We start from the raw sequence: 457383 nt of genomic DNA, 5'->3' as shown, positions 1-457383 counted from the left end.
CTCGGGATGTGCGGCGTCGAATACTTCGCGCACCCATGGGAATTCGGTGCCCGCAAGACGAAAGAGCTGATGCTCACCGGCGACAGCCTGTCGGTGGACGAAGCCCACCGCATGGGCATGGTGAGCAAGGTGTTCCCGGCCGACGAGCTTGCCGACCGCACACTGGAATTCGCCCGGCGCATCGCCGCCGTGCCGACGATGGCCGCCCTGCTGATCAAGGAATCGGTGAACCAGACGCAGGACAACATGGGGTTCTACAACTCCCTCAATGCCTGCTTCACCCTGCACGAGCTCAATCACAGTCACTGGGCGCAGGTGCACGACAACGGATTTCCGGTCGGGCTGGAAGAGGACGGCCTGCCGAACTGGCGCACGGCGCCGCCCGTGGTGCCGGCGGTCAAGGACCAGGTGCGCGGCGGGGATTAGTCGGAGAGTGATATTTCCGAAAATGGAGAACGGATCAGGGTACGCTCGGCCAATGCGGCGATTTTGGTCTGCGTTGGGTGCCCTGGCGCTCGTGGGATTGCATTGGCCGGCGGCGTCGTCGGCCGAGCCCGTTCGGTGTGACGATCCGTCGTGCGTGCCGGGAATCAACCGCGTGGTCGCCTTGGGTGCCGACTGTGACAACGTCACCTACTTCGTGTTCGCCACGACCGACTGGGGCCGGGTCGTCTTCTGCGACTCGACGCGTGGGTTGTCGCCGCGCTACTTCCGGGCGATGCCGGTGGCCGGTATCCGTGACTTCGACACGCCCTGCGACCAACCGTTCAATCAGATGGCCCAGGCGCCCGACGGGCTGTTCCTGTTCTGTGGGCCCAAGCTGGATCGCAACGGCACCGGCGAGAGCCGCTGGATCCGAGGCGACCACTACGACAACCCCAACTCGAACTTCTAGCCCAGGAACAGATCCGGGATCGGGTCGGCTCCGCCGCCATAGCGGGACAGGTCCTCGCCGGCCTCGGTGAGCACGTCGGCGTCGATGAAGCAGCCTGCGGTGCACTCGGTGGCCTGGCGGGTGAGGATCGCGACTGCCGCGTCACCCATGATCGCCGGACTGCGGGACGAGTCCAGCAGCGTGGCGCCGTCGGCCATGTTGGCCACCGCAGAAGTGGCGATATAGGTCTGCGGCCATAGGCAGTTGAACGCGATGCCGGCCTCGGCGTATTCGGCTGCCCAGCCCAGCGACAACAGCGTCATCCCGTACTTCGACAGCGTGTAGGACGGATGTGCGCCCAGCCAGCGCGGGCTCAGATTCAGGGGTGGCGCGATGGTCAGTACATGGGGGTTGTCCGACTTGCGCAGGTGTGGCAGGGCGGCCTTTGTCAGTAGGAAACTGCCCCGGAGGTTCACCTGCTGCATCAGGTCGAACTTCTTGGCGGACAACGCCTCTGTCGGCTCCACGCCGATGGCGCTCGCGTTGTTGACGCAGAGGTCGACGCCGCCGAAGCGCTCGACCGCCACGTCGACGGCCCGGTTGACGTCGTCCTCGGAGCGGATGTCACCGACCACTGCGGCGGCCTTACCGCCCGCGGCCTCGATGTCTTCGGCGGCCGTGTAGACGGTGCCGGGCAGTCGCGGGTGGGGCTCGGCGGTCTTCGCGAGGAGCACGACATTGGCGCCCTGCTGGGCGGCGGCGATGGCTATCGCCAGTCCGATACCCCTACTTGCCCCGGAGATCACCATTGTCTTGTCGGCGAGTGCGCGGTCCGTCATCGTCCTCCTATGTAGCTGCTACCGGGAATGGTATTGGCATTCTCTTTTTTTGCAAGTACGTTATCCATCGATGGATAACGATGGCCAGACTCCGTCCGGAATACCGCTGAAACCGGTCTACGGACCCGCGGATCGACAAGTGGATCCGCCGCAGCCGGGTGACTTCCCCTTCACCCGGGGCAATTTCACGTCGGGGTACCGCGGCAAGCTGTGGACCTTCCGCCAGTACTCGGGTTTCGGTACTGCTGAGGAGTCGAATCAGCGCTACCGCTACCTGCTGGGCCAAGGTGGGACGGGGCTCTCGGTTGCCCTCGACCTGCCGACCCAGTGCGGTTATGACTCCGATGACGAGGAGTACGGCGAGGAGGTCGGCCGCGTCGGTGTCGCTGTCGACACCCTGGCCGATGCCGAGGTGCTGTTCGACGGGATCCCGTTGGACAAGATCAGTACCAGCTTCACGATCAACGGCACCGCCGCCATCCTGCTGGCCTTCTACGTCGCGGCCGCGGAGAAGAAGGGCGTGCCGCGCGAGAAGCTCACCGGCACAATCCAGAACGACATCCTCAAGGAGTACGCGTCGCGGGGCACCTGGATCTGGCCGCCCGAGCCGTCGCTGCGCCTGATCGCCGACACCATCGAGTTCTGTGCGGCCGAGGTGCCGCGATTCAACGCGATCTCGGTGGCGGGTGCGCACTTCCGCGACGCCGGCGCCAACGCTGTGCAGGAGATGGCATTCACGCTCGCCGACGGGGTCACCTACTGCGACACGGTTGTCGAGCGCGGCCGGATGACCATCGACAAGTTCGCGCCGCAGATCTCGTTCTTCTTCTACACCCACGGCGACTTCTTCGAGGAGATCGCCAAATACCGTGCGGGAAGGCGTCGTTGGGCCACCATCGTGCGCGAGCGGTACGGCGCGACCACCGACAAGGCGTCGATGTTCCGGTTCGGCTGCGTCTCCGGCGGTGCGTCACTCTATGCACCGCAGGCGCAGAACAATCTGGTGCGGGTTGCCTACGAGGCGCTGGCGTCGGTTCTCGGCGGCGTGCAGTCCATGTTCACCGCGGCCTGGGACGAGCCGTTCGCGCTGCCCAGTGAGGAGTCCGCGACGCTCGCGCTGCGGACTCAGCAGATTCTGGCCTACGAGACCGGCGTCGCCAAGGTGGCCGACCCATTGGGCGGCTCCTATTTCGTCGAAGCGCTCACCGATGCCACCGAGGAGAAGATCATCGAGATCATGCGCGATCTCGAGTCCCACGGCGGCATGGTGCGCTGCATCGAGGACGGCTATCTGCAGGGCCTGATCGCGGACGAGGCGTTCAAGATTCACCGGGAAACCGAGTCGGGGGAGCGGCCCGTGGTCGGCGTGAACAAGTTCGTCGTCGAGGAACCGGCGCCGGACCTGGCCACCTATGAACTCGACGCCGAAGGTCGCGACAAGCAGCTCAAAAGACTGGCCAAGGTGAAGGCTGAACGTGACGATGTCGCGGTGAAGGAAACCCTTGCGGCGCTGGCTCGTTCGGCCGAAGGCGAGGACAACTTGATGCACCGCCTCATCGACTGCGCGAACGCTTACTGCACGGTGGGAGAGATGGTGTCGACGTTGAAATCGGTATGGGGCGAGTTCCAGCAGCCGGTGGTGTTCTGATGGCGATCCGAGTATTGGTGGCCAAGCCGGGCCTGGACGGTCATGACCGGGGCGCCAAGATCGTGGCCCGGACCCTGCGGGACGCGGGCTTCGAGGTGATCTACACCGGCATCCGGCAACGGATCGAGGACATTGTGTCGATCGCCCTGCAGGAGGACGTCGCCCTCGTCGGGCTGTCGATCCTGTCGGGCGCGCACCTGGCGCTGACGGCCCGGACCGTCGAGGCATTGCGCGCCGCCGACGCCGGTGACATCGCCGTGGTCGTGGGCGGCACGATCCCGTTGGGTGATGTGCAGAAACTGCTCGACGTCGGTGCGGCGGCGGTGTTTCCGACCGGAACCGGTCTGGACACCCTCGTGGCGGAAGTGCGCAAGTTGACGTCGGAAAGCGCGGTGGGCTGAGATGCGACTTGGTGTGATGATCGGGGCCGAGCGCGGCGACATGGCACGCAAGGTGTCCAAGCTGGTGTCCGATATCCAGTGGGCCGAGAGTGCGGGGCTCGACAGCGCATGGATGCCGCAGGTCCCCAACGACTTCGACTGCCTGACGATGGTCGCCCTGATGGCGGCGAACACATCGCGCATCGAGCTCGGCACGGCAGTGGTGCCGCTGCAGGCGCAGCATCCGATCGCCCTTGCCCGCCAGTCGCTTTCGGTTCATGCCATGTCGGGCGGCCGACTGGCGCTCGGTGTCGGGCCGTCGCATCACTGGATCGTGCGCGACATGCTGGGCCTGCCCTACGACAAGCCCGCCGCGTACACGCGCGATTATCTGCAGGTGCTGAACACCGCCATCGCCGGACCAGGACCCGTTGACGTGGAGAATGATTCGTTCGCCGTGCACAACCCGACGGTGCTCGCCGCCGACACCCCGATGCCGGTGCTGGTGTCGGCGCTCGGGCCGGTGATGCTGCAGATCGCCGGTGAGCTGGCCGACGGCACGTCGCTGTGGATGGCCGACGAGAAGGCGATCGGTGAGCACATCGCGCCCAAGATCAACAAGGCCGCCGCGGAAGCCGGTAGGCCGGCACCGCGCATCGTCGCCGGTATTCCGGTCTGTCTGTGTGCGAACTCCGAGATCGATGCTGCGAAGGACCGAGCGAATCGGATCCTCGCCGAGGCCGAGACGTCGCCGAACTACCAGAAGCTGCTGGACCGCGGAGACGCCCGGAGCGTTGGCGACCTGTGCGCGGCGGGTGACGAGGGCTCAATTCTCCAGCGGTTCAAGCAGTTCGCCGACGCGGGCGTGACGGATCTGTCGGTGCGGCTGCTGCCCATCGGGGAGAACCGCGACGAACTGATCGCCTCGAAGAACCGCACGCGCGAGGTGATCGCCGAGCTTGCCAAGGCTGTCTCGTGATACGTCGAGATGACGCTTTTTCGCGACTTTTCGGCGAAAACACATCACAAACCGTAGTCTCGGCGCCGAAATGAATGGTCCACTCGCGGGCATCCGCATTCTCGAGGTCGGCGTCATGCTGGCCGGTCCGTACGCGACGATGCTGCTCGCGGATCTGGGCGCCGAGGTGATCAAGATCGAGCCGCCCGGTGGCGAGATCTCCCGGCAGGTCGGCGACAGCTACTTCGCGAGCCTGAACCGCAACAAGACCAGCATCTGCCTGGACCTCACGTCGGAGGCCGGCAAGGCGCGACTCGGTGAGCTGGTCGCCGAATCCCATGCGCTGCTGGTGAATATGAAGCCGTCGGTGATCCGCCGGCTGGGCCTGACCTATGAGTCACTGTCACGCTTCAACGAGAAGATCGTCTGTGTGGCGATGACGGGCTTCGGGCTCGACGGCGGCGACGACCCCGCGTTCGACTACGTCATCCAGGCGGCGACCGGGGTGGCGGCCATGACCGGCGACCCGGACGGACCGCCGACGCTGCCGGGCTATTCGTCGGCCGACAACTCCACCGGTATGGCGGCGGCACTGGGCCTGCTCGCGCAGATCGTGTCCGGGCGCGGCGGTCAGGTCGAGGTCTGCCTGCGCGATGTGATGCTGTCGCAGCTGAACTACCGTGCCGCGGCGTATCTGAACGACGGCACCCATCCGCGCCGGCACCCGAACGGTGCGCACTCGTACTACGTTCCCGCGCAACTCTTCGAGACCGCGGACGGGTACCTGGCGTTGTTCATCACGCACGACAGGTTCTGGAAATCGTTTGTGGCGGAAGCGGGTATCGGCCGGGACGGTCAGATTCCGTTCGCCACCATGGCTGAACGCGCCGCCAATCGGGACGAGGTGCTCGCGGTGGTCGAGAAGGTGCTGTCCACCGATACCGCCGCCGGATGGGAGAAGCGGCTACGTACCCTCGGGATTCCCACCGCGGCCGTCCGCTCGTTGCCCGAAGCGTTGGAGGCGACGCCGGAAGTGATCGTCACCGCAGGCGATTTCCGCTTGATCGGTAGCCCGATCAAAGTGGCGGGTTACGAACCGGAGTACCGGAAGCCGCCTGGCCGCCCAGTCGGCTGAGGCGGCTCAGTCGTCGTAGCGCACCGTCACCGACGCGGTATCCGGAACTGCTTGGCAGGTCAGCACATAACCGTCGGCAACCTCGTCGTCATCGAGGGCTTCGTTGTTGCGCATGGTCGCCGTGCCCTCGGTCAGCCTGGCGATGCAGGTGCCGCAGTTGCCGGCCTCGCAGGAGAACGGCGGCGCGAGGCCGGCCCGTCGCGCGCTGTCGAGCAGCGTCTCGTCGCCGACGCGGGGGACCGACACCCGCTGCCGGTCGAGGTGGATGGTGATCGTCCCCATGCCCGTCTCCGTGCCGGTCTGAGCCGTTGTGGTGGCTGGTCCCATTGGCGTCCCGTCGTCGCGTATTGTCGTTCTAACTATAGGAGAATATGATTCTCGGTATCAACCGAAAATCTTCTCACTCTCCAGAAAGGGGCGGGCGCGACGTGGCTGACGGTGCGGTGCTCGCCTTCGCGGAGCGGGAGTACAGCCGGACGGAGCTCGACGCCCTCGCCGGTGGGATGGCTGCGGTATTGGCGGCTCAGGGCGCCCGCACCGGCGACCGGGTCGCCGTGATGTCCTCGACCCGCCCGGAGTTCGTGATTGCGCTGCATGCGATCTGGCGCCTCGGTGCCGCCGCCGTGCTGCTGAGCCCGGCGTGGCGACGAGCCGAGGTGCAGCACGCGCTGGCGCTCTCGGCACCGTCGTACGCGGTTGGTGACAGTCCCGTCCTGGCTGAGCTGATGCCGATGCTGCATCTCGATGAGGCCATCACGCCGGCGGACGCGCCCGTCGATGCGCCGGCGCCGGATTCCGATGCGGTGCTGGCCTTCAGCTCCGGTACCACCGGCCTGCCCAAAGCGGTCCGCCACACCCACCGCGGGCTGGCCGCGGCAGTGCGGCAGTGGCGCGCCGCGCTCGGTCTGTCTCAGACCGACCGCCTGCAAGTGATGACCCCGCCGTCGCACATCCTGGGCCTGCTCAACATCATGACCGCCCTGGACGCCGGTGCGTGGATTCGGTTGCACCCGAGGTTCGACGTCGAAGCAATGCTGCGCCACATCGAATCCGATCGAATCACCATCGAAATGACCGTGGCGCCAATCGCATTGGCCCTTGCCGCCCATCCACGGCTGGAATCCTACGACCTCTCGACGCTGCGATACCTCATGTGGTGCGCAACGCCGGTGACCGCCACGGTAGCCGAGGAGGTGACGCGCCGAACCGGCGTGGGCTGGGTTACCGCATACGGGGCAACCGAATTGGTCGTCATCACGTGCGATGACCTCAGCGGTGGAAAGCTGGACACTGTCGGCAGGCCGGTACCCGGCGTCGATGTGCGCATCGGGGAGTTGGGCGAGATCGAGGTGCGGTCGGAGGCGATGATGGCCGGCTACCTGCCGGCCGAGGAAACGTCGACGGTCATCGTCGACGGCTGGTTCCACACCGGAGATATCGGACATCTCGATGACTCCGGGCGGCTACGGATCACCGATCGGCGCAAGGAAATGATCAAGGTCCGAGGCTTCCAGGTGGCACCCGCGGAGATCGAGGCGGTCCTGCACTCGCACCCGGCAGTGGCCGACTGCGCGGTGTTCGGACTGCCCGACCCCCAAGACGGCGAGATCGTGGTGGCCGCGGTGGCTACGAACGCCGCGGTCTCCGATACGGAATTGATGGACTTGGTCAGCGAGCGGCTGGCCTCCTACAAGCGGCCGAGCCGCGTTGTGTTCGTACCCGAAATCCCGCGGCTGCCTTCAGGGAAGGTGTTGCGCCGAGTGCTCAAGGAGCGCCTGTGGACGTCCGTTTGACCGCCGAACAGCGGCAACTCGCTGAATCGGCAGCAGAATTGGCCGCCGACTTCGGCCTGCACTCGGTTGCCGATCTCGACGATGCGAATCGTCTTGCGCAACTGGAGAAGGCCGTCGACAGCACCGGTTTCCGGACCCTGCGATCCGACGGGGCCTCGGGTGTCGAGGTGGCCATCGTCGCCGAGGAGTTCGCCCGCGGGCTGGTGGACGTGCCGTTCCTCGGCCCGGTGCTGGCCGACGATCTCCGGCGGGTACTCGGCCGCGAGCCTGAGGCCGGGGCGCAACCGGATTCGGTCGACCTGCTGGGTGGTATTTCCGGAGTGGTCGAATCGCCGCCCGAGTTGACCCAGCTGTCTGTCGAGGAAGCAGGTCGCTGGCGTGCGCTGGCGCTGACCGTCACCTGCGCTGATCTCGTCGGCGCCGCGCGTGGGGCGCAGGCGTTGGCCGTCGATTACGCCAAGGTGCGGGAACAGTACGGCGCGGCCATCGGCTCGTACCAGGCCGTCGCACATCTGCTGGCTGAAAGCCTCGCGCTCATCGAAGGATCGATCAGCGTGCTGCGGCATGCCGCCTGGGCAGTCGATGCATTGCCCGCTACAGAGGCCATCGAGGCGGCGCGAATTGCCAAAATCTACTGTGCGCGTGCGGCGTTGACTGTCTGCGAGACATCGATCCAGGTGCACGGCGGCATCGGCAACACCTGGGAATGTCTTGCCCACGTGTACCTGCGCCGCGTTCTGATGGCCACCGAACTGTGGCCCGCCAAGTTGGAGGAGCTGACCATTGGACTTTCGTGATTCCCCGGAGGAAGCGGCTTTCCGGGACCGGCTGCGCACGTGGCTGACCGAGCAGAAGGGCAAGTTCCCGACCTCGGGTGACGAATACTGGGCAGCTCAAGGTGATTGGCATCGCGCGCTCTACGGCGCGGGTTTCTTCGGCACCTCGTGGCCGAAGGAATTCGGCGGTCAGGAACTGCCGCCGGTGTACGACGTGATCGTCGACGAGGAGATCGCCAAGGCAGGTGCGCCCGCGCGGCCGAGTCTCGGCTACCTCGTGGTGGGGCTGGGTCATCATGGCAGCAAGGAACTGCAGCAACGGTTCCTGCCCGGGATGATCAACGGCACCGAGCGCTGGTGCCAGGGCTTCTCCGAGCCCGGCGCCGGATCGGACCTCGCGTCGCTGACCACGACGGCGACCCGGGACGGCGACGAGTACGTCATCCACGGCCACAAGGTCTGGACGAGCTATTCGGATGTGGCTGACTGGTGTCTGGTGCTGGCGCGCACCGACAAGGAAGTCGCCAAGCACAAGGGGATCTCCGCTTTCATCGTGTCGATGCACCAGCCCGGCATCGAGCAGCGGCCGTTGAAGATGATCAGCGGTGTCACCAAGGAATTCGGCCAGGTGCTGTTCGACGGCGCGCGCGTGCCGGTGGAAAACTTGGTCGGCGCGCCGGGGGAGGGCTGGAAGCTGGCGATGACGGTGGTCAGCCACGAGCGTGAGCCCTCGACCCTGGGGTTCTCGGCGCGGTACGGAAAACTGGTGCGGCAGTTGTCCTCTCGGGTCGACGGCCCGCCGCCGGAAGCGCTGTCCTGGGCGTGGGTGCAGACCGAGATGCTGCGTCTGCACGTGCGCCGGCGGTTATCCGAACAGCTCGACGGCATCACGCACGGGCCCAACGGATCCCTCGACAAGCTGCTGATGACGTGGACCGAGCAGGCCGTCGGCCACGCGGCGCTCGCGACCGTGGGCACCGCCGATCCAGAGCTGTTCGGCGCCTACATGTACAGCCGCGCGCAGAGCGTCATGGGTGGCACCTCACAGATTCAGAAGAACATCATTGCGCAACGAATTCTCGGATTAGGAGTCTGACTTGTACGGCATGCCAACGGAAATCGAGGTCCGCGCCGATGGCCCGTTGCGGATCATCACGCTGAACCGCCCGGAGGAGCTCAACGCGGTCAACGATCCGCTGCACTGTGGGCTGGCGGGGATCTGGGAAGCGCTCAACGAGGATGCCGATGCGCGCGCCGCGGTGATCACCGGGGCCGGCCGGGCCTTCTCGGCGGGCGGCGATTTCAACTACCTCAACGAGCTACGTAACGATGAAGCTCTGCGGCAGAAGACGATCAAACACGGCCGCGACCTCGTCATCGGTATGGTTCGCTGCCGCGTCCCGGTGATCGCTGCGGTGAACGGCCCGGCCGTCGGCCTCGGGTGCAGCCTGGCCGCGCTGTCGGACATCGTCTACCTGGCGGAGAACGCGTTCTTCGCCGACCCGCACGTGCAGATCGGGCTGGTCGCCGCCGATGGTGGCCCGCTGGTGTGGGGATCGCAGATAAGCCTGTTGCAGGCCAAGGAGTTTGCGCTGACGGGCGTGCGGATCAAGGCAGCGCGTGCCCTCGAGCTCGGCCTGGCGAATCACGTCGTCGCCGACCCGCTGGCCGAAGCCATCGCCTGCGCCAAGCAGCTCGCCGGGTTGCCCAAGCAGGCCGTCGAGGCCACCAAGCGTCTGATGAACATCCAGTTGGAGCGCTCGGTGATGGCGTCACTCGACTACGCGAATCTCGCCGCCCGCGGGGGGGTTCACCCCCACCTGCCGTTGGGTCACCGTGGCGGGAAGCGCAGCGCGCCGTCGAGACGGATGACTTCGCCGTTGAGGTAGTCGTTTTCGATGATGCTCTGGGCCAGCTGCGCGTACTCCGACGAGCGGCCCATGCGCTTCGGGAACGGGATCTGCGGGGCCCAGTACTTCTCGAGCTGGTCGGCCGACTGGCCGTAGGCGGGGGTGTTGATGGTGCCCGGTGCGATGCTGACGACCCGGATGCCCAGCGGGGACAGGTCGCGCGCGGCGACCAGCGTCATGCCGAGCACCCCGCCCTTGGCGGCAGAGTAGGGCAGCTGGCCGATCTGGCCTTCCATGCCGGCGATCGACGCGGTGTTGATGATGACGCCGCGCGCACCTTCCTCGAGCGGGTCGGTCTTGGCGATGGCGGCAGCGGCCAGGCGCATCACGTTGAACACCGCGGTCAGGTAGAACTTGATGGTCGTCTCGAAGCCGTCCAGCCCGAGCGGTGAACCATCCTTGCCGATCAGTCGTCCGCCGGCAGCAGGGCCACCGTGGGTGTCCACCGAAATCCGCAGCGGGCCAAGTGATTCAGCCTCCGCGACGGCGGCCTGCACCGATTCCTCGGAGGTGGCGTCGGTGTGGACGTAGCGGATGCCGAGCTCGTCCTGCAGCGCCTTGCCCTTGTCGTCGGCGACGTCGGCGACGACGACCTTCGCGCCTGCGGTGACGAGGCGCCGCACTGTCGCCTCGCCGAGTCCGCCGGTGCCCCCGACGACGATGGCCGAGCTTCCACTGATCTCCATACCGCCTACCCTTCATGCAAGGAATGCTCTCTCTAATGGAGAATAACATTCTCAATCAAGAGGGTGGGTCGGATAGAGTTCGGACGATGACGATCGATGAGCTCATCGCGGCGGCCTGCGGTGGTTCCCTCCGCGCGACCGGCCGGCTGCTGAGCCTGGTCGAGAGTCCGCGTCGGACTGAGGTTCTCGACGCCCTGGGCCCCCTCTGCGGCTTGGAGTCGCCGCGGGTGCTGGGCATCACCGGGCCGCCCGGTGCGGGGAAGTCGACGACCGTCGGCGCATTGGTCGGGGCGTACCGCGAGCGCGGGATGCGGGTGGCGGTGCTGGCCGTCGACCCGTCGTCGCCGTACAGCGGTGGTGCATTGCTGGGTGACCGTATCCGGATGGCCGCGCACATCAACGATCCCGACGTGTTGATCCGATCGGTCGCCACGCGCGGCCATCTCGGCGGCCTGGCCGCCGCGGTACCGGCCGCGATCCGGGTGCTCGCCGCGCTGTCCTATGACCTGATCGTGCTCGAAACCGTCGGCGTGGGTCAGTCGGAGGTCGAAGTCGCCGCGATCGCGGACCCGACGATCGTGATCCTCAATCCCGGTGCCGGCGACGCGGTCCAGGCTGCGAAGGCTGGTCTGCTCGAAGTCGCGGACATCGTCGTCGTGAACAAGGCCGACCGGGACGGCGCCGACCAGACGGTCCGCGATCTACGTGCCGAAAGCGCGGTGCCGATCCTCAAACTCATTGCCGCACAGGGTGAAGGGTTGCCCGAGCTGGTCGATGCGATCGACGCGCATCACCGGGCCGACAGCCCGGAACGGCGAACTGCCCGCGCCCGCGCACAGATCCTGTCGCTGGCACTCACCCGCCTGCGGGGCCACCCTGACCTCGAACTGCTCGCCGAGGCGGTCGCGAGCGGCGGCGATGACCCTTACTCGGCAGCGGAACGACTGATCGCCGGCGGAACCTAGAGGCCGAGCATCCGCCGGGTCATCTCCGAGAGTTGCGCGCGTAGGGTGTCGTCGTCGATGTCCGCGACCAGTGGGTGCATCACGGCGACGCTGATCGCGCTCGACAACATCGCCGCGTGCAGCCTGGCTGCGACGCCGTCGTCAGTGCCCAGCAGTGCGCCGTACAACCGCTCGACGAACCGCTGAAACGGCTCGTGTTCGGCTTGGAGCCGGATGATGACGGGGTCGAATTGCAGCACGTTCAACGCGCCACGACGATCGATGGCCAGGTCGATCACCTTGTCCAGCAACATTTCCCGGGCCTGGGCTGCGTGGCCGGCGGCCTCGGCGGAATCCAGCGCGTCCTCCAACTTGCCGAGTTCGCGCTCGGTGATGGCGACGACGATCTCTTCCTTGGTCTTGAACTGTTTGTAGACGGCGGCCTTCGTCACGCCCATGGTGTCGGCGATCATCTGCAGCGACGTGCCACTGACACCGTGCTCGGCGATCAGGGTCAGCGCGGCGTCGAGCACCCGGGTCTGTGCGGCGCTGCGCCGGCTACCGTGCGGAGGTAGCCGATCGGCAACCGGTTCGGCGGATGGAGGGAGTCCCCGGTGGACTTGCGACCCCAATGGATAAGCCTCTGGCTGGTAACGATTTTCGGTGCCATCATGGCCGTGGCATTTGTGGCCTTCCCAGGTTTCTGGCCGCCCATGCCACCCAGCATGACCGCTGTACAGGTAGCCGATTTCTACGCGCAGCACACGGCGTCGATCCGGTTCTCGATGGTCACATTCAACCTGTGCGCGATCATGCTGGTCCCGTTCTTCATGACGATCGTCGTGCAGATGAAGCGAATGTCGTTGCCCAGCCAGGTATTGGCGTACAGCTATCTCGGTGCCGCCGCGACGGGCGCGACGCTGTTCGCCATCGCCGACATCTTCTGGCTGATCGCGGCCTACCGGCCGGGGCGGGACCCTCAGCTGATCCTGCTGCTCAACGACATGGCCTGGCTCGTGTTCACCGCGCCGGTCGGGGCCGTTGTCGTGATGAATCTCGCTCTGGCTCTGGCGGTCTACCTCGACCGCCGGCCGACACCGATTTTCCCGCGCTGGGTCGCCGGATTCAACCTGCTCACCGCGGCGGCGATGACCCCTGCGGTGGGTGCGGTGATCTTCCAGGATGGGCCGCTGGCCTGGAACGGCGTCGTGTCGTTCTGGCTGCGACTCGGCGCCTTCTGCCTGTACCTCGTCGTCATGTTCGTGGTGGTGTGGTCGGCGATCAGTGCCCAGGCGAGGGAGCCATGACACTGGCCCCCGCCGCGACTCCGGCCTGGACGCAGAAGCCCAAGATCGACCAGTGGATCGCGTGGTGGACCATCCCGGTCTTCTACAACATCTTCGGGCTCATCTTCGTGGTGCTGACGCGGGTGATGCCGCCGCCGCGTCCCGACATCACGCCGGCCCAGATCGTGCAGTTCTTCGTCGACCACTCGCTGACCATCCGGATCGGCTTCGCGCTGCTGATGTTCTTCATCGGCTTCGCCAGCGTCGCCAACGGGCTCATCGCGCTACAGATCAAGCGGATGTCCGTCAGCCCCGTCTTCGCGTATGCGTACATCGGCGCCCTGGTCGTCGGCGGCCTGCCGGGCTGCCTGATTCCCGCATTCGCATTCGTGGCGGCCGCGCTACGTCCGGACCGCGACCCGCAGATCATGGTGATGCTGTACGACTGGTGCCTGCTGTCGTTCGTCGGCTCACTGGGGTGCTTCTGCACGCAGAACTTGGTGCTGGCACTGGCGATCTTCCTCGACCGCAATGACGTTCTGCCGAAATGGCTTGCCTACATGTCGATCTGGATGATCGTCACCGAACTGCTCGCCGCCCCGGTGTTCGTCTTCCGGTCCGGGCCGCTGGCCTGGAACGGGTCCATCAGCTTCTACCTCGGCACGGTGATCTTCGTGGTGTGGGAATTCTGCATGATCCGGCTGCTCTATGTAGCGATCCGGAACCAGCAGCCGAGCGAACAGATCCAGGACTGAAGCGATGGCGAATACCTCCACGGCGCACCTGCCGGCCAGCAAGGACCTCTGGGTCTTCGTCCTCGGCGACTTCGTGATCTTCGGCAGCTACTTCGTCATCTTCATGATCTCCCGCCGCCAGGAGCGGGACCTGTTCATCGAGTCGCAGCGGCATCTGAGCCTGAACATCGGCGTGGTCAACACATTGGTGCTGCTGGCCAGTTCGTGGTTCGTGGCGCGCGCCGTGCAGTTGGCCCGCAGCGGCGAGTTCGGGCGGGCCCGGAAACTGACCATCGGTGCCGGGCTGTGCGGGGTGGCCTTCATGCTCGTCAAAGCCATCGAGTGGTCATCGAAAATCGATCAGGGACACACCTTTCCGAGCAACAACTTCTTCATGTACTACTACATGCTGACCGGCGTGCACCTGTTCCACGTCGCGATCGGCCTGGTGTTCCTCGGCGTCGTCTATGCCGAACTGCGCAAGCGCAAACCGCTCGCACTGGTCGAGACCGGAGCGACGTACTGGCACATGGTCGACCTGCTGTGGGTCGTGATCTTCGCCCTGCTCTACGTGATGAGGTGAAACCGGGATGACCCCTGCCGCACGGACCACCGCTGTCTGGGCCGGACTGTCGGCGATCACGGTGGTGTCCTGGTTCCTGGCGCCCGCCCACCATGCCGAGCCCGTCACCGCGAGTACAGCGATAACCATCGCGGTACTGACACTGGCGCTCATCAAGACCCGCCTGATCATCGGCGAATTCATGGAGGTACGGACTGCACCGGTGTGGCTGAAGCTGGCCACCGACGGGTGGCTGGTGGTGCTGTTCGGCGCCATCGTGGCGATCTATCTTTGGTGAATTCAGTTGCACGGAAACGACGTTGAGTAGCTTGGGGAGATGAACGTGAATCCGGCCGATCCACAGGTTTGGGCTGACGTCGAGGCCATCAAACAGCTCAAAGCCCGCTACTGCCGGTTGCTGGACACCAAGGACTGGGCGGCGTGGCGGGACCTCTTCACCGACGACTTCGTCAGTGACACCAGCCAAGTGGGCGGCAAGATGATCCGTGGCGCCGACGAATTCGTGGCCTTCCTCCAGCGGACGCTGGGCAAGCCATCGCAACTGACCGTGCATCAGGTACACGCACCCGAGATCGAGCTGACGTCACCGTCGACCGCCACCGGTGTGTGGGCGCTGAACGATGTGATCCGGTTGGCGCCGGGGGTGAACCTGCAGGGCTACGGGCACTACCACGAAACCTATGAGAAGACCGACGGCCAGTGGCGGATCAAGGCATCCACGCTGACGCGGCTGCGCGAAGATCTGTTCAATCCCTTTTTCTCGGTGCGGATCTCGCCACGCATCCGCGACGTCGCCGGGCGGTTGTTCCCGGGCAGCTAGCGGTCGACCAGCGGTTCGCCCCATCTGGCCCGGATGGCGCCCCACGGGTCGGTGTATCGGCCAGGTTGGCCGCGAAACGCATCGTTGCGCTTCATGAAGACCGCGGCAAGCGGTGCCACCAAGCGCAGGGGATAGCGGGCCCAGCCGACCTCCCGGCGGAAGTCGGCAATCATCTGATCCCACGAAATATGCTGGAATGCAAGGGCTTCCTGCGCTCTGGTGGTGTCCATCCAGTCGGCGGCGGGATACCAGTCGTCGTCGCTGTCGGGGTTCCCGGGTCGTCCGGGTGGCGGTGTGTCTCCCAACCCGGCCGCCTGCATCATCGCTGCGCTCACTTGCCAATTCGCGATCTTGTGGGACTCATCGCCGGCGATCAGCAGGGTTTCACCGAGGACGTCGGCCGTGGTGGCCGCGGCGAGCGCCCATGCCGCGTCACGTGCATCTACGGTGTGTAACCGGCTGTCGGCGGGCAAGAGGCTGGAAAAGTAGGCGTTGTCGGCTCCCATGGCCATGGCCCCCGGCTCATGGCTCAACACCCCGCCGAGTCGCAGCACAGTCCAATCCAGCTCCGAAGACCGCACGATCAGTTCGGCTTCGGCCTTCTGCCGCCCGTAGGCGTCGAATGGGCGCAGGGGAGTGTCGGCGTACAGCAACTCACGACAGCGGTGCGGATTTCGTGGGCCGTACACACCCATGCTCGACGCGTGCACGAACCGTGGCCGTCGCGGCAGCGCCTCCGCGGCGCGGACCACGGTCTCGGTGGCCTCGACGTTGACTCGTCGGGCAAGCCCGGGGTTCCGGTAGATGTCGGGTGGGATGACCGCTGCCAGATGGATGATCGCGGCAGGTGACACGGCCGCGATCAGCTTCCGGGTGCCGTATGTGTCGGTCAGGTCGGCCCACTGGACCGTCACATTCGCCGGAAAACGCTGCGCCGCTTTGCGATTCGCCTTTGAATCGCGGCTGGTCGCCACCACGGGACGGCCCGATGCCGCCGCCCGCTCAACGGTCTGGCGGCCCACCAGGCCGAAGGCGCCGGTGACCAGTACGACGTCGGACGTCATTGTCCGGACCCTGCTGGCGGCCTGCTACTTCAGGCAGCTACCGGCGTCGATCGGCAGGGTGACACCGGTGATGTAGCGCGCATCGTCGGATGTCAGGAAGAGTGCCGCGTTGGCGATGTCCTCGGCGTAGACCCACGGAATCGGCAGGGTGTGGAACATCTGGCAGATGGGAGCCATGTCGTCGGCGGTCGGGTTCTCCAGATCGGGCCGGAACATCTTGAACGTGCCCTCGTTGTGCAGCATGTCGGTCGCGACGTGGGTGGGGTGCACCGAGTTGACGCGGATATTGTGGAATCCCAGTTCGACTGCGAATCCCCGCATCAGACCGACGACCCCGTGTTTGGCTGCGACGTAGTTACCGCACATCGGGTACGCCTTCAGTCCGCCGACCGAACTGGTCAGCACGATGGAGCCGCCGCGACCGCCGGCGATGACATGTGGGACAGCCGCTTTCACGGTCTTCCAGACGCCCGAGAGGTTGGTGTCGATCATCTCGTCCCAGTCCAGCATGCTGGTTTCGTGCAGCAGGTTGCCGCCGTTGCCGATGCCGGCGTTGGCGATGATGGTGTCGAGACGGCCCAGTTCCTCGACGCCCGCATCCACCGCGGATTTCAGCGCGTCGAAGTCGCGCACGTCGACCTGAGCGGTGAAAATCCGGCGGCCGAGACCCTTGACCAGACTGGCGGTCTCGGCGAGATCCTCTGGGGTGGACGCCGGGATGGCGGACTCTTCACCAGGTCTGATCGGCCCGCAGATGTCGACCGCGATGATGTCAGCGCCTTCGGTGGCTTGCAGTACCGCGTGGGCCCGGCCCTGGCCACGGGCCGCCCCGGTGATGAACGCGACCTTACCTTCGACTCTTCCGGCCATGTGATGCCTCAATTCCTCACTAGCAGTGGATATTTACCGTTTGTTGGGACCGGCGCTACAGCCGGAGGAGGGCTTCCTGCGCATAGGAGGCGACCAGTGCGCCATCGGCGGTCAGGATGTCGCCGCGGCCGAAGCACCGACTGTGTGCCGCCAGCGGGCTGTGCTGGCGCAGCAGCAGCCAGTCATCGGTGCGGAACGGGCGGTGGAACCACAGCGTGTGGGAGGTCACCGCGGAGGTGAAGGCGGTGCCGTTGCCGCGCTGGCTCAAACCGTCGAGCGGACGGATCGCGGTGCCGATCAACGTCAGGTCGGTGGCGTATGCGGCGAGCGCGGGAGCGAGCTCCGCGTCGACGGCGGGGGTGCGCATCCAGAGCGCGTATTCGGCCGGGCCGACTGCGGTTGTGTCGAGGCTGTCGAGGGAGCGGGTCTCCCAGGGGATCAGATCGATCTTCGCTTCGTGCTCGGGACCGAGAACGGTTGGGACGGAGTCGACGAACTGCTGATCGTGGCCGTCGTCGACGGCGTGCATCGAGATCGAAGCGGTCGCGACCGCGCCCTTGCTCTGGGAGGCGACGATCGACAGCGTCGCGAAAGAGCGGCCCTCGTGGTGGCGCGTCACCTCGTAGGTGATCGGCTCGTCGGCGCGGCCCTCACGCGGAAACACCGCGTGGATGGATTTGATCGCCTTGTCGGGCGTGGACAGGCAGGCGGCGCGGACGAACTGTCCGAGTAGTTGTCCGCCGAAAACCCGGTGATACTCCAGGGTCTGGTTACGTCCCGTGAAGCGGCCGGCGTCGTCAGACGACTGCGGAGCGAGATTCAGGCAATCGAGAAGATCGGTCCACAGGTCGGGCACCTACGCAGTGTAAGTCAAATTCTTGAATGTGAGAACCCAATTCTCACTTTTGTGCGGCAAAGCCGTTCGCGACGAAGTCCCAGACTTCGTCGCTGGTGATGGGGTGGACGGTTGCCTCGTCTTCGCCGCCGCTGGATTGGGCAATGAACATCACTGTCTGCATGGCCATCGCTGCCATCCGTCGGGGGTTGACCGTCGAGCGCAGTTCGCCTGCGGCACTGGCGCTTTCCATCAACTCGGCGAGTAGTGCCACCAGCGGTGCGTGGGCGATCTTCACCTCCGCCGGGTGAGTTACCAGGAGGCGGGGGGCGAAGTCGGTGAACAGGGGGCGCTTGGCCGCCGGGTCGGGGCGGCACAGTTCGTAGAGCAGCTCGATGGCGATCTTCAGTCGCTGCAGGGGGTCGGTCTCGCTGTCGGCGGCGGCCCGGATTTGGTCGGCCGCGCGGCTCATCGCATCTTCGAACAGCGCCAAGAGGAGTTCATGCTTGCCGTCGAACTGCAGGTAGAAGCTTCGCAGCGACTGGCGGGAGCGGTCGACGACCTCTTGGACGGTGAAGTCCGTGCTGCCCTTTTCGATGATGATCGACTGGGCCGCGTCCAGGAATCGCTGGACTCGTTGGGCTGCCCGGAGTTTCGCCGTCTTGATGGAGCGTTCGACAGCGCGCTGCTTCCAGGCCGGATCTTCCGTCGGGCTGGTCACAGTACACCCATGTCATCAGCGGAGAACATGCATGAACTGTACCTGAGAAGGGCCTGGTAACCGTTCGGCACGGGCCTTCTCATGTCCGGTGTCGGAGATCGTAACTGTCTCATGAAGAGAATGGTATTCTCAAGTACTGATCTCGGGAAGGGTTTGCTGATATGCAGCTGACGTTCGACGAGGACGTCGAGGCGTTCCGGGCAGAGTTCATCGACTTTCTCGAAACGCATCTGCCGTCGGAGGCAGCGTCGGTCGAGCGGCCCCGATCGACCGCACACATCCCGGACTGGGCGCGCCGCTGGCAGTGTCTGCTGTTCGACAACGGCTGGCTGCTGCCTGGAAATGCGCCCGAGTTCGGCGGACGCAACGCCACCCTGCTGCAGCAGTACGTGCATCAGGAGGAGATGTCCAAGCGCCGGATTCACCACAGCTTCAACCCGCAGGGTGTCGGCATCATCGCGGCATCGCTGCTGACCTTCGGTACGCCCGAACAGAAACAACGTTGGGCCGTACCGATTCTGCGTGCCGAGAAGACGGCAGCGCTGGGCATGAGCGAGCCCGGTGCGGGATCGGATCTCGCCTCCCTGTCGACGCGTGCGGTCCGTGACGGGGACCATTTCGTGCTGAACGGGCAGAAGGTGTGGACCTCCGGAGCGCACGATGCGGACGTCATCCTGACGTTCGTCCGTACCGATCCCGACGCGCCCAAACACCAGGGCATCAGCGTGCTGTTGGTACCGACGGACACCGCGGGCGTTGTGCGGCGGCCGTTCGCCTCCGCGTGTGACGCCGACGATCTCGACTTCAACGAAGTGTTCTTCACCGACGCCCGGGTTCCCGTCGAGAATCTCGTCGGGCCGCTGAACGAGGGCTGGCGGGTCGCCAACGGGTCGCTGGGCCACGAGCGCACGATGCTGTGGATGGGGTTCGCCGACCGACTGCAGGACTTCGTTGAGGACATCACGCCGACGACAGCGCGGGACCGCGATCGGTTCGCCACGTTGGTCATGGACAACCAGTCGTTGCGCCTGCTCGGGTCGGCGGCGCTGGCCCGAGCTGCACGCGGCGAGGAAGACGTGGCACGGATGTCGGTGCTGAAATTCCTTGGCTCAGAAGCGGTGCAGTCCGCATCCGAACTCGCGATGGATATCGCGGGCTCCGATGCCCTCATCCACCCGGCCATGACGTCACCGCATGTGCCGTTGAACCTCGACCCGCATGCCGGGAGTTGGTTCGATCGCTACGTCCGCAGCTTCGCCGGCACCATCGCAGGTGGTACGTCGGAAATCCAGCGCAACATCATCGCCCAGCGGGTGCTCGGCCTGCCGAGGTGACGGGCGGCCAAACACGCCAGTGCGGAGGCTCTTGCGACGACCCTGCGCCTCTTGCTGCGTGCGGCGTCGCCTACAGGCTGCTCGCGCGGCGGATGTGAACTCCACCCGCCGCGCGAACGCGAGTGCCGGGAAACACTATTGAGTTGACAAGGTGCACAGCGGGTTTCAGGTAGCGCGCAAGGCAACTAGGCGGCGGCGTCCAGTCGCAGGGTGCGGCGGTTGTAGGCGGGGATGGGTGTGCGATCCGGGTCGACGCTGGACGGTGGGATCAGCCAGGGGTGTCGGTCGATGCCCATGACGACGTCCCAGCCGAAGTGGTGGATATCGGCATGGCAGGCCGGACACAGCAGGCACCCGTTGTCGAGGCACGTTTCGCCATCAGGCGTCCAGTGCCGGATGTGGTGGCAGTGGGTGCGCCCCGCCGGCGCTCCGCACTTGATGCACCCGCCGTCGCGTAGGTACATCGCTTGACGCAAGTGTGGTGGGAACAGGCGTTTTTGACGTCCCATGTCGAGCGGTACTCGTTCGGCGTCGACGATGACGGTGGTGACCGCGGCATCGCATGACACCCGGTCCAGCAGGGCGCGGCTGATCGGCCCGAGATACTCGAGCGTCGACAGGTCCGGAGCATCGGCGGGCACCGTCACCAGCAGCTGGGTGCGCGGCGCGGATGCGATGTCGCCGCCGCGGGCGGCGATGTCCAACACCGCCTCCAACGCATCGGCCCGCCGCCGCGCAGCAGAGCGGGCATCCGGGCTGCCGTCGGGTTCGGGCCGCGGCGCCGACAGTTCCTCCATCGCAGCCACGTATTTGGCGCCGACTTCGGCATCCAGGTCCGCCCGGACCTGCACCCTGCCATCGGAAGTGACGCGGTGATCGGCGGAGTTGATAGACCGGTCTTCGGCGGCCGACAGCCCACCTTCGGCTGCCGCGACACGGTTACCCAGCCGCCGCGCCCGGTTGCCGATCTCAGCGGGCGTGGCCCCGGAGAAGAACTGCCCCAACAGATCGGTCACCTGTCGGAACCGGGCCTCCTCATCGACCGAGCCGGGTGCGCGGGATCGAATGTGGTTGATGCCCTTGACGATCGCATCGACATGCTCACCGGAGAGCGCCCCGTCTGCGGCATGCGCAGCGAGAGTGGGCAACAGCGGCAAGGCACCGCCCACCCGGACCAGTCGTTCCGCGACCGCGGGCGCGCACCCCAATGACATCAGCAGTTCCCGCGGCGTCCGCCCCTGCGCTGCGGCAACCCCCAGCCGGTCCAGCACCCCGCTCACCCTCGCGGCTAGATGATCAACCACGCCCCGGAGTAACAGCAGTACCCGCATGAGATTTACAGCGTCATCGCCCGCAATGTTCTCGGGAACGACCACGTCACGAAGGTGGTCGAGAAGAGGGTTGAGATCTGGTGCGATTCCCATAACAAATTATATCGAACAGACGTTCGAACAGCAAGAGAATCTTCCGCGGGTTGACTCATCAGAACTGCGCTGAAACGACATGTCGCCGCCTCGTCGAAGAATGCGCGCGTAGAGATGGTCCGCTGCGGGATGGCGGACGTGATGAATGGCGATGCACCCCAAAGCGGTGGCAGCGCGATGTCCACGGTCCCACCAGCGCGCGCTTGCTGGCACGAGGCATTCCGACCCGGGCGCAGTGGCGCAAGTGGCGCTGGTTACCTACCTGGCGAGCGCGAACAAAGTGACCAAGTTCTTGGCAAGCCAACTGGAGGTGACCGCTACAACTGAGCGAGCCGCGGCGCTGAACCCCGGGCCCGCAGGCCGCCGCCGGCCTTCTTGGTGAGTTCCCTTGAGCTGCCCAGTAATCCGTCGAGTACCAGCACCCGCTTCACATGGTGGTGCAGATCGTGCTCTGCGGTGAACCCGATGCCGGCGAGCACCTGCTGGCAGTTCTTCGCCGCGGTCAGCGCTGCCTTGCCTGCCGCGGCTTTGGCGAGCAGCGCGATCAGATCAGGGCTGTCCACCATTGGCACGGTCAGGGTCGCTTCGGCGCCCTCGATGGCGACGAGTGTTTCTGCCAGCCGGTGCCGGATCGCCTGGAAACCGGCGATGGGCCGACCGAACTGCACCCGGTCCAGCGCGTGCTGACGAGCCAGCGACAGCATCGCCCGGGCCGAGCCGACCAGCCACCAGCCCACGGCAATACGGGCCTCGGCCACGCGAATGGGATACCCCTCGTCCTCGCGTCGCAGCGGCAAACCGCCGAGTGTCGAGTCCACCCCGGCAGCGCCGCGGTCCCACACCACCCACGTGTTGCCTGTGTACGGCAGCGGCAGTTCGACGGTGTCACCGATGGTGTTGCCGGTGGCATGCAGCACCACATCCATGAGAACCGAAGCGTGTGAACCGGTTTCGCCGAGCAGTCGAAACACCAGTGGCACCGCCACGTCGGCCATGTCGGAGAGCATCTCGGCCCAGCCGAGCTCGGTGAGTGCGGTGTCCAGCTCGGGGCCGGACAATGTCAGCATCGTCTTGCGCAGAGTGTCTTCCAGCAGCGCGAGTGACTCGGCGTCGAGGTGTGCGGGCATGTCACTCCTTCCCGAGATCGAGCAGCCGGCGGGCGATGATGTTGCGCTGCACCTCGGCGGTTCCGCCGTAGATGGTGGCGGCTCGCGAGTACAGGTATTCGGTGCGCCACGGGGTTTCGTCGAGTTCGACGACACCGGGCAGCAGATCGCGCGCGGCATCGTAGAGCCGTTGTTCGGCTCCGGCCAGTAGCACTTTGTCGATCGAGGTGTCTGGGCCCAGCTTGTGCCCCTCGGCCAACCGGTGCTGGGTGGCTCGGGACCGGCAACGCAGCGTGTGCAGGGCCAGAAAGACCTCGCCCAGATCGGAATCCACGGGCTGCCCCTGGTTCTTGACGTCGTGGATCAGGGCGTCGAACCGCGAGTACAGGTAGGCGATGCGCTGCCAGAAGCAGGTCGAGCGCTCGTAGGGGAGCAGGTCCATCGCGAGTTGCCAACCGTCGCCGGGCTTTCCGAGCATCCGGCTCGGGTGTACCTCGACGTCGTCGAAGTAGACCTCGCAGAACTCGTCGACGTCGTGCATGGTGCGCAGCGGCCGCACGGTGATCCCGGGGGAGTCCATGTCGACGAAGAACGCGGTGATGGCTTGGTGGTTCGGGGTGTCCGCGTCGCCGGTGCGGGTCAGCAGGATGCACCGGTGCGAGAACTGCGCGAAGCTGGTCCACACCTTCTGGCCGTTGATGATCCACTTGTCGCCGCGCTGGACGGCGCGGGTGGTCAACGACGCCAGGTCACTGCCAGAGCCCGGCTCGGAAAACCCTTGGCACCATTGCTCTTCGCCGCTGAGCAGCTTCGGCACCATCTCGGCGGCCAACTCGGGCGATGCGTAGTCGATCATCGTCGGTGCCAGCACCTCGAGCATCGAGTACGGGCCGGGCTCGGCGAGCCGCCGGCCGACCACCTCTTCGCCGACGACGGCGCGCAGCATCGCGGGGCCGCCGAGCCCGCCGGCATGTTCGGGCCAGCCGTACCGGCTCCACCCGGCGTCGCACAGCGCCTTCTGCACTCGCGCGAACTGGCGGATGTGCCCTTCGAGCGAGTGGTCGGGCCCGGCGGCGAGATCCTGCTTGTCGAGCCAGGCGGACAGGTTGGCGCGAAACTCGGCTATCTCGGTCACGGGCGGGGGCGGCCTACCGCGTGCGGCTTGCCGGAGTCGTGTTCGCCACTGCGCCGGATGAAAGTCATTGCCCTGGTGCGCAATCGCCAGCCGTCTTCGGTGCGGACGTAGGTATCGCGGTAGTAGCCGATCCGCATGTCGTGGCTGGAGTGCTCGACGAAGCACAGGGGCTGGGTTCCGGTCGCGGTGTCGCCGTCGAGGTCGACCAGTGCGGTCCCGGTCATGAACAGGCCTTTGGGCGCCGCGTCGACCAATTCGGGAAACCGGTCCAGTGGGTACGTGTCGCCGAACGCGCTGTAGGTGCCGTCGGGAGTGAACACCGACACCAGACCGTCGATGTCGCCCTGGGTGATGGTGACCGCGTACTTGGCGAGGAGCTGCTGGATCGCGACGATCTCGTCAGTTGTCGACATAGACCTTTCCCCCTTTCATCACGAAGCTGACGTGTTGCGTAACGCTGATGTCGGACAACGGATCTGACGGCACGGCGATGATGTCGGCGAGCAGGCCTTCGGCGATTCGGCCGCGGTCGGTGACATTGAGCAGGTCGGCCGCGATGGTGGTGGCGCCCCGGAGCACCGCAAGCGGCGGCAGGCCCAATTCGACGAGAGTGACGAGTTCGTCGGCGTTCTTGCCGTGCGGGATGGCCGGTGCGTCGGTGCCGACTGCGACCTTCACCCCGGCTTCGTAGGCGGCCAGGATTGACTTGCGTGCAATGGGAAACATCTCGGCTGCCTTGGCCTGCAGTTCGGGTGGGGCGTGTGAGACGTCCATGGCGTCGGCCAGCCGCCGGGTGCTCACCAGGAAGGTGCCGTGCTGGACCATCGAGGCGATGGCCTCGTCATCGATCAGGAAGCCGTGTTCGATGCAGTCGATGCCGGCGTCGACGGCATGCATGACCGCTTCGGCGCCGTGTGTATGTGCGGCGACGCGCAGGCCGCGCCGATGTGCCTCGTCGACGATCGCGCGCAGTTCCTCGTCTGAATAGTGCTGTGCGCCAGGCGGGCCGGTCATCGACATGACGCCGCCCGAACAGCAGACCTTGATCAGCTGGGCGCCGTGCTTGATCTGGTAGCGGACCGCCTTGCGGATCTCGTCGACGCCGTTGGCGATGCCTTCCTCGATGGTGAGTTCCAGCGTGTTGGGGGCGAACGCGGCGAACATCGTGGGGTCCAGGTGGCCGCCTGTCGGGGTGATGGCGTGGCCGGCCGGCACGATGCGTGGTCCGTCGATCCAGCCGGCGTCGATCGCCTTGCCCAGCGCGACGTCGAGCAGATACCCGCCGGTCTTGACGAACAGGCCGAGGTTTCGCACCGTGGTGAACCCCGCGCGGAGGGTCCGGCGCGCATTGCCGACCGCGCGCAGCACCCGGGTCGGCGGATCGTCCTGAACCTGGGACAAGCCGGGGTTTTCGCCTCGGCCGCCCATCAGGAGGTTGACCTCCATGTCCATCAGGCCCGGCAGCAGGATCGCGTCGCCGAGGTCGATCACCTCACCTTCGACCGGACCTCCCACTCCCACGATCCGGTCACCGTCGACGCGCACGATGCCCGGGCGAACGATCTCCCCGGCGTCGACGTCAAGCAGCCCAGCGGCTTTGAGAGTGAGCACGGTCTAGACCACCGGCTCCTTGATGAGCTCTACCCACGCAGCACCGCTGTCGAGGACGCGCGGCTGCTTCCAGACCTCGACCGGGAAGGACACCATGACCACCGACTGCATGAGATGCATCAACCGCTTGGCGTCATCTGGCATGTCGTGCAACGGGAATCGGGCGTCCAGGTAGACCATGACCTCTTCCAGCCGGGCCAGGCCGACGTCGTAGAGGTCCTGCATCTCGGCCATGCTGGACGCCAGCCGCTTGGCGTAGCGCTCGGGCTCCGTCGCCAGAATCCAGTCGGAGAACCGCTCGAGGTCGGCGAATTCTGCTGGCAGCAAAGCTGTCTCAGACATGTGCAACTCTCCCATTCGTCGTCACGGACTGCTCGGACTTGTAGCCGTCGACATACTTGTGCGCAGTGTGGTGCAGGTGGCGCAGCAGAATCTCCTGATCGCACAACGGGAATTCGGTGACCGCTCGGGTGCCGATCTGAGTCTGGGTGGCCTCCAAAGTGTTGGCGTCCTGCAGGGCGTACTCCTTGAAGGTCACCGCCGCCAGTTCCTGCGAGAGTCGTTGCCGGGTGTTCTTCGGAGGGACGAAGTAGAGGTTCGCCTCGAAGATGTGGCTGTCCACGCCTGTGGGCCAGTAGTTGTAGGTGAGGTACCAGCCGGGAACCCACAGCAACAGCGTGAAGTTGGGGAAGAACTCGAAAGAGTCCTGGCCCCAGGTCTTCTGCCGCGCCGGGTTGACGGCCGGCGGAAGCTCGTCGGGCAGGATGCCCTTGATGTCGGGCCGGTCCCACGGACCGAACAGGCCGCTGTGCAGAATCCGTTCGATCGGCTTGACCATGCTGAGGTCCTTGGGCGGGCTCATGCCGCCCCAGGACGAGATCATCGAATGATCGCCCTTGATGTCGTAGTGCAGCGCCTCGAAGCCAACCTTGGCGAGCTTGTCGGCTTCCTCCTTGGTCGCCTGCTTCATGTGCAGGATCGGTGCGTGATAGAACTCGACGAAGGCGTCGATGAACAGCTTCCAGTTCGCCTTGATGTCCGAGCGATAGCTGTAGACCTCGGTCATCTCGTGGAAGGGGTAGCCCTCCAGACCTTTTGCGAAATCGCCGAGGTACTCGGCCAGCGGCGCGGCCTCGTCGTCGAAGTTGACGAAGACGAACCCTTCCCACACCTCGCAGCGCACCGGCTTGAGCGGGTAGTCGGCCTTGTCGATGTCGAAGAACTCCTGCTCCTGCTGGATGAACGTCAGGTCGCCGTTGAGCGCGTAACGCCAGGCGTGGTACTTGCAGGTGAACTGCCGGCAGGAGCCAGATACCTCCTCGCCCGGATAGTCGTTCCACACCAGCTTGTTGCCGCGGTGCCGGCACAGGTTGTAGAACGCCCGCACCGTCTCGTCTTTGTCCTTGACGATGATGATGGACGTCCCGGCACCGACCGACGGCATCTCGCGGGTGAAGTAGCTACCCACCTTGGGCAGCCGCTCGACGCGGCCCACGTGCAGCCAGGTCTTACGGAAGATGGCCTGCTGCTCCAGCTTCCACTGCTCCGGGTCGATGGAGTCGGTGTAGTCGACCGGTGCTGTGCCCAGTTCGGGCCAGTTCTCGGTCCAGCTGCCTGCAGCGGGTTTGGGGAAGTGGGCCATATGTTTACGTCTCCTTGTCCAGCTCTAAGCCAAATGTGTTGAAAGCCATTGCCAGCGCTGCATAGGTACCGATGGTGAACATCAGGTCCATCAGCTGACGCTCTTCGAGCCGCTCGCTCAGCGCTGACCAAGTGGCATCGGAAAGGTTGAACTTGTCGAGCAGTTCGTCGGCCGCGATCAGCACCGCTCGCTCGAAGTCGTCGCCGGCTTCTCCACGGGTGACGGCATCGATCTCATCGTCGGACAGTCCCACCTCACGCCCGATCTTGACGTGCTGGAACCATTCGTACTCGCTGCCCGTCCGGTGCGCGACGCGCAGAATGGCGAGCTCGCGGACCCGGTCCGGCAGTGTCGACGAATACAGGAGATAGAAGCTGTACCGAAGGTAAGGCCTGGCCAGCTTCGGGTGGCGGGCAAGCGTGCCGATCAGATTGCTCACTTTTTCTGGATCGCGCTGCTCGTCCGATACGAGGCCTGCCAGAGCCGTGTCGACCTCGTCGTCCCAGCGATCCGCGGGAAGCGGGGGAAGCCGCATCAGGCCTGTTCCTCTCGTCGATGAGAATGGGATTCTCATTTCTGACTAATACATTTGCACGTTTCGTCGCCGCGGTCAACGCCGGGTCTTGTTTGGCGTGGCGTGTTGCCTGGTTGCGCAGCGTATCGCGCCCTAGACGTTGATTCTCTCTACAAGAGAAGCTAGTTTCCATTCATAGAGAACTGAGCGGGAGGAAGGGCTGTAATGAACAAGGACGACATGATCCTGATCAGCGTGGACGACCATCTGGTCGAACCGCCGGACATGTTCAAGAACCACCTCCCCGCGAAGTACCTCGACGACGCGCCCCGCCTGGTGCACAACGCCGACGGCAGCGACATGTGGAAGTTCCGCGACGTCGTCATTCCGAACGTCGCGCTGAACGCGGTAGCCGGCCGCCCCAAGGAGGAGTACGGGCTGGAACCGCAGGGTCTCGATGAGATCCGGCCTGGCTGCTACAACGTCGACGAGCGGGTCAAGGACATGAACGCCGGCGGCATCCTGGGCTCCATCTGTTTCCCGTCGTTCCCCGGCTTCGCGGGCCGGTTGTTCGCCACCGAGGACGAGGACTTCTCGCTCGCGCTGGTGCAGGCCTACAACGACTGGCACATCGACGAGTGGTGTGGTGCCTACCCCGCTCGTTTCATTCCGATGGCCATCCCGGTGATCTGGAATGCCGAGAAGTGCGCGCAGGAGGTGCGGCGCGTCGCCAAGAAGGGCGTGCATGCGCTGACCTTCACGGAGAACCCGGCGGCCATGGGATACCCCAGCTTCCACGATCCGTACTGGAACCCGCTGTGGGAAGCGCTGTGCGACACCGGAATGGTGATGAACATCCACATCGGGTCGTCGGGAAAGCTGGTCATGACCGCGCCCGACGCCCCGTTGGACGTCATGATCACCCTGCAGCCCATGAATATCGTGCAGGCTGCCGCCGACCTGTTGTGGTCGCGGCCCATCAAGGAATATCCGGACCTCAAGATCGCGCTGTCCGAGGGTGGCACCGGGTGGATTCCGTACTTCCTCGAGCGCGCGGACCGCACTTACGAGATGCACTCGACCTGGACCAAGCAGGACTTCAAGGGCAAGATTCCCAGTGAGGTGTTCCGTGAGCACTTCCTGACGTGCTTCATCAGCGACCCCGTGGGTGTCACGCTGCGCAACAACATCGGCATCGACAACATCTGTTGGGAAGCCGACTACCCGCACAGCGACTCGATGTGGCCGGGTGCGCCCGAAGAACTGTGGGACGTGTTGTCCGCCAACAGTGTTCCGGACGACGAGATCAACAAGATCACGCACGAGAACGCGATGCGTTGGTACAACTTCGATCCGTTCCAGCACATCTCGCGTGAGCAGGCCACCGTGGGCGCGCTGCGTAAGGCGGCCGAGGGTCACGACGTGTCGATTCAGGCGCTCAGCCATCATGACCAGGGCGCTCGGGGTGAGGCGCTGCACGCTGCGGCGGAGGCCAACAGTTGACCTCATCGGGCATGAACTTCGCGCTGTCCGAAGATCAGGAACTCATCCGGTCATCGGTAGCGGAGTTGGCGGCCAAGTTCGACGACCACTACTGGATGGAGAAGGACCAGGCACACGAATTCCCCCAGGAGTTCTACGACGCCATCGCCAAGGGCGGCTGGCTCGGCATGACGATCCCGGAGGAGTACGGCGGGCACGGTCTCGGCATCACCGAGGCGACCCTGCTGCTCGAGGAAGTGGCCCGGTCCGGGGCTGCGATGAACGGCGCCAGTGCCATTCACCTGTCGATCTTCGGTATGCAACCGGTCGTCAAACACGGCTCGGAGGAGATGAAGAAGGAGACGCTGCCGCGCATCGTCAACGGCGACCTGCACGTCTGTTTCGGTGTCACCGAACCTGGCGCGGGCCTGGACACCTCGCGCATCACGACCTTCGCCAAGCGTGAGGGCGACAAATACCGCATCAACGGCCGAAAAGTCTGGATTTCCAAAGCCATTGAGTCGGAGAAGATCCTGCTGCTGACGCGCACCACGCCGTACGACCAGGTCACCAAGAAGACCGACGGCATGACGCTGTTCCTGACCGACCTCGACCGCGACCACGTGGACATCCGGCCGATCCGCAAGATGGGCCGCAACGCCGTCAGCTCCAATGAGGTTTTCATCGACGACCTCATGGTGCCGGTGGCCCACCGGGTCGGTGAGGAAGGCCAAGGGTTCAAGTACATCCTCGACGGGCTCAACCCGGAGCGAATGCTCATCGCTGCCGAAGCTCTGGGCATCGGCCGGGTCGCGCTGGAGAAGGCCGTCAAGTACGGCAACGAGCGCCACGTGTTCAACCGCCCGATCGGCATGAACCAAGGCCTGCAGTTCCCGCTGGCCGACTCGCTGGCCCGCCTCGATGCGGCCGAGCTGATCCTGCGCAAGGCGACGTGGCTCTACGACAACGGGAAACCTTGTGGGCGCGAGGCGAATACCGCGAAATACCTGTGTGCCGACGCGGGATTCGCCGCGGCCGACCGCGCCCTGCAATTGCACGGCGGCATGGGATATTCCGAGGAGTACCACGTGTCGCGGTACTTCCGGGAATCCCGTCTGATGAAGATCGCACCCGTGAGCCAGGAGATGATCCTGAACTTTCTCGGCGAACATGTGCTCGGACTGCCGAGGAGCTACTGATGAGGACGTACTTCGACCTGACCGGGCGCTCGGCGCTGGTCACGGGTGCCGCCGGGGGCATCGGCTCGGCGGTGGCGGGCGCCCTGGCGGCCGCGGGGGCGGCTGTGCTCGTCACCGATCTCGACAAGGACGCGGCTGCCGCTGTGGCCGAACGTATTTCGCAGGAGGGTGGCCGGGCTGAGTCCGCCGCGCTCGACGTCTCGGACCGCGATTCGGCAGACGCTGCCGTCGCGCAAGCGGCGCTACTGGGTGACGGGGCGCTGCACATCCTGATCAACAACGCCGGCGTCACCAAGCCTGCGATGTTCGAGAAGACGACGCAGGATGCGTTCCGGCTGCTGTTCGACATCCATGTGATGGGCGCGTTCAACGTCACGCAGGCCGCACTGTCGTACCTCCCGACGGACGGTACCGGGCGCATCGTCAACGTCACGTCGGCAGCCGGGCTGACCGGGACCCTCGGGCAGGTCAACTATTCGGCTGCCAAGGCCGGCATCATCGGGTTCACGAAATCGCTTGCACGCGAGCTTGCGTCGAAGAGCATCACGGTCAACGCATTGGCCCCGCTGGCGGCAACGCCGATGACCGAGACCATCCGTACCAACGAGAAGTTCGCGGCGAACATGATGAACCGCATCCCGATGAAGCGCTGGGCCGCTCCTGACGAGGTCGCCGGCGCGTTCGTCTTCATGGCTTCCGATGCGGCGTCGTACATCACCGGCCAGGTGTTGCCGGTGGACGGCGGGATGGTGATGTGACCCTCGGGGGTAGGAGCGTAGCGACCGGAGGGACTGACTCAGCACCACTTTCGGGCGTGACGGTGATCGCCCTCGAACAGGCCGTGTCCGCGCCGATGTGTACCCGCACCCTGGCAGACTTCGGCGCCCGGGTCATCAAGGTGGAAAATCCGAAGGGCGGGGATTTCGCTCGCGACTACGACGACGTCGTGATAGGTCAAGCGGCGCACTTCGTCTGGGCCAACCGCGGCAAGGAATCGGTGACCCTCGATCTGAAGACGGACGACGGTCTGGCCATTCTGCATCGACTACTGGACCGCGCGGATGTCCTGGTGTCGAACCTGGCGCCGGGCGCTACTGCGCGACTGGGCATCTCGCCCGTCGACTTGGCCGACTCGCATCCCGGCGTCATCGCCGTCGAGATCGACGGCTACGGCGCCGGTGGACCGCTGTCGCACAAGCGGGCCTACGACCTGCTGGTGCAGGCCGAGTCGGGGACGTGTGCCATCACCGGGCAAGCCGGCGCACCGGCCAAGCCCGGCCCGCCGGTAGCCGACATCTCGTCGGGGCTGTACTCGGCGATTTCGATTCTGGCCCTGCTGTTTTCCCGTGACTCGCGATCTCGCCGTGGCGGCGGGGTGAACGTCAGTCTGTTCGACACGATGACAGAACTGATGGGGTATCCGCTGACCTACACCCAGCACTCCGGCATCGACCAGCAGCCCCTCGGCATGAGCTCGCCGACGGTGTCACCGTACGGGGCCTTCGAAACCGCTGACGGCCAGACCGTAGTGCTGGGCACCACCAATGACCGCGAATGGCAGCGCCTGGCGCGCGACATCATCGGCCGTCCCGACCTCGCCGACGATGCCAGGTTCGCCACCAACTCCAGCCGGTGCGAACACCGCGATGTACTGAACGAAGCGATCGGGTCATGGTGCGCCACCAACGATCTGGCTGATATTCAGAAGGTCGCCGATGAAGCCGGCATCGGCAACTCCCGCTACAACCTGCCCAGCGAGGTGCTGGTGCACCCACAACTGTCCGAGCGTGACCGCTGGCGCAGGGTCGACACGCCTGCCGGCCCGATCGACGCGATCCTGCCGCCGCCCATCATCGACGGCTTCGAGTTTCCGATGGGCGCGGTGCCCGGTCTCGGCCAGCACACCGATGCCATCCTGGCCGAATTCGGCTTCACCGGTGAGGAGATCGCCGGACTGCGCCGACGCGGTGCCATCGGATGAGTGTGCTGCTGTGTGAGGACCGTGACGGCGTCCGCACTTTGACGCTGAATCGTCCGGAACGAAAGAACGCCATCAACCCCGAACTGTGGGTGCGGCTGGCCGAGGAGCTACGCGCCGCAGACCGCGATCCGGACTTACGTGCGGTGGTGCTCACCGGTGCCGGGGGCGCGTTCTGCTCGGGAGCGGATATCTCGGAGCCGGAGGACATCCACCCACTGCGCAAACTGCAGAAGCTCACCGATGTCGCGGTGGCGCTGCATGAACTGTCGTTGCCCACCATCGCCAAGGTGACCGGGGTCGCCGTCGGTGCGGGCTGGAACCTGGCGCTCGGTTGTGACTTCGTGGTCGCCACCCCGGAATCGCGGTTCTCCCAGATCTTTTCGAAGCGTGGGCTGTCGCTGGACCTCGGTGGCTCGTGGTTGCTGCCCAAAATTGTCGGCCTACAGCAGGCCAAAAGGCTTGCGCTGCTGGCCGATACGATCGACGCCGACGAGGCTCGGGCGCTGAACCTGGTGACGTGGGTGGTGTCCGGCGCAGAGATCGACGGGTTCGTCGACGAGCTGGCGGCGCGGCTGGCGGCCGGGCCGCCGGTCGCGCTCGGCCAGGCGAAGGCGTTGCTGAACCAGGGTGCCGACGCCACGATGCGCGAAGCGCTGGCCAACGAATCCCGCGCGCAGGCAGTCAATTTCGCCACCGCGGACGCCGCCGAGGCATACGCGGCGTTCGCCGCCAAGCGGGAACCGACATTCACCGGCCGATGGGCAGTGCCCAGATTGGAGTCTTGATGCGCCGCGACCTGTTCACCGAGGACCACGAAGCCTTCCGCAAGCTGGTCCGCGACTTCGTCGCCAAAGAGGTCGAACCGTTCTTCGCCGACTGGGAGAAGGCCGGCCAGATGCCCCGTGCGATCTTCGAGCAGATGGGCTCATTGGGCATGCTGGGGATGGCCATCCCCGAGGAGCACGGCGGATCGGGATTGCCTGACTACCGCTACAACGTCGTGCTGCAGGAGGAAGCGGCGCGTGCGCTGGTGACGTTGTCGACGGTCCGCACGCAACTCGACGTGATCCTGCCGTACTTCCTGCACTACGCCAACGACGAACAGCGTGTCCGCTGGTTTCCGGGGCTTGCCGCCGGCACCCTGTTGACCGCCATCGCCATGACCGAGCCCGGTACGGGATCCGACCTTGCCGGAGTGCGCACCACCGCGGTCCGCGACGGCGACACCTATGTGCTCAACGGTGCCAAGACTTTCATCACCGGCGGACTGCTGGCCGACCTGGTCATCGTGGTGGCCCGGACGTCGACCGACCCCGACAATCGGCGCCGAGGGTTGTCGCTGCTCGTCGTCGAGGACGGTATGCCGGGCTTCGAGAAGGGCCGGGTGCTGGACAAGATGGGCTGCAAGGAGCAGGACACCGTCGAACTCGCCTTCACTGATGTGCGGGTGCCCGCGGCCAACCTGCTGGGGGAGGAGGGCGAGGCGTTCGGCTACCTCGGCCACAACCTGCCACAGGAGCGGATGACGGTTGCTGTCGGGTCTGTCTGCCAGGCGCGCGCCGCGGTGACCACAACCATCGAATATGTCAAGGAACGCAAGGCATTCGGCACGCCGGTGGCGTCGTTCCAGAACACCAAGTTCGAACTCGCCGCGATGTCGGCCGAGATCGAGGCGGCCCAGACCATGGTCGACAAGGCCGTCTGCGAGCTGAATGCGGGGGAGTTGTCCGGTGCCGATGCCGCGCGGGTGAAGCTGTTCTGCACCGAGGTGCAGGCCCGCGTGGTCGACCGCTGCGTCCAGTTGTTCGGCGGCTACGGCTACATGCTGGAGTACCCGATCACGCGGCTCTACATGAACGCCCGCGTGGCCCGCATCTACGCCGGTACGAGCGAGGTGATGAAACTGATCATCGCCAAATCGCTGGGTCTGTAGGCAACCGGCGAACCAATCTCGCTGAGACCCTTGTCACACCGGCGAAACCAACCTACTGTGTGTTCACTAGGTTGGTTTGGCCGAAGGGAGCGGGTGTGACGGAGCCTCGCCCCTACGCCGCGCTCTTCGCCAAGGGTGACGACCGTAAGGCGCGGATCCTGGAGGTCGCGCAACGACTGCTGGCCCGAAATGGTTGGCGCAGTACCTCATTGGCGCAGATCGCCCGCGAAGCGGGGGTCACGCCGGCCGGCCTGCTGCACCACTTCGAATCCAAGGAGCAGCTGCTGCACGCAGTGCTCGACGCCCGCGATGCCGACGACGACGCCCACGCCGACCGCAGTGGCGACCTGATTGAAGAGCTGATGCGGGTACCCGAGCGGTTCGAGCGATCACCCGAACTCGTGGGCACGTTCGCCGTGCTGTTGATCGAAAACATCCTGCCAGACGCCCCGCTGCACGACCGCATGCTGCTGCGCTACCAGGCCGCCCTCAGAATCCTCAGCGACGGCATCCGGGAAGCCCAAGAGGCAGGCCGATATCGCAGCAACATGGACCCCGCCGTCAAGGCGGTGCAAATTTTGGCCTTTGTCAACGGAATGGAGACATTATGGTTACTCGATCCTTCGGTGCCGGTGACCGACGTGTTCAAGGACTACGTGGAGTCGTTACGCCGGGATCTCGCTCCGACGGCCCGCTGATGAGGTACCGCCTCGACGTCGTGGCCGCTACGGTCGCGGAGGCCGTCGAAAATGCCGGCGGCTGGTTGTTCGATCGGGTGACGGCCGGCTGGGATGTCACCGTGCTGATCGCTGATTGCGACGAGGATGACCGCCCGCTGCAGATTCTGGGCGTCCATGCCGAGGACCTCGAGGCCGCGTTGGTCGAGGGCAGGGCCCGCCCGCACCCGCAGACGGTGGCCGTCGCCGCGCACCTGTTCGACGCCGACGCCCGGGTACGCGGGGGAGTTCTGGCAGCGTTGGCCGCCGGCCAGACCGAGGTGACGTTGTGGGGTGAGACGTGTCCCGCCGAGTTGCACGGCATCGGTGCCGTGCATCATGAATTGAGCGCCGCGGCAAGGGCATTCAAGTCCCAGGCGCTGGCCGCATGTGGCATTCGGCGGGCGGTGAGCTCGGTCGAGACGTTCCGCATCGGCATGATGGCCTCGGTCGCGGCCGACCTCGTCCCCGCGAGCTAACCCGCAGCTACCTCGATGAGGACCTTGCCGATGGCCTTGCCGTCGGCAACGAGGCGAAGGGCCTGCGCGGCGTCGTCGAGTGGGAAGACGGCGCCGACGTGGGGCACGACCCGCCCGTCGGCCAGTAGGTCGGCGAGTTCGCTTCGGTTGCGGCGGAATTCGTCGGGTGGGATGTCGCGGAGCTGGAATCCGATGACGTGGGCACCCTTGATGAGCACCAGGTTCAAGGGGATTCGGGGGATGACACCCGATGCGAAGCCGACAGTGACGAAGCGGCCGCCGGGCCGCAGCGACCGCAACGCGGGTTCGGCCACATCGCCTCCCACCGGGTCGATGACCGCGTGCGCTCCCTCCGGGACAGCCTCTCGCAAGGCGCTGCGCAGGTCTGCGGAGCCATGCTGCACCAGATGAGTGGCCCCGTATGACGCTGCCGCCGCGAGCTTTTCATCCGACGACGCTACTGCCGTGACCGTCGCGCCGAGCAGGACACCCAGTTGCACGGACGCCAACCCGACGCCGCCGCCGGCGCCGAGCACCACCAATTCCTGGCCGGGGCCGATTTTGGCCGCCGACCGCAGTGCGTGATAGGCGGTGCCGTGCGCGACGCCGTATGCGGCGGCCGTACGGTAGTCGACTCCGTCGGGGATTCGGGTCAGTCCGTGGGCAGGTGCCACCACCTCTTCGGCGAACGCGCCGTGCAGCGCTGCGCCGGACACCCGGTCACCGGCCGCGAAATCACCTGTGGGATCGGCGACTTCGGTGACGATGCCGGCGAACTCGCTGCCGGGTACGAACGGTGCCGGGACGGTGACCTGGTACTGATTCGCGATGAACAGCACGTCGGGAAAGTTGACCGCGGCGACATGGACGCGGACCCGGACCTGCCCGGCGGACAGGGTGGGGGCCGGGACATGGTCGACCCGCACCACTTCCGGCGGGCCGTAGCCGGGACAGACGGCGGCTTTCACCGGTAGTCGCTGGACTCGGCGAGCTCGGCTGCTTCACGCATCAGTGCCGTGATGACAGGTCCGTACGCCAGCAGCTTCTCGTTGTCGCCGGCACGCTGGAAGCCCTGCTCCAGCACGATCGCCAGCTTCCACTTGGCCAGCACCAGGTAGTAGTCCAGGTCGTCGACCTGGCGCCCGGAGACCTTGGCGTAGTGGTCGACCACCGCTGTGCGCGAGGGCATCCCGCGCATGTCGACGTAGTTCATGGCCGACGGTACGTCGGTGTTCTCCGGCCAGCTCTGCACCATCCAACCGAGGTCGAGCTTGGGATCGCCGACCGTGCCCATCTCCCAGTCGACGATGGCGGCCATGGTCGCCGGCGCGCCGTGCCGGTACATCACGTTGGCGAATTGGTAGTCACCGTGCATCAATCCGGGGATGAAGTCGAGGGGCCGGTGATCGCGCAGCCACTCGGTGGTGACGTCCAGGCCGTCGATTTCACGACCCTTGATGCGCTCGAAGAAGGCGATCCAGCGATCGACCTGGCGCTCGTGGAAGCCGTCGGGACGGCCGAGATCATGCAATCCCTTGGCTTTCCAATCGACCTTGGACAGCAGCGCGATGCCCTCGGCCAATTGGTACGAGAGCCCGGCACGTGCTGCGGCGTCCCCGGCGAACGGGTCGGGCCAGACGCCGTGCTGGTCCATCGGCGACCAACCATCGACGTGACCCATCAGGTAGAACGGCCGGCCGAGCACCGTCGCGTCCTCGCACACGCCGACTGCGGCCGTGTGCGGCACGTCAGTGCCGTCGAGCGCTTCGATGATGCGCCATTCGCGCAGGATGCCCTTGTCGCGGTCGGGCGGTGCCTCCGGCGGCGGCATGCGGAGAACGCAGGTGTGGTCGCCGCGACCGAGTTTGTAGATGACGTTCTGCGTGCCGCCGGACAGGTACGTGGCTTCGAGTGGTTCGCCCACGCCAGGAAGCCCCGCCGTGTCCATCCAATCGGCAAGGCGCGCAACGTCGATCACAATTGCCCCACTCATTCGCGCGGATGACGAGAAAGCTGTCCATTCAGTCATATCGCACAGCGGGACAAATGTTAAGTACTTGAGACCACGGTCTGACTGCCCGTCGGCTTCGGGGCCGCCAGTTCCCGCAGGGAGGACAGGAACAACTCATCCATGCGCGGGCTCAGCTCGGCCAGCGTGCCGGCACTGGCATAGCTGGCGGAGCCGAAGACGCGCTCGAGCGCCTCGGTCTCGCTTGCGCCGCCGATCGAAAGACACAGGCAGGCAACGCCGTCCATACGCAACTCTTCGAGCGCCTTGTGGGCATCGGCTTCTGCGTAGCGACCCTCGTAACCGTCGTCGTAGGGGAATCCGTCCGACAGCACGAGGAGCAGCCGATTGGGCGTACCGGCTTGATCTTTGAGGATCTCGCCGGCGCCTCGGATGGCGGCGCCGAGCCGGGTATAGCCAGACGGTTCAAGCTGATTCAGCCGAGCCCGCCCCACCGCGCCGAACCGCTGCCCGAACGGCTTGATCGCGGGCAGGTGCACGGCATGCCGGCCCTGCGACCGGAAACCGTAGACGGCCACGCGGTCGCCGAGCTCCTCGAGTACCGCGGCCATCGTCGCGGCCGCTCGGCGCTGGTGCTCATGGACCGCCAGACCGTCGGCGTCGGTTTCGGTCGCCGAACCCGAAGCATCGACCAAGATGAGCACTCCCAGATTGCGGGAGAGCTTGCGTTGCTCCAGATAGACGTGTTCGGGCGGTGAGAAGCCGGAGCGCAGGTCGACGAACAGGTCGATCAGCGCTTCGATGTCCAATTCGTCGCCATCGGCCCGGCCACGAAGAACCTTGGGACCGAGTCCGATTCGCGACAAACGTCGCCGCAGAACATCGTCGTGCGGCACCCCGGCCGCGGAAACATGGGCGGCGGCGGTGAGCGGAAAATCGATGACCCGGCACCAGTCCTCTTTGTACCGGCCCGCGAAGACGTCCCACTCCGGATGCAGGGCGCCACCGACGCCAAGGGTGGTGGCGCCGGGCCGGCCGTCGTCCGTGAACCGGATCTGCGTCGGCAGTGGCCGCGCGTTCGGGCCGGCCGTACCGACCCGCCGCACGCTGCCGATCTGCATCTCGGCGCCGGCAGCGTCGTCACCCTTCGCCTTCGAACTGCCGAACAGCTTGGACAGGAAGTCGGACACCGTCCGGGAGCCGACCATCGGAGCTTCGAAGAGCTTGAGGATCTTGCTGTCCTCGGATTCCCCGGCGTCGTCGTCCTCGTCCAGTTCCTCTTGGATATCCGGCACCTCGAACTTCAGCTGGAGGTCCTTGTTGGTCGGCCGCGAGCCCGGACCCACCGGTGAAGCCAGTAGCCGAGCAGGCTTGATGACGCCGAACCAGTCGGGCGCGTCGTCGACGGTCGTGCGGCCCTTTGCGATTCGCACCGACTCATCGGCATTCGCGGTGCGCGGCTCCCCGGCGTCGAGTTGGGCGGCGAGCGGAAGCTCACGCACCAACTCGGCGACGACCCGGCGACCTTCCAGCGCCAGATAGCGGCGCGCCACCGCAGGGCGGCCGCGGAGAACCTTCAGCAACGGTGCGTCAAAGCTGCCCGCGCCGAGCAGCGCGCTCTGCACCAGGACCTCGCTGCGCTGTTGTGCCACGGGGGCCGCGGAGACGTAGATGACCTGACCGTCGGTCCAGGCGGCGTCGCCGGCCCGTGCCTCGGCGATGTCCACCGGTCGGCCGGCGACATGGGTGGCGAGGAGCCGAAACTGCTCAGGGCCGGCGGAGTTCGTCACGACCGGGGGAGGACGGCGTCCGCGAGCTCGCCCAGCGCGCGGACGATGTCGTGATCGTCGGAGAGCACCTTGACGACGGCCGACTGCACGGCGCTACGCAGGCTGAGCCCTTCCGCGGCGAGTTCGCCGGCCAGGATCAGCATGCGGGTGGACGCCACTTCGCGAAGCGGTGAGCCGTCGAGGTTGCGGATGGCGTTGCCGAATTTGACCAAGCTGCGGGCAGTTTCGGCATCGATGCCGGCCTCGTGCATCACGATTTCCGTCTCGGCCGCGGCCGGCGGGAAGTCGAGTTCGATGGCGACAAACCGCTGCCGGGTCGATTCCTTGATGTTCTTCAGGACGCTCTGGTAGCCGGGGTTGTACGAGATGACGAGCTGAAATCCCGGCGCTGCGGGCAGCGTGACGCCGAGCCGGTCGACCGGCAGCTCGCGGCGGTGGTCGGCCAGCGGATGGATGACGACGGTGGTGTCCTGGCGCGCCTCCACGATCTCGTCGAGATAGCAGATGGCACCCTCGCGAACGGCTCGTGTCAAAGGTCCGTCCACCCAGACGGTTTCACCGCCTTTGAGCAGGAACCGGCCGACGAGGTCTGCCGACGTCATGTCCTCATGGCCGGCGACGGTGATCAGATCCCGCCCGAGTTCGTGCGCCATCGCCTCGACGAAGCGCGTCTTTCCGCATCCCGTCGGGCCTTTCAACAGCACCGGCAGACCACGGCGGGCCGCCGCATGGAAGACCTCCACCTCGTCGCCGACGGCTCGGTAGAACGGTGCGCTCGGCACGGGTCTGACAACTGCGGATGTGTTGTTCATCAAGTCATTTGCCCTTCTCGACAGGAACGAGTTTCGGCAGCGTGACGCCATCGGGCGTCACCAACTGGCCATGGATGTTGACGTAGCTCGAGTTCTGCAACGGAATCGGGATCGAGGGATCGGGACAGGCGCGATCGGTGCCGTCGCCGCAGACGCCCATCAGGAAGTACGAGCGCTTCAACAGGTCTTCCGGCCAGGGATCCTGGTGCATGGCGAACCACTGGGCGGGCAGGTTGTACATGACGAAGAAGAACGCACTGCAGGCGGCGAAGATCGCCAGGAAGCGCGTGATCTGCTGTGTCACAAAGCCACCGCGGACAGTGTCCAGCCCGCGTTCGACGAAGGTGCGGCCGCGATCGTCGGTGAAGTACCGCAGGCAGCACAGGCCCGCCTGCACACCGCCCCACATGAGCCCCTCGTAGATCGGCCACTGGTAGTAGGTCCCGGGATTGACCGACAGGGCCCGGATGGCACCGGGGTAGGTGAACAGTCCCATCGGCATGAGGAACAGTCCTTCGATGACGAAATCGAAGAAGAAGGTCCACACGATCACCACGCCGATGAGCCCGAGCGTATTGATGTTGGGCCACTTCGACTTTGCCTTCCGCATCACCCAGCAGCCGAGCATGGTGCACAGCAGGACGAAGCAGTAACCCGGTGCGTTCATCAGGAAGGGTTCGGCCATCATGCGGCCGGGTTCGCCGAACGACATCCAGCCGGGGATGTCCTGTACCCAGGAGCCGCGGTTCCACATCCAGGTGTTGTAGGTGCTCCAGGTGTTGACGTAGTTCAGCAATGGGTCCTGGAAGAACAGCAGGCCGCACGCGATCAACAACATGCCGTCGAGCGTGATGCGCCGCTCGCGCCGCCAGGGCCGGATGATGAACCACCACACCGCAACCGGCAGTCCGACGATGATCACTCCGGTCCAGGTGAACAGGATCGCCTTCATGTACATCGGCGGCTCGCTCGGACCGGCCGGGACGCGCTCGAAGTTCGGGCCCGTCACCCACCGGATCCAGACGTACAGCTGGAACGCCAGGATCGCGCCGCCGACGGCAGCCCAGATCCGCACGGGCGTGATCTTGGCGGGCGTGCCGACGGTCGTTCCGCTGAACGATTCGGTGACAACCGCTCTCTTCTGCGACAGATCACTCATGCGACGTCACTTCCCGATCTGCACGGGCGCGTCCTTGGGCATCTCTTTCCCCGGCGGGAGGACGAGCTTGCCGTCGACGTTGATGTAGCCGGAGCGTTTTGTCGGCATGGGCAGTACCGGGTTCGGGCAGGGCGTGTGCTCGTCGCAGACGCTCTGGCTGAAGTACGAACGCTTCTGGACGTCCTCGGGCCACGGGTCGGCGTGCAGGCCGAACCACTGGGCGGGCACGTTGTAGAAGAAGAAGAACGCACCACTGCAGGCGGCGAAGATGGCGAGGAACCGGACCAGTTGCTGTCGGAACACCCCGCCGCGGACGTGATCGAGTCCGCGCTCGACCACGGTGCGACCGCGGTCATCGGTGAAGAACCGCAGACAGCACAGGGCGGTCATGACGGCGCCCCACATGATCCCTTCGTAGACGGGCCACTGGTAGTAGGTGCCGGCGTTGAACGACACGGATTGAATCGCGCCGGGGTACACGAAGAGCCCGATCGGCAGGAGGATCAGCGCCTCCATGACAAAGTCGAAGAAGAAGCAGAAAACGTATGTCGCAAGGATCAATCGGAAGTTGCTGATGTTCGGCCGGCGCGACTTGATCTTCTTCATCGCGAAGCAACCGACCATCACCGTCACCAGCACCAAGCCGTAACCGGGCATGTTGATCGGGAGCGGTTCTCCGACTTGATGTCCCGGCGATTCCGGGGAGATCCAGCTGGGGATGTTCGACGTCCAGGAGCCCCGGTTCCAGAGCCACATGTTGTACGTGCACCAGGTGTTGGAGTAGTTCAGCAGGGGATCCTGGAAGAAGAACAGGGCGCACGATACGAAGAGCATCCCGTCGAGCGTGATGCGCCGCTCGCGCAGCCATGGCCTGACGAGGAACCACCACACGGCGGCCGGGAAGCCCACCACCATGAAGGCGCAGTTCACCATGAGCATGACCTTCATGAACGTGGGCGGGTCCGTCGGCCCGGCGGGCACCCGGACGAAATAGGGCCCGGTGACCCAGCGCGTCCACACGTAGATCTGGAAGAGCAGTAGGGCGCCGCCGAAGAACGCCCAGATCTTCACGGGTTTCGACGGGGCTTGGCTGCCACCGAGATTCGCGGTTTCGCTCAGCGATTCGGTAACGGTGGATTTATTGCTCAGGGTCTCGCTCACGAGGCCTCCTCGAGTTCGTGTTGTCTCGAAGATACCCATGGGTATCTGAGTTTCCAATAGGAATCCAAGAATCTGTGGCAGAATTTTTCCATGGTGGAGCGTTGGACGCGGGAACGGCGACTGGAACACACACGTTCGCTGCTGCTGGATGCAGCTGAGGACGTCTTCGCTGAAAAAGGTTTCGCGCCAGCGACTCTCGATGAGATCGCCTCCGCCGCCGGCTATACCAAGGGTGCGATCTACAAGCACTTCGCCACCAAGGAAGACCTGTTCCTGGCGGTCAACGACCGCTATTGGCGCCAGTATTTCGACCAGTTCGCCGAGGTGATGTCGCGGTCGGAGCACGTCGGGGCACACGAACGCGACGAGATCGCGGAGCGCTGGCTCGAGCTGAGTCGTGGCCGCGGCGCCGAGCATGCTGCCTTGGGCTACGAGTTCACGCTGTACCTGCTGCGCAACCCCGAAGTGCGAGATCGTGTGGCGGCCAGGCGATCCGAGGTGGTCGAGGCACTGGCCGGCTTCATCGTCGAGGGCGTCGACCGCCTGGGTGGCACGCTGCTGATTCCCGCCTCGACATTCGCCCAGATTCTGCTGTCCACCAGTGATGCCATCGTGTTGAGCAACGAGCTCGACGGTGTCGACCTGTTCCGGCCGGTGGTCGACATGTACGTCTCGGCGATCAAGTTCCCCTGACGACGCTGAATATCAACTACTTGTCATTGGGGCATTCGGCAGATACCGTCGGCTGTGTCGTCACGTCGAGGAGGAGTGCGCCATGGCTCGGTTCCCCAAGCCCCCCGAGGGCAGCTGGACTGAACACTATCCGCGACTGGGAACCGCTCCGGTGTCATACGAGGACTCCATCAGTCCCGAGCAGTACGAGATCGAGCGCAAGGCGGTGTTCAAGCGCGCCTGGCTGAATGTCGGTCGTGTTGAACAACTTCCACGCAAGGGCAGCTACTTCACCAAAGAGCTCAAGGTCGCGGGTACCTCGATCATCGTGGTGCGCAACAACGCCGGTGAGGTGAAGGCCTTTCACAACATCTGCCGGCACCGTGGCAACAAACTGGTGTGGAACGACATGCCGCTGGAGGAGACCAAGGGTTTCTGCAAGCAGTTCACCTGCAAGTACCACGCCTGGCGGTACGACCTCGACGGCAACCTGACGTTCGTACAGCAGGAGGGCGAGTTCTTCGACCTGGACAAGGATCGGTACGGCCTGGTGCCCGTGCACTGCGATGTGTGGGAAGGCTTCATCTTCGTCAACTTCGCCGCCGAACCGGAGCAGTCGCTGCGCGATTTTCTCGGTCCGATGATCCTGGGTCTGGAGGGTTATCCGTTCGAGAAGCTGACCTCGAAGTTCACGTATCGCTCTGAGGTCAAAGCGAATTGGAAGCTCTACATGGACGCGTTCCAGGAGTTCTACCACGCACCGGTACTACACGCGAACCAGTCGCCGACCAACTACTCGAAGGCCGCGGCCCAGGCCGGTTTCGAGGCGCCGCACTACCGCATCGATGGCCCGCACCGGCTTGTGAGCACGTCCGGGGTGCGGGTGTGGGAGATGGGCGCCGAAATGCGCAAGCCCATGGAGGACATCTGCCAGAGCGGCCTGTTCGGGCCGTGGGACTCACCCGATATGGGGGAGATGCCCGCCGGCCTCAATCCGGCGAAATGCGATCCGTGGGGCCTGGATTCGTTCCAGTTGTTCCCGAACTTCGTCGTGCTGTTCTGGGGTCAGGGCTGGTATCTGACCTATCACTACTGGCCGACGTCGTTCAACACCCACACCTTCGAGTGCACGCTGTACTTCCCGCAGCCACGCAGTCCCCGTGAACGCATCGGGCAGGAGCTCGCGGCGGTGACCTTCAAGGAGTACGGCCTGCAGGACGCCAACACATTGGAGGCCACCCAGTCGATGATCGAGTCCCGCTCCGTCAACGAGTTCCTGCTGTGCGACCAGGAGGTGCTGATCCGTCACCTGCACCACGAAACCGCGGCCTGGATCGAGGATTACCAGCGCAAGACCGCGGGGGTGTGATCATGACCGCAAGGCTGCCGGCTGAATTCGCCGACCTGGAGCTATTTTCCGAGTGGTGTCTGTCTACCGAGGCTCAGCGCTACGCCAAGCGACTCGACAGCTCCATGGCGCAGATGCAGGCGTTCTACGACGCGATCACCCCACGAGCCGAGGACGCGATTGCGTTCTGCGACAAGTTCGGTCTCGACGACATGCCCGAGGACGTGCTGAACCTCATGCACCTGCTGTACTCCATGATCATGGTGTCGTTCCCCGTCGAGTGCTGGAAGCAGCCGCGCGTTCCCGACTCCGGCGCCACCAAGCTCGACTGCGTCTACGAACCGGTCCCATGACAGCTCCCATTGCGCCAGTGACTGTTCTCCGGGCCGCGCGCTGGGCCGACGTCGACACCGGCGAAGTGCGGTCGCCGGCCGTGATCGTGGTCGAGGGCAATCGGATCAAGGCCGTCAATCCTGCTGAGCCAGTGCCCGATTCGGCCGTCATCGTCGACCTCGGCGACGTGACACTGCTGCCGGGCCTGATGGACATGGAGCTCAACCTGCTCATCGGCGGACCCGGTGGACCGGAAGGGCTGCCGAGTCCGATGCACGGCGTGCAGGACGATCCGGCGTACCGGACGCTGCGCGGCGCCGTCAACGCCCGCACGACGCTGGAAGCCGGGTTCACCACAGTCCGCAACCTTGGGCTGATGGTCAAGACCGGCGGCTACCTGCTGGACGTCGCTCTCATGCGGGCCATCGAGCAGGGCTGGCACGTCGGGCCCCGGATCTACCCGGCCGGCCACGCCGTCACGCCCTACGGCGGTCACCTCGACCCGACGGTGTTCCAGCGCCTGGCGCCGGGCATCATGCCACTGTCCGTCGGTGAGGGCATCGCCAACGGCGTCGACGAGGTCCGGGCCTGCGTGCGTTACCAGGTCCGTCATGGCGCCAAGCTGATCAAGGTTTCGGCCTCCGGCGGGGTGATGTCGCACAGCACAGCGCCCGGTGCGCAGCAATACTCCGATGACGAATTCGCCGCGATCGCCGACGAAGCGCACCGCGCGGGGGTGCGGGTGGCCGCACACGCGGTGGGGGACAGTGCGATTCGGGCCTGTATCCGAGCAGGTATCGACTGCATCGAGCATGGTTTCCTCGCCACCGACGAAACCATCGCGCTGATGGCCGACACCGGCACGTTCCTGGTGTCGACCACCTATCTCACCGAGGCGATGGCCATCGACCGCATCGCGCCCGAGCTGCGCAAGAAAGCCGAGGTGGTGTTTCCGCAGGCGCAGGCGATGCTGCCGAAAGCCATTGCGGCGGGGGTACGCATCGCCTGCGGAACCGACGCCCCGGCGGTTCCGCACGGGCAGAACGCCAAGGAATTGTGCGCGCTCGTCGACCGCGGCATGACGCCGATGCAGGCCATCCGCGCCGCGACCGTCACCAGCGCCGAACTCATCGACGCCGATGACGAACTCGGACGCCTGGCCCCGGGCTATCTCGCAGATATCGTGGCCGTCCCCGGGGACGTGTCCCGCAATATCGCCAGTACGCTCGACGTACGCTTCGTGATGAAGGCGGGGCAGATCTACAAGCAGGTCGATGGAGGTGCGTAGTGGACTTGAACGAAAACCTCCTGTGGCACCTCAAGCAGGCGTTCTACTTCTCACTGACCTCGGTGAACGAAGCCGTCAGTAGTCACGGCGTCAGTACCGCGCAGATCGGTGTGCTGCGCCAACTCACCAACGAACCCGGCCTGTCCGGCGCGGAATTGGCGCGCCGATTGCTCATCACCCCGCAGGGCGTGCAGCTGGCGCTGAAGTCGCTCGAAGACCGTGGGCTGGTGGAACGCAAGCCGGATCCCCAACATGCGCGCATCCTGCAGGCCTTCCTGACCGAACAGGGCCGCGCTACCGCCGGCGCCGTCGTCAGCGATGCGGTGGACGCGCACGAAGCGGTGTTCGGCGTCCTCACTGCCGACGAGCAGGAGACCCTGAAGCGACTGCTGACGCGCGTCGTCGAACAAGGCACCGGTAACAAGCTCATCGACGACCACGTGGGGACTGAGTAGTAACGCGGTGCGCCGCCCGCTGCGATCGGCGCCGGAGCCGGCCCGCGCTCAACTCGGCCATCGACTGAGTATCAACCACTTGATATCAATAACAAGTACTTGATACTGTCGAGGGGATGGCTGATCTAGCAGACGATTTCGCGTCACTGCGTATCAAGCGGGTGGTGCGGGAAACCGGCGACGCGGTGTCGTTGGTTCTCGACATCCCCGACGATTGCGCGCCCCGATTCCGTTACCAGGCAGGGCAATTCCTGACCCTGCGGGTGCGGGTGGCCGGGGACCAGCACCGGCGGTGTTACTCGATGTCGTCGTCGCCCCACAATGGAGACGACCTGCAGATCACCGTCAAGCGTGACGGGGGCGGGCTCGTCTCGAACTGGCTGAACGACACGGCCACGGCCGGCGATCACATCGAGGCCGCACCGCCGGAAGGGCGATTCGTCCTGAGTGCGGCGGACCGCGACATCGTGGCCTTCGCGGGTGGCAGCGGGATCACGCCGATCCACTCATTGATCGGCGCCGCGCTGGCCGGGACTTCCCGCCGCATCCGGCTGTTCTACGCCAACCGCAGTCGCGACTCGGTGATCTTCGCCGATTCCCTTGGCGCTCTGGCGAAATCGCATCCGGACCGACTCGCTGTGCGTCACCACCTCGACGACGTCGACGGCGTCGTGCAGCCTGAGGCCATCGCGTCCTTCATCGCCGATGCCGGTGATGCCGAGTACTACATCTGCGGGCCGGGGCCGTTCATGGACGCCGTGGAATCCGCCGTCATGCAGACCGGAACGCCCCGGACCCGGATTCACCTGGAGCGCTTCCAGGTCGCCGCGGTATCGGCTGCCGACGCGGCGGCATCGGTCACCGAGGAAGTCACCATCGAACTCGACCGCCGCAAGACGACCGTGGAATACCGGTCCGGCAACACCCTGCTGCAGACGGCCCGCATCGCGGGCCTGCGGGCGCCGTCGTCGTGCGAAACCGGTTCCTGCGGAACGTGTATGGCCCGCATCGTCGAAGGCAGCGCGCACATGATCAACAACGATGCTCTCGACGACGACGAGGTCGCCGACGGCTGGGTGCTGACCTGTCAGTCCATGCCGACCAGCAGAACCGTTCGAGTGGTTTACGAGTAGGAGTGCACATGACACGCGTGGCTGTGGTGACCGGCGGGGCCTCGGGAATGGGCGAGGCGACCTGCCATGAGCTGGGCCGGCGGGGACACCGGGTGGCTGTCCTTGATGTGAACAGTGAAGCGGCACAAACGGTTGCCGAGGATCTGCGCGCCGACGGGGTGGCGGCGATCGGGATCGCCGTCGACGTCAGTGACCGCACATCCGTGGAGGATGCCTTCGCGAAGGTGCGCAGCGAGTTCGGGCCCGTGCACATTCTGGTCACCAGCGCCGGTGTGGTGGACTTCGCGCCGTTCACCGATATCACCGTCCAGGCCTGGCAGCGGCTGATCGACGTGAATCTCACCGGTACGTTCCATTGCTGTCAGGTCGCGGTGCCCGACATGCTGGCGGCGGGATGGGGCCGCATCGTGATGATCTCGTCGTCGAGCGCACAGCGCGGATCACCGGGCATGGCGCATTACGCAGCTTCCAAGGGTGCGTTGCTGTCGCTGACGAAATCGCTTGCGCGCGAATATGGCCCGTCCGGGATCACCGTGAACAACGTGCCGCCGTCGGGCATCGAGACACCGATGCAGCACCAGTCGCAGGCGACGGGCAACCTGCCGCCCAACGAGCAGATGGCGGCCAGCATCCCGGTCGGACATCTCGGTACCGGTGACGACATCGCCGCGGCGGTGGGGTTCCTGTGCTCGCCGGAGGCGGGCTTCATCACCGGGCAGACCCTGGGCGTCAACGGTGGGGCAGTGATGTGAGGCAACAACTTCGAGGAGGAGTTCATGGCTAAGTGGCCGAAACCGGCTGAAGGCAGTTGGACCGAGCACTATCCCGAACTCGGCACCGGGCCGATTTCGTTCCGCGACTCGATCTCGCCGGAGTTCTACGAACTCGAGCGCGAAGCGGTCTTCAAACGCGCCTGGCTCAACGTCGGCCGGATCGAGGAAGTGCCGCGGGCCGGCAGCTATTTCACCAAAGAGATCGATGCGGCCCGGACGTCGGTGATCGTGGTGAAGGGCCGGGACGACGAGATTCGCGCCTTCTACAACATCTGCCGGCATCGTGGAAACAAGTTGGTGTGGAACGACTTTCCGGGCGAGGAGACCAGAGGCGGCTGCCGCCAGTTCACTTGCAAGTATCACGGCTGGCGTTATGACCTCAAAGGCGAGTTGACCTTCGTCCAGCAGGAGGGGGAGTTCTTCGGGCTGGACAGCTCGCAGTATGGGCTCAAGCCCGTGCACTGCGAGGTGTGGAACGGTTTCATCTTCATCAACTTCGATCCCGAGCCCCAGTGGAGTCTGCGGGAGTTCCTCGGCCCGATGATCACGGCGCTCGACGACTACCCGTTCGGGTTGATGACCGAGCGCTATGACTTTGCGGCGGAGAACAACAGCAACTGGAAAATCTTCGCCGATGCGTTCCAGGAGTACTACCACGTGCCCTCGCTGCACTCGCAGCAGGTGCCCAGCGCGGTGCGCCAACCCAACGCCAGTTTCGAGTGCGGGCACTTTCAGATCGATGGTCCGCACCGGCTCGTGTCGACCGCGGGTACCCGGCGCTGGAAGCTCGATCCCGACTACATGTATCCGGTCGAACGGGTCACGCGCAGCGGTCTGGTGGGGCCGTGGCGTACCCCGGAGACCCATTTCTCGGCCGGACTGAACCCCGGCGGCATCGAACCGTGGGGCATCACCAACTTCCAGATTTTCCCGAATCTGGAGATCCTGATCTACCACGGCTGGTATCTGCTGTACCGCTACTGGCCGACCTCACACAACACCCATAAGTTCGAGGCGTACAACGCATTTCACCCAGCGCGTTCCGTCCGTGAACGCATCGAGCACGAAGTCGCCTCGGTGGTGCTCAAGGAATTCGCGCTTCAGGACGCCGGCATGCTCGGCGGCACCCAGGCGGCGCTGGAATACGACGTCGTCGACGACTATCCGCTGTCCGATCAGGAGATCCTGGTTCGTCATCTGCACAAGGTGTCGGTCGACTGGGTCGAGCAGTACCAGGCTCAGCGTGCGCCGGTGGGGGTGTGACCATGGCGGAAGCACGACTGCCCAGCGCGTTCGCCGAGTTCGAGCCGTTCGCCGAGAAGTGGTGCCTGGCAACAGAACCCGAACGCTGGGACATGCGCCTGAGCACCCCGATGGTCGAGATTCGAGAGTTCTACGACGCGTTCACCCCGCGCTTCGAAGAGGCCATCGACTACTGCGACAAGTTCGGGCTCGACGACCTGCCGGACGACGCGCTCAACCTGCTGCACCTCATCTACTCGATGATCATGGTCTCGATGGCCGTCGAGATCTTCGGCACGCAGAAGCCGGCCGACTCCGCCGACGCCGTCATGAATCGCGTCGGGGCGCCAGTGCCATGAGCCTGCTGACCATCAACAAGCTCACGTCGTCGGTCGGGGCGGAAGTGCTCGGCATCGATGCCGGGCGATTGGCCGCCGACGATGTGCTGGCGGCAGCGGTGCTGGATGCCTTGGAGGACAACGGCGTACTGGTCTTTCCCGGTCTGCAGCTCGGTCCGGACGAGCAGGTCGCGTTCTGCCGCAGGCTTGGACATGTCGATCACTCTTCGGACGGCCATCATCCGGTCGCGGGCATCTACCCGATCACCCTCGACACGTCCAAGAACGCCTCGGCGGCCTATCTGCGGGCGACGTTCGACTGGCACATCGACGGCTGCACGCCTATCGACGACACCTGCCCACAGCAGGCGACGGTGCTCTCGGCCGTCGCGGTGGCGGCCAGCGGCGGTGAGACCGAGTTCGCCAATTCCTATGGTGCATATGACGAATTGAACGCCGACGAACAGGAGCATTGCGGGCGGTTGCGGGTGGTCCATTCGCTGGAGGCTTCGCAACGCCGCGTCACTCCGGACCCGTCACCGGAGATGCTGGCGGCGTGGCGGTCGCGGCGCACACACGAGCATCCGCTGGTCTGGACGCACCGCAGCGGCCGTAGGTCGCTGGTACTCGGTGCGTCGGCGGACTACATCGTCGGCATGGACCTGGCTGAGGGACGCGCGCTGCTCGCCGAACTGCTCGAGCGCGCAACGGTTCCCGAGAAGGTGTACAGCCACACGTGGTCGGTGGGGGACACCGTCATCTGGGACAACCGTGGCGTGCTGCACCGGGCTGCGCCGTACGACCCGGGCTCGCCGCGCGAGATGTTGCGCACCACAGTGCTCGGTGACGAACCGATCCAGTGATCAGCCGCATTGACGCCGGCGAACTGCTGTGGAAATCTAATCATCAAGAATGAGAATGATATTCTCATCTGAATTGGTTTGGAATGGAGGACGCGTGTCGGAAGACCTCACCGCGGTCGATTTCTTCCGGGATGGTCGGCTGACCGATGACCCGTACCCGTTTTACGAGGCCCTGCGGAACAAGTGTCCGGTGGCTCGCGAGGAGCATTACGGCGTCACGATGGTCACCGGCTGGCAGGAGGCGGTCGACGTCTACAACGACGCCGACACCTTCTCGTCGTGCATCTCGGTCACCGGCCCGTTCCCGGGGTTCCCGGTGCCGCTCGAGGGTGATGATGTCAGCGACCTCATCGTCAAGCACCGCGACGAGATCCCGTACAGCGATCAGCTGCCCACGCTGGACCCGCCCACGCACACCAATCACCGCGCACTGCTGATGCGGCTGATCACCCCAAAGCGCCTCAAGGAGAACGAGGACGCGATGTGGCGGATCGCCGACGACATGCTGGGCGACTTCCTGGCGCCCGGCGAGGGTGAGTTCATCAAGGGGTTCGCCGGGCCGTTCACGCTGCGCGTCATCGCGGACCTGCTCGGTGTTCCCGACGAGGACTGCCCCGAGCTGCTCGAGCGCCTCGCGAAGGGGACCCATGGCGGCGGGCTGGGCAGCACCGACGACAAGACGCTCTCCAAGACGCCGTTCGAGTATCTCTACGAGGCTTTCGCGGTCTACGTCGAGGATCGCCGCCGCGAACCGCGCGACGACGTGCTCACCGGCTTGGCCACCGCGACGTTCCCCGACGGCACCATGCCGACGGTGGACGACGTGGTGCGCGTGGCCACGAACGTGTTCTCGGCCGGACAGGAGACCACGGTCCGGCTGCTCAGTACTGCGCTGAAGGTCATCGGCGAGCAGCCCGACATTCAGGCCAAGCTGCGGGCAGACCGCAGCCTGCTGCCGAATTTCATCGAAGAGTGCCTGCGCATCGAGAGTCCGGTCAAGGGCGACTTCCGGCTCTCGCGCGTGCCGACCACCATCGGCGACGAGGCGATCGGAGCGGGCTGCACGCTGATGGTGATCAACGGTGCGGCCAACCGGGATCCGCGACGGTTCGAGGATCCCGATACCTTCGATGCCGAGCGCAAGAACGCCCGCCAGCACCTGGCGTTCGGGCGCGGTATCCACAGCTGCCCGGGTGCGCCGCTGGCACGGGCCGAGACGCGCGTGGCCCTGGAGCGGTTACTGGACCGAACATCGGACATCCGAATTTCTGATGCGCACCACGGGCCGGCGGGAAGCCGTCAGTACCAGTACATCCCGACCTACATCCTGCGTGGCATCATCGATCTCCACCTCGAATTCGATCCGGTCGGGAGCGCGTCATGAAGGTTGTTGTCGATGAAGACCGGTGTCGCGGGCACGGCATGTGCCTGACGTTGTGCCCTGATGTCTTCAGCATGACCGACGACGGTTATGCCGTCGCCGATCCGGCCGAGGTGACCGGCGATCTCGAAGTTGCGGTTCGCGATGCCATGGTGAATTGCCCTGAACAAGCAATCGTCGAAAATAACGACTAGTCAAGGAGATTCGAGTGGCCAAGGGATATGTGATCCTCACCGAGGACGTCAAGGACCCCGCCGGTATGGCCGAGTATGCCAAGCTGGCCGGCAAGGCGATGTCGTCCGCCACGATCGTATCGGTGGACCAGAACCCCCAGGTGCTCGAGGGCAGCTGGCACGGCAACCAGACCGTCGTGCTGGAGTTCGAGTCGGTGGATGCCGCACGCGCCTGGTACGAATCCGACGCGTACCAGGCGGCGGCGAAAATCCGCCAGTCTGCCGCGGACTGCAATGCGGTGATCCTGGCGGGCTTCGGGGCCTGACTGCGGCCTGATGGTGGGCAGGCGTCAGCCTGCCGACCACCCGCCGTCGGCTGCCACGATCGCACCGTTGACGAATGCCGCGGCGTCGGAGGCGAGGAAGACGATCACGTCGGCCATCTGCTCGGGCAGGGCGATGTTCGGGGCCGCCGAGATGATGGGCGTCAGGCGGGCCTGACCTGTCTCGTTGAATCCGCTGATGCTGCTGGTGATTCCGGTCAGCGTGGGGCCCGGCAGGATCGCGTTGCACCGAATGCCATCCGTGGCGTACGACCAGGCGATGTTACGGGTCAGGCCGATCACGCCATGCTTGGATGCGGTGTATGCGGCGCCCGCCGAGCCGCCACGAACCCCAGCGGCCGAGCCGGTGTTGATGATGACGCCACGCTGTTGGCCGAGCATGTGCGGGAGCACGGCGTGGGTGACGATGAAGGTGCCGGTCAGGTTGATCCGGATGACCCGGTCCCATTCGGCGAGCGTGGTGTCGGCGGGCAGCGCCATGCTGTCGATGACGCCGGCGTTGTTGGACAGCACGTCGATGTGGCCGTAGGTATCGAGGGCCGCAGCCACCGCGCGTGCCACGGATTCCTCGTCGGCGATGTCAGCGCCGACGGCAATGGCAGCATCGCCGATCAACTCCGCGGTTTCCCGCGCCGCCTCGCCGTTGATGTCGGTGGCGACGACGCGAGCGCCCGCCTTGGCGAATGCCAGGGCAGTGGCGCGCCCAATGCCCGAGCCCGCTCCGGTGATCAGGGTGACCCGGTCCTCGAATCCTTCTTTCATGCAAGGCCTTTCATGCGCGGTAGGGTCAGCGGCAGGTCGTTGTAGGTGGCGATGCCAGGCGCGGCCGTGACGACGGCCGGGATGGCGTTGATGGCGGGCATCGCGGTCATGATGTGGCCGAGGGTCATGAACTCAGCCATGGTGGTCGCCTGAAAGTCCGGTGGCGGCAGGAAGGCGACCTTCATGGTGACGGTCGGGCGGCCGTCGATGGTGATGGTCCACGCGTCGGCGTCGAGTTGCCAATCGGGATCGAGTGACTGGCCCTTTCGCCAGCGCACCTTGAGTTCGACGACGGTCTTGCCGGCGATCACACCTTGCCAGCTCGCGGCGACGCCCGCCACGCAACCCTTCTCGATGGTCCACGACCCGAGATCCAGATCCGTTGTGGTCTGCGCGTATTCGGCTTCGCACCGGACCTCGTCGAGTTCGACGCCCAACGAGTCGGCGAGCAGTCGCACCGCCTCACCGAAGATCGCGGTGCCCGCGGCGGCCATCGGTGGCAGGTCGGGCGAATCGATCGGCATGCCGAAGCCGCAGGGGATTTCGGTGGCGGGCGAATCGTAGAAGGTGGTGTCGGCGCACTCTGCGATGGTCACCTTGTCGACCCGGTCGCACGCCATCGCGCCGACGATCGCCAGCAGCTCGGCGAATCCGGGGCTGACGCCGGAGCCGAACATCGTCGAGCCCCCGACACGGCAGGCTTCGATGATGCGCTCCCGGTCGCGGCCCAAGTTGTGTCCGGTGATGAAAGATGCCGTCGCAACGACATTGACGCCGGCTTCGAGGATGCGCACGACTTCGTCGACGTCGATCCACATCGGGTTGTACACCACGCAGTCCGGCTTCTGCGCCAGCAGCGCCGCAACATCATTGGTGGCGGCCACCCCGACGGGGTCGATCCCGCACAGCTCGCCGACATCGAGGCCGACCTTGTCCGGTGACCAGGCGTAGCAGCCCACGAGTTCCAGGTCCGGATGTGCGGCAACGGCTTTGACCGAGCTCTTGCCGACATTGCCGGTCGTCCATTGCACGACACGATAGGGCTTCATGCGGGATTCTCCGTGATCGATATGGCCTGACGGGGACATTGGCGGACGGCGTCGACGATCCGGTCGCGGTTTTCCGGTGTCACCTCGTCCTGCAGGACGTGCAGATAGTCCTGGTCGTCGAGGTGGAACACCTCGGGGATGATTCCCTCGCAGACTCCGTTGCTCTCACACAGCCCGAAGTCGACGCTCACCCTGCTCATCGCAGTACCCGTACGGGGACGTTCTGCCAGCCCATGACGTTCTGCATGTGGACGCGTTTGCAGCCGTCCCAATCGATTTCGTAGCGCGGCATGAAATCCAGCAGGGCCTCCAGCGCCACGGCGCTCTCCATGCGCGCCAGCGCCGCCCCCAGACAGCTGTGGATGCCGTACCCGAAACCGAGATTCTGGGCCTCTGTGTGACTGCGGTCGATGTCGAAGGTGTCGGCGTCGGTCCACACGTCGGGATCGCGGTTGGCGGAGCCGCCGAGCAGGAACACCGGAGCGCCCTCGGGAATCGTCGTGCCGTGCAGGTGAACGTCTTTCATGCTGCGACGCACGTTGTACTGCGAGGGCGCCTCGTAGCGCAGCAGCTCCTCGATGGCCGCCGGAATCTTGCTCCGATCGTCCAACAGCTTCTGCCACTGCTCCGGATGGCGGGCGAACAGGTACACCGCGTTGCCGACCAGTTTGGTCACCGTCTCGGCGCCAGCGCCGCCCAACAGCGAAGCGAAGCCGGCGATCTCGTAGTCCTCGAGCTTGGTGACGGTCCCGTCTTCGCGCTCGGTCTCGGCGGCGAGCAGCCGGCTGATCAGGTCGTCACCGGGTGCGTCCTTGCGTTGCCGAGCCAGGTCGAAATAGAAAGCCGCACTGTCGAGGTAGGCCTGGATGCCCTGCTCGGAGGTTTCGACCTGGCCGATCTCGCGGTGCAACGACTCATCGATCCAATAGCGGACCTGTTGGGCATCCTCCTCGGGTACGCCCATCATGTCGGTGATCACCTCGACCGGGAAGGGGCCGGTGAAGTCCTGCACCGCGTCGAATCCGTTGGGGTCGAGCCGGTTCAGGTACTTGTCGATCTTCGTCCGCACCATGTCGCGCTGGGACTGGATGGCGCGTGGCGTGAACACCTTGTTGAGCAGGCTGCGGATGTGCCGGTGCTCGGGCGGGTCCATGAAGATGATCATCCGCATGTTGCCCGGCATTTCGACGCCCGTGCGCACCTGCGCCAGGTCAGCACCGAACGCCGACGAATAGGTCTCGAAGTCGCGGTACGCGGGTGCCACGTCATCGTGGCGCGACAGCGCGTAGAAGTCGTGTTCCTCGCTGTAGTACACCGGAGCTTCCGCCCGCATTCGCCGGTACGTCTCCCACGGCCCGTTGAAGAAGTCCTCGGAGAACGGGTCGAAGACGAGTTTCGTTGCGGTCATGCTGACTTGGTCCCTCCCGTCGGCGCCAGGCCGGTGTCGAAGATGGTGTCGAGAACGCCCAGGCCGGCGCCCAACTCGGCTGCGGTGGCGCGGACTGTTGCGATGTCCTTGCTCAGGAACTCGCCGACGGCCGCGCGGAACGACGCCGCAGAACCCGCCCGCGAGACGCTGTCCAGCGCACGGCTACCGGCGCTCGCGTGCGGCAGAGCGGCCAGCAGCGTCGACTCGGGAACGCCGATCCGCTCTCCGAATTCGACGGCGGCGCTGATCAACCCGATCTGGGCGGCGAACAACGCATTGTTGATCAGCTTGACCCGCTGGCCGGCGCCCGGCGGCCCGACGGGAATGATCGGGTCGCCATAACTGACCAGCACCGGCCGGACCCGCTCGACCGCAGCGTCGGACCCGCCGACGAACAGCGTCAACCGGCCCGCCGCGATGTCGTGCGGACCGCCGCTGACCGCCGCGTCGACGACGGCCACCCCGCGGGCGACGATGGCCTCGGTGGTGTGCGGGCTAACGGTGGTGTGGATGACCACGACGGTGTGCGAGTCCAGGTCTGCGATCAGGGCTTCGGCGACGTCGCGGACCTGCTCATCGGTGAAGACACAGATGACGACCACATCGGCGCCTGCGCAGACGCCGGCCAGATCACCGACCGGCGTCGCGCCCAGCTCGGTGATGGCAGCACCCTTCTCTGGTGAGCGCGCCAGGACGTTCACGTGGTGGCCGGCCGCGACGACGCGGCGAACCATGGCAGCACCCATGCGCCCCGCGCCGACGAAGCCGACCGTGTTCACCGCGTCCGGCCCATCAGACCCAATGCCGCGTCCGCGGATTCGAGCACCGCGCCCGGTGCGGCGCCGGCGGCCTCGGCAAGGTTCGCGATCAGCGTCACGTCTTTCCGCAGCAGATCGGCTGCCACCGATTTGAGGACATCGAGGCTGCCGCCGAACTGCGCGATGCGGCCGAGCGCGAAACTGTTCGCCGACCCCTGGGTGATCACCTCGGAGAGGCTGTCTACCGAGACGCCCAGCGCCGCACCGAGGTCCAGCGTCGACTTCGCTGTCGCGATGTTGGCAGTGAACAGCAGGTTGTTCAGCAGCTTGGTCACCTGGCCGGATCCGATATCGCCCAGGTGGACGATCGGTTCGGCGTAGGTGGCGAACACCGGACGGCAGCGCTCCACGACCTTCGGATCGCCGCCGGCCATGACGAGGAGGCGGCCGGCAGCGGCAGCCGGACCACCGCCGCTGACCGGAGCATCGATCACCGAAATTCCCTTGGCTGCGGCAGTTTCGGCGAGTTCGCGGCAGGTGTCGGGGTGCACGGTGCTGTGGATGGCGACGGTGCCACCCGGCGCCAGTCCGGCGAAGACGCCGTGTTCGCCGTCCAGCACCTGCCGGACGTCGTCGTCTCCGACCACGCACACGCAGACCAAGTCGCTGACGGCAGCCAACTCGGTGGGTGTACCGACGACCTTGGCCGCGGTGTCGGCGAACGGTTCGACGGAGGCCGGACGCCTGGCCCACAACGTCAGCGGATATCCGCCTGCCACGATGCGGCGCGCCATCGGCGCGCCCTGGCTGCCGAGACCGATGAACCCGACTCGCACTAACCGACCTCCAATGTGACTGTGGTGCTGCGCTGGGTGGCCAGACATTCCTCGATGAACGCCAGGACCGTGAGGTGGTAGGCCGCAGCCCCCACCGAGACGCTGATGTTGTGGCCCGCTCCGACCTGGCGGTGGGCCGTCAAACGAGGTGCGGCGGTGAATAATTCGCTGATGGCTGCAACGGCTCCCGGATCCGATTCCCAGACCCGTTCGTGCTCGGCGACAGTGAAGTGCACAGGCACTTGGACTTCGGCGGCCAGCGCCGGGAAATCACTGCGGGGCCAGTCTTGGACCATCGCGGCCTCGTACCGGGCACCGCTGCGCGCATTGGGGGAGTTCGTCAGCGGCGGATAGAGCTCCGCCGGTTGCCAGAGCAGTTCGCGCAGCCCGGGCGGGCGGTGGGTGGCCGACGCCGACTTGAGCATCTCCAGGGCGGCGGCCTGGTAGCGCAGCCCCGTACCGGCCAGCGCGATACCGAAAACACCTGTCAGACCTGCGCATTCGTCGACAGCCATACGCAACGCCAGCTCGCACCCGTTGGAGTGCCCGAGCAGGAACAGGCCGGCCCCGCGATCACGTGAGCCCAGCATTGCGTCTACCGCGCCGTAGGCCAGGGCGACCCGCTGGTCCGGTCGCACAATCGCATCCTGGTAGGCGTCCGATGCCCCGTACCCGGGGCGGTCCAGCGCGACGACGGTGTAGCCGAGCGCCGCCGCGGTGCGCATCAGCGACAGTCGTGGGTGTCCGGGGCAATCGAAATACGCTGCGCTGCTGCCACCGCCGTGCACCGCGACGATGACGGCGCGCGGAGCGTCGGCTTCGGCAATCAGTCCTGACATCATGACGTCGCCGACGCGGACCATCCGGGGCGTGACGGTCATGAGTCGGTCCGCAGGAGAAGCACCCCGCTGGGGGTGAGGCCGCCGCTGCTGACCACCGCCACGCGGGCATCGGTGACCTGCCGCTCGCCGGCCTCGCCGCGCAACTGGGTGATGGCTTCGTGGACCAGACCCATACCGTGGGTGCGGCCATGGGACAGCTGACCGCCGTGGGTGTTCAGGGGCAGCACGCCGTCGCGGGCGATGTTGGTGCCGCCGTCGAGGAAGTCCTTGGCTTCGCCGATACCGCAGAAGCCGAGTGCTTCGATCCAGGACAGGCAGTTGAACGTGAACCCGTCGTAGAGTTCGGCGACATCAACATCCTTGGGCGTCAAGTTGGTTCGCGTCCACAGGTGGGCGGCCTGGCCGAGCACCTGCGGCTCGTGGGTGAGCGTGCTCTGGTCCCACTCGATCGGTTCGAGGATCTGCGTGCCGACCGCTTCGACCCGGATCGGCGGCTTGGCGAGGTCGCGGGCCACGTCGACGGCTGACACGATGACCGCGATCGACGCGTCGCACGGCACGTCGCAGTCGTAGAGCCCGAACGGGGTGGTGATCGGCCGGGCATTCAGGTAGTCGTCCATCGTCATCGGATCGCGGTAGATGGCCGTCGGGTTCAGCGCGGCATTGGCGCGCTGGTTCAACGCAATCCAGCCGAGCGTCTCCCGCGGCGTGCCGTAGCGGTGCATGTGACGCTGTGCGTTCTGCGCCAAGGTGTGGGCGGCGGACGTCCCCCCGAACGGCATCTGCCAACTGGTGGTCCGGGTGCCGCCCATCGGAGCGGCCTTGCCCTGCTTCATGAGTTCGTCATAGGTGGCCTGCCACAGGGTGCGGAAGCACAACACATGGCGAGCCAACCCGCCGGCGACGGCCAGCATGGCAGCGACGACCGAGCCGCCTGGACCGAACGTCTCCGGGCCGCCGTTGTACCAGGTCGGTTTGATGCCAAGGGCGGTTTCCAGCGCGGTCACGCCGCCCTCACCGAATGGTCCGGGGAGACCCGCGCCGGGCCACGTCGACAGCCCGTCGATGTCATCGAGGGTCAGCCCGGCATCGGCGATGGCGTTCTCACACGCGTCGATGGTCAACGCCAGCGGGTCCAGCATCAGCCTGCGCCCCATCTGGGAGGCGCCGATGCCGGTGATGGCCACCTTGTCTTCGAACTTCTCGGTGGTGATCATCGGCCGCACGTGTTTGGCGAAATCCTGCGGTTCGATCGCATCGGTCGGCAGCGGAGCCAGCGCCGGCTGGTCGGCGACCGGACGGAACAGCGGCAGCCAGACGTCTTCGTGCTGCTCGAAGACGACCTCCACCTGCTGGCCGAGTGCCAACTGCTCGGGATCGCAGTCGATGATGTTGGTGGTCAGGCGAACTCGCGGATCTTCGACCAGTGCCACCTGGGCGACCACATAGGGGGCCGGCAGCCCGGGAATGCTGAATCGCTGGTTGAGCGTGAAGCCGATCAACGTCGCGCGACCGGACACCGTGCGGATGCCCATCTTTCGCTCGCGGCAGTAGCGGCAGGCCGGTGCCGGGGGATGGATCAGGGCGTTGCAGTTCTCGCATTCGGTGATGCGCAGCGTGCCGTCCGCCCCTGCGGTCCAATAGAACTCGTTCTCGGGCGTCACCTGTGGCAGCGGTATGCGAGTCAACGGACGATTCCCCATTCTGTTTCGTGGGTGTCGGTGTCGGTGTCGGGCTGTGGTGCGGAGGTCTGGTCGGTCAGTTCCACGATGGCGTGCACCGGGCAGTCCAACAGTGCGCGCGTGACGGCGGGCCGGTCTTCCTCAGGCACACCGCCGTCGCCGACGAGTGTCGCGTATCCCCAGTCGTCGAGGGAGAAGTACGACGCCGCATGTTTGGCGCAGACACCGAACCCGTCGCACATCGTCCGATCAAGGCGGATTCTCATGCCATCATCACCTCCTCCACCTCGTAGGGTCGCAGGGTGATGAAATCGCCGGATTGACATGCTGGGCAACCATTTTCCAGATGACGTGCCACTTCCGCGGGAAATTGGTCCAGCAGGCTGGCCGCGATGTTGGCAGCACCATCCAGCGTCGCGCACGCACCACGCCCGCGCAGCTCCCGTGACCACCGGCGCAGCCGTGTGAGGTCGTCACCCGTCGCGACGCCGTCGCGCAGGCCCCCGGCGGCAGCGGCCATCGCGGCGGTGCCGTTGAAGCATGACCCGCACTGCCCGGCGTTCTCCCGGTCGAAATACGCCAGCACCGCTGCAGCAACAGCCACCGGGCAGTCTCCGTTCAGGATCGAGATGGCGCCGCAGCCCAGACCGCTGCCCAACCTGCGCAGAGCCTCGTGGTCCAGCGTCGCATCCAACACACTGGGGCCCAGCAGGCCGGCGAAGTATCCGCCCATCAAGGCACCCGTTGCCATTTGGGCCGGCACCCCATGCAGTTCGAGGACGTCGGCGAATCTGACGCCGTGCGGCAGCTCATAGAGGGCAGGTGCTCGTCCGGTGCCGGTGACGGTCGCGAGGAATGTGCCCGGCGAGTCCGCGGTGCCGATGGACCTGAACTCCTGGCCACCGTGCGCGTGCAGGTAGGGGAGATTCGCCAGGGTCTCCACATTGCTGACGAGCGTGGGCAGCGTGGCGACACCCTGCTCGAACGGGCGCGGTGGTTTGTCGGTCGGCTTGGCAGGGCCACCGTTGATCGCGCGGACGGCGGCGGTCTCCTCGCCGGCGACATACCCTGGCGCGACAGTCACCACCTCGACGGACGGCGCCGCATTCCGTTGCGCAACAGCCGATTCCACGCTGGCGGCCGCGGCAGGGTCCGAGACATAGACGTACGTCCGCTGGGCGCCGATGATCGTCGCCGCCAGTCGCAACCCGTCCAGCACCAGGTGGGGCCGGTTGCGCAGCAGCCAGCGGTCCTTGATGGACGCCGGCTCACCCTCTTCGCCGTTGGCGACGACGACCGCGCCGCCCCGGCCACGGCTGTTGTCGCGGACCGTGCGCAGTTTGACCGCCATGGGGTAGGCCGCGCCGCCGCGTCCGCGCAGCCCGGATCGTTCTACCTCGTCGAGCAGGCCATCGGGGTCATGGAGATCGCGATAGCCCCCGGCGGCAACGTAATCGTCGTAAGTCTCGCTGCCGACGCGCAGTAGTCGCGGGGTCAGCCCCGGCCAAGCTGCCACCGTTAGGCTGAGCGGCATGCGCACTGCCGTGGTGCGGGTCGATGTCGACCCGGTGGGTGAACTCACGCCTGAGCGGTTAGCGGGCGGCATGACGGCCCTCAAGGAACTCGCTACCGCGGCGGGCGTGGAAGTACTCGATGTGGATCTGGCGGCGATGCCGCCCCGGCGCCGCCAGGTGCAGCTGCTGATCGATGGAAGCGGGCCTGATTCCGGTGTCGCCCTGTGCGCCAAGGCGTTCGGTACCGCACCGCAGCTCGGCGTCGTCACCTACGTCAGCCGCGGTACCGATGACGACGCGCACGGCGTGCTGTCGCGGTTCGGGATCGCCGGTGACGTGGCACGCGAACCCGGCACCGAAGGCTTCGACATCGTCACCGTGACCCTGTCCAAAGTCGACCTGGAACGGATTCCGGAGAGCCGCATCCAGACGGCGCTCGAAGCGTCGCTGAACTGTGAGGTGCACATCCGCACGGTGTGAACTCATCGGCGGAGGAACTCCAGGATCGGCGGCGCGGCCTGCACCCAGGTGTCGAACATGTTGAAGTGCTTGACCTTTCCGGCCGCCCGCGCCTCGTTCGCCCGCTCCCAGGCATCTTCGGGCCACGGCGGGTCGATCAGCTGCGAACCCTTGATGAGGCAGCTGACTTCCAGCGACGTCCGCTTCGGATGGTCGAGGTCGTTCTCACCGCCCCGGATGATCAGGGTCGGCACCGTGATGTTCTCGAACATCTCATCCTCGACCCCCGGGATCGTCTGGCCGGGTTTGGGCACGAACGCGTTCAGCCACCGGAGCATGAGCTTGAGGAACTCGTCACCGTCGTAGGACTGCAGCCGGGAGGCGTTCGCCGGGTTGTCCGCAATCCGGTCGCGCCACTCGTCCACTTGGGCAACGCCTTTCATCCCTGCTCCGCGGACTGCCAGGATGCTCGGCACGATGTAGTACGAGCCGAGCACGAAGGAGCCGTACACGCCGCCGACGATGTTCCACACCACCAGCTTGGTGACGATTTCGGGGTAGAGCATCGCGGTGAGCATCGAGTCCCGGGCGCCACCCGACCCGCCGGCCAGGATGCAGGGGCCGATCCCCAACTTGGAGATCAGGGTGTACAGCGTTTCGGCGCGCATGTGGGATTCGCTCTGGCCGTAGAACTGCACATCGGACTTGCCGCAGTTGGGCCGGTCCCACAGCAGCACCCGGTAGCCGCCCTTGGCCAGTGCCTGCGCGAGCGGCCGGAGTCCTGGAATGTCCTTGCTGAACCGGCCCCCGGGCGTCAAGGCGATGAAATCACCGGTCTTGCCGAGGATTTCATACACGACGTTGCCGCCGTTGATCTCGATGACCTGCTCGCCGCGCTGCAGTCGCGTTGTCTGCGTCGTCATGCCTGCACCAACACGTCGTTGCCGATGACCCGCACCGGGTACGTCCGGATGCTCCACTCGGGCTTGACTGCTGTTGTCCCGGTGGCCAATTCGAAGCCCCACTGATGCCACGGGCAGTAGATGAATTCCAGGTCGCGAACCATCACGGCGTCGCCCGGCACGCTGTCGTCGACGATGGTCCGGCCGCGCGGACGGCCCGAACACAGCGGGCCGCCTTCGTGCGGGCAGTAGTTCGCGATGGCGTAGAACGCGCCGTTGACGTTGTACACGCCGACGCCGTGCCGCCCGATGGGCACCAGTTTGTGGGTACCCGGCGGGATTTCGTCGACGGTGGCGACGACGTGCTCACGCCCCTGCGCCAGCCGGGGCTCCTTGGGCTCGGTCAATTCAGAACACCCGGACCTGTCCCTCGAGCGCCGGCACCGTGGTCGGCAGCCGGTACGTCTCGATGCCGTTACGGAACATCACGGCTTCCCGCGCGTGCTCGGGCAGGTGCTTGACGAGCCAGCGGGGGTCGTCGAACGTCCAGTGCGGGTAGTCGGAGCTGAACAGCAGGATCTTCTCGCACTCCATCCACTCGAAGGCCCGGGTGAGTTCGGTCTTGTCTTCCGGATAGTCCAGCGGCTGGGTGGTGAACTTGATGTGGTCCTTGACGTAGTCGCTGGGCTTGCGCTTGATGTCGAGCCACGGCTTGCGGGCCTCGTAGATCTTGTCCATGCGCCACATGAGCGGAAGGATCCAGGTGAACGCGTGCTCGACGAAAACGATTCGCAACGTGGGGAATCGGTCGAACAGCCCGTCGAAGATCATGCTCATCACCTGGTTCGCCGCGAGCAGCGAGTAGGTGACCATGAAATCGTGGTTGTAGCTGGGCATGCCGACGGGCGGCATGGGGAGTTCCTCGTGGTGACTGCGGGACAGGTGGCAGCTCACCGGCATGTCGGCTTTGGTGGCCGCGGCCCAGATCGGGTCGTACTTCGGATCGCCCCACGCCGGACGCGGTTCGGCCTTGATCAGTATCTGGCCAAGGAAGGGGTGGCCGGCCAGGCGTTCGATCTCCGCGGCGGCGGCGTGCGGTTCTTCGATCGCCACGCAGATCGACCCACGCCAGCGTTCGTGCCAGTTGTTGTGGCTGTCGAGCCAGTGGTTCAGCTGCCACTCGTTGAGCGCCACGTTGAGGGCATGGTTGGCGCCGCCGATGCGCGCCGGGTACGCCGCGGGCTCCAGGATCGCAATGTCGGCGCCCGCCTGCATGATCAGCTGTTGGAAGGCGAGATCGGGATCGCTGCAGGCGAATTCCCCGTCCGGTGGGAAGGCGTCGACCCGCATCGCGAACGTGTGCGCGTAATCGGGGGCGTCGTAGTAGATCTGTTCGCCCACGTTACGGCTGAGGAAGTACTTGGTGCGCCAGGGCTCCGGGATGTACTGGATCAGCTCGCCCCGGCGGGGGGCCGGATGCACATCGGAATCGACACACCGGACTGCGATGCGCTCGGCCGCGGGCTTGCGCTGCGTGACAGTCACACTCATTGCGTTCGTTCCTTCCTCAGACGCCGACCGGCACCGCGATGCCGTACAGGTCGGCGGCATTTCGCCAGCACAGCTTGTCGCGCTGTTCGGCGGTGTACGAGCCGGGCAGCGCGAGATCGTTGAGCTGCCAGTGCGGGTAGCTCGAGCCGTACAGCACCATGTCGTCCTTGCCGGTGAAACCCAGCCATTCGCCGGCGAATTCGGTGTCGCCGGGTCCGTCCAGCGCTCCCTGGACGAAATACACGTGTCCGGGCAGGTAATCGCTGGGCATCTTCGGTGCCCACGGCGTCTGTTCCAGGTGGGGCCTGCCGAAACAGTCCATGCGCCACATGAATGGGGTCAGCAGATCGGCCGCCCCGTCGGCCCAGACGAACTTGAGCTCCGGCATCCGCTCGAACACGCCCTCGGCGATCATGTTCATCAGGTGGTAGAGGTAGTTCAGCGCCATGAAGCCGGCGTACTGCTCGTAGGTGTTCGGGACGCCCGACGGCGTCGGTGCGGAGACGATGCCCGCCCCTACCTCGATGTGGGCGGCCACCGGCAGCTTCGCCTCGATCGCGGCTTCCCACAGCGGCCAGAACTGCGGCTTGCCGAACAGTTCCCGCGACTGCAGCGGGATGCCGAGCTGTACCACCCGCGGGTGGTCCTTGTACTTGTCGATCTCGCGCAGCGCGCCGGGGATGTCGTCGGGGTTGATGCGAATGGTGCCGCGGAATCGTTCGCCGAATTCGGGATGCTCCAGCCAGCGCGACACCAGCATCTCGTTGTGCGCGGCGGCCAGGGCGCTGCCGAGGTGCCGGTCGGGCATGATGCCGCGTGACATCGGGTGCAGCACAGCGATATCGACACCGCGGTGCTCGAAGAGGTGGCGGGCGACGACGTCCGGATCCGAGCCGGGGTACTGGCCGTCGGGTCCCTCGGTGCCCGGGGCGTACTCGCCTCCGGGTGCGCCGTACCAGTCCATTTCATAGTCGGGGAAGCCCCGGCTCCTGAAGGGTTCGCGCAGCACGTCGCGCAGGTCCCGGTTCGATCCGAAGAAGATGTGCACGCTGGCATCGATGACGGGGGTACGGGTCCCGTCGCCGTGTTCGATCACAAGGGCGTCCTTCCGAGCTCTCGACCCAGTGTAAATCTTAATTACCTCAAAAGAGAATGCTATTCTCACTTTCGCGACCGAATTTAGCCGTAGGAGGCGCTGCATGCTTTTGGAGTTCGACGCTGATCAGCGGTTATGGCAGGAGACGGTCCGAGACGCCGTCACCAAACAGTGTCCACCGACCTTGGTCCGGGACATCGCCGAGAACGATGCCGACCCGACCCCGCTCTGGCAGACCTGGCTCGAGGCGGGTTGGACCGAAATGGCCGAGCCCGAGAACGCTGTCGAGTTGGCCATCGTGCTCGAGGAGCTCGGGCGCGCCACCGACCCGACACCGTTCCTGGCCACGATGAGCCAGTTCGCGCCGCTGGCCGGCGATCGGTTCGATCCGCAAAAAGCGGGCGCTGCTGTCTACCAGGGGGTTTCGGCACGGCGCGACGGCAGCGGCTGGGCGTTGGACGGCACCGCCCGCTATGTGCTCGACGGTGATCGTGCCGAGCGGCTCGCCGTGGTGACCGCGGCCGGCGTCTTCCTCGTCAACGCGTCGGCGGTGGGCGTGCGGCGGGACCTGGTGTTCGACCCGGTGTTGCACGTCGCGGACCTGTCGTTCGACGGAGCGCGGATAGCCGATTCCGAACGCCTCGGGACCGATGCGGAGCGCGCCCGCCACGTCGCGCTGACCGGCATGGCGATCACCATGGTGGGCGCGTGCCAGCGCATCCTCGATCTGGTGCTGGAGTACGTCAAGGAACGTCATCAGTTCGGCGTCCCGATCGGCTCGTTCCAGGCGATCCAGCACAAGGCCGCGGACATGCACGTCGCCATCGAGCGGGCCCGGGCGCTGTCCTACTTCGCCGCGCTGACGATCAGTGTCGACGATCCGCGCCGGCGCCTGGCCTCGGCGATGGCCAAGGCATCGGCGGGGGAGTGTCAGGCCCTGGTGTTCCGGCAGGGTCTGCAGTCTTTCGGCGCCATGGGATTCACCTGGGAGAACGACCTGCAGTTCGCGCTCAAGCGCGCCAAGGCCGGCGAGCTGATGCTCGGCGGCGCCGCAGAACACCGCGCGATGATCGCAGAGGAGTACCGTGCAACTCTCGTATGACGCCGACGTCGAGGCCTTCCGCGCCGAGTTCGCGGCGTTCCTCGACGAGCATCTGCCAACGGAAACAGAGACTTTGGAGCGGCCCCGGTCGGTCTCGCACATGCCGCAATGGGCGCGTGACTGGCAACGGCTGCTGTTCGACAACGGCTGGCTGCTGCCGGCCCAGCCGCCCGAATTCGGTGGCCGCAACGCGACGGTGGTGCAGCAGTTCGTCCATCTCGACGAGCTGTGCCGCCGCCGGATTTACCACAGCTTCAACCCGCAGGGCGTGAATATCATTGCGGCGTCACTGCTTACGTTCGGCAGCGACGAGCAGAAGCATCGCTGGGCGGTGCCGGTGCTCCGGGGCGAGAAGACCGCGTCGCTCGGCATGAGTGAGCCGAGCGCCGGTTCCGATCTGGCTTCGTTGCGCACCCGAGCGGTCCTCGACGGCGATCACTTCGTCGTCAACGGCCAGAAGGTGTGGACGTCGGGCGCACACGACGCGGACTTCCTGCTGACGTTCGTCCGTACCGACCCCGATGCCCCGAAGCACAAGGGCATCAGCGTGCTCATCATCCCGACCGATACCCCCGGCGTGGTGTGCCGGCCGTTCGCGGACCTGTGCAGCGAAGAGAACCTGGACTTCAACGAGGTCTTCTTCACGGACGCAAGGGTTCCGGCGGAGAACCTCGTCGGTCCGCTGAACGGCGGCTGGGGAGTGGCCAACGGTTCGCTCGGACATGAGCGCACCATGATGTGGCTGGGTTTCGCCGATCGCATCGCGAACATGATCGCCGACTTCCGGCCTCGTACGGCGCTCGAGCGGGACCAGTACGCCACGACCATCATGGACTACCACGCACTGCGTGCCATGGGGTCGGCGGCGCTGGCCCGAGCGTCCCGCGGCGAGATGAACACCCAATCGGTGTCGGTGCTCAAGCTCCTCGGGTCCGAGGCGGAGCGCACCGCGCTGGAGAATGCGTTGTCAGCAGCGGGAATTGAGGGACTGGGCCACCCCGCGACGTCGGGGCGATATGAGCACATGAACCTCGACCACTACTTCGTCAGCTGGTTCGAGCGCTATGCCCGCAGCTTCGGCGGCACCATCGCCGGCGGCACCTCCGAAATCCAGCGCAACATCATCGCCCAGCACGTGCTGGGTCTGCCGCGGGCACGCTGACTCCGGCGCGGAGCCGAACCGGTCAGTGGCCGGTTCGGTCCGCGTTCGCGTGGATGGCGTCACGGCAGTAGGCCGCAAGACCCGGCAGCCCGAATGATTCGTCGTAGGTGGCAACGTATCGGGGGTCGCTGACGTACATGTCGCCCAGGCACCGGTGGAAGTCCGGCGGGCAGTCGTAGAACCAGCGACTCACATGGAGCCGGTGCTGTTCCGCCGCGTTCATCGCCTCGTCGGAATCGGCCGGGAGCCCGCCGCGGAACGCGTCCGACAAGGCCTTCTCCACCGCTTCGCCGTCGGCCTTGATCTGCACCCAGTCCTCTTTGGTGTAGGACTTGGCCCGGCGCTGCGATTCCTGCCACGCGGCGGTGTCGCCCCACTTCTGCTCGGCCTCTGCCTGGTAGTCGTCGAAGCCTTCGCCGAAGAGCTCGCGCATGTCGTCGTCGGTCATGGGGGTGTTCGTCATCGCCTTCTCCAAAGCCTGATCGATGGCCTCGACGAGCGCCTTCAGCTCATCGAGTTGGGACATGACGCGTTCGCGCTGGCGAATCAGGTGGCTGACCTCGTTGCCCTCATCGAGCAGGCTCGCGATCTCGTCAAGAGGAAACTCGAGCCGGCGGTAGACGATGATCTGGGACAGGCGCGTCAGGTCCGCCGACGTGTACACCCGGTACCCCGAGGCGGCACGCCGGCTCGGGGTCAACAACCCGATGTCGTCATAGTGGTGAAGCGTGCGAACCGTGATGCCGAAGCGCTGCGCGACTTCGCCCACGGTGAGTTCGTTCACCGGCATCTCCTGCGTCACATCGATCAGGTTGGTGCCTCACGTCGCGTGAGGGTCAAGTCCAAACCTAGATGACGGACCTAGATGACGGCCGCTTCCTTGCGCTCGGTGATGGGCCGGGCCAGCTCCTGCTCGTTACAGATGCGCTGCAACTTCTCCAGCGTCTCATCGAGTCCGGGGCCCAGGCGCTTGCCCGGAGTGAACGAGGCCGGCAGATTCCGCATCCCCTGGATGACGCCGATGCTGTCGTAATGCACGGTGCCCTCGGGCTCGCAGCGATAGTCCGGCATGCGGTCCAGCACTGCGGTCAGCATCGACTTGAACACCGTGCGCGCCACATTGGATCCGACGCAGCGGTGCACACCGATACCAAAGCTGAAGTGCCGGTTGCCCTTCCGGTCCATGATCAGTTCGTTCGGCTGATCGAACACCGCCGGGTCGCGATTCGCCATCGCCCACGACAACCACAGCCGCTCATACCGCTTGAACTGCTGGCCTTCGACCTCCACGTCCTCGGAGAACGTGCGCCCGTCGCCCGGCGCGGGGGTGAAGAAGCGGAGGAACTCCTCGGTGGCCGGGTTGAGCAGGGTGGCGCGGTCGCTGCTGAGTCGCGCGCGCTCGTCGGGATGTTCCCCGAGCCACTCGAGGGCGTGCGCGGTGAGTGCCGTCGTGGTGTCGAATCCGCCGCCGATGATCAGCCCCAGGTTGCCCAGGATTTCCAGATCGGGTGCCGGTTCGCCGTCGATCCGCAACTGCAGCATCGCGTTGACCAGGCCGGGCCGCGGATTCTGACGGATCTCCATCATGTTGTTGATGATGTCGATGCCCATCTCACGGTGCTGCTCGTTGATCTTCTCGCGTTCGGGCGCGTGTTCGGGCGTATAGACCGACGCGTGCGTGGGCTCGCTGTAGACGTTCCACTTCTTGAGCTCGATACCCATCATCGCCAGGGTGAACACGGCGGGCACCACGTTGGCGAGATGCTCGACGAAGTCGATCCGGCCCGACTCGATGTGTTCGTCCAGTGCGGCGCGGGTGATCTCGTCGACGAACGGTTCCCAGCGCTTGATCGCGGCGGGGGAGAGATACGGGTTCAGCGCGCCGCGGTAGGTGCTGTGCTCGGGTTCGTCCATCTCGAGGATGCCACCCCGAACGACGCTGGCGCGGCTGGCTTTTGGAATCGTGATGCCCTGGAACGGCGTCTCGCCGCTGACGTCGTGATGATTGGACACCACGGGGCAGCGCGCCAACTCGAAGACGTGCTTGCTGTCGGCCGCCACCCAGTGACCGTTGTAGGTGTCGGTCCAGGCCACCGGGCACCGGGCCTGCATCTGCTCGGTGATCTGCTCGAACTGCAGCCGGTATTCCGGGGTGTGCCGGTCGAAGTGGTAGGTGTCCTTCTTGCGCTCGTCCTGGACGCTCAAAGTTCCTGTCTCCCTGCTGGTCTCATACGCGATCGGCCTTCGCTTCTCGCTACTCTTCGATCGTGATGGCCTGTTCGGGGCAGGAGTGGGCGGCCTCGCGGACCGCGTCTTCGAGTCCCGCCGCCACGACTTCGTCAACCGGTGACGACGTGCCGTCGATGTCGTTGAGCACGAACGCATCCGGCGCGATCATCGCGCACAGCGTGTGGCCCTGGCAGCGCTGCCCGTCAACCCAAACCTTCACTGTCACTCCCGATCAGACGTGGTAGTCGTACCACTTGAGGTAGCCGCCGGCGTCGACCCGCAACTGGGTGCCGGTGATGTAGCGGGCCTCGTCGGAGACCAGCCACAGGATGGCGTTGCTGATGTCCTCCGGTTCCACGAAGTTGACCTTCATGGCCTGCTGGATACCGAAGGCCGGCTCGGCGTCTTCGCGCGTCGGGTTCGGCAGGTCCGGCCGGAACGATTTGTACATCGGCGGGCTCTGCAGCATCGCGGTGTTGACGTTGGTCGGGTGCACCACGTTCAGCCGGATGCCACGTGGCGACAGTTCGGTCGCGAGGTCGTGGGCGTATTGGGAGAGCAGGCGTTTGGACGTCATGTAGGCGAAGCCGCCGATGTCGTTGCCGGGGTTCATCTTGAGGTGGGCGTCCATCAGTGCGGCGGTGGAGCCGGTGGCGACGATGGCGGCGCCCTCCTGCAGATGCGGGAGGCACACCTGGATGGCGTTGATGGTGCCGATCAGGTTGGTGTTGATGGTGTCGATCCAGGCCTGCAGTGGCACATCACTTTTCATGCCGGCGATGCCGGCTTGCGCGAGCACGATGTCGACCTTGCCGAACTCGGACAGGCCGGCGTCGAGGGCCGTCCGCAGTTGCGTGACCTCCCGGACGTCGGCGTGCGCGGTGACGCAACGCTGGCCCGTCTTCTCCACCAGGTTCCTGGTCTCGTCGAGATCCTCGGGCGAGGCCATCGGGTATCCGATGGACTCGATGTCCGCGCACAGGTCGACGGCGATGATGTCGGCGCCCTCTTCGGCCAGCCGGACCGCGTGGCTGCGGCCCTGACCGCGTGCCGCACCGGTGATGAAGGCGACCTTGCCCGCTACCCGTCCCACTGAAGTCATTGAAAAGCCTTCCCTCGCTAGGTGTTTCGTCCGCCATTGACGCCGAGAATCTGTCCGGTGATGTAGCCGGCCTCTTCGGAGATCAAGAATGCGCAGGCAGCGGCGATGTCTTCGGGCCGGCCGATGCGCCGCACGGGTGTCGCCTCGATGCTCTGCTGGACCTTCAGGTATCCGCGCTCCTCGGACTTGCGCAGCATGGGGGTGTCGATGAAGCCGGGCGGCACGGCGTTCACGGTGATGCCCGCAGGCCCGTACTCCAACGCCAGTGACTTGGTCAGGCCGTTGACGGCCGACTTGGCGGCCACATATGGCGACATGTAGGGCTGCCCGGAGTGGGTGCTCGACGACGAGATGTTGACGATCCGGCCCCAGCCCGCTTCCAGCATGTCGGGCAGTACTGCCTGGATGCAGTGGAAGACGCCATTGAGGTTGACGTCGATGACGCGTTGCCACTCCTCGAATTCGAGCTCGGCGAACCGCTTGAATTTCTCGAGGCCGGCGGAATTCACCAGCACGGAGACCGGTCCGAACTTCTTGCGGACGCCGTCGAGCGCGGCGTGGACCTGAGCGCGATCGGTGACGTCGGCGGTGAAGCCGAACTCGTCGTCTGCTGGATTGAGGTCGAGGGTGGCGACGTTCAGGCCATCGGCCCGCAGGCGTTCCACGATGGCGCGACCAATGCCGGAGCCGCCCCCGGTAACGACGGCGTTCTTCACGACAGGGTACCGATGTAGATCACTGAGAGAAACCTCCCTTCCGATTTTGAGAACGATACTCTCCGACTTTGGTGTCCCGCAACAGAACCGCCGATAACGGGGTCCACCTGCATCGACGGTCCAGTCGCGTGGTGCAGGTCAGCTTCCGGCCATGGGTTGGGTAGTCGATTGCCTGTCGGAAAATACACTTTGTGCGAGTAGGGTTACCGAAATTAAAGAATGATGTTTCCCAAATAGAGGAGGTCGGATGGGGCCCTTGGATGGTGTCCGAGTCCTGGAAGTCGCGATGTACGGGTTCGTGCCGTCGGGCGGCGCGGTGCTCGGCGAGTGGGGTGCCGACGTGATCAAGGTCGAGCATGCGGTGACCGGTGATCCCCAGCGCGGTCTCCGGCAGACCGGCATGCTGCGCGTCGAGGGCGACCCGAACCCCAACATCGAGCACGCCAACCGCGGCAAGCGGAGCATCGGTCTCGACATGGCTGTCCCCGAGGGCCGCGAGGTGCTGCTGGAACTGGCGCGCCGCGCCGATGTCTTCCTGACCAGCTTCCTGCCCGGTCACCGCAAGAAGTTCGCCATCGACGTCGACGACATCCGGGCCGTCAACCCCGCGATCATCTATGCGCGCGGCAGTGCGCTGGGCCCGCGCGGTGCGGAGTCCGAAAAGGGTGGCTACGACATGACGGCGTTCTGGTGCCGGGCCGGTACCGCCGCGACCATCACACCGCCCGGCATGCCCGGCATGATCGCGCCGCCGGGGCCGGCCTACGGCGACACCATTTCCGGGACCAACCTGGCCGGCGGCATCGCGGCGGCGTTGTTCAAGCGGGAGCGCACCGGTGTGCCGTCGGTCGTCGACGTCTCGCTGCTGGGCAGCGGGCTGTGGTCGATGGGCCATACCGTCGCGCTGACATCTCACCTCGGTCAGCTGATGGAGGCGCCGGCTCCGGGCGTGCACGGTTCGCCCGTCAATCCTCTTGTGGGCCTTTATGAAACGTCCGACGGACGGATCATCTCGCTGGTCATGATGCAGCCGACCAAGTTCTGGGCCGACGTGTGCCGGCACATGGAACTCGACGAGTACATCGATGATCCGCGATTCGCGACGGCGCAGGATGTCGCGGCCAATACCGCAGCGGCCGTGGAGATTCTGGGCAAGGCGATGGCAACCAAGACGCTGGCGGAGTGGAGTGAGCGGTTCGCCACCCTCTCCGGCCCCTGGGCGCCGGTCCAGGACACGTTGCAGGCCGCCAAAGACGCGCAAATCCGGGCCAACGACTACCTGGTGCAGGCCGGCGAGCTCGAATTGGTCGCGAACCCAGTGCAATTCGACGTCGCCCCGCCGCAGACCGGTCCGGCGCCCGGCTTCGCCGAGCAGACCGAGGAGATCCTGTTGGAGCTCGGGATGGACTGGGACCGCATCATCGAACTCAAATCGGCCGGCGCGGTGACCTAGCGACCACCACGAGGCGCAAATGTCCCCCAAAACAACGGTTTTGGGGGACATCTGCTTTTCTCGCAGGCTCAGGCCTTGGCGGCCAACGGTGTGAAGTTGATGCTCAGGTCGGTGACGCCGCGCAGGACGAAGGTCGGCTCGTAGTTGTAACGCCGATTGCCGTCCGTGCCGTGTGCGGCTTCGTCCAGTTGGATGTCGCCCAGGCGGTCCAGGATCCGCTCCAGCGACACCCGGCCTTCGACGCGGGCCAGCGGTGCCCCCGGGCAGGAGTGCACACCCCGGCTGAAGGCCAGGTGCTCGCGAACGTTCTTGCGGTCCAATTGGAATTCGTGGGGCTGGTCGAACCGCCGCGGATCCCGGTTGACCGCGCCGGGGCTGATCATGACGACGGTGCCGGCCGGGGCGTCCACGTCGCCGACCTTGGTGGACTTGCGCGCCAACCTGTGCAGCGTCTTGACCGGACTCTCCATCCGCAGGCATTCCTCGACGAAGTTCGGGATGCGGCTGCGGTCCTCGCGCAGCCGCTTCTGCAGGTCGGGTTGCTCGCCGAGGAAGCGCATCGCGGCGGTGAGCAGCTTCGCGGTCGTCTCCTGTCCGGCGCCGAAGAGGAACGTCGCGGTCTTGACGACGTCGCTGATCTCGGGTGTGGACCCGTCCTCGTACTTGGCCGTGGCCAGCGAGGTCAGCACGTCGTCGCGGGGGTGGCTGCGGCGGTCCTCGAGGTACTGGCCGACTTTCTCGTCGGCCCATTCCAGTGGGTTGGACGCGAGCGGTTCGTGGTCGAGTGCGCCGACGCGAGAGCCGGGGCGCTCGGCGCCGAACGCCTGCCGGAACTCCTCGTGGTCCTCCTCGGGGACACCGAGCAGGTCGGCGACGACGAGCAAGGAGAACGGCCGCGCGTAGGAGGCCAGGAACTCGCACTTGCCGTCAGCGATGAACTCATCGATGTGGCGGTCGGCGAGCCGCCACATGAAGTCCTCGTTCTCCTTGAGGCGCTTGGGCGTCAGCAGCCGGGACAGCAGCGAGCGGGCGCGGGTGTGCTCGGGCGGATCCATGGTGATCATGTGCTCGTACATGGGGATGGCGGTGCGGTGCTCGGCGAGTTGGTCGCAGATGTCGTCGCCCTCGGGGGTGAAGGGCAGCGGGGTGAACGGCCCGGTCACCGCGACACATGCGGAGAACGAATCGGCATCCTTGTAGACCGCATTGGCCTCTTCCCAGCCGGTCACGGCCACGACGCCGTAGTGCTGCTCGCGCGTCACCGGACACTTGCTGCGCAGGTGGTCGAAGTACGGGTGCGGATCGGCTACGAGTGACTGGTCGGTGTAGTAGTCGACCTCGTCGAAGTTCGTCATATGTGGGCTGGCCTCCAGGCATCGAATTGCAACCAAAGTGCTGGGCACTTGCTTAGCATCTGAGTTGTGGCGTGGTCAAGGTCACACGGCGCGATTCGGACAATTACGATCGGCGCGGCAGCGATCGAGAACGGACAGTGACGGCATGGCATCGGAGCGAAGGATTGGCGGACCCGAGGCGAAGAACCGCGGGGCCTTACTCGACGCCGCCGAGGCGTTGATGCTCGACGAGGGCTACGCCGCGGTGACGTCGCGGAAGGTCGCCGAACGGGCCGGACTCAAACCGCAACTTGTCCACTACTACTTCCGCACCATGGACGATCTGTTCCTGGCCGCGTTCCGGCGCCGGACCGATCAGGGGTTGGCGGCGCAGTCGATGATCCTGCTGGCACCGAACCCGCTACGGGCGTTGTGGACTTTCCTCATCGAGAACCGCGACACCGCGTTGATCATGGAATATGCGGCGCTGGCCAACCATCGCAAAGAGCTCGGGACCGAGATCGCCGGTGCTGCGCAGCAGTTCCTGGAAGGGCAGGCAGAGCTGGTCGGCTCCGTTCTGGCGCAACACGGCATCGATGCCGACGAACTGCCGCCGATCGTCGCGATCTCCCTGATCGTGGGGATGTCGCAGCTGTTGACCATGGAGGCCGCGCTCGGGGTCTCCGTCGGTCACGACGAGATCCTGGCGTACTTCGACCGGTACCTCCGCAAGCTCGACCCGGCCGCCGACAACTAGGCCGCAGACCGGCAACCACGCTGAAGCGATTGCGCGTTCGCGCCATATGAGAATAAGATTCTCATGAATCGCGAAGGAGAATTTCATGGGACAACTGTCGCATCGGGTCGACATTCCGTTTCCGCTGTTCGACGCGGACAACCACCTCTACGAGCCGCCGGAGGCGCTGACCAAGTACCTGCCCAAGGAGTACAAGGACGTCGTCCAGTACGTCGAGGTCAATGGCCGGACCAAGATTGCGATCCGAGGCCAGATCAGCAACTACATCCCGAACCCCACGTTCTCGGTGGTGGCCAGGCCGGGTGCCTGGGAGGAGTACTTCAAGTACGGCAACCCCGAGGGCAAGACCCGGCGCGAGCTCTTCGGTGAGCCGATGAAGGCCATCCCGGCGTTCTTCGAGCCCGCGCCGCGGCTCGAGCTCATGGACCAGCTGGGTCTCGATCGCACGTTGATGTTCCCGACGCTGGCCAGCCTGATCGAGGAACGGCTGCGCGACGATCCGGTCGCCATCCATGTCCTCATCCACTCGCTGAACCAGTGGCTGGACGAGGTGTGGGGCTTCAACTACAAGAACCGCATCTTCACCACCCCGGTGATCACCCTGCCCATCGTCGAGAAGGCCATCGAAGAGCTCGAATGGTGTGTCAAGCGCGGTGCGCGCGCCATCCTGGTCCGCCCGGCGCCGGTGCCCGGATTCCGCGGCCCGCGTTCGTTCGCGCTTCCTGAGTTCGATCCGTTCTGGCAGAAGTGCGTCGAGTTCGACGTCTTCGTCGGTATGCACTCGTCGGACAGCGGCTACTCCCGGTACACCTCCGAATGGGACGGCGGCGCGCAGGAGATGCTGCCGTTCCAGACCAATGCGATGTCGATCCTCAACGAATGGCGTCCGATCCAGGATGCCGTGGCCTCGTGGGTGATCCACGGCGCGCTGTTCCGTCATCCCAAACTGAAGGTCGGCATCGTCGAGGCGGGGTCGAAATGGATGTTCCCGTTGCTCGATCAGATGGCCGAGGTCTACAAGAAGGCGCCCGAGGCCTTCCTCGGTAATCCGATGGAGGAGATCAAGAACCGCATCCACGTCAGCCCGTTCTATGAAGAGGGCATCGACGACCTGATCAACCTGGTCGGTGTCGACCAGGTGCTCTACGGCTCCGACTGGCCGCACCCCGAGGGTCTGGCCGAGCCGACGCACTACGTGACCGCGCTGCAGCACGGCAGTATTGCCGGCGGCGCCATCTTCGTCTTTGGGTGTGGTCAGTTCCGCGGCAGCGGATCCGGCGGCCAGGCGCGCTTCGGCTGCACGATCAGTTCCTGATCGGCCGGCGGCACCTTTTCCAGGAAGAACCCGGGGCACAACGATCGCGTGGACAGCGCGACGAAGAACCGCGCGTTGCGCTGTGACCACCAGCCGGGCGGGCCGATGCGTCCGGCGACTTCGTCGGCGTAGGGCACCCCGGCGGCCCAGTCGCCGCAGATGTCGTAGCCGATACCCAGGATGTCGGGTTCGCCGCCGGGTGCCATCCATTTCAGATTCGTTTTCCGCAGCTCTTGGAGGAGGTAGTCCTCGCCCTGGTCTGCGGTGGCCGGCGGCGCCGTCATCGCTGCTGCGGTGAGGCAAAGCGCGAACGCGAGTCCGTGGAGGTGGAGGGCGGTCACCGGCAGCTCCGTCGGTTGGTGGGCCAACCTGCGCTCGGCTGGCTCTCAAATTGAGAGAATAACATTCTCGCTCGGCTGACGAGCCGGATGGCCGGCCTCATGGGGCGGTGAGAGCGGCGACCCGGGCGGTCAGCGCATCTTCGGTCATCGGCGAGGTGATGTCGTTGATCAGGTAGCCGTCACCGTCGGGGCGGATGAACGCCCACGCCGGTGGCCACGGTACGAAGAAGGACTGCCACAGCTGGCCGTTGGCGTCCGTCAGGTTCGGGAACCTGAGGTTGTTGTCGGCGACGACGCTTTGCATGCTCCCGGCCGCCCCGCGGCCGGCGATCCCCAGGAAGCTGACCTGCGGATTGGCGGCCGCCACGCGGCTGATGACGGGCGCTTCGGCCAGGCAGATGCCGCAGAACGACGGCGGCGACCAGAACCAGATCACCGCCGGTTTTCCGAGCAGTGTGCGGCCGTCGAACAGGGCGCCGTTCAGTTCGGTGCCGTAGAACCGCAGGCGCTGGCTGTTGTCGCCCAGCGGCTTCTCGTCGGCGGCGGCGGGCGGTGCGACGGAGAGGGGCACCATACCGGCCAGGACGACGGCCGCGGCGAGAACGGCAAACTTCTTCGGGACGGTCCGGGCGCGCAGCGTCATACCCCTACGGTAGAGCCTCGGTGGTAAATCTGTCGGCACAATCTCGTTCACATTCTCGGTTATTGAATGTAATGTTTGCGAAGAATGAGAATGGCATTCCCGCAAGCGAGGAGGATGGATGCCGCAGGACACCGCTGAGGCAGTCGGCCGACGGCTACTCATCGACGGCCGGCTCCAGAACGCAGAGCGCACGTTTCCGTCCCGGAATCCGGCAACCGGGGAAGTGCTGGGTCATGCGCCCGATGCCACGGTGGCCGACGCCGTGGCGGCGGTGGCCGCCGCCCGCCGGGCCTTCGACACCACCGACTGGTCGACGAACTCCGCCTTCCGGGTGCACTGCCTGGAACAGCTCCATCGCGCTCTGCTGGACCACCGCGACGAACTTGCCGCGCTCACGATCGCGGAGGTCGGTGCCACCGCAGCGCTGTGCGCGGGCGCTCAACTCGACCAGCCCATCGGCATCGTGCGCTACTACGCCGAACTGCTGAAGACCTTTTCGATGACCGAAGACCTCGGCAATGTCGAGATCCGCGGTATGCAGCACCACCGCTGGGTGGAAAAGGAAGCCGGCGGGGTGGTGGCCGCGATCATCGCGTACAACTACCCGAACCAGCTGGCGCTGGCGAAGCTGGCGCCCGCCCTGGCCGCCGGCTGCACCGTCATCTTGAAGGGTGCGCCGGACACCCCATTGGTCACGCTGGCGCTGGGGGAGCTGATCGCCAACCACACCGACATCCCGGCCGGCGTGGTCAACGTGCTCAGCGGCGCCGATCCCGCTGTCGGTGCGGCGCTGACCAGCAGCGCGGACGTCGACATGGTGACGTTCACGGGATCCACGCCGACGGGCCGGCGCATCATGGCGGCCGCCAGCGACACCCTCAAGCGGGTGTTCCTGGAACTGGGCGGCAAGTCCGCCGCGATCGTGCTCGACGACGCCGACTTCAACACGGCGGCCCTGTTCACCGCGTTCAGCATGGTCACGCATGCCGGACAGGGCTGCGCCCTGACCTCGCGACTGTTGGTGCCGCGCGCCCACCAGGACGAGATCGTCGAGCTGGTGAAGAACAACTTCGCCATGGTGCGGTACGGCGACCCGGCCGACCCCAAGACGTACATGGGCCCACTGATCAGTGAGAAGCAGCGGGACAAGGTCGACGGCATGGTCAAGCGCGCCGTCGAGGCCGGCGCGACGCTGGTGACCGGTGGCGAGAAGGTCGACCCCGGCTACTTCTATACCCCGACCCTGCTGACCAACGTCGACCCCGACAGCGAGATCGCGCAGGAAGAGGTCTTCGGCCCGGTGCTCGCGGTGATCGCGTACGACGATGACGACGACGCGGTGCGGATCGCCAACAACTCCATCTACGGCCTGTCCGGGGCGGTGTTCGGCAGCCAGGACCGCGCGCTGAGCGTGGCGCGCCGGATCCGGACCGGAACGTTCTCCATCAACGGCGGCAACTACTTCAGCCCTGACAGCCCGTTCGGCGGCTACAAGCAATCGGGTATCGGCCGGGAGATGGGGACCGCCGGACTCGAGGAGTTCCTCGAGTCGAAGACCTTCGCCACGGTGGTCTCGTGATGCGCGGCGTCGATGCCTAACGTCGCATCGGTCGGAACGTATCTGCCGTGCTGGGGTACCCGGAACGGTCGGATGGTCGCCGACGACGAGGACGCCATCACGCTGGCCGTCGAGGCCGGCCGCGCCGCGCTGACCGGGAGCACCGCGGTGGAAAAAGTAGTGCTGGTCAGCCGTGACCTGCCCATGCTGGACAGCAGTAACGGGGCGGTTCTGCTGGCCGGTCTCGGGCTCGACCCCGAGCTCGAGGTCGACGAGCGGCTGGGCGGCGCTCCGGCCGCCCTCGACGCGCTGAGCTCCGCCCGGTCCCGCACCTTGGTGATCGGCGTGGACCTGCAGCCCGCCGGCGCGGCCGCGGCGCTGCTGGCCGACACGGGGCTGTCCGTGCGGACGGCCGCGCGGGTGACCCGCAGTCTGCCGGTGCGCACCCGCAACGCCGACGGCGGCGTCCACGACTACGGCGACCCCCACCTGCTGCACGAACGCGGACTCGTCGCGAGCCTGCAGGCGGCCTGGCTGGACACGCCCGCTGCCCTGGCCGGGGTGGACCATGCCACCGCGCGCGAGCTGTGTATCGGAGAACCTGCCGAGCTGCCGACGATCGGTGCGAGCGCGGGTCTGTTCGCACTGGCAGCGATGGCCGAGGCCGCGATCTGCGGGCCGTTGGTGGCTGTCGAGCAGGCGAGCCTGTCCGGGTTGACCGTGAGTTCCGGTGTCGCGCAGGTGTTCCGGCGTGAATCACCGGTGCAGGAGTTGCCGGTCACCACGCTGTCCGAAGGCGCCGAGCTGCCCATCTCGCTGGCGGCCTACGAGCGCGCCTTCGAAGCCAAGGTGCGATGGGAGGCCGGCCGCTGCCCCGTGACCGGCCAACTGGACTTCCCGCCGCGCTATCGGGTCGGGGCCGACGGATCGCTCGACACCACATACGAATTGGTGCCACTGCCGCGAACGGGCCGCGTCTACACCGAGACGACCGTGCACATCCCGGTTCCCGGCCTGCGCTCGCCGTATTCATTGGTGATCGTCGAATTGGACGGGGTAGGCATTCGTGCCCTCGTGAAAGTGGCCGGCGCCGCCGCGGGCACCGTTCACATCGGCGATCAGGGCAGGCTGGTGCTGCGGCGCGTTGCCGTCCGGTCCGGAGTCCCCGATTACGGATATGCATTTGTGCCCGAACGGGTGGCCGCGTGAGGAATACTCGCTCCACATCGGGGGTCCCAATGTTGCCGACAGGTGAGGGGGACGCGTGAGGAACGTCGCCATCGTCGGCGCGGGCATGACCTTCTTCGGTGAGCATTTCGCGTTGGGCATCAAGGACCTGCTGCCCATGGCGTTCGCCGAGTGCGCCGCCAGCGTCGACAAGGGGCTGGCGAAGACCGACGTGCAGGCGGCGTGGTTCGGCTCGATGGGAACCCCGGACGGATTCCCGTCGGGCATCCTCGCCGACACGCTCGGGCTGCCCGAGCTGCCGGTGACCCGGGTCGAGAACTCTTGTGCGACGGGCAATGACGCCGTTCGCAACGCCATGTTCGGCATTGCTTCCGGCGCCTTCGACGTCGCACTCGTGATGGGTGCGGACAAGCTGCGCGAGACCTCCACCAAGCACATGCTGTGGGAGTGGGAAGCCATGGCCCGCGACATGGCATGGGACTACCCGCTGGGCCTGGTGGCACCAGCCGGATTCGCGCTGCACGTGGCCCGCTATCTGCACGAGTCGCCGGCCACCCGGGAACACCTGGCGATGGTCGCCGTCAAGAACCATCGCCACGGCGTGACCAACCCCAAGGCGCGGTTGCGCTTCGAGATCACCATGGAGGAGGCGCTGACCGCGCCGACGGTCGTCACGCCGTTCGGCGCATACGACTGTGCACCCCAAAGTGACGGTGCCGCAGCACTTTTACTGGCGTCCGACGAGGTCGTCGACCGCTTCACCAACCGGCCGGTGTGGATTCGCGGTACCGGGCTCGGGCTGGACTCGGTGATGCATCAGCACAAGCTGGACATGACCTGCTTCCCGGCGACCACGCGCGCCGCCAAGCAGGCCTTCGCGATGGCAGGCCTGGCCCCGGCGGACATCGACGTGGCCGAAGTACACGACTTCTTCACCGGCATCGAGTTGATGAGTTACGAGGACCTCGGTTTCGCCGACCGCTTCGAGGCCTACAAGCTCGTCGAGGCCGACGTCACCACCGTCACCGGCGCATTGCCGGTCAACCCGAGCGGCGGGCTCAAATGCAAGGGCCACCCGCCGGGCGCCACCGGCGTCGCCCAATGCGTCGAGCTGTTCGCCCAACTCCGGGGCGAAGCGCACAACCAGGTCGACGGCGCGCGAATCGGGTTGGCCCACAACCTCGGTGGCCCGACCGCGGTGTCCGCGGTGACCATTCTGGAAGGGCCCGCCGATGGCCGCGCATAAGGGACAGGACCACTGGTCGTCCGGGCTGCCGGCGCTGGGCCGTGGTTTCGGCAAGCCGATGCAGGCCGTCGGCGGCCTGTTCTCGATGGGCGCCGACGCCTTCGGGTTCATTTTCCAGCGCCCGTTTCACGTCCAGGAGTTCCTGAACCAATCCTGGTTCATCGCAAGGGTTTCGCTGGTTCCGACGCTGTTGGTGGCGGTCCCGTTCACCGTGCTGGTGAGCTTCACCCTCAACATCCTGCTGCGGGAGCTCGGAGCTGCGGACCTGTCCGGGGCCGGCGCGGCGTTCGGCGCGGTGACCCAGGTCGGTCCGATGGTGACGGTGCTCATCGTCGCGGGCGCGGGCGCCACCGCGATCTGCGCCGATCTCGGCTCCCGCACCATCCGCGAGGAGATTCAGGCGATGGAAGTGCTGGGCATCAACCCTGTCCAGCGGTTGGTGACGCCGCGGATGCTGGCCTCCGGGATCGTGGCACTGCTGCTGAACAGTCTGGTCTGCATCATCGGAATCCTTGGCGGCTATGTGTTCTCGGTATTCGTCCAGGACGTGAACCCCGGTGCGTTCGGGGCCGGTATCACGCTGCTGACGGGAGTGCCCGAGCTGATCATCTCGTGTGTCAAGGCGGCGCTGTTCGGCCTGATCGCCGGCCTGATCGCGTGTTACCGGGGACTGGCGATCTCCGGTGGTGGCGCCAAAGCCGTGGGCAACGCGGTCAACGAGACCGTGGTGTACGCCTTCATGGCGTTGTTCGTCGTCAACGTGGTGGTCACTGCCATCGGCATCCGGATGACGGTGAAATGAGGCTGTCATGTCGACAGAAGTGATTCTGCGCCACCGGTTCCCGAGATTCGTGCGGATGCTGCGCAAGCCCGCCGACGTCTTGGGCGGTATCGGCGACCACGGCATGTTCTACTGGATGGCGTTGGTGGGCGCACCGTTGGCCGCGTTGCGCTACCGCCGCGAGACCATCCGCCTGGTCGCTGAGATCAGCATGGGTGCAGGCACATTGGCACTCATCGGCGGCACGGTCGTCATCGTGGGCTTCCTGACCCTGGCGGCCGGTGGCACGCTGGCGGTGCAGGGGTACAGCTCCCTGGGCAACATCGGCATCGAGGCACTGACGGGGTTCCTCGCGGCGTTCATCAACGTGCGCATCTCTGCTCCCGTGATCGCCGGCATCGGCCTGGCGGCGACCTTCGGCGCGGGCGCGACCGCGCAGCTCGGGGCGATGCGGATCAACGAGGAGATCGACGCGCTCGAATCCATGGCGATTCCGCCGGTGGCCTATCTGGTCGGGACGCGCATCGTCGCGGGCATGGTCGCGATCGTGCCGTTGTACGCGATCGCGGTGATCCTGTCGTTCCTGGCCAGCCGGTTCGTGACGGTGTACCTGTTCCGGCAGTCCGCGGGCCTGTATGACCATTACTTCGCGACGTTCCTCAACCCCGTCGATCTGCTCTGGTCGTTCCTGCAAGCGATTCTGATGGCGCTGGTCATCCTGCTGATCCACACCTACTACGGATTCTTCGCCTCCGGCGGGCCGTCCGGCGTGGGTGTCGCGGTCGGCAACGCGGTGCGCACGTCACTGATCGCGACCGTCTCGGTCACGCTGTTGGTCTCCCTGGCGATCTACGGCACCAACGGCAACTTCAACCTGTCCGGATGATCGGGATGACGAAAAACACGACGCGGCTACTGGCCGGCGCTGGAGTCGTCACGGTGATCGCGGCCCTGGTCGCCTTCGCGTTGGCGCGGTTCAGCGGAGAGTTCACCGGCTCGGTGCCGGTGACGGTGCTCGCCGAGAGAGCAGGTCTGGTGATGAACCCGGACGCGAAGGTGAAGATGCGCGGCGTGGAGGTCGGCCGGGTCGCCTCGATCGACGAACGGCCAGACGGCAAGGCCGAGTTGCACCTCGAGATGAACCCCGGCCAACTCGAACTCATCCCGGCCAACGCAACGGTCGACATTGCCTCGTCTACCGCGTTCGGCGCGAAATTCGTCGAGTTCAACGCTCCCGACAACCCATCGCCGAAACCACTGGCGGCTGGGGCGGTGGTGCCGGCCGACCACGTCACCGTGGAGATCAACACCGTGTTCGAACAATTGACCTCGGTCCTGGCCGAAGTCGAACCCACGAAGCTGAACGAGACGTTGGGCGCGCTGTCGCGCGGGATGTCGGGCCGTGGCAACGCATTCGGGCAGACGCTGGTGAACGTGGACAACCTGCTCGCCACGATCGAACCGGCCCTGCCGACCATGCAGCGGGAGATGTCCACGGCGCCAACGGTGCTCGACTCCTACAACAATGCCGCGAACGACCTGGTGCAGATCACCCGCAACGCGACCAAGATCAGTAAATCCATCGTCGACAAGCAGCAGAACCTCGACGCCACGCTGAAGAGCATGAGTACCTTTGCCGATACCGGCAACGCGTTCGTCGCCGCGAACCACCAGGCGTTGGCCAACGTGATGCGCCTCTTCCTGCCGACGACCGGGCTGTTCGACCAGTACAACCCGGCTCTCACCTGTTCGCTGAAGGGCTTGGCGGACTTCGGATCTCAGCCTCAGGACCCAGCGCCGGGCGGGCTGCCGCTGTCGGCGAGCTTCCTGTGGGGCCATGAGCGCTACCGCTACCCGGGCGATCTGCCGAAGGTGGCGGCCAAGGGCGGTCCACGCTGCGAGGTGCTGCCCGTGGCTTTCGAACAGCATCCGAACTACGTGGTGACCGACACCGGCACCAACCCGTTCAAGTACGGCAACCAGAACATCATCCTCAACAGCGACGGGCTCAAGCAGCTGCTGTACGGACCCATCGACGGCCCGCCGCGCAACACCGCGCAGATCGGACAGCCCGGACGATGAACGCACGCGGAGCGGCAGTGAAGTTCGCGATCTTCGCCGTCGTCATGATGATCGCATCTGGCTTCCTGTTCATGGTCCTCGGCGAGACCCGAACCGGATCCACCAAGGACTACAAGGCGGTGTTCGCCGACGCGTCGAGTCTGCGGGCCGGGAACTCCGTGCGGGTCGCGGGCATCCGCGTCGGCACCGTCACCGGACTCGAGCTCGGCGACGACCGCAAGGTCACGGTGACGTTCAACGCCGACAACTCCATCCCGGTCACGGCCGGTACGCGTGCGGAGGTCCGCTATCTGAACCTCGTCGGTGATCGCTACCTCGACCTCGTCGACGCACCCGGGCCCACCCAGGTGCTGCCGGCCGGGTCCACCATCCCGCTGGAGCGGACGGCGCCCGCCCTGGACCTGGATCTACTGCTGGGTGGGCTCAAACCTGTTGTGCAGGGGCTCAATCCCCAGGACGTCAATGCCCTGACCTCGTCGCTGTTGCAGGTCTTCCAGGGACAGTCCGATGGGATCAATTCGCTGATGTCGCATACGTCCTCGTTCAGTGGCTCGTTGGCGGACAACAACGAAGTGATCAAGCAGCTGATCGACAATCTGAAGCTGCTCATCGGCACCATGGCGCGCGACGGTGACAAGTTCTCGACGTCTGTCGACCGGCTGGAGCGCCTGGTGAGCGGTTTGTCGGCAGACCGTGACCCGATCGGCGCTGCCATAGACTCACTCGACAAGGGCACGGCTTCCATCTCTGATCTGCTCGGCCAGACCCGGAAACCGTTGGCCGGCACCGTGAACCAGTTGCTGCGGCTCGGGAACAACCTGGATCAGGACAAGCAGACTTTGGACACCGCACTGCAACGCGCACCGGAGAACTACCGCAAGGAGGCGCGAACCGGCGCCTACGGCAGCTGGATCCAGTACTACATCTGCGATCTCACCATCCGGGTCAACGACCGCGAAGGCCGGGTGGTCGTCATGCCGTGGATCAGGTCCAACGCGGGGAGGTGCCAGTAGATGCTGAAATATGGCAACCCGCGCCTGATCCGCGTCGGCATCATCGGCGTCGTGACCGTGATCCTGGTGATCCTGGTCGGCCTGTCGCCGGACAAGTTCCGGGACTGGGCGATGTCGGTGCGGTACTCGGCCGTCTTCGCCGAAGCCGGCGGACTGGGGGTCGGCAACAACGTCATGGTGTCGGGCATGAAGGTCGGCACGGTGTCGAAGGTGTCACTGAAAAACGGTGATGCCGTAGTCGATTTCACGGTGGACAGCCGGGTATCCCTGGGTTCGGACACCTCCGCCCACGTCAGGACCGGAACGCTGCTGGGCGCGCGCACGCTCGCCCTGGTGTCAGCGGGGGACAAGCCGCTCAAACCGCGGTCGGTGATCCCGATTTCCCGTACCTCGTCACCGTATTCACTGACGGACGCGGTCAATGAGTTGACGAAGAACACGGCCGGGACCGACACCAACCAGCTGAGCCAGTCGCTTGATCTGCTGTCGCAGACCCTCGACCAGATCGCGCCCCAACTTGGCCCTACCTTCGATGGGGTGTCCAGACTGTCGCGGACGCTCAACGATCGCAACCAGTCGCTGTCGGAGCTGCTGAAGAGCGCGTCGGACGTCACAAACGTCCTGTCGCAGCGTAGCGACCAGCTCAACACCCTTATCCTGAACGCGAATTCGCTGCTCGGCATGCTGGTGGAGCGGCGTGACGCCATCGTGACCTTGCTGGCCAATACCTCCGCGGTGGCCAAGCAGTTGTCGGCCGTGGTGCACGACAATGAAGCCCAATTGGCGCCGGCACTGGATCGCCTCAACTCGGTGGTGGCCGTGCTGGAAAAGAACAAGGACAACATTGCGAAGGCGATCCCGGGCCTGAAGAAGGTCGTGATGACGCAGGGCGAGGCGGTCAACAACGGCGGGTACTACAACGCGTTCGTGGCCAATCTGATTGACGGACACGAGATGCAACCGTTCATCGACGCCGCGCTCGGAGTGCAGCCCCGGACGCTCTTCCCGTGGCCGAACTGCGGTGGTGAGCGCAACGGGTTCAAGCCGCCATACAGCTTCGACCATTGCTACAACCGCGAAGAGACCGAGGGACCGACCGTGGGGCAGGTGCCGCACTGATGACGCGTCGTATGCTGATTCGAATCCTGGCCGTGGCGCTGGTGGGTGCCGCGCTCGCCGCCGGCATCTACGTCGGCTACCGAAACATGTGGGGCCCCAGGACCTTCGGTGCCATTTTCACCCGCGTGACCGGTCTGTACTCGGGTGACGAAGTCAGGGTGTCCGGCGTCAAGGTCGGCACCGTGTCGGATGTCCAGCCGCAAGGCCAGACGGTGAAGCTGACGCTCAACGTGGATCGGGACGTAGCGATCCCGGCCGATGTCAAAGCGGTGATCGTCCAGCAGAACCTGGTGGCTGCTCGCTACGTCCAGCTGACACCGGCATACCGCACGACGGGTCCCACGCTGAGGGAAGGCTCGGTCATCCCCGTCTCGCGCACCGCCGTCCCCGTCGAGTGGGACGAAGTCAAAGAGCAGCTGACGCGGATGGTCACCGAGCTCGGGCCGACCAAGCCCGGCGACACGTCCGTCGCGGGCCGCTTCGTCGACAGCGCGGCAAATGCCATGGCCGGCAACGGTGATCGGCTGCGGGATACCCTCGCGCAATTGTCGGGAGTGAGCCGGGTGCTGGCCGACGGCAACGGGAGCATCGTCGACACCATCAAGAACCTGCAGGTCTTCGTCACGGCATTGCGCAACAGCAATACTCAGATCGTGCAGTTCGAGGACCGGCTGGCGACGCTGTCGAGTGTCCTCGATTCAAGCCGCACGGATCTCGACGCGGCGCTGACGGACCTGTCGGTTGCGGTCGGGGACATCCAGCGCTTCATGTCGAGCGTCAACAACCGCACGGCCGAGTCGGTGACCCGCCTGACCGATGTCACGCAGACCCTGGTCGGGAACAAGAAGGAACTCGAAGAGCTCCTGCACGTGTTCCCGACGGTGATGTCGAACTTCTACAACATCTACGACCCGGTGTCCGGGACGGCCAACGGTATGTTCGCGGTCAACGGGTTCTCCAATCCGGCCCAGTTCGTCTGCGGCGCAATCGCAGGCATCCAGGGCGGTGATCCGGCGGAGGGCGCGAAGAAGTGCGCCGAGTATCTCGGCCCGGCGCTGCGGCTGTTGAATTTCAACTACCTGCCGATTCCGGTCAACCCGTTCCTGGGACCCACGCCACGCCCCGATCAGCTGATCTACAGCGAAGCGAAACTGATGCCCGGCTACACCGGCCCGGAACCACCGCCGCCGGCCACTCTGCCGGGGATGCTGCTGCCAGCCGAAGGGCCTGCCTCATGACGCGCGCGAAGATCTGGCGGCCGCTCGCCGTGGCGCTGTGTGCGATGGCCCCGCTCAGTGGGTGCGCGTGGCAGGGCGTGAACTCGCTGCCGTTGCCCGGCGCTCCGGGCCGCGTGTCGGGTGCGACGGTTTTTCACGTCGAATTCGCCAATGTCGGTACGCTGGAATCGAACTCGCCGGTGATGATCGACGACGTCGTCGTCGGCAGCGTCGGGCCCATGAAGGTGGTTCGTGGCCACGCTCTGGTCGACATCCTGATCAAGCCGGGTGTTGTGGTGCCTGCCAATGTGGTGGCGAAAATCGGGCAGACCAGCTTGCTCGGTTCGACGCACGTCGCACTCGACCCGCTTGCCGGGACGGCGCCGGCCGGCCGGCTGGCCCCCGGTACGACGATCCCGCTGAACCAATCGTCGACCTATCCGTCGACGGAGCGCACGCTGGCCGCGCTGGCGACGGTGGTCGACGGCGGTGGCGTCGGCCAGATCGGCGGCATCATCCACAGTTTCAACACCGCGTTCGACGGCCGTCAGGAATCGATCCGAGACCTGATCGGCCGGTTGGACCGCTTCGTCGGCACCATCGACGATCAACGGGACGACATCGTCGCCACGATCCGGGGTCTCAACGGACTGGCCGGCACCTTCGCCGGCCAGCGCGACGCCATCACCGAGGCGCTCCGGATCATGCCCCAGGCGCTGGAAGTCATGGTCGCGCAGCGGCCGAATATCACTGCGGCACTGACGAAGTTGCGGACCTTCAGTGACACCGCGACGTCCTTGATCAACGACACCCAGGCCGACCTCGTCGAGAACCTGCGCCACATGGAGCCGATCACGCGGTCACTGGCCGATGTCGGAATCGTCATCGACAAGTCGCTTGCGATGGCGACGGTGTTCCCCTACGGACAGGCCGCTATCGACCGCTACATCAAGGGCGATTATCTGAACCTGTCGGCGACCCTCGATCTGACGCTGCCGCGCATCCGGCGAGAACTGTGGATGGGTACCCGTTTCGGTGACCCGACCCAAGGGATTCAGGCCGCGATCGGTGATCCCGGATACGCCGAACAGACAAAGGATCCGCTCGGGATCGGGGTAGCGCCGCCGCCGGCCGTGATCGCGCCGCGGCCGGCGGAAGTCGCTCCGCCGCCGCTGCCAGGACCCGCGCCAACCCCGGATCAAGGGGGTCACTGATGCTGTCCCGTCTCGTCCGAATCCAGTTGGTGATCTTCTCCATCGCGGCCGTCGTCGGCATCTTCGTGATGGGCTTCAGCTACATGCAGCTGCAGACGCTCATGGGAATCGGGCGGTACAACGTCACTCTCGACCTACCCGACACCGGTGGGCTGTACCGCTTCAGCAACGTCACCTACCGCGGTGTGCAGGTGGGCCGGGTCACCGACGTCGAGCTCACGAAAACCGGTGTGCGCGCGAAGATGTCGCTGGACTCCTCGACCGACATCCCGGCAGACCTGTCGGCAGTGGTGCGCAGTGTGTCGGCCGTGGGGGAGCAGTACGTCGATCTGTTGCCGCGCACCGATTCCGGGCCGTATCTGCATGACGGTTCCGTGGTTCGGGGCGGCGCCGATGCGGTCCCGCCACCGATCGGGCCGATGATGGACCGTGCCAGCGAGCTGGTCGCCTCCCTGCCGAAGGACAAGCTGCATCAGCTCCTCGATGAGACGTACAAAGCGTTCAACGGCGCCGACTACGACCTGCAGTCGTTGGCGGATTCATCGGGGAAACTCGTCGGTGGGCTCAATGACCAGCGGGACAAGGTACGCGACCTCATCGAGAACAGTTCTCCGCTGCTGGACTCACAAGTGCAGAGCACGGATTCACTACGGGTCTGGTCGCGGGGCCTGACGGGCGTCACCTCTCAGCTGGTCACCAATGACCCGCAGCTCCGCAGCCTGCTGGACCACGGCCCCGGGGTGGCCGACGATGCGACGAAGCTCTTCGACAAACTGAAAATCACTGTGCCGGTACTGCTCGCCAACCTGACGACCCTGGGGCAGCTCGGTGTGACCTATCGTCCCGGCCTGGAGCAGGCGTTGGTGTTGCTGCCGCCGGTGGTGTCGACGGTGATCTCGTACGGCACGACTCGGAACGCGGGTGGCCTCGGTATCGGCAGTTTCCGGATCGGTGCGGAAGATCCGCCGCCATGTACGTTGGGCTTTCTTCCGCCCTCTTCCTGGCGGCCTGCGTATGACACCACGACGGTGGACCTGCCCGACGACGTCTACTGCAAACTGCCGCAGGATGCGCCGGTAGGTGTTCGCGGTATCCGCAACACTCCGTGCATGACGAAACCGGGCAAGTTCGCGCCGACCGCGGAGATCTGTAACAGCGACAAGGAATACGAGCCACTGGCGTCGCGGATGCCGGTCGTCGGCCCGTACCCGCGCGACCCCAGCTTGGAAAGACAAGGTGTGCCGGCGGATTCGCGTTGGTTCCCAGACCAGGGCCTGTACGCCCCGGTCGGCGAAGGGCCCGCCGCCGGCGTCCCGCCGGCAGGGCCGCCGCCGAACAACCCGGTGCTGCCGCCGCAGAATCCGATCACCACACCGGGTGCTTCGGGCAACGCGGGCAGCGTCCCGCCGATCCCGGGCGGCGACCCCGTCGAGCCCAGGCCGGAGGTCCCTCCGGCAGCCGAGCCCGGTGTCGCTCCGAGCGCGTTCACCGGCGGGCTCGGGTACGCGCAGTACGACCCGCGCACGGGTGAGTACGTGGCTCCTGACGGTCAGTTGTACCGCCAGGCCGATCTGGCCGCCGGTGGCGGGCCGAAGACCTGGCAGGACATGTTGACGTCCTGAAACGCGAGACCGCGGACGGCGCAGATCTGCTCTGCCGCCCGCGGTCAACCAGGTCCGAGTATCAGCCGTGGCCGAGCACGCTCTTGGTCTCCAGGTACTCGTGGAAACCGGCTTCGCCCCATTCGCGGCCGTTGCCGCTGTGTTTGTAGCCGCCGAACGGCGCGTTCATGTCGAAGGCGTGGTTGATCGATATCCAGCCGGCCCGGATCCTGCCGGCCACCGCGCGTGCGGCTTCGATGTCGGCGCCCGACACATAGCCGGCGAGGCCGTATTCGGTGTCGTTGGCGATCTCGACCGCGTCGTCGATATCGTCGTATCCCAGCATGCACAACACCGGGCCGAAGATCTCCTCGCGGGCGATGGTCATGTCGTTGGTGACGTCCGCGAATACCGTTGGCCGGACATAGAATCCGCGGTCCAGTCCGTCCGGACGTCCCTCGCCGCCGGCGACCAGGTTGGCGCCGTCGGCGACACCCTTGGCGATGAGGCCCTGGATGCGCTCGAACTGGGCGCGCGAGGCGACCGGTCCGATGGCCTTCGGGTTGTCGGTGTCCGCCACCCGAACGCCCCCGATGGTCTCTGCGGCGATCGAAACGGCCTCTGCCATCCGGGAGTTCGGCACCAGCATCCGGGACGGCGCGTTACAGCTCTGGCCCGAGTTCGGCATCATCGCCGAGACCCCGGCGGCCACGCTGGTCGCGAAGGCCTCGTCGTCGAGCACGATGTTCGGGCTCTTGCCGCCGAGTTCCTGGCTGACCCGCTTGACGCTCGACGCCGCAGCTTTCGCGACCTCGATACCGGCGCGCGTCGAGCCGGTGAACGACACCATGTCGATGCCGGGATGGCTCGAAATAGCCGCTCCCACACCGGCTCCGTCGCCGAAGACCAAGTTGTACACCCCGGCGGGGACGCCGGCGGCCTCGATGACCTCGGTGAACATCTGTGCCGAGAACGGCGCGACCTCCGACGGCTTGAGGACCACGGTGCAGCCAGTGGCCAACGCCGGGAACACCTTGACGGCAATCTGGTTGAGCGGCCAGTTCCACGGCGTGATCAGTCCACAGACGCCGATCGGCTCACTGGAGACCAGCGTGTTGCCGAGCTGGCGGGAGAACTCGAAATTCTTCAGTACCTCGATGGCCGTCATCAGGTGACCGATGCCCAGCTGCACCTGCGCGCCCGCAGCCAGTGCCGGCGGGGCACCGATCTCCTCGCTCACTGCATCGGCGAGATCGCCTTGGCGCCTGAGATATTCAGCGCTGATCGCCTGCAGCACATCGAGGCGTTCTTCGCGGCTGGTCTGCGACCACGACCCGAACGCGCGCCGCGCGGCCGCGACCGCCTTGTCGACGTCGGCTGACGAGCCCAGGGCGATGCGCCCTGCGACCTCTTCGGTGCTGGGGTTGTCGACATCGAGCGGGCGGAGCTCGGCGGGGTCGACCCACTGACCGTCGATGTAGAACTGCAGATACTCGCGCATTGCATCTCCTTTAGTGTGGTGCCCTAGACGTTTTCACTGTGTGCCCTCTGCGTACCAGGTGCGGAATCGGTCGTACTTGGGCATCTCCTCGGAGTTTGCCTTCGGGTCGATGCACACATGCACCACTGCGACCTTGCCGCTGGCGTAGGCACGCGCGATGGCCGGACCGATCTCGTCGTCCTTCTCAACGTACTCGCCGTGGCAGCCGAAGCCCTCGGCGATCTTGTCCATCCGGACGTCCTTGCTCCAGTGCACGCCGGGCTGCGGCGACGGTTGCTCGAAGGTCCGCTTGTAGACGCCGACCTCCAGGCCCCACTGGTGGTCGACACCCACCACACATACCAGTGGGACGCCCTCTCGCGCAGCGGTTTCCAGTTCTGCGATGTGGAACAGGAACGCCGAGTCACTGGTCAGCAGCATGACCGGGCGCTTACGGCCGTCAGCGATCGAGGCGCCGACGGCGTAGGGCAACCCGGTGCCCAAGTGGCCGAAGTTCTGATTCCAGATCACGTCGCGCGGCTTGGACTGGGAGTAGGTCCACTGGAAGATGACGGTCGCGCCGCCGTCGCGCACCAAGATGCCGTCCTCGAGTTCGTTGAATGCCTTGGTGGCCTCGACGACATAACGCGCCGGATGGATCGGCGCTCGCCCGGACGGCGCATTCTCGGCGAGCCCCGCCAGTTCGGCGGCGTCGGACGCGATCAGGGTGTCGAGGTTGGCCGACGGAGCGCGCGGGGTGTCACGCAGTGCCTCGACGAGCTGCGGCACGACTCCGCGCAGGTCGCCGACCAGCGCCACGTCGAACGAACGATTGACGCCGATGGCGGTTGGGTCCTGTTCGACGTATACCCACTTGCGGTCCGCGTTGGCCGCCGCCCAGTGCTGGGTCCGCCCGTAGTGCATGGGTTCACCGAGTTCGGTGCCCAGCGCGACGCACAGGTCGGATTCCTCGACGGCCTGGTTCGCCGCCGGCGAGAACAGGTACGGGAACGTCCGGTCCTGCAGACCGGGGATGAAGGACGTACCACCGGAGGTCTGGATGACGGGGCAGTTCATCAGCTCGGCCAGCTCTTTGACCTCCTGCTGGGTGCGTGACGTGTGCACACCGTGACCGACCAGCAGGATCGGGCTCTTGGCTTCCCGGATCAGCTGCGCGGCTTCGGCGACCTCACGCGAGCCCGCGCCCTGGTTGACCAGCCGGTAGGTCGCGGGGCTCGGTGCCTCTGCCACATCGAGCTCGTCGAGGATCACGTGCGATGGGAACTCGACGTAGGCCGGGCCCGGGGTGCCCGACATCGCCCGGCGGATGGCCTCGTGGATGATCTCGTCGGTCTGATCCGCGTACTCGATGGAGCTGCTGTACTTCACCGACGGCGCGAAAAGTCCTTCCTGCTGGACGAATTGGATCCGGCCACGGCGCACGCGGCGCTCGGTGATGCGGGCACGCTGCCCGCCGAGGAAGATGACCGGCGAGTTCTCCACCAGGGCACACATCATCGCGCCGGCGATGTTCGCGACGCCCGGTCCGAGCGTTCCGATGCACAGACCCGGCTTCCCGGTCATCCGCGAGGCGGCCTCGGCCATGAAGCCTGCGCTCAGTTCGTGGTGCGGCGCCACGACAGACCAGCCGCGGGCCTCGGCCTCGGTGAACATATGCACGAAGTTCGGGTCCGGGATGCCGAACAACGTGTTGACGCCTTCGGCCTCGAACAGGTCGAGAATGCGCTTGTAGACCGGTACACCCATGTGAAACTCCTTTATCGGTAGCGTTTGGCCAGTTGCCTGCGATGTGCCGCAGGGGAGCCGAACAATGAACGGTTGAGGGCGGCGCGTTTGAGGTAGACGTGGACGCCGCTTTCCCACGTGTATCCGATGCCGCCGTGCAACTGCATGGCCTTGCCCGCGACGTCCACGGCCATGCCGCAGGCGTACGCCTTGGCCATCGACGCGGCGGTGTCATCGCGGTCCTGCACCACGGATTCGACTGCCGCGCCGACAAGTTGGCGGGCCACCTGGACCTGGACCAGCATGTCGGCGCACGCGTGTTTGACGGCCTGGAACGACCCGATCGGCCGGCCGAACTGCTGTCGTACCTTGGCGTAGGACACTGTCGCGGCGAGCATCGCCTCGGCGATGCCGAGGCTGTCGGCGGCCAGCGCCACCGCGGCCCGGTTACGCAGAAGTCCGAGCCGATCGATGGAAGCGTCTGCATAGCAAAGGGTTTCGGTCGAGCCGTCGGCTATCACCGTGGCCAGCCTCCGGGTCTCGTCGAGCACGGGCTGGGGGATGACACGCGAGTCGACGACGGAAACTCCGTCAGCGGTGACGAGCAGGATGCGGTCGGCGCCCTCGGCGTCGGGCACGAAGTCCTGCCCGTCCATCGTCACGGCCAGCCGGATGCTGCCGGTCGCCACTCCCGTCACCAGCTCATCACGAACAGCGCTGGGCGCCAGCATGTTCAGCACGCCGACCGCCAGTACCGCACTGCCCAGATAGCTGGTGGCACTGGCGGCCCGGCCCATCTCCTCACAGACGACGGCCACCTCGGCGAACGTCGCACCGGCGCCACCGAACTCCTCGGGCACCTCCAGCCCGACCCAGCCCGCCTCGACCAGGGACGGCCAGTCGGCCTCCCGGCCCTTGGCCAGCAGGTCGCCGGCCACCGACCGCAGCTCCTCATGGAATTCGCCGAAAGCGGTCACGGCGCACCCACTTCGCGCGGCAGACCGAGGCCGCGTTCGCCGATGATGGTCCGCTGAATCTCGCTGGCTCCGCCGGGAATGGTCCACTCCCACGACCCGATGAAATCGAGCAGCCACGAGCCCGACTCCCAGCCGCTGGACATGGGTTTCGTCAGCTGGGTGTGGACGTCCAGGCCGCCGGCTTCGACACCCAAATCGGTGAGGCGTTGCAGCACTTCGCTGTAGAACAGTTTCACGATCGACGCGTCGGCGGGATTGTTCGAGCCCGATCCTTCCTTATCAGCGTTCTCCACCAACTGGCGGCACAGGTCGCGCAGCCCGGTGAGCTCGATCTCCAACTGGGCGAGCCGGTCGGCGACCACCGGATCATCGGTGGGACAGGTCTGCACCAGTCGGCGAAAGCCTGTGCGAGCCAGTCGCTCCGACAGTTCCAACATGGTCAGGCCACGCTCTGCGCCCAGGGTCTCCTGCGCCACCTGCCAGCCGGCGTTCTCCGCGCCCACCAGGTTCGCCGCCGGAATAGCAACGTCGGTCAGGAAGATCTCGCAGAAGTGCGAGTCGCCCATCGCGTTGCGGATCGGTCGCACCTCGACGCCAGGGCTGGTCATGTCGAGCAGGAAGTACGAAATGCCCTTGCGTTTGGGGGCATCAGGATCGGTACGGGCCAGCAGTAGGCACCAGTCGGCGTGCGTACCCCCGCTGGCCCACAGCTTCTGGCCGTTGACGATGTACGAGTCGCCGGTCCGGCGGGCCGAGGTCCGCAGGCTCGCCAGGTCCGAGCCGGCTTCCGGTTCGGAGAAGCCCTGCACCCAGATTTCGCCGTCGAGGATCGCCGGAAGATGCTGCTGCCGTTGCTCTTCGGTGCCCGCCGCCAACAGGGTGGCCGCGGCGTGATGGATGCCGACGAACGCGAGGACCAGCCGGGGCGCGTCGTGCGCGGCCAGCTCCTGGTAGAGCACGATCTGATCAGCCACGCTCATGCCGCCGCCCCACTCGCGGGGCCAGTGCGGGACGGCAAACCCGGCGGCGTGCAATTCGGCGAACCACGCCTGCTGGAACCGCACGAATTCCGTTTCCGGGACGCCGGTTTGGGTGCGGCGCCAGTCGCGGGGGACATGCTCGTCGCACCAGGCGCGCACGTGTTCGCGGAAGCCGGGGGTCACGACATTCTCCGCGTGAGTTCCGCTTTCGTCGCCGACAACCCCAGCGGCAGGCGGCGCAGCGGCTGGCTGTAGCGCGACAGCCACGAGAGGGTGGTCTCGTCGCAGAAGCCGACCGCCCCGTGCAACTGGTGGCAGACCCGGAAGACGACATCGGCCGCCTCGATGGCCGACATCCGAAGTGCCAACGCATCGTTGACGGCATCCGGTTGGCCGGTGCCGACACTCCACAACGCATGTTTGGCCAAGATGTCCAGCCCGCTGCGTTCCACCTCGGCATCGGTCAGTTGGAACTGCACGCCCTGGAATGACGACAGGGGCGCGCCGAACTGCTTGCGCAGCGTGACGTGCGCGACCGTGAGTTCCAGCGCGCGATCGAGCATGCCCAGCAGGGGCCAGCACGGCAGGACTAGAGCCAGCGCCACATCGGAGGCACCACGATCGTCGATGGCGGACAGTTCGAGCGGGGTCACGAAAGCGGGCCCGGCCGGACCGTGTCCGACCACCTCGCTACGGGCGCCGGCGACGGTGACGGCCGCCCACCGCCCTTCGAGTCCGACTACCGGTGCGGACGGGTTGACGTCGGCGACCACGGTCAGGCCGTCGACCTCGAGATCGGCGGGTCGGGCGAGAATTTCGGCGATGGGATAGGGGACCGCCCAATACCCGGCGCTGCGGCACAGCGCCGCCGCGGCCTCCAGTTCGTTGGCATCGGAGCGGGCATTCAGGTCCCAGACGCCCAGCTCGCGCAACACCCCGTCGACGAGTTCTGCCCGCATGCGCGGCTTCGCTTCTGCCTGCTGCACCAGAGCGTCGCCACCGGCGGCTTCGAACGCCCGAAGCGCCTGTCGGCCATATTCTTTGGCCTGCTCATCGAGATCGAGGATCATCGCGCCGCCAACATGGCTCGGGACAGCAGGATGCGCTGCATCTCGATGCTGCCGGACGACACCGTCGACGCCTGCGAGTAGCGCCAGTGGTCCGCCACCTCGGCTTTGAACCACCGGGCGTATGTGCTGTCGTCGGTCACCTCGGCGGCCAGATCGGTCAGCACCTCGGCGCTGTCCTGATCCAGCCGGGTGACGGCGATGCGGTATGCCGCCGCGTCGCCCGGCCGCACGTGCCCGGCGGCCTGCAGTGCCACCACCCGGTAGGCCATCAGGCGGGCCCGCCGGCAGTGCGTCATCATGCGTACCCACCTGCTGCGCAACTCATCCGGCAGCGTCTGCCACCGGTCGCCCAGTGCCGTCGGTGCCGCGGCCAGCAGCCGCTCGCAACGCGCGTAGCGGGCGATGCCGACCCGTTCGAAGGACATCACGTCCTGCACGATCGACCAGCCCTGATCGACCGTGCCGAGCACGTCGGCAGGAGTGACGCGCAACTCGTCGATGAACACCTCGTTGAGGTGGTGGGGGCCGAGCATGGTGCGGATGGGCCGGACCTGGATCGCCGGATCATCCATCGGGACAAGGAAAATCGTGAGTCCCTGTTGTTTCTTCTCCTGGCGCGAGGTCCGGGCCAGCAGGAAACACCACTGCGCCATGGTGGCGTACGACGTCCAGATCTTCTGCCCGGTGATCCGCCAGCCGTCGCCGTCCGGACGTGCGGTCGTGCGTAGCGACGCGAGGTCCGAGCCCGCCTCCGGTTCGGAGAAGCCTTGGCACCAGATCACCTCGCCGCGGGCGATCAGTGGAAGGTGCTGCTGCCGTTGCTGTTGGGTGCCGTGGCGCATGATGATGGGGCCGACCCAGTTGACGCCCATGTACTGGGCGCCGCGCGGCTCGTGGTGTGCCCACATCTCCTCGCGCACCACGGTCTGTTCCCACACCGATGCGCCGCGACCACCGAATTCTTCCGGCCAGGCCAGGCACAGCAGTTCCTGCTCGGCGAGGACGCGGCAGAACTGCTGCGCCACAGCGAGATCGGCCGGATCGTCGGTGAAGGCGCCCAGGAAGTCCTCCGGCACATGCTCTTTCACCAGGTCCCGCAACTGGCGACGCAACGCCGCGGCGTCCGCGCCCATCTCGAAGTCCATGCTCACAGTTCGCTCAACACCTCATCGGTATCGGCGCCCAACATCGGTGCCGGGCCGGCGACCCGGCCGGGTGTGCGGGAAAACCAGGTAGGCACACCGGGAAAGCGCACCGGGCCGTGTGGGGTGTCGACCGTTTCGAACAGGCCCACGGCATTGAGATGGGGGTCGTCGAACAAGGCGTCGGGGGTGTTCAGCGGCGCGGCCGGGATTTCCAAGGTGCGGAACAGCGCGAGCCATTCGGCAGTGGTGCGTTCCTTCATGGTCTCGGCCACCAGGCCGTACACCGTGTCGATGCTGCGGGCGCGTTGTTCCAGCGTGGCGTATTGGTCGCTGGCCCACGGCGGCTGCACGGCATCGATGAATGCCGTCCAGTGCCGGTCGTTGTAGATCAGTGCGGCGATCTCGCCGTCGCTGGTGCGGTAGGGGCGGCGGTTGGGCGCCACGGTGCGCGGGTAGATGGCGGGGCCCAGGGGCGGGTTGAACATGGCGCCGTTGGCGTGCTCGACGAGCATGAAGGAGGCCATGGTCTCGAACATCGCGACCTCGACCTCCTGCCCCTCCCCGGTACGTTCGCGGTGGAACAGCGCCATGGTGGTGGCGTAGAGCGCGGTGAGCCCGGCGATCTTGTCCGCCATGATGGTGCCGACATAGTCGGCTTGCCCGGTGAGTTGCGCCTGGACGGCGGGCAGCCCGCATTCGGCCTGAATGGTGTCGTCGTAGGCGGGCCGGTCGCGGTCCGGTCCGCGGCGCCCGTACCCGTAGCAGTTCGTGTATACGACTCGCGGATTGAGCGTGACTACGTCGTCATAGCCGAAGCCCAGCCGGGCGATTGCCTTGGCGCGCATCGAATGGATGAAGACATCGGCCGTCTCGCACAGTGCCCGCAGCGCCGACTTGCCGGCGTCGCTGCGCAGGTCCAGCACCACGCTGCGCTTGCCGCGGTTGACGTTGACGAACACCCCGCTCATGCCTGGCGCCGGACCCACTGAGATGAAGCGCGTGTCATCACCTTGCGGCGGTTCGATTTTGATGACGTCGGCACCCATGTCGGCCATGATCTGCGTGCAGTAGGGCCCCATCACCATCGCAGTGAGGTCGATGACGCGCACCCCGTGCAATGGCCCGCTAGCCATGAGCGGCCATCGCGAAGCTGTAGCGGATGTGGTCGCCGTGTCCGTCGGGGACGACGGGGAAGGTCACCGGTTCGTCGGCGTCGCGGATCGCGGCCGATTGCGCGGCCACGTCCTCGATGGACCACGACGGTCGGTACACCCCGGGCGTTTCGGCGACGACGACCCGCGCCACCCGGCCGGCCAGCGCGACGAAGATTTCGCCAGTGACCGAACAGGATTCGTGGGCCAGCCAGCCGACCACGGGGGCCACCAGTTCGGGTGACATCGGGGGATAGGATGACGTGTCGATGCCCTCGGCCATCCGGGTGACGGCCGCGGGGACGACGACGTTGCAGGCGACACCCGCCGAAGCGCCCTCGAGGGCAACAACGTTCGACAGGCCGATCACGCCGGCCTTGGCGGCCGCGTAGTTCGCCACCTGGTGGTTGCCGTAGAGCCCGCCGATCGACGAGGTCAGCACGATGCGGCCGTATCCCGCGTCGCTCATTGCCGGAAACGCCGCGCGCACAACATGAAACGCGCCGCGCAGGTGGACGTCGAGCACTGCGTCGAAATCGTCGGACGTCATCTCTCGCAGCGGCGCCCGCCGGACGTTGCCGGCGTTGTGGACCAATACGTCGACACGTCCGTAGCGTGCCAGCGCAGCGTCGATGATCGCCTGTCCGCCGGCCGGTGTAGCGACCGAGTCGGTGCACGCTACGGCGCGGCCGCCGGCGGCAGTGATCTCTTGCACGACATCGTGGGCCGGGTCCGCGTTGACCCCGTCGCCGGACAGGGTCCCGCCGGAGTCGTTGACTACCACACTGGCGCCACGCGACGCGAGCAGCAGGGCGTACGAGCGCCCCAGCCCTCGGCCGGCGCCGGTGACGATCGCGACGCGGCCATCGAATCTCAAGTCGGACATCTAGTTTCCCAGCGCCAGGCCATCGAGGTCGCCGGCGTCGCGCCACGCCTTCAGCAGGTCGTCGAAGGCGTAGAAGCCCGGCGTGTAGACCTCACCGAGGAAGGATCGGGTGGTATTCCCGAAGCCACTGCCTTCGTTGTTGTAATAGCCGGGCGTGCAGGTGTTGTCGAACGCCGAGTTGTCGAAGGCGAGTTCCCGGATGGTGGCCACCCACGCGTCCTGGCCCGCCTGGGTGGGCTCGACGGTGGCGGCGCCGCGCTTGATGGCCTCGGCGATGATGTAGGCGATGTGCTCGGCCTGCTGCTCGAACATCGCGGTGGTGTTGGCGGATACGCCGCCCTGGATGAAGCCGGTGTGGAACTGGTTGGGGAAGCCGCGGCTCGTCATCCCGTGCAGTGTCTGGTAGCTGTCGCGCCAGTGGTCGAACAGCGAAACGCCGCCGCGGCCCTCGACCGCATCCATCGCGTAGCGGCGGCTGATCTCGGTGGAGATCTCGAACCCACTGGCGAAGATGACGCAATCCACCTCGTACTCAACGCCATTGGCGATGATCCCGGTCCGGGTCAGTCGTTCCACGCCCTGTGACTCCGAGACGTCGACCAGCGTGACGTTGGGCCGGTTGAAGCTGGACAGGTACTCGTCGCTGGATGTCGGGCGCTTGCACATGAATCGGTAGTACGGCTTGAGTGCCTCCGCGGTGTCGGGGTCGTCGACCAGGTCGGCGATGCGACGGCGCAGCCGTTCCATGATCTTGTAGTCCTCCTCCTCCCGCATCGCCATGACCTGTTCGACGCCCAGCGCGGACGGGTCAGGAGTTGCCGCGATGCGGGCTGTCAGATTGCGGCCGAGTTCGGTCCAGAAATCGCAGACCTGGTCTGGCGCATCGAAAACCACGCCTTCGAAGGGCGACCAGCGGTGGAAGTTCCGCTTGCGTTCTGCCTGCCAACCGGGCTGCAACGACTCGGCCCACGCCGGGTCGGTGGGTTCGTTGCCGCGGAAGTCCACCGACGATGGCGTGCGCTGAAAGACGTAGAGGTGCTGGGCATCGCGGCCGAGGTGCGGGACCAGCTGAACCCCCGTCGCGCCGGTGCCCACCAGAGCGACCCGCTTGTCGGCGAGCTTCTCGAGTCCGCCGCTCGCGTCACCGCCGGTGTAGTCGTAATCCCAGCGCGCGGAATGAAAGACGTGTCCCTGAAAGTCCTTGATGCCGGGGATGCCGGGCAGCTTCGGCCGGTTGTACGAGCCCTGTGTCATGACCACGAAACGAGCGCGGATGTCGTCGCCGCGATTGGTGGTCAGTCGCCACCGCTTGATGTCCTCGTCCCAGCGCACGGTGCGCACCTGCGTCGAGAAGAGGGCGCCGTCATAGAGCCCGAAGTGTTTTCCGATGTGCTGGCAGTGCTCGAGGATTTCGGCGCCGTCGGCGAACTTCTTCGACGGCATGAAGTTCAGCTCTTCGAGCAGCGGAATGTAGCAGTAGGCGTCGTTGTCGCACTGGATTCCGGGGAAGCGGTTCCAGTACCACACCCCGCCGAAGTCGCCGCCCGCCTCGATGACGTGCACGTCCTCGACGCCGGCCTTCGTCAAGTAGGCGCCTGCCAGCAGTCCGGCGATCCCGCCGCCCAGGATCACGACTTCGAGGTCAGCATCGATCGGTGCTCGTGGTGTGATGGGGGTGTGGGGATCGACGTCCGCGAAATCCGCGAAATCGTCTTTGACTTCAAGGTATTGGGCAGATCCTTCCGGGCGCACCCGCTTCGCCCGCTCATACGCGTACTTCTCCCGCATCGCGTCGATATCGACGTCGTCGGGCGTCTGGGTGGGTCCACACGTGTCGTTCATCGCAACTCCTGTGGTTCGCCGGTACCCATGTACTTCGACAGTTGGTGGTGCAGGTTCACGGTGCTGCGTTCGCGGTAGGGATTGGGTTTGGTGCCGGGGAATCCGGCCGACTTCATGCCCTGTTGCACCGCGGCCATGTTCGAGAAGTCCTGGGGGAGCACCGACAGCCAGTTCGGGCTGTCTTTCGGGGTGTACTCCCACACTGTCTGCGGCTCTTGCCCTTTCGGGTACAGCTCGAACACCGCGACTTCGAAGATGCATTTGTTCGGGTCGTAACTCGGGTCCGGCCGGGCGGTGTAGCACAGCGCGCTGGTCAGCCCTTGTCCGATCTGGAAGTTCGGGAAGAGCTGCCATGCCGTGCCACTCTGGCCCAGGACATCGGCGGGAATGGTCGGCCAGATGACCCCGCGCGCCTCGTCATCGCGGCGTGCCGAGGACAGCCAGTGCTCGAGCACCTTGTCGGCGGGAGTGTCCTCCGGCAATTCGTCGACCAGGCGCTTGGCGGCGTTCACCAGCGTCTGCGTGGTGGTCGCGTTGGTCTCTTCCATTGTGTAGACCTGCATTTCGGCGGTTGATACCCGGGGGTCGCCGATCCCGAGCCGGATCTTGGACTTCGTTTCGTCCATGCCTTTCGGCGCGTCGTAGCCGATGTTGCTGTGCCGGCCCTGCGCCTTGGCCCAGCCCTTGAACTCGCCGAATCTGTTGAACTCCGGGTGGGTGGTGAACACGTGGTAGGTCTCGTTGAAGGCCTCCATCGCGACTTTCCAGTTGCAGTCGAAGTTCAGCCACTTGCGCCACTTGTAGCGCATGTTGTCGAGGCGGAACGGGTCGAGAATCTTGGCGGCCGGAAAGAGATAGTCCGCCAACGGTTCACAGTCGTTGTCCATGTTGATGAACAGCCAGCCGCCCCAACATTCGACGCGTACCGCCGCCAGGTGTGTGTTCTGCGGGGTCAGTGCACCCTGCCAGTCGTCCTGCTCGCGAATATGGGTACAGGCGCCGTCGAGCCCGTAGGTCCAGCCGTGAAATCCGCACACGAAGCTCTTGTGGCTGCGTCCGCAGGCGTTCTTCGCGCTGTCCGGGGTGTCGATCAGCCGGCGCCCGCGATGCATGCACACGTTGTGGTGGGCGGCGAACTCGTCCGGTCCGGTGCGCACCACGATGATCGAGTCATCGAGGATGTCGTAGGTCAGGTAGCTGCCGATCTCCGGCAGTTCCTCGACTCGCCCGACCTGCTGCCACACCTTGCGCCACAACCGATCCCGCTCGGCACGGGCGTATTCGGGACTGACATAGGCGTCGACGCCGATCGTCATCGGCTGTGACAGTTCCTCCATCACATCTCCTTGATCGTCGTGCGGAAGGACTCGTCTTTCAGGAACAGCGAGGTGTGGTCCGCGCCGAGGTGGCTCCACTTGAGGTTGAGGCCGCCGTCGACCAGCAGCGTCTGCCCCGTCATGTAGCTCGACAGGTCCGACAGCAGGAAAAGGATTGCGCCGGCCTGCTCGATGGGGTGTCCGCGGCGGCCCATGGCGATGGCCTGACGGTCGCGGTCCGGGTCGTCGTCGACGTATGTCGCCGAGGCGGCCGTCTGGGTGACTCCGGGCGCGACAGCGTTGACGCGGATGTCGTCGGCGGCGAGCTCGACGGCCATGGTTCGGGTCATCGCGACGATGGCCGCCTTGGCCGTGCCGTACGCGATGTGGAACGGCGCGGTGTTCATGCCGCTCACCGAGGAGATCGAGACGATCGAGCCGGACCGCCGTGCCGTCCGCAACTCGCCTGCCACTGCCTGACTCATGAAGAACGCCGTCTCCAGGTTCCGGGTGAACAGTGACCGCCAATCTGCGCGGGTGACCCGGGTCGACGGCATCCAGGTGTGCGGGTCGGCGCCGCCGGCAACGTTGACCAGCCCGTGTAGCGCGCCATCGGTGCGGCGCACCTGGTCGATGACCGCGGCGATGCCGTCGTCGGTCGACGCGTCGGCGGCGAGGGGGATGACGGGAAGGCCGGCCGCTGTCAACGGTGCGACGTGCTCGTCGAGGTTCGCCTGCGCGCGGCTGACGGCGACGACTGTGGCTCCCGCTTCCGCGGCCATGCGCGTCACGGCGGTGCCGATACCACCGCCGCCGGCACCGGAGACGACAACGACGCGGCCGTCCAACCTCAGGAGTTCCGTGGCCGACATGCTAATTGTCCGGACAACATAGCGTGTTCTGCATATTGGAGAACACTATTCCGCAGGGAGAATCGGCTCGTCAAGAGGTTTGGCGGGAACGAATCGCCCTATTGTCTGGACTACTGTTGCTTGATACCGTCGCCCGTCATGAGCCGGTACATCGCGACCGAACCGAGCGTTGCGCAGGGCTGGTGCCTTGAGCGGGTGACCGCGCCGAGTCGGCTGTTCGGCGCAAACGGATTGCGCACCGGTCCCGATGGACGCATCTATGTGGCACAGGTGACCGGCAGCCAGATCAGCGCACTCGATCCGGTCACCGGAGAGCTGGAGGCGGTGGCCGCCAAGGGCGGCGACATCATCGCGCCCGACGACGTCGCGTTCGACGGGGCCGGGAATCTGTACGCCACCGAGGTGATGGACGGCCGGGTGAGCGTCCTCGACACCGCCGGCCAGGCCCGTGTCCTTCGGGACGACCTCCCCAGTGCCAACGGCATCACGGTGTACCAGGATCGGTTGTTCGTCAACGAATGCCGCGACGGTGGACGGCTGCTGGAACTCGACCGAAACGGGGCAGTGTCGCGGATCTTGTTGGCGGACTTGCCGTCACCGAACGCGATGGAGGTCGGCCCTGACGGGATGCTGTATTTCCCGCTGCTGACTGCCAATGAGATTTGGCGGGTCGATCCGAATGGTGGTGAGCCGCAGCGGGTCGCGGCGGACCTCGGCGTGCCCGACGCCGTCAAGTTCGACGCCGACGGTTTCCTCGTCTCGACTCAGGTGGCGACCGGACAGGTGCTCCGTATCGACCCTCTCAGCGGCGAACAGCAGGTACTGGCGCAGCTGACGCCGGGGCTCGACAACCTCACCTTCGTCGGAAATCGGCTGTTCGCTTCGAATTTCACCGGCGAGATCACCGAGATCCTCGCTGACGGCCAGACCCGCGCCCTGCTGCCCGGCGGACTGAACTGGCCACTGGACCTGGCCGTCGGGCCAGATGGGAACCTGTACGTCGCCGACGGCACCTACTTCTATGTCGTCGGCGCCGACGGCGCGCTGATCACCGTCGGGATGTTGTTCTCGCCGGGCTACCCCGGGTTTCTGCGGGGCCTGGCGCCGTGCGGCCCAGGGGAGTTCGTGGTGACCACCTCAGGCGGTCAGGTCAGCCGCTATGTGCCCGCCCGTGCCGAAACAGAGGTGCTGGCAGACGGATTCGATCAGCTGTATGGCGTGGCGGTCGACGGTGACGCTGTGGTCGTCGCGGAGTTCGGCACCGGTCGGGTGCTGGCGGTGCGAGCCAGTGGGGTCGAGGTACTGGCCGTAGGACTGCTGGACCCCGTGGGCGTGGCGATCGCGCCCGACGGCAACGTGCTGGTCGCGGAGTCGGCCGCCGGCCGGGTGGTGAAACTGACGGGCTCGACCGTAGAAGTCGTGGTAGGCGGCCTGGGGTGTCCGCAGGGCATCGTCGTTGCCGAGGGACGGCTCTACGTCGTCGACGCCGGCACCAAGGAAATCGTCATGCTCGATCTGAACAGCAAGGCCCGCAACACCATTGCCTCGGGTTTGCCGCTCGGCGCACCGCCCGGCGTCGAACCGAAACCACTCAAGGGACTGCCGCCGTTCTCCGGGCCTCAGGGCCCGTTCGCCGGCGTCGCCGTCGCACCCGACGGCACCGTCTACGTGTCAGCGGACGGCGACGGCAGCGTGTTGGCCCTGCGTCAGGACCGCCCATGACCGTGCCCACCGCCGAACACCGCTATCTGCAGGTGGCGCGCACCCTGCGGAAGGAAATCGTCGACGGGGTGTATCCCGTCGGTGCCCAATTGCCCACCGAACACGAACTGTGCGAACGATTCGCGGTGTCGCGCTACACCGTTCGAGAGGCGCTGCGCCGACTTCGGGACGACAACCTGGTCGAGTCGAAGCCCCGGGCGGGCACGCTGGTGGTGCCCAGGTCCGCGGCGAACACCTATGCGCAGGACGTGATGTCGATCGACGACCTGCTGGCCTTCGCCGAAGGCGCACAGTTCGAGATCGGGTCCACCGCCATGGTCACCATCGACGCGGACCTCGAGGCCCGGTCCGGGCTGGCCCTCGGTTCGCAGTGGCTGGCGGTCGAGGGCTTCCGCAGCGGCAACGGTGCGCCCATCTGCCGCACCGAGTACTACATCAACCGGGAGTTCGCGGCGGTCGGCCGGTTACTGCACCGGCACTCGGGCCCGATCTTCCCGTTGATCGAGGACCTGTTCGGCGTGAGCATTGCCGAAGTGCACCAAGAGATTTCGGCTGTGGTCGTCACCCACGGTCTGGCCGCGGAACTCAAGGTGGAGGCTGGGACCGCGGCCCTGCAGATGCGGCGCACCTACCGGACGTCGGACGGTGACATTGCGCAGGTCACCGTCAACACCCATCCGGCGGCGCGGTACCGGCATTCGATGACGATGCGGCGGGTCAAGAGCTGAGACGGTGATGCGCACAATCGTCGATGGTCTCCGCGAACTGGCGGATGACAACCGCACCGTCCTCGTCGATGGCGCGCACCGCGTCGGTGGCGCCACGCTGTACGACGAGGCCAGCGGGCTGGCAGCGCACCTTTCGGCACGGCTCCCGCGCGGCAGCGTGGTGTCGTTCATGCTGCCGAACTGGTCTGAGGCTGCGGTCGTCTACCTTGGGGCGGCGCTCGCCGGCATGGTGGTGAACCCCATCCTGCCGTCGTTGCGTGACCATGAACTGTCGTTCATCCTCGCTGATGCCGACTGCCGGATGATCTTCATCCCCAGGGAGTTTCGCGGCCACGACTACGCCGCGATGCTCGCTCGCGTGACGGCCACGATGGACGTGCCGCCGGAGATCGTGGTGGTGCGAGACGGCGCACTACCGACGGCCATGGCGCCATCGGATTTCCCGGCCGTAGCCCCCGACGAACCCGTACTGCTGCTCTACACCTCGGGCACCAGTGGACGGGCGAAAGGTGTTCTGCACAGCCACAACTCGATCGGCGCACTGATCGGCCAGCTCCGCGACCACTGGCTGATCGAGCCGGGCGACACATTTCTGGTCGCCTCGCCGATCGCCCACATCGGTGGCTCCATCTACGCGTTCGAGTGCCCGGTCCTGCTCGGCACCACCGCGGTGCTGATGGAGCGCTGGAACGCCGATGAGGCGGTCGCGCTCATGGTCGCGCAGCGGTGTACCCACATGGCCGGCGCGACACCGTTTCTGGAGCAGATCCTGGACGCCGCCGAGCGCGCCGGGACCCGGCTACCTGATCTCAAGGTCTTCATCTGCGGCGGCGCGTCCGTACCGCCAGCCCTGATCCGCAGGGCCACTACGTATTTCGAGCGGGCCAAGGTCAGCCGGGTCTACGGTTCTACCGAAGTTCCGGTCACCACCGTCGGCGCGTTGGACGATCCCGATGCCGCGGCGGACACCGACGGCCGGGCCGGGATCGCCGACATCAGGCTCGTCGCCGGTGAAATCCGGGTGCGGGGACCTCAGATGCTCGTCGGCTATCGGCACGTGGACGACGAATTCCGTGATGCAGAGGGGTATTTCCGCACCGGGGACCTCGGCCGGTGGCAGGGCGATTGCCTGGTGGTCACCGGGCGAGCCAAAGACATCATCGTTCGCAATGGGGAGAACATCGCCCCCAAAGAAGTCGAGGACATCTTGATCGGCCACCCCGCAATAGCGGAGATCGCCATCGTCGGGTTGCCCGACGAGCGGACGGGGGAACGGGCCTGCGCGGTCATCGTGCCCGCCGCCGGGGCGCGGCCGGGGATCGCCGACCTGCGCAGCTTCCTCACAGCGCAGGGGATCGCCCGGTTCAAGATTCCCGAGCAGGTCGAGACATGGGACACGCTGCCGAAGAACGACGCGGGCAAGGTCCTCAAGCACCAGATCAGAGCGAGGCTGACATGCAGGTAGCGATTGTCACGGGCGCCAGCAGCGGGATCGGATTCGGCTGCGCGACAACGCTGGCCGCGGCCGGCATGGCCGTGCTCGGCACCGGTCGGGACGAGGGCCGGCTGGCGGACCTGCAGCGGATCGACCCCGAGCGCATCGCCACCCTCGCCGTGAACCTCACCGACGACGACGCACCGTCCCGCATCGTCGAGGCCGCACTCAGCCGATGGGGCCGCGTCGACTTCCTGGTGAACAACGCCGGTGTCGGCAGCCCGAAACCGCTGCACGAAACCGACGACGAGGCACTGGACTACGCACTGGGCCTGATGCTGCGCGCACCGTTCCGGCTGGCTCGCGAGGTCATCCCACATCTGGCGCCGGGGTCGGCGATCATCAACGTGACGTCGACGTTCGCCGTCGTCGGAGGGTTGCGCGGCGGCGCGTATTCGGCGGCCAAAGGCGGGCTGACGGCATTGACCACGCACATCGCGTGCCAGTACGGCGCGCAGGGAATCCGTTGCAACGCCGTGGCGCCGGGGGTGACGGTGACACCGATGGTCGCGCACCGGCTGGAGGACGAGCGGTTCCGCAAGATCAACGTCGAGATGACGCCGCACCAGCGGCTCGGCCGGGTCGACGATATCGCCGGCACCGTGGCGTTCTTGTGTTCGGAGGCGGGCAGTTTCATCAACGGCCAGACCATCGTCGTCGACGGCGGCTGGAGCTCGACCAAATACCTGTCGGACCATGCACTCGACTCCGAGTGGGTCCCGCGGTGAACATGTTCGCGGTGCTGGACTCCGCTGCCGCCCGCTTCGGCGACCGGGGCGCGGTGTATCGCGGGCAGACTTTGTTGCACACCTGGAAGGGGTTGCGGGAGCGCGCATTACGCCTGGCCGCCGGCCTCGGCCCTCCGGGGGCGCGGATTGCGATCGCCAGCGAGAACCGCCCCGAGATCATCGAGCTGTTGTTCGCGATCTGGGCCGCGCAATGCGTGGCCGTCCCCATCAACTACAAACTGCACCCGCGTGAGATGGCGCAGATCCTTGACGACAGCGGCGCGTCCCTGATCTTCGCGTCGCCGACCATCGCGGCCGGGCTCGGACGGCCGGCCGAAGTCATTGGTACCGAACAGTATTCGCAGCGGCTAGCCAATCCGGCTGTGGCGCTACCGGACACCGATCCGGCGGCGCTGGCCTGGCTGTTCTACACCAGCGGCACCACCGGCCGCTCCAAAGGCGCGATGCTGTCCCATCGCAACCTGATGGCGATGACGCTCGCCCACTTGGCTGATCTGGACGACCCCGACGAGAACTGCAGCCTGCTGCACGGGGCACCGATGTCACATGGTTCGGGGCTCTACATTCCGCCGTACGTGTTGCGGGGCGCGCGCCAGGTCGTACCCGAGTCCGGCGCGTTCGACCCCGGCGAGTTCCTCGACCTCTGCGACCACCACCCCGGCAGCAGTGCGTTCCTGGCCCCGACCATGGTGGCCCGTCTGGTCGACACCGGCCGGACCCGGCCGCGCAATCTGCGCGCCCTCATCTACGGGGGCGGGCCGATGTACCTCGATGGCCTCAAGAAGGCGATGGCCGCGTTCGGCCCCGTGTTCGCGCAGTTGTACGGCCAGGGGGAGGCGCCGATGACCATCACCGGGCTGCGCCGCGCCGACCACGAATCCGGTGACGATGCAGTCCTCGGGTCGGTCGGCTACGCGCGGTCCGGTGTCGAGGTGGCCGTGCTGCGGCAGGACGGCACCCGCGCCGCCATCGACGAGATCGGCGAAATCGTCTGCCGCGGTGACGTTGTCATGACCGGCTACTGGAACAACCCCGGCGCGACCGCCGACACGTTGCGAGGCGGTTGGCTGTACACGGGGGACATGGGGTCCTTCGACGATCGTGGATACCTGACGCTGCGCGACCGGTCGAAGGACGTCGTGATCAGTGGCGGCAGCAACATCTATCCGCGCGAGGTCGAAGAAGTGCTGCTGGAGCACCCCGGCGTCGCGGAAGCCGCCGTGGTCGGTGCGCCGGATCCGGAGTGGGGCGAGATCGTCGTCGCGTTCATCGTCGGCACCGCGCGGGCCGACCAGCTCGATGCCCATCTGCTGGACCGCATCGCGCGTTTCAAGCGGCCGAAGCGGTACGTGTACCTCGACGAGATGCCCAAGAACAGCTACGGCAAGGTCCTCAAACGCGAACTACGGGCGCGGCTGGTGGAATCGGCTCAGTAACTCGACCACTTCTTCTCGTACGGCACCCAGGTCCGCGTCTCCGGCGGCTGCATCCAGTTGCACACCACCAGGTGGTTGTCCGGCGTCGCCGAGAATTCGAACGGTTGCACGCCGTCGTCGTCGACGCCGCACGGAGAGCCGGCTGGATGTACCCCCTGGGGGGGCTGGCCCATGCGGGTCCACACGTTGCCGTCGCACAGGATGGTGCCGATGACGGTGCCGACATCGGTGTCGTCCCATGCCAGCTTGTTGCGGTCGTTGCAGGAGTTGCCCCACCGGGGCACGCCGCCCGCTGCGGCCGTGGTCTGATCACAGCCCATCGGGAGCATGTAGCCCGTGATGATGCAGCCGGTGGGGGCTGGTGGCGGCGCAGCAGCGGCCGAGGCAGCGAAGCCGAGCGCGGCGGCACCGGCTGTCGTCGCGGCAAGCAGCAGACGAATCACGAAGCCTCCCTTCAGGCCGAGCGTCCTGCGTCAAGACTCTGCACCGGTTTGGTGCGGTTGTCGACGGCCGTCCAGTGCTCGTCGGATACCCAGTGCCGGGCGAACGCGTCCACGGCGTCCGCCGGTGGCAGCCCACGAACGACGCGTTTGATGTCGCGCACCGGCGCGGCGGTCAGGGCCTGCGCCACCTGGCGCCAGCCGTCTTCGAAGCCCGACCGCTCGAACACTTTGTCCACCAAGCCGATTCGCTCGGCGTCACCCGCGGTGAGGATCTCCCCGGTGCCCGCTAGCAGTAGCGCCCTGCCGGTGCCCACCAGGGCGGCCAGGCGCTCGGCACCGCCCCACGCCGGCATGATCTGCAGGGTCACCTGGTTGAAGCCGATCTTGATGTCGTCGGCGGCCAGCCGGATGTCGGCGGCGGTGGCGAACTCCGCGCCGCCGCCGAGTGCGTGGCCGTTGAGGGCCGCGATGACCGGTCCGGGGAAGTTCACCAGCCGGTCGCAGATCTCACGCATCCGCCACGCCATCTCGGCAGCGCCATCGTGAGTGGTGATGGCGGCCAGTTCTTTGAGGTCGCCGCCCGAGACGAAGGCGCGATCGCCCGCGCCCTTGACCACCAGCACCCGCGCGTCGGCCACCGTGTCCAGCGCCGCGTTCAGCTGGTCCATCGTGTCCAGCGAGATGGCATTGCGCGCATGCGGCCGGTCAATGGTCAGCACGGCCAATCCGCCGTCGAACTCGACGTCCACGGACCTGTCGCTTCGCTCGCCCTGCATGCGCTACCTAACTGATAGTGGCATTCTCCATTTGGGAGAATAGCATCACCGCATCGCCAGCGGAGGGGAGATGTCGGACTCAGGCGTCGCGCACCGCGATGCCACGCACCATGGTGTCGCGCGCGGTGATCAGCGCCGCGCGCTTGCCCTCGGCGGCGACGATGTTCTGGGGCATCCACAGGACGTCCATGACGCAACGGGCCAGCATTTCGCGGTTCGGGCTGTCGATCCGGATGTCCCCGGATCGCAGACCTGCCGACACGAGGGTCTTCAACTGGCGCATGCGGGTGGTGAATGCCAGGCCGATGGCCGGCGTGTCAGGTGGTGACTGGCGCATCCAGGCCAGCTGAATCTTCCACTCGTCCGGGAACCGGTCCAGCGCGTTGATATTGACCCAACTGAGTGCGTCCAACTTCTGCACCGGTGTCGCTTCGGTATTGAGGACGCGGTCGAACCCGTCGCCCACCTTCGTTCCGAAAGACGCCATGATCGAGGCCAGGAGTTCTTCCTTCGACCCGATGAGGCGGTATACGGTCCCGATTCCCATGCCGGCGGCCGACGCGATGTCCCGGATCGTGGTGACTTCGTAACCGCGACGGCCGAATTCGGCGCGTGCCACCGCGCGCACATGGATGGCCCGGTCACTGCCCTCGGAAACCACTTCGTCCGACCAGGTCTCGATTGCCGCGTCGGCGACGGCCAGGGCGGGGGAGCGGTCGAGCTCGGTGTCGGTGGGCAGCCGGCCGGCCAGTCCACCGAGCATGATCCGGCACATGACGGTGGCGACCTGGTCGGGCGACGCGTTGTTCCGGATCACGTCGAGGCCGACGTGCATCATCGACTGGCAGATGCGGTCGGCGAGTGTGGGCAGATCGGCGATCTCCGGTCGGAGGTAACCGGCCCACTTGCCCGCGCGCAGGGTGTTCAGCATGGCTTGCTGGACGGCGGTGTGCGGCTCGCTGAGCAGTTTGACGAGTTCCCGGTTGTCGCTGGGGGATTCGTAGAACGACATCTGCAGCGCGGCACCGTGCTGGACGGCGCACCGTGCGATGGCGGAGCCGAGCGCGACGATCTTGTCCGGGAACGGTGCGGCGTCGGGCCCGTCGAGCCGCTCCTGTGCGGTGGCGCCGATCCGATCGAGATCGGAGTGGAAGCGCCGGATCAGCTCGACCAGGATCGCTTCCTTGGACTCGAAATGGTGGTACAGGCTGCCGGGCAGAATGCCTGCGGCAGTGGAGATTTCCTGCAGCGAGGTACGCAGACCGGTGGACGCGATCAGCGACGCGGCGGTCTGGAGGATTTCGGTCCGACGGGTGCCGTCGTCATATGCGTGGGTCAGCAGAACCCTCCCTCCAGATGCGCGCGATCGGTTGCCGCGCTCCACACAATCTAGCGTGGAACAGAAGTTTGGGGTTCAGCTCTCGTCAGGGTCGAACCATCGGCTAGAAGACCTTGACGCCCAGCCGATCGCAGACCCCGAAAACCTCCTCGAAGATCGACCCGGGTACGGCGAACGGTTCGGTGGCGCTGACCTTGTCGAGATTGGCCAACCCGCGCCCGGCTCCGGTGACGATCACCGACTGTCCTGCGAAGTCAATCACGTTCTGCTCCTGATGAATTCGCCACGCAGTGGCGGGACTGTCGCGAGAGATCAACGTTTTCCGGCGACGTCATTGACTGTGGTCAAAACTGGACTCTATGGTGGAACAGATATTTGGTCAAGGCATTGGCGAGGCATGACAGATTCGGTGGACAGCGGCGCTGCGGACGACGGCGTACGGCGATTCGGCCTGCTCGCATCCGCGATGGCGGGGCGCCCCGTCGACGTGGCGGAGGCGGCCCTGGGGGAGCCTGCGTGGACCGACGGCGCCACGATGTTCGTCGATCCGGCCGCCGGCGCGGTCGATCAACGTCGCGCGGTGGCGGTGCAGTCGTCATTGCTGGCGGCGGGCAGTCTGGAACCCGACATCGTGCGCCGCATCGGGCGGCGCGCGGACGTCGCGCGCCGGTACCTGGCGGTCGAGGGCCACCGCGCGCTGGCGCAGCTCGAGGAGCTGTTGCCACCCGGTGCGCGGATGCTCATCGACACCGGGCTCGCTGCCCGCAGTGACTCGCCGGACGCGTCCCTGGCGCTGGCGCTCAGCCGCGAACCGATCGCGGATCCGCCGCTGATCTTCGGTGCGATACGGTCGCGAAAGGTCTTGGCGACAAACAAATCCAGCAGGTCTGGTCACCATGTTCCACGCAGTCAGCGGCAGCAGGAACTCGTCGAGCTGCCCGGCGATGCCGACGATGATGCTGACGACGTACGTGACATCTTCAGCAGCCCGGTCGGCGGTGGCGGCGGGCTGGGCAAGCTGCTCGCGAAGCTGATGTCGGTGGCACGCAAGCTCGGGGACGGCGGCATGCCCGGTGCCGATACGGCGACCCACCGCGGCGGTTCCGGACCGGTCGGTGGCGGCCATGCCGTGGTCTCGATGGCCACCGCTGTCGAAGACGGGAGTACCGGAGACGCGCTCGGATTCAAGTATCCGGAGTGGGACATCCACCGCCGCGAGTATCGGCAAGCCTGGTGCACGGTCCAGGAGGTGGAACCCGAGCCCGATCCGTCCGGGGTGCCTCCGGTGCCGGACGCTCACGGCCTGCGCCGGCCGCTGGCGCGGCTCGGGGTCGGACTCGACCGATGTCGACGGCAGGCGCAGGGCGACGATATCGACATCGATGCGGCGGTCGAGGCTCAGGCGGAATTCCTCGCAGGATCCGCGCCCGACGAAGCGGTGTATATCGACAGCCTCCGGCGCCGCCGCGACCTGTCGGTTCTGCTGCTGCTCGACACGTCGGGCTCGGTCGGGCAGCCCAGCGCCGCGGGCCAGACGGTGCATGACCATCAACGGGCGGCGGCCGCCGCGCTGATGGTCGCCCTGCACGATCTCGGCGACCGTGTTGCGTTGTATGCCTTTCAATCGCAAGGGCGTTCGTCGGTTCGGATGATGCCGGTCAAGCGCTTCGGCGACGACGTGAGCGCGGTGGTGCTGCGCCGCCTCCAGGGTCTGCGCCCCGGCGCCCATTCGCGCCTCGGCGCGGCGATCCGGCACGGATCCGCGGTCCTGCAACGACATGGGGGCACCGCGCGACGACTGCTGGTCGTGCTCACCGACGGACTCGCCTACGACCATGGCTACGAGCGGGCGTACGGGGCGGCTGACGCGCGCCGCGCACTTGTCGAAGCACGCCGCCAGGGGATCGGCTGTCTGTGCCTGACCGTCGGCGCCGGCACCGACACAGAGGAACTGCGTGCGGTCTTCGGCAGCGCCGCCCATGCGACGTTGCCGCGGCTGGAGCAACTCAGTGCCACGATCGGCCCGCTGTTCCGATCGGCACTGCAATCGGCCGACACGCGTCGGCGCATCGCCAAATCCACCACCAGAGGAGTGGCTACATGACGGCAGGAGCTCGGCCCTACTACGTGGCAGTCGGCAACGAGGAGCGGGTGTTCAAAGCATCATTCCGGCAAGGGCTTTCGATAGTGCTGAAAGGCCCGACCGGATGCGGGAAGACCCGTTTCGTCGAGGCGATGGCCTACGACCTGGGCCGCCCGCTGATCACGGTGTCCTGCCATGACGACCTGACCACGGCCGACCTCGTCGGACGATTCCTCTTGCGAGGCGGCGAGACCGAGTGGGTCGACGGCCCGCTGACCCGGGCGGTGCGGGAGGGCGCCATCTGTTACCTCGACGAGGTGGTCGAGGCGCGGCAGGACACCACCGTGGTGCTGCACCCGCTGGCCGATCACCGTCGGCAACTGCCCATCGAGCGACTCGGCCTGACGCTCGATGCCGCACCGGGTTTCGGTTTGGTGGTGTCCTACAACCCGGGCTATCAGAGTGTGCTGAAAGACCTGAAGGATTCCACCCGGCAGCGGATGGTCGCCATCGAATTCGGTTTCCCCGCAGGTGAAGTCGAGGAGAAGATCGTCGCGCACGAGGCCGGGGTGGGCAGTGACGTCGCGGCGCGACTGGTCTCGTTCGCGCACGCGATCCGCCGGCTGGAGACGGCCGGGCTGCGTGAAGTGGCCTCGACCCGGGTGCTCATCGCGGCGGGGCGGTTGATCGCCGAGGGGCTGAGTGTGCCGGAGGCCGCGCGCGCGGCCATCGCCGGTCCGCTCACCGACGACCCGATCGTGGGTCGGGGTCTCGACGAGATGATCGACGTCTACCTGCGGGATTGACCCACCCGCCGCAACGGTGATTGACGCTGAGCAAGTGCTCAGCTAGTTTCAGAACAAATATTAGGTTTCATATCTCCTGGCCGGTTCCAACGGAGGTTTCATGTCTTACGAGAGCACTGCGCAGCCCATCAAATTGGGCTACCTGATGGACTTCCGGCTGCCCGACGCATATCCGAAGGAAATGAAGGACGACCTCTCCCAGTCCTTCGAGCTGGTGTTCACCACGGCGCTGGCCGAAGGAATCATCGACCGCCCGGTCGAGATCATCTACAAGGAAGTCGAAGGCCTGCCCAAGGGGACCGTCAAGGCCGTCATCGACGCGTTCGGTGAACTCGTCGACGAAGGGTGTCTTGCGGTGTTCGGGCCGCACATCACCGACAACGCGGTACCCACCCGCGAGGCCATCGAGGAGCGCTTCCGGATCCCGGCGATCAGCGTCAGCGGCAGCGATGACTGGCTGGGCGAGTGGACATTCTCGTTTCCCCAGGGCTCGCTGACCGACGAACCGATCTTCTGGGCGGATCAGTTGGCCAAGGCCGGACACCGGGAAGTGGGCGTGCTCGTCGAGCACTCGCTGGTCGGCGACACCTACCTGAAACACTTCCGGGATGCCTGTCAGCGCAAAGGCATTCGCATCGTCGCCGAGGCCAAGATCGCCCAGACTGCGCAGAACATCAACGAGGTCGTGCAGACCATGTACGACGCGAAGCCGGATGCGCTGGTGCACTGCGGCTTCGGCTTCGGGATCGTCTTTCTCAACGCGGCACTGCAGGCCCTCGACTGGGACCCGCCGCGGTTCACCAGCACCGCGTTCCAGAACGCCTGGATCAACCCGGTGATGTGGCAGGCGTTCATGGGGTGGACCGGTGTCGACCAGTACGACGAGGCCAACACCGTCGGGCAGCGCTTCCTCGACGACTACGAAAAGACCTACGGCCGCCGACCCGAGTACTGCGTTCCCGTGGTGAACCGGGATGTCGCCACTGCCTTGCTGCGTGCATTCACCGATGCGCACCCGCTGAGCCCCCGTGGCGTCAAAGAGGCGCTGGAGCGCGTGAAGATGATGCCCGCCGCCGCCGGCGCACCCGGCACCCGCGTCTCCTTCGGCAAATGGACCCGCCGCGCCTGGATGGGCGCCGGCTATCTCGTCGCACGGCAACTCGATGCCGACGGCACCAATTCGCATCTTGTCGACCGCTTCGGCGAGGAGTGACGCATGACCGCTCTGGAAACCAAACCCGCTCAGCCGCAGAGCCGTTCACCATGGCCCTGGGTGTGGTCGGCAATCATCGTCGCGCTCGTCGCGGTGATCGCCCACTACGCCCGCAGGGGAGCGGTATCGCCGCGCATCAGCAACCCGAACGTGCAGGGCGCGCCCCGGCCCGTCGACTTCCTGTTCGGATTCGACCACTGGATCACGCTCTGGGAGGCCTTCACCATCTTTTCGGTGCCTGCCCTGATCGCCGTCTGCGTGTGGGGGTGGCGGCGCAACCCGGGCAGCCCGATCGTGCTGATGGCCTTCATCACCACAGCCATCGTGTGGCAGGACCCGTACATGAACTGGTCACCGTACGCCGTCTACAACCCAGCGTTGTGGCACTGGCCCGAGGATTGGCCCTGGGTGTCACTGTCACCGACGGTCGAGCCGTTCATCGTCCTCGGCTACGTCATGTTCCAGTTCGGCCCGTACTTCCCGGCGGTCTGGATTCTGCGAAAGATTCAGGCCCGCAAGCCTGTCGACTCGTTCGTGTGGCGCCACCCGTTGGTGACGCTGGCCGGGTTCATCTTCGTGATCGGGTTCCTGTTCGACATGGTGCTCGAACTCACCCTGGTGCGCACCGGGCTGTACATCTATTCGCAGGTGATCCCGTTCGGGTCCATCTTCACCGGCACGACGTTCCAGTTCCCGCTGCTGTGGGAGTCGACGATGGTCACCTTCGTCATGGTGCCCGCCGGCATCCTGGTCTACCGCGACGACACCGGCCGTACCGTCGCCGAGAAGCTGGCGCAGCGGGCGCGATTGTTCGCGGGCCGCCCGGTACTTGGCATGTTCACGGTGATGTTCGTCGTCGTGAACGTCGCCTACTTCTGCTACGGCGCCGGGTTCACCGCCATCCGCATGTCGGGATTCGCCACCTCAGTGGCCTGTCCCTGGCCGTACCCGGAGGCCAAAATCTATGACCCGCAAGGCTATTACGAAGAAAACGGCCAAAAAGGTCCCTACGCGGTGGGCATCATGTCGACGTGGATGACGGGGCAGCCGGGCGGCCGCCCCGACGTGGAACTGGGGTCCACGAGCAACCGGTGCGCGGAACAAGCACAGCATGGCTGAGCCACGCAGCGTCATCATCACCGGCGCGTCCCGGGGCCTGGGCTTCGCCTCCGCGGTGCACCTGTACCGGGACGGTTGGCAGGTGGTGGCCGCGATGCGGAACCCGGACGCCGGCCTGCCACGACTGCGCGAGGCCGCCGGGGCACTCGACGACGATCCGCGCCTGATCGGCGTGCAACTCGATCTGCAGGACCGGGCGTCGATCGCTGCAGCGGCCAAACTCATCGAGGATGCCGTCGGTGCCCCATATGCGTTGGTGCACAACGCCGGAATCTCTGCCGCCGGCATGGTCGAAGAGACGCCCATCGAATTGTGGGACCAGATGCTGGCCACCCACGTCACCGGTCCGGTACTGCTGACCAAGGCACTGTTGCCGTCGATGCGGGCAGCCGGTCAGGGCCGGATCGTGGTGATCTCCAGCCAAGGCGGAGTCCGCGGAATGCCGGCCATCGCCGCGTACTCCGCCGCCAAAGGGGCCCTCGAACGCTGGGCGGAGTCACTGGCCGGTGAGGTCGCCCCGTTCGGCTTGGGCGTCACCGTCCTGGTCACGGGCACGTTCGACACCGACATCATCACCGACGCCGGGACGACGGACCACCGCGACTTCGCCGGCCCGTACGCCCCGCACCACCGCAACATCGACAAGCGGGGCCGCGCCGCGATGCGGCTGGCACAGCCACCCGAACGGTTCGCCAACGGGCTGGCCGCGGCATTGCGGGACACGGCGCCCTTCACCAAACACCCTGTCGGCATCGATGCTCGAATGCTGCTGATCTCCAACAAGTTTCTGCCCACCGCGGCTCTGCACCAGATCGTGCGAATCGCGATGGGGCTGCCTGGGCAAGGCAAGCTCCGCGCGGGGGCGGTCACTCTGACCGTCGGCCAGCGCGCAGCGGTGACCGCTGCCCGCGTCTTGCCCGCGCCGGTACTTCAGCGCATGGCGCCGCTCTTGATGCGGCTGTCATCCACCAACACCTCTGGGAGCGAGCCGAATGTCTGAGTCGCGCATGCTGATCGACGGCAAGCTCGTCGACGGGGAAGCGGGCACGTTCGCCAACATCAACCCGGCCACCGAAGAGGTGATCGGGGACGTCGCCGACGCCTCGCGAGCCGACATGCTCCGGGCCATCGACGCCGCGCGGCGGGCGTTCGACGACACCGACTGGTCGACCAACCTCGAGCTACGCAAGCGGTGCCTGCAGCAGCTGGGCGACGCGCTCGAAGGCGAAAGAGAAGCGCTGCGTGAGGAACTCATCCGCGAAGCCGGCGCGCCACGGGCCATCACCTACGGCCCGCAGCTGGACGCGCCGCTCTCTGACGCCCTGAAGTATCCGATCGCGCTGATGGACGAGTACCCCTGGGAGACCGATCTGGGGGATGCCTTCGTCGCCCTCACGGGACAGCTGACCACGCGCAAGGTGTGGCGCGAACCCGTCGGCGTGGTCGGCGCGATCACCCCGTGGAACTTCCCGTTCGAGGTCAGCATCCACAAACTCGCCCAGGCCCTGGCCACCGGCAACACCGTCGTCCTCAAACCGGCACCTGACACGCCGTTCCACGCCACCCGGCTGGGCCGCTTGATCGCCGAATCGACCGACATCCCGGCGGGGGTCGTCAACGTGGTGACGGCATCCGATCACCTTGTGGGCGAAGAACTCACGTTGTCGCCGAAGGTCGACATGATCTCGTTCACCGGATCGACACCGGTCGGGGTACGGATCATGGAGAAGGGCGCGGCCACCATGAAGCGGCTGTTCCTGGAGCTCGGCGGCAAGTCCGCCACCATCGTGCTGGAGGACGCCGACTTCGGCCTCGCGTGTGCCATCGGCATCGCGCCCTGCATGCACGCCGGGCAGGGCTGCGCCAACCCGACGCGAATGCTGCTGCCGCGATCCCGCTACGACGAGGGCGTGGCGATCCTCAAGGCGATCTACGAGAACGTCTCGCCGGGCGATCCGCAGGACCCCGGCACCTTGTGCGGCCCGGTGATCTCGGCCAAGCAGCGCAGCCGCGTGCTGGGATACATCCAGCAGGGCATCGACGAGGGCGCCACCTGCCTGGTCGGCGGGACCGAGCCGCCCGCCGGGTTCGACAAGGGATTCTGGGTTCGGCCAACACTTTTCGTGGACGTCGACAACTCGATGACCATCGCACAGGAGGAAATCTTCGGGCCGGTGCTCGCGGTGATTCCCTTCGACGACGAGGACGACGCGATCCGCATCGCCAACGACAGCGTGTACGGCCTCGCCGGCAACGTGATGTCCGGATCCGTCGAGCATTCGGTGGCCGTCGCGCGCCGGCTGCGAGCCGGGTTCGTCGGCCTCAACGGGACGTCGCCGTACGGCGCCGAGGCGCCGTTCGGCGGTTACAAGGCCAGCGGCGTCGGCCGGCAGAACGGCACCGCCGGATTCGACCAGTACACCGAGATCAAGTCGGTCTCGTACCCAGCCACACGTGTTGAGCCATAGGGAGAACCATGGAGCTGTTTGACGACCTCGAGGATTTCGGCGCGTTCGACGACGTCGTGTCGGGCGACATCCGCGACCCATACACAGAGATGGCCCGACTGCGGCGGGAGGAGGGCATCCAGCGCATCGACATGTCGGTGATGCCGGGCGAAGAGGGCAAGCCGCTGTTCATCGTGTACCGCCACGAGGACATCGCCACGATGTTGCGCGACAACGAGACCTTCTCGTCGGCCATCGTGATCCAGGCGTTCGGTGCGGTGCTCGGACAGCGGGTGATGCTGGGCATGGACGAGCCCGACCACGGCAGGCACCGGGCGCTGGTGTCAAAGGCCTTCTCCCCGAAGGCCCTTGCGCGGTGGGAGGAGAACCTGGTCGGCCGCGTCGGCAACGAACTGATCGACGGCTTCGTCGGCGACGGGCGCGTGGATCTGGTCAAGGAATTCACCTTCCCCTACCCGACCCGCATCATCGCCGGCCTGCTGGGGCTGCCCGAGGAGGACTACCCGCAGTTCCAGCGGTGGTCGATCTCGCTGCTGTCGTTCACCATCAATCCCGAACGCGGCAAGGCCGCCTCGAAGGCACTGGAGGAGTACTTCGCGCCCATCCTGGCCGCACGCCGCGCCGACCCGCAGGACGACCTGATCAGCAGCCTTGCCGCGGCCGAAATCGACGGCGAGCAGCTCGATGACGACGAGATCTTCTCGTTCCTGCGGCTGCTGCTGCCCGCGGGTGTGGAGACCACGTACCGCTCGCTGGGCAACCTGCTGCTCGGGCTCTTGACGCACCAGGACCAGCTCGACGCCATCCGCGCCGACCGGTCCCTGATCCCGCAGGCCATCGAGGAAGCGGTGCGCTGGGAAGCACCGCTGCTGACCATCACCCGGGTCGCCGCGCACGACACCCAGCTGGGTGGCGTCGACATCCCGGCGGGTTCGTCGGTGATGCCCATGCTCGGGGCCGCGAACCGGCAAGACGACCGCTACCCGGACCCGGACCGCTTCGACATCTTCCGGGCAGCTCGCACGCCCATCTCGTGGGGGCACGGTGCGCACGTGTGCCTGGGCATGCACCTCGCCCGGCTGGAGATGCGGGTGGCGCTGAATCTGTTGCTCGACCGGCTGCCGAACCTGCGCCTGGACCCCGCGGCCGAGGACCCGCACATCCGTGGGCAGGTGTTCAGGTCGCCGACCGCCTTGCCGGTGCTGTTCGGCTGAAAACAACCAGGAGCGTGTGATGACCGATCTCGAGCCGACCAACTTCTTCGCCGATCCGTCGCTGGTCGACGATCCCTACCCGTACTTCGACGAGCTGCGCGCGAAATGCCCTGTCCTGGAGCAACCGCACCACGGGGTACTGGCGGTGTCCGGTCACTCCGAGGCACTCGCCGTCTACAAGGACGGCGCGTTCTCGTCGTGCGTGTCGGTGGCAGGACCGTTCTCCGGCTTGCCATTTCAGCCCGAAGGTGACGACATCAGCGAGCTGCTGGAGGCGTACCGCGATCAGATTCCGATGAGCGAGCACATCGTCACCCAGGACGGTGCGCTGCACGCGCGTACCCGCGGGCTGCTGAGCCGGCTGCTGACACCCAAGCGGCTCAAGGAGAACGAAGACTTCATGTGGGAACTGTCCGACCAACTGTTGGACAGGTTCGTCTCCCGCGGCTCCTGCGAATTTCTTGCCGAGTACGCGCGGCCGTTCTCCGGGCTGGTGATCGCCGACCTGCTGGGCATACCTCGCTCCGACCACGACGAGTTCCGTGCGGTGAACGGGGCGCAGGTGGTCGGCGACATCACCGACGACACCATCACCCGCGCACACAATCCGCTCGAGTGGCTCGACGAGAAATTCACCGGCTACATCACCGAGCGCCGCCGCGAGCCGCGCGGCGACGTGCTCACCGAGATGGCGCAGGCCAAGTACCCGGACGGATCGACGCCGGAGATCATCGACGTCGTGCGGCTGGCGACATTCGTGTTCGCCGCGGGCCAGGAGACCACCACGAAGCTGCTCAGCTTCGGGATGCAGGTACTCGGCGAGAACCCCGACATGGAGCGGCTGCTGCGCGAAAACCGCGACCTGATACCGCTTTTCGTCGAGGAGGCGCTCCGGATGGAGAGCCCGGTCAAGTGCCACTTCCGGATGGCGCGCACGTCGACGACCGTCGGCGATGTCGAGGTACCCGCCGGGTCGATGGTCATGTTGCTGCCCGGCGCGAGCAACCGCGACGAGCGAAAGTTCGAGCGGCCCCATGAGTTTCGCCTCGACCGCCCCAACGTGCGCGAGCACATCGCGTTTGGCCGGGGCAGCCATTCCTGCCCCGGCGCACCGCTGGCGCGGGCCGAAGGCCGCATCTCGCTCAACCGGATCCTCGACCGGATGGCCGACATCCGCATCAGCGACGAGCACCACGGCCCGGACGGTGCGCGGCGCTACAGCTACGAACCCACCTGGCAGATGCGCGGGCTCACCGAGCTGCATCTCGAATTCAGCCCGGCCGGGTAACCTGCTGATATTGGCATTCTCTATTTTGGAGAATACGATGCCCAGTGTCATGACTGGTCTTCGAAGCCCCGTAAACCGCACCGTCCCCGCCGATCTCGCCGCCAGATACCGAGACAACGGCTGGTGGACCACCGAGACCGTCGGTGACCTGCTGGCCGTCGGCCTGCGGTCCGCACCCGACGCCGACTTCCGGATTCACTCGGCCGTCCGGGGGTGGTCGGGTACCTACGCCGAGGCGGAGCGCGTGGCCCGACGGCTGGCGGCGGGTCTGCGGGCACGCGGTGTCGGGCCCGGCGACGTCGTGGCCTTCCAACTGCCGAACTGGATGGAAGGCGCCGCGGTGTTCTGGGCGTCGGCGTTCCTGGGCGCGGTCGTCGTCCCGGTCGTGCACTTCTACGGCCGCAAGGAACTGGCGCACATCCTCGCCGATGCCGGCCCGCGGGTGTTCATCACCGCAGACAACGCCGGCCGCCCGGCCTATCACGCTGATCTGTGCGCCGACGTGCCGATCGTCGGGGTGGTGGGCCGCGACTTCGATGACCTGCTCGCCGAGGAACCGATGGCAGGCACCTTGGCGGTCGACCCGGCGGCGCCGGCGCTGATCGCCTACACGTCGGGCACGACGAGCAACCCCAAAGGCGTCGTGCACAGTCACCAGTCCCTGGTGTGCGAGACGCGCCAACTCAACGCCGGGTACCCCACCAAACGCGGCAAGGAACTGACCGTCGCACCCGTCGGTCACTTCATCGGCATGGTCGGGGCGTTCCTGATCCCGGTGCTGGAGGGGCGGCCCATCAACCTCTGCGACAGCTGGGATGCCGGCCAGGTGCTGGCGTTGATGAAACGCGACGGCCTGGCGGTCGGCGGCGGCCCGCCGTACTTCGTGACCAGCCTGCTCGACCATCCCGACTGCACGGACGAACACCGCGCGCTCCTGAAAACCGTTGGCCTGGGCGGATCGTCGGTGCCGGCGGCGGTGACGCGCCGGCTGTCCGACCTCGGCGTGTTCGTCTACCGCGCGTACGGCAGCACCGAACACCCGTCGATCACCGGCACCCATCCGACCGCGCCCGAGGCCAAGCGCCTCTTCACCGATGGCGATCCACGGCCCGGCGTGGAGATCCGGCTGAACGAGGACGGCGAGATCTACAGCCGCGGCCCGGACCTGTGCCTCGGCTATACCGACGACGCGCTGACCGCGACGGCATTCGACGACGACGGCTGGTACCGCACCGGCGACATCGGATTCCTCGACGACGACGGCTATCTCACCATCACCGACCGCAAATCGGATGTCATCATCCGCGGCGGCGAGAACGTCAGCGCCGTCGAGGTCGAAGAGGTGCTGCTCGGTATGGCGGGTATCGCCGACGCGGTGGTGGTGGCCGCACCCGACGCCCGGCTCGGCGAGCGCGTCGCTGCTGTGGTGCGTGTCCGGCCCGGCCACGTCCTGCCGACGCTGCAGCAGGTGCGCGAGCACTTCGGGGCGACGGGCGTGGCGCGCCAGAAGTGGCCCGAAGAACTGCACGAGGTTGCGGACTACCCGCGGACCGCCAGCGGAAAAGTGCAGAAATTCCTGGTGCGCCAAGGACTTCGGGCATGACCTGGCGCACGATTCCAGAAATGGCGCTGAGCGCCGCCGACAGATTCGGCGACGCGGAGGCACTGATCGACGGGCCGTTGCGTTTGTCGTACACCGAGTTGGCGGGGCGCATCCGGCGAGCCGCCGGGGCGTTCCGCGCGCTGGGTGTCGCGAAAGGCGACCGGGTTGCCATCTGGGCACCCAACTCCGCCGAGTGGGTGATCGCCGCGCTGGGGGTGGTGACCGCCGGCGCAGTGGTGGTCCCGGTCAACACCCGGTTCAAGACCGAGGAAGCGGCAGACATCATCACGCGCAGCGGCGCCAAGGCTGTGCTGGTGGAAAAGGGCTTCCTCGGACAGGACTTCGCTGTCCCCACCGGCGTACCGGCCATCGACGTCAAGTCGGGATTTCTCGACAGCGCAGCGCCTTTCGAGTGCCCGGACATCGACGGTGACGACATCGCCGACATCATCTACACGTCGGGCACCACGGGCCGCCCCAAGGGCGTGATGATGAACCGCGCTGATCCGCGGCGCGACGATGCTGCCGGTGGCCGTCTTCGATGCCGACGCTGTCGTGGAACTCGTGGCACGGGAACGGATCACGATGCTGCCCGGCCCGCCCACGCTGTATCACTCACTGCTCGCCGTACCGGACAAGACCAGGCTCGCGACATTGCGGGCCGGCGTCACCGGCGCCGCCGACATCCCGGTGGAGTTGGTCCGTCGGGTCTTGCACGAGTTGCCTTTCCAGACCCTCGCGACCGGATATGGGCTGACCGAGTGTGGCACGGCCACGATGTCCCGGCCGGGGGATTCGTTCGAAGACATCGCCACCACGGTGGGCCGGCCGTCGGACGGGGTCGAGGTTCGACTCGCCGACGACGGCGAGGTGCTGGTCCGCGGCTACACCGTGATGGCGGGCTATCTCGATGATCCGATTGCCACTGCCGAAGCCGTCGACGCCGACGGCTGGTTGCACACCGGTGACCTCGGATCGTTCGACGACGGCGGTCGGCTGCGCATCATCGGCCGCAAGAAGGACATGTTCATCGTCGGTGGCTTCAACGCGTATCCGGCGGAGATCGAGGGTTATCTGCTCGAGCACCCGGCGGTGGATCAAGTCGCGGTCATCGGCGTTCCCGACGATCGGCTGGGGCAGGTGGGCATGGCGTTCGTCGTCCCCGCGTCCCCGGCCACCGAACAGCAGTTGATCACGTGGAGCCGGGAGCGGATGGCGGGGTACAAGGCGCCGCGGTTCGTCGAGTTCGTCGATGAGCTACCGCAGAACGCCACCGGCAAGGTCACCAAAGACGCCCTGGTCGCGATGGCCGGGCCGATGCTGGAGCGTCGCGCGCGGGCTTGAGCACCCCGGACTCACAACCAGCGAGAATAGTATTCTCGCAGGTAAAGCTATGCGTATCGAGCTTTGCCGCCGCACTATGGCAATGTCATTACCGTTTCTGATAACGTCATTCGCATCTACTGCTCGGATGAGGAGGTCGCCATGTTGCCGCGGCACAACGACGATGGAGGCCGGTATGGCACTCCACCGCGAGTCCGGCTGTGACGTGCCCATGGCGGATGGTAGGCATAACGGAGTCCGTCGAGTCGGCGGCACTGGACTCCGACTCATGACCCCGAAGAGCGCTATGGCCGACGAGCTAGCCCACGCACCGACCGACGATCCAGAGATCCTGGCGGAGGAAGCCGAGGCGGAGGCCGAGGCCGCCGAAGCGGCTGCCGAGGCGGCGCGTGCACGGGCGCGAGCCATCCGGCTGCGGAGGCAGGCGCAGGAGACGGCGGCCGCTGCCGACGAGGCACCGATCGCCGAGGTGGTAGCCGACGAGCCGGCTGCCGACGATTCCGAATCCGACGCCGACCTCGTGGATGAGCCCGCAGAGGCGGCCGACGAGTTGCCCCGGCGGAGGCCGCTGCGCGGAGTGCTTGCCGCGGGCGCGGCCGCGCTGCTGATCGTTGCGCTACTGGGGATCAGTGCCGCCATCATGTGGCACCACAACGGTGTCGAGGCCGACCGTCAGCGGGCGGACGAGTTCACCGCGGCGGCCCGGCTGGGCGTGGTCAACATGACGTCGCTGGACTTCAACAACGCCAAAGAGGGCGTGCAGCACATCCTCGACAGCTCGACCGGCGAATTCAAGGCCGATTTCACCTCGCGGGCAACCGATTTCGTCAAAGTGGTACAAGAGTCCAAGGTCGTGACGAAAGGCACCGTCAACCTCACCGCCGTGCAATCGATGTCCGAGGACTCCGCGGTGGTGCTCGTTGCCGCGACATCGGAGGTCACCAATTCCGCAGGCGCGAAGAACGACCCACGCGCATGGCGGCTCAAGGTCACGGTGAACCGCGATGGCGGCGTGCTCAAGATGGCGAAGGTGGAGTTCGTACCGTGATCATCAAGAAGTGGTGGCTGCCGATCGTCCTGGCCTTGCTCGTCGTCGCATCGGGGGCATTGGCCGGATCGCTGTACTGGACCCAGTACCGGCCCGACAAGCAGACCGACGCCGCGGCCGAACGCACGGTGATCGACGCGGCATCGGCCGGGGCGGTGGCCCTGCTGTCCTATTCGCCCGACACCTTGGACAAAGATTTCTCGGCTGCCAAGTCACATCTCACCGGCGATTTCCTGACGTATTACAGCCAATTCAGTCAGCAGATCGTGGCGCCGGCCGCCAAGCAACGCGGCGTGAAGACGGCGGCGTCCGTCGTGCAGTCCGCGGTCTCGGAACTGCGCCCCGACTCGGCCGTCGTCTTGTTGTTCATCGACCAGGAAACGCGCAGCACCGAACGGCCGCAGCCGAGTCTGGCAGCCAGCAGCGTTCGGGTGACCATGGCCAAAAGCGGTGGCAATTGGCTGATTTCGAAGTTCGATCCCATCTAGACGGAGCTCTCGTTGAGTCTTGCGATACTGCTCGACATGGCGGCGTCGGCCAATCCGGACCGCACCGCCGTCGTCTCCGGTGAAACCCGCTGGACGACAGACGAATTGAACCGCCTCGCCGATGGCGGCGGAGGCGTCGTCGCGGCCTGCGGTGCAGGCAGCGTCGCCTACATCGGGACCGGCGGCGCCATGCTGCCGCTGCTGATCTTCGCGTCGGCGCGGGCGAATCGTCCGCTGACGCCGCTCAACTACCGCCTCAGCTCGGCCGCGTTGCGCGACCTCATCGCACGGTTGCCGGATCCCTTGGTGATCTACGACGCCGAATACGCCGACGTCGCCGAAATCTGCGACCGTGCCATGGAATCGACGGCCTTCGTCGACGCGGCGACCGCAGCCGAGGCCGCGGCCGAATTCGCGGACCCCGACGACGTCGCCATCGTGCTGTTCACCTCCGGTACGACGAGCACGCCGAAGGCTGTCGAGCTTTCCCACCACAACCTGACCAGTTACGTCACCGGCACAGTGGAATTCGACTCCGCCGACGCCCAGGATGCCGCGCTGATCTGTGTGCCGCCGTACCACATCGCGGGTGTGAGTGCGGTCTTGTCGAATCTGTACGCGGGCCGAAAGATGGTGTACCTGCCCAAGTTCGACGCAGCAGACTGGCTGCGACTGGCGGCTGCCGAAGACGTCACGTCGGGCACGGTGGTACCCACCATGTTGGACCGCATCGTCGGCGAGCTCGTGCGCGGCGCAGCTGCTCCGCGTTCCCTGCGCAACCTGGCGTACGGCGGATCGAAAGTGCCGCTGCCACTGGTTCGTCGGGCCCTCGATCTGCTGCCCGAAGTCGGATTCGTCAACGCCTACGGGCTGACCGAGACGAGTTCGACCATCGCCGTCCTCACTCCGGAGGACCACCGCCATGCGCACGGGTCACCGGACGCGGACGTCAAGCGCCGGTTGGGGTCGGTCGGCAGGCCGGTGCCGGGGATCGAGGTGGAGATCCGAGCGGAAGACGGTAAGCCGTTGGGCCAGGGCGAAATCGGCGAGCTCTTCATCCGCGGCGAGCAGGTGTCGGGCAAATACACCGACCTCGGTTCGGTGCTCGACGAGAACGGCTGGTTCCCAACCCGCGACCTCGCCTGGCTGGACGCCGAGGGCTTCCTGTTCATCAACGGCAGGTCGGACGACACCATCATCCGCGGGGGAGAGAACATCGCGCCCGCCGAACTGGAGGACGTCCTCGTCGAGCATCCACAGGTGTGCGACGTCGCGGTGGTCGGCGTGCCGGACCCCGAATGGGGACAGATCATCGTCGCGGTCGTGGTCCCGGAAGCCGGCGCCGCACCCGACCCCGAGGTGTTGCGCGAGTACATGCGCGCAGCCCTGCGCGGTTCTCGAACCCCCGACCGCATCGTGTTCCGTGACCACTTGCCGACCTCGCCGACCGGGAAGGTGCTACGGCGGGACCTGGCGGGCGATTTGAGCGTTTCCTGCGAAGACCCTGTGAACGCATCGTAAGTTGGCGTCATGCCGACAGCAATGCCGATCGAGTTCTGCCGCCTGGCGGATCTCAAGCTGGCCGACGACCCGATCAACCCCGAGTGGATCCTTGCGGGCACGCCCACAGCGCGGTGCGCTTGGTGGTCATCTGGCACCGACGGAGTCGCCGACAACTATGTGTGGGAATGCACGGCAGGGACGTTCCGCTGGTTCTTCCCGTGTGACGAAACGGTCCATGTCATCTCCGGCGCTGTCGAGGTGGAGGGCGACGGTGTTGCCGCGACCTATCTGGCGGCAGGCGATGCCGCTCTGTTTCGGGCCGGAACCTGGGCCACCTGGACGGTGAAGGATCATGTGCGCAAACATGCGGTGATCGCGCCACGACTGCCCGGGTCATTGCGCGTGCAGCTGCGCTACGGACGACGGGCCAAGCTCGTGGTCCGTCGTCTTCTCGGACGTGAGGCAGCAGGGGCAAGTCTGACGTCCATCGGCAATGTTTGATCCATCGGCATCACCCGGCGCCCGCGGCGTCGCCGCGAAACCCTAAAGCCCCGAACGCCTAATGCCCGGGAACCGCGGTCCCGGCGGCGTCCCTATCGGTGCCGTGTTTCGGTTTCTTCGCCGCGATGCGCACCGCCTGCGCCTCGCTACGGCGTTCATCGATGAGGCGGCCGAACTCGCGAGACAGTACCGGCCGGTCGGTCAGCAATCGTTGGATCTCGTCATGCTCGATCTGTAGCAGGGTGACCTCGTCGACGGCGTTTACGTAGGCCAGGTTGGCCTGATGGGTGAAGGCGGCAACTCCCAACAGCGCACCCTTGTCGAGGGTGCGGACGCCTGCGATCGACCCATCGGGTGTGGCCACGGCCAGTCGGACGTGTCCGGACACGATCACCGAAACGGTGGCCGGGATGTCACCGGGCGTGTGGATGAGTTCGCCGGTGCCGTACCGGATCAGGCGCGCGTAGGGCGCGACCGCTTGTTGGTCGGCCTTGTTCAGTCGGAGGGCAGGCGCCGCGACCGATTCGAGTGCCGCTTCGACGCGTTTGTCGGTCGAGTAGTCGTCGCCGACACCGTCGAGATGAAGTTTGTCGCGGCGCGCGGCGTACCAGGCCCAGCGCAGGAACGTGGCCTGTACCGCGTCGTCGTCCCCGGGGGACTTCAGGCCGATGGTGGTGCGGTACTTGTGGTCGCCGATGGGCACGGTGGCGGGCTCGACGGTGTCGCCACGGTTCGGCAGGGCGGCGGCGATCCGGGTGAGCGTCGCGCACACCTGGTCGGGCGCATCCGTCGCGCCGAATGTGGTGGTGATCGTGATGTGCGAGGTGGCCAGCCGGCTCAGGTTGGTGAACGACGTGCCGGCCAGCACCGAGTTGGGGGTGATCTGTATGCCGGTGCCGGACTCGATGTGGACGGCGCGCCAGTTGACCTCCACGACGCGGCCCCGGGCCGCGGCCGTGTCGAGCCAGTCGCCCATCCGGAACGGCTGCTCGAACAACATGAACAGGCCGGACACGATCTGGCCGACGGAGTGCTGCAGCATCAGGCCGAGGACCACGGAGCTGACGCCGACCGCGGTGAAGACGCCCTTGATGTTGCTGCCCCAGATGTACCGGGAGATCACCGCCAGGCCGAGGATGATCAGCACCATCCGGGCCACGTCGAGGAAGATGCGCGGGATGCGGCTGCGCCACGAGGTCTCCGGGGCGTTCGCGAACACGGTGTTGCTCAAGCCGGACAGCACCAGCAGCAGCACCAGGAAAACCAGTACGGTCGCCACGATCCGGATGGGCACGTCGCGGGCGGGCACGACGGCCACCTTGAGCATCAGCAGCAGGACAGCGATCACCGGCAGCACATAGGTGCGCAGCAGTCCGACGGGCCCGGCCAGCGGACTGTGCCGGCGGATCAGGGACCGGCGCCACTCGGTCAGGACGATCAGGCCGACCGGCAGTCCGATCGCTATAGCCGCGACCCACACGAACCATGACGCACCGGAGGAGTACACGCTTACCGCCGCCCTGCGAGCCGCCAGATCGGCTCCTCGGTATCGCCGACGGTCAGTTGGCCGGCCGGGGTGAACCGGTGGGTGTCGTGCACGGCGTCGTGCACTCGCGCGGTGATGTAGATCCCGGGTTCGGCGCCGCCGGCCTGGACCTGATAGGCCAAATCGACTGCGCTGCCCCACATGTCGTACATCATCGTGGCGCCGCCCACCAGGCCGCTGGTGACGGTGCCGGTATCGATGCCCGCCCGGAAACCCAGCTGCAGGTTGTCCTCGTCATTGGAGCGGGCGACGATGCGCTGCAATTCGATGGCGAAGTTGACGGTGCGCTCGACGTTGTCCAGCCGGGGCACGTTCAATCCGCAGCTGGCCGTGTAGCCGTTGCGCAGGATTCGCACCGGTTCGACCCCGCTGCGTTCGGCGGCGTCGTCGAACTGGCGCACCAATTCGTTGACCACGGTGAGGAACTCGTCGGCCGGCAGTTCATTGGACAGGGCGTCGAGGCCGTCGATGTCGGCGAAGAGCACCGCCACGTCCTGGTGGTTCTCGCTGATCGTCTCCTCGCCACTGCGGTACCGCTCGACGATCGATTCGGGCATCAAGGAACGCAGCAGCTGCGCGTTCTCCCGGCGTTCGCGGCGCAGCAGATCGTCCTTGATTCCGAGCAGACGACTCATGTCGTTGAACGTCTTGGTCAGATCGCCGAACTCGTCCCGGGTCCGCACCGGGATCATCGCGTCGTAGTCGCCGCGGCTGACCTTTTGGGCGCCGGCCTCCAGGCGACGGATGGGCCGCACGAACAGCTGCGCCAGCGCCATTGCGGCCAGGCAGTCCAAGATGACGATCGCGGTCACCGCCACGCCCATGGTCCTGGTGAAGACGCGTTCGGGCGCGAAGGCTTCGGCGGTGTCGATCTTGGCCACGATCGACCAACTCACGTCGGGCCCGACGGTCATGGGCGCATACGACTGCAGCGTTTCCTTGCCCAGGTAGTCGGTGGCGATCACAACCCCGGACTGGCCGCGCTGCGTCGCGCGAGTCGCCGGGCCGCCGACGGGCTGCAGCAGCGTCGTGCCGCCGAGGCGGACCGCCCGCTGCGCCAACTCGGCAGGCGTTCCGGCCGCCGTGACATCGCGTTGATAGGTCTGCGGATTCTCCTCGAACAGGCGCGAATTCGAGCGCATGAGGTCGTCGGTCCCGGCGAGATAGGTTTCGCCGGTAGCCCCCAGACCATTTGCCTGCCACTTGCCGTTGAACGTCATCAGCTCGTTCAGCCCGCTGATCGGGAACTGCAGCGCCACCACTCCCACCGTGCGACCCGCGGACACGACCGGTGCTGCCATCCACGCGGTGGGGTGGTCTGCGGCCGGGTGATAGGTCTGATAGTCGGTGACAGCGACGTACCCCACGCGGTCGGCGCCCATGGCTTTCGCGTAGGCCTCGTGCAGGTTGCCCTGTTGGTATGGGCCGGACAGCACGTTCGTCCCGAGGTCCGCGCGCTTCTTGGCCGAGTACACGACATTGCCCGCGGAGTCGATCAACAGTGCGTCGCCGTAGCCGAACAGCCGCACGATCTCTTGGAAGAACACGTTGTAGCGGCTGGCGGCGGCGCCCCAGGCGCTGGGGTCGGGTGGGGGTGGCGGTCCATCGGGCCGCGCGGCGGCGACGGTGTACCGGGCCTGCAGATACTTGGCCGCGTTCGACGACGGCAACAGCACATCGAGGTTGAGCTTGGCGCCCGTCGCACGTTCGACGGGATTGATCAGATCCTGGTTGTAGTAGTTGACGATGGCCTGTTGCTCGGCGGGATCGATTGTGGCATTGGCCAATTCGTTGAACCCGGCGCTGAAGGCCTGTACCGCATCGGCCATCGCCGGTCCGCTCGTGTAGATGAGCAGGGCATTCTTCAAGTTCGCGATCTGGATGAGGAACTGTCGGGATTGCGTCTCCCGGACCTGCGTGAGCCGGTCAAAAGCGGCGTTGCGCAACGAGGCCTGCCCCGTCTGGTACCCGATGAACCCGACCACGGCGGCCGACACGATGCTCGCCCCCAACAGCATCGCGATGAGCTTCGACTGGATGCTGAACCGGCCGCGCACTCGCCGCAGCCGGACCTCGGGCGGTGTGTCACCCGAGGCTGCCGTCACGACCTCATCGTGATCCTCCAGTGGAGGGTTGACCATCGGGCCTCCTGTCGTCGGCAGCAAGTACATCACGACCTTCGGCGCTCACTGGCCGGTTATCGCAGGTACCTGGTGAAAAATCATGCAATATATGGCCTTTCGGCATAGCCTTTGCCGCCATGCGGGACGGTGATCGGTGAGCCGCGAGGTCATCCTCGCGATCCAGAGCTGGTCCGAGATCAAGGCCGATTTCGGTGTCAACTGGCTGGTCTACCTGTCCATGCCCTTCGTTGCCGCTTTCGTGGGCTGGAGCACGAAGATCGTCGCGCTGGAAATGCTGTACCGGCCCTTGGACTACAAGGGCATCGGTCCGTTCGGCTGGCAGGGCATCGTGCCGCGGCGGGCCGGCAAGGTCGGCTCCAAGACCATCGAATTGCTGACCGCGAACCTGCTCAAACCCGACGAACTGCTGAGCCGGGTCGATGCCGACGAACTGGTGGCGGCATTGCGGGTGCCGCTGACCCGAGCGGTCGACGAGATGTCGCGCGAGCTGGCCGAACAGCTCCGGCCCGGGCTGTGGGACTCGCTGCCCGACGCCGCGCGCCAGGCCATTTCGGTCCGGGTTCAGGCGCAGACGCCCCGCATCGTGGCCCACATGCTCGGGGAGATCAGCTCCGATTTGAACCGCTATCTGGATTTCCAGTTCATCGCGGTGACCACCCTGGTGCGCAACAAGGAGAAACTCGTCAGGCTGATGCGAAGCGTCGCCGACGATGCGATGGCCTTCATGCGACGCAGCGGCATCTACTTCGGGCTGGGCATCGGCTGCGTGCAGATGGTTGCGTGGGGTCTGTTCCACAATCCGTGGATCATGCCGGCCTTCGGATTCGGGATCGGCTCGGTCAGCGACTACATCGCGCTGAACATGCTGTTCCGCCCGGTGTATCGGAAGAAGTATCTCGGGCTGTTTCCATTTCGCGGACTACTGCACGACCAGCGTGACAAGATCACCCGCGACTACGCCAAGATCCTGGCCCAGGATCTCTTTTCGCCCGACATCCTGTTCGACGCCGTGCTGACCGGGCCGGGCGCGGACAAGCTGTTCGCGTTGGCGGCCAAGGAGATTCAGGCCGCCATCGACAGCCAGCTCGGCGCCGCCGTCCCGTTCGTGAAGTTGGTGGTCGGTGGGCAGCGGTACAACGCGCTCAAAGGCACCGTGGTGGACACCGTGCTCGCTCGATTGCCTGAAACGCTTGCGCTGGCCGAGGTTTACGCCAAGGACATGATGGACCTGGACAAGATCATCGTCGACAAGATGAGTCAGCTCACCAACGAAGAATACGAGTCGATTCTGCGCCCGATCTTCAAGGACGACGAGAAACTGGTGATCGCCGTCGGTGCGATGCTGGGCGGAATCGTCGGTGAAATCCAGGTCCAGATCATGGAGTTGTTCGGCCGCGACGTGCAGAGCCCCGCTGCCCTGCACGACTTCGTGGGGGTCGTCCTGCACCGCTGACCGGTAGGTCGGTCAGCGCACCAGGCGGGCCGCGACCTGGGCGTAGATTTCGCCCAGTTTGTGGGGATCGCGGTGCGTGCGCGAGGGGAACCACCGGCAGACGTCGACGCACAGCGATGAGATCGCCATGACGACGTCATCGAGGTTGTCGACGTGGAATTCGCCTGTCGCCATGCCGGTTTCGATGATGTTGGCGATCACCGCGGTGACCTGGTGCCGCAGTGGCGCGATGGTGCGGTAGTGGGCCGGGGTCAGGCCGTGCAGCTCGTATTGCACGACCCTGGCCTGCTTGCTGTTTTCCGCATGCCAGGTGGCGAAGGCCGCGACGACCGTGTGGAAGCGCTCGGCGCACGGCGCGGTGGGGTCATCGGTGGCACGCAGGGTCGCCAGCAGGCTGCCGTGCCCTTCCAGCGCAATGGCGTAGAGCAGCTCTTCTTTGGAGCGGTAGTGCGGGTACATCGCCGTCGCGCTCATGTTGAGGCGTTTGGCGATCTGGCGGGTGGAGGTGCCGCCGTAGCCGGACTCGGCGAATGCCTCGATGGCCGCGCGCCGGATGCGTTCGGCGGCGGCCGAATCGGTCGTCCGGTCGGTCTTCATGTGCACGTGATCGTACACACAGTTGACACATGCCAGGCTGATAGGCGATATTAGCAATCGCTTAGGAAATGAGCGACTGCTAATGTCTGGCTGCATTGGAAGGTAGAACCCAGTGACTGATTTCATGTCTCGGCGCGACCTGGACTTCTTGCTGTACGAGTGGCTCGACGTCGTCGAGCTCACCAAGCACGAGCACTTCGCGGAGCATTCGCGGGACACCTTCGACGCAGTCCTCGACCTGAGCGCGGACATCGCGACCAAGCGCTTCGCGCCGCACAACAAGAAGGCCGACCACAACCCGCCGTTCGTCGACGAAAGCGGCAAGGTCGTGCTGATCGACGAGATCAAGCAGGCGCTGGACGACTTCAACGGGGCGGGCCTGATGGCCAGCTCGTTCGACGAGCGCGTCGGCGGCATGCAGCTGCCCAACGTGGTCGCGCAGTCCTCGGCGGCGTTCTTCCGGGCCGCAAACCCCGCCACCTTCTCGTACGCGTTCCTCACCGTCGGCAACGCCAACCTGCTGACCGAGTACGGCAGTGAAGAGCAGATCGACACCTGGGTCCGCCCGATGCTCGAGGGCCGCTACTTCGGCACCATGTGCCTCTCGGAGCCCGACGCCGGCTCGTCGCTCGCCGACATCAGCACCAAGGCCACCAAGTCGGCCGACGGCACCTACCGGGTCACCGGCACCAAGATGTGGATCACCGGTGGCGACCACGAGCTGGCCGAGAACATCGTGCACCTGGTCCTGGCCAAGGTCCCGGGCGGCGGCCCCGGCGTCAAGGGCATCTCGCTGTTCGTCGTGCCGAAGTTCCTGACCGACGGCACCCGCAACGACGTCGCGCTGGTCAGCCTCAACCACAAGATGGGCAACCACGGCACCACCAACGCCCTGCTGAACTTCGGTGACGGCAGCCACCAGCCCTCCGACGAGCCCGGCGCTGTCGGCTACCTCGTGGGCGAGGAGCATCGCGGCCTGGCCTACATGTTCCACATGATGAACGAGGCCCGCGTCGCGGTCGGCTCCATGGCCACCGCCATCGGCTACGCCGGTTACCTCACGTCGCTGGAGTACGCCAAGGTGCGCACGCAGGGCCGTCCGGTCGGCGACAAGGACCCGTCGCGCGCGCAGGTCGCGATCATCGAGCACGCTGACGTCAAGCGCATGCTGCTGGCCCAGAAGTCTTATGTGGAAGGCGCCTTGGCGCTGGGGCTGTACTGCGCGCGGCTCGTCGACGAGATGCGCATCTTCACCGGTGCCGAACTCGACGAGGCCAACCTGATGCTCGAGGTGCTCACCCCGATCGCCAAGAGCTGGCCGTCGCAGTGGTGCCTGGAAGCCAACAACCTCGGCATCCAGATTCACGGCGGCTACGGCTACACCACCGAATACGACGTTGAGCAGCAGTACCGCGACAACCGCCTGAACGCCATTCACGAAGGCACGCACGGCATCCACGGCATCGACCTACTCGGCCGCAAGGTCGTCATGCAGGACGGCGCCGGCCTGAAACTGCTGCAGCGGCGGATCAACGAAACTGTCCAGACCGCATTGCAGTCGGAGGCCACCGCCGCCTACGCGCGGGACCTGCAGGCCCAGACCGAGCGCCTGGTCGAGGTGACCGCGACGCTGTGGGCCGCCGGTGATGCCGAAACCACACTGGCGAACTCGACTGCCTACCTGGAGGCGGCGGGCCACATCGTAATGGCGTGGATCTGGCTCGAGCAGCTGAACGCTGTCGGCGGCAACACCGGCAACTTCTACGACGGGAAACGCGCTGCGGCGCAGTACTTCTTCCGCTACGAGCTGCCCAAGGTGACGACCCAGCTGGACCTGCTGGCCAGCCTGGACCGCACCACCGTCGACGCGCAGGTCGACTGGTTCTGATCAGCTAGCACCACCCGGAAGTAGACGTAGGGCCCGAGGTTTCCTCGGGCCCTACGTTCAATTCTGGGGGTGGGTACCCGATTACGGCATGACCGGTGGCGTTCCCCAGAAGTCGTTGAGCGGCACGGCGTAAGCGTCGTTGTTGGTCAGCGGTGCCAGCTCCAGTGCGTCCTCGATTGTGCGCAGCAGGCTGTAGTGATTGGCATAGCTGGTGTCGGTGAAGTTGCCCGACCGCATCCCGGCGCTGACTGCGCCGGGGGACGGGATCACCACGGTGACAACACGATTGCCGCCGTTGCCGAAGCCCAGTGACAGATTGTCGGTGTCTTCGTCGAATGTGACGACGATGGCCGACTTCTGCGTCGGGTCATTCCACACCGCCGAATTCAGAATGGTCGGGATGGTCTGCTGCGCGAACTGGTCGGCCGCCTTGACGTTGTACTGGTGGTTGGTGAGCAGCGCGCCGATGTAGTTGAGATAGCCGCCGGGGAAGTCGAGCGGCCCTTCGCCGTTGTTGGCCTCGTTCGCCGCGAACCACGCGAAATTCGGTGTGGTGGCCGACGACGAGAGGTCGGTCGCCAGCTGGGTCAGCGGGTGCAGGTGCGCGGCGGCGCGAGCCTGGTCGTTGAAGATGTCTCGGTACGCCAGGAACGGCAGCTGGTCGGGCGCGTAATCGCTCGTCGAGACGTAGGGCCCGGCCGCGGACATGCCCTGCGCATACCCGGCCCACGTCTTGCCGGCCGATTCGATTCTGTCGGCGAGGTTGGTGGCGTCGATGCAGTTGGTCGCGCAGTTGTAGCTGAGACCGAAGTCGGAGCCGCCGAGGATCGGGTAGTAGTTCGGGTCGCTCGGGTGGGTCAGCGCGTAGTAGTCGGTCGCGACGCCGTAGGTGTTGATCAGGCTGTTGAGGTACGGCGCGTTGGGGCTGCCGACGATGTCCTTGTAGCCCTTGTTCTCCAGATAGACCATGAACACGTGGTCGAGCGCGCCGACCGTCGATACCGGCGGCGTGGGTGGCGGAGGTGTCGGGAGCGCGGCTCCCACGGTGAACGACAGATCGTCGGCGAATGCGTTGTTGTATCCGCCGGTGAACGGGTTCGAATCCTTGAGTGTCACGACCACCTGCGCTGTCCGCGTATCGACGGGGATGGTCCCTTCGGTACTGCGCTGGAGCAGTCCGGTCTGCAACCAGCGCTCGAGGGGACCGACAGGCGCCACTTTCCCGACACCCAGCTGCGTGCCGTTGGCATCCAGGAACGTGACCTTGATCGACGCCGCCGAAGGATCGATCATGGCGCCGCCCAGGAACCCACTCAGCTTGAACGGCGTCGTGCCGGCGTCGATGCCCGATGCGGCGCCGCTGAGATCGACTGTCTGGGTCAGCGTGGAGGTCGCGACATTGCCGCCGCCGAAGAACTGCGTGTCGCCCGGGGTGGGCCGATCACTGGGGAAGTTGAAGATGGCGGGGAGCGTCGGCCCGGGTGTCGGCAGGCCCAGCGGGATCTGGCGCACGGTGCCGTACTTGATGACCGTCGGCGTACCGGTGACGGTCCAGCCGGGGATGGACACCGTGCTGCCGCCGGACAGCGATGGATCACCGAGCTCTGCGCTGGGGTTGGTCAGGAGATTCGGGCTGGTCACGTTCCAGGCCGAAACCACATGGGGTGGCAGGAGATTCGTCTCGATTTGCTTGCGCACCCAGGCGAGCACCGTCCACAGGACCGGCGAATTTGCCGGCACGTTCGACGGCAGGGTCGATACCAGCGGCCTCAGCGCGATGCTGATGAGTTGTTTTGCCGCGGTGACGATCTGGCCGATTGCGCCGGTCGCGGTCGGGGCGGACACGGTGGGCGTGACGAGTGCCGCCGACGGTGTCGCCGCCGCGGTATGGGTTACTGATGCGGTGGTCGGCACGGCCGCCGTGGCGACGATCGATGGTGCCGGGGAATGGTCGACCGTGGCGGCGGCGGCTTGCGGCCGACCGATTTTCTTTGTGGCGCTGACGGATTCACCGGCCGCGGGCGTCGAGGTCGGCGCGGTCTTCGTGGCGCCGCCGGCGTGAGGGTTGAGGTTCGCGCTACGGTGACGGTTGGTTGCGTCGCTGCTCTTGTTGGATTGCGGCTTGGGCTTGTGAGCAGAGGGTGGTGCCGAGTCGTCTGATGGCGAGGCCGGTGTGGCGTCGGGCTGTGCCGCTGTCGCCGGGGTGGGCGGGTGTTTGGCAGCCGGCTTGCCGGGGCCTGCCGCATCCGTGGCATGCGAGGTGTCCGATGCCGTCGATGAGGGCTCGGCGTAGGCGATTCCTTGCCCAGTGGTGAGCGATATGCCGACTCCGAGAAACACTGCCAGGGCTCCGACCCGACCGATGTACCGTGAGCAACCCATGGTCGTTCCCTTCGCCCGTCCGCCTGTTGTCCGTCCGCGGTAACGGTAGAAAGAATTGACGGCGGAGTTAGCATTTCCGCCTGGGATGCAGCTGGGAGTATTCGTACAGTTCCCTCCACCCTGTCAGCGTGACAGGGTGGCGGCCGCGTCCGTGGTGCTAGATGCGAATGAAAGCGCTGCCCTGTGCGTCCCACACGCCCCAGGCGCCGAGGTCAGGGTCCCAGACAGCCTGCATACCGGCGGCCCAGTCGGGCAGTGCCGGTGCCGGCGGAGTGCCCATCGGCGGCACGACCGGCACAACCACCCACGCGGGCGCAGCAGTGAACGGGATGCGGTCCTGCGGCAGCGGCCCACCGTGCCCGGGAGGCGGCAGGTAGCCGTGGCCCGCCGGCAGCGGATTGCCGGGCACGCCGGCATTCACGCCTGGTCCGGGCACGCCAGGAGCGGGAAACGGCGGTGTCGGCATCGGTCCCATCGGATCGGCTTGGGCGACGGCCGCGCCGACTCCCAGTCCTGCCATGCCGAGCATGCCGGTTGCGACTGCGCGCACTGCGATTTTCTTCAAGGTCATGCGTTGAACTCCCTTGGTGTGGTTTGAGAAATGGCGGAGCACCTCGGCCGCACAGTGTGCGGAGAAATGAGGGCTCCTCGAACCCCCGCCACTGTGGGGATACCCGAGTGAGGAATCGCCAAACCAAACCGAGGGGATGCCCCGCCGGTCGAAGGGTGCGTCGAGCGGCTACCTGCGACGTCGCGGCGCCAGATGCCCGTGGTCGGACAGGTCAGGCCACGGCGGGCGCCGCAGGATCGCCAGGCAGCCGATCACGGCGGCCGCCAGGCCAGTGATGACGCCGACCAGCGCGATCCGGTCCGCGTCCACCGCCGGCACCCACACCGTCCCGGTATCGCGGATGACGAAGACGCCGAGCGGTTTTGCCGACGTGCTCGTGCCGGTGTGGTTGACCTTGGCGACGGGGATGACGGTCGCTCCGTCGGGCGTGTGGTACGGCTCGGCGAAGGCGCGGCCGGCCGCGTCGTCGGAGAACTGGTCGAGAAAAGCTTCCGGATTCTGCAACCTGGCCTCCGCATGAGTCGAGCGTGGATGGTCGCCAGCGTAAGTCGATTGCCCTCGCATGTGCCAGACCTTCGCGGCTACGACCGTTCGGCGCGCCTGTTCAGCTGCCGGATATGCCCGCAGAGCACGGTGGCGAACGCGCACCACAGGGGATAGAGCGTCAACGGTGCAGCCCGTCCGCCGATGGCGTCGACAGCCCGCCGCGTCAGGTCGGCGCTGCTCACCGTGAGCGCCGCGCTGACGGCGGTCGCGGTGCCGAAGCGACGACGATTGAAGAACAACCAGGACCACGCAGCGTTGAGTGCGAGATTCAGTGCGAGTCCGTTCCGGTAGGCGCGACGCTCGATGTCGCGGCCGGTTGCACCCAATTCGTCGATCGCTGCGGCCGAGACGACGGCGATGTCTGTGTAGAGCGCGGGCCAGACCACAGGGAACACTTCACGAGGCGGTTGATACGCCGGCTTGCGCAGCTGCGCATACCAACTCGATCGGACTGCCGGCGCTGTCGCCGCGCCGCCGATTGCCGCGGTGGCGACGGTTGCGGCTGCGGTCATCAGCAGGGTGGTGATACGCATGAAGTCCCTTCCCTGAGTGCGTCAAAAACTCGATGGCACTGGCCATTTGGTGTACCCACGTTCGATGCTGCCATAAACCGATGCACCACTACCGTTTTCGCCGCGTGGACGTGGTGATGCCGTGGCTGTCGTGACCGTTGCGCGGGTCGAATGCTGGGGAATTCGTATGGATTATGTATTGCGCGGATATGAATATGACGGCGGAAGCCTGCCGCTGATGGTGGCATACGTGAATCGTTGGCCTGAATTGTGTCGAAGTCAGCCTTGCTAAGCGGAAATTCGATTCTGCTTAAGATGTTCTATATCAACAGATTTGGTATCAATACCGACAAATTATAGATTAGCTGGCATATTCAAATGTTAACGCCTTGGTTTCGAATGTTATCGAAAGTAGACAAATTGGTGCGGCGCCCGATTGGGTTAATGTCGGCAGCTGTCAGTAGTTCCACGAAGAGGAGATGTGCGAATGTCAAAGCAGCACAAGACGCGTCACCATGCGGGCGTCGCATTGGTTGCGCTCGCGCTGATGGGTGCGGGCATTGGATTCAGCGCGGCCGTAGCCGGCGCGCAGCCGCCGCCACCGCCCGGTCCAGGCATCCTGCCCCCGGGCCCCGGTGTACCGCCGCCCGGCGGTCCCGGTCTCGCGCCTCCGGGACCGGGCGTTCCGCCGCCGCCGGGCGGTCCGCTCCTGCCGCCTCCGCCATTCTGAGTCGGCTCTGAGTCGGCGTAGTGATTCGACCGTCCGGCACGTAACCCGGTTGTCGCTGATGCGGACCGGGATACGGCCGGGCGGTCGGCCCGAATCCACGGCCTCGGGTCACCCGTGATTGCCGATTGCGTAATAGCGCCGGAGCGCTTCGGCGCGTTCCTCGCCGTGATCGACGATCGGCTCCGGGTAGCCGGGCGGGCGTGGTCCTGATTTGAGGTGGGCATCGGCCGCGTCGGCCAATTCGGGAACCCAGCGGCGGACATAGGCACCGGTGGGGTCGAATTTCTGGCCCTGCGCTGTCGGATTGAACACCCGGAAGTACGGAGCGGCATCGGTGCCGGTGCCCGCGCACCATTGCCAGCCGTGCTGATTGTTGGCGATGTCGGCATCGACCAGATGCTCCATGAACCAGCGGGCACCCCATTGCCATGGCAGGTGCAGATCCTTGACCAGAAAGGACGCGGTGATCATCCGCACCCGGTTGGGCATGAAGCCGGTCGCGCTCAATTGCCGCATGCCGGCGTCGACGAACGGGTACCCGGTCCGGCCGGCCTTCCAGGCGTCGAAGAGCCGCTCGGCTGCCTCGTCGGTGTCGGTTTCGATGGCGTCGTAGTCACGGTTCCAGTTGCGCCAGGCGCTGTCCGGCCAGTGGTGCAGCACCGCGGCATAGAAGTCACGAAAAGCGAGCTGGCGCAAGTAAGCAACGTGGCTGGCGTGGTGCAGGTCGAGGCCGTCGACCATGGTGCGGGGGTGAATCGTGCCGAACTTCAGGTGCGCCGACAGGTGGCTGGTCCCGTCGGCGCCGGGTAGGTCACGCTGTTCGGCGTAGTCGTCCAAACCCGCGTCGATGAATTGTCGCCACTGGTGCAGTGCCGCCTCCTCGCCGGCAGCGAAGCAGGGCGGCACCTTGAGGTCCGGGATGTCGGCAGGTTTGGCTGCTGTGCCAGCCAGACTGTTCGGATCGACCCACTGTGCCGATTGCGGACCGGTGCGCGCCGGCTGCCGCCAACCGTGCTCACGCCAGCGTCGGAAGAACGGCGTGAACACCCGGTAGGGGCTGTCGTCGTCTTTGGTGACGCGTCCGGGCGAGACCAGGTACGGGGAGCCGGTCGCGACCAGCGGGATGCCGTCGAGCGCCTCCTGGACCCGCTCGTCACGGCGCTCGCCGAACGGGGTGAAGTCCGCTGAGACGTGCACAGCACTCGCATCGATCTCTTTGGCGATCAGCGGAATTCGCTCTTCCGGGCGTCCACGGGTGACCAGCAGGCGGCCATCGAGCTCAGCATGCAGATGCCGCAAACAGTCGCCCAGGAACTGCAGGCGGCGGGCGCCTGATGAGGCTTCAAGACGCGGATCGAGGACGAAGCAGGCGAGCACGTCGCCGTCTTGGTCGGCCGCTGCCGATAGGGCTGGTAGGTCGCTGAGCCTGAGGTCACGGCGGAACCAGAGCAAGGAAGGCACGGCTCCATACTTGCCGACCACGAGGCTCTGGCACCAGATGGTGAGTCGCGGTTGACCACGCCGGGCGGAGTCCAACCCTGGGGAATTCATATGGATTCAGTATTCCGCCGATATGAATCTGGCGACGGCAATGCGGGGGCGCCGCTCTGCCTGCGTCGGTGCCGGCCGCCTTCAGACTGCGTCGCGTTGGCCGGTCATCGACCGAAATCTGTTCTTGTGCAATATATTCAGCGTATTTTCGGCGTGGTGCGGGCTTGCGTCGCTGCACCATCTGTGACGGTTTCTGTTGCTATTGCGGCAAATTCGGCCGTGAAGCGCACCCAATCGCGTCAGGTTATCGTCTGCGCCTGTCAGGTTGTTCCACAACGAGGAGATGGTCCGCATGAGCATGCAGCGCAAGACGCGTCGTCGGGCTGGGGTGATGCTGGCAGCCGTCGGGTTGATAAGTGCCGGAGCGGGATTGGGTGCGGCGATTGCGGCCATCTTGATTCAGCAGGCCACCGAACCGGCCTCCGAGTACACGGTTGGGCTGTCGTCGGAGCGGACCCGGAGGCAGCCGGGCGGTTGAGGGGCGGCTATGACCGCGGGCCTTCCGGCGCGGGCAATGTGACCGTGAATGCCGATCCATTCGCGTCGGTCTGCACCGTGATCGTGCCGGCGTGTGCTTTGGCCACGGCTTGCGCGATAGCCAAGCCCAGCCCGGTGCTCCCGGCCGCCCTGGAGCGGGACTCGTCTCCGCGCGCGAAGCGTTCGAAGATCTCCGGCAGCACGTCGGGTGCAATTCCCGGTCCGTCGTCGGTCACGGTCACTGAAACCGGCCCGTCGGCGGCCCCGGCGAGCGCGGTGACCACCCTGGTACCGGCCGGGGTATGGACTCGGGCGTTCGACAGCAGATTGGTCAGCACCTGATGCAACCGTGCGCGGTCGCCGACGACGATCACCGGGTGATCCGGCAGATCCAGGGCCCAGCGGTGTTCGGGTCCGGCCATGTGGGCGTCGCTCACGGCGTCGATCACCATCTGGGACAGGTCGACTTCGTCGTACTCCAAGGGCCGGCCGGCGTCGAGCCTGGCCAGCAGCAGCATGTCCTCAACCAGTTGACTCATCCGCCGGGACTCGGCATGTACTCGGTTCATTGCGTAGACCAAGTCGTTGCGCAACGCGTCGGCCGCGTCGTGAGGTAGGCCGGTGACCAATCGGCGGGCCACTTCGGTGTATCCCTGGATGGAGGCCAGCGGCGTGCGCAGTTCGTGGCTGGCGTCGGCGACGAACTGCCGTACGCGGGTCTCGCTTGCGTGGCGGGTGGCCAACCCGTCGGCCACCCGGTCGACCATGCTGTTGAGGGCGGTGCCCAGCCGGCCCACCTCGGTATGAGCGGTGTCGGCGTCGACAGGTTCGATCTGGGACGGAAGTTGGACGTCACCTTCGTGCAGCGGAAGTCCGGCGACGTGGTGTGCCGCTTCGGACATCCGTGACAGCGGGACAAGTTCGCGGCGAATCATCACTGTCCCCGCGGCGATCGCCGCCGCCAGAGCCAGCGCGGAAAACCCACCGATCATCCAGGTGACGGATCGCAATGTTTGTTGCACTCCGGACAGCGGCAGACCCGACACCACGACCTCATTGAGGGAGGGGTGCGCAACGAGCCGGTACGCACCTAGGCCATCGAGGTCGACGCTGACGGTGTGCCCCTGGGGAACTCGCTCCAGCTGTGTCAGGGCTGCAGGGCTGACGGAGCGGCGGTCGCCGCTCGTCATGATGACTGCAGCCTGACTCTGCCCGGGCTGCGAGATGATCGCGCCCACGGTGCCCGCCGACTGGCCGGGCCCATCGAGGAACATTGGCCCAGGACCGGAGAATCGCAGGAATGGCGGCGGCCCGAACTCGAAGAACGTCACGGACCGGGATTGGGCTTCGAAAACCTGGTTGTCGAGTTGGCCGATGAGGAAGTGCCGCAACGCAATCAGAGTGCCGGCGCCGACAGCGGCGCACAGCCCGGCGCCGAGCACCGCCACCACGACGATCAGGCGGCTGCGCAGCGTCCAGGTGCGGGGGGCATACTTCCGGCCACGTCGCGGCGGCGGGGGAGGGTCCGCCACCGCGATGTCACTGGGGTTTGAGGACATACCCGATCCCGCGGACTGTGTGGATCATGGGTGCACGGTCGGCATCGATTTTCTTGCGCAGGTATGAGATGTACAGCTCGACCACGTTTGAGCGACCCTCGAAGTCCCAATCCCATACGGCGTGCAGGATCTGGGTCTTGGTCAGCACCCGCCGAGGGTTGTTCATCATGAGTCGAAGAACTTCGAATTCGGTTGCGGTCAAATTGATTTCGGAGCCCGCTCGGGTGACTTCGCGGCTGTCTTCGTCCAGTACCAGATCACCGACGACCAGTTGCGCACTGTCGGTTGCCACGCCGACGCCGGACCGACGGACCAGTGCTCGCATCCGCAGGACCATTTCCTCGACGTTGAACGGCTTGGTGACGTAATCGTCTCCGCCCGCTGACAATCCGGCGATGCGGTCTTCGATGGTGTCTTTGGCGGTGAGCAGCAGGACTGGTAGCTCGGGCCGGATGCGGTGCAATTCGTGGAGCACGTCGAGCCCACTCATGTCAGGCAGCATGATGTCGAGCACCACGATGTCGGGCTTTTCGGCGGCGGCTTTCTTGATGGCCGAAGCACCGTCGCGGGCGGCAGTGACCTGCCAGCCCTCGTATCGCAATACCATGGCTACCAGGTCGCCGAGCGCTGGTTCGTCGTCGACCACGAGGACCTCGATCGGGCTGCCGTCGTGGCGCGTGATCGGGGCCGGAGCCGCAGGAGCTGCGATCTGTGGCCGACGGACCGCGGTATGGGCATCTGGGGCTTCTTGCATCGCGACATTGTTGCCAACCCGTTTAGCGACGATCTGTGGTTGGCCTATGGAGAACCTATGAGGCAGGGTGTTCCCGCTGGTAGACGCTGTATTTCGGCGTGATTTCCCCTCCTGCAATCAGTTCGCGGATGGCGGGGCGCGGTGGCGGCCCCGCTTACCTGGGCGGCGGGGCGAACCCCGCCGGCGGGCTTAATCCGGGCGGCGGGCTGAATCCGGGGCCGCCCGTGAGTCCGGATGGGGGTGGTCCAAACCCCGGTGGGGGCCCGGGTGGGCCGCCGATGCCGCCGACAGTCACATCGAGACCGAGGGCAGTGGCGCAGACGGCTGCGGCGATCGCCAGTGCTACCCAGTCGGACCGTCGGAGCTTGGTCCGGGCAGCGGTGAGTTGACCGGTTCCGCCGCGGGCAGCGATCGCGTCGCCCATTTCGTCGGCGCGGCGCAACATCATCGCGGTGACGGTGGCAATCAGGTCGACACCGTCACGGATGCGCTGTCGCACTTTTCGTATCCCTCGTGATCGCGGTGTGGGCCGCAAGGTGCGGGCAGCGTTTACGACCCTGAATTCGTCGATCAGCATGGGAAACGACCGCAGTGCCAAGCTCAGGGCGACCGCGAGATCGTCGACGGGGATGGACAGCCGGCGCACAGGACGGGCCATCGTAGCGAGTGCCGGCGCGACGTCGGCAACGTCGGTGGTCCAGGACAGCACCGCACTCGATAGCAGTAGGACGATGGTCAGAGCCGATAGTTGCAGGAACTGCAGCAGGCCACCGAGTCCCACATGCAGGCCGGCGATGACGACGAACGGGGCCCCGCCCGCGGACGTCAGGAACACGGCGCCGATCACGACGACCGCCCACACCGGCGGCGGTACGGAGGGGAAGGCGCTGCGCGGGATCCCTGCCAGCCAGATCGCGGCCAGGGCCAGGGCGCCGGCCGCGGCGATCGGGATGGGGCTTGGATCGACGGCGAGCATCACCGCGACGGCGACGATGCTGATGATCTTGGTGCCCGCCCACAACGAGTGGACCGGACTGGTGCCCGGGACGGGACGCAGCAGCACCAACGGCCTCGGCCCCCGATGCTTGACCGACTCACGGGGTGTCATGACGATGCTCCCGTCGAGGGTGAGACCGGAGTCTGGATCACGCCGGTGTGGAGGCGCAGGACGCGTGGGCACAACCGATCCAGGCCGAGGAAATCGTGCGAAATCATGATGATCGTCAGTCCGGTGTCGCGGCGCAGGTCGGTCAGCAGCTGCACCAACCCGCGTGCGCTGGCAGCGTCCAGACCGGCCAGGGGTTCGTCGAGGATCAGCACCCGTGGTCTTCGGGCGAGCAGGCCCGCAAGCACCAGCCTGCGCTGCTGTCCGCCGGAGAGCTGATCGACGCGCCGCCGTGCGAGCGCGGCATCGAGGCCAACGCTGGCCAGCACGGCCACCACACGATCCGTGTCATGCACATCGAATCCTGCCGCGGACGCGATTTCGCAATCGACCCGCGACCGCATCAGTTGCAGGCGCGCGGCCTGGAAGGCGATGGCGACCGCGCCGATCTGTTCGGCGGCGGGTTTGCCATCGAACAGGGCCGATCCCACGGAGGGCGTGATCAGGCCGGCCATGATCCACGCCAGCGTCGACTTGCCGGAACCGTTGCCGCCGTGGATCAATACGCCGTCACCCTCGTGCACGGTGAGGTTGATGTCGCACAGGGTGGTGTGCACCCACGGTGTGCCTGCCGCGTACTGGTGGCTGACACCGTCGAGCCTCAGCACGGGTAGCCCGGGCAGCCTCGTCACCGCGGGTAGGCCACCAGCCGCCGCCGGGGCCGGAGCTGGTGCCGCGACGGTGGGCACCACGGCGGTGTTGTCCCCGGTTTCGGACAGGTTGATGACCCAGTCGGCGCTCTCGGCTTCGTCGCGGTAGTGGGTGATGTTCACGACCGACATCTGCTGGTGCGCGGTCAGGCCGTCCACCACAGCCAGCAGTAGCTCGCGGCCGTCGGGGTCGACCATGGAGGTGATCTCGTCGGCGATCAGCAGTCTCGGCGAGCGGGCCAGCGCAGCGGCCACGGCCAGGCGCTGCAGCTCACCTCCGGACAGCCCATCGGTGGCGCGCTCGCGCATCCCGGCGAGCCCCACCCGGCGCAGGATTGCATCGACGTCGACCGGCGTGTCCGTGGGCAGGCCCCAGACGACATCGTCGGCGACCCGCATCCCGAGCACCTGCGTTTCCGGGTGCTGCAGCACCACTGCGGTCCCGCCGATGCGGCCCAGGCCGACCCCACCGGGGCGGCGCACGGTCCCGGTGGTGGGTTCGGCGCCGGCGAGGATGCGCCCCAGTGTGCTTTTGCCGGACCCGTTGCAGCCGACCACGGCGACACGTTCGCCGACATCGATGGTGAGGTTGGTCGGTGCCAGCGCGTTGTGTTCGGCGCCGGGATACCGGAAGCTGACGTCGTCCAGATGGACGGGCAGCGGGGCGGTCGCGGCCCCGGCCAGGTCGGCCGGTGGCGGGTCGAGTTTGTGGGCGTCGGGGATACCGTCGAGGCGGCGCAGGACACCGGACATGACCCACCAGCCGACGATCGACACGATCGCCACGATGCCCGTCAGCCAGCCGGTTAGCAGCAGCGGCCAGGCGGTGAACCCGGGCAACGTCAGGCGGGTCAGACCGTCGCCGAGGCCACGGAGGGCGGGAATGGTCTGCAGGGCGGCGGCCAGTCCGTTCATGGTCGCGTTCAGGGCGCTGAAGACCAGCATCCGCAATGGGGCCAGTACCACCAACACCCCCGATGTGACGGCCCCGAGGACCGCGCCGGCAGCGACACCGGAGACGGCGACGGCGACGATGCCGCCGCCGCGCCGTTTGACGATGCCGGCCAGCCCTCCGATGTAGGCGCTGGACAGCACGGTGATGGCGCCGGGCACACCGACGATGAGGAATGCGACCACCGCGCTGGCGATGGCGGCGGTGATCAGTACCTGGAGTCGATGCCGGTAGGCCAGCAGCCCGACCGGCACCATGGCGACCAACGCCAGGAACCCGGTCACCGGGACGACGGCCGCCGAGATCGCCAATCCGGCCGAGGCTGCCGCGACGACCGAGGCATGCGCCATCTCCCCGGGAAGCAGGCCGGAGCGGCCCCCGGTGTGCGCCGGGCTAGCCACGTGCGTCCGCGCTCATGTCGTCCGGGCGGGTGGCACGGACCCACGCCAGCGGATTCAGTGCGCGGTAAGGGTCGGCGGCCCGGATTTTCAGCAGGTCGGCAATGCTGGTTTCCAGCGCTTCCTGGGTCGTCTCTTTGACCGTGGCGATCCACGTCTCATCGGAGACGCCTGCGGGTTTGGCGGTGGTGATCGGGGCACCGAACCGCAGGTACATGCGCTGCGGCCGCGGGATCAGAGTGGGACCGATCCCTCGCATCAGCGGCATCGGCATGTTCGGACGGCCGGTGACCTTCTCGCTGATCGTCATGCTGAGCCGGCCCAGCGTGCTGTCGCGGGTGAACAGATGCTCGTACATATCGTCGCCGCCGACCAGGGTCACCGGCACGATCGGGTAGCCGCCGATGATGGCCTCGCGGGCAAAGCCCGCCCGGCCCCGCCAATTGATTGTGTTCTCTTCGCCTTTGAACTTGGCGATCTCCCGGCCGCCGCCGGGGAACACCAGAATCGTGTCGTTGTTCCGCATCAATTCCTGGGCGTTTTCTGGGGATCCGACGACGGCGCCGACCGCGGCGATCACATCGCGCATCGGGCCGCGCATCTTGCCCATACCCCGCTCAGCCAGCGGCCGCACCCGCGTCCCGATGCCACGCCGGACGAAGTGCAGGATCAGCGGCACCTCCACGCCGCCCTGAGTGTGGTTGGCCACCAACAGAAACCGGCCGTCAGCGGGCAAATTCTCGAGCCCTTCTATGTAGGGGCGCAGTAGGTCCACGATCGGTTCGGCGGCATCGCTGACCGACCCCAGAACTCGGCGCAGGGTCTGTACCCGCGCCGGTTGAGCGACTATCTCTTCAGGGGTGTGGTGCTCTGTCATGACGATGTGCTCCGATCCGTGTGTCAATTCGCCGAACCAGGTAGTGAATGGCCCGTACGGGACATGAAGCTAGCGGCCGAATCCATGAAACCCGTGGGGCAATGTTTGCGAAACCGTATGAATACAGCCGGGTTTGAGTCACGGTGTGACCACGACCAGGACGACCGTCACAGTGTCGCGGTGCTCGTTTGTGGTGCTGCCGCGTTCACAGCCCAGCGCTAGCGAAACCCCACACTTTGCCCATGACTCGGCTCTATTGTCCCTGGGCGCCGCTGTCACCAATCTGTTTGCCACCAGTGCGGCCAGTCCGAGCTTCTTCGTTGCCGACCGAATCGGGGCCGACGGTCAAGAGCGCCAACTACGGTAGGGACATGGTGGATTTCGCCCTGCGGTCCTGTGGACTACGTGGCCACGCGACGTATGCCCCGGACGAACCGGAACTGGCTGCCCGCTTGCATGTGCAGACACCGGTCGGTGAGGCATGGCGATGCCTGCGGTGCGAGACATTCGTCGTCGGTGCGCCGCGGGGGAGGGGACCTGCGGAATCGGCACCCGAAGTTCCGCGCGGCCGGCTGCTGCGCGACCGCGTGCTGATGCGGGTGTTGGCCGCCGAGCGCGTTTTCCGGTTCCTGCTGCTGGCCGCGATGTCCTACGGCGTGTTCCGGGTGCGAGCGGCGCGGGTGCACCTGCGGGACATGTTCGAGAAGGACCTGCCGCTGCTGCGGCCGTTGGCGGACCAGATCGGCTGGAACCTCGACAGTTCCAAGATCATTCGGCACATCAACGACGCGTTCACCATGTCGAGTGACACGTTGTTGTTGATCGCGATCGGCATTGCCGTCTATGCGTTGATCGAATTGGTGGAGGCCGTCGGGCTCTGGGGCATGTGGCGGTGGGGCGAGTACTTCGCGGTGGTGGCCACCAGTTTCTTTCTGCCGCTGGAGATCTACGAGTTGACCGAGAAGGTCACCGCCCTGCGGTTGACGATGTTCCTGGTGAACGTCATTGCGGTGCTGTGGTTGTTGTGGAGCAAGCGGCTGTTCGGGCTCAACGGCGGTGGCGCGGCGTACCGTCAGGAACACGAGACGGAGAGCCTGATGAGTGTCGAGCGGGCGGGATTGGCGACCGCTGCGGCCTGAGCTATCCGGCGAACTGTTCCCGGAGTTGTTCGCGCAGTGCCTGTTTGGCGATCTTGCCGTTGGTCGTGAGGGGCAGCGCGTCGACGAACACGACATGGCGGGGGCGTTTGAACGCCGCGATGCGCTCTCGTACGTGCGTGACGAGATCGTCGGCGGCAGGCTCGGTGTTGGCGGTGGGCACCACGACCGCGCAGATCGCCTCGCCCCAGTACGCATCGGGAACCCCAACGACCGCAACCTGATCCACATCGGGATGGGACGACAGCACGTCTTCGACTTCCCGGGAGGACACGTTCTCGCCGCCGGTGATGATGATGTCCTTCAGCCGGTCGGTCACCACGAGCCGGCCCGCGTCATCGAGGTACCCAACGTCGCCGGTGTGCAGCCAGCCGTCGTCGGTCGTTGGCGTGTCGGGCCAGTACCGGACTGCCACCTGATCGCCACGAACCAGGATTTCGCCACTCGGGGCGATCCGGATCTGCACATCGGCGTGGGGCCGGCCGGCCGTGGCGAGCACGGCGGTGTCGCCCGCGGCTCCCGCACGATGGTCCTCGGGGCCGAGAAACGTGACATTGCCACCGGTTTCGGTCATTCCGTAGCCCTGGTGGAATCCGACGGCGAGGCGGCCCAGGGCACGCCGAAGGAGGTCGGCAGGGATGGCCGACGAGCCATAGGCGATGTCCCGCAACGACGGCAGGTCGGTGCCGGTCTCGTCGAGATGAGCCAGCAGGCTGTGCAGCATGGTCGGGGCCAGTGAACACGAGGTCACCTGGTACCGGTTCACCGCGGCGGCGAAGGCTTCGGGCCGGAATGCCGCCACCGGCAGCACCGTCGACTGTGCGCAGTGGTGCACCAGCATGTTGTACCCGGCGATGTGGCACATGGGGAACGGCAGCAGATACACCCCGCCCGGACGGACCGACCTGCCGGCGATGCTGCCCCGGACCGCCGTGGTGATCGAACGGTGCGTGTGCACAACGCCTTTCGGCGTGCCCGTGGAGCCGCTGGTGAACAGCAGCCAGACCGGGTCGTCCGCGTCCGGCTCGTCGGGCACGGGCCATCGTGTCGATTGCGTTGCCGCAGTCCACTGTTCGTCGTCGAACGAGATCGAGTCGGGCCGGCTCAGCGGTTCCAGATAGCGGGCCTCACCCAGGATCAGGGTGGGCGCCGCGGTGGCCAGTTGTGCGACATGTTCGTCGGCGCTGAGCCGTTGATTGATCAGGACGAGGATGCAACCGGCGCGGGGCACCGCGTAGTAGAGCGTCGCGTAGTCGGGGCCGTTGTCGGCGATCACCGCGACCCGGTCGCCGCGGGTGGTCCGGGACGCGATCCAGCCCGCGGCAGCCGTGATCACCCGGTCGAATTGCGCGAACGTCATGACAGTGCCGTCTTCGGCGATGACGGCCGGACGGTCGGGCGCAACCGCGGCGGCGCCGGACACCAGGTGATGGAGCAATTCACCGTGCCCCACAACGCCTCCCGTTTCTCGGCCTGAGTGTCCGCCACACGCTACCAGCCCAGGTCGCGGATACTTCTCCGTCCCAAGGGTTTTGGCCGGGGGATCTCAGTCGGTATGGGCGGCTAGCACGACCTTCCCGCGGACGTGACCGGCCTCGACCATGCGGTGCGCGTCGGCAACCTTCGCCAAGGGCAGCACCTGCGTCTCCGGCGGCCGGATCGCACCCTTGGCGCACAGAGCGGCCAACTCCATCAGGTGCTGAGGCTGGCGCTGGACCGCGATCATGTTGGAGACGATCCGCACCCCGCGTTCGGCGGCGCGGGCCACCCGCTCCTCGTCGGCGCGCGAGATGAGCGTCTCGATCTCGACGTAGCTCCCGCCGGGCGCCACCAGTTCTTCGGCGTGCGGGAGCAGCGTGTCCAGGCCGACCGCGTCGAGCACCTGATTGACGCCCGACGGGGCCCAGGCGCGCAGCGGCGAGACGACGTCGCCGCCCCGGTAGTCGATGGCCAGGTCGGCGCCGAGTTCGGTGACGTAGTTGAAGTTCTTCGGGCTGCAGGTCACCGCGACCCGTGCACCCAGCGGACGGGCGATCTGGATGGCGATGCTGCCGACGCCACCGGCGCCGCCGTTGATCAGCACGGTCTGGCCGGCCTGCAGCTCACCGGCGTCGACCATGCCGCCGTAGGCGGTGCTACCCGCCACCGGCAGACCCGCGGCGTCGGCGTAGCTCCAGCCCTCCGGTAGCGGCGCCAGCAGTTCGGACGACGCGAGACAGTATTCGGCGTACGTGCCGTCCGCCCCGTTGCGCTGGTTGGACATCCCGAAGACCTGATCGCCCACCTGCCAGCGGGTAACTCCCGGCCCGACGGCCGCGACGACACCGGCCAGGTCGAAGCCAAGCACGAACGGGAAGTGGTAGTCGATGTAGACGGAGAGCTTGCCCTCACGGGTCTTCCAGTCCGCCGGGTTGACGCTGGTGCAGGCGATCTCGACCAGCACCTCGTCGGCACCGGGAACCGGGGTGGGCAGCTCGGCGGCGTGGAGCACATCGGGGCCGCCGAACTCGGTCAGCACCATTGCTTGCATTGTGTTCGGCGGGGGAGCGGTGTGCGAGGTCATCATTCGGTCTTAGTCCGCCTGCAGGCCCCGTGGAAGGCGGGTTCCCACTCGGTGACACCCGAGTTGAGCCGGGCTGTCGGGATTGATTTTGGTGACCGGCGGTCCGAGTTCGGTGGGGGACAATGGGGAGACCGACTGGAACGGGGGACGGTCCATGCCCTACACGGTGTCGCAGGTGATGAATTCCGCTCCGGAATCGCTGCTCACCGCGTCGCTCGACGCGCGGGCCGCAGCACAGCGCGTCGATGCTCAGATCGACCGGGCACGAACACGATTCGCCCACCTCGCCGACGACTGGACCGGCACAGCCGCCGATGCCGCGCAGAAGCAGGGCCGTGAATCACTCGACGAGCAGACCACCTATCGGGACCACCTCTACGCCGTGGCCAAGCCTTTGGCGACGGGCGGCGCGCAGCTCACCGAGCTCCGGGCAAACTTGAAGAAGGCTGTCGATGCCGCACAGGCGCAGTGGGACGTTGCCGACGACGGTGGGGTCACGCCCGGATTCTGGCTGCGCTGGTATGCGAGGGTCTCACCGGTCCAGGCGCTGCAGATCGCGGCCAAACGCATCGAGGTCGAGAACGCGATCAAGCTGCTGCTCGCGAAATTCGAAGCGGCCGACCGGGACACCGGCCATCAAATTCGCAAGGTCGGTTGGGAGTTGGCATGACCGCACCGTTGACCGTCGTGGTGGCGTCGCTGCGGGAAACCGCGACGGAGCTGGAGGACCTGGCGAGCGGCCTGTTCAACGACGGTGGCGGTCCGCAGCTCTCGGCCGCCGCGGAGCCGGTAGCGGGACTGGACAGTGGCCAGGCGTGCCGGGACGCAGGCGATGCGTTCCTGCGGCGCGCACAGTCGCTGGGGCAGGGCATGTCCGCATTCGCAGGCAAGCTCGATTCGGCTGCCTACCTTTACGAGCACGGCGATCGCGCGGCCGCCGAACGTATCCCGTTCGACGTGCCGGAACCGAAAGACGAACGGATCGGCGACGATCCCGGCGAACCCGGATACGACCCCGTCAACAAGTACGAGGACGCGCTGCACGCAGCGGGGCTGCTGGACGGAACCAGCGACGGGTACTACCGCGAGTGGCTGCAGAACGCGGCGAAAAAGGGTGTGCCGCCACAGGTGATCGTCGACATCGCTCGGCAGCAGCACATCACGCCGGCGAGTTTCGACGTCCTCAAGGGCATGGAGCGCGTCGTCGACAACAACCGGACGAGCAGTGATCCCAGCGACGACAACACCTACTTCCTGCTGCCCGCGGGGACGAGTGCCGACGCTGCCCGCCGGGCCGCGTTGATGACGTACATCCTGAACGCGGGCACCAGTTACACAAAGGGAAATCCGAACACAGACTTCGCCGAGACGCCGTACACCGCAAACGAGGTGCAGCGCATCCTTGACCGGCAGGCGGCGAATTCCTGGAGTTACGAACAGGTTCCGCGACTGGCGGGCAGTGGCGGGCGCTTCGCGGCCACGCCCAACGGGATGCTCATGGGACTCGGCGGCGGCTTCGTGCAGAACCAGCTGAGCCAGCAGGGCGGGTCCACCTACGGTGACGTCTTCCTGATCAACATCGACCATCCAGCGGACGCGGGCGACCAGCTTCGCAAGATCATCGGGTCGGGTCAGATGTGGTACGACGGACCCGGCGGCGCACGCCAACAGGACATGGACATCGACCGCATCCTGCATCATGAAGAGCGGCACTCGGAACAGTGGGCCGCGTTGGGGCCGGTGGAATTCGCCAAGCAGTACGCCATCAGTCTGGGCGCCGAAAGGCTCACCGGCCGTCGCAATCCGTTCGAGACGAACGCCGGCGCTTCGGACGGCGGCTATTCATGATCCGTCGAATGCTCTGCCTAGGTGTCACTTTCGCCACCCTGATGGCATTGTGCGCTTGTGATCCGCTCGGGAAACCGTCGCTGCCGGTTCAATTCGGGGTCCGGGTGACCGACGGACAGCTGCGGCTCTGGACCGGATCGCCATGCCGTGGCACGACGGCAGTCAACGTCACCTTCAACATGGATCGACCGGACAAGGCGGAGTTGAAGCTCGAGGCGACGCCCTTGCCGGAAGTTGTTGGTTCACAAAAGGCTCCGCCGAATCCGGGTACCGAAGTGGAGTACTTCACCGTTGGCGGACCATACCCGGGATTCGACGTGGTCACTCAACTACCAGTCGGATTCGATTGGCGCACTGCGGACACCGTGTTCATCTTCCCGCAGGCCCCACACGCATTCGGGGCCACCAGCAAGCTGGGTGAGGCGATCAAAGAATCCGACCGGCATCCCGCGGATACCTACTGGTTCGAGGGGTTCGGTTGGCTCAACCCTCACGATGTCGGTGCTCAGGAAGGCACGAAGTTCCTGACGCTCTGTTCACGCGACCCCGCTCAAGGTCGCCAGCTACCAAGGGTTTTCGGCGCTCGCGTCACCGACGGCACGCTGCGGATCTGGCCCGGCAAATACTGCGGTCCCGTGGACAATGTGATGCTGACTTTTCAGCCCGGTCAGGCCGATCTCGTGCTGGCCGCCGACCCGCACCAGGCAATCCCGTTCGACTCCTTGACCGCCACCGGACCGTATCCCGGCTTTGCGGTGGTGCGGCCCCTGCCCAGCGGGTTCGACTGGCGGACACAGAAAACGGTGCTGCTGCGGGTCTATCGCACCAACGGCGATCCGTGGACCACGACCACCGACCTCGGTCCGGCTGTCACCGAATCGGGCCAACATGCGCCGGACACCTTCTGGTTTCAGGGATTCGGCTGGCTGAGTCCTGCTGACATCGCCGCAAAAGACGGCAAGGAGCTATTGACCGCGTGTGCGCCTGAGCCCCAGCGCCGGTGACATTGTCGATGTCAGGTGCCTCGTGTCTTCGACTTGGGCGCGCTCAGCGGCTAATGTCCGCGGAATGGCGCCACTGACAGACGATGTCGCCCGACTGCTCGACGAGCGGTCGGGCCGGGTCGTCGTCGGTCTGACCGGGCCGCCGGGCGTCGGTAAATCGACGGTGGCGGCGCGGGTTGTCGACGAATTCAATTCCATCCAGCGCGATTTCGCCGCCCTGCTGCCGATGGACGGTTTCCATCTGTCCAACGCGCAGCTCGCACGGCTCGGCCGAAGAGGGCGTAAGGGCGCCCCGGACACCTTCGACGCGGCCGGCTTTCTGGTATCGCTGGTTCGGGTGCGCGACGCCTACCAGAGCGCTGATGTTTATGTGCCACAGTTCGATCGGGCGCTCGAAGAGTCTGTCGCAGCGGGCCTGGTGGTCCCGGCAGCGGCGCGGCTGGTCGTCACGGAGGGCAACTACCTGGCGCTGCCGTCTCACAACTTTTCCGGTGCGCGGCAGCTGATCGACCGGCTGTACTACCTGAAGGGCGCTGACGAGGTGCGGCGGAAGCGACTGCTCGCACGCCACATCGCCGGCGGGCGGAGCCTGATCGCGGCCGAGCATTGGGTACGTGCGGTCGACGAGCCGAACGCGGAGCTGATCGCCGAGACCGAGGGGCTGTGTGATCGCACCTGGGACATGGACGACGGTGATCGGTCATGAGCGCGCCGTCTCCGCGGTCCGACGCCGGTACGCCGATGGTGATTCCCCGCTGAACTGGGTGAAGCAGCGAGTGAACGCGCTGAGGCTCTCGAAGCCGACCGCTGTGGCGGTGGCTTGGACAGATTGCCCCGGCTCCGTCAGCAACGCCATCGCCCGGAGCATTCGGGCGTTGAGAAGGTAAGTGCGCCAAGATAATCCGATGGACTTCTGGAACAGCCGGCGCAACGTCCGTTCAGATACCGAGACCGCACGGCTCACCTGTTCGGCCGTCGCCGACGTCAGATGTTCTTTGGTGTAATCCATTGCCGCGGCAACGATCGGGTGCTCGGCAGTCGGCAGACTCAGCGGCGCTTCGTGGTCCAACGCTTCAGACACGAGATGCGCCAGCGTGCGAAAGAAACCGTCCGATACGGCGTCGCCGTGTGCCCGGTTGATGGGCCACCGCAACGCGTAGATCATCATCTCGCGGATCAGCGGGGAGACGGCGATGATGCGTGCTCGATCCGACCGGTCGGCGATCAGGCTTGGATCGAACATCACGGCAACGGTCTTCACATCCGGGTTCATCACCGCCTGATGAGGTAGGCCCGCCGGTATCCAGGCTGCCTGTTGCGGCGGCAGTAGGTAGTGGGCGACATCCGTCTCCACCTCGACCAGGCCGTGCAGCGCGTACTCGATCTGGTGCACCTCGTGTGAGTGCCAGCCGGTGATCAGGGCGTCGCCCTCGTAGAGGTAGCTGCCGCCGAGAGCGTGCCCGCCGCGGCGCAGCTCGATCACCGGCCGCGCGGCCATCTTGGCCGTTCGGGATAAACCTCTGTCCGAAAGTGCAGAGACGGTCACGCCTCTAGACGGTACTACTGAGGCATGCAGACCGACGCCTTGATCCTGGTGAGCATTGACGACCATGTCGTGGAACCCCCCGACATGTTCCTCAACCACGTGCCGGACAAGTACAAGCCCGAGGCGCCGATCGTCGTCACCGATGACAAAGGCGTCGATCAGTGGATGTACCAAGGCCGACCCCAAGGTGTGAGCGGGCTCAACGCCGTGGTGTCCTGGCCGGCCGAGGAATGGGGCCGCGATCCCGCCGGCTTCGCCGAAATGCGCCCTGGCGTGTACGACGTGCATGAGCGCGTGCGAGACATGAACCGCAACGGCATCCTCGCTTCGATGTGTTTCCCGACCTTCACCGGTTTCTCCGCCCGGCACCTCAACATGCACCGCGAGGAGGCCACCCTGGTGATGGTCTCGGCCTACAACGACTGGCACATCGACGAATGGGCCGGGTCGTACCCGGACCGGTTCATCCCCATCGCGATCCTGCCGACGTGGAACCCCGAGGCGATGTGCCGTGAGATCCGCCGGGTGGCCGCCAAGGGCTGCCGGGCCGTGACGATGCCCGAGCTGCCGCATCTGGAAGGCCTGCCGAGCTACTTCGACGAGGATTATTGGGGCCCGGTGTTCCGGACGCTGTCCGAGGAGAACGTGGTGATGTGTCTGCACATCGGTACCGGCTTCGGCGCGATCTCGATGGCCAAGGACGCCCCGATCGACAATCTGATCATCCTGGCCACGCAGGTGTCGGCGATGTGTGCCCAGGATCTGTTGTGGGGCCCGGCAATGCGCAACTACCCGGACCTGAAGTTCGCCTTCTCCGAGGGCGGCATCGGCTGGATTCCGTTCTATCTGGATCGCAGCGACCGGCACTACACCAACCAGAAGTGGCTGCGCCGCGACTTCGGGAACAAGCTGCCCAGCGACGTCTTCCGCGAGCACTCACTGGCTTGCTACGTCACCGACAAGACGTCGCTGAAGCTGCGCCACGAGATCGGTATCGACAACATCGCCTGGGAATGCGACTACCCGCACTCGGACTGCTTCTGGCCCGACGCCCCCGAGCAGGTGCTGGCCGAGCTCAACGCGGCCGGGGCCTCGGACTCCGACATCAACAAGATCACCTGGCAGAACTCCTGCCGGTTCTTCGGCTGGGATCCCTTCAAGCTGACGCCGAAGGACCAGGCGACGGCGGGTGCGTTGCGCGCCAAGGCCACCGATGTCGATGTGTCGATCCGGCCGCGCGCCGAGTGGGCGCAGTTGTACGCGCAGAAGCAGATGACGCCCACCTGATCCGGATGGATCAGGTGACGGCGGTCGTGCCCACTCGAGTCGAAGTCAGCCCCGGGTCAGTTTGGCGTAGCGGGTCACGTGGTAGTCGGTGGAGCCGAATTCGTATTGAACGGCGGTGAGCCGCTTGAAGTAGTGGCCGATGGCGAGCTCCTCGGTCATGCCCATGCCGCCGTGCAGTTGCACCGCGTTCTGGCCGATGAACCGTGCCGCCCGGCCGATGGTGGCCTTGGCTGCCGAAACCGAACGTGCCCGGGTGTGCGCGTCGGCCTCCAGGTTGAGCACCGCGAGGTAGACCGCGGACACGGACTGCTCGAGCTCCATGTGCATGTCGACCATGCGATGTTGCAACGCCTGGAAGCTGCCGATCGGCTGGCCGAACTGTTGGCGTTGCTTGGCGTATTCGACGGTGTCGGCCAGCACCTTTCGCATGTTGCCGACGGCTTCGGCGCACACGGCGGTGGCGCCTTCGTCGCGGGCCTGGGCGATCGACGGCCACGCCTCGCCTTCGGCGCCGAGAAGTGCATCGCCCGGCAACCGGAGTTCGCGCAGTTCCAGGTCGGCTGCGCGACGGTCGTCGACGGTGCGGTAGCTGTGCAGGGTGAGTCCGGCGGGCAGTGTCGTGACGTCGACCAGGAACAGTGAGATGCCGCCTGCTGTCTGCGCGCTGAGCAGCAGGTGGGTGGCGACCGGCGCATTCATGACCATGATCTTGTCGCCGGAGAGCACCCAGTCGTCACCGTCGCGGGAGGCGGTGGTCTGAACGTCCTGCCACCGGTCGCCGCTCTGGGCCTCGGCTGCGGCGAGCGCGACAATCGCTGTGCCGGAAGCGATTTCCTCCAACACGGGACCGGCGGCCGTGCTGCCGGATCGCAGCAGCAGGCCGGCGGCGACCACCGCGGTGTCCACGTAGGGCTCGATGACCAGCGCGTGCCCCAGCGCTTCGGCGATCAGCATGACCTCGACGGGCCCGCCGCCGATGCCGCCGACGTCCTCCGGCAGAGCGGCGCCGAGAATGCCGAGTTCCTCAGCGAACGAGTGCCAGATGTCGGGCTGCCAGCCGGGGCCGGATTTGGCTGCGGCGCGGCTGGTTTCGAGGTCGTATCGGCCGGCCAAGAACTTGGACAGGCCGTCGCGGAGCAGTTCCTGTTCCGCGGAGAAGGTGAAGTCCATCTACAGCCCCAATTCTGCTTTGGCGAGGATATTGCGCTGAATTTCGTTGCTGCCGGCGTAGATCGACCCGGCACGGTCGTTGAAGTACCGCAGGGGCGCGACCGCCTGCCATGGCTCGCCGCTGACGTAACCGTCTGGGGGAGGGGTGAATTCGGCGACCGGACCACCGGGGCGCGTGGCGTGCGGTTGGTACGCGCGGCCGCGGGGGCCGGCGGCCTCCATGGCGAGTTCGGTCAAGGTCTGGCTCAACTCGGTCGAGAGCACCTTCAGCATCGACGACGCCGCACCCGGATGTCCGCCTCCGGCCAGCGCGGCCAGTACGCGGTATTCGAGGATCTCGAGCACCTCGGTGCGGATTCGCGCGTCAGCGAGCTTGCGGGAGAACGCGGCATCGTCGAGCAGCAGGCCACCGTCTGGGCCCGGCGCCTGGGCCGCGGCGGTGGCGATCTCGTCGGCCAACACCTGCAGACCCGGGGCGGCGGCGCCACCGCCGCGCTCGAACTCGAGCAGATACTTCGCGACGGTCCAGCCGTCGTCGATCTGGCCGATGACGTTGCTCTTGGGTACCCGGACCTCGTCGAAGAACACCTGGTTCTGGACCTCTTCGCCGGACGTCATCACCAGCGGCCGGATCTCGATGCCCGGCGTGCTCATGTCGATCAGCACGAAGGTGATGCCCTGCTGCTTCTTGCCGGTGCGGGTGGTGCGCACCAGCGCGAACATCCAGTTGGCCTCGGTGGCGTGCGTGGTCCAGATCTTGCTGCCGGTGCACACCAGGTCGTCGCCATCGGAAACGGCGGCCATGGTCAGGGCGGCCAGGTCGGATCCGGCTTCGGGCTCGGAGTAGCCCTGGCAGAAGAAGACCTCGCCGGTCAGGATGCGGGGCAGAAAGTAGTCCTTCTGTTCCCTCGTGCCGAACCGGACGATCGCGTGGGCCACCATCCGGATGCCCATCGGGGACAGGGACGGCGCTCCGGCCAGGATCGATTCCCGGCTGAAGATGTAGTGCTGGGTCAAGCTCCAATCGCAGCCGCCGTATTCGACCGGCCAGGCCGGCGCGGCCCAACCGCGCTCGTGGAGGATGCGCTGCCAGGCCAGGCTCGCGTCGTGATCGCTGTAGACGCTGGTCATCAGCCGACCGGCCTCTTGAATCTCCGGTGTCAGGTTTTCCTGCAGAAACGTGCGTACTTCATCACGGAATGCCAGATCGCTGGCCGACCAATTGAGGTCCATGCAGACTCCTCTGTCGCTTGGGCTGATAGCAGCCTAGCAACAAAGAAGTGAACTTAGTTAGCGATGTGGGTTCAGGTGGCGGTGCGCTCCACGATGTTCGTCTGTCGCGCGGACGCGCTGACCATGAAGGCGAGATGACGTTCGAGCGATTCCGCGGTGACGATCGCCGGCATCAGCACGCGCCACTGTTGGGCGAATCGGTCCCGGAGGTCTTGGCCGTCGGATGCGGCGCTGGACATCAGCTCGGCGCCGAGGATCCAGGCCACCAGAGTGTTGGCGACATCGGCGGGGTTCGCGCCAGGACGCAGGTCACCGTCGGTCTCGGCCCGTTTGATGTCCGAGGTGAACTGATCGACGAAGTTGACGTAGCTGTGCCTCGCGGTCGGGTTGAACCCCGCGAACGTGCGCAGCAGTTTGGTTCCCGCTTGGGCGGTTCGGTTGGTCGAGAGCAGGTCACTGGTGGTGAAGGTGCCGACGATCAGCGACTCCATCGCAGTGTGTTCCGAGTCTCGTGCGGACTGGAAGACGTTGTGCAGCAACACCATCGCTTCTTCGATGATGACAGTGGCCAGCGCTTCTTTGGAATCGAAGTGGTAGTAGAGCGCGCCTTTGGTCAGTTCGGCGCGTTCGATGATGTCGGCCAAACCGGCGGCGGGGTAACCGATCTCGTTGATCAAATCGACAGCGGAATCGATGATCTTTCGTCGGGTCACTTCGGATCGCGGCTGGCGCCCCATTCGTCGATCACCTTCCGTCAGCGCGCGTTCAGTGGCAAGCCCCCCCGGATCATCCTAAGGGTCCCATAACCTCGGCCGTTGATGGTGTCGTTCATTCTGAGAGTATGTAAAGTAGCCGAACGGCGAAATCGACCCCTGGCTGTCGGATTGTTGCAACTCGCTGACACTCAACTCAGGGAATTCAAGTTGGATTGGGACGCAGAAGTTGACGTGCTGTGCATCGGCGCCGGTATCGGTGGCCTGGCGACAGCCATTGCCGCGGTCGACGCCGCCGCAGACGTGATGGTGACCGGAGCACTGCTGCGCGCCGACGACGGGCGCTGGGTGCGCGGCAATGAAGTCCGCTGCGCCACTTTGGGCGCCGTCCTCGATGCGCGGATCGACGCGTTCGGGGTGCCGCGAGGCGTTGCCGACGAGGAGCCTGAGCCGGAATCCGACGAAGCCGACGAAGCCGGCGAGGTCCATCCGGCCGAGCCGGTCGCCGAGCAGCAGCTCGATGTCACCGCCGTCTATTTCGCCGCGGTGACCGCCGAAGTAGATGCCGACGTCAGCGCGCAGCCATCGAATGGTCGGTCGGTGCCGACCCGCACGGTGCGCGAGCTGACAGAGTCCGAAACGCACAGCCGCAGCATCGAGACGTTCTTCGGCGCGGGGCTGCTCGACTGGGCTCGGGTGTGCCTGGGTTCTGCCACCGGGGCGCTCTACAGCACGGTTCGCGGCTGGACCGCGGAGACCCTCCGAGACTCGTCGGGCACGACGCTTCGGCTCTCTTCCCTCGGCCCCATCGAATGGAACGCCGGCGATGGACTGGACGAACTGTTCGACTGGCTGGCGGCGGCTGCCGCTGAGCGTGACATCGAGGTCAGCTCGGACAGCACGCTCGAGTCCCTGCTCTTCGAAGACCGTCGCATCATCGGAGCGGAGCTGAACACGCCCGATGGGCTGTACTTCGTACGGGCCCGCCACGGTGTGGTGATTTCACCCGATTTCACGAATGTGGGCGCGCCGGCAGAGAATGCCGCCCCACCCGCCGGGGCTCTCGAGGTCTGCATCGTGGGCCACCCCGCCAGCAGGTTCGCCCGCGTGGAACTTGTTGCGCGGTAACGCTGTTCGGTGTCACATCTCGCTGGCAAACCGGACCGGCACGCGGCCTTTGCGGTACAGCGTCGCCATCTGATCGCTCGGTAGCGGCCGCGACAGCAGGAACCCCTGCGCTCGGTGGCAACCATGACGCAGCAATGTCGTTGCGGCAGCCTTGGTTTCGACACCCTCGGCGACGATCTGCAGACCGAACGAGTCGGCCAGTGCGATGATCGCCCGGACGATCGCCAGATCGCCGGGGTTGGAGCCGAGGTCGGTCACGAAGCTGCGGTCGATCTTGAGGATGTCGACGGGCAGCGACTTGAGGTGGGACAGCACGCTGTATCCGGTGCCGAAGTCGTCGATCGCCAACCGCACCCCGGTTCTCCGGAGGTCGGCCAGTGTCGCGCGCGAGGACTCGCTGTCCTGGACGACGACATTCTCGGTGATCTCCAGGCAGACCGATCCGCGGTCGAGGCCGAATTCGTCGAGGATGTCGGCCACCGACTCGGCGAAGCCGTCGGTGACCAGTTGGACCGGGGAGACGTTGACACGCAACTCGAAATCGTCGCGATCATCGGCCGCATCAGTGCCGGCCGTGGATGCCCGGAACTCGTCGCGCCATCGCGCGAATTCGCGGCATGCGGTGCGCAGTACCCAGCGGCCCAATTCGCCTGCCAGGTTGATCGATTCGGCGATACCGATGAAGGCGGCCGGGGGGAGCAGTCCGCGGGTGGGGTGGTCCCATCGCACGAGTGCTTCGGTGGCGAGCAGTTTCCCGGTGCGCATGTCGATTTCGGGTAGATAGTTGAGCAGCAGCGCACCGTTCTCGATGACGTCCTGCAGATGCAGCTCGATGTCGTTGCGGTAGGCCGTTTCCAGGGACATCGCATTGGTGAACACCGCGACGCGATCCCCGCCGGAGGACTTCGCGCTCAGGACCGCCTGGTCGGCCCGGCGCAGCAGGTCGGACGAGTTGTCGGAGCCCGGCATGCCAGAGGCGACGCCGACACTCACTGCCCGCGTGAGCCGTTCGCCGTCGATCCACACCCGGCGCCGCAACGAGTCCTGGAGCTGATAGGCGAGGGCCTCGGCCTTGCTCGCGGATATCGGTTCCGCCGGGACGACGACGAACTCGTCACCGCCGAGCCGGGCGATCACAGTCTTGCTGTCGACGCCCTCGGTGAGGCGCTGGGCGAACACCCGGATGAATGAGTCACCGGCACTGTGCCCCAGGTAGTCATTGATGGCCTTGAGCCGGTCCAGGTCGAAGAAGAGGGCGGTCACCGGCCCGGGTTGTCCCTGCTGCAGCCGGGCATCGAGGTGGGCGATGAGAGCACGGCGGTTGTTGAGTCCGGTGAGGTCATCGTGTTCGGCCAGATATCGAAGCTGCTCCTCGGCCAGTACCCGAGATTGGGCCTGGGTCAACAGCGAAGCGATGGCCTGCAGCGCATTGATCTCTTCGGTGAGCCATTCGCGGTTGCCGTACTTGACGAACCCGAGTGCGCCGGTGGTGCGCTCGCCGGACACCAAAGGCGTTGCTGCCAGTGATATCTGGGGAACGTTGCGATCCGCCTCGATACGGCGCTGGTAATCGTCGGGTTCCGGGTCGGGGCGCACGATGAGCGGTGTCTTGCGATGTTCGGTTTCCGCGAAGACCGGATCGGCGTCGGCGAAGTACACCACGCGCAGGGGGTCGGGGTCCGGAATCTCTGGCCGCACTGGCCATTCCGCGACGAGTATCGAGGCACCGATCTCATGGTCGTTGCGGCGCAGAAAGCTGACGTCGACGCCGAAGTAGTCGACCAGGATCTCCAGGACGTCCGTGTACACCTTGGTGTTGTTGGTGGAGTCCGCCGCCATCAAACGCGTCGCCACCTCTGTCACCACGCGATCCAGTGAAGGGGGAGATTCGTCGATGGACATGAGGCGTTCAGCTTAACCTGCGCTGTCCGCAGAGACGGTGCGCCGGCCGCCTCGCGGCTGGCGTCTGGGGCCGCCTTCAGCTGGCGGCCAACGTGGTTGATATCTGGTCGATCTCGTGCAGCGCCTTCGTAATCTGCTCCGGTTGAGAATGATTGACCATGGTCCTTCGGTCCCACCACATCATCTTGGTGCGGTAGCGCTCGTCGGGATACGGCGTGGCCGGAATCGGCGCCACCACGCCACCACCGGACTTCCACAACTCCAGGACGTGCTGGGCTGCCGTGGCCATCACGAACTGCACGCCCATGATGCTGGTCGCGTGGTAGGCGGTGCGGGCCAGCAGGTGGGTGATGGCGTGTTGGCTCGCCCGATTGTCGGACACCCAGGCCGTCTTCATCTCCATGACGCCGAAGGGCACCCGATCGTTGATCATCTTGCGCACCATGGCCAGCCCAGGTCGGGCGGCCCATTCCATCACCGCGTGAGAGTCCTCGGCGCAGCCGAGGGGGGCCTTGGCGCGTAGTCCGCCGACCATGTTGTCGTGGCGGTCCAGCACCGTCCAGAACAGCGCGGTGTCCGCGCCGTCGCGGATCGCGGCAGCATCCACGACCGCTTCGACGCCGTGCCGGCGATAACTTTGCTGAGCCGCATCGAGGTAGCGGTTCCAGAGTTCGGAGTCGGTGTCGGGTTGCGACAGCACCACGGTGCATTCGGTGTCCGGGTCGGACCAGGCGACGTTTTCGGCAAAGCGAATATCGACGTTGGATTCGTATTCGACATACTCCACCGACATCGTTGCCCCATTCGTTTCGAGCAGTCACTGCAACTTCAGTTGGCAGTCGGTTGCGGTAAACGCATCTCGCGCGGACTGCATTCCTGAATTCAGTATCGGGGTTGTTGGGGTCCTGCATCCAGCTAGTGGTGAAACGTTGTCTGTCGACCTTCGGGGCGCCGAAGAATTGGCCAATACGATTGTGCTGGTGCGACGGATGTTGGCAATCCCAGATATCTGTGTTTTTGCAGGTTAGCGTAGACAGTACGCGGATATGGCGAACTTTGACCAGCTAAGTAGGAGGCATCGGCCCAGAGACTGTGCATTGTGCCGCTCTGGCGGAGGCGTTAGAAGTAATAGCGGTGTGGCCCGGAAGCGGCCGCGTTGAGAGAGGTGAGCGTGAAAGTCTTCAACAATCTGGCTGAGTTCGTCGCAGCAGCAGGTAGTCAGCTTGGACCGTCCGAGTGGATGGAAATCACCCAGGATCGGGTGAATCTGTTCGCCGAGGCCACCGACGACCACCAGTGGATTCACGTCGATCCTGAGCGCGCCGCCGCGGGGCCGTTCGGCGGCACAATTGCACATGGTTTGCTGACGCTTTCACTGCTACCGCATTTCACGCACCAGCTGTATCGCGTCGACAACGTCGCTTTGGCCGTCAACTACGGCTATAACAAGGTGCGATTCATCACGCCGGTCAAGGTCGGAGCAAATGTGCGCGCGAGCGCCGTCATTTCGAAAATCGATGAGCTCGATGGTGCCGTTCAAGCGACCATGACGATCACGGTCGAGATCGAGGGTTCGGACAAGCCCGCCGCCGTGGTCGAGTCGATCGTGCGAATCATCGGTTGATTGCTGGACGGGCCGCTGGCCCGGAGCCTGCCGGTTCTGGTCAGCGGCCTGAGGCCGACCGCTGCGCGGCCTTCACCAGTCCGCCCCCGATGATCAAACGCTGAATCTCGCTGGTGCCCTCGTACAGGCGCAGCAGACGCACGTCGCGGTAGATCCGTTCGACGGGTACGTCGCGCATGTACCCGCTGCCGCCGTGCACCTGCACAGCCAGGTCGGCGACCTTGCCGACCATCTCGGTGCAGAACAGTTTCGCGGCGGACGGTGCGATGCGGCGGTCTGCGCCGCTGACCCACAGCTGCGCGGCGTCGCGGACCAGGGCGCGGCCGGCCATGACACCGGTCTGCATGTCGGCCAGCATCGCCTGCACCAGCTGGAATTCCCCGATCGCGGTGCCACCCTGGGTGGCGGTCGCCGCGTATGCCACCGACTCGTCGAGGGCGCGCTGTGCCGCGCCCACTGACACCGCCGCGATGTGCACCCGCCCGCGGGCCAACGACGTCAGTGCCGCGCGGTAGCCGATGTCCTCGGTGCCGCCGATGAGGGCGTCGGGTCCGACCCGCACGTCGTCGAACGTGATGTCGGAGGTCCAGGCTCCCTCCTGGCCCATCTTCGCGTCTTTGGGTCCGACTACGACGCCGGGAGCGTCGGCAGGCACCAGGAACACCGCGATACCTGGTCCGTCAGCGTCGGCGGGCCGGGTCCGGGCGAACACCACGAACAGGTTGGCGGTGGGAGCGTTGGTGATGAATCGTTTGTGTCCGGTGATGATCCAGTCGTCCCCGTCGCGGACGGCCTTGGTCCGCAGGCCCGCGGGGTTGGAGCCGGCGCCGGACTCGGTCAATGCGAAGGACGCCACGCACTCGCCGCTGGCGATCGGCTCCAGCCAGCGCTCTTTTTGCGTGTCGGTGCCGAATCCGACCAGCACCTGCCCGGCGATGCCGTTGTTGGTGCCGAACATGGAGCGCACGGCCAGTGTGGTGTAGCCCAGCTCCATGGCCATCTCGACGTCCTGGACCAGATTGAGTCCCAGGCCGCCCCATTCCTGGGGGATGGCGTAGCCGAACAGCCCCATGTCCTTGGCTTGGTCCCGGATGTCGTCGGGCACCCGGTTGTCGTTCATGATCTCCAGCTCACGCGGTACCACCGCGGTGCGGACGAACTGGCGGGTGGCGTCGAGGATGTCGCGGAAGTCCTGCTCGCTGACGGTCGGCGCGGTGGCGGGTTCGGCCATGTCTGGGTCTCCTTGTGCAACACGAGAGCGCGTCTGGTTTGATGCAAGAAATATCATATTTTATGTATGAAGCTGGTTGCCGGGTGCGCGGCCGGGTCAGTCGATGAAGAGGGACGAGAGGAGAAGCCGACCATGCTTTTGGACGGACGTATCGCAGTGATCACCGGTGGTGCCCAGGGCATCGGATACGCGATCGCGGAGCGGTTCATCGCCGAGGGCGCCCGCGTGGTGATCGGCGACCTGAACCTCGACGCGACCGAGGCGGCCGTGGCCAAGCTGGGCGGCTCGGAAGTGGCGAAGGCCGTTCAGTGCGACGTGACGTCTGCTGCCGATGTGCAGGCGCTGATCGACGCTGCCGTCGGATGGGGTGGCCTCGACATCATGGTCAACAACGCCGGCATCACCCGCGATGCCACCATGCGCAAGATGACCGAGGAACAGTTCGACCAGGTCATCGACGTACACCTGAAAGGCTGTTGGAACGGCACCCGGCTGGCTGCGGGCGTCATGCGGGAGGCGAAAAGCGGCGCCATCATCAACATTTCGTCGATCTCGGGCAAGGTCGGCCTGATCGGCCAGACCAACTACTCGGCGGCCAAGGCGGGCATCGTCGGCCTGACCAAGGCGGCCGCCAAGGAGGTCGCCCACCTCGGGGTGCGGGTCAACGCCGTGCAGCCAGGCCTGATCCGATCCGCGATGACCGAGGCCATGCCGCAACGGATCTGGGACCAGAAGCTGGCGGAGATCCCGATGGGACGGGCCGCCGAGCCCAGCGAAGTGGCGTCGGTCGTCACGTTCCTGGCGTCGGACATGTCGTCGTACATGACCGGCTGCGTGCTGGAAATCACCGGGGGACGGCACATCTAGATGACCTCGCCCAGTCCTGTCATCTGCGCGCCGGTGCGTACCCCCATCGGCCGGTACGGCGGCATGTTCAAGTCGCTGACCGCGGTCGAGCTCGGTGTCGCGGCGCTGCAAGGTCTGTTGCAGCGGACCGGGATTCCGACGGCAGCGGTGCAGGACGTCATTCTCGGGCACTGCTACCCGTCCAGCGAAGCCCCGGCGATCGGCCGGGTGGTGGCGCTCGATGCCGGGCTGCCCGTCACCGTTCCGGGCATGCAGGTCGACCGGCGCTGCGGGTCGGGGCTGCAGGCCGTCATCCAGGCCTACCTGCAAGTGGCCAGTGGCGCAAACGATCTCGTCGTCGCCGGTGGCGCGGAGTCGATGAGCAACGTCGCGTTCCACTCCACCGACATGCGCTGGGGTGGCTCGCGCGGCGGCATCACGGTGCACGACGGGCTGGCCCGCGGGCGGACCACCGCCGGCGGCAAGAACCATCCGGTGCCGGGCGGCATGCTCGAAACCGCGGAGAACCTGCGCCGGCAGTACGCGATCTCCCGCGTCGAACAGGACGCGCTGGCCGTGCGCTCGCATCAGAAAGCCGTTGCGGCGCAAAGCAGTGGTGTGCTGGCCGACGAGATCGTGCCCGTGACGGTGAGCTCGCGCGCCGGCGACCAGGTGATCGACACCGACGAGCATCCCCGCGCCGACACCACCGTCGAAGCGCTGGGCAAGCTCAAACCCGTTCTGGGCAAGAGCGATCCGGATGCCACCGTGACGGCCGGCAACTCCAGCGGGCAGAACGATGCGGCCTCCATGTGCGTCGTGACCACCCCGGAGCGCGCGGCCGAACTCGGGCTGCAGCCGCTGGTGCGCATGGTGTCGTGGGGCGTGGCCGGGGTGGCGCCGAACGTCATGGGGATCGGCCCGGTGCCGGCCACCGAGGTCGCGCTGGCCAGAGCCGGTCTGGCCCTTGCCGATATCGATCTGATCGAGCTCAACGAGGCCTTCGCCGCGCAAGCGCTGGCCTGCACCCGGGAGTGGAAGTTCACCGACAGTGACTGGGAGCGCACGAATGTGCGGGGGTCGGGCATCTCGCTCGGTCATCCCGTCGGCGCGACCGGCGGCCGGATGCTCGCGACCCTGGCGCGTGAACTGCACCTGCGGGATGCCCGCTATGGACTGGAAACCATGTGCATCGGAGGCGGCCAGGGATTGGCCGCCGTGTTTGAACGGATCGCCTCATGACGGACAGCGAGAAGCGGAGCGGGATCGCGCATGCCTAAGTTGGCCCAGACCGCCGGCCTCACCGAGGTGCAGCGCGAAATCGTCGCTACCGTCCGGCAATTCGTCGACCGGGAGATCATCCCGGCAGCCCAGGAGCTGGAGCACTCGGACACCTACCCGCAGGCCATCGTCGATCAGATGAAGGACCTGGGCCTGTTCGGCCTGATGATCCCGCAGGAGTACGGCGGGCTCGGTGAGTCGCTGTTGACCTATGCGCTGTGTGTCGAGGAACTGGCCCGGGGCTGGATGAGCATCTCGGGCGTCATCAACACGCATTTCATCGTCGCCTACATGCTGCGCCAGCACGGCACCGATGAGCAGAAGCAGCGCTACCTGCCCCGGATGGCGACCGGCGAAGTGCGCGGCGCCTTCTCGATGTCCGAGCCGGAACTCGGATCCGATGTCGCCGCGATCCGCACCAGGGGCGTGCGTGACGCCGATGGCGGCTACACCATCACCGGCCAGAAGATGTGGCTGACCAATGGTGGCAGCTCGACTCTGGTTGCGGCACTGGTGAAGACCGATGAGGGAGCGGACAAACCACACCGCAACCTGACGGCGTTCCTGGTCGAGAAGCCGACCGGTTTCGGTGAGGTCAAACCCGGTCTGACCATTCCGGGCAAGATCGACAAGCTGGGCTACAAGGGCATCGACACCACCGAGCTCATCTTCGACGGGTACCACGCCGGCGCCGACGACGTGCTCGGCGGCAAGCCCGGCGAAGGCTTCTTCCAGATGATGGACGGTATCGAGGTCGGCCGCGTCAACGTGTCGGCGCGGGCGTGCGGGGTCGGTATCCGGGCCTTCGAACTGGCGGTGCGCTACGCCCAGCAGCGGGAGACGTTCGGCAAGCCGATCGCCGACCACCAGGCCATCGCCTTCCAGCTCGCCGAGATGGCCACCAAAGTCGAAGCGGCACATCTGATGATGGTCAATGCCGCCCGGCTGAAGGACTCGGGCGAGCGCAACGACGTCGCGGCGGGTATGGCCAAATACCTTGCCAGCGAGTTCTGTTCGGAGGTCACCCAGCAGAGTTTCCGGATCCACGGCGGCTACGGCTACTCCAAGGAATACGAGATCGAACGCCTGATGCGAGACGCGCCGTTCCTGTTGATCGGCGAGGGCACCAGCGAAATCCAGAAGACCATCATCAGCAAGAACCTGCTCAATGAATACCGCATCTGAACCCGAATTCGCCGCGCCCGCACAGCTTTCCCACGATGTGGCGCGGTACGTCCGCCGGCGGATCTTCAACGGCACGTTTCCGGCGGGGGAGTACCTGCGGCTGGACCAGCTGGCCACCGAACTGGGTGTGAGCGTCACCCCGGTCCGCGAGGCACTGCTGAACCTGCGGGCCGAGGGGCTGTTGGTACAGCACCCGCGACGCGGCTTCATGGTGCTCGAGGTCACCGCCCGCGACGTGTCCGACGTGGCCATGGTGCAGGCGTTCGTCGGCGGCGAATTGGCGGCCCGCGCCGCGGAGCACATCACCGCCGACCAGGTCGCTGAGCTCACCCGAATCCAGGAGGCACTCGAGCAGGCCTACCAGCACACCGATGTCGACCGCATGGTGCGGCTCAACCACGAGTTCCACCGGCTGATCAACGTCGCCGCCGATTCGCCCAAGCTGACCCAATTCATGTCGGGGATAACGCGTTACGCACCGGAGGCGGTGTTCCCGACGCTCGAGGGCTGGCCGGATCTGTCGATCCGGGACCACCGCCGGGTGATCGCGGCGCTGCAGGCCGGCGACAGCGACGCGGCCCGGACGGCGATGGCCGAACACTTCGAGGTCGGTGTCCAGCCGCTGACCGAGCACCTCTGCGAACGTGGTGTGATCCGCTAGGTGCCAAACTCCCGATCAGCTCAGCGGATCGAACCGGAAGACGGCGAGTCTGCCTGCGAGTGACTCGAATTCGTCGGGTGTGCCCTCGGCGACCATGCCGGAGCTCTTGGCGAATTTCACGCCGACCGGTACCTGCACCGGGAACTCGCGCAGTACCGGCCGCGCTTCGTCGATCGTCAGCTCGGTGATCTTCACCGGCCGGGACTTGCGGCCCCGCGTCAAGGTGCCGGTACCGGCGGCACGGGCGTTGAGCGCCCAGTGCGCGCCCGGGTAGCCGGCCACGGCGTACATCGCGCCGTGGACGACGAACGGCGTCATCGGGGTGCTCCGCGGCGTGCCGGTCTTGCGGCCAGGCACGGTCAGCACCATGGCGGGGCCGACGGGGATGCCGAGCTTCCCGACGGCGACGACGACCTTGTTCATCTGCTTCAGGTAGCGCGGCGGTCGCGGATCTGATGTGGGCTGCTCAGACATGGCTGGTCTCCAAGTTCCGGGCGAAGGCGCCGCGGTGGCGGTCCACCCATTCGGCGAACGGCTGGGCCGGCCGGCCGAGGATGCGCTCGACCTCGTCGCTCACCGGTGCCGGGGTGTCGACGGTTTCTGCCAGCAGCGCGGTGTACGCGGAGCCGAACTCCGGAGGGAAGCCGATGGCGACGAAGCGCTCGCGGACCTGTTCGACCGGGATTTCCAGGTAGCGAAGATCGCGGCCCAGGACCCGGCCGACGATGGCCAGCAGTTCGGTGTTGGTGAGGGACTGCGGGCCCGTCAGCGGGATCTTGTGGCCGTCCAGTTCATCGGTGAGCAGGGCGTGCGCGGCGACCGCGGCGATGTCGGCTTCGACGATCGGTGCGCTGGACGCGGCAGCGTATGGGCCGGCCACGACGTCGCCGGCCTGCAGCTGCCCGGCCCACATCCCGATGAAGTTGGTGGCGAACAATGCCGGCCGCAGACTCACCCACGGCAGTCCTGAATCGACGGCGAGCTGTTCGACTTCCTTGTTCCGGTCACCCCGGAATCTCGACGGCTGGCGGGAGAAGTCGTCGTCGGCGTTGATCGCCGACAGCGCCACCAGTTTGGCTCCGGCGTCCTTGGCGGCCTCGACCGTCCAGGCCAGGTCCGGACCGAGCGCGCGGGAGTTGAGGAACACCGCGCTGACGCCGGCCAGGCCGTCGCGTACGGATGCCACGGTCTCGACCTCCGGCGGGAAGTTCGAGGATGGATTACGGGTGACGGCACGGACTTTCATGCCTGCGGCGTGCAACTGCTCGACGAGTGGGCGGCCGACGTTGCCGGTGGCCCCAGTGATGAGAATGGTCATGAACCAAGGACGGAACGCCGCCGGAAAAAGTTACGACCGCCGGCGGTTCGCGTGGTGCGGTAACTTTTCACCACACCGAATCGTCTTTAACTGATGACAGAAACCACCGGATTCACCGCGGCCTGGCGCCACCACCATCCGTATCTGGTCAATCTCGCGTACCAGATGCTGGGTGACGTCGGCGACGCCGAAGATGTTGCGCAGGAAGCATTTCTGCGGTTGTCCCGCACGGCGCCCGGCGAGATCGAGGACGTCCGCGCGTGGCTGACGACCGTCGCCGGCCGGCTGTGCCTCGACCTGGTGCGCTCGGCGCGCGCACGGCGGGAACAACCGACCGATCTGGAGCAGGACGCGATTCCCGAACTGCCGTCGGCAGAGCCCGACCCCGCAGACCGGATCACCCTGGACGACGAAGTGTCGGGTGCCCTGCTGCGGGTGCTGCGGCAATTGAGTCCCGGCGAGCGCGTGGCGTTCATCCTGCACGACGTGTTCGGTGTCCCGTTCGAGTCGATCGCCGAGACCGTCGGCAGACCGGTCGGCACCTGCCGGCAACTGGCCCGTCGGGCCCGCGCGAAGGTGGCAGGCGCCGAGGTACGTGCCGACGACGTCGAGGCGACCGAACATCAACTCGTCATCGAGAAGTTCATCACCACCTGCGCCGGCGGCGACGTGCAAGCGCTGGCGGCGGTGCTGGATCCGACGGTCTGGGGCGTCGGCACGGTGCTCAGCGATCCGCCGATCCCGCCCATCGTCAATCACGGACCGCAGCGGGTCGCCGAGAATCTGATGCTGTACCTCGGACCGGGCACCACCGTGGTCGCCGGCCCGCTCGGGCAACCCGTGCTGCTGGCGTTCGCGCACCGGCAGCTGTTCGCTGTGGTGGTCCTGACGATTCGCGACGGGCTCGTCGCCAAGATCGAGGCGACCGCCGATCCGCTCGCCCGATTCGGGGCGTGATCACTCCCCGCGAGCAGACGTAGGCTGGCGAACATGATCGAAGTGCTGTCAGACATGCCCGACGGTGTGACGGGCATTCGCGTTTCGGGGCGCGTGAGCGGGGACGACATCCGTGAATTCGAGCCCACCATGGACGATCTCGTCGTCGGTGGCGAGATCAGGATCGTCGAGGTCATCGCCGCCGACTACGAGGGCTTCGGGCCGGGTGGCCTGGTCGAGGATCTGAAGGTCGGGTTCGGTGCGCTGTTCAAACACCACTCGGCGTTCAAACGCATCGCGGTGGTGTCCGACAAAGCGTGGGTCGCCCACACGCTGCACGCCGTCGCCTGGATGATTCCTGGCGACCTCCAGATCTTCGGTCTCGACGAACTGGACCGGGCCAAGGAGTGGGCTGCGGGCTGATCCTCCAGCAGACACAGAACGGCCCCCTTTCCACCGAAAGGGGGCCGTTCTGTGCAGGACCTAGTTCTGGAGTGCCTGTTCCTTGGCCCAGCGGTAGTCGGCCTTGCCGGCGGGGCTGCGCACGATGGTCGGCCGGAACACGATGGCCTTCGGCAGCTTGTATCGGGCGATCGATTCCGAGGCGTGCTCGATGAGCTCGGCGGCGTCGACCTCGGCGCCGTCGGCCAGCGCCACGACCGCGACCACCTCGTTGCCCCAGCGCTCGCTCGGGCGTCCGGCGACGACCACGTCGACCACGGCCGGGTGCGATGCGATGGCGGACTCGACCTCTTCGGCGAAGATCTTCTCGCCACCGGAGTTGATCGTCACCGAGTCGCGGCCGAGCAGCTCGACGGTGCCGCCCTCCAGCAGTCGGGCGCGGTCGCCCGGCACCGCGTACCGGATGCCGTCGATCACCGGGAACGTCTTGGCCGTCTTGGCCGCGTCGCCCTTGTAGCCCAGCGGCACGTGGCCCTCCTGGGCCAGCCAGCCGTTGCCATCGTGGCCGGGGGCCAGGAGCGAGGAGAAGTCCTCCGAGACGATCCGGGTGGCGGGACCGGCGGTGAAGGTGCCGCTGGAGACGTTGGCCTTGGTCGACACGTGCGACATCTGCGCGCCGGTCTCCGACGAACCCACACCGTCGATCACCATGGCGTTCGGCAGTGCCGCGACCAGTCGGCCCTTCACGGCCGGCGTGAACAACGCACCGCCGTTGGCGACGATGACCAGCGAGGTCGGGTCGTGGCTGCCGTCGGCCAGCGCTTCTTCGATGGCGCTGACCAACGGCCGGGCCATGGCGTCACCGACGATCGTCGCGATCGCGATCTTCTCGCGGGCGATGGTCTCGACGATTTCCTCGGCGTTGAAGCCCTCGACGTCTTTGGCGAACACGATGGTCTGGCCGTTGTTGATGCCGGTCATCACGCCCCACTGGGCGGCGCCGTGCATGAGCGGCGGCAGGATCATCATGCGCATCTCGGTGGCGGCCGAGGCCCGGTCGACGATCTCCTGGGCCGATTGGGCGGGCTCACCGGTCATCGCGTTCCGGCCGCCGAACGAGGCCATGAAGATGTCGTGCTGGCGCCACAGCACGCCCTTGGGCATGCCGGTGGTGCCGCCGGTGTACAGCACGTAGAGATCGTCGGGTGACGGCGTCACCGGCGGTGGCGGGACGTCGGCGTTCACGATGGTCTCGTAGTCGACGGCGCCGGGCAGCAGCTCGTTGCCCGAACTGTCGGCGATCTGGATCAGCACCTTGAGGTTCGGCAGCTCCGGCAGCACTTCGGCGAGGGTCGGCGCGAACGCGGCGTGATAGATCAGGGCCGAGGCGCCCGCGTCGTTCAGCAGGTACTGCAGCTCGGCCTTGACGTAGCGGTAGTTCACATTGAACGGTGCCACCCGGGCCCGGAATGCGCCGAGCAGGGACTCGACGAACTCGGGGCCGTTGTAGGCGTAGATGCCGACGAGGTCCTGGCCTACTTCATGGCCGGCCAGCTGGTCGCGATCGGTGTGCACGCCCAGGCCCTGCGCGTGCAGGTACGCGGCGAGCCGGTTGGAGCGGGCGACGACCTCGGCGTAGGTGAACCGGCGGTCGCCCTGAATGACCAGGGTGCGGTCCGGGATGGCTGCAGCGACGGCGTCGGTGACGTCGGAAACCGTGAACAGCACGTTTCTCCTAAGGCTGGTGGGACAACAACTGGACATCTGTCCATACACTCATTTAGTACCATGGAGTGAGGGTCGTCTCTTTTGGTACCACCCTGTGAGGCGCCGGTGGCGGTATGCGTCCACTGTGCGGAAGGTTGTGTAGACGGCCGTCGTCGTCGCGGTGTCAGAGGCTCGTCGAGATGGGCGCCGGTATTGCGGCGATTTCGTTGAGCACCGCGATGTTGTGCCGCACATCCCGGCTCTCGCGCGCCGCGACCGCATTCACCGCGGCCTGAGTGACCCCGACCAGGCTGGGCGGGTGGTAGATGAGCCCGGCTTGCTTGGCCACCGCAAAGTCGCGAATGCCGATGGTCACCGGCCGGACGAAGCCCGGTTCGAACGACAGAATCCGAGCGAATCTCCACGCATCGTCCCGAAATTGAGTGATCGCCTCATTGATCACGAAGATTTCATTGTTCGACAGCACTGCATAGATCTCGGCCAGCGCCGGGGACAGCTCATTGATATCGCCCACGATCCCGTTGACCTGACTGGCCAGAACCGCATTGATCCGGTCGAAGTCGTCCTCCAGATCGCGGGTCTTGGCATCGATGGTTTGGGCGGCGATTCCGAGGTCGAGACTGATGTGAGCGCTGATCCCGGCGAGCATGTGCTGCAGCATGATCGGCCGCACGTCCGTGGCGGCGTTGAAGGTCACCTGCCACGATCGCGTCGGCTTCTTGAATTGTCCGGGCCCGGCGTATCCGTTGAACGCGTCGAGATAGCGGTTGGCGAATGCCACGTCGAGGCGGGCCATCCGCGGGCCGTCGTCGAACCGGCCCTCGGCTACCGCGGTTTTGACGGCTGCCGTGATGCGCTTGTACAAGGCGGCGAAGTAGCCGAGCCTGTTGGATTCGGTTATCGCCCAACCGATTATCGTGTCGATTCGATCGATGACTTCATCGAGTGTGGTCGCGGGTGTGAGCGTGGGTGCAGCCATGGATCAGTCCGTGTCGACGGGCATGCGGTGGAACCCGCCCGTTGGTGGGTTCGCCAACGGTTTCGGGTGATACGTGGAGTCCTGTTCCTCCCGGGTCAGTGCGGTCGAGGACACGTATTCATGATCGGGATCCTTCGCGCCGATATGTCGGACGTAGCGTCCCAACAGCCGGTACATGAGCGTCATGGAATTGTGCTTCTTGCCCAACGGATTGGGCTGAATGCTGGTGTACGCGTCCACAATTGGCACCGTGTCGGCGGAAGCGGGGGCGACCGGCGGGTGTACGGCGAAGGCCCCGGGCTTGAAATGCAGACCGCATGCGTGGGCCTTCTCGGTCATCCAGCTGAGCGTGATGTCACTGAGTTCGTGGGTGAAATATCCGCCGCCGACGTCGCAGTGGACACCGGAGAACCAGACCTGTTCGAGTTTCTGGGTCGGCGTATCCCTCGGCTGGGTCCAGAGGGTGGGCTCGAAGGGGCGACGCTCTTCGTCGATGGCCAGGGCCTGGTACGCAAAACGGACCGTGGAGCTCAGATCGGTGTCGTGAAACTGCCAGCGCTTGTTGATCAGGTTGGCCAGGGGATTGCCCGACAACGGAATGCCCAGTGAGCCAACGGTATCCCAGACGCCGATGAAGTAGACCGTCGCTTCGTGCGAATAAGCCTGGCGAAACAGCGTCGACTCGATGCCGCGCGGCTTGGTGGCGTCGTTGTGGCTGCGGTAGAGCGCATAGGCCTCGTCGATCCGGTCGGCGTGCTCACGGCGCAGGATGCCGCAGTTACGGATGAATCCCGCCGCACTGCGGGCGGTGAAGGCGCCACGGCTGAAGCCGAACAGGAACAGTTGATCGCCCGGCTCATACGTGGCGACGACGTACCGGTATGCCGACATCACGTCGCGCGACAGTCCGACACCGAAAGCACCACCGGTGAACTTTTCGGACCGCATCGTGCCGACCCCGCTGCGGTAGTACGTCACCTGCTTGGTGCCGTCGCTCCCGCGGTCTGCCACGGCGAGGGCGACCTTGCAGACGTTTGTCGGGCTGGCTTGGCCGTTCCGCAGTTCGTCGGGCGTGTTCCAGGTGCCGTCACAACACACCACGATGCGTTTCGACATCAGCATTCCTCCCCGGTGCGCCGGACGGACGGCCTTCCAGAGAAATTCTGCGCGCGCTGTATGCGGTTTGTCTTCAGTTATGCAGTGATGCTGTTGTCCGACCGTGGCCGCAGGGACATGCAGATCAGCAGCAGCGGCCCTGCGGGTTGAGGTCGGCGGCGCGGTGCCGGGCCTTCCAGTAGTCGCGCTCGGTCAGCACCGGCTCGCCGGCGTGCGTGCGACGGCGGTGTTCCAGGTACCGCGCGTAGTGGTTGTCACCCATCAATGATGACCAGTACCAACGGATCTGGCGTGCGAACTCGGTAGCGCGTCCCACTGCTTCTGCACCTCCTTCTCGGCGTCGGTCGGGAACAGGCCACGCGGGGCGAACAGCCGCGACGGCACCGCCTCGTCGTCGGTCAGTGACCGGCCGCCGCCGCGGATGGCTTGCAGGGCCACGACGATGCCGACGACCACGACGATCACCACGAGTACGGCGAACACGATCGACAGTGTGCCCTGGATGAACGTGTTCCGGATGACGGCGTCGATCTGGTCGGGGTTCTTGGCGGAACCGAACGTCGTCTTGCCGGCGGCCTTGGCCGCGAGGTATTGCGAATGCTGTTGCCAGTAACCGATTTTGGGGTCGTGGGAGAAGATCTTCTGCCACGACGCGGTGAGGGTGACGAGAACGTCCCAGCACAACGGCAGCCCCGGAATCCAGGCCCATTTGAGCAGGCCCTTCTTGATCACCACGACGGTGACGACGGTCAGCGCGATGGCGGCGAGCAACTGGTTGGCGATGCCGAACAACGGGAACAGTGTGTTGATGCCGCCGAGGGGGTCGGTGACGCCCATCAGCAGGATGCTGCCCCAACCCGCGACGACGAGCAGGCTGCAGGTCCACGCGCCGAGGCGCCAGCTGGGATCGCGCAGCTTCCGCAGCGGCCCACCCAGATTGCCCAGGGCGTCGGACAGCATGAAGCGGGCGACCCGGGTGCCGGCGTCGACGGTGGTGAGGATGAACAACGCTTCGAACATGATCGCGAAGTGGTACCAGAAGGCCTTCATGCTCGAGCCACCGAAGACCTGGTGCAGCACCTCCGACATGCCAAGCGCCAGCGTCGGCGCGCCGCCGGTGCGCGAAACGACCGAGTGCTCACCGACGTCGGTCGCGGCGGCCGTCACCTCTGCGGGAGTGATCGGGGCTCCCGACAGGCCCAGCCCGTTGGCGTAGGTGGCCGCGGTGGCCGCGGTGCCGCCGGTCGCCGCGGTGGGGGAGTTGATCACGAAGTACAGGTGCTGGTTGAGGATCGCCGCCGTGATCAGCGCCATGATCGCGACGAAAGACTCCGTCAACATGCCGCCGTAACCGATGAGCCGCGTCTGCCCTTCCTTCTCCAGCAGCTTCGGAGTAGTGCCCGACGAGATCAGGGAATGGAAGCCCGACAGTGCACCGCACGCGATGGTGATGAACAGGAACGGGAACAGCGCACCGGCGAACACCGGGCCGTCGGCGCGGGTGGCGAACTGCGACACCGCGGGGGCCGCCATGACCGGACGGGCAATCAGGATGCCGACCGCCAGCAGCGAGATGGTGCCGACCTTCATGAACGTCGACAGGTAGTCGCGGGGGGCGAGCAAGAACCACACCGGCAACACCGAGGCGGCCAGCCCGTAGACGATGATGCACCACGACAGCGTCACCTTCGACAGCGTGAACCAGTCTGCGCCCCAGGATGTTTCCGCGACCCAGCCGCCGGAGACCACCGCGAGCAGCAGCAGTGCGACGCCGATCAGGGACACTTCCGACACCCGGCCGGGCCGCAGGAACCGCAGGTACAGACCCATGAAGATGGCGATCGGGATGGTCATCGCGATGGAGAACACGCCCCACGGGCTTTCGGCGAGGGCGTTGACCACCACCAGCGCCAGCACCGCCAGCAGGATCACCATGATCACCAACACCGCGACGATCGCGGCGACGCCGCCGATGGGCCCGAGTTCGTCGCGCGCCATCTGGCCGAGGGACCGCCCGCGCCGCCGCGTCGAGATGACCAGCACCAGGTAGTCCTGCACACAACCGGCGACGACCGCGCCGACGATGATCCAGATGGTGCCCGGCAGATAACCCATCTGCATGGCCAGGACCGGTCCGACCAGCGGGCCGGCGCCGGCGATGGCCGCGAAGTGATGACCGAACAGGACCCGACGGTCGGTCGGCATGTAGTCGGTGTCGTTCTCGAGGAGTTCGGCCGGGGTGGCGTGATCGTCGCGGGGTTTGACGATCTTCATCTCGATCAGCCGCGCGTAGAACCGGTATCCGATGACGTAGGTACAGATCGCGGCGATGACGAACCACACCGCGTTCACGGTCTCGCCACGGGCGAAGGCGATGACGGCCCAGGCCACGGCGGCAAGCACCGCGATGACTCCGAAGATCACCCGGTGCCGGGTGGTGATGGGCGAGCGGTCGATGATCGCGACCGGTGGCAGGTCCGGGTCAGTACGCACATAGGTGACGTCACCGACGGACTCGTCGGGGTACGCGGTGGCTGGTGACATGCCCCACATCCTGTCATCGGTGGCTCCGGATCGCGGGGTAACACTCAGCGTTCGTACAGCGACCGGACGGTGTCGATGGTGTCGGCCTCGTCGGGCCGCTTGTCGTCGCGGTAGCGCAGCACCCGGGCGAACCGCAGCGCCATGTTGCCGGGGTAGCGGCTCGAACCCTGCACGCCGTCGAACGCGATCTCCACCACCTGCTCGGGGCGCAGCCGCACGACGTAACCGTCCATCGGGCCGTCGGCGAGCTCGGTGAACCGCGCCGTCTGCCAGTCCAGCATCGCGTCGGTCATGCCCTTGAAGGTCTTGCCCAGCATCACGTAACCACCGGTGGCCGGGTCACGGGCGCCCAGATGGATGTTCGACAGCTTGCCCGTGCGCCGTCCGGAACCCCACTCGACCGCGAGCACGACGAGGTCCAGGGTGTGGACCGGCTTGACCTTCAGCCAGCCGGCGCCCCGCCGGCCCGCCTCGTACGGCGACTCCGGGTGCTTGGCCATCACGCCTTCGTGACCGGCGGCCAGCGTCTCGTCGAGGAACTGTTGGGCGACAACCGAATCGGAGGTGACGCGGCGCCGCACCCGCAGCGGTTCGGGGACCACCTCGTCCAGCGCTTCGCGGCGGCGCTGCGCAGGCTGGTCCAGCAGGTCGGTGCCGTCGAGGTGCAGGATGTCGAAGAAGAACACCGAAAGCGGTTGTGCCCCATCGTCGGAGCGTTTGCCGATCCGCGATGAGGTCACCTGGAACCGGTGTGGACGACCGTCGGGGCGGATGGCCAGGGCCTCGGCATCGGCGATCAGGTTCGTCACGGGCAGTGCCAACACGGCGCTCACCACGTCGGGCACCCGGGCCGTGATGTCGTCCAGGCTGCGGGTGTAGACCGATACCTCGGTGCCGGATCGATGAATCTGCACCCGGACACCGTCGAGCTTGGTCTCGAATATCGCGGCGCCACCCAGCTTTTCGAGGGCATCGCCGACATCGGTCGCGGTCTGCGCCAGCATCGGACTCACCGGACGGCCGATGGCGAGCGTGAAGCGCCGCAGCGCGTCGGCACCGTCGGACATCGCCGCGGCAGCCACCGTGGCCAGATCACCGCTGAGCATCGCGGCGCGCCGCACGTCGGCGGCGGGGATACCAGCGGCTTTCGCGACCGCGTCGGCCATCACCCCGGCCAGCGCGCCCTGACGCAGCCCGCCGCTGAGCAGCCCACGCAGAAAGGTCTGCTCGACCTCGGTGGCCGCCCCGAACAGCGCGTGCAGCAGCTCGGTGCGGGTGGCCGCTGAACCGCGGCCGGTGACCGCCTTGATGGCCGACAGGGCGGCGTCGACCTCGGTGACGGTCAGCGCCGGGCTCTCGGCCGGTGGCGGCAGCGATCGCAGCGACGCCCAGCCGACCCCGATCTGGCGCTGGGGCAGCTCACCGGACAGCCAGTCGACGACGATCGCGACAGTGGCCGGATGGTCGGCGGCGGTGCCGAGCAGGGCAGCGATCCGGCTGATCTTCGCCGACCGCGCAGATACCGCACCGACCTCGGCTGAAGCCGCGGCGACGTCGGTGAGGAGCACGAGCTCAGCTTGGCACGTGGGTCCGACAATTCTCAGTCGGACAGCAGCTCACTCAGTACTGCCGCTTCGGCCTGGACCTGGTCGGCGCGGTCGCCGTGGCCGACAGACCGCAGTTGTTCGGCCGCGGCTCGACGTTCGTCGGCTTCGGCCCGGATCAAGCCCCGGATCTGGTCCTCGGTCAGGCTCCGGCGGGCGACCTCTGCCGCACCGAGACCCTGCGCGCTGTCGGCGATGGCTCCGGCCCTGGGCACGGATACGTCCGGGGTCTCGGCATTGTCGATGGCACTGAGCGCGCTGCGGATCGCGGAGGTCGAAATGGTGTCCTTCGACTTGCGTGCCGCGATCAATCGGGCCCGCAGGTCGGTGCGCCAGTGCTGCGCCGGTTCGGTCATCCGGACACCGTAGTGACGCGGATCCGTCTCGCCAACCGAATATTTCGGGTTCTGGTCAGGCCACGGTGAAGGACACCGAATGCCAGCCCGTCGCTCCGTCGGGGACGGCACCGGCGACGTCGGAGGTCTGCACCGCACCGGTGCCGTCGGTGGCGCGGACGGTGATGGTGTGGCGACCCGGCTGGTCTGCCTGCCAGGGGTAACTCCACAGCCGCCAGGTGTCGTTCGAATACGCGGCGCCCAGCGTCGCCGGCCGCCACGGACCGTCGTCGATGCGGACCTCCACCGCGCGGACACCGCGGTTCTGCGCCCACGCGACGCCGCCGAACGTCGCCGGCCCCATCGGCACTCCGGAGCCGGCGCGCGGCACGTCGATGCGCGACTCGGTCTTGATCGGCCCATGCGCGGACCAGCCCAACTTCGTCCAATAGGCCTGGGCCCGATCGAATCTGGTGAGTTCCAGATCGACGAGCCACTTGGTCGCCGAGACGTAGCCGTACAAACCGGGAACCACCAGCCGCGCCGGATAGCCGTGCTCGGTGGGCAGCGGTTCGCCGTTCATGGCGACGGCCAGGAGCGCGTCGCGGTTGTCGGTCAGTGCCTCGACGGGGGTGCCCGCGGTGAACCCGTCGATGGACTTGGACAGCACCATGTCGGCGTCGGCGTGGATGCCGGCCCGGGCCAGCAGGTCGCGCACCCGGTAGCCGGTCCAGGTGGCATTCGATATCAGGTTGCCGCCCACCGGGTTTGACACGCAGGTGAGCGTGACGACCTTGTCGATCGCCTCGAACTGAGCTAGCTCGTCGAAGCGAAAGGTGACCTCGCGATCGACCATCCCGTGGATCCGCAGTCGCCAGTCCTGCCGTTGCACCTGCGGGACGGACAGCGCCGTGTCGATCCGGTAGAAGTCGGCGTTCGGGGTGATGAACGGCGGCAGGTTCACCCCGGCGGGTTGCACGTCCGGCGGGATCGGCGGGCCAGGGATTTTGGGCGCCGGCGGGGTGTAGGCGCTGCGGTCGCCCGAGACCGACGACGCCGCGCGGCCCAGGACCGTGCCGATGACCCCGGCCAGCGTGCCGGCAGCCAAGAAGCCCAGGGCCGCCAGCGATCGACGCCGGCCGGGATCGGCGGCACCGGTGTCCGCGTCTGGTTCGGGGACCCGGGGATCGAGGCGCTCGGAGACCAGGACGCGCAGGACCGCGATACCTGCCGCCGCGCCGACGAGGGACGGGAGGACGTCGATGGGGCGGGCGCCGGTGCGGGACAGCACCGCCGCGCCGCCCAGCACCCCGGCCAGCCCGATGGCGATGCTGCCGAGCTTCCGGTCCTCGAATTGCGCTGTCACCATGGCGATCACCGCGATGGCCAGGATCACCGCCACCGTCAGGAACAGCTTGTCGTTGGTGGCGAAGGTCTGAATGGCCCACTCTTTGAGCGGTCCCGGGGTCAGATCGATGACCACCGACCCGACCGCGGTGCGGGAATCGGCGTGCGGCCCAAGCGGAATCGCCAGGAGCGCAGCCACGCCGAGAGCGACGGCCGCGGCCGCCAGGCCGGCGAGCGATCGGTGCGGATCCAGTCGAGGTGCCACATAGCCACAGTACGACTCACCTGGTGGGTCAGTCTCAAATGGAAACGGATCGTAAGAAATAGCTGCCCGTTCGGGCGATTCCGGGCCAGAATCACAGCATCATGCAGCCGACCTTGACCGACCGTGACCTAGACATCGTCCAGAACTGGATCCGCGCCGAGGGACTGGGTGAGCACCTCACCGACGTCGAGCCGCTGACCGGCGGTACGCAGAACATCGTGGTGCGGTTGCACATCGACGGTCGGCCGGTGGTGCTGCGCCGCCCGCCGCTGCATCCGCGGCCGACCAGTGACAAGACCATGCAGCGTGAGATCGCGGTGCTGCGGACCCTGGCCGGCACCTCGGTGCCGCATCCCGCGTTCATCGCCGGCTGCGAGGACCCGTCGGTGCTCGGCGTCGTCTTCTACCTGATGGCCGAAGTCGACGGCTTCAACCCCGGCGAGGAGCTGTCGCCGGCCTACGCGGCCGACCCGAGCCTGCGGCACGACGTCGGGCCGTCGTACGCGGCGAGCCTGGCGCAGCTGGGCAACGTGGCTTGGGAAGGCAGCCCGTTGGCGGCCATCCGCAAGCCGGGATCATTTGTGGCACGGCAGGTTCCGCAGTTCGTCGGCCTGCTGCAGAGCTATCGGCACGACCACTACGACCCCGAATCGCTGGACGGGGTTGCGCAGCTGGCGACCTGGTTGACCGACAACCGGCCGCCCGATGGCGAGCCCGGAATCATGCACGGCGACTGCCACCTGAACAACGTCATGCTGCGTCACGACAAGCCGGAACTGGCGGCGTTCGTCGACTGGGAGATGTGCACCGTCGGCGATCCGCTGCTGGACCTGGGCTGGATGCTGGTGTGCTGGCCGACCGCGCCCAACGCCATTGTCGTCGGCGCCGCGCTGGCCGAGGCCGGCGGACTGGCCGGCCGGGACGAACTGCTGGACGCCTATCTCGCCGCGGGCGGCCGACGCACCGAACATCTGGACTGGTACCTCGCGATGGCCTGCTTCAAGCTGAGCATCGTCATCGAGGGCACCTGGTCGCGCTTCCTGGCGGGTCTGGCCGACCGCGAGGCAGGGGAGAAGCTGCATGCCTCCGCCACCGAGCTGATCCACCTGGGTGTGCGGGTTGCCAAGGGTGACAACCCGTTCGCCTATCGGTAGGTATCCCAGCCCAGCTTGACGGCCAACGCCAGGCCGGCCACCGCGATGGTCAATCGCAGCGGTGTCGCCGGGGTGTGCCGCACCACGACCGGACCCAGTCGGGAGCCCACCAGACACCCGAAGCCCAGCGGGACCACCGCAATCCAGTTCACCGGGGCGAGCGCGACGAAGCCCACGGCGGCAACACCATTGGCCACGCCGAGGACGACGTTCTTCGCGGCGTTGGCGTGGGCCATCGACTCACTGCCGCTGTGCAGCAACAGGGCGAGCAGCACCACGCCGGCCGCGGCGCCGAAATACCCTCCGTACAAACAGATCACGAAGATCGCGACGGAGATGAGCACCGCCCGCCCCCGGCCGGGCTCGGTGTCGGCGCCGCGCCGTTGGGGGATGGCGATGGTGACCGAGGACAGGCCGAGCAGCACCGGGACCACCACCTCGAAGCCCTCGGCCGGCAGGGCCAACAGCAGGGCGGCTCCGGCAGCCCCGCCGAGTGCGGCGGCCGGCAGGACGCGGCGCAGCCACGGTCCCATGCCGTCGAGTTCGGGGAGGGAACCCCAGACCGATCCGATGGTGTTGAAGGTCAGCGCGACGGTGTTGGTCACGTTCGCCGCCACCGGCGGCAGCCCGGCCATCAGCAGGGCCGGATACGTCGCGACGGATGCCAGCCCCGCGATGCTCCCGGTCAGGCCGCCTGCGATGCCGGCGGCGAGCAGAAGTAGTGCGTGCTGCCAGCTCATCGCGGCAAACAATATCCAACTGAGCGAGCAGGAATAACTGTCTTCCGATAGAAATAGCGTCATGGACGCGATCGGCGCGATCGATGAGGCGGGCGACGACGCCGCGCTGCGCTCGGGAATCGAGCAGGGCCTGCAGGCGGTGCGGGCCGCGGCACGCGCGTCGGCTCCGGCCGGTGAGGTCGCGGCCGCCTGGTCTCAGGTGCTCCGATCCGGCGTCGCAGCGGCTGTTCGGCTGACGCCCGTCGGCGTGCCATGGTCGTGGTTCGTCTCCGGCAGTGTCGCGCGGGGCGAGGCAGTGGCGGGATCCGACGTCGAGACCCTGGTCGTGCTGGCGGACGACGTCGGGCGCGACGAGGCACTGGAAGCGGCCGCCGCAGTGCACGCCGTCCTGGAACGGTGCGGTGTACGAGCCGACGCCAACGGGGTGCTGGCCAGCCGGCCGCGGTTCTGCCGATCGGCGAGCGCGTGGTCTGACGGCATCGCGTACTGGGCGGCCGATCCGCGGCAGGACCGCGGCGTGGTGATGACCGGCGTGCTGGCCGACTCCCGTGCCGTCCACCTGGGCGACGCGACGGTGACCGACGACTTGCTGCGCGCCCAGGTGGTGCGCGCTGCCGTCGACAACTACCCGGTCCGTCAGTACCTGCTGCAGGACGCCACCACGTTTCGGGCCACGTTCCCCTCCCGGCTGCGCATGTTGGCCAACCAGTCCGACGCCGTCGATCTCAAACTGGCCGCGATCGACCCGCTGGTGAAGATCGCGCGGTGGGCGGCGGTGTCGGCCGGTTCCACCGCGCTGTCGACGCCCAGCCGGCTCGACGCCGCCGGAGCCGCGAATGTGCTTGATGCCGACGATGTTTCGAGCCTTCATGAGTGTTTCGCCGCGTTGGTGAGATTTCGGTGGATGTCGAGGGCCGGCGGTGATCAGGTGGTGCTCTCGGAGCTGCCGCCGCAGGAGCGAGCCATGCTGCGCAGCGTGGCCCGAGAGGTGGCCGGAATCAGCCGCAAGCTGACCTTTCTCGCGTCGACGTCGGCGTTCCGGTGATGGCGGCAGAGTTCACCGAGGCCACCGCGACCGCGCTCGCGGCGCACCGAGCGGTGCAGCAGACACTCGCCGCTCAGCGCATCGAAGGCTGGGAACCCGAGCCCGCCCACATCGTCGACTTGGGTGCACTGGCTTCCGGCGCCATGGATTTCGGCGACTACCTGGCGCGGTGTCGCGAGCAGTATCCGCCGACGCCGGTGCGGCGGCGCTTCCTTCGGCGCCGCGGGCCGTACCTCATACGCGGAACATCGGTGCTGCGCAACAACTTTGGTATTCAACGCGGACCTGATCTGGCGGCGGTGGAGTTTCAGGTGACGGCGGGCCGAATGGTGCTGTGGCATGGGCGGCGGTCCGAGCCGAGCATCGATGTCAGCGCGCTGCACCGCGAGCTCTTCGGTGACGTGTATGCCTGGGCGGGGGAGCTGCGCACCGTCGACCTTCGCCGCGGCAACTCGGCGTTCACCTGGCAGGTTGACATCGCGGCCCGACTGGCCGAAATCCAGCTCGCCGCAACAGCATTGGCGGACGTCGGAGCCGGCTTCGGCAACCCGAGGCTGGCCTGGGAACTGTCCCGGATATACGCCCGGTACAACCAGATTCACCCGTTCCGGGAAGGCAACGGGCGCACCGGGATGCTGCTGTTGCACGCGCTCGCCGGCCGATGCGGGCGGCAACTGGACTTCACCGGTGTCGGCCGCGCCGCCTGGTATTCCGCGGCGCGGGACAGCATGCCGCTGCACCGGGACGGGCACGCCAGCCACCGGCCGTTCCTGTGGCTGCTCAACAAGGCCGTGAAATCGCCTTGACCCGAGGCGCGGTCGCGGACTAACCTCGGCGACCATGCTTCACATGCTCGTAGTAGCCAGTACCCACAGCGGGGTCTGATCCTGACCGACCCCTCGCTGTGGGTCGGACGCTACTACCTGTCGGTCACTTCTTTCGAGCAGAAAAGACCGACGCATGTTCACCTCCACCGCCATCTCCACCACTTCGCGTTTCGCGGATCTGTTTGACCGCCCCGTGCCTCGTGACCTGCGCGAACACGCCGAAACGATGTGTCACGACACCTTCATCGATCACTACGGCCATCAACGTGGGCCGGTCCGACTTGGCAGTTGGGGCATCGCCGGCGACGACGACCGCCGCCGCGGCGCCACCGCTGCGCGCCGGTACCGGGCCAGCATCGCCGTCGGCGACCGCATCGCTACCTCGACGGCGGCCGCGACCGGGCCTGTCGCCGCGCTGACCGCCATGCTGCACGAGCGCGGGATGGCCGTCGAGATGATCAAGTTCCATCAGTTGCCCGCCGTCGGCGGCGGCATCGCGACCTTCATCCAGGGCACCGACGGCGTGCGCGCGGAGTGGGCCATGGGCTGGGCCCGCGACCCGGTCCAGTCGGCGCTGCGGGCGATGATCGCGTGCGCCAACCGGCTGCACGCCTAGTTTCGGCGGGCGATCAGCCGATGGGGCGCAGCGTGATCGGCATGCCGTCGATCGGCACCGGCATGCCGCCGTAGTCGTATCGCGGCTTGTAGCCCTTGTGCGGGAGCTCCAGGCGGTAGCGACGCAGCAGCCGGTGCATGACGGTCTTGATCTCCAGCTGGCCGAACACCATGCCGATGCACTTGTGCGCCCCGCCGCCGAACGGGGCGAACGCGTAGCGGTGCGACTTGTGCTCGTTGCGCGGCTCGGCGAAGCGGTCCGGATCGAATTTCTCGGGGGCCGTCCACAATTCGGGCAGCATGTGGTTGAGCGACGGCCAGGTGATGACGTCGGTGCCCTCCGGGATGTAGTAGCCCAGCAGCTCGGTGTCGCGCACTGCCCGCCGGAAGTTGAACGGCAGCGGTGTCTGCATGCGCAGTGCTTCGTTGATCACCAGGTCGTAGGTCTCGAGCTTCTCCAGCGACTCGATGTCCAATGGACCGTCGCCGATGCGCGCGGAATCCTCGCGCAACCTGTCCTGCCATTCCGGGTTGGCCGCCAGGTGGTAGGCCATGGTGGTCATCGTCGACGTCGAGGTGTCGTGCGCGGCCATCATCAGGAAGATCATGTGGCTGACGATCTGGTCGTCGGTGAAGCTGCCGCCGTCCTCGTCCTGGGCGTGACACAGCACGCTGAACATGTCTGTGCTCTCGCTGCGGCGCTTCTCGGCGATCGAGCGCGAGAAGTACTCCTCCAGCGTCTTGCGGGCCTGGATGCCGCGCCACCACTTGAGGGGCGGGACGGGCGTCCGGACGATCGCGTTGCCGGCCCGGGTTGTGGTGGTGAAGGCCTGGTTGACGGTGGTGACCAGCTTGTGGTCGGTGCCCGCCGGGATGCCCATGAAGACCTCGGCGGCGATGTCGAGCGTCAGCTCCTTGACCGAGGGGTGGAACAGGAACCGGGGATCGTTGGCCACCCAGTCGGTGGCCAGCACCTTGGTGGCGACGGAGTCGATGTGCGACACGTAACCGGTCAACCGGGACCGGGTGAAGGCCTCTTGCATGATCCGGCGGTGGAACATGTGCTCGTCGAAGTCGAGCAGCATCAGGCCGCCCTCGAAGAACGGTCCGATCACCGGATCCCAGGCCTTCTGGGAGAAGTCCTTGTTGCGATTGGAGAACACCGCCTGGGTGGCGTCGGGTCCCATCGCCGCGACCGCAGACATCGCGGGCGAGTCGGCGAAGTACAACGGACCGTGCTTGCGGTACTGCTCCAGCACGAACTCGGGGCCACTGCGGAACGCCTCGATCAGGTGGCCGATGACCGGCAGTCCCGAATCGCCCTTGATCGCCTTGAGGCCACTGCCCGCCGGCGGCTCGGCGAAGACGAACTCGTCCCACTTCTTGGCGCGCAGTCGCTGCTCGACGATGCCCATGCCCGGCAGGTTGGACGGCGTGGGCTTGATTCGCCGGATGGCCTGATCGAGGAGGTAGTTCGGGGTGCTGATAGTCGCCATTGACCACTCCTGAATGCGAAGTTTGTGGTGAAAGTCACCACCTGATGTCATCTTGGCTGGCATACTTGACGCGTGTCAAGTTTTGAATTGGTGTGTCGGCGGTGACATCGTGAGCGCCATGAGCGCTGAAGTCGAGACGGTCGACAGGGGCCGCAGCCGAGGCGACAGGCAACGCGACGCCATCATCACCGCGGTTCGGGAGCTGCTGGAGGAGAAGCCGTTCGCCGACCTGTCTGTCAGCACCATCAGCGCCCGGGCGGGTGTCGCGCGGTCGGGCTTCTACTTCTACTTCGACTCCAAGTACTCCGTGCTGGCCAAGATCGTGTCCGAGGCCATGGAGGAACTGGACGCGCTCACCCACAACTTCGCGCCGCGCGAGACGGGCGAGACGCCGGCGTCTTTCGCCAAGCGAATGGTCGGCAGCGCGGCGGCGGTGTTCGCCAGCAATGACCCGATCATGGCGGCGTGCACCATCGCGCAGAACACCGACGCAGAAATCCGCGACTTGATGGCCGATTTCGAAGACGGCGTGATCGCCAAGATCGTCGGACTGGTCGAACAGGACACCGGCGCCCGGCCGATCTCTGACGACCTGCCGGCGTTGGTTCGCACTTTGACGTCAACCACGGCGATGACGTTGTCGCATGACAGTGCCTTCATCGGTCGCGACGGAGACCCGCAGCGCGCCCTGGCGATCGTGGAGCGGATGTGGCTCAGCGCGTTATGGGGTGGCGGAGACCTGCCTGTGTAGGGTCGGGCCATGACGCGGTGGAGCGGCTACGCAGGCAAGCGGTGTTTCGTGACGGGGGCGGCCAGTGGCATCGGCCGGGCGACCGCACTCAAACTGGCCCAGCAGGGCGCGATCCTCTATCTGACCGATCGTGACGCCACCGGGCTGGAACAGGCCGTCGCCGACGCCCGCGCGCTCGGCGGTGAGGTGGCCGAATACCGCGCCCTGGACATCTCCGACTACGACGCCGTCGCGGCGTTCGCCGCGGACATCCACAGCCGGCATGAGGCCATGGACGTGGTGCTCAACATCGCCGGGATCTCGGCCTGGGGCACCGTCAGCACCCTGACCCATCAGCACTGGCGCTCGATGGTCGACGTCAACCTGATGGGGCCCATCCACGTCATCGAGACCATGGTTCCGCCCATGGTGGCCGCCGGCCGCGGCGGGCGCCTGGCCAACGTGTCGTCGGCCGCGGGCATCGTCGCGTTGCCCTGGCATGCGGCTTACAGTGCCAGCAAGTACGGCCTGCGTGGCGTGAGCGAGGTGCTGCGCTTCGACCTGGCCCGGCACCGCATCGGGGTGTCGGTCGTGGTGCCCGGCGCGGTGAAAACGCCGCTGGTGCAGACGGTTCAGATCGCGGGCGTGGATCGCGACGATCCGCAGGTGCAGCGCTGGGTGGCCAGGTTCGCCGGGCACGCGGTGTCGCCGGAGCAGGCTGCGGACAAACTGCTGTCCGGGGTGGCCAAGAACCGGTTCATGATCTACACGTCGGCGGACATCCGGGCGCTGTATCTGTTCAAGCGGCTGGCATGGTGGCCTTACAGCGTGTCGATGCGTCAGGTGAACGTGTTGTTCACCCGGGCCTTGCGGCCCAAACGGGCTGAGCCCCAAAACCGCTGAGCCCCAAAACCGCTGAGGGTCAGCGCTTTCCCCAGTCCCACGGGGGCGCGCTGATCATGGTCTGGCCGTCGACGTGGCTCTCGCCCCACTGCTTGACCAGTTCGACTTCGCTTGCGTCGCCACCGGCCAGCCGCTCGCGCAGCCTGGCCGAGTGCGTGACCACGACGATCTGCGTCTTGCGCGCGGCCGCGGCGATCATGTCCGCGAGCGGGCCGACCAGGTCCGGGTGTAGTGACGTCTCCGGCTCGTTGAGCACCATGAGCTGAGGTGGCTCGGGGGACAACAGGGCGGCGCCCCAGAGCAGGAATCGCAGTGTGCCGTCGGACAATTCTGCCGACCGGAGCGGACGGAGCATGCCGCGCTGGTGCAGCTGCAGTTCGAACAGCCCGCCGTCGGAGCTCACCGATATCTCGGCGCCGTCGAACGCGTCCCCGACCGCCCGTGACAGATCGTCGAACCCGGCTTCGAGGATGGTTTGCACGGCGGCGGCCAGGTCGCTGCCGTCATCGCTGAGCACCGGGGTGCGGGTACCCACCTGGCGACGGCGAGCCGGCGCGTCCCGGTCGACCCGGAAGCCATCGTAGAAGCGCCAGTCGCGCAACCGATCCCGAACCGCGGCCAGCTCGGGCAGCGCCTCGGGATTCGCGTACTCGGCCAGCACACTGCGGTAGCTGGGCAGCGCGCGGGTCAGCTCGTCGAAGCCGCGGCCCGAATCGGAGGCCACTTCGGCGTAGGTCCGGGTGCGACGGACCAAGGAACTGCTCGGCCGGGGAGACGGCCCCGCGAACACGGTCTCCCGCTTGATCTCCGGGTCCTGCCCGAACATCGAATTGTGGCCCGGGTCCTGCGGCAGCCCGAGATCGATGAAGTAACCGAAATCAGTCGCCGCAAAGCCGAGTTCGAGTGACACGGGCCGGGTCCGGCCGGTGCCCTCGGTGGCGCCGGTCCGGCGGGCCCCACTGGTGTTCTCCGGGCCGGCCCACAGCACCGACTGCAACCCGCCTTCGCGGGCCAGGGATCCGATGACCTCACCACGCCCGCAGTCGGCCAGTAGTCCCAGCGCCCGGTACACCGACGATTTGCCCGTGCCGTTGGCGCCGGTCACCACGGTCAATTCCGAGAGGGGCAGCACGATCTCGCGCAGCGACCGGTAGCCCCGGATGGCGATGGTGGTGAGCACTGTTACGGCATCTCCAGTTCCAGGCGTACTCCGAGCAGCCGCACCGGCCGGTCCAGCTCGAACTCGTGCAGCAGATCGATGGCGGTCCGGGTGATGGCATCCAGATCGGTACCGGCGACCGGCAACTTGCGAATCTTGGTGCGGGTGAAGAACGTTTTGGTGCGCAGGGTCACCGCGACCCGGTTTACCTGCCGACCCTGCTCGACGATTTCATCCAGAGTGCGCCGAGCCAGATCCGTGACAGCGGCTTCCATCTCGGCGGCGTCTGTGAGGTCCTGCGGGAACGTCACCACATGACTGCGCGATCGCGGCACCCACGGCTCGGCCATCACGGTGCTGTCGCCACCGCCCTTGGCCAGCAACAGAATCCACAGTCCCGTCGTCGGCCCGAAGGTCGAGGTGAGCAGCTCCGCATCGGTACGGGCCAGCTCTGCGACGGTGGTGATGTCGAGCTCGGCAAGCTTTTTCGCGGTCTTGGGGCCGACGCCCCAGAGCGCGTCGACCGGACGGGCGCCCATCACCGTCATCCAGTTCTCGGCCGACAGGGCGAAAACCCCGGCCGGCTTGCCGAATCCGGTGGCGACCTTGGCGCGCTGCTTGTTGTCACTGATCCCGACGCTGCACGACAGCCCGGCCTCGGCGGCGATCACGGCGCGAATCTTCTCGGCGAGCTCGAACGGATCAGCCACGGACGCACCGACATACGCCTCGTCCCAGCCCCACATCTCGACCGGATGTCCGAGGTCGCGGAGCAGGCCCATCACCTGTTCGGAGGCTTCGTCATACGCGGGCGCGTCGGAGGGCAGGAACACGGCCTGCGGACACTTGCGGGCCGCGGTGCGCAGCGGCATGCCGGCATGGACGCCGAATTCCCTTGCCTCGTAGGAGGCGCAGGTGACGACCTTGCGAGGTTCGGTGGGGTCGCCGCTACCTCCCACGATGACCGGCTGTCCGACCAGCTCAGGGTGTCGGCGCAGTTCGACGGAAGCCAGGAACTGGTCGAGATCGACGTGCAGCACCCACGTCATCTCAGTGCCCACAAAGCTTGTGCGCCACGCTTTCCCACGCCGCGCCCTGCGCCTGCAGGCTATGGCCGAGGTCGTCGTGCTGGTGGCTCACGTAGTCGGCTTCGAGCAGGGCCAGCAGGGCGTCGGTCTGGGCGTCCAGGTTCCCCGTGGTGCCGGTGGAGTTCAGCAGCATCCGAACGTGGGTGCGGTGGACGGCGGCGGCGGCCCCGAAGCGGCTCTGCGGGTCGCGCCCCGCGTCGGACAGCAGCGCGCGGTGCTGCCAGACGAACTGGAGCCGGTCGCGGCCGTAGGCGATCAGCCGTTCCAGTGGCGGTGCGCCGGGACCAAGCGGGGGTGGGCCGAACATCAGGGCGTTCTGCTCGACCTGCTCGTCCTCGTCGAGAAGCACGAGCATCAGGCCGGAGCGGCTGCCGAACCGGCGGAACAAGGTGCCCTTGCCGACGCCGGCCTCGGCCGCGATGTCGTCCATCGTGACGGACTCGGCGCCGCGCTCTGCGATGAGTCGGCGGGCCGCGTCGAGCAGCAGGAGCCGGTTGCGCGCCGCGTCGCCGCGTTCGACCGGCGCCGCAGGGGTCATCGGCAGGCCGGCCATGGGCAGGCCGGCCATGGGCAGGTTCGTCGGCCGCAGCTGCGCCAACCCGTCGCTCATGATCGAACTTTAGCTCAGGCGGAATTAATCGGACCACAGTCCGGTTGACTCGTGCGAGGATCGGTTCGCTGGAACCGGCCACAGACACAAGCTAGGAGAAAGAAAATGGCAGAAACCAAGGTCCTGGTCCTGGTCGGCAGCCTCCGTGCGGCCTCGCTGAACCGGCAACTCGCCGAGGTCGCGGTCGAGTCGGCGGCCGAAGGCGTGACGGTACGAGTGGCAGACGGACTCGGCGACCTGCCGTTCTATAACGAAGACCTGGACAACGAGGCACTGCCCGAAGCGGTGGTCGCGCTGCGCCAGATCGCGGGCGACGCCGACGCCATCCTGGCCGTGACCCCGGAGTACAACGGCACCATTCCCGCCGTCTTGAAGAACGCGATCGACTGGCTTCCGGGAACGGATGCCGACGGCCCTTTGTCGTCCTTCGGGGACGAACGGACTGACGACGAACTACGGTTTGGGGGTGGCCGGGAGAACAGGTAGCTAATGGCCGGTGGCGGGGACCGCAATGATGACGCGTTGACCCAAGCGATGGCCGGAATCGGCACGCGACTGGACGCTCGCCTCACCGACATCACGCGCTCGGTCTCGGATCAGCTGGTGTCCGATATCGCCGAGCTGCGCGGCGAGGAACAACTGCAGCAGATTCTGGGCGATTCGGTCGCCGCGAACATCGACGCGTTCTTCGCCGCGGCCCGGCACGGTATCTCGATCGACCTCGTGCACGCTCCGGCAGCGGCCATCGAACACGCGCTCCGGCTGGCGCAACGGGACATCTCGGCCAATGTGCTGGTCCGGTCCTACCGACTGGGCCAGCAGGCGGTGCTGAAAGCCGTGCTGGAGGAGATCCGGGCGGCCGAACTCGATCCGCGATTGGCGTTGGACGTATTCGACGTGATGTCGACGATCTCGTTCAACTACATCGACCGGATCTCGCAAGAGGTGGTCGAGGTCTATCAGCAGGCTCGTGAGAGCTGGTTGGAGAACCGAAACAGCTTGCGTATCAATGAGATTCGAGAACTACTCGCCGGTGGCGACGTCGACATCGATGCCGCGACGGTGGCGATCCGGTACCCGCTGCAGCGCACCCACCTCGCGGTGGTCTTGTGGTGCGACGACTCCGAGGATCGACTGGCCGAGATGGAGCGCCTGGTCCAGCAGTTCGCCGCATCGATCGGCGCGGCCGATTCTCCACTGTTCATCTCGGTCGATCGGGCCACGGCCTGGGCCTGGGTCGCGGTGCCCGCGGCAGTCCTGGATGAGGCGGTGACGTGGCTGGGCAGCCTGGTGCCGGCCGAGGGCCTGTACGTGGCGGTCGGCACCCCACAGTCCGGCGTCGCCGGCTTTCGGCTGTCACACCGGCAGGCCGAAGACGCCCGCATCGTCGCCGTGGCGTCGGGACCGCAGCGCCGGCGGTTCACCGCGTTCGGTCACCGCGGTGTCGCGCTCACGGCGCTGCTGGGGTCGAACGTCGATGCGCTGTCGGCCTGGGCCACGGAAGTGCTTGGCCCACTGGCCTGTTCGACGGTCAGCGACCAGCGCCTCCGGGAGACGCTGCAGGCCTTCCTGAAGGCGGGCGGCAGCAACAAGGCCGCGGCCGAGGAGTTGCATCTGCACACGAACTCGGTGAAGTACCGGGTGCAGCGCGCGATCGAACGCCGCGGCAGGCCCATCGAAGACGACCGGCTCGACGTGGAGGTCGCCCTGCTGCTGTGCAGTCAGTTCGGTGACCGGATGCTGGATCCGGCGGATGGCGGCGGGTAAGGGTGGATGAAGTCGGGTGCCCAATTCCCGGCGGGTAACCCCGGCGGTTCGGGTGGGCGTCGGGCCTGCGGTCAGCCGGGGCGCTGGCGGCGTTCGGCGTGTCGCGAACGGTCGGATTGTTCGGATTCGTGGAGACGGGTTGGGAGCCGGTACCGTATGCAGTCCTCAGTGTGGTCGCCGAAGCGGTGGCCGTACTGGCGGCAGGGGTGTGGGCGGTACGTGCCACGCGGGGGTGATCGTCGCATTTGTCACGTCCGTCACGGCTGTACCACAGCTGTGGCGTCTGTCGCGCGGGAATCGGCGTAGCTGGCCACATCCGTCGGGCACGGCCCGTGTGACTACAAGTTATATCTGTCATCTCGCGAATGACTGACCTGCGGAGATGCGTCGATGACAACTTCTATCTGTCACAAAATGCAACTTATTGTTGTCAGCCACCATTGACCTGCGGTTTTGACTCTCGCTTCAACGGCTTGGTCACCACGGCCACGTCATCGCACCTGGCAGCAACACCGCTGTTTCTCGCTACTCGTCGGCCGTGTTGCTGCCGATCTCCCGGAGCTGGCGCTTGAGGATCTTGCCGGTGGGGTTGCGCGGTAGTTCGTCGATGAAGACCACCTCTCGCGGCACCTTGTAGCGGGCCAGGTTGTCCCGGACGTAGGCCTTGATGGTGTCCTCATCGACCGAAGAGCCCTCGATGCGCACGACGAAGCATCGCAGCCGGTGACCCCACTCTTTGTCCTCTACGCCGAGTGCGGTGGCCTCGACCACCTCGGGGTGTCCGCTGACCAGATCTTCGATCTCGGCCGGGAACACGTTCTCGCCACCGGAGACGATCATTTCGTCATCACGCCCGCTGACGTATAGCAGATCGTCGTCGTCGAAGTAGCCGACGTCTCCGGAGGACAGCAAGCCGTCGATGATCTGTTTGCCGCCACCGCCGGTGTAGCCCTGGAACGGGAAGAAGTTGCCGACGAAGATCCGGCCGACATCACCCTTGGGCACATCGTTGCCGTTGTCGTCGAGGATCCGGACCTTCATTCCCTTGACCACCGGACCGACCGTCGCCGGGTTCTTTGAAAGGTGTTGCGGCCCTGCGATAGTCGCAAAAGCGACCTCGGTAGACCCGTACAGGTTGTAGATGACCGGGCCCAGGTCCTTCATCGCCCTGGTCGCCAGTTCCGCGCCCAGCTGTGAGCCGGAGACGAACACGATGCGCAGCGAGGACAGGTTCGGCTCCGGCGAGGTCTGCTTGAGCTCGTCGAGCATGCGCGACAGCATCACGGGGACGACGACGATCGCGGTGGCCTTGTGCCTTTCGATGTCGGCCAGCACGGTCGCCGGCTTGAACCGGCGGCGGAGCACCAGTGTGGTGCCCAGCATCATCGCGATCGTCGAGTGCAGGAAACCCAGTGCATGGAACATCGGCGCGGGCAGCGAGGTCACCTCGCCCGATTTGAACGGCACCGAGGACAGCACGCCGCCGATCGGTGCCAGCGACGGCGGAGCACTGCGGTTGGCGCCCTTCGGGGTGCCAGTCGTGCCGCTGGTGAGGATGATGATGGATGACTTCTTGGTGGCCTGCGGCGGAGTCGCCGTGCTGGTCCTGGCGATCAGCTCTTCAAGGGACTCATCGGTGCTGCCCGACGGTCCGTCCTCTTCCGGGTTGACGCCGAGCGCCCGCAGCTTGCCGAGCTCGGGGTCTGCCTGAGACACCGCGGCGGTGTACTCGTCGTCGTAGATGATGATTCGGCTGCCCTCGCGCTCGGACACCTCTTTGATCTGCGGGCCGGAGAATTCGCTGTTGAGCAGGATGATGCGGGCACCGATCTTCGCGGTGGCGTACACCGAGACCAGGAACCACCGATGATTGCGGGCCAGGATCGCCACCCCGTCGCCGCCCTTGACACCGCGGGCCAACAGGCCATTCGCGACGGCGTTGACCGCGTCGTCGAGTTCCTTGAAGCTCATGGTGCCGAAGTCATCGATCACCGCATTGCGGTGCGGGTAGCGCCGGGCGTTGAGCGCCGGGATCATCCCGATCTCGCCCCACTGCTTCACATCGTTGACGAACGCGGCGATATCGCGCGGCGGCTCCAGTTTGAAGGCTCCCGCCTGGAACATCTTGAGGGCGTAATGAAGCTCGGCGGACCCCCGATCGAGATACTTGCCGACTGATTGCTGAATCTTGGTGAGCGCGTCGACTGGGCTGCGTTTCGACATGTGTTCAGGCCTCGTAGTCAACGGCGACCGTGGGCGTTGTGGGATGGGATTGGCAGGTCAGGATGAAGCCGGCTTCGAGTTCGGCTGCGTTGAGCGCAAAATTTTGCTCCATCGATACGGCACCTGTGGTGATCTTGGCTTTGCACGTGCCGCATGCGCCGCCAAGACAGGCATATGGCGCATCGATGTTGTTCTTCAGCGCGGATTCCAGGACAGTCTCACCTGCGGCCAGCTCCACGGTGTGTTCCGCGCCGGACAAGGTGATGGTCACTTCGGACTTGGGGAAGTCCTCGACGTGTGTGGTTCGGTTCGCAGCCCGGAACAGTTCGAGCCGGATCCGCTCAGTCGGCACCCCAACAGACGCGAGGTCGTCGCGCATGGTCGTGACGAGATCGCTTGGGCCGCAGAGGTACCACCGGTCGATCGAACTGGGGTTGCTGGCGAGCAGCCGTTGAACCTTGGCTAGATCGATACGGCCGCGCAGTGAGGTGGGGTGGTGGACCTCGGCTGAGCGGATGTGGAAGATGCGTAACCGGTCTGCATATCGCGCTTCGAGCTCATCGAGCTCGGTGGCGAACATGGTCGACGCTTCGGTTCGGTTGCCGTAAAAGAGGGTGAAGCGGCTCTCGGTTTCAATCTCCATGGTGGTGCGCATGATCGACAGGATGGGCGTGATGCCGCTCCCGGCCGCTACCGCGACATAGTCGCGCTGAGCGAGCGGTTCAAGCGGTGCGCCGAAGCTACCCGTGGGCGTCATCAACTCTAGGACATCGCCGGCTCGCAGTGATTCGACCGCGAACGTTGAGAACAGCCCGCCATCGATGTGCCGCACTCCGATCGCCAGTTCTCCCGATGTCGCCGAGGTGCAGATCGAGTAGTTTCGTCGCACCTCTTTCCCAGCGATGCGATGTTTGACCGTCAGGTGTTGGCCCGCCTGGAACTGGAATTGGCCGCTGAGGTGATCGGGAACCTCGAAAGTGACTTTGACGCTGCCTGGAGTCAGCGGCTCGACGCTTTTGACTGGGATCGGGTGGGTGCTGGCATGGCGTGCCGCCGAAGAACGCGGCATTCGGACTGGCAGGAGCGCAGCCAGTTTGCCGTTGAGTTGTTTCCACTCGCGGTACTGCGTGGCGTCGAGTTGCTGCCCAAAGACGGTGCTGAGTGCCGAGTCACGCTCGAGGTAGGCGGCCTCGTTACGTCGCCAGGCCGCGACGTAACGGTAGAAGGGGATGGACGGGTGTAGGTGATGGACGAGGTGATAGTTCTGCGACAGGAGCAGGGGGGTGAGGATCCACTCTGCGCCAACGCGGTTGCGGGTCGCGCGATATCGGTTCTCTCGTTGCGTGTCTTCCAAGTCGTGGTGAGGTAGCCAGTCGAACCACCAAGCCAGTACAAACATCGCGACCCGCTCGGGAATCAGATAGACCAGCGCGAGCGTCCACAGATGTCCGGCAAAGGCGGCCCACACGATCACCGCCACAGAGAAGGCCATGAACGCCGCCGTCTCGAGAATCTCGGCGCGGGGGCGCCGGCGCACGTTACGTATCAACAGACCGATATACGGCAGGTCCATCGCCGGGAACCGGATGGGCAGCTGCCACCAGGGCGCAGCGCTGACGAAATGATCGGGATCCAACGCACCGTCGTTGGTGTTGCGGTGGTGTTCGATATGGATGAACGCGAACGAATTGAATGAGATCAGAGGTGAGACGAAGAACATCGCCACGCGACCGAAGGCCACGTTGACCCAGCGATGGGAGCTGATCGAGTAATGCGACGCGTCGTGCAACACAGTGAACAGGATGAAGATTGCCGCGGCGCTCGCGGCGATGGTGGCGATCGCAGGCAAAGTGTCGGTGAGGGCGGCCCACGTTGATGCACCGAAGATTGCAAGCGCAAGTGTGAAGATGCCGACTATCGGCCAAGACAGCGTCGGTACCTGCTCGCCCGGATCAGGCAAGGCGTTCTGCGAGGCCGCGGGTCGGGTTTGGGAGTGTTGAGTCGTGGTCAACGTAGGACTCCTCGCCCGCGCTTAGGGATGAGACACCAACGTACAAACGACCGGTGTCCTCCAACAAGGCCCTCCCAGCCCTGTTTCGTGTGCTGCGAGCACATCCAGCGCGCTCGGGCTTCGGTAACCGGGGCTATGTCTCGGGCAACACCGAGGCGCCCAGCACTTGGCAGACGAGCAGGGCAGCGTGCAGCTCGGCGATCTTGATCGTTGCGGGCCGGCCCCTGCGCTCTTCGGCACGACGCATCCTTTGTAGGACGGTGTTCTTGTGGATTCCCAAGGTGCGTGCTGCGGTCGTCAGACTCCCTCGCGCGTCGAGAACTGCCAGGAGTGCGGCGCGCTCGCCGCGCTCTTTGGCGTCATCTCGTGCGAGATCGCCGAGCTGAACGGCAACAAACGCCCTCGCGGCATCCAAGTCGCGCGTGATGGCATCCACCAGCGCAATATCGCTGAACTCTGTGATCGATGGCGCTGCGCGCCCGGATAGTTCGATGACCCGGCGAGTACTGACAGCCTCGAGGTGTGAGGTGCGAAAGCCTGCAGCCCCCGGATGGGGAGAGCCGACCGCAACGTGAACGTGTAAGCGGTCGCCGGGAAACTCCGTCGACATGCCCATGGGAGAAGTCCTTACCTCCCCAGCGATCGATGCCCATCCCCACACCGCGAGTGGGCCGTCTGGGACGACGAGTGAGTGGCTCACCCCGAGGTGCCGACCAACCTGCCTGGCGAATCCCTCAAGGTCGACGCCCCCGTCGTCGGTCCAGCAGACGAAACCGATCTGCCGACCGGTGAGCCGGTGACTGAGCAGGCGTTCAGCCCGAGCGACGTCGACACGTTCGCCGGCCAGCAGGGCCCGCACGACTTCGTCGCGCTCGGCTCGTGCCCGGTTCTGGCGTCGGTCGAGTTCGGCGACGTACTCGGCAGTCACCAGACTGGAGATACGGTCGATGTATCGAAACCCGTACCGCTCGAGATCGACGAAAGTCCTCAGCGCGATAGCGGGGTCGTCGATCTGTTCAGTGATCGAGTCGGAGAGCTTCTCGGTGAAGTACTCATGACCGAGCCGATAGAACCGCAGCATGACATCGATGCTGTGCCCTCGTGACGCCATTGCTCGCGCGTGTTCGAGCGCCATTACCGGTGCCTCCGCGGCTGCGGCGTCGATCCCATGGCGAACCATCGAAAGTACCGCCTCGAGATTCGACGAGCACGAACCCAGAGTCAGGCCGCGAAGTTCAGCATCGCCGCCGACCTCGGGTATCCGGTTGACGATGTAGCTGTGCATGTCCTCGGCCAAGCTGGTCATATTCGCCAGCAGCGACGCGGCGATACCCCTTCCCGCTGCCGCACCAAGGGTTGGCTCTAGTGCGTCCATCACTGCACACTATCGGCGGCGGAAACGGTCAAGGGCACAAATTGCGCAGCAGAGGCTTGTTGCACCAGAACGTCTGTCATGCGCGGATCCAGAGCTTCGCCGAACGGTTTTCCTGCACATTTGGATGTGCTCTGGGCACATCGGCAAGGGCTGTATGGGACTTGCCGTCTGATGGCAGCCGTTTATAGGTTTCGAAGCATCTCATCTCACATGCCAATCTCACTACCTCCGACTGCCTGTTTTGGGGAGCTGCCATGACGCCTGACTATGACGTGCTTATTATCGGTTCGGGGTTCGGGGGCAGCGTCAGCGCCCTCCGGCTCACCGAGAAGGGTTACCGCGTTGGGGTTTTGGAAGCCGGCCCCCGGTATTCGGACGCCGACTTCGCAAAGACCTCGTGGGACCTGCGAAAGTTCTTGTGGGCCCCCAAGCTCGGCATGTACGGCATCCAGCGGATCCATCTGCTGCGCAACGTTATGATCCTGGCCGGCGCGGGTGTCGGCGGTGGTTCGCTGAACTACGCCAACACCCTCTACATCCCGCCGGACCCGTTCTTCAACGACCCGCAGTGGAAGAACATCACCGACTGGCGCGCCGAACTGATGCCGCACTACGAGCAGGCGCAGCGGATGCTGGGCGTGGTCCGGAATCCGACGTTCACCGATGCGGACAAGATCATCAAAGAGGTCGCCGAGGATATGGGCTGTGCCGACACGTTCGTGGCGACGCCGGTCGGTGTGTTCTTCGGGGCCGACGGTGAGAAGACGCCCGGCAAGACGGTGCCGGATCCTTACTTCGGTGGGGCCGGCCCGGCTCGCACCGGCTGCATCGAGTGCGGCGAGTGCATGACCGGCTGCCGGTACGGCGCGAAGAACACGCTGGTGAAGAACTATCTCGGTCTCGCGGAAAAGGCTGGGGCGCAAGTGCATCCGTTGACCACGGTGTCGAGCTTCGAGCAGCGTGGCGACGGGCTGTGGGAGGTGGCGACCCGACGGACCAACGGTCGGGTGCGGCGCGGCAAGCGGACGTTCACCGCCAAGTACCTGATCGTCGCGGCCGGTACGTACAACACGCAGAAGCTGTTGTTCAAAATGCGCGACACCGGGAGGCTCCCTCACGTGTCCGCCCGGCTGGGCACGTTGACCCGCACAAACTCGGAATCGATCGTTGGTGCCCAAACCCTCACGGTTTCACCAAATCTTGATCTCACGCACGGGGTCTCGATCACCTCGTCGATTCACCCGACGCCGGATACCCACATCGAACCGGTGCGGTACGGCAAGGGTTCCAATGCGATGGGCATGCTTCAGACGCTCATGACCGACGGTGCCGGCCCGCAGGGCACGGACGTACCGCGGTGGAAGCAATTTTTGAGCCAGAGCCGTGCCCGGCCGGCTCTGCTGCTCAATACGCTCATCCCGAGACGGTGGAGTGAGCGCACCGTGATCGCGCTGGTGATGCAGCACCTGGACAACTCGATCACGACCTTCACCAAGCGCGGGCCGGGTGGCATCCGGATCATGTCGTCGAAGCAGGGCCACGGCGAGCCCACCCCGACCTGGATCCCGGTTGGGAACGAGGCGACGCGGCGGATGGCCGAGAAGGTCGGCGGTACTGCCGTTGGCAGTTGGGGTGAACTGTTCAACATCCCGCTGACCGGGCATTTTCTCGGCGGTGTAGTGATCGGTGACACCGCCCAGACGGGCGTCATCGACCCGTACCACCGCGTCTACAACTACCCGACGCTGTTCGTCACCGACGGTGCCGCGATCTCGGCGAATCTCGGTGTGAATCCATCGCTTTCGATCGCGGCGCAAGCCGAGCGCGCGGCATCGCTCTGGCCCAACAAGGGGGAGGGCGACGCACGTCCGGCCCAAGGACAGCCTTACAAGCAGCTCGCACCGACTCGGCCACAACACCCCGCGGTGCCCGCATCTGCTCCAGGTGCATTGAGATCACAACTGTTCGCCCCTGAGCTCAACCTGGGATTGTGAAATTTGGCGACGGTGTCCAGACGTTGCGTGCCGTGGTCCCAAACATTGAGCAGCCCCGCGACGCCGGCTGTCGATGTGAACATAGTGAGGACATGATGGAAGAACTGACGGAGATCGCTGGTCCACTGGCCTTCTACGATTGGTCCGGGACAGCGGTAATGCTTCAAGACATTGCGCACGGGATGTCGCTCGAAGAGTTGGTAGGATTGGACCGGATGCGCTGGGCCGTCGTTGCGGCAGATCTGCGAGCCGGTACCACACCCGGAGCACGCTCCGGGCTTGCGGTGTACGCCATTGATTTGCGCGACTGGGACGTCAGCCAGCCTGAGCAGCGCGGCCGTGCACTGGCCCGGGCCATCAGTCAAAAGTCCGTCGGCGTCACCAAAATTCTCCGCACGGACCTTGGCGTCGGCGATGTCTTGGCGCAAATGAAGACGGCCCATGTCCGGTTTCGGTCAACCGCTGTCCGCGATGTCAGACTGTCCGTCCTGCCATCGCCTGACACGACGCACGACTCAAACTGAAATTGTTCGACGCCCTGCCAGCTGAAGAATCGGGACGGGCGATCACGACACAGCTGCCGATGTTGGCAGCGATATACCGACCGCATCCTGCTGCACACATCGATGAGCTACTAGCGGCCGACTCGACGGCGTGTCTTCGCGTAACGCGCTCGGCGGGGCTCAGCCCTTGGGAGTCGGAATGGCGGTGGACCAGAGTGCCCAGGCGACGAGGGCAGGCTGAAACAGCAGGCGGATGAACCGACGACGGTCGGTGGTGAGGACGAATGCGTCGCGCTTGTTGCGGTACTGGGCGATGTTTCCCGGGAACACTGCGATGAAGAACGCGGCGATGATCTGTCCGATTTTCACCCGGTCCCGGGTCAGTACCGCCAGGCCCGCACCGAGCATGATCTCAACCCCGCCGGAGGCCATGACGACGCCGTCCGGGTCCAGCGGGATCGATCTGGGCACTTGCGCCTGGAAGTCCTCGCGGGCCCAGGAGAGGTGGCTCAGTCCAGCGACGACGAGCACGCCCGAGAGAGCCAGTCGGGCGACCGTGCGCAGCGCGGTGGTGGGGGGCTCGATCAGCTCGTTGGATGTCATCGGTTCTCCATACTTTAGGTGGCGCCGCGGTCTCAGCGGCCTGGGATCCATTGCAGGCCTTTGACGAAGGGCGGCAGGATCCTCGCCCACAGCTTCGGCGGCACGCGGCGTGGGCCGCCGAGATTCAGGACGCGGGTGGTGGCGACGGTCTGCGGTTCGGTGTATTTGATCAGGCCTTCCGGGCCATGGCGGCGCCCGACGCCCGAGGTTCCCATGCCGCCCATCGGTGCACCGGTGCTACCCCAGGCGGGGCCGTAGCCTTCGTCGACATTGACGGTGCCGGCGTGGATCCGGGCGGCGATCGCCTCACCCTCGTTCTTGGTAGCCGCCCACACGCTGGCGTTCAGACCATACTCGGTGTCGTTGGCCCGCTCGACGGCGTCATCGACGTCTGCGACCGAGTAGACCGAGACAACCGGTCCGAAGGTCTCGTCGCGGTAGCATTCGGCGTCCGCCGGAACGTCGGTGAGCACGGTCGGCTCGTAGAACAACGGGCCGAGGTCGGGGCGGGCTTTGCCGCCGGCGACCACAGTGGCACCCTTGGCCACGGCGTCTTCGACGTGACTGGCCACGGCTTTGAGCTGGTCCTCCGATATGAGGCTGCCCATCTCGATGCCGAATTCGTAGTCTGCACCCAATGTCATGGCGGCGACCCGCTCCCCGAAGATGCGAGTGAACTCGGGTGCGATCGATTGTTCGACGTAGATTCGTTCGATGGACACGCATAGCTGGCCGGAGTTGGAGTAGCAGGCGCGCACGGCGGCGTCGGTCACCTCGCGCAGATTTGCCCCGGCCATCACGATCATCGGGTTCTTGCCGCCCAGTTCGGCGGAGAAACCGATGAGACGGGCGCCGGCCTGTTCGGCGAGCAGCCGACCGGTGGCGGTGGACCCGGTGAACATCACAAAGTCGGAGTTCTCAACCAGGGCGGTGCCCACCACTGAACCCGGCCCGGGGATCACGGCGAACAGATCCTGCGGTAGGCCCGCCTGGTAGAGCAACTCAACGCATGCCAACGCGCAATACGGAGTCTGGCTGTCGGGTTTGAGGACAACGGCGTTGCCGGCGAGAAGTGCCGCGATCGCGTCCGATACCGCGAGTGTCATCGGGTAGTTCCACGGCGAGATCACCCCGATTACGCCTTTGGGCTGGTACCGCACCACCGTCTTGGTCAGCCCGGGCAGCATTCCAGCTACGCGTTTGGGCCGCAACAGCTTTGGCGCGACGCGCGCGTAGTACCGGGCGGTCAAGGCGATGTCGAGGACCTCTTCCTGGGCGGCGGCGCGCGACTTGCCGGTCTCAGCCTGCGCCATGTCCATCAGCTCACCGCGATTTTGCAGTACCAGGTCGCGGTAGCGGTGGAGGATGGCGGACCGCTCCTCAATCGAACGCTCGGCCCACCTCTTCTGTGCGACGCGGGCGCGGGTGATTGCGTCCCTGGCGTCCTGCTCGGTGCCGACCGGCACTGTTGCCAATTGCTTGCCGGTGAACGCTTCGATCACAGGCCGGGTCGGACGAGTGGCTGCATCCGGGATGGCGATCAGGTCAGCGAGCCGCTTGAACGTGGCGGTGGACGGTGCAGGCATATGTGCCCCTTACAGGATGGTGGGTTGGGTGTGCCGAGCGGCTACGAAATGCGTTGCGGCTCAGCTGCGGTGGGTCCTTGGTTCATTTCGTAGGCGCCGGACAACGCGGCGACACGCTGCCAGATGAGATCGAACCGCTCCGCGTCAACGACGGGTCTGTCGATTGCTGCCAGAATGAGCTGCTGTTGGGCCTCGGTGGTGGAAGGTTTGTCGTGCAATCCGATTGCCGCAGCATTGAAGTCGCGGACCAGTACGTCGAAAATCTGGTCCACCAGGTCGGCGTCGACGCCGACGATCTCGGCTTGTTCCAGGATCAGCTGCCCGTACACGACCAGCGTGAACAGTTCGGTCAGGGCGAGCCCGAAGTCGAGGTCGCCCTGCTGGGCGGCATCTGGGGCGGCCTCGGTGAGCAGCGTGACCAGGTGTTCGGCCTGTGCGGTGAAGCGGGCCACGTTCGGGATGGCCGCTGATGCCGCATATGCTGCGCGCCAATCGTGGAAGCGCACCTTCGCCAACCCGCGGGCGGGGCCTTGGCGAAACAGGAACTCATCGTCGGCGGCATCGAGCCGGGTGGGCACCGGCGGGTAGGGCTGGGGATCGAACAGGTAAGCGGGCATGAACTTCCCGATCAGCGCCAGGTTCACCGCGACGGTGCCCTCGAGTTTGGGCAGCCCGTCGACGTCCGCCTTCGCGAGCAGAAGGTACTGGTCTTTCTCGAAACCCTTTGCGGCCACGACCTCTGACAGCAGCCCGACCACCTTCTGCGCCTCGCTGGTCACCTTCATCTTGGTGATCGGGTTGAACAGCAGATACCGACGATCCTCGGGGTTCGCGGTCCGAAAGTAGTCCACCGCGCGGTCGGCGAACAGCCGCATCCCGATGAGGCGCGCGTAGGCGTCGACGAACTGGCGGCGCACGTGCGGGAAGTCGGTGACGGGGTGCCCGTACAGAATCCTGTTGTGCGCGTGGGTGATCGTCTCGTAAAGGGCGTGTGTCGCCGCGCCGATACCACCGAAACACAGGTTGAACTTGCCGATGTTGACCGTGTTCAGCGCCGCGTCGAACGCGTCCTGGCCGGTGTGCAGAATGTCCTGCGCGGTGACCGGGTAGTCCTGCAGGGCGAATTCGGCGACGAATAATTGTGAGGGGACGATGTTCTTGACTACGTGGAAGTTTGGGTGTCCGGAGTCGGCGTAGAAGAACACGTACTGATCGGGACCCTCGATTCCGGCCAGACGCCCGAACACCGACACGGTGCTGGCGCAGTTGCCGTTGCCGATGTAGTACTTCGACCCGCTCGCGCGGAACCCCCCGGCACCGTCAGGGGTCAAAACCATGTCGGTGGAGTAGATGTCGGCGCCGTGTTCCTTCTCCGAGAGGCCGAACGCGGCGACACCACCATCGGCAAGGGCGCGCACCGCCCGGACGCGGGCCGCGTCGTTGCCGCTCTGCCACACCGGGCCCAACCCGAGCACGGTGACTTGCCACGGATACCAGTAGTTGAAACCGTAGAAGCCGAGGATCTCCGAGAGCGCCGCCACCCGCGCCGTATCCCACCGCTTGTTCGGATCGCCGTCGCCGTCCCGCGCGGGCGTCAGGAACGTCGCGAACAGGCCTTCCTTCGCGACGAACTCCAGAAAATCGGTGTAGAAGACCTTGTCGTGGTAGTCCTGGATCAGCCGCTGCTTGCCGCGGTGTTCGAACCAGTCGATCGTCGCGCGCAGCAGCCGCCGCGTCTCGGGATCGAAATGCTCCGGGGAATACTCCACCGGATTGAGCAACAATCCGTCGGATGCTGGCGTCATTAGCGTGTCCTCTTCTCTACGAGTCCTGGATGGTCCGCACTTCGCGTACGGTCACGGTGGGTCAGGGCTGGGCAGGCCGGTGATCATCGGTGTCGCGGCCAGACGGGGTCCGCTTGACTTTCGCCCGGCGGGCCACCCGCTCAGTGGTGAACGTCGCACTCCTCGTTCGCGCTCCGCGATGAGATGCCAACGTACAAACGGCCGACGTCGGTCAACAAGGCCCTCCCAGCCCTCTCCCGTGTGCTGCAAGCACATCCGGTCCGCTTGGGTGACCTTCAGTGAGGCGATGGGTCGGATAACAACCGAGGCCCCCGGCACGTCGAACATGAGTAGAGCGGCGTGCAGTTCGCCGACTTGAGCGACGCGCGGTTAGGTGAGTTCGCGTTTGAGGATCTTCCCGGTGGCGGTCGTGGGCAACGAGTCGACGATGTCGACGATCCGGGGGTACTTATATGCCGCCATCTGTTCCCTACTCCAGTCGATGAGCTCATCACCGGTCAGGGTGGCTCCGGCGTTGGGGATGACAAACGCCTTGACTTCCTCGCCATGACGTTCGTGCGGAACGCCGATGACCGTGGCGAGGCTGATGTCTGGGTGGGTCATCAAGACTTCCTCGATCTCCTTTGAATAGACGTTAAAGCCACCGCGGATGATCATGTCCTTGGCTCGGTCGACGATGAAATAGAAGCCGTCGTCGTCCTTTCGGGCTAGGTCCCCAGTACGGAACCAACCGCCGCGCATGGCCTCCGCCGTGGCTGCAGGGCGCCCGTAGTAGCCCTTCATGACGTTGTGGCCTTTGACTGCGATTTCGCCGACTTCGTCGACTGCGGTGATCTCTTTCCACTCGTCGTCGATAAGCTTGACCTCAACACCCCAGACCGGGACACCGATGGAACCGGGGCGCGGCTCGCAATCGGGGTCATTGAAGGTTGCCAGCGGCGATGTCTCGGAGAGTCCGTAGCCTTCCAGAATCTGCACGCCGAACTTGTCCTGCACTCGGGAGATAATGTCGGCAGGAAGACTTGCCCCGCCTGAGAGACCGATCCGTAGGTTACGGGCGATCCGCTCGACGTCGACGTCGTCGGTGAGCGATTCGAGCAATCCCCACCACATTGTCGGAACTCCGGCGAAGAACGTGATGTCTTCTCTCTGGAAGAGATCGATGACCTGACGGGCGTCAAAGCGTGGAATCAGGTGCAGCGTGGCACCCGTCGAGAAGCCGGCATGCATCTGCACCGTCGCACCGAAAGTATGGAAGAGCGGGAGTGCCACGATGTGCGTATCGGTGGTCCTATTTTTGAAGAGCCGATTGCATGTGAGCGCATTCAGGAGCGTATTCGCGTGAGACAGCTCTGCACCCTTGGGCTGGCCTGTAGTGCCGCTGGTGTAGAGGATGGTCGCGGTGTCGGTGGCCTCGGTGGGAACAGACTCGAATACGCCCGACCGCCCGGAGAGGGCCTGTCCGAGCGTCTCGACGCCGTCGATTGGGCTTGGCGCGGCCGGGTCAGCGGTAATGAGGAAGAAGTTCTCCGTGATCGATTCCTGGAACCCGGCGTATCCCTCCATTCCGATCGGGAGTTCCTTGGTTCCCTCGAAACAGAAGAAGGCCACGGCGTCGGCATCGGCCAGGTGATAGGCCACCTCTCGTCTCTTGAGCAAGATGTTCAGCGGAACAACAACACATCCAGCCTTGAGGACGCCGTAATAGACGATGGGGAACCAGGGGAGGTTGGGGCTGCTCAGCGCCACCTTGTCTCCTGGTTGGACGCCCCGTTCCACCAGCAGGTTCGCAACCTGATTCGCCGCTCCGTCAACCTGTGCGTACGTCAACTTGGTGTTGCCCAGGACCAGCGCATCCTTGGATGGATACCTACGCGCTGAATCATCGAGGAGGACAGACAGATTCAACATGATTCTCCTGGGGGCGTCAGCTGTGATGGGAGGTGAGATTGCATCGAAGCGTGTGCGTGATGACAACCCTGGGCATTGCACTCTCACCGGAACGGATCGATGAGAATCTTCGCGTGGCGCTCTGGATCACTGAGGTCGTAGAACGCCTGTGCGACGCCGTCGAGGCCGACGGTCGCAGTGTGCAGGGGTGACGGGTCGACTTTCCCGGAGGCGATCATGCCCAACGTTTGGCTGAACTCCGCGGGGTCGTAGCCGAACACGAAGCGCAGGTCGATCTCTTTGCTGAGGGCAACAGCTGGTCGGAACCTGTCGACCTCGGTGCACATTCCCACCACTGTCACCAGTGTACGAAGCGGCGCGTTGGCGATAACGTGGTCGATGATTCCGGGGACGCCGGCACATTCGAATACGACGGGGCCGCTCGGGGTTTGCCCGAGTCGATCGGCGCCGAAGAAGATCTTCTCCACCGAGATCATCGGGATCCTCCGCACGGCTTTGGTCATCTTGAGTGCGAACGCGAGGAGTTGCGGTGTCGAACTGACCGGGCTCTTGAGTGTGAGGGTGTCCCAGGGCGCTTGAACCCTCGGGTCGACGACCACATCCGCACCGCACTGGCTGGCGAGCTTCCGACGGCCGGGCGAGAGATCGGAGGCGATGACCTTTGTGACCCCCGCGGCTTTGAGCATCAGGATCACTGCCAGGCCGATGGGTCCGCATCCGATGACGACAGCGGGGCGTTTCTTTCTTATGCCCGATCGCCGTACCGCGTGCCGTGCGACTGTGAGGGGCTCAGTGAACGCGGCCTTGTCGGGCGAGACGCCGTCAGGAACGGGGAATGTCAGCGCTTCCTCGACAAGGGTGTATTCCGCGTAACCACCTGCCGCATGAATATCGAAGCCCGTCATATGCATTCCGACCTCGGTCTGCAGGACGGGTAACGCTGTCACCGTCGTACCTGCGGCCCATCGGCCGCGGGTCTTCGGGCCGTATGACACCACCTCGCCTAGGAACTCGTGGCCGAGAATGACCTCTTGGTTTGGAAGGATCGCTGTCGCGTAGCCCGATTCGAGCAACAACGCGTTCACCTCGGTGGCGTCCTTTTTGGCATGCAGATCCGATCCGCAGATCCCGGTCCGCAGTACTTTGATCAGGATCTGGCCCGGACCTGGTTCGGGTGTCTTCACCTGACGAACGCTGAGTTCGCCCTCGGTACAGACAACGGCCTTCATCGCATCTTTCTCCTGTGCATCGATGGAAATTGAGTCCTGAGCGCCAGAGACGCACCGGATCATGTGGTCGTCGCGTTCGTCGTCGATCAGAACGTTGCGATACGTCCTCGTGATGTCGGGGCGTCCGCAAGAACGTCCGCGCGAATTGCCGCGGGTGACTTCACCAAATAGGTGACGGCCTGCGATGCCGAGCCCTCCTGAAACGGATGTTAGGTCGGCATTGGGTACTTCCAAACCTTCACGAACCAACGCTCACCTTCAACGAGCACTCCGGCCGGTCGAAATTCACGTTGGGGGCGCGAAGTGCGACGTTGCTGGGGTCTGATGCTCATCTCGAATCTTTGTCCTGCTGCGCGATGGTGCTGATGAACTTGGTGACGAGGGTGGTGATCAGGGTGGGGTTCTGTTCCACCACCCAATGGTTGCCCGGAATCGCGCGCGTGGACAGGCTGTCCACGAACGGCTTTGGTGCTTCGAGTCCGAGCGGAACGGTTACATGGGCGTCGTCGGTCGGGGCGAGAACCTGCACCGGACACACCGCTCGAGCGGGTCGTGGTGTGAGAAGGTGGCGGAAGTTGGCGCGGTACAACTCGATACCGTTGATTGCGTCACGCAGTGACCGGCGTCCGGACGGGATTTGTCGATCGGTCGGGACGCCGATGTTCTCGGATCGCGAGACCGTTTTCTCGATGACACCGCGCCGCACCAGCAGTTCGGGGAGGAAAGGGAGTTGGAACGCGACGATGTACCAGGAGTGGACGAGTTGACGTGCGAACTTACGCGGGTGACGGTGCCCACGTCGCAACCACGCGCCGGCCATGTCCAGACCCGGCCCCGAGACGGACGTGAAAGACGCCAGTTTGTCGGCAAACGCTGAATCGGTTACGGCGGCCCAGCTTTGGATCGACCCCCAGTCGTGGGCGACCAGATGAACGGGTGAGTCAGGACTGGTCAGGGAGATGACGGTGGCGAGATCGTTTCGCAATTGGGACATCGCATACCCGCCCCGCTTGGCGGGTTGCCCTGATGCTCCGGTACCGCGCACGTCGTATGTGACGACGTGGAAGTCGCCGGCCGTTAGAGCGATTACCGGTTCCCAGACCGAGTGGTCGTCGGGATATCCATGGACGAACAGCACCGTTGGCCGACCGCTGTCGCCGTACTCGTAGATCGCGAGCTTGACGCCGTCGGTGGCGTCGGCGAATCGCGTTGGCTCACCTGGCCGAGTGGCATTGTTGGCTGTGGGGGCGGGGGTCTCATGCGTGGTCGGTGCGTTGGTCACTGGACGGCTGCTTTGACTTGCGCGGTAGCGTCGTCCGCGAAATCGACGGCCGGTGAAGCGGCCCACGTGAAGCGAAGCTCGGGGTCGTCGATCGGGTCCTTGCCGAGGACGATCCGGTCGTGGTTGAAGTCCTGGGGAGCTTGCCACGGTCCGTGGGTGCCCTGTTTGGGGAACAGGTGCATCGCCCGGTTGACGTAGCCCGCGTCGAATTCGAAGAATCGCTTGACCGGCATCGAACTGTCCGAAACGACGGGTACGACGCTGGAGTAGCCGTTCTCGCTCATGTGGTCGAGAAGTCGGCAGAACCACTGTGCGACGAGATCTGCTTTGAGAGTCCACGAGTGGTTGATGTACCCGACGGTGAACGCGAAGTTCGGGAGGCCGCTCACCATCGCGCTCTTGTAGATCACGTGATCGGGTAGATCGATCCGTTGGCCGTCCACTGCGAAAGCGATCTTTCCGAAAGGCACCATATTCAGACCCGTCGCGGTGACGATGATGTCGGCGTCGAGCCGTGTGCCTGATTCGAGTTCGATCCCGGTTTCGGTGAAGCGCACGATCTTGTCGGTGACAACCGCCGCGCGGCCCTTCGCGATCGCTTTGAACAGGTCACCGTCTGGGACCGTGCACATGCGCTGGTCCCACGGGTCGTACTCCGGATGGAAGTGAGTGTCAACGTCGAAGCCCTCCGGGAGTGCAGCGGCCGTGATTTTGCGGACGAGTGCCCGAGCCTGTCGAGGGAACCTCCGGCTGCCCTTGTAGACGAGATTCTGTTTCCGAATGCTGATCTCACGGGAGATCGTGTAGGCCGTCTTCTCGGGGAGGATTTGTCGGAGAGTGTTCGCGAGCGGATCCTTGCGCGGGATGGGAACCACGTAGGACGGGGATCGCTGCAGCATTGTGACGTGCTCGGCCTCCTCCGCAATCGACGGCAGAAGAGTGACGGCGGTCGCGCCACTTCCGATGACCACAACCTTCTTGCCCGAGTAATCCAGGTCTTCGGGCCAATGCTGCGGGTGGATGATCTGTCCCTCGAAATCATCACGGCCCGCGAAGTCCGGCGTGAAACCCTCGCCGGCGTCGTAATAGCCGGCGGCCGAGAACAACATCGACGCGGTCACGTCGTGTCGGACTCCGTCACTGACGCGCTCGAGTGTGACCACCCAACGTTGCTCGGGTGTCGAGAAATCCGCCCGAACGACCGTGAAGCCGAGATGGATGTGGCGCTGCAGACCGTTTTCGCTGACGGTTTCCCGGAGGTAGTCGAGGATCTCGTGGGCGTCGGCGATCGAGTTGTCACGGCGCCACGGCTTGAAACCGAAGCCATACGCCTGCATGTCGGAATCCGATCGAATCCCGGGGTAGCGGAATAGATCCCACGTACCGCCGAGCGATTCGCGCCCATCGACGATCGCGAAGGTTCGGCCAGGCTGTGAATGCTTGAGCGTATATCCCATCCCGATTCCGGAGAGGCCTGCGCCGACGACGAGGACGTCGACGTGATCGAATGCGAGGCCCGAATCAAACGCATGGGCTTTAGGCATGTCAACTCCCGTAATTGAGCTTTCGTGTGATGCTGCTTACCAGCGTCGCAATCCGGCGGCGCTAAAACTTGTCCCGAGACGACACAAAGTTGCCATTTGGCGACAGGGTCTTGTGCGACGGTTACGCGTGGCGTCAGTTGGGCGCCGACCGCTACAGGACCGGGTCCTCTGGGCGGCTATCGCGGCGCCGTTTGAGGAGGGCGCGCGGCGATTCGCCATACCAGCGGCGGCAGGCCCGGGTGAAGCTGCTCTGTTCGGCATAGCCCAGCGCCGAGGCGAGTTGCGAGGCCTGCAAGCCGGTTGCGGCGAGCTCCCAGGCAGTGGCTCGTCGAACGTCGTCGAATATCTTCTCGAAGGTCGTGCCTTCGGCTGCAAGTTCGCGTTGCAGCGTGCGCTGATGCAGAGACACCGCTCGGGCCACCCGGCTGAGGCCCGCCTCGCCGACCAGGAGCAAGCGCCGCGTGACGTCGCGGACGTGCTCGGCCAGCGCTACGCCGGAATGCACCCGTGCCAGGTATTCCTGAGCAAGTGCGAGTGCGGCTTCGTCCCGAGCCTCGATGGCGCGGGCGACATGTGCCGGCGACAGGTGGATAGCGTTCTGGCTCTGGCTGAACTCCACAGGACAAGCGAACACGGCGAAGTAAGACTCCAATGGTGCTAGCCGTTCATGCTGGAACGTGACCTTTATCGGCACCACTCTGTCGCCGCTCATGACGTTGATGGCGTTCATGGCCAGCGCTTGGCTCTTCTCCACCGTCTGGCGCCGGTTGAAGTCGTTGTGAACGATCGTCGAGTACGAGTAGATCGCCGATCCCGCCGATGTGGTCAGCCGCGCCGTATCGGCCGGTGCAAGGTTTCCGAGGAAACGACAGACGTTCGTGATCGCTTCGCCCACTGTCTCGGCATTCCGCAGGATGACGCTCAGCGGTCCCAGCGATGCGATGCTCTGCATGCCACCAAGACGCAATCCGAAGTCGAGACAGTCGAATTCGCGGGCCGCGTGTCCGAGCACCGCGGCCGCGTCTTCGTAGCGGACGTATCGGTCGAAGTCGCCGACTGCGAGCGGATCGATGCCGTGGGACCGGACGAGAGCGTCGGCATCACCTCCGAGTTCGGTGATGAGCTCGTCTACCCGCGAGATTGCCGAACCACGAGTCAAAACAGCCACGGATCCCAGTGTTAGGGCAGTGTCGTTCAAAGACAAGTTTTGGGCTGGGTGGTTCTCAATCGCCGGACGAGCGACTGCAGCGGCGTGCCTTGCCGGTGCCGGTGGCGGCTCGGGATGAGATGCCAACCCGCAAACGGCTGGCGTTCGGGGCCCTGGCAGCCCTCTCTCGTGTGCTGCGAGCACATCCGCAGGTAGATAGTGCACCAAACGCCCGAGTCATAGCCTCGGATACGGGAACCCACGCATAACGGCGGGCAGCGGAAGGGGTTTCGGTGGTATCGACAGTCGCCTGGTGGCGGCAGAGGCTTGAATGTCATTCGGCTTCGCGAAGTTTGCGATGACGCGGTGGAGCTGCTCGTGCGCGTCGTGGAAGGCATAGCCTTCGATCCACATTGCACATAGCTGGGTGAGTTGTGGGCGCAGCGGGATGCGTTTGGCTGCAACTAGATTGATGAGACTCCTGAGAGCCGCGAACGTGTCGCCAGCGCCGAGAGTAACGAACGCGAAGTTCCGTTCACCGGCGTTCATGTGGGGCCTGGCAGCCTCAATGAGTGCCCAGGCCAGCTTGGCTTCTTGTACGTTTTGCACTGCAATTGCCGCGTCTTTGCGGTTTCACAGAGGCGCCGGGTCGGCGCGGACGGCCTCGTGTGAGGGGTACAGACCTTCGCAAACCTCATCGCGTGTGCAGATCTGCATCAGTTCCGCCCTCGATGCTTGACCTCTGCGACGAACCTGTGGCCGAAGTAGTCGACGACGCCCCAGGAGTAGGGTCCGCGTATTTGTGTCACGCCCAACCTGTGGACTGCACGGCGCGCATCTGCTCCCGAGCAGAAGTCGACTAGCTAGCGGCGCCTTTGGAGCGCGTGGCTGTTCACATCTACTCTGTGTGGGACAGTTGTTGGCTCTGTGGCAGCTGAGGCGAGCGGTGTCATCGGGTCATTGTTTGCTCTCAGGTGACAGATAGCGCTTGCAGGTGACAACTAAAACTTGGAGTCACACGCCGGCGTGTCGCAGGCGGCGCGTCGCCGCAACTTGTCGGTGGCTGGTGATAAACCGGTAGTTGGAGCGCGACACGCCCCCGGGTGTGATGTGCGACACGCCGAGGGAGTGTCTCGGTATCGGCCTTACGACCTGGGAATTTCACGAATGTTGTTCAGAACATCTTGTATCTGTTCGGTTTGTCGCCCACTAGGTGTAGTGTTTGACGGACCGACAGGACCCAACGAATTGAGGGTCGGCCGGGGCCGGAAAATCAGTCGGGCGGGGATTCTCAGGGATTCTCGGACGTACTGGCGGAGCGGCTCGGGACGACCGGCGATGCGGGAATTTCAGGGATTGCCGGGCCGCTGATCCAGATGGGGATATCAGCGGAAAGCGATAACCCGTCAGTTGCCAGCCATGTTCAGTTCAGCTTCCAGGCCTTCGAAGAGGAGTCGTACCGAGATGACCGTCACCGTGTACACCAAGCCGGCATGTGTGCAGTGCAACGCCACCTACAAGGCGCTGGACAAGGCGGGCATCGCTTACGAGAAGGTCGACATCAGCATCGATGACGAAGCCCGTGAGTACGTGCTGGCGCTCGGCTACCTGCAGGCCCCGGTCGTGGTGACCGACAGCGAGCACTGGTCGGGCTTCCGCCCCGACCGGATCAAGGCGCTCAGCACCGTGGCGGTCACCGCCTAGCAACCAACCAACCGGGGGAGGAGAAGGAACAGTGAGCAATCTCGTCTACTTCTCCAGCGTGTCGGAGAACACCCACCGCTTCGTCCAGAAGTTGGGCATCCCGGCCACTCGCATCCCCCTGCATGGCCGCATCGAGGTCGACGAACCCTACGTCCTGGTGCTGCCGACCTACGGCGGCGGGCGGGCCACCCCGGACGTCAACGACGGTGGCTACGTACCGAAGCAGGTCATCGCCTTTCTCAACAATGAAAACAACAGGTCGTTGATCCGCGGCGTTATTGCCGCGGGCAACAACAACTTTGGTGCTGAATTCGCTTACGCGGGCAATGTGGTCTCCCGTAAGTGCGGTGTTCCGTACCTCTACCGCCTTGAACTCATGGGAACCCCGGACGACGTCACTGCCGTTCGTGAGGGTCTGGAAGACTTCTGGAAGGAACTCTCGTGCCACCAACCGTCACAGCTGCAGAACCGATAGCCGCCACCACGCACGCGCTGCCCGGTGAGAGCGACTACCACGCTCTCAACGCGATGCTCAACCTGTACGACGCGGACGGCAAGATCCAGTTCGACAAGGATGCGCTCGCGGCGCGGGAGTACTTCCTGCAGCACGTGAACCAGAACACGGTGTTCTTCCACAGCCAGGACGAGAAGCTCGATTACCTGATCGAGAAGGAGTACTACGAGCGCGAGGTGCTCGACCAGTACAGCCGCAACTTCGTCAAAGAGCTGCTGGACCGGGCCTTCGCCAAGAAGTTCCGTTTCCCAACGTTTTTGGGCGCGTTCAAGTACTACACCAGCTACACGCTGAAGACCTTCGACGGCAAGCGCTACCTGGAGCGCTTCGAGGACCGCGTCGTCATGGTGGCCCTGACCCTGGCCGCCGGTGACACCGAGCTGGCCGAGAAGCTGGTCGACGAGATCATCGACGGCCGGTTCCAGCCGGCCACCCCGACGTTCCTCAACTCGGGCAAGAAGCAGCGCGGCGAGCCCGTGTCGTGCTTCCTGCTGCGCATCGAGGACAACATGGAGTCCATCGGCCGCTCCATCAACTCGGCGCTGCAGCTGTCCAAGCGCGGCGGCGGAGTTGCGTTGCTGCTCAGCAACATTCGCGAGCACGGCGCGCCGATCAAGAACATCGAGAACCAGTCCTCGGGCGTCATCCCGATCATGAAGCTGCTGGAGGACTCGTTCTCCTACGCCAACCAGCTCGGTGCCCGTCAGGGCGCGGGTGCGGTGTACCTGCACGCGCACCACCCCGACATCTACCGCTTCCTCGACACCAAGCGCGAGAACGCCGACGAGAAGATCCGGATCAAGACGCTCTCGCTGGGCGTCGTCATCCCGGACATCACGTTCGAGCTGGCGAAGAAGAACGAGGACATGTACCTCTTCTCGCCGTACGACGTGGAGAAGGTCTACGGGGTGCCGTTCGCCGACGTCAACGTCACCGAGAAGTACTACGAGATGGTCGACAACGGTGCCATCCGGAAGACCAAGATCAAGGCCCGCGAGTTCTTCCAGACCCTCGCCGAGCTGCAGTTCGAGTCGGGCTACCCGTACATCATGTACGAGGACACGGTGAACCGGGCGAATCCGATCGCCGGCAAGATCACCCACTCCAACCTGTGCTCGGAGATCCTGCAGGTCTCCACCCCGTCGGAGTTCAACGAGGACCTGTCCTACGCCAAGGTGGGCAAGGACATCTCGTGCAACCTGGGCTCGCTGAACATCGCGAAGGCCATGGATTCGCCGGACTTCGCGCAGACCATCGAGGTGTCGATCCGGGCGCTCACCGCGGTGTCGGATCAGACCCACATCTGGTCGGTGCCGTCGATCGAGCAGGGCAACAACGACTCTCACGCCATCGGCCTAGGCCAGATGAACCTGCACGGCTACCTGGCTCGTGAGCAGATTTACTACGGCTCCGACGAGGGCATCGACTTCACCAACATCTACTTCTACACGGTGCTCTTCCACGCGCTGCGTGCCTCGAATCGCATTGCGATCGAACGCGGTTCGAAGTTCGGTGGTTTCGAGAAGTCGAAGTACGCCTCGGGTGAGTTCTTCGACAAGTACACCGAGCAGGCGTGGGAGCCGAAGACCGACAAGGTGCGCCAGATCTTCGCCGACGCCGGCATTCACATTCCGACGCAGGACGATTGGCGTTCGCTGAAGGAGTCGGTGCAAGCGCACGGCATCTACAACCAGAACCTGCAGGCTGTTCCGCCGACGGGCTCGATCTCGTACATCAACCACTCGACCAGCTCGATCCACCCGGTCGCGTCGAAGATCGAGATCCGCAAGGAAGGCAAGATCGGCCGCGTCTACTACCCGGCGCCGTACCTCACCAACGACAACCTGGAGTACTACCAGGACGCGTACGAGATCGGCTACGAGAAGATCATCGACACGTACGCCGCCGCCACTCAGCATGTGGACCAAGGGCTTTCGCTGACGCTGTTCTTCAAGGACACCGCCAGCACCCGCGACGTCAACAAGGCGCAGATCTACGCCTGGCGCAAGGGCATCAAGACGCTGTACTACATCCGGCTGCGTCAGATGGCTCTGGAAGGCACGGCCGTGGACGGTTGCGTCAGTTGCATGTTGTGATGATTGGTCGCTGACAGCGGGTTTCATGACTGGTAGAACTCCGACCGGAGGCCTGATCTATGGGGTCAGGCTCCGGTCGGAGTTCGTTTATCGCTATGTCGGCCTCACGACGAAAACCGCGCAGTTGCGGCTTCGGCAGCACCTGAAAGTCGCTTGGGCCGGGAGAAAAACGCCGTTCTATGACTGGTTGCGAAAGCAGCAGCGCGAAGATTTGATCGTGGACCCCCTGGACTGGACAGATGGACTCGACGAGCTTGGCGAGGCCGAGATTGCGTGGATATCCCTTCTTCGGCAGGAGGGGCATCCACTGCTGAACCTCGCGGACGGCGGGCTCGGACCGACTGGCGTCGAATGGACCGCAGCGATGCGGGAAGCAGCGAGGATTCGGTCGACCGGTCGTAGGATTCCCAGCCGATTCGGTGAGGACGCCCCGTTCTATCAACGCGAGCACTCAGCCGAGCAACGAGCGAAGTGGTCGGCCTCACGTAAAGGCACGAACGTTGGTGCTGACAATCCGAACTACGGGAAGTTTGGTGCTGACCACCCCAGCTTCGGTCATGTGATGTCGGAAGAGGCCAAGGCCAAGCTTTCAGACCAGCGAAAAGGCGCTGGAAACCCGAACTTTGGCCGAAGTGCCAGTGCGGAAACGCGTGCCAAAATGTCAGCGGTCCGAAAAGGGCGCCCTATGCCGTCGAGCCGACGCAGTGCTCATACGCGCTATCACACGAATCGGGGAATCAAGAAAGACACCTGCCGGCACTGCATTGAAGACTCGAGTTGAATTGAGCGAATCGCACATTATCGACCGCAGCGGCCGTCGTTACCCCGCTGACCAACCTCGATGGCGTGGTGATGACGGCGGGCCGCTGGTCTTCGAGGCGCTGCCGGGTATCGGCCGCGAGCAGATCGACACCGCGGTCAACTCCCAGTGGCGCTATCGCGCGGCGCTGCCAAATCCTTTGGCGCACATCGAACCGGTGACCCTGGGCGAGGGGCGGACACCGTTGATCACCCGGACCTTCGACGGTATCGACGTCGGCCTGAAAGTCGAGTCGATGAACCCCACCGGCAGTTTCAAGGATCGCGGCGTTGCCGTGATGACGACTGCCCTACGTCAGCAGGGGATCGGCCGGGCACTCGAGGATTCGAGCGGTAACGGGGGATCTTCCGTCGCCGCGTACTGTGCGGCGGCGGGCATCGAAGCTCACATCCTTGTGCCCGCGGCCACCTCGCCGAACAAGATCGTGCAGAGCCGACTGCACGGTGCCAACATCGAATTGGTCTCGGGTACCCGGCAGGAGGTGGCGGACGAGGCCGTGCGCCGGGCCGAAACATGTTTCTACGCAAGCCACAATTGGCACCCGTACTTCCTGCAAGGCATCAAACTCATCGCCTATGAGATCTGGGAGGACCTCGGATTCCGTGCTCCCACCGCGGTTCTCGTTCCTGCCGGCGCCGGCAGTCTGGTCCTCGGCTGTGCTGTCGGATTTGGTGAACTGTACAGAGCCGGCGAGATAGACCGAATGCCGCGAATCCTCGTCAGTCAGCCGCAGAACTGCTGCCCGCTCGTCGTCGCCATCGAGCAGGGCCGGGCTGAGGTTGTTGAGCATCGATGGTCAACGACCCTCGCCGAGGGCACAGCCATCGCGAAGCCGGTGCGGGATCGTGAAGTCCTGCAAGCGATCCGGGATACCGGTGGGACGGCTGTCGCGGTCCCTGAGGACGAATTGCTGCCTGCGGTGGGTGAATTCGCCCGCACCGGCCTGTTCGTCGAACCCACCAGCGCGCAGGTCTTGCCGGCGCTGCGCCGGCTACGGGCAGCCGGCGAACTCAACGCCGCAGACACGATCGTGGCGGTACTCACGGGATCAGGGCTGAAGGCCAGTCACTTGCTCACGCAGGGGAGTAGCGCTGGCGAGGTCGGCCGGTGGAGCCATACTGCAGGCCCATCGTGAGGGTGCCGGCCCGCACCAGATCCGCGAGGTAGCGCCGCGCGGTAGCCGGGGAGACGCCCACCAGCTGCGCGATCTCGTCCGCCAGCAATGGTTCGCCCGCCTTGCGCAGCGCGTCCACGATCAGGCGCTCGGTCAGTGAGGCGCCATCGTCCTTCTTGGCGGTCGGCCGCTCGGACCGCAGCAGCGAGGCCGCCGAGTCCACCTGCTCCTGGGTCAGGTGTGGGCCCTCGAGGATCCGTCGATACGCCGTGTAGGCGGCGAGGCGCCGCGCCAACTCCGTATTCGGAAACGGCTTGATGAGATATTGCAGGGCGCCCGCGGCGAACCCGGTCCGGATGTTTGCCGCATCGTCCGCGGCACCCAGGATGAACGCGTCGCAGTGCAAGCTACGCACCAGGTCGATGCCGGAGCCGTCCGGTAGGTAGACATCTACCAGCGCCAGGTCCACCGGTGCCTGCGCGGCGTCGGCGCGGGCCACGATGGCCGTGGCTTCCGCGACGGTCCGCGCCGAGCCGACCGTGACCAATCCGACCATCGAGTCCACCACCGAGGCGTGCAGCGCGGCGACCCGAAAGTCGTCGTCCACCACCAGGATTCGCAGGTCACGCGTCATCGCTCAGAACACCTCCCGGAATCGTGGCCAGCACTGTGGTCGGTTCGCCGTCGGTCCCGCCGCCGCGCGCGGCGACGACGACGTCCCCGCCGTGCCCACGCGCCACTTGCCGCGCGATGGTCAGGCCCATACCGCGGCCGCCCGGCACCGTCGGGTCGAGTCGGGTGGTGACCCCATCCAGGAACGGGTCGTCGACGGTGAACCCGGCGCCGGTATCGGTCACCACGATCACCAGATCGTGCCCGTCGCGCAGCAGATCGAGCTCCACGACCGGAGGCTGCGCATGCGAGGTATCGGCCGCCGCGTCGATCGCGTTGTCGAGCAGGTTCCCGACCACCGTCGTGGTATCCACCGGGTGGGCGAGCGTGCCGACCAGTGCCGTCTCTTCGCCCACCCGCAGCACGACGCCGCGCTCGTGTGCACGGGCCGCCTTCGCGCCGACGAACGCCCGCAGATGCGGCTCGTCGAGGCGTTCCAGACCCGGTACCGGGGCCACGCCGGCTTGCCCGGTGATCTCGTCCAGGTAGCTCAGCGCCTCGGCGGTCCGGTCGTCGCGTAGCAGGCCCGCCACCACGTGCAGGCGGTTCGCCGACTCGTGGCGCTGTGCCCGCAACGCTGAGCTCATCGCTTGGACCGAGTCCAGCTCCCGGGTGAGCGCCTCGATGTCTGTGCGGTCCACGGCGGTCAGCACCGTGCCCAGGTCGGTGCCGTCGCGGTGCACCCGCCGGGACGACACCAGCACCACACGTTCGTTGACTGCCGCGGCCACCGGCACCGTCGTCGGCTCCGCCGCGATCGCTGATACGCGGGGGGTCAGGCCCAGATCGCGCAGCGGCGTCCCAGGTGCGGCGGTGATCCCGAGCAACTCCCGCGCGCGCTCGTTGATCACCCGGGCGATGCCTTCCGCGTCGATCGCGATGACTCCCTCCGCGCCCGAATGCAGGACCGCGTCCTGCTCGCGGATCAGCTCGGCCATCTCCTCGGGCTCCAGGCTCAAGGTGAGGCGGCGCCACCGCCTGGTCAACAGAGCCGAGCCGATAGCCCCCACTGTCAGCGCGATCGCCACCAACGTGATCAGGAGCACCAGGGTCCGGTGGGTGGCACGATTCACCGTATCCATCGGCACTCCGACACTGACCAGGCCAACGACGGTGCCGTCCGGACCGCGGATCGGTGCCTTCGCGCGGACCGAATCGCCGAGCGTGCCCTGCTGCACGGTCAGCTCGGCCTCGCCACCGAGTACGGCGGACGGATCGGTGCTCAGGGGCTGGTCCAGCAGCGTCGCGTCGGGATGTGCGATGCGATAGCCGGCGTCGTCGGCGATGACCACGAACAGCACCCCGGTACGGGCGGTGATGGCCGCGGCCTGCTGCTGCAGCGGGGCGGCAGCCAACTCGGCAGCGGAGGCGGGGTGCCCGGCCCGACGCGCCGCGGATTGGGCGGCAGCACCGGCCCGGACCTCCTGATCCGAGGCCACTGTCTCCGCGATGGCCTGGGCGCGGCGCGCAAATTCGGTTCGGGTCTGCGTATCGGTGCGGTGGATGATGATGCCGAAACCGGCGGCCAGGCTGGCGGTCACGATCACCATCTGCAGGATCAGGATCTGCGTGCGTAATCGGATCCTCGGCATGATGGTCGAGGCTATCCCCGCGGACGACGGCTCGGCCGCGGATCGGCGCGTCAGAGCGGTATCTGGCCGAGGGCGACGCCGACCACCAGCATGGTCAGCGAGACCACCGCCGCGCGCCACAACACCTTCTTGTGATGATCGGCCAGCCCCACGCCGGCGAGCGCGACCAGTAGCAGGATCGCCGGGACGAGCGGGCTTTGCATATGGAACGGCTGCCCGGTGATCGAGGCCCGCGCCATCTCGGCCGCGCTGATCCCGTAGTGACTCGCGGTCTCCGAGAGCACCGGCAGCACGCCGAAGTAGAAGGCGTCGTTGGACATCAGGAACGTGAACGGGATGGACAGCACACCGGTGATCACACCGAGGTGCGGACCCATCGACTCAGGGATGATGCCGGTGACCCAGGTGGCCACCGCCTCCACCATGCCGGTGCCCTTGAATACTCCGGTCAGCACAGCTGCGGCGAGCACCATGCCCACTACCGACACGATCGACGACGAATGCCGGGTGATCGCTGCCTGTTGCTCGGCCACCTGCGGGAAGTTCACCATGAGGGCCACCGCGGCGGCGATCATGAACAGCACCGGGATCGGCAGGATGTCCATGGTGAGCACCGCGAGCAGCGTGACGGTGATTGCCGCGTTGAACCACAGCAGTTTCGGTCGGGCGAACTCGCCGGAGACGGCGCCCGAGTCGTCGGCGGCACCCTCGAATGCGTCGCCGACGCTGCGGCCCGTTGGTTCCAGGCCGCCACCGACGCCGGCCAGGACCCGCTCGCGAACCACGATCGAGCCGATCCGTTTGCGCTCCATCAGTCCCAGGTGCCACGCGAAGACCAGCACGATGAACATGCCGGCGATCAGCGACGGGATCATCGGGACGAACACCTCGGACGGAGAGATCTTCAGTGCGGCCGCCGCGCGCGCAGTCGGGCCGCCCCACGGCAGGATGTTCATGGTGCCGTTCGCCAACCCGGCAACCACGGTAAGCACCACCGGGCTCACACCCAGCTTCAGATACAGGGGGAGTAGCGCGGACACCGTGACGATGAAGGTGGTCGAACCGTCACCGTCGAGCGAGACAACCGCCGCCAGCACCGCGGTGCCGATCACCAGTCGCGCCGGATCGCGATCCACCATTCGGATCACGGTGCGGACGACCGGATCGAACAGTCCGACGTCGATCATGATCCCGAAGAACACGATCGCGAAGAACAGCATCGCGGCGGTGGGCGCCAGGTCCTTGATGCCGTCGGTGATCATCTTCCCGATCCCGGTGCCCGCCCCAGCCAGCAGGCCGAAGGTCACCGGAACCGCGATCAAGGCCACGATGGGTGTGGCGCGCTTGGTCATGATGACGACCATGAATGCGGCGACCATGGTCAGGCCGAGGGCAACCAACATCAGCTATCTCCTGAGGGTGTGGCTGGAGCAATCTCAGAAGGGTCGCTGTAACCGGCATCACAATGCGAGCTTGTACGTATTAGTCGGGCTTTTGCGCGTTTCGCTCAGGGTTGTGCTGCCCGCGCCGACAGCCAGATCCCGTGGCCTGTTGCTACTCGGACACACCTGCCGCCACGGGTGTCATGCAGAAGATCTGCCAGGAGTGGCCGTCGAGATCGTTGTAGCTGCGGCCGTACATGAAGTCCTCGTCGTCGGTGTCACCCACCGTGCCGCCGGCGGCGAGGGCGCGGTCCACGAGCCCATCCACGCATTCACGGCTGTCGACGCCCAAACAGACAACGCATTCCTTCTGCGACGCGTCAGCGGTCTGGACCGGATGCAAGGAGTCGAAGACGTCGCGCTGTGTCAGCATCGCGAATTGGTTCTCACCGAGCACCAGCGTCACGGCGTTGTCGCTGCTGAAGTTCTCGTTGAACGAATAGCCGAGGCCGGTGAAGAACTGCCGCGAGCGCGCGACGTCGGCGACGGGCAGGTTGATGAAGAGCATGGGGTGCATCGGGCAACTCCTGTGGTCCGCGGCGCCCGGACGCGGGGCCGCCACAGAGGTAGACCGCCCACCCGCGCAGAACTCATCGTGGGCGCGAAGATGTTCCGATGTCGACCGGTAGCCCCGCGCGGCCGGTGTTCAGGGAAAGGCGTACCGCACGACCACGGGCGCGTGATCGGACAGCCGCGCGCCGGGTTCGGGTTCCTTGTCGACGGTCACCGACACGGCGGTCCGCGCGAGCCGCGGCGTGGCCAGGTGGTGATCGATCCGCCAGCCCACGTCCTTGACGAACGACTCGCCGGCCCAACTCCACCAGGACAGCGGCCCGGGGCGGTCGCCGTGCAACGTCCGGACCACGTCGACGAGCGTGCGCGGCCCGATCTGTGCGTCCAGCCAGGCGCGTTCCTCAGGGAGGAAGCCCTCCATCTTCTGCGCGGGCCGCCAATTGGTCACGTCGTGCGGAAGATGGGCCAGGTTCAGGTCACCGAGCAGCAGGAACTCGCGGCCCGCCTGGAGCGCCGCCCGGCGGTTCCGGCTCAACTCACGCGCGAACGCCCCGAGGAAGCGCATCTTCCGGTCGTACTTGGCGCCGCCGTCAGGCACGTCGCGGATATTGCCGGGCCGCTGTAGGTGCGCGGGCAGGCCGCCCTTCGGCAAGTAGAGGCACGCCACCGTGAGTGGAGCGTCCGCGAGGTCGACCTCGAGGTACCTGCCCTCGTGCGCGTAGGCCGCGAGGCCTCGAGTGCGCGGCGGATGTGAGACCCAGGTCCGTACGTTCGACGGTGCCTCGCGCGTCAGGATCGCGACGCCGTTGCGGCCCGGGATCGAGCCGCAGTCGATTGCCGCGCGATAACCGTCGAACGCGCCGACCTCCTCGGGCGGGCAGCGCAACTCCTGCAGGGCCACCACGTCGAGCCCCCGCCCGGCGAGCCAGGCGTCGAAGCCGCGACGGCGTGCCGCCCGGACCCCGTTGACGTTGAACGTGGCGATGCCCAGCGGCGGGTTCGGCGTGTCAGTCATCGGACTAACCCCTGCCTTGCTCGTGCGCGTCGCTGTCTGTACTTCTCGAAGCCCAGTGCCGCCAGGTGCACGGGCCCGTATTCGAGCGGGATGTAGTCGCGGGCCCGTACCAGTTGCTGTGCCAGTTGCGGTGATTGGTCGTGAAGAATCTGCCGAGCACGGCGGGCGTGAAATGTGTCCGACGCGATCTTGATCGCCGGGCCGTCGGCCACCAGCGGTAGTGAGTTGATGATGTTCTCGACCGTGGTGCGTGACTGATCCTCGATGACCACGTTGGCCGTCGGGACACCCAGGGAGCCAATGGCATAGTCGGCCATCATCTGCGCTTCTGCGATCTCCGTGCGCACCGCGCCGCCCGAGAAGATGAATCGGGCGCGATGAGGATCGGTCGAGCGCACCGCGATCCGTACGCGCCACCGCAGCATCGACGGAATCGGATTGCCCAGCACCAGAACGTATTCGCCGTCGACGATCTGGTGGGGATCAGTGGCGTTGGACGACAGCCACTCCCGCGAAGCCCGCCACGTCACCCACTCGGCCCAGCCGAAGACCGCGACCACCGCCCACGGCTTCCAGTGGCCGGTTGGGACACGCAAATCACGAAAGAGCTTGCGAAAACTGGCCATTCGGCGGGCGCTGTGAATCAGCCCTCGCGAGCCTGATCCGCGTGCAGGGCCTTGATGCGCCGCTGTTCGCGCAGCACGGTCTGGTAGCTCTCGCGCTCGATGACCAGCCAGTCGGGCATCTCCTCGAGCAGGGCGTCGATCTGCTCGGTGGTCAGCGCCTTCTCAACGTCACCGCGTGTCAGGCCGGCGATCGAGATGCCCAGCTTGGCCGCCACCAGGTTCTTGGGGTGCGGCCCGTTCTTGCGGAGGTCTTTGAGCCACTGCGGCGGGTCCGCCTGCAGCGCGGCGAGCTCGTCGCGGGTGATCGCGTTCTCCTGGAACTCCGCAGGCGTCGCGGGCAAGTAGACGTCCAGCTTCTTCGCCGCGGTGGCGGGTTTCATGGACTGCGCGTTGGGCCTGCTCATGGGCATCAGCCTATCGGTACGTCGCTGGGATAACCCCGTACGATCCGCGAGGTGGAGTTTTCGACGCTGGATCTCGCGACACGCAAGTTCTGGCGGGCGACCGGACGAGGCGTCGACCTTGATAGCGGCGAGTCCTGGCTGCAGGCGCCGCTCGGATCCGCAGGCGGCGGGAACAGCTGGCTGCTCGAGGAAGCAGCTCGGCGCGGTGGGGCCCTGCTGGACGGCGATCCGGACGCCGGCCTGCAACCCGATCTCGAGGGTCTTTCCGGGCCGGGGTTCGACGCCGCGGCTGTCCACCCGATGATTCACGATTTCTACACACACACGGCGCGGTGGCGCATGGAGGTCTGGAGCAGCTGGTCGCCGTTGTTCTGGCCGGGCGGTGAGCTGATTTCGCGCGTGTTCGGCAAGCGCGTGCAACAACTGGCTCTGCCGATGCGACCCCTCGATGTGGCGCGGGGCATCGACGGCCGGGTTTCGGTGATCACTGACGGTGGCGGGGCGCAGGTTGCCGCCGGCTGGATTCGGACCCTGCGCGGCAACGGTGACACCGTGTTCAGCGGATGTTATTCGCGCAGAACGCTTCCCGGTGCCGAGCGGCCGAGCGTGCATGTGACGTTCCCGTTGGAGGAGGGCAACGTTCAGGTGTTCCTGCAGCCGCAGCACCTGCCGGACGGCGGCCTGCGACTGTCCTCACCGGCGGGCCCGTGGGGTGCCGAAGGGGCGTACGTCCTGGTGCGCGATCGCGGGCGCTATTTCGCGCGGCGCGCGCCCGTGCATGAGACGTTCGACCTCTACGTCGACGGTGAGCAGGTGCTCCGCACCGATCATGTGCTGCGGATGTGGAACATGCCGGCCGTCCGCCTGCACTACAAGCTGGAACGCCGCGGGACGTAACCGGTACGCCCGTCCCAACTGCCGTGCTCGGACAGCGGCCGGAACCGGTAGGTCGCGAACTCGCGGTGAAAGTCGCGGCGGCGCCGTTCTGCCATCGCATCGGCATGTCGAGCCGGGTCGAGGACCTCTGCCGCGGCACCCCGGCCGTGCACCATGTCCGTCATCGCCCGAACCGAGCTCCAGATCGAGAAGGTGGAGATCGAGCGGGGCGGGCGCATCGCGGCCAGTGCCAGGGTGGCCTCCGGATGGTCGCGGACCAGCCGCTCGACCGGCTTGCCCCAGGTGAGGAAGCGGGGGACCTCGGGCAATCGCATCCGGGCCAGGGTGACTGCGACGACGGGCTCGTCGTCGTCGGAGACATCGGCCTGTTGCGGCAGGCCGGGGAGCGCCGCCAGCGTGGACCAGCGTCGCAGGAACGTCATCCGGACGTGCCAGCCCGCGGCGAACCGCGCGCCGGAACCGGCCAGAAATTCGTCGATCGCGCTCTCGTCGTCCCAGCGGGCGAACATCGCCAGCCGCCGCAACTGCAGTCGGTCGGGGGAGACGGTCGGCGCACCGAGACGCATCAACGACAGGCACTCGGCGTAGTGCAGCCCCGCCACCTGGTCCGGCCGCGGCGGTCGTCGCAGTAGCGGCACCGTCGCAGTGGCAGGCATCTCGACGAGATGGAACGTGAAGACGCCAAACCCGGTCATGCCTCAATTATCGGCGCCGACGGCGAACCACCCGACACACGTTTGGGTAGCGTGATGGCCGTGAGTTCGCCCTCGTTGACCCTCGGGTACGTCCCCGGCGGGACGCCCGCGAAGTGGGCGCGGATCTGGGCCGATCGCCACCCAACGGTCCCGCTGGTGCTGCACCCCGTCACCGCGGCGGATGCGGCCGACGCACTGCGGGCCGGGACCATCGACGTCGCTCTGCTCCGGCTGCCGGCGGACACGACCGGACTGGCCGTCATCGCGCTCTATGAGGAGGCGACGGTGGCCGTGGTGCCGACCGATCACGTGCTCACCGCCGTCGACGACATCGCTGCCGCGGACCTCGACGGCGAGCCGATCCTCATCCCGCTCGACCATGTCGTCGCGTGGGCGGACGCGCCCGGTAACCCGGTCGATCATCGGCCCGAAACCACCGAGGACGCAATAGAACTCGTCGCCGCCGGGATGGGTGCGCTCATCGTTCCGCAGTCACTGGCGCGGCTGTATCACCGCAAAGACCTCACGTACCGGCCGATCACCGACGCGCCCACCTGCCCCGTCGCGCTCGCCTTCCCGGAAGGGGAGCAGCCGGAGCTGGTCGAGGAGTTCATCGGCATCGTGCGGGGCCGCAAGGCCAGCTCGTCGCGGGGGCAGGCCGAGCCGGCGCCGAAACGCAGCGCGCGGGAAAAGACCCTCGCGAAGCAGGCTGCCCGTGCCGCGGCCGGAAAAACTGCGGCCGGCAAGGCCGCCCGCAAGCCGGGCAAGGCGCAGCGCGGCCGGCGCTGACGTCGACGTAGTCGCCGTTGGTGCGGCGCCACTACACTCCGGGGCCATGGGCAAACCGCCGGCGGCCACAGGCAACAGCACCACCGCGCCACGATCCGCGACGTCGCGGAGCCCGCGGACGATACGTGGTCTCGACGCCGAGCAGCGCCGAATCCACCGTCGGGAACAACTGTTGGCGTCCGCATTCGAGCTGTTCGCCCGCGACGGCTATGCGAACACCTCGATCGAGCAGATATGTCAGAACGCATTCGTGGGGAACAAAGCGTTCTACGAGACGTTCGACAGCAAAGAAGACTGCTACATCGAATTGCTCCGTCAGATCGCCGAGCGGATCGAACGTCACGTTGTCGAAATCCTCGACACCACAACCGCTGACAATGACGCGATGGTTGAGCAGCTGTTGTCGGCGTTCGCTCATGCCCTGGTCGATGACCCCCGGATCGCGGTGGTGGCTTTCGGGGAATGTGCAGGCATCTCGCCACGGGTCGAGCGTCAGCGCCGCGAGAATAGACGTTGGACTGCAACGTTTCTCGAAGAGCTTTGGCGACGTCGCGAGTTCCCGGAGAGTGCCGGCCGCGCCGCTGTCGACTTCCATGCGCTGGCCGTCCTGACCGTCGGCGGCCTGTTCGAGGCGGTGGCCGACTGGCTGCACGACCGCGAAGCCGATGGTGATTCGCACCCGAGCATCGACACCCTGATCGGCAATCTGACCGGCTTCATGGCAGTGGTCAGGGCCGGTATCGCCGCCTCATTGCGCTGATCGCTGTCCCGTCATACCTTCCGCGCACCGATCGCGGGCGGTTTTGAGCAAGACTCCTTGTTTTTAAAAAGGAGCCTTGTTTGGACTGGGTGATTGCAATAGTGTCCTGCGGCTATGGGGGTTGACTCAACGCAACAGCAGCACTGGACGGCCACGGTTTTGGTGAGGGGTGTCGCGGTCGGTATTGCCGCGGCAACGGTGGTCGGTGTGTCATCGCCGGGAGCTCCGATCGTGTCGCAGGCGGCGATACGGCTCGTGGACACCACGATCGGAGTCGGTGGATCCTTCGACCCGTTCGGGTTGAGCATTCCGTTGTTCTTCTACGGAACGTCTGTCCCGCAAGGAGATTCGTTCCACGTCGTGCCGTACCCCGGACAGATCAACCTCGAGTGGCCGATCGTCTCCGAGCTGCCGGGTCTGTCGGACATTCCCTACTGGCCGCACTCTCTCAAGCAGTCCGAACGCATCGGTGCCGGATATCTCGAGCAGGACATCGCCAAACAGGCACCCGGTCAGAAGATAACGATTCTCGGCATGTCCCAAGGGGCCGAGGTCGCCGAGATCGCGCGCGCCGATATGGCCAAGAACCCGGACTATGTTGCGCACGCCGGAGACTACGCATTCAGCCTCATCGGCGATCCGTACCAGCCGAACGGCGGCATCCTGTCGCGCTTCACCACGTGGAATCACGTGCCGATCCTTGGGGATCTGTTTCCGCTCGGACGGCCCGGGCCGTCGGACAGCCCGTTCCAGACCACCGTCTACCAAAATCAGTACGACGGATTCGCCGACTTCCCGGCCTATTTCAATCCACTGGCCATCGCCAACGCCCTCGTGGGCATCCTGTTCGAACATGTCCTCCCGGGTTATGCGCTGGAACCGAAGAGCAGTTCCAACACGGTCACCACCACCGTGGGCAACACGACCTACGTGACCTTCCCACAACGCCTGCCGCTGCTCGCGCCGCTGCGCCTTGTCGCGTCCGTGATCGGGGCGCAGCGTCTCGTCGACGCCATGGACCCCGTACTTCGCGTGTTCATCGAAAGCGCCTATGACAGGACTGCGGACCCCAGCCAGGTCAAGGAGTTCAGCTGGACGACACCACAGGCCAACTTCAGTGCCGCCATCAAGGCGCTGCCTGGAGCACTCCAGCAGTCACTGGACATTCTGCGCACCGGCAGCTTCAAGCCAACACTGCCGCAACCGACCGTCGACGCCACCGAACCGACGACACCCACCACGGACCATCCGGCGCGGCCGGTCGATACCTCACCGCTGGCCAAGGCCATTCGGCAGTCGGTGGTGAATCTGACTGCGGCACTGACGAATATCACCCGTCCGGTCGCCAAACTGTTGCAGGTCGTCGGGGGTCAGAAGCCGTCGGCGGCAACGGCGCCGAGCACTGCCTCGGCGGTCGCCGCCTCATCGACGGCGGCCCCACCGGCGCTGCCTACGGGCGGCAGCTCACTTCGGGCGACAGCAACGCCAACGTCGCCCGCGAAGTCGCAGGCTGCGCCGCAGGCAGCCGTCACCACGCAGTCGAAGCCATCAAAGTCTCGACAATTGCGGAGACCAACGGCAGACTCCCTCGAGCCCGCCCGGGCGCCCCGCGAACAGCGCGAGCAATCCGCTGACCCCGGTCGGGACACCGACGCTGCGCCTCCGGCCGCCAAAGCCGACGGCCGTCGTCGCGATTCCGCCGGGGCCACAACCAAATCCGACGCGCCCGCGAGTGTGAAGGCCGATCACGCGCCGTCACGTAAGGGAGCCAGGCCGGCCGCGTGACTTTCAGGTATGCGCCGGCCCCTCGGCCTTCTTGTACAGCGACTTGAGCAACAGATCGCGGAAGGCGCGGCTGTCGACTGCTCTGCGCCCGGCGCCGGCCACCATCGGGATACCGGCCAGCTTGTGGAAGAAGCGGCCGCGCCGATATTCGCGGCCCCACGCGGATTCGATGCGCTGCTGGTAGTTGGTGAAGTCGTCGGGACTACCGTTCATGAGCGCAGCGATGGCGCATTCGCCTGCGGCCAAACCGGATTCGAGCGCCTTGGAGATGCCGGCACCGGAGGCGGGTTTACCCGCGCCCAACGCGTCGCCGGCGAACAAGACCCCGGGCCGCCACGGCGGCCACGTGGTGAACCCCATCGGCAACCGCCAAGCCCGCACGCTCTTGTTCTTCTTCAACGCGTCGATCGACGGCAGATCCCAGTCGCGCGGCAGTGTCTGCAGAAAGTCACCGAGGAACCGGGTCGCGTTGATGGCCTGCCAGTTCCGGTAGCTGTTGACGTAGCCGAGCCCAATATTGAAGGTGCCGTTGCCCATTGGGAAAACCCAGCCGTAGCCGGGTAACTGGTCGCCATCGAAGACGAGCTTGAGATAGATCTCCAGGGCATCGGAGTCGGGACGGTCGGCCGGCATCTCGGCGCGTATCGCGATCGCCGAATAGCCCTGGTAATCCGACTCGACATGCAGCGCCCGTTTGATCGGCGAGTACGCACCGTCGGCCGCGATGACGGCGTCGCCGTGCACGGTCTCGCCGTCTTTGAGGACCACACCGGTGACCCGGCCGCTGTCATTGCACTCGATGCCCGACACCTCGGTGTCCTCGCGTACTTCCGCGCCCGCGGCGGCGGCGTGGCCGAGCAGCAGGGCGTCCAAATGGGTACGGCTGACGGTGCAGCCGTGGTCGGGCATGCCAGGGCGGCGGGGGAACGACAGCTCCCACCGGTGTGGGCTGAACACCGTGACCCGATTGATCTGGTGGAACTCGGCGACCTGTTTCGCCAGGCCCATCTTCTGCAGGTAGCTGACCCCGCGGGCGGTCAGGCCGTCACCGCACGGCTTGTCGCGCGGGAACGTGGCTTTGTCGAGCACGACCACACTCGCGCCGGTCTGCGCGGCTTGCCAGGCAGCGGCCGATCCCGCCGGACCTCCGCCGGCAACGACGACGTCGTACCGCTGCACCATGTGATCAGTCCCTGTCAGGCCGGTACTTTCGGGCGAGGCCTGAGGCCGATGCTACGCGCGAAGCCTGTCGGCCGCCTGGGTGCGACAACGCGCCGGCGCATGTGACGTTCGCCGCGCCGGGCGGTCTGAGCAGGTCAGAATTGCCTGGCCCGGTACAGTGGCGGGGTGCGCAGGCCATCTCTTCCACGTACCGGCATCCAGGCCGGGGTGAAAGTACCTGGTGTGCCGGGCGTGAACGTTCCCTCGGTCACCGTGCAGGTGAAGGTCACTCCGCCCAAGGGTGCGCCCGAGAAAGTCGATGCGCGCAGCGAACGCTGGCGCGAACATCGGCTGAAGGTCCGCGAGGAGATCGTCGACGCCGCGTTCCGCGCGATCGACCGCCTCGGTCCGAACGTGAGCGTGCGGGAGATCGCCGAAGAGGCCGGTACCGCCAAACCCAAGATCTACCGGCACTTCGCCGACAAGTCCGACATGTTCTCGCAGATCGGCGAGCGGATGCGGGACATGTTGTGGGCGGCCGTCATTCCGTCCATCGACATCGAGCACGATTCGACGGGGCAGATCATCGGTCGCGCCGTCGAGCACTACGTCGACCTGGTGGACCAGCACCCCAACGTGGTGCGCTTCCTGCTGCAGGGCCGGTTCGCCGACCAGTCCGCCGCCGCGATGACGACCGTCAACCGGGGCCGCGACATCACCCTGGCCATCGCCGCCATGATCAGCGGCGAGCTCAAGGACATGGACCTGGACTCGGCGATCTTCGAGCTGGCCGCGTTCACGCTCTTCGGGGCGGCCGCCTCGGCGACCGACTGGTGGCTCGGCGGCAGTGACGACACACCGCGCCGGCTGCCCCGCGACCAGTTCGTCGCGCACATGACCACGATCATGATCGGTGCCATCAACGGCACCGCCAGGCTGCTCGGCATCCGGTTCGACCTCGACCTGCCGGTGCACGACGCGGTGCGCCGCGAAGAATCCGTCGGCTGACGGCACTCCTGCGCCACCGCGTGCGTTGACACCTCGGCGGCCTGACCGGAGACTGTGAAGTATCCGGTACCGCCGTTCCCAGGAAAGAGCAGGTTCATGACGGTCTCCGAGCAGTCTGCCGATATTGATGTCGCCGCCGTGCCAATCGTGACGCGGGCGGTGATCATCGGGTCCGGCTTTTCCGGGTTGGGCATGGGCATCGCGCTGCGGAAGCAGGGCTTCGGCGAGCGCGACTTCCTGATCCTGGAGAAGGCGGGCGAGGTCGGCGGCACCTGGCGCGACAACACCTACCCGGGTTGCGCGTGTGACATCCCGTCGCACATGTACTCGTTCTCCTTCGAGCCGAAGGCGGACTGGACGCACATGTGGTCGTTCCAGCCCGAGATCTTCGACTACCTCAAGGGCGTCACCGACAAGCACGGGCTGCGCCGCAACATCCGCTTCAACACGCACGTCGACCGCGCGCACTGGGACGAAGACGAGCGGCGCTGGCACATCTACGACGGCAGCGGCCAGGAGTACATCGCGCAGTTCCTCATCTCCGGAGCCGGCGGATTGCACATCCCGTCCGTTCCCGAGATCGACGGCAGTGACGAATTTGCCGGTGTCACTTTCCATTCCGCGCAGTGGGACCACAGCGTCGACATCACCGGCAAGCGCGTCGCGGTGATCGGCACCGGCGCCAGTGCCATCCAGATCGTGCCCGCCATCGTCGACCAGGTGGCCGAGCTGCACCTGTACCAGCGCACCCCGGCCTGGGTCATGCCTCGGCCCAACAACGCTTTCCCGGAGTGGATGAAAGACACCTTCCGCCGGGTGCCCGGTGCTCGCGCGTTGATGCGCGCCGGCATCTACTGGATTCACGAAGGCGTCGGCTTCGCGATGACCAAACAGCCGCGACTGCTCAAAATCGGTGAGCTGCTGGGCAAATGGAACATCAACCGCAGCGTCAAAGACCGTGAACTGCGTCGCAAGCTCACGCCGAACTATGTGGCGGGCTGTAAGCGAATCCTGAACTCCGACACCTACTATCGCGGCATCGCCAACCCCAAGACGCAGGTGTTCACCGAGGGCATCGAGCGGATGACGGCCAACGGCATCGTCACCCGCGACGGCGTCGAGCATCCGGTCGATGTGGTGGTGTGGTGCACCGGTTTTCACGTCACCGACTCGTACACCTACGTCGACATCAAGGGCCTCGGGGGAGAGGACCTGGTCGACCGCTGGAATCGCGAGGGCATGGCTGCGCACCGCGGCGTCACCGTGGCGAACATGCCGAACCTGTTCTTCCTGCTGGGGCCGAACACGGCGCTGGGGCACAACTCGGTGGTGTTCATGATCGAGTCGCAGATCCGCTACGCCGCGCAGGCCATCGCCGCGGCGGACAAAGCGGGCGCCGCCGCGCTGATGCCGAGCCGGCGCGCGCAGGACGACTACAACGCCGACTTGCAGCAGGACCTGGCCGGCACCGTGTGGAGCACGGGAGGTTGCCACAGCTGGTACATGGACGAGCACGGCGTGAACCGCACGCTGTGGAGCGGCATGACCTGGCAGTACTGGCTCGAGACCCGGAAGTTCCAGTCGGCGGAGTACGAATTCATCCGCTGAATCGGCCTCACCGGCGCGACACGAAAACACAACTTTTAGCGGTGTTCGTCGAAGGTAAACACCAGGGGTAGTGTCTGTGGTGCCAGCTCGGCAAACACAGTTCCAGGTGAAATGGGGTCACGGTGTCTGAAGGTATGAAGCTGATCGACAGGGCCTCCGCGATCAACTGGAACCGTGTGCAGGATGACAAGGACGCCGAGGTCTGGGACCGCCTCACGGGCAACTTCTGGTTGCCGGAGAAGGTGCCGGTATCCAACGACATCCCGTCCTGGGGCACGCTGACCGACAGTGAAAAGCAGCTCACCATGCGCGTTTTCACGGGTCTGACGCTGCTGGACACCATCCAGGGCACCGTGGGCGCCGTCAGCCTTATCCCCGATGCGCTGACCCCGCACGAGCAGGCCGTCTACACGAACATCGCCTTCATGGAGTCGGTGCACGCCAAGAGCTACAGCAACATCTTCTCGACGCTGTGCTCGACCGTGGAGATCGACGAGGCGTTCCGCTGGTCGGAGGAGAACCCGAACCTGCAGCGCAAGGCCGAGATCGTCATGAAGTACTACCGGGGTGACGAGCCGCTCAAGCGCAAGGTCGCCTCGACGCTGCTGGAGAGCTTCCTCTTCTACTCGGGCTTCTACCTGCCGATGTACTGGTCTTCGCGCGCCAAGCTCACCAACACCGCCGACATGATCCGGCTGATCATCCGTGACGAAGCGGTGCACGGCTACTACATCGGCTACAAGTACCAGCGTGGCTTGGCCATGGTCGACGAGGCCAAGCGGACCGAGCTCAAGGACTACACCTACGAGCTGCTGTTCGAGCTGTACGACAACGAGGTCGAGTACACCCAGGACCTGTACGACGGCGTCGGCCTGACCGAGGACGTCAAGAAGTTCCTGCGCTACAACGCCAACAAGGCGCTGATGAACCTCGGCTACGAAGCGCTGTTCCCGCGCGACGAGACGGACGTGAACCCGGCGATCCTGTCGGCGCTGTCCCCGAACGCCGACGAGAATCACGACTTCTTCTCGGGCTCGGGTAGCTCGTACGTGATCGGCAAGGCCGTCAATACTGAAGACGCGGACTGGGACTTCTAGACGCGGTTCAGTGCTGTGATTGCGGGGCGTATCGGCTTGCCGAATGCGCCCCGCAGTTATTTGGCTCGGCGTTGGTGCAGGCCGTCAGGCCAGCGGCGGCACCGGGTTGATGGTGAACCCGAATTTCGTCAGTGGCTCAAGCGATTTCCGCGCTTCCGGCGAGGCCACTGCGAAGGTGATGATCGCCGTCTGATCGCTGACTGCGGACGCGAACAGCGCCATGAAATTGCGCTGCAGCGCCGAGGTCATGTCGCTGTTGGCGGTCCACTGCGAGATCCACAGACCATTGGTCAGGCCGGGATTCACCGCGCTCGCGCAGGTGCCCGCCCGCACCGCGCCCGGCCAGTCGCGCGCCGCGATGGCGGGATCGTCTTGCGTGAAACTGCCCGGCGCACATACGGATTTCTGCCAGTCGTTCAGCACGCCGGTGACGCCGGGGGACACCGGCGGCGGTGCCGGGTCAGGGTCGGCATGTGCGACGCCCACCGGCAGCAGGGCGATGGCCACGCCGACGAGAGCCAGCCGGGACAGCGGAGCGCAGCGGGTGGGCGTCATGATCAAAGTAATAGTGCGTGCCGGTAAATTTCGTCAACCTGTCCGCTAGTCCGCGTTGGACTCCCGGTCGCCGATGAAGGCGACCAGTGCGGCGTCACCGGAGCGGATCACGTCGACGCGCTCGCCGCCGTCGCACTGGAACAACCCGATGGTCAGTTCGTGCGCGCGGCGGCCGATGATCCGCCAGACGCCGCCCGCGAGCTCCCAGCGCTGCAGGATGTCTACCGGATCGTCGGCCACCGGGCGTCCGAATCAGATGGTGGCGGTGTCGATCACGAAGCGGTACCGCACGTCACTGGCGATGACGCGCTCGTAGGCTTCGTTGACGTAGGACGCCTCGATGATCTCGATCTCCGGGGTGACGTCGTGCTCGGCGCAGAAGTCCAGCATCTCTTGGGTCTCCGGGATGCCGCCGATCAGCGAGCCGGCGAGGGTGCGACGCATGCCGACCAGCGGGAACACCGGCACCTCGAGCGGCTTCTCCGGCGCGCCCAGCTCGACGAGCGTGCCGTCGGACTTGAGCAGGTTCAGGTACAGGCCCATGTTCAGGTTCGCCGACACCGTGTTGATGATCAGATCGAAGCTGCCGGCCAGCTTCTTGAAGGTGTCCGGGTCGTTGGTGGCGTAGTAGTGGTGCGCACCCAGGCGCAGGCCGTCTTCCATCTTCTTGAGCGACTGGCTCAGGACGGTGACCTCGGCGCCCATCGCGGCGGCGAGCTTCACGCCGACGTGGCCCAGGCCACCGAGGCCGACGACCGCGATCTTCTTGCCCGGCCCGGCGTTCCAGTGCCGCAGCGGCGAGTACAGCGTGATGCCGGCGCACAGCAGGGGAGCGGCCTTGTCCAGCGGGATGCTGTCCGGGATGCGCAGGACGTAGTTCTCATCGACCACGATGGCGGTGCTGTAGCCGCCGTAGGTGGGGGTGCCGTCGCGGCCGGTGGCGTTGTAGGTGCCGATGTTGCCGCCCTTACCGGTGCAGTACTGCTGCAGACCGGCCAGGCAATTCTCGCACTCACGGCAGGAGTCGACGAAGCAGCCGACGCCGACGTGGTCGCCGACCTGGTACTTGGTCACCTCGGAGCCGACGGCGGTGACCACACCGGCGATCTCGTGGCCGGGTACGACGGGGTAGTTGGCCGGGCCCCATTCGGACTTGACGGTGTGGATGTCCGAGTGACAGATGCCCGCGAACTTGATGTCGAATGCCACGTCGTGCGGGCCGATGTCACGGCGCTCGATGGTGGTCTTGGTCAGCGGGCTGGTCGCTGAGGTCGCGGCGTAGGCGGAAACAGTCGTGGTCATGCTTTGTCAGTCCTCTTCATTCTCGGCTTGCCTAGCGGCGTGTACCTAACGCAAAAGATTAGCGAAGGTAACGAAATGAGGGCAATCGTGAAACCCTGACCAGACTCAACGGCAGCCGGGGCGGAACTAATCCCGGATTCGGCTGTGAATTGCGCGCTACAGTCCGGCGGCGCGGAAACCGGCGTTGAAGCTGACCCGCTCGTAGCTGGCGACGCCGGCGTGCACGTACGGGTCGCTGGCGGTGAGAGCGTCGGCTTCCTCGGCCGACATGTCCGAGGCGATCAGCACGGCGCCACCCTGCGATTCCAGCCGGCCGGCCAGCAGGATGCGCCGCTCTTCGACCAGCTTGCCAAGCCATTCCAGATGCGCCGGCCGAGACTGGTCGACGACGTCGAGGGGCTGGGTGTACGTGATGTTCAGTACGTGAAACACGCTACGAGGTTATCCGGCAGGTGTGTAGTTCGATGACTTGGCTGGTGCGCTTACGCAGTCCGGGGGTCTCGGCGTCGGGGACGCCCAGTACCCGCACGCCGGCATCGGCGACGTGCATGGGCAATTCCGATCGCCGCGGGCCGTGCGGCACCGACCACATGTTGACCAGGGATTCGACCAACCGGAACGGTAGATCGGCGGCGGCCGGATGCACGCCGGTCCGCTCCAGCACTCTCTCACTCTGTGCCAGGTAGTGCAGTCGAAGCCGTTCGCGATCGGACCAGAACGGCTCGAGACGGTCGGCGCGTACCTCGGGAAGCAAATAGAGTGCGCCCAAATTCCAGTTGCCACTGAGCAATTGGTCTCCGTCGAAGGCCGCCAGTGCGTGCAGGTGTTCGGTGGCGGTCAAGGTCGGGGTGGCTTCGTTCAGGGTGGTGATGAACGCCAGTGTCGGCGTGACAGTTTGGCTCAGCAGAGCGCACAGGATGTCGTCCTTGGTCTTGAAGTAGTGATACAGCGAGGCCTGTCTGATGCCGACCGAGTCGGCAATGGTTCTCGTGGACGTGCCGGTGTAACCCAACGTGGTGAACAATTCGCTTGCCGCATCGAGTATTTCGTCTCGTGCGGTGATGCCCGGACGACGTTGCGTGTGCAGCCGTGGTCGTCCGGTGCGGGTGATCGACATCCATTCATCGTGGTGCATCGCGGCGCCGACCGGTATCGCCGCCCGTATCTGTCATGCGACAGAAACATGCGATATGCCGCGGTTACCCACGCGAGCGAGTTGCTTACATCGTGCTTACCCAGGCGATACCAGGCGGGTTCGTCCAAAGGGAAAACTGTCAACTGACAGGCCAGCGGTTCGAAGACGTACCAAGGCGTGGCGATGACAATGCGGGAGAGCGCTCATGGGCACCGCTGTATCTGTACTGGACGCGTCGCACGCGCGCCCCGCGGCATCGCCGAACCCCGACGCGGTGGCCACCGTCACGGGCTTGCATGTCACCTTTCGGCGCAATGGGCGTGAGGTGCATGCGCTGCGCGGTGTATCGCTGGCGGTGTTGCCCGGTGAAATCCTGGGATTGGTCGGCGAATCAGGCTCGGGGAAAAGCGTATTGGGATTCGGCATGCTCGGACTGCTTCCGGCGTCGGCCCGAATCGACGGCAGTATCTCGGTGGCCGGTTCGGACATGGTGCACGGAGATGCCAAGGCGCTGCGCACAGTTCGTCGGCTCGATCTGGGCGCGGTGTTCCAGGATCCGATGACGTCGTTGAATCCGACGATGCGGATCGGCAAGCAGGTCGCAGAGGCCGCCGGCAGCGCCGACGAAGCGCTGCGCCTGTTGACCGCGGTCGGTATCCCCGACCCGGCGCGGCGGATGCGTGCCTATCCGCACGAACTTTCCGGCGGTCTGCGGCAACGGGTGATGATCGCCATCGCGATCGCCGGCAACCCGGACCTCATCATCGCGGACGAGCCGACCACCGCACTCGACGTCACTGTGCAAGCCCAGGTACTCCGGCTGCTGCAGCGGCTGCGCGACGAAATCGGTTGCAGCATCGTCTTCATCACTCACGACCTCGGGGTGGCGGCTCAGATTTCCGACCGCATCGCGGTGCTCTATGCGGGCCGTATCGCCGAGGTCGGCCCCACCGCAGAGGTCCTCGGTTCACCCGCCCACCCGTATACCCGGGGACTGCTGCGTTCACGGTTGACGCTGCAGACCGCCCGTGACAAGCGGCTTGCCGCGATGCCGGGGTCGGTACCGAGTGCGCTGACGCCGTTGCCGGGATGTGCATTCGCCCCCCGCTGCGAGCAGGTGACCGACGATTGCGCGAAATCACCGCCCGAGCCGGTTTCCGTCGGTGCCGGACGGGTCAGCGCCTGCCTGCTGACACCCGAGCAGCTGCCAGACGAGCATGAGCCGGACCCCGTCGGTACACCGGAACCCGTTGTCGGACAGCCGATCGGTGCGGCCACCGTAGACCTTCCCGCGGCTGTCACGGTGACTGACGTGACCAAGACCTTTGCCGTCGCGCCGCGCGGCAAGCTACAGGCATTGCGTGGCGTGCGGCTGCAAGTGGGGCACGGCGAATCGCTGGCGCTGGTGGGGGAGAGCGGCTCGGGGAAATCCACCCTGTTGCGCGTGATCGCCGGGCTGGAGAAGGCGACCACGGGCAGCGTGGAGGTGGCCGGCGAGCAACGACCGCAGATGGTGTTCCAGGACGCGGGCGCGTCACTCACCCCGTGGCTGTCGGTCGGCGAGTTGATCTCCGAGCGATTGCGCGGCGCGAAACTCTCCCGGGCAGCCAGACGCGATGCCGTCATCGAGGTGCTGGCCCGCGTCGGGCTGCCTGCCGAGGTGGCGAAATCGCGTGCCGGTCAACTGTCTGGTGGTCAGCGCCAACGGGTTTCGCTGGCCCGAGCGACCATCGTGCCACCCGCGGTGTTGTTGTGCGACGAGCCGACCAGCGCGCTGGACGTATCACTGGCAGCCTCGGTGCTCAACCTGATCGGCGACCTGCGCCGCAGTCTGGACATGTCGGTGGTCTTCGTGACGCACGACCTGTCGGTCGCCCGCGTGGTGGCCGATCGCATCGCCGTGATGTACCTGGGCCGCATCGTGGAGATCGGGCCGGCCGAACAGGTCATCGGAGATCCGACGCATCCCTACACCCGCGCATTGGTCGATGCGATTCCCGACCTCGGACGCGAATCACGGGTATTGCCAGGCGAACCCGCGAGCCCGCTGTCGCCGCCGACGGGATGCGCGTTCCATCCGCGGTGCCCGATCTCGGTCGAGGCGTGCAGCGGCGACGAACTCGATGTCCGACTCGTGGGGAAGGCCGGTGGCGCACACCAGGTGGCCTGTATCGAAAAGAAGGTGCCCTGATGGCTGTCGCGCTCTCCGCCCCGAGCCTGGTCCGCGGCCGGCTGCGCCTGGCCCTGCCGCAGTCGCGCTCGATGATCGTCAACTGGGTCGGCTTCTCCCTGGTGATCGTGTTGTCTCTCGCTGTCATCGCGGTGCCGCTACTGGCGCCGCACGACCCGCTGATCCCGGCAGGGATGCCGCTGCAACCTCCGGGTGACCACGGATTCCTGCTCGGCACAGACAGTGTGGGACGCGACATCCTCTCGCGCGTGCTCTACGGCGCGCGGTCGAGTTGGTTGGCGGCGCTGGCGGTGGTGGCGCTGGGTCTGCTGATCGGCGGGTTCGTGGGCCTGGTCGCCGGTGCGACGGGCGGTTGGATCGACTCGACGCTGATGCGCATCACCGACGGCTTCCTGTCCCTGCCTGCACCGGTGCTGGCGATCGCGGTGGTGGCCGCGATGGGACCGAGTTTCCTTCACACGCTCATCGCGGTGTCCATCGTGTGGTGGCCGTTCTATGCCCGGCTGGTACGCGGGGAGGTGGCGCGGCTGGCTGCGCGCCCACATGTCGAGGCGGCAAAACTGGCCGGCGTCAGCCGATTTCGGCTCGCCGGACGGCACCTGCTGCCGGGCGCGGTGCCCAACGCGCTGGTTGCCGCCAGCCTCGACATCGGCACTCTGATCCTCACCCTGGCGGGCCTGTCCTTTCTCGGACTCGGCCAAGCCGCGCCCGCGCCGGAGCTCGGTGCCGACTCGGCGCGAAACCTGAGTTATTTCCTGCAGCAGTGGTGGATTCCGGTGATGCCGGGGCTGGGCGTGCTGGTGCTGGCTCTGGTCGCCAACATCTCCGGCGACTGTTTGCGCAATTTGATGAAGACGACCGCCTGATGACGACGGGCCGGGTGGGGGCACTGAGTGCCTGTGCGAAGAGAGGTCGGCGACCATTAAGACATTCATAGCGTCTCGGCTCGGGGCGATGGCGGCGATTCTGGTCGCCCTCACGGCAGTGATGTTCGTCCTGCAGAACATCTCACCGCTCGATCCCGTCAAAGCGCAGCTGGGTGCGCAGGCGTCTGCCGATGCGGTGGCGGCTCGACGCGCAGCGCTGGGACTCAACGACCCTGTCCTGGTGCAGTTCTGGCATTACCTGGTCGGCGCGGCCACCGGCGATCTGGGCACCTCGTATCGGACCCGGCACTCGGTGGTGTCTGATCTAGGGTCATTCGTCCCGGCCACCCTGGAGCTGGCGCTGTGCGGCCTGGCGATCGCCATCGCGCTCGCGGTGCTGCTGGCGTTCAGCACGACCCTGAAGTGGCGGGGCGCGAATGTGCTTCGGGCAGTGTTGTTCACCGGATCCTCGGCGCCGATGTTCCTGCTCGGCATCGTCGGACTCATCGTCTTCTATCAGGACCTGGGCTGGGTGCCGGCCAACGGCCGGATCGCGGTGCCGAATCCGCCGACCGGTCCGACCGGCATGCTCACCGTCGACGGTCTGTTGCACGCGCGGCTCGATGTCGTGGCCGATGCCATGCACCACCTGATTCTGCCGGCGTTCGTGATCGCGATCGGCCCGGCGGTCGCGACCGGCCGGGTACTACGCAGCAGCCTGCTGGCCGATATCGACAGTGACTACGCGCGGACCGCCCGGGCCAAAGGGCTGTCCGAGACCCGGATCCTCGCCAGGCATGTGCTGCGCAACTCGGTCGGCGCCGCCCTGTCGATGACGGGACTTCAAGTGGGCCTGATGTTTTCGGGTGTCCTGGTGGTCGAGCAGGTATTCGGCTGGCCGGGCATCGGACAGTACATCGCGCAGAGCATTCCCGTCGCGGACTTTCCGGCGATCGCCGGCGTCACGCTGATGCTGGGTGCGATCTACGTCGTCATCAACACAGTCGTGGATCTGCTCCAGGCTGCCGCCGATCCACGTATCGCAATCACAGGAGGTTAGATGCCGAAACAGCCGCTCATCGTAGGCAATCCCGTGCTGGTCGTGGTTGACATGCAGGAGTCCGGAGACATGCCGGCCGAACTGGTCGGCATCGCGCACATGGCCGGGTACGACGGCCGAATTGCCCGGGCGCAGCGCCTGATCGCCGCCGCACGTGCCGCGCGAATCCCGATCGTGTTCTTCCAAGAGGTGCACCGCCCCAACGGGATCGACTTCGGCCGCGAACTCGACGGCGCCGAGGGAGAGCACTGTGTCGACGGCCGGCCCGGCACGCCGCTGCATCCCACACTGCTGCCCGACTTCTCCGGCCCCAACCACGAGTTCCATATCGTCAAGCGCCGCTATTCCGGCTTCATCGGAACGGATTTCGAGATCGTGCTGTCCGGTCTCAGGGCCTCGACGCTGATCCTCATCGGTGGGCTCACCGATGTGTGCGTGCACTACACGTTCGCCGACGCGCACCAGCGCGACTTCTACGTCCGGGTGGTCACCGACTGCGTCGGGGGCTCCTCGGAGTACCGGCACGACGCTGCCCTGGACGCCATGGAGTACCTGCAGTCCGGCGCTATGCGGACCACCGATGAAATCGTCGCCGCCTTTACCGAGATGTCCACCGAAGTGTCCGAACCCGCCCTCGAAGGAGTTGCCCGATGATGAAGAGCCACAAGGTCCCCGCTCGCGCACGTGGCGGGTGGCGGTACGCGGCCGCCGGTGCCGCCGTGATGTTGACGCTAAGTGGTTGCGGTGGCTCGAATTCCGGTGGCGGTGGCACACCGAACGCCGCTCCGACGGACAAAGTGCTGCACCTGTCGTTCCTGCAGGACCCAGGCCAGCCGCCGGACCCCGACATCTACTACGCCGGCCAGGGTCTGCTGCTGACCACCAACAGCTATGAAGGGCTGCTGCAATACAAATCCGGCGTCGACAAGGCAGTCCTGGAGCCGCTGCTGGCCACCAGCTGGACCGCATCGCCGGACAACAAGGTGTACACGTTCAAACTCCGCGAGGGCGTCAAGTTCCACGACGGCACGCCGTTCACGTCGGCGGCGGTCAAGGCGTCGTTCGATCGCAGGCTGGCGGTCAACCAGGGCCCGGCCTACATGGTCAAGGATGTGGAATCGGTTACCACGCAAGGTGATTACGGGGTCACCATCACGCTCAAGGCGCCGAACTCGGCATTCCTCGACTACCTGGCGTGTCCCTACGGTCCCCGCATGCTCAGTCCAGAAGGCCTGAAGAAGAACGGCGCTGCCGACAACGCACAGGCCTACCTGACCACCCATGATCTCGGTACCGGCCCGTTCGTGCTGACGGATGCCCAGGTGGGCTCGCACTACGCACTCGCCGCCTTCCCTGATTACTGGGGGACCAAACCGTATTTCGAGAAGGTCGACATCCCGGTCATCACGGACGTGTCGGCGCAGCAGTTGCAGTTCAACAACGGCCAGGTGGCTGCGATCCTGCACGACCTGCCGTCGTCAGCGGTCCAGTCCTATCTGAACAACAAGTCGTTCTCCAACTACTCGCTGCCGACGATGATGTCGAACTACGTGTACGTCAACCCGCGTAAGGGCATGATGACCGACGTCAAGAATCGCACCGCCGTGATGCAGGCGATCGACGTCGACGAACTGGTCAAGCAGACGTATTTCGGGCGCGGCAAGAAGGCCGAGCAGATTTACCCGCCGAACATGATGGCCGCCGAATTCGGCAAGCAGTCGGTCCCGCACGATCTGTCTGCGCTGTCCGAAATCGCCGGGAAACTGCCGGCCGACCAGAAGTCCGTCACCATCGGCTACGACTCCAGCAACCCGGATAACCAGCTGATCAGCAACCTGATTCAGACCGAACTGGCCGCTGCCGGTTTGACTGCCAAGGTGCAGGCGTACCCCACGTCGGAGATCTATGGCTGGGTCGGTGGTGACGGCCAGGCCGCACCGGAGATCATGACCTACCTCGGCTGGCCGGATGCGCCGTCGCCGTACACCTGGGGTCACATCTCGTGGGACGCCGACGGTGGCCTGAACTTCTTCGGGTGTTCAGCGCCACCGGTCAGCGCGGCGCTCGCTGCGGGTCTGCCGAACGCCTCGGCCACCGACTTCTCGACCGCCGGTGTGGAAGCGGTCAAGACCGGCTGCTGGCTGAATGTCGCTGATGTCAACGACTTCATGGTCACCCAGCCCTGGCTGAAGGGAATCGAACAGGCACACGTCGTCACCAACCCGAACTCGCTTCGCCTGAACGCGCTTTCGGTCGGCTGATGGCAACGCTCGTCGGCAAGCCCGGGGTGCGGCGGATCATCCTGCTGACCCTGGGCTGGGAGGAACTGCCGAAGTCGGTGTCGGTGTACGGCGCACCACCGGAGGAGCGGATGCGCGAACCGGTGCCCGGGGTGCTGCTGCAGACCGACGGCGGTTGGGTACTGCTCGACACCGGCTTCAACACCGCGCTCATACGTGACCCGGCGCTGTACCGGCGGTACTTCCCGACCGTCGAGTACCGCCCGGTGCTGCCCGGTCCCGGCGAGCCCATCGAGCAGCGGCTCGCGGAGGTCGGGGTGGATTTCGATGAGATCCACACCGTCGCCCTCAGCCACCTGCACCACGATCACGCCGGCGGCCTGAAACTGTTCGCCGGCAAGGTACCGGTACATGCCCAGCGCCGCGAACTCGAGTACGGGCTGTCGAATCATCCTGAGCCCGAACGCAATGCGATCAATCGGGTGGACTTCGACGATCCGAACATCGAATGGCGCCTGGCTGATGGAGAAGCCGAGATAGCCCCGGGGCTCACCGCGGTGCCCACGTACGGGCATACGCCGGGTCATCAGAGCTTCGTCGTCCAACTGGACCAGTCCGTCGGCGGTGATGGCTTCGTATTCGCCTTCGACGCAGCTGATCTCACCGAGAACATCGAGCACGAGCTCGCCATCGGTGGGTTCATCGACGTCGACCCGCAGGACACCATCGAGCCGATTCGCAAGCTCAAGAAGTTGGCCGCGGACAAGGGGTTCCAGTTGATCCCCGGACATGACCCACATGTCTGGCCGGACCTCACCGAGCATTTCCACCACAGGTTCGGTCCGGTGTGATGCAGTGCGTACTGCGCGCGGATCAGGCACTTGTCGACGGTCATCTGCGCCCGGCGTCGGTCGGCGTGTCCGCCGGCAGGATCGAGTTCATCGGGCCCGTCGACGCGGATTACTCTGCGGCCGAGGAGATTCGGATACCTGACTCCGCGGTGTTGCTGCCGGGGTTTGTCGACACGCACGTTCATATCAACGATCCGGGCACCGACTGGGAGGGGTTTGACACCGCGACCGCGGCGGCCGCCGCGGCCGGTACCACGACGCTGGTGGACATGCCGCTGGACTGTGATCCGGTCACTACCAGCGTCGCGGCACTGAATGTGAAAAAGGCTGCGGCCGAGGATAATTGCCACGTCGATATGGGGTACTGGGGCGGTGTGGTACCGGACAACCTGGATCAGCTGGCGCTGCTGCAGCGGGCCGGGGTACGCGGCTTCAAGTGTTTCCTGGCTGATTCCGGCAACCCGCATTTTCCGCACCTGACCCCTGCGCAATTCCGGGACGCCATGGCACGTGTCGCCGAACTGGGGTCGGTGATGTTGGTACACGCGGAAAGTCACCGAGTGATCGACGCCGGGCCGGCGCCATCGGGTCGCCGATACCGGTCGTTCCTGGAGTCGCGCCCGGATGCCGCTGAAGCGGATGCCGTGGCGCTGGTCATCGACACGGCGCGGGAGACCGGGGGCCGGGCGCATGTCGTGCACGTCTCCAGTGCCGCGGTGCTGTCCCGGTTGGCGGCGGCCAAGCGGGCCGGGATTGCGGTGACAGCCGAAACCTGTCCGCATTACCTGACATTCACTGCCGAGGCGGTCCCGGACGGCGGAACCGAATTCGCCTGCTGTCCGCCTATTCGCGATGGAGCCAACCGGGAGATGCTGTGGTCCGCGCTGCACGACGGCACCCTGGATTTGGTGGTGTCGGACCACTCGCCGTGTGCGCCGCAGCTCAAAGCCGGCGGCGATTTCGGCCGGGCTTTTGGCGGGATCAGTTCACTGCAGCTCAGTCCGCGGGCGGTGTGGACCCAGGCCGCCGCACGCGGTTTCGGGCTCGCGGACCTGAGCCGGTGGATGTCGGAGCAACCGGCGGCCCTGGCCGGCTACAGCGACCGCGGCCTGATCGCGGTCGGTCTGCGGGCCGACTTGTGCACTTTCGACCCCGACGTAGAAGAGACGGTGAGCGCGGCCACGCTGCGGCACCGTCACCCAGTAAGCCCGTACGACGGTGTGCGCCTGCGTGGTTCGGTGCTGCAGACGTGGGTGGCGGGCAGGTCCGCGCTGGCCCGGATAGGGGAGTCGGTATGAGAATTCTGGTGCTCAACCCCAACACCTCGGCGGCCATGACCACCGAGATCGCGGATGCCGCACGGACGGCGGCCCATCCTGGGGTCGAGATCGTCTGCATGTCACCGCATTTCGGGGCGGAGGCCATCGATTCCGCGGCAGAGAGCTATCTGTCGGCGGTCGGGGTGATGGATGTCGTGGCCCGGCTCACCGGGGACGGGGCCTTCGATTTCGATGCGGTCGTGCTGGCGGGATTCGGTGAGCACGGGCGCGATGCGCTGGCGGAAATGCTGACCGTGCCGGTGTTCGACATCGCCGAATGCGCCGCGCACGTCGCCCATCTGATCGGCAGGCGGTTCTCGGTGATCACCACGCTGGCCCGGTCGATCCCCGCGATCGAAGACCGTCTGCTGCTCGCCGGGCTGAACGCGCACTGCGCTTCCGTGCGGGCCTGCGGACTGGGCACGGCACAGGTGGACGCCGACCCGGCCGGTGCCGTGCAGGCGATCGTCGACGAGGCGGCCCGTGCGATCAGCGAGGACGGCGCCGACGTGATCTGTCTGGGCTGCGCCGGGATGGCCGGTGTGACGGCGGCGATCTCGGCCAAACTCGGTGTTCCCGCCGTCGACGGGGTGGCCGCCGCGGTGGCCCTCGCACAAGCCGTCGTCGGGCTCGGTTTGTCCACCAGCAAGGCCGGGGTTTACGCACCCGGGCCGGACAATCCGCGCAGTCATTGGCCCCTGTCGACAGCGCTGGGGTCGGGAGTTCCGGGCTCATGACCGACGTCGATCTCGCCTCCCGCGTCGTCGGAGGCAGCGTGGTGGCGGCCAGCGATGAATCGTTCGGGTTCAAGGAACGGCTCGTCGATCCGGCCGAGCCCGCCTTCGTGCCCGGTACCTACGACCTGCGCGGCGAAGTGGTGGACGGCTGGGAGACCAAGCGCCACGCAGGCCGGGACGGTGACTGGGCGATCATCCGGCTGGGTGCCGCCGGCCGGCTACACAGCATCGACGTCGACACCCGGTTCTTCTCCGGCAATCACCCGACCGCCTGCGCCGTCGACGCCTGCGCGCTGGAACGTACCGAGGATCCGGCCGGCCCCGCCGTGGTGTGGACCCCGATAGTGGAAATGACTGTGCTCAAGGCGGATTCGCACAATCTGCTGGCCGTGACAGACCGGCGCCGGTGGACGCACCTACGCCTGCGGTTGCAATCCGACGGTGGTGTCGCGCGGCTGCGTGCCTACGGCGAAGTGGTGCCGGACCCGGCACTGTGGGCCGGTGTCACCGTCGAGGTGTCGGGCCTCGAGCAGGGCGGGCGCGTCGAATGGTGCAGCGACAGTTTCTATTCCAGCGCCGGCTCGCTGATCGCCCCGAACCGACCGCACAACATGGGCGATGGGTGGGAGACCCGGCGGCGCCGCGATGTCGGGCCCGACACCCACGATGCGGTGATCATCTCGTTCGCGGTCCCCGCCGACCTGCTCCGGATCGAGATCGACACCTCCTACTTTGTGTTCAACGCCAGCCCCGAGGTATCGGTGCTCGGCAGCCGCTGTGGTGCCGATCGTGAACACGGTTGGGGTCTGGTCGCTTTCGATGTCCCGGTGCTGGCGCGCACGACGCTGATTCCCGATGCGCGACAGGTCTTCCCGGTCGATGTGGCCGGCGTGGCCGCACTGCGCGTGCAGGCCTACCCGGACGGTGGGATCGCCAGGGTGCGGGCACTCGGGGTTCCCGCCGCCGACGGGTTGCAGGTACTGCATGACCGATGGGAGCAGAGTTCGTGACCGTGCAGATGACCGAGTGCGCCGGGCTGTGGCGGCGCACCCTGCTGATCGGGGCGGACGGCACCCGGGACGACGAACCCGGAGTGCTGTGGCTGCAGGGGCTGACGGCGTACGTCGACTCGCGCGGCTTCGCGGGGACGCTGGCGCAGCACGGCGACGTCTTCGAGTGGCATCGTGCCGTGGACGTGGAGCCGCCCGGTCCGTTTCCGGATGCCGGCGTGATGACCTGGGACGGTGAGGTTCTCGTCGAAGCCGGGGTGCACGAGAACTACATCGAACACTGGGTCCGCGACCCGGGCGGCGACGGCGCGGACGACGACGGCCGGGTGGGCGCAGTGTTCCTTTCCGGAGCGGACGGCGCTCAGGCTCTGCTGGTCCGGGCCGGCGGGCTGTTCGGCTGGGCCGATCGCGGCCAGGTGCTCATCGGCACCGTCGGCGATGCCGCCTACCAGCAGCTCGGAATCGTGATGTGCGGCGACGAAATCCAGGCCAACGGCGTGCGCTGGACGGTGGATGAATCGGAAGGGGATGTGAATTCATGAGTGGCATAACGTCATTCACGTCGGTGCCGGTCATCGACATCAGCGGACTGTACTCACCCGAGCGCGCCGAGCAGGAACGGGTGGCTGCCGAGATCGGCCGTGCGGCAGCCGAAGTCGGCTTCTTCTACATCAGCGGTACCGGTATCGACGAGTCGCTGTTCGACGCCATGCTCGCCGCCGTCAAGGAGTTCTTCGCGCTGCCGGTCGAAGAGAAGATGCGCAACTACATCGGGCTCTCCCGCTGCCACCGCGGCTATGTGCCGATCGGGGAGGAGGGCCTCGAGGGCACCGTCCCGGACCTGAAAGAAGCGTTCGATACCGCGCTCGACCTGCCCGTCGACGACCCGGACTATCTCTCCGGAAACCCGATGCTCGGCCCCAACGCCTGGCCGGAGCTCGCGGGTTTCGCCCCGGCGGTGACCGCCTACTACCAGGCGCTGCTGGCGGTGGGGCAGCGGCTGCTGTGGGCATTCGCGGTGGCGCTCGGCGAAGACCCCGAGGTGTTCTCCCGGCACACCACCAAGACCCCGAGCCAGTTGCGGCTCATCCACTACCCCTACAACCCGGATGCCAAGGACAGCATCGGGATCGGCGCGCACACCGACTACGAATGCTTCACGCTGCTCAAGCCCACCGCGCCGGGACTTGAGGTGCTCAATGGGGCAGGCGAGTGGATCGACGTCCCGCCGGTCGACGGCGCGTTCGTCGTCAACATCGGCGACCTGCTCGAGCTGTGGACCAACGGCGCGTTCGTGGCGACCAGCCACCGGGTCCGCAAGGTGGCCGAGGAGCGGTACTCGTTCCCGCTGTTCTTCAACGTCGACTACTACACCGAGGTCAAACCGCTCCCGCAGTTCGCCACCCCGGAAGCCAAGAGCCGCCCCACCTTACGGGCCGGCGAGCACCTCTTCGCGCAGACCGCGCAGACCTTCGCCTACCTCCGGCAGCGCATCGAGACGGGCGAGCTGGTGTTGCCCGACGGTTCGCTGGGTCTGGGGCAGTTCGGTCAGCAGGCCCTGCAGGAGGTGGACTAGTTGATGGGCGCGTTGAGCCAGTGCAGGTCGTCGAGCATGCCGCGGGCCGCCACGATGCCCTGACCGGTCTGCCACACCTCGTTGTTCACGATGAACACCCGGTTGTCGCGGGTGGCCGCGAGCTTCTTCCAGGCCGGGCTGTCGAGCAGGGTCTTGGCCTGTTCCTTGGCAGCCGGGGAATCGAATGACAGATAGACGATGTCACCGTCGGCCGACGAGAAATCGGTGCTGGGACGCAGCTTCGAGATGTCGATCTCGTGGTACGGCTTGTCGGTAAATCGTTGTGGCGCAGGCCGATCCGCGCCGATCCGGGCCAGCACGCTGCCGGGGAAGTTGTTCGCGCCCCAGACCCGCATGGTGCCCTCGGTCAGTTGCACCACCGACACCTGGAAATGCGGGGCGTCGTTCTGTCCGCCGACCTTCGAGGCGTCGGCGTTGAATCCGTCGACCAGTGCGCCGGCGGCGACACCGCGACCGGTGGCCGCACCGACCATGCGCAGATCGTCCTGCCAGGCCGCGCCGGACGGTCCGGTGAGCACGGTCGGCGCGATCGCCGACAAGGCGCCGTAGGTGTCCGACGTCGCCGACGCCTGCGAGCCGATGATCAGGTCGGGATTGGCGCCCTTGATAGCCGCCATGTCGGGCGCGCTCCGGGTGCCCGCCGTCGGCGCGTTGTGGATGGCGCTGCCCAGGTACGACGTCTGGCCCGAGGAATCCGTCGGGGTCGCCGCGGCGACGACGCGGGACTGCAGTCCCAGCGCGCACAGCGCGTCGAGTGCCGTACCCGAGAGCACGACGATGCGCTGCGGGTCGGCCTTGACGTCCGTGTCTCCCGCCGCATGGTGCACCGAGCGCGTCGGCGGGCCGTCCTCGAGTGCTGCCGGGGCCGGCGCGCACGAGTCGTCGGGCCGGCGCTGGTTGCCCAACACACCGGAGGTGGCGATACGCGTGGTGCTGGTGATGGGAGCCGAGTTCGCCGTCGGCGGGTCGCTGGTGTGGCCCGAACAGCCCGTCAGGACGGTCGCGGCTGCCGCGCTGAGGGCGGTGAGGACCGCTGCGCTCGCGCTGGCCGGCCGGGTACGGAGAGTCGGAAACTGCACGTGGCCGACGGTAACACTCAGGCGGTCCGGCCCAGATGAGGCGCGGTCGCGGCCGCCGGCGCCACGCCGACGCCGGCGGCCGGTCCAGCCAATTACGACAGTTTGTAGGACCCTCGCCGCAAGGCTGTGCAATGGGGGATAAGATCACCGGCAGACAACATGGGATGCCCCGTGTGCTCGAACTATTCGCCCGGAACATTTGGAGGATCTGTTGGTAGCCGAAGCGCCCCCAATCGGAGAACTCGAGGCTCGTCGCCCGTTCCCGGAGCGTATGGGCCCCAAGGGCAACCTGATCTACAAGCTGGTGACCACCACCGATCACAAGCTGATCGGCATCATGTACTGCGTCGTCTGCTTCGTGTTCTTCTTCATCGGTGGCTTGATGGCGCTGTTCATGCGCACCGAGCTGGCCATGCCGGGACTGCAGTTCCTGAGCAACGAGCAGTTCAACCAGCTGTTCACCATGCACGGCACCGTGATGCTGCTGTTCTACGCCACCCCGATCGTGTTCGGCTTCGCGAACCTGGTGCTGCCGCTGCAGATCGGCGCCCCGGACGTCGCGTTCCCGCGTCTGAACGCCTTCTCCTTCTGGCTGTTCCTGTTCGGCGCGATGATCGCCATCGCCGGCTTCATCACCCCCGGTGGTGCCGCTGACTTCGGCTGGACCGCCTACTCGCCGCTGACCGACGCGATCCACTCGCCCGGTGCCGGTGGCGACCTGTGGATCGTCGGCCTGGCCGTCGGTGGTCTTGGCACCATCCTCGGCGCCGTCAACATGGTCACCACCGTGGTCTGCATGCGCTGCCCGGGTATGACCATGTTCCGCATGCCGATCTTCACCTGGAACATCCTGGTGACCTCGATCCTGGTGCTGCTGGCCTTCCCGCTGCTGACCGCCGCGCTGTTCGGCCTGGCCGCTGACCGCCACCTGGGCGCGCACATCTACGACCCCGCCAACGGCGGCGTCCTGCTGTGGCAGCACCTGTTCTGGTTCTTCGGCCACCCCGAGGTGTACATCATCGCGCTGCCGTTCTTCGGCATCGTGTCGGAAATCTTCCCGGTGTTCAGCCGCAAGCCGATCTTCGGTTACACCACCCTGATCTACGCGACGCTCGGTATCGCCGCTCTGTCGGTCGCCGTGTGGGCGCACCACATGTACGCCACCGGCGCCGTGCTGCTGCCGTTCTTCTCGTTCATGACGTTCCTGATCGCGGTCCCGACCGGTATCAAGTTCTTCAACTGGATCGGCACCATGTGGAAGGGGCAGTTGACCTTCGAGACGCCGATGCTGTTCTCGGTCGGCTTCCTGATCACCTTCCTGCTCGGTGGTCTGTCGGGCGTGCTGCTGGCCAGCCCGCCGCTGGACTTCCACGTGACGGACAGCTACTTCGTCATCGCGCACTTCCACTACGTGCTCTTCGGCACCATCGTGTTCGCCACCTACGCGGGCATCTACTTCTGGTTCCCGAAGATGACCGGACGTCTGCTCGACGAGCGCCTCGGCAAGCTGCACTTCTGGCTGACCTTCATCGGCTTCCACACCACCTTCCTGGTCCAGCACTGGGTCGGTGACGAGGGCATGCCGCGTCGTTACGCCGACTACCTGCCCACCGACGGCTTCACCACACTGAACGTCGTGTCCACCATCGGTGCCTTCATCCTGGGCCTGTCCACGCTGCCCTTCGTGTGGAACGTGTTCAAGAGCTGGCGTTACGGCGAGCCCGTCGTGGTCGACGACCCGTGGGGCTACGGCAACTCCCTGGAGTGGGCCACCAGCTGCCCGCCGCCGCGGCACAACTTCACCGAGCTGCCCCGGATCCGTTCGGAGCGACCCGCCTAAGGCGCGGGCGGTTCTGCGTTAGGGGACCTAACGGATGACGCAGGAAAGCAAATCGAACGGGTCGGTGCTGATCACCGTCACCGGACTGGACAAGCCGGGTGTGACGTCGACGCTGTTCGGCGTGCTGTCGCGGCACAACATCGAACTCTTGAACGTCGAGCAGGTGGTCATCCGTGGCCGCCTGACGCTCGGCGTGCTCGTTGCGGTGCCGGCCGAGGTGGCCGGCGAGGTCCTGCGCACCGACGTGCAGCAGGCCATCGGGGAGCTGGGTTTGGATGTCACGATCGACAGCAGTGACGACCAGCCCGTCCTGACCGAGCCGTCGACCCACACCATCGTGGTGCTGGGCCGGCCCATCACCGCCGAGGCCTTCACGGTCGTCGCCCGCGAGGTCGCGGCGCTCGGGGTGAACATCGACTTCATCCGCGGTGTGTCCGACTACCCGGTGACCGGGCTGGAACTGCGGGTGTCGGTGCCGCCGGTGGGCGGGGCCTACGCGCAGCTGCAGGCGGCGCTGGCCCGCGTCGCGGTCGACGAGGGCGTCGACATCGCGCTCGAGGACTACAGCCTGGCCCGGCGGGCCAAGCGGCTCATCGTGTTCGACGTCGACTCGACCCTGATCCAGGGTGAGGTCATCGAGATGCTGGCCGCGCGTGCCGGCGCCGAGGCCAAGGTCGCCGCGATCACCGAGGCGGCCATGCGCGGCGAGCTCGACTTCGAGGAGTCGCTGCGGGAACGCGTGGCCACGCTCGCCGGTCTGCCGGCCGAGGTGGTCGACGAGGTCGCCGATCAGATCGAGCTCACTCCGGGCGCCCGGACCACCCTGCGTACGCTGCGCCGGCTGGGCTACCACTGTGGTGTGGTCTCCGGCGGGTTCCGTCAGGTGATCGAGCCGCTGGCCGAGGAACTGATGCTCGACTTCGTGGCGGCCAACCACCTGGAGATCGTGGACGGCAAGCTGACCGGACGGGTGACCGGCCCGATCGTCGACCGTCCGGGCAAGGCGAAGGCGCTGCGTGACTTCGCCAACCAGGCCGGCGTGCCCATGGAACAGACCGTCGCGGTCGGCGATGGCGCCAACGACATCGACATGCTGTCGGCCGCGGGCCTCGGGGTGGCGTTCAACGCCAAGCCGGCACTGCGGGCCGTCGCCGACGCCTCGTTGAGCCACCCGTATCTGGACACCGTGCTGTTCATCCTCGGCATCACGCGGGGCGAGATCGAGGCCGCCGACGCCGTCGACGGTGTGGTGCGCCGGGTCGATATTCCGTAGCCAGGACACACCGGGACCGCTGTCGCGTTACAGTGGTGACTATTGATATTGATTTGCTGCGTAAGCGTGTGGGAGATGGTGACATGAAGCGTGCGGTTCTGGTTGGTGTGAGTGCTGTCGCGTTGGTCGCCGGCCCCTTGTCGGTCGTCTCGCTGACGGCGGCCGCGCCGGCCTACGCGTGCCCGTGGGGGACCGTGCCGAGCCACTTCGAAGGCGTGTGCGTCAAGGGCACGGCGAATGGCAGTGGCCCGCAGGCCGTGCCGCCGCAGACGTCCAACAGCGGCACGGGCGCACAGATCACCCAGTCGGTCGGTGGGTTGCAGACGGTCAACGGCATTCCGTGCACGCCGGAGCACCTCGGCACCTGCATCGGCCTGATCCAGAGCCAGCAGTAATACCGCTCAGACCATGACGGCGTGCGCGTCCGGTGCACCGGCGCCGGTGACGCCGCGCCACGCCTGAACCAGCACCGCAACCGATTCGCGCAGGCGCTCCTCGGGTTGGGTGTAGGGCACCCGGATGAAGCGCTCCAGGGTGCCGTCGACCCCGAATCGGGGACCCGCCGGGATGACGAGCCCCATCCGGGATGCCGCGGCGGACAGCGCTGAACTCATGGGTGCGGGTAGCCGCATCCACATCGACATGCCGCCGTGGCAGGGGCTGGCCGTCCAGTCCGGAAGTTGTTCTCGCAGCAGCGAACTCACGAGGTCCCGGCGGGCGCGCAGCAGTTCGCGCCGGGCGGGCAGCACGGTGTCGGCCTGCCGGAGCAGGTCGGCCGAAGCCAGTTGTTCGACGATGGCGGTGCCCAGGTCGATAGACGGCCGCACCGCGGCGATGGCGGCCAGCGTGGACCGTTCGGCACGGATCCAGCCCACCCGCAGCCCGCCCCAGAACGACTTCGACATCGAGCCGACGGTGATCACCAGGTCGCGTCGGCTCTCCAGGTAGGAGGCCAGTGGCGGCGGCAGTGGCTCGTCCAGCCAGATGTCGCAGATCGTTTCGTCGATGATGGTGCGGGTCCGGGTCTCCGAGATGATGCGCGCGAGCCGTTCCCGCCCCGCGGCCGGCAGGCTCAGCCCGGTCGGGTTGTGGTTGTCGACGATCAGGTACGCCAGATTGGGGGCCAGTTGCCGCATGGCGGCCTGCACGGCGTCCAGTTCCCAGCCGTCGTCGGTCATGCTGACCGGCACCGGTCGGGCTCCGGACGCGGCGATCAGCGAGATGGCGCCGTGGTACGTCGGCTGTTCGATCAGCACCCGGTCGCCTGGACGGGCATAGGTGGCCAGCACCAGATTGATGGCGTGCAGCGCCCCGCTGGTCACCATGATCTCGTCGGGATCGGTGGGAAGTCCTCTGGCGCAATACCTTTCGGCGATGGCCTGGCGGAGCTCGAGGACGCCGGTGAGCTCGATGCCGATGTCGTGCAGGTGCGGCGCCAGACGCTGGGTGGCGCGCGTGAAGGCCTCGAGGGTGGCGGCCGCCGGTGCGGACGGGGCGGCGTCGGCCAGGCTCAGCGTGCCCGTTCGGACGATGGGCCTCGGCCCGGCAGTCGGCGCGGTGTGTGGCAGGGCCGTGGTGCTGCGGGCGCCGCGCCGGGCGTTGAGGTAGCCGTCCTCGCGGAGCTGGGCGTAGGCCGCGGTGACGGTGGTGCGGGAGACGCGCAGGGCGTCGGCCAGCGCGCGTTCGCTCGGATACCGGGCGCCGACGGGGAGGCGGCCGTCGACGATGAGCAGCCGGATGGCGTCGGCCAGGCCCAGATAGGCGGGGCCACTGAGGCTGGAGGTGCGCCAGTTGCCCAATTCGCGTGCCAGAAGGACTTCGTCAAGTGATCTGGCTGACATCTCGATCGACATTGAAGCCAGTATCGACCAACTGGCTATTGAAAAGCAAGCCAGTTGGTCGGAAAACTGGTGTCATGCGAACGAACTGGCTATCTAAACTGGCTGCCAAGCACCTCCGGTCAGGACGCGACAACCGCGCCGATATCCGGGACCTCGATGCCGCGCGAGTCCGTCACGAACTGGATGCCATCCGTGCGCGCTTCCAGGATCACGCGTGAAGCAGCAGACGGCACGCACATCCGGACGCAGGGCCACGACCGCTGTCATGCGCTCGGTGCTGCTGCTGGCAGGGTTGACGGGCTATGGCGTGTCGATGGCGCTGTTCGTGCGGGCCGGTCTCGGCCTGGACCCGTGGGACGTCTTCCACCAGGGCCTGGCCAAGCACACCGGGCTGACCATCGGTGGCGCCACCGCGCTCGTCGGCGTCGTGGTGCTGCTTGGCTGGATCCCGCTGCGCAACCGGCCCGGTGTCGGCACCGTCGCGAACGTCATCGTTCTCTCCATCACCGTCGACGCCACACTGGCGGTGCTGCCGGAGCCGACGACCTTGCCGGTGCGCACGGTCATGATGGTCGGCGCCGTGGTGCTCAACGCGGTGAGCACCGTGATGTACATCGGTGCCGGGATGGGACCGGGTCCACGCGACGGTCTGATGACCGGGCTGGTCGCCCGGACCGGATGGTCCGTGCGACTGGTCCGCACCACCATCGAGGTCACCGTGGTGGCCGCCGGCTGGCTGCTGGGCGGCACCGTCGGCGTCGGAACCGTGGTGTACGCCTTGGGGATTGGGCCGCTGGTGCAACTGGTGCTGCGGTGCACCCCGGCTCGCTGGCTCGCGGCCAGCGGATGGGCGCACGTGGTGGGGGACCGGGCCGGCCAATCGGACGTCGAACCGGCCGTGGCTACGATGAGCGAGTGCCCGGCGCCCTCAGCAACAACCCCGCAAGACCAGATGTCGCGCCCGACTCCAACCAGCTGATCGACTCCGCCGATGACGACCTCCTGATCCAATTCTCCGGGGTCACGCTGCGCCGCGGCGGAGCCACCCTGGTCGGTCCGATCGATTGGTCGGTGGAACTCGACGAACGCTGGGTCGTCCTCGGCCCCAACGGCGCCGGAAAGACGTCGCTGCTGCGCATGGCGGCCGCCGTCGAACATCCGACGTCGGGCACCGCGTTCGTCCTCGGCGAGCGGCTGGGCCGCACCGACATGTCCGAGCTGCGGTCCCGGATCGGGTTGAGCAGCTCGGCCCTGTCGCAGCGGATACCCGACGACGAAGTGGTGCGCGATCTGGTGGTCTCCGCCGGTTACGCGGTGCTGGGCCGGTGGCGCGAACAGTACGACGACGTCGACTACAACCGCGCGCTCGACACCCTGGAGAGCATCGGTGCCGAACACCTCGCCGACCGCCGCTACGGCACGCTCTCCGAGGGCGAGCGCAAGCGGGTGCTGATCGCGCGGTCGCTGATGACCGACCCGGAACTGCTGCTGCTCGACGAGCCGGCGGCCGGACTGGACCTCGGCGGCCGGGAAGAACTGGTGGCCCGGCTGGCGGACCTCGCCGCTGACGCGGATGCACCGGCGTTGGTCCTGGTGACCCATCACGTCGAGGAGATCCCCGAGGGCTTCACGCACTGCCTGCTGCTCTCTGAAGGCCAGGCCGTCGCCTCAGGTCTGCTGACCGACGTGCTGACGTCCGAAAATCTGTCCCAGGCCTTCGGTCAGTCGATCGCCCTGGAGTACATCGACGGGCGGTACTTCGCCCGTCGTACCCGCAGCCGCGCGGCGCACAGGAGGCGTTTATGACCGAACCAGACCCATTGCATCCGAGGCCGGCCGCGACCGTGATGCTGGTGCGCGACGGTGCCCCTGGCATCGAGGTCTTCCTGATGCGCCGCACCATGTCGATGGAGTTCGCCGGCGGCATGACGGTGTTCCCCGGCGGCGGCGTGGATGAGCGCGACCGCGACGCCGATATCGCCTGGACCGGACCCGACCGCACCTGGTGGGCCGAGAAGTTCGGAGTGGACCCGGTGCTGGCCGGCGCGCTGGTGTGCGCCGCCGCCCGGGAGACCTTCGAGGAGTCCGGCGTGCTGTTCGCCGGGCCGGCCGATGACCCGGACGGCATCGTCTCCGACAGCTCCGTGTACCACGACTCGCGGGTCGCGCTCGAGAGCCGCGAGCTGTCGTTCGGTGAGTTCCTGGCCGGCGAGAAGCTGGTGCTGCGCGCCGATCTGCTGTGGCCGTGGGCCAACTGGATCACACCAAAGGAAGAACGCACCCGCCGCTACGACACGTTCTTCTTCGTCGGCGCCCTGCCGGCCGGACAGCGAGCCGACGGCAACAACACCGAGAGTGACCACGTCGCCTGGCGCACACCCGAAGCCGCGCTGCAGGAGTTCGCGCAAGGGCATTCGTTCCTCTTGCCGCCCACCTGGACCCAGCTCAGCTCGCTGGACGGCCGCACGGTCGGTGAACTGCTCAAGGACGAGCGGAAGATCGAGCCGATCGAACCCGTGCTCACCATGGGCGAAGGCAGCTGGGACATCGAGTTCTTCGACGCCGACCGGTACAAGGCCGCTCGCGGCGGTAGGGCGCAGTGATGGACATCGGCGAGTTCGTCCAGGTCCACGTCACCGACGGCATCGGCACCCTGCTGCTGGCGAGGCCCCCGCTCAACGCGCTGACCCGCCAGATGTGCCGGGAGATCGGGGTGGCCGCCGAGGAGCTGGGGCAGCGGTCCGACGTCAACGCTGTCATCGTGTACGGCGGCCACGAGGTCTTCTGCACCGGTGACGACGACCACGAGACCAGCACGCTCGACGCGGCCGAAGCGCGCGTCGCGGGCGCGGTCTGCCGTGCCGCGGTCGACGCCGTCGCCGCCATCCCGCGGCCCACCGTCGCGGCCGTAACCGGCTACGCGTTGGGCAGTGGTCTGACGCTGGCACTGGCGGCGGACTGGCGGATCAGCGGTGACAACGTGAAGGTCGGGTCGACGGAGATCCTGTCCGGCCGGGCACCGGCCGAGGGCGCTGCCGCGCGGCTGGCGGCGGCCGTCGGCGACAGCCGGGCCAAGGACCTGGTGTTCAGCGGCCGGTTCGCCGGCGCTGAGGAAGCGGTGTCGCTGGGTCTGATCGACCAATTGGTGGCTCCCGACCACGTCTACGACGAGGCGCAGCAGTGGGCGCGCAGGTTCCTGGACTCCTCGCCCGAGGCGCTGGCCACAGCAAAGGCAGCGTTCGGGGTTCGCTGAACCGCTGCTCGATCCATGTACAGAACCGTGGATGTGAACTCACGGTGACCGGGCAGTTAGGCTGACCTGCATGACGAGTACCGACCAGACGTCTGAGGTCGCGGCAGCCGAGGCAGCCACCCAGGTGTCCGACGTAGTTGACCAGGCACCCAACCCGCACGCGACTGCCGAGCAGGTCGAGGCGGCACGCCACGACACCAAGCTGGCGCAGGTCCTGTACCACGACTGGGAAGCCGAGAGCTACGACGACAAGTGGTCGATCTCGTACGACCAGCGGTGCATCGACTACGCCCGCGGGCGCTTCGACGCCATCGTCCCCGACGAGGTCCAGCGTGAGCTGCCCTACGACCGCGCCCTCGAGCTCGGCTGTGGCACCGGCTTCTTCCTGCTGAACCTGATCCAGGCCGGCGTCGCCCGCCGTGGCTCGGTCACCGACCTGTCCCCGGGCATGGTCAAGGTCGCCACCCGCAACGGCCAGGCACTCGGCCTGGACATCGACGGCCGCGTCGCCGACGCCGAGGGAATCCCCTACGAGGACAACACCTTCGACCTGGTCGTCGGACACGCGGTGCTGCACCACATCCCCGATGTCGAGCTGTCGCTGCGCGAGGTGGTCCGGGTGCTCAAGCCGGGCGGCCGGTTCATCTTCGCCGGCGAGCCCACCACGGTCGGTAACTTCTACGCCCGTCGCCTGGCCGACCTGACCTGGAAGACCACCGTCGCGGCCATGAAGCTGCCCGGGCTGGAGTCCTGGCGCCGTCCGCAGGAAGAGCTCGACGAGAACTCGCGCGCCGCGGCGCTGGAGTGGATCGTCGACCTGCACACCTTCGATCCCGCCGACCTGGAGCGCATGGCGACCAACGCCGGTGCGGTCGAAGTCGCCACCGCCAGTGAGGAATTCACCGCCGCCATGTTGGGCTGGCCGGTGCGGACCTTCGAGTCGACCGTGCCCCAGGGCAAGCTCGGCTTCAAGTGGGCCAAGTTCGCTTTCGGCGGCTGGACCACGCTGAGCTGGTTCGACGCCAACGTGTGGCGCCGCGTGGTGCCGAAGGGCTGGTTCTACAACGTGATGATCACCGGGGTCAAGCCGTCCTGACGGCGTCCCTGACGCATCTGACGCTCCCGACGTGAGCGGTTACGCCTTCACGCTCGACGATGTCGCCTACCTGACCGGAGCCGGTCAGGAGGCGCTCGTCGAGGTGGCCGCCCGGCCGCTGACCGACGCCCATCGGGTATCCGACATCGCCTGGGCGCGTTCGCGTTTCGGCGACCGCGCGGCGGTGCTGGTCGAGACGGTGCTGCTGCGCCGGCGCGCTGCCGCCAAACTGGCCGACCTCGGCGACGTCGGCGGCTGGCTGTTCACCGACGAGGCGCTACAGCAGGCCACCGCCGGGGCCGTCGCGGTGCATCGCGCACGCCGGCTGGCCGGCCGCGTCGTGCACGACGCGACGTGTTCGGTCGGGACAGAGCTTGCCGCCCTGAGCGATTCGGGTGATTCGGCGTCTCTTCTCATCGGCAGCGACCTCGATGCGGTCCGTCTGGCCATGGCGCAGCACAACGTGGGCGACCATGCGCTGCTGTGCCGCGCCGACGCGCTGCGCCCGGTGACCCGGGACGCGGTGGTGGTCGTCGACCCGGCGCGGCGCAGCTCCGGGCGCCGCAAGTTCGACCCCCGTGACTATGCGCCGCCGTTGGACGAGCTGCTCGAGGTGTACCAGGGCCGCGACCTGGTGGTGAAGTGCGCTCCCGGCGTCGATTTCGGTCAGCTGGCCGAGCTGGGATTCCGCGGCGAGGTGCAGATCACGTCACTGGCCGGCAGCGTCCGGGAGGCCTGCCTGTGGTCGCCGGGGCTGACCGCATCCGGGGTCACCCGCCGGGCCACCGTGCTGGACAAAACAGGCCGGGTAGCCGAGGAATTCACCGATACAGACCCCGATGACTGCCCTTGCGCACCCGTGGGGCGGTGGATCGTCGACCCCGATGGCGCGGTGGTGCGAGCCGGTCTGGTCCGCCATTACGCGGCGCGGCATGGCCTGTGGCAGCTGGATCCGGCGATCGCCTACCTGTCTGGCGACGAGTTGCCGAGCGGTACAAGAGGATTCGAGGTCATCGAGCAGATCGCCTACAACGAGAAGCGGCTGCGCCAGGCGCTCTCCGCGCATGGGGCGTCGGCCGTCGAGATCCTGATTCGCGGCGTCGACGTCGACCCGGATGCGTTGCGGTCCAAGCTGAAGCTCCAGCGTTCGGGTGTGCAGCTGTCGGTGGTGATCACCCGTATCGGGACCGGTGCCGCGGCCCGGCCGACGGCCTTCATTTGCCGCCCATCGCGCTGAACCACCTGGTCGCAGATCATGCCCGGTCCGGGTGGGGCTGACAGGTACGCTGGAACCGGCGGCGATGTGCCGCCATTCATTCATCCCCCGGAGGATTCACCAGATGCGCCTTCCCGTACTCGCCGCAGTGATCGCTGCTTCAGGCGCTGTCGGTTGGCTCGGCGTGCCTCTGGCAGCCGCGAACCCGCCGAAATGCGCGGAGCTGGCCGGTGTCGTCGACGGCTCGCGGATGTGCCAGATTCGCGACACCTCACGCGGCTACGCGCTCAACATCAGCTACCCGATCGACTACCCGGATCAGCAGGCCGTGGTCGACTACATCACGCAGACGCGTGACGGGTACGTCAACGTCGCCAAGATGCCCGGGCCGCACGAGACCTCATACGAGTTGGACACCACGGCGACCCTGCACAGCTCCACGACGCCGAACCGCAGCACCCAGTCGGTGGTGTTCAAGACGTTCCAGGACGTCGGTGGTGCGCACCCGCAGACGTTCTACAAGTCATTCAACTGGGACCAGAACCAGCGCAAGCCGATCACCATCGACACCCTGTTCGCCCCTGGCGCACAACCGTTTCCGGTGATCCTGCCGATGGTCCAAGGAGAACTGGTCAGACAGTCCGCACAGCCGGTGCTGCTGCCACCGTCGGCCGGCCTGGACCCCGACACCTACCAGAACTTCGCGCTCACCAACGACTCGCTGATCTTCTTCTTCAGCCAGGGCCAGGTGCTGCCGGAATCCGCCGGTGCGGTGCAGGTGACGGTGCCCCGGGCCCCGGTCGACGCGATGCTGGCCTAGCGATTTGTGCACGATTTTCCGCGCAGGCCGCGGATTTTCGTGCACAAATCCCTGATCAGGCAGGCGTGAAAGCGTAGACCTGACCGTCGCTGGTCGCTGTGACGACGCGCTTGTCGTGACCGACGGACACCCCGACCGGCCAGCCGGTGGCACCCGGCAGGGGGTAGCTGTTCACGGTGTGGCCGTCGGCGGGGGAGAAGACCAGCAATGCCTGGCCGTGATCACCGTCGCGGACCACGACGTACCCGACGTCGCTACCGGCGCGCGTGGACGTCGTCAGCGGCTCGACGTCGTTGCGGGACCACGCCACATCGCCCTTGTCGCCCTTGTCCTTGACCGCGGTGAGCTTGCTCTGCGGCCCGCCTCCGGCGACCACCAGACCGTCCGGCGTCACCGACGGCGGCGTCTGCGGTTGGAAGCCGAGGTTGACGGACCACTTGGCCTTGCCGTCGGCGGAGTTCAGCGCCCAGAGGTGCTGGTCGCGGCCGTTGACGTAGACGGTCTTGCCGTCGGCCGACAGCACCGGGCTGGCGATCGGGCCGCCGCCGACCGCGGTGCTGGTCCATTCGCGGCTGAGCAGCGGCGTCTGGCCCTCGTGGTAGCGCAGCCCGACGAGGGCGGGGGCGTCAGCGCCCGGCTGCCACAGACCCAGCACCACCATGTCGGTGTCGGGGGAGTACGCGGGCGCCGCCGAGATGGGGCAGGCCGCTTTGGCGGGCTGGCAATCGGCGAGGCCGCGCGCCGAGTCGGCGGGATCGACGCCACTGACCAGATCCAGCGGGGCGCCGATGGTCTGGCCGCGGTGCGCGTCGAACACCAGCACCTGGCCCAGATGCGTCACCACCAGGAGCTGGCCGGGCGACAGGATGCGCGGCGTCGTCGGCATCCCGATCACCGGCTGGCGCCACCGGATCCACTGGGTCGGCGGGAACGACATGATCGCGCCCGGTTGCCCGACGTACATGTTGTCGAAGCCATCAAAGAGTGGGCTGGACATTCCGCCGCCCTGCCACAGGCGCGTGCACCAGCGCTGGCGGCCGTGCTCGTCGCTTTCCCAGACCATCAGTGAGCAACCGTTGGCCGATTGCGCATTGATCGCCAGATAGTTGCCGGAGCCGAGGATCACCTGGGCGCCGAGGTTGCCTTTGGCCGACCGGGCCCAGTCCTGCTTCAAGCTGCTTGCCCCGGCCAGCGTGGTCGAGCTGCTGTTGGCGGCGTCGCCGTACTGTGCCGGCCAGCCGTCCGAAGGATGGGCCTTGACCCAGGAGTCGGTGTTGCCACACCCGGCAATGGTCAGGGCGGCCGCCGAGGTCAGCAGGGTGGTGGCGACAGTGGCCGTGCTGGCGGCAAGACGGCGCATTCGGTGTGCAGGCATCGAGTCCCGAGACTAGCCCGAGACCGGCGAATGTCCGATTTCGCCTCGCGTAGGCTTTCCGGCCATGACGACGATGTGGGGCGCACCGATTCACAAACGATGGCGGGGTTCGCGGTTGCGCGATCCGCGACAGGCGCGCTTCCTCACCCGCGAGTCGCTGAAATGGGTGCTCGACAACAAGGCCTACACCCCGTGGTACCTCGTGCGGTACTGGCGTCTGCTCAAGTTCAAGCTGGCCAACCCGCACATCATCACGCGCGGCATGGTGTTCCTCGGCAAAGGCGTGGAGATTCAGTGCACGCCCGAGCTGGCGCAGATGGAGATCGGCCGCTGGGTCCACATCGGTGACAAGAACACCATTCGCTGTCACGAGGGGTCGCTGCGATTCGGCGACAAGGTGGTGCTGGGCCGCGACAACGTCATCAACACCTACCTGGACATCGAGCTCGGTGATTCGGCGCTGATGGCCGACTGGTGCTACGTCTGCGACTTCGACCACAAGATGGACAGCATGGAGCTGCCGATCAAGGACCAGGGCATCGTCAAAGGCCCGGTGCGGATCGGTCCGGACACCTGGGTTGCCGCCAAGGTGACGATCCTGCGCAACACCAGCATCGGCCGCGGCTGCGTGCTGGGTGCCCACGCGGTGGTCAAGGGCGAGATTCCGGACTTCTCCATTGCCGTCGGTGCACCGGCCAAGGTGGTCAGGAACCGCAAGCTGGACTGGGAGACCTCGGCCGCCGAGCGCGAGGAACTCGCCCGGGCATTGGCCGACATCGAACGCAAGAAGAGCTCTCGGTAGTCAGCTCGTGTAGTTGAGCGTCGTCATCATGCCTGCCTCCTGGTGATAGGCGTTGTGGCAGTGCAGCATCCATTCGCCGGGGTTGTCCGCGATGAGTGCGACGGTCACCTTCTGCTTGGGTAGCACGATCAGCGTGTCCTTGCGTGGGCCGCGCCGGACCGCACCTTCATTGGCCTGCAGCACCTGGAAGGTGTGCCCGTGCAGGTGCATGGGATGCCACATGGTCGTCGAGTTGGTGAAGGTCATGGTGGCGCGCCGGCCCTGACGGACGGTCAGTGCCTGCCGGTTGTCGAACGACCGCCCGTTGATACCCCAGTCGTACTTCATCATCGAGCCGGTGAGTTCCGCGGTCAGCGCGACGTCCGGCGTGAGCGGTCCAAGGTCGACGGCTGAGGTGGCGGTGAAATCGGCGACGGTGCCGACCTTTTGGGTCAGCTCCTTGGGCCGGAATGCTGGCTCCGGCGCGGTGCCCGCGCCGGTCGACAGGATGGCGCGGGCGGCGCTGTCCTTGCCCTCGGCGGCTGCCACCAACGGGAAGACCCCGTCGCCCGCGGTGACGATGACGTCGTAGCGCTCGCCCATGCCCAGCAGCAGTGCGTCCACGTCCACCGGGTCGACCGGGAATCCGTCGGTGTGCGTGACGGTCATGCGGTGCCCGGCCAGGGCTACCCGGAACGCGGTGTCGGCGCCGGCGTTGATGATGCGCAGCCGGATTCGTTGTCCCGGCTTGGCATTGAAAACTGTTGGTGCGGTGGGAATGCGGCCGTTGGCGAGGAAGTAGGGGTACTTGACGTCACCGGCGTCGCCGCCGAGCAGCGCGCTCGTCGCCATGGGCATGTCGCCCATGCTGCTCATGTCGTGCCCGCCCATGTTGCCCATGGCGCGCAGGCCGTCGTAGATCTGCTGCGGTGACTTGCCGGCGCCTGAGGTCCAGTCATCAAGGACCACAATCCATTCCGCGTCGTACCGGCCGTGGTCGGCTGGGTCGTCGACGATCACCGGTAGGTACAGCCCGTAGTCCGCGTCGAGCCCGGTGTGCGGATGCGCCCAGTAGGTGCCGGCGTGCGGGACGGAGAAGTTGTAGGTGAAGTCGTTGCCCGGCTTGATGTTCGGTGTCGCGGGCGACGCGCCGTCCATGTCGTTGCGCAGCGCGATGCCGTGCCAGTGCAACGACGTGTCATGGTCGAGGCCGTTGGACACGCGGACTGCCAACTCGTCGCCCACCGACGCGCGGATCAGCGGGCCGGGCACCTGGTCGCCGTACGCGAGGGTCTGCACGGTGACGCCGCCGAGGTCGACGGTGGCCGGCTGCGGGCGCAGTGCCACGGAGACGGTGCGGCCGGTGTGCGGGCGGGCCGCCKCGGCGGCGGCGACGGCCTTCTGGTCGATGCCACTTGCCGCGGCGGGGGACGGCGTCTTGCCGCACGCGGCGACCCCGGCGAGGGTGGACGCGCCCGTGACGGCAGACGCGATCAGGAAACTACGGCGAGTGAACACACTGCCGTTTGTACCCCCGGGGGGTATATCCGTCAAGCGAAGCTCGCGGAGAAACCCTCAGCCGCGGTCGGGTAGCGGGCGCTCCACGATGGGACGACGGGCGTGTGGCAGGCGTTCGCCGCGCTTGGCGGCCAGGTACACGTCCGACGTCTCGGCGGCGACGTGCTGCCACGAGAAGTCGTGGTTCAACCGGTCCCGGGCGGCCAGGGCGCGCTGCTGCGCGGCCGGCGGATCGTCGAGCACCTTGCGGACCGCGGCCGCCAGTGCGCCGACGTTCCGCGGCGGGCAGGAGACGCCGGTCTTGCCGTTGATCACGGCCTCGCCGAGCCCGCCGACGTTGGAGGTCACCAGCGGCGTGCCGGCTGCGGCGGCCTCCAGTGCCACGATGCCGAACGGCTCGTAGTGGCTCGGCAGGACCGCGGCGTCGGCCCGGTGCAGCAGCTCCAGCAGGCCTGAATGATCCACGCGGCCAACGAAATTGACGGCCTTGGTGACCTTGGCTTTGCGGGCTTCCTCGACCAGCCAGTCGTACTGCGTGCCGTCGCCGGCGATGGTCAGCGTGGTGCCGGGATGGGTCCGCCGGATGCGGGGCAGCGCGGCGATGACGTCGTGCACGCCCTTCTCGTACTCGAGCCGGCCGACGAACAGGAGCTCGGCCGGGCCGTCGTGCTTGCGCCGCATCGCGAACGGCCAGCCGGCCGTGTCGATGCCATTGCAGATGACGCTCACGTCGGGCAGCTCGGGCCCGAACAGCTCGGTGATCTCCTCGCCCATGGACACCGAGCAGGTGATCAGCGAGTCCGACTCGTGCACCAGCCAGGACTCCAGCGAGTGCACCTGCCGGCTCACCGGTCCGGAGAGCCAGCCGGAATGCCGGCCGGCCTCGGTGGCGTGGATGGTGGAGACCAATGGCACGTCGAAGAACTCGGCCAGGGTGACGGCGGGGTGCGCGACCAGCCAGTCGTGGGCATGCACCACATCGGGCGTCCAGTCGCGCAGGCTCAGGCCGGCACGAACCATGGCGTGCCCCATGGCCAGCGTCCAGGCCATCATGTCGGTGCCGAAGGTGAACTCGTTCGGATCGAGCGCCGCGGAGATCACCCACACACCCTCGTGCACCTCGTTGGTGGTGGGGTGCGTGCTGGGGTCGGTACCGGCGGGCCGGCGACACAGCACCACGACCTCGTGGCCGCGGGCGGCCAGTTCGACGGCCAGATGGTGGACGTGGCGTCCGAGACCACCGATCACCACGGGTGGGTACTCCCACGAGACCATGAGGATTTTCATCGGTGCCCTCTGCTCTTCGCGCAAGCGCTCATCGCGGCAACCTCCGCGCGTCCAGGGCGCCGAACAGTCCGTCGGCGCGGTTCCAACCCTCCGCGAGCGTCTGGGCCTGATCGCGCCGTCCAGACGCGAGGGCACCGGCGATCTCCCGGGTGGCGTGTGCGTGCAGATGCGCGCGATAGCGAGCATATTCCGCCGCGGTGTCTTTGCTGACCATGAAGGGCCAGTCGCTCGAGACAGTCAGCAGCGCCTCGCGCAGGATCTGGTCGGCCACGCGGTCCCGTGCCGGGTAGGCCGAATCCTGGGCCAGGGCCTTGTCCACTGTGGTCAGCGCGGTATCCACGACCTCGGCGTTGAGCGTGACGAAGTCGGCGACCTGCTCACCCGACCAGACCTGCCAGTCCTTGCCCGAACCCCAGGAGCTCGGCGGCAGCTCGACCGGGGAGCCGACGAAGCCGTTGTTGATCGCGTCCGAGAGGGTGCCGACCTGGACCCCGGCCTCGGGCAGCGCGCGCAATACCCGCGCCAGCCATTCCGGTCCCTCGTGCCACCAGTGCCCGAACAGCTCGGTGTCGAACGCGGCGACCACGTGGGCCGGGCGTCCGATGCGCTCGGACTCCGAGATCAGCCGGCGCCGAACGGTGTTCACGAAATCCGCGACGTGCGCGTCGATGGCCGCGACGGCCCGTTCCGGCTCGTAGGGCGCCTTCGACTCCGACGCGACGGTGCGGCCGGTGACCCTGGCGGGTTTGAGCCCGGTGAGATGGTCGTAGGTGTGGAAATCCCGGTAGGCCGGGTGCCCCGGGTAGCCGGACTTGGGGGACCACACGCGGTAACTGACCTGCAGGTCGCGCCCGAAGGCGACGACGTCCGACTCACCGACAGGGCGGCCGAGCGCCGTATCGCCGTGCAGCGACGGGCCGTCGACCATGAAGTGGGTGACGCCGGCGGCCGCATAGCCGGTCTCCATGCCAGGGGCGTACGCACATTCGGGCGCCCAGATGCCGCCGGGGGTGTGCGCGAACCGGGCGCCGGCGTCGGCCAGGCCCTCGCGCAGCGCGAACTCCCGCAGCCGGGGGTTGAGCAGCGGCTGGAACGGATGCGACAGCGGGCCGCCGAGCAATTCGATGGTGCCCGCGCCGATGAGCTGCCGCAGCACCGGGCTACCGCCGTGCTGCCAGAGGTCGGCGAACTCGGCGAGTGCCGCACCGGCCTGCTGGTGCTCGTGAATACCGAAGGCGCGCAACGCTTCCGGTGAGTTGAAGGTCTCAGGGGCGCCGCCGCCGTCACGAACGGTGGTCGCCTCCAGCGCCCGCAGCTGCCAGTTGGACAGCCACTGCTGCATGCCGGCCAGACAGTACGGGTCATCGAGTTGAGCGGTGACGACGGGCGTCATGCCCAGGGTCAGGAGGTGGCCGCGACCTTCCTCCGCCAGCTCGCGGAGCACGCGGGTCAGGGGCAGGTACGCCGTCGCCCACGACTGGTACAGCCACTCCTCGCCGACCGGCCAGCGGCCATGGTGCGCCAGCCACGGCAGGTGCGTGTGCAGCACCAGGGTGAACATCCCCGGTACGGGCGCGCTGGACGAATCACTCACGGCCGCACCGCGATTGCCACCAGGTCGAGGCTGTCGTCGATATCGAGGTCGGCGGCAGCGGCATCCAGCAGATCGAAGTCGTCGATCGTCACCGCGGCCACGTCGGCCAGCAGGTCCGCCGGCCACGGTGCGTCGGCGACGGCGCGGTCGATCTGCGCCTGGATGATGGAGCCGCCGTACCGGGCGTCGAGCGCACGCAGCCCGGCGCCGTGATAGACGCCCAGCATGGCTTCCATGACGAAGCCCTGTTCGGTCAGCAGCTCGGTCATCTCGGCGGCGTTGAGTTCGCGGGTGTGGAACGGGTTCAGCGGGACGTCGCTGCCGGGCGTGAAGGTGATGCGGTTCGGCGTCGACATCAGCAGGACGCCACCCGGACGCAGCACCCGCAGGCACTCGGCGACGAATTGGCCCTGGTCCCACAGGTGTTCGATGACCTGGAAGTTGACCACCACGTCGACGGAGGCGTCGGGCAGGGGCAGCGCGGCGAGGTTGCCGTGCAGCATCTCGACCCGCGGGTAGCGGGCGCGGATGTGCGCCACCGAGGACTCGTCGTAATCCAGTCCGATCACGCGGCGCGCGACGTCGGCGATGAGATCTGCGCCATAGCCCTCGCCGGCGCCGGCTTCCAGGACGTCGCGGTCGCGGCAGCGGTCGACCAGTCGCCGGTAGACCACCTCATGGCGGCGGAACCAGTAGTTCTCCTCGGCCAGATCCGGAACGGTGCGCTCACCGGTCAGTGGCATGACTGGCACTGACGGTGCCGCGTGGCTGTCCGGCTGGGTTTCGGGAAAAGTGCTCATTAGATAGGCAGGCTAGTGCAGAGTGGTCGCTGAACTACCAGGCCCAATTGGTTGGGCCGTCCCACCTGCTGGTTCTGCCATGTTGCCGAACCGGTTCAAGTGTGGTCAAGAAAACAAAAGGCGGCATCCTCGGGCGGCGCTCGACCAGCTATGGTGTTCCTGCGCCATGCCACATAAGTTACCGAGTAGTAACATGTTGGTCGTTGCGTGAATCGTGAATGCCAGGCCGACGCCGGCCTCATCGAGGAGGACGAACCACACCCATGACGAACATCGTGGTCCTGATCAAACAGGTCCCTGACTATGAGTCGGAGCGCAAGCTCAACGACGGCGACTTCACCCTCGACCGCGAGTCCGCGGACGCGGTGCTCGACGAGATCAACGAGCGCGCCGTCGAGGCAGCGCTGCAGATCAAGGAGAAGGAAGAGGCCGCCGGCGGCGCCGGCACCGTCACCGTGCTGACGGTCGGACCGGAGCGGGCCACCGAGGCCATCCGCAAGGCTCTGTCCATGGGCGCCGACAACGCGGTGCACGTGAAGGACGACCAGCTCAAGGGCTCGGACATCGTGCAGACCGGTTGGACCCTGGCCCGCGCCCTGGGCACCATCGAGGGCGCCGAGCTGGTCATCGGTGGCAACGAGTCCACCGATGGTGTCGGTGGCGCGGTTCCCGCGGTCATCGCCGAGCTGCTGGGCCTGCCGCAGCTGACCTCCCTGCGCAGCATCTCCGTCGAGGGCGGCAAGGTCACCGGCGAGCGCGAGACCGACGAGGGCGTCTTCGGCCTGGAGGCCGCACTGCCCGCCGTCGTCAGTGTCAACGAGCGCATCGGCGAAGCCCGCTTCCCGTCGTTCAAGGGCATCATGGCTGCCAAGAAGAAGCCGGTCACCGTGCTGACCCTGGCTGAGATCGGTGTCGAGGCCGACGAGGTCGGTGTCGCCAACGCCAGCAGCAAGGTGCTGTCGTCGACGCCGAAGCCGGCCAAGGCCGCGGGCGAGAAGATCGCTGACGAGGGCGAGGGCGGCAACAAGATCGCCGAGTACCTCGTTGCTCAGAAGCTGATCTAGCCCCCACCCCACCGAAACTTCCACGAAAGACACAGAGGCAAATACGCATGGCTGAAGTACTTGTGCTCGTCGAGCACGCCGATGGTGCCCTCAAGAAGGTGAGCACCGAACTGATCACCGCCGCTCGCGTGCTCGGTGAGCCGGCTGCCGTGGTGGTGGGTGCCCCGGGCACCGCCGCCCCGCTGACCGACGCCCTCAAGGCCGCCGGCGCGGCCAAGATCTACGTCGCCGAGTCGGCTGACGCGGCCAGCTTCCTGGTCACCCCCACCGTCGATGTGCTGGAGGCGCTCGTCGAGTCCGCCGGCCCGGCAGCGGTCCTGACCGTCGCCAGCACCGAGGGCAAAGAGGTCGCCGGTCGTCTGGCCGCTCGCCTGGGTGCCGGCCTGCTGGTCGACGTCATCGACGTCAAGGCCGGTGGCGTTGGCGTGCACAGCATCTTCGGTGGCGCTTACACCGTCGAGGCACAGGCCAACGACGTGCTCCCGGTCATCGCAGTCCGTCCGGGTGCCATCGAGGCCGCCCCGGCAGCTGGCGCCGGCGAGGTCGTCAACGTCGAGGTTCCGGCCCAGGCCGAGAACGCCACCAAGATCACCTCGCGCGAGCCGGCTGTCGCCGGTGACCGTCCGGAGCTCACCGAGGCCAGCGTCGTGGTCGCCGGTGGCCGTGGTGTCGGCAGCGCCGACAACTTCGCGGTCGTCGAGGCCCTGGCCGACTCGCTCGGCGGTGCCGTCGGTGCCTCGCGTGCCGCGGTCGACTCGGGCTACTACGGCGGTCAGTTCCAGGTCGGCCAGACCGGTAAGACCGTTGCCCCGCAGCTGTACATCGCCCTGGGTATCTCGGGCGCCATCCAGCACCGCGCCGGTATGCAGACGTCCAAGACCATCATCGCGGTCAACAAGGACGAAGAGGCCCCGATCTTCGAGATCGCGGACCTCGGCATCGTGGGCGACCTGTTCAACGTCAGCCCGCAGCTGACCGACGCCATCAAGGCTCGCAAGGGCTAGTTCTTCTCTGCACCAGCAGACGCGAAAGTGCCCCAGAACTCCGGTTTTGGGGCACTTTTGTGTCTGGTAAGACTGCTGACAGCAACTAGATACGGTGATGCCAATGTTGAGCCAGGGTCGCGGGCCGGCCTTGCGCGGCCGCGATAGAGAGATCGCGACGCTGCGCGGTCTGTTGTCGACCGCGCAGGCCGGTGGCAGCCAGGTGCTGGTGCTGCGCGGCGAGGCTGGGGTCGGAAAGACCGCGCTGCTGCGGCATGCGGCGGAGACGGCCGACGGATTTCGCCGCATCCAGGTGACGGGCGTCGAGTCCGATATGGAGCTGGCCTACGCGGGCCTGCATCAGCTGTGTGCACCGCTGCTGCATCACCTCGACGAGCTGCCGACGCCGCAGCGCGAAGCATTGGATGTGGCCTTCGGTCGGGGCGTGGGGGCGGCGCCCGATCGGTTTCTGGTGGGGCTCGCGGTGCTCAGCCTGCTGGCCGCGGCGACTGCCGACCAGCCCCTGCTGTGCCTCGTCGATGACGCGCAGTGGCTCGACCAGGTGTCGGTGCAGACTCTCGCCTTCGTTGCGCGGCGCTTGCTCGCTGAGCCCGTTGCGCTGCTGTTCGCGGCCCGTGATGCCGGAGCGGAGGCGCTGGGGACGCTGCCGGAGCTGGCGGTGACGGGGCTGTCGGATGCCGACGCTCGCGACCTGCTCGACTCGGTGCTGTTGGGGAGGGTCGACGAACGGGTGCGCGACCGCGTCGTCGCTGAGACACGAGGGATCCCGCTGGCGCTCCTCGAGGTTCCCCGCAGTGTCTCTGCCGCCGAGCTCGCCGGTGGCTTCTGGAACATGGGCACCGGGCGCAGCGTGACGAGGCAGGTCGAGGACGGCTACCGGCGTCGCGTCGAGGCGCTGCCACCGGCTGCCCAGCAACTGTTGTTCCTCGCCGCCGCCGACTCGGTTGGGGACGCGGCGCTGTTCCAGAGGGCCGCAACGACTTTGGGACTGTCCGTCGGTGCGCTGGCGCCGGCCGAGGCGGCCGGACTCATCGAGTTCGGCGCGCGCGTGCGGTTCCGCCATCCGTTGATGCGTTCGGCTGTCTATCGTGCGGCCGACGTGAACGCGCGCCGGTCGGTACATCGGGCTCTGGCCGAGGCCACAGATCCCCGGCAGGATCCCGACCGTCGCGCCTGGCATTTCGCCCACGCGGCGGCGGGGCCCGACGACGCGGTGGCCGCGGATCTGGAGCGATCCGCCGGCCGGGCCAAGAGTAAAGGCGGCGTCGCCGCGGCGGCGGCCTTCCTGGAACGTGCGACGGTGCTCACCGCGGACCCGGTCCTGCGCGCGGCACGGGCGCTCGCGGCGGCGCAGGCCAAGCGTGACGCGGCGGCACCGGCTGCGGCGTATGAACTCCTGGCGATCGCCGAACTCGGGCCACTGACGAATCTGCAACGGGCGCAAGTGGATCGGTTGCGGGCCGAGATGCAGTTCGCCCGCAGCCGCGGCGGCGGGCCCGGCGTGCCGCCGCTGAGCGACTCCGTGCAGAAGTTGCTTGCCGCGGCAAGAGATCTCGAGACGCTCGATGCTGACCTTGCCCACGAGACATATCTCGAGGCGCTCGCCGCGGCGATGTATGCGGGCCGGCTCGGTGGGCCGGGCATGCTGGTACAGGTGGCCGAGGCCGCGGGCGCTGCACTCGGCGGTGCGGCCGAGCTGCATCGGCCGGTGGACTTGCTGCTGAGCGGGGTGGCGAGCCGCATCGTCACCGGCGGTGGTACCGAACAGATGCGCGCCGCGCTGGACCTCATGTGCCGGCACGCGCAGGATGCCGACGGTCAGCTCCTGCGGTGGATGCCGTTGGGACTGGCCATTGTTCAGGAATCGGCCGTCGGCGAGATCTGGGATGACGGCATCCACCGGCTGCTGGCCACCGCCGTGATTCGTCAGGCGCGTGACGCCGGCGCCCTGGCCGCGCTTCCGCCCGCACTCGCCTTCGGGGCCGGTGTGCATCTGCTGGCAGGCGAATTCGATACGGCGGCAGCACTTATCGCTGAGGCCGCCGTCATCTCGGCGGCGACCGACTATGCACCGCTGCGGTACCACTCGCTGTCGTTGGCGGCGTTTCGTGGGGTCGCGGGTGACGCAGTCGGCCTCATCGAGTCCGCGGCGGCCGATGCGGCTGCCCGCGGCGAAGGACGGGTACTCGGGGTCACGGGGTTTCTTTCGGCTGTCGTTTACAACGGACTCGGGCGCTATGCCGAAGCGTTCGCGGCGGCCAGGAACTGTTGCGACTACGACGATCTGGGCTTCTACTGCTGGGGCCTGATCGAGCTCGTCGAGGCGGCAACGCGCATCGGCGACAAGGACACCGCGGAGTGGGCAGTGCAGCGGCTGGCTGCGCGTGCGGGTGCCAGCGGCACCGACTGGGGACTGGGGGCGCTCGCCCACGCGCGCGCCCTGGTGGCCGACGACGAAGACGCCGACGCCCTGTACACCGAGGCCATCGAACGGCTCGGGCGCACCGGCGTTGTCTTTCTGCAGGCGCGGGCCCAGCTGTGTTACGGGGAATGGCTGCGCCGCATGAACCGTCGCGTGGCAGCGCGGGAGCATCTCGCGGCGGCGTTCGAGATGCTCAACCGGATGGGGGCCGAGGCGTTCGCGGAGCGCACGCGCCGCGAGCTGATCGCCGCCGGAAAGAAGGTCCGCAAGGAGCCGGTCAGTTCCGGTGACGAGCTGACGACGCAGGAGGCCCAGATCGCCGAACTGGCCGCCGGCGGTCTGACCAACCAGGAGATCGGTGCCCAGCTGTTCATCAGCACCCACACCGTCGAATGGCATCTACGAAAAGTCTTCGTCAAGCTCGGGATCACCTCGCGGCGGCAGCTGCGCACGCTGTTCCCCGCGCGCTGAACTGGGCCACCGAACCACGTACTTCCAAGGGTCCGCCGCGGTCCGGGAGCGGCCATGCTGATCACATTCCGCGTAAATCCTTGAAGTGAAAGAGTTCCGTGTCCCGCATCCTGTTACAGACGACGATCACCGAATGCGCCGACGATTGGGACGTCAGCCGGTTTTCGATGGTGGCAGACGAGTTGAGGGCGTGCGGTCACCAGGTGACCGCACGCAATCGGGCATGCCTTACCGACGACCCGGTGCTCAGCCGTCTGGACGAGTTCGATTTCGACCAGTTGTGGCTGCTCGCGGTCGACGTCGGCGACGGTCTGACGGCGGCCGACGCCGACGGTATCGGGCGGTTCCGCGAGCGCGGCGGCGGTGTGCTCACCGCGCGCGATCACCAAGACCTGGGCTGCTGCCTGAACCGTCTCGGAATTCTCGGCGTGGTCAACGAATTCCACGACGACACCCGCGATGCCCCCGATCTGTGTGACGACCAGGACAACCCGAACATCTCGTGGCCCAATTACCACTCGGGCGCCAATGGCGACTACCAGCCGGTTTCGGTCGACGCCGAGCCACACGAGCTGCTGCGCACGGACCGCACTGTCAGTGGGCGCATCGAATGGTTCCCCGCGCATCCGCATGAGGGCATGGTGACCGAGAAACCTCCGCTCGCCCGCGCCATCGCGACGGGCCGCAGTACCGCGACCGGCCGGCACTTCAATCTCGCTGTCGTGGTCGACGGTGAGCGATGTCCCGACGGCCGGCCGATGGGCCGCGTGGTCGCCGAGTCCACGTTCCACCATTTTGCCGACTACAACTGGGATCTCGGCGCCGGAGCACCGTCGTTCGTGTCCGATGTTCCAGGCACACAGATCAAGAACGACCCCGCGCGGCTGGCGGTCTTCAAGGACTACGTCGCCAATATCGCCGGGTGGCTCCACCCGGTCTCGACTACGGGGTTCCAAGGGTCCGATCAGGCTGCATCGCGACGACGCTGAATACCGCAGCTGGGGGCATCCGCCCCAGTGCTGGACCGCCGATAGGGATACGAAATGACGCTTGAGACAGTGGAATCCACCGCACCAGCCGATGGCCGGGGACCCGACCAACCGGTGCCGTCGTACTACGCGCTTCCGGTCGGGGACATCGACGTCGTGGTGATCAGCGACGGCGTACTGCCGATGTCGGCTCCGAGCTTGGCAACCAACGCCGACCCTGAAATCCGGGCGGCCTGGCTGGACGACATGTTCCTGCCATCCGACAGTCTCGCGTTGCCGCTGAATCAGGTTGTCGTCCGTCGCGGAGAACAGACCATCCTCATCGACGCCGGAGTCGGCGTCGACTACCAGGACTTCACGCCACGGGCCGGACATTGGGGCGAACGCCTCGAGGCCGCCGGCATCGATCTCGCTGCCGTGACCGACGTGGTCCTCACGCATATGCACTTCGATCACGTCGGCGGCCTCCTGGTCGAAGGGGTGAAAGACCGGCTGCGCCCGGACGTGCGAATCCACGCCGCTGCCGCCGAGGCAGAGTTCTGGGAGTCACCGGACTTTTCCCGCACCACGGTGAACGACGCCATGCAGGATGCGATGCGGTCTTCCGCCACAAGGTTTCTGACCGAGTACCGCAATGTGTTGCGGCCATTCGAGAACGAGTACGAGGTCGCGCCGGGGGTGCTGGTCCGTCGCACCGGCGGACACACCCCGGGGCACAGTGTGGTCCGGCTGGCATCCGGCGGCGACCGCCTGACGTTCGCCGGTGACGCCGTGCTGCAGGCGGGATTCGACCACCCGGACTGGTTCAACGGTTTCGAACACGACCCCGAGGAAGCGGCGCGCGTGCGTGTCGGGCTGCTGCAGGAGCTGTCGTCGACCCGCGAGGCGCTGGTTGCGACGCACCTGCCGTTCCCGTCGGTCTGCCATGTCGCAACCGCGGGCAACGCCTACCGGTGCGTGCCGGCCGTGTGGGAATCCTGAATCCGTGAGCATTCCAGATCACTGGGTTCCGCTGAGGAGCAACAATGTTCGATAGCGCCGAACTGATCTGTACGCCCGGCGTGCCGATGCTCGTGGTCATCGACTACGACCGACTCGAGGCCCGCAAGGACCGGCGAGTCCGATGACGACCGGGTTCGGCGATATCGTCCGGTCGCGCCGTTCATCACGGATGTTCTTGCCGGACAAGCCGGTTCCGCGGAAGCTGCTCGACGAGGCGCTGGAGCTGGCGATCCGGGCGCCGTCGAACTCCAATACCCAGCCGTGGCACGTCTACTTCGTCACCGGGGAGCGGCGCGCACGGTTGGTCGACGCGCTGCTGGCGGCCGTCGATACGACCCCGCCCGAGGTGGGCTCGGCGGGTCTGCCGCCCCGGTTCGCGCATCTGCGCCGCGAGAGCGGTGCCCTGGTGTACGGAGCGATGGGCATCGACCGAGGCGATGCAGCAGGCCGTTGGGCGGCCCAGCGGCGCAACTGGGAGTTCTTTCGTGCCCCCGTCGCCGGGGTGGTGTGCATGCACCGCGATTTCGGCGCAGTCGACGCGATGGGCGTCGGAATGTTCCTGCAGACGCTGATGCTGGCATTGACCGAGCGGGAGCTCGGGAGTTGTGCACAAGTGTCGATCAGTTTCTACCCCGAGGTGTTACGTGCGCAGCTCGACATTCCCGAGGAGCTCACGATCCTGTGCGGGATCGCGATCGGCTACCCCGACCCGGCTTTTCCGGCGAACCACCTTGATACGCCGCGCAATCCGATCAGCGACAACGTGGTGTTCCTCGACTGACGGCCGGCGGACTACGGACTTTCCGGGGTTCACCCGCGTTCGTCGACGACCACTGTTGAAGCCGCACAACCGAAACAATTCGAAAGGGTGTGTCTGATGAAGATCACTGTGATGGGCGCCAGCGGCCAGATCGGTTCGAAGGTCGTCGCGCTGCTGAACGAAGCCGGTCACCAGACCGTGGCGGCGTCGCGGGACACGGGCGCCGATGTCCTCACCGGCGAGGGCCTCACCGAGGCCCTCGCGGGCTCCGACGTGTTGGTTGACGTCGTCAACTCGCCGGACTTCGCCGACGGGCCGGTACTGGACTTCTTCACCCGGTCGGCGACCAACCTGGTGGCCGCGGCGAAGGAGACCGGCGTCGGCCACTACGTGGCACTGTCGATCGTGGGCTGCGACGGTCTGCCCGACAGCGGCTACATGCGCGCCAAGGTCGCTCAGGAGCGCATCATCACCGAGTCGGGGCTGCCCTACACCATCGTGCGGGCCACCCAGTTCCATGAGTTCGCCGACGCGATCACCGCATCGTTGACCGTCGACGGCGAAGTACGGGTGCCCGAGGGCCTCATTCAGCCGATCGCCGGCGCCGATGTCGCTGCCGAAGTGGCTCGCGTCGCCCAAGCCGCGCCGGTCGACGGCATCGTGAACATCGGGGGCCCGGACAAACTGACCTTCGCGGGCCTGGCCAAACTGGCGCTGGCCCACCGCGGTGAAAGCCTGCCGATCGTGGTCGACCCGGCCGCCGTGTACTTCGGCACCAAGGTCGGTGACACCGGCTTGGTCACCAGCGGCGACGCGATCATCTCGGACCTGCACCTGGCCGACTGGCTGGCCACCCAGTGACGGAGCTGACCGGGCTGACCGCGCTGGTGACAGGCGGGACCGCCGGCATCGGATACGAGACCGCGCGGCTGCTGGCTGCCGAAGGCGCCGCGGTGATCATCACCGGACGTTCGGCTGACAGCGGCGCCGCGGCGGCCGCCTAACTCGGGGTACGGTTCATCGCTGCCGACCTGGCCGACCTCGAATCGGTGAAAAGCCTTGCCCGCCAATGCGGTGATGTCGACGTCGTGGTCAACAACGCCGCCAGCTTCCCGGGCGCGCTCACCGTGGAGCAGGACGTGGCGACATTCGAGTCCACCTTCGACACCAACGTGCGCGGCGCCTACTTCCTGGTGGCAGCACTGGTACCGGGCATGCTCCGCCGCGGACGCGGGAGCATCGTCAACGTCACATCGATGGTCGCGTTCAAAGGCGTACCCGGGGCGTCCAGCTACAGTGCCTCCAAGGCGGCATTGGAATCGTTGACCCGCACGTGGGCAACGGAATTCGGGCCGCAAGGAGTGCGCGTCAACAGCGTCGCGCCGGGGCCGACGGCGACGCCGGGCGTGGTTGCCGAGTGGGGTGACACCAACGACGAGCTGGGTCGCGCACTGCCGCTGGGCCGGACGGCGCAGCCGGCCGAGATCGCGCAGGCGGTGCTGTTCCTCGCATCGCCACGTTCGAGTTTCATCACCGGCTCGACGCTGCACGCCGACGGCGGTGGCGCGGCCGCCTGAGCGCGCCGAAAACGGCCCCCGGACAACATGTCCGGGGGCCGTTTCGTGGTCAGCGGTCAGTAATCCCAGGTCGCAGGAACGCACCGGAAGGTGTCGCCGGCGGCCGCCACGTGGCACACCGAGGGGAACGGCAGGTGCGTTGCCACCAGAGCCGATCCGGTCGCCGCGACCTCCCGCAGCAGGCCGACGCGGACGCGGGCGGCCTCCACGGGATCGTGCTCGAAGCCGTTCTGCCACTCGGGGTTGTCGAATCCGGGAGCGAACACGGCATCGCCGGCGAACATCAGCTTCTCGCCGCGGGACTCCAGCCGGACCACGCTGTGGCCGGGAGTGTGCCCGCCGGTGCGGGAGATGAGCACGCCCGGCGCGACCTCGTAGTCCGTCTCGAATGTCCGCAATTGGCCGCGGTATTCGTTCAGGAACTGGGTGGCGACCCGCTTCAGCACGTCGGGAATGGGCTGCGGCATGACCGTGCGGGAGAAGTCGGGCGCCTCCCAGAACTCGGCCTCGGCGGTCGACGCGTGGACGCGCAGATCGGGACGCAGCCGGTCCTTGAGTCCTTCGGTGATCAGCCCGCCGACGTGGTCCATGTGCATGTGGGTGAGCACGACGTCGGTCACGGAATCGAGATCGACGCCCGCGGCCTCCAGGCGCTGGATCGTCTGGCCGGCGCGCGGGAAGTCCGGGAATTCGAGGCCCAGGCCGGCGTCGACCAGGATGGTCCGATCCTCACTGCGGACGACGACCACGTTGAGCGGCCAGTCGACGATCTCCGGCGGCAGGAAGTTGTCGTTCAGCCACTCCGTCAGGTCGGCCGGCGGGGTGGTGGTGGCCAATGTCGATGCGGTGATCGGCAGTACGCCGTCGCTGATGACCAGTACTTCGATATCGCCCACCTGCACCGCGTAGCGCGACGGAACCAACTCGTCGAGCCCCGTCTGCCCGAGGTGGGAAATGTTGTCCAAGCTCACGTTGTCTCCTTTGGCTGCATCGTTCGGCAGGGAATTCACCCTGCGCGGGGTTGAACGCGAGCCACCCCGCGAAGTCATCCGTGCCGCCCCGCACCACGGATTCGGTCGAGGGACTACGCACTTTCAAAGGTTCGCCGCGGCCGCCGCTCGACGAGTCTGAGTTCGGCGGATTCCACCGTCACTGGTTGAAACAGGGAGGCCTCGAACGTGACGGCAGCGCCGGCGCCGGATTCCGAACTCGCCGCCCGGTTCGTGATCGAGGCCGTTCCGTTGTTCGATGCGCTCGGACGCGGTGCCCGACGGCTGACGGACTCCGAAGCCGATGCCGAAGATCTCTTGCAGGACACGCTGTTACACGCCTTCGAGGGCTTCGGGTCGTTTCGGCCGGGCACGAACCTCAACGCGTGGCTCTTCCGGATTCTGCACAACCGCTGGGTCAGCAGACACCGGTACCGGCAGTGCCGTCCCGCCGAGGTGGCACTCGAGATGTTCACCGTGAGTGGTCATGAGCGGTCGGCTGTCCATCGTTCGGCCGAGGTCGAGGTGCTGGACGTGATGACCGACGACGACATCGTGGCCGCGCTGTCGGAGCTGCCCGATGGCGCCCGTACTGCGGTCTTCTACGTCGGGATTCAGGGCTATACCTACGCCGAGACGGCCGCGCTCATGGGTGTCCCGATGGGAACGGTGATGTCGCGGGTTTCGAGGGGGCGGCGGCAACTGCGTACCGCGTTGTCGCACCTGGACCGTCAACAGGATTCGGCGTGCCGGCCGGTGACCACGAATTTCCAAGGGTCCGCCGATGGACCACAGCCTGCAGGCTGAAGTGGACAGTTGAAGCGGGCCGGAAAGCAGGTTCACCGTGGACGTCTACGAGGCAGTAACCACCAGGCGCTCGGTGCGCGGCTTCATCGACAAAGAAGTACCCAGAGACATGTCGATCGGCTACGAGGACGCCGCCGTCGAATACGTCCGGACCGGCCGGGCACCGCTCGGCGAAACCATCACATTCGTCGGGGACTAGGGCGCCCGGCCTTCTGACCCACCGACTACGGGCTTCCAAGGGTCCCATGGCCCTGTGCAGTTGAGAGTCTGAATCCACCGAACCCCGCCGAATTCAGTTGAGGAGCAAACATGTTCGCCACATCGGACGACATAGCCAACGCCATCACGACCATCCAGACCGTCACGCCGCCGTTCATTCCGGCTGATGCGCACGTGATGACGGTGATCATCGAGTGGCCGCCCGGAGGGGCCGGAGCCCCACCGCACCGTCACCCCGGCGGACCGGCGTTCGGCTATGTGCTCGAGGGGGAGATGCTCTTCGAGCTCGAAGGCGAGGCCCCTCGTGTGGTCAAGGCAGGGGAGGCGTTCTGGGAGCCCGGGGGCGACGTCATCCACTATTCCGACGGCAACAACCGCTCGGACATCCCGGTGCGATACCTCGTCACGATGGTCTGCAACCCGGACATGCCGATGCTCGTGGTCGTCGACGACGACGAACTCGAAGCCCGCAAGGATCGCCGGGTCCGCTGACGGCCGATGGACCGCTGCATAGCTGCCAGAGCTGCTGTAGCACAACAGAAATCAACGATGAAAGGCATGACTCATGAAGATCACTGTGATAGGGGCCAGCGGCCAGATCGGTTCGAAGGTCGTCGCGCTGCTGGGCGCCGCGGGCCACGACACCGTGGCCGCCTCCCGTGAGTCCGGTGCTGACGTGCTCACCGGCGCGGGCCTTGCCGGCGCCCTGGCCGGCGCCGACGTGCTCGTCGACGTCGTCAACTCGCCCGACTTCTCCGACGGTCCGGTGCTCGACTTCTTCACCAAGTCCGCGACGAACCTGACGACCGCGGCCAAGGAAGCGGGCGTCGGCCACTACGTCGCGTTGTCCATCGTGGGATGTGACAGCCTGCCGGACAGCGGCTACATGCGGGCCAAGGTCGCCCAGGAACGCATCATCACCGGATCGGGGTTGCACTACACCATCGTGCGTGCCACGCAGTTCCACGAATTCGCCGAGGCGATCACGGCCTCACTGACCGTTGACGGCGTCGTGTGTGCGCCGGAAGGTCTCATCCAGCCGATGGCCGGCAAGGATGTCGCAGCCGAAGTCGCGCGCGCTGCGCAGGCCGCACCGATCGACGGGATCACCAACATCGGCGGGCCCGAGAAGATGACCTTCGCGCGGCTGGCCGAGCTGGCCCAGGCCCACAGCGGCGGCACGCTGCCGATCGTGACCGACCCGGCGGCCGTCTACTTCGGCACGAAGGTCGGCGACACGGGTCTGGTCACCGGCGCCGACGCCACCATCGCCACCACCCGTCTGCAGGACTGGCTGGCCGAGCACTGACCGCAGGCCGCTGTCGCAGCGCGAAAGGTCCTTGCCAGAAACTGAAACGTGTTCCAGTATGCATCGATGACGCATGGGAGCTCGGACAGCGACGACGGGACGACGTTCGATCCCGACGCGCTGCGGCAGCGGTACGCCCAGGAACGCGCGCGGCGGCTGCGGACCGACGGCATCGGCCAGTACGTGGAGATCGCCGGCCGGTTCGCCGCCTTCGGTGAAGACCCTTGGGCTGAGCCGGGTTTCACCCGCGCGCCGCTGACCGACGAGGTCGACGTCGCGATCATCGGAGCTGGTTTCGGCGGGCTGCTCACCGGCGCCCGGCTGCGGGAATTGGGTGTGGCCGATATCCGGCTCATCGACAAGGCGTCCGACGTGGGCGGCACCTGGTACTGGAACCGGTATCCCGGGATCGCCTGTGACGTCGAGTCGTATGTGTACATGCCGCTGCTCGAAGAGCTGGGCTACGTGCCGACCGAGAAGTACGCCAAGGGTGCCGAGATCTTCGCGCACTGCCAGGCCATCGCCGAGCACTACGACCTGTATCGCAACGCCTGCCTGCAGACCGAGGTGCAGGAAATCCGTTGGGACCCGGCCGATTCGCGCTGGGTGATCGCCACCAACCACGGCGACGCCATCCGGGCCCGGTTCGTCTCGATGGCCAACGGCTATCTGCAGAAGCCGAAGCTGCCCGGTATCGAGGGCATCACCGAGTTCACCGGCCACGCGTTCCACACCAGCCGCTGGGACTACGAGTACACCGGCGCAGGCCTGGAGAACCTGGCCGATAAGCGGGTCGGGATCATCGGGACCGGCGCGACGTCGATCCAGTGCGTGCCGCGTCTGGCGCCGGCGGTCGGGGAGTTGTTCGTGTTCCAGCGCACGCCGTCGACGGTCGACGTGCGGGCGAACGCGCCCACCGATCCGGCCTGGGCGGCAGCGCTCGAACCCGGTTGGCAGCAGCGCCGCATCGAGAATTTCCAGATCCTCACCGCGGGTGGGCAGGCCGATGAGGACCTGGTGGCTGATGCCTGGACGAGCCTGGCCAAAGCCATGCCGATCGCGAAGGAAGGCACCGACCCGCGGGCCTCGACGGCGGAGCTGGCCGATTTCGCGAAGATGGAACAGATCCGCGCGCGCATCGACGCGCTGGTGACCGACCCGGCCACCGCCGAGGGGCTCAAGCCCTGGTACGGCTACTACTGCAAGCGGCCCTGCTTCCACGACGAGTACCTGCAGGCGTTCAACCGGGACAACGTCACCCTCGTAGATACCCGGGGCCGCGGCGTCGAGCAGATCAGCGCTGCCGGGGTCGTGGTGGACGGCACCGAGTTCCCCTTGGACTGCCTGATTTTCGCCACCGGCTTCGAGGTCGGCACCGACTACACCCGGCGCACCGGGTTCGAGGTGATCGGCCGCGACGGAAAGACGTTGACCGACAAGTGGTCCGATGGGGTCCGCACTCTGCATGGTTTGCACGTCAACGGATTTCCCAACTGTTTCATCGCCAGCATCGCGCAGTCCGGATTCACGGTGAACTTCCCGTATCTGATCGACACTCAGTCCCGGCACACCGCGTGGGTGATCGCGTGGGCGCTCAAGAACGACATTGCGGAACTGGAAGCGAGCGAAGCGGCCGAGGAGGCTTGGGTCCGGAATGTGGTGGCACGGTCGGTGGTGATCGCCGGCCGCCGCGAAGCCTGCACACCCGGCTACTACAACCGCGAAGGGCAGCCCAGCGATCGGCTGAACCAGGACAGCTTCTTCTTCGGCAGCCCCACCGAGTACGCCGACATCCTCGCCGCCTGGCGGGACGCGGAAACCCTTGAGGGACTGACGATCACGTGAGCACCGCCCTGCTGATCGATGGGCAGCTCGTGGCGGGCCGCGGCGGCGAGTTCGCGACGATCAACCCGGCCACCGAGGAGACATTGGGGCACGCCGCTGACGCTGACGCCGAGGACCTGGACCGCGCCATCGCCGCGGCCCGCACCGCATTCGACGACACCGACTGGTCCCGGGACACTGCGCTGCGGGTGCATTGCCTGCGGCAGTTGCGCGACGCGCTCACCGACGAGATCGAGCACCTGCGGACCATCACCGTGGCCGAGGTGGGTGCCCCGGTCGCGCTGACCTACGGCGGTCACCTGCAGGCACCGGTCGACGGTCTGGGCTATGTGGCCGACCTCGCCGAAAACTACCAATGGACAACCGATCTCGGGGAGGCCGCGCCGTTCGGTAAACCGACCCGGCGCACCATGGTCCGCGAGGCCTGCGGCGTCGTCGGCGCGGTGACGCCCTGGAATTTCCCGCACCAGATCAACTTCGCGAAACTCGGCCCGGCGCTGGCCGCCGGCAACACCGTCGTGCTCAAGGCAGCCCCGGACACTCCGTGGTGCGCGGCTGAAGTGGGCCGGATCATCAACGAGCGCACGGACTTTCCCGCGGGTGTCGTGAACGTCGTCACCTCCAGCGAGCACCGGATCGGCGCCCAACTCACCGAGGATCCACGTGTGGATCTGGTGTCGTTCACCGGGTCGACGGCCACCGGCCGGGCCGTCATGGTGGCCGCGTCGCACACCATCAAGAAGGTGTTCCTGGAGCTCGGCGGAAAGTCGGCCTACCTCGTGCTCGACGACGCCGACCTGCCCGCGGCCTGTGCCGCCGCGGCCGCCGGCGTCGCGATGCATGCCGGCCAGGGCTGCGCCTTCACCACCCGACTGCTGATCCCGCGCGCGCGGTACGACGAGGCCGTCGCCGCGGCGGCAACGGCCATGTCCGGCATCGGTTTCGGGGATCCGACCGATCCGGCCACGGTGTGCGGCCCACTGATCTCGGCGCGCCAGCGTGACCGGGTCGAGGGCTACCTGCGGTTGGCGCTCGAGGAGGGCGGCCGGTTCGCCTGCGGCGGTGGCCGCCCCGCGGACCGGACCCGCGGCTTCTACATCGAGCCGACCGTCATCGCCGGACTGACCAACGACGCCCGGGTGGCCCGCGAGGAGATCTTCGGCCCGGTACTCACCGTGATCGCCCACGACGGTGACGCCGACGCCGTGCGCATCGCCAACGACTCGCCATACGGCCTGTCCGGCGCGGTCGCCGGCACCGATCAGGACCGGGTCGACTGGGTGGCGTCGCAGTTGCGCACCGGAACCATCAACGTCAACGGTGGCGTCTGGTACTCGCCGGACGCACCGTTCGGCGGCTACAAGCAGTCCGGCATCGGCCGGGAGATGGGCCTGGCTGGTTTTGAGGAGTACCTGGAGACCAAGCTGGTCGCCCGGGGCGTCAGGTGAGCGAGTAGTCGATCACCGCGCGAATCACGCGGCCGCCCAGCAGGTCGTCGAAGGCCTCGTTGATGTCGTCGAGCCGGTAGCGCCGGGTGATCATCTCATCGAGCTTGAGCCGGCCCTCTTGATACAGCTGTGCCAGCGCCGGCACTTCGGTGGTCGGGTTGCACGAGCCGAAAAGCGTGCCGCACAGGTTCTTGTTCATCAGGATCAGGTCCTGCAGGTCGAGCTGCACGGCCCCGGCCGACGGCGCGGCCATCCCGGTCAGCACGCAGGTGCCGCCCTTCCGGGTCAGGGACAAGGCGTCGGAGACGTCGCCGTCACCGATCATCGACGGTGACACGACGACGGCGTCTGCCATCACGCCGTGGGTCAGCTCCCGAACGAGGTCAAAGGCTTCGGTGATCGTCGCCGCGGTGTGGGTCGCGCCGAATGACAGGGCGGAATCCCGCTTGAACGCCACCGGATCGACCGCGACAACCTGCGATGCGCCACCGAGGTGAGCACCCTGGACTGCGGCGGTGCCGATGCCTCCGGCGCCGATGACCACGACCGTGTCGCCGGCGCGTACCCCGGCGCGGCGCACCGTCGACCCGTATCCGGTGGGCACCGCGCAGGACAGCAGCGCGCTGGGCACCAAGGGCAACGACGGGTCGATCTTCACCAGCGAATCTGCCGCCACCACAGTGTGTTCGGCGAACGCGCCGATCTTCGAGGTGTGCCGCAACTCTTCACCGGAGAGGCTGTGGTGGCGGAAGGTGCCATCGGTCGGCATGCCCGGGATGAGCGTGCCGGCGCCGACGTCGCACAGATACTCCATACCGCTTGTGCACCAACGACATTTCCCGCACACCGCCAGGAACGACGTCACCACGTGGTCGCCGGGGGAGAACCGGGTGACGCCCGGACCCACCTCGAGCACCACCGCCGAACCTTCGTGACCACCGATCGTGGGCGGCATGTTCGGCACCGCAGCGCCTTTGGGCGCGGCGAGCTGGCCCGATCGGATGTGATCGTCGGAGTGGCACAGCCCGGCTGCCGCCATCTGCAGCAAAACCTCACCGGCGCGCGGCGGGTCGAGCTCGAATTCCTCAACCGACCAGTCCCCGCCCACCTCACGGACAATTGCGGCGCGGCTCCTCATCGCGGCATCATGCGCCGAATGTAACGGACCGTGATGTTTCGCAACCGGTCATCAACGCGTTACGTGCTTGATGCCGCCGCGCCGAACGGCTCCGTCACCGTGCACAACATGAGCACTAGTTCTGTACTCATCGCCCCTGATAACACCACTGCATCGACCGACACCCCGCGGTACACACTGCTGTTGTCGGCCGACTCCGAACACATCGAGGCCGCGCAACGGCTTCGTCACCACGTGTTCACCTCGGAGCCGGGTTACACCCTCACCGACGACAGCCCCGGTTTCGAAAGCGGCCGGGACGCCGACCGATTCGACGAATTCTGTGACCACCTGCTGGTCCGCGAGGACCACACCGGCGAGTACGTCGGCTGCTACCGCATGCTGCCTCCGCCGGGCGCAATCGCCGCGGGCGGGCTGTACACCGCAACCGAATTCGATGTCAGCGCGTTGGACAGCATTCGCCCGTCGATGGTGGAGATGGGCCGCGCCGTGGTGCGCGCCGATCACCGCAACGGCGCCGTCGTGCTGCTCATGTGGGGCGGCATCCTGGCCTACCTGGACCACAGCGGCTACGACTACGTCACCGGTTGCGTGTCGGTGCCCATCCAGGGCAGCCCCGACGAGGCCCCGGCCACCCAGATTCGCGGTGTGCGCGACTTCGTCAACAAGCGGCACGCCTCGGAGTACAAGGTGCGCCCGTACCGCCCGGTGATCATCGACGGCAAGCTGCTCGACGACATCGAGCCGCCTGCCCGCGTGACCGTGCCGCCGCTGATGCGCGGTTACCTGCGCCTGGGCGCCAAGGTGTGCGGCGACCCGGCCTACGACCCCGACTTCGGTGTCGGTGATTTCCCGGCCCTGCTGGACAAGCGGGAGGCCGACGTCCGGTACCTGACGCGGCTGCGTTCGGCCGCCGCGGCAACCGACAAGGCCGGACAGTGACCGCGCCCACGACGGTGCAGGAGCACCCCTGGCTGCCCAAGGCGTCCTGCGACGCCAGCTGCATCCGGGTGGACGCCGCGCACGTCAGCCGTCCGGTCGTCGTCGCGCTGCGCACCGCGGCGCGGTTGGTCATGACGTTGTTGCTGCTGCCCACCCTGCCGCTACTGGCGGTGCCGCTGCCGGGCCGGTCGCGCATCCAGCGGATGTACTGCCGGCTGGTGCTGCGCGGCCTGGGCGTCCGGATCACCGTCTCGGGCGGGCCGATCCGCAACCTGAGCGGCGTCCTGGTGGTCGCCGGACATGTCTCGTGGGTCGACATCTTCGTGATCGGCGCGGTCATGCCCGGCTCGTTCGTGGCGCGTGCCGACCTGATCGAGTGGCCGGCGTTGGGCTTCCTGGCCCGGCTGATGAAGGTCATCCCGATCGACCGCAACAGCCTGCGCCGGCTGCCCGACGTGGTCCGCACCGTCGCGGACCGGCTCACCGCAGGTCAGACCGTCGTCGCCTTCCCGGAAGGCACCACGTGGTGCGGTCTGGGTCACGGCACGTTCGCCCCGGCGATGTTCCAGGCCGCGGTGGACGCCGGCCGCCCGGTGCAGCCGCTGCAGCTGACGTACCGGCACCGCGACGGCGCGCAGTCGACCATTCCGGCGTTCATCGGTGACGACTCGCTGCTGACGTCGATCAAACGGGTCATCACGGCCAAGCTGACGGTGTGCCACATCCAGGTGCAGTCGCTGCAGCTGCCCGGCGCCGACCGCCGCGATCTGGCCGGCCGTTGCCAAGCTGCGGTGCACCAGGTGGGCCCGCTGCCCGTCGCTGCTGTTCACGGGCACGCGCTGGCCGCCTGACCGGTTTGGCCTGGCCGGTATCCTGGACAGGCCATGAGCCCCGCATACCTGGACCACGCCGCCACGACCCCGATGCAGCCCGCTGCCATCGAGGCGATGACGGCGGTCCTGGCAGCCGGCGGCAATGCGTCCTCGCTGCACACCTCCGGCCGGGCGGCCCGGCGCCGGATGGAGGAGGCCCGCGAGTCCCTGGCCCAGCAGTTGGGTGCCCGGCCCTCCGAGGTGATCTTCACCGCCGGCGGCACCGAGAGTGACAACCTGGCCGTCAAGGGCATCTTCTGGGCGCGCCGGGACAGCTGCCCGGGACGCCGCCGGATCGTGACGTCGCCGATCGAGCACCACGCGGTGCTCGACGCCGTCGAATGGCTGGTCGAGCACGAAGGCGCGGAGGTGACCTGGTTGCCCGTGGACAGCGCGGGCAGCACGTCGGCCGCGGCCTTGCGCGAGATTCTCGAAACCCACGACGACGTCGCGCTGGTCAGTGTGATGTGGGCCAACAACGAGGTCGGCACCATCCAGCCGATCGCTGAATTGGCCGCTGTGGCAGCTGAATTCGACGTACCCATGCACAGCGACGCGATCCAGGCGGTCGGTGCGGTGCCGGTCGATTTCGCCGCGAGCGGGCTGTCCGCGTTGAGCGTGGCGGCGCACAAGTTCGGCGGCCCCACCGGGGTGGGTGCGCTGCTGCTGCGCCGCGATGTCGCGTGCGTGCCGCTGCTGCACGGCGGTGGGCAGGAACGTGACGTGCGTTCGGGCACACCGGATGTCGCGGGCGTGGTGGCCATGGCCGCCGCCGCGCGTGTCGCGGTCGAGGGCCTGGACGCGCACCGGACCCGGATCGGCGCCTTGCGTGACCGTCTGGTCGACGGCGTGCTGTCCGGTATCGAGGATGTGGTGCTCAACGGCGGCACCGGCGAGGACCGCCTTGCGGGCAACGCGCACTTCACTTTTCGTGGCTGCGAGGGCGATGCCCTGCTGATGCTGCTGGACGCCAAGGGCATCGAGTGCTCGACGGGTTCGGCCTGCACGGCCGGCGTCGCGCAGCCGTCACATGTCTTGATCGCGATGGGCGCCGCTCCGGCCAGTGCCCGCGGATCACTCCGATTTTCGTTGGGGCACACCAGTTCTGATGCCGACATCGACGCCGTGCTGGCTGTGCTGCCGGCTGCGGTCGAACGGGCTCGTCAGGCTGCACTGGCCAGTGCCGGGTTGGGAAGGTAGTCATGCGGGTTCTGGTAGCGATGAGTGGGGGAGTGGACTCCTCGGTGGCCGCGGCGCGCATGGTCGACGCCGGCCACGACGTCGTGGGCGTACACCTGGCACTGTCCACCGCGCCCGGCACCCTGCGTACCGGGTCGCGCGGGTGCTGCTCCAAGGAGGACGCCGGCGACGCCCGCCGAGTCGCGGACATCCTGGAAATCCCGTTCTACGTCTGGGATTTCGCGGACCGATTCAAGGAAGACGTCATCGACGACTTCGTCGAGTCGTACGCCCGCGGTGAAACGCCGAACCCGTGCGTGCGCTGCAACGAGAAGATCAAGTTCTCGGCGCTGTCGGCCCGCGCATTGGCGCTCGGTTTCGACGCCGTGGCAACCGGGCACTACGCGCGACTGGAAGACGGTCGTCTCCGTCGTGCCGTTGACGCGGACAAGGACCAGTCGTACGTACTCGGGGTGCTGACCGCCGAGCAGCTCAGCCACGCGCTGTTCCCGATCGGTGACACCCCCAAGCCGCAGATCCGGCAGGAAGCCGCCGAGCGTGGGCTGGCAGTGGCCGAGAAGCCGGACAGCCACGACATCTGCTTCATCCCGTCCGGCGACACCCGCGCCTTCCTGGGTGCCCGCATCGGCATCCGTCCCGGCGCCGTCGTCGATGCCGGCGGCACGAAGCTCGCGGAGCACGACGGCGTGCATGGGTTCACCATCGGGCAGCGCAAGGGCCTCGGCATCGCCGGCCCGGGGCCTGACGGCCTGCCGCGCTACGTCACCGGCATCGATGCGGAGACCGGGACCGTGCACGTCGGCGGCGTGGAAGATCTCGAGATTCACTCGTTGATCGGCGAGCGGCCGGTGTTCACCTCGGGTGCCGAGCCGGTCGGGCCCATCGAATGCCTGATCCAGGTGCGGGCGCACGGCGGGTTGGCCGACGCCGTCGCCGAGCTCGCCGGCGGGGTGCTCGATGTGCAGCTGCGCACGCCGCTGCGTGGCGTCGCCCCAGGCCAGACCATGGTGCTGTACCGCCGCGACCCTGACGGTGACGAGGTCATCGGCAGCGCCACCATCGCGCGCTGAACCCAATCATGAGCAACTGAACGGTTGCGTTTCCGGCTTTTTGGTCGTAGCGTGATAGGCAACCGGGAGGTTGCTTATGAGTTCCGATCGCATCGAAAAAGAAGTCACGCTGCGCGCCCCGCTGGACCGGGTGTGGCGCGCCGTCGCCAACGCCGACGAGTTCGGCCGGTGGTTCGGCGTGCGTTTCGACGGCCCGTTCGTCGCCGGTGAATCGGTGACCGGCGTGATCACCCCGACCGAGGTCGACGACGAGGTCGCCGCCGCACAGGAGCCGCACGCCGGGAAGAAGTCGGTCTGGCACGTGGTCGCGGTGGAGCCGCAGCGGCGACTGGCGTTCCGGTGGCATCCGTATGCCGTCGAGCCGGGCGCCGACTACGCCGACGAGCCGACCACGCTGGTCGAGTTCACCCTGACCGACACCGCCGACGGTGTGTTGCTGCGGATCGTCGAGTCCGGGTTCGACAACATCCCGGCCGACCGCCGAGCCGAGGCGTTCGAAGCCAACAGCGGCGGGTGGGAAGCCCAGACCAAACTGGTACGCAAGTACCTGGACGAGCCGGTGTGAGTACGACGGCCGACGCCCGGGCGCCACTGTTCGACGCGCTCGGTGACCCCAATCGGTTACGCATCGTCGTGCGTCTGTGTGAAGCGGGCCCATCCTCGACTTCGCAAGTGACACAGGTGATCCCGGTAACCCGGCAAGCGGCCACCAAACATCTGCTGCTGCTGGAGGCGGTGGGACTGGTGACCAGCAGCCGGCACGGGCGCGAGCGCATTTGGCGCATCCAGCCGGACCCGCTCGCCGAAGCCAGCGAGTACCTGACCGCGCTGTCGAAGCGATGGGACCGCGCACTCGACCGCCTGCGCAGCTACGTGGAAGAGCCCATCGAATAGTGTTGGCCGCGTGACTATTTTCGCCCAGGCAACCGGTATCGGCTCGTGGCCGGGAACGGTCGCCCGGGAAGCGGCTGCCGTTGTGGTCGGTGAGCTGCCCGCCCTGCCACATTTGGTGGAGCTCCCCGCCCGCGGCGTCGGTGCCGACATCATCGGACGGGCAGCTGCGCTGCTGGTCGACATCGGCATGGACACCGTTCCGCGCGGGTACCGCATCGCCCCCGGCCGCAGCTCCGTCGTGCGCCGCGCAACGGGTCTGCTCGACGAGGATGTCGACGCGCTGGAAGAGGCGTGGGAGAAGGCCGGGCTGCGCGGGACCGGGCGGGCCATCAAGGTGCAGGTCCCCGGTCCGTTGACGCTGGCCGCCGAACTCGAATTGTCCGGGGGACACCGGGCCATCTCCGATCAGGGCGCGCTGCGCGACCTGACCGGTTCACTCGCCGAGGGCGTCGCGCACCATCGCGCCGAGGTCGCGCGGCGCTGCGACGCCGAGGTGGTGGTGCAGTTCGACGAACCGTCACTGCCCGCCGCCCTGGCCGGGCGGCTGGCGGGCGTGACCCGGATGTCGCCGGTGGCGCCGGTCGACGCGCTGTTGGCTGCGAGCCTGCTCGATCAGTGCATCGCGACCGTCGGGGGACCGGCAAGCATTCACGTGTGTGCCACCGACGTGCCATGGAAAACCTTGGCGCGCACTGCCTTCAGCGCGATCTCGGTGGATGCGGCCAAGCTGACCGCGGCTGATCTCGACGGCATCGGCGAGTGGGTCGAGGCAGGCCGGACCATCATGCTGGGCGTGCTGCCGGGCGTCGCCCCGGAACATCCGGTCCCGGTCGAGCAGGTTGCCGCCGCAGCCGCGAGTATCACCGACCGACTCGGCTTTCCTCGCACGGTCCTACGCGAACGCGTCGGATTGACACCCGCCTGCGGTCTGGCCGGGGCGACGCAGACGTGGGCGCGCAGCGCACTGACGCTGTTGCGCAAGGCCGCCGACGGGATCGCGCAGGACCCGGATTCGGCCTGAGCGCCGACCTGCCCGGCTAACCGCGGAAATCGTCAACCCGGGCACGGTGACGTGCCATGATGAGGGTCCGGAGTGTGCAGGGGGTTGCCACTCAGCCGGAGTGATCGGGGGCGGACGTGCGCCGTGAGGATGCTCTGCTGAGGGTCGCCAACCTTTCGCTCGCTGCCTTTGTGGTGCTGACCGGCCCCTCGCTGGCTATCGCCGCCGCCGACCCCGGCGGATCGCATGGCAACGGTGGGAACAGCAATTCAGGCAAGGCAGGTTCCGGCCAGAGCAGCGCGTCGCGCGGTAACTCCGGCACCGGCGGTGGGTCCGCCGGGAACGGCAGCTCCGGTCCCAGATCGTCGGCCTCGGGTCGGACCAACACAGGAAATTCGTCGAAGTCGAATGGCAATGGCAACGACAACGGCAGCTGGAACAACTTCGCGCCGGGTGCCCAGTCCAACAGCGGCTCTGACGGCCCGGACGCGGTGGTGCCCACGCCGGTCAACCCGCCGGTGCCCGTCGTGGTAGCCGAACAGCACACCGGCACAGCGCCGGCGGGCCGTTCCTGGTGGTCAGCGCCGGACGTGGCGCCGCCCGTCGAGGTACCCGCGCCGGCGGCGCCGAGCGAGGAAGGCGCCGCGGATCTGCTGTCCGTCGACCACACCGGTATCCCGGTGTGGGCCGCCGCCGAGCCGGTCGGGGTGCGCGGCGACCTGTTCGGCCTGGCCGGGTTGGTGCTGATGCCGCTCGTCGGGTTGGTGGTCGGCTATCGCCAGGCCAAGGCCGCGCGCGAGGTCGGCCTGACGATTCAGCCCTAGACCTCGCGGATGGCGCGCAGTTCGCGGCGCAGAATCTTGCCGGCCGCGGACTTCGGGATCGCATCGATGAACGCGACCTGACGGACCTTCTTGTACGGCGCGACCTGGCCGGCGACGAAATCCATGATCTCGTCGCCCGACAACGTGGCCTGCGGCTGCAGCACCACGAATGCCTTGGGCACTTCCTCGCCCGAATCCGGATCGCGGACCCCGACCACCGCCGCGTCGGCGATACCGGTGTGCGTGAGCAGCACCGCCTCGAGCTCGGCCGGCGGCACTTGGTAGCCCTTGTACTTGATGAGCTCCTTGAGCCGGTCGACGATGTAGATGCAGCCGCTGGCGTCGACCCGGGCCAGATCACCGGTGTGCAGGAATCCGTCCGCGTCGATGGTCTCGCGGGTGGCGGCATCGTTGTTGAGGTAACCGGCCATGACATTGGGGCCGCGGAAGCACAGTTCGCCGACCTCGCTCAGGCCGTGTTCGGGCTGGCCGATCTCGGCGCCCGTATCGGGGTCGACGATCTTGCTGACGGCGCCCGGCACCGTCCAGCCGCACGAGCTCAACGGCGCGACGGCACCGACGAGTTCGCGGCCACCGTCGAACGGCATGCAGTGGCTCACCGGGCTCAGTTCGCTCATGCCGTAGCCCTGCACGATGGGGCACCCGAGCCGGTCGGCGACCGCCATCCCGAGGTCGTCATCGAGCGGCGCGGCGCCCGACATCAGCCCCTTCAACGAATCGAGCCGGTAGGAGTCGACCATCGGGTGCTTCGCCAGCGCCACCGCGACCGGCGGCGCGATGAACGCGAATGTGCACTTGTGGTCCTGGATGGTCCCGAGGAACTGGGCGAGGTCGAAGCTGGGCATGATGACCAGCCGGGCCCGTGCGTGCAGGACCGAGTTGAGCAGCACCGTCATGCCGTAGATGTGGAAGAACGGCAGCACCGCCAGCACCCGGTCATCCTGGCCCATGGCCTGGATCGGGCGAATCTGCGCCACGTTGGCCGCCAGATTCGTGTGGGTGAGCATGACGCCCTTGGGGTTTCCCGTGGTGCCCGAGCTGTAGGGCAGCGCCGCCAGATGAGTGGCGGGGTCGAAGCTGACCTGAGGCGCGGGCAGTGCGGCGTCGAGCAGTTCGGCGGCATTCGGATGACCGTCGACCGAGCTGCCGGGACCGTCGAGGACGACGATGCGGTCGGCGGCCAGCCCAACGGCCGCCGCAGCCTGCAGCGCCTGCGGCGCCAGCGCGGTGACGGTGATCAGCAAGGCGGCACGGGAGTCCGTCAGCTGCTTGGCGATGTCCTTGGCGGTGAACAACGCATTGATCGTGGTGGCCGTGGCACCGGACCGCAGAATGCCGTGGAAGGCGACCGCGAACGCGGCGCTGTTGGGCGCCAGCAGGCCGACCACGTCGCCGACGCCCAGGCCTCGGGCGGCCAGCGCACCGGCGAACGCCTCGATCCGGGTGGTCAGCTCGCGATAGGTGAACTCAGCGCCGGTCGCGACCTCGGTGATGGCGATGCGATCGGCATCCGACTCGGCCAGACCGCCGAAGATGTACTCGTAGACGGCCGTCGTCGGGATCTGGACCTCGGGGAAAGGGCTGGCGATAGTCATGGCGTCATAGATCGAACCATGCCGGGGTGACGTGCGTCATGCCGGTTGGTCGCCGTCGGCAGGCCGGTTGCGGGACCGCGTTACACGTCGTCGGCCATGCGCAACGCACCCGTCGGACACGCCGCCACGGCCCGTCGCAGCACCAGCGGCCGCCGGCCGCGATCGCTGCCTTTTCATCGATCCCGGCGGCATTGTCATCCGCCTCGAATTCTCTTGCGCCCCTTTGGTTTCAGTGGTCACAAACGGCGATTTCTTGTCGGTTGTTCGAACTAGTATTCGAATATGGCAACGGCAGTCCGCTCGCAGATCGATTCAGCGCTCGACGCGCTGGATTTGGCGGTGGACACCTTGAACGGCTTGTCGTTCGAAGAGTTGACGTGCCCGGAGCTGCTGGCGGTGCTGTCGCGGTTGGAGCGCGCCGCGCGGCGGATGCCGGTGGCCGAGCAGGCGATGGTGGCCCGGCTGGCCCGCGAAGCGACTCCCGCGCAACTGGGCGGGCTGGTGCTGACGCAAGCTCTGGCCGACCGCCTGCAAATATCGGCAGAGGATGCCAAGCGTCGGATCGGCAACGCCGCCGCGTTGGCGCCACGCGTCGGCCTGACCGGCGAGCCGTTGCCGCCGCTGCTACCCGAAACCGCTGCCGCCCAAGCTCGGGGTGACGTCGGGCCCGAGCAGATCAAGATCGTCCGCAAGGTCCTCAAGAAGCTGCCCCGGCACACGCTCCCTGACGTCGCTGCGGACGCCGAAGCGCAGATGGCGGCCAACGCCGCTCAGTTTCGTCCTGAGCAGCTGCGCACCGTGGGCCGGCGCCTGCTGGACACCCTGCACCCTGACGGGGAACTCGATGAGCGCGAACGCAACCGCCAGCGCGGCGTCGTCTTCGGTCCCCAACAGCCCGACGGGCTCAGCCGCATCTCCGGGTGGGTCACGCCGCAGTGCCGCGCCACCATGGAACCGGCCATGCACAAGCTCGGCGCACCCGGTATGTGCAACCCCGATGACGCGCAGCCCTGTACTTCGGGTACGCCCACCGACGCCCAGATTCAAACTGACGCCCGCAGCACCGCGCAACGAAACCACGACGCGATGGAACAGGTGTTCCGCGGTGCGCTGTCTTCTGGTGAACTCGGTCAGCATCACGGGCTGCCGGTCACGGTGATCGTGTCGACCACGCTGCAGGACCTCGAAACCGCCGCCGGCCATGGTGTGACGGCTGGGGGCACCTTGGTGCCCATGCGGGACATCGTCCGGATGGCCGCCGACGCGTACCACTACCTGTGCATCTTCGACCGCGCCACTGAGAAGCCGCTGAACCTGTTCCGCACCAAGCGCTGCGCCTCTGATGCGCAACGGATCGCGCTGCACGCGATACACGGCGGCTGCACATTCCCCGGCTGCACCGCCCCGGCCTACCTCACCGAAGTTCATCACCTGGACGAGTACGCCGCCGGCGGCAACACCAATGTCGAGGACCTGACCTTGGCCTGCCGGCCGCACCACAAACTCGTCAAACCCGGCGGCTGGCAGACGATCCGCGGCGCCGACGGGCAGACGGTCTGGATACCCCCGCCGGAACTCGATGTCGGGCAGGCCCGCACCAACGACTACCACCATCCCGAACGCTTTCTCAGGCAACGGGATTGATGGCCGACGGGCCCATCGCGGACCTGGTGAAAACCACTGGGCCCGCGGCACCCGCATGCTCGCGGTAGGGACTGACTAAGCCTCGCCGCGGTCCAGCAGCTCGCTGGAGCCGAGGACGCGTTCCACCCGGACCTCGATCACCACGCGTCGGGGATTCACCCGTGGGGTGCGGTAGCGCTGGGCGTAGCGCAGTTCGGCGTCGCGGACGTCGTCGGTGTCATGGCTGACCGTCGACTTGCCTTCGAGGGACAGCCACCGGGCGCCGTCGACCTGGCTCAGCACCGCGACGCCACGCTGGGCCGCGTTGAGCGCCTTCTGGGAACCGCCGGTGGTGATGACGCGCGCGATGTGGGTCTTCGGGTCGAAGGTGAAACCGACAGCCACGACGTGCGGGGAATTGTCCGACCGCAGGGTGGTCAGCATCGCCAGATGACGCTCGGTGAGGAATGCCAGCGCGTCACTGGTGAGCCGTGTCGTTGCCTTGGCCATCACGGTCAAAAGTAGCGCAGGTGATAATCGCAGCCGTGAACGACACGGCGGATGCTGGCGGCGAGGTGGTCGTCATCTTCGGCGGCCGGAGCGAGATCGGCCTGGAACTGGCCATCCGGCTGGCGCCGGGCAATACGGTGGTGCTTGCGGCCCGCCGGGCCGACCAGCTGACCGACGAGGTGCAGGCGGTCAGGGCGGCGGGCGCTGCCAACGTGCAGACCTGCGAGTTCGACGCCGACGACCTGGCCTCGCACGCGACGCTGGTGGACGCGATCGAGGCCGGGCACGGGCCGATCGGCACCGCGGTCCTCGCGTTCGGCGTCCTTGGTGACCAGGCCCGGGCCGAGGAGGACGCCACACACGCGGTCGCCGTAGTGCACACCGACTACGTGGCCCAGGTGAACCTGCTGACGCTGCTGACGCAGCGCATGCGTGCCGCCGGCCGGGGACGCCTCGTGGTGTTCTCATCGATCGCCGGCGCCCGGGTCCGCCGGGCGAACTACGTCTACGGGTCGGCCAAGGCGGGCCTGGACGGCTTCGCCTGCGGATTGGCCGACGCGCTGCACGGCACCGCCATCCAGCTGCTGATCGTGCGGCCGGGCTTCGTGATCGGCCGGATGACCGACGGCATGGACCCGGCGCCGATGTCGAGCACGCCCGCGCAGGTCGCTGACGCTGCCGCGACGGCGCTGCAGAGGGGCAAGTCAGCGGTGTGGGTGCCCTGGGGTATTCGGCCGCTGATCTTCGCGACGCGGTTTGTGCCGAAGGCGATCTGGCGGAAGATGCCACGGTGATGAGCGCTTGCGCGAAGAACAGAGGACTCCAGTGACAACCGGGAAAATCACCGTCGTCGGTATCGGGGCCGACGGCATGGCCGGTCTCGGTCAGACGGCGCGCAATGAACTGCTCGGCGCCAGAGTGATTTTCGGTGGACCGCGGCAGCTGGACCTGCTGGACCCGGAGGTGACCGCCGAGCGCCGGGCCTGGCCGTCGCCGCTGCTGCCGGCCCTGCCCACGTTGTTCGACGGACTGCCCGACGTGCACGTGGTGGCTTCCGGTGATCCGATGCTGCACGGCATCGGCGCCACCCTGATCCGGTTGTTCGGTCGGGATCGGGTGACGGTACTGCCGCACGTGTCGTCGGTGACCCTGGCCTGCGCGCGACTGGGATGGAGCGTGCAGAACACCGAGGTGATCAGCCTCGTCAACGCCGCGCCCCACACCGCGATGCGGCTCGGCGGCCACGCAGTCGTGCTGTCCAAGGGTGCCGACACCCCGCGGACATTGGCCCGGCTGCTCACCGAAGCTCGGCGCGGCCAATCGGAATTCACCGTCCTGGAACAACTCGGCGGGCCGGCCGAACGTGTCACCACGATGACTGCCGCGGATTGGGATGCGGCGGCCCCTGACGTCGACGCGTTGAATGTCATTGCGGTGCGGTACGTCCCCGATCTGCGGATCGGAGCGGCGTTGCCGGACACCGCTTTCGCGCACGACGGGCAGATCACCAAGCAGCACGTGCGCGCGGTGACCCTGGCCACGCTGCAGCCGCGGCCGGACCAAATCCTGTGGGACGTCGGCTCGGGTTCGGGCAGTGTGGCGATCGAATGGTGCCGGGCCTCGGGTGGTCGCGCGGTTGCCTTCGAAAGCGACGACGTGCGCCGCGCGCGGATCATCGACAACGTCACCACCTTCGGCGTGCGGGTCGATGTCCGTGGCGCGGCGCCGGAGAGTTTCGCCGACGTACCCGCGCCGCACACCATCTTCATCGGTGGCGGCCTGACCCGGCCCGGCCTGTTCGACGCCTGCTTCGACGCGCTCGAATCCGGTGGAAGGCTGGTCGCCAACGCGGTGACGGCGGAGTCAGAAGCCTATGTGGTGCAACTCTATTCGAAGCTGGGCGGCGACCTGCGCCGCTTCCAGCACTATCACGGCGAACCGATCGGTGGCTTCACCGGTTGGCGCCCGGCATTGCCGGTAACCCAGTGGACGGTGGTCAAAGAATGACGGTGTACTTCATCGGCGCGGGCCCCGGTGCCGCCGATCTCATCACCGTCCGCGGGCAGCGGCTGCTGCAATCGTGCCAGGTCTGCCTGTACGCCGGTTCGATCATGCCCGACGACCTGCTGGCGGAGTGCCCGCCGAACGCTCGGGTGGTCGACACCGGTCCGCTCAACCTGGAGCAGATCATCGGCGAGCTGGCCGCCGCGCACGAAGCCGGGCTCGATGTGGCGCGTCTGCACTCCGGCGACCCATCCATCTACAGTGCGGTCGCTGAACAGTGCCGACGGCTCGACGAACTCGGTATCGACTACGAAATCGTCCCCGGCGTACCGGCTTTCGCTGCCGCCGCCGCGGCCCTCGGGCGGGAGTTGACGGTACCGGGCGTGGCTCAGACCATCACCTTGTCCCGGGTGGCGACGCTGTCGACGGCGATGCCCGACGGCGAGGACCTGGTGACCCTGTCCAAGCCCGGCGCCACCTTGGTGCTGCATCTGGCCGCAGCGCAGATCGACAACATCGTCCCGCAACTGCTCGAGGGCGGATACCGTCCGGAAACCCCGTGTGCGGTGGTGGCTTTCGTCAGCTGGCCGACCGAACAGGTCGTCAGGTGCACACTGGCGGAGCTGGCCGAACGCACGAAGGCGGCCGGCATCACCAAGACCGCGGTCATCTTCGTCGGAGATGTGCTGGGCGCCCAGGGTTTTGCCGACAGCTACCTGTACTCGAGTGACCGTCGCAGGGGAAGTTCGCACTGATGAAGCTCCTGTTGCTGGGTGGGACTTCCGAAGCGCGGGCGCTGGCCAAACGACTGCACCCCGACATCGACCTGATCAGCTCCCTGGCCGGCCGCGTCCCCGACCCGGCGCTGCCGGTGGGTCCGGTGCGGATCGGTGGTTTTGGTGGCGTCGACGGCCTGCGAAAGTATCTGCAGGACAACGAGATCACTGCGGTCGTCGACGCCACCCACCCGTTCGCCGCCACCATCACCGCCACTGCCGCACAGGTCTGTGCCGGCTTGGGGCTGCCGCACCTGGTCTTGGCCCGGCCGGCGTGGCCGCACGGTGACGCCATCGTCGTCGCCGACGACCGGCAGGCCGCGCAGACCGTCAAAGACCTTGGCTACCAACGGGTCTTCCTCACTACGGGACGGTCCGGCACGACGGCGTTCCGCGAGTCAGACGCCTGGTTCCTGATCCGTGCCGTCACGCCGCCCGACGCCGAGTCGCTGCCACCCGATCACGAAATCCTGCTCTCCCGTGGCCCTTATGGCTACGACAACGAGCTGGCCTTGCTGGTTGACCACCGCATCGATGCCCTGGTGACCAAGAACAGCGGAGGTGGCATGACGCGCGCCAAGTTGGATGCTGCTGCGGCGCTGAACATTCCGGTGCTCATGGTGGATCGGCCGGGGCTGCCCGACGGCGTGACGACGGCCGCCACCGTCGACGAGGCCGAAGCCTGGGTCAGGGAGCGCCGATGAGCCGCTGCAGTTCGTCCCACGCCGCCCGCCGTTGTTCCTCCGCATCGTCGCGGAGCTGACGGACCTGTTCGCCGTGCGCGGTGCTGCGGTCCCGCAGGGCCTCCAGGTCGACGATGAGTCGGCGCCGTAGTTCACCTTCGGGTCCGTCGCTGCCGAGTACGTTGAGCTGCTCCGAGATTCGGCTCTGTGCCTCGTAGTCACCCGAGCGCGCCGCCTGGACTTGCTCGGCTTCGGATTCCAGCCGCTCGGCAGCCGCCCACCGGTCCAAGACACCGCCGAGCGCAGTGATGGTGGTCGCGTCGAGTGACCGGTCGGCGAGCCACTCTTCGAGTTGACCCGGTGCGAGATGTTCGTAGGCGATCTCGCTGGACAGGGGCCAGCTTTCCAGCACCGTCGCTTCAACCGCCTGGTGGCCCGCCGCGGTGACCGTGATGCGGTGGTTGGTCCCGTCGTCGGCGATCGCGGTGACGTTGTTCCGCGGTTCGACGCCACGCCCCTGAACGCGGGCGATTTCGAAGATCACCTCGACAGGTTCGGCATGGTCGTTCTCGACCCGCAGGGTGTGCAGCCGCTCGCGGCGCTGCTCGTGCACCAGGGCGGCGCGGGCGAGCCGGACCCGGGCTGTGACGTCGCTGACGGCCGAGGTATGCCGGCAGCGCACCGCAAGGTCTTTCGCGAACGGCAGCCGCACCTTCGCGTCGCGGGCGGTGAAGGGCACCATCGCTTCACCGGCATAGACGTCCTGCTCGTAGATGACGGCGGGACCTTCCTCGAGCACGATGCCCGCGGTATTGGTGAAGGCGAGCACGATCTCGGGGGAGCCGTCGTGGCCGTGCCACACCAACTCGCGCCGGACACCGTCGACGGCCTGGACTGCCAACGGAATCATCGAAGCGCCGCCGCGCTTGAGCGACACCGGGGTGCTCAGCCGGTATTCGAAATACTCACCGCGGTCAGCGGTTTCGACATCGTCGACGGCATCGGCATAGGCATCGAAATATCCCGCTCCGGCGGGCGCCGGCATACCCGCCAGCATCGGCATGGCCTCCGCAGACCGAGTCTTCGCCGCCGCGGGTACAGGCACCGGAGCTGCGCCGCGGCGGCTCTCCTCGACGACCTCACGATGGACGTGCTTGCCCTGGTACAGGTCGATATCGAAGGAGACCGGTTCGCCGGTGGTCAGGGTCAGCTCGATGTCGGTGAGGTCCTCGTCGACCGGGTTGTGCACGATGCCCATCGCGGTCAGCACCAGACTGTCACCGTCGCGCACCAGCCGGTACGACAGCCGCCACAGCGGAGCCGGCACCACATAGGACACCTGGACGGTCCCGCTGCCTCGAACCTGTACGCCCAGTTGGCAATGCTGGCCCGCGGTCAGCGCACGGGATCGGTCCAGGAGGTAGTCGAGGTTGTCGCGCGAAGGGCCCTCCGTCAGCGTCACGGCACCGATGTGGGCCAGTTCGATCAGGCTGACCGCCCCGGCGTCGGTGCGCAGGACCAGCACCTGCCGGTACTTTGCGGATTCATCGACGCCGATCACCTCGCCCCGGTGCTGGGTGCCGTCGCAGTCGACTTCGACGGTGCGGCCCCGCAGCCCGTCGAACAGTCCGCGTAGCGCGTTGCCGGAGTCGATCAGCGTCCCGCGGTCGCCCAGTTGGGTGTGCGGGTCGGTCGGGGTGTCGAACGAGACCGCTCCGACGGCCAGCTCGGTGCCGGTGCCGGTGATCGACAGCGACTTCAGCACGTCCTTCATCTGGGCGTGGCGGAATGTCAGTGCGAAATCACCGTCGACCGGACCACTGCGTTCGACCAGCGCCATGCCGTGCTTGTACATGACCAGGCGATTGACTCGAGGGCTTTCGCTCATGTACGGAAACCCTAGTGGCCCAATCGAATCAGTGTGGGTAATACCGCGGGGTGAACACCCGGTCGCCATCGGCGGTGGTGTGCCACACCGTCTGTGACGACCCGATGATCAGCATGCAGCGCATGTCGATCTCGGCCGGGTTGAGTTCGGCCAGGCGCACCACCCGCACGGATTCGTTCGGTCCGGCGACGTCGCGGCCGATCACCACGGGAGTGTTCGGGTCGCGGTATTCCAGCAGCAGGTCCTGCATGGCGGCCACCTGCCACGTGCGGGTCTTCGACGCCGGGTTGTAGATGGCCAGCACCAGATCGGCGCGGGCGGCGGCGGTGAGCCGCTCAGCGATGATGTCCCACGGCTTGAGGCGGTCGGACAGCGAGATCACCGCGTAGTCATGGCCGAGCGGCGCACCGACCCGGCTGGCGACGGCCTGCGCGGCGGTCATCGCCGGGATCACCCGGACCTCGACGCCGGGCCACTGCCTCGCCTCTTCGAGTACCGCGGTCGCCATCGCGAACACCCCGGGGTCGCCGGACGACACCACGGCGACGGTCCGGCCCTGCTGGGCCAGCTTGCACGCCAGCTCGGCGCGCGCACGCTCGTCGGTGTTGTCGCTGGGGTGGCGCTGCTGGCCGGGACGATCCGGCACCCGGTCCAGGTACGGCCCGTAGCCGATCAGATCGGTGGCCGCTGCCAGCTCGCGACGGGTCTGGGCCGTCGTCCACTCCGGGTCGCCCGGACCCAGCCCGACCACCACGACGCTGCCGACCGGGGCCTCGGCACGACGAGAACCCGGCAGGATGGCGATCGAGAAGTACGGCACTGTCGCGGCGTCGACGTCGGCGGCCGGCAGTACCCGCTGTGCCTCGGTGCTCGCACGCTCCACATAGAACGCTTCGTCCAGTCGTCCGGCCGACGAAAGCGCCTGCCGCACAGCCGGATACGACCGGCCCAGCTTCATCACGACGGCGGCGTCGGTGTCGGCCAGCCGGCGCTGCAGCTCGCCCGCCGGCAGGGTGCCGGGCAGGATGGTGAGGACCTGTTCGCCCTGCACCAGCGGCGTCGAGATCGCGGCCGACGCGGCGCTGACGGACGTCACGCCCGGCACGATCACCGCGTGGAACCGTTCGGTCAACCGGGTGTGCATGTGCATGTAGGAGCTGTAGAACAGCGGATCGCCCTCGGCGAGCAGCGCGACGTTGCGGCCGGCCGCCAGGTGGGTGGCGATGCGCTCGGCGGCCTCGGCGTAGAAGTCTTCGATCGCGCCGTCGTACCCGCCCGGGTGCGACGTGGTTTCGGTCGTCACCGGGTAGACGAGGTGCTCCTCGATCTGGCCGGGACGCAGATACGGTTCGGCGATGCGCCGCGCGATGCTGTGGCCGTGCCGCGCGCTGTGGTACGCGACCACATCGGCCTCGCCGATCAGCCGGGCGGCCTTGACCGTCACCAGTTCCGGGTCGCCTGGGCCGAGGCCGACACCGTAGAGGGTTCCCGTTGTCATTCGGTTTCACTCGCAATCGCGTTCACCGCGGCGGCGGCCATGGCACTACCGCCACGCCGCCCCGTCACCACCAGATAGTCCATGCCGCGCGGCCGCGCGATCAGTTCGTCCTTCGACTGCGCCGAGCCGACGAAGCCCACCGGGCCGCCCAGCACCGCGGCAGGCACGGGCGCGCCCTCGTCCAGCAACTCCAGCAGCCGGAACAGGGCGGTCGGCGCATTGCCGATGGCCAGCACGGCACCGCCGAGTCGGTCGGCCCACAGGTCGACGGCCGCCGCCGAGCGGGTGCTGCCGAGCTTCGCGGCCATGGCAGGCGCGCCCGGATCGGCGACCAGCGACACCACCTCGTTGTCGGCGGGCAGCCTCGAGCGGGTGATGCCCGCCGCCACCATCGACGAGTCGCACAGGATCGGGGCGCCGGCCGCCAGTGCCGCATAGGTGCGGGCCACCACGTCGTCGGTGTAGGCGACGTGCTCGGTGACGTCGACCTGGCCGCAGGTGTGGATCAGGCGTACGACGACGCGTGAGACGTCGTCGGGAAATCGCGCCAGATCCGCCTCGGCGCGGATTGTCGCGAACGACTGCCGGTAGATCTCCGCAGCTTCGCGGACGTAGTCGAGCACCCGATAACCCTACGGGTGGCGTGGTTCGTACCCCGAGTTGGTCGCCACCAGCACCTCGCCGACGGTCGGGCTGCCGCACGCGCGCTCGCAGCCGACGAAATGCCGGCGGCCACCGGGCTCGCCCGCTGCCGCGGCCGCTGCGGCGTCACTGCGGACGTCGGCCAGTGACTTGGCGCACCCCGGACTCCCGGTGCAGGCACTGATCGACAGCCAAGGGGAGTGCGCGTCGAAAATCAGACCCATCGGCGCCAGCACCCGCAGGGCAGTGTCGGCGATGCCCTCTTCGAGGTCACAGATGAGTAACGAGCGCCATGGCGTGACCACGATCGGGGCGGTGATGGCTGCCACAAACTCGGCGGTACGGGCCTGCAGCACACCCAGCGGGGCGGCCGCGCCCAACGTGATCCGGCCGTCGTCCTGGGTGATCCAGCCGACCGGCGGCGTGTCGATCGGTGGCCACGTCGCACCTGACGGTTCGGTGGGACGCAGGTCGGCCCCGGCCAGGAGCTCGTCGGCATTGTCCAGTTCGCTTGTCCGCCAGCGGTTCCCGCGAATATTCAGGAACGAGGTGGCCAGGTCCAGCAGGGTGTCCGCGGCGTGCGCGGCGGGTATGCGAACCCCGGTATCGCGGCCCGCGACCAGCACGGTGGCGGTGTCGGGGGACACCAGATGGGTGCTCACATCGGGGGCCAGGCCAGAGATGTCGCCGCGGCCGTCATCGACCCCGAACCAGAACCGGCCAGGCAATTCGGCCAGGTCAGGGCGTTTTTGCAGGCCGGAATCAAGGTCGCGCACGACGTCGCGGATGTCGCCGAGGCCGCCACTGCGGCCCGACAGCGGCGACGCCACGATGTTCCGGACGCGTTCGTGGGTGGCCGAGGGCAGCAGGCCCGCCGAATCGACCGCTGCCGCCAGCCCCGCCTCGTCGTGGATCCCGCGCACCTGGATGTTGCCGCGCGAGGTCAGTTCCATTGCCGGCGAACCGAATTCGGCGGCGGAGTGGGCCAGCGCCTCCAGTTGCGCGGTGGTGATCATGCCGCCGGCCAGGCGGATGCGGGCCAGGCCGCCGTCAGCCGCCTGGTGCACCTGCAGGGCACCTGGGCAGGCGTCGTCGTCACGCGTCCGAATCACCTTGTCCACGTTACGTTGTACCGCAAATTGTGAAATAGGTCACTGCTGTTTCCGGCCTGTTCCGTGGCTTACAAGTCCCTTGTTTTCAGTGCATCCGCCCGTACCGTGGGAGACGAACTTCCGTTTGCTACACCGCATTCGGATGACCTAAGGAGGGACGCAATGTCCGATTTCGCTTTGTACGTTGGTGGCGTCTTCGCTCTGATCGTGGCCGCCGGCCTGCCGTACCAGGGCAAGACCTGGTACTCGCGCTGGAGTGCCAACGAGCGCTGATCCCAGCTGCTTCAAGTAAGTAGGACCGCCAACGGGGCGGGTTGCCGAGCAACCCGCCCCGTTGCGCATGTCGGGCCATGCGGGACGCGTCAACCGGGGTCTGTCCGACGCGCATCCCACGTAAGCTGCACCGGGCAACGTTGGCATCGTGTTGTGGAGGGGCCTTCCATGTGGTCGACGATGATCAACGGGGTCCGGTTCAGTGAGCCGCTCGAGTCCGAATTCCAACTGAGCTTCAGTCAGATCGGCCGTAAGTCCCGCCACGAGATGTGGGCCGTTCTCCTGATCGCGATCACGGCCGCCATCGTTTTTCACCACACCTTGTTGCGAGTGCCGCCGGAAGTCCTGCCGCTGGGCCGCACCCTGCTCGTGGCAGTGGTGATACCCATGGTGCTGCGCTGGTTCAGTGGCGACCACAGCCCACTCCAGGGCTGGTCGTCGCTCCTCTACATCGCGTCGGTGTACATCGACGTCGCATGTCTGATGCTGCTGCGCGTTGCCTGCATCCGACATGGCCTCGACGTCGTGCCGCTGGCAATGCCGGTGGCGATCCTGATGAGCCTCATCGTCGTGCAGATCCGCTTTCTGCTCCTGGCGCCGGCGATTCTGGCCGGATTGGTCGGGATCGTCGCCACGGAGCTCACGGCATTCCAAGCCACCAGCAATGCGATGTTCGACGTGGTGGCGTTGAGCGCGATGGTCACCGTGGCGCTCAGTGCCGCCTACGAACTCGAACGATCGACACGGACCGGGTGGCTGCGTGCGCGCACCCTGGCCCGTCTCACCCGCACTGATCCGCTGACCGGCGTGCCGAATCGCCGTTACTTCGACGAACAGCTCGGGGAGCTGGCCCGGGTCGCCGAACGGCATCGCCGGAGCTTGGCCGTGATGGTGCTCGACATCGATGACTTCAAGATGTTCAACGACCGCCACGGTCACCCGGCCGGTGACGATTGTCTGCGCCGGGTGGGCTCGTACCTGGTTCAGGTGGCCGGCGGTGAGGACGAATTCTGTGCCCGCCTCGGTGGCGAAGAGTTCGTCGTGGTCTGGTGCGCCACCGAGGCCGCCGCGATCACCGGCCGCGCCGAGGCCATCCGGTCAGGTATCGCGCAGCTCGCGATAGCCCACGGCGTGGATGGCAGCGTGGTGACCGCGTCGGCCGGCCTGGCCTGCGACCCGATGCCCGACCCGAGCAGCATCACGGCAACAGCGCTGCTGCAACGGGCGGATTCGGCGCTCTACCGGGCCAAACGTGACGGCCGGGATCGGCTTGTCGTCGCTGACGCCGAGATGGCCGTTGTCAGCAGCCGTCGCCGGGCCCCCGGCGACCGTCGGCCGTCGACCCCGGCCGAATCGGTATCGGCAGGCGTGCTGCAACCAGCCCCGCTGACGCACGCTCAAGAGGCCGAGTTCCGGAAGGTGTACGACCGGCAGGGGCGTATTTCGCGGGCGGCCATCATGCTCGGTCTGGATGCGGTCTGCATCGCGATGCTGTCGTCCTACAAGAGCGTGCTGAAGATGCCGCCGGAATCACAGGCCCTCGGTGTGCACACGCTGGTGTACGGCATCATGCCGGTCGCGACACTCGCGGCGCTGACAGCTCTGGTGCCGCGGCTCCATCGGTTCTCGGCGTCCATGTTCGTCGCTGCCGTCGGCGTCATCACCAGCGCGCAGATATACGAGCGGGTCATCCAGCTACCGCAAGGCTATGACGTCGTTCCCTACCTGATGCCGATCGCGGTGCTGCTGAGTATGTGCGTCGTGAAGATCCGGTTCCGGGTGCTGTGGCCGTCTGTGCTGGTCATCCTGCTGTGGATTTCAGCCCTCGAGCTGTGGGTGTTCCCATGGACCAGCAACCGGCTGTTGACGGTGGCCACGTCGATCTTCATGGTGGCGGTCACCGCCCGGTTCTCGTACTCCTTGGAACGATCGGTGCGGCTGGCCTGGCTGGAAGAACGGAAGCTGGACGAGCTGACCCGGGTCGATCCGCTGACCGGCCTCGCCAACCGGCGTTCTTTCGACGAGGCACTCGAGGATCTCGAGGATTCTCGCGAGATTCGGTATGCGGCGGTGATGATGCTCGACGTCGACGATTTCAAAGGGTTCAACGACCGCTACGGCCATCCGGTCGGCGACGACGCGCTGCGCGCCATCGGCGAATACCTGCGACAGGCGACCGCCGGTCAGGACGCGGTGGTGGCCCGAGTCGGAGGTGAGGAGTTCGCGGCGTTGTGGCGCGGCCCCGACAGCAGTGACGGCACGGCCAAGCGGCGAGCCGAATCGCTGCGCATCGGTATCGCCGCGCTGGGGCCGATTGCGGGCACGCCGACGACGCTGACCGCGTCGGCCGGGTTCGCCGAAGTGTCACGATCGGACAGCGCCGCTACCGGGTATGCCAGGGATCTGGTGGAGCGCGCCGACCGGGCCGTCTACGCAGCCAAAGCCCGCGGCCGAAACCAGCTGGTCGAGTTCTCGTCAGGCACCGCGGATCAGCCGACATCGGTGGTGCGGTACGAATAGTCAGTGCCGACCGTACTGCTGCTCTCGACGTCCGACACCGATCTGATCACCGCTCGCGCCAGCGGGGGGCAGTACCGATGGGCCAATCCGTCCCGGCTGATCGCCGGGGAACTGCAGGACCTGCTGGCCGGCGCGGACCTGGCGGTCGTTCGGGTACTGGGTGGTTATCGCACCTGGCAGGACGACATCGACGCCGTCGTCGCCAGCGGGGTCCCCACTGTGGTGCTGTCGGGGGAGCAGGCGCCCGACGCCGACCTGATGAGCCACTCGACCGTCCCGGCGGGCGTCGCCCTTCAGGCACACATCTATCTGGCGCAGGGTGGCACCGAGAATCTGCGCAATCTGCATGCTTTCCTCTCTGACACTGTCCTGATGACCGGGTTCGGTTTCGGTGAGCCCGTATCGGCTCCGAGCTGGGGGCTGCTGCAGCGCTCGTCGGACGCTGAGGGCCCGACGGTCGCGGTGCTCTACTACCGGGCCCAGCAGCTGGCCGGCAACACCGCCTACATCGATGCGCTGTGTGGGGCCATCGAGCAGGCCGGCGGCCGTCCGCTGCCGATCTTCTGTGCCTCTCTGCGTACCGCCGAACCCGAGCTCATCGAGCTGCTGGGGACCGCCGACGCCCTGATCACGACGGTGCTGGCGGCCGGCGGCGCGACCCCGGCCACCGCGAGCGCAGGCGGCGATGACGACAACTGGAACGTCGCGCACCTGGCGGCCCTCGACATCCCGATCCTGCAGGGCCTGTGCCTCACCAGCTCGCGCGCGCAATGGGACGAGAACGACGACGGGCTGACGCCGCTGGACGTCGCGTCGCAGGTGGCGGTGCCCGAGTTCGACGGCCGCATCATCACCGTCCCGTTCTCGTTCAAGGAGATCGACAGCGAGGGCCTGATCTCGTACGTCGCCGACCCCGAGCGCTGCGAGCGGGTGGCCCGACTCGCCGTCCGGCACGCCCGGCTGAAGTACATCGAGCCGGCCGACAAGCGCGTCGCGCTGGTGTTCTCCGCCTACCCGACCAAGCACGCCCGCATCGGCAACGCGGTCGGCCTCGACACCCCGGCCAGCGCCGTCGCGCTGCTGCGCGCCATGCGCGAGGCCGGCTACCGCATCGGTGACGTCCCCGGCGTCGACGCCGAAGATGGTGACGCCCTCATCCACGCCATGATCGAGCGCGGCGGGCAGGACCCCGACTGGCTCAGCACCGAAGCGCTCGAAGCCAACCCCGTCCGGGTGTCCGCCAAGGACTACCGGGCGTGGTTCGCGACCCTGCCGGCCGAACTCACCGATGCCGTCACCGAGCACTGGGGCGCGGCGCCGGGCGAGCTGTTCGTCGACCGCAGCAACGACCCGGACGGCGAAATCGTCATCGCCGCAATGATTTCCGACAACATCGTGCTGATCGTCCAGCCGCCGCGTGGCTTCGGCGAGAACCCCGTCGCGATCTACCACGACCCGGACCTGCCGCCGAGCCACCACTACCTGGCCGCCTACCACTGGATCAACAGGCACTTCGGCGCCGACGTGATGGTCCACCTGGGCAAGCACGGCAACCTGGAATGGCTGCCCGGCAAGACCCTCGGCATGTCCGCGGCGTGCGGCACCGACGCCGCGCTCGGCGACCTGCCGCTGGTGTACCCGTTCCTGGTCAACGATCCCGGTGAGGGCACGCAGGCCAAGCGCCGGGCACACGCGGTGCTGGTCGACCACCTGATCCCGCCGATGGCCCGCGCCGAGACCTACGGCGACATCGCCCGTCTGGAGCAGCTGCTCGACGAGCACTCCAACATCTCGGCGCTGGACCCCGGCAAGCTGCCGGCCATCCGCCAGCAGATCTGGACGCTGATGCGCGCCGCCAAGATGGACCACGACCTGGGGCTGGAGGACCGGCCCGACGAGGACGTGTTCGACGACATGCTGCTGCACGTCGACGGCTGGCTGTGCGAGATCAAGGACGTCCAGATCCGCGACGGCCTGCACATCCTGGGCCAGGCACCGACCGGCGAGGCCGAACTGGACCTCGTGCTCGCCATCCTGCGGGCGCGCCAGCTGTTCGGCGGCGAGCAGTCGGTGCCGGGGCTGCGCGAGGCGCTGGGCCTGGCCGAGGACGGTTCTGCTGCACGCGAAGCCGTCGACACCGCGGAGAGTCAGGCCCGGGAGCTGGTCGCGGCACTGCAGGCGTCCGGCTGGGACGCCGCCGCCGTCGATGGCATCACCGACAACGCTGAAGTCGCCAAGGTGCTGCGGTTCGCCGCCACCGAGGTGGTGCCGCGGCTGCGTGGCACCGACCGCGAGATCGATCAGATCCTGCACGCGCTCGGCGGCGGGTTCATCGAGGCCGGGCCGTCGGGCTCCCCGCTGCGCGGGCTGGTGAACGTGCTGCCCACGGGCCGCAACTTCTACTCCGTCGACCCCAAGGCCGTGCCGTCGAAGCTGGCGTGGGAAACCGGTGTGGCGATGGCGGATTCGCTGCTGGAGCGCTACCGCACCGACTACGGCCGCTGGCCTGAGTCCGTCGGGCTCTCGGTGTGGGGCACGTCGGCCATGCGCACCGCGGGCGACGACATCGCCGAAGTGCTTGCGCTGCTGGGTGTTCGGCCCATCTGGGACGACGCGTCGCGCCGCGTGGTCGGGCTGGAGCCCATCGCGCTGGCCGAACTCGGCCGTCCCCGCATCGACGTCACCGTCCGTATCTCCGGCTTCTTCCGGGATGCCTTCCCGCACGTGGTGACCATGCTCGACGACGCGGTGCAGCTTGTCGCGGGCCTGGACGAGTCTGCCGAGGACAACTACGTGCGCGCTCACTCGCAGGTCGACGTCGCCGATCACGGCGACCAAAGGCGCGCCACCACAAGGATATTCGGTTCCAAGCCGGGAACCTACGGCGCCGGGCTGCTGCAGCTCATCGACAGTCGCAACTGGCGCGACGACGCGGACCTGGCCCAGGTGTACACCGCGTGGGGCGGCTTCGCCTACGGCCGCGGCCTCGACGGCGCCCCGGCGACCGACGACATGAACCGGGCCTACCGGCGAATCTCGGTGGCGGCCAAGAACACCGACACCCGCGAGCACGACATCGCCGACTCCGACGACTACTTCCAGTACCACGGCGGCATGGTCGCCACGGTGCGCGCGTTGACCGGCAAGGACCCCGCCGCGTACATCGGCGACAACACCCGGCCCGACGCGGTGCGTACCCGCACGCTGTCGGAGGAGACGACGCGCGTGTTCCGCGCGCGGGTCGTCAACCCGCGCTGGATGACCGCCATGCGCCGGCACGGCTACAAGGGCGCCTTCGAGATGGCGGCCACCGTCGACTACCTGTTCGGGTACGACGCCACCGCGGGCGTCATGGCCGACTGGATGTACGAACAGCTGACGCAGAGCTACGTGCTGGACCCGGAGAACCGCAAGTTCATGTCCGAGTCCAACCCGTGGGCGCTGCACGGCATGGCCGAGCGCCTGCTGGAGGCGGCGGGCCGCGGCATGTGGGCCGCGCCGGAGTCCGAGACCCTGGACGGGCTCAAGCAGGTGCTGCTCGAGACCGAGGGGGAGTTGGAGGGGTAGCTGCAAGCCCCTTGGCCGGGAGAAATCCGGCGCTCGCAGTTATCCTGGCTCGATGTTCGAGATCGGTGCGGTGGTCGCCGGTTACGTCATCGAAAGCCGCCTCGGCAGCGGCAGCAGCGCTGACGTGTATCGGGCTCGCCGACCCGCGGAGTCAGTTCCGGTGGCGCTGAAGATATTTCACAATCAGGATGCCGATGACCGGGTGGCCTGGCGGCTGGAGCGGGAGTTCAGCATCGCCTCCCGATTGAGGCACCCGCACATTGTGGCGATGTATGAGCATGGAGAGCTGCGGGCCGGCGGCGGTGGGGCAGACGAAGATGGTGCGCAACCCACCAGGCTGTGGCTGTCCATGCAGTACGTCGACGGCCCCGAGTCGACGGTGCTGATACCGGGACCGGACCAGGAGCCTGACGTCGATGCGATCGTTCGGGTGTCGACGCAGATCGGCTCGGCCCTGGACTATGCGCATCAAATGGACGTGATACATCGGGATGTCAAGCCCGCCAACATCTTACTGAGCTCAGATCGACGGTCGGCGTTCCTGACCGACTTCGGCATCGCGCAGTTGTTGGACGATGCAAAACCGCTGGCCCGCAATGGTCGGGTGCGTGGGTCGATTGCGTACGCAGCTCCGGAACTCCTGACCGCTCAACAGTTGTTGCCGCAAACGGATGTCTATGCGTTGGCCTGCACCATGTTCGAGTGGCTGACCGGCCTGCCGCCGTATCCACGCTCCACCACGTTCGCCATCACGTATGCCCATCTACACGACGAGGTGCCGACGCTCACCTCGCGCCGCTCCTGGTTGCCGACTGCGTTGAATTCGGTATTCGCGAAAGCACTCGCGAAAGATCCGTCCGCGCGCTATGGCTCATGCGCCGAGTTTGTCGCCATCGTCGCGAAGATAATGCGGGATGTCGCGGCGCCGCACCGCCGCCGCCGACGGTGGCCGGCATGGTCGCGTCGCTGAAATTTATGGTTCACGCAGTATTTACCGTCTGAGCCGACGCGTGCGGAGCATCCGACTTAGGGTTTTGGTGGGGCGAAGCGCAGGAGTCTGAGAGCAGTATCGGGCCGACCTCTCGTGTGGACGACATCGATGTTGCCCCATGGCAACTGGGTCCATCCGATGCCGACGGGAACCGAATGACCACTGAATCAACGAGTTACGACAATTCAGCGCTTGCGCACGAAGACGAGGGATATCACAAGGCCCTCAAGCCGCGTCAGATCCAGATGATCGCCATCGGCGGCGCCATCGGCACCGGTTTGTTCATGGGCGCGGGCAGTCGCCTGCACTCGGCCGGCCCGGGCCTGTTCCTGGTGTATGCCTTCTGCGGCGTTTTCGTCTTCTTCATCTTGCGGGCCCTCGGTGAACTCGTGCTACACCGACCCTCCTCTGGCTCATTCGTGTCATACGCGCGCGAATTCTTCGGTGAGAAAACGGCTTTCGTCACCGGTTGGCTCTACTTCTTCAACTGGGCGGCCACCGCGATCGTCGATGTCACGGCTGTTGCGCTGTATGTGCACTACTGGGGCATGTTCAAGGCGATACCGCAATGGTTGATCGCGCTCATCGCGCTGGGGATCGTCGTGACCATGAACATGATCTCGGTGAAGCTCTTCGGTGAGATGGAATTCTGGGCCTCGATCATCAAGGTCGCCGCGCTGGTCACGTTCCTGGTGGTCGGCATCGTGTTCCTCGGCGGACGCTTCGAAATCGAAGGCCAGGCAACCGGATTCGGTGTGCTCGCCGACAACGGCGGACTCTTCCCGGCCGGTCTGTTCTCGCTGGTGATCGTCACCTCCGGCGTCATCTTCGCTTACGCCGCAGTCGAACTCGTCGGCATCGCCGCCGGGGAGACCGCAGAGCCCGCCAAGGTGATGCCGCGGGCGATCAACTCCGTGGTCGCGCGTATCGGAATCTTCTATGTCGGCTCGTTGGTGGTGTTGGCGCTGCTGCTGCCCTACACGGCGTACCACAAGGGCGAAAGTCCTTTCGTGACATTCTTTTCCAAGATCGGCGTTCCCGCGGCCGGTGGCATCATGAACATGGTGGTGCTCACCGCCGCGATGTCCAGTCTCAACGCAGGCTTGTACTCGACCGGCCGCGTGCTGCGCTCGATGGCGATGAATGGCAGCGGCCCCGGGTTCACCGCGAAGATGAACCGCAACGGGGTGCCATTCGGCGGAATCGCGCTGACTGCCGCGCTCACCCTGCTGGGCGTCATCCTCAACCTGTTCGTACCCGAGGATGCCTTCAACATCGCCCTCGACCTGTCGGCGCTGGGCATCATCTTCACCTGGGGCATGATCGTCGCCTGCCAGATTCAGTTGTACCGCTGGGAAGCCAAGGGCATCCTGCAGCGGCCCAGCTTCCGGTTGCCCGGTACGCCGTACACCGGCTATGCGACCCTGGTGTTCCTCGTCGCCGTCACCGCGCTGATGTGCTACGAGAACTACTGGAATCTGATCGCCATCATCTTGCTGGTCCCGTTGCTGACCGGCGGCTGGTATGCGGTGCGGGGCAAGGTCCTGGCGATCGCGGCCACGCGTGTCGGATACACCGGCGACTACCCGGTGATTCCACAGCCACCGATCCCCACGGCGCCGCACCTGCCGCACGAGAAGACGTAGCGCTTCTGAGGGCTGTGCACGCATCTGCTTTGGCGGGCGTACACAGCGCTCACGCTCGTCGCCCAAGCACTAACCTGATGACCATGGCCCTCACCTTCGCCGACGTCGCCACCGCGAACTACGTCCTGCTGACCACCTTCACCAAGGACGGCCGCCCGAAGCCCACCGCCGTCTGGGCGGTCCCGGACGGTGACCGGCTGCTGGTCATCTCCGAGGCCAAGGCGTGGAAAGTCAAGCGAATCCGGAACACCCCGCGCGTCACCGTCGCCAAGTGCGACATGCGCGGCAACCCGAAGAGCGAGGCCGTCGAGGCCAAGGCGGCGATCCTGGACCAGTCGCAGGTCGGCGCCGTCTACGACGGCATCGGCAAGCGCTACGGGTTGATCGGCAAGGCCTTCAACTTCTTCTCCAAGCTGCGCGGCGGTATGGAGAACAACGTCGCGCTGGAGCTGCGGGCCGCATAGTGAGTCAATTCCCTGCCGGCGCGCCAAAGTTGCCGCGCCACAAGGACATCGGCCGGCTGCTGCTGAACTGTCCGGACCGCCGCGGCGTGATCGCCGCGGTGTCGACGTTCCTGACGCGCTCGGGCGCCAACATCATCTCGCTGGACCAGCATTCGACGGCTCCAGAAGACGGTGTCTTCCTGCAACGCACCGTCTTCCACCTGCCCGGGCTCGCTGCCGCCCAACCTGACCTGGAGCGCGAATTCGCCGCGGTGGCAGAAGAATTCGACATGGACTACCGGTTCACCGATGCGTCCAAGCCCAAGCGTGTGGCCATCATGGCCTCGACTGCCGACCACTGTCTGCTCGACCTGCTGTGGCGCAACCGCCGCGGAGAACTCGACATGACCGTCGTGATGGTGATCTCCAACCACGCCGACCTGGCCGAGCAGGTGCGGGCGTTCGGGGTGCCATTCGTGCACATCCCGGCGACCCGGGATATCCGGGAACAGGCCGAACAGCGTCAGCTGGAGCTGCTCAAGGGCAATGTCGATCTGGTGGTGCTGGCCCGGTACATGCAGATCATCACGCCGGGGTTCCTCGACGCCATCGGGTGTCCGCTGATCAACATCCACCATTCGTTCCTGCCGGCATTCGTCGGCGCCACGCCGTACCGGCGGGCCAAGGAGCGCGGCGTGAAGCTGATCGGCGCCACGGCGCACTATGTCACCGAGGACCTGGACGAAGGTCCGATCATCGAGCAGGACGTGGTGCGGGTCGACCACAACGACAGCGTCGAAGAGCTCGTGCGGCTCGGCGCCGACGTGGAACGAGCCGTGCTGTCCCGAGCGGTGCTGTGGCACTGCCAGGACCGCATCCTCCGACACGATAACGAAACCGTTATTTTCTGACGGATCGGGAACGCAAGACCCCGTCAGGCGCGTTGTCCAGTGCATGGCGATGCGACTTTTTCTGGTTTACGCGCTCGTCGAGGTCGCGGTGCTGGCAGTCCTGGCCTCGACCATCGGTGTGGCTTGGACACTACTGGCGCTGTTGGCCACCTTTGCCGCTGGTCTGGCCATCGCAGGCACCCAGATCACCCGGCATTTCAGCAGGTTGTCCGAGGCGCTGAGCGCTCGATCCACCGACCCGACGCTGGCCACGGACAGTGTCTTGGTGGCCCTCGGCACGGTGCTGGTTGTCGTCCCCGGGCTGGCCAGCTCGGTGCTCGGCGCGCTCATGCTGGTGCCGTTCACCCGGCGCGCGGCGCGGCCGGCGGTAACCGCTCTATTCGGCCGACGGCTGACCCCGATGGACTTCCCGACGCAGGTGATCTACATCAATCACGATGAGCGCTACCGCGGTCGCGGCGAGTACATCGACGGGGAAGTGATCGACGTCATCGACAGCTCACCGGTCGCTGTGCACCGGCAGGCCGGCTGAACGGACTAACGTCTCACCTTCGTGACGACCTTTGCGACGACGCTGCTGCTCGGCGGTCGTATTCATAGCCCGGCTGCGCCCGACGCCACCGCGATCGCAATCCGCGACGGAGTGGTGGCCTGGCTCGGTTCCGATGACGTCGGGCGGGCGCTGCATCCGGATGCCACCGTCGTCGACCTCGAAGGTGCGTTCGTGGCCCCGGCGTTCGTCGACAGCCACGTGCACCTGACCGCCACCGGACTCACCGTGGCCGGCCTGGACCTGCGCACCGCGACGTCGCTGCCGCATCTGCTGACCCTGCTGGCCGAGCACGCCGCGCAGCAGCCGGACGGCGTCATCTGGGGCCACGGCTGGGACGAATCGGGCTGGCCCGAACGCGTCATCCCGACCACCGCCGACCTCGACGGAGTGCTCGGCGGGCGGCCTGCGTACCTGGCCCGGGTCGACGTGCACTCGGCCGTCGCGACGACCGGCCTGCGGCAGCTGGTACCCGGGCTCGCCGACAGCGCGGGTTTCTCCGAGCAGGGCCCACTGACCGCGGACGCGCACCACCGCGTGCGGGCCGCGGCCCGCAACCTGCTCAGCGCCACGCAGCGCCACGGCGCCCAACGCGCCGCGCTCGACCTGGCCGCACGCAACGGCATCGTCGCGGTGCATGAGTGCGCGGGCCCTGAGATCGGCGGCCTCGACGACTGGGCCGATCTACGTGCCACCGAACACGGCGTCGACATCGTCGGCTACTGGGGTGAGGCGGTCGACACCGCCGCAGCCGCCCGCGACCTGATGGACCGGACCGGAGCCCACGGCCTGGCCGGCGACCTCTTCATCGACGGCGCGCTCGGCTCACGGACCGCCTGGTTGCAGCAGCCCTACGCCGACGCGCCCGCCTGCTGTGGCAACACCTACCTGGACACCGACGCCGTCGCCGCACACCTGCTGGCCTGCACCGAGGCCGGTATCACCGCCGGCTTCCACGTCATCGGCGACGCCGCGGTCGCTGCCGTCGTGGAAGCCTTGGACCGGACCGTGGCGGCTTTCGGGGCACCCGCGGTGGCGCGCTGCGGGCACCGGCTGGAGCACCTCGAGATGGTGGACGCCGAACAAGCGCGCAGGCTGGGATCGTGGGGCGTGGTCGCCAGCATGCAGCCGAATTTCGACGCGCTGTGGGGCGGCGCCGACGGCATGTACGCCCAACGTCTCGGTGTCGATCGAGCACAGGGTTTGAACCCGTTTGCGCTGTTAGCATCGCAAGGCGTGCCCCTCGCCTTCGGTTCGGACAGTCCGGTCACCAGCATCAATCCGTGGGAATCGGTGCGCGCCGCCATCAGCCACCGGACGTCCGGTAGCGCCATCTCGGCGCGGTCGGCGTTCCTCGCCGCCACCCGCGGCGCCTGGCGGGCCGGCGGTGTCCGTGACGGCATGACCGGGACGCTGGTGCCGGGGGCCGTCGCGTCGTACGCGGTGTGGCAGGTGCCCGGCGGCGCCGACGCCCTGGACGTCACCGCGCCGGCCGACGCCGTGCAGCGCTGGTCCACCGATCCGCGGTCGCGGGTACCCGCGCTACCTCCGCTGGGCCCTGACGACGAGCTGCCGACCTGCTTGCAGACCGTCCACCGCGGCGAGCAGATCCATGGCTGAGGGCCAGGAGAGCGTGGAGGAAACCCTGGACGACGACGTCCAGGACGAGGCGGAGTCGCCCACGCCGGAAGAGCCCGAACAGCCGCAGGGTCCCGGCCGGGCCGCGCGGATCGTCGCCGGCGTGCGCCGGTTCTTCGAGCCCCGGTTGATGCGGTTGGCAGTGGCCGTCGTGGCCGGCCTGCTCTTGTGCGCGAGCTTCCCGCCCTTCGATCTCTGGTACCTGTCGTTCCCCGCGCTGGCGCTGCTGGCCTGGGCGCTGGTCGACGAACGCACAACGCCCGCAGGCGGTTTCGGCTACGGCATGCTGGCCGGTCTGGTGTTCTACGTGTTGTTGCTGCCGTGGATCAGCAATTTCGTCGGGCCGATCCCGTGGCTGATGCTCGCCGCTCTGGAGGCGTTCTTCACCGGTGTGTTCGGGCTGACCGCGGTCCTCGTGCGGCGCCTGCCGGGTTGGCCCCTGTGGTTCGCCGCGCTCTGGGTGTCGGCGGAATGGCTCAAGTCGACCGTGCCGTTCGGCGGATTCCCGTGGGGCGTCGTGGCCTTCAGCCAGACCGACAGCCCGCTGTTGCCGCTCGCCCAGGTCGGCGGTGCGCCGTTGGTGTCGTTCGCGGTGGCGCTGATCGGTTTCAGTGCGACAGCCATCGTGCTCGAGGCGGTCAGGCACTGGCGGCATGACCACCGCACGGGTGCCGCGGCCCCGCCGGAGGTGTTCATCCCCGGCATCTGCATCGCCGTCGTCCTGCTGCTCACCGTGCTGGCCTGGCCGCACGTCCGCAAGGCCGGAGCTGGTGCGGGCGACGACCCCGCGATCAACGTCGCCGCCATTCAGGGCAACGTGCCGCGCCTCGGCCTGGACTTCAACGCCCAGCGCCGCGCGGTGCTCGACAACCACGTGCACGAGACCAAAGAACTGGCCGAAGACGTCCGTGCCGGCCGCGCACCGCAGCCGACGGTGGTCATCTGGCCGGAGAACTCGTCGGACATCGATCCGCTGGTCAATGTCGACGCCGCGGAACTGATCTCGGCGGCGTCGTCCGCCATCCACGCGCCGATCCTGGTGGGCACCGTGCTGGCGGCGCCGGAATACACGCCGGAGCACCCGGTGACCACCAACTCGGTGATCGTGTGGAACGGGACCGACGGGCCGGGGGAGCGCCACGACAAGGCCATCGTGCAGCCGTTCGGCGAATACCTGCCCTGGCGCAGTTTCTTCCGGTTGCTGTCGCCGTACGCCGATCGGGCCGGCTACTTCGTGCCGGGCAACGGCAGCGGCGTCGTCACCGCCGCCGGGGTGCCGATCGGCGTGACGACGTGCTGGGAGGTCATCTTCGACCGTGCCGCCCGGCAGTCGGTGCTCAACGGCGCGCAGCTGCTGGCGGTCCCTGCCAACAACGCGACGTTCGACGAGCCGATGAGCGTGCAGCAGCTGGCGTTCGCCCGGCTGCGGGCCGTCGAACACGATCGGTACGTGATCGTCGCGGGCACCACGGGGATCAGCGCGGTGGTCGCGCCGAACGGCCAAGTCCTGGAGCGAACGGAGTTCTTCCAGCCCGCCTATCTGGACCGGCAGGTGCGCTTGAAGACCGATCTGACCTTCGCCACGCGGTGGGGACCGGTCATCAACGGTGTGCTTGTGGGGGTCGGCGTTGCGGCTCTTCTGGTGGGCATGCTGCACAATAGGAAGCTCGTCCGCCGCCCCCCCCCCGGCGGAACATCAGGCCGGCAAAGACGCCGCGATTGATACCGACACCGACGCCGACAACGAACAGGGGAACTGACCATGGGCGAAGATCGTCCGAGTCAGCGCACGCTGGTCATCATTCCGACCTACAACGAGCGCGAGAATCTGCCCTTGATCGTGGGCCGGGTGCACGCCGCCCGTCCGGACGTCCACGTGCTGGTCGTCGACGACGACAGCCCCGACGGCACCGGCCAGCTGGCCGATGAGCTGGCGCTGGCCGATCCAGACCGCCTGCACGTCATGCACCGGGCCGGCAAGGGCGGTCTGGGTGCCGCGTACCTCGCCGGGTTCGCCTGGGGCCTGGGCCGCGGCTACAGCGTCCTGGTCGAAATGGACGCCGACGGCAGCCATGCGCCCGAGGAGCTGTACCGGCTGCTTGACGCTGTCGATGCCGGTGCCGACCTGTCGATCGGTTCGCGGTACGTGCCCGGCGGTGCCATCCGCAACTGGCCCCGTCGCCGGCTCGTCCTGTCGCGCACCGCGAACACCTATGCCCGCATACTGCTGGGCGTCAAGATTCACGACATCACCGCCGGCTACCGCGCCTACCGGCACGACGTGCTGGAGAAGATCGGCCTCGACGACGTCGATTCGAAGGGCTACTGCTTCCAGATCGACCTGACCTGGCGTGCCATCAACGCGGGCTTCACCGTCGTCGAGGTGCCCATCACGTTCACCGAGCGCGAGCTGGGTGTGTCGAAGATGAGCGGCTCGAACATCCGCGAGGCCATGTCGCAGGTGGCCAAGTGGGGCATCCGCGGCCGGTTGGACCGGGCCCGCGGCATCGTGCGCTAGGCAGTTACTCCGCGAGCAGACACAAAACTGTCGTTTTCCAGGCCAAAACGACAGTTCTACGTCTGTTCGCGAGACACAAAAAGCCCCGTGCAATGCACGGGGCTTTTTGTCTGCGAAGTTAGCCGCGGCGGCGGGTCTTGATGAGCTCCAGCCGCTCCTTGAGCAGCTCTTCGAGCTCCTCGACGGAACGACGCTCGAGCAGCATGTCCCAGTGGGTACGCGGCGGCTTGACCTTCTTGGGCTCGGGCACGTCACCCTCGAGCAGGGTGCCTTCCATGCCGTTCTTGCACGCCCAGGTGCCGGGGATTTCCGCGTCGTCGGCGAACGGAACTTCGAATTCCTCGCCGTTGTCGGTGCGGTAACGGGCCACCTGCCGCGGCGCCAGGTCATGGTTACGGTCGGTCTCGTAGCTCACAGCTCCGAGGCGACTGCCTCTCAGGACACGATCAGCCATCGTCAATCACTCCCTTGGTATAGCGACAGGGAATCAACGCCGGCCAGCGCCGTGAAGTTCCCGACTCAGTTGTCCATGATACCGGGGTTCGGACCGTCTCCCGATACAGTCACGATCGTGAGGCGGACATGAAGCGCTCGAAGGCCCAACCTTGCCGGTGGTGTGGCCGTGAGGTAGCCGATGCGGGCATGGGTCGTCGTCGCCAGTACTGCCGCCAGTCGTGCCGACAGCGTGCCTATGAGCAGCGGGCCATGGTCAAGGGAACTTCGCTGGCCGAGGACTCGGTGGTGCTCAGCGCCGAGGAAGCAGCGGCCCTCTCGGACCGCGTTTATCAGGTACGGTGTGCGGCCGAGGACGTCGCGACGGCTGTTGCCGAAGGCGCCGGCCCCACTGAATTGAAAGAGCTGTGTGAGGTGCTGTTGCAGGCCGCGAAAGACGCCGACGGTTGGCGCTGACGGCGCGCGCAGCGACGGGAAAGAACTGATGCATGACTGACGACCGTCGGCGGATCCACAAGCCGACCAAGTTCCTGGGCCGCGGCTTCGAGGCGTTCCACGACGTCGAGGACCCCGTCCAGGAGAGTCGCATCGCCCACGAGACGGCGGCTGCGCTGCTGGAACGGGTTCGCAGCTACCCCGATCCCGACGTGGTGTCGCGGCTGGTGGCCTACACCGACGAACACGGCATCGAGACCATCGCCGAGTTGTGGGCGGGTGCCGGCGCGCGCAGTCTGCCCGGCGCGTTGTGGCGGGTCTACCTGCTGCGGTTGTCGATCCGCGACGACCCGTACTCGGCCAGCCTGATGTTCGGCCGCGGCACGGAGGTGCTGCACTCGATCGACCCCGTGGTTGCCGGTGCCGAGACACCCGTGGGGCCGACGGAGATCCGGGAGCTCGCCGATCGCATCCTGCGCGGCGTGTTCGAGGGCGACTTCGCCGTCGCGCTGGAACGGGCGGCGGCGTACTGCCGGGTGAGTGCGGCCGGCTGCACGAGCCTGGCCGACGACGCGACGACGACCGCGCCGGAGCGCGCCGCGGAGCTGACCGACCGCGCTGTGACGTTCACCCGCATCGCCAACGAGCTGCATGCCGCAGCCGCGCTGTGGCGCAGCAATTCGCTGGATTGACGCGGTGGCCGACGATGTCGGCGGACCACGTCCGAGAAGTTAAAGCCAGACCGCAGAACGCCTCTCGGCGGTAGGCCGCTCGTGGCGGCGAAATTTGGGGCCCGGGGTTACTGCGGCCTGGCGCTGTTCACTCTAGCGGATGATCGCGTGCGGCGAGCAATTCCCTGATGGCGTCGGGCGCTCATTTCAGGTGTCCGGAATCGTCTCGGCAGAACGCCTCGATGTGCGTACTGTGTCGGCATGACGACGGCGTTCGTGCTGTCCGGCGGCGGCAGCCTGGGGTCCATCCAGGTGGGCATGCTGCTGGGTCTGGCCGAGGCGGGCATCACACCGGATCTGATCGTCGGCACCTCGGTCGGCGCGCTCAACGGCGGGTGGATCGCCGGGCGGTCCGACCACGACGGCGCCCTGGCGCTGGCCGATCTGTGGCGGACCCTCTCGCGCCGCAAAGTGTTCCCGACCAGCCCGAGCATGGGGCTGCTCGGGTTTCTGGGGCGTCGGCCGCACCTGGTATCCGACAGTGGGATCCGCAGTCTGCTGCAGCAGCACCTCCGCTTCCGGCGGCTGCAGGACGCGCCGACGCCGCTGCACGTGGTGGCAACCGATGTGCTGTCCGGGCAGGACGTCCTGTTGTCGTCGGGCGACGCCATCGACGCGATCGTGGCCAGCGCCGCCATCCCCGCCGTCCTGCCCCCGGTCCGGATCGGCGGACGCGATCTGGTCGACGGCGGCGTGGTGAACAACACACCGCTGTCGTATGCGGTGGAACTGGGCGCGACCGAGGTGTGGGTGCTGCCGACGGGCTACTCGTGCGCCATGCCGCAACCACCGAGGGCCGCTCTGGCCATGGCCATGCACGCCTTCACGCTGGCGATCAATCGGCGTTTGGCTACCGACGTCGAGCGCTTCGAAGGATCGGTCGAGCTGCATGTCGTGCCGCCGCTGTGCCCGGTACGGGTGTCGCCGGTCGACTTCTCCCGCTCGGCGGAGCTCATCGAGCGATCGCTGCAGTCCACGCGGCGCTGGCTGCCGACGACTCGCCCCGAGGTGGGGCAGGCCGAACTGCTGGAACCGCACCGCGATTGCAGCTGAACCCTCCGTGCTCCTCGCGTGCGCGGGGCCTACTTCAGCACGTTGACGGCGCGGGCGATGACGAGTGCGGTCGTCGAGATCGACACCATCGACTGCAGCGTCATCATCATCTTGGCCCATCGGGTGAGCGGCATGGTGTCGGTGGGGGAGAACGCCACGACGTTGGTGTAGCTCACGTACAGGTAGTCGACGAACGTTGGGCGCCAACCGGGTTCGGCGTTCTGCGGATCGCTCATCTGCGGGAACTGGAAGTCCGGGTACGGGTCGTCACCGGCCCGCCGGGCGAACGGCCCACCGCGGTCCAGCTCCCAGAACCAGATGCCGAACACGATGACATTGGTGATGAAGATCGCCGCGCCACTGCCCAACAACAACCCGGCATTGTTCGACACCTGGCCGGACAGGATGTGGATGTCGAGCACGATCGCCGAGGTCGTGTTGTCGGCGGTGATGGCCGCGGTCAGCGCCCGCATCGCCCACTTGCCGACGGTGGTTTCCCGGGACATCCGCAGCGGGTTGATGATCATCAGCACGACCACGAGCAGGAGCTCCAGGCCGATCAGCGGCCACCGGGGCACCACGGTGTACTGCTCGGGGACGGCCCACTGCAGCGCCACGGCACTGAGGACGGCGAAGATCACCGGCAGCCGGTTCTCCGGCGCACCGGGCCGCAGCCACGACGGCACGTGGCTTTCGGCACTGTGCGTCAGGCGGTGGGTGCGCTCGACGAACGTCCTGACCGCCGGCGGCACCGGTTCTGGGGTGGGGTCCATGCGCTCAGTTTCGCACCGAGATGACACCATTAGACGGTGTCTGCCGAGCTGAGCCAGGGAACCCACAGGTCGTCGCCGCTTACCGCGGCTGACATCGATGCGGCTGCCCGGCGAATTTCCTCGGTGGTCACCCGGACCCCGCTGCAGTTCAGCGATCGGCTGTCGGCGCTGACCGGCGCCCAGGTCTATCTGAAGCGTGAGGACCTGCAGGCGGTGCGGTCCTACAAGTTGCGCGGCGCCTACAACTTGTTGATGCAGCTCTCCGATGAGGAGAAGGCCGCCGGCGTCGTGTGCTCGTCGGCGGGCAACCACGCCCAGGGTTTCGCGCTGGCCTGCCGCTCGATGGGCGTGCACGGCCGGGTGTACGTCCCGGCCAAGACGCCCAAGCAGAAGCGGGACCGCATCCGCTACCACGGCGGGGACTTCATCGAGCTGATCGTCGGGGGCGCCACCTATGACCTGGCCGCCGCGGCGGCGCTCGAGGACGTCGCACGCACCGGGGCCACTCTGGTCCCGCCGTATGACGACCTGCGCACCATGGCCGGCCAGGGCACCATCGCGGTCGAGATCCTCGACCAGCTGGACGGCGAGCCCGATCTGGTGATCGTGCCGGTCGGCGGCGGCGGCTGCATCAGCGGCATCACCACCTACCTGACCGCCCACACAAAGGCGACCGCCGTGCTCGGGGCCGAGCCTGCGGGAGCGGCCTCGATGATCGCGGCACTGGCCAAGGGCGAGCCGGTGACGCTGGAGCATGTCGACCAGTTCGTCGACGGCGCCGCGGTGGCGCAAGCCGGCGCGCTGACCTATGCGGCGCTGGCCGCCGCCGGGGACATGGTGTCGGTGACGACGGTCGACGAGGGCGCGGTGTGCACCGCGATGCTCGACCTGTACCAGAACGAGGGCATCATCGCCGAGCCCGCGGGCGCGCTGTCGGTGGCGGCGTTGATGGAGAACGGCGTCGAGCCCGGTTCGACGGTCGTGTGCCTGATCTCCGGTGGCAACAACGACGTTTCGCGCTACGGCGAGGTGCTCGAGCGGTCGCTGGTGCACCTGGGTCTCAAGCACTATTTCCTGGTGGATTTCCCGCAGGAGCCCGGCGCCCTGCGGCGGTTCCTCGACGAGGTGCTCGGACCCAACGACGACATCACCCTGTTCGAATACGTCAAGCGCAACAACCGGGAGACCGGTGCGGCGCTGGTCGGCATCGAACTCGGTTCGGCGGCCAACTTCGACGGGCTGCTGGAGCGGATGCACGATTCGGGCATCCACGTCGAGCCGTTGGAGCCGGGGTCTCCGGCTTACCGCTACCTGACCTAGTTCGGCGTGGTGGCCAGGCTAGGCCGCCTCTGGATAACTACTTGACAAGGCGAAAAGGGTGCTGGTGCCGCGCCGCTATTTCGGCGGCTTTGCCGAGAGCCACGGTTGGCGGGCCTATGCCGAATGTGTAGCTTGGGGCCGAGATTTCGCAGATCTGGCCCGAAAACCGACACATTCGTCATAGGGGCCGGGATCGGCAGCACGTACCTGATCAGATTGCGGGGACGCACTGACTGCGACGCGCGTCAGGTCGACGAGCGCAGGACCGCGAACGAATGTCCTTGCAGCAGAGTCGATTCACCGACCTTCGGCTCGGCGGACGACAGCACCAGCTCACCGGTGACGGGTACTGCGACGGAGTGCTCGCCGAGGTTGCATGCCACGGCGAACGCCCCACGGTGCATGACGATCCAGCGGTCGGTTTCGTCGAACTCGATGCGCAGTTGGTCGAGCCACGGGTTGGCGAAGTCGGGTTCGGTGCGCCGCAACGCGATCAGGTCGCGGTACAGCTGCAGTAGCCGGGCGTGCTCGCCGATGCCGACCTCGTCCCAATCGAGTTTGGAGCGCTTGAACGTCGCGGGGTCCTGCGGATCGGGGATGTCATCGGCGGCCCAGCCGTGATCGGCGAACTCGGCCTTGCGTCCCTCGGCCGTCGCGCGGGCCAGTTCGGGTTCGGGATGTGAACTGAAGAACTGGAACGGCGTCGATGCGCCCCACTCTTCACCCATGAAAAGCATTGCCGTATACGGTGATCCGAGTACCAGTGCGGCCTTGACCGCGAGTTGCCCGAAATCGAGATTTTGCGAGGGGCGGTCACCGATCGCCCGGTTGCCCACCTGATCGTGCGTGCACGTGTACGCCAGCAGTCGGGTGGCCGGAATCTGCGCGATGTCCAGCGGGCGGCCATGGCGGCGGCGCCGGAACGACGAGTAGGTGCCGGCATGGAAGAAGCCGTGGGTCAGGGTGGTGGCCAGCGTCTGCACGGACCCGAAATCGGCGTAGTAGCCCTGCCGTTCCCCGGAGACCGCGGTGTGGATGGCGTGGTGGATGTCGTCGTCCCACTGCCCGGCGAGGCCGTACCCGCCGCGGTCCCGCGGAGTGATCAGGCGCGGGTCATTGAGGTCACTTTCGGCGATCAGTGACAGTGGTCGGCCCAATTCTTGTGCCAGTGCGTCGGTTTCGGTGGCCAGCTCTTCCAGCAGATGCACCGCCGTGGTGTCGACCAGCGCGTGCACCGCGTCCAATCGCAGCCCGTCGATGCCGAAATCGCGCATCCAGCGCAACGCGCAATCGATGATGTAGCGGCGCACCGGGTCCGAGTCGGCGCCGCCGATGTTGATCGCCTCGCCCCACGGGGTCCGGCCCGCCGTCAGGTACGGCCCGAACTTGGGCAGGTAATTCCCCGACGGGCCAAGGTGATTGAACACCGCGTCGAGCAGCACGCCCAGGCCTCGCCGGTGGCAGGCGTCGACGAAACGCACCAGACCCGAAGGGCCGCCGTAAGGTTCGTGCACCGCGTACCACAGCACGCCGTCGTAGCCCCAGCCGTGACTGCCGCCGAACGCGTTGACCGGCATCAGTTCGACGAAGTCGACGCCGAGTGCCACCAGGTGGTCCAGCCGCTCGACGGCGGCGTCGAACGTGCCGGCTCCGGTGAACGTGCCGACGTGCAGCTCGTAGATCACCGCGCCATCGATGGCCCGGCCGGCCCAGGGCGCCGCCGACTCGGCTGGCCACAGCTGTGAAAGTCCGTGCACGCCATCGGGTTGCCGCGGCGAACGAGGGTCGGGCAGTGGCGGGGCGTCATCCAGGACGAAGCCGTACCGCGCGTCGGCGGGCACCTCCGCGGCGACGCGCCACCACCCGTCGTCGCAGCGGCTCATAGGGTATCTGGTGCCATCGGCCTCGAGCGCGACGGTTTTCGGCGTTGGCGCCCATACCGAGAATTCGTGATCAGGCACGGGCCTGCTCCAGGAGCACGCCGGGCAGTTCGGCGAACAGCACGTCAGCGGTCACGGTGCCGGACCAGGTCCGGCCGGTCAGGCGGTCGGTCCAGTCGCCGTCGGGCAGTGGGATGGTGGTGTCGGCGCAAGCGGATTCGTCGAGCTTCAGCGTCCACCGAGGTACGACCACCAGCACGTCGGCGCCGCGCCGGAACGCGATGATGTGGTCGGCGGCGGGTCCGTCGGCGACGACGGGCGTGTAGTCGCCCGACAGGTACGTGGCGGGCCGCTCCCGGCGCGACCGCAACGCTCCCGCGACGACTCGAATCTTGGGGTGGTTCAAGGAATCGAGCTCGGTTTGGCGGAGCGCGAAATCCACCGGACGCCGATTGTCGGGGTCCACCAAGCTGTCGTCGAACAGCTCGGTGCCCTGATAGACGTCGGGCACACCCGGCACGGTCAGGGCCAGCAGCTTCTGCGCTACGGCATCGCAACGCGCGGCCTCATCGAGCTGCCCGACCAACGCGGTCACCTCATTGGCGATCGGCCCGTCGAGCAGCGCGTCGATCCAGTCACGCACGGCCCGTTCGAATTCGCGGTCCGGCTGCTCCCAGTCGGTGTGCAGCTCGGCTTCGCGGATCGCCTTCTCAGCGTAGGCGTGCAGCCGGTCGCGGAGGGCGTCGTCGACCTCGCCAGACACCGGCCACACGCCGATGATGTTCTGCCACAGGAACAATCCGGTGCCCTCTTCGGGCGGTACGCACACCGTGTTCCAGCGCCGCACGCGCCCTGCCCATAGGTCGGCGCACTGGGAGAGCGCCGTGATGCGGGCCCGGACATCCTCGCTGCGCTTGGTGTCGTGGGTGGACAGGGTCACCATGGTGGCGGGCCAGTCCCGTGCACGTGCTGCGGCGCGCTGGTGAAATTCGCCCGTGCTCATGCCGAATTGCTCGGGGGTGCCACCGACCTCATTCAGCGATACCAGGCGAGCGTCGCGGTAGAACAGCGTGTCCTCGACTGCTTTAGCCGTCACCGCGCCGCATAACTGCTGCAACCGGGAAGCGGGTTCGGGCTGGTCGAGTGCCGTGGCAATCAGCTGCACGGCGGATGTCAGCTCCGGTGCCGCGCTGATGGTTTCGCTGATGGCTTCGGGCAGCGCCGGGGCCAACACCGGGTAGTCGGTGCGATACCCGCCAACACGGCTGAGCAGTTGGGCGATGGCTTCCGGCAGCGCGGGGTCGTCGGTTCCGGTGGTGCGCACGATCGCGCGGCACAGCCGGGCAAGCTCGCTGGACAGGGTCCCACGGGCGGCCTTGGTCTTCAATTCCCGGGTGTCGCACCGGGTCTCGTGCGCCAGTTCCGTCAGCGGCTCGACACCGTCCGGGTCGACGAACAGCCCACCGACTTCCCGCAGCACGTCGTAGCCGGTGGTGCCCGCGATGGGCAGACTCGGTTCGAGCGGCTCGTCGGCGGCCTGGATCTTCTCGGCGACGATCCAGGCGTCGGGTCCGGTCAGCTCGCGCAGCCGGGCGAGATAGCCTGCGGGATCGGTCAATCCGTCGATGTGATCGACCCGCAAACCGTCCACCAGACCCGCGCGGAACCAGCGCCCGATCTCGGCGTGGCTGGCGTCGAACACGTCTGGGTCCTCTTGACGCACCGCCGCCAGCGAGGTGATGGAGAAGAACCGCCGGTACCCGCACGAACCTGAACGCCACCCCACCAGTCGGTATGCCTGCCGGGCGTGGACCTCGACCGCGGTGCCCGCGCCGGTCCCGGGCCGGATCGGCCAGACCCGGTCACCCAGGCGCAGCACCTCACCGTCGACGGTCAGGGCATCGGCGTCGGCATCAGAACCCAGTACCGGCAACACGATTCGCCCGTCGGGGTCCAAGTCCCAGTCGATATCGAAGAAGCTGCTGAACCGCGACTCACGGCCGTCGGTCAGGACGTCCCACCACCACGGATTCTGCTCGGGCCGTTCGACGCCGACGTGGTTCGGCACGATGTCCACGATCAGTCCCATGCCGCGCGCTCGCGCCGCGGCGGACAGCCGGGAGAAGCCCTCGGGCCCACCGAGTTCCGCAGAGATCGCCGTCGGGTCGGTGACGTCGTAGCCGTGTGTGGACCCGGTGACAGCGGTCAACACCGGCGACAGGTAGAGGTGCGAGACGCCGAGATCGTCGAGATAAGGCAGCAGTGCCAGCGCGTCGTCGAAGGTCATTCCGTCGCCGCGCATTTGCAGCCGGTACGTAGAAACAACGGGCAAGACCGGCGCTGCTGCCATCTCGGTCACGCCGTCTTACGCAACACCAGCAGCGAGCGGGCCTGCAGCGAGATCGTCTCACCTGCGCCGGCCACCAGTTCGGTGCGCCCGTGCGGGTCCGCGGTGTCCAGGGCCGCCGCCCATTTCTCGCCGTAGCCCTGGTCGGGAATCACGAAATCCAGACCTTCGTCATGGGCGTTGAAACACAGCAGGAACGAGTCGTCGGTGACCCGTTCACCGCGCGCGTTGGGCTCGGGGATCGCGTCGCCGTTGAGGAACACCGAGATGCTCTTGCCGAAACCGGAATCCCAGTCCTCGAGCGTCATCTCGTCCCCGGCCGGCGTCAGCCAGGCGATGTCGCGAACCTGTCCGCTGCTCCGAACCGGTTGTCCGGCCAGGAACCTGCGGCGCCGGAACACCGGGTGCTCTCGGCGCAGGCGCACCACGGTGCGGGTGAATTCCAGGAGCGCCGAATTGGTTTCGCGCATGGTCCAGTCCATCCAGGACAGGGTGTTGTCCTGGCAGTAGACGTTGTTGTTGCCCTGCTGGGTGCGGCCGATCTCGTCGCCATGGCTGATCATCGGGGTGCCCTGCGACAGCATCAGGGTCGCGAAGATGTTGCGGCGCTGCCGCTCCCGCAGCGCGACGATCTCGGGATCGTCGGTCGGGCCTTCTACGCCGCAGTTCCAGGAGCGGTTGTGGCTCTCGCCGTCCCGGTTTTCCTCGCCGTTGGCGTCGTTGTGCTTCTCGTTGTAGGACACCAGGTCGGTCAACGTGAAGCCGTCGTGGCAGGTGACGAAGTTGATGCTCGCGCTCGGGCGCCGGCCGGTCGCTTCGTACAGGTCCGACGAGCCCGTCAGCCGAGACGCGAACTCGCCCAGGGTTGCGGGTTCACCGCGCCAGTAGTCGCGCACCGTGTCGCGGTACTTCCCGTTCCACTCGGTCCACAAACCGGGGAAGTTGCCGACCTGGTAGCCACCCTCGCCGACGTCCCACGGTTCGGCGATCAGCTTCACCTGGCTGATCACCGGATCCTGTTGCACCAGATCGAAAAACGCCGAGAGCCGGTCCACGTCATAGAACTCGCGAGCCAGGGTCGAGGCGAGGTCGAAGCGGAAGCCGTCGACGTGCATCTCGAGTACCCAGTACCGCAGTGAATCCATGATCAGCTGCAGCGTGTGGGGATGGCGGGCGTTGAGGCTGTTGCCGGTACCGGTGAAATCCTTGTAGAGCGACAGGTCGTCGTCATCGAGCCGGTAGTACGCGGCGTTGTCGATGCCGCGGAAGTTCAGCGTCGGGCCGAGGTGATTGCCTTCGGCGGTGTGGTTGTAGACCACGTCGAGGATGACTTCGATACCGGCTTCGTGGAACGACTTCACCATGGTTTTGAACTCGGCGACCGCGCTGCCGGCGTGCTGGTTCCACGAGTACTGGTAGTGCGGCGCGAAGAAGCCGAACGTGTTGTAGCCCCAGTAGTTTCGCAGGCCCAGGTCCAGTAGCCGGTGGTCGTGCAGGAACTGGTGCACCGGCATGAGTTCGATGGCGGTGACGCCGAGCGACTGCAGATGCTCGATGATTGCCGGGTGCGCGAGCCCGGCGTAGGTGCCGCGCAGTTCCTCGGGGATCGCCGGGTGGGTCTGGGTCATGCCCTTGACGTGCGCTTCGTAGATCACCGTCTCGTGGTAGGGCGTCCGCAGCACGCGGTCGTTGTCCCAGTTGAAGAATGGGTTGATGACCACGCTGGTCATGGTGTGGCCCAACGAATCAACGCCGGGCGGCTCGCCGGTGGCCGAGGGTGCTGACATGTCGTAGGAGTACAGCGCCTGCGTGAAGTCGAAGTCGCCGTAGAACGACTTGCCGTACGGATCGAGCAGCAGCTTGCTGGGATCGCAGCGATGTCCGTTGGCCGGATCCCACGGTCCGTACACGCGGAATCCGTACCGCTGCCCGGGGGTGACGGCAGGCAGATAGCAGTGCCACACGTAGCTGTCGACCTCGTCGAGGTTGACGCGTTCCTCGCTGCCGTCTTTGGCGATCAGGCACAGTTCGACGCGCTCGGCGACTTCGGAGAACAGCGAGAAATTGGTGCCGGACCCGTCGTACGTGGCACCGAGGGGATAGGCGCTACCCGGCCATACGCCGACAACCATGAAGGCAGCTCACCACCAGCCGGTGGCGGCCCCGACCTGGCGGCCGAGTTCGGCGGTCATGGTGCGCATGTAGGTAGCGGACAGGTGATGAGAGTCGTGATACAGCAAGACATTTCCCTCCACGGCGCGGCAGATGTCGGAACGGCACACCGCGTCACTCATGTCGAGCGGCTTCAACAGTGGGAACTGCGCGACGAAATCAAGGGTCGGGTTGTGCTCGGACAGTACCTCGGAGCGAGCGATACCGCAGGACGTTGAATTACCGCCGCTGGCAAGGCAGTCGGCCGGGAAGAACGGCTTACCGTCCTTGACGAGCCAGGGGGTGTCGCGCATGGCGAGGATCGGGATGTTCGCATCGGACAGCCGCTGCCAGATGCCGATGTAGGTGCCGGGCATGACATCGCCGGGCTTGATGTTCCAGGGGCGCGTGGAGGTGGTGAAGACGAAGCTGGGGTGGTCGGTCACCAGCTTCGGCATGACCAGTTCGTTCCACTCGTAGCACTTCGGGTACGGCCGGTTGTCGCCCATCACCAGCGGGTTGGGCTCGGTCGACAGCGGGCAACCCATCTTCAGATAGGTGACGACCTTGAAGTGGTACCGCTTGCCGAGGATGTCCAGCGCGGTGATCCAGTGTTCGGCATGCGAGCCGCCGGCCAGCGCCACGGTGCGGGTGGCGGCGATGTCGCCGTATGAGCAGTTGCGGATCGACAGGTCGTCGAAGTCGGCGATACAGCTGTCGGCCGTCGTGGCCGGCACGTCGTCCTTGGCTTCGAGGACCGTCGGGCGGAACGGCAGTTTCGGCACCTTCGCGTGGTGCAGCAGTGAACGTGCACCCGGGTAGTCGACGGGGGAGAGCGTGGCAAGTTCCTTGCCGTTGGCCCGTTCGGTGTTCATGTGCTCGCGCCAGGTGAATGCCGTTGCGGTCAGCGTCACACCCATCATGGCGACGACCGTCCCCAACAGCGCGGTGGGGCGGCGCAACCGGGTTCCGAGTGGGACGTCAGGCGTACGTGCCGGCCGGCGCAGCGGGTTCTCCACATAGCGGGTGGTGAGCCAGGCCAGCAGCCCGGAGACCAGCAGCACGGCGGCGCCGTCGACGAGATGTGCCCGGCTGTGGCCGCTGTAGGCCAGCCAGAAGATCAGCAGGGGCCAGTGCCACAGATACAGCGAGTACGCCATGGCGCCCAGGGACACGAACGGGGCGGTGGCCAGGAGCCGGTTCGGCGCGGGCAGCCGGTCGGTGCGGTTCGCGGCGCTGAGGATGAACAGCATGGTTGCGCCGACCGGCACCAGCGCCCACGGCCCGGGGAATTCCCGTACGCCGTCGATCAGGGCGCCACAGGACAAGATCGCGGCCAGCGCGACCACCGAGACCACATTGCGCAGCCACATCGGCCATCGGACGGATGGCACCAGCGCCCCCACGAGGGCGCCCAGCAGCAGTTCCCAGCCGCGGGCGAAGCTGTCGTAGTAGGCGCTGACCTGGTCGGCCTGGTGGGCGACGATCGCGTAGACGAACGACGCGACGGTCAACACGCTGAGTAATGCGATGAACGCGGGCCGTAGTCGGTCGCCGAGCCGGCGCCGGAACAGATACGCGAAGCCGAAGATCAGGGCCAGGAACGCGACGTAGAACTGGCCCTGCACCGACATCGACCAGAGGTGCTGCAGTGGGCTGACGGATTCGCCGGCCCGCAGGTAGTTCGACGCGGTCTCGGCCAGCTCCCAGTTCTGGTAGTAGCCGAGGCTGGCCAGGCTCTGGTCGGCGTACGTCTCCCAGCGGGTTTCCGGCTGGATCGCGATGGTCAGCACGGCGCCCGCGGCCAGCACGACGATCAGGGCGGGCAGCAGGCGACGGACCAGCCGGCGCAGCTGCGGACCGGGGGACAACGGCGCGTGCGGTGTCAGCGCGATCCGCAGGAGTTTGCCGCCGAAGAAGAAGCCCGACAGGGCCAGGAAGACGTCGACGCCGCCGGAAACCCGGCCGAACCAGACGTGAAAGGCCGCGACCATGGCGATGGCGATGCCGCGCAGGCCGTCCAGGTCGTGGCGGTAGAACCCGCTCGGCGCGTTGCCCGCAGCGGAGTCCGCACCGCTGTCGGTGACGTGCACGGCGTTGCCCGACCCGGGCTGCGACGCCGGCCGCGGTGCTGCAAGAGTCGTCATGGTCGGCTGTCAATCTACCCAAGATCCAAGCCGCGTTCATGTAGCGGCGAGTCGCCCGCTCGCTGAGTAGGCCGGTTCCGACGTGCTGGGCGGGCGATTAGGCTCGGTCATCGTGCCAGCGCTGAACCCTGCCGAAATCTCGGCGATCGACACCGCCCACATCTGGCACCCGTACAGCACCATCGGCGCCGAGGCGTTGCCCGCGGTGGTTGCTACCGAGGCGCACGGCATCATGCTGACCCTCATCCATGAGGGCGAACCGGTCCAGGTCATCGACGCGATGAGCTCGTGGTGGACGGCGGTGCACGGACACGGGCATCCGGTGCTCGATGCCGCGATCACCCGGCAGCTGAGCACCATGAACCACGTCATGTTCGGCGGGCTGACGCACGAGCCCGCGGCGCGGCTGGCGCAGCTGCTCGTGGAGATCACCCCGACCGGTTTGGACACGGTGTTCTTCTCGGATTCGGGTTCGGTCTCCGTCGAGGTCGCCGCGAAGATGGCCCTGCAGTACCAGGGCAGCCTCGGCCGTCCCGGCCGGCACAAGCTGATGACCTGGCGCGGCGGCTACCACGGCGACACCTTCACCCCGATGAGCGTCTGCGACCCCGACGGCGGCATGCATTCGATCTGGACCGACGTCCTGATGCCCCAGATCTTCGCGCCGCGGGTGCCCACGGAGTTCGACCAGGACTACGTCGACGCGTTCGAGGCCCAGCTGGCCGCGCACGTCGACGAGCTGGCGGCCGTCATCGTCGAGCCGGTGGTCCAGGGCGCGGGCGGCATGCGGTTCCACGACCCGCGCTACCTGACGGCGCTGCGGGACATCTGCACCCGGCACGACGTGCTGCTGATCTTTGACGAGATCGCAACCGGCTTCGGGCGGACGGGTGAGCTGTTCGCCGCGGATCACGCCGGCGTCAGCCCCGACATCATGTGCGTCGGCAAGGCGCTGACCGGTGGTTACGTGACGCTCGCGGCGACGCTGTGCACTGCTGAGATCGCCCGGGTGATCAGCTCCGGCGAGCCGGGCGCTCTCATGCACGGGCCGACGTTCATGGCGAACGCGCTGGCCTGCGCGGTGTCGGTGGCGGCTGTCGAGCTGCTGCTGGGTCAGGACTGGCGGTCCCGGGTCGCCGAGATCTCGGAGGGGCTGCGGCGCGGGCTGGCGCCGGCCGCGGAGCTGCCCTCGGTCGCCGACGTGCGGGTGCTGGGCGCCATCGGCGTCGTCGAGATGAAGGAGCCCTTGAACATGGCTGGCATGTCCAAGGCCACGGTCACCGCGATCGAACACGGCGTGTGGCTGCGGCCCTTCGGCAAGCTGCTGTACGTGATGCCGCCCTTCATCTGCACGCCCGACGAGATCGACCAGGTCACCTCTGCTGTGGTCGCCGTTGCCCGTGCGTTAACCTGAACACCGTTCAATGGCACTGGAGTCAGGAGCGCGCCGATGACTGATCACTCGCCGCTGGCCTGGCTCGCCGATGTCGAACGCCAGCGCCGGGCCGCGGGCCTGCGCCGGTCGCTGCGGGTCCGGCCCGCGGTGGCCACCGAACTGGACCTGGCATCCAACGACTATCTGGGCCTGACGCAGCATCCCGACGTCATCGAGGGCGGCGTCACGGCGCTGCACACCTGGGGCGCGGGTTCCGGCGGATCGCGCCTGGTGACCGGCAACACCGAACTGCACGAGGACTTCGAGGCCGACCTGGCCGACTTCATGGGCGCCGAGTCGGCGCTGGTGTTCTCCTCCGGCTACACCGCCAACATCGGTGCGGTCGCAGCCCTGTCCGGGCCGGGCTCGCTGGTCGTGTCGGACGCCTACAGTCACGCCTCGCTGGTGGACGCCTGTCGGCTGTCCCGGGCGCGGGTGGTGGTGTCCTCGCACAACGACGTCGGCGCCGTGGAGACCGCGCTGGTCAGCCGGTCCGAGGAGCGGGCCGTCGTGATCACGGACTCGGTGTTCTCGACCGACGGTGCCCTGGCCCCGCTGCGCGCCCTGCACGAGGTCTGTCGCCGGCACGGCGCGTTGCTGATCGTCGACGAGGCCCACGGCCTCGGCGTGCGCGGCACCGGCGGGCGCGGCCTGGTGCACGAGGTCGGATTGGCCGGCGAGCCCGACATCGTGGTGACGACGACGCTGTCCAAGTCGCTCGGCAGCCAGGGTGGGGCGGTGCTCGGCCCCGCCGCGGTGCGGGCCCATCTCATCGACGCCGCGCGAACCTTCATCTTCGACACCGGCCTGGCCCCGGCCGCCGTCGGCGCGGCACGCGCGGCACTTCAGGTCCTGATCGCCGAGCCGTGGCGGGCACAGGCCGTGTTGACCCACGCCGCGACGCTGGCCCGGTTCGGCGGCGCCGTCGGCACCCCGGATTCCGCCGTCGTCTCGGTGATCCTCGGCGACCCCGAGGTCGCGCTGGCCGCGGCGTCAGCGTGCCTGGACCGTGGTGTCCGGGTCGGCTGCTTCCGGCCCCCGACCGTGCCGGCCGGCACCTCCCGGCTGCGGCTGACCGCGCGTGCGTCACTCGATGACGCCGAGCTGGACTTGGCGGGCCGGGTGCTCGGCGAGGTGCTCGCCCTGGTGCAGTCGTGACCGTGCTGCTCGTCGCCGGTACCGACACCGGCGTCGGAAAGACCATCGCGACCGCGGCGCTGGCCTGCGCCGCTCGACAGGCCGGTCTCGACGTCGCCGTGTGCAAGGCGGTGCAGACCGGAATCTCGCCGGCCGCCGGTCACGGTGACGACGACCTGGCCGAAGTGGGCCGTCTGGCCGGGGTCACCTCGCTGGTGCCGGGCTGGCGCTATCCCGAACCTTTGGCGCCCGTCGCCGCTGCCGAACTGGCCGGCATGACGTTGCCCTCACGCGACGAGCTGCTCGCTCTCATCAAGAACGTGGACCGGCCCCGCCAGCTGACCCTCGTCGAGGGCGCCGGGGGACTGCTCGTCCAACTCGGCGCCGACGGCACCACCTTGCGCGACCTGGCCGTCGAACTCGGGGCCGCGGTCCTGGTCGTGGTCGCGCCGGGCCTGGGCACCCTCAACCACACGGGGCTGACGGTCGAGTCGCTGGCCGCGCACGGCATTGCGTGCGCCGGATTGGTGATCGGCAGCTGGCCTCAGGAGCCGGGGCTGGCGGAAGAGTCCAACCGGGGTGCGCTCGACGAGATCGCCTCGGTGCGCGCCGTGCTGCCCGATGGCGCGGGCCGGTTGTCGCCTGAGGTGTTCGCCAGGGTCAGCGCGGAAGCCTTTGATCCGCAATGGGTTTCGAGCCTGGTCGGCTGACGTGGTGCACTCGGTCGAGCTGCTGTTCGACCTCGACACCGAGGTCGTGATCCGGCGCGCCTGGGACGACCTGCGGGCCGCGGGTCTGTCCGCCCAGCGCCCGACGGCCCGGCCCCACGTGACGCTCGTGGTGGCGGGCGGCATGGATCATGCCGTCGCCCAATCGCTTTCGACATTGTTGCCCCGATTTCCGTTGCCGTGCCGAGTAGGTTCGGCGCTCGTGTTCGGGCGGTCTGCTGGGGTGCTGGCGCGCTCGATCGTGCCCAGTGCCGGGCTACTGGAGATTCATGCCGATGCCTGCCGGCTGGCGGCCGACCACCTGACGTCGGCGGCCATGCCGCACACCCAGCCGGGGGACTGGTCGCCGCACGTGACGTTGGGCCGCCGGATTCCGGCTGACCGGCTCGGCTCGGCGTTGTCCATCGCGGGCCATCCGACCGAGATCAGCGGTGCATTCGTCGGGCTACGGCACTGGGACGGCGACGCCCGGACCGAGCATCTGATCTAACTCGGCCGGCTTCGGCCGCCCGGAAGGTTGCACGTGATGAGAAGTACGTGGCTTCGATCACGAGGCACTTGCAGCCAGTCTGGTTGCAGCCAGGGACCCTTTCCGGCTGTCAGCTGTCCCTGAGTTCAACAACTTCCGCTGGATCGCCCCTTGATTGAACTCACGCACTTTTCCAGCGGCATCTAGTTGCGACGGCTGATGGCGTGCGCCGCGAGCCCGTCGACCAGCAGGTCCAGGCCGAAAGTGAAACGGCCACCGGCGTTTTCGGACCACACCGAGTCACTGTCGGCCACGGTCGCGCCGGCTGCGTCCCACTGGAGGCGGGACTGCTCGTCGGCGGTGAAGCCCAGCACGTAGTAGATGATGGTGCGGGCCGCGAGGTTGGCGTCGTCGGCGGTGAGGCCCGACTCGCGGCACGCGTCGGCCAACGCCTCCACGATGCGGCTGAGCTCGGCCGATCGCCCGGCCGAGAAACTGGCCGAGACCAGCTCGGCGCCGTCGGTGGCGGACAGCAGCGCGTCACGCAACGCCGAGCACAACGCCACGACGCGGTCCGGCCACGGTCCGTCGGCCGGTCCGCTGATCGAGCGGGGAGCCGCGGTGGCCAGCAGGCGGTCGGCGACCGCGCCCAGTAGCTCCTGTTTATCGGCGAAATGCCAGTACAGAGCGCCTGGGCTGACGCTCAGTTCACGCGCCAGCCTGCGCATGGTCAGGTCGGCTATCCCGTAGTTGTCCAGGATCTCGGCGGCCTTGGCCACCACGTCGCTTCGGTGCAGTTGCACATCTGTATCCTAAACACCGTTCAAGTTGTAGGCCGCAGTCGGCCTGGAGTAAGGAGTGCCGATGACTCAGGCCACGACCGATGTTTTGGGTGTAGCCCGCGAGCAGGTGCTCGAGCGTGGCGAAGGCCTGAGCCAAGAGCAGGTGCTCGAGGTTCTGCAGCTGCCCGACGACCGGCTGGAGGACCTGCTGGCCCTCGCGCACGACGTGCGCATGAAGTGGTGCGGTCCCGAGGTCGAGGTCGAGGGCATCATCAGCCTCAAGACCGGCGGCTGCCCCGAGGACTGCCACTTCTGTTCGCAGTCGGGCCTGTTCGCCTCTCCGGTGCGCAGCGCGTGGCTGGACGTCCCGAGCCTGGTCGAGGCCGCGAAGCAGACCGCCAAGACCGGTGCGACCGAGTTCTGCATCGTCGCCGCGGTGCGCGGGCCCGACGAGCGCCTGTTGGCTCAGGTCGCCGCCGGCATCGAGGCCATCCGCAATGAGGTCGACATCCAGATCGCGTGCTCGCTCGGCATGCTCGATCAGGAGCAGGTCGACCGGCTCAAGGCCATGGGTGTGCACCGCTACAACCACAACCTGGAGACCTCGAAGTCGTACTTCCCGAACGTCGTCACCACCCACACCTGGGAAGAGCGCTGGAAGACCCTCGAGATGGTTCGCGAGGCCGGCATGGAGGTCTGCTGCGGCGGCATCCTCGGCATGGGCGAGACCCTGGAGCAGCGTGCCGAGTTCGCCGCGAACCTGGCCGAGCTGAACCCGCACGAGGTGCCGCTGAACTTCCTGAACCCGCGCCCGGGTACCCCGTTCGGTGACCTCGAGGTCCTGCCGGCCGCCGACGCATTGCGCGCCGTCGCCGCGTTCCGTCTGGCCATGCCGCGCACCATGCTGCGCTTCGCCGGTGGTCGCGAGATCACCCTCGGTGATCTGGGCGCCAAGCAGGGCATCCTGGGCGGCATCAACGCCGTCATCGTCGGCAACTACCTGACCACGCTGGGTCGCCCGGCCGAGTCCGATCTGGAACTGCTGGACGATCTGCAGATGCCGATCAAGGCCCTCAACGCCACACTGTGATGACTCGCGAATTGCCCGCACCGGTCAGTGCCGGCAAGTTCAACGTCTACACCGGTGTCGCGGCGGACGCCGTCGACGGCGCCGTCATGCCGACCACGGCCCAGCTCGGCCTGGAGGCGCCCCGGTTCTGCGCCGAATGCGGCCGCCGCATGGTGGTGCAGGTGCGTCCCGACGGTTGGTGGGCGAAGTGCTCGCGGCACGGGGTGGTGGACTCGAAGGACCTGGAGACCCAGCGATGACCGACGGCGGCGACGAGCGCCCGCGCGAAGAGCAGAATTTCGCGCAGGGCGTCGAAACCCTTGAGCCGCCGAAGCTTTCGCATCGCGCGGCAGCGCTGCGGGTCGTCCTCGGCCTGACGTTGGCCGGCGCGCTCGGCGGTCTGCTGTGGGCGTTTCTGGCGCCGCCGGTCGACGCCGTCGTCGCGTTGACCAAGAAGGGTCAGCGCATCCACGGGTACTTCGGCGACGAGTCGGACCGGGTGTTCATGGGTGGTGCGCTGGCCGTCGGTCTGCTGACGGTGATCGCCGTGGTGGCGGCGACCCTGGTGTGGCAGTGGCGCGCGCATCGTGGGCCGGTCCTGGCCGGTGCGCTGGCGCTCGGCAATGTGGCTGCCGCAGGGGCGCTCGCCGGTGTCGGCGCGGCCGTCGCACATTGGCGGTACGGGACTCCGGACCTTGCGGGTGCGCCGCTGTCTCCCGAGCATCGGGTGGGCTACCTGGTCGAGGCGCCGCCGGTGTTCTTCGGGCACTCGCCGTGGGTCATCGCGACGACGCTGTTCTTCCCGGCCGGCATCGCCGCGCTGGTCTATCTGTTCTGCACGCTGGCGACCAAGCGCGACGATCTGGGCGCCTGGCCGCCGGTGGAGTGGGCGCCCGTCCGGCTACCGGTTGCCGCGGCTCCTGCCGCTACCGACGCCCAACCGGAAGTCCCAGCAGAACCTTCGTGCTGACGACGCCCAGCTTGATCAGGCCGAGGTAGGTCGCCGGGTTCAGCAGGGCCGGCCACGAGGTACGCACGGTGGGGCCCAGCGGTTTGCCGTCGAACCGGTCGGCGAGCCAGCTCAGCGTCATCGGCGCAGCCAGCGGGTGCAGGACGATGTGCTCGCTGAGGATGTCTCGGTGGTAGGTCACGTGCGAGCCACCCATGACATAGGTGTCGGTCAGCTCGTCGATGTTCCCGACGTTGATGATCTGGTCGTGTACGGCCTGCATCACCAGGAGCGGCGGCGTCGGCGCGGTCTTGCCGAGCTTGATGGCCTCGAAGACGTGCTGCACCTCAGGCGTGTCGAGCACTTCCTGCAGCGGCGACTTCAGCAGGCTGTCCATGTCGAGTCCGGCGTGCCGGAAGACCGCCTCGGCGGTGGTCATGTCCTCGATGTTGCGCAGCATGGCCTTACCGGCCTCGGTGGCGTGCTCGTTGATGACGCGGTTCAGGCCCGGGTAGACGTGCATGAGCGCCGCGATGACGGTGGCCGGCAGGCCGGCCTTGGAGGTGCCGTTCAGCTGGCGGAAGACGTTGCCCAGGTTGGCAACCGGCGAGCCGAGGGCCGCGCCGACGACGTTGAGCTCGGGCGCGTAGTTGGCGTATTCCTCTGCGGCCCAGGCGCTCGCGAGGCCGCCGCCCGAGTAGCCCCACAAGCCGATCGGCGCGTCGGCGTACAAGCCGAGTGATTCGGTGTTGATGGCGGCGCGCAGGCCGTCGAGGATGTGGTACCCGGGTTCGTGCGGGGCGCCCCAGATGCCGTCGGTGCCTTCGTGGTCGGGGACGGACACCGCCCAGCCCTGCGCGAGGACCGCGGCCACGAGCACGTATTCGAGCTGTGCCACGGAGCCGAGGGCCCGGGTGCGGCGGCGCAGCGCGTACGACGGGAAGCAGGCGTCGGAGACGGCGTCGATGGCGCACTGGTAGGAGACGATCGGGCACCGGGTGTTCGGGTTGTGCCCGACGGGCAGCAGGACGGTGGTGACCGCGGCCTGCGGGGTGCCATTGAGGTCGGTGCTGCGGTACAGCAGCTGCGTGGCGGTGACGCCCTGGGGGATCGCGCCCATGAAGCCGAGTTCGACGTCGCGCGAGCGCAGGACGGTGCCGGGTGCGGTGTGCTCGAAGCCGGCGGGCGCGACGTAGAACGCGTCGTCGCTGGGGCGCAGTGGGCGGGTGCCGGATTGGAGTTCCTCGTGGTACGGCTGGCCGATCCACTCGGCGTCGAACGCCCTGGCTGCATTGCCCATGGTCATCGGGAAATCATGTCTTAAGGAACCCTTAAAAACCAATTCTGGCTCGCGAAATGTGGCCGGAAAGTGACCTACGTCACGACCCGTAGGTTAACTAGGTGGGCGTAAGGCGGCGAACTCGTCCGTAACGCGGTATGTCGAGTCGGTGAACCTGTACAGCGCGGCTGGGCGGCCGCCGCTGCGTCCGGAGCGGGCCGTGGTGCCGGTCGGGGTGATGACGCCGCGCCGGCCCAGCACCCGTTGCAGATTGGTCGGGTCCACCGGGTGGCCCAGCGTGGCGGCGTAGATGTCCCGCAGCGTGGTCAGGGTGAATTCCTTTGGCGCCAAGGCGAATCCGATGTTGGTATAGGACATCTTGGCCACCAGCCGGGTGTGCGCGTGCGTGATCATCGGGCGGTGATCGAAGGCCATGGGAGGCAGTGCCGACACGGGGTGCCAGCGCGTGTCGCTCGGGAGTTCGGGTGTTGCGGGGGAGGGCACCAGGCCCAGGAAGGTCGAGGCGATGGTGCGCGGGCCGGGCACGCGTTTGGGCTCGGAGAAGACCGCGAGCTGCTCGAGATGGGTCAGCTGACGCAGATCGACCTTCTCGGCGAGTTGGCGCCGGACCGAACTGATCAGGTCTTCGTCGTGCCGCAGCTGGCCGCCGGGGAGGGACCATGCGCCACGCTGCGGCTCCATGGCGCGCTCCCACAACAGCACACTGAGCTGCGGTTTCTTTCCGTCGAGGAGGCGCACCTGAAACACGACGGCGAGCACTTCATGCGCAGTACCCACATCCGTCACGTTTTCGATTTTAAGTCGAAAACATCGGAGTTCAAAAGCACCCGCCGGGGCGGTGGGTGGCCGTAGCTGTAACGGGCGCAGGTGCCGCCCAGTAGTTAGACTGACCAGGCGCGATTCCAGCAAACTTCATGGTCGTTACGTGGGGGAAAGGGCCAGGGGGCCATGCGCAATATTGGTGTTGATCCAACAGATCCGCTCGGGTGGGTGTTGACCTTCGCGGAGTTCGGCACACTGCGTTCGCGACTGAGCCTGAGAAACCACAGGTCCCTTGAGCTGGTCGTCGGTACCGATGCCGCCAACGTGTCGTTGACGAGTTATGGCAAGCGGATTTCCACGGTGTGGCAAACGATTGAGACCATCGGTGCCGGTGCTGTGAAGCCTCGCCGTCTGATCCTCTGGCTGGATGACCGCGACGCGTATCTCGATCCGCCGGCAACATTGAAACGCTTGCAGGCACGCGGGTTGGAAATTCGTCACTGCCGCGACTACGGACCACACAAGAAATACTTTCCGTACGTCAACGAGATACTGCCGGACGAACCCGACGCCACTCTTGTCACAGCGGACGACGACGTCTACTACCCGCCTACCTGGCTCGCGGAGCTGCTCGCGGCGCATCGGCCCGGCGAGGTCACCGCCTTTCGTGCGCGAATCAGGAGCGATGGCCCGTACGGCACCTGGCCGATGTGCACCACAACCGAAGCATCCGAAACGGTATTCGCGACAGGCGTATCCGGTGTCGCCTACCCTCCGGAACTGCTTGGGGCGCTGCGGGATCGCGGCGAGGCGTTCGCCCAGGTGTGCCCGCGGGCTGACGATTACTGGCTGCACTACGCCGCCGTATCCAGGGGAATCCCGATCCGCCAGGTGCGTGATGTCGCCGCCCACTTCTGGCCCATCGTGCTGGTTGCCAGCCGGGGCCTTTGGGACGGCAGCGGAACTGCGAACGACGCCATCGCCGTCCAGACGCAACAGACCTGGCAGAACTATCCAGAATCGTCCTGACGCCTCGTAGGTAGCTGAGCCGTCTTCCCAGAGTGCGCCGGGTCGACCGCTCGCGGTGCGGCCAGTTCGCGCTGGGTGGCTTTCAGGTCCTTTGGGGTCGCGCGCGGTACACCAAGGTGAACTTCTCGTGTGCAGTGCTAGTATGTGGCATGTTTTCGATCATAAGTCGAAAACCTGGCCAGGTTCAAAGGAGACGGCCATGACGGTTCTGGACCGACCGGCGGAGTTCGAAGGTTTCGGCGACGTGGTCGCCGACGCGCAGTGGGCGGACGAGGTGCGCCGCCTGGCGAAAGAACGCAACGCCACGATCCTCGCGCACAACTACCAGCTGCCCGAGATTCAGGACATCGCCGACCATGTCGGTGACTCGCTGGCGCTGTCGCGCATCGCCGCGGACGCCGCCGAGGGCACCATCGTGTTCTGCGGTGTGCACTTCATGGCCGAGACCGCCAAGATCCTGTCACCGGCCAAGACCGTGCTGATCCCGGATCAGCGGGCAGGCTGCTCGCTGGCCGATTCGATCACCGCCGACGACCTGCGGGCCTGGAAAGCCGATTACCCGGACGCGGTCGTGGTGTCCTACGTGAACACCACCGCGGCGGTCAAAGCCCTCACCGACATCTGCTGCACGTCGTCCAACGCCGTCGAGGTGGTCGCCTCGATCCCGGCGGACAAGACCGTGCTGTTCTGCCCCGACCAGTTCCTCGGCGCGCACGTCCGCCGGATGACCGGCCGCGACAACCTGCACATCTGGGCCGGGGAATGCCACGTGCACGCCGGCATCAACGGTGACGAACTTGCCGACCAGGCCCGTTCGCACCCCGATGCCGAACTGTTCGTGCACCCCGAATGCGGTTGCGCCACCTCGGCTCTGTACCTGGCCGGCGAGGGCGCCGTGCCGGACGACCGGGTCAAGATCCTGTCGACCGGCGGCATGCTCGACGCCGCCCGGGCGACCACGGCCAAGCAGGTCCTGGTCGCCACCGAGATCGGCATGCTGCACCAGTTGCGCCGTGCCGCACCGGAAACCGAGTTTCTCGCCGTCAACGATCGGGCCTCCTGCCCGTACATGAAGATGATCACGCCGGCTGCGCTGCTGCGCTGCCTGCGCGACGGCGCCGACGAAGTCAACGTCGACGAGGATGTCGCAGCCGCAGCTCGGTTGAGCGTGCAGCGCATGATCGGGATCGGGCAGCCCGGCGGCGGGGAGTAGCGGTGAGCCTCCACGCGGCCCGTCCGCTGGGCGCGTGCGGCGGACGGGGCTACTGGCGCCAACGGGCTGACGTCGTCGTCGTCGGCACGGGTGTGGCCGGCCTGGCGGCCGCACGTGCCGCTCAGCTGGCCGGCAGCCGTGTCGTGGTCGTCGGCAAGTCCGGCGAGACGGCCACCGCGTACGCCCAGGGCGGCATCGCAGTCGTCATCCCTGACACCGATGACTCGGTGCAGGCGCACGTCGCCGACACCGTCGCGGCCGGTGCCGGTCTGTGTGACATCGAGGCGGTCACCTCGATCGTCGCCGACGGCTATACCGCGGTGCGCGACTTGGTCGGCGCCGGTGCGGCTTTCGACGAGGTCGGACCGGGGGACTGGTCGCTGACTCGCGAGGGCGGGCACAGCCGTCGCCGCATCATCCACGCCGGCGGCGATGCCACCGGCGCTGAGGTGCAGCGTGCGTTGGCCGCTGCGACGCAGACGCTGGATATCCGGCCCAATCATGTTGCGCTGCAGGTACTGCACCACGACGGAGCGGTCAGCGGGCTGCTGGTCCTTAGCCCCGAAGGGCCCGGTGTGCTGACGGCGCCGTCGGTCATTCTGGCGACCGGCGGACTGGGCCAGCTGTACACCGCGACGACCAACCCCGACGGGTCCACCGGCGACGGCATCGCCCTGGCGCTGCGCGCCGGATTGCCGGTCCGCGACATCGAATTCGTCCAGTTCCACCCCACGATGCTGTACACCGGCGCGGCCGGCGGTCGTTGCCCGCTGATCACCGAAGCGCTGCGCGGCGAAGGCGCGATCCTGCGTGACCGCCGCGGCGACTCGGTGACCGACGGCGTCCATCCGATGGGTGATCTGGCGCCGCGCGACGTGGTGGCCGCCGCCATCGACGCGCGGCTGGCTGCCACCGGCGACGACTACGTCTACCTCGATGCCCGCGGCGTCTCCGATGTCGCCGCCCGGTTCCCGACAGTGACCGCCGCCTGTCTGGCTGCCGGTATCGACCCTGCGCGCCAACCGATTCCGGTGGTACCGGGCGCGCACTACAGCTGCGGCGGCGTGGTCACCGACGTGTACGGGCGCACCGAGATGGCTGGTCTGTACGCCGCTGGTGAGGTGGGCCGCACCGGCATGCACGGCGGTAACCGGCTGGCCTCCAACAGCCTGCTCGAAGGGCTGGTGGTCGGTGGCCGGGCCGGTCGAGCGGCAGCGGAGCGGGCCCGCGACGCCGGCGGAAACCGGGTGCCGGAACCGGACCTGGGCAAGCGGCCGGCGTTGGATCGCGATGCGCTGCAACGCGGCATGACGCGGTACGCGTCGGTGGTGCGCGACGCGGCCGGCCTAGGGCAGCTGGGCGAGTTGCTCGCTGGCGCCCGTGGCACGGCCATGTCGGATCGCACGGCCGTCGAGGACGCGGCCCTGACCGTGACGGCGTCGGCGGTGGCCGCGGCAGCGGCGGCCCGCGCCGAATCCCGTGGCTGCCACCACCGAAGCGACCGGCCGGACCGCGATCCGGCGTTCGGGGTATCGATCGATGTGCGGCTGGACGCCGCCGGGCGCGCGCTGGCCGCCCTGCCGATAGGAGTGTGTAACTGATGGCATTGACTGCAGCCGAACTGGCGGACGCGCACGCGATCATCGATCGCGCGCTCGATGAGGATCTGCGCTACGGGCCGGACGTCACGTCGGCGGCGACGGTGCCTGCCGACGCCACCACCGTCGCATCGATGGTGTCGCGGCAGCCGGGCGTCATCGCGGGCCTGGACATCGCGGTGCTGGTGCTGGACAAGGTGATCGGCACGGGTGCCTATCAGATCCTGGACCGCGCCGAGGACGGCGCCGAGGTCAAACCCGGCGACGCGGTGCTGACTGTCGAGGCACCGACGCGGGCTCTGCTGACCGCCGAACGCACCATGCTCAACATCGTCTGCCACCTGTCGGGGATCGCCTCGGAGACGGCCCGCTGGGTCCAGGAGGTGGCCGGCACCGACACAGCCATCCGCGACACCCGAAAGACCTTGCCCGGTTTGCGGTTACTGCAGAAGTACGCGGTGCGGGTCGGCGGCGGCGTCAACCACCGGCTGGGGCTCGGCGATGCCGCGCTGATCAAGGACAACCACGTCGCGGCCGCCGGATCGGTGCTTGCTGCCCTACAGGCGGTGCGCAACGTGGCGCCGGACCTGCCGTGCGAGGTCGAGGTGGATTCGCTCGAGCAGCTCGACGAAATCCTCGGCGAGAACGTCGAATTGGTGTTGCTGGACAACTTCCCGGTCTGGCAGACACAGATCGCGGTGCAGCGCCGCGACGCCCGCGCGCCCGGTACCAAGCTCGAGTCGTCGGGCGGGCTGAGCCTGGATGCGGCCGCGGCCTACGCCTCGACCGGCGTCGACTACCTCGCCATTGGCGCGCTGACACATTCGGTGCGGGTGCTCGACGTCGGCCTCGATACCTAGCTCGGCCGTTACTATCACGGTCATGGCGGAAGACGAGAAGACCGAAGACAAGACCACCACGCTGAGCAAAGCTGCCAAGGACACCGACACGACGTCGGATTCGGGTTCGATGTCCGTCACGCAGATCATCGCGATTGCGGCCGTGGTCATCGGCCTGATCGCCGGTGCCATCGGCGGCTACGCCCTGTACGCGGTGAAGCATCAGGCCAAGACGTACACCGAGGCCGAGCAGGACACGGCCAAGATCGCGCTCTGCGACGCCATGAAGACCGTCAGCAAGGGCATCGCGATCAACACCAACCTGGCGGTCCCCGGCGGGCCGGACGACACGACGGGCGCGCTGGCCGTCGCGGCCAACGCTCGCCTGGCCCTGATCACCGGTGGCCAGTACCTGTTGAACCGGATCGATCCGGCCGCCCCGGCCGACCTCGCGACGGCGGCGCGCAAGTACGCGAACACTCTGCTGGACATCGGCGCGGCGGCGACGGCCGGCTCGCAGACCGACGACCCGCAGCAGAAGGTGCGCCTGGACGACGCGGGCGCCGACAGCAAGCAGATCAACGACATCTGCAAGTAGCGGCTGACAACGAGGGCCACGCTGAAAATTCAGCGTGGCCCTCGTTGTCAGTGCGCGATGTCAGCGACGAACACGCCCTGGCGCTTCCCGACGATCCGCGCGATCCGCGGCAGCGACGGATCGTCCGTGCCTGCGGGCAGGATTCGCGGATTGACCAGGTGCAGATCCTTGCGCGAGACGTGAATGTCAGCTTCGCCGGCCGCGAGCACATTCTTGACCCAGTTCGTCTTGCCGTGGGCGAGCCCAATCGCCAGCACATCGCCCTTGCGGTACGAGGTGACGATGGTCTCGAACTCCTTGCCCGACTTGCGGCCGCGGTGCTTGATGACGGAGAACCCCGGCAGCTTCTTGGACAACGGGCGCAGCGCCGGGTTGATGTACTTGATCTGGAGGTTTTCGAACCACACCGGGAAGATCATCGGCACGCCGGCGGCGTTGTTGGGGTGTTCCTGACGGCTTGACATTGACGCCTCCGTATTCGATTTGGCTTGCTCTCGGACAATAGTCCGGCGCGGGCACGCGCGACGTTTCTGCCGAACTGAACAACTAGCCCGCGGCGACGCGGCGCAGTTCGCGCCGGACGGCGGTCGGGGTGTGCCCCGTCTGCTCACGTAGCGTGCGGCAGAAGTGGGCCTGGTCAGCAAATCCCAGCGTGGCCGCGACATCGGCGAGAGTTGTGTCGTCGCGGTACAGGTGGTCGAGCGCCCGTCCGACCCGAACCCGATTGCGATACCGCGTCACCGATACCCCGAGCACATTGCTGAACGATCGGCTCAGACGGTACGGAGAGACCCCGAGGGCGGCCGCGAGGGGGAACAGTCCAGCGGCGACCTCATCGCCGTGCCGGATCGCTTCACGGGCTCGCGAAACCAATCGGCGCTCCGAAGCCTGAGACGGCGAATCGGACGCGGGGATCGGCCGCGTCGCCGCCGATCGCAGGGCCGCACCCACCAGCTGCACCAGCTGCTCGGCGACCTGATAGTCGGGGTCGCTGCGTCCGTTGCCCAGCAACCGCCGGTGCGCCAGTTCAAGGCGGGCGTCCACATAGACCGGGGCGGGCCTGGTCTGCTGCGGTTCGCCGGCCAGCTGCCACCAACTTTCGGTGCTGAGTTGGACTGATGTGCACACGTCGCCGCCGTGCGGGTGGGCGAAATGCTCGCGCTCCCCAGGCTCACCGAGATAGCCGAGCGTCGGATCGTGTTCGACGGGACCGCAGGAGCCGCGGCGGTGAAAGCTCCCCGAACGCACCAGGACCACTCGCCCGTCGATCGCGCACTCGGGCTCGGACCAGGCCTCATCCTCACCGGTGCAACGCCAGGTCGTGACGCTGAAGTCGGGCCGCGCGATCAGCGTCTGGGCGGTCAACATGCCGTGGACGTTAGCGGCGGGGACCGACACCGTCGGGCGACACCGACAGCCCGCAAGAATGTTCAAGACGTCCGCCCGGATGCCGCCCAGACTGATCTCATGGCATTCATTCACGTTGAGTTCGATGTTGAAGCTGACCGCACTCAGGTGTGGGAGGTGATAGGGGATTGGGCGGCCGGCCCGGTGCGCATGGCCCCCGGCTTCGTGGTGTCCTGTGAACCGGAGGGCGATGTTCGGGTCGTGACGTTCGCCGACGGTTTCCTCGCCCGAGAACGCCTGGTCAGTCGCTATGAAGCCGATTGCCGGATCGCCTACTCGTTGATCGGTGACACCGCGCGCCCCGCGCATGACAACGCGGTGATGCAGGTTGTGGCGGTTGGTCCGCAACGCTGCCGTTTCCTCTGGTCGCGCGATGTCCTGCCCGACGAAGCAGCGGGTCCACTTCGGGCTGCGATGGAGCACGCGGCGCCGATCATCAAGAGTGCGCTGGAGAACTCGACAGTCGGCTAGGCCGCCACGTCATGGCGGATTTTTATGAACTGGACTGATCAGGGACAATTGACTCGATGGCCGAGTTACAGATGTCCCGTATCGACCTGCGTAACCGTGTGCTGACTGCCGCAGAGTTGCGATCCGTGCTGCCCCGAGGCGGTGTCGACGTGGATTCGGTGCTGCCCAAGGTACGCCCGATCGTCGACGCCGTGGTCGAGCGCGGTGCGGTGGCCGCCCTCGAATACGGCGAGACCTTCGACGGGGTACGGCCGGCCGCGGTGCGCGTCCCCAAGGCGGAGCTGGACGCCGCGCTGACCCGGTTGCCCGCCGACGTGCGGTTGGCGCTGGAGGTCGCGATCGAGCGGACCCGCGCCGTGCACGCCGACCAGCGGCGCACCGACACCACCACGACCCTCGCGCCGGGCGCGACCGTCACCGAACGGTGGGTGCCGGTCGAGCGCGTCGGGCTGTACGTGCCGGGCGGCAACGCCGTCTACCCCTCGAGCGTCGTGATGAACGTCGTACCGGCCCAGACCGCAGGCGTCGACTCGCTGGTCATCGCCAGCCCGCCGCAGAAGGACCACGGCGGCCTGCCGCACCCGACCATCCTGGCCGCCGCCGCCCTGCTGGGGGTCGACGAGGTGTGGGCCGTCGGCGGTGCCCAGGGCATCGCGCTGCTGGCCTACGGCGGCGTGGACACCACGGGTGACGAGCTGGCGCCGGTCGACATGATCACCGGGCCGGGCAACATCTTCGTCACCGCCGCCAAGCGCATCTGCCGCTCCCAGGTGGGCATCGACGCCGAGGCCGGCCCGACGGAGATCGCCATCCTGGCCGATCACTCGGCCGACGCCGTGCACATCGCCGCTGACCTGATCAGCCAGGCCGAGCACGATGAGATGGCGGCCAGCGTGCTGGTCACCACCAGCGAGAAGCTGGCCGACGCCACCGATGTCGAGGTGGCCGCGCAGGTCGCCACCACGTTGCACCGCGAGCGGGTGACCGTCGCGCTCAACGGCAAGCAATCGGCCATCGTGCTGGTCGACGATCTCGACACCGGCGTGCGGGTGGTGAACGCCTACGCCGCCGAGCACCTGGAAATCCAGACCGTCGACGCCGCGGAGGTGGCCGGCCGAATCCGTTCGGCAGGAGCGATTTTCGTCGGTGCCTGGTCGCCGGTGAGCCTCGGTGACTACTGCGCCGGGTCCAACCACGTGCTGCCCACCGCCGGCTGCGCGCGGCACTCCAGCGGCCTGTCGGTACAGACGTTCCTGCGTGGTATCCACGTCGTCGACTACACCGAGGCGGCCCTGAAAGACGTTGCGGGTCACGTGATCACGTTGGCCACGGCAGAGAACCTGCCGGCGCACGGTGAGGCCGTACGCCGGAGGTTCGAACGGTGATGAGCGCTTGCGCGAAGAACAGAAGGCTCTGATGGGCAAGATTTCCCTGGCCGACCTGCCGCTGCGGGAGAACCTGCGCGGCAAGTCGCCGTACGGCGCACCGCAACTGGTGGTTCCCGTGCGGCTCAACACCAATGAGAACCCGCACCCGCCCACCCAGGCGCTGATCGACGACGTCGCCGCATCGGTCGCCGAGGCGGCGGCCGAGTTGCACCGGTACCCGGATCGCGACGCCATGGCGCTGCGCACCGATCTGGCCGCGTACGTCCAGGCACAGACGGGTGTCGCGCTGACGGCGGAAAACCTTTGGGCGGCAAACGGTTCCAACGAAATCCTGCAGCAGTTGCTGCAGGCGTTCGGCGGGCCGGGCCGCAGCGCCATCGGTTTCGTGCCGTCGTACTCGATGCACCCGATCATCTCCGACGGCACCCAGACCGAGTGGCTGACGGCGACGCGAGCCACCGATTTCGGGCTCGACGTCGACGTCGCCGTGGCCGCCATCAGCGCACAGCGGCCGGACGTGGTGTTCGTGACCAGCCCCAACAACCCCACCGGGCAGAGCGTGCCGCTCGACGACCTGCGGCGGTTGCTCGACGTCACGCCGGGCGTGCTGATCCTGGACGAGGCATACGGCGAATTCTCGTCGCAGCCCAGCGGTGTCGAGCTGTTGGCCGAGTACCCGGCCAAGTTGATCATCAGCCGCACCATGAGCAAGGCCTTCGCCTTTGCCGGCGGGCGATTGGGCTACCTGGTGGCCGATCCCGCCGTGATCGACGCGATGCTGCTGGTGCGGTTGCCCTACCACCTGTCGGTGCTGACGCAGGCGGCCGCGCGCGCGGCGCTGCGCCATGCCGACGAGACGCTCAGCAGCGTCGCCACCTTGGCGGCGGAACGCGACCGCGTGGCAGCGGCCTTGTCCGACATGGGTTTCCGGGTCATCCCCAGCGACGCCAACTTCATCCTGTTCGGAGAATTCGCCGATGCCGCGGCGACCTGGCAGCGCTACCTCGACGCCGGCGTGCTGATCCGAGACGTCGGGATCCCCGGATTCCTGCGCACCACCGTCGGTTTGGCCTCGGAGAACGATGCCCTGCTCGAAGTCAGCGCCAAGCTCGCCGCATCGGAACTAGCCCCACAAGGAGTTTCATGACCCGCCGCGCCCGCGTGGAACGCACCACCAAGGAATCCAGCATCGTCGTCGAGATCGACCTCGACGGCACCGGCCAGGTCGACATCAGCACCGGGGTGCCGTTCTTCGACCACATGCTGACCTCCTTGGGGACGCACGCCAGCTTCGATCTGACCGTGCACGCCAAGGGTGACGTCGAGATCGAGGGTCACCACACCGTCGAGGACACCGCGATCGTCCTGGGCCAGGCGCTCGGCCAGGCGCTGGGCGACAAGAAGGGCATCCGCCGGTTCGGTGACGCCTTCATCCCGATGGACGAGACGCTCGCCCATGCGGCCGTTGATGTTTCGGGCCGTCCGTACTTCGTGCACACCGGTGAGCCGGAGTCCATGGTGTCCTTCACCATCGCCGGCTCCTCGGTGCCGTACCACACCGTCATCAACCGGCACGTCTTCGAGTCGCTGGCCTTCAACGCGAAGATCGCGTTGCACGTGCGGACGCTGTACGGCCGCGACCCGCACCACATCACCGAGGCGCAGTACAAGGCTGTCGCCCGCGCGCTGCGCCAGGCCGTCGAGCCCGATCCGCGGGTGGCCGGTGTGCCGTCGACCAAAGGCACTCTGTGACAAAGAAACTTGTTGTTCTGGACTACGGTTCGGGCAATCTGCGGTCCGCGCAGCGCGCGCTCGAGCGCGTTGGTGCTGACGTCGAGGTGACCGCTGACGCTGCGGCTGCCGCCGCCGCGGACGGACTGGTGGTGCCCGGGGTCGGCGCCTACGAGGCCTGCATGACGGGCCTGCGGTCGATCGGCGGGGAGCAGATCATCGCCGACCGGCTGGCCGCGGGTCACCCCGTGCTGGGCGTCTGCGTCGGTATGCAGATCCTGTTCTCGAAGGGCGTGGAGTTCGGCGTCCAGACCGAGGGCTGCGGGCAGTGGCCCGGCGAGGTCACCCGGCTCGACGCGCCCGTGATCCCGCACATGGGCTGGAATACCGTCGACGCCGCTGCCGACAGCATCCTGTTCAAGGGGCTCGACGCGGACACCCGGTTCTATTTCGTGCATTCGTACGCCGCCCAGCAGTGGGGCGGCCATGCCGACGCGAAGGTCACCTGGGCCACGCATCACGTGCCGTTCATCGCCGCCGTCGAAGACGGCGCATTGTCGGCGACACAGTTTCATCCGGAGAAGAGCGGCGACGCAGGTGCGACGCTGTTGGCGAATTGGGTTGAGGGGCTATGAGTTTGATTTTGTTGCCGGCCGTTGACGTGGTCGACGGCAAGGCGGTGCGGTTGGTGCAGGGCAAGGCCGGCAGCGAGACCGACTACGGTTCGGCGCTCGAGGCGGCGCAGACCTGGCAGCGCGACGGCGCCGAGTGGGTGCACCTGGTGGACCTGGACGCCGCGTTCGGCCGGGGCAGCAACCGGGAGCTGCTGGCCGAGGTGGTCGGCAAACTCGATGTGGCCGTGGAGCTTTCCGGCGGCATCCGCGACGACGCCTCGCTCAAGGCGGCCATGGACACCGGCTGCGCCCGCGTGAACATCGGCACCGCCGCGCTGGAGAGCCCGGAGTGGTGCAAGCGCGCCATCGGCGAGTACGGCGACCGCGTGGCGGTCGGTCTGGACGTGCAGTTCGAGAACGGCAGCTGGCGCCTGCGCGGCCGTGGCTGGGAGACCGACGGCGGCGACCTGTGGGAGGTGCTGGAACGCCTTGATGGCGAAGGCTGTTCGCGCTACGTCGTCACCGACGTCACCAAGGACGGCACGCTGACCGGCCCGAACCTGGACCTGCTGAGCACTGTGGCCGGCCGCACCAAGGCACCGATCATCGCGTCGGGCGGGGTGTCGAGCCTGGACGACCTGCGGGCCATCGCGACGCTGACCGGGCAGGGCGTCGAGGGTGCCATCGTCGGAAAAGCCTTGTACGCAGAGCGGTTCACGCTGCCCGAGGCGCTGGCCGCGGTGAAGTGATCGAACCGGCGAGGTTGGCAGAGCTGGTCGCGGTCGCGACCGGCGTGCTCGATGATGCCGTCGCTCCGTTCATCGCGGGCCATCAGGCGGACGCGGCGGTGCGCAAGAAGGGCAACGACTTCGCCACCGAGATCGACCTTGCCATCGAGCGCCAGGTCGTCGCGGCACTGACGTCGGCGACCGGGATCGGTGTGCACGGTGAGGAATTCGGTGGCGAGCCCATCGATTCGGAACTGGTGTGGGTGCTCGACCCGATCGACGGCACGTTCAACTACGCGGCCGGTTCGCCCATGGCGGCGATCCTGCTCGGCCTGCTGTGGCAGGGCACTCCCGTCGCCGGCCTGACCTGGCTGCCCTTCATGGGCCAGCGGTACGTCGCGACCGTCGATGGCCCGGTCCGCGACGGGGAGTCGGTGTTGCCGCCGTTGGCGCCGAGCACGCTGGCCGAGTCGATCATCGGTATCCAGACCTTCAACATCGATTCGAAGGGCCGGTTCCCGGGGCGATGGCGCAACGCGGTCCTGTCGAGCCTGACGCGGGAATGCTCACGGGTGCGGATGCATGGCGCCACCGGCCTTGACCTGGCCTACGTCGGCGCCGGCATCCTCGGCGGCGCAATCAGTTTCGGTCACCACATCTGGGACCACGCCGCGGGCGTGGCGCTGGTGCGGGCCGCGGGCGGCATCGTCACCGACCTCGCCGGTGAGCCCTGGACAGTGGAGTCGAAGTCGGCGCTGGCCGCCGCCCCCGGCGTGCACGAGAGGATGCTGGAGATCGTGAAATCCGTTGGTGTGCCGGAGGATTACCTGTGAGTCTCGCAACCCGTGTCATCCCATGCCTGGACGTCGACGGCGGCCGGGTGGTCAAGGGTGTCAACTTCGAGAACCTCAGGGACGCCGGTGATCCCGTCGAATTGGCCGCCGCGTACGACGCAGAGGGCGCCGATGAGCTGACGTTCCTGGACGTCACCGCGTCGTCGTCGGGCCGCTCGACCATGCTCGAGGTGGTGCGCCGCACCGCCGAGCAGGTGTTCATCCCGCTGACTGTCGGCGGGGGCGTCCGCTCGGTCGAGGATGTCGACACCCTGCTGCGGGCCGGCGCCGACAAGGTCTCGGTCAACACCGCGGCCATCGCCCGGCCGGAACTGTTGTCGGAGTTGTCGCGGCAGTTCGGCTCGCAATGCATCGTGCTGTCGGTCGACGCGCGGACCGTGCCGGCAGACTCCGCCCCGACACCGTCGGGCTGGGAGGTGACGACCCACGGTGGTCGTCGCGGTACCGGCATCGACGCCGTCGAATGGGCAACGCGCGGAGCCGAACTCGGGGTCGGCGAGATTCTGCTGAACTCGATGGACGCCGACGGCACCAAGGCCGGGTTCGACCTGGCGATGCTGCGGGCAGTGCGGGCCGCTGTGACTGTGCCGGTGATCGCCAGCGGGGGAGCCGGCGCCGTCGACCACTTCGCGCCTGCGGTGCAGGCCGGCGCCGATGCGGTGCTGGCGGCCAGCGTGTTCCACTTCCGTGAGCTCACCATCGGGCAGGTGAAGGCGGCGATGGCGGCCGAGGGGATCACGGTGCGATGAGCCTCGATCCTGGAATCGCCGCACGCATCAAGCGCAACGACGCCGGGCTGTTCACCGCCGTGGTGCAGCAGCGTGGCACCGGCGACGTCCTGATGGTCGCCTGGATGGACGACGCCGCGCTGGCCCGCACCTTGGAAACCCGTGAGGCGACGTACTTTTCCCGCTCGCGCGGCGAACAGTGGGTCAAGGGCCTGACGTCGGGACACACCCAGTACGTGCACTCGGTACGCCTGGACTGCGACGGCGATGCCGTGCTCCTGGAGGTCGACCAGGTGGGCGGCGCCTGCCACACCGGCGACCACAGCTGCTTCGACGCCGACCAGTTGCTCGCGCCCGAGTCCTAATCAGGGACGGGCAGGTGCTGCTCGACCAGTGCCCGCCCCGCCGCCCGCAGCGCGTCGTCGACATCGACTCCGAGCACCCGCAGCGCCGCATCGGCGATGGCCTCGGCCACTTCGTCACCGGCGATGCCCGGGTCGTCGACGCGCTGCGCGATGACCGTCTCGGTCAGGCGCACCGGGAGGCCGCAGCGGAACTCGTCGCGGCCACCGACGACGTCGACCGCGAGCTCGCGGTACACGGCGTGCAGCTCGCGGCGCCGGTCATGGAAGCCCTCGATACCGTCGACCTCGGGCAGTAGATAGAGCCGGCCCAGGTTCCACGGTACGGACAACAGGCTGGCCGCGTCGCCGGCCGTCACCGCCCACAGCGCGACCCGCGGGTCGTCCACGGACCGGGTCACCCGCCGTGCGAACTCCAGCGACGGCACCACCGTCGCATCGAGCAGCGCCTCGAGAATGGCTTCCTTGTTGGGGAAGTGGTGGTACAGCGAGGCCTGCCGGATGCCGACGGCCTCGGCGATCGAACGCGTCGAGGTCACGGTAAAGCCCTTGGTCACGAACAGTTCTCCGGCGGCATCGAGGATCTGCTCGACGGCGGTGCTGCCGGGGCGTAAGGCGTCGCGGTGGCGGGGGCGGCCCGGGCGGCTCATGCCACTACTGTGCCACCCGCGCATCGTCGGCTCCCGTGAAACCCAACTGTTACACCGCGACCCACATCGGAAACTTCGGTGACCCATCCGTGTCATGGGCACCCCTAATTCTGTCAGTTGACAGGTATTGACCTCTGTGGAATCGAGATCGGATGACATTGACCAACACGTCGCCGGCAGATCATGACGATCTCGCCGAGTTCGGCTACGACCAACAGCTGCATCGCTCGCTGGGCAAGTTCGCCTCGTTTGCGGCCGGTTTCTCGTTCGTGTCGATCCTGACCACGATCTTCCAATTATTCGGTCTCGGCTTCAGTTTCGGCGGTCCGGCGTTCTTCTGGACCTGGCCGGCGGTGTTCATCGGGCAGTTCGCCGTGGCCCTGTGCTTCGCCGAACTGGCCGCCCGCTACCCGATCTCGGGGGCCATCTATCAGTGGGCCCGCCGCCTCGGCGGCGAAGTCGTCGGCTGGTTCGGTGGCTGGTTCATGATTCTGGCCCAGATCATCACGGCGTCCGCTGCGGCCATCGCGCTGCAGGTGGTGCTGCCGGCGGTGTGGTCGGGATTCCAGATCATCGGCACCGACACCGCCCTCACCTCGCCGGACGGGGCGGCCAACGCGGTGCTGCTGGGTACGGCGCTGCTGCTGGTCACCACCACGATCAACTGCATCGGGGTGCGCTGGATGTCGCGGGTCGCGACGATCGGCGTGTGCTGCGAGATCGTCGGAGTCATCGCGGTCGTCGGAGTGTTCTTCACCCATGCCCAGCGTGGTCCGCAGGTCGTGTTCGACACCGGCGCAACGGGTCCGGGCTATGGCTGGGCCTGGATCGCCTCCGGGCTGATGGCCGCCTACGTGATGGTCGGCTTCGGTTCGGCCGGCGAGCTGGCGGAGGAGACGCGGGACGCGCGCCGCGTGGCGCCGCGCACCATCCGGTCGGCACTGACGGTGTCGGCGCTCGGCGGCGGCCTGATGATCATCGGCGCACTGATGGCGGCACCGAGCCTGACCGACGGTCGCCTCGCGACCGAGGGCCTGCCCTACGTGCTGGGCGCGGTGCTGTCGTCGCCGTGGGGGACGCTGCTCCTCGTCGACGTGGCCATCGCGATCTTCATCTGCACCTTGGCAATTCAGACCGCCGCCACCCGCCTGATGTTCTCGATGGCGCGCGATCAGCGGCTGCCGTTCTCGTCGCTCCTGTCCCGCGTCAATCCGGCAACCGGGACGCCCATTCCGCCGGCGATCGTGGTCGGTGTCGCGTGTGTCGGTGTGCTCTTGGTGAACGTCGGCAACTCCGCGATCTTCGCCACGCTCGCCAGCGTCTGCATCATCGCGATCTACATCGCCTACCTGCTGGTGACCGCACCGCTGCTGGCCCACCGGCTGCGGGGAATGCGTTGGGACGCATCGGCTACCGACGCCGGCGGTCGGCCGCTGTTCTCGATGGGACGCTGGGGTCTGCCGGTCAACATCTTCGCGGTGGCCTATGGCGTGGCGATGGTGATCAACCTGGCCTGGCCACGGCCGGAAATCTACGACCCGACGGGCACGATGCCGCTGCTGGTTTGGGCCGGGCCCTTCACCATCGTCGCGATTGTTGCGCTCGGTGCCCTGTGCTTCCCGTACCGCCGGATCCATCCGAACCCCGTCGGAACACTCTGATCTCCGCCAATCAGCCACTGCCGAAAGGATTCTCGTGAGTCTCTCCACCACATCGACCACCACATCGACCACCACATCGACCACCGCCGCCGCCCGCGCGCACGCCCGCGCACAGGCCGGCGCACACACGGCGGCCATGCCCGTCGTACCCGCATCGCTGTGGCCGACACCGCCCGCCGGCGTCGAAGCCGACCGCCTGACCTGGGCAGAGACGGTGCCAGGTGGCCGCTACACCAGCAAGGTGCTGGACCGCGGAACCCGGTTGCGGCTCACCGATATCGAGGGCCGTGCGTGTGCGCACCTGCTGCTCTGGCGCGCCGACGCCCCCTGGGAGCGGCTCAACACCGCCGACACCGTCAAGGTGCCGTGGCAGGCGTACCTCGCCACCGGACATCCGCTGCTCGATGATCAGGGACGGGTATTGGCGACCATCGTCGCTGACACCTCCGGTCACCACGATGCGCTGTGCGGCACCACAACCCGGGCGCAGAACGAAGCCCGCTACGGGGCCGGCACCGCGCACTCGGACAGCCCGGCCGGCCGGGAGCTGCTGGTGCTCGCCGCGCTCAAGCACGGCCTGGGCCCGCGTGACGTCGGCCCCGGCGTGTCGTTCTTCCATGGCGCCCGTGCCGACGATGCGGGCCAATTGGTGTCGACGGGCTCGGCGGGGCCTGGCACGGCAGTCGAACTGATCGTGCACCTGCCGGTGATCGTGGCGATCGCCAACACCGCGCACCCGCTCGACCCGGAGCCGAGTTTCAGCACCTCCGATCTGGAGGTGCTGGCCTGGTCGGCGCCCGACGACCTCGCCGCGTTGGCCGCTCGCACCGACACCATCGGGCCCGAATACGAACGCGCACATCGCAACACCGAAGACGTCTGGACCGCATTGCATCTCACCGGAGGAGCCAGCTAATGAGCACTGTCATCGACTCGGTCCCCGCGCTGGTGGCCGGCACGACCATCCTCGACGAGATCGTCGAGGCCCGCGGCCCCTGGTCGGCGATCATCGCGGAAGGTGATGTGCTGACCATCGTCGACCTGCACGGCAATCAAGCCGTCGACACGCTGATCTACGGCGCCCACGACACGTCCCGGCGCTACAGCGCACAGACCACCATCACGGCGCAGCGGTCGCTGTTCGTCAGCACCGGAACAGTGTTGCGGGACAGCGACGGTGCGGCACTGATGACCGTCGTGGCCGACGAGGTGGGCAATCACGACACCGTCGGCGGCGCCTGCTCGCAGGAATCCAACACGCTGCGCTACGGCCACCACACCCGGCACCAGCACGCCTGCGTCGAGAACTTCCTCATCGAAGGCGCCCGGTACGGCCTCGGAAAGCGTGATCTGGCACCGAATCTCAACTTCTTCATGAACGTGCCGGTGGAGGCCGACGGCACCCTCGGCATCGTCGACGGGTTATCGGCGCCGGGACTGCGGGTGGCGCTGCGCGCCGACACCGACGTCCTCGTGCTGGTGTCCAACTGCCCGCAGATCAACAACCCGTGCAACGGATTCGATCCCACGCCGGTGCGGATGATCGTCACCCGCCCGCTCTGATCGACGTTCGGACGTAAAGGAATACGCGCATGGCGCTGCCGACGAATACCCCGACCCTCACCGTGCTGCGGCCCGGGCCGAGCACCACCGTCCAGGACTGGCCGGGCCGCATCGGCTACTGGCAGGTGGGCGTACCGCCGTCAGGGCCGATGGATGACCTGTCACTGCGGCTGGCCAATCTCGCGGTCGGTAATGCCGAGGGCGCCCCTGGCCTGGAGGCGACGATGGCCGGTCCCACCCTGGGATTCGATGAGGCGACCGTCGTCTGCGTCACCGGTGCCCCGGTATCGGTCACGCTCGACGGGGTGCCGGCGCGGCAGTGGGCGCCCATCGCTGTTCCGGAGGGCGGTGTTCTCGAGATCGGCGCGGTGCAGGGCGTCGGGATGCGCATCTACATCGCGGTGGCCGGCGGCATCGAGGCCGAGGCATATCTCGGCTCGCGCTCGACGTTCACGCTCGGCCGATTCGGCGCAGGCGGCCGGGCCTTGGCAGCCGGTGACCGGCTCGATCTGGGCGCCGCGGTGGGCCGTCCACGCCGACTCACCGACGAGGAGATCCCGTCGATCGGCCACGAATGGCGCCTCGCGGTCACCGAAGGTCCGCACGGTGCGCCCGAGTTCTTCACCCGCGCCGACATCGAAACCCTCTACGAAGCCACGTATCTGGTGGACCACAACCTGGACCGCACGGGGGTCCGCCTGGTCGGGCCGAAGCCGCAGTGGGCCCGGCCCGACGGCGGTGAGGCCGGGCTGCACCCGTCCAACATCCACGACACCCCGTATTCGGTTGGCGCCCTGGACTTCACCGGCGATACCCCGATCCTGCTCGGCCCGGACGGACCCAGCCTGGGCGGCTTCGTCTGCCCGGTGACGGTGGCGTCCGCGGACCGGTGGAAGCTCGGGCAGCTCACCCCCGGCGACCGGGTGCGCTTCGTTCCGGTGCGGGCCAGTGCCGCCGCACCCCTGGCAGCGTTGGGCACCTCGCGGCGAGCGGCGTCACCGGTGGTGCGCAGCCCGCGCGGCGATGGCGATGACGGCGTGTTGCACCGGGGCGTCACGGGCGACGGCACGACCTCGATGACCTTGCGCCGCAGCGGTGATGACAACCTCCTGGTCGAATACGGCACGATGACGCTGGATCTGGTGCTGCGGGCGCGGGTGCACGCCCTGCACACCGCCATCGAGGCACACCGGCCCCGCGGGATCATCGACCTCACACCCGGAATCCGTTCGCTGCAGGTCAAATTCGACGCCGCGCTCACCGATCACCAGGCGATGACGGCGTTCGTCCTCGATATCGAGTCCGCACTCGGACCCGTCGACCGGTTGGTGCTGCCGAGCCGATCGGTACGGCTGCCGTTGAGCTGGGACGACCCGACCGTCCGGCTGGCCATCGACCGGTACCGCAACGGTGTGCGCGACGACGCCCCATGGTGCCCGAGCAACATCGAGTTCATCCGCCGGATGAATGGCCTGGAATCCCAGCAGGAGGTGTTCGACATCGTCCACGCGGCGAGCTATCTCGTGCTCGGCCTGGGGGATGTCTACCTGGGTGCCCCGGTCGCCACCCCGGTCGATCCCCGGCACCGGGTGGTCACCACCAAGTACAACCCGGCCCGCACCTGGACCCCCGAGAACGCGGTCGGGATCGGCGGTGCCTATCTCTGCATCTACGGCATGGAAGGCCCCGGCGGCTACCAGCTGATGGGCCGCACCACGCAGGTGTGGAACCACCGATTCCCGCTGTCCGCACCGGGTTTCGAACCCGAACAACCGTGGCTGCTGCGGTTCTTCGACCAGGTGTCGTGGTACCCGGTGTCCTCCGAGGAACTGACCGACCTGCGCGCCGACGTCGCCGCCGGCCGCGGCACGGTCGACATCACCGACGGTGAGTTCCGGATCGCCGACTATTTGAGCTTCCTATCGCGGGAGGCCGACGACATCGCCGCTGTGCGACAGCGGATGACCATGGCCCGCAACGAGGAGCGGGCCCGCTGGGAGGCCAGCGGCGAAATCGGCGCACGCAAGAAACCTTGCGCCACAACAGGACAGGAAGTCGCCTGATGGATCGGATCAGCGCCGCATTCGCGGCCATCGCGCAGCGGCCGGAAGCCTTCATCACCGTGCGCGACGAGGACACGGTGCGCCAGGAAGTTTCGCAGGCGCGAGGCCCGCTGGCCGGTCAGCTGCTGGCGGTCAAGGACAATGTCGACGTCGCGGGCCTGCCGACCACCGCGGCGTGCCCGGGCTACGCGTACACCCCGGACACCGACGCGCCCGTGGTGGCGGCACTGCGCGCAGCCGGCGCGGTGGTGATCGGCAAGACCAATCTGGACCAGTTCGCGACCGGGCTCGTCGGCACCCGAAGCCCCTACGGTGCGGTGCGCGACGCGCGGCGGCCAGACAGGATTTCGGGTGGCTCGTCGTCGGGTTCGGCGGTCGCGGTGGCCATCGGTGCCGCCGACCTCGGAATCGGCACGGATACCGCGGGATCCGGCCGAGTGCCTGCCGGGTATCAGGGCCTCGTCGGGATCAAGGGCACGATTGGTGTGGTGTCGACCGCCGGCGTCGTTCCGGCCTGCCCGAGCTACGACTGCGTGACGATCCTGGCGCGCGACCTGGCGACCGCGGAGGACGCCATGGCCGTGATGGCGTCCACCACGCAGCGGCCATGGCCCACCTCGACCCGCTTCGCTGCCCCTGCCGACCCGATGCTGGCGGTACCCGCCGAACTACCGGCGATGGCTCCCGGCTGGGATGTCGCGTTCCAGCGGGCGGTCGATGCCGCGCGCGCCGCGGGCATGCGGATCGTGCCCATCGATCTGACCGACTTCCTGGCCGCCGCCCGGTTGCTGTACGACGGCTCACTCGTCGCCGAACGCACCGAAGCGGTGGGGGACTTCATCGCCACTGCCGGCGACGACGCCGGGCTGGATCCGACGGTCGCGGCCATCATCAGCGCGGGCAGTGCCCACACCGCGACCGCGCTGCTGCGCGACCGTCGCGAGTTGGATCGCCTGCGGGACCGGGCATTCCGGGCATTGGGGGAGTGTGACGCGCTGTTGGTCCCCACCGCGCCGCTGCAGCCGACGCTCGCCGAGGTGGCGGCCGACCCGGTCGCGGTCAACGCGAGGATCGGCACGTACACGAATTTCTGCAATCTGTTCGACATGTGCGGGGTCGCGGTTCCGGCCGGCGAGGTCGTCGAATCCGACGGCACCACAGCGCAATTCGGGGTGACGGTGCTGGGCCGGTCGTTCGATGACGCCGTGGTGGCCGACATCGCGGCCAGGCTGAGCGGCGCCGAACGCGGTGCGGCGGCATCCTGGCCCGAGCGGGCGGGAGCCGGTGCGGTGACGCTGGTCGTGGCCGGCGCGCATCTGCGGGACCAGCCGCTGGCTGGTCAGCTCCACGATCTCGGGGCGCGGTGGGACGGGCCGGCACGTACTGCCGAAAGCTATCGGATGACGGCGCTGCCGTCGGGCAAGCCCGCTCTGTTGCGGCTGGCCAACGGTGGGCAGGCCTTTGAGGTGGAGCGCTGGTCGCTCTCTCCCGCGGCGCTCGGGAAGTTCCTGGTCGCCCTGCCGACACCGATGGGACTGGCGGCGATCGAGCTCGACGACGGGTCCTGGGAGACCGGGTTCGTGTGTGCAGACGAGGGGGCCATCGCGGCGCCGGACATCTCCGAGTTCGGCGGCTGGCGGGCCTATCTGCAGTCCCGGGAGTTCGCGACGCAGTGACGTAGCGGCAGCTACGCTGCAACGAATATGACGAGCGCACCTTGGACCCTGGCGGACGCGAGCCGTCAGGACGGGCGCGTCGCGGTGGTCACCGGGGCGAACAGCGGTATCGGCGTGGAGATCGCCAAAGGCCTGGCAGGGCTCGGCGCGACGGTGGTGCTGGCGTGTCGCAACGCTGACGCGGCCCGCGAAATACAGGCCGCACTGCCCGGCGCGACAACCGAATTCGTTGAACTGGACCTGGCAGACCTGGCGTCGGTGCGGCGCTGCGCCGAAAGCCTCCTTCAGCGGCACCGCCGAATCGACCTGCTGATCAACAACGCCGGCGTCATGCATCCCGTGCGCACCGAGACCAAGGACGGTTTCGAGGGCGATTTCGGGGTGAACTTCCTCGGTCACTTCGCTCTCACGGGACTGTTGCATGACCGAGCAGACCGCATCGTGATGGTGACCAGTCTGACCCACCGCCGTGGTGTGATCGATTTCGAGGATCTGCAGAGCCGCAGAAAGTTCCGCAGCGCGAAGGCCTACGCCAATTCGAAATTGGCACAGTTGCTGTTCATGTCCGAGTTCAACCGGCGACACCAGGCCATGTGTCTGGCGGCGCACCCCGGCAGTGCGCGTACCGGGATTCTGCGCGACCAGGGCTGGCAGAAGTTGGCGTATCACCCGCGGCTGCGGTTCTCGACGTCGTGGTTCGTCCAGGACGCCGACGCCGGGGCTCTGCCGATTTTGCGGGCGGCAACTGACGCGGCCGCCGCTGCCGGTGACTGCTACGGGCCCAGTGGCCGTCTGCAGACCACGGGCGCGCCGGTCAAGGTCGACCTGGCTGCTGTCGCGCGCGACCCGCTCGTTGCGGGCCGGCTGTGGGAATCCGCGGAATCCCTGACCGGCGTGCGGTTTTAGCGCGGCACGGCGGGCATGACCTCGTCCACGACGCGGTGCAGGTATGGCCAGGCGAGGTCCGGCGGTAGGCCACCGCAGAGCGGGTGCAGCGACAGGACGCCGTCCCGGGCGATGGCCTCGATCGCCTGCTCGACCGAATAGATTCGGTGGCTGCCGTTTTCGGCACGCAGCGCGTCGATGGTTTGCGCGGTGGACAGGCTGACGATGTGGGGATCGTGATGGCCGTCGGCGTACGTCATCGCATCGTGGAGCAGGTACGGCCCGATCTCATTCCAGGCTCGGTCCACGTCGTCGGCCACGAAGACCGTCGTCGGGAACCCGGGCCGCGGCTGTTGCATCCGGCCGGGTACGCGGCCCTGCCTGGTGCACTCGTCGTGGTACGCCTCCGCCAGCTCCGGCAGATTGTTCTGGGCGTTGAACCCCAGCCCGTACCGGGCTGCGCGCCGCGCGGCTCGTGGGGTACCGCCGCCGTAGGACAGGCGCACCTTGCGTTCTGGTGCCGGACGGACCAGGACACCCCGCTCGCTGTCGAAGAAGCGTTCTCCGTCAAGGGCTTTCAGTAACACGGTCAGGTGGTGCTCGGCCAGTTCTCCGCGGCGGTGATAGTCCACTCCGAGCGATTCGAACTCCTCGGGCCGGTAGCCCACTCCCAGTGTGTACGAAATCCGTCCGCCGCTGAGGTGGTCCAGCACCGCGATGTCCTCGGCCAATCGCACCGGGTTGTACAGCGGCAGGATGAGGGCGCTCACCGCGATGGGTACCGAGGTGGTGCGGGCGGCGAGCGCGGCGGCCATCGGCAACGGGCTCGGCAGGTAGCCGTCTTCGGCGGCATGATGCTCGGACACCACCAGCAGGATCAGGCCTCGAGATTCGGCCCACTCGGCCATGTCGAGCGCGGCAGGATACAGCGACGACGCCGGCGCGCCACCGGCCGGGGCCCGCATGTCGAACCGCAGGGTGAACACGAAACCCTAACTCGCCGAGGCCAACAGGGTCGCGAACTCGGACTCGATCCCGGCGGTGATGGCAGCGGCGTCGGCGACGTGCCGGGAGTCCGCCGTCACCGACAGACACAGATTCTGGTTCCAGGACATGGCGATGACGCTGGGGCCCATGCCGTGGTAGAGCGGCCCCGCCGGATGGAAGCGCAGCGCCGGCAGGTTGAGGAATACCGGATCGTCGACCGCGATGCCGCTGGCGTTGGACACGATGACATTGCAGGGCCACGAAATCCGTTCGGCCAGACCGAAACGCTCGATGGCCCGGAACAGCAGGTTGACGGCGCGGCCGGGCGCGTATTCGTTCCACTGCCGAAACAGGTTGACGCCGCGCTGTTCCTGGACCGCCTTGACCGCTCTGGCGTGTTCGGCGACGGCGAGTAGGCGTCGCACCGGATCCGTCACCGTCGTGTTCAGGTTGACCCGCAGCACTGTCGTGGTGCCGACGCCATCGGTGACGTAGTCGGAGGTGTCGGCCGTGCGCATCGCGTAGGGCACGGCCGCGACCAACGGCTGCTGCGGACGCTGACCCTGCCGGCGCAGCACATTGTCCAAAGCCGATCCGACGCAGCTGAGCAGAATGTGGTTGATGGTGACCGAATACCGCTGGGCCACCGTCTGTAGGTCCTCGAGCGGCAGCACGGCCACGGCGGCGCTCGACGCACCCGACAGCGAGCAATTCAGCGCTGTCTTGGGCGCTTTCACGTCGAGGTGGCGGGCGGCCCACTTGTCGCGCATGACCCGCGCCGAGGTCGCCACCAGTCGGGGGAGTCGGCGCAGGCGTTGAGCTTTGCGCGCAACGGCATCGCGCACGATCGTCGTCGGCCGTGCTGGAAACGTCGACGACTCGGGAACGGCCTTGGCGGGCCGGCCGCTCAGATCCCCCGGGGTCATCAGGCAGCCGGTGACCTCGATCGCCGAGTCGCCGTCGACCAAGAGATGGTGGACCACCGAGATCAGGTACGCGTGCTCGGTGTTGTCGTCCTCCAGAACGTACATGTGCCACAGGGGTTCCCGGCGATCCAGATGCCTGGCGCGGACCTCGGCCAGTGCTTTGGCGGCCCCGACCGCGCCACCCGGTTCGGGCATCGGCAGCGCTGTGACGTGGGCCGAGACGTCGATCTGCGGCCGTGCCACCAGCATGGGCCGGTCCAGGTTGAACCACGGGTCGTAGAGCACCTTGCGGTAGGCCGGCATCAGGTGCATGCGGTTGTGCAGGGCCGACACCACGTAGTCGCGGAGGTTGCCGATCACCGAACTGCGGTCGACGAGGATCAGCGACATGCCATTGCCGACCTGCAGCCCGGTCTCCTGGTAGAGCTGCCAGGCGTCCATTCCGCTGACCCGCTCGGCGCGGGGCATCGCGGGGCTCATGCCGCCGGGGTGTAGAACTGCCGAACCCAGTGGCGGTACTTGCCGATCGGCCCGTCGCCCGGTGTCAGCTTGGGATGCTCGAGATACACCTTGTCGTCCCAGATGAGCTGGTCCCGCTGCACCTCATACCCGACGACCTGTAGCACGATCCAGCCCGCCAGGCGTTCGACCGGCGCCAGCAGGGCACCCAAGAACCGGTTCCGCACATGCCTTTTGGCGGCGATGCCGATGTAGATGTCGACGTTGCGCTCGGCGACCGGCGTGGGCAGCACCATCTGGCGGACCGTCAGCCCGCCCTGAATGGCGATCTCCACCAGGGAGAAGCCAAGGCCGACCAGAACTGATTTGAAGTGGAAGCTGACGCCACCGATCACCGGAATGGGTTTGGTGCCACCGTATTCGGTGTAGATGCGGGGGCCGTCGATCTCCATCGGCTTGGGGACGACGAAGTCGCGGAACTTGTGGATGGTCGCGAAATGCGCATGGTCCAAACCGTTTTCGTTGACTTCCTGCGGATGGGTCTTGAAATGCAGCTTCTTGGTCGCGATCGGGTGCCAGCCCGCATCGGCCGCGGGTAGGTCGAGCTCAAATGCGGGCTGCTGTCCCGGTGGACCGTGGTAGACCATGATCATGCCCAGGTGATTGCGGACGGGCAGCGTCTTGAGCGCCGCGCCACGCGGCGGCTCCCCGGTGGGCGTCGAGATGCACGTGCCCGACGGAGCGAACCTGAACTCGTGGAACGGGCAGACCACGGCCTCGCCGTCGACCCAGCCGCGTTTTCCGATGTGCGCGCCCAGATGCGGGCAGTAGGGCTCTGCGGCGGACAACTCGCCGGAGGCGGTCTGAAAGACGATGATCTCGCCGTCGAGAAAGCGCCGCGTCAGCACCTTTCCTGGCCTGAGCTCGTGCGCGAAAGCCACCGCGTACCAGCTGTAGGGGTAGGGCGGGAAGGCGTCGCCGGCCCGGCCGAGGCTGGTCGCTTCCGTCGTTGAGGTCATCGATGCCCTTTCGCTGTCCGCGCGGTGAAGTCGAATCCGAAACAGCTGACGCGGCGACGGCGCCGGGCGAAAGACATGCGGCAACCCCGCACGTGTCCGTAGATGTCCCCGACTACGTTCCCGCGTCCACGTCGTTGTGGGTAGCTAATAGAACATGTTCTAGTTCGCAGTAGACCACTAGTCGAACAACTGTCGCAAGTGAACCGAAAGACTCTGTCGCGCACGTAAATTAACGACTGAGGGCGAGATACTGGGCAGTAATACTGCCAATAACCGGACAGGGTCCGGCTATTGTGTTAGGCGGTGATCCGGCCGGCCTTTGCCCGGGCGGACCAGCGGCCGTGGTCGTAGCCGACCTCGACCGGATGCGAAAAGGCCTCCGTAACATGATCGGTCGTCACGGTCGCGACCGACGGACCCGCGGCGACGGTGCGGCCGCCGGAGATCAGCAGGGCGTGGGACGTGGACGTCGGCAGTTCCTCGAGGTGATGTGTCACGAGGATCGAGGCCATCTCGGGGTGTGAATGCTCCAGCGCGTCAAGGGTTTCCAGCAGCTGTTCACGCGCGGCCACGTCCAGGCCGGTGGTCGGTTCGTCGAGCAGCAGCAGTCGTGGCTCGGCGATCAGCGCGCGGGCGATGAGGGTTCTGCCTCGCTCGCCCTGCGACAGCGTCGGCCACACCGCATCGGCGCGGTGGGTCAGCCCCACGGTGCCGATCAACTCGTCGGCGCGGGCGATGTCTTCGGCAGTGGGCGTCCAGCGGGCCGCAATGTCGATGGTGCCGGTGACGCCGGTGAGCACCACCTCACGCACCGTGAGTGGGTACTGCAACCGGTGCCGGGGGTTGACGTGGCCGATGGACCGCCGCAGCGGTGCCAGGTCGGTGCGGCCCATCTGCGCGCCCAGCACGCGCACCGTGCCCGACGTCGGGAACGTCACCGCGCCGCAGAACCCGAGCAGCGTGCTCTTGCCTGCGCCGTTGGGGCCGAGTAGCGCCCAGTGTTCGCCTTCCCGCACTGTCAGCGAGATGCCGTCGATGATCTGCTTGCCTTCGCGGCGGAACGTCACGTTGTCGAGTTCCAGCACGGGTGTCATGAGAATGCTTCCTTCAGGGTGCTCAGGTGGGTGCGGCTGGTGGCGGCCGCGGCGTCGGGATCGCGCGCGGCGATGGCGTCGGCGAGCTGCTGATGTAGGGCGTGATCGCACGGCTCTGAGGTGATCGGGCGGATCTTGAGCATGTCGATCATGGCGAGCCGCAGTCGGGGGAGGAATGCGTCGAACAGTTGGGTCAGCACGTCGTTGTGGGCCGCGGCGATGACTGCCCGGTGAAATGCCATGTCGGCGTCCACGTGTTCGGGTACCGACTGACCAGTGACGCCGCGGGCGGCCAGGGTGCGCCGAATGGTGCGCAGGTCGGCCGGGGTCCGGCGAGTCGCGGCCAGGGCCGCGCCCTCGGCCTCGATGGCGATGCGGGCTTCGATCACCGAGGCGATGTTCGCGCTGCGCAGCACGGTGTCCCAATCGTCGGGGACATCGAGAGCGGTGACGAAGACGCCGGCGCCCTGACGGCTGTCCAGGACGCCCTTGCCGGCCAATTCCCGGATGGCTTCGCGCAGGGTGGAGCGGCCCACGCCGAGCTGGACGGCCAGGGTCGTTTCACCCGGAAGGCGTTGTCCCAGTGGCCATTCACCGTCTTTGATGCGCGTCAGTAGCAGCTGTGCGGCTTGTGCTGCCAGGGGTTGGCGCGATACTTGCGCGACCATGCGACCTCTCTACTTGTCTGAGGAGTTGTGTATAGTCTACCCATCATGACGCGCGTACTTCTGCTTGGTTGCCGCGGCGGGGTCTGAAACGACCGGCCCCCTGCCGTGGGGCTCTGTCGCGACCGGTCACTTCCTCACTTGACCGAAAGCAGACCACTGATGCGCACTTCCTGGAACCGTCAACAACCGTCACGCATGCCGTGGCACCGCTATACCGATGTCTTCAACCGCGTGAATATTCCTGCCGTCCAACGAGATTGGCCGAGCAACCGCATCACCACCGCACCGCTCTGGGTGCCTGTCGACCTGCGTGACGGCAACCAGGCCCTGGCCGAGCCGATGGACCCGGACCGCAAGCGCCAGTTCTTCGAGCAGCTGGTGGCCATTGGCTACAAGGAGATCGAGGTCGGCTACCCGTCTGCCTCACAGACCGACTTCGACTTCGTCCGGCTGCTGGCTGAAACCGATATCGCGCCAGCCGATGTCACCATCGCGGTGTTCACCCCGGCCCGCCGCGACCTGATCGAGCGCACCGTCGAGTCGGTGCGGGGCCTGCGCAACGACGTTGTCATCCACATGTACACCGCAACCGCGCCCACGTGGCGAAATACGGTGCTGGGCAAGGACCGTGACGAGTTGCGCAATCTGATCCTGCACGGCGCGCTCGACGTGCTGACGTTGACCGACGACCTGCCGAACATCCGGTTCCAGTTCTCGCCGGAGGTGTTCAACCTCACCGAACCCGACTATGTGCTGGAGATCTGCGACGCCGTGACACAGCTGTGGGACGCCACCGAGGACCGCCCGGTGATCCTGAATCTGCCTGCCACCGTGGAGGTGGCGACGCCGAATGTGTACGCCGATCAGATCGAATACATGCACAAGAACCTGGCCCGCCGCGACGCGGTGATCCTGTCGGTGCACCCGCACAACGACCGGGGAACCGGGGTGGCCTGTGCCGAATTGGCCGTCCTGGCCGGCGCACAGCGCGTGGAAGGCTGCGTCTTCGGCAACGGTGAGCGCACCGGCAATGTCGATATCGCCACCCTGGCCCTGAATCTGTATGCCCAGGGCGTCGACCCGATGATCGACTTCTCTGATATCGACGCGATCGCTCGCACCGTGTCGCACTGCACCCGGATGCCCGTCCACGAGCGGCATCCGTACGTCGGCGACCTGGTGCACACCGCGTTCTCGGGTACCCATCAGGACGCGATCAAGAAAGGCCTGGCCGAACATCGCGCCCGGGCCACCGCCCAGAGCCGTGATGAGCGCGAAATCGAGTGGCGGGTACCGTATCTGCCCATCGACCCGGCCGACATCGGACGCAGCTACGACGCCGTCATCCGGGTCAATTCACAGTCCGGCAAGGGCGGCATCGCCTACCTGCTGCACACCGGATACGGACTGGACCTGCCACGGCGGCTGCAGATCGACTTCGCCCGGCATGTGCAGGCCCACACCGATGGCAGTGGCGTCGAGGTGACCGCGACCGAGCTGTACGACCTGTTCGAGTCCACTTATCTGGGTTCCGGCGGTCCTGTCGAGCTCAAGGACTGGCACACGAGCAGCGACGAGACCACCGAGATCACGCTGAGCGTCAACGGGACGGCGCACACCAGCGCGCATCGCGGTGTCGGGCCGGTCGAGGCGCTGACGCAGGCGCTGGCCGAGGTGGACCGGCCGGTCGAGATTCTGAGTCTCACCCAGCAGTCGATCGGCGCCACCGCGGTCACCTACCTGGAACACCGCGGCGGGTGGGCCTGCGGGCGCAGCGATTCAGTGCTCACCGCGTCACTGGCGGCGGTGGTGCGGGCGGCCAACGTGCGGAGGGATTGACGCTCGGTCATGGCCGTGTGCTTGCTCTGTGCAGGGCGCGTACGACGCTGTGCTTGCCCAGGTCGATCTTGAACTCGTTCTGGCTCAGCGCGACGGCACCGGCCATGGCCGCTTCGGCGGCGCGACCGAACGTCGTGGTGTCGGCAACGTTGCCCACCAATGCAGCTTCGGCGGCGGGGGACCGCCACGGTCTGGCAGCGACACCACCCAGAGCGAGGGCGGCCGACGTGATGATGCCGTCGTCGATGGTCATGCCGACCGCCACAGAGACGAGAGCGAATGCGTAACTGTGGCGGTCGCGCACCTTGAGGTACCAACTGTGAAACGCAAATTCGGAGGGCGGCAGCTCGATACCGACGATCAGCTCACCCGGTAACAGCGCATTGTCCTGCTCGGGGTGATCTCCGGGAAGCCGGAAGAAGTCGGACACCGCGATGCTGCGAGCACCTTCGCGCGACCGAACGTGCACGACAGCGTCGAGGATCGCGAGTGCCACCGCCATGTCCGACGGATGCACCGCGACACACGAGCGGCTCGCGCCGAAAAGTGCGTGCTCACGGTTGAATCCGTCGAGCGCCGCGCACCCGGACCCAGGCCGGCGTTTGTTGCATGCCGGGAACGTGACATCCATGAAGTACGGGCAGCGGGTGCGCTGCATGAGATTGCCGCCGGCGGTCGCCATGTTCCGCAGCTGCGTGGTCGCACCGGACAGGATTGCATGTGACAGCACGGGATACCGCGTGCGGACCAGGTGATGGTTGGCGATCGCGCTGTTGGTCACGCCCGAGCCGATCAGGATGCCGCCGCCCTCGGTGGCAGTGATCTCGTCCAAGCCCAGCCTGCCGACATCGACCAACGACGACGGCTGTGTGACACCGAGTTTCATCAGATCGAGCAGGTTCGTGCCGCCCGCGTAAAAGCTGCCGCCGGTCGCGTTCGCGACAGTAAGAGCGTCGTCGACGTCGCGCGCGCGATGGAAGTCGAATGTCTTCATCGGCCACCCTCGGGCAGGCACGACACGATCGCGTCCACGATGTTGGGATAGGCACCGCAACGGCAGATGTTTCCCGCCATCCGTTCGCGAATCTCGTCGGCGGACAGGGCGTCCGGGCCCCTGGCAAGATCGGTGTACGGGCCCTCGAAGGATGCGGCGGACAGGTCGCCGCGGGCGTGCTCACCGAGAAGCGCATGCGCGGAGCTGATCTGGCCTGGGGTGCAGTAGCCGCATTGGAATCCGTCGTGGTCGACGAATGCCTGTTGCAGGGGATGGAGCTGCTCGCCGTCGGCGAGGCCCTCTATGGTCAGCACGGTGGCCCCGTCGATCGACACGGCGAGTGTCAGGCAGCTCACCACGCGCCGGCCGTTGACGCTGACCGTGCACGCGCCGCAGAGGCCGTGGTCGCAGCCTTTCTTGGTACCGGTGAGCTGGAGGCGCTCGCGCAGCAGGTCGAGCAGCGTCGAACGGACGTCGGTTTGAACCGTGACCGGAACACCGTTGATCGATAGCTCGACGGTGTGTTCTGGTGGGCTGTGAGCTGTCATGATGTCGGGTCCTGGAGGGAATTGTTGAAGGGGGACAATAGGTTTTCGACGGTGATGGGCAAGTCACGCAGCCGGCGCCCGGTGGCGTGATGCACGGCATTCGCGATCGCGGCGGGCACGCCGCAGATGCCGATCTCACCGATGCCGCGAGCGCCGAATGCCGTCAGGTTGCGGTCGGCGCCGTCGATGAAGGTGACGTCGAAAACCGGGACGTCGGCGTGGGTGGGCAGGTAGTACTCGCCCAAGGTGTGACCGGTTCCGGGGTCGTAGGGCACCTGCTCCATGAGCGCCATGCCAAGACCAAAGATGATGCCGCCCATCACCTGACTGCGTGCGAGCTTCGGGTTGATGACCCGCCCGCAGTCCATCACCGCTACCCACCGCGTCACCGCTGCCCGGCCGATTTGTTCGTCCACCTCCACTTCGCAGAAGTGGGCACCGAACGATTGCGACACCGGACCGTCCTCCGGCGCGCCTCCGCTGCCGCTGGTGAAGGTCAGCCGGTCGAGAAGCGCGCTGTCGGCCGCCGCCAGCAGGGCGGCGACAGCGGTGACGGGCCGTGCCGGCTGGGTGCTGACGATCTCGCCATTGCGGACGTCTACCGAGGACAGGTCACCTCCTCTATACGGTGAGTTCTGTTCGGCGACGACGTATTCGAGCACCCGCCGCTTCCATTCGAGGGCGGCCTCGAACACCGCCGACCCGACGGCGGCGGTGGTCTGCGATGCTCCGCTGTAGGGCGCGGTGGGGAAGTCCGAGTCGCCGGAGAAGAACGTGACCTGCGGCAGTTGCAAGCCGGCCGTGTCCGCGGCGATTTGGGTCATGGCAGTCCGAACACCGGTGCCGACTTCGTGGGTGGCAGAGGAGAATTCGACGGTGCCATCGGGCTTGGTGCGTACGTGGCAACCGGCCGGCATCCGGCGCCCCGGATAGGTGGCGGTGGCCATGCCCCAACCGACGAGCAAGCCGTCGCGCCGCAGCGAGCGGGGTTGGTGCGGCCGGTGCTCCCAGCCGAAACGATCGGATCCTCGCCGGTAGCACTCGATGAGGTGCTCGTCAGACCAGGGTCTGCCGCTGGCCTGGTCTTGGTCGGCGTAGTTGGTGATCCGAAGGTCCAGCGGATCGACGTGTAGTGCGTGTGCGAGTTCGTCCATGGCGACTTCGAGGGCGAACAGCCCTGGTGCTTCACCGGGACCGCGCATGAAGCACGGTGTGGGTCGATTGACCCGGGCTACGGTGTGTGACACCACCATTCGCGGGGACTGATAGAGGAACCGTGTCGACAACCCGGCCGGCTCGCAGAAGTGGGCGACGGTGGACGTTTCGGTGAGGGTGTGGTGCTCGATGCTGGTCAACCGCGCCTGTGCGTCGGCGACCAAACTCAGGTGCTGTTCGGTGCGGGGACGGTGCCCGGTCGAGGTGAACATCTGGTCTCGGCTGACGACCAACTTGACAGCGCGCCCCGTCATTCGTGCCGCGACGGCGCACAGAGCGACATGCATCCACATGAAACTCTTCGAGCCGAACGCGCCACCGACCAGTGGAGCGACGATCCGGATATTGTCGACCGAGATGCCCAGATAGGTTGCGAGCGTTTGCCGTTCACCGGCGATCCAACGCGTGCTGTCGTACACGGTGAGATGGTCCCCATCCCACCTGGCGATCGTGGAGGCCAACTCGATGGGGTAGTGGGCGTTCTCCGGCGTGGTGTATCGGGAGGAGATTTTCATTCCGTCGGCCGGTTCATCGGCAGGGCCACGGTGGTCTTGGAGTTTTTCTTCCGGCAGTTTCACGAAATGGTCGGGCTGGTACGCGCCGCCGCGCACCATCCGATCGTCGCTCTGGCTTGCGTCCTCGGGCCGGTCGAGCACCTCACGAGCTGTCAGCAGGGCGGGTAGCTCGTCGTAGGTCAGGTCCATCAACGACGCGGCGAACTGCGCATTCTCCAGGGTGTCGGCGACGACCACGGCCAGATGTTGACCGCGGTGCTGGACCGTCAGATCGGACAGTGGTGGCCGGCGTTCCAACGGCAGATCCCAGGTGAGCACCTCGGGGAGCACATGGAGGGAAGGACAATTCAGCGGCGACAACACACACGCGACCCCTGGTGCGGCCTCGGCGCGGGCAGCGGTGGCGGCCAGCGAGTCACGAGTGACGCGGCCGTGCGAAATGTCCGACTGGACCAGAACCGCGTGCTGCACATCCGGCAGCGGGGTATCTGCTGCGTAGCGTGCTCGGCCGGTCACCTTGTCGTCACCCTCGACCCGGTTGACGGACCGCCCGATCGCTTCATTGGCTGTCATCGGATGGCTCGGTCCCATATCGGGGCGCTATCAGTAGTGCCGAGCCGCGATGCGACTGCGCGGGTGATACCAACGGCGGCGATGTCCTGCAGGACTCGTAATCGGTAGTTCTCCCATTGGCGTAGAGCCGATTCGGGCAGTGGGTCCTGTGCCGTACGGGTGCTCAGTGCCTGTGCCAACGATGAGGCGTCGCCGATCGATTTCGACGTGCCCGACGCGGTATGCGGCCGTACCGTGCCGGCGGCATCACCGATCACGAATACCGGCCCGCGGCGAAGGCGGCCGCTGGGTAGGTCCATCACCGGCTGCAGAAACGGGGCAGAGCGGCCGAGGAGTTCGGCGAACAACGGCGGTAAGTCGGTTTCGGCCAGCGCCTGCAGGGTGGCCGCGCTCGCGGCAGATACGTCGTCGGGCGGCAGGAAGTATGCGTATCGCCGGCCGGATTGTCCAGTCATGATGTCCCCGAAGGCTTCTGGTGATGCGTTGACGTACCACACCCAGTTGACCCGCCGCAGGCCTGGCTCGGTCTCCCCGGCGGGGCCGGGCACCAGATAGCACAGGAACTGGACCCCGTTGGCACTGAACAGGGTGAATCGGTCAGTCAATTCGCGGGTCAGCTCGGGTGGGAGGTCGCTTTCGCGTTCCAGTCCGCGCCAGGCCACGTATCCGCCGTAGTGGGGCTGCTCGGACTGAACGAATTGCCGCACAGTAGAACCAATCCCGTCCGCGCCGATCACGATGTCCCAGTCGGAGGCGGTGCCATCCGCGAAGGTAAGGGTAGCGCTGTGGTCGCTCGCGGTCACGGTCGTGATCTCGAGACCCTGCCGATAATCGACGCCGCGCAGCGCGCCCCGAAAGGTCCGGTAGAGCGTGTCCCATGCGGTCATCGTCTGCGGCTGGGCGAACACACGCGGCGGACTGTGGCGATGCAGGAGTCGGCGTTCTGTGATCGGCACCGTCACCGCCTGGGGCGCAATATGCGAGAGTGACAGCAGCGCTTCGATTTCCGGCTGCATGACGATGCCAGCGCCGCGCCCTTCGAGCCGTCCCGCTGTCTGTTCGAACACCGTGATATCCGCGGTGGTGAGACGGCTCAGCTCAAGAGCTGCAGCGAGCCCGGCCAAGGAGCCGCCGACGATCGCCACGGTCCAGCGTTCGTGATCGGCGCTCACAAGCGGAGGATCCGTTCCGCGTTTCCGGAGGCCAGCTGGGCCAGCTCCGCGACCGGAATCGGCAGTCGGCCTAGAAACTCCGCTCCGGACTGTGGGGACCTGTAGGGGTAGTCCACTGAGTACATGATGTGGTCGGCACCCACGACGTCGCGTGCACACATGAAGGGGGGTGTCGTGAAATAGCCGCTCGTGGTGATGGTGAAGTGATCCAGGAAATAGTCGCTGACGGGGCGTTGCAATCCCGTCACCGACGTGGGCAAACCGTCCTGGGCGCGCAGCAGGGAGTACGGCAAATGTTCACCGAGGTGCCCGATGATCAAGCGCAGCTTCGGGAACCGGTCGAGCACGCCACCGAGAATGATGCGCAGACAATGTAATCCGAGTTCCGCATGCCAGGTGTAGGCAGCCGTGGCCAGGAAGTACGCGCTGCGCTCGGGCAGGCCGGCGGTATAGATGTCCCGCACAGCGCGAGGCGGCGCCGACGGGTGTAGGTACAGCGGCACGTCCAGTTCTGAGGCGGCCTCGAAGATCGGCGTATAGCGCGGATCGTCGAGAAAAGAGCCGCCCACGGTGCCGTCGAGAAAGCCACCCACACAGCTCAATTCGCGCACCCCGCGGCGCAGCTCCTCGGCGGCGCGGTCGGGCTGTTGGAGCGGCAGGCTCGCGAACATGCGCAATCGGCCCGGGTGCCTGCAGGTCGCGGCATATGCCGCGTCGTTGGCATCGCGGACCAGCGCGGTGGCATCTGCCGGTGCCAGTCGGTGCTGGCTGCCGGCCGCCAGGGAGAGCACCTGAACATCGACACCGCCTGCGTCCATGGCGGCGATCCTGGCGTCGTCGAGATCGAGCAATGCTGCCCGCAGTGTCGCTGATTGCGCGACGGCCGGCATGAACTGTTCGGTGGCCGCCAGATACTCCGCCGTGGAGTAGTGCTCCTCGAGAGTCACCACCCGCACATCGACGCCTTCTGAACTCGCCGGTGACGGATACACCGTGATCGTCATGCCACCTCCTGGGCTTCGCCGATGCCACGGTGCCAGAGCGGCATGGCCGCGTCATCAGTCAGTTGACTGCCATTGGTGTGGCGAGTGATCTCGCTCAGTCATCAAACTGATGGATAGGGCATTGACCTCGGCTATACAGAAGCGACCACTACGCAAGTGAGGACAAGCGCTGATGCCGACTGTTGCCGACCACTTCATTGCCACACTGCAGGCCAGCGGGGTAGACCGCGTATTCGGTCTGCCCGGTGACAGTCTCAACGGATTCACCGATGCGATCCGGCGGGCCGACGGATTCGCTTGGGAGCATGTGCGTCACGAGGAGGCGGCCGCCTTCGCTGCCGCGGGGTCCGCCGCCGTGACCGGTCAGTTGGCGGTGTGCGCCGGTAGTTGCGGCCCGGGAAATCTGCACTTGATCAACGGCTTGTTCGACGCGCAGCGCAGTCGCGTACCGGTGCTCGCCATTGCCGCCCATATTCCCGCTGCCGAGATCGGGTCTCAGTACTTTCAGGAGACCCACCCGCAAGAACTGTTCCGCGAATGCAGCGTCTTCTGCGAAATGGCCAGCTCCCCTGAGTCCGCCATGCGCGTGCTGCAGATGGCCATGCGCGCGGCAATTGAGGAACAAGGGGTGGCCGTGGTCGTCATCCCGGGTGAGGTGTTCCTGCAAAAGCTGCGCGATCCGGCCCGTGTCCGGCCGGTATTGCCGAGCCGGCCGATCGTGCGGCCGGACGATGCCGCACTCGCGACCGCGGCCGCAATACTCAACCAGGCGACCAGAATTACGATTCTCGCGGGCGCCGGCGCCGCGGGCGCACACGAGCAGTTGGTCGAGTTGGCGGGAACGCTCAATGCACCGGTGGTGCATGCGCTGCGCGGCAAAGAGTATGTCGAGTACGACAATCCGTATGACGTCGGCATGACCGGGCTGCTGGGGTTTGCTTCCGGCTACAAGGCCATCAAGGAAGCCGATGTGCTGCTGATGCTCGGGACCGATTTCCCGTACCGTCAGTTCTATCCCGAAAATGCGATCGTCATTCAGGTCGACATCCGCGGTCGGCATCTCGGCCGTCGCACACCGATCGATCTCGGACTCGTGGGCACAGTACGAGACACCCTGATCGCGCTTCACCCGATGCTGGCACCGAAAACGGATCGAAGTCACCTCGATCGGTCCCTCGGCCATTACCGTCGGACGCGCGAGCGGCTTGATTCGCTTGCTGTCAACGACCACGACCACACCCCGATCCGTCCGGAGTACGTGGCCGCGGTGGTCGACCGACAGGCAGCCACGGATGCCGTCTTCACCGTTGACGTGGGTTCGCCGGTGGTGTGGGCAGCGCGCTACTTGACGATGAACGGCCGACGCCGGCTTATCGGCTCCTTCAACCACGGCACCATGGCCTGTGCGCTGCCCTTGGCTATCGGCGCACAAACAGCCGACCGGCATCGCCAAGTCGTCGCGCTTGCGGGCGACGGTGGCCTGACCATGCTGTTGGGTGAGCTGATCACCTTGGTGCAGAACCGATTACCGGTCAAACTGATCGTGTTCAACAATTCCTCGCTGAACTTCGTGGAACTGGAGATGAAGGCAGCAGGGATCGTCACCTTCGGCACGGACCTGCACAACCCGGACTTCGCCGAGGTCGCTCGTACGTGTGGCTTGTACACCCGCCGCGTCGAGCACCCGGCCGAGCTGGAGTCGGCGATCGCGGACGTGTTCGCACACGATGGGCCGGCGTTGGTCGATGTGGTGACCGCACGCCACGAGCTGACCATTCCGCCGGCGATCACCGCGGAACAGGCAAAAGGCTTCTCGCTGTATGCCATTCGTACCGTGCTTGCCGGTCATTCGGATGAACTCCTCGATCTGATCACCACCAATGTGGCCCGCAGAATCCTCGACTGAACTCGATCAGAAGGTGACGATGACAGCCACACCTCAATATCGTTCCGCCGCCGCTCGTCTGGCCGCAGCTGCCTTGGCTGTCGCGACGGTCGCGTCCTGCGCCGGCGGTCAGTCGCCCGCCCCGATGACGACTGGCCCCACCGGTAGGGCCGGTCAAGCGGTGGGTCCGCAGTACGACTCGGTGCATGTCTACGTCGCGCCCGGCCAGCTCGATGCTTTCGTGCGCAGTTGGCTGGGCACATTCGGCGGATCCGCGAAGCCCCAGGCTGTCGTCACCGTTACCCCCACACCCAGCCAGACGAAATCGCAGCTGATCCTGTCGCCGGTCGGCACCATCTCGGCGTTCGAGTTCACCACCGCGGTGCCGTACCCGTTCGGCTCCGAACGCACGGGTTGGTTGATGGGGGATTTCGACGCCGGTGTTCAAGAGGCCCGCGACGCCGGTGCCGCCGTCGTCGTCGAGCCGTTTCCCGACCCGATCGGCCGCGACACCGTCATCGAGTTCCCCGGTGGAGTGAATGCGCAACTGTACTGGCACACAACGACACCCAGCTATCCGCCGTTGGCGTCCGTGCCTGACAATCGGATCTATCTGCCCGCGGCGAGAGTGGACCAGTTCCTGAAGAGCTATCTGCAGTTCACTCACGGCCGCGTCGACACCGATGCCGTGGCCGCCGACGGGCTCCTGATCGGTAAGCCAGGCACCACCTTTCGCCGAATTCACCTCACCTCGCCGTTCGGCGACACGCTCATCGCCGTGACAGACGGCCAATTGCCATATCCCTATGGCCGGGAACTGGCCGGGTATCGCGTCGCTGATGTTGCCGCCGTCATCGCGAAGGCGGTGGCCGCCGGCGCGACTGTGCTCGGCGCATCCGTGCGCTCCGGCAGCACGACTTCGGCAATGCTGCAGTGGCCGGGTGGCTACGTCGCTGAACTTCATTCCGACTGATCGACTAGCGTCTCACCGATGACGGCGGGTACACAGGCTGATTCACGGTCGGTGGCCTGGGCGCCGCTGCGCAACCCGGTCTACCGCAATCTGTTCATCGCCCAACTGGCATCCAACATCGGCAGTTGGATGCAGACGGTCGGTGCGCAATGGTTCCTCATCGCCGCTCACAGCAACCCGACGATGGTTGCGCTGGTCCAGACCGCCAGCCTGACACCGACGTTGATGCTCGCCCTGCCGGCGGGAGCACTGGCCGACATCTTCGACCGGCGACGTTTGTTGATCGTCACCACCGCGTACACAATGGTCGCCGCGGCAGCGCTCACCGCCTTGACCGTGACGGGGATACTCACGCCGCTGCTACTGCTGGTGCTGACCTTTGCCATGGGATGCGGAGCCGCACTGTCGGCTCCACCCTGGCAGGCGATCCAGCCTGAACTGGTTCCGCGAGAACAGATTCGGTCAGCATCTGCGCTCGGTAGCGTGACAGTCAATGCCGCTCGGGCCATTGGCCCGGCCATCGCGGGTCTCGTGGTTGCGGCCGCCGGACCCGCTGCTGTGTTCGCATTGAACACCGTCTCTTTCGCCGGGGTGATCGTCGCGCTGGCCCTCTGGAGGCGTGCACCGAGCGGTGGCGCCGGCCCTCGCGAACCGTTCTGGCATTCGTTCGTATCCGGCGGTCGGTACGTCAGATCAGCCCCCATAGTGCGCCGAATACTCTTGCGTGCTGGGCTTTTTGCCTTTCCGGCGTCGGCCCTGTGGGCTCTGCTGCCGCTGGCTTCAGCGCAGCACTGGCACCAGGGAGCCGCGGGTTACGGTCTGGTGTTGACGTGTCTCGGAGCAGGTGCGGTGGCCGGGGTTGCGGTTGTTCCCGTTTTTCGAAAAAGGCTGCCGGACAATGCCTTATTGGCCGTGTCGGCACTGATCTACGCTGCCGGAATGCTCGCCAGTGCGTGCCTGCCGTTCGCTTTCGCGGTGATCCCTTTGATGTTGTCGGGGACCGCCTGGCTCATGACGCTGACCACTCTGAACACGGCCGCTCAGCTATCGCTGGCACCCTGGGCCCGGTCTCGAGGCCTGGCGGTGTATCTGCTCGTCTTCATGGGAGCGCAGGCGCTCGGCTCAGTGGTGTGGGGCGCTGTCGCGTCGCACGCTGGATTGGCCACATCGCTTGTGGGCGCTGCTGTCTGCCTGGTGGTGGTGGCGGCGACCGTGACCGTGCTGCCGCTGCACCCGTGCACCGGCAAGCTCGACCGGGAGGTGTCCACGGCCTGGCCGGCACCGCACGTCGTGATGATGCCCGAACCGGATGACGGCCCGGTGCTCATCAGCACCTCCTATCGCGTCGCTGAAGACGCATTGGGGGAATTCATCGAAGTGATGCACGACGTCTGTCAGGCACGTCGACGCACGGGTGGGCATTCCTGGCGGTTGTATCGCAGCGGCGAACATGCCGAAGTTGTCGTCGAACAATTCGTCGTGCCGTCATGGGCGGAATTCCATCACCAGCACACCGCCCGCTGGTTGTCGTCCGACCACGATGTCATGACCAAGGCACTCGCGTTGACCGTGGACGGGGATGCCGACCAACAGGCGTTTCTCCGGATTCGGTAGCTCTGCCGATCGTCGGCCCAGCGCGGGTGCTCGGCTACCCGCTCCAGCCGCTCAGGAACGCGAGTAGCTCGGCGTTCACGACATCAGGGCGCTCCTCCTGACAGAGGTGCCCACACTCGGGGATCGGCACACCCCGCACCTGGTGTGCCACCGTCTTCCAGACTTCGAGCACGTCGTAGGCCTCGCCGACAGCACTGAAGTTCTCGCCCCACATGGTCAGTACCGGGCAGTCGATGAGCCGGTCGGCGTCGGCGACGTCCTGGGCTACGTCTTCGGGTGCGGCCCGGTAGTCCATGCAGGATCCACGTATCGCACCCGGTTGCTGATAGGCCCGTACATAGGTGGCGATCTCCTGCGGGCTGAGCATGTCCGGGTTGTAGGACCACGTCCGGTAGAAGTGGGTCAGCCAGATCTCTTCGCGGCCGGCGATGAGTGCTTCGGGAAGGTCGGGCTCGGCGAGGAACGTAAAGAACCAATACCCCTGTCGGGCCCGTTGTACGTCATAGGTTTCCGCGATGACCCGCGTTGGGATGTTATCCATGGCCACGAACCGGTCGATTCGGTCACGGTGGTCTTTGGCGAAGCGGGTGCCCACCCGTGCGCCGCGGTCGTGCCCGATGAGCGCGATCCGCTGATGCCCGAGGTGATCCATCAGTGCCAGCACATCTCTGGCCATCGTGCGCTTGTCATAGCCGTAGGCAGGCTTGTCGGTGTCGCCGTAGCCGCGGAGGTCCGGCGCGATGACTGTGAATTGCTCGGCAAGTGCCGATATCTGTTTGCGCCAGCCGTACCACGTCTCCGGAAAGCCGTGCAGTAGATAGACCGGCGGTCCGTCACCCGCGCTTACCCAATGCTGCTTGATCCCGTTGAGTTGTGCGGTGTGGTGGGTGATCCCGGTCAATTCGGCAGTCATCGATGTCCTGTCGTGGGGCGCGCCGCGCGCGCGGTGAGGTGTTCTTCCACCCAGTCGCTGAACGTCTGCCAACCGATCTCCGGATAGTGCCGATGCAGGTCGGCGATGTCGGCGCTGTAACCGTGCACGGACAGGAAGCTGAACATGGCCCGCATATCGGCGGAGGCGATTCCGGACGGGTCGTAGGTGACCAACTCGATCGGGGAACCCAACGCGTGCTCGAGAGTGGCGGTCATCTGACGTGGCGTCGGTGCATCGGAAGCGATGTCGATGCGCAGCCCCGTAAAGCGTTGTGGTTCCTGTAGGACGGCGGCGACGAACCGGCCCAGATCGCGCCGGGAAAGCTGCTGCAATGGTGTGGTCGCCGGCAACGGCAACGAGAATTGACCCGACCGAAGCTCGTCGATCCCGCCGAGCATGTTGTCGTAGAAGTAGGTCGGGCCGACGATCGTGTAGGGCACGCCAGATGCGGCGAGCGCCTCTTCGATCTTGGCTTTGCTGTCGAAATGCGGGATCCCGGTGCGCTGGTCGGCGTTGGACACCGAGGAATAGACCAGATGGGGGACTCGGGCCTGCACTGCGGCACCGATGATGTGTAAACCTTGCGCCACTTCGATGTCGGGCCCTTCCTCGAAAGGAGTGGTGACGGCGAAGACCCCGGTGATGCCGGTGAAGGCGTCGGTGAGGGCTTGTTCGTCGCCGAGGTCGGCCGCGGCGATCTCGATGCCCTCTTGCGAGAGTTTCTGCGCGCGAGGCGATTGGGGGTTACGCGCGATGGCGCGTACTCGTAGGCCACGCTCGACAAGGGCGCTGACGACGGCGCCGCCCGTCGCCCCGGTGGCACCGATTACCGCGTATGTCTGCGCCATGTTGTTCTCCTCGCTCATGCGGCCTGACGTTTCAGTACGTAGATGTGTTCGCCATCGAGCACCAACTCGCCCAGCTGATTCTTCACGGACACAGCAGCTTTGACTCGGCCTTCATCGGCCTGGGGGATCAGTTCGGTGATTCGCAGTTGCGGGTACAGGGTGTCACCGGCATGCACTTCGCCAAGAAAACGGCACGTCAGGCCGTCGAATCGGACGAACACGTCGCCGATCACATGGGGGAACAGCGTTGCCCCCGGGGCGGTGACGGCCAGCACCTGCAAACCGTGCACGACGGGTGCTGAATGACCATGCGACCGTGCCCATTCCACGTCGTAGTGCACCGGGTGGTTGTCGGCCGAGATCGCCTGGAAGGCCGACCCGTGGGCGTCGGTGACGGTGCGACTGGGCGCGCGGAACACCTCGCCGACCTTCAGTTCCTCGAATGTTCGCGCGGGCACCAGGCGGTGTTCGTTCGGATCGAACGCATCGACCCCGGTGGCATCGGACATGACGTCTCCTCTAGGTGTCGGGGTGATGAATCCGACCCCGGCGGTGGGCATCGGCTACCTCCACGCACGATGTGCGAAAGTGACCCCGCGCACGGCCGGCGGGTCGAACAGGTGGGCCACGGTGCTGCTCCTGTTCTGGGCGGTCGCGGACGTCTGCGTTGCTGAGTCTGCGAGATGGGCGCGCTCCAGTCATCAGTCAGATGACTGGGCCCGTCTCGACCACCGTCCGTACCGAAGCGGGAGGCGTAGAGTCCTCGGCACACAACGAGGCCGCCACATCGGTTGGGAGGATGTCGTGAGTCGAGACGTGGTGCTGGATCCAACGATCGCGCGGCTGGTTGCGTCGATGGCCACCCCTCCGACGCTCGGGCAACTGGGATCGCAGGACGGCCGGCTGGCGCTGCGGGAAGCACAGCGCACTGTCATCGAGCAACCCGGAACAGTCGCTCAGTTTCACACCGCGCCGGTGGGTCCGTCTGGTCTGGTGGGGTATTGGTTGGTGCGGCCGCAAAACGAGCACGGTGCGCTGCCGGCGGTGTTCTACGTACATGGCGGACGATTCATGTTCGGCGACGCGGACACTCACGGGCGTGTCGTCGGGGCCATCGCCACACGCTGCCGTGCCGCAGTCATAGTTCCCGAGTACACCCGCGCGCCGGAAGCGCGATACCCAGTCGCGCTCGAAGAGTGCTATTCAGCGCTGCTGTGGGTTCATGACAATGCGGAGGCCGTCGGTATCGATGCGAAATCCATTGCGCTGGCCGGTGATTGCGCGGGTGCGACCATCGCCGCAGCGGTCAGCATGGTATGTAAGTCGCGCGGCGGCCCGCGACTTCGCGCACAACTGCTGTACTACCCGCCAACTGATGCGCGGTGTGAGTACCCGTCCCACAACGCATATGCGGAGGGCTATCTGCTCACCAGCGATGAGCAGGCCTGGTATTGGGATCAGTACTGCGACGGCGATATCGACTGCCCGACGGTGTCTCCGGTTCGCGCACCGGTCGCAGACCTCAGCGGGTTGCCGCCGACGTTGATAATCACCGCCGAGGCCGATGTGGTGCGTGATGAGGGCGAAGCGTTTGGCGAATTGCTGCGCGAAGCTGGGGTTTCGGTGACCTGCACCCGTTACCTGGGTACGGTCCACGATTTCGTGGTGCTCAGTCAGCTCAGTGACACACCGTCTGCCAGGGCGGCCCTCGAGCAGGGCGTGAGATTCCTCGAAGAAGCGATACGCCGATGAGAAGACGCCGCCTGATTGTGCTGCGCAGGAAGCGGTTTTCCCAGTGACACTGGCACATTCGCAGTCGCCGATCGTCGGCCGCGGTCAGCTGATTGGTCTGATCACCGAAGTGGCCTCTGGTGTCGCCGCCGCGCCTCAGGCAGTGATTCTGGTCGGCGAACCGGGTATCGGTAAGTCGACGCTGCTGCGGCACGCGGTGGCAGCGCTGCAGCCGCAGCGCGCGACAGTGGTCTTTGCCGGGGGTTCCGAGCCGGACCACGTGCGCCCTTTCACTGCGTTGACCGAGTTGCTCTGGCCCATCGCCGAGCGAATCGCGGATCTGCCCGCCCCGCTGCGGGATGCGCTGCAGGACATCGTCAATGGCGGTGCCGGCGCCGCGGGGCACGGCCCCGCGCTGATTCAGCAGGCGGTGCTGGCCCTGTTCGCGGTCGTCGCTGCTGATCGGCCACTGGTCGTCGTGCTCGATGATTTCGACCGATTCGAACCGGACTCTCGCCAGGTGCTCACTTATGTGATCGGCCGGGTTCCCCACCTTGCTGTTCGGTTGTTGATCAGCGCACGGCGGGTGGACCAGCTCAATGGTCTCGACCGTTCCTTCCGGGTGGTCGAAGTTGCGCCTCTGACCGATGCCGCGGCCGCAGAACTGATCGACACCCAGACACTGGCGCCAGACGCGAGCGTCCGCGGTGAGATCGTCCGCTGGTCCGGCGGTAATCCATTGGCCCTGATTGAATCCGCCCGGTTCTACGGCAAAACAGGTTCGGTCAGGTTCCGGGGTAACCACATGGTTGGTTCCGGATTCGCGCATGCGTTGTTCGCCGCGCAGCTGTCGGAGCTGCCGCCCGACGCGCGGCGGCTGACTTTGTTCGCCGCCGCCGGCGCGGGCTACGAGACCATCGACACCATCACGGCCGCAGCGGGTTTTGGTGCTGACTTATGGCGGTGGGAGCCGGCGATCGAACGGTCTCTGCTGAGCATCACCGAGGACCGGCGGGTGCAGTTCAGTCACGCCTTGCTGCGCAGCGTGACTTACAGCGAGGGGGATCTGGCTGATCGCCGCGCTGCCCACATCGCGTTGGCTGCCGCTCCGCAATTGGATGTGGCATGCCGCGCTTGGCATTTGGCGGCCGCGGCGGATGGCCCGGACGAGACCGTCGCGTCGCTGTTGGAGCAGGGCGCCGAACGCTCCCGGCAGCGTGGCGGTTACCTGGAGGTGTCCAGGGCGCTTCAGCGGGCCGCTGAATTGAGCCCTGATGCCGACGATGCGGCTCGGCGGTTCACACTCGCCTCGGTGGCAGCCAACTTCGGCGGGGACCCATCATGGGCACTGGCGCTGAATGCCAGCGCGGTGCAGCGCTCGAAGGACCCCGAGATCGTCGGTCATGCCGCCTTGACGCGTGCCTCGGTGCTGCTGCAATCAGCACGTCCGGCGGAGGCGGCCGAACTGGTTCGCAGCGCACTCGACGGCACGCCGCCGACCAACTCGCGTCTCCGACTGGCGTTGATGTACACGGGCGCATCGTCGGCGTATTACTCAGGGGAATTGGCGCACCGGGACCGCCTAGGCCGTTGGCTGCAGGATTCCTCGCAAGATATCTTGGGGGAGAGCGTAATTCCGACGCCCTTCCCGGCGGAGGCGGGGCCCGTGCAGCGGGCGTACATCGCTATGTACGCCGACAGTGCAGGCAGCGCCCACGATCGTCCAGCACCGTGGGATCGTCGTTGGCTGCATCCGATGTCCGCTCCCGTCGAACCGTTCCGGCACCTCGCAGTAGGAGCAATGGCGTACGCCACCGAGGACAGTGCGCTGGCGGTCACCGAATTGCGGGAAGCGGTCGAGCAGCTCAAAGCAGCCGGTGGATTGCGCGGCTTCACTTTCGCCATCGCGCCGCTGGCGTGGGGACTGCATGACACCGGACGGTGGTCAGAACTGCGGGCACTGCTCGACGAGACGGATACCTTGTGCGGGGTCTACGATCTGGCGCTGCTGCACGCGGAAAGCAACGTCGTGCGTGCCCATCTGTTGTCATGCTGGGGTGACACCGATGCGGCGGACGCCGCCATCGACGCAGCGTCCCGTGTCATCGCCGACAAATGTGGCACCGCAACCAGAACCGCACTGACGTGGGCCACGGGACGGAACGCGCTGGCCCGCAGCGAGTTCGATTCCGCGTATCAAGCCTTACGACAGATGTTCGACGCGGAGGGCGAGCCGACTCATTTCGTCGTCTCCCATCGCGCCATCGCCGACTTGGCATGGGCCGGCGCGCGCAGCAGCCACCTGGAAGAGGTACGGCCCCTGGTGGCTTCGATCGGGCGTCAATTGGGGTCGAATCCTCCTGTGCGACTGCGTCTTCTGCGGCATCAGGCGCTCGCCCTGACCGCGAGGACGCACCTGGCGGAACGACACTTCCGCCTGGCAATTTTCGATCCGGCCGGTGACCAGTGGCCGATGGAACGCGCACGAGCGCGTCTGCATTACGGCGAATGGCTTCGCCGGGTGCGCCGGCCTGCCGAATCTCGTACCCAGCTGACCGCTGCCCTTGAAGTGTTCGATCGCCTGGGTGCAGCGCCGTATGCGCAGATCGCGCGCGCCGAACTCCGCGCTGCCGGCGTGACGGCGTCAACTGCCGGCGCCGTTTCCGGCTTGGATTCGCTGACGGCGCAAGAACGGCAGATCGTGTCGATGGCGGCCTCGGGGCTGACCAATCCGGAAATTGGTCAGCGACTCAATCTTTCGCCGAGAACCATTGCCTCGCACCTGTACAACGTCTATCCCAAACTGGGGGTCAGCCGACGTCATCAACTGCGGGATCTGTTGGGGGACAGGCCTACCTGACGTGGTCGCCGGAGGCACTGCATCGCCACTGGGTGCGCCCACCGCCGCTGTGCGATCTCAGTCATTGCACTGATGACATGCGATGGGCGTTGTCGCAGTATGGCGAGGCAACGTTGGGCCGCAAGCATGGCTGGCGGGTAGCAGCCAGGTTCACATTGACACGCTTTGCTTGATCCGGAGTTGATGCAGCTCACTACAGGGAGGACATGCATGCCCACGATAAGGACCGTCGATGGCGTCGACATCTTTTACAAGGACTGGGGCAGCGGGCAGCCCGTTGTCTTCAGCCACGGCTGGCCGCTGTCCTCTGACGACTGGGACACCCAGATGCTGTTCTTCCTGCAGCACGGTTATCGGGTGATCGCTCATGACCGGCGTGGCCACGGGCGTTCGACCCAGGTCGGTCACGGCCACGACATGGACCATTACGCAGACGATCTCGCCGCCGTCGTCGAGCATCTCGATCTCACCGACGCGCTGCACGTCGGGCACTCCACCGGCGGCGGGGAAGTGGTGCGCTACTTGAGCCGCCACGGCCAAGACCGCGCAGCCAAAGCGGTGTTGATCAGCTCGGTACCACCGTTGATGGTCCAGACCGATGCAAACCCCGGTGGTGTTCCCAAACAAGTTTTCGACGACCTGCAGGCGCAGGTCGCGGCCAACAGGTCCGGGCTGTACCGCGATTTCGCCGCGGGACCATTCTTCGGTTTCAATCGCCCGGGCGTCGAGCCGTCCGAAGCGATCATCGAAAACTGGTGGCGCCAAGGCATGATGGGCGGAGCCAAGGACCATTACGACGGAATCGTCGCGTTCTCGCAGACCGATTTCACCGACGATCTGAAAAGCACGACGGTACCGGTACTCGTGATGCACGGTGACGACGATCAGGTTGTGCCGTACGAGAATTCGGGCCTATTGTCCGCAAAGCTCCTGCCCAACGGTTCGTTGAAGACGTATTCAGGCTTCCCTCACGGCATGCCGACGACTCATGCGGCAACCATCAACGCCGACCTGCTGGAGTTCTTCCGGTCATGAAGCCAAACGCTGTGGTGACGGGCCGTAGGGCCGGTCACCACAGCGTGGCGGATCAGTGAGTACTCGGATCGGTGATGATCTCGACCAGCGCCGGTCCCCGATGTTCGAGCGCCTCGGCGATGGCCGCGGCCACCTCCGTGGGATCGGTGACCCGCCGACCGTAGCCACCGCAGCTGCGTGCGTAGGCGGCGAAGTCCGGATTGAGCAGTGATGTCTGCCAGACCGCGTACTCGGCCCCGCGCTGTTCCTCGCTGATCTTGGCGAGTTCCCCGTTGTTGAGCAGGACGTGGGTGATGTTCATGTCGTACTTCACCGCCGTCGTGAACTCGGCAAGGTACTGGCCGAAGCCGCCGTCGCCGGTGATCGCGACGATCGGCCGGTCCGGGGCGGCTGCCCAAGCGCCCATTGCCGCGGGGAAACCGAACCCGATCGAGCCGAGGTATCCGGACATGAGCACGGACTGCTCCGCGGTTTCGAAGTAGCGCCCGAACGAGTACGCGTGATTGCCGACATCGACGGCCAGGACGGCATTCGCAGGAGCCAGGCGGCTGAGTTCCTCGAAAACGGTTGCGGCAGCGACCCGTCCGTCCGGGTGTTTGACGGCACGCCGGGCTTTCTCCGTGCGCCAGACCGCCCAGCGATCGGCGACCTCCGGGCGTTGGTCGATCAGCGCCGGGTTCGGACGAAGCCTGTCCAGAACGGCGGAAGCGGTCACTCCCACGTCGCCGAGCACCGGGACCGTCACCGGACGGAACCGGCCGAGCATCATGGGATCGGTGTCCACCTGGATGATCGGCTTGTACGGCGAGATTCCCGTGTGGTTCGAGAAGGAGGCACCGAACACCAGCAGCAGGTCGGCCTTGTTCATCATCCACGACGCGACAGGCGTGCCCGACCGTCCCAGCACGCCGCACGCGAGCGGGTGGGTGTCGGAGATCTGTCCCTTGGCCTTGAAGGTGGTCAGCACGGGCGCATTCAAGCGTTCGGCCAGCGCGATGACCGCCGGCATGTCGAACTTCGCGCCGGCGCCGACGATGACCAACGGTCGGGTCGCCGTGGCGATCAACTCAAGTGCCGCCTCGAGCGTGGCCGCAGAAGGCGATACCCGAAGATCGGGCATACGACCTTGGGGCCCAGAGGCTTTCTGGTTCGGGGCCTCAAGAATCTGTACTTCGTCTGGCAGGACGAGGTGGCCGACGCCGCGTTCGAGGATCGCGTGTTTCAGGGCCATGGTCATCAGTTCGGCGTGGTCGGAGCCCGAACGCACCATTGCCGAGTACGCCGAGACATCCGCGAACGCCGCGAGCAGGTCGATGTCCTGGAAGGCACCTTTACCGGCGACCGAGGAGTCCACATTGCCCGACAGCGCAAGCACCGGAGCGCGGTCGGATTTCGCGTCGTACAAGCCGGTCAGCAGGTTGGTCGATCCAGGGCCGGCGATGCCGAAACATGCGGCGGGCCGACCGGTGAGCTTGCCGTAGGCAGCCGCGGCGAACGCGGCGGCGCCTTCGTGTCGGATGCCGAAATACCGCAGCTTGCCCTCTGTTTCGGCTCGGTGCATCGCCTCGGCGAGCCCGAGATTCGAGTGGCCGACCATACCGAAAACGGTGTCGACCCCCCAGTTCGTCATGGTCTCCACCAGGAGGTCGCTGACGGTACGTGGGTGCTCGGTCGGGGGTGGAGTGCCGACGTAGATCCCGTCGTCACGGACTTCAACCGGATAGGTGCGCACGTTGAAATCCGGGCCGCCTGCGGCTTCGCCGGTGAACGGGTCGAAGTCGAATCCATGCCAGGGGCAGCGGATCTTGTCGTTCTCCAATGTGCCCTGGCCGAGCGGACCACCCTGATGGGGACACCGGTTGTCGACGGCGCCGTAACGGCCTTCCAGTTTGGTGAGTGCGACGGTCTTGAGTCCGACGGGGCACATGGCCACTTCGCCGTCGTCGAGTTGGTCGGCATCGACGGCCTTGTGCCAGTTGAGATTCTGATCGTTCACAGTGGGATGGCTCCTGCGTAGGGGACGCCGCTGAGGTAGGCGAAGTCACGATCGAACGTGACGAGATCGTCGATGTTGAAGTCCGCCAGACTCCGATGGCCACAGGCGCGCGCCAGGACGACCATCAGGTCGACGGTCGAGCGCAGGAACCGGTTCAACCGTTCCGCACCGGCCGGTACCGGCAGCCGCGCGCGCAGTTTGGGATCTTGGGTCGCGATGCCCGTCGGACAGCTGTTGGTATCGCAGGCGCGCATTCCGACGCACCCGATGGCTTGCAGCGCGGCGTTGGACAGAGCAATCGCGTCCGCACCCAAAGCCAATGCCTTGACCATGTCGGCTGGAGTGCGGATACCGCCCGTGATGACCAACGTGACCTGGCCGGCCTGTGAGCGGTCGAGATGTCTGCGAGCGCGGGCCAGCGCCGGGATGGTCGGTACGGAGATGTTGTCGCGGAAAATGGTTGGGGCGGCGCCGGTTCCACCGCCTCGGCCGTCGAGGATGATGTAGTCGACCCCGATCTGTAAGGCGGCGTCGATATCTTGTTCGATGTGCTGGGCGCTCATCTTGTATCCGACCGGGATACCGCCGGAGACCTCGCGCACCTGCGCGGCGAATTCTTCGAAGGGCTGCAAGGACGTCCAGTCCGGGAATCGCGCCGGCGAGACGGCTGCGGTTCCCGGGGGGAGCCCGCGAACCTCTGCGATCCGGCCGATCACCTTGTTACCCGGGAGATGACCACCTGTGCCGGTCTTGGCGCCTTGCCCGCCCTTGAAATGAAACGCCTGTACTTGGCGGACCCGATCGAAGCTCCACCCGAATCTGCCTGATGCGAGTTCGTAGAAGTACTTTGAATTCTGTTGCTGTTCTTCGGGAAGCATGCCGCCTTCTCCCGAGCAGATACCCGTCCCGGCCAGCTCGGCGCCGGCGGCCAGGGCGGTCTTGGCTTCCTGCGACAGTGCGCCGAAGCTCATGTCGCTGACGAACAACGGGATATCGAGGGTCAGTGGTCGCCGCGCCGCCGGCCCGATCACTGTCTGGGTGTTCACCGGTTCCTCGTCGAGCAGCGGCAGCCGAGCGAGTTGGGCGGTGAGCACCTGGATCGAATCCCATGACGGGAGTTGGTCGCGCGGGACTCCCATGGCCGCTGTCGGACCGTGTTCGCTGGTCAATCCGTGTGCAGCCCACTGATGAATCTGCGCTACGAACGGTTCCTCTGCGGTGTTGGTCGGCTTGATCCACTGACCTTGATATCCGTCGTCGTCATAGGTCGGTGGGTTGTCCCGGGCATAGGCGTCGACGGCGGCCTGATCGACGTAGACCGCTCCGTCGGACACCCACGCGGGGAACGTCGCCAGCCTGACGGCCGGGTTGACCGGCGCGACCCCGGTCTGGATCTCGTAGCGCCAGCCGTGCAGACCACACACCAGCAGGTCACCCTCGATGCTGCCGTCAGACATCAGGGCACCGCGGTGGGCGCAGCGCCCATACAGCGCCCGAACGTCGTCGCCCTGTCGGACCAGGACAAGGTCGACGCCGGACACGCGGACGGTGCTCGGTGTGTTCTCGGCCAGATCACCGATCGAGGCAACTCGCACCGCCGTTGTCGAATCAGATGCCATGGGTCTGGGTCATTTCACTCCTGATCCGGTGGAACATCTGTTGGGGCGGACAGTCAGTGTAATTAGCACTGTCAGCTGAACTCTCGGCGATTGACGCCCTGATACGCATCAGTCAGCTGACTGATGCGTAATGCGGCCCGACGTCCAAGGCTGTTGAACGGTGAGATCGCGCGCACGAACAGCATCTCCATCTGCCCTATCGAGAAGAGTCACGTCATGACCGACTACGCCAGTGCCACGGCGATCGTCGTGGGTGGATCCATCGGCGGACTGACCGCGGCGTTGTTACTGCGGGACCTGGGATTCACTGTCGATGTCTACGAGCGCACTCCCACGGCGCTCGAAGGGCGCGGCAGCGGGATCGTGCTGCAGCCGGACACTGTCCGCTGGTTCGTCGAACGCAGTTCTCAAGACGCGGCCGACTTGCGCACCTCCACGGCCTACGTGCAGTACCTCGACCGCGCCGGCGACACCGTGTACCGGCAGCCGGCCACCTGGACCTACACCTCATGGGGCACCTTCTACCGAGCACTGCTCGCGGACTTTGGGACCGACCACTACCACTACGGCCAGTACGCCTGCGGCTTCAGCCAGGATGAGGACAAAGCGACGGTGCGCTTCGCCGGCGGCGCGACCGCGTCAGCTGATCTGGTGGTCTTCGCCGACGGTGTCCGATCGGTCATCCGGGAGCGCTTCGACCCGACCGCCAACCTGAGCTACGCCGGCTATGTCGGATGGCGCGGCACGCTGCCGCTCGCCAAACTGAGCGCCGACGCGCGCCAGGCACTCGATGATGCGGTGACTTACGACGTCATCCCCAATTCGCACATTCTCATGTATCCGATTCCGGGGGAGGAAGGGCTGGAGCCGGAGCACACCCTGCTCAACTACGTCTGGTATCGCAACGTGTCGGCAGGTCCGGACCTGACCGAAATGCTGGTCGATAAGCGTGGGCAGCAGGGTTTGGTATCGGTGCATCCTGGCCAGGTGCAGGACCGGTATGTCGACGAGTTGCGCCGGGACGCAGCCGACTTGCTCGCACCGGTGGTCGCCGAGGCCGTGATCAACACCGAAAACCCCTATCTTCAAGTGCTTTACGACGTCCGGTCGACGCGGATGGCATTGGGACGTGTGGCATTGATCGGCGATGCGGCCTGCGCCGCACGTCCTCACGCCGCGGCCGGAACCGCGAAAGCTGCTGCTGATGGCTGGGCACTCGCTGCCGCATTGGGCAATTCGGGTGGCGACATCCCTGCGGCACTCGAGAACTGGGAGCCCGGGCAACTCCAGCTCAGCGACAATCTGCTGCGCCGGGTCATCGAGATGGGCGACCGCGCGCAGTTCCACAACACCTGGACGCCGGGGGACCCCGACCTGCGATTCGGGCTCTACGGTCCCGGCCAGTAGTCGGCGCATCAGAACCCCCAGACAAGGACGAACATGTCGAATGAAAGTTTCCTCAGCGACTTGCCACTGGCCGGCCAGCTCATCGCCACCGATTTCGAGGGCTGGAGTGATGAGCTCAAAGCCGACTTCGCTGCCCACGCATACGACGGAAACGTCGGATCACGGCTGTTGAGCCAGAATGAGCGGGTCCGGGTATGGGAGATACGTCTCGCACCCGGCGAACGCTGGCACGCGCATCGCCACGTACTGGACTATTTCTGGACCGCTGTCAGCGCCGGCCACAGCCGCCAGCACACCTTCGACGGTACTACGCGCGATGTGTCCTACGCGGTCGGAGAAACCCGGCATTTCCATTTCGGCCCAGGCGAATACCTGCTCCACGACATCGAGAACATCGGTGAGACCGAGCTGATCTTCACCACCGTTGAACACCTCGACAGTGACAACGCTGCGCTGCAAATCTGACGTGATGGGTAGAACCCTCGGCGTAGTTCTGGCCGCCGGCGGCGGCGAACGCTATGGGATGCCGAAAGTCGCTGCTGCCCAAGGTGCCTGGCTCGGATGCGCGGTGAGCGCCTTGGCCGACGGCGGGGACATCGATGAGAAATAGGGCTGTGCTGCAATGGATTTACGACCGAAACCGGCGCGACATGGACGTTGTCGCCGTCACCGTACTCGACACCTTTGATCGCTCTCCGTACCCGGCCGGGTCGATGATGGCCTTCGATCGGTGCGACCGCTTCGAAGGCAGCGTGTCATCGGGCTGTGTCGAGGCGGATCTCTACGAGCGTGCCCAGGCCGTATTCGGCGAGCATCCGGACACATTGGCCGGGACCGGTTGCCAGATCATCGATTTCGATGCCGACCTGTCCGCCCGCGACCCATTTGCCCCACCGGGGCCGTGCGGTGGAAGTCTCCGCGTCGCCATGCACCCGGTGACATCACAGCATTTCCCCGAGCTGGCGACGCTGATGTCGATGGTGCGGCAGGGCATGCCCGCCACCACCTTCTTGAACCTGCGGACGGGTCACACTTCGCTGACACGTGGTGACGATGCGCCAGTGTTCCGTACGGACTACGAGCACAGTCCGCGCCTGCTGATCTTCGGGACCAGCGACATCGCCGCCGGGCTTTCTGCTCTGGCGTCCCCACTGGGCTATGCGGTCACCGTGTGCGATCCCCGGCCGGTGTTTCTGCAAGAGGAACGCTTTCCGGCGGCGGACTTGGTTCGGGACTGGCCGGATCGTTACCTGCGTCAGGAACGAGAATCGGGCCATATCAACGCTGACACCGCAATCGTGGACCTGACGCATGACGATCGATTCTCCATTCCGCTGCTCGTCGAAGCTCTCGATTCGCGGCACTGGGCCGGCGGCACGCAGCCGACATTCGTCGGTGCCCTGGGATCGCGGACCCGCTCGTTGAACAAGCGTCACGCCCTCCTCGAGTACGGACTGTTGCCCTCTGACGTCGACCGTCTTCAGGCGCCGATCGGGCTGGACCTCGGCGGTAGGGACGCATCGCACATCACGGTGTCGATCCTCGCTCAGGTGGTGGCAGTCAACGAGGGCGGGAGCGGTCTGCCGCGTAGCCAGTTGGTCGACTGATGACGAACCACCCGCGACGTCGGACACTCACGACGACAAGAGATCTCAACGACTTCAAGGGGCGAGCATGGCTGACCTGACAGGCAAAGTGGCGATCGTGACGGGCGGCGGCTCGGGGATCGGCGAGGCCGCCGCCGTGGCGATGGCCCGCGCCGGAGCCGCTGTCATCATCGGCGGCCGAGATGCGGGTAAAGGAGAACGCGTCGTCGAGGTCGTCCGGCGCAGCGGGGGACAAGCTGTGTTTCAGCCGACCGACGTCAGTGATCCCGCGCAGGTCAAGGCTCTGGTCGACCGGACGGTTGCCGAATTCGGCCGCTTGGATATCGCCCACAACAACGCCGGGGTCGACGGCGAACAGGTCCCGCTGCATGAACAGGACATCGACGCGGCATCGGTGCTCTTCGACATCAACATCAAGGGCGTCTTCTACTGCATGAAGTACGAGATCGACCAGATGCTCAAAACTGGTGGCGGCGCGATCGTCAACACGTCATCGATCTTCGGCTTGAACGGCTATCCCGGGTGGTCGCTGTACACAGCAGCCAAGCACGCCGTCACCGGTATGACCAAGGCGGCGGCCCTCGACTACGCCACGCAGAACATCCGGATCAACGCGGTCGGGCCCGGGCCGGTCGAAACTCCGCTGCTGGCCAACGGCACCGGCGGGGACCCGCACAGTTACGCCGCGTTCGTGCCCATGGGGCGCATCGGCCAACCCGACGAGATCGCCGACGCCGTTGTCTGGCTGCTGTCCGACGAGGCACGCTACGTCACCGGCCACACCCTGCCCGTCGACGGCGGCGTCTGCGCCCAGTGATTCGTGCACGTTCCGTAACGGTCAGCGTCACGGAGCGTGCACCAATCGCTCAACGCGCCCGCAGCACCTCAAGCGCCTTGTCGGCATGGGAATCCATGCTGATCTCAGACGCGATCACCTCGAGCACCCTGCGGTTGGTGTCGATGACGAACGTGGTCCGCTTGACCGGCATGAGCTTGCCGAGCAGACCACGTTTCACACCGAACGCCTCGGCCACCACGCCGGCGCTGTCCGACAGCAGCGGGTAGTCGAAGCTGTGCTTCTCGGCGAATTTGTCCTGCTTTTCCACCGCATCCATGCTGATCCCGACCCGGGATGCACCGACAGCGGCGAACTCGGCCGCCAGGTCGCGGAAGTGGCAGGCCTCCATGGTGCAGCCGGGCGTCATCGCCGCCGGATAGAAGAACAGCACGATGGGCCCGGAGGCCAGTAGTTCGGAAAGGCTGCGGACGGTCCCGGTCTGGTCGGGCAGGCTGAACTCGGCTACCAGGTCACCACGTTTCATGGGCACCACGCTACTTCTGGGAGGATTGCCCCGTGAAGACGACCTCACGCGAGGAATTCCGGGCGCTGGCCGCCGAGCACCGCGTCGTGCCGGTGACCCGCAAGGTGCTCGCCGACAGCGAGACGCCCTTGTCGGCCTACCGCAAGCTGGCCGCCAACCGTCCCGGCACGTTTCTGCTGGAATCGGCCGAGAACGGGCGGTCCTGGTCGCGATGGTCGTTCATCGGGGCGGGCGCGCCCTCGGCGCTGACCGTTCGGGACGGTGAAGCGGTCTGGCTCGGCAGCACGCCGCAGGACGCACCCAGTGGCGGCGACCCGCTGCAGGCGGTGCGCGACACCCTGGCCTTGCTGCAGACCGCACCGGTGCCGGGGCTGCCGCCGCTGTCGAGCGGGCTGGTCGGGTACTTCGCCTACGACATGGTGCGCCGGCTGGAGCGGCTGCCGGAGTTGGCGGTCGACGACCTCAAGCTGCCCGACATGGTGCTGCTGCTGGCCACGGATATGGCTGCCGTCGACCATCACGAGGGCACCATCACGCTGATCGCCAACGCGGTCAACTGGAACGGCACCGACGAGCGTGTCGACTGGGCCTATGACGATGCCGTCGCCCGCCTCGACGTCATGACCAAGGCGCTGGGGGAGCCGCTGCCCTCGAGCATCGCCACCTTCGAGCGCCCGCAGCCGCGGCCGCGCCAGCAGCGCACGGTCGAGGAGTACACGGCGATAGTCGAGAAGCTGGTCGGCGACATCGAGGCCGGCGAAGCGTTCCAGGTGGTGCCCTCGCAACGGTTCGAGCTGGACACCGACGCCGATCCGATCGACGTCTACCGGGTGCTACGGGTGACCAACCCGAGCCCCTACATGTATCTGCTCAACGTGCCCAATGCCGAAGGCGGACTTGACTTCTCGGTCGTGGGCTCCAGCCCGGAGGCGCTCGTCACGGTGAAGGACGGGGTGGCGACCACGCACCCGATCGCCGGCACCCGCTGGCGCGGCGCCACCGAGGAGGACGACATCCTCCTGGAGAAGGAGCTGTTGGCCGACGACAAGGAACGCTCCGAACACCTGATGCTGGTCGATCTCGGACGCAACGATCTGGGCCGCGTGTGTCGTCCGGGGACCGTCCGCGTCGAGGACTACAGCCACATCGAGCGCTACAGCCACGTCATGCACCTGGTCTCCACCGTCACCGGCCACCTTGCCGACGACAAGACCGCGCTCGATGCCGTCACCGCGTGCTTCCCGGCCGGAACTCTGTCGGGGGCGCCGAAGGTCCGGGCCATGGAGCTCATCGAAGAGGTCGAGCTGACCCGACGCGGCCTGTACGGCGGCGTGCTCGGGTACCTCGACTTCGCCGGCAACGCTGATTTCGCCATCGCGATCCGCACCGCGCTCATGCGCGGCGGCACTGCCTATGTACAGGCCGGTGGCGGCGTCGTGGCGGACTCCAACGGGCCGTACGAATACAACGAGTCGTCCAACAAGGCCAAGGCCGTCCTGGCCGCGATCGCGGCCGCCGAGACGCTGAGCGAGCCGTGAGGACCACCCGCACCGCTCAGGTGCTGCTGCTCGTCGCCGCGCTGATGCTGTGGGGCGCCTCCCGGCTGCCCTGGGTCGACGTGTCGTCGTTCGACGGGCTGGGCCAGCCGAAGGCGACGACGCTGTCCGGCGCGGCCTGGTCGACCGCCCTCATCCCGCTGGCGCTGCTGGCCGCCGCTGCCGCGGTGGCGGCGCTGGCCGTGCGGGGCTGGGCGCTGCGGCTGCTGGCGCTGCTGGTCGCCGTCGCGAGCGCCGGGATGGGATATCTGGCCATCAGCCTGTGGGCGGTCACCGACATCTCGGTGCGCGCCGCCGACATGGCGCAGATCGCGGTCATGTTCCTGGTGGGGACGCAGCGGCACTACTGGGGCGCGGGCGTGACGCTGGCAGCCGCCGTATTGACACTGGTCGGAGCCGTGCTGCTGATGCGTTCGGCAGGTCGCGGCGCGACCGCCCCGGCCACGTCGAAATACGCCGCACCGGGCGCGCGCCGCGAAGCGGTGCAGGAAGAAGCTGCCGACGGCATGTCCGAACGGATGATCTGGGATGCCCTCGACGAGGGGCATGACCCGACCCAGAACGACGGGGGGAGCAAATGAGCGTGGCCCGGTGGCAGTCTGCGCCGCCCCGGCGACTACCCTTCGAGATGATCATCTGGCTTGCCGAACCGGCACGGAAGGACGACGACGCGTTATGACTTCGGGGACCGTGCTCGACTCCATCATCGAGGGAGTTCGCGCTGATGTTGCCGCCCGCGAAGCCGCGCTGAGCCTGACCGAGGTCAAGGAGCGGGCCAAGAAGGCGCCGACGGCCAAGGATGCACTTGCCGCGCTGCGTGAGCCGGGCATCGGCGTCATCGCCGAGGTCAAGCGCGCCAGCCCGAGCAAGGGTGCGTTGGCGCAGATCGATGATCCCGCCAAGCTGGCCAAGGCGTACGAGTCCGGCGGTGCCCGGGTGATTAGCGTGCTGACCGAGGAGCGTCGCTTCAACGGGTCGCTGGCCGACCTGGACGCCGTGCGCGCCGCGGTGTCGATTCCGGTGCTGCGCAAGGACTTCATCGTCACCCCGTACCAGATTCACGAGGCCCGGGCCCACGGCGCCGACATGCTGCTGCTGATCGTCGCCGCGCTGGAACAGTCGGTGCTGACCTCGATGATCGACCGGACCGAGTCCCTCGGGATGACGGCGCTGGTCGAGGTGCATACCGAAGAAGAAGCGGACCGGGCCATCCAGGCCGGCGCCAAGGTCATCGGGGTCAACGCCCGGGACCTCAAGACCCTCGAGGTCGACCGCGACTGCTTCGGCCGCATCGCGCCCGGCCTGCCGAGCAACATCATCCGCATCGCCGAGTCGGGGGTGCGTGGCACCGCCGACTTGCTGGCCTACGCCGGTGCCGGCGCCGACGCAGTCCTGGTCGGTGAAGGCCTGGTGACCAGCGGTGATCCCCGCAGCGCCGTCGCAGACCTGGTGACTGCCGGCACGCACCCGTCCTGCCCGAAACCAGCCCGCTGAATTGTGGGCTCCTGCGCAAAGAGCAGTTGAGTTCTGATGTCTGATCGCACTGGTACTGAATTGCCGCGGATGAGCGCCGCGGTCGCCGAAGCCACAAGCCACGACCCGGACGCCAAAGGGCACTTCGGTGCCTATGGCGGGCGTCTGGTGCCCGAGGCGCTGATGGCGGTCATCGAGGAAGTCACCGCGGCCTACGACAAGGTTCGCACCGACCAGACCTTCCTCGACGAACTCGACCGGCTGCAGCAGCACTACACCGGCCGGCCGTCGCCGCTGTACGAAGCGAACCGGCTGTCCGACCACGCCGGCGGTGCGCGGCTGTTCCTCAAACGAGAAGACCTGAACCACACCGGTTCTCACAAGATCAACAACGTGCTCGGGCAGGCGCTGCTGGCCAAGCGCATGGGCAAGACCCGCGTGATCGCCGAGACCGGCGCCGGCCAGCACGGCGTCGCGACCGCGACGGCCTGCGCGCTGCTCGGCCTCGAATGCGTCGTCTACATGGGTGCGGTCGACACCGCCCGGCAGGCGCTGAACGTGGCCCGGATGCGGCTGCTCGGCGGCACCGTGGTGTCGGTCGAGGCCGGCTCGGCGACCCTCAAGGACGCCATCAACGAAGCCTTCCGCGACTGGGTCACCAACGCGGACGACACCTATTACTGCTTCGGCACCGCGGCCGGACCGCATCCGTTCCCTGTCATGGTGCGCGACTTCCAGCGCGTCATCGGTATGGAGGCGCGCGTCCAGATTCAGGAGCAGGCCGGCCGGCTGCCCGACGCGGTGACCGCGTGCGTCGGCGGTGGCTCGAACGCCATCGGCGTCTTCCACGCCTTCATCGACGACCCGGGCGTGCGGCTGGTCGGTTTCGAAGCGGCCGGCGACGGCGTCGAAACCGGAAGGCACGCAGCCACTTTCACCGGCGGATCGCCGGGTGCGTTCCAGGGTTCGTTCTCCTACCTGCTGCAGGACGAGGACGGCCAGACCATCGAATCGCATTCCATCTCAGCCGGTTTGGACTACCCGGGCGTCGGTCCCGAGCACGCCTTCCTCAAGGACACCGGTCGCGCCGAATACCGGCCGGTGACCGATACCGAGGCCATGGAAGCGTTCGGCTTGTTGTGCCGCACCGAGGGCATCATCCCGGCGATCGAGTCGGCGCACGCGGTGGCGGGTGCTTTGAAACTTGGTAGCGAACTGGGTCCGGGTTCAGTGATCGTGGTGAATCTGTCCGGCCGCGGCGACAAGGACGTCGAGACGGCGGCGAAGTGGTTCGGGCTACTGGACGGCGAGACTGGGGAAGCGTCATGAGCCGACTGGCTGGACTGTTCGAATCGTGCCGGGCCGAAGGGCGTTCGGCGCTGATCGGGTACCTGCCGACCGGCTACCCGGACGTGCAGACCTCGATCGACGCGATGGTCGCCATGGCCGAATCCGGTTGCGACATCATCGAAGTCGGCGTTGCGTACTCCGATCCCGGGATGGACGGGCCGGTTATCGCGGCTGCCACCAACACCGCTCTGCAAGGCGGGGTGCGGGTCCGCGACGCGCTGCGGGCCGTCGAGGCGATCAGCAACGCCGGCGGTCACGCCGTCGTCATGACCTACTGGAATCCGGTGCTGCGCTGGGGCGTTGACGCCTTCGCGCGCGACTTGGCGTCGGCCGGCGGCCTCGGTCTGATCACCCCCGACCTCATTCCTGACGAGGCCGACGAGTGGTTCAGCGTCTCCGACGCACACAACCTGGACCGCATCTTCCTGGTGGCGCCGTCGTCCACGCCCGAGCGGCTGGCTGCCACGGCGGCGGCCTCGCGCGGGTTCGTCTACGCCGCGTCGACCATGGGCGTGACGGGTGCGCGCGATGCGGTGTCGAACATGGCGCCGGAATTGGTGGCCCGCGTGCGGGCCGTGTCAGACATCCCGGTGGGTGTCGGCCTCGGTGTGCGTTCGAGGGAACAGGCCGCCGAGATCGCGGCCTACGCCGACGGAGTCATCGTCGGCTCGGCGCTCGTGTCGGCGCTCGGTGACGGCGGCATCCCCGCGGTCCGGGCGTTGTCCGAAGAACTGGCCCACGGAGTGCGACAGAAAGTTTCCGCGTGACCACATCGCTGCTGGCATACATCCCGAGTCCGGCCCAGGGCGTCTGGCACTTGGGGCCGGTACCGATCCGGGCGTATGCGCTCTGCATCATCACCGGCATCATCGCGGCGCTGATCATCGGCGATCGCCGCTGGGTCGCGCGCGGCGGTGAACAGGGCGTCATCTACGACATCGCACTGTGGACGGTGCCGTTCGGTCTCGTCGGTGGCCGCCTGTACCACCTGATGACCGACTGGCGTACCTACTTCGCCGAGGGCGGCGCTGGCATCGCCGGTGCCGTCCGAATCTGGGACGGCGGTCTGGGCATCTGGGGTGCGGTCGCACTCGGCGGCGTCGGCGCGTGGATCGGCTGCCGGCGGCACGGAATTCCGTTGCCCGCGTTCGGCGATGCCGTCGCGCCCGGGGTGATCCTGGCCCAGGCCATCGGCCGGTTGGGCAATTACTTCAACCAGGAGCTCTACGGCCGGCCGACCGATCTGCCGTGGGGTCTGCAGATCTTCCAGCGCAGCGATGGCTCCGGTGTGGTCAATCCGCACCTGCTCAACGGGGTCTCGACCGGGCAGGTCTACGACGTCGTGCACCCGACGTTCCTGTACGAATTGCTCTGGAACCTCCTGGTTTTCTTCTTGCTGCTCTGGGCCGACCGCCGCTTCAAGTTGGGCCACGGCCGACTGTTCGCGCTGTACGTCGCCGCCTACTGCGTCGGCCGCTTCGGCGTCGAGTTGATGCGCAGCGACACCGCCACGCTGATCGCCGGTATCCGGGTCAACTCGTTCACCTCGACGTTCGTGTTCATCGGCGCGGTGGTCTACATGATGGTGGCGCCGCGGGGCCGTGAGGATCCAGCGACGCTCGGTGGCCGTCATGCCGACGAAGCCGAGGCCGAGGCCGACGTCGAGGCTGAGGGCGCGCTGTTGGCCGTGCCGGTGGCTGTTGCAGCCGGAGCTGCTGTCGGTGGCGGGGACGACGCCGAGGAAGTCGCCGACGAGGCCGACGCCGTCGAGACGCAACCCGACGAAACCGTGGTTCTCGCGGAGCAGGCCGTGGACGCGGAGGAGTCGGCTGAAGAAGCCGAGGCAGCGGATGCCGAGGAGCCGGGCGACGAAGCCGAAGACGCGGTCGACGAGGACGCAGTCGACGCCGAGGCAGCCGTAGAGGAATCTGTCGACGAATCCGTTGAGAAGCCAGTCGATTCCGACGAGGTCGAGGACGAGGACGAATCCGACAACGAGGCCGAAGAGCTGGCCGTCGACGCGGACGAGCCTGCCGAAGAAGCCGACGAGGACGAAGCCGCCGAATCGATCGGGGAGACAGCGGAATCCGAGGACTCTGACGCGGCCGAGACCGAAGACGCAGCAGTCGAGGAAGACGTTGTAGCGGAGGATGACGCAGCCGAGGCTGAAGATGAGGCTGCCGAAGAAGCTGATTCCGCCGACGAACCTGCCGCCGACGAAGCGGCCGCGGAGACAACGGAATCCGAAGAGTCAGCCGATGAGGCTGAAGAAGTCGCCGACGAGGCTGAAGAAGAAGCCGATTCCGACGATGAACCGGCCGATGAGCCGGTCGAAGAAGCTGAGCCGAAGGTGGCAGCCACCGAAAAGGTTGAGCCAGTTGGGGTTCCCGTGTGGGAGCCGCCGGCGCCTCGTCGTCGTTGGTGGCGTCGTCAGGGCTGAGGCCAGAACCTCGCCGTTGACCCTGAAGTGTGGGCGCGATAGTGCGAGTGCAGAACGCCCGCGCCGCAGAATCGACGCGGCCGGATGTTGACGCTGCCGTGAGGGCGGAAACGGCCGAGTAGCGACGACCACCGGCGCAGGCTCAGCGCGACCTCACATTATTACCGCTGCGAAAGTGCGCACAAGCTGGACATTCATGCGATCGGTATGTTCCTGACTCACCGGTCATTTTCTTGTTTGCGGTGGTTGGATGTCCCCTGTGGATGACATAGCCGACGGAGCGCAGCTGCAGCAGTCTCGGCAGGACCGCATCCTCAATGCTGCGCTGCAGGTGTTTGCGCAGCGGGGCACGTCCGATGCGACGCTGCAGATGGTGGCCGATACCGCCGGTGTGTCGGTCGGGCTGGTGCAGCACCATTTCGGCACCAAGGACGGGTTGATCAAAGCCGTCGATGGCGTGGCCATGAACCTCATCAGCAGCACCATGTTCGCCGCTTTGAAGAGCCCGGGCCCTGATTCGGTGGAAGAGATCGGCAGGGCGGTGCACTGCCTGCTCACCGAGCACCTGGTGGTCATGGACTATCTCGGCCGGGCGGTGGCCTCTGAAACCCCTAGCGGCATAGCGCTATTCGATGCGATGGCCCGCAGTGGCATCGAGCGGTGGGAGCGCATGGTCGAGTCCGGCGATGCGGTGGACGGCCTCGATCCGGTCTGGGCCGGACTGAACCCATTGATCCTGACGCTGGGCTCGATCGTCTTGCGCCGGCACCTGGACCGTCATCTGCCCGCGTCGTTCACCTCTGATCCGGAACTGTCCAGGTGGGAACACTCGGTCAATGAGTTGATCCGGCACGGTCAGTTGCGCCAATAAGCCCACATTGGGTTTGCCCGAACCGTTACAATACGGCAATATTGTCGCTGGTTCGCGGCGAACGTCGGTGTCGAGGGGTCACCGACGTTCGCATTTCACCGCCTTAGAGCCTCTTGATGCCCTGAATGATCCTGTTGAACGGTTGCGTCGTCATCACTCCGTTCCTCAAGCTCCGCTGCATGACGCCGGCATTGACCAGCACCAGATAGCGCACTCCGCAATCCCGCCATTCGGCGGCCTGCGCGATGACTTCGTCGACGGTTCCGTTGAGGCAAATCTCGCGCATCAGCGACGGCGGGATGGCGGCAACGTGCGACAGCGCGGTTTCTTCGTCCATGCCGTGCGGCAGCAGATCCTGGGCGCCCGAGAAACCGGCTCCCAGGGGATGTTGGGCACCGTGGCGGGCGTAGACCTCGTCGGAGGCGTTGAGTGCCAACGACTTGACTATCTCGGAGTCCAGCGCCGCATCAACGGCGTCGCGACTGCGGCCAGTGATGACGAACAACATGACGGCGGGGAGCACGGCCATCGGGTCGCGGCCCGCGTCAGATGCCGCCGTGCGGACGACTTCCAGGCGTTGGACGTAATCCTTTGGCCGGTGGGGGAATCCAGGGAAGTAGGCATCCGCGTAGCGCCCGGTTGCGCGTAACATCCGTGGCCCGTGCGCGCCTATCCAGATCTCGGGCCACTTGCCGCGGTAGGGCGGCAGCTCGAAAAGGGCATCACGCAAGGGGAAATACGGCGAGTCCCGATTGACCAGTTCGCCGCCCGAATCCCAGAGCGCGCGGATGGTGGCCATCGCTTCTTCGAACCGGGCCACGGGGGCGGACCAGTCGACGCCGTACGGTTCGTTGCCTTCGCGTTCCCCCGGGCCGATGCCCAGGATCGCCCGTCCGCGGGTGAGCAGGTGCAGCGTCGCGGCCGCCTGCGCGGTCACGGCAGGATTTCGACGACCGGTGTCCGTGACAGCCACGCCCAGCCGTAGCCGGCCGATGCGATTGCGGGCGGCGGTATGCCCCAGCATGGTCCACGGCTCCATACTGGCGTCGATCTTCGGCACGACCCTGGCTGCGCCACAGTACTTTTGTTTCCATAGCGACCGCGGAAACAGTTGATTGAGATGGTCGGGCACCCAGAACGAATCGACGCGGCTCGCGACCGCACCCAGATAGCTGGCCCGGGTGAACGTCTCGGCCGCCGGCCGTGCGGCGAGGATCGGATCCGCGACACCGACACGCATTCGGGTGGTTGTGGTCATTGCGTTCCTCTGCGTTCGCCCTGGTCGGTTTCCGGCATCGAATTCGGGGTCGGTCCGTCCACTGTCCGTTGCGGGGCTGCGCAGGACATCAGCCGAACGGCGTAAATCGGCGATCGGCGTCCCGCCGGGCATCATGGACTGATGACGTCAGGCAGGGTCGCGCGCGTGGCGGCGGTGGCCGGCACCGGAGGTATGACGCTGGCCGCGCTGACGTACATCGGCCTGGCTGATCCGCACCGCCCCGGATTCGGGTTTCCTCCGTGCCCGTTCAAGGCGCTCACCGGGTGGAACTGTCCGCTGTGCGGCGGGCTGCGCATGACCCATGACGTGTTGCACGGCGACTTCTCGGCCGCGGTGGTCGACAACGTGTTCGCGCTCGTCGGATTGCCGTTGCTGGTGGCGTGGCTCGTGGTGTGCTGGCGACGACGGCTGTCGGTGGCGCCGCCGCTGGTGACCGCGCTGGTGGCGATGGTGGTGTGGACGGTGGTCCGCAATCTGCCGGGATTCCCGCTGGTGCCGACGTTCACCTAGCCGTAGCAGCCGGCCGCGGACACCGCGTCGCAACTCCCTGTTCGACTGATATTGACGTGCTGACGGGGCTCCCGGCGGGCCGTTATCTGAATCGATCCACTATGCTCATGCACTGTGAATAGGCGCGGAAAGATCGTCTGTACCCTGGGCCCGGCTACCTCCACCGATGAGACCGTCAGGGCGCTGGTGGAAGCTGGGATGGATGTGGCACGGCTGAACTTCAGTCACGGCGTGCACGCTGACCACGCGGTGGCTTACAAGCGGGTTCGCGCGGCTTCCGACGCCGCGGGCCGTGCGGTCGGAATCCTGGCCGATCTGCAGGGGCCCAAGATTCGGCTCGGCCGCTTCGCTGACGGACCCACCGAGTGGCGCACCGGCGAAACGGTGCGGATCACCGTCGATGAGTGCGAGGGCACCCACGACCGCGTGTCGACCACCTACAAGCAGCTCGCCAATGACGCCGTCGCCGGCGACCGCCTGCTCGTCGATGACGGCAACATCGGACTGACGGTCACCGAGGTCGACGGCAATGACGTGGTCTGTACCGTCACTGAAGGCGGGCGGGTCAGCAACAACAAGGGCCTGTCCCTGCCCGGGATGAATGTGTCCGTGCCGGCGTTGTCCGAGAAGGACATCGCCGACCTGAAGTTCGCCCTGAAACTGGGTGTCGACCTCATCGCGCTGTCGTTCGTCCGGTCGCCGGCCGACATCGAACTCGTGCACGAGGTGATGGACGAGGTGGGCCGCCGGGTGCCGGTGATCGCCAAGCTGGAGAAGCCCGAGGCCGTCGACAACCTCGAGGCCATCGTGCTGGCCTTCGACGCCGTCATGGTCGCCCGCGGTGACCTTGGCGTCGAACTGCCGCTCGAGGAAGTGCCGTTGGTGCAGAAGCGCGCCATCCAGATGGCCAGGGAGAACGCCAAACCCGTCATCGTGGCCACTCAGATGCTCGAGTCGATGATCGAGAACTCCCGGCCCACCCGGGCCGAGGCCTCCGACGTCGCCAACGCGATTCTCGACGGCGCCGACGCCGTGATGCTCTCCGGTGAGACCTCGGTCGGCAAGTACGCGCTCGAGGCCGTGCGGACCATGGCGCGCATCGTGAAAGCTGTCGAGGCGAACTCCACGGACGCGCCGCCGTTGACCCACGTGCCGCGCACCAAGCGCGGCGTCATCTCCTACGCGGCCCGCGACATCGGGGAGCGACTGGACGCCAAGGCGCTGGTCGCGTTCACCCAGTCCGGCGACACCGTGCGCCGGCTGTCCCGCCTGCACACCCCGCTGCCGCTGCTGGCGTTCACCGACCTGCCGGAGGTGCGCAGCCAGCTGGCGCTGACCTGGGGGACCGAGACGTTCATCGTCCCGCAGATGGACAGCACCGACGGCATGATCCAGGAGGTCGACAAGGCGCTGCTGGAACTGGACCGCTACAAGCGCGGTGACCTGGTGGTCATCGTCGCAGGCGCGCCGCCGGGCACAGTAGGCTCGACCAACCTGATCCACGTGCACCGGATCGGGGAGGAAGACCACTAGCGGGAGCGACACGTGACGACAGCTGATTTCGAGGAACTGCTCAAGGTTCTCGACGTCACCCAGGTCGATGACGACACCTTCACCGGTGGTCATCCCAGCCGGAACCCGGTCCGTACCTTCGGCGGTCAGATGATGGCGCAGGCGTTCGTCGCCGCCAGTCGTACCGTGCCGCCGAAGCTGCCGCCGACGACGATCACGACGCACTTCATCGCCGGTGGCGACCCGGGGCGGGACCTGGAGTTCAAGGTGGTCCGGTTGCGCGACGAGCGGCGGTTCGCCAACCGCCGGGTCGACGTCATGCAGGGCGACACGCTGCTGGCGACGGCATTGGTGTCACACCTGGCCGGCGGACGGAGTCTGGAGCATGGCGTCAAGGCGCCTGCGGTGCCGGATCCGTTGTCGCTGCCCACGATTGACGATCTGCTGAAGGGCTACGAGGAGACCGTTCCGCTGTTCGTCGAGGCGCTCAAACCGATCGAATGGCGCTACACCAACGACCCGGCCTGGGTGATGCGCGACAAGGGCGGCAAGCTCGACCACAACCGCGTGTGGCTCAAGACGATGGGCGCCATGCCCGACGACCAGGTGCTGCACGCCGCGGCGCTGGTTTACTCGTCGGACACGACGCTGCTGGACTCGATCATCACCACCCACGGGCTGTCGTGGGGCCACGACCGGATTTTCGCGGTCAGCATGAACCACACCGTCTGGTTCCACCGGCCGATCAAGTTCGACGACTGGGTGCTGTATTCGACGACGTCGCCGGTGGCCGCCGATTCGCGGGGCTTGGCGTCCGGGCACTTCTTCGACCGGGCCGGCCAGGTGCTGGCGACGGTGACCCAGGAAGGCATCGTCAAACACTTTCCGGGCTAAGTCCTTTCGGTCTCAGCCCTCGACCTTGACGCCGAACTCCTTCTCGATGCGGCTCCGGAAGTCCTGGACGCAGGTGCTCTGCGCGTTCTGGTCCTGCCCGGCGCGCGTCATGCAGTCGGTGTAGTCGCTGAACCCGACCTGGCGGTAGAAGCCGATCACCACGAAGACGAACACCACCGCCAGGACCGTGGCCAGCGCGCCCAGCGCGATGCCCGCCCCGGCCACCACGGCGTTGTCGGCGAGCCCCTCTTTGACCCGGTTGCGGCCGATGACGCCGCACGCGACGGCGCCAAGCCCGAACAGCAGCCCACCGACCACCGACCACGAGGTCAGCAGTCCCACGATGCCCAGCACCAGCGCGGTGGTGCCCATACCGTTGCGCGGAGCCGCCGTGTAGGGCCCGTATGCCGCGTTGGCGTACGGCGGCGGTGGCGGCGGGGGATACCCGCCACCGGGATACATGCTCATGACTGCGCAGGGTACCCGCCGTCGCTGAGGTCCAGCACCGTGCAGTCCAGGTTCGCCGGCAGATGGTGGGTGGCCACCACCACCGCGCGGTCGGCGCCGAACAGTGCACCCGGAGTGAGGAGTTCGGTGAGCAACCGCTCGCTGTCCGCCGCGTCGAGGTGTTCGGTCGGTTCGTCGAGGAGCACCACGGGGAAGTCGGTCAGCAGGGCGCGGGCGAGCAGCAGTCGGCGCCGCTGGCCGGCCGATACCGCGGCGGCCCCGCCGGCGAGCAGGGTGGACAGACCGTCGGGCAGCGTCGCCAGCCACGGACCCAGGCCGACCTGTTCCAGGGCGGTGGTGAGTTCGCCGTCGGTGGCATCGCCCCGGGCCACCAGGAGGTTGTCGCGCAGCGTGGTGTCGAACAGGTGCGCATCCTCGGCGAAAAATCCTGCCGGTGAATCGGTTTCGCGGAAGCGGTCGGCAGTCGACAACAGCAAGGTGGTCTTGCCGCGGCCACTGGCCCCCAGCACGGCGACTCGATCGCCGGCCGCCGGCTCGAGCGGTGGGACGGCCGTGAGGACGCGGTCGTCGGCATCTTCGGTCAGCATGCCGGTCAGCCGCGCGATGGCGATGCGGGCCCGCGTCAGCTGCACCGCCGCGGCCGGCAGGGCGCCGGTTGCCTCGAACGCCGACAACGGCAGCAGCATGAGGACCGCCAGCGTGGTGGGCGCGACGGTCGAGGTCAGCGAGATGGCGGCCAGCACCGCGGCGATGGCACTCGCGCCGGTGGCCAGGATCGGGACCGCGGCGGCCAGGGCGGCGGGCCGGGCGGCGCGGTCGGCGGCGTCGCCCCAACGGCGGTGGTCCTCGGTGGCCTGCGCGATGACGTCGGTCAGTCGGCCGGCCACCGCAAGTTCCGCGGCATGGTCGAGGGCCAGCATGACGGCCCCGTCGCGGTCTGAATGATGCTCTGCGGCAAGGCGCTCGGTGGCCTCCGCGGCGCGGGCCGCCTGCCATGGCGCCCACCCGCCGGCGACCACCAGCCCGGCCGCGAGGGCCAGGGCCGCGGCGGGGGAGATGACGGCGATGACGATCACCGAGGCCATCGAAAGCACCGTCGCCACGGCGATGGGTAACACCGAGCGCACCAGGGTGTCGGCCAGATCGTCGACGGAAGCGCCTGCGCGCGAGACCAATTCGCCGCTGCTCAGGCGCAGCACCGTCGCCGGTGGTGCGGCGCACAGGCGCCGGTACAGCTCGGTGCGGGCCCGGCCTGCGGCCCGCAGGGCCACGTCGTGCGATGCCAGGCGTTCGCAATAGCCCAGTACCCCACGGGAAATGCCGAACAGGCGAACCGCCACCACCGCGACGGACAACTGGAGAATCGGCGGTTGTTGCCAGGCCCGGGTGATCAGCCAGGCCGACACCCCGGCCAGGGCGAGGGCGCTGCCGAGCGCCGCGGACCCGAGGAAGACCGCCAGCGCCAGACGCGGGAGCCGGGGCCGGAGCAACGCGATCGCGAATCTAACTGTGGACACGGGAAGCACCTCCGACCTGGACGACCTCGTCGCCGATGGCCAGCACCGCGTCGCGGTGTCCGACGACCAGCACGGTGGCGCCGGCCTCGGCACGGGCCCGGATCGCGTGCAGTACCCGGACTTCCAGCTCGGCGTCCAAATGTGAGGTCGGTTCGTCGAGCAGCAGTACCGGGCAGGGCCTGCCGAGGACCCGGGCCAGCGCCAGCCGCTGCCGCTGGCCCAGCGACAGCCCGGAGCCGCCGCGGCCCAGCACGGTGTCCAGTCCGGCGGGCAGCGTGGCCAGCACTTCGTCGAATCCCGATGCGCGGCAGGCACCGTCGAGGTCGGGGAGGGTGCCGAGCAGTTCCAGGTTCTCCCGCACGGTGCCCGGAACCAGTACCGGCCGTTGCGGCAGCCAGCTGATCTGTTGCCACCAGTGCTGCCGGTCGAGCGTGCCGACTTCGAGTCGATGCGCGTCATCTCCGATGAAGACCCGGCCCGCGTCGGGCGGCGTCAGCCCCAGAATCGCCTGCAGCGCCGTGCTTTTCCCGCTGCCGTTGGGCCCGGTCAGCACGGTCACCGTGCCGGGCGCGGCCCGCAGTGTCAGCTGGTGCGGCGCCGGCCCGTCGCGACCGTCGATGCTGACCTGCTCCAACTCGATGGTCGGCCGCGCCCCGATCCGCGCGGTGCCGGATTCGGGTTGCCCGGCGGCTGCCAGCAGGCGGTAGGCCTGCCCGAAGGCGACCTTGCCGTCCTGCGCCGCATGAAATTCCACGCCGACGCGGCGCAGCGGCCAGAACACCTCGGGGGCAAGCAGCAGGACGGTCAGGGCGACCGGCAGCGTGACTCCACCGCCGACCAGCCGCAGACCGACGCCGACGGCGACCAGCGCCACCCCCAGCGTCGCCAGCAATTCGAGGACCAGCGCCGACAGGAACGCGATACGCAGCGTGGCCAGGGCCGAATGCCGATGTGCGTCAGACAGTTCGGTGATGCGTGGCGCGGCGCCCTCGGCGCGGCCGAGGGCGCGCAGGGTAGGAATGCCCGCGATGAGGTCGAGCAGACGCGACTGCAGGGTGGCCATGGCGGCCAGCGCGGCCGCTGACCGCTCGGTTGTCATGACACCGATCAGCACCATGAACAGTGGGATCAGCGGCAGCGCGATCAGGACGACCGCCGCGGATTTCAAGTCGCAGGCGGCGATCACGATCACGGCCGCCGGCGTCAACAACACGGACATGACCACGGCGGGCAGGTAGCGGGTGAAGTACGGCCGCAGTCCGTCCAGGCCGCGGGTCAGCAGGATCGCGGCCTCGTCGTGCACCGCCTGGCGACGGTGCGGCGGCAGTGCGGCGACGACGGTGAGCACCTGCGCATCGAGGTCGGCGATCATCGCGGTGGCGCCGTGCTGGCTCAACCTGGCCTGCCACCACTGGGCGCCGGCGCGCAGCGCCCACAGTGCGGCGACCGCCGCCAGCTTTGGCGCCCAGTGCGACAGCGGTGCGCCGGTGGTGATGACTCCGGCCACCACCTGCGCGGTGAGCACTGCCGCGGCGAGCGCCGCGGCAGTGATGACGACCCCGCTGCCGACCGTGGCCGTCAGATGCCGCCGCAGACCGGCGGTCATGCGGGGATTGGTCGACGATCGGGTCAGTGCGGCCCGCCGTTCCGGGACAACCCGATGGAAGCCGGGATGTGCTCGGCCGAAATTCGTTGCCGGAATACCCAGTAGGTCCAGCCCTGGTAGGCGATCACCAGCGGCGTGAGCAGCAGCGCGGCCCAGGTCATCACCTTGAGGGTGTACGGCGACGACGACGCGTTGTGGATGGTCAGGCTCCACGCCGGGTCGAGGGTGGACGGAATGAGATTCGGGTACAGGCAGCCGAACAGCAGCGCGACCACGGCGGCGACGACCACCGCCGTCGCCGCGAATGCCCAGCCGTCGGCGCGGCGCGTCCACACCAGCCGGACGGCCGAAAGCTGTGCCACCACAGCGATTCCCAGTGCTATCCAGGTCACGTCGTCGCCGTAGGCCACCTGGGTCCAGATGCCGAACGCGGCGACGATCACGGTCACCGGAACGGTCAGTCGGGTGGCGAAGCGGCGCGCGTCATCATGCACGGCCCCTTCGGTTTTGAGCGTGACGAACACCGCGCCGTGGAACGCGAACAGGCTGGCCGTGGCGATGCCGCCGAGCAGCGAGTACGGGTTGAGCACGTCGCCGGCCGACAGCTGAATCTGATGGTGGGCGTCGACCGGGAGGCCGCGCAGGATGGAGGCGAAGGCCACGCCCCACAGCACGGCGGGCAGCCAGGAGCCCAAGGCGATGCCGATGTCAGCCCGTCGGCGCCACTGCGGATCGTCGATCTTGCCACGCCATTCGATGGCGCAGACCCGCACGATCATGCCGACCAGGATGGCCAGCAGTGGCAGGTAGAGGCCCGAGAACAGCGTGGCGTACATGCCCGGGAACGCCGCGAACATCGCCGCGCCCGCGGTGATGATCCAGACCTCGTTGCCGTCCCACACCGGTCCGATGGTGTTCAGTGCGGCGCGGCGGTGCTGTTCCGGGTCGCCTTTGACGGCACTGTCGGTGCGCCCGAAGAACTCCATGAGCATGCCGACGCCGAAGTCGAACCCCTCCAGGACGAAGAAGCCCAGGAAGAGCGCGGCCAGGATGACGAACCAGAGGTTCTGAAGTGTCATGGCTGCCCCTTCCTAGTACGCGAACGACAGTGGCGCGACGTCGTCGCTGTCGGGTGGGGTGGGTGGTGTCGGTTCAGCGTCGTGTTCGAGTGGCCCCTCGAGCGTGTAGCGGCGCAGCAGCCAGAACCAGATGACGGCCAGCAGCGCGTAGAGCGTGGTGAAGGTGATCAGCGAGATCCAGACCGTGCCCGCACTGTGGTCCGACACGCCCTGCCGGATCGTGAGATGCAGGTTCGGGTCGCCGGTCGGGTTGTTGGCGACCACCCAGGGTTGGCGGCCCATCTCGGTGAAGACCCACCCGGCGCTGTTGGCCAGGAACGGCATGGGCAGCGTCACCAGTGCGAAGATGCTCAGCCACCGCTGCGTCGGGATTCGGCCCTTGCGCGTCAACCACAGGGTGGTGAGCGCGAAAAGCCCTGGGAAGGCCAGCAATCCGATCATCATGCGGAACGACCAGTAGGTGACGAACAGATTGGGCCGGTAGTCACCCGGGCCGTACTTGGCGACGTATTCCTTCTGCAGGTCCTGCACGCCCTCCAACCGGACGCCCTCGAACTTGCTCTCGGCCAGGAAGGGCAGCACGTACGGCACCTCGATGACGTGCGTGACGCTGTCGCAGTTGTTGTGGGTACCGATGGTCAGCACCGAGAAGTCGGGGTCGGTTTCGGTGTGGCACAACGATTCTGCCGACGCCATCTTCATGGGCTGCTGGACGAACATCAGCTTGCCCTGGAAGTCCCCGGTGAGCCCGAGCGAGGCCGCGGCAACCAGCGCGACGGAACAGCCCAGCATGGCGGCCGGGCGGAACATGGTGCGCGATTCTTCGGTGTTGCCGCCGCGCACCATCCACCAGGCACTGATCGCCGCGACGAAGGTCGAAGCCGTCAGGATCGCGCCGCCGACCGTGTGCGTGAACGCCGCGATGCCCGTGTTGTTGGTCAACAGCTCCCAGATGCTGGTGAGCTCGGCCCGGCCGGTCTCCGGATTGTAGTGCGCGCCAACGGGATGCTGCATGAACGAGTTGGCCGAGATGATGAAGAACGCCGACGCGTTCACCCCGAACGCGACGATCCAGATACACGCCAGGTGCACCAGCCGGGGCAGTTTGGTCCAGCCGAAGATCCACAGGCCGAGGAAGGTGGATTCGAAGAAGAACGCGGCCAGGCCCTCCAGGGCCAGGGGTGCGCCGAACACGTCACCGACGAATCGTGAGTACTCACTCCAGTTCATCCCGAACTGGAATTCCTGCACGATGCCCGTGGCCACGCCGAGGGCGAAGTTGATCAGGAACAGCTTGCCGAAGAACTTGGTGAGCCGGTACCAGGCCGGGTTGCCGGTCACCACCCAGATGGTCTGCATGACGGCCAACAGCGGCGCGAGGCCGATGGTCAGCGGGACCAGGATGAAGTGGTAGACGGTGGTGATCCCGAACTGCCACCTCGATACGTCCAGTGCGTCCATTGAGCCTGCCCCGAGCCGGAGGGATTGATCTACGACTTACTGTAGTAGTTCATGCGGGCGGCGGTCTAGACCTGCCGAACAGGCAATTGTGTGGCCAGGCGCACACGTGCGCCCGGCCACACAGCACATTTCGGTCAGCGGCCTCAGGCGTTGGTCGTCGCCTCGTTGATGGCCTTGTCAACAGCCTTGGCGCCCTTGCGGATTCCGAACGCGGTGATCACTTCGGCGACACCGGTGACCACCAGCCAGATGCCCGTCACCAGTGCCAGCGTGCCGATCGACTCGATCGGCGAACCCAGCACGACGAAGCCCGCGATCAGGCTGATGATGCCGAGGAAGATGTTCCAGCCGCGGGCGGGAAGTGTGGGGTCGCTGATCGCCGACACGGTGGTGGCCACCCCGCGGAAGATGAAGCCGATGCCGATCCAGATGGCCAACAGCAGTACGGCATCGCCGATATGACGGAACGCCAGCACGGCGAGTACCAGGGATGCCGCGCCGCTGATGAAGGCCAGCACCCGGCCACCGGCCGTGATGTGCAGGCTGAAGGCGAACACCACCTGGCCGATGCCGCTGATGAGCAGGTAGGCGCCGAACGCGATGGCGGCCACCAGGATGGTGATGCCGGGCCAGGCCAACACGGCCGCACCCAGTGCCACGGCGAGCAGGCCCGAGATGAGGGCGGATTTCCACAGGTGCTGCAACAGACTTGGCGGAGTTTGCGTGGTCATTGACGCAGTCTCACATATTTGACGCGGGCTGCGCAGAGTTCGGACGACCCTGTTTTTCACGGTGGACAACCGTCGATTGGCACGCTTGATGACCACAGTGCCGATAAGGTGCTCCCAAGTCATGGCAGGTGTGGTCGGTACAGAGTGAAGCAGTAGGGAAGAGGCAACGTGTCAGGTGTCAGTCAGACCCGTCGGGGCACAGCATGGCGCATTGCGGTGGTGGTGGCTGCCAGTAGCGCATTGGCGCTGTCGGGCTGCACGAAGAACACCGAGTCCACGTCGCCCGCGTCGAGTTCGTCGGCCGCTCCCGCCGCCAAGGTCGAGTCGATCGCCAACACCGTGCCGGAGGCCATCAAGTCCAGCGGCAAGCTGATCGTCGGCGTGAACATTCCGTACGCGCCCAACGAGTACAAGGATTCGAGCACCGGGAAGATCGTCGGATTCGACGTCGACCTGATGAACGCCATCGCCCAGACGCTCGGCCTGACGGTCGACTACCGGGAGGAATCGGACTTCTCCAAGATCATCCCGGCGATCCAGGCCGGCACCTACAACGTCGGGATGTCGTCGTTCACCGACAGCAAGCAGCGTGAGCAGCAGGTCGACTTCGTCACCTACTTCTCGGCCGGCAGCCTGTGGGCGCAGCGCGCGGGTGGCCAGATCGACCCGAACAACGCCTGCGGCAAGAAGGTCGCGGTCGAGTCGACCACGGTGCAGGACACCGAGGAACTGCCCGCCAAGTCCAAGACGTGCACCGACGCCGGCAAGCCGCCCATCGACGTGGTGAAGTTCGACAACCAGGACCAGGCCGCCAATGCGGTCGTCGTCGGCCAGGCTGACGCCATGTCGGCTGATTCGCCGGTGACGCTGTGGGCGATCAAGCAGACGGGCGGCAAGCTGGTGCAGGCGGGCGAGGTCTTCAACTCGTCGCCGTACGGCTGGCCGGTCAAGAAGGGGTCCCCGTTGGCCCAGTCGCTGTTGCAGGCGCTGCAGCACCTGATCGACAACGGCACCTACAAGCAGATCGCGACCAGCTGGGGCGTCCAGGCCGGGATGATCGACAAGCCGGTCGTCAACGGCGCCACCAGCTGACGTGACGAGTGCTGAGTCGGCGGCTGCCCCGCACGGGCCTGCTGCCATCGACGCAGTGCCGCTACGACACCCGTGGCGGTGGGTGGGGGCCGTCGCGATCCTCGTCATCGTCGGCCTGTTCGTCTACGGTGCCGCCACCAACGAGGCCTACGGGTGGGACACCTACCTCAAGTACCTGCTCGACGAGCGGGTGGCCGAGGCGGCCTGGAATACCTTGCAGCTCACCATCTATGCGATGACGATCGGCTTGGTGCTCGGCGTCATCCTGGCCGTGATGCGGCTGTCGCCCAACCCGGTGTTCCGGGCGGTCGCGTGGGGCTATCTGTGGATTTTCCGCGGTACTCCGGTGTACGTGCAGCTGGTGTTCTGGGGCCTGTTCCCGTCGATCTACCAGAACATCCAGATCGGGGTGCCGTTCGGCCCGTCGCTGTTCCACATCCAGCTGCAGGGTCTGTCGCTGGCGTTCGAGATGGCGTTCATCGGACTGGGCCTCAACGAAGCCGCCTACATGGCCGAAATCATCCGTGCCGGAATCATTTCCGTCCCGGAGGGGCAGACGGAGGCGTCGGTCGCCCTCGGCATGTCGTGGTGGATGACCATGCGACGCACCGTCCTGCCGCAGGCGATGCGGGTGATCGTGCCGCCCACCGGCAACGAGTTGATCAGCATGCTCAAGACCACCTCGCTGGTTACCGCCGTGCCGTACACCCTCGAGCTCTACACGCGTACCCGCGACATCTCGGCGGTGCTCTTCCAGCCCATCCCGCTGCTGCTGGTAGCCGCCACCTGGTACCTGGTCATCACCAGCGTGCTGATGGTCGGGCAGTTCTACCTGGAGCGGTACTTCTCGCGGGGGGCGTCGCGGAAGCTGACGACCAAACAGCTTGAGGCCCTTGCCCGGGCGCAGCTGGGAGACCACGGGGGCGTGCCCGCATGACCACCAGCGAGGAGCCGAAGGCGGATCGCGCATCGACCCTGATGGTGCGCGCCGAGCAGGTGTGCAAGAGCTTTGGTGCCTTGGAGGTACTCAAGGGCGTCTCCCTGGAAGTCGAGCGTGGCCAGGTTCTCGTGCTCGTCGGTCCCTCCGGTTCCGGCAAGTCGACGTTCCTGCGGTGTATCAATCACCTGGAGCAGGTCAGCGCCGGACGGCTGTACGTCGACGAGCAGCTGGTCGGGTACCGCGAACGGGGCGGCAAGCTGCACGAACTCCCGCCCAGGGAAGCCGCCCGCCAGCGCCGCGACGTCGGCATGGTGTTCCAGCATTTCAATCTGTTCCCGCACCGGACGGCGCTGGAGAACATCATCGAGGCACCGGTCCATGTCAAGGGCGTCAAGCGCGCTGCGGCGCTGAGCCGCGCGCGGGAACTGCTCGACCAGGTCGGGCTGTCCAGCAAGGCCGACGCGTATCCGGCCCAGTTGTCCGGAGGCCAACAGCAGCGGGTCGCGATCGCCCGTGCGCTGGCGATGGAGCCCAAACTGATGCTGTTCGACGAGCCGACCTCGGCCCTGGACCCGGAGCTGGTCGGGGACGTGCTCGCGGTCATGAAGAAACTGGCCCAGCTGGGCATGACGATGGTGGTGGTCACCCACGAGATGGGCTTCGCGCGCGAGGTCGCCGACGAGCTGGTGTTCATGGACGCCGGCGTGGTGGTCGAGCGCGGCGCCCCGCGTGAGGTGATGGCCAACCCGAAACATGAACGCACGAAGGCCTTCCTGTCCAAAGTGATGTAGTGGCCGTGCCCCTCGCTTCTGAGCCGGACCCCGCCGCCCCGCTGTGGCGGGCCGCGCAGGGCTTCCGGCTGCTCAGCTGCCTGTACGCCTTGGGTTTTCAGCTCGCCGTGAATGACGATCTGCGGCACCCGGCCGTCACGTGGGCGCTGTTCGGGGTCCTCATGGCGTGGAGCCTGGCGTGTGCGGTGGCCTATCTGCGGGGCTTCGGCAGGCGGACGGGCTGGGTGCTGGCCGAGGTGCTGGTGGTGGTGCTGCTGGTTTTGTCGACCGATCTGGTGGCGTCCCCGGCGTGGATCGCCGGCAACCAGTCGTGGCCGACGACCTTGTGGGCCACCAACGCGACGTTGTCGGCGGCGATCCAGCTGGGGCCGGTGGCGGGCATGGGCGTCGGCCTGCTAGTGACGGCGGCGGGTGCGGTGCTGAAGGGCTACTTCGACCCCAATCTGGGGCGGCAGGCGACGCTCGTCATCGAGTTGGCGGTGGGACTCGCGGTCGGGATGGCCGCCCAGACCGCCCGCCGGGCCCACGCGGAGCTGCAGCGCGCGATCCGATTGGCGGCGGCGACCGCCGAGCGTGAGCGGCTGTCCCGGCAGGTGCACGACGGGGCCATTCAGGTACTGGCGCTGGTGGCCCGCAAGGGTCGGGAAATCGGTGGTGAGACAACGGAACTCGCGCAGCTGGCCGGTGAGCAGGAACGGGCGCTGCGCCGGCTGGTCAGTTCCGGCCTGGACGAGGCGACGGGTGGTCTGGTCGACGTCGGAGAGATGCTCCGGGCTCGCGCCGGGGACCGTGTCGCGGTGAGCGTGCCGCCGGACCCGGTGCTGCTCGATGCGGCCGTGGCGGGCGAGCTCGATGCCGCGGTGGCCAACGTGCTCGGCAACACGGCCGCGCACGCGGGTCCGGAGGCCCGGGCTTTCGTCCTCGTCGAAGACCTGGGGGAGCAGGTGGTGGTGAGTATCCGCGACGATGGGGTGGGCATTGCCGACGGACGGTTGGCGCAGGCGGCGGCGGAGGGGCACATGGGCGTGACGAAATCCATTGTGGGACGGCTGGAATCGCTCGGCGGTGCCGCCGAGCTGACGACGTCGCCGGGGGCCGGCACCGAGTGGGAGCTGACCGTGCCCAGAACGGAGGGCACCGATGCCTGAGCCGCAACCGTCCGAGCTGACGGTCATGGTGGTCGACGACCACCCGATCTGGCGCGACGCAGTCGCCCGCGATCTCGAGGACTCGGGTTTCACCGTGGTGGCCACCGCTGACGGGGTCGGGGCCGCGGGACGTCGGGCCGCGGTGGTCAAGCCCCAGGTGGTGGTGATGGACATGCGCCTGTCCGACGGCAGCGGGGTCGAGGCGACCACCCAGGTGCTGGCGGTGTCACCGGCCAGCCGGGTACTGGTGCTGTCGGCTTCCGACGAGCGCGACGACGTGCTGGAGGCGGTGAAGGCCGGCGCCACCGGATATCTGGTGAAGAGCGCCTCCAAGGCCGAGCTGGCCGACGCGGTCCGTGCGACGGGCGAGGGGCGTGCGGTGTTCACCCCAGGGCTCGCCGGCCTGGTGCTGGGGGAGCACCGACGCATGGCCAAGGCGCCGGGCGCGGACCCGGCAGCAGGCCTGACGGAACGGGAGACCGAGATTCTCCGCTACGTGGCAAAGGGCTTGACCGCCAAGCAGATTGCCGAACGTCTGACCCTGAGTCACCGCACAGTCGAGAACCACGTGCAAGCGACGTTCCGCAAGCTGCAGGTGGCCAATCGGGTCGAAGCGGCGCGTTACGCCATCGAGCACGGGCTGGACTGAGCGCCGTCGGCCCGCGAGGCGCCGGCCGCGGACAGTCGCCCGGTCAGGTACCAGGTGTGCATCAGACCCTTGCCCTTGACGTCGATCTCGCCGCGTTCCTCGAATGCGTAGGCATGCTGGAGGCGTTCATACACGTTGTGCGGCACCTGGATTCGCCCGGCGACGTCGGTGCTCTCCATCCGTGACGCGACGTTGACCGCGTCGCCCCAGACGTCGTAGAAGAACTTGCGAGAACCCACGACACCGGCCACCACCGGGCCGGCGGCGAGGCCGATGCGGACCGGGACGGGGCGCCCCTTCGCGTCGGTCAGTTCGCGCACCGCGTCGTTGAAGTCCAGAGCCAGACAGGCCAGCGCCTCGAGGTGATCGGCGCGCCCGTGCGGTATCCCGCTGACCACCATGTAGGAGTCACCGCTGGTCTTGACCTTCTCCAGGCCGTGCCGGTCGACCAATGCGTCCAGATCGGTGTACAGCGTGTCCAGGAACTGGACCAGATCGGCAGGGGCGGTGTCGCTGGCACGCTGGGTGTACCCGGCGATATCGGCGAAAAGGATTGAGGCGTCGTCGAATTTGTCGGCGATCACGGTATGCGCTGGATCCTTGAGTCGTTGCGCGATGGACTCCGGCAGGATGTTCGCCAACAGCGACTCGGACCGCAGATACTCCGCTTGGATGGCGCGCTGGGCGATGGCGTTCTCGCGCAGGACGGACCAGACGGTCGCCATCACGATCAGGCAGGCGGACACCGCCGTGATGACGAACGACACCCGGCTTTCCAACTCGGTCTGCGCCCCGGTGTGCGCCGGGATAGTGAATTCCAGGATGGTCGCGGTGACGATGCCGACCGCAGCGACGACGGCCGCAAAGGCCAGATGCTCGAGTCCCACGATCAGCAGGGCGATCGCGCCGGCCACAGCGAAATACAGCAGGATGCCGGAGCCGGTGCCGATGTTGATGCACACGACGGTGACCGTGGTGTAGGCGATGAGCACGAAGGCCGCGGGCGCGACCAGTTCGCCGAACCGGTAGAGCTTGGGCACGATCAGGAACAGCGCCGCGCTGACCAGGTTGACCGTGCCGATCCACATCGCGTACGGGCCCGTGGACAAGGCCTGGAATGCGAAAAAGACGCTGAGCATCGCGCCGAGGCGGCTGGTGCGGGTCAGGATTCGGCGACTGCGGGCGACCGTCGGGCTCAGGATGTCGGCGTCAGGGTGAAGGCACTCGCGGACAGTCGCGGTCGGCACACACACCGAGCGGCGCACAGCAGCGACCAGGTCGGCGTTCGGAGTCGCGGCGCCACCGGCGAGGCGAGCGTCGTCCATGATCGCCATGGATTCAAGGGTAGACGTGCAGGGCCGGATTTGGTGCTCGCCTGCGGATACTCCGCTGACGGCGAAATAGCGGGCCGCCGCGGTATCCATAATGGCCAGTTGCTCTGGCCATTTAGGACGGCTCGCTGAGCGGGATCTTGGTTGGTGCTGAGCGTCCCTTCGCCGCAACTGAAAAATAGGTACGACACCGATCAATATCAAAATTGCCAAATATTCGACGAATGCGTCGAATGGTGGTCGCGGTCGTCGCTGAGTGCAAATGAGCTGGGAAAACGTGGCCACAATCCTTGCTCATGGCGAATTGGCAAAGTGATATTGATTAGCTGATTGTGAACATACCAGAGGTATTTAGCCTGGCTCTATATTTGCTTAACGCGCATGATTTGATTATTTCAATCTAATTTCGTATTTGGACACATTAAGTTGTTGTCGGCGCAGTAAATTAACTGCCTACGCGTCATCGATCAGTGGCGATGACCAGGTGGAAAGGGGGCTGCGGTGAACCGTCTGGTCCGAGCTCTGATGTTGAGAGTCGTTGTCGTATTCATGCCGTTGGCCGTCCTGTGCGCGTACAGCCACGTGACGCCGACGCAGCCCCGGTCGGTGGCAATCGACGTCATACCCACCGCGGAGATCGATCCGGAGGCGTCGAGCGTCGGCATCGCCGACTCGAGCCTCTACGGGCTGTCGCCGGCGGACATCGACAAGACCTTGGACCAGCTGCAGTCGATCGGTGTGCAGAACATCCGGGTCTTCGTGCCGTGGGCGTTGATCAAGATGACAGGTCCCAATGATCTGCCGAACGACGCCAACTGGCAGCTGATGAACAACGTGATGGACGCCGCTCGCGCCCACAACATGGGTGTGCTGGCTGTCGTCAGTCACACGCCGCTGTGGGCAGCGCCCAGTGGCACCATCCCCGGTGCGGGTGCGCCCGATCCGGCCGTCTACGCCGACTTCGTGAAGCAGGTGGCCACCCGGTACGGCGACGTGATCTCCGCGTACGAAGTCTGGAACGAGCCCAACAGCTTCACCTTCTTCCAGCCGATGGATCCCGTCAAATACACCGCCATCTTGAAGGCCGTCTACACCACGCTGAAGGGCGGCGACGGGACCGTGGGTGCGGACCCCACGTCCACGGTCATCGCGGGCGCGCTGGCTCCGCTGCAAGACTTCTTCGGGGCTACCGCGTCTCCGCAGACCTTCCTCGCCGCGATGTATGCCGCTGGCGCCAAAGGCTTTTTCGACGCCATCTCGGTTCACCCCTACGAGTTCAACCAGGTGTTGAAGTTTTCCCAGGGCGGTGCCTTGAACCCGTTCTCGGCGCTGTACCAGGTGCAGCAGATGCGAGCGATCATGGTGCAGAACGGTGACGGCCAAAAGCTGATCTGGGCCACCGAATACGGCTTCCAGACTGTGCTCGACCAACTCGGCGTCGTCGATCCGACCAGCAACCAGAAGCAGGCCGATTTCATCCAGGACTTCATCACCACCTGGCGGGCACTGACCTACACCGGCCCGTTGTTCATCTACACCACCCGCGATGGTGTGCCCGGCACGGACACCGGCTACGGCATCTTCCAGGCCGACTGGACGGCCAAGCTGGCCGTGAAGGTGATCTCTGACGCGATCGGTCTGCCGCCCGTCATCGTCTCGCCGATCGTGGCACTGGCGGAGTTGATCCAGAAGGCGTTGGCTCAGTTCCAGAAGGCATTCACGTCGTTCACCGCTTCGTTGCAGACCGCGTTCGCCAACGCCGTCAAGGCGTTCCAGAGTCTGATCTCGGGAATCTTCAAACCAGCTGCGGCGCAAGCGAATGCCACCGCAAGTCTGGCGCCTGCGGCAGCCTCGGTCAGTGCGGATACCGTCGCGGCCGCGAACCTGGCCGCCAAGGAGCTGAAGTCTCAGGTGGGCGGTTCGAAAGACACTGCCGAGCATGCCAAGGCCGGCGACAAGTCGGAATCCGGCGACGTGAAGGTGGTCGACGCCGCCGAGCACGAAGCCGCCGGGGCCGTCGACCCGAAGGCTGTGGAGACCAAGACCGAGGACACCAAGGCCGAGACGCCGAAGGCCGAGGAGCCCAAGACTGAGACCCCCAAGGTCGACGACACGAAGGCCGAGGCGCCGAAGACCGATACGCCGAAGACCGATACGCCGAAGACCGAGACGCCGAAGACCGAGACGCCGAAGACTGAGACCCCCAAGGTCGACGACACGAAGGCCGAGACCCCGGCGGTGGAGACCCCGAAGGCCGAGACCCCGAAGGCCGAGACCCCGAAGTCGGAAACGTCGCAGACTGATTCGTCCGGTTCGGACACGCCCAAGTCGGGCACCACGCCGTCGCCGGCGAACGAGTCCAAGACCCAGACCAAAGATGGTGCGACGCAGGACAAGTCGGACAGCGGCAAAGCGGGTACCAAGGGCAAGACGGGCAAGAAGCCCGGCAAGGCCAAGAAGCAGACCCCGGCCGCGGCGAGCGAACCGGCAAAGCCGGCCGGCCGGGCCAACGCTGATGGCGGTGGCAAGGACTCGTCGACGGGCAGCAAGGCACACCAGCACCAGGGCTCATAGTCCGGGTCTGGGCGAGGCCTCCCCGGCGTCTCAGACGCCGGGGAGGCGCTCACACCGAATAGATCGGGGCGCCGATCCCGGACATGGTCGCCCGCAGCCGGTGCGCGATATCCCGGTCCAGCGCAACGAGATTCGCGGCGAGGTGCCGGATGTCGGCGGTGTGGTCGTCGGCGATCGACTCGCGCGACTCGCGTTCCCTGGCCACGAACCGGTACCTGACCTCGGTCACCGACAGGTCGTCGGCGACCGCGAACTCGTTGGTGCGTGCTTCGTCAATTGCGCCCAGCGCCAGTCGTTTGACATCAGAGAGCGACGCCGCGCCGGTCTGGGCGATATTGGCGGCGGTCCGCAGCGCGTCGGCCGACCCGCGGACCTTGACCAGATCACGCCAGGCGACGTCCTGTGCGTTCTCCGCGGCGCTGCCTTCCCACGTGGTGCCGCCTGGCCGCAGGGTGCCTTGCCAGACGTCGTGGAATGAGTTCTCCCACAGGTCGGCGGTCTTGGTCCATTGCGCCGCAGCGTCGACCAGGTGCTGAACATCCCAATCGGTGATCTGTGCCAGTGTCGGCAGTTCGAGTTCGGCCATCAAGGCTATTCCGCCAATGCTGCCGAGGCGGAGCGGTCGGAGTCGGTGTAGGCACGTCCGGCGGCGGTCAGTGAGGACGCGACGGACCAGATGCGTTCGGCATGCGCGGCGGATGCGGCATCAACGCGGGTCTGGATTTCGGCGACGACATCGGCGGTGGACTGGCCGGCAGGCAGCGGCGCACCGCTGATCGTGTGCGCCGACAGAGCTTGGGCATGCTGCTCCAGTTGACCGGCAACGGCGAACAGCCCATCCGCAGTGACTCGCAGTGCCCCCATGCGTGCAGTTTAGCGGCGAGTTTTGGTGCCCTCGGTGAGATTCGAACTCACACTGCACGGGTTTTGAATCCGTTTCCTCTGCCAGTTGGGATACGAGGGCGTTTCGGCGGTGCGGTGTACCACCATAGTGGATGTGATTCTGGCGGCCGCGCCGCGCCCCGAGGTCGCCTTGCCGGGCTCCGCACGCGACAATGTGGGGATGACCGGGCCAACAACTGATGACGTCGCACCACGCCGTGTTCTCGTGGCCGAGGATGAGGCGCTCATCCGGCTGGACCTGGCGGAGATGCTCCGCGAGGAGGGCTACGAGATCGTCGGCGAGGCCGGCGACGGCCAGGAGGCGGTCGAGCTCGCCGAGAAGCTGAAGCCCGACCTGGTGATCATGGACGTGAAGATGCCGCGCCGCGACGGCATCGACGCGGCCTCCGAGATCGCCGCCAAGCGCATCGCGCCCATCGTGATCCTGACTGCGTTTTCGCAGCGTGAGCTGGTCGAACGGGCCCGTGACGCGGGTGCCATGGCCTACCTGGTCAAGCCGTTCTCCATCACGGACCTGGTGCCGGCCATCGAGGTCGCGGTCAGCCGCTTCGGTGAGGTGAGGGCCTTGGAGAAGGAAGTCCTCTCGCTGTCGGACCGGCTGGAGACCCGCAAGCTCGTCGAGCGCGCCAAAGGCATTCTGCAGACCAAGCAGGGCATGTCCGAACCCGAGGCGTTCAAGTGGATTCAGCGGGCGGCGATGGACCGTCGTACCACGATGAAGCGGGTGGCCGAGGTCGTCGTCGAGACGCTGGATCCGCCGGTCGCGGAAGCGACAGAGGCGTCAGCCGACTGAGTCGCGGAGCCGGGTCTCGTTAACTCTGTGTTTCGGGCCGCAGCATTTACACAGGTCCGCTCGACACAAGGTTGGCGAGCATCGCTCAACAGCGCGTATCGCCGCGTCGTGTTGGTTACTGTCTACGCGAAGTAGCGGACATCGGGCCTTACCTGCGAAGAGTCAGGCCACGTCCGGTGCCACGTAACCATGACCCGGAGGTGAAGCGTGCGCAGTCGCGTAGCTCGGAATGCTCTTGCAGTCGGCAGTGCCGGTCTGATCGTGTTCGGTCTGGCGGGATGCAGCCAGTCCGAACCGAAGCAGAGCGGCGCCGCCGGCTCGAATCTCAAGATCGTGGAGCAGGTGCAGATCGACGAGAACGGCGCGGAGATCAAGGCCGCCGGGGGCGCGGCTCCCGCCGATCCCGCCGGCGACGGCAAGGCGACCTGCCCGCCGGTCTCCATCGCCATGGCTGGTGCCCTGAACGGTCCTGATGCCGCCCTCGGCATCAACATCAAGGACGGCGTGCAGCTCGCCATCGACAAGCACAACGCGGCCAACCCGGGTTGCCAGGTGACGCTCAAGACCTTCGATACCGAAGGCGACCCGCAGAAGGCGACGGGCATCGCGCCGCAGATCGTCGACGACAAGTTCACCATCGGCCTGGTCGGCCCGGCCTTCTCGGGCGAGACGAAAGCCACCGGCACCGTCTTCGACCAGGCCGGCCTGGTCGCCGCCACCGCCTCGGCCACCAACGTGACGCTGAGCGAGAACGGCTGGAAGACCTTCTTCCGCGGCCTGGCCAATGACGGCGTGCAGGGTCCGTCGGTCGCGAACTACCTGAAGAACACGCTCAAGAACAAGAAGGTCTGCGTCGTCGACGACAGCACCGACTACGGCCTGGGCCTGGCCACCGCCGTGCGCACCACGCTCGGACCGGTTGCCGATTCGGCGTGCAACATCTCGGTCAAGAAGGGCGACAAGGACTTCTCGGCCGCCGTCACCCAGATCAAGGGTGCGGCACCGGACGCGATCTTCTACAGCGGGTACTACGCCGAGGCGGCGACGTTCGCCCAGCAGCTCAAGGACGGTGGCGTGACCGCGACGTTCGCCAGCGCCGACGGCACCAAGGACCCCGAGTTCGTCAAGCAGGGCGGCGAGGCCACGAAGGGCGCCATCCTGTCCTGCCCGTGCGGCCCGGCGAGCAAGCAGTTCGCCGAGGAGTACACCAAGAAGTTCGGGCAGGAGCCCGGCACCTACAGCACCGAGGGCTACGACCTGGGCACCATCCTGGTCAAGGGCATCGACTCCGGTGCGGTCACCCGGCCCGCGCTGCTGGACTTCGTCACCAAGTACGAAGGCCAGGGTGTGGCCCGCAAGTACCAGTGGAACAACAAGGGTGAGCTGACCACCAACCTGATCTGGATCTACAAGGTCCAGTAGGAACCTGCAGACGACGACGCGTCCGGACCCCGTGCCGGGCGCGTCGTTCGTTCGCAGACAAGTCACCCACCGCGACAACCGAGGAGCCGCCACCCGATGACACCCGACTGCGTTGGCCACTACGTGTGCACCGCGGCCAACATCAATTTCAACGTCGACAACCTGTTGAACGGGTTCTGGCAGTTGACGATTGACGGGTTGTCGTGGGGTGCGATCTATGCCCTGGTTGCCGTCGGCTACACGCTGGTGTTCGGCGTGCTGCGACTCATCAACTTCGCGCACTCGGAAATCTTCATGTTCGGCATGTTCGGTGCGTACTTCGCGCTGCAGATCATCCTCGGCTTCAAGCCCAGCGGTAATGCCTACAGCCTGGGCGTCGGGTTGACGATCTGCTATCTGGGCATTGCCATGCTCGTCGCGATGCTGGTCTCCGGTGCCGCCGCCGTCGGGCTGGAGGTCGTGGCCTATCGGCCACTGCGCCGCCGCAATGCGCGCGGTTTGACGTTCCTCATCACCGCGATCGGGATGTCGTTCGTCCTGCAGGAGTTCGTGCACTTCGTGTTGCCGAAGATTCTCAAAGGATTCGGCGGCAGCAATGCGCAGCAGCCGATCATCCTGGTGCAGCCCAAGACTCAGTTCACGCTCTTCTCTGCGAACATCTCGAACGTCACCATCGTCATCGTGGTCGCTGCCGTCGTGCTGGCGTTGCTGACCGACATCGCGCTCAACCGCACCAAGTTCGGCCGCGGCATCCGGGCCGTCGCCCAGGACCCGGCGACCGCCACCCTCATGGGCGTATCGCGCGAGCGCATCATTCTCACCACGTTCCTCATCGGCGGCCTGCTGGCCGGCGCCGCCGCACTGCTCTTCACGTTGAAGGTGCCGCAGGGCATCATCTACTCGGGCGGATTCCTGCTGGGAATCAAGGCATTTTCGGCCGCGGTGCTCGGCGGCATCGGCAACCTGCGGGGCGCGCTGCTCGGCGGGTTGATCCTCGGCGTGATGGAGAACTACGGGCAGGCATTCTTCGGCACCCAATGGCGCGACGTGGTCGCCTTCGTGCTCCTGGTGCTGGTACTCCTGATCCGTCCCACCGGGATACTCGGTGAAAGTCTCGGGAAGGCACGAGCATGAGCGACGAGCGCACCAGCGGCCGGAGCCGGTACGTGCTGGCCCCCGGCGACCAGTTGCGCCAGTGGTGGGATCAGCAGAGCCGGCCCGCGAAATGGGTCTTCGGGCTGCTCGCGTTCACCGTGGTGGCGCTGCTGCCGCTGTACACGCCGCCGTTCCTCAACACCCCGGGCATCAGCTTCGGCGGCACCATGGCGCAGTTCGCGATGGTGGCGATCATCGCGATCGGTCTCAATGTGGTTGTGGGCCAAGCAGGATTGCTCGACCTCGGCTATGTCGGGTTCTACGCCGTCGGCGCCTACACCGTCGCGCTGCTGACCAGCCCGGACAGCCCGTGGAACCAGGTCGGGGTCGATGGGTTCCTCAACAAGGACTGGGCCTGGCTGGCCTGCGTACCGCTGGCCATGGCCGTCACCGCGTTGGCCGGTCTGGTGCTGGGCATCCCGACCCTGCGGCTACGCGGCGACTACCTCGCGATCGTTACGCTGGGATTCGGCGAGATCATCCGGCTCCTGGCCGACAACCTCTCCGACCTGACCAACGGTGCCCGCGGCCTCAACCAGATCGCCTATCCGCGGGTGGGGGAGACGGACCGGCTCCCCAACGGGGTGTTCTCCAGCGGCAACTCCGCCGGTCACGCCAACTACGGCACCTGGTGGTTCTGGCTCGGGCTGGTCCTCATGATCGGCATCCTGCTGCTCGTCGGCAACCTGGAGCGCAGTCGCGTGGGCCGGGCCTGGGTCGCCATCCGGGAGGACGAGGACGCCGCAGAAGTGATGGGCGTCAACACCTTCAAGTTCAAGCTCTGGGCGTTCGTCATCGGCGCGGGCATCGGTGGCTTGTCAGGCGCGTTGTATGCCGGCCAGGTGCAGTACGTCGCGCCGCCGACCTTCAACATCATCAACTCGATGCTGTTCCTGTGTGCGGTGGTGCTCGGCGGGCAGGGCAACAAGCTCGGCGTGATCATCGGCGCGTTCATCATCGTCTATCTGCCCAACCGGCTACTCGGCGTGCACCTGCTCGGCATCAACCTCGGTGACCTCAAATACCTGTTCTTCGGCCTGGCGCTGGTGGTACTGATGATCTTCCGTCCGCAGGGGCTGTTCCCGGTACGCCAGCAGCTGTTGGCGTACGGCAAGTCCGCGCGCAGGTTGTTGCGCAATGCCGACGATTCGAAGGCGGCAGCATGAGCGCCCCGATCGAGCCCGCACCCGACGAGGAACTTGCCGCACTGCACCGTGACGTGCAGGTCGCGGAGGGTGAAAAGCTCTTGGCGACAACTGATCTCACCGTCAAGTTCGGTGGACTCACCGCGCTCGATGCCGTGACGTTCGATATCCGGCGCGGCGAGATTCTCGGTCTCATCGGTCCCAACGGTGCCGGCAAGACGACCTGCTTCAACGCGATCACCGGCGTGTACCGGCCGTCGTCCGGTTCGGTGATGTTCGACGGCGCGCCGCTCGGCAAGATCAAGCGCCACGAGATCACGCGGCGTGGCATCGCTCGCACCTTCCAGAACATCCGGCTGTGGGGTGAGATGACCGCGCTGGAGAACGTCGTCGTCGGCACCGACGCCCGGCACAAGACATCGGTGCCCGGCGCGCTCCTGCGTTCGGCGCGGCACCGGCGGGAGGAGCGCGACGCGATCGAACGTGCCGCGGCGCTACTGCAATTCGTGGGCATCGCGCACCGCGGCGAGGAGAAGGCCAGGAACCTGTCCTACGGCGATCAGCGCCGACTGGAGATCGCGCGGGCCCTGGCCACCGAACCGAAACTGCTGTGCCTGGACGAGCCCGCCGCAGGCTTCAACCCGAGCGAGAAGTCCGCGCTGATCGAATTGATCCAGGCGATCCGGGACGACGGCTACACCGTGCTGCTGATCGAACACGACATGCGGCTGGTCATGGGCGTCACCGACCGCATCGTGGTGCTGGAGTTCGGGCGCAAGATCGCCGAAGGCCTACCGGCCGAGATTCGCGAGGACCCGAAGGTCATCGCCGCATACCTGGGGGTGCCCGATGACGAACTCTGACCAGGTCCTGCTGGAAGTCCGGGACGTCTCGGTGCATTACGGCAGAATCCAGGCGCTGCACGGGGTTTCGCTGCAGGTGCACCAGGGCGAGCTGGTCACCATGCTCGGCTCGAACGGCGCCGGCAAGACCACGATGATGCGCGCGCTGTCGGGGTTGTTGCCGTTGTCGGCGGGTTCGGTGTGGTTCGACGGCGAGGACATCTCGAAGATGAAGGCGCATCGTCGGGTGACCGCCGGACTGATCCAGGCACCGGAGGGACGCGGCATCTTCCCGGGCATGACGATCATCGAGAACCTCGAAATGGGCTGCTACGGGCGCAAGTTCGCTTCGAAGGCCGAGTATCGCGAGCGGCTCGACTGGGTGCTGGAGACATTCCCGCGGCTGGCCGAGCGGCGTTCGCAAGCCGGCGGGACCCTCTCTGGTGGGGAGCAGCAGATGCTGGCCATCGGCCGGGCGCTGATGGCGCGGCCGCGGGTGCTGCTGCTCGACGAGCCGTCGATGGGCTTGGCGCCCAAGGTGATCTCGCAGATCTTCCACATCATCTCCGAGATCAATTCCCAGGGCACCACGGTGCTGCTGGTCGAGCAGAACGCCCAGCAGGCGCTGAGCCGTTCGGACCGGGCCTACATCCTGGAGACCGGGCGGATCACCCGGGAGGGCGTGGCCCGCGAGCTGCTGTCGGACAACAGCATTCGTGCGGCCTACCTGGGTGTGGCCTGACCGCTCGATAGGTGGCCGTGTGCGGCCCGGCTCCTACGTCGAGAGTGTGGGCTGCCGAGGCGACACGCCGGGTGGGTCCGCGCCGAGCCACACTCTCGGTGTAGGGACCTAGCGCAAATGTCGCTGGATCCGGTCGTAGATGTCGTCGCTGAATGCCGCAAACGTGACGTCGGTGACGGTGCCGCCGGCTGCGGCGACCGTATCGATGGCAATCACGATGGCATCGTCCAACGGCCAGCCGTAGATGCCCGCACTGATCAACGGGAAGGCCACGCTGCGCGCGCCTAGTTCGTCGGCGACTTCGATGCAGCGGCGGTAGCAGGACCGCAACAACTCCGGATCACGTTGGCCCGCTCTGAAGTTCGGCCCGACGGTGTGGATCACCCAACGGGCCGGAAGCGCTCCGGCGGTCGTCCAGCCGGCGTCACCGGTGGCCAGACCGTTGGGGAAGCGGTCGATGCAGTCCCGCAGCACGGCCGGGCCGCCGGCCCGGTGAATCGCACCGTCCACACCACCGCCGCCACGCATGGCGTTATTGGCGGCATTGACGATCGCATCGACATCCTGCTCGGTGATATCGCCGAGGACTGCGGTCATGCGGGGCATGACAGCAGTATCCCCGCGCTACTCGTCGATCCGGAACCTCTTGATCCGGGCCGCGGCGCCGGACACCAACTCCACCCGCGACTTCGGCACCCCGAAATGCTCGGCGAGCACCCGGATCACCGCGGTGTTGGCCTTGCCGTCCACGGCCTGCTCACGGACGTAGACAACCAAGGTGCCGTCGTCGTCGGTCTCGACCAACGGCCCCTTGCGACTGCCTGGCTTGACGCGGACCGAAATCATCACTGGCCCAGCGTGCAGAAAATCCCGAGGAATCGGAAATTCCTCGGGATTTTCGTCACGTTCGGCGGCCCGGAAAACTAGCGCGCGACGATCACCGACGAACCGTGGCCGAACAGGCCCTGGTTCGCGGTCACGCCCACGCGGGCGCCTTCGACCTGACGGCCGGTGGCCTGGCCCTTCAGCTGCCAGGTCAGCTCACACACCTGCGCGATGGCCTGGGCCGGGATGGCCTCACCGAAGCACGCCAGACCACCCGATGCGTTGACCGGAACCCGGCCGCCGATGGTGGTGGCACCGGAGCGCAGCAGCTGCTCGCCCTCGCCCTTGGCGCACAGGCCAAGGTGCTCGTACCAGTCGAGCTCGAGAGCGGTCGACAGGTCGTAGACCTCCGCGAGGTTGACGTCGTCGGGGCCGATGCCGGCCTCGGCGTACGCCGCATCGAGGATCTGGTCCTTGAACACCCGGTCCGGTCCGGCGATGGCCGCGGTGGAATCCGTTGCGATGTCCGGCAATTCGGGCAGGTGCTGCGGGTACTGCGGCGTGACGGTGCTGATCGCGCGCACCGACGGCACGCCGTCGAGCGAGCCGAGGTGCTTGCGCGCGAATTCGGCGCTGGCCACGATCAGCGCGGCGGCGCCGTCCGAGGTGGCGCAGATGTCCAGCTGCCGCAGCGGGTCGGAGACGACCGGGCTGGCCAGCACGTCCTCGACCGAAGCCTCCTTGTGGTAGCGGGCATTCGGGTTGTTCAGACCGTGCTTGGAGTTCTTCACCTTGATCTGGGCGAAGTCCTCGGACGTGGCGCCGTACAGGTCCATGCGGCGGCGGGCCAGCAGGGCGAAATACACCGGGTTCATGGCGCCCAGCAGGTGGAAGCGCTGCCAGTCGGGGTCGTTCTTGCGCTCGCCACCGACCGGGGCGAAGGCGCCCTTGGGTGTGGTGTCGGCGCCGATGACCAGCGCGACGTCGCAGAAGCCGGCCAGGATGTGCGCGCGGGCGCTTTGCAGGGCCTGCGAACCACTGGCACACGCGGCATACGACGACGAGACCGGCACGCCGTTCCAGCCCAGCTTCTGGGCGAACGTCGAACCGGCGATGAAGCCCGGGTAGCCGTTGCGGATGGTGTCGGCACCGGCGACCAGCTGGATCTGACGCCAGTCCAGGCCGGCCTCGGCCAGTGCGGCGCGGGCGGCGACGACGCCGTATTCGGTGAAGTCGCGGCCCCACTTGCCCCACGGGTGCATGCCCGCACCGAGGATGTACAAGGGCTCAGGGGTGCTCATTTGGCGATCTCCCAGGCGTAGGTGGTGCGCTCGACACCGTCGGCGTCCGTGTACAGCGGCATGGTGGTCAGCTCCATCTCCATGCCGACCTTGAGGTCCGCGGCGAGCGTGCCCTCGACGACCTTGCCCAGCACGATGAGGCCTTCGGCCTCCAGCTGGACGGCGGCGATGGCGAACGGTTCGAACGGATCGGACGCCGGGTACGGCGCCGGCGGGGGATACCGGTTCTCGGTGTAGCTCCACACCGTGCCGCGGCGCGACAACGCGACGGGCTCAAGCACGTCACTGTCGCAAGCCGGGCTGGGGCAGTTGTTGGCGCGGGGCGGGAAGACATATGTCCCGCACTGCGGGCACTTGGCCCCGATGAGGTGCGGCGCACCGCTCTCGTCGGTGTCCCACCAACCTTCGATTGCCGGCTGACTCCCGGCGTCCGTCACTCCTGGCACCAGCTCAGAGTAACCGGCGATCGGAAGAAACTGAAACGTGTTGCAGTTCTGTCCCGGACACCGGGAAAGCATCTTGAATCGCTTGAAGTGTACGAAACGGTTTCGTACACTTTGACCATGGTGCGAGGAGCTGAGCGGGAACAGGCAGTGCTGGCCGCGACGGCCGAGTTGCTCGTCGAGCGGGGTTACGCGGCATTGACCACCGATGCGGTGGCCGTGCGAGCCGGCGCCAGCAAGGCGACCATCTATCGCCGCTGGCCCAACAAGGCTCAACTGGTCCGCGCGACACTCGACGCTGCGGACGCCGCCCGGAACGCGTCGATGCCGGATACCGGGGCGCTGCGCAGTGACCTGTTCGCGGTCATGGAGGCAATCGCCGCGAATGTCGCCGACCCATTGACGCGGGTGACGGCCGAACTCGCGACGCTCATGCGCCACGACGAACAACTCGCGGAGGCCATCCGCCAGCATCTCGACAAGGAAGAACTCTCGCCCTTCCATGACGCGCTGCAGCGCGCCATCGCGCGGGGGGACATCGCGGCCGACACCGACGTCGAGCTGGTCCACGATGTGGCCGAGGCGATGATCCTGCGGCAGATGCATCTCGACCGACCTGTCGACGCCGCTTTCAGCGCGCGGCTCATCGATGACGTGCTGCTGCCACTGCTGGGCGGTGCGCGATGACCGTGGTGATCGCCGGCGCGGGCCCGACGGGATTGACCCTCGCCATCGAACTGGCCCGGCGTGGCGTCGCGTGCCGGGTGCTGGACCGGGCGCCGACGCTGTTCCCGGGTTCGCGCGGCAAGGGGCTGCAGCCGCGCACGCTCGAGGTGTTCGACGACCTTGGTGTGATCGGCGCTGTGCTCGCGGCCGGTGAGGCCTTTCCTCCCATGCGGCTGTACCGCGGCGCAGAGGTCGTCTGGACCAAGCCGATCTACGAGTTGCTGGGTCTGCCCGAACTCGCGGCCGCCCCGGCGGTGCCGTATCCGTTCACCTGGTTGATCCCGCAGTGGCGCACCGACCAGATCCTGGCAGCGCGGTTCGCTGAACTCGGCGGGATCATCGAATTCGGCACCGCGGTAACAGGTTTCGAGCAAGATGATGACGGTGTGACCGTGTGCATCGACCGAGGGCCCATCCGTGCCGACTACCTCGTCGGCGCCGACGGCGGTCGCAGCACGGTGCGCAAGGTGTCCGGCGTCGAGTTCCTCGGTGGTGCGCTGACCGAAGAACGCATCATCGTCGGCGACGTCCGGGCCACCGGGCTAGACAGCCGGTGCTGTCACCTACTCACCGGCGACGGCGACCAGTCCAAGCGGTTCTCGTTGTGGAACCTGCCTGGCACCGAGCACTACCAACTGGTGGTCACCATGGCGCCGGGCGAGGACCCGCCCGCACTGACCCTGACCGGCATGCAGGAACTACTCGACGAGCGTTCGGGGCGACGAGACGTGGTGCTGTCGGACCTGCGGTGGATCTCGGAGTACCGCGTGAATCTGCTGATGGCGCAACAGTTCCGGATGGGCCGGGTGCTGCTGGCCGGCGACGCCGCCCACGTCCATTCGCCGGCCGGGGGACAGGGCGTCAACACCGGGGTACAGGACGCCTACAACCTCGGCTGGAAGTTGGCTGCGGTGCTGGCCGGCGCGCCCGACGAACTGTTGGACAGCTACGCGGCCGAACGGATGCCGGTCGCGGCGAACGTGCTGCAGCTCAGTGGTGCGCTGCATCGTCAGGGTTTCGGTTCGACCGGACCGGCGCCGTCGGCGATCCATCAGTTGGACATCAGTTACCGGGGCGGCCCGCTTGCGAGCGACGGACACGGGCCGGGCGCGCTACAGGCCGGCGACCGGGCGCCCGACGGGCTGTTGTCGGACGGTCGCCGATTGTTCGACGTGTTCCGCGGGCCGCACTGGACCGTGCTCGAATTCGGTGGAGCGGCAGTCGATTTCGGTGTCCCGCAGCTACGTCTGGCGCCGGGCGCTGATTACGACGTGCCCGCCGGCTCGTACGTGCTGGTACGGCCGGACGGGCACATCGCGGCGATCACCGACCGGCCGGAGCTGATCCGCGAACAGCTGGACCGCTTCGCGTGCTTGTCGCGGTCTCGGTCCGGTATTGCGTGGTGACCCGTGCCAGTTCCGTCGAGGTTCGCGCCGCTCCCGCGACGTGCATCTCTCGATTGGCGGCGATCACGTCAGCGGTCTCGGTGCGCCGCGCCTGCTCGTAGCTGCGCAGCCCGGCGAGGCCGTGGGTCGCCAGTTCGTCGGCGAGCACGCGTGCGTCCACGATCGACTGCGACGCACCGTTGGCCCCGACGGGGTACATCGGGTGAGCGGCGTCGCCGAGCAGTGTCACCAGCCCGTCGCCCCAGTGTGGCAACGGGTCCTTGTCGACCATGGGGTAACTGAACATCGCCGGGCTGTGGCCGATCAGCGCGTCGATGTCGAGCCAGTCGAGGTCCCAGCCGGACACGTGCGGCAAGACGTCGTTCGCCGTCGCGGGCGCGTTCCACTTTGCGTCGCCCTGCAGTGGGCCGGGCTGCCCGGTGGGCACCTGCAGCACCCAGTTCACCTGGCCGCCGCCGATGGGATAGGCGATGAGATCAACGCCGTTGTCGGCCTTGATGATTGCCATGGTGTGCCCGTCCAGGAACGGCGTGATGTCGCTGGCCCCGCGGTACATCGTGATGCCCGATGACAGCAACGGGTCGGAGCCCGGATGCAGCTCCGCGCGCACCACTGAATTGATGCCGTCGGCGCCGATCAGTGCGGCACCGGCGACCGGGCCGGCCGTCGTTTCCGTGACGACGCCGTCGGCGCGCTGCCGGAATCCGGTGATCCCGCTGCCGGTGTGCACCGCGCCGTCGCCGAGGCGTTCGCGCACCGCGGCAAGCAGCATCATCTGCAGCCGGCCGCGGTGTACCGACAGCTGCGGGTAGGCGTCGCCCGCCGCGAGCCCCCGCGGTTCGGTGAACAGCAGGTCGCCGCGGTGGCTGTAGAAGCGGATCGACGACGGCGCCACGGCCATCGCGTTCAACTGGTCGCCCAGGCCGAGCGCGGTGAGTTCGCGCACCGCGTGCGGCAGCAGGTTGATCCCGACACCGAGCGGCTGCAGGTCGTGCGCACGCTCGAGAACGAGCGCGTCGAATCCCCGGGCGTGCAGGGTCAGGGCTGTGGTGAGTCCGCCGATACCGGCGCCGGCGATGAGTAGCTGTGTCATGAGTCCAGCCTCGGCGCGACAGAACTATAAGTCCAATACCGATCAAGTCCACAAACTATAATCATCAGTTATGGAACTACGGCAGCTTGAGTACTTCGTCGCGGTTGCCGAGGAAGCCAACTTCACGCGGGCCGCCGAACGCGTCCACGTCGCGCAGCCCGCGGTCAGTGCGCAGATCGCCAAGCTGGAGCGCGAGCTGGGGGAGTCGTTGTTCGATCGCGCTCGACGTGAGGTTCAGCTGACCGCGGCGGGGCAGGCAGTGTTGCCGCACGCGCGGGCGGCCCTGGCCGCGGCCGCCGATGCGCGCACGGCGGTGGCCGAACTCAGCGACCTCGTGCGGGGGTCCGTGACCATCGGCACGGTCACCGCGCACGACGTCGACATGCCGAGCCTGCTGGCTCAGTTCCACGAGGCGCACCCGCACGTCGACATCACGCTCGGCACCGCCAATTCGGACGCGCTGATCGAGGGCATCCGCACCGGGCAGTTGGACGTGGCCATCGTGTCGGTCGGCGCCGACCTGCCGTCCGGGCTCGCGGCTGTGGTGGTCACCGACCAGCCGATCGTGGCTGCGGTCGCGCTCGATGATCCGTGGCACGGTCGCCGGACCCTGCGGCTGGAGGACCTGGCCGGCCGCGCCGTCATCGCGCTGCCTGTCGGCGCCGGGATCCGGAACCAGTTCGACCGGGCCTGCGCGGACGTCGGCGTCGACGTGCACGTCGCGTTCGAGGCGAGCACCCCGCATGCCCTGGCCGACCTCGCCGCGCGGGGTTTGGGGGTGGCGGTGTTGCCGCAATCGATGGTGCGGTCACGCACCGATCTGCACCTCATCACGCTGATGCCGGCGCTGCGCGGGCGGCTGGTGTTCGCGTGGCGGGCCGGTGGGCCGATGAGCCCCGCGGCCCGCGAGCTGGTGAACATGGCGCGGCGGTTACTGGCTGTCGGTGCGGCTGAATAGAGTTAGGGCCGTGAGCCCCACCGCAACGGACGCCCCGCCCACCACCAAGCCAACGTTGATGCTGCTGGACGGCAATTCACTGGCGTTCCGGGCGTTCTACGCGCTGCCCGCCGAGAACTTCAAGACCCAGGGCGGGCTGACCACCAACGCGGTCTACGGCTTCACCGCCATGCTCATCAACCTGCTGCGCGACGAGAAGCCGTCACACGTCGCCGCCGCGTTCGACGTGTCCCGCAAGACCTTCCGTAAAGAGAAGTACCCGGAGTACAAGGAGGGGCGTGCCGCCACTCCCGACGAGTTCCGCGGCCAGATCGACATCACCAAAGAGGTGCTGGGGGCGCTCGGCATCGTGGTGCTGGCCGAGGAGGGTTTCGAGGCCGACGACCTGATCGCCACGCTGGCCACCCAGGCCCAGGCGGAGGACTTCCGGGTGCTGGTCGTCACCGGCGACCGCGACTCGCTGCAGCTCGTCAGCGACGACGTCACGGTGCTGTACCCCAAGAAGGGCGTCAGCGACCTGCACCGCTTCACCCCGGACGCGGTCGTCGAGAAGTACGGGCTCACCCCGACGCAGTACCCGGATTTCGCGGCCCTGCGCGGCGACCCGAGCGACAACCTGCCCGGCATCCCCGGCGTCGGCGAGAAGACCGCGGCCAAATGGATCAACCAGTACGGCTCGCTGCAGGCTCTGGTCGACCATGTCGACGAGGTCAAAGGCAAGGTCGGCGACTCGCTGCGCGCCAACCTCTCCAACGTCATCCTCAATCGCGAGCTGACCGACCTGGTCAAGGACGTACCGCTGCCGCACACCCCGGAGGGGCTGCGGGTGCAGCCCTGGGACCGCGACCGCATCCACCAACTGTTCGACGACCTGGAATTCCGGGTCCTGCGTGACCGGTTGTTCGAGACCCTGTCGCCGGTGGAGCCCGAGGTCGAACTCGGCTTCGACGTGCGCGGCGGCCTGCTCGAGCCGGGCACCCTGGCGGCGTGGCTCGCCGAGCACAGCAACGGCAGCCGCTTCGGCATGGCCGTCAACGGCACGCACAAGGCGTTCGATGCGGATGCCACCGCGGTCGCCATCGTGTCGGCCAGCGGTGAAGGCGTCTACATCGACACCGCGCGCCTGGACGCCGAGGACGAAGCCGCGCTGGCGTCCTGGCTCGCCGACCCCGGCCCGCCGAAGGCACTGCACGAGGCCAAGCTGGCGTGGCATGACCTGCTGGGCCGCGGCTGGCAGCTCGCCGGCGTCACCTCCGACACCGCGCTGGCCGCCTACCTGGTCCGCCCCGGGCAGCGCAGCTTCGCCCTCGACGACCTGTCGGTCCGCTACCTGGGCCGGGAACTGCGCGCGGAAGGCAAAGAACAGCAACAGCTTTCGCTGCTCGATGACCCCGATGAGGTGGACGACGAGGCCATCCAGGCCCTGATCATCCGGGCCGCGGCCGTCGGCGATCTGGCCGACGCGCTGGATGTGGAACTGGCCCGGATCGACTCGCTGGCGCTGCTCGGCCAGATGGAGCTGCCGGTGCAGCGGGCGCTCGCCGAGATGGAAGACGCCGGCATCGCCGTCGACATCGAACTGCTCGGCCGTCTGCAGAGCCAGTTCGCCGACCAGATCCGTGACGCCGCCGAGGCGGCCTATGCGGCAATCGGTGAGCAGATCAACCTGGGCTCGCCCAAGCAGCTCCAGGTGGTGCTGTTCGACAAGCTCGAGATGCCGAAGACCAAGCGCACCAAGACCGGCTACACCACGGATGCCGATGCGCTGCAATCACTTCTGGACAAGACCGGGCATCCGTTCCTGCAGCATCTGCTGGCGCACCGCGACGCCACCCGGCTCAAGGTCACCGTCGACGGGCTGCTGAACGCGGTGGCTTCCGACGGCCGGATTCACACCACCTTCAACCAGACCATCGCGGCCACCGGCCGGTTGTCGTCGACCGAGCCGAACCTGCAGAACATCCCGATCCGCACCGAGGCCGGCCGGCAGATTCGCGAAGCCTTCGTCGTGGGCAAGGGCTTCACCGAGCTCATGACGGCCGACTACAGCCAGATCGAGATGCGCATCATGGCGCATCTGTCACAAGACGAAGGCCTCATTGAAGCTTTTAATACCGGCGAGGACCTGCACACCTTCGTCGCGTCGCGGGCTTTCGGCGTGCCGAGCGAAGAGGTGACCGCGGAGCTGCGCCGGCGGGTCAAGGCCATGTCGTACGGCCTGGCCTACGGGTTGTCGGCCTACGGACTGGCATCGCAGCTGAAGATCTCGACCGAAGAAGCCAAGCAGCAGATGGACCAGTACTTCGACCGGTTCGGCGGGGTGCGCGACTACCTGCACTCCGTCGTCGAACAGGCCCGCAAGGATGGGTACACCTCGACGGTGCTCGGACGCAGGCGCTACCTGCCCGAACTCGACAGCAGCAACCGCAACGTCCGCGAGGCCGCCGAGCGGGCCGCACTCAACGCACCTATCCAGGGCAGCGCCGCCGACATCATCAAGGTCGCGATGATCAACGTCGACAGCGCCATGAAGGCCGCCGGGCTGAAGTCGCGGGTCCTGCTGCAGGTGCACGACGAGTTGCTGTTCGAAGTGGCCGATGGCGAGCGGGACACGCTCGAGGCCCTGGTGCGCGAACAGATGGGCAGCGCTTACCCACTGGACGTGCCACTCGAGGTGTCGGTCGGTTACGGCACCAGCTGGGATGCTGCCGCTCACTAGCGGCGTCCCTCGTACGCTAGCGCCGTGGCGTCGGAGAAACGTGGTCGTGGTCGGCCGGTCGGCTCGCGCGTCGACCCCGACGAGCGCCGGGCCGTACTGCTCGACGCGGCCGAACGCATCATCCGCAGCGACGGACCAGGGGTCGGTCTCTCGGAGATCGCCGCTGAAGCCGGGTTCGTCCGCTCCGCGGTCTATGCCATGTATCCGCACCGTGGTGCGCTGCTGGCGGCGCTGGGTGAGCGGACCGCCCACCGGCTGCTCGGTGAGATCACCCGCCGCGCCGCGGGCTCGACCGACCTGCGGCAGCGGATGGCGCTGTTCTTCGACGTCATCTGCGGCTGGATCGCCGACGAACCGAACCTGAACCGCGCGCTGAACAGTGATCCGGCGACAAGTGTTTTCGAGCAATTGGCGGTCGCGGTCGAGTACATGCTGGCGTCGTCCTCCGACTCGCCGGCCGGGCGCGCGGCCGCCGCGCCGTGGTCGCGGGCGATCGTGGGGTCTGCGGTGACGGCCGCGGAATGGTGGTGCCGCGCCGGCACGATGTCGCGCCCGGAGCTTGTCGAACACCTCACCGCACTGTGCTGGGACGGTGGGGCCGCGCTGCCTTTCGTGGCCGCCGACATCACGACCATTGACGGCGGACGCCAATAAAGACACACTGTCTTTTATGGTCGCAGCGGACATGGAAATCACCGCATCGCGGTATTGGGATGACATCGACGGGGAGTTCGACCTTCCCGTCACGGAGATCACCGGGGCGCTACCAACCGAGCTGATCGGCACGCTGTACCGCAACGGCGCCGGCCGGTGGAACATCGGATCGGAACGGATCGAGAGCATCTTCGACACCGACGGCATGGTGAGCGCATTCGTGTTGGACGGCAAGGGCGTTCGCTTTCGCAACAAGTTCGTTCGCACCCGGCACTACCAGCGGTCGCTCGAGGCCGGGCGGCCCACTGGTCGCGGGATGGCCTATCAACGTCCGGGTGGATTGCGCGCCAACGCCTTTCGGCTGCCGACCAACACCGCCAACACCAACGTGATGATCAACGCCGACCGGCTGCTGGCGTTGTGGGAGGGTGGCCGACCGCACGAGCTGGATCTCGACACCCTCGAGACCATCGGCATGTGCGATCTCGGCGGGGCACTGAAAGGTCCGGTCGCCGCGTACTCGGCGCATTACACCTACGACCCGGTGTCCGACACCAAGGTGAACTTCGGTTTCGACCCGTACTTTCCACGCCTCGACCTGCGTGGCGTGCTGCGCGGACCGGGACGCAGCCGCCGGCTGCGCGAGCTGGCCTCCGAGCTGGTGCCGCGCCCGCGCCTGCGGCTCTACGAAACCGATGCGCGCGGGGTCACCCGATACCAGCGGGCCGTGCGGCTGCCGGGTCTGGGACTGGTCCACGACATGGCGCTGACCCAGCGCTACGCCGTCTTCGTGGTCTCGCCGTTGCGGATCAACCCGCTGGCGCTCACCGGGTACGCATCGTTCTGGGACTCCATGCATTTCGACGCCGACCAGCCGGCGTATTTCGTGCTGGCGCCGCGCGACGGCGGGCCCGTGCGCACAGTTGCGGCCGAGCCGTTCTTTCACTGGCACTTCACCAATGCCCACGACGACGGCGACGATGTCGTCGTCGAACTACCCCGATTCGCACCGCATTCCTTCGCGGGCATGAAGAACTACACCGCCCACATTCGTTCCGACGGTGCGCAACTCGCCGCCGGTGGACCGGATCCCGTTGTGCTCACCCGTTTCCGGATCAGTGGATCGGGGCGGGTTCGCAGCGAGCCGCTGGCCGATTTCGGGTGCGAGTTCCCGCAGATCGATCAGCGGCGCTCGACGCTGAAACAGCGCTACTCCTATGTCGTGCTGCAGGATCCCAGCCGCTTCGGCGGGCAGGGCATTGCCCGCATCGACCATCAGACCGGGGCCGACCAGATCTACTGTCCTGACGGAAACATGTTGGTGGAGCCCGCATTTGTCCCGCGCTCCGGCAGTACGGGCGAGGACGACGGCTGGGTGCTCACCGTCGGGTACCAGGAGTCCGGGCATCGCAGCCGGCTGATGATTTTCGACGCCGCGAGAATCGCCGACGGCCCGATCGCCGAGGCGTGGCTACCGTTCCATGTGCCGATGAGCTACCACGGGACATTCACCTCTCGAGTGGCCCGCTAGGCGTCGGCGGCCAGGCCCAGACCCAGCGCGACGAGGATCGCGCCCATGGCGCGTTCGATGCGCTGACGGATGTGGGTGCGGCTCAGGACGTTTCGGGCCCGATCCGCGGCGAGGACGATGCCGACGCACCACGACGTGTCGATGACCAGCTGGATGGCGGCGAGCACCAGCAGCGTCGGCAACACCGGGCCGCTGGTCGGCAGGAACTGGGGGAGCACCACGATGCCGAAGGCCGCGGCCTTCGGGTTGGCCGCGATGGACACCAGCGCCGCGCGGAATGCCGCGGCCGGGGTCCGTCCGCGCGGTGGCAGGGCCACCGCCATGTCGGTGGGGTGCTTCGCGCTGCGCCACGCACTGATGCCGAGCCAGATCATGATCGCGGCCCCGACGACGTGTAGCGCCATCGACAGCCAGTGGTTGGCCGTCAGCAGGATCGACAGTCCGCCGCCACCGGCCAGCGTCCACCCGCAGATGCCGATCTCATTGCCCACGACGGCCGCGAGGCCGGCCTTGCGGCCGTCGCGCACCGAGCGGTGCAGGAACAGCGCCGTCGCCGGTCCGGGCAGCGCGGCCAGGATCACCGACGCGACGAGGAACGCCGGCAGGACGTCGAGAAGATGCGCGAGCATACAAGAAGTATCGCTGACCCGCGCAAACGGTTAAGTCAGACCGCCCGGTAGTTGGCCAACCACTGCAGCACCGGAGCTTGCGCCCGGGTGGCGGTCAACCAGTACGCCTCCTCGGCGTGCAGCTGATAGGTCCGCTGGTCGGCCAGGCCCCGGTCGATGCGGTCCCGCACGAACGCCAAGTCGACGACCTGTACGGCGAATTCCTTCACCGATTTCCCGGCCGCGGCGCCGCCGAACCGTGCTGCGGCGGCGATCGCACCCTTGCGGGTGCGCATCGAGCCGAGCCACGTCGCCTCGTTCGGGGTGATCAGGCCGGAGGCGACGAGCCCGGGCAGCTTCTCGGCGACCACCCGCTGTTCGCGGCGGCGGCCCAGCACTCCGGTGACGATGGCCAACGTGAAGATCGGCACCATCCAGAACAGGTAGACCGCGAAATAGGCCCCGGCGCCGACGACGGTCGAGCCGTTCCACAACATGTGCATGACCACCGCGGCGAGGTAGCCGAGTCCGATGTACAGCACCTTCGCGCCGGCGCCGCGGTGCTGCAGCGCGAGGTACACGCCGATGCCGGTCATGCTGGTGAACAGCGGATGCGCGAAGGGACCCATGATCAGCCGCAGCGCGGCGGTGAGCAGCGAATGCGAGATCGTCTCGCCCATCGCGATGTAGAAGATGTTCTCCAGCCACGCGAAGCCCGCGGCCACGAAACCGGCGTAGACCAGGCAGTCGGTCAGCGAGTTGAGTTCGTTGCGGCGCCGGCCGGTCATCATCAGCAGCAGGAACACACCCTTGGCGGCCTCTTCGATGACCGGCGCGCCGATGGCCATCGCCGCGAAGCCGTCCTTGCCGAGCAGCGGCGTGGACAGCGTCTCCAGCAGCACCGAGATGACGACGCTGATCGAGGCGCCCCAGACGAACGCGAAGATCAGCAGCCGCGGTGGCTCAGGCTCCCACCGGTCGAACCACAGGTAGGTCAGCAGCACCACGGCCGTCGCGATGCTGGCCAGCACGAAGCCGATGGTCATGCCGATCGGGTTGGTGAGGGTGGTCAGGATCAGGAGGCAACCGACGAGCACACCGAGTCCGATGATCACGCCGAGCGGCGCACCGACCTTGCGGATTCGCCGCGGCATCGGCGCCAGATACGGGTACGGCGGCGGTACGGGCGACGGGGCGGGATACACGACACGCAGGATATCGGCCCGGAACGACATTCCCCTGCAGCGGAGTAGACCGCGTTTGGCCTGCGTCTACAGGTCTAGTACCCTCAACAAGTACCTGTGTCCACATGGGCTACGGGTGCGTGTGAAACGTCCGGCGGTAACGCCGCGACGCGTCATGACACACAAACCATTCTGTCCCTACGATTCAACCTGTCCGGAGCCACCCAACACATGCCAAGTCCCTCCATCACCTCGCCGCAAGTAGCCATCAACGACATTGGCTCGGCCGAGGACTTTCTCGCCGCTATCGACAAGACCATCAAGTACTTCAACGATGGCGACATCGTCGAAGGGACCATCGTCAAGGTGGACCGCGATGAGGTTCTGCTCGACATCGGCTACAAGACCGAAGGTGTCATTCCTTCTCGCGAACTTTCCATCAAGCACGACGTCGACCCCAACGAGGTCGTTTCCGTGGGCGATGAGGTCGAAGCCCTCGTTCTCACCAAGGAGGACAAGGAAGGCCGCCTGATCCTGTCCAAGAAGCGGGCTCAGTACGAGCGCGCCTGGGGCACCATCGAGGAGCTCAAGGAGAAGGACGAGGCCGTCAAGGGCACCGTCATCGAGGTCGTCAAGGGCGGCCTGATCCTCGACATCGGCCTGCGCGGCTTCCTGCCCGCATCGCTCGTCGAGATGCGCCGTGTCCGCGATCTGCAGCCGTACATCGGCAAGGAGATCGAGGCCAAGATCATCGAGCTCGACAAGAACCGCAACAACGTGGTCCTGTCGCGTCGTGCCTGGCTGGAGCAGACGCAGTCCGAGGTCCGCAGCGAGTTCCTCAACCAGCTCACCAAGGGTGCCATCCGCAAGGGTGTCGTGTCCTCGATCGTCAACTTCGGCGCGTTCGTCGACCTGGGCGGCGTGGACGGCCTGGTGCACGTCTCGGAGCTGTCCTGGAAGCACATCGATCACCCGTCCGAGGTGGTTCAGGTGGGCGACGAGGTCACCGTCGAGGTGCTCGACGTCGACATGGACCGCGAGCGGGTTTCGCTGTCGCTCAAGGCGACTCAGGAAGACCCGTGGCGCCACTTCGCCCGCACCCACGCGATCGGCCAGATCGTCCCGGGCAAGGTCACCAAGCTGGTGCCGTTCGGTGCGTTCGTCCGCGTCGAAGAGGGCATCGAGGGCCTGGTGCACATCTCGGAGCTGTCCGAGCGCCACGTCGAGGTCCCGGACCAGGTGGTCCAGGTCGGCGACGACGCGATGGTCAAGGTCATCGACATCGACCTGGAGCGTCGCCGCATCTCGCTGAGCCTCAAGCAGGCCAACGAGGACTACACCGAGGAGTTCGACCCGTCGAAGTACGGCATGGCCGACAGCTACGACGAGCAGGGCAACTACATCTTCCCCGAGGGCTTCGACGCCGACAGCAACGAATGGCTGGAAGGCTTCGAGAAGCAGCGTGACGAGTGGGAGGCCCGGTACGCCGAGGCCGAGCGTCGCCACAAGATGCACACCGCCCAGATGGAGAAGTTCGCCGCGGCCGACGCCGAGGCAGCTGCCCGTCCGGCGACCAGCGGTTCGTCCTCGCGTTCCGAGGAGTCGACCGGTGGCACCCTGGCCAGCGACGCCCAGCTGGCGGCGCTGCGCGAGAAGCTCGCCGGCAACGCCTAAGTAGTTCAACAACAAATGCCCCGGCCCTTGGGTCGGGGCATTTGTTGTTTGTGCGACAACCGGATACATGCGCACATCGCCAATTGACAATCATTTTCAATAGCTGTTTGACTCGTCGCCATGTTGGCGAAACGAGCTCTGGCAGCACTATCCCTGACGCTGTTGGCCGCAGGCTGTGCCACGGCGACGGAGCCGACGGCGCAGTCACCTCAGGCCGGCCGGTCCACCGAACGTGCCAGCGCCACTCCGCGCCTGGCACTCAGCTATGACGGCGGTGTGCTCGTGCTCGACGCAGCCACCCTGCAGCAGGCCGCCGATATCCCGATGGACGGCTTTGTTCGGTTGAACTCGGCCGCCAACGGCAGACACGTCCTGGTCTCCCGGTCCGACGGATTCGCGGTCCTCGACATGGGCACCTGGACCGACCAGCACGGCGATCACCGGCACTATTACACCGCCGGTCCGCGGCTCACCGACATCCGATTCGGCGGCTCCGAACCTGGCCATGTGGTGGCCCACGATGGCCGGCTGACGTTGTTCACCGACAGCACCGGTGCGGTCGACGTCGTCGATCCCGACCGGCTGCTCGATGGCGATGGCGATGGCGATGCGCACCATGCCACTACCGCCACGGCGCATCACGGTGTCGCGGTAGCGCGCGCGGACGGCAGCATCGTGCTGAGTGTTGGCGACGAGAAAACCCGTTCCGGCGCACAGATTCTCGATGCCGACGGGCACCGGGTCGCGATCAGCGATCAATGCCCAGGTCTGCACGGGGAGGCCGCTGCCGCCGACGGCAGCCTCCTCTTCGGCTGTCAGGACGGCGTTCTCCTGGTGCGCGGCAACGACATCCGTAAGGTCGCGAGCCCGGATCCGTACGGGCGGATCGGCAACCAGGCCGGTAGTGACACCTCATCGGTGATCCTCGGGGACTACAAGACCGACCCGAAGGCCGTGCTGGAACGCCCGCGCCGGTTCACCCTCACCGATACCGCCACGGGCGCCATCACGGTGGTGCCGATCGACACCAGCTACAGTTTCCGGTCCCTGGACCGCGGACCGAAGGGTGAGGCGATCATCCTCGGCACCGACGGGTTCCTTCATGTTTTCGACCCGGTCAGCGCACGGCGCACCGCGCACATCAAGGTTGTGGGCCCCTGGACCGAGCCCGACGAATGGCAGTCGCCGATGCCGAATCTGCATATTCAGGACGGTATTGCGTACGTCAGTGATCCGGCGGCGCGGCGACTGGTCGCGGTGAACCTGACCGATGGCCGGACGGTGGCGGAGGCAACGCTGCCGCACCCGACGGTCGAGCTGACCGGCGTCGCCGGCTGAGTCCGCGCCTGACAGACTGTCCCGGTGCTTCGTATCGGACTGAGCGGCGGCATCGGCGCCGGAAAATCCACTGTGTCATCGACCTTCGCGGCCGCCGGCGGCATCATCGTCGACGGCGACGTCATCGCCCGTGAGGTGGTGGAGCCCGGCACCGAGGGCCTGGCCGCCCTGGTCGAGGCGTTCGGCGAGGACATCCTGTTGCCTGATGGTTCGCTGAACCGGCCGGCGCTGGCCGCGGTGGCGTTCAGTGACGAGGAGAAGCGCAAGACCCTCAATGGCATCGTGCACCCCCTCGTCGGCAAGCGCCGTGCCGAGCTCATCGACGCCGCTCCGGTGGGTTCTGTTGTGGTGGAAGACATTCCGCTGCTCGTCGAGTCGCAGATGGCGCCACTGTTCCCGTTGGTCGTGATGGTGCACGCCGAGGAAGATGTGCGCGTCGCGCGACTGATCGAGTACCGCGGCTTCTCAGAGGACGACGCCCGCGCCCGGATCGCAGCGCAGGCGACCATCGAACAGCGGCAGGCGGTGGCGGACGTCTGGCTGGACAACCACGGCAGCGCCGAGGAACTGGCGGCCAAGGCCCGTGAGCTGTGGGAGCAGCGGATCGTTCCGTTCGCGCGCAACGTGCAGTCCGGGGTCCCGGCCACCGTCGCCCCGGCGGTGGTGCCGTATGACGAGACGTGGCCCGAGCAGGCCCGCCGGATCGTGGCCCGGCTGAGCACCACATGCGGCCATCGGGCGGTGCGGATCGATCACATCGGGTCGACGGCGGTGCCGGACCTGGACGCCAAGGACGTCATCGACATCCAGGTGACCGTGAAGTCGCTGGAGGTGGCCGACGAGCTCACCGACCTACTGTTGACGGCCGGCTACCCGCGGAACGCGGACATCACCGATGACGTCGCGAAGGACGACGCCCGCAGCACCGTCGCCGAATTCGATCATTCCGATGACAAGGCCCTTTGGCAGAAGCGTTTTCACGCCTCGGCCGATCCCGGCCGACCGACGAACGTGCACATCCGGGTCGACGGTTGGCCCGGGCAACAGTTCGCGTTGCTGTTCCCGGCGTGGATCGCCGCCAATCCGGACGAGCGCCTCGAGTACCTCGCCCTCAAGCACGATGCGATGGCCGCCGCGCCGGCCACCAGCGGGGAGTATGCCGACGCCAAGGAGCCCTGGCTCGCCGGCGCGTACCGACGGGCCTGGGCCTGGGCTGACGAAACCGGTTGGCGCCCTTAGTGCGTGGCCGATGCGGGTGCTGCCGGTGCCGGTGTCGCGGGCGTGCCCGGCAGTTCGGCGCTGTACTGCTGGCTGGGATCGAAGTCGGTCACGGAACCACAGCTGAGCACCCCGTAACCGGGGTCCTGGCGCTGAGGTGTCAGACGCGGGGCGACGAACTGGTCGGCCTGGGCCACGATCTCGTCGTCGACCAGGATCTCGCAGTGCAGGCTGGCTGAGTACGGCCACTGGATCGACACCTGCATACCGGCGTTCGCCGGGGAGTTGAGGACAGCGGACGCCTCGAACATCTCGCCGGGAAGCAGTGACGGCGTCGCCGAATTGAGCTGGGTGTCGGTGAGCCGGTAGGTCACCAGCGTGCCGCGGGACACCCCGTCGATCCGGGCCCGATAGGTGACGTTGTGGGGCCCCGGGCTGGGCGGTGCGGTGTCGCCGGCCGGAACCGCCGGTGCGGGCGGGGCAGGGGGCGCAGGGTCGGCGGCCGACGTCGCGGCGAAAAACAGGGGGGTGCTCGTGACCACTGCGGTGGCGCACGCCAGCGATGCCGCGGCCATCCGTCCGCGCCTGATCGATGTCATGGTTGTTGACATTACCTGTCGCGCCAGGTCAGTGACATACCGAGACTGGCTAGCCAATCACCCAGCTGGTAGTTGTGCCGGGCCAACCCGTCGATGGCGGCGGTCGCCGTGGTGATGGCGTGTTCACCGTCGTCGGTGCTCACCAGGTGGTGACGTACCGCGTCGAGTAGCTCGTCGACGTCCTCCAGTTCGACGCCCACCCCGGACCGCACCACCAGGTCCAGGTAGTGGTCCTCGGACGTCCAGACTCGTTCGCCGGCGGTGAACCGGCCGACGTCGAGGTAGAAGTCCTGGTCGCGCTCGTGTCCGGGATTGAAATGGAAGATGCTGGCACGCAGGCCGATCGAGGGCAGCAGCCACGACTCCAGGTAGTGGAACTGCGGCCGGCCGGGGGTGGGGCGCGCCATGTAGAGGCCCCACGGCTCGACTCGGTACACGTCGACAGCCCGCACGATGCCCTTGGGATCGGTATTCGTGCCGGCGGTCAGATTGAAGGTTTCATGCTTTGGCGGGTGGATAGCCTGAGTCTATGGTGCTGAGCGTCAAGGGGACGAGATACTCGGCGCCTGAGCGGGTGCCGGCCGCGTGGCACCGGGTGCGGTCGGGTTCGTGCGCCCGCAGACGGTGTTCTGGAACACCCCGTTGATGTACTCATCGCTGCAGTACTCGCCGCCGGAGAGGTAGTCGCAGGTCGATTTGCGATCGTTGCCGACCATCGTCGTTCCGTAGACGCCACCCAGATCAGGGTCCTGGCACTCGGATTTGATCCTTGCTTCGGATATTGGTTTCGGCGTCGGATTCTTCGGCGTGGCGACGGCGGGCACCGCGAGAGCAAAAGCCGCAATAAGGGCAGTTGCTGTCGCGATTGTGGTGCGCAGGGTGGTCTGCATGGCGATTCCTCATTCCTGAATGGCGGACAGCTGAGAGATCGCTGCGTGGTTACAGTGTGAACCTTGACCAGCGGCAATGCTATGGGCGGTTTCGTGGCGTGATCGTGTCAGCGAAACGCCACGGAGCACGATGTCGGTGCCCGCCTCTACCCTGGTACCCATGGCCTTCGCGACCGAATACCCAGTCCTCGCGCACTCGGAGCACCGGCCGGTCGACGCCATGGTGCGAGCCGGCAACAAGTTCGAAGTGGTCAGTCCGTACGACCCGGCGGGTGACCAGCCTGCGGCCATCGAGGATCTCGAACGGCGCATCAGGGCGGGGGAGCGTGACGTGGTGCTGCTCGGTGCCACCGGTACCGGTAAGTCGGCGACCACCGCCTGGTTGATCGAGCGGCTGCAGCGTCCCACGCTGGTGATGGCGCCCAACAAGACCCTGGCCGCACAGCTGGCCAACGAGTTGCGGGAGATGTTGCCGCACAACGCCGTTGAGTACTTCGTCTCGTACTACGACTACTACCAGCCCGAGGCGTACATCGCCCAGACGGACACCTACATCGAGAAGGACAGCTCGATCAACGACGATGTCGAGCGGCTGCGGCACTCGGCGACGTCCAGCCTGCTGTCACGCCGCGACGTCGTGGTGGTGGCGTCGGTGTCGTGCATCTATGGCCTCGGTACCCCGCAGTCGTACATGGACCGGTCCGTCGAACTGAAGGTCGGCGACGACGTGCCGCGTGACGGTCTGCTGCGCCTGCTCGTCGATATCCAATACAAGCGCAACGACGTGGCGTTCACCCGCGGCACGTTCCGGGTGCGCGGCGACACCCTCGAGATCATCCCGTCCTACGAGGAACTCGCGGTGCGCATCGAGTTCTTCGGCGACGAGGTCGAGGCGCTGTACTACCTGCACCCGCTGACCGGTGACGTGGTGCGCAAGGTCGATTCGCTGCGGATTTTCCCGGCCACCCACTATGTGGCCGGGCCCGAGCGGATGGCCATGGCGATCTCGACCATCGAGCAGGAGCTGGAAGAGCGGCTGGCGCAGCTGGAAGGCCAGGGCAAGCTGCTGGAGGCGCAGCGGCTGCGGATGCGCACCAACTACGACGTCGAGATGATGAAGCAGGTCGGGTTCTGCTCGGGCATCGAGAACTACTCGCGGCACATCGACGGTCGCGCCGCGGGCTCGGCGCCGGCGACGCTGCTGGACTACTTCCCGGACGACTTCCTGCTCGTCATCGACGAGTCGCACGTCACGGTGCCGCAGATCGGCGCCATGTACGAGGGCGACATGTCCCGCAAGCGCAACCTGGTCGACTTCGGCTTCCGGTTGCCGTCGGCAGTCGATAACCGGCCGCTGACCTGGGAGGAGTTCGCCGACCGCATCGGGCAGACGGTGTACCTGTCGGCGACGCCCGGCTCCTACGAGATGGCCCAGTCCGGCGGCGAGTTCGTCGAGCAGGTCATCCGGCCGACGGGCCTGGTCGACCCCGAGATCGTCGTCAAACCGACCAAGGGCCAGATCGACGACCTCATCGGCGAAATCCGCAAGCGCACCGAGCGCGACGAGCGCGTGCTGGTCACGACCCTGACCAAGAAGATGGCCGAGGACCTCACCGACTATCTGCTCGAGACGGGCATCCGGGTGCGGTACCTGCATTCCGAGGTGGACACCCTGCGCCGCGTGGAGCTGCTGCGTCAGCTGCGGCTGGGCGACTATGACGTCCTGGTCGGCATCAACCTGCTCCGCGAGGGCCTGGACCTGCCCGAGGTGTCGCTGGTCGCGATCCTCGACGCCGACAAGGAGGGCTTCCTGCGGTCGGCGCGAAGCCTCATCCAGACCATCGGTCGCGCGGCGCGCAACGTGTCCGGCGAGGTGCACATGTACGCCGACAAGATCACCGACTCCATGCAGGCGGCCATCGAGGAGACCGAACGTCGCCGCGCCAAGCAGGTCGCCTACAACGAGGAGAATGGCATCGACCCGCAGCCGCTGCGGAAGAAGATCGCCGACATCCTGGACCAGGTGTACCGCGAGGCGGAAGACACCGAAACCGTCGAAATCGGCGGTTCGGGTCGCAACGCCTCCCGCGGTCGCCGGGCCCAGGGTGAGCCGGGGCGGGCAGTCAGCGCCGGCATCGTCGAAGGACGCGACACCGCGAACATGCCACGCGCCGAGCTGGCGGACCTGATCAAGGACCTCACCGCGCAGATGATGAACGCGGCACGGGATCTGCAGTTCGAGCTGGCGGCCCGCATTCGTGACGAGGTGGCCGACCTGAAGAAGGAGCTGCGCGGGATGGATGCGGCCGGGCTGAAATGACCGCTCGTTGACCT

429 protein-coding genes, 1 tRNA gene and 4 pseudogenes (1 of these 434 cut by a window edge) are annotated in these 457383 nt (G+C 66.6%); 249 read left to right on the top strand and 185 right to left on the bottom strand.

What is annotated here, in order from left to right:
* Positions 1–426 carry the final stretch of an enoyl-CoA hydratase gene (locus tag AC1U2B_RS08440; protein WP_043394823.1) on the top strand. The gene continues 498 nt to the left of window position 1, outside the view, so the window shows 426 of its 924 coding nt (coding positions 499–924); its start codon lies beyond the left edge, outside the window; it ends in the stop codon at positions 424–426.
* 52 nt (positions 427–478) lie between these two features.
* Positions 479–895, top strand: coding sequence for a hypothetical protein (locus AC1U2B_RS08435; RefSeq protein ID WP_480216429.1), 417 nt, complete (start codon positions 479–481; stop codon positions 893–895).
* Here the strand turns inward: AC1U2B_RS08435 and AC1U2B_RS08430 are convergent.
* Positions 892–1713 carry an SDR family oxidoreductase gene (locus tag AC1U2B_RS08430; RefSeq protein ID WP_480216428.1) on the bottom strand — a complete coding sequence of 274 codons (822 nt, stop codon included), beginning with the start codon at positions 1711–1713 and terminating at the stop codon, positions 892–894. The genes AC1U2B_RS08435 and AC1U2B_RS08430 overlap by 4 nt on opposite strands.
* A 70-nt stretch (positions 1714–1783) precedes the next feature.
* Here AC1U2B_RS08430 and AC1U2B_RS08425 point away from each other — a divergent pair, with 70 nt between their 5' ends.
* The 4 genes from AC1U2B_RS08425 (at position 1784) to AC1U2B_RS08410 (ending at position 5834) form a co-directional block, all read left to right on the top strand.
* Complete coding sequence (locus AC1U2B_RS08425) at positions 1784–3361, top strand: methylmalonyl-CoA mutase family protein (protein ID WP_480216427.1); 1578 nt, start codon at positions 1784–1786, stop codon at positions 3359–3361.
* On the top strand, positions 3361–3762 hold the full coding sequence (locus AC1U2B_RS08420; RefSeq protein WP_133762081.1) for a cobalamin B12-binding domain-containing protein: 402 nt from the start codon (positions 3361–3363) through the stop codon (positions 3760–3762). Before AC1U2B_RS08425 ends, AC1U2B_RS08420 begins: the two co-directional genes overlap by 1 nt.
* A 1-nt stretch (position 3763) precedes the next feature.
* The gene (locus tag AC1U2B_RS08415; RefSeq protein ID WP_480216426.1) at positions 3764–4720 is read left to right on the top strand and encodes an LLM class F420-dependent oxidoreductase; all 957 of its coding nucleotides are present in this window, start codon (positions 3764–3766) and stop codon (positions 4718–4720) included.
* A gap of 70 nt (positions 4721–4790) precedes the next feature.
* Positions 4791–5834, top strand: coding sequence for a CaiB/BaiF CoA transferase family protein (locus AC1U2B_RS08410; RefSeq protein ID WP_480216425.1), 1044 nt, complete (start codon positions 4791–4793; stop codon positions 5832–5834).
* Between the two features lie 6 nt (positions 5835–5840).
* Here the strand turns inward: AC1U2B_RS08410 and AC1U2B_RS08405 are convergent, their stop codons facing one another.
* Positions 5841–6161 carry a 2Fe-2S iron-sulfur cluster-binding protein gene (locus AC1U2B_RS08405; protein ID WP_480216424.1) on the bottom strand — a complete coding sequence of 107 codons (321 nt, stop codon included), beginning with the start codon at positions 6159–6161 and terminating at the stop codon, positions 5841–5843.
* A gap of 101 nt (positions 6162–6262) precedes the next feature.
* Between AC1U2B_RS08405 and AC1U2B_RS08400 the strand changes: the two genes are divergently transcribed.
* From AC1U2B_RS08400 to AC1U2B_RS08385, 4 genes are read left to right on the top strand one after another with little or no spacing between them, the layout of a single operon-like run.
* Positions 6263–7627 carry a class I adenylate-forming enzyme family protein gene (locus AC1U2B_RS08400; RefSeq protein WP_480216423.1) on the top strand — a complete coding sequence of 455 codons (1365 nt, stop codon included), beginning with the start codon at positions 6263–6265 and terminating at the stop codon, positions 7625–7627.
* Positions 7612–8424, top strand: a complete 813-nt coding sequence (locus AC1U2B_RS08395) for an acyl-CoA dehydrogenase family protein (protein ID WP_480216422.1) — start codon at positions 7612–7614, stop codon at positions 8422–8424. The genes AC1U2B_RS08400 and AC1U2B_RS08395 overlap by 16 nt, the downstream gene beginning before the upstream one ends.
* Positions 8411–9499 (top strand): acyl-CoA dehydrogenase family protein, encoded by a 1089-nt coding sequence (locus AC1U2B_RS08390; protein WP_480216421.1) that lies wholly within the window; start codon positions 8411–8413, stop codon positions 9497–9499. The genes AC1U2B_RS08395 and AC1U2B_RS08390 overlap by 14 nt, the downstream gene beginning before the upstream one ends.
* 1 nt (position 9500) lies before the next feature.
* Positions 9501–10292: an enoyl-CoA hydratase/isomerase family protein gene (locus tag AC1U2B_RS08385; protein ID WP_480216420.1), complete on the top strand. Its 792-nt coding sequence runs from the start codon at positions 9501–9503 to the stop codon at positions 10290–10292.
* On the opposite strand, the gene AC1U2B_RS08380 is transcribed toward AC1U2B_RS08385, so the two are convergent.
* A complete protein-coding gene (locus AC1U2B_RS08380; protein WP_480216419.1) occupies positions 10235–10999 on the bottom strand; it encodes an SDR family NAD(P)-dependent oxidoreductase in 765 nt (254 codons plus the stop codon). The genes AC1U2B_RS08385 and AC1U2B_RS08380 overlap by 58 nt on opposite strands.
* Before the next feature lie 86 nt (positions 11000–11085).
* On the opposite strand from AC1U2B_RS08380, the gene meaB reads away from it, so the two are divergent.
* Positions 11086–11964 (top strand): methylmalonyl Co-A mutase-associated GTPase MeaB, encoded by an 879-nt coding sequence (meaB, locus tag AC1U2B_RS08375; RefSeq protein ID WP_480216418.1) that lies wholly within the window; start codon positions 11086–11088, stop codon positions 11962–11964.
* On the opposite strand, the gene AC1U2B_RS08370 is transcribed toward meaB, so the two are convergent.
* Positions 11961–12575 carry a TetR/AcrR family transcriptional regulator gene (locus AC1U2B_RS08370; protein ID WP_480216417.1) on the bottom strand — a complete coding sequence of 205 codons (615 nt, stop codon included), beginning with the start codon at positions 12573–12575 and terminating at the stop codon, positions 11961–11963. The genes meaB and AC1U2B_RS08370 overlap by 4 nt on opposite strands.
* Positions 12576–12614: 39 nt before the next feature.
* On the opposite strand from AC1U2B_RS08370, the gene AC1U2B_RS08365 reads away from it, so the two are divergent.
* The 5 genes from AC1U2B_RS08365 to AC1U2B_RS08345 are packed head-to-tail and all read left to right on the top strand — an operon-like array spanning position 12615 to position 15366.
* Complete coding sequence (locus tag AC1U2B_RS08365) at positions 12615–13250, top strand: hypothetical protein (protein WP_480216416.1); 636 nt, start codon at positions 12615–12617, stop codon at positions 13248–13250.
* The gene (locus AC1U2B_RS08360) at positions 13247–13984 is read left to right on the top strand and encodes a hypothetical protein (RefSeq protein WP_480216415.1); all 738 of its coding nucleotides are present in this window, start codon (positions 13247–13249) and stop codon (positions 13982–13984) included. Before AC1U2B_RS08365 ends, AC1U2B_RS08360 begins: the two co-directional genes overlap by 4 nt.
* Positions 13985–13988: 4 nt before the next feature.
* Positions 13989–14546: a cytochrome c oxidase subunit 3 gene (locus tag AC1U2B_RS08355; RefSeq protein ID WP_480216414.1), complete on the top strand. Its 558-nt coding sequence runs from the start codon at positions 13989–13991 to the stop codon at positions 14544–14546.
* Positions 14547–14553: 7 nt separating this feature from the next.
* Positions 14554–14823, top strand: coding sequence for a cytochrome C oxidase subunit IV family protein (locus AC1U2B_RS08350; RefSeq protein WP_043985412.1), 270 nt, complete (start codon positions 14554–14556; stop codon positions 14821–14823).
* A 39-nt stretch (positions 14824–14862) separates the two neighbouring features.
* Complete coding sequence (locus AC1U2B_RS08345; protein ID WP_480216413.1) at positions 14863–15366, top strand: nuclear transport factor 2 family protein; 504 nt, start codon at positions 14863–14865, stop codon at positions 15364–15366.
* Here AC1U2B_RS08345 and AC1U2B_RS08340 read toward each other — a convergent pair.
* From AC1U2B_RS08340 to AC1U2B_RS08325, 4 genes are read right to left on the bottom strand one after another with little or no spacing between them, the layout of a single operon-like run.
* Positions 15363–16430 (bottom strand): NAD-dependent epimerase/dehydratase family protein, encoded by a 1068-nt coding sequence (locus AC1U2B_RS08340; protein WP_480216412.1) that lies wholly within the window; start codon positions 16428–16430, stop codon positions 15363–15365. The two genes, AC1U2B_RS08345 and AC1U2B_RS08340, sit on opposite strands and share 4 nt — an antisense overlap.
* 24 nt (positions 16431–16454) lie before the next feature.
* Positions 16455–17300 (bottom strand): mycofactocin-coupled SDR family oxidoreductase, encoded by an 846-nt coding sequence (locus tag AC1U2B_RS08335; RefSeq protein WP_480216411.1) that lies wholly within the window; start codon positions 17298–17300, stop codon positions 16455–16457.
* 55 nt (positions 17301–17355) lie between these two features.
* Complete coding sequence (locus tag AC1U2B_RS08330) at positions 17356–18156, bottom strand: acyl-CoA thioesterase (protein WP_480216410.1); 801 nt, start codon at positions 18154–18156, stop codon at positions 17356–17358.
* Positions 18157–18199: 43 nt separating this feature from the next.
* Positions 18200–18856 (bottom strand): TetR/AcrR family transcriptional regulator, encoded by a 657-nt coding sequence (locus AC1U2B_RS08325; protein ID WP_043394863.1) that lies wholly within the window; start codon positions 18854–18856, stop codon positions 18200–18202.
* A gap of 161 nt (positions 18857–19017) precedes the next feature.
* On the opposite strand from AC1U2B_RS08325, the gene AC1U2B_RS08320 reads away from it, so the two are divergent.
* The gene (locus AC1U2B_RS08320) at positions 19018–20190 is read left to right on the top strand and encodes an acyl-CoA dehydrogenase family protein (protein ID WP_480216409.1); all 1173 of its coding nucleotides are present in this window, start codon (positions 19018–19020) and stop codon (positions 20188–20190) included.
* Between the two features lie 185 nt (positions 20191–20375).
* On the opposite strand, the gene AC1U2B_RS08315 is transcribed toward AC1U2B_RS08320, so the two are convergent.
* From AC1U2B_RS08315 to AC1U2B_RS08280, 8 genes are all read right to left on the bottom strand, one after another.
* On the bottom strand, positions 20376–21614 hold the full coding sequence (locus AC1U2B_RS08315; protein ID WP_480216408.1) for an HNH endonuclease: 1239 nt from the start codon (positions 21612–21614) through the stop codon (positions 20376–20378).
* Between the two features lie 317 nt (positions 21615–21931).
* Positions 21932–22741, bottom strand: a complete 810-nt coding sequence (locus AC1U2B_RS08310) for an acyl-CoA dehydrogenase family protein (protein ID WP_480216407.1) — start codon at positions 22739–22741, stop codon at positions 21932–21934.
* A gap of 1 nt (position 22742) precedes the next feature.
* The gene (locus AC1U2B_RS08305) at positions 22743–23855 is read right to left on the bottom strand and encodes an acyl-CoA dehydrogenase family protein (RefSeq protein WP_480216406.1); all 1113 of its coding nucleotides are present in this window, start codon (positions 23853–23855) and stop codon (positions 22743–22745) included.
* Complete coding sequence (locus tag AC1U2B_RS08300; protein WP_480216405.1) at positions 23852–24268, bottom strand: nuclear transport factor 2 family protein; 417 nt, start codon at positions 24266–24268, stop codon at positions 23852–23854. Before AC1U2B_RS08300 ends, AC1U2B_RS08305 begins: the two co-directional genes overlap by 4 nt.
* Positions 24255–25466 (bottom strand): metal-dependent hydrolase family protein, encoded by a 1212-nt coding sequence (locus AC1U2B_RS08295; RefSeq protein WP_480216404.1) that lies wholly within the window; start codon positions 25464–25466, stop codon positions 24255–24257. Before AC1U2B_RS08295 ends, AC1U2B_RS08300 begins: the two co-directional genes overlap by 14 nt.
* Before the next feature lie 3 nt (positions 25467–25469).
* Entirely contained in the window at positions 25470–25808 is a 339-nt protein-coding gene (locus tag AC1U2B_RS08290) for a hypothetical protein (protein WP_043395291.1), read from the bottom strand.
* On the bottom strand, positions 25801–27108 hold the full coding sequence (locus tag AC1U2B_RS08285) for an aromatic ring-hydroxylating oxygenase subunit alpha (protein WP_043394875.1): 1308 nt from the start codon (positions 27106–27108) through the stop codon (positions 25801–25803). Before AC1U2B_RS08285 ends, AC1U2B_RS08290 begins: the two co-directional genes overlap by 8 nt.
* Before the next feature lie 4 nt (positions 27109–27112).
* Positions 27113–27643 carry a carboxymuconolactone decarboxylase family protein gene (locus tag AC1U2B_RS08280; protein ID WP_043394877.1) on the bottom strand — a complete coding sequence of 177 codons (531 nt, stop codon included), beginning with the start codon at positions 27641–27643 and terminating at the stop codon, positions 27113–27115.
* 204 nt (positions 27644–27847) lie between these two features.
* Between AC1U2B_RS08280 and AC1U2B_RS08275 the strand changes: the two genes are divergently transcribed.
* The 8 genes from AC1U2B_RS08275 to AC1U2B_RS08240 all read left to right on the top strand — a co-directional run bounded on the left by AC1U2B_RS08275 (position 27848) and on the right by AC1U2B_RS08240 (position 35412).
* Positions 27848–29125 carry an amidohydrolase family protein gene (locus tag AC1U2B_RS08275; protein WP_480216403.1) on the top strand — a complete coding sequence of 426 codons (1278 nt, stop codon included), beginning with the start codon at positions 27848–27850 and terminating at the stop codon, positions 29123–29125.
* A gap of 11 nt (positions 29126–29136) precedes the next feature.
* Positions 29137–30303 carry an acyl-CoA dehydrogenase family protein gene (locus AC1U2B_RS08270; RefSeq protein ID WP_043394882.1) on the top strand — a complete coding sequence of 389 codons (1167 nt, stop codon included), beginning with the start codon at positions 29137–29139 and terminating at the stop codon, positions 30301–30303.
* Positions 30303–31061, top strand: coding sequence for an SDR family NAD(P)-dependent oxidoreductase (locus AC1U2B_RS08265; protein WP_480216402.1), 759 nt, complete (start codon positions 30303–30305; stop codon positions 31059–31061). Before AC1U2B_RS08270 ends, AC1U2B_RS08265 begins: the two co-directional genes overlap by 1 nt.
* 56 nt (positions 31062–31117) lie before the next feature.
* The gene (locus AC1U2B_RS08260) at positions 31118–32284 is read left to right on the top strand and encodes a CaiB/BaiF CoA transferase family protein (RefSeq protein WP_480216401.1); all 1167 of its coding nucleotides are present in this window, start codon (positions 31118–31120) and stop codon (positions 32282–32284) included.
* The gene (locus AC1U2B_RS08255; RefSeq protein ID WP_480216400.1) at positions 32281–33069 is read left to right on the top strand and encodes an enoyl-CoA hydratase/isomerase family protein; all 789 of its coding nucleotides are present in this window, start codon (positions 32281–32283) and stop codon (positions 33067–33069) included. The genes AC1U2B_RS08260 and AC1U2B_RS08255 overlap by 4 nt, the downstream gene beginning before the upstream one ends.
* Positions 33069–34217, top strand: a complete 1149-nt coding sequence (locus tag AC1U2B_RS08250) for an acyl-CoA dehydrogenase family protein (protein ID WP_480216399.1) — start codon at positions 33069–33071, stop codon at positions 34215–34217. The genes AC1U2B_RS08255 and AC1U2B_RS08250 overlap by 1 nt, the downstream gene beginning before the upstream one ends.
* Positions 34218–34312: 95 nt before the next feature.
* Positions 34313–34915: a TetR/AcrR family transcriptional regulator gene (locus tag AC1U2B_RS08245; protein WP_480216398.1), complete on the top strand. Its 603-nt coding sequence runs from the start codon at positions 34313–34315 to the stop codon at positions 34913–34915.
* A complete protein-coding gene (locus AC1U2B_RS08240; protein ID WP_043985398.1) occupies positions 34915–35412 on the top strand; it encodes a hypothetical protein in 498 nt (165 codons plus the stop codon). Before AC1U2B_RS08245 ends, AC1U2B_RS08240 begins: the two co-directional genes overlap by 1 nt.
* Here AC1U2B_RS08240 and AC1U2B_RS08235 read toward each other — a convergent pair.
* From AC1U2B_RS08235 to AC1U2B_RS08210, 6 genes are read right to left on the bottom strand one after another with little or no spacing between them, the layout of a single operon-like run.
* A complete protein-coding gene (locus AC1U2B_RS08235; RefSeq protein WP_480216397.1) occupies positions 35409–36380 on the bottom strand; it encodes an NADPH:quinone oxidoreductase family protein in 972 nt (323 codons plus the stop codon). The genes AC1U2B_RS08240 and AC1U2B_RS08235 overlap by 4 nt on opposite strands.
* The gene (locus AC1U2B_RS08230) at positions 36377–37405 is read right to left on the bottom strand and encodes a phosphotransferase family protein (protein WP_480216396.1); all 1029 of its coding nucleotides are present in this window, start codon (positions 37403–37405) and stop codon (positions 36377–36379) included. Before AC1U2B_RS08230 ends, AC1U2B_RS08235 begins: the two co-directional genes overlap by 4 nt.
* Positions 37406–37461: 56 nt before the next feature.
* A complete protein-coding gene (locus AC1U2B_RS08225; protein WP_480216395.1) occupies positions 37462–39171 on the bottom strand; it encodes a nitric oxide reductase activation protein NorD in 1710 nt (569 codons plus the stop codon).
* Entirely contained in the window at positions 39168–39983 is an 816-nt protein-coding gene (locus tag AC1U2B_RS08220; RefSeq protein WP_110789013.1) for a CbbQ/NirQ/NorQ/GpvN family protein, read from the bottom strand. Before AC1U2B_RS08220 ends, AC1U2B_RS08225 begins: the two co-directional genes overlap by 4 nt.
* A gap of 4 nt (positions 39984–39987) precedes the next feature.
* Positions 39988–41142 (bottom strand): spirocyclase AveC family protein, encoded by a 1155-nt coding sequence (locus tag AC1U2B_RS08215; protein ID WP_480216394.1) that lies wholly within the window; start codon positions 41140–41142, stop codon positions 39988–39990.
* Between the two features lie 6 nt (positions 41143–41148).
* Positions 41149–42303, bottom strand: coding sequence for a spirocyclase AveC family protein (locus tag AC1U2B_RS08210; protein ID WP_480216393.1), 1155 nt, complete (start codon positions 42301–42303; stop codon positions 41149–41151).
* A gap of 90 nt (positions 42304–42393) precedes the next feature.
* On the opposite strand from AC1U2B_RS08210, the gene AC1U2B_RS08205 reads away from it, so the two are divergent.
* From AC1U2B_RS08205 to AC1U2B_RS08145, 13 genes are all read left to right on the top strand, one after another.
* Complete coding sequence (locus tag AC1U2B_RS08205) at positions 42394–42996, top strand: TetR/AcrR family transcriptional regulator (protein ID WP_043985394.1); 603 nt, start codon at positions 42394–42396, stop codon at positions 42994–42996.
* Between the two features lie 82 nt (positions 42997–43078).
* A complete protein-coding gene (locus AC1U2B_RS08200) occupies positions 43079–44344 on the top strand; it encodes an aromatic ring-hydroxylating oxygenase subunit alpha (protein ID WP_043394910.1) in 1266 nt (421 codons plus the stop codon).
* A 2-nt stretch (positions 44345–44346) separates the two neighbouring features.
* A complete protein-coding gene (locus AC1U2B_RS08195; RefSeq protein WP_480216392.1) occupies positions 44347–44676 on the top strand; it encodes a hypothetical protein in 330 nt (109 codons plus the stop codon).
* A complete protein-coding gene (locus AC1U2B_RS08190; protein WP_480216391.1) occupies positions 44673–45944 on the top strand; it encodes a metal-dependent hydrolase family protein in 1272 nt (423 codons plus the stop codon). The genes AC1U2B_RS08195 and AC1U2B_RS08190 overlap by 4 nt, the downstream gene beginning before the upstream one ends.
* Positions 45944–46399: a MarR family winged helix-turn-helix transcriptional regulator gene (locus AC1U2B_RS08185; protein WP_043394913.1), complete on the top strand. Its 456-nt coding sequence runs from the start codon at positions 45944–45946 to the stop codon at positions 46397–46399. The genes AC1U2B_RS08190 and AC1U2B_RS08185 overlap by 1 nt, the downstream gene beginning before the upstream one ends.
* 116 nt (positions 46400–46515) lie before the next feature.
* Positions 46516–47532 carry a 2Fe-2S iron-sulfur cluster-binding protein gene (locus AC1U2B_RS08180; protein ID WP_480216390.1) on the top strand — a complete coding sequence of 339 codons (1017 nt, stop codon included), beginning with the start codon at positions 46516–46518 and terminating at the stop codon, positions 47530–47532.
* 8 nt (positions 47533–47540) lie between these two features.
* The gene (locus AC1U2B_RS08175) at positions 47541–48284 is read left to right on the top strand and encodes an SDR family NAD(P)-dependent oxidoreductase (RefSeq protein WP_480216389.1); all 744 of its coding nucleotides are present in this window, start codon (positions 47541–47543) and stop codon (positions 48282–48284) included.
* Positions 48285–48308: 24 nt separating this feature from the next.
* Positions 48309–49568 (top strand): aromatic ring-hydroxylating oxygenase subunit alpha, encoded by a 1260-nt coding sequence (locus AC1U2B_RS08170; protein WP_480216388.1) that lies wholly within the window; start codon positions 48309–48311, stop codon positions 49566–49568.
* A 2-nt stretch (positions 49569–49570) separates the two neighbouring features.
* Positions 49571–49906 (top strand): hypothetical protein, encoded by a 336-nt coding sequence (locus AC1U2B_RS08165; RefSeq protein ID WP_043394919.1) that lies wholly within the window; start codon positions 49571–49573, stop codon positions 49904–49906.
* Positions 49903–50748 (top strand): TauD/TfdA dioxygenase family protein, encoded by an 846-nt coding sequence (locus tag AC1U2B_RS08160; RefSeq protein WP_480216387.1) that lies wholly within the window; start codon positions 49903–49905, stop codon positions 50746–50748. The genes AC1U2B_RS08165 and AC1U2B_RS08160 overlap by 4 nt, the downstream gene beginning before the upstream one ends.
* Before the next feature lie 94 nt (positions 50749–50842).
* Positions 50843–52132 carry a cytochrome P450 gene (locus tag AC1U2B_RS08155; protein ID WP_043394924.1) on the top strand — a complete coding sequence of 430 codons (1290 nt, stop codon included), beginning with the start codon at positions 50843–50845 and terminating at the stop codon, positions 52130–52132.
* Positions 52129–52323, top strand: a complete 195-nt coding sequence (locus tag AC1U2B_RS08150) for a ferredoxin (RefSeq protein ID WP_043394926.1) — start codon at positions 52129–52131, stop codon at positions 52321–52323. Before AC1U2B_RS08155 ends, AC1U2B_RS08150 begins: the two co-directional genes overlap by 4 nt.
* Positions 52324–52337: 14 nt before the next feature.
* A complete protein-coding gene (locus tag AC1U2B_RS08145; protein WP_043985387.1) occupies positions 52338–52628 on the top strand; it encodes a DUF1330 domain-containing protein in 291 nt (96 codons plus the stop codon).
* Positions 52629–52652: 24 nt separating this feature from the next.
* Here the strand turns inward: AC1U2B_RS08145 and AC1U2B_RS08140 are convergent, their stop codons facing one another.
* The 10 genes from AC1U2B_RS08140 to AC1U2B_RS08095 are packed head-to-tail and all read right to left on the bottom strand — an operon-like array spanning position 52653 to position 61544.
* Positions 52653–53408 carry an SDR family NAD(P)-dependent oxidoreductase gene (locus AC1U2B_RS08140; RefSeq protein ID WP_480216386.1) on the bottom strand — a complete coding sequence of 252 codons (756 nt, stop codon included), beginning with the start codon at positions 53406–53408 and terminating at the stop codon, positions 52653–52655.
* Complete coding sequence (locus AC1U2B_RS08135; RefSeq protein ID WP_480216385.1) at positions 53405–54457, bottom strand: NAD(P)H-dependent amine dehydrogenase family protein; 1053 nt, start codon at positions 54455–54457, stop codon at positions 53405–53407. Before AC1U2B_RS08135 ends, AC1U2B_RS08140 begins: the two co-directional genes overlap by 4 nt.
* Positions 54454–54657: a ferredoxin gene (locus tag AC1U2B_RS08130; RefSeq protein WP_043985384.1), complete on the bottom strand. Its 204-nt coding sequence runs from the start codon at positions 54655–54657 to the stop codon at positions 54454–54456. The genes AC1U2B_RS08135 and AC1U2B_RS08130 overlap by 4 nt, the downstream gene beginning before the upstream one ends.
* Positions 54654–55865: a cytochrome P450 gene (locus AC1U2B_RS08125; RefSeq protein ID WP_043985383.1), complete on the bottom strand. Its 1212-nt coding sequence runs from the start codon at positions 55863–55865 to the stop codon at positions 54654–54656. The genes AC1U2B_RS08130 and AC1U2B_RS08125 overlap by 4 nt, the downstream gene beginning before the upstream one ends.
* Complete coding sequence (locus AC1U2B_RS08120) at positions 55862–56665, bottom strand: NAD(P)-dependent oxidoreductase (RefSeq protein ID WP_480216384.1); 804 nt, start codon at positions 56663–56665, stop codon at positions 55862–55864. Before AC1U2B_RS08120 ends, AC1U2B_RS08125 begins: the two co-directional genes overlap by 4 nt.
* Positions 56662–57480, bottom strand: coding sequence for an NAD(P)-dependent oxidoreductase (locus AC1U2B_RS08115; RefSeq protein WP_480216383.1), 819 nt, complete (start codon positions 57478–57480; stop codon positions 56662–56664). The genes AC1U2B_RS08120 and AC1U2B_RS08115 overlap by 4 nt, the downstream gene beginning before the upstream one ends.
* Entirely contained in the window at positions 57480–58361 is an 882-nt protein-coding gene (locus AC1U2B_RS08110; RefSeq protein WP_480216382.1) for an alpha/beta hydrolase, read from the bottom strand. Before AC1U2B_RS08110 ends, AC1U2B_RS08115 begins: the two co-directional genes overlap by 1 nt.
* Entirely contained in the window at positions 58358–60025 is a 1668-nt protein-coding gene (locus AC1U2B_RS08105) for a thiolase C-terminal domain-containing protein (protein ID WP_480216381.1), read from the bottom strand. The genes AC1U2B_RS08110 and AC1U2B_RS08105 overlap by 4 nt, the downstream gene beginning before the upstream one ends.
* Entirely contained in the window at positions 60007–60270 is a 264-nt protein-coding gene (locus AC1U2B_RS08100; RefSeq protein ID WP_480216380.1) for a ferredoxin, read from the bottom strand. The genes AC1U2B_RS08105 and AC1U2B_RS08100 overlap by 19 nt, the downstream gene beginning before the upstream one ends.
* Positions 60267–61544, bottom strand: coding sequence for an NADH-ubiquinone oxidoreductase-F iron-sulfur binding region domain-containing protein (locus AC1U2B_RS08095; protein ID WP_480216605.1), 1278 nt, complete (start codon positions 61542–61544; stop codon positions 60267–60269). Before AC1U2B_RS08095 ends, AC1U2B_RS08100 begins: the two co-directional genes overlap by 4 nt.
* Here AC1U2B_RS08095 and AC1U2B_RS08090 point away from each other — a divergent pair.
* On the top strand, positions 61537–61998 hold the full coding sequence (locus AC1U2B_RS08090; RefSeq protein ID WP_480216379.1) for a hypothetical protein: 462 nt from the start codon (positions 61537–61539) through the stop codon (positions 61996–61998). The genes AC1U2B_RS08095 and AC1U2B_RS08090 overlap by 8 nt on opposite strands.
* A 2-nt stretch (positions 61999–62000) precedes the next feature.
* On the opposite strand, the gene AC1U2B_RS08085 is transcribed toward AC1U2B_RS08090, so the two are convergent.
* From AC1U2B_RS08085 to AC1U2B_RS08070, 4 genes are read right to left on the bottom strand one after another with little or no spacing between them, the layout of a single operon-like run.
* A complete protein-coding gene (locus AC1U2B_RS08085) occupies positions 62001–62900 on the bottom strand; it encodes an alpha/beta fold hydrolase (RefSeq protein ID WP_480216378.1) in 900 nt (299 codons plus the stop codon).
* On the bottom strand, positions 62897–63286 hold the full coding sequence (locus AC1U2B_RS08080; protein WP_480216377.1) for a Rieske (2Fe-2S) protein: 390 nt from the start codon (positions 63284–63286) through the stop codon (positions 62897–62899). Before AC1U2B_RS08080 ends, AC1U2B_RS08085 begins: the two co-directional genes overlap by 4 nt.
* Before the next feature lies 1 nt (position 63287).
* Complete coding sequence (locus AC1U2B_RS08075) at positions 63288–64430, bottom strand: amidohydrolase family protein (protein ID WP_043394950.1); 1143 nt, start codon at positions 64428–64430, stop codon at positions 63288–63290.
* 16 nt (positions 64431–64446) lie between these two features.
* Positions 64447–65526 (bottom strand): amidohydrolase family protein, encoded by a 1080-nt coding sequence (locus AC1U2B_RS08070; RefSeq protein ID WP_480216376.1) that lies wholly within the window; start codon positions 65524–65526, stop codon positions 64447–64449.
* Between the two features lie 103 nt (positions 65527–65629).
* On the opposite strand from AC1U2B_RS08070, the gene AC1U2B_RS08065 reads away from it, so the two are divergent.
* Together AC1U2B_RS08065 and AC1U2B_RS08060 are read left to right on the top strand one after the other, a co-directional pair.
* Complete coding sequence (locus tag AC1U2B_RS08065; RefSeq protein WP_480216375.1) at positions 65630–66628, top strand: acyl-CoA dehydrogenase family protein; 999 nt, start codon at positions 65630–65632, stop codon at positions 66626–66628.
* The gene (locus AC1U2B_RS08060; protein ID WP_043394955.1) at positions 66612–67790 is read left to right on the top strand and encodes an acyl-CoA dehydrogenase family protein; all 1179 of its coding nucleotides are present in this window, start codon (positions 66612–66614) and stop codon (positions 67788–67790) included. Before AC1U2B_RS08065 ends, AC1U2B_RS08060 begins: the two co-directional genes overlap by 17 nt.
* Before the next feature lie 22 nt (positions 67791–67812).
* On the opposite strand, the gene AC1U2B_RS08055 is transcribed toward AC1U2B_RS08060, so the two are convergent.
* The 5 genes from AC1U2B_RS08055 to AC1U2B_RS08035 all read right to left on the bottom strand — a co-directional run bounded on the left by AC1U2B_RS08055 (position 67813) and on the right by AC1U2B_RS08035 (position 71837).
* Positions 67813–68574: a MerR family transcriptional regulator gene (locus AC1U2B_RS08055; RefSeq protein WP_480216374.1), complete on the bottom strand. Its 762-nt coding sequence runs from the start codon at positions 68572–68574 to the stop codon at positions 67813–67815.
* Positions 68575–68651: 77 nt separating this feature from the next.
* Entirely contained in the window at positions 68652–69995 is a 1344-nt protein-coding gene (locus tag AC1U2B_RS08050; protein ID WP_043394957.1) for a cytochrome P450, read from the bottom strand.
* Positions 69996–70044: 49 nt separating this feature from the next.
* On the bottom strand, positions 70045–70239 hold the full coding sequence (locus AC1U2B_RS08045; RefSeq protein WP_043394959.1) for a ferredoxin: 195 nt from the start codon (positions 70237–70239) through the stop codon (positions 70045–70047).
* Positions 70240–70251: 12 nt separating this feature from the next.
* Positions 70252–71112, bottom strand: a complete 861-nt coding sequence (locus AC1U2B_RS08040; RefSeq protein WP_480216604.1) for a mycofactocin-coupled SDR family oxidoreductase — start codon at positions 71110–71112, stop codon at positions 70252–70254.
* A 26-nt stretch (positions 71113–71138) separates the two neighbouring features.
* Entirely contained in the window at positions 71139–71837 is a 699-nt protein-coding gene (locus AC1U2B_RS08035) for an SDR family NAD(P)-dependent oxidoreductase (RefSeq protein ID WP_043394963.1), read from the bottom strand.
* Between the two features lie 247 nt (positions 71838–72084).
* Between AC1U2B_RS08035 and AC1U2B_RS08030 the strand changes: the two genes are divergently transcribed.
* Positions 72085–73290, top strand: coding sequence for a CaiB/BaiF CoA transferase family protein (locus AC1U2B_RS08030; protein WP_043394965.1), 1206 nt, complete (start codon positions 72085–72087; stop codon positions 73288–73290).
* A gap of 68 nt (positions 73291–73358) precedes the next feature.
* Here the strand turns inward: AC1U2B_RS08030 and AC1U2B_RS08025 are convergent, their stop codons facing one another.
* Entirely contained in the window at positions 73359–74645 is a 1287-nt protein-coding gene (locus AC1U2B_RS08025) for a cytochrome P450 (RefSeq protein ID WP_043394967.1), read from the bottom strand.
* A 145-nt stretch (positions 74646–74790) separates the two neighbouring features.
* Between AC1U2B_RS08025 and AC1U2B_RS08020 the strand changes: the two genes are divergently transcribed.
* Together AC1U2B_RS08020 and AC1U2B_RS08015 are read left to right on the top strand one after the other, a co-directional pair.
* Positions 74791–75381, top strand: a complete 591-nt coding sequence (locus tag AC1U2B_RS08020) for a TetR/AcrR family transcriptional regulator (RefSeq protein ID WP_043394970.1) — start codon at positions 74791–74793, stop codon at positions 75379–75381.
* 85 nt (positions 75382–75466) lie between these two features.
* Positions 75467–76696, top strand: coding sequence for an amidohydrolase family protein (locus AC1U2B_RS08015; RefSeq protein ID WP_480216373.1), 1230 nt, complete (start codon positions 75467–75469; stop codon positions 76694–76696).
* On the opposite strand, the gene AC1U2B_RS08010 is transcribed toward AC1U2B_RS08015, so the two are convergent.
* A complete protein-coding gene (locus tag AC1U2B_RS08010; protein ID WP_480216372.1) occupies positions 76636–77037 on the bottom strand; it encodes a DUF732 domain-containing protein in 402 nt (133 codons plus the stop codon). The genes AC1U2B_RS08015 and AC1U2B_RS08010 overlap by 61 nt on opposite strands.
* A 97-nt stretch (positions 77038–77134) precedes the next feature.
* A complete protein-coding gene (locus AC1U2B_RS08005; protein ID WP_480216371.1) occupies positions 77135–77680 on the bottom strand; it encodes a thioredoxin domain-containing protein in 546 nt (181 codons plus the stop codon).
* A 118-nt stretch (positions 77681–77798) separates the two neighbouring features.
* On the opposite strand from AC1U2B_RS08005, the gene AC1U2B_RS08000 reads away from it, so the two are divergent.
* Genes AC1U2B_RS08000 through AC1U2B_RS07950 form a run of 11 tightly spaced genes read left to right on the top strand, consistent with a single transcriptional unit; the run spans position 77799 to position 90720 of the window.
* Positions 77799–79259 carry an aldehyde dehydrogenase family protein gene (locus AC1U2B_RS08000; RefSeq protein ID WP_480216370.1) on the top strand — a complete coding sequence of 487 codons (1461 nt, stop codon included), beginning with the start codon at positions 77799–77801 and terminating at the stop codon, positions 79257–79259.
* A 12-nt stretch (positions 79260–79271) separates the two neighbouring features.
* On the top strand, positions 79272–80447 hold the full coding sequence (locus AC1U2B_RS07995) for a Zn-ribbon domain-containing OB-fold protein (RefSeq protein ID WP_480216369.1): 1176 nt from the start codon (positions 79272–79274) through the stop codon (positions 80445–80447).
* Positions 80448–80502: 55 nt separating this feature from the next.
* Positions 80503–81672 (top strand): thiolase C-terminal domain-containing protein, encoded by a 1170-nt coding sequence (locus AC1U2B_RS07990; RefSeq protein WP_480216368.1) that lies wholly within the window; start codon positions 80503–80505, stop codon positions 81670–81672.
* Complete coding sequence (locus AC1U2B_RS07985) at positions 81659–82474, top strand: MlaE family ABC transporter permease (protein WP_043394984.1); 816 nt, start codon at positions 81659–81661, stop codon at positions 82472–82474. The genes AC1U2B_RS07990 and AC1U2B_RS07985 overlap by 14 nt, the downstream gene beginning before the upstream one ends.
* Positions 82475–82481: 7 nt before the next feature.
* Positions 82482–83339, top strand: coding sequence for an ABC transporter permease (locus tag AC1U2B_RS07980; RefSeq protein WP_043985363.1), 858 nt, complete (start codon positions 82482–82484; stop codon positions 83337–83339).
* A gap of 5 nt (positions 83340–83344) precedes the next feature.
* A complete protein-coding gene (locus tag AC1U2B_RS07975) occupies positions 83345–84535 on the top strand; it encodes an MCE family protein (RefSeq protein ID WP_480216367.1) in 1191 nt (396 codons plus the stop codon).
* A complete protein-coding gene (locus tag AC1U2B_RS07970; protein WP_480216366.1) occupies positions 84532–85548 on the top strand; it encodes an MCE family protein in 1017 nt (338 codons plus the stop codon). The genes AC1U2B_RS07975 and AC1U2B_RS07970 overlap by 4 nt, the downstream gene beginning before the upstream one ends.
* Complete coding sequence (locus AC1U2B_RS07965; RefSeq protein ID WP_480216365.1) at positions 85549–86667, top strand: MCE family protein; 1119 nt, start codon at positions 85549–85551, stop codon at positions 86665–86667.
* Positions 86667–87905, top strand: coding sequence for an MCE family protein (locus AC1U2B_RS07960; protein WP_480216364.1), 1239 nt, complete (start codon positions 86667–86669; stop codon positions 87903–87905). The genes AC1U2B_RS07965 and AC1U2B_RS07960 overlap by 1 nt, the downstream gene beginning before the upstream one ends.
* A complete protein-coding gene (locus AC1U2B_RS07955; protein ID WP_480216363.1) occupies positions 87902–89098 on the top strand; it encodes an MCE family protein in 1197 nt (398 codons plus the stop codon). Before AC1U2B_RS07960 ends, AC1U2B_RS07955 begins: the two co-directional genes overlap by 4 nt.
* Entirely contained in the window at positions 89098–90720 is a 1623-nt protein-coding gene (locus AC1U2B_RS07950; protein ID WP_480216362.1) for an MCE family protein, read from the top strand. Before AC1U2B_RS07955 ends, AC1U2B_RS07950 begins: the two co-directional genes overlap by 1 nt.
* Before the next feature lie 61 nt (positions 90721–90781).
* On the opposite strand, the gene AC1U2B_RS07945 is transcribed toward AC1U2B_RS07950, so the two are convergent.
* Genes AC1U2B_RS07945 through AC1U2B_RS07895 form a run of 11 tightly spaced genes read right to left on the bottom strand, consistent with a single transcriptional unit; the run spans position 90782 to position 104164 of the window.
* Positions 90782–92200 carry an aldehyde dehydrogenase family protein gene (locus AC1U2B_RS07945; protein WP_480216361.1) on the bottom strand — a complete coding sequence of 473 codons (1419 nt, stop codon included), beginning with the start codon at positions 92198–92200 and terminating at the stop codon, positions 90782–90784.
* Between the two features lie 33 nt (positions 92201–92233).
* Entirely contained in the window at positions 92234–93946 is a 1713-nt protein-coding gene (locus AC1U2B_RS07940) for a thiamine pyrophosphate-binding protein (protein WP_043987762.1), read from the bottom strand.
* An 11-nt stretch (positions 93947–93957) separates the two neighbouring features.
* Positions 93958–94902, bottom strand: a complete 945-nt coding sequence (locus AC1U2B_RS07935) for an acyl-CoA dehydrogenase family protein (protein ID WP_480216360.1) — start codon at positions 94900–94902, stop codon at positions 93958–93960.
* Complete coding sequence (locus AC1U2B_RS07930; RefSeq protein WP_480216359.1) at positions 94899–96065, bottom strand: acyl-CoA dehydrogenase family protein; 1167 nt, start codon at positions 96063–96065, stop codon at positions 94899–94901. The genes AC1U2B_RS07935 and AC1U2B_RS07930 overlap by 4 nt, the downstream gene beginning before the upstream one ends.
* A complete protein-coding gene (locus AC1U2B_RS07925) occupies positions 96062–96952 on the bottom strand; it encodes an acyl-CoA dehydrogenase family protein (RefSeq protein ID WP_480216358.1) in 891 nt (296 codons plus the stop codon). Before AC1U2B_RS07925 ends, AC1U2B_RS07930 begins: the two co-directional genes overlap by 4 nt.
* The gene (locus AC1U2B_RS07920; protein ID WP_480216603.1) at positions 96949–98097 is read right to left on the bottom strand and encodes an acyl-CoA dehydrogenase family protein; all 1149 of its coding nucleotides are present in this window, start codon (positions 98095–98097) and stop codon (positions 96949–96951) included. The genes AC1U2B_RS07925 and AC1U2B_RS07920 overlap by 4 nt, the downstream gene beginning before the upstream one ends.
* Before the next feature lie 2 nt (positions 98098–98099).
* Positions 98100–99230: a CaiB/BaiF CoA transferase family protein gene (locus tag AC1U2B_RS07915; protein ID WP_480216357.1), complete on the bottom strand. Its 1131-nt coding sequence runs from the start codon at positions 99228–99230 to the stop codon at positions 98100–98102.
* Positions 99223–100134, bottom strand: coding sequence for an SDR family NAD(P)-dependent oxidoreductase (locus tag AC1U2B_RS07910; protein WP_480216356.1), 912 nt, complete (start codon positions 100132–100134; stop codon positions 99223–99225). The genes AC1U2B_RS07915 and AC1U2B_RS07910 overlap by 8 nt, the downstream gene beginning before the upstream one ends.
* Positions 100135–101976, bottom strand: a complete 1842-nt coding sequence (locus tag AC1U2B_RS07905; RefSeq protein WP_480216355.1) for a flavin-containing monooxygenase — start codon at positions 101974–101976, stop codon at positions 100135–100137. It abuts the gene before it with no gap.
* Positions 101973–103313 carry an aromatic ring-hydroxylating oxygenase subunit alpha gene (locus tag AC1U2B_RS07900; protein WP_480216354.1) on the bottom strand — a complete coding sequence of 447 codons (1341 nt, stop codon included), beginning with the start codon at positions 103311–103313 and terminating at the stop codon, positions 101973–101975. Before AC1U2B_RS07900 ends, AC1U2B_RS07905 begins: the two co-directional genes overlap by 4 nt.
* Positions 103313–104164 (bottom strand): SDR family NAD(P)-dependent oxidoreductase, encoded by an 852-nt coding sequence (locus AC1U2B_RS07895; RefSeq protein WP_480216353.1) that lies wholly within the window; start codon positions 104162–104164, stop codon positions 103313–103315. The genes AC1U2B_RS07900 and AC1U2B_RS07895 overlap by 1 nt, the downstream gene beginning before the upstream one ends.
* A gap of 138 nt (positions 104165–104302) precedes the next feature.
* Between AC1U2B_RS07895 and AC1U2B_RS07890 the strand changes: the two genes are divergently transcribed.
* From AC1U2B_RS07890 to AC1U2B_RS07870, 5 genes are read left to right on the top strand one after another with little or no spacing between them, the layout of a single operon-like run.
* Positions 104303–105886, top strand: coding sequence for an SMP-30/gluconolactonase/LRE family protein (locus AC1U2B_RS07890; protein ID WP_480216352.1), 1584 nt, complete (start codon positions 104303–104305; stop codon positions 105884–105886).
* Positions 105883–106614 carry a GntR family transcriptional regulator gene (locus AC1U2B_RS07885; protein ID WP_480216351.1) on the top strand — a complete coding sequence of 244 codons (732 nt, stop codon included), beginning with the start codon at positions 105883–105885 and terminating at the stop codon, positions 106612–106614. Before AC1U2B_RS07890 ends, AC1U2B_RS07885 begins: the two co-directional genes overlap by 4 nt.
* A gap of 7 nt (positions 106615–106621) precedes the next feature.
* On the top strand, positions 106622–108079 hold the full coding sequence (locus AC1U2B_RS07880; RefSeq protein WP_480216350.1) for an AMP-binding protein: 1458 nt from the start codon (positions 106622–106624) through the stop codon (positions 108077–108079).
* Positions 108070–108837 carry an SDR family NAD(P)-dependent oxidoreductase gene (locus AC1U2B_RS07875; RefSeq protein ID WP_480216349.1) on the top strand — a complete coding sequence of 256 codons (768 nt, stop codon included), beginning with the start codon at positions 108070–108072 and terminating at the stop codon, positions 108835–108837. The genes AC1U2B_RS07880 and AC1U2B_RS07875 overlap by 10 nt, the downstream gene beginning before the upstream one ends.
* Entirely contained in the window at positions 108834–110294 is a 1461-nt protein-coding gene (locus tag AC1U2B_RS07870) for an AMP-binding protein (RefSeq protein WP_480216348.1), read from the top strand. Before AC1U2B_RS07875 ends, AC1U2B_RS07870 begins: the two co-directional genes overlap by 4 nt.
* Here the strand turns inward: AC1U2B_RS07870 and AC1U2B_RS07865 are convergent.
* The 4 genes from AC1U2B_RS07865 to AC1U2B_RS07850 all read right to left on the bottom strand — a co-directional run bounded on the left by AC1U2B_RS07865 (position 110288) and on the right by AC1U2B_RS07850 (position 113114).
* Positions 110288–110737: a hypothetical protein gene (locus AC1U2B_RS07865; RefSeq protein ID WP_480216347.1), complete on the bottom strand. Its 450-nt coding sequence runs from the start codon at positions 110735–110737 to the stop codon at positions 110288–110290. The two genes, AC1U2B_RS07870 and AC1U2B_RS07865, sit on opposite strands and share 7 nt — an antisense overlap.
* Before the next feature lie 11 nt (positions 110738–110748).
* The gene (locus tag AC1U2B_RS07860) at positions 110749–111513 is read right to left on the bottom strand and encodes an enoyl-CoA hydratase/isomerase family protein (protein ID WP_480216346.1); all 765 of its coding nucleotides are present in this window, start codon (positions 111511–111513) and stop codon (positions 110749–110751) included.
* 79 nt (positions 111514–111592) lie between these two features.
* Positions 111593–112897, bottom strand: a complete 1305-nt coding sequence (locus AC1U2B_RS07855) for a TetR/AcrR family transcriptional regulator (protein ID WP_480216345.1) — start codon at positions 112895–112897, stop codon at positions 111593–111595.
* Between the two features lie 58 nt (positions 112898–112955).
* Positions 112956–113114 carry a hypothetical protein gene (locus tag AC1U2B_RS07850; RefSeq protein ID WP_480216344.1) on the bottom strand — a complete coding sequence of 53 codons (159 nt, stop codon included), beginning with the start codon at positions 113112–113114 and terminating at the stop codon, positions 112956–112958.
* Between the two features lie 135 nt (positions 113115–113249).
* On the opposite strand from AC1U2B_RS07850, the gene AC1U2B_RS07845 reads away from it, so the two are divergent.
* The 14 genes and pseudogenes from AC1U2B_RS07845 to AC1U2B_RS07780 all read left to right on the top strand — a co-directional run bounded on the left by AC1U2B_RS07845 (position 113250) and on the right by AC1U2B_RS07780 (position 129530).
* Positions 113250–114956, top strand: coding sequence for a nitric oxide reductase activation protein NorD (locus AC1U2B_RS07845; protein ID WP_480216343.1), 1707 nt, complete (start codon positions 113250–113252; stop codon positions 114954–114956).
* Complete coding sequence (locus tag AC1U2B_RS07840; protein WP_043987744.1) at positions 114953–115741, top strand: CbbQ/NirQ/NorQ/GpvN family protein; 789 nt, start codon at positions 114953–114955, stop codon at positions 115739–115741. Before AC1U2B_RS07845 ends, AC1U2B_RS07840 begins: the two co-directional genes overlap by 4 nt.
* Before the next feature lie 100 nt (positions 115742–115841).
* Positions 115842–116954 (top strand): ABC transporter substrate-binding protein, encoded by a 1113-nt coding sequence (locus AC1U2B_RS07835; RefSeq protein ID WP_043395033.1) that lies wholly within the window; start codon positions 115842–115844, stop codon positions 116952–116954.
* A 3-nt stretch (positions 116955–116957) separates the two neighbouring features.
* Positions 116958–118073 (top strand): spirocyclase AveC family protein, encoded by a 1116-nt coding sequence (locus tag AC1U2B_RS07830; protein WP_480216342.1) that lies wholly within the window; start codon positions 116958–116960, stop codon positions 118071–118073.
* Complete coding sequence (locus AC1U2B_RS07825) at positions 118066–119073, top strand: SDR family oxidoreductase (protein WP_480216341.1); 1008 nt, start codon at positions 118066–118068, stop codon at positions 119071–119073. Before AC1U2B_RS07830 ends, AC1U2B_RS07825 begins: the two co-directional genes overlap by 8 nt.
* Positions 119066–120541 carry an aldehyde dehydrogenase family protein gene (locus AC1U2B_RS07820; protein ID WP_480216340.1) on the top strand — a complete coding sequence of 492 codons (1476 nt, stop codon included), beginning with the start codon at positions 119066–119068 and terminating at the stop codon, positions 120539–120541. The genes AC1U2B_RS07825 and AC1U2B_RS07820 overlap by 8 nt, the downstream gene beginning before the upstream one ends.
* An 8-nt stretch (positions 120542–120549) precedes the next feature.
* A complete protein-coding gene (locus AC1U2B_RS07815; protein WP_480216339.1) occupies positions 120550–121755 on the top strand; it encodes a cytochrome P450 in 1206 nt (401 codons plus the stop codon).
* A 19-nt stretch (positions 121756–121774) separates the two neighbouring features.
* Positions 121775–123043, top strand: coding sequence for a cytochrome P450 (locus AC1U2B_RS07810; protein ID WP_480216338.1), 1269 nt, complete (start codon positions 121775–121777; stop codon positions 123041–123043).
* 49 nt (positions 123044–123092) lie between these two features.
* The gene (locus AC1U2B_RS07805; protein ID WP_480216337.1) at positions 123093–124646 is read left to right on the top strand and encodes an AMP-binding protein; all 1554 of its coding nucleotides are present in this window, start codon (positions 123093–123095) and stop codon (positions 124644–124646) included.
* Positions 124643–125990: pseudogene (locus AC1U2B_RS07800) on the top strand (AMP-binding protein). Before AC1U2B_RS07805 ends, AC1U2B_RS07800 begins: the two are co-directional and overlap by 4 nt.
* Before the next feature lie 268 nt (positions 125991–126258).
* On the top strand, positions 126259–127038 hold the full coding sequence (locus AC1U2B_RS07795; protein WP_480216336.1) for an Rv1363c family protein: 780 nt from the start codon (positions 126259–126261) through the stop codon (positions 127036–127038).
* The gene (locus tag AC1U2B_RS07790; RefSeq protein ID WP_051954832.1) at positions 127035–127526 is read left to right on the top strand and encodes an Rv1363c family protein; all 492 of its coding nucleotides are present in this window, start codon (positions 127035–127037) and stop codon (positions 127524–127526) included. Before AC1U2B_RS07795 ends, AC1U2B_RS07790 begins: the two co-directional genes overlap by 4 nt.
* 12 nt (positions 127527–127538) lie before the next feature.
* Positions 127539–129047, top strand: coding sequence for a class I adenylate-forming enzyme family protein (locus AC1U2B_RS07785; protein WP_480216335.1), 1509 nt, complete (start codon positions 127539–127541; stop codon positions 129045–129047).
* Positions 129048–129056: 9 nt separating this feature from the next.
* Positions 129057–129530 carry a cupin domain-containing protein gene (locus AC1U2B_RS07780; protein ID WP_480216334.1) on the top strand — a complete coding sequence of 158 codons (474 nt, stop codon included), beginning with the start codon at positions 129057–129059 and terminating at the stop codon, positions 129528–129530.
* A gap of 58 nt (positions 129531–129588) precedes the next feature.
* On the opposite strand, the gene AC1U2B_RS07775 is transcribed toward AC1U2B_RS07780, so the two are convergent.
* Both AC1U2B_RS07775 and AC1U2B_RS07770 read right to left on the bottom strand, forming a co-directional pair.
* Positions 129589–131037, bottom strand: a complete 1449-nt coding sequence (locus AC1U2B_RS07775) for a mechanosensitive ion channel domain-containing protein (protein ID WP_480216333.1) — start codon at positions 131035–131037, stop codon at positions 129589–129591.
* 2 nt (positions 131038–131039) lie between these two features.
* Positions 131040–133217, bottom strand: a complete 2178-nt coding sequence (locus AC1U2B_RS07770; RefSeq protein ID WP_480216332.1) for an adenylate/guanylate cyclase domain-containing protein — start codon at positions 133215–133217, stop codon at positions 131040–131042.
* A gap of 136 nt (positions 133218–133353) precedes the next feature.
* Here AC1U2B_RS07770 and AC1U2B_RS07765 point away from each other — a divergent pair, with 136 nt between their 5' ends.
* Positions 133354–134673, top strand: a complete 1320-nt coding sequence (locus tag AC1U2B_RS07765; RefSeq protein WP_480216331.1) for a DUF445 domain-containing protein — start codon at positions 133354–133356, stop codon at positions 134671–134673.
* A gap of 12 nt (positions 134674–134685) precedes the next feature.
* On the opposite strand, the gene AC1U2B_RS07760 is transcribed toward AC1U2B_RS07765, so the two are convergent.
* Positions 134686–135270, bottom strand: a complete 585-nt coding sequence (locus AC1U2B_RS07760) for a TetR/AcrR family transcriptional regulator (protein WP_043395314.1) — start codon at positions 135268–135270, stop codon at positions 134686–134688.
* A gap of 124 nt (positions 135271–135394) precedes the next feature.
* On the opposite strand from AC1U2B_RS07760, the gene AC1U2B_RS07755 reads away from it, so the two are divergent.
* Positions 135395–137158, top strand: coding sequence for an acyl-CoA dehydrogenase (locus AC1U2B_RS07755; protein ID WP_480216602.1), 1764 nt, complete (start codon positions 135395–135397; stop codon positions 137156–137158).
* A gap of 81 nt (positions 137159–137239) precedes the next feature.
* Here the strand turns inward: AC1U2B_RS07755 and AC1U2B_RS07750 are convergent, their stop codons facing one another.
* On the bottom strand, positions 137240–138856 hold the full coding sequence (locus AC1U2B_RS07750; protein WP_480216330.1) for an alkaline phosphatase family protein: 1617 nt from the start codon (positions 138854–138856) through the stop codon (positions 137240–137242).
* On the opposite strand from AC1U2B_RS07750, the gene AC1U2B_RS07745 reads away from it, so the two are divergent.
* A complete protein-coding gene (locus AC1U2B_RS07745) occupies positions 138849–139220 on the top strand; it encodes a hypothetical protein (protein WP_480216329.1) in 372 nt (123 codons plus the stop codon). The two genes, AC1U2B_RS07750 and AC1U2B_RS07745, sit on opposite strands and share 8 nt — an antisense overlap.
* 477 nt (positions 139221–139697) lie before the next feature.
* Here the strand turns inward: AC1U2B_RS07745 and AC1U2B_RS07740 are convergent, their stop codons facing one another.
* From AC1U2B_RS07740 to AC1U2B_RS07730, 3 genes are all read right to left on the bottom strand, one after another.
* Complete coding sequence (locus tag AC1U2B_RS07740) at positions 139698–140111, bottom strand: hypothetical protein (protein WP_480216328.1); 414 nt, start codon at positions 140109–140111, stop codon at positions 139698–139700.
* 168 nt (positions 140112–140279) lie between these two features.
* Entirely contained in the window at positions 140280–140675 is a 396-nt protein-coding gene (locus AC1U2B_RS07735; RefSeq protein WP_480216327.1) for a hypothetical protein, read from the bottom strand.
* Between the two features lie 17 nt (positions 140676–140692).
* Positions 140693–141190, bottom strand: a complete 498-nt coding sequence (locus AC1U2B_RS07730; protein ID WP_480216326.1) for a TspO/MBR family protein — start codon at positions 141188–141190, stop codon at positions 140693–140695.
* Positions 141191–141656: 466 nt separating this feature from the next.
* Here AC1U2B_RS07730 and AC1U2B_RS07725 point away from each other — a divergent pair, with 466 nt between their 5' ends.
* Positions 141657–141899 (top strand): hypothetical protein, encoded by a 243-nt coding sequence (locus AC1U2B_RS07725; protein ID WP_480216325.1) that lies wholly within the window; start codon positions 141657–141659, stop codon positions 141897–141899.
* A 108-nt stretch (positions 141900–142007) separates the two neighbouring features.
* Here AC1U2B_RS07725 and AC1U2B_RS07720 read toward each other — a convergent pair whose 3' ends face one another.
* A complete protein-coding gene (locus AC1U2B_RS07720; protein ID WP_480216324.1) occupies positions 142008–143360 on the bottom strand; it encodes a cryptochrome/photolyase family protein in 1353 nt (450 codons plus the stop codon).
* Positions 143361–143742: 382 nt separating this feature from the next.
* Between AC1U2B_RS07720 and AC1U2B_RS07715 the strand changes: the two genes are divergently transcribed.
* Positions 143743–143928, top strand: coding sequence for a hypothetical protein (locus AC1U2B_RS07715; protein WP_480216323.1), 186 nt, complete (start codon positions 143743–143745; stop codon positions 143926–143928).
* A 7-nt stretch (positions 143929–143935) separates the two neighbouring features.
* Here the strand turns inward: AC1U2B_RS07715 and AC1U2B_RS07710 are convergent, their stop codons facing one another.
* From AC1U2B_RS07710 to AC1U2B_RS07690, 5 genes are all read right to left on the bottom strand, one after another.
* A complete protein-coding gene (locus tag AC1U2B_RS07710) occupies positions 143936–145486 on the bottom strand; it encodes a HAMP domain-containing sensor histidine kinase (protein WP_480216322.1) in 1551 nt (516 codons plus the stop codon).
* The gene (locus tag AC1U2B_RS07705) at positions 145467–146168 is read right to left on the bottom strand and encodes a response regulator transcription factor (RefSeq protein ID WP_480216601.1); all 702 of its coding nucleotides are present in this window, start codon (positions 146166–146168) and stop codon (positions 145467–145469) included. Before AC1U2B_RS07705 ends, AC1U2B_RS07710 begins: the two co-directional genes overlap by 20 nt.
* A gap of 226 nt (positions 146169–146394) precedes the next feature.
* Positions 146395–147348 carry an energy-coupling factor transporter transmembrane component T family protein gene (locus AC1U2B_RS07700; protein ID WP_480216321.1) on the bottom strand — a complete coding sequence of 318 codons (954 nt, stop codon included), beginning with the start codon at positions 147346–147348 and terminating at the stop codon, positions 146395–146397.
* The gene (locus AC1U2B_RS07695) at positions 147345–149357 is read right to left on the bottom strand and encodes an ABC transporter ATP-binding protein (protein ID WP_480216600.1); all 2013 of its coding nucleotides are present in this window, start codon (positions 149355–149357) and stop codon (positions 147345–147347) included. Before AC1U2B_RS07695 ends, AC1U2B_RS07700 begins: the two co-directional genes overlap by 4 nt.
* A 43-nt stretch (positions 149358–149400) precedes the next feature.
* Positions 149401–150282: a lysophospholipid acyltransferase family protein gene (locus AC1U2B_RS07690; RefSeq protein WP_480216320.1), complete on the bottom strand. Its 882-nt coding sequence runs from the start codon at positions 150280–150282 to the stop codon at positions 149401–149403.
* A gap of 371 nt (positions 150283–150653) precedes the next feature.
* Here AC1U2B_RS07690 and AC1U2B_RS07685 point away from each other — a divergent pair, with 371 nt between their 5' ends.
* On the top strand, positions 150654–151421 hold the full coding sequence (locus AC1U2B_RS07685) for a DUF2127 domain-containing protein (protein ID WP_480216319.1): 768 nt from the start codon (positions 150654–150656) through the stop codon (positions 151419–151421).
* Between the two features lies 1 nt (position 151422).
* Here AC1U2B_RS07685 and AC1U2B_RS07680 read toward each other — a convergent pair whose 3' ends face one another.
* Together AC1U2B_RS07680 and AC1U2B_RS07675 are read right to left on the bottom strand one after the other, a co-directional pair.
* Entirely contained in the window at positions 151423–152892 is a 1470-nt protein-coding gene (locus AC1U2B_RS07680; RefSeq protein WP_480216318.1) for an AMP-binding protein, read from the bottom strand.
* Between the two features lie 93 nt (positions 152893–152985).
* Positions 152986–153960, bottom strand: coding sequence for an NADP-dependent oxidoreductase (locus AC1U2B_RS07675; RefSeq protein WP_480216317.1), 975 nt, complete (start codon positions 153958–153960; stop codon positions 152986–152988).
* Between the two features lie 133 nt (positions 153961–154093).
* On the opposite strand from AC1U2B_RS07675, the gene AC1U2B_RS07670 reads away from it, so the two are divergent.
* The 4 genes from AC1U2B_RS07670 to AC1U2B_RS07655 all read left to right on the top strand — a co-directional run bounded on the left by AC1U2B_RS07670 (position 154094) and on the right by AC1U2B_RS07655 (position 157560).
* The gene (locus AC1U2B_RS07670) at positions 154094–154672 is read left to right on the top strand and encodes a hypothetical protein (RefSeq protein WP_231575564.1); all 579 of its coding nucleotides are present in this window, start codon (positions 154094–154096) and stop codon (positions 154670–154672) included.
* A complete protein-coding gene (locus AC1U2B_RS07665) occupies positions 154669–155850 on the top strand; it encodes a WXG100 family type VII secretion target (protein WP_480216316.1) in 1182 nt (393 codons plus the stop codon). The genes AC1U2B_RS07670 and AC1U2B_RS07665 overlap by 4 nt, the downstream gene beginning before the upstream one ends.
* A 104-nt stretch (positions 155851–155954) precedes the next feature.
* The gene (locus AC1U2B_RS07660; protein WP_480216315.1) at positions 155955–156854 is read left to right on the top strand and encodes a hypothetical protein; all 900 of its coding nucleotides are present in this window, start codon (positions 155955–155957) and stop codon (positions 156852–156854) included.
* Positions 156855–156918: 64 nt separating this feature from the next.
* Positions 156919–157560 carry a nucleoside/nucleotide kinase family protein gene (locus AC1U2B_RS07655; protein WP_480216314.1) on the top strand — a complete coding sequence of 214 codons (642 nt, stop codon included), beginning with the start codon at positions 156919–156921 and terminating at the stop codon, positions 157558–157560.
* Here AC1U2B_RS07655 and AC1U2B_RS07650 read toward each other — a convergent pair.
* Entirely contained in the window at positions 157555–158400 is an 846-nt protein-coding gene (locus tag AC1U2B_RS07650) for an AraC family transcriptional regulator (RefSeq protein ID WP_480216313.1), read from the bottom strand. The two genes, AC1U2B_RS07655 and AC1U2B_RS07650, sit on opposite strands and share 6 nt — an antisense overlap.
* A 24-nt stretch (positions 158401–158424) precedes the next feature.
* Here AC1U2B_RS07650 and AC1U2B_RS07645 point away from each other — a divergent pair, with 24 nt between their 5' ends.
* Positions 158425–159687 carry an amidohydrolase family protein gene (locus AC1U2B_RS07645; RefSeq protein ID WP_480216312.1) on the top strand — a complete coding sequence of 421 codons (1263 nt, stop codon included), beginning with the start codon at positions 158425–158427 and terminating at the stop codon, positions 159685–159687.
* A gap of 45 nt (positions 159688–159732) precedes the next feature.
* Here AC1U2B_RS07645 and AC1U2B_RS07640 read toward each other — a convergent pair whose 3' ends face one another.
* The 3 genes from AC1U2B_RS07640 to AC1U2B_RS07630 form a co-directional block, all read right to left on the bottom strand.
* A complete protein-coding gene (locus AC1U2B_RS07640; protein WP_480216311.1) occupies positions 159733–160857 on the bottom strand; it encodes an acyl-CoA dehydrogenase family protein in 1125 nt (374 codons plus the stop codon).
* Positions 160858–162090 carry an acyl-CoA dehydrogenase family protein gene (locus tag AC1U2B_RS07635; RefSeq protein WP_480216310.1) on the bottom strand — a complete coding sequence of 411 codons (1233 nt, stop codon included), beginning with the start codon at positions 162088–162090 and terminating at the stop codon, positions 160858–160860.
* A 71-nt stretch (positions 162091–162161) separates the two neighbouring features.
* Positions 162162–162827: a ScbR family autoregulator-binding transcription factor gene (locus AC1U2B_RS07630; protein WP_480216309.1), complete on the bottom strand. Its 666-nt coding sequence runs from the start codon at positions 162825–162827 to the stop codon at positions 162162–162164.
* A gap of 186 nt (positions 162828–163013) precedes the next feature.
* Between AC1U2B_RS07630 and AC1U2B_RS07625 the strand changes: the two genes are divergently transcribed.
* Positions 163014–163931: a hypothetical protein gene (locus AC1U2B_RS07625; protein ID WP_480216308.1), complete on the top strand. Its 918-nt coding sequence runs from the start codon at positions 163014–163016 to the stop codon at positions 163929–163931.
* 12 nt (positions 163932–163943) lie between these two features.
* Here the strand turns inward: AC1U2B_RS07625 and AC1U2B_RS07620 are convergent, their stop codons facing one another.
* Together AC1U2B_RS07620 and AC1U2B_RS07615 are read right to left on the bottom strand one after the other, a co-directional pair.
* The gene (locus tag AC1U2B_RS07620) at positions 163944–165833 is read right to left on the bottom strand and encodes a putative bifunctional diguanylate cyclase/phosphodiesterase (protein WP_480216307.1); all 1890 of its coding nucleotides are present in this window, start codon (positions 165831–165833) and stop codon (positions 163944–163946) included.
* 76 nt (positions 165834–165909) lie between these two features.
* Positions 165910–166626, bottom strand: coding sequence for a hypothetical protein (locus tag AC1U2B_RS07615; protein WP_480216306.1), 717 nt, complete (start codon positions 166624–166626; stop codon positions 165910–165912).
* A 378-nt stretch (positions 166627–167004) separates the two neighbouring features.
* Here AC1U2B_RS07615 and AC1U2B_RS07610 point away from each other — a divergent pair, with 378 nt between their 5' ends.
* Positions 167005–167457 (top strand): MaoC family dehydratase, encoded by a 453-nt coding sequence (locus AC1U2B_RS07610; protein WP_043395080.1) that lies wholly within the window; start codon positions 167005–167007, stop codon positions 167455–167457.
* A 40-nt stretch (positions 167458–167497) separates the two neighbouring features.
* Here AC1U2B_RS07610 and AC1U2B_RS07605 read toward each other — a convergent pair whose 3' ends face one another.
* The gene (locus AC1U2B_RS07605; protein ID WP_418005611.1) at positions 167498–168688 is read right to left on the bottom strand and encodes an acyl-CoA dehydrogenase family protein; all 1191 of its coding nucleotides are present in this window, start codon (positions 168686–168688) and stop codon (positions 167498–167500) included.
* Positions 168689–168820: 132 nt separating this feature from the next.
* Here AC1U2B_RS07605 and fabG point away from each other — a divergent pair, with 132 nt between their 5' ends.
* Genes fabG through AC1U2B_RS07585 form a run of 4 tightly spaced genes read left to right on the top strand, consistent with a single transcriptional unit; the run spans position 168821 to position 172661 of the window.
* The gene (gene fabG / locus AC1U2B_RS07600; RefSeq protein ID WP_480216599.1) at positions 168821–169555 is read left to right on the top strand and encodes a 3-oxoacyl-ACP reductase FabG; all 735 of its coding nucleotides are present in this window, start codon (positions 168821–168823) and stop codon (positions 169553–169555) included.
* Positions 169556–170776 (top strand): acetyl-CoA C-acetyltransferase, encoded by a 1221-nt coding sequence (locus AC1U2B_RS07595; protein ID WP_480216305.1) that lies wholly within the window; start codon positions 169556–169558, stop codon positions 170774–170776. It begins immediately after the preceding gene.
* Between the two features lie 30 nt (positions 170777–170806).
* Positions 170807–172000 carry an acyl-CoA dehydrogenase family protein gene (locus AC1U2B_RS07590; protein WP_480216304.1) on the top strand — a complete coding sequence of 398 codons (1194 nt, stop codon included), beginning with the start codon at positions 170807–170809 and terminating at the stop codon, positions 171998–172000.
* Positions 171984–172661 carry a GntR family transcriptional regulator gene (locus AC1U2B_RS07585; protein ID WP_043395088.1) on the top strand — a complete coding sequence of 226 codons (678 nt, stop codon included), beginning with the start codon at positions 171984–171986 and terminating at the stop codon, positions 172659–172661. Before AC1U2B_RS07590 ends, AC1U2B_RS07585 begins: the two co-directional genes overlap by 17 nt.
* 15 nt (positions 172662–172676) lie before the next feature.
* Here AC1U2B_RS07585 and AC1U2B_RS07580 read toward each other — a convergent pair whose 3' ends face one another.
* Both AC1U2B_RS07580 and AC1U2B_RS07575 read right to left on the bottom strand, forming a co-directional pair.
* Entirely contained in the window at positions 172677–173135 is a 459-nt protein-coding gene (locus AC1U2B_RS07580; RefSeq protein WP_071287146.1) for a nitroreductase/quinone reductase family protein, read from the bottom strand.
* Complete coding sequence (locus tag AC1U2B_RS07575; RefSeq protein ID WP_480216303.1) at positions 173128–173979, bottom strand: NmrA family NAD(P)-binding protein; 852 nt, start codon at positions 173977–173979, stop codon at positions 173128–173130. The genes AC1U2B_RS07580 and AC1U2B_RS07575 overlap by 8 nt, the downstream gene beginning before the upstream one ends.
* Positions 173980–174072: 93 nt before the next feature.
* On the opposite strand from AC1U2B_RS07575, the gene sigI reads away from it, so the two are divergent.
* Entirely contained in the window at positions 174073–174936 is an 864-nt protein-coding gene (gene sigI / locus AC1U2B_RS07570) for an RNA polymerase sigma factor SigI (protein ID WP_480216302.1), read from the top strand.
* A gap of 33 nt (positions 174937–174969) precedes the next feature.
* On the top strand, positions 174970–175338 hold the full coding sequence (locus tag AC1U2B_RS07565; RefSeq protein WP_418005620.1) for a SpoIIAA family protein: 369 nt from the start codon (positions 174970–174972) through the stop codon (positions 175336–175338).
* Positions 175339–175398: 60 nt separating this feature from the next.
* Here AC1U2B_RS07565 and AC1U2B_RS07560 read toward each other — a convergent pair whose 3' ends face one another.
* From AC1U2B_RS07560 to AC1U2B_RS07525, 8 genes are all read right to left on the bottom strand, one after another.
* Complete coding sequence (locus tag AC1U2B_RS07560) at positions 175399–177081, bottom strand: medium-chain acyl-CoA ligase Mig (RefSeq protein WP_480216301.1); 1683 nt, start codon at positions 177079–177081, stop codon at positions 175399–175401.
* Between the two features lie 127 nt (positions 177082–177208).
* A complete protein-coding gene (locus tag AC1U2B_RS07555; protein WP_480216300.1) occupies positions 177209–178024 on the bottom strand; it encodes a DUF5995 family protein in 816 nt (271 codons plus the stop codon).
* 3 nt (positions 178025–178027) lie between these two features.
* The gene (locus tag AC1U2B_RS07550) at positions 178028–179140 is read right to left on the bottom strand and encodes a T6SS phospholipase effector Tle1-like catalytic domain-containing protein (RefSeq protein WP_480216299.1); all 1113 of its coding nucleotides are present in this window, start codon (positions 179138–179140) and stop codon (positions 178028–178030) included.
* A gap of 124 nt (positions 179141–179264) precedes the next feature.
* On the bottom strand, positions 179265–179402 hold the full coding sequence (locus tag AC1U2B_RS07545; protein WP_276525132.1) for a CstA-like transporter-associated (seleno)protein: 138 nt from the start codon (positions 179400–179402) through the stop codon (positions 179265–179267).
* Positions 179402–181684: a carbon starvation CstA family protein gene (locus AC1U2B_RS07540; protein ID WP_480216298.1), complete on the bottom strand. Its 2283-nt coding sequence runs from the start codon at positions 181682–181684 to the stop codon at positions 179402–179404. Before AC1U2B_RS07540 ends, AC1U2B_RS07545 begins: the two co-directional genes overlap by 1 nt.
* Positions 181685–181728: 44 nt before the next feature.
* Entirely contained in the window at positions 181729–183252 is a 1524-nt protein-coding gene (locus tag AC1U2B_RS07535) for an ATP-dependent DNA ligase (protein ID WP_480216297.1), read from the bottom strand.
* Between the two features lie 32 nt (positions 183253–183284).
* On the bottom strand, positions 183285–183644 hold the full coding sequence (locus tag AC1U2B_RS07530) for a GatB/YqeY domain-containing protein (protein WP_480216296.1): 360 nt from the start codon (positions 183642–183644) through the stop codon (positions 183285–183287).
* A 55-nt stretch (positions 183645–183699) separates the two neighbouring features.
* The gene (locus tag AC1U2B_RS07525; protein WP_480216295.1) at positions 183700–185235 is read right to left on the bottom strand and encodes a molybdopterin-dependent oxidoreductase; all 1536 of its coding nucleotides are present in this window, start codon (positions 185233–185235) and stop codon (positions 183700–183702) included.
* A 101-nt stretch (positions 185236–185336) separates the two neighbouring features.
* Here AC1U2B_RS07525 and AC1U2B_RS07520 point away from each other — a divergent pair, with 101 nt between their 5' ends.
* Positions 185337–186389: a phosphotransferase family protein gene (locus AC1U2B_RS07520; protein ID WP_480216294.1), complete on the top strand. Its 1053-nt coding sequence runs from the start codon at positions 185337–185339 to the stop codon at positions 186387–186389.
* Here AC1U2B_RS07520 and AC1U2B_RS07515 read toward each other — a convergent pair.
* Positions 186380–187129, bottom strand: a complete 750-nt coding sequence (locus tag AC1U2B_RS07515; protein WP_480216293.1) for a sulfite exporter TauE/SafE family protein — start codon at positions 187127–187129, stop codon at positions 186380–186382. The two genes, AC1U2B_RS07520 and AC1U2B_RS07515, sit on opposite strands and share 10 nt — an antisense overlap.
* A gap of 61 nt (positions 187130–187190) precedes the next feature.
* Between AC1U2B_RS07515 and AC1U2B_RS07510 the strand changes: the two genes are divergently transcribed.
* The 3 genes from AC1U2B_RS07510 (at position 187191) to AC1U2B_RS07500 (ending at position 189617) form a co-directional block, all read left to right on the top strand.
* The gene (locus AC1U2B_RS07510; RefSeq protein WP_480216292.1) at positions 187191–188174 is read left to right on the top strand and encodes a putative nucleotidyltransferase substrate binding domain-containing protein; all 984 of its coding nucleotides are present in this window, start codon (positions 187191–187193) and stop codon (positions 188172–188174) included.
* The gene (locus AC1U2B_RS07505) at positions 188174–188980 is read left to right on the top strand and encodes a Fic family protein (protein WP_480216291.1); all 807 of its coding nucleotides are present in this window, start codon (positions 188174–188176) and stop codon (positions 188978–188980) included. The genes AC1U2B_RS07510 and AC1U2B_RS07505 overlap by 1 nt, the downstream gene beginning before the upstream one ends.
* 154 nt (positions 188981–189134) lie before the next feature.
* Positions 189135–189617, top strand: coding sequence for a 2-isopropylmalate synthase (locus tag AC1U2B_RS07500; RefSeq protein WP_480216290.1), 483 nt, complete (start codon positions 189135–189137; stop codon positions 189615–189617).
* 13 nt (positions 189618–189630) lie between these two features.
* Here AC1U2B_RS07500 and AC1U2B_RS07495 read toward each other — a convergent pair whose 3' ends face one another.
* Positions 189631–191112 carry a cytochrome P450 gene (locus AC1U2B_RS07495; RefSeq protein WP_480216289.1) on the bottom strand — a complete coding sequence of 494 codons (1482 nt, stop codon included), beginning with the start codon at positions 191110–191112 and terminating at the stop codon, positions 189631–189633.
* Positions 191113–191230: 118 nt separating this feature from the next.
* On the opposite strand from AC1U2B_RS07495, the gene AC1U2B_RS07490 reads away from it, so the two are divergent.
* Together AC1U2B_RS07490 and AC1U2B_RS07485 are read left to right on the top strand one after the other, a co-directional pair.
* Complete coding sequence (locus tag AC1U2B_RS07490) at positions 191231–191863, top strand: TetR/AcrR family transcriptional regulator (RefSeq protein ID WP_043395119.1); 633 nt, start codon at positions 191231–191233, stop codon at positions 191861–191863.
* A 9-nt stretch (positions 191864–191872) separates the two neighbouring features.
* A complete protein-coding gene (locus AC1U2B_RS07485) occupies positions 191873–192745 on the top strand; it encodes an SDR family oxidoreductase (RefSeq protein ID WP_480216288.1) in 873 nt (290 codons plus the stop codon).
* A gap of 19 nt (positions 192746–192764) precedes the next feature.
* Here the strand turns inward: AC1U2B_RS07485 and AC1U2B_RS07480 are convergent, their stop codons facing one another.
* From AC1U2B_RS07480 to AC1U2B_RS07470, 3 genes are read right to left on the bottom strand one after another with little or no spacing between them, the layout of a single operon-like run.
* The gene (locus AC1U2B_RS07480) at positions 192765–193925 is read right to left on the bottom strand and encodes an AAA family ATPase (protein ID WP_480216287.1); all 1161 of its coding nucleotides are present in this window, start codon (positions 193923–193925) and stop codon (positions 192765–192767) included.
* A gap of 2 nt (positions 193926–193927) precedes the next feature.
* Positions 193928–194953 (bottom strand): DNA polymerase IV, encoded by a 1026-nt coding sequence (locus tag AC1U2B_RS07475; protein WP_480216598.1) that lies wholly within the window; start codon positions 194951–194953, stop codon positions 193928–193930.
* A gap of 1 nt (position 194954) precedes the next feature.
* Entirely contained in the window at positions 194955–195545 is a 591-nt protein-coding gene (locus AC1U2B_RS07470) for a TetR/AcrR family transcriptional regulator (protein WP_480216597.1), read from the bottom strand.
* Between the two features lie 162 nt (positions 195546–195707).
* Here AC1U2B_RS07470 and AC1U2B_RS07465 point away from each other — a divergent pair.
* Positions 195708–196022 (top strand): annotated as a pseudogene (locus tag AC1U2B_RS07465) (NADPH-dependent FMN reductase); the annotation flags it as partial.
* A gap of 69 nt (positions 196023–196091) precedes the next feature.
* The gene (locus AC1U2B_RS07460; RefSeq protein WP_480216286.1) at positions 196092–197369 is read left to right on the top strand and encodes a PucR family transcriptional regulator; all 1278 of its coding nucleotides are present in this window, start codon (positions 196092–196094) and stop codon (positions 197367–197369) included.
* Positions 197370–197894: 525 nt separating this feature from the next.
* Here the strand turns inward: AC1U2B_RS07460 and fadD2 are convergent.
* The 3 genes from fadD2 to AC1U2B_RS07445 form a co-directional block, all read right to left on the bottom strand.
* Entirely contained in the window at positions 197895–199592 is a 1698-nt protein-coding gene (gene fadD2, locus AC1U2B_RS07455; protein WP_480216285.1) for a long-chain-fatty-acid--CoA ligase FadD2, read from the bottom strand.
* A 4-nt stretch (positions 199593–199596) separates the two neighbouring features.
* A complete protein-coding gene (locus AC1U2B_RS07450) occupies positions 199597–201603 on the bottom strand; it encodes a fatty acid desaturase (RefSeq protein ID WP_480216284.1) in 2007 nt (668 codons plus the stop codon).
* A gap of 133 nt (positions 201604–201736) precedes the next feature.
* On the bottom strand, positions 201737–202978 hold the full coding sequence (locus AC1U2B_RS07445; RefSeq protein WP_480216283.1) for a PucR family transcriptional regulator: 1242 nt from the start codon (positions 202976–202978) through the stop codon (positions 201737–201739).
* A 254-nt stretch (positions 202979–203232) separates the two neighbouring features.
* Here AC1U2B_RS07445 and AC1U2B_RS07440 point away from each other — a divergent pair, with 254 nt between their 5' ends.
* A complete protein-coding gene (locus tag AC1U2B_RS07440) occupies positions 203233–204972 on the top strand; it encodes a GMC family oxidoreductase N-terminal domain-containing protein (protein ID WP_480216282.1) in 1740 nt (579 codons plus the stop codon).
* Positions 204973–205064: 92 nt separating this feature from the next.
* The gene (locus AC1U2B_RS07435) at positions 205065–205496 is read left to right on the top strand and encodes a hypothetical protein (protein WP_480216281.1); all 432 of its coding nucleotides are present in this window, start codon (positions 205065–205067) and stop codon (positions 205494–205496) included.
* Positions 205497–205655: 159 nt separating this feature from the next.
* Here AC1U2B_RS07435 and AC1U2B_RS07430 read toward each other — a convergent pair whose 3' ends face one another.
* The 8 genes from AC1U2B_RS07430 to AC1U2B_RS07395 form a co-directional block, all read right to left on the bottom strand.
* A complete protein-coding gene (locus AC1U2B_RS07430; protein WP_480216280.1) occupies positions 205656–206078 on the bottom strand; it encodes a DoxX family protein in 423 nt (140 codons plus the stop codon).
* A gap of 32 nt (positions 206079–206110) precedes the next feature.
* Positions 206111–207664: a succinic semialdehyde dehydrogenase gene (locus tag AC1U2B_RS07425; protein WP_480216279.1), complete on the bottom strand. Its 1554-nt coding sequence runs from the start codon at positions 207662–207664 to the stop codon at positions 206111–206113.
* 41 nt (positions 207665–207705) lie between these two features.
* The gene (locus AC1U2B_RS07420; protein WP_480216278.1) at positions 207706–209469 is read right to left on the bottom strand and encodes an acyl-CoA dehydrogenase family protein; all 1764 of its coding nucleotides are present in this window, start codon (positions 209467–209469) and stop codon (positions 207706–207708) included.
* A gap of 369 nt (positions 209470–209838) precedes the next feature.
* Entirely contained in the window at positions 209839–211380 is a 1542-nt protein-coding gene (locus AC1U2B_RS07415) for a long-chain-fatty-acid--CoA ligase (protein WP_480216277.1), read from the bottom strand.
* Positions 211381–211463: 83 nt separating this feature from the next.
* Positions 211464–212609, bottom strand: a complete 1146-nt coding sequence (locus tag AC1U2B_RS07410) for a zinc-binding dehydrogenase (protein WP_480216596.1) — start codon at positions 212607–212609, stop codon at positions 211464–211466.
* Between the two features lie 328 nt (positions 212610–212937).
* A complete protein-coding gene (locus tag AC1U2B_RS07405; protein ID WP_480216276.1) occupies positions 212938–213891 on the bottom strand; it encodes an alpha/beta fold hydrolase in 954 nt (317 codons plus the stop codon).
* Positions 213888–215435, bottom strand: a complete 1548-nt coding sequence (locus AC1U2B_RS07400; RefSeq protein WP_480216275.1) for a flavin-containing monooxygenase — start codon at positions 215433–215435, stop codon at positions 213888–213890. Before AC1U2B_RS07400 ends, AC1U2B_RS07405 begins: the two co-directional genes overlap by 4 nt.
* A 151-nt stretch (positions 215436–215586) precedes the next feature.
* The gene (locus tag AC1U2B_RS07395) at positions 215587–216603 is read right to left on the bottom strand and encodes an AraC family transcriptional regulator (protein ID WP_480216274.1); all 1017 of its coding nucleotides are present in this window, start codon (positions 216601–216603) and stop codon (positions 215587–215589) included.
* Positions 216604–218046: 1443 nt separating this feature from the next.
* On the opposite strand from AC1U2B_RS07395, the gene nrdH reads away from it, so the two are divergent.
* The 5 genes from nrdH to AC1U2B_RS07370 are packed head-to-tail and all read left to right on the top strand — an operon-like array spanning position 218047 to position 222851.
* Positions 218047–218286, top strand: coding sequence for a glutaredoxin-like protein NrdH (gene nrdH / locus AC1U2B_RS07390; RefSeq protein ID WP_020104016.1), 240 nt, complete (start codon positions 218047–218049; stop codon positions 218284–218286).
* Between the two features lie 31 nt (positions 218287–218317).
* On the top strand, positions 218318–218761 hold the full coding sequence (nrdI, locus tag AC1U2B_RS07385; protein ID WP_043395140.1) for a class Ib ribonucleoside-diphosphate reductase assembly flavoprotein NrdI: 444 nt from the start codon (positions 218318–218320) through the stop codon (positions 218759–218761).
* On the top strand, positions 218728–220896 hold the full coding sequence (nrdE, locus tag AC1U2B_RS07380) for a class 1b ribonucleoside-diphosphate reductase subunit alpha (protein ID WP_480216273.1): 2169 nt from the start codon (positions 218728–218730) through the stop codon (positions 220894–220896). Before nrdI ends, nrdE begins: the two co-directional genes overlap by 34 nt.
* A 25-nt stretch (positions 220897–220921) precedes the next feature.
* On the top strand, positions 220922–221677 hold the full coding sequence (locus AC1U2B_RS07375; RefSeq protein WP_480216272.1) for an NUMOD3 domain-containing DNA-binding protein: 756 nt from the start codon (positions 220922–220924) through the stop codon (positions 221675–221677).
* 1 nt (position 221678) lies between these two features.
* Positions 221679–222851: a threonine synthase gene (locus tag AC1U2B_RS07370; protein WP_480216271.1), complete on the top strand. Its 1173-nt coding sequence runs from the start codon at positions 221679–221681 to the stop codon at positions 222849–222851.
* Here the strand turns inward: AC1U2B_RS07370 and AC1U2B_RS07365 are convergent.
* The 7 genes from AC1U2B_RS07365 to AC1U2B_RS07335 all read right to left on the bottom strand — a co-directional run bounded on the left by AC1U2B_RS07365 (position 222790) and on the right by AC1U2B_RS07335 (position 229094).
* Complete coding sequence (locus AC1U2B_RS07365) at positions 222790–223464, bottom strand: response regulator (protein WP_480216270.1); 675 nt, start codon at positions 223462–223464, stop codon at positions 222790–222792. The two genes, AC1U2B_RS07370 and AC1U2B_RS07365, sit on opposite strands and share 62 nt — an antisense overlap.
* Positions 223454–225094, bottom strand: coding sequence for a sensor histidine kinase (locus tag AC1U2B_RS07360; protein ID WP_480216269.1), 1641 nt, complete (start codon positions 225092–225094; stop codon positions 223454–223456). Before AC1U2B_RS07360 ends, AC1U2B_RS07365 begins: the two co-directional genes overlap by 11 nt.
* 50 nt (positions 225095–225144) lie before the next feature.
* Positions 225145–226497, bottom strand: coding sequence for a CitMHS family transporter (locus tag AC1U2B_RS07355; RefSeq protein ID WP_480216268.1), 1353 nt, complete (start codon positions 226495–226497; stop codon positions 225145–225147).
* Positions 226498–226648: 151 nt separating this feature from the next.
* The gene (locus AC1U2B_RS07350; RefSeq protein ID WP_480216267.1) at positions 226649–227053 is read right to left on the bottom strand and encodes a VOC family protein; all 405 of its coding nucleotides are present in this window, start codon (positions 227051–227053) and stop codon (positions 226649–226651) included.
* Between the two features lie 129 nt (positions 227054–227182).
* Complete coding sequence (locus AC1U2B_RS07345; RefSeq protein WP_480216266.1) at positions 227183–228064, bottom strand: exodeoxyribonuclease III; 882 nt, start codon at positions 228062–228064, stop codon at positions 227183–227185.
* A complete protein-coding gene (locus AC1U2B_RS07340) occupies positions 228061–228660 on the bottom strand; it encodes a YdcF family protein (protein ID WP_480216265.1) in 600 nt (199 codons plus the stop codon). The genes AC1U2B_RS07345 and AC1U2B_RS07340 overlap by 4 nt, the downstream gene beginning before the upstream one ends.
* Before the next feature lie 47 nt (positions 228661–228707).
* Complete coding sequence (locus AC1U2B_RS07335) at positions 228708–229094, bottom strand: DUF5997 family protein (protein ID WP_043985142.1); 387 nt, start codon at positions 229092–229094, stop codon at positions 228708–228710.
* A 51-nt stretch (positions 229095–229145) separates the two neighbouring features.
* Between AC1U2B_RS07335 and AC1U2B_RS07330 the strand changes: the two genes are divergently transcribed.
* Positions 229146–229991: a hypothetical protein gene (locus tag AC1U2B_RS07330; RefSeq protein WP_480216264.1), complete on the top strand. Its 846-nt coding sequence runs from the start codon at positions 229146–229148 to the stop codon at positions 229989–229991.
* Here the strand turns inward: AC1U2B_RS07330 and AC1U2B_RS07325 are convergent.
* A complete protein-coding gene (locus tag AC1U2B_RS07325) occupies positions 229964–230686 on the bottom strand; it encodes a hypothetical protein (RefSeq protein ID WP_480216263.1) in 723 nt (240 codons plus the stop codon). The two genes, AC1U2B_RS07330 and AC1U2B_RS07325, sit on opposite strands and share 28 nt — an antisense overlap.
* 60 nt (positions 230687–230746) lie before the next feature.
* Here AC1U2B_RS07325 and AC1U2B_RS07320 point away from each other — a divergent pair, with 60 nt between their 5' ends.
* From AC1U2B_RS07320 to AC1U2B_RS07310, 3 genes are all read left to right on the top strand, one after another.
* Positions 230747–231475 (top strand): LysR family substrate-binding domain-containing protein, encoded by a 729-nt coding sequence (locus tag AC1U2B_RS07320; protein WP_480216262.1) that lies wholly within the window; start codon positions 230747–230749, stop codon positions 231473–231475.
* Positions 231476–231521: 46 nt separating this feature from the next.
* The gene (locus AC1U2B_RS07315) at positions 231522–232235 is read left to right on the top strand and encodes a TetR/AcrR family transcriptional regulator (protein WP_480216261.1); all 714 of its coding nucleotides are present in this window, start codon (positions 231522–231524) and stop codon (positions 232233–232235) included.
* A 114-nt stretch (positions 232236–232349) separates the two neighbouring features.
* Positions 232350–234020, top strand: a complete 1671-nt coding sequence (locus AC1U2B_RS07310) for a PE-PPE domain-containing protein (protein ID WP_480216260.1) — start codon at positions 232350–232352, stop codon at positions 234018–234020.
* Positions 234021–234023: 3 nt separating this feature from the next.
* On the opposite strand, the gene AC1U2B_RS07305 is transcribed toward AC1U2B_RS07310, so the two are convergent.
* Positions 234024–235220 (bottom strand): geranylgeranyl reductase family protein, encoded by a 1197-nt coding sequence (locus AC1U2B_RS07305; RefSeq protein ID WP_480216595.1) that lies wholly within the window; start codon positions 235218–235220, stop codon positions 234024–234026.
* A gap of 234 nt (positions 235221–235454) precedes the next feature.
* On the opposite strand from AC1U2B_RS07305, the gene AC1U2B_RS07300 reads away from it, so the two are divergent.
* The 3 genes from AC1U2B_RS07300 to nrdF all read left to right on the top strand — a co-directional run bounded on the left by AC1U2B_RS07300 (position 235455) and on the right by nrdF (position 238894).
* Positions 235455–236189, top strand: coding sequence for a TetR/AcrR family transcriptional regulator (locus AC1U2B_RS07300; RefSeq protein WP_043985139.1), 735 nt, complete (start codon positions 235455–235457; stop codon positions 236187–236189).
* 96 nt (positions 236190–236285) lie between these two features.
* Positions 236286–237797, top strand: coding sequence for a flavin-containing monooxygenase (locus AC1U2B_RS07295; RefSeq protein WP_480216259.1), 1512 nt, complete (start codon positions 236286–236288; stop codon positions 237795–237797).
* Positions 237798–237931: 134 nt separating this feature from the next.
* Positions 237932–238894: a class 1b ribonucleoside-diphosphate reductase subunit beta gene (nrdF, locus tag AC1U2B_RS07290; RefSeq protein WP_276555802.1), complete on the top strand. Its 963-nt coding sequence runs from the start codon at positions 237932–237934 to the stop codon at positions 238892–238894.
* Positions 238895–238978: 84 nt separating this feature from the next.
* Here the strand turns inward: nrdF and AC1U2B_RS07285 are convergent, their stop codons facing one another.
* From AC1U2B_RS07285 to AC1U2B_RS07265, 5 genes are all read right to left on the bottom strand, one after another.
* Positions 238979–239449 (bottom strand): hypothetical protein, encoded by a 471-nt coding sequence (locus tag AC1U2B_RS07285; protein WP_480216258.1) that lies wholly within the window; start codon positions 239447–239449, stop codon positions 238979–238981.
* 45 nt (positions 239450–239494) lie between these two features.
* On the bottom strand, positions 239495–239689 hold the full coding sequence (locus AC1U2B_RS07280; protein WP_043395172.1) for a hypothetical protein: 195 nt from the start codon (positions 239687–239689) through the stop codon (positions 239495–239497).
* A 12-nt stretch (positions 239690–239701) separates the two neighbouring features.
* Entirely contained in the window at positions 239702–240751 is a 1050-nt protein-coding gene (locus AC1U2B_RS07275; RefSeq protein WP_480216257.1) for an NAD(P)-dependent alcohol dehydrogenase, read from the bottom strand.
* A gap of 156 nt (positions 240752–240907) precedes the next feature.
* Complete coding sequence (locus AC1U2B_RS07270; RefSeq protein WP_260941843.1) at positions 240908–241183, bottom strand: YciI family protein; 276 nt, start codon at positions 241181–241183, stop codon at positions 240908–240910.
* Between the two features lies 1 nt (position 241184).
* On the bottom strand, positions 241185–241868 hold the full coding sequence (locus AC1U2B_RS07265) for a TetR/AcrR family transcriptional regulator (RefSeq protein WP_480216256.1): 684 nt from the start codon (positions 241866–241868) through the stop codon (positions 241185–241187).
* 223 nt (positions 241869–242091) lie between these two features.
* On the opposite strand from AC1U2B_RS07265, the gene AC1U2B_RS07260 reads away from it, so the two are divergent.
* From AC1U2B_RS07260 to AC1U2B_RS07210, 11 genes are read left to right on the top strand one after another with little or no spacing between them, the layout of a single operon-like run.
* Complete coding sequence (locus AC1U2B_RS07260) at positions 242092–244077, top strand: dipeptide ABC transporter ATP-binding protein (protein WP_480216255.1); 1986 nt, start codon at positions 242092–242094, stop codon at positions 244075–244077.
* Positions 244077–244943 carry an ABC transporter permease gene (locus tag AC1U2B_RS07255; RefSeq protein WP_480216254.1) on the top strand — a complete coding sequence of 289 codons (867 nt, stop codon included), beginning with the start codon at positions 244077–244079 and terminating at the stop codon, positions 244941–244943. The genes AC1U2B_RS07260 and AC1U2B_RS07255 overlap by 1 nt, the downstream gene beginning before the upstream one ends.
* A 55-nt stretch (positions 244944–244998) precedes the next feature.
* Complete coding sequence (locus tag AC1U2B_RS07250; RefSeq protein ID WP_480216594.1) at positions 244999–246003, top strand: ABC transporter permease; 1005 nt, start codon at positions 244999–245001, stop codon at positions 246001–246003.
* On the top strand, positions 246004–246657 hold the full coding sequence (locus tag AC1U2B_RS07245; protein ID WP_480216253.1) for a cysteine hydrolase family protein: 654 nt from the start codon (positions 246004–246006) through the stop codon (positions 246655–246657).
* Positions 246657–248264: an ABC transporter substrate-binding protein gene (locus AC1U2B_RS07240; RefSeq protein WP_043395348.1), complete on the top strand. Its 1608-nt coding sequence runs from the start codon at positions 246657–246659 to the stop codon at positions 248262–248264. Before AC1U2B_RS07245 ends, AC1U2B_RS07240 begins: the two co-directional genes overlap by 1 nt.
* Positions 248264–249094, top strand: a complete 831-nt coding sequence (locus AC1U2B_RS07235; RefSeq protein ID WP_480216252.1) for an N-acyl homoserine lactonase family protein — start codon at positions 248264–248266, stop codon at positions 249092–249094. Before AC1U2B_RS07240 ends, AC1U2B_RS07235 begins: the two co-directional genes overlap by 1 nt.
* Positions 249094–250392: an allantoinase AllB gene (gene allB, locus AC1U2B_RS07230; RefSeq protein ID WP_480216251.1), complete on the top strand. Its 1299-nt coding sequence runs from the start codon at positions 249094–249096 to the stop codon at positions 250390–250392. The genes AC1U2B_RS07235 and allB overlap by 1 nt, the downstream gene beginning before the upstream one ends.
* Positions 250389–251150, top strand: a complete 762-nt coding sequence (locus tag AC1U2B_RS07225; RefSeq protein WP_480216250.1) for an aspartate/glutamate racemase family protein — start codon at positions 250389–250391, stop codon at positions 251148–251150. The genes allB and AC1U2B_RS07225 overlap by 4 nt, the downstream gene beginning before the upstream one ends.
* Positions 251147–252160 (top strand): allantoicase, encoded by a 1014-nt coding sequence (alc, locus tag AC1U2B_RS07220; protein ID WP_480216249.1) that lies wholly within the window; start codon positions 251147–251149, stop codon positions 252158–252160. Before AC1U2B_RS07225 ends, alc begins: the two co-directional genes overlap by 4 nt.
* On the top strand, positions 252157–252702 hold the full coding sequence (locus AC1U2B_RS07215) for a hypothetical protein (protein ID WP_480216248.1): 546 nt from the start codon (positions 252157–252159) through the stop codon (positions 252700–252702). Before alc ends, AC1U2B_RS07215 begins: the two co-directional genes overlap by 4 nt.
* The gene (locus tag AC1U2B_RS07210) at positions 252699–253736 is read left to right on the top strand and encodes an isopenicillin N synthase family dioxygenase (RefSeq protein WP_480216247.1); all 1038 of its coding nucleotides are present in this window, start codon (positions 252699–252701) and stop codon (positions 253734–253736) included. The genes AC1U2B_RS07215 and AC1U2B_RS07210 overlap by 4 nt, the downstream gene beginning before the upstream one ends.
* On the opposite strand, the gene AC1U2B_RS07205 is transcribed toward AC1U2B_RS07210, so the two are convergent.
* Complete coding sequence (locus AC1U2B_RS07205) at positions 253733–254836, bottom strand: ABC transporter substrate-binding protein (RefSeq protein ID WP_480216246.1); 1104 nt, start codon at positions 254834–254836, stop codon at positions 253733–253735. The two genes, AC1U2B_RS07210 and AC1U2B_RS07205, sit on opposite strands and share 4 nt — an antisense overlap.
* A 211-nt stretch (positions 254837–255047) precedes the next feature.
* Between AC1U2B_RS07205 and ctaD the strand changes: the two are divergent.
* From ctaD to AC1U2B_RS07190, 3 genes and pseudogenes are all read left to right on the top strand, one after another.
* Positions 255048–256673: pseudogene (gene ctaD / locus AC1U2B_RS07200) on the top strand (aa3-type cytochrome oxidase subunit I); the annotation flags it as partial.
* A 37-nt stretch (positions 256674–256710) separates the two neighbouring features.
* The gene (serB, locus tag AC1U2B_RS07195; RefSeq protein ID WP_043395199.1) at positions 256711–257949 is read left to right on the top strand and encodes a phosphoserine phosphatase SerB; all 1239 of its coding nucleotides are present in this window, start codon (positions 256711–256713) and stop codon (positions 257947–257949) included.
* An 83-nt stretch (positions 257950–258032) separates the two neighbouring features.
* Positions 258033–258344, top strand: a complete 312-nt coding sequence (locus AC1U2B_RS07190) for a hypothetical protein (RefSeq protein ID WP_260941886.1) — start codon at positions 258033–258035, stop codon at positions 258342–258344.
* A gap of 6 nt (positions 258345–258350) precedes the next feature.
* On the opposite strand, the gene yczR is transcribed toward AC1U2B_RS07190, so the two are convergent.
* The gene (yczR, locus tag AC1U2B_RS07185) at positions 258351–259802 is read right to left on the bottom strand and encodes a MocR-like transcription factor YczR (RefSeq protein ID WP_480216245.1); all 1452 of its coding nucleotides are present in this window, start codon (positions 259800–259802) and stop codon (positions 258351–258353) included.
* A 253-nt stretch (positions 259803–260055) separates the two neighbouring features.
* On the opposite strand from yczR, the gene yczE reads away from it, so the two are divergent.
* The 7 genes from yczE to AC1U2B_RS07150 all read left to right on the top strand — a co-directional run bounded on the left by yczE (position 260056) and on the right by AC1U2B_RS07150 (position 266175).
* Positions 260056–260769 (top strand): membrane protein YczE, encoded by a 714-nt coding sequence (gene yczE / locus AC1U2B_RS07180; RefSeq protein WP_480216593.1) that lies wholly within the window; start codon positions 260056–260058, stop codon positions 260767–260769.
* Entirely contained in the window at positions 260766–261596 is an 831-nt protein-coding gene (locus AC1U2B_RS07175; protein WP_480216592.1) for an ABC transporter ATP-binding protein, read from the top strand. Before yczE ends, AC1U2B_RS07175 begins: the two co-directional genes overlap by 4 nt.
* The gene (locus AC1U2B_RS07170; protein ID WP_480216244.1) at positions 261593–262393 is read left to right on the top strand and encodes an NUDIX hydrolase; all 801 of its coding nucleotides are present in this window, start codon (positions 261593–261595) and stop codon (positions 262391–262393) included. Before AC1U2B_RS07175 ends, AC1U2B_RS07170 begins: the two co-directional genes overlap by 4 nt.
* On the top strand, positions 262393–263043 hold the full coding sequence (locus AC1U2B_RS07165) for an enoyl-CoA hydratase (RefSeq protein WP_480216243.1): 651 nt from the start codon (positions 262393–262395) through the stop codon (positions 263041–263043). The genes AC1U2B_RS07170 and AC1U2B_RS07165 overlap by 1 nt, the downstream gene beginning before the upstream one ends.
* A gap of 70 nt (positions 263044–263113) precedes the next feature.
* Entirely contained in the window at positions 263114–264139 is a 1026-nt protein-coding gene (locus tag AC1U2B_RS07160; protein WP_043987816.1) for a class I SAM-dependent methyltransferase, read from the top strand.
* Between the two features lie 31 nt (positions 264140–264170).
* Positions 264171–265376: a THUMP-like domain-containing protein gene (locus AC1U2B_RS07155; protein WP_480216242.1), complete on the top strand. Its 1206-nt coding sequence runs from the start codon at positions 264171–264173 to the stop codon at positions 265374–265376.
* A 103-nt stretch (positions 265377–265479) separates the two neighbouring features.
* Positions 265480–266175, top strand: a complete 696-nt coding sequence (locus AC1U2B_RS07150) for an esterase (protein ID WP_043395207.1) — start codon at positions 265480–265482, stop codon at positions 266173–266175.
* Between the two features lie 55 nt (positions 266176–266230).
* On the opposite strand, the gene AC1U2B_RS07145 is transcribed toward AC1U2B_RS07150, so the two are convergent.
* The gene (locus AC1U2B_RS07145) at positions 266231–267550 is read right to left on the bottom strand and encodes a BamB-related PQQ repeat family beta-propellar protein (protein WP_480216241.1); all 1320 of its coding nucleotides are present in this window, start codon (positions 267548–267550) and stop codon (positions 266231–266233) included.
* Between the two features lie 64 nt (positions 267551–267614).
* Here AC1U2B_RS07145 and AC1U2B_RS07140 point away from each other — a divergent pair, with 64 nt between their 5' ends.
* The gene (locus AC1U2B_RS07140) at positions 267615–268352 is read left to right on the top strand and encodes an acyltransferase (protein WP_043395209.1); all 738 of its coding nucleotides are present in this window, start codon (positions 267615–267617) and stop codon (positions 268350–268352) included.
* Here AC1U2B_RS07140 and AC1U2B_RS07135 read toward each other — a convergent pair whose 3' ends face one another.
* The 4 genes from AC1U2B_RS07135 to AC1U2B_RS07120 are packed head-to-tail and all read right to left on the bottom strand — an operon-like array spanning position 268353 to position 273530.
* Positions 268353–269849, bottom strand: a complete 1497-nt coding sequence (locus tag AC1U2B_RS07135) for a multicopper oxidase family protein (protein ID WP_480216240.1) — start codon at positions 269847–269849, stop codon at positions 268353–268355.
* A gap of 57 nt (positions 269850–269906) precedes the next feature.
* Complete coding sequence (locus AC1U2B_RS07130) at positions 269907–271136, bottom strand: glycosyltransferase family 4 protein (RefSeq protein WP_043987813.1); 1230 nt, start codon at positions 271134–271136, stop codon at positions 269907–269909.
* A gap of 28 nt (positions 271137–271164) precedes the next feature.
* Positions 271165–272697, bottom strand: a complete 1533-nt coding sequence (locus AC1U2B_RS07125) for a 1,4-alpha-glucan branching protein domain-containing protein (RefSeq protein ID WP_480216591.1) — start codon at positions 272695–272697, stop codon at positions 271165–271167.
* A 29-nt stretch (positions 272698–272726) separates the two neighbouring features.
* Positions 272727–273530 (bottom strand): class I SAM-dependent methyltransferase, encoded by an 804-nt coding sequence (locus AC1U2B_RS07120; RefSeq protein WP_480216239.1) that lies wholly within the window; start codon positions 273528–273530, stop codon positions 272727–272729.
* A 263-nt stretch (positions 273531–273793) separates the two neighbouring features.
* On the opposite strand from AC1U2B_RS07120, the gene AC1U2B_RS07115 reads away from it, so the two are divergent.
* The 8 genes and pseudogenes from AC1U2B_RS07115 (at position 273794) to AC1U2B_RS07080 (ending at position 282819) form a co-directional block, all read left to right on the top strand.
* The gene (locus tag AC1U2B_RS07115; RefSeq protein ID WP_418005684.1) at positions 273794–274594 is read left to right on the top strand and encodes an electron transfer flavoprotein subunit beta/FixA family protein; all 801 of its coding nucleotides are present in this window, start codon (positions 273794–273796) and stop codon (positions 274592–274594) included.
* Between the two features lie 47 nt (positions 274595–274641).
* On the top strand, positions 274642–275598 hold the full coding sequence (locus AC1U2B_RS07110) for an electron transfer flavoprotein subunit alpha/FixB family protein (protein ID WP_418005685.1): 957 nt from the start codon (positions 274642–274644) through the stop codon (positions 275596–275598).
* 103 nt (positions 275599–275701) lie between these two features.
* Entirely contained in the window at positions 275702–278491 is a 2790-nt protein-coding gene (locus AC1U2B_RS07105) for a helix-turn-helix transcriptional regulator (RefSeq protein ID WP_480216238.1), read from the top strand.
* A gap of 98 nt (positions 278492–278589) precedes the next feature.
* Positions 278590–279480, top strand: coding sequence for a hypothetical protein (locus AC1U2B_RS07100; RefSeq protein ID WP_480216237.1), 891 nt, complete (start codon positions 278590–278592; stop codon positions 279478–279480).
* A gap of 54 nt (positions 279481–279534) precedes the next feature.
* Complete coding sequence (locus tag AC1U2B_RS07095) at positions 279535–280461, top strand: MBL fold metallo-hydrolase (RefSeq protein WP_480216236.1); 927 nt, start codon at positions 279535–279537, stop codon at positions 280459–280461.
* Positions 280462–280603: 142 nt separating this feature from the next.
* Complete coding sequence (locus tag AC1U2B_RS07090; protein WP_480216235.1) at positions 280604–281263, top strand: nitroreductase; 660 nt, start codon at positions 280604–280606, stop codon at positions 281261–281263.
* A gap of 96 nt (positions 281264–281359) precedes the next feature.
* On the top strand, positions 281360–282103 hold the full coding sequence (locus AC1U2B_RS07085) for an SDR family oxidoreductase (RefSeq protein ID WP_480216234.1): 744 nt from the start codon (positions 281360–281362) through the stop codon (positions 282101–282103).
* Positions 282100–282819: pseudogene (locus AC1U2B_RS07080) on the top strand (SDR family NAD(P)-dependent oxidoreductase). The gene AC1U2B_RS07085 and the pseudogene AC1U2B_RS07080 overlap by 4 nt, the downstream one beginning before the upstream one ends.
* A 56-nt stretch (positions 282820–282875) precedes the next feature.
* Here AC1U2B_RS07080 and AC1U2B_RS07075 read toward each other — a convergent pair.
* Entirely contained in the window at positions 282876–283790 is a 915-nt protein-coding gene (locus tag AC1U2B_RS07075; protein ID WP_480216233.1) for an MBL fold metallo-hydrolase, read from the bottom strand.
* Positions 283791–283997: 207 nt separating this feature from the next.
* Here AC1U2B_RS07075 and AC1U2B_RS07070 point away from each other — a divergent pair, with 207 nt between their 5' ends.
* The 6 genes from AC1U2B_RS07070 to AC1U2B_RS07045 all read left to right on the top strand — a co-directional run bounded on the left by AC1U2B_RS07070 (position 283998) and on the right by AC1U2B_RS07045 (position 289436).
* Positions 283998–284615 (top strand): sigma-70 family RNA polymerase sigma factor, encoded by a 618-nt coding sequence (locus tag AC1U2B_RS07070; protein ID WP_480216232.1) that lies wholly within the window; start codon positions 283998–284000, stop codon positions 284613–284615.
* A gap of 37 nt (positions 284616–284652) precedes the next feature.
* Positions 284653–284814, top strand: coding sequence for a hypothetical protein (locus tag AC1U2B_RS07065; RefSeq protein WP_480216231.1), 162 nt, complete (start codon positions 284653–284655; stop codon positions 284812–284814).
* 110 nt (positions 284815–284924) lie between these two features.
* Positions 284925–285326: a cupin domain-containing protein gene (locus AC1U2B_RS07060; protein ID WP_480216230.1), complete on the top strand. Its 402-nt coding sequence runs from the start codon at positions 284925–284927 to the stop codon at positions 285324–285326.
* Positions 285327–285399: 73 nt separating this feature from the next.
* Complete coding sequence (locus AC1U2B_RS07055) at positions 285400–286143, top strand: SDR family oxidoreductase (protein WP_480216229.1); 744 nt, start codon at positions 285400–285402, stop codon at positions 286141–286143.
* Positions 286144–286209: 66 nt separating this feature from the next.
* Positions 286210–287988 (top strand): flavin-containing monooxygenase, encoded by a 1779-nt coding sequence (locus tag AC1U2B_RS07050; RefSeq protein ID WP_480216228.1) that lies wholly within the window; start codon positions 286210–286212, stop codon positions 287986–287988.
* A complete protein-coding gene (locus AC1U2B_RS07045) occupies positions 287985–289436 on the top strand; it encodes an aldehyde dehydrogenase (RefSeq protein WP_480216227.1) in 1452 nt (483 codons plus the stop codon). The genes AC1U2B_RS07050 and AC1U2B_RS07045 overlap by 4 nt, the downstream gene beginning before the upstream one ends.
* On the opposite strand, the gene AC1U2B_RS07040 is transcribed toward AC1U2B_RS07045, so the two are convergent.
* The gene (locus AC1U2B_RS07040) at positions 289429–290574 is read right to left on the bottom strand and encodes an NDMA-dependent alcohol dehydrogenase (protein ID WP_480216226.1); all 1146 of its coding nucleotides are present in this window, start codon (positions 290572–290574) and stop codon (positions 289429–289431) included. The genes AC1U2B_RS07045 and AC1U2B_RS07040 overlap by 8 nt on opposite strands.
* Positions 290575–290682: 108 nt before the next feature.
* On the opposite strand from AC1U2B_RS07040, the gene AC1U2B_RS07035 reads away from it, so the two are divergent.
* The 8 genes from AC1U2B_RS07035 (at position 290683) to AC1U2B_RS07000 (ending at position 297376) form a co-directional block, all read left to right on the top strand.
* A complete protein-coding gene (locus tag AC1U2B_RS07035; protein ID WP_480216225.1) occupies positions 290683–291516 on the top strand; it encodes a GNAT family N-acetyltransferase in 834 nt (277 codons plus the stop codon).
* Positions 291513–292367 carry a lysophospholipid acyltransferase family protein gene (locus AC1U2B_RS07030; RefSeq protein ID WP_480216224.1) on the top strand — a complete coding sequence of 285 codons (855 nt, stop codon included), beginning with the start codon at positions 291513–291515 and terminating at the stop codon, positions 292365–292367. The genes AC1U2B_RS07035 and AC1U2B_RS07030 overlap by 4 nt, the downstream gene beginning before the upstream one ends.
* 33 nt (positions 292368–292400) lie before the next feature.
* Positions 292401–293588 (top strand): cysteine desulfurase family protein, encoded by a 1188-nt coding sequence (locus AC1U2B_RS07025; protein ID WP_480216223.1) that lies wholly within the window; start codon positions 292401–292403, stop codon positions 293586–293588.
* Between the two features lie 2 nt (positions 293589–293590).
* Complete coding sequence (gene mnmA / locus AC1U2B_RS07020; protein ID WP_480216222.1) at positions 293591–294658, top strand: tRNA 2-thiouridine(34) synthase MnmA; 1068 nt, start codon at positions 293591–293593, stop codon at positions 294656–294658.
* A gap of 76 nt (positions 294659–294734) precedes the next feature.
* Positions 294735–295223, top strand: a complete 489-nt coding sequence (locus AC1U2B_RS07015) for an SRPBCC family protein (RefSeq protein ID WP_260941936.1) — start codon at positions 294735–294737, stop codon at positions 295221–295223.
* On the top strand, positions 295220–295552 hold the full coding sequence (locus AC1U2B_RS07010) for an ArsR/SmtB family transcription factor (RefSeq protein ID WP_480216221.1): 333 nt from the start codon (positions 295220–295222) through the stop codon (positions 295550–295552). Before AC1U2B_RS07015 ends, AC1U2B_RS07010 begins: the two co-directional genes overlap by 4 nt.
* A gap of 10 nt (positions 295553–295562) precedes the next feature.
* On the top strand, positions 295563–296573 hold the full coding sequence (locus AC1U2B_RS07005) for a methionine synthase (RefSeq protein WP_480216220.1): 1011 nt from the start codon (positions 295563–295565) through the stop codon (positions 296571–296573).
* A gap of 116 nt (positions 296574–296689) precedes the next feature.
* Entirely contained in the window at positions 296690–297376 is a 687-nt protein-coding gene (locus AC1U2B_RS07000; RefSeq protein WP_480216219.1) for a hypothetical protein, read from the top strand.
* Here AC1U2B_RS07000 and AC1U2B_RS06995 read toward each other — a convergent pair.
* Complete coding sequence (locus AC1U2B_RS06995; RefSeq protein ID WP_480216218.1) at positions 297373–298992, bottom strand: AMP-binding protein; 1620 nt, start codon at positions 298990–298992, stop codon at positions 297373–297375. The genes AC1U2B_RS07000 and AC1U2B_RS06995 overlap by 4 nt on opposite strands.
* 282 nt (positions 298993–299274) lie before the next feature.
* Between AC1U2B_RS06995 and AC1U2B_RS06990 the strand changes: the two genes are divergently transcribed.
* Positions 299275–300636, top strand: coding sequence for an HNH endonuclease signature motif containing protein (locus AC1U2B_RS06990; RefSeq protein WP_480216217.1), 1362 nt, complete (start codon positions 299275–299277; stop codon positions 300634–300636).
* A gap of 75 nt (positions 300637–300711) precedes the next feature.
* Here AC1U2B_RS06990 and AC1U2B_RS06985 read toward each other — a convergent pair whose 3' ends face one another.
* Positions 300712–301125: a F420-dependent biliverdin reductase gene (locus tag AC1U2B_RS06985; protein ID WP_043395247.1), complete on the bottom strand. Its 414-nt coding sequence runs from the start codon at positions 301123–301125 to the stop codon at positions 300712–300714.
* Between the two features lie 35 nt (positions 301126–301160).
* Between AC1U2B_RS06985 and dprE2 the strand changes: the two genes are divergently transcribed.
* Genes dprE2 through AC1U2B_RS06965 form a run of 4 tightly spaced genes read left to right on the top strand, consistent with a single transcriptional unit; the run spans position 301161 to position 304609 of the window.
* On the top strand, positions 301161–301919 hold the full coding sequence (gene dprE2 / locus AC1U2B_RS06980; RefSeq protein ID WP_480216216.1) for a decaprenylphospho-beta-D-erythro-pentofuranosid-2-ulose 2-reductase: 759 nt from the start codon (positions 301161–301163) through the stop codon (positions 301917–301919).
* A gap of 31 nt (positions 301920–301950) precedes the next feature.
* Positions 301951–303132, top strand: a complete 1182-nt coding sequence (cbiE, locus tag AC1U2B_RS06975) for a precorrin-6y C5,15-methyltransferase (decarboxylating) subunit CbiE (RefSeq protein ID WP_480216215.1) — start codon at positions 301951–301953, stop codon at positions 303130–303132.
* Complete coding sequence (cobM, locus tag AC1U2B_RS06970) at positions 303129–303884, top strand: precorrin-4 C(11)-methyltransferase (protein ID WP_480216214.1); 756 nt, start codon at positions 303129–303131, stop codon at positions 303882–303884. The genes cbiE and cobM overlap by 4 nt, the downstream gene beginning before the upstream one ends.
* Complete coding sequence (locus AC1U2B_RS06965) at positions 303884–304609, top strand: cobalt-precorrin-6A reductase (RefSeq protein ID WP_480216213.1); 726 nt, start codon at positions 303884–303886, stop codon at positions 304607–304609. The genes cobM and AC1U2B_RS06965 overlap by 1 nt, the downstream gene beginning before the upstream one ends.
* Here AC1U2B_RS06965 and AC1U2B_RS06960 read toward each other — a convergent pair.
* Genes AC1U2B_RS06960 through cobG form a run of 4 tightly spaced genes read right to left on the bottom strand, consistent with a single transcriptional unit; the run spans position 304593 to position 309728 of the window.
* Positions 304593–306476, bottom strand: a complete 1884-nt coding sequence (locus tag AC1U2B_RS06960) for a hypothetical protein (RefSeq protein WP_480216212.1) — start codon at positions 306474–306476, stop codon at positions 304593–304595. The genes AC1U2B_RS06965 and AC1U2B_RS06960 overlap by 17 nt on opposite strands.
* A gap of 28 nt (positions 306477–306504) precedes the next feature.
* A complete protein-coding gene (locus tag AC1U2B_RS06955; RefSeq protein WP_480216211.1) occupies positions 306505–307974 on the bottom strand; it encodes a precorrin-2 C(20)-methyltransferase in 1470 nt (489 codons plus the stop codon).
* Positions 307971–308597 carry a precorrin-8X methylmutase gene (locus AC1U2B_RS06950; protein ID WP_480216210.1) on the bottom strand — a complete coding sequence of 209 codons (627 nt, stop codon included), beginning with the start codon at positions 308595–308597 and terminating at the stop codon, positions 307971–307973. Before AC1U2B_RS06950 ends, AC1U2B_RS06955 begins: the two co-directional genes overlap by 4 nt.
* 9 nt (positions 308598–308606) lie before the next feature.
* Positions 308607–309728, bottom strand: coding sequence for a precorrin-3B synthase (gene cobG, locus AC1U2B_RS06945; protein ID WP_480216209.1), 1122 nt, complete (start codon positions 309726–309728; stop codon positions 308607–308609).
* Between the two features lie 441 nt (positions 309729–310169).
* Between cobG and AC1U2B_RS06940 the strand changes: the two genes are divergently transcribed.
* From AC1U2B_RS06940 to AC1U2B_RS06895, 10 genes are all read left to right on the top strand, one after another.
* Entirely contained in the window at positions 310170–312521 is a 2352-nt protein-coding gene (locus AC1U2B_RS06940; RefSeq protein WP_480216208.1) for a diguanylate cyclase domain-containing protein, read from the top strand.
* A 3-nt stretch (positions 312522–312524) separates the two neighbouring features.
* Complete coding sequence (gene cobN, locus AC1U2B_RS06935) at positions 312525–316088, top strand: cobaltochelatase subunit CobN (protein WP_480216207.1); 3564 nt, start codon at positions 312525–312527, stop codon at positions 316086–316088.
* Positions 316089–316140: 52 nt separating this feature from the next.
* On the top strand, positions 316141–317058 hold the full coding sequence (locus tag AC1U2B_RS06930; RefSeq protein ID WP_480216206.1) for a serine/threonine-protein kinase: 918 nt from the start codon (positions 316141–316143) through the stop codon (positions 317056–317058).
* A gap of 176 nt (positions 317059–317234) precedes the next feature.
* The gene (locus AC1U2B_RS06925) at positions 317235–318725 is read left to right on the top strand and encodes an amino acid permease (RefSeq protein ID WP_260941975.1); all 1491 of its coding nucleotides are present in this window, start codon (positions 317235–317237) and stop codon (positions 318723–318725) included.
* Between the two features lie 83 nt (positions 318726–318808).
* Complete coding sequence (locus tag AC1U2B_RS06920; RefSeq protein ID WP_043400906.1) at positions 318809–319189, top strand: PPOX class F420-dependent oxidoreductase; 381 nt, start codon at positions 318809–318811, stop codon at positions 319187–319189.
* Positions 319186–320079: a formyltetrahydrofolate deformylase gene (gene purU / locus AC1U2B_RS06915; RefSeq protein WP_480216590.1), complete on the top strand. Its 894-nt coding sequence runs from the start codon at positions 319186–319188 to the stop codon at positions 320077–320079. Before AC1U2B_RS06920 ends, purU begins: the two co-directional genes overlap by 4 nt.
* Before the next feature lie 43 nt (positions 320080–320122).
* The gene (locus AC1U2B_RS06910) at positions 320123–320611 is read left to right on the top strand and encodes an FxsA family protein (RefSeq protein ID WP_260941982.1); all 489 of its coding nucleotides are present in this window, start codon (positions 320123–320125) and stop codon (positions 320609–320611) included.
* A gap of 21 nt (positions 320612–320632) precedes the next feature.
* A complete protein-coding gene (locus tag AC1U2B_RS06905; protein ID WP_480216205.1) occupies positions 320633–322249 on the top strand; it encodes an amidohydrolase in 1617 nt (538 codons plus the stop codon).
* Positions 322242–323990: an apolipoprotein N-acyltransferase gene (gene lnt / locus AC1U2B_RS06900; protein WP_480216204.1), complete on the top strand. Its 1749-nt coding sequence runs from the start codon at positions 322242–322244 to the stop codon at positions 323988–323990. Before AC1U2B_RS06905 ends, lnt begins: the two co-directional genes overlap by 8 nt.
* A gap of 39 nt (positions 323991–324029) precedes the next feature.
* Complete coding sequence (locus AC1U2B_RS06895) at positions 324030–324785, top strand: polyprenol monophosphomannose synthase (protein ID WP_480216203.1); 756 nt, start codon at positions 324030–324032, stop codon at positions 324783–324785.
* A 118-nt stretch (positions 324786–324903) separates the two neighbouring features.
* Here the strand turns inward: AC1U2B_RS06895 and AC1U2B_RS06890 are convergent, their stop codons facing one another.
* The gene (locus AC1U2B_RS06890; RefSeq protein WP_043400890.1) at positions 324904–325239 is read right to left on the bottom strand and encodes an RNA polymerase-binding protein RbpA; all 336 of its coding nucleotides are present in this window, start codon (positions 325237–325239) and stop codon (positions 324904–324906) included.
* Positions 325240–325367: 128 nt separating this feature from the next.
* Here AC1U2B_RS06890 and AC1U2B_RS06885 point away from each other — a divergent pair, with 128 nt between their 5' ends.
* From AC1U2B_RS06885 to AC1U2B_RS06875, 3 genes are all read left to right on the top strand, one after another.
* On the top strand, positions 325368–325694 hold the full coding sequence (locus tag AC1U2B_RS06885) for a hypothetical protein (RefSeq protein WP_043986050.1): 327 nt from the start codon (positions 325368–325370) through the stop codon (positions 325692–325694).
* Between the two features lie 32 nt (positions 325695–325726).
* Positions 325727–326365, top strand: a complete 639-nt coding sequence (locus tag AC1U2B_RS06880; protein WP_260941991.1) for a DNA-directed RNA polymerase subunit beta — start codon at positions 325727–325729, stop codon at positions 326363–326365.
* Between the two features lie 240 nt (positions 326366–326605).
* The gene (locus tag AC1U2B_RS06875; RefSeq protein ID WP_260941993.1) at positions 326606–327457 is read left to right on the top strand and encodes a patatin-like phospholipase family protein; all 852 of its coding nucleotides are present in this window, start codon (positions 326606–326608) and stop codon (positions 327455–327457) included.
* Positions 327458–327486: 29 nt separating this feature from the next.
* On the opposite strand, the gene AC1U2B_RS06870 is transcribed toward AC1U2B_RS06875, so the two are convergent.
* A complete protein-coding gene (locus tag AC1U2B_RS06870; RefSeq protein WP_480216202.1) occupies positions 327487–328230 on the bottom strand; it encodes a hypothetical protein in 744 nt (247 codons plus the stop codon).
* A gap of 36 nt (positions 328231–328266) precedes the next feature.
* Between AC1U2B_RS06870 and ilvA the strand changes: the two genes are divergently transcribed.
* Positions 328267–329550, top strand: a complete 1284-nt coding sequence (gene ilvA / locus AC1U2B_RS06865; protein ID WP_260941997.1) for a threonine ammonia-lyase IlvA — start codon at positions 328267–328269, stop codon at positions 329548–329550.
* 245 nt (positions 329551–329795) lie between these two features.
* On the opposite strand, the gene treZ is transcribed toward ilvA, so the two are convergent.
* The 4 genes from treZ to AC1U2B_RS06845 are packed head-to-tail and all read right to left on the bottom strand — an operon-like array spanning position 329796 to position 338075.
* Entirely contained in the window at positions 329796–331511 is a 1716-nt protein-coding gene (gene treZ / locus AC1U2B_RS06860; protein WP_480216201.1) for a malto-oligosyltrehalose trehalohydrolase, read from the bottom strand.
* Positions 331504–333780, bottom strand: a complete 2277-nt coding sequence (gene treY / locus AC1U2B_RS06855; protein ID WP_480216589.1) for a malto-oligosyltrehalose synthase — start codon at positions 333778–333780, stop codon at positions 331504–331506. The genes treZ and treY overlap by 8 nt, the downstream gene beginning before the upstream one ends.
* A 5-nt stretch (positions 333781–333785) precedes the next feature.
* Entirely contained in the window at positions 333786–335909 is a 2124-nt protein-coding gene (gene glgX / locus AC1U2B_RS06850; protein ID WP_480216200.1) for a glycogen debranching protein GlgX, read from the bottom strand.
* A gap of 9 nt (positions 335910–335918) precedes the next feature.
* Entirely contained in the window at positions 335919–338075 is a 2157-nt protein-coding gene (locus tag AC1U2B_RS06845; protein WP_480216199.1) for an acetyltransferase SucT, read from the bottom strand.
* 112 nt (positions 338076–338187) lie between these two features.
* Here AC1U2B_RS06845 and AC1U2B_RS06840 point away from each other — a divergent pair, with 112 nt between their 5' ends.
* From AC1U2B_RS06840 to AC1U2B_RS06825, 4 genes are read left to right on the top strand one after another with little or no spacing between them, the layout of a single operon-like run.
* Complete coding sequence (locus tag AC1U2B_RS06840; protein ID WP_480216198.1) at positions 338188–339489, top strand: adenosylmethionine--8-amino-7-oxononanoate transaminase; 1302 nt, start codon at positions 338188–338190, stop codon at positions 339487–339489.
* Positions 339490–339525: 36 nt separating this feature from the next.
* Positions 339526–340668: an 8-amino-7-oxononanoate synthase gene (locus tag AC1U2B_RS06835; protein ID WP_480216197.1), complete on the top strand. Its 1143-nt coding sequence runs from the start codon at positions 339526–339528 to the stop codon at positions 340666–340668.
* A complete protein-coding gene (bioD, locus tag AC1U2B_RS06830) occupies positions 340665–341357 on the top strand; it encodes a dethiobiotin synthase (RefSeq protein ID WP_480216196.1) in 693 nt (230 codons plus the stop codon). Before AC1U2B_RS06835 ends, bioD begins: the two co-directional genes overlap by 4 nt.
* Position 341358: 1 nt before the next feature.
* Positions 341359–341865 (top strand): 2'-5' RNA ligase family protein, encoded by a 507-nt coding sequence (locus tag AC1U2B_RS06825; RefSeq protein ID WP_480216195.1) that lies wholly within the window; start codon positions 341359–341361, stop codon positions 341863–341865.
* A 182-nt stretch (positions 341866–342047) separates the two neighbouring features.
* On the opposite strand, the gene AC1U2B_RS06820 is transcribed toward AC1U2B_RS06825, so the two are convergent.
* Positions 342048–342647, bottom strand: a complete 600-nt coding sequence (locus AC1U2B_RS06820) for a TetR/AcrR family transcriptional regulator C-terminal domain-containing protein (protein WP_480216194.1) — start codon at positions 342645–342647, stop codon at positions 342048–342050.
* A 61-nt stretch (positions 342648–342708) separates the two neighbouring features.
* Between AC1U2B_RS06820 and bioB the strand changes: the two genes are divergently transcribed.
* From bioB to AC1U2B_RS06805, 3 genes are read left to right on the top strand one after another with little or no spacing between them, the layout of a single operon-like run.
* On the top strand, positions 342709–343716 hold the full coding sequence (bioB, locus tag AC1U2B_RS06815) for a biotin synthase BioB (protein WP_043398520.1): 1008 nt from the start codon (positions 342709–342711) through the stop codon (positions 343714–343716).
* Positions 343716–343955, top strand: a complete 240-nt coding sequence (bsaP, locus tag AC1U2B_RS06810; protein WP_043398517.1) for a biotin synthase auxiliary protein BsaP — start codon at positions 343716–343718, stop codon at positions 343953–343955. Before bioB ends, bsaP begins: the two co-directional genes overlap by 1 nt.
* Positions 343952–344665: a DUF2567 domain-containing protein gene (locus tag AC1U2B_RS06805; protein WP_480216193.1), complete on the top strand. Its 714-nt coding sequence runs from the start codon at positions 343952–343954 to the stop codon at positions 344663–344665. The genes bsaP and AC1U2B_RS06805 overlap by 4 nt, the downstream gene beginning before the upstream one ends.
* Here AC1U2B_RS06805 and AC1U2B_RS06800 read toward each other — a convergent pair.
* Both AC1U2B_RS06800 and AC1U2B_RS06795 read right to left on the bottom strand, forming a co-directional pair.
* Positions 344622–345950: a lipase family protein gene (locus tag AC1U2B_RS06800; RefSeq protein WP_480216192.1), complete on the bottom strand. Its 1329-nt coding sequence runs from the start codon at positions 345948–345950 to the stop codon at positions 344622–344624. The two genes, AC1U2B_RS06805 and AC1U2B_RS06800, sit on opposite strands and share 44 nt — an antisense overlap.
* 87 nt (positions 345951–346037) lie before the next feature.
* The gene (locus AC1U2B_RS06795; protein WP_480216191.1) at positions 346038–346730 is read right to left on the bottom strand and encodes an NUDIX hydrolase; all 693 of its coding nucleotides are present in this window, start codon (positions 346728–346730) and stop codon (positions 346038–346040) included.
* Between the two features lie 162 nt (positions 346731–346892).
* On the opposite strand from AC1U2B_RS06795, the gene AC1U2B_RS06790 reads away from it, so the two are divergent.
* From AC1U2B_RS06790 to AC1U2B_RS06770, 5 genes are all read left to right on the top strand, one after another.
* Positions 346893–347735 carry a hypothetical protein gene (locus tag AC1U2B_RS06790; RefSeq protein ID WP_480216190.1) on the top strand — a complete coding sequence of 281 codons (843 nt, stop codon included), beginning with the start codon at positions 346893–346895 and terminating at the stop codon, positions 347733–347735.
* 199 nt (positions 347736–347934) lie between these two features.
* A complete protein-coding gene (nadA, locus tag AC1U2B_RS06785) occupies positions 347935–348948 on the top strand; it encodes a quinolinate synthase NadA (protein WP_043398507.1) in 1014 nt (337 codons plus the stop codon).
* A gap of 2 nt (positions 348949–348950) precedes the next feature.
* Complete coding sequence (locus tag AC1U2B_RS06780; RefSeq protein WP_480216189.1) at positions 348951–350549, top strand: L-aspartate oxidase; 1599 nt, start codon at positions 348951–348953, stop codon at positions 350547–350549.
* Positions 350549–351406 carry a carboxylating nicotinate-nucleotide diphosphorylase gene (gene nadC / locus AC1U2B_RS06775; RefSeq protein WP_480216188.1) on the top strand — a complete coding sequence of 286 codons (858 nt, stop codon included), beginning with the start codon at positions 350549–350551 and terminating at the stop codon, positions 351404–351406. The genes AC1U2B_RS06780 and nadC overlap by 1 nt, the downstream gene beginning before the upstream one ends.
* Positions 351407–351428: 22 nt before the next feature.
* Positions 351429–351983: a hypothetical protein gene (locus AC1U2B_RS06770; protein WP_051955002.1), complete on the top strand. Its 555-nt coding sequence runs from the start codon at positions 351429–351431 to the stop codon at positions 351981–351983.
* A gap of 47 nt (positions 351984–352030) precedes the next feature.
* On the opposite strand, the gene AC1U2B_RS06765 is transcribed toward AC1U2B_RS06770, so the two are convergent.
* Positions 352031–352447 (bottom strand): nitroreductase family deazaflavin-dependent oxidoreductase, encoded by a 417-nt coding sequence (locus tag AC1U2B_RS06765; RefSeq protein ID WP_043398498.1) that lies wholly within the window; start codon positions 352445–352447, stop codon positions 352031–352033.
* Positions 352448–352529: 82 nt separating this feature from the next.
* Positions 352530–353351 carry a helix-turn-helix domain-containing protein gene (locus tag AC1U2B_RS06760; RefSeq protein ID WP_480216187.1) on the bottom strand — a complete coding sequence of 274 codons (822 nt, stop codon included), beginning with the start codon at positions 353349–353351 and terminating at the stop codon, positions 352530–352532.
* 99 nt (positions 353352–353450) lie between these two features.
* Between AC1U2B_RS06760 and AC1U2B_RS06755 the strand changes: the two genes are divergently transcribed.
* From AC1U2B_RS06755 to hisI, 9 genes are read left to right on the top strand one after another with little or no spacing between them, the layout of a single operon-like run.
* Positions 353451–353861: an SRPBCC family protein gene (locus AC1U2B_RS06755; RefSeq protein ID WP_480216186.1), complete on the top strand. Its 411-nt coding sequence runs from the start codon at positions 353451–353453 to the stop codon at positions 353859–353861.
* Positions 353862–353917: 56 nt separating this feature from the next.
* Positions 353918–355246 (top strand): histidinol dehydrogenase, encoded by a 1329-nt coding sequence (gene hisD, locus AC1U2B_RS06750; protein ID WP_480216185.1) that lies wholly within the window; start codon positions 353918–353920, stop codon positions 355244–355246.
* A 31-nt stretch (positions 355247–355277) separates the two neighbouring features.
* Positions 355278–356396 carry a histidinol-phosphate transaminase gene (locus AC1U2B_RS06745; protein WP_480216184.1) on the top strand — a complete coding sequence of 373 codons (1119 nt, stop codon included), beginning with the start codon at positions 355278–355280 and terminating at the stop codon, positions 356394–356396.
* Positions 356393–357001, top strand: a complete 609-nt coding sequence (gene hisB / locus AC1U2B_RS06740) for an imidazoleglycerol-phosphate dehydratase HisB (protein ID WP_020103224.1) — start codon at positions 356393–356395, stop codon at positions 356999–357001. Before AC1U2B_RS06745 ends, hisB begins: the two co-directional genes overlap by 4 nt.
* On the top strand, positions 356998–357615 hold the full coding sequence (hisH, locus tag AC1U2B_RS06735) for an imidazole glycerol phosphate synthase subunit HisH (RefSeq protein ID WP_480216183.1): 618 nt from the start codon (positions 356998–357000) through the stop codon (positions 357613–357615). The genes hisB and hisH overlap by 4 nt, the downstream gene beginning before the upstream one ends.
* Positions 357612–358343 (top strand): bifunctional 1-(5-phosphoribosyl)-5-((5-phosphoribosylamino)methylideneamino)imidazole-4-carboxamide isomerase/phosphoribosylanthranilate isomerase PriA, encoded by a 732-nt coding sequence (gene priA / locus AC1U2B_RS06730; protein ID WP_455979411.1) that lies wholly within the window; start codon positions 357612–357614, stop codon positions 358341–358343. The genes hisH and priA overlap by 4 nt, the downstream gene beginning before the upstream one ends.
* A complete protein-coding gene (locus AC1U2B_RS06725) occupies positions 358343–359155 on the top strand; it encodes an inositol monophosphatase family protein (protein WP_480216588.1) in 813 nt (270 codons plus the stop codon). The genes priA and AC1U2B_RS06725 overlap by 1 nt, the downstream gene beginning before the upstream one ends.
* Positions 359152–359925, top strand: a complete 774-nt coding sequence (gene hisF / locus AC1U2B_RS06720) for an imidazole glycerol phosphate synthase subunit HisF (protein WP_480216182.1) — start codon at positions 359152–359154, stop codon at positions 359923–359925. Before AC1U2B_RS06725 ends, hisF begins: the two co-directional genes overlap by 4 nt.
* A complete protein-coding gene (gene hisI / locus AC1U2B_RS06715) occupies positions 359922–360269 on the top strand; it encodes a phosphoribosyl-AMP cyclohydrolase (protein WP_043398474.1) in 348 nt (115 codons plus the stop codon). The genes hisF and hisI overlap by 4 nt, the downstream gene beginning before the upstream one ends.
* Here the strand turns inward: hisI and AC1U2B_RS06710 are convergent.
* Positions 360266–360916, bottom strand: coding sequence for a TetR/AcrR family transcriptional regulator (locus AC1U2B_RS06710; protein ID WP_480216181.1), 651 nt, complete (start codon positions 360914–360916; stop codon positions 360266–360268). The two genes, hisI and AC1U2B_RS06710, sit on opposite strands and share 4 nt — an antisense overlap.
* 152 nt (positions 360917–361068) lie before the next feature.
* Here AC1U2B_RS06710 and AC1U2B_RS06705 point away from each other — a divergent pair, with 152 nt between their 5' ends.
* Genes AC1U2B_RS06705 through AC1U2B_RS06680 form a run of 6 tightly spaced genes read left to right on the top strand, consistent with a single transcriptional unit; the run spans position 361069 to position 368785 of the window.
* Positions 361069–362577, top strand: coding sequence for an amino acid permease (locus AC1U2B_RS06705; protein ID WP_480216180.1), 1509 nt, complete (start codon positions 361069–361071; stop codon positions 362575–362577).
* Between the two features lie 34 nt (positions 362578–362611).
* The gene (locus AC1U2B_RS06700) at positions 362612–363493 is read left to right on the top strand and encodes an urea amidolyase associated protein UAAP1 (protein ID WP_480216179.1); all 882 of its coding nucleotides are present in this window, start codon (positions 362612–362614) and stop codon (positions 363491–363493) included.
* Complete coding sequence (locus tag AC1U2B_RS06695) at positions 363493–364140, top strand: urea amidolyase associated protein UAAP2 (protein WP_043398463.1); 648 nt, start codon at positions 363493–363495, stop codon at positions 364138–364140. The genes AC1U2B_RS06700 and AC1U2B_RS06695 overlap by 1 nt, the downstream gene beginning before the upstream one ends.
* A gap of 29 nt (positions 364141–364169) precedes the next feature.
* Positions 364170–366203 carry a 5-oxoprolinase/urea amidolyase family protein gene (locus tag AC1U2B_RS06690; protein ID WP_480216178.1) on the top strand — a complete coding sequence of 678 codons (2034 nt, stop codon included), beginning with the start codon at positions 364170–364172 and terminating at the stop codon, positions 366201–366203.
* Complete coding sequence (atzF, locus tag AC1U2B_RS06685) at positions 366203–367879, top strand: allophanate hydrolase (protein ID WP_480216177.1); 1677 nt, start codon at positions 366203–366205, stop codon at positions 367877–367879. The genes AC1U2B_RS06690 and atzF overlap by 1 nt, the downstream gene beginning before the upstream one ends.
* Before the next feature lie 27 nt (positions 367880–367906).
* Entirely contained in the window at positions 367907–368785 is an 879-nt protein-coding gene (locus tag AC1U2B_RS06680) for an oxidoreductase (protein ID WP_480216176.1), read from the top strand.
* Here AC1U2B_RS06680 and AC1U2B_RS06675 read toward each other — a convergent pair.
* The 5 genes from AC1U2B_RS06675 to AC1U2B_RS06655 form a co-directional block, all read right to left on the bottom strand.
* Positions 368782–369750, bottom strand: coding sequence for an LLM class flavin-dependent oxidoreductase (locus tag AC1U2B_RS06675; RefSeq protein WP_480216175.1), 969 nt, complete (start codon positions 369748–369750; stop codon positions 368782–368784). The genes AC1U2B_RS06680 and AC1U2B_RS06675 overlap by 4 nt on opposite strands.
* 6 nt (positions 369751–369756) lie before the next feature.
* On the bottom strand, positions 369757–371157 hold the full coding sequence (locus tag AC1U2B_RS06670) for a wax ester/triacylglycerol synthase domain-containing protein (RefSeq protein ID WP_480216174.1): 1401 nt from the start codon (positions 371155–371157) through the stop codon (positions 369757–369759).
* The gene (locus AC1U2B_RS06665) at positions 371154–372155 is read right to left on the bottom strand and encodes a Rieske 2Fe-2S domain-containing protein (protein WP_480216173.1); all 1002 of its coding nucleotides are present in this window, start codon (positions 372153–372155) and stop codon (positions 371154–371156) included. The genes AC1U2B_RS06670 and AC1U2B_RS06665 overlap by 4 nt, the downstream gene beginning before the upstream one ends.
* Positions 372156–372451: 296 nt before the next feature.
* Positions 372452–373249 carry an ABC transporter ATP-binding protein gene (locus AC1U2B_RS06660; RefSeq protein WP_480216172.1) on the bottom strand — a complete coding sequence of 266 codons (798 nt, stop codon included), beginning with the start codon at positions 373247–373249 and terminating at the stop codon, positions 372452–372454.
* Positions 373246–373917: a FadR/GntR family transcriptional regulator gene (locus tag AC1U2B_RS06655; protein ID WP_480216171.1), complete on the bottom strand. Its 672-nt coding sequence runs from the start codon at positions 373915–373917 to the stop codon at positions 373246–373248. The genes AC1U2B_RS06660 and AC1U2B_RS06655 overlap by 4 nt, the downstream gene beginning before the upstream one ends.
* A gap of 159 nt (positions 373918–374076) precedes the next feature.
* Here AC1U2B_RS06655 and AC1U2B_RS06650 point away from each other — a divergent pair, with 159 nt between their 5' ends.
* A complete protein-coding gene (locus AC1U2B_RS06650; RefSeq protein WP_480216170.1) occupies positions 374077–375756 on the top strand; it encodes a 2-isopropylmalate synthase in 1680 nt (559 codons plus the stop codon).
* Between the two features lie 7 nt (positions 375757–375763).
* Here the strand turns inward: AC1U2B_RS06650 and AC1U2B_RS06645 are convergent, their stop codons facing one another.
* From AC1U2B_RS06645 to AC1U2B_RS06625, 5 genes are read right to left on the bottom strand one after another with little or no spacing between them, the layout of a single operon-like run.
* The gene (locus AC1U2B_RS06645; RefSeq protein ID WP_480216169.1) at positions 375764–376750 is read right to left on the bottom strand and encodes an FAD binding domain-containing protein; all 987 of its coding nucleotides are present in this window, start codon (positions 376748–376750) and stop codon (positions 375764–375766) included.
* On the bottom strand, positions 376747–377298 hold the full coding sequence (locus AC1U2B_RS06640; RefSeq protein WP_480216168.1) for a (2Fe-2S)-binding protein: 552 nt from the start codon (positions 377296–377298) through the stop codon (positions 376747–376749). Before AC1U2B_RS06640 ends, AC1U2B_RS06645 begins: the two co-directional genes overlap by 4 nt.
* Positions 377295–379601: a xanthine dehydrogenase family protein molybdopterin-binding subunit gene (locus AC1U2B_RS06635; RefSeq protein WP_480216167.1), complete on the bottom strand. Its 2307-nt coding sequence runs from the start codon at positions 379599–379601 to the stop codon at positions 377295–377297. The genes AC1U2B_RS06640 and AC1U2B_RS06635 overlap by 4 nt, the downstream gene beginning before the upstream one ends.
* Complete coding sequence (locus AC1U2B_RS06630; protein ID WP_480216166.1) at positions 379598–380773, bottom strand: FAD binding domain-containing protein; 1176 nt, start codon at positions 380771–380773, stop codon at positions 379598–379600. Before AC1U2B_RS06630 ends, AC1U2B_RS06635 begins: the two co-directional genes overlap by 4 nt.
* A complete protein-coding gene (locus tag AC1U2B_RS06625) occupies positions 380770–381777 on the bottom strand; it encodes an amidohydrolase family protein (protein WP_480216165.1) in 1008 nt (335 codons plus the stop codon). The genes AC1U2B_RS06630 and AC1U2B_RS06625 overlap by 4 nt, the downstream gene beginning before the upstream one ends.
* A gap of 172 nt (positions 381778–381949) precedes the next feature.
* On the opposite strand from AC1U2B_RS06625, the gene poxB reads away from it, so the two are divergent.
* From poxB to AC1U2B_RS06610, 3 genes are read left to right on the top strand one after another with little or no spacing between them, the layout of a single operon-like run.
* Complete coding sequence (gene poxB, locus AC1U2B_RS06620) at positions 381950–383683, top strand: ubiquinone-dependent pyruvate dehydrogenase (protein WP_480216164.1); 1734 nt, start codon at positions 381950–381952, stop codon at positions 383681–383683.
* Positions 383684–383702: 19 nt separating this feature from the next.
* Positions 383703–384635, top strand: a complete 933-nt coding sequence (locus AC1U2B_RS06615) for a glyoxalase (protein ID WP_480216163.1) — start codon at positions 383703–383705, stop codon at positions 384633–384635.
* A 51-nt stretch (positions 384636–384686) separates the two neighbouring features.
* The gene (locus AC1U2B_RS06610; RefSeq protein ID WP_480216162.1) at positions 384687–386249 is read left to right on the top strand and encodes an MFS transporter; all 1563 of its coding nucleotides are present in this window, start codon (positions 384687–384689) and stop codon (positions 386247–386249) included.
* A 34-nt stretch (positions 386250–386283) separates the two neighbouring features.
* Here AC1U2B_RS06610 and AC1U2B_RS06605 read toward each other — a convergent pair whose 3' ends face one another.
* Genes AC1U2B_RS06605 through AC1U2B_RS06595 form a run of 3 tightly spaced genes read right to left on the bottom strand, consistent with a single transcriptional unit; the run spans position 386284 to position 388591 of the window.
* Positions 386284–387162 (bottom strand): alpha/beta fold hydrolase, encoded by an 879-nt coding sequence (locus tag AC1U2B_RS06605; RefSeq protein ID WP_480216161.1) that lies wholly within the window; start codon positions 387160–387162, stop codon positions 386284–386286.
* A complete protein-coding gene (locus AC1U2B_RS06600) occupies positions 387159–388031 on the bottom strand; it encodes an NmrA/HSCARG family protein (RefSeq protein WP_480216160.1) in 873 nt (290 codons plus the stop codon). The genes AC1U2B_RS06605 and AC1U2B_RS06600 overlap by 4 nt, the downstream gene beginning before the upstream one ends.
* A 14-nt stretch (positions 388032–388045) precedes the next feature.
* Positions 388046–388591, bottom strand: a complete 546-nt coding sequence (locus AC1U2B_RS06595) for a MaoC family dehydratase (protein WP_480216159.1) — start codon at positions 388589–388591, stop codon at positions 388046–388048.
* Positions 388592–388835: 244 nt separating this feature from the next.
* Here AC1U2B_RS06595 and AC1U2B_RS06590 point away from each other — a divergent pair, with 244 nt between their 5' ends.
* The 3 genes from AC1U2B_RS06590 (at position 388836) to AC1U2B_RS06580 (ending at position 393657) form a co-directional block, all read left to right on the top strand.
* The gene (locus tag AC1U2B_RS06590) at positions 388836–389783 is read left to right on the top strand and encodes an alpha/beta hydrolase (RefSeq protein WP_480216158.1); all 948 of its coding nucleotides are present in this window, start codon (positions 388836–388838) and stop codon (positions 389781–389783) included.
* 43 nt (positions 389784–389826) lie between these two features.
* A complete protein-coding gene (locus AC1U2B_RS06585) occupies positions 389827–392622 on the top strand; it encodes a helix-turn-helix transcriptional regulator (protein WP_480216157.1) in 2796 nt (931 codons plus the stop codon).
* Between the two features lie 210 nt (positions 392623–392832).
* Positions 392833–393657 carry an alpha/beta fold hydrolase gene (locus tag AC1U2B_RS06580; protein WP_480216156.1) on the top strand — a complete coding sequence of 275 codons (825 nt, stop codon included), beginning with the start codon at positions 392833–392835 and terminating at the stop codon, positions 393655–393657.
* A gap of 52 nt (positions 393658–393709) precedes the next feature.
* Here the strand turns inward: AC1U2B_RS06580 and AC1U2B_RS06575 are convergent, their stop codons facing one another.
* Positions 393710–395653, bottom strand: a complete 1944-nt coding sequence (locus AC1U2B_RS06575; RefSeq protein WP_480216155.1) for a thiamine pyrophosphate-dependent enzyme — start codon at positions 395651–395653, stop codon at positions 393710–393712.
* Entirely contained in the window at positions 395650–397272 is a 1623-nt protein-coding gene (locus AC1U2B_RS06570) for a glutamate synthase-related protein (protein WP_480216154.1), read from the bottom strand. The genes AC1U2B_RS06575 and AC1U2B_RS06570 overlap by 4 nt, the downstream gene beginning before the upstream one ends.
* Before the next feature lie 216 nt (positions 397273–397488).
* Here AC1U2B_RS06570 and AC1U2B_RS06565 point away from each other — a divergent pair, with 216 nt between their 5' ends.
* From AC1U2B_RS06565 to AC1U2B_RS06545, 5 genes are all read left to right on the top strand, one after another.
* On the top strand, positions 397489–398679 hold the full coding sequence (locus AC1U2B_RS06565; protein WP_480216153.1) for an FAD binding domain-containing protein: 1191 nt from the start codon (positions 397489–397491) through the stop codon (positions 398677–398679).
* A gap of 33 nt (positions 398680–398712) precedes the next feature.
* Complete coding sequence (locus AC1U2B_RS06560; RefSeq protein ID WP_480216152.1) at positions 398713–399144, top strand: cupin domain-containing protein; 432 nt, start codon at positions 398713–398715, stop codon at positions 399142–399144.
* 4 nt (positions 399145–399148) lie between these two features.
* A complete protein-coding gene (locus AC1U2B_RS06555; protein WP_480216151.1) occupies positions 399149–399289 on the top strand; it encodes a hypothetical protein in 141 nt (46 codons plus the stop codon).
* The gene (locus AC1U2B_RS06550; RefSeq protein ID WP_480216150.1) at positions 399279–400286 is read left to right on the top strand and encodes an XdhC family protein; all 1008 of its coding nucleotides are present in this window, start codon (positions 399279–399281) and stop codon (positions 400284–400286) included. The genes AC1U2B_RS06555 and AC1U2B_RS06550 overlap by 11 nt, the downstream gene beginning before the upstream one ends.
* Before the next feature lie 67 nt (positions 400287–400353).
* Positions 400354–401103 (top strand): glucose 1-dehydrogenase, encoded by a 750-nt coding sequence (locus AC1U2B_RS06545; RefSeq protein ID WP_480216149.1) that lies wholly within the window; start codon positions 400354–400356, stop codon positions 401101–401103.
* A 49-nt stretch (positions 401104–401152) separates the two neighbouring features.
* Here the strand turns inward: AC1U2B_RS06545 and AC1U2B_RS06540 are convergent, their stop codons facing one another.
* Entirely contained in the window at positions 401153–401608 is a 456-nt protein-coding gene (locus tag AC1U2B_RS06540; RefSeq protein ID WP_480216148.1) for a peroxiredoxin, read from the bottom strand.
* A gap of 32 nt (positions 401609–401640) precedes the next feature.
* On the opposite strand from AC1U2B_RS06540, the gene AC1U2B_RS06535 reads away from it, so the two are divergent.
* The 7 genes from AC1U2B_RS06535 to AC1U2B_RS06505 all read left to right on the top strand — a co-directional run bounded on the left by AC1U2B_RS06535 (position 401641) and on the right by AC1U2B_RS06505 (position 409298).
* On the top strand, positions 401641–403146 hold the full coding sequence (locus AC1U2B_RS06535; RefSeq protein ID WP_480216147.1) for an anthranilate synthase component I: 1506 nt from the start codon (positions 401641–401643) through the stop codon (positions 403144–403146).
* A gap of 44 nt (positions 403147–403190) precedes the next feature.
* Entirely contained in the window at positions 403191–403745 is a 555-nt protein-coding gene (locus AC1U2B_RS06530; RefSeq protein ID WP_377042142.1) for a TIGR02234 family membrane protein, read from the top strand.
* 94 nt (positions 403746–403839) lie between these two features.
* Positions 403840–404658, top strand: a complete 819-nt coding sequence (gene trpC / locus AC1U2B_RS06525; RefSeq protein ID WP_480216146.1) for an indole-3-glycerol phosphate synthase TrpC — start codon at positions 403840–403842, stop codon at positions 404656–404658.
* Positions 404659–404694: 36 nt separating this feature from the next.
* Positions 404695–405966 carry a tryptophan synthase subunit beta gene (gene trpB / locus AC1U2B_RS06520; RefSeq protein WP_480216145.1) on the top strand — a complete coding sequence of 424 codons (1272 nt, stop codon included), beginning with the start codon at positions 404695–404697 and terminating at the stop codon, positions 405964–405966.
* Positions 405963–406754, top strand: coding sequence for a tryptophan synthase subunit alpha (gene trpA / locus AC1U2B_RS06515; RefSeq protein WP_480216144.1), 792 nt, complete (start codon positions 405963–405965; stop codon positions 406752–406754). Before trpB ends, trpA begins: the two co-directional genes overlap by 4 nt.
* Entirely contained in the window at positions 406751–408427 is a 1677-nt protein-coding gene (gene lgt, locus AC1U2B_RS06510) for a prolipoprotein diacylglyceryl transferase (RefSeq protein ID WP_480216143.1), read from the top strand. Before trpA ends, lgt begins: the two co-directional genes overlap by 4 nt.
* Before the next feature lie 250 nt (positions 408428–408677).
* Positions 408678–409298, top strand: coding sequence for a TetR/AcrR family transcriptional regulator (locus tag AC1U2B_RS06505; RefSeq protein WP_480216142.1), 621 nt, complete (start codon positions 408678–408680; stop codon positions 409296–409298).
* A 103-nt stretch (positions 409299–409401) separates the two neighbouring features.
* Here the strand turns inward: AC1U2B_RS06505 and AC1U2B_RS06500 are convergent, their stop codons facing one another.
* Positions 409402–410556, bottom strand: a complete 1155-nt coding sequence (locus AC1U2B_RS06500) for an LLM class flavin-dependent oxidoreductase (RefSeq protein WP_480216141.1) — start codon at positions 410554–410556, stop codon at positions 409402–409404.
* Positions 410557–410697: 141 nt separating this feature from the next.
* Here AC1U2B_RS06500 and AC1U2B_RS06495 point away from each other — a divergent pair, with 141 nt between their 5' ends.
* From AC1U2B_RS06495 to AC1U2B_RS06485, 3 genes are all read left to right on the top strand, one after another.
* Positions 410698–411087, top strand: coding sequence for a DUF2752 domain-containing protein (locus AC1U2B_RS06495; protein ID WP_480216140.1), 390 nt, complete (start codon positions 410698–410700; stop codon positions 411085–411087).
* Between the two features lie 114 nt (positions 411088–411201).
* Positions 411202–412620: a pyruvate kinase gene (gene pyk / locus AC1U2B_RS06490; protein ID WP_480216139.1), complete on the top strand. Its 1419-nt coding sequence runs from the start codon at positions 411202–411204 to the stop codon at positions 412618–412620.
* 12 nt (positions 412621–412632) lie between these two features.
* The gene (locus AC1U2B_RS06485) at positions 412633–413493 is read left to right on the top strand and encodes an acyl-CoA thioesterase II (protein WP_480216138.1); all 861 of its coding nucleotides are present in this window, start codon (positions 412633–412635) and stop codon (positions 413491–413493) included.
* 12 nt (positions 413494–413505) lie between these two features.
* On the opposite strand, the gene AC1U2B_RS06480 is transcribed toward AC1U2B_RS06485, so the two are convergent.
* The 6 genes from AC1U2B_RS06480 to AC1U2B_RS06455 form a co-directional block, all read right to left on the bottom strand.
* Positions 413506–413961: a DUF4190 domain-containing protein gene (locus tag AC1U2B_RS06480; RefSeq protein WP_043398402.1), complete on the bottom strand. Its 456-nt coding sequence runs from the start codon at positions 413959–413961 to the stop codon at positions 413506–413508.
* The gene (locus tag AC1U2B_RS06475; protein ID WP_480216137.1) at positions 413958–415478 is read right to left on the bottom strand and encodes an ATP-binding cassette domain-containing protein; all 1521 of its coding nucleotides are present in this window, start codon (positions 415476–415478) and stop codon (positions 413958–413960) included. The genes AC1U2B_RS06480 and AC1U2B_RS06475 overlap by 4 nt, the downstream gene beginning before the upstream one ends.
* On the bottom strand, positions 415465–417084 hold the full coding sequence (gene cydD, locus AC1U2B_RS06470; protein ID WP_480216136.1) for a thiol reductant ABC exporter subunit CydD: 1620 nt from the start codon (positions 417082–417084) through the stop codon (positions 415465–415467). The genes AC1U2B_RS06475 and cydD overlap by 14 nt, the downstream gene beginning before the upstream one ends.
* Positions 417085–417107: 23 nt before the next feature.
* On the bottom strand, positions 417108–418163 hold the full coding sequence (cydB, locus tag AC1U2B_RS06465; RefSeq protein ID WP_480216135.1) for a cytochrome d ubiquinol oxidase subunit II: 1056 nt from the start codon (positions 418161–418163) through the stop codon (positions 417108–417110).
* Between the two features lie 12 nt (positions 418164–418175).
* Entirely contained in the window at positions 418176–419624 is a 1449-nt protein-coding gene (locus tag AC1U2B_RS06460; protein WP_480216134.1) for a cytochrome ubiquinol oxidase subunit I, read from the bottom strand.
* Positions 419625–419767: 143 nt separating this feature from the next.
* Positions 419768–420355, bottom strand: a complete 588-nt coding sequence (locus AC1U2B_RS06455; protein ID WP_418001471.1) for an HdeD family acid-resistance protein — start codon at positions 420353–420355, stop codon at positions 419768–419770.
* Between the two features lie 168 nt (positions 420356–420523).
* Between AC1U2B_RS06455 and AC1U2B_RS06450 the strand changes: the two genes are divergently transcribed.
* From AC1U2B_RS06450 to AC1U2B_RS06430, 5 genes are read left to right on the top strand one after another with little or no spacing between them, the layout of a single operon-like run.
* On the top strand, positions 420524–421447 hold the full coding sequence (locus AC1U2B_RS06450) for an ABC transporter substrate-binding protein (RefSeq protein ID WP_480216133.1): 924 nt from the start codon (positions 420524–420526) through the stop codon (positions 421445–421447).
* A 1-nt stretch (position 421448) separates the two neighbouring features.
* Positions 421449–422384 (top strand): amino acid ABC transporter permease, encoded by a 936-nt coding sequence (locus AC1U2B_RS06445; RefSeq protein WP_480216132.1) that lies wholly within the window; start codon positions 421449–421451, stop codon positions 422382–422384.
* 41 nt (positions 422385–422425) lie between these two features.
* A complete protein-coding gene (locus AC1U2B_RS06440) occupies positions 422426–423178 on the top strand; it encodes an amino acid ABC transporter ATP-binding protein (RefSeq protein WP_480216587.1) in 753 nt (250 codons plus the stop codon).
* A complete protein-coding gene (macS, locus tag AC1U2B_RS06435) occupies positions 423178–424326 on the top strand; it encodes a MacS family sensor histidine kinase (protein ID WP_480216131.1) in 1149 nt (382 codons plus the stop codon). The genes AC1U2B_RS06440 and macS overlap by 1 nt, the downstream gene beginning before the upstream one ends.
* The gene (locus tag AC1U2B_RS06430; RefSeq protein ID WP_480216130.1) at positions 424319–424975 is read left to right on the top strand and encodes a response regulator; all 657 of its coding nucleotides are present in this window, start codon (positions 424319–424321) and stop codon (positions 424973–424975) included. The genes macS and AC1U2B_RS06430 overlap by 8 nt, the downstream gene beginning before the upstream one ends.
* On the opposite strand, the gene AC1U2B_RS06425 is transcribed toward AC1U2B_RS06430, so the two are convergent.
* Entirely contained in the window at positions 424948–426309 is a 1362-nt protein-coding gene (locus tag AC1U2B_RS06425; protein ID WP_480216129.1) for an adenylate/guanylate cyclase domain-containing protein, read from the bottom strand. The genes AC1U2B_RS06430 and AC1U2B_RS06425 overlap by 28 nt on opposite strands.
* 522 nt (positions 426310–426831) lie before the next feature.
* Between AC1U2B_RS06425 and AC1U2B_RS06420 the strand changes: the two genes are divergently transcribed.
* Positions 426832–428880 carry a cellulase family glycosylhydrolase gene (locus AC1U2B_RS06420; RefSeq protein WP_480216128.1) on the top strand — a complete coding sequence of 683 codons (2049 nt, stop codon included), beginning with the start codon at positions 426832–426834 and terminating at the stop codon, positions 428878–428880.
* Between the two features lie 49 nt (positions 428881–428929).
* On the opposite strand, the gene AC1U2B_RS06415 is transcribed toward AC1U2B_RS06420, so the two are convergent.
* The 3 genes from AC1U2B_RS06415 to AC1U2B_RS06405 form a co-directional block, all read right to left on the bottom strand.
* Complete coding sequence (locus tag AC1U2B_RS06415) at positions 428930–429466, bottom strand: hypothetical protein (protein ID WP_480216127.1); 537 nt, start codon at positions 429464–429466, stop codon at positions 428930–428932.
* 5 nt (positions 429467–429471) lie between these two features.
* Complete coding sequence (locus tag AC1U2B_RS06410) at positions 429472–429744, bottom strand: hypothetical protein (protein ID WP_480216126.1); 273 nt, start codon at positions 429742–429744, stop codon at positions 429472–429474.
* A gap of 23 nt (positions 429745–429767) precedes the next feature.
* A tRNA-Leu gene (locus AC1U2B_RS06405) sits at positions 429768–429844 on the bottom strand.
* A gap of 99 nt (positions 429845–429943) precedes the next feature.
* Here AC1U2B_RS06405 and AC1U2B_RS06400 point away from each other — a divergent pair.
* The 6 genes from AC1U2B_RS06400 (at position 429944) to AC1U2B_RS06375 (ending at position 435882) form a co-directional block, all read left to right on the top strand.
* Complete coding sequence (locus AC1U2B_RS06400; RefSeq protein WP_043398554.1) at positions 429944–430576, top strand: two-component system response regulator PdtaR; 633 nt, start codon at positions 429944–429946, stop codon at positions 430574–430576.
* A 207-nt stretch (positions 430577–430783) separates the two neighbouring features.
* On the top strand, positions 430784–431998 hold the full coding sequence (locus AC1U2B_RS06395; protein WP_260942112.1) for a branched-chain amino acid ABC transporter substrate-binding protein: 1215 nt from the start codon (positions 430784–430786) through the stop codon (positions 431996–431998).
* 96 nt (positions 431999–432094) lie between these two features.
* Positions 432095–433132, top strand: coding sequence for a branched-chain amino acid ABC transporter permease (locus tag AC1U2B_RS06390; protein WP_043398377.1), 1038 nt, complete (start codon positions 432095–432097; stop codon positions 433130–433132).
* Positions 433129–434319 (top strand): branched-chain amino acid ABC transporter permease, encoded by a 1191-nt coding sequence (locus tag AC1U2B_RS06385; RefSeq protein ID WP_480216125.1) that lies wholly within the window; start codon positions 433129–433131, stop codon positions 434317–434319. The genes AC1U2B_RS06390 and AC1U2B_RS06385 overlap by 4 nt, the downstream gene beginning before the upstream one ends.
* Positions 434316–435161, top strand: coding sequence for an ABC transporter ATP-binding protein (locus AC1U2B_RS06380; protein ID WP_480216124.1), 846 nt, complete (start codon positions 434316–434318; stop codon positions 435159–435161). Before AC1U2B_RS06385 ends, AC1U2B_RS06380 begins: the two co-directional genes overlap by 4 nt.
* A complete protein-coding gene (locus AC1U2B_RS06375) occupies positions 435148–435882 on the top strand; it encodes an ABC transporter ATP-binding protein (RefSeq protein ID WP_480216123.1) in 735 nt (244 codons plus the stop codon). Before AC1U2B_RS06380 ends, AC1U2B_RS06375 begins: the two co-directional genes overlap by 14 nt.
* A 108-nt stretch (positions 435883–435990) precedes the next feature.
* On the opposite strand, the gene AC1U2B_RS06370 is transcribed toward AC1U2B_RS06375, so the two are convergent.
* The 4 genes from AC1U2B_RS06370 to AC1U2B_RS06355 form a co-directional block, all read right to left on the bottom strand.
* Positions 435991–436488 carry an O-acetyl-ADP-ribose deacetylase gene (locus AC1U2B_RS06370; RefSeq protein ID WP_480216122.1) on the bottom strand — a complete coding sequence of 166 codons (498 nt, stop codon included), beginning with the start codon at positions 436486–436488 and terminating at the stop codon, positions 435991–435993.
* Positions 436489–436506: 18 nt separating this feature from the next.
* On the bottom strand, positions 436507–436728 hold the full coding sequence (locus tag AC1U2B_RS06365; RefSeq protein WP_480216586.1) for a DUF167 domain-containing protein: 222 nt from the start codon (positions 436726–436728) through the stop codon (positions 436507–436509).
* Positions 436729–436805: 77 nt separating this feature from the next.
* Positions 436806–438008 (bottom strand): lipid-transfer protein, encoded by a 1203-nt coding sequence (locus AC1U2B_RS06360; protein WP_480216121.1) that lies wholly within the window; start codon positions 438006–438008, stop codon positions 436806–436808.
* Positions 438005–438454, bottom strand: coding sequence for a Zn-ribbon domain-containing OB-fold protein (locus tag AC1U2B_RS06355; protein ID WP_043398549.1), 450 nt, complete (start codon positions 438452–438454; stop codon positions 438005–438007). The genes AC1U2B_RS06360 and AC1U2B_RS06355 overlap by 4 nt, the downstream gene beginning before the upstream one ends.
* A 117-nt stretch (positions 438455–438571) precedes the next feature.
* On the opposite strand from AC1U2B_RS06355, the gene AC1U2B_RS06350 reads away from it, so the two are divergent.
* Both AC1U2B_RS06350 and AC1U2B_RS06345 read left to right on the top strand, forming a co-directional pair.
* On the top strand, positions 438572–439138 hold the full coding sequence (locus AC1U2B_RS06350; protein ID WP_480216120.1) for a TetR/AcrR family transcriptional regulator: 567 nt from the start codon (positions 438572–438574) through the stop codon (positions 439136–439138).
* On the top strand, positions 439135–440583 hold the full coding sequence (locus AC1U2B_RS06345) for an FAD-dependent monooxygenase (RefSeq protein ID WP_480216119.1): 1449 nt from the start codon (positions 439135–439137) through the stop codon (positions 440581–440583). The genes AC1U2B_RS06350 and AC1U2B_RS06345 overlap by 4 nt, the downstream gene beginning before the upstream one ends.
* On the opposite strand, the gene AC1U2B_RS06340 is transcribed toward AC1U2B_RS06345, so the two are convergent.
* On the bottom strand, positions 440501–441676 hold the full coding sequence (locus tag AC1U2B_RS06340) for an FAD-dependent monooxygenase (protein WP_480216118.1): 1176 nt from the start codon (positions 441674–441676) through the stop codon (positions 440501–440503). The two genes, AC1U2B_RS06345 and AC1U2B_RS06340, sit on opposite strands and share 83 nt — an antisense overlap.
* 70 nt (positions 441677–441746) lie before the next feature.
* Here AC1U2B_RS06340 and AC1U2B_RS06335 point away from each other — a divergent pair, with 70 nt between their 5' ends.
* Genes AC1U2B_RS06335 through AC1U2B_RS06320 form a run of 4 tightly spaced genes read left to right on the top strand, consistent with a single transcriptional unit; the run spans position 441747 to position 447538 of the window.
* Positions 441747–442634 (top strand): LysR family transcriptional regulator, encoded by an 888-nt coding sequence (locus tag AC1U2B_RS06335; protein WP_480216117.1) that lies wholly within the window; start codon positions 441747–441749, stop codon positions 442632–442634.
* Positions 442635–442692: 58 nt separating this feature from the next.
* Positions 442693–445353 carry a DNA polymerase I gene (polA, locus tag AC1U2B_RS06330; protein ID WP_480216585.1) on the top strand — a complete coding sequence of 887 codons (2661 nt, stop codon included), beginning with the start codon at positions 442693–442695 and terminating at the stop codon, positions 445351–445353.
* A 24-nt stretch (positions 445354–445377) separates the two neighbouring features.
* Complete coding sequence (locus AC1U2B_RS06325; RefSeq protein ID WP_418001486.1) at positions 445378–446007, top strand: TetR family transcriptional regulator; 630 nt, start codon at positions 445378–445380, stop codon at positions 446005–446007.
* 16 nt (positions 446008–446023) lie between these two features.
* Positions 446024–447538 carry a carotenoid oxygenase family protein gene (locus AC1U2B_RS06320; protein ID WP_480216116.1) on the top strand — a complete coding sequence of 505 codons (1515 nt, stop codon included), beginning with the start codon at positions 446024–446026 and terminating at the stop codon, positions 447536–447538.
* Here the strand turns inward: AC1U2B_RS06320 and AC1U2B_RS06315 are convergent.
* Positions 447535–448167 carry a LysE family translocator gene (locus AC1U2B_RS06315; protein ID WP_480216115.1) on the bottom strand — a complete coding sequence of 211 codons (633 nt, stop codon included), beginning with the start codon at positions 448165–448167 and terminating at the stop codon, positions 447535–447537. The two genes, AC1U2B_RS06320 and AC1U2B_RS06315, sit on opposite strands and share 4 nt — an antisense overlap.
* A 35-nt stretch (positions 448168–448202) precedes the next feature.
* Entirely contained in the window at positions 448203–449381 is a 1179-nt protein-coding gene (locus AC1U2B_RS06310) for a PrsW family intramembrane metalloprotease (RefSeq protein ID WP_480216114.1), read from the bottom strand.
* 180 nt (positions 449382–449561) lie between these two features.
* Here AC1U2B_RS06310 and rpsA point away from each other — a divergent pair, with 180 nt between their 5' ends.
* From rpsA to coaE, 3 genes are all read left to right on the top strand, one after another.
* Positions 449562–451004 (top strand): 30S ribosomal protein S1, encoded by a 1443-nt coding sequence (gene rpsA, locus AC1U2B_RS06305; protein ID WP_043399456.1) that lies wholly within the window; start codon positions 449562–449564, stop codon positions 451002–451004.
* A gap of 120 nt (positions 451005–451124) precedes the next feature.
* Complete coding sequence (aztD, locus tag AC1U2B_RS06300) at positions 451125–452342, top strand: zinc metallochaperone AztD (RefSeq protein WP_480216113.1); 1218 nt, start codon at positions 451125–451127, stop codon at positions 452340–452342.
* Between the two features lie 24 nt (positions 452343–452366).
* The gene (gene coaE / locus AC1U2B_RS06295) at positions 452367–453581 is read left to right on the top strand and encodes a dephospho-CoA kinase (RefSeq protein ID WP_480216112.1); all 1215 of its coding nucleotides are present in this window, start codon (positions 452367–452369) and stop codon (positions 453579–453581) included.
* Here the strand turns inward: coaE and AC1U2B_RS06290 are convergent.
* The 3 genes from AC1U2B_RS06290 to AC1U2B_RS06280 are packed head-to-tail and all read right to left on the bottom strand — an operon-like array spanning position 453578 to position 455049.
* On the bottom strand, positions 453578–454159 hold the full coding sequence (locus tag AC1U2B_RS06290; RefSeq protein WP_480216111.1) for a hypothetical protein: 582 nt from the start codon (positions 454157–454159) through the stop codon (positions 453578–453580). The genes coaE and AC1U2B_RS06290 overlap by 4 nt on opposite strands.
* 11 nt (positions 454160–454170) lie before the next feature.
* Positions 454171–454677 carry a ribonuclease FAU-1 family protein gene (locus tag AC1U2B_RS06285; protein ID WP_480216584.1) on the bottom strand — a complete coding sequence of 169 codons (507 nt, stop codon included), beginning with the start codon at positions 454675–454677 and terminating at the stop codon, positions 454171–454173.
* A 24-nt stretch (positions 454678–454701) separates the two neighbouring features.
* Positions 454702–455049 (bottom strand): hypothetical protein, encoded by a 348-nt coding sequence (locus AC1U2B_RS06280; protein ID WP_131630739.1) that lies wholly within the window; start codon positions 455047–455049, stop codon positions 454702–454704.
* Positions 455050–455209: 160 nt separating this feature from the next.
* Between AC1U2B_RS06280 and uvrB the strand changes: the two genes are divergently transcribed.
* Positions 455210–457369: an excinuclease ABC subunit UvrB gene (uvrB, locus tag AC1U2B_RS06275; protein WP_260942135.1), complete on the top strand. Its 2160-nt coding sequence runs from the start codon at positions 455210–455212 to the stop codon at positions 457367–457369.
* The last annotated feature ends 14 nt before the right edge of the window (positions 457370–457383 follow it).

It is taken from the genome of Mycolicibacterium sp. P4_G11 (assembly GCF_056555145.1).
The sequence above is the reverse complement of the archived record's forward strand: the minus strand, read 5'-3'. Positions and strand labels throughout refer to the sequence as shown.

Bases quoted from the DNA above. Each gene is read 5' to 3' on its own strand.
- AC1U2B_RS08435 (WP_480216429.1), top strand. From the start codon at position 479: ATGCGGCGATTTTGGTCTGCGTTGGGTGCCCTGGCGCTCGTGGGATTG.
- AC1U2B_RS08430 (WP_480216428.1), bottom strand. From the start codon at position 1,713: ATGACGGACCGCGCACTCGCCGACAAGACAATGGTGATCTCCGGGGCA.
- AC1U2B_RS08425 (WP_480216427.1), top strand. From the start codon at position 1,784: ATGGATAACGATGGCCAGACTCCGTCCGGAATACCGCTGAAACCGGTC.
- AC1U2B_RS08420 (WP_133762081.1), top strand. From the start codon at position 3,361: ATGGCGATCCGAGTATTGGTGGCCAAGCCGGGCCTGGACGGTCATGAC.
- AC1U2B_RS08415 (WP_480216426.1), top strand. From the start codon at position 3,764: ATGCGACTTGGTGTGATGATCGGGGCCGAGCGCGGCGACATGGCACGC.
- AC1U2B_RS08410 (WP_480216425.1), top strand. From the start codon at position 4,791: ATGAATGGTCCACTCGCGGGCATCCGCATTCTCGAGGTCGGCGTCATG.
- AC1U2B_RS08405 (WP_480216424.1), bottom strand. From the start codon at position 6,161: ATGGGACCAGCCACCACAACGGCTCAGACCGGCACGGAGACGGGCATG.
- AC1U2B_RS08380 (WP_480216419.1), bottom strand. From the start codon at position 10,999: ATGGAGATCAGTGGAAGCTCGGCCATCGTCGTCGGGGGCACCGGCGGA.
- meaB (WP_480216418.1), top strand. From the start codon at position 11,086: ATGACGATCGATGAGCTCATCGCGGCGGCCTGCGGTGGTTCCCTCCGC.
- AC1U2B_RS08365 (WP_480216416.1), top strand. From the start codon at position 12,615: ATGGCCGTGGCATTTGTGGCCTTCCCAGGTTTCTGGCCGCCCATGCCA.
- AC1U2B_RS08360 (WP_480216415.1), top strand. From the start codon at position 13,247: ATGACACTGGCCCCCGCCGCGACTCCGGCCTGGACGCAGAAGCCCAAG.
- AC1U2B_RS08355 (WP_480216414.1), top strand. From the start codon at position 13,989: ATGGCGAATACCTCCACGGCGCACCTGCCGGCCAGCAAGGACCTCTGG.
- AC1U2B_RS08350 (WP_043985412.1), top strand. From the start codon at position 14,554: ATGACCCCTGCCGCACGGACCACCGCTGTCTGGGCCGGACTGTCGGCG.
- AC1U2B_RS08345 (WP_480216413.1), top strand. From the start codon at position 14,863: ATGAACGTGAATCCGGCCGATCCACAGGTTTGGGCTGACGTCGAGGCC.
- AC1U2B_RS08340 (WP_480216412.1), bottom strand. From the start codon at position 16,430: ATGACGTCCGACGTCGTACTGGTCACCGGCGCCTTCGGCCTGGTGGGC.
- AC1U2B_RS08335 (WP_480216411.1), bottom strand. From the start codon at position 17,300: ATGGCCGGAAGAGTCGAAGGTAAGGTCGCGTTCATCACCGGGGCGGCC.
- AC1U2B_RS08320 (WP_480216409.1), top strand. From the start codon at position 19,018: ATGCAGCTGACGTTCGACGAGGACGTCGAGGCGTTCCGGGCAGAGTTC.
- AC1U2B_RS08315 (WP_480216408.1), bottom strand. From the start codon at position 21,614: ATGGGAATCGCACCAGATCTCAACCCTCTTCTCGACCACCTTCGTGAC.
- AC1U2B_RS08310 (WP_480216407.1), bottom strand. From the start codon at position 22,741: ATGCCCGCACACCTCGACGCCGAGTCACTCGCGCTGCTGGAAGACACT.
- AC1U2B_RS08300 (WP_480216405.1), bottom strand. From the start codon at position 24,268: ATGTCGACAACTGACGAGATCGTCGCGATCCAGCAGCTCCTCGCCAAG.
- AC1U2B_RS08290 (WP_043395291.1), bottom strand. From the start codon at position 25,808: ATGTCTGAGACAGCTTTGCTGCCAGCAGAATTCGCCGACCTCGAGCGG.
- AC1U2B_RS08285 (WP_043394875.1), bottom strand. From the start codon at position 27,108: ATGGCCCACTTCCCCAAACCCGCTGCAGGCAGCTGGACCGAGAACTGG.
- AC1U2B_RS08280 (WP_043394877.1), bottom strand. From the start codon at position 27,643: ATGCGGCTTCCCCCGCTTCCCGCGGATCGCTGGGACGACGAGGTCGAC.
- AC1U2B_RS08275 (WP_480216403.1), top strand. From the start codon at position 27,848: ATGAACAAGGACGACATGATCCTGATCAGCGTGGACGACCATCTGGTC.
- AC1U2B_RS08270 (WP_043394882.1), top strand. From the start codon at position 29,137: ATGAACTTCGCGCTGTCCGAAGATCAGGAACTCATCCGGTCATCGGTA.
- AC1U2B_RS08265 (WP_480216402.1), top strand. From the start codon at position 30,303: ATGAGGACGTACTTCGACCTGACCGGGCGCTCGGCGCTGGTCACGGGT.
- AC1U2B_RS08255 (WP_480216400.1), top strand. From the start codon at position 32,281: ATGAGTGTGCTGCTGTGTGAGGACCGTGACGGCGTCCGCACTTTGACG.
- AC1U2B_RS08250 (WP_480216399.1), top strand. From the start codon at position 33,069: ATGCGCCGCGACCTGTTCACCGAGGACCACGAAGCCTTCCGCAAGCTG.
- AC1U2B_RS08240 (WP_043985398.1), top strand. From the start codon at position 34,915: ATGAGGTACCGCCTCGACGTCGTGGCCGCTACGGTCGCGGAGGCCGTC.
- AC1U2B_RS08230 (WP_480216396.1), bottom strand. From the start codon at position 37,405: ATGAGTGGGGCAATTGTGATCGACGTTGCGCGCCTTGCCGATTGGATG.
- AC1U2B_RS08220 (WP_110789013.1), bottom strand. From the start codon at position 39,983: ATGAACAACACATCCGCAGTTGTCAGACCCGTGCCGAGCGCACCGTTC.
- AC1U2B_RS08215 (WP_480216394.1), bottom strand. From the start codon at position 41,142: ATGAGTGATCTGTCGCAGAAGAGAGCGGTTGTCACCGAATCGTTCAGC.
- AC1U2B_RS08205 (WP_043985394.1), top strand. From the start codon at position 42,394: ATGGTGGAGCGTTGGACGCGGGAACGGCGACTGGAACACACACGTTCG.
- AC1U2B_RS08200 (WP_043394910.1), top strand. From the start codon at position 43,079: ATGGCTCGGTTCCCCAAGCCCCCCGAGGGCAGCTGGACTGAACACTAT.
- AC1U2B_RS08195 (WP_480216392.1), top strand. From the start codon at position 44,347: ATGACCGCAAGGCTGCCGGCTGAATTCGCCGACCTGGAGCTATTTTCC.
- AC1U2B_RS08190 (WP_480216391.1), top strand. From the start codon at position 44,673: ATGACAGCTCCCATTGCGCCAGTGACTGTTCTCCGGGCCGCGCGCTGG.
- AC1U2B_RS08180 (WP_480216390.1), top strand. From the start codon at position 46,516: ATGGCTGATCTAGCAGACGATTTCGCGTCACTGCGTATCAAGCGGGTG.
- AC1U2B_RS08175 (WP_480216389.1), top strand. From the start codon at position 47,541: ATGACACGCGTGGCTGTGGTGACCGGCGGGGCCTCGGGAATGGGCGAG.
- AC1U2B_RS08170 (WP_480216388.1), top strand. From the start codon at position 48,309: ATGGCTAAGTGGCCGAAACCGGCTGAAGGCAGTTGGACCGAGCACTAT.
- AC1U2B_RS08165 (WP_043394919.1), top strand. From the start codon at position 49,571: ATGGCGGAAGCACGACTGCCCAGCGCGTTCGCCGAGTTCGAGCCGTTC.
- AC1U2B_RS08160 (WP_480216387.1), top strand. From the start codon at position 49,903: ATGAGCCTGCTGACCATCAACAAGCTCACGTCGTCGGTCGGGGCGGAA.
- AC1U2B_RS08150 (WP_043394926.1), top strand. From the start codon at position 52,129: ATGAAGGTTGTTGTCGATGAAGACCGGTGTCGCGGGCACGGCATGTGC.
- AC1U2B_RS08140 (WP_480216386.1), bottom strand. From the start codon at position 53,408: ATGAAAGAAGGATTCGAGGACCGGGTCACCCTGATCACCGGAGCGGGC.
- AC1U2B_RS08135 (WP_480216385.1), bottom strand. From the start codon at position 54,457: ATGAAGCCCTATCGTGTCGTGCAATGGACGACCGGCAATGTCGGCAAG.
- AC1U2B_RS08130 (WP_043985384.1), bottom strand. From the start codon at position 54,657: ATGAGCAGGGTGAGCGTCGACTTCGGGCTGTGTGAGAGCAACGGAGTC.
- AC1U2B_RS08125 (WP_043985383.1), bottom strand. From the start codon at position 55,865: ATGACCGCAACGAAACTCGTCTTCGACCCGTTCTCCGAGGACTTCTTC.
- AC1U2B_RS08110 (WP_480216382.1), bottom strand. From the start codon at position 58,361: ATGACCGTCACGCCCCGGATGGTCCGCGTCGGCGACGTCATGATGTCA.
- AC1U2B_RS08105 (WP_480216381.1), bottom strand. From the start codon at position 60,025: ATGGGGAATCGTCCGTTGACTCGCATACCGCTGCCACAGGTGACGCCC.
- AC1U2B_RS08100 (WP_480216380.1), bottom strand. From the start codon at position 60,270: ATGAGAATCCGCCTTGATCGGACGATGTGCGACGGGTTCGGTGTCTGC.
- AC1U2B_RS08090 (WP_480216379.1), top strand. From the start codon at position 61,537: ATGCGCACTGCCGTGGTGCGGGTCGATGTCGACCCGGTGGGTGAACTC.
- AC1U2B_RS08085 (WP_480216378.1), bottom strand. From the start codon at position 62,900: ATGACGACGCAGACAACGCGACTGCAGCGCGGCGAGCAGGTCATCGAG.
- AC1U2B_RS08075 (WP_043394950.1), bottom strand. From the start codon at position 64,430: ATGAGTGTGACTGTCACGCAGCGCAAGCCCGCGGCCGAGCGCATCGCA.
- AC1U2B_RS08065 (WP_480216375.1), top strand. From the start codon at position 65,630: ATGCTTTTGGAGTTCGACGCTGATCAGCGGTTATGGCAGGAGACGGTC.
- AC1U2B_RS08030 (WP_043394965.1), top strand. From the start codon at position 72,085: ATGGGGCCCTTGGATGGTGTCCGAGTCCTGGAAGTCGCGATGTACGGG.
- AC1U2B_RS08025 (WP_043394967.1), bottom strand. From the start codon at position 74,645: ATGACGAACTTCGACGAGGTCGACTACTACACCGACCAGTCACTCGTA.
- AC1U2B_RS08020 (WP_043394970.1), top strand. From the start codon at position 74,791: ATGGCATCGGAGCGAAGGATTGGCGGACCCGAGGCGAAGAACCGCGGG.
- AC1U2B_RS08015 (WP_480216373.1), top strand. From the start codon at position 75,467: ATGGGACAACTGTCGCATCGGGTCGACATTCCGTTTCCGCTGTTCGAC.
- AC1U2B_RS08005 (WP_480216371.1), bottom strand. From the start codon at position 77,680: ATGACGCTGCGCGCCCGGACCGTCCCGAAGAAGTTTGCCGTTCTCGCC.
- AC1U2B_RS08000 (WP_480216370.1), top strand. From the start codon at position 77,799: ATGCCGCAGGACACCGCTGAGGCAGTCGGCCGACGGCTACTCATCGAC.
- AC1U2B_RS07995 (WP_480216369.1), top strand. From the start codon at position 79,272: ATGCCTAACGTCGCATCGGTCGGAACGTATCTGCCGTGCTGGGGTACC.
- AC1U2B_RS07985 (WP_043394984.1), top strand. From the start codon at position 81,659: ATGGCCGCGCATAAGGGACAGGACCACTGGTCGTCCGGGCTGCCGGCG.
- AC1U2B_RS07980 (WP_043985363.1), top strand. From the start codon at position 82,482: ATGTCGACAGAAGTGATTCTGCGCCACCGGTTCCCGAGATTCGTGCGG.
- AC1U2B_RS07975 (WP_480216367.1), top strand. From the start codon at position 83,345: ATGACGAAAAACACGACGCGGCTACTGGCCGGCGCTGGAGTCGTCACG.
- AC1U2B_RS07970 (WP_480216366.1), top strand. From the start codon at position 84,532: ATGAACGCACGCGGAGCGGCAGTGAAGTTCGCGATCTTCGCCGTCGTC.
- AC1U2B_RS07965 (WP_480216365.1), top strand. From the start codon at position 85,549: ATGCTGAAATATGGCAACCCGCGCCTGATCCGCGTCGGCATCATCGGC.
- AC1U2B_RS07960 (WP_480216364.1), top strand. From the start codon at position 86,667: ATGACGCGTCGTATGCTGATTCGAATCCTGGCCGTGGCGCTGGTGGGT.
- AC1U2B_RS07955 (WP_480216363.1), top strand. From the start codon at position 87,902: ATGACGCGCGCGAAGATCTGGCGGCCGCTCGCCGTGGCGCTGTGTGCG.
- AC1U2B_RS07950 (WP_480216362.1), top strand. From the start codon at position 89,098: ATGCTGTCCCGTCTCGTCCGAATCCAGTTGGTGATCTTCTCCATCGCG.
- AC1U2B_RS07945 (WP_480216361.1), bottom strand. From the start codon at position 92,200: ATGCGCGAGTATCTGCAGTTCTACATCGACGGTCAGTGGGTCGACCCC.
- AC1U2B_RS07940 (WP_043987762.1), bottom strand. From the start codon at position 93,946: ATGGGTGTACCGGTCTACAAGCGCATTCTCGACCTGTTCGAGGCCGAA.
- AC1U2B_RS07925 (WP_480216358.1), bottom strand. From the start codon at position 96,952: ATGATCCTCGATCTCGATGAGCAGGCCAAAGAATATGGCCGACAGGCG.
- AC1U2B_RS07920 (WP_480216603.1), bottom strand. From the start codon at position 98,097: ATGGACTTCGAGATGGGCGCGGACGCCGCGGCGTTGCGTCGCCAGTTG.
- AC1U2B_RS07915 (WP_480216357.1), bottom strand. From the start codon at position 99,230: ATGGCTAGCGGGCCATTGCACGGGGTGCGCGTCATCGACCTCACTGCG.
- AC1U2B_RS07910 (WP_480216356.1), bottom strand. From the start codon at position 100,134: ATGTCCGACTTGAGATTCGATGGCCGCGTCGCGATCGTCACCGGCGCC.
- AC1U2B_RS07905 (WP_480216355.1), bottom strand. From the start codon at position 101,976: ATGAACGACACGTGTGGACCCACCCAGACGCCCGACGACGTCGATATC.
- AC1U2B_RS07900 (WP_480216354.1), bottom strand. From the start codon at position 103,313: ATGGAGGAACTGTCACAGCCGATGACGATCGGCGTCGACGCCTATGTC.
- AC1U2B_RS07895 (WP_480216353.1), bottom strand. From the start codon at position 104,164: ATGTCGGCCACGGAACTCCTGAGGTTGGACGGCCGCGTCGTTGTCGTC.
- AC1U2B_RS07890 (WP_480216352.1), top strand. From the start codon at position 104,303: ATGAGCCGGTACATCGCGACCGAACCGAGCGTTGCGCAGGGCTGGTGC.
- AC1U2B_RS07885 (WP_480216351.1), top strand. From the start codon at position 105,883: ATGACCGTGCCCACCGCCGAACACCGCTATCTGCAGGTGGCGCGCACC.
- AC1U2B_RS07880 (WP_480216350.1), top strand. From the start codon at position 106,622: ATGCGCACAATCGTCGATGGTCTCCGCGAACTGGCGGATGACAACCGC.
- AC1U2B_RS07875 (WP_480216349.1), top strand. From the start codon at position 108,070: ATGCAGGTAGCGATTGTCACGGGCGCCAGCAGCGGGATCGGATTCGGC.
- AC1U2B_RS07860 (WP_480216346.1), bottom strand. From the start codon at position 111,513: ATGCAGGGCGAGCGAAGCGACAGGTCCGTGGACGTCGAGTTCGACGGC.
- AC1U2B_RS07845 (WP_480216343.1), top strand. From the start codon at position 113,250: ATGACAGATTCGGTGGACAGCGGCGCTGCGGACGACGGCGTACGGCGA.
- AC1U2B_RS07840 (WP_043987744.1), top strand. From the start codon at position 114,953: ATGACGGCAGGAGCTCGGCCCTACTACGTGGCAGTCGGCAACGAGGAG.
- AC1U2B_RS07835 (WP_043395033.1), top strand. From the start codon at position 115,842: ATGTCTTACGAGAGCACTGCGCAGCCCATCAAATTGGGCTACCTGATG.
- AC1U2B_RS07830 (WP_480216342.1), top strand. From the start codon at position 116,958: ATGACCGCTCTGGAAACCAAACCCGCTCAGCCGCAGAGCCGTTCACCA.
- AC1U2B_RS07825 (WP_480216341.1), top strand. From the start codon at position 118,066: ATGGCTGAGCCACGCAGCGTCATCATCACCGGCGCGTCCCGGGGCCTG.
- AC1U2B_RS07820 (WP_480216340.1), top strand. From the start codon at position 119,066: ATGTCTGAGTCGCGCATGCTGATCGACGGCAAGCTCGTCGACGGGGAA.
- AC1U2B_RS07815 (WP_480216339.1), top strand. From the start codon at position 120,550: ATGGAGCTGTTTGACGACCTCGAGGATTTCGGCGCGTTCGACGACGTC.
- AC1U2B_RS07810 (WP_480216338.1), top strand. From the start codon at position 121,775: ATGACCGATCTCGAGCCGACCAACTTCTTCGCCGATCCGTCGCTGGTC.
- AC1U2B_RS07805 (WP_480216337.1), top strand. From the start codon at position 123,093: ATGACTGGTCTTCGAAGCCCCGTAAACCGCACCGTCCCCGCCGATCTC.
- AC1U2B_RS07795 (WP_480216336.1), top strand. From the start codon at position 126,259: ATGACCCCGAAGAGCGCTATGGCCGACGAGCTAGCCCACGCACCGACC.
- AC1U2B_RS07780 (WP_480216334.1), top strand. From the start codon at position 129,057: ATGCCGACAGCAATGCCGATCGAGTTCTGCCGCCTGGCGGATCTCAAG.
- AC1U2B_RS07770 (WP_480216332.1), bottom strand. From the start codon at position 133,217: ATGGTCAACCCTCCACTGGAGGATCACGATGAGGTCGTGACGGCAGCC.
- AC1U2B_RS07760 (WP_043395314.1), bottom strand. From the start codon at position 135,270: ATGAAGACCGACCGGACGACCGATTCGGCCGCCGCCGAACGCATCCGG.
- AC1U2B_RS07755 (WP_480216602.1), top strand. From the start codon at position 135,395: ATGTCTCGGCGCGACCTGGACTTCTTGCTGTACGAGTGGCTCGACGTC.
- AC1U2B_RS07740 (WP_480216328.1), bottom strand. From the start codon at position 140,111: ATGACCTTGAAGAAAATCGCAGTGCGCGCAGTCGCAACCGGCATGCTC.
- AC1U2B_RS07735 (WP_480216327.1), bottom strand. From the start codon at position 140,675: ATGCGAGGGCAATCGACTTACGCTGGCGACCATCCACGCTCGACTCAT.
- AC1U2B_RS07730 (WP_480216326.1), bottom strand. From the start codon at position 141,190: ATGCGTATCACCACCCTGCTGATGACCGCAGCCGCAACCGTCGCCACC.
- AC1U2B_RS07725 (WP_480216325.1), top strand. From the start codon at position 141,657: ATGTCAAAGCAGCACAAGACGCGTCACCATGCGGGCGTCGCATTGGTT.
- AC1U2B_RS07715 (WP_480216323.1), top strand. From the start codon at position 143,743: ATGAGCATGCAGCGCAAGACGCGTCGTCGGGCTGGGGTGATGCTGGCA.
- AC1U2B_RS07710 (WP_480216322.1), bottom strand. From the start codon at position 145,486: ATGTCCTCAAACCCCAGTGACATCGCGGTGGCGGACCCTCCCCCGCCG.
- AC1U2B_RS07700 (WP_480216321.1), bottom strand. From the start codon at position 147,348: ATGACACCCCGTGAGTCGGTCAAGCATCGGGGGCCGAGGCCGTTGGTG.
- AC1U2B_RS07695 (WP_480216600.1), bottom strand. From the start codon at position 149,357: ATGGCGCATGCCTCGGTCGTCGCGGCAGCCTCGGCCGGATTGGCGATC.
- AC1U2B_RS07690 (WP_480216320.1), bottom strand. From the start codon at position 150,282: ATGACAGAGCACCACACCCCTGAAGAGATAGTCGCTCAACCGGCGCGG.
- AC1U2B_RS07685 (WP_480216319.1), top strand. From the start codon at position 150,654: ATGGTGGATTTCGCCCTGCGGTCCTGTGGACTACGTGGCCACGCGACG.
- AC1U2B_RS07675 (WP_480216317.1), bottom strand. From the start codon at position 153,960: ATGGTGCTGACCGAGTTCGGCGGCCCCGATGTGCTCCACGCCGCCGAG.
- AC1U2B_RS07665 (WP_480216316.1), top strand. From the start codon at position 154,669: ATGACCGCACCGTTGACCGTCGTGGTGGCGTCGCTGCGGGAAACCGCG.
- AC1U2B_RS07655 (WP_480216314.1), top strand. From the start codon at position 156,919: ATGGCGCCACTGACAGACGATGTCGCCCGACTGCTCGACGAGCGGTCG.
- AC1U2B_RS07645 (WP_480216312.1), top strand. From the start codon at position 158,425: ATGCAGACCGACGCCTTGATCCTGGTGAGCATTGACGACCATGTCGTG.
- AC1U2B_RS07640 (WP_480216311.1), bottom strand. From the start codon at position 160,857: ATGGACTTCACCTTCTCCGCGGAACAGGAACTGCTCCGCGACGGCCTG.
- AC1U2B_RS07635 (WP_480216310.1), bottom strand. From the start codon at position 162,090: ATGGACCTCAATTGGTCGGCCAGCGATCTGGCATTCCGTGATGAAGTA.
- AC1U2B_RS07630 (WP_480216309.1), bottom strand. From the start codon at position 162,827: ATGGGGCGCCAGCCGCGATCCGAAGTGACCCGACGAAAGATCATCGAT.
- AC1U2B_RS07620 (WP_480216307.1), bottom strand. From the start codon at position 165,833: ATGTCCATCGACGAATCTCCCCCTTCACTGGATCGCGTGGTGACAGAG.
- AC1U2B_RS07615 (WP_480216306.1), bottom strand. From the start codon at position 166,626: ATGTCGGTGGAGTATGTCGAATACGAATCCAACGTCGATATTCGCTTT.
- AC1U2B_RS07605 (WP_418005611.1), bottom strand. From the start codon at position 168,688: ATGGCCGAACCCGCCACCGCGCCGACCGTCAGCGAGCAGGACTTCCGC.
- fabG (WP_480216599.1), top strand. From the start codon at position 168,821: ATGCTTTTGGACGGACGTATCGCAGTGATCACCGGTGGTGCCCAGGGC.
- AC1U2B_RS07595 (WP_480216305.1), top strand. From the start codon at position 169,556: ATGACCTCGCCCAGTCCTGTCATCTGCGCGCCGGTGCGTACCCCCATC.
- AC1U2B_RS07590 (WP_480216304.1), top strand. From the start codon at position 170,807: ATGCCTAAGTTGGCCCAGACCGCCGGCCTCACCGAGGTGCAGCGCGAA.
- AC1U2B_RS07585 (WP_043395088.1), top strand. From the start codon at position 171,984: ATGAATACCGCATCTGAACCCGAATTCGCCGCGCCCGCACAGCTTTCC.
- AC1U2B_RS07580 (WP_071287146.1), bottom strand. From the start codon at position 173,135: ATGTCTGAGCAGCCCACATCAGATCCGCGACCGCCGCGCTACCTGAAG.
- AC1U2B_RS07575 (WP_480216303.1), bottom strand. From the start codon at position 173,979: ATGACCATTCTCATCACTGGGGCCACCGGCAACGTCGGCCGCCCACTC.
- sigI (WP_480216302.1), top strand. From the start codon at position 174,073: ATGACAGAAACCACCGGATTCACCGCGGCCTGGCGCCACCACCATCCG.
- AC1U2B_RS07565 (WP_418005620.1), top strand. From the start codon at position 174,970: ATGATCGAAGTGCTGTCAGACATGCCCGACGGTGTGACGGGCATTCGC.
- AC1U2B_RS07560 (WP_480216301.1), bottom strand. From the start codon at position 177,081: ATGTCCAGTTGTTGTCCCACCAGCCTTAGGAGAAACGTGCTGTTCACG.
- AC1U2B_RS07555 (WP_480216300.1), bottom strand. From the start codon at position 178,024: ATGGCTGCACCCACGCTCACACCCGCGACCACACTCGATGAAGTCATC.
- AC1U2B_RS07550 (WP_480216299.1), bottom strand. From the start codon at position 179,140: ATGTCGAAACGCATCGTGGTGTGTTGTGACGGCACCTGGAACACGCCC.
- AC1U2B_RS07545 (WP_276525132.1), bottom strand. From the start codon at position 179,402: ATGGGTGACAACCACTACGCGCGGTACCTGGAACACCGCCGTCGCACG.
- AC1U2B_RS07540 (WP_480216298.1), bottom strand. From the start codon at position 181,684: ATGTCACCAGCCACCGCGTACCCCGACGAGTCCGTCGGTGACGTCACC.
- AC1U2B_RS07530 (WP_480216296.1), bottom strand. From the start codon at position 183,644: ATGACCGAACCGGCGCAGCACTGGCGCACCGACCTGCGGGCCCGATTG.
- AC1U2B_RS07520 (WP_480216294.1), top strand. From the start codon at position 185,337: ATGCAGCCGACCTTGACCGACCGTGACCTAGACATCGTCCAGAACTGG.
- AC1U2B_RS07515 (WP_480216293.1), bottom strand. From the start codon at position 187,129: ATGAGCTGGCAGCACGCACTACTTCTGCTCGCCGCCGGCATCGCAGGC.
- AC1U2B_RS07510 (WP_480216292.1), top strand. From the start codon at position 187,191: ATGGACGCGATCGGCGCGATCGATGAGGCGGGCGACGACGCCGCGCTG.
- AC1U2B_RS07505 (WP_480216291.1), top strand. From the start codon at position 188,174: ATGGCGGCAGAGTTCACCGAGGCCACCGCGACCGCGCTCGCGGCGCAC.
- AC1U2B_RS07500 (WP_480216290.1), top strand. From the start codon at position 189,135: ATGTTCACCTCCACCGCCATCTCCACCACTTCGCGTTTCGCGGATCTG.
- AC1U2B_RS07495 (WP_480216289.1), bottom strand. From the start codon at position 191,112: ATGGCGACTATCAGCACCCCGAACTACCTCCTCGATCAGGCCATCCGG.
- AC1U2B_RS07490 (WP_043395119.1), top strand. From the start codon at position 191,231: ATGAGCGCTGAAGTCGAGACGGTCGACAGGGGCCGCAGCCGAGGCGAC.
- AC1U2B_RS07485 (WP_480216288.1), top strand. From the start codon at position 191,873: ATGACGCGGTGGAGCGGCTACGCAGGCAAGCGGTGTTTCGTGACGGGG.
- AC1U2B_RS07475 (WP_480216598.1), bottom strand. From the start codon at position 194,953: ATGACGTGGGTGCTGCACGTCGATCTCGACCAGTTCCTGGCTTCCGTC.
- AC1U2B_RS07470 (WP_480216597.1), bottom strand. From the start codon at position 195,545: ATGGCCGGCCTGCCGATGACCCCTGCGGCGCCGGTCGAACGCGGCGAC.
- AC1U2B_RS07460 (WP_480216286.1), top strand. From the start codon at position 196,092: ATGGCCGGTGGCGGGGACCGCAATGATGACGCGTTGACCCAAGCGATG.
- fadD2 (WP_480216285.1), bottom strand. From the start codon at position 199,592: ATGTCGAAACGCAGCCCAGTCGACGCGCTCACCAAGATTCAGCAATCA.
- AC1U2B_RS07445 (WP_480216283.1), bottom strand. From the start codon at position 202,978: ATGGACGCACTAGAGCCAACCCTTGGTGCGGCAGCGGGAAGGGGTATC.
- AC1U2B_RS07440 (WP_480216282.1), top strand. From the start codon at position 203,233: ATGACGCCTGACTATGACGTGCTTATTATCGGTTCGGGGTTCGGGGGC.
- AC1U2B_RS07435 (WP_480216281.1), top strand. From the start codon at position 205,065: ATGATGGAAGAACTGACGGAGATCGCTGGTCCACTGGCCTTCTACGAT.
- AC1U2B_RS07430 (WP_480216280.1), bottom strand. From the start codon at position 206,078: ATGACATCCAACGAGCTGATCGAGCCCCCCACCACCGCGCTGCGCACG.
- AC1U2B_RS07425 (WP_480216279.1), bottom strand. From the start codon at position 207,664: ATGCCTGCACCGTCCACCGCCACGTTCAAGCGGCTCGCTGACCTGATC.
- AC1U2B_RS07420 (WP_480216278.1), bottom strand. From the start codon at position 209,469: ATGACGCCAGCATCCGACGGATTGTTGCTCAATCCGGTGGAGTATTCC.
- AC1U2B_RS07415 (WP_480216277.1), bottom strand. From the start codon at position 211,380: ATGTTGAATCTGTCTGTCCTCCTCGATGATTCAGCGCGTAGGTATCCA.
- AC1U2B_RS07410 (WP_480216596.1), bottom strand. From the start codon at position 212,609: ATGAAGGCCGTTGTCTGTACCGAGGGCGAACTCAGCGTTCGTCAGGTG.
- AC1U2B_RS07400 (WP_480216275.1), bottom strand. From the start codon at position 215,435: ATGCCTAAAGCCCATGCGTTTGATTCGGGCCTCGCATTCGATCACGTC.
- nrdH (WP_020104016.1), top strand. From the start codon at position 218,047: ATGACCGTCACCGTGTACACCAAGCCGGCATGTGTGCAGTGCAACGCC.
- AC1U2B_RS07375 (WP_480216272.1), top strand. From the start codon at position 220,922: ATGACTGGTAGAACTCCGACCGGAGGCCTGATCTATGGGGTCAGGCTC.
- AC1U2B_RS07365 (WP_480216270.1), bottom strand. From the start codon at position 223,464: ATGACGCGTGACCTGCGAATCCTGGTGGTGGACGACGACTTTCGGGTC.
- AC1U2B_RS07360 (WP_480216269.1), bottom strand. From the start codon at position 225,094: ATGCCGAGGATCCGATTACGCACGCAGATCCTGATCCTGCAGATGGTG.
- AC1U2B_RS07355 (WP_480216268.1), bottom strand. From the start codon at position 226,497: ATGTTGGTTGCCCTCGGCCTGACCATGGTCGCCGCATTCATGGTCGTC.
- AC1U2B_RS07350 (WP_480216267.1), bottom strand. From the start codon at position 227,053: ATGCACCCCATGCTCTTCATCAACCTGCCCGTCGCCGACGTCGCGCGC.
- AC1U2B_RS07345 (WP_480216266.1), bottom strand. From the start codon at position 228,064: ATGACTGACACGCCGAACCCGCCGCTGGGCATCGCCACGTTCAACGTC.
- AC1U2B_RS07335 (WP_043985142.1), bottom strand. From the start codon at position 229,094: ATGAGCAGGCCCAACGCGCAGTCCATGAAACCCGCCACCGCGGCGAAG.
- AC1U2B_RS07325 (WP_480216263.1), bottom strand. From the start codon at position 230,686: ATGACCGGGTTTGGCGTCTTCACGTTCCATCTCGTCGAGATGCCTGCC.
- AC1U2B_RS07315 (WP_480216261.1), top strand. From the start codon at position 231,522: ATGGGCAAACCGCCGGCGGCCACAGGCAACAGCACCACCGCGCCACGA.
- AC1U2B_RS07310 (WP_480216260.1), top strand. From the start codon at position 232,350: ATGGGGGTTGACTCAACGCAACAGCAGCACTGGACGGCCACGGTTTTG.
- AC1U2B_RS07295 (WP_480216259.1), top strand. From the start codon at position 236,286: ATGACGGTCTCCGAGCAGTCTGCCGATATTGATGTCGCCGCCGTGCCA.
- nrdF (WP_276555802.1), top strand. From the start codon at position 237,932: ATGAAGCTGATCGACAGGGCCTCCGCGATCAACTGGAACCGTGTGCAG.
- AC1U2B_RS07285 (WP_480216258.1), bottom strand. From the start codon at position 239,449: ATGACGCCCACCCGCTGCGCTCCGCTGTCCCGGCTGGCTCTCGTCGGC.
- AC1U2B_RS07275 (WP_480216257.1), bottom strand. From the start codon at position 240,751: ATGACCACGACTGTTTCCGCCTACGCCGCGACCTCAGCGACCAGCCCG.
- AC1U2B_RS07265 (WP_480216256.1), bottom strand. From the start codon at position 241,868: ATGTCGATCACCCGCACCGGACGACCACGGCTGCACACGCAACGTCGT.
- AC1U2B_RS07260 (WP_480216255.1), top strand. From the start codon at position 242,092: ATGGGCACCGCTGTATCTGTACTGGACGCGTCGCACGCGCGCCCCGCG.
- AC1U2B_RS07255 (WP_480216254.1), top strand. From the start codon at position 244,077: ATGGCTGTCGCGCTCTCCGCCCCGAGCCTGGTCCGCGGCCGGCTGCGC.
- AC1U2B_RS07245 (WP_480216253.1), top strand. From the start codon at position 246,004: ATGCCGAAACAGCCGCTCATCGTAGGCAATCCCGTGCTGGTCGTGGTT.
- AC1U2B_RS07240 (WP_043395348.1), top strand. From the start codon at position 246,657: ATGAAGAGCCACAAGGTCCCCGCTCGCGCACGTGGCGGGTGGCGGTAC.
- AC1U2B_RS07235 (WP_480216252.1), top strand. From the start codon at position 248,264: ATGGCAACGCTCGTCGGCAAGCCCGGGGTGCGGCGGATCATCCTGCTG.
- allB (WP_480216251.1), top strand. From the start codon at position 249,094: ATGCAGTGCGTACTGCGCGCGGATCAGGCACTTGTCGACGGTCATCTG.
- AC1U2B_RS07225 (WP_480216250.1), top strand. From the start codon at position 250,389: ATGAGAATTCTGGTGCTCAACCCCAACACCTCGGCGGCCATGACCACC.
- alc (WP_480216249.1), top strand. From the start codon at position 251,147: ATGACCGACGTCGATCTCGCCTCCCGCGTCGTCGGAGGCAGCGTGGTG.
- AC1U2B_RS07210 (WP_480216247.1), top strand. From the start codon at position 252,699: ATGAGTGGCATAACGTCATTCACGTCGGTGCCGGTCATCGACATCAGC.
- serB (WP_043395199.1), top strand. From the start codon at position 256,711: ATGACGCAGGAAAGCAAATCGAACGGGTCGGTGCTGATCACCGTCACC.
- AC1U2B_RS07190 (WP_260941886.1), top strand. From the start codon at position 258,033: ATGAAGCGTGCGGTTCTGGTTGGTGTGAGTGCTGTCGCGTTGGTCGCC.
- yczR (WP_480216245.1), bottom strand. From the start codon at position 259,802: ATGTCGATCGAGATGTCAGCCAGATCACTTGACGAAGTCCTTCTGGCA.
- yczE (WP_480216593.1), top strand. From the start codon at position 260,056: ATGCGCTCGGTGCTGCTGCTGGCAGGGTTGACGGGCTATGGCGTGTCG.
- AC1U2B_RS07170 (WP_480216244.1), top strand. From the start codon at position 261,593: ATGACCGAACCAGACCCATTGCATCCGAGGCCGGCCGCGACCGTGATG.
- AC1U2B_RS07165 (WP_480216243.1), top strand. From the start codon at position 262,393: ATGGACATCGGCGAGTTCGTCCAGGTCCACGTCACCGACGGCATCGGC.
- AC1U2B_RS07160 (WP_043987816.1), top strand. From the start codon at position 263,114: ATGACGAGTACCGACCAGACGTCTGAGGTCGCGGCAGCCGAGGCAGCC.
- AC1U2B_RS07150 (WP_043395207.1), top strand. From the start codon at position 265,480: ATGCGCCTTCCCGTACTCGCCGCAGTGATCGCTGCTTCAGGCGCTGTC.
- AC1U2B_RS07145 (WP_480216241.1), bottom strand. From the start codon at position 267,550: ATGCCTGCACACCGAATGCGCCGTCTTGCCGCCAGCACGGCCACTGTC.
- AC1U2B_RS07140 (WP_043395209.1), top strand. From the start codon at position 267,615: ATGACGACGATGTGGGGCGCACCGATTCACAAACGATGGCGGGGTTCG.
- AC1U2B_RS07130 (WP_043987813.1), bottom strand. From the start codon at position 271,136: ATGAAAATCCTCATGGTCTCGTGGGAGTACCCACCCGTGGTGATCGGT.
- AC1U2B_RS07125 (WP_480216591.1), bottom strand. From the start codon at position 272,697: ATGTTCACCCTGGTGCTGCACACGCACCTGCCGTGGCTGGCGCACCAT.
- AC1U2B_RS07120 (WP_480216239.1), bottom strand. From the start codon at position 273,530: ATGAGCACTTTTCCCGAAACCCAGCCGGACAGCCACGCGGCACCGTCA.
- AC1U2B_RS07115 (WP_418005684.1), top strand. From the start codon at position 273,794: ATGACGAACATCGTGGTCCTGATCAAACAGGTCCCTGACTATGAGTCG.
- AC1U2B_RS07110 (WP_418005685.1), top strand. From the start codon at position 274,642: ATGGCTGAAGTACTTGTGCTCGTCGAGCACGCCGATGGTGCCCTCAAG.
- AC1U2B_RS07105 (WP_480216238.1), top strand. From the start codon at position 275,702: ATGTTGAGCCAGGGTCGCGGGCCGGCCTTGCGCGGCCGCGATAGAGAG.
- AC1U2B_RS07095 (WP_480216236.1), top strand. From the start codon at position 279,535: ATGACGCTTGAGACAGTGGAATCCACCGCACCAGCCGATGGCCGGGGA.
- AC1U2B_RS07090 (WP_480216235.1), top strand. From the start codon at position 280,604: ATGACGACCGGGTTCGGCGATATCGTCCGGTCGCGCCGTTCATCACGG.
- AC1U2B_RS07085 (WP_480216234.1), top strand. From the start codon at position 281,360: ATGAAGATCACTGTGATGGGCGCCAGCGGCCAGATCGGTTCGAAGGTC.
- AC1U2B_RS07060 (WP_480216230.1), top strand. From the start codon at position 284,925: ATGTTCGCCACATCGGACGACATAGCCAACGCCATCACGACCATCCAG.
- AC1U2B_RS07055 (WP_480216229.1), top strand. From the start codon at position 285,400: ATGAAGATCACTGTGATAGGGGCCAGCGGCCAGATCGGTTCGAAGGTC.
- AC1U2B_RS07050 (WP_480216228.1), top strand. From the start codon at position 286,210: ATGACGCATGGGAGCTCGGACAGCGACGACGGGACGACGTTCGATCCC.
- AC1U2B_RS07040 (WP_480216226.1), bottom strand. From the start codon at position 290,574: ATGAGGAGCCGCGCCGCAATTGTCCGTGAGGTGGGCGGGGACTGGTCG.
- AC1U2B_RS07035 (WP_480216225.1), top strand. From the start codon at position 290,683: ATGAGCACTAGTTCTGTACTCATCGCCCCTGATAACACCACTGCATCG.
- AC1U2B_RS07025 (WP_480216223.1), top strand. From the start codon at position 292,401: ATGAGCCCCGCATACCTGGACCACGCCGCCACGACCCCGATGCAGCCC.
- mnmA (WP_480216222.1), top strand. From the start codon at position 293,591: ATGCGGGTTCTGGTAGCGATGAGTGGGGGAGTGGACTCCTCGGTGGCC.
- AC1U2B_RS07015 (WP_260941936.1), top strand. From the start codon at position 294,735: ATGAGTTCCGATCGCATCGAAAAAGAAGTCACGCTGCGCGCCCCGCTG.
- AC1U2B_RS06995 (WP_480216218.1), bottom strand. From the start codon at position 298,992: ATGACTATCGCCAGCCCTTTCCCCGAGGTCCAGATCCCGACGACGGCC.
- AC1U2B_RS06990 (WP_480216217.1), top strand. From the start codon at position 299,275: ATGGCAACGGCAGTCCGCTCGCAGATCGATTCAGCGCTCGACGCGCTG.
- AC1U2B_RS06985 (WP_043395247.1), bottom strand. From the start codon at position 301,125: ATGGCCAAGGCAACGACACGGCTCACCAGTGACGCGCTGGCATTCCTC.
- cobM (WP_480216214.1), top strand. From the start codon at position 303,129: ATGACGGTGTACTTCATCGGCGCGGGCCCCGGTGCCGCCGATCTCATC.
- AC1U2B_RS06965 (WP_480216213.1), top strand. From the start codon at position 303,884: ATGAAGCTCCTGTTGCTGGGTGGGACTTCCGAAGCGCGGGCGCTGGCC.
- AC1U2B_RS06960 (WP_480216212.1), bottom strand. From the start codon at position 306,476: ATGAGCGAAAGCCCTCGAGTCAATCGCCTGGTCATGTACAAGCACGGC.
- AC1U2B_RS06955 (WP_480216211.1), bottom strand. From the start codon at position 307,974: ATGACAACGGGAACCCTCTACGGTGTCGGCCTCGGCCCAGGCGACCCG.
- AC1U2B_RS06940 (WP_480216208.1), top strand. From the start codon at position 310,170: ATGTGGTCGACGATGATCAACGGGGTCCGGTTCAGTGAGCCGCTCGAG.
- AC1U2B_RS06930 (WP_480216206.1), top strand. From the start codon at position 316,141: ATGTTCGAGATCGGTGCGGTGGTCGCCGGTTACGTCATCGAAAGCCGC.
- AC1U2B_RS06925 (WP_260941975.1), top strand. From the start codon at position 317,235: ATGACCACTGAATCAACGAGTTACGACAATTCAGCGCTTGCGCACGAA.
- AC1U2B_RS06920 (WP_043400906.1), top strand. From the start codon at position 318,809: ATGGCCCTCACCTTCGCCGACGTCGCCACCGCGAACTACGTCCTGCTG.
- AC1U2B_RS06910 (WP_260941982.1), top strand. From the start codon at position 320,123: ATGGCGATGCGACTTTTTCTGGTTTACGCGCTCGTCGAGGTCGCGGTG.
- lnt (WP_480216204.1), top strand. From the start codon at position 322,242: ATGGCTGAGGGCCAGGAGAGCGTGGAGGAAACCCTGGACGACGACGTC.
- AC1U2B_RS06895 (WP_480216203.1), top strand. From the start codon at position 324,030: ATGGGCGAAGATCGTCCGAGTCAGCGCACGCTGGTCATCATTCCGACC.
- AC1U2B_RS06890 (WP_043400890.1), bottom strand. From the start codon at position 325,239: ATGGCTGATCGTGTCCTGAGAGGCAGTCGCCTCGGAGCTGTGAGCTAC.
- AC1U2B_RS06885 (WP_043986050.1), top strand. From the start codon at position 325,368: ATGAAGCGCTCGAAGGCCCAACCTTGCCGGTGGTGTGGCCGTGAGGTA.
- AC1U2B_RS06880 (WP_260941991.1), top strand. From the start codon at position 325,727: ATGACTGACGACCGTCGGCGGATCCACAAGCCGACCAAGTTCCTGGGC.
- AC1U2B_RS06875 (WP_260941993.1), top strand. From the start codon at position 326,606: ATGACGACGGCGTTCGTGCTGTCCGGCGGCGGCAGCCTGGGGTCCATC.
- AC1U2B_RS06870 (WP_480216202.1), bottom strand. From the start codon at position 328,230: ATGGACCCCACCCCAGAACCGGTGCCGCCGGCGGTCAGGACGTTCGTC.
- treY (WP_480216589.1), bottom strand. From the start codon at position 333,780: ATGGCAGCAGCGCCGGTCTTGCCCGTTGTTTCTACGTACCGGCTGCAA.
- glgX (WP_480216200.1), bottom strand. From the start codon at position 335,909: ATGGTTGTCGGCGTATGGCCGGGTAGCGCCTATCCCCTCGGTGCCACG.
- AC1U2B_RS06845 (WP_480216199.1), bottom strand. From the start codon at position 338,075: ATGACGACTCTTGCAGCACCGCGGCCGGCGTCGCAGCCCGGGTCGGGC.
- AC1U2B_RS06835 (WP_480216197.1), top strand. From the start codon at position 339,526: ATGACTGATCACTCGCCGCTGGCCTGGCTCGCCGATGTCGAACGCCAG.
- bioB (WP_043398520.1), top strand. From the start codon at position 342,709: ATGACTCAGGCCACGACCGATGTTTTGGGTGTAGCCCGCGAGCAGGTG.
- bsaP (WP_043398517.1), top strand. From the start codon at position 343,716: ATGACTCGCGAATTGCCCGCACCGGTCAGTGCCGGCAAGTTCAACGTC.
- AC1U2B_RS06805 (WP_480216193.1), top strand. From the start codon at position 343,952: ATGACCGACGGCGGCGACGAGCGCCCGCGCGAAGAGCAGAATTTCGCG.
- AC1U2B_RS06800 (WP_480216192.1), bottom strand. From the start codon at position 345,950: ATGACCATGGGCAATGCAGCCAGGGCGTTCGACGCCGAGTGGATCGGC.
- AC1U2B_RS06790 (WP_480216190.1), top strand. From the start codon at position 346,893: ATGCGCAATATTGGTGTTGATCCAACAGATCCGCTCGGGTGGGTGTTG.
- nadA (WP_043398507.1), top strand. From the start codon at position 347,935: ATGACGGTTCTGGACCGACCGGCGGAGTTCGAAGGTTTCGGCGACGTG.
- nadC (WP_480216188.1), top strand. From the start codon at position 350,549: ATGGCATTGACTGCAGCCGAACTGGCGGACGCGCACGCGATCATCGAT.
- AC1U2B_RS06770 (WP_051955002.1), top strand. From the start codon at position 351,429: ATGGCGGAAGACGAGAAGACCGAAGACAAGACCACCACGCTGAGCAAA.
- AC1U2B_RS06765 (WP_043398498.1), bottom strand. From the start codon at position 352,447: ATGTCAAGCCGTCAGGAACACCCCAACAACGCCGCCGGCGTGCCGATG.
- AC1U2B_RS06760 (WP_480216187.1), bottom strand. From the start codon at position 353,351: ATGTTGACCGCCCAGACGCTGATCGCGCGGCCCGACTTCAGCGTCACG.
- AC1U2B_RS06755 (WP_480216186.1), top strand. From the start codon at position 353,451: ATGGCATTCATTCACGTTGAGTTCGATGTTGAAGCTGACCGCACTCAG.
- hisD (WP_480216185.1), top strand. From the start codon at position 353,918: ATGGCCGAGTTACAGATGTCCCGTATCGACCTGCGTAACCGTGTGCTG.
- AC1U2B_RS06745 (WP_480216184.1), top strand. From the start codon at position 355,278: ATGGGCAAGATTTCCCTGGCCGACCTGCCGCTGCGGGAGAACCTGCGC.
- hisB (WP_020103224.1), top strand. From the start codon at position 356,393: ATGACCCGCCGCGCCCGCGTGGAACGCACCACCAAGGAATCCAGCATC.
- priA (WP_455979411.1), top strand. From the start codon at position 357,612: ATGAGTTTGATTTTGTTGCCGGCCGTTGACGTGGTCGACGGCAAGGCG.
- hisI (WP_043398474.1), top strand. From the start codon at position 359,922: ATGAGCCTCGATCCTGGAATCGCCGCACGCATCAAGCGCAACGACGCC.
- AC1U2B_RS06710 (WP_480216181.1), bottom strand. From the start codon at position 360,916: ATGAGCCGCCCGGGCCGCCCCCGCCACCGCGACGCCTTACGCCCCGGC.
- AC1U2B_RS06705 (WP_480216180.1), top strand. From the start codon at position 361,069: ATGACATTGACCAACACGTCGCCGGCAGATCATGACGATCTCGCCGAG.
- AC1U2B_RS06695 (WP_043398463.1), top strand. From the start codon at position 363,493: ATGAGCACTGTCATCGACTCGGTCCCCGCGCTGGTGGCCGGCACGACC.
- AC1U2B_RS06690 (WP_480216178.1), top strand. From the start codon at position 364,170: ATGGCGCTGCCGACGAATACCCCGACCCTCACCGTGCTGCGGCCCGGG.
- atzF (WP_480216177.1), top strand. From the start codon at position 366,203: ATGGATCGGATCAGCGCCGCATTCGCGGCCATCGCGCAGCGGCCGGAA.
- AC1U2B_RS06680 (WP_480216176.1), top strand. From the start codon at position 367,907: ATGACGAGCGCACCTTGGACCCTGGCGGACGCGAGCCGTCAGGACGGG.
- AC1U2B_RS06670 (WP_480216174.1), bottom strand. From the start codon at position 371,157: ATGAGCCCCGCGATGCCCCGCGCCGAGCGGGTCAGCGGAATGGACGCC.
- AC1U2B_RS06665 (WP_480216173.1), bottom strand. From the start codon at position 372,155: ATGACCTCAACGACGGAAGCGACCAGCCTCGGCCGGGCCGGCGACGCC.
- AC1U2B_RS06660 (WP_480216172.1), bottom strand. From the start codon at position 373,249: ATGACACCCGTGCTGGAACTCGACAACGTGACGTTCCGCCGCGAAGGC.
- AC1U2B_RS06655 (WP_480216171.1), bottom strand. From the start codon at position 373,917: ATGGTCGCGCAAGTATCGCGCCAACCCCTGGCAGCACAAGCCGCACAG.
- AC1U2B_RS06650 (WP_480216170.1), top strand. From the start codon at position 374,077: ATGCGCACTTCCTGGAACCGTCAACAACCGTCACGCATGCCGTGGCAC.
- AC1U2B_RS06645 (WP_480216169.1), bottom strand. From the start codon at position 376,750: ATGAAGACATTCGACTTCCATCGCGCGCGCGACGTCGACGACGCTCTT.
- AC1U2B_RS06640 (WP_480216168.1), bottom strand. From the start codon at position 377,298: ATGACAGCTCACAGCCCACCAGAACACACCGTCGAGCTATCGATCAAC.
- AC1U2B_RS06635 (WP_480216167.1), bottom strand. From the start codon at position 379,601: ATGACAGCCAATGAAGCGATCGGGCGGTCCGTCAACCGGGTCGAGGGT.
- AC1U2B_RS06625 (WP_480216165.1), bottom strand. From the start codon at position 381,777: ATGACGATCACGGTGTATCCGTCACCGGCGAGTTCAGAAGGCGTCGAT.
- poxB (WP_480216164.1), top strand. From the start codon at position 381,950: ATGCCGACTGTTGCCGACCACTTCATTGCCACACTGCAGGCCAGCGGG.
- AC1U2B_RS06615 (WP_480216163.1), top strand. From the start codon at position 383,703: ATGACAGCCACACCTCAATATCGTTCCGCCGCCGCTCGTCTGGCCGCA.
- AC1U2B_RS06605 (WP_480216161.1), bottom strand. From the start codon at position 387,162: ATGACTGCCGAATTGACCGGGATCACCCACCACACCGCACAACTCAAC.
- AC1U2B_RS06600 (WP_480216160.1), bottom strand. From the start codon at position 388,031: ATGGCGCAGACATACGCGGTAATCGGTGCCACCGGGGCGACGGGCGGC.
- AC1U2B_RS06595 (WP_480216159.1), bottom strand. From the start codon at position 388,591: ATGCCCACCGCCGGGGTCGGATTCATCACCCCGACACCTAGAGGAGAC.
- AC1U2B_RS06580 (WP_480216156.1), top strand. From the start codon at position 392,833: ATGCCCACGATAAGGACCGTCGATGGCGTCGACATCTTTTACAAGGAC.
- AC1U2B_RS06570 (WP_480216154.1), bottom strand. From the start codon at position 397,272: ATGGCATCTGATTCGACAACGGCGGTGCGAGTTGCCTCGATCGGTGAT.
- AC1U2B_RS06565 (WP_480216153.1), top strand. From the start codon at position 397,489: ATGACCGACTACGCCAGTGCCACGGCGATCGTCGTGGGTGGATCCATC.
- AC1U2B_RS06560 (WP_480216152.1), top strand. From the start codon at position 398,713: ATGTCGAATGAAAGTTTCCTCAGCGACTTGCCACTGGCCGGCCAGCTC.
- AC1U2B_RS06555 (WP_480216151.1), top strand. From the start codon at position 399,149: ATGGGTAGAACCCTCGGCGTAGTTCTGGCCGCCGGCGGCGGCGAACGC.
- AC1U2B_RS06550 (WP_480216150.1), top strand. From the start codon at position 399,279: ATGAGAAATAGGGCTGTGCTGCAATGGATTTACGACCGAAACCGGCGC.
- AC1U2B_RS06545 (WP_480216149.1), top strand. From the start codon at position 400,354: ATGGCTGACCTGACAGGCAAAGTGGCGATCGTGACGGGCGGCGGCTCG.
- AC1U2B_RS06540 (WP_480216148.1), bottom strand. From the start codon at position 401,608: ATGAAACGTGGTGACCTGGTAGCCGAGTTCAGCCTGCCCGACCAGACC.
- AC1U2B_RS06530 (WP_377042142.1), top strand. From the start codon at position 403,191: ATGCTGTGGGGCGCCTCCCGGCTGCCCTGGGTCGACGTGTCGTCGTTC.
- trpC (WP_480216146.1), top strand. From the start codon at position 403,840: ATGACTTCGGGGACCGTGCTCGACTCCATCATCGAGGGAGTTCGCGCT.
- trpB (WP_480216145.1), top strand. From the start codon at position 404,695: ATGTCTGATCGCACTGGTACTGAATTGCCGCGGATGAGCGCCGCGGTC.
- trpA (WP_480216144.1), top strand. From the start codon at position 405,963: ATGAGCCGACTGGCTGGACTGTTCGAATCGTGCCGGGCCGAAGGGCGT.
- AC1U2B_RS06505 (WP_480216142.1), top strand. From the start codon at position 408,678: ATGTCCCCTGTGGATGACATAGCCGACGGAGCGCAGCTGCAGCAGTCT.
- AC1U2B_RS06500 (WP_480216141.1), bottom strand. From the start codon at position 410,556: ATGACCACAACCACCCGAATGCGTGTCGGTGTCGCGGATCCGATCCTC.
- AC1U2B_RS06495 (WP_480216140.1), top strand. From the start codon at position 410,698: ATGACGTCAGGCAGGGTCGCGCGCGTGGCGGCGGTGGCCGGCACCGGA.
- AC1U2B_RS06480 (WP_043398402.1), bottom strand. From the start codon at position 413,961: ATGAGCATGTATCCCGGTGGCGGGTATCCCCCGCCGCCACCGCCGCCG.
- cydD (WP_480216136.1), bottom strand. From the start codon at position 417,084: ATGACCGCCGGTCTGCGGCGGCATCTGACGGCCACGGTCGGCAGCGGG.
- cydB (WP_480216135.1), bottom strand. From the start codon at position 418,163: ATGACACTTCAGAACCTCTGGTTCGTCATCCTGGCCGCGCTCTTCCTG.
- AC1U2B_RS06460 (WP_480216134.1), bottom strand. From the start codon at position 419,624: ATGGACGCACTGGACGTATCGAGGTGGCAGTTCGGGATCACCACCGTC.
- AC1U2B_RS06455 (WP_418001471.1), bottom strand. From the start codon at position 420,355: ATGACCACGCAAACTCCGCCAAGTCTGTTGCAGCACCTGTGGAAATCC.
- AC1U2B_RS06440 (WP_480216587.1), top strand. From the start codon at position 422,426: ATGGTGCGCGCCGAGCAGGTGTGCAAGAGCTTTGGTGCCTTGGAGGTA.
- AC1U2B_RS06430 (WP_480216130.1), top strand. From the start codon at position 424,319: ATGCCTGAGCCGCAACCGTCCGAGCTGACGGTCATGGTGGTCGACGAC.
- AC1U2B_RS06425 (WP_480216129.1), bottom strand. From the start codon at position 426,309: ATGGCGATCATGGACGACGCTCGCCTCGCCGGTGGCGCCGCGACTCCG.
- AC1U2B_RS06420 (WP_480216128.1), top strand. From the start codon at position 426,832: ATGTTGAGAGTCGTTGTCGTATTCATGCCGTTGGCCGTCCTGTGCGCG.
- AC1U2B_RS06415 (WP_480216127.1), bottom strand. From the start codon at position 429,466: ATGGCCGAACTCGAACTGCCGACACTGGCACAGATCACCGATTGGGAT.
- AC1U2B_RS06410 (WP_480216126.1), bottom strand. From the start codon at position 429,744: ATGGGGGCACTGCGAGTCACTGCGGATGGGCTGTTCGCCGTTGCCGGT.
- AC1U2B_RS06400 (WP_043398554.1), top strand. From the start codon at position 429,944: ATGACCGGGCCAACAACTGATGACGTCGCACCACGCCGTGTTCTCGTG.
- AC1U2B_RS06390 (WP_043398377.1), top strand. From the start codon at position 432,095: ATGACACCCGACTGCGTTGGCCACTACGTGTGCACCGCGGCCAACATC.
- AC1U2B_RS06385 (WP_480216125.1), top strand. From the start codon at position 433,129: ATGAGCGACGAGCGCACCAGCGGCCGGAGCCGGTACGTGCTGGCCCCC.
- AC1U2B_RS06380 (WP_480216124.1), top strand. From the start codon at position 434,316: ATGAGCGCCCCGATCGAGCCCGCACCCGACGAGGAACTTGCCGCACTG.
- AC1U2B_RS06375 (WP_480216123.1), top strand. From the start codon at position 435,148: ATGACGAACTCTGACCAGGTCCTGCTGGAAGTCCGGGACGTCTCGGTG.
- AC1U2B_RS06370 (WP_480216122.1), bottom strand. From the start codon at position 436,488: ATGCCCCGCATGACCGCAGTCCTCGGCGATATCACCGAGCAGGATGTC.
- AC1U2B_RS06365 (WP_480216586.1), bottom strand. From the start codon at position 436,728: ATGATTTCGGTCCGCGTCAAGCCAGGCAGTCGCAAGGGGCCGTTGGTC.
- AC1U2B_RS06360 (WP_480216121.1), bottom strand. From the start codon at position 438,008: ATGAGCACCCCTGAGCCCTTGTACATCCTCGGTGCGGGCATGCACCCG.
- AC1U2B_RS06350 (WP_480216120.1), top strand. From the start codon at position 438,572: ATGGTGCGAGGAGCTGAGCGGGAACAGGCAGTGCTGGCCGCGACGGCC.
- AC1U2B_RS06345 (WP_480216119.1), top strand. From the start codon at position 439,135: ATGACCGTGGTGATCGCCGGCGCGGGCCCGACGGGATTGACCCTCGCC.
- AC1U2B_RS06340 (WP_480216118.1), bottom strand. From the start codon at position 441,676: ATGACACAGCTACTCATCGCCGGCGCCGGTATCGGCGGACTCACCACA.
- AC1U2B_RS06335 (WP_480216117.1), top strand. From the start codon at position 441,747: ATGGAACTACGGCAGCTTGAGTACTTCGTCGCGGTTGCCGAGGAAGCC.
- polA (WP_480216585.1), top strand. From the start codon at position 442,693: ATGCTGCTGGACGGCAATTCACTGGCGTTCCGGGCGTTCTACGCGCTG.
- AC1U2B_RS06320 (WP_480216116.1), top strand. From the start codon at position 446,024: ATGGTCGCAGCGGACATGGAAATCACCGCATCGCGGTATTGGGATGAC.
- AC1U2B_RS06315 (WP_480216115.1), bottom strand. From the start codon at position 448,167: ATGCTCGCGCATCTTCTCGACGTCCTGCCGGCGTTCCTCGTCGCGTCG.
- AC1U2B_RS06310 (WP_480216114.1), bottom strand. From the start codon at position 449,381: ATGTCGTTCCGGGCCGATATCCTGCGTGTCGTGTATCCCGCCCCGTCG.
- rpsA (WP_043399456.1), top strand. From the start codon at position 449,562: ATGCCAAGTCCCTCCATCACCTCGCCGCAAGTAGCCATCAACGACATT.
- aztD (WP_480216113.1), top strand. From the start codon at position 451,125: ATGTTGGCGAAACGAGCTCTGGCAGCACTATCCCTGACGCTGTTGGCC.
- AC1U2B_RS06290 (WP_480216111.1), bottom strand. From the start codon at position 454,159: ATGACATCGATCAGGCGCGGACGGATGGCCGCGGCATCGCTGGCGTGC.
- AC1U2B_RS06280 (WP_131630739.1), bottom strand. From the start codon at position 455,049: ATGCAGACCACCCTGCGCACCACAATCGCGACAGCAACTGCCCTTATT.
- uvrB (WP_260942135.1), top strand. From the start codon at position 455,210: ATGGCCTTCGCGACCGAATACCCAGTCCTCGCGCACTCGGAGCACCGG.